The sequence below is a fragment of the Dietzia sp. SL131 genome (assembly GCF_026672565.1).
In the GTDB taxonomy this organism is placed as follows: domain Bacteria; phylum Actinomycetota; class Actinomycetes; order Mycobacteriales; family Mycobacteriaceae; genus Dietzia; species Dietzia kunjamensis.
Genome location: NZ_JAPPRI010000003.1, coordinates 2,850,929 through 3,302,183 on the forward strand (window position 1 = coordinate 2,850,929; position 451,255 = coordinate 3,302,183).

Genomic DNA, 451,255 nt, shown 5'->3' on the forward strand with positions numbered 1-451,255 from the left:
GGAGACGTTGTGATCGCCGTGCTCGGCGTGGTGTCCGAACTCCACCCGCATCGCGGGATCGCCGGTGATCTCGATGCGGTAGCAGCCGTCGCCGTGGTCCGGGCGCGGCCAGTCGGGGGCCTGGTCGTGGGCAGTGCGAGTGACGTGCTCCAGGACGATGCGGTCCTCGCCGTCGACCTGCCCCACCACCTCGAACCGCAGCGCGGCCTGCGTCCCCGCCGGGACCTCACACGCCAACAAGGTCAGGTCGCGGTCCGCGGGCAGGCGCTCGTGGCGCTCCACCAGTGGTTCGTCCAGGGTGACCTCGAGAGCGGCCGCGATTTGGCGCACCACCGAGCCCCAGCCCGCCGCGAGCATCCCCGGTCGCAGCAGTGGCGGAAGCGTGTCCATGGATGCGCCGAAGCCGAACAGCCGCCGCATGGTCTCGCCCTGGTGGTACACGGAGTAGTCGGCGATCTCGCCCACGCGGATGTGGTCGATCCGCCGGGACAGGCTCGTCATGGCCAGCGGCAGGACGTCGTTGGCGAAGCCGGGGTCGATGCCGTTGACGTGCAGTGTGGCGCCGCCTTCACGTCCGGCGGCGGCGAGCTCGGAGATCATCTCCTCGGGCAGGGTGCCGTGCGGGTACTGCAGCAGCACCGGACCGGAGGCCACCACGTCGATACCGGCGCGCAGGAAGCGGCAGAAGTCGGAGATCGCGTCCACGAACCGCGTCTCGGTCTCGGCGGTGTAGACCACCGCGTCCGGGTCCAGCGCGAGCAGCGCGTCAGTGTCATCGGTGGACGCGATACCCAGGTCGCGGTCCACCCCGGCGAGTCGCCCGGCGTCCACGCCGACCTTGGCCGGGTCGGAGACGTACAGGCCCACCAGTTCCAGCTCGGGCCGGGCGGCGATCGCCTCGACTGCCATCCGGCCCAGATACCCCGTCGACCATTCCACTACCCGGATCGTCATGGGCACCGACACTATCCGTCGCCCCGACCCGGGGGTTGCCGCTTCCACGCATCCGGCCCTCGGTGTTCAGCTCCTGTAGGGCGAGGTCCCGCGCTCCCCGACGTCCTTCGCGGTGTCCGGGTCCCGGGCCGTGCGACGGCCCCCGACGTGGGCCTCCGCCCGCATCCGCTCGCTCATGTGCGGGTAGTGCAGCTCGAACGCGGGGCGCTCGGAGCGGATCCGGGGCAGCGTCACGAAGTTGTGGCGCGGCGGCGGGCACGAGGTCGCCCACTCGAGGGAGTTGCCCGCGCCCCACGGGTCGTCGACCGTGACGATCTCCCCGTAGCGCCAACTCTTGATGATGTTCCAGATGAACGGCAGCATCGCGATGCCGAGGATGAACGAACCGACCGTGGAGATCTGGTTGAGGACCGTGAAGTTGTCCGAATCCAGGTAGTCGGCGTACCGGCGCGGCATGCCCTGGTTGCCCAGCCAGTGCTGCACCAGGAACGTCGTGTGGAAACCGATGAAGATCAACCAGAAGTGGATCTTACCGAGCCGCTCGTCGTACATCCGGCCCGTCATCTTGGGGAACCAGAAGTACACGCCGGCGAACGTGGCGAACACGATGGTGCCGAAGAGCGTGTAGTGGAAGTGCGCCACGATGAAATACGTGTCCGAGATGTGGAAGTCGATCGGCGCCGAGGCCATCATCACGCCGGTCAGACCGCCGAAGAGGAAGGTGATGATGAAGCCGAGGGCGAACAGCATCGGCGTCTCGAAGGTCATCTTGCCGCGCCACATCGTGCCGATCCAGTTGAAGAACTTCACGCCGGTCGGGACCGCGATGAGGAACGTCATGAAGGAGAAGAACGGCAGCAGCACCGCGCCGGTGACGTACATGTGGTGCGCCCACACGGCCATCGACAGTGCGGCGATCGCGAGGGTCGCGAAGACCAGGCCGGCGTAGCCGAACAGCGGCTTGCGGGAGAAGACCGGGAAGACCTCGGAGACGATGCCGAAGAACGGCAGCGCGAGGACGTACACCTCGGGGTGACCGAAGAACCAGAACAGGTGCTGCCACAGGATGGCGCCACCGTTGCCCGGATCGAAGATGCGACCACCGAAGGTGCGGTCGTAGAAGACGCCGAGCGCGGCCGCGGTGAGCAGCGGGAAGATCAGGAGGATGAGGACCGACGCCACGAGGATGTTCCACGTGAAGATCGGCATCCGGAACATGGTCATACCCGGTGCGCGCAGGCAGATGATGGTGGTGACGAAGTTGACGGCACCGAGGATCGTGCCGATGCCGCCGATGCCGACGCCGAGGATCCAGAGGTCCGCGCCGACGTTCGGCGAGTGGATCTTGTCCGCCAGCGGCATGTACATGGTCCAGCCGAAGGACGCCGCGCCACCGGGGGTCAGGAAGCCGGAGAGCATGATCGTGCCGCCCGCCGCGAACAGCCAGAAGCCGAACGCGTTGAGGCGCGGGAACGCCACGTCGGGGGCGCCGATCTGCAGCGGCATGATGTAGTTCGCGAACCCGACGACGATCGGGGTTCCGTAGAGCAGCAGCATCACCGTGCCGTGCATGGTGAACAGCTGGTTGAACTGCTCATTCGACAGGAACTGCATACCCGGGAAGAAGAGCTCCGCCCGGATGAGCAGCGCCATGAGGCCGCCGGCGAAGAAGAAGATAAAGCAGGTGACGATGTACATGATGCCGAGCAACTTGTGGTCGGTCGTCGTCAGCATCTTCCACACGAACGAGCCCGGCCGGGCATCACCCGTGGGTTCACCCGGCGGGTGGTCGAGCTCACGCGTCGGGCGCGTGGGCGGTACAAGAGTCTCCGACATATCGCTCCCCTGTCGTTCGTTCATCCGAAACTAGGCCGGAAGCCTCGGAACCGCATTGATCTAGGTCAACTCGGTGTGAGGAAATGCACACGTGGGCGCCCCACAGGGCCACACTGGTGACATGACCGCGCACGGGGACGATTCCGGAGTCACCGGGTCCGCGCTGTTCGCGGGCTCGGTCCTGTTCGCCTCGCTGCCACCCCGGTGCGGGGCCGCCCTGGCCGCCTCGTCGCGGACGAGTACGGCGAGGCCAGGCGCGGTGGTGCAGGTGACCGGGGAACCGGTGGGCCGCCTGGTGGTGATCACGGCCGGGGCCCTCCATGTCGTCAGGGAGGACCGGTCCGGGCACCAGCGTCACGTCCGGGTCCTCGGCCCCGGGAGCCATCTCGGCCTGGTGGAGTTCGCACTGGGCTGCCCTGCCCGTCACACCGTCGTCGCCGCGGAGGCCACCACGCTGACCAGCGTCTCGCACGGCGCGCTCCGGTCAGCGGCCGCCGCGTGCCCGGTGCTCAACGACTCGATCACCCGCGAACTGGCGTGGAAGGTGGTCGAGAGCGAACAGCACCTGGCGTCGATCACCTCGGAGGACGTGCTCACGCGACTGTCCGCCTACCTCGTGTCGTTACCCGGGTCGCCCCGCCAGGACGGGCGGATCCGGGTGCGACTGCCACTGTCCCAGTCCGACCTGGCCACGCATCTGGGGACGACCCCCGAGACGCTGAGCCGTCGACTACACGACCTCATCGCCTCGGGGGCCGTCGAGAGGGTCGCGCGGCGGGAGTTCGACCTCGACCACCGCCGACTCACCGGCGCCTGAGCACCCTCACCAGATGCTGACGCGCTCCTCGGGGGCGAGCCACAGTCCGTCGCCCTCGGTCACGTCGAAGGCGGCGTGGAAATCGTCGAGGTTGCGGACCACCTGGTTGCAGCGGAACTCCGGCGGGGAGTGCGGGTCCACGGCGAGCCGGCGGGCGGCCTCCTCGGCGCGGGTCTTGGTCCGCCACACGATCGCCCACGAGATGATGAGCCGCTGGATGCCGGTCATCCCGTCGATCTCCGGGCCCACCTCGGTGCCCTCGGCGGGTTCGCCGTCGGTGCTCTGCTCGTTCGAACCCTGCTCGTTCGAACCCTGTGCCAGCCGGTAGGCCAGCAGCGCGATGGTGAGACCGCCCAGGTCGCCGATGTTCTCCCCCACCGTGAAAGCCCCGTTGACGTGGTCCTTCGTGGCGTCCAGGCCGTCGGGGGTGAGGCCGTCGTACTGGGCGATCAGCGCCTCCACGCGGGTTCCGAACGCCTCGCGATCGTCGTCGGTCCACCAGTCGACCAGGTTGCCGTCGCCGTCGTACTTCGCTCCCTGGTCGTCGAACCCGTGACCGATCTCGTGCCCGATCACGGCACCGATCGCCCCGTAGTTGGCGGCGTCGTCGGCGTCGGCGTCGAAGAACGGCGGCTGCAGGATGGCGGCCGGGAAGACGATCTCGTTCATCACCGGGTTGTAGTAGGCGTTGACCGTCTGCGGCGTCATGTGCCACTCACCGCGGTCGACCGGGCCGCCAAGCTTGCCCAGCTCGTAGTGGTGCTCGAACTCGGCGGAGCGGCGCACGTTGCCGAGCAGGTCGTCGGCGCGGACCTCGAGCGCCGAGTAGTCACGCCACTTGTCGGGGTAGCCGATCTTGGGCACGAACGCCTCGAGCTTGGCCAGCGCCCGCTCGCGGGTGGCCGGGGTCATCCACGGCAGACGGCTGATGGAGTAGCGGTAGGCCTCGGTGAGGTTCTCCACCAGCTCGACCATGCGCGCCTTGTGGCCGGGCGGGAAGTGCCGGGCCACGTACTCCTTGCCGACCTCCTCGCCGAGGGCGGCCTCGACCGCACCGACACCACGCTTCCAGCGGGCCTTGTTCTCCTCGGTGCCGGACATCACGGTGCCGTAGAAGCGGAAGTTCTCGTCCACCAGGTCCGAGGTCAGGAACGGCGCGCGCGCGGAGACCGTCCGCCAGCGCAGCCACTGCTTCCAGGTCTCCAGCGGCTCGGAGGCCCACAGGTCGGCCACGGCGGTGAGGAAGTCGGGCTGCATCGCGACGAGCCGGCCGAACGTCTCCTCGGTGCCGCCGAGCTCGCGGGCCCACTCATGCCAGGGGAAGCCGGGGGCCTGCTGCGGCAACTCGTCCCAGGTGACGGGGTTGTAGGTCTTGTCCGCGTCGCGACGGGCCACCACGTCCCAGTGGGCGGCGGCGATGCGGGTCTCCAGCGCGACGATCCACTCGGCGGTCCGGCGGGCCCCGGTCTCCCCGTCCTCGTCGTCGACCAGCCCGGCGAGGCCGAGCATCCGGGCGATGTGGTCGGTGTACTGCTCGCGCATCTCGGCGTACTGGTCCTCACGATAGAAGGACTCGTCCGGCAGCCCGATGCCGTACTGCACCAGGTAGAGGATGTACTCGCTCGAATTCTTGGCGTCGTTGTTGACGTAGGCGCCGATCAGCCCGCCGACGCCCACCTTCTCCAGCCGTGCCATGGCCAGCGCGAGCGAGTCGGCGTCGTTCGCACCGTCGATCTCGGCCAGATCGGGCGCGAGCGCGGCCACGCCGGCGGCCTCGACGGCGTCGGTGTCCATGAAGGAGGCGTAGAAGGCGCCGATCTGCGAGTCGACCGGGGCGTCGGTGATGATGTCGCGCACCCGCTCCTCGGACAGGTCGCGCAGGGCGAGGAACGCCCCGTCGATCGGCCGGTCGGCGGGGATCACGTGCTCACGGATCCAGGTGCCGTTGACGTGCTGGTAGAGGTCGTCCTGGGGCCGGACGTCCGGATCGACGTACTGCAGGTCGAGGCCCGAGGGACGGGGCGCGTCGGTGGTGGGGATCTCGGTCGCTGTCATGTGGACAGGTTACGTAAGTGGTCGCGGGGTGGGCGGTCGGCACGACGTCGGAGGTCGCCACCTCCGTGACGACGACGAGGCGGGCCGACGGGATGCGCCGAACCGGTGAGGCGGGCCGGTGGGCGCGGCTGCCGGGCGCGGGTCAGGGCAGGCCGTGGCGGGCATTGTGGTCCTTGGCGCCCTGGTAGGCGTCGACCATCCCCCAGATCCAGAACCCGAACATGATGGGCAGACCGATGAGGATGACCGAGAGCAGAGCACCCACGAGGTACCCGGCGAGGATGCCCACACCCCTGCCGGCCCGGCCGACCAGCATCGTCCCCAGGCCGGGCACGAGGAGGGACGCCACCAGCATCAACGCGGGGTCCTTGCGGGCCGCCGGCGGGAACTGACCGTAGGACTGCATCCCGTACTGCTGACCATAGGACTCCATCCCGTACGGCTGCTGCGCCCCGTAGGCGTACTCGGCGCCGTAGAAGGGCTGCGCGCCGTACTGACCCGGGTCGAACTGCCCGCCGGGCTGCGGGCTCCCGTACGGCGGGGTGCCGTACTGCGGGGTTCCGTACTGCGGGGTGCCGTACTGCGGGGTGCCGTACTGCGGGGTGCCGTACTGCTGACCGCCGTAGCCGCCGGCCCCGTACTGCTGCCCGCCGAGCCCCGAGCCGTAACCGGGCCACTGCTCGTTCTCCCGGCCACCGACCGGGTCGTCGGGCCGGCCCGAGGCGTTGCCGTCATCAGGAGTATTCATGGACCCACAGTAACGCTGTCCCACGACAACCCCCTGCGACGTCAACCGGGCACTCCGCGAGCACGCACGGCCCCGATACGCTGCGCCGCGGACCTGCGCGGTCGGAGTGCACATTCATCGAGGGGTTGGGCTGCGGGAATGGACCATTCCGGGCGCGCAAGCAGGGGGTCCTCCCGGGCCCCCGGGCGCGGGGGCCGGGGGTTCTTTCGGGCCGCCCTTTAGTTGCGGGCCGTCATCCCGGGCCGCGCCCAGATGTCCGCGCAGTCCACGCACGCGTCCTCCGAGACGATGCCGACCCGCTGGAGCTGCCCGTACATCCAGCAGCCCAGGCAGAAGCCGAGCGCGGCCTCGGCGAGCGCGGCGGCGACCAGCACACCGAGCACGACGCTGCCCGCCACCGCGAACCCGGCGAGGAACAGTCCGAACGCGATCGAGGACATCACCAGGCCGATCGTCTGGGCGAATCGCTTGGGCGCGCCGGCGACCATCTTGGGCTCGTCGCTGACCCGCGGCGCGAGCACATGGACCGACAGGCGACCGAACGGCGAGTACCGCGGGCCGCCGGCAACGCGGAGCGCGAAACCCACCACCAGCGCTCCCGCCAGCCATGTCCGGGCGGGCTCGGGAGCGAGGAGGGTGACCACCGCGAGCGTCACCACGAGGGCGGCGGTGCACCGCGCGGCGTAGTCGTTGACGATCTCGGGGAAGACGAACGCTTCTCGCAGACTCACAGTTCTCGCTCCTCACACACTTCGATAGACCGATCGGTCTACCTCGCGGACCAGAGTACGCCTGCGCCCCGCGGATTCCCAGATGCCGCTAGTGTCGGCCCATGATCCCCGGTAGAGCAGCGGCTGGCACCGTCGTCGCGGCGGCCGCGTCACTCGCATTGGCGCTGTCCGGGTGCGGCCAGGTCAGCGTCGGAGACCAGACCCCCGGGACCGCGGACCCCGCCGTCCCGGCCACCTCATCCCCGGGAGCCGCGGCCCCCACCGCGACGACGCCGCCCCCGACGCCCGGGCCGGAGGCCACCCCGGGCTGCGGGACACTGACCGAACCCGTCCATCGCCTCGTCCACGGCGCCGGCACCGATCGCGAGGCCGTCTCCGCCGAGGTCCGCCGCCTTTCCGACGGGGTCACCGACAACGCACTGTCCGCGGTGGCGAGTCTACTGTCGGGCATCGCAGTGCAGCCGACCGTCTCCCCGGCAGCGCTCGAGGCCCAGTGGGACCAGTTCCGGCGACTCTGCGACCTCCCCTGAACGCGCCCCCCTCTACGCTGACGGACGTGCCCCCACCGCTGCGTCGCCGCTCGAACTCACCTCGTCCACCCGCCGCCCCCGTCATCCCGAGACGGGAGCAGCTCGAGCCGCCGCGCACCGAACTCGAGACGGACGGCCTGTGGGACGGGGTCCTGGCCGCCGCCGAACACGCGCCCGACCCGGAGGAGGGCGCGGCGCAGATCGGCGGGATGGAGATCCGGGAATCCGCACTCGAGAACCTCCGGTTGAGCGGCGCCCGCGCGGACGGCCTGAGGCTGACCGATGTCGTGATCAGCGGCTGCGACCTGTCGGGACTGGTGGCCGACGGCGCCTCGCTCACCCGCGTGAGGTTCGCGGGCTGCCGACTGACCGGGATCGTGCTGTCCGACGCACGACTGACCGACGTGACATTCGAGGACTGCCACGCGGACATGATCAACCTACGGATGGCCCGACTGCAGCGGGTCCGCCTCGCCTCGACACGGTGCCGGCAGGCCGACCTGCTCGAGGCGCGCATCGCCGATCTGACCACCGAGGGCTCCGACCTGCGTGGGGCCGCGTTCGACCGGGCCACCCTCTCGGCCGTGGACCTGCGCGGCGCCGACCTGGAGGACCTACGCGGGGCGTCGGCACTGCGGGGCGCCCTCATCTCGCCCGACCAGGTGCTGGGCGTGGGCCTGGCGCTGATCGGCGAGGCGGGGATCCGGGTCGACTGACCGGCCATTCACATCCGGCCGCCCGCATCCGACCGCCCGACGTCAGGGCGCAGCGCGTCGAGTCGCTCGAGGAGAGCTCAAATCAGGTGCGAGGCGGACTCGCGCCACTGGTTCACCGCGCGGTTGATGATCGCCTGGAGCTGCAGGATCTGGTCACGATCGGTGAGCGTGATGCCCTCCGCCCCGGTCTGCAGCCGCAACTCCGGAACCCCCCGCCCCGCCCCGTGCTCGTCCAGCATGACGGTCTCGGCGACCGACACCTCCAGAAAGGGGTCGTCGCCCGGGCCATCGACCTCGGTCACGAGGTCTTGGCGGTAACGCGGGGTGGTCAGGTCGATCGCATTGTTCATTGAGGGGCACTCCCGACTGGTCGGTGGGATTGCCTTAATCGTAGGTGAGGAAACCAGGTCATCGAACGCGTGGGGCAGCGTGTTACAGGTTGTGATCAACCCGTGATCTTGGCCACTCTCCGGTCACTCTCCGGCCACCCTCCGGCGCCTCACCGCGACCGCTGCCCGGGCCGGAACTGGACAGATGTGAGAGATGTTGCGTGAGTTGCTTGTGTGACTGAAGGGGTTGCAACATACTCAGCCCATGACATCTGCCGGACCGTCGGCCCGACGCGCCCCCCTTCCCCGCCTTCTCGTCGCCGTGGCCTCTGCAGCAGCCCTTTCTCTCGGCCTCCTCGTCGTCGTCATCTCCCCGCGCGCCGACGCCGGCGTCCCCCTGGCGCCCGCCTACCACGGCCTCGCGCAGGGGGTCGACGCCGCGAGCTGGCAGCACCCGCACGGTGCCGGCGTCGACTGGCACGCGGCCGCCGCGTCCGGGCAGTCCTTCGCCTTCATCAAGGCCACCGAGGGCACCGGACCCGCCAACCGCTACTACGAGTCCGACGTCGCCGATGCGCGCGCCGCCGGCATGCTCGTCGGCAGCTATCACATGGCGCGCCCCGCCATGGACCCCGCGCAGCAGGCCCACGCGTTCGCCGACCGACTGCAGTCCGTCGGCGGCCCGCAGCTCCCGCCGGTGCTCGATCTGGAGAAGGATGAGGGCCTCGACCCCGCCGAGCTGGCCGACTGGACGCAGGTCTTCCTCGACACTCTCGCCCACCGGACCGGTCGCGCGCCGATCCTCTACACCTACCGCTACTTCTGGATCGATCGGATGGCCAACACCCACCGCTTCGCCGAGTTCCCGCTGTGGCTCGCCGAGTACGGGGTGTCCGAGCCCACCCTGCCCGTGATCGGCGGCTGGAACGAGTGGCTGTTCTGGCAGCGCTCCGAGACCGGTGAGGTGCCCGGCTTCACCGACGCCGTGGATCTCAACGTCTTCGCCGGAACCCGCGACGACCTCCACGCCTGGCTCGGCCACGTCGAGCCCGCACCCGCACCCGCACCCGCGCCAGCCCCCGCACCCGAATCCACACAGGAGCCCGCACCGGCGCCGCCTCCCCCGCCCGCCCCAGAGCTCGTGTCGGACCGCGAGATCGTCGAGGCGCCCGCCGGGGTCCCGCCGGAGGCACCCGTCCCGGTCGAGCCGTTCACGATCCCCGTACCGCGCGACCTGCCGGCCCCGGACGGGGTGCGCCTGCCGGAGACCATCGAGATCCCCCGCGAGGTCGTGGCCCAGCTGCCGCCCGGAATGCGCTGACCCGGAATGCGCTGACCGCGGGGGACGTCAGCGCGGTGCGGGTTCGCGTCGCCGCACCACGGCGGCGCGGATCGCACGCCATCCGATGAGGAGGACGGCGGTGACGACGCCCGCCACCACCATGAAGCTCCAGTGCGGCACACGCCCGTCACCGAGACCGCGGATCACCATGCCCACCACCAGCGTGGCCAGCCACAGCAGTACGCCCGACCCGACGGCGGCGGGCGGGCGGCGGGTCGTCAACAGGATCAGCCACCCCACTGCCAGCCCGATGAGGAACGGCCACGCCGTACCCCAGACCTGGGCCACGCCGAGCCCCTCGGAGTGCGCGCCCCGGCCGAACGTGGAGAACACCACCACCAACACCGCATCGAGCACGATCATCACCGGCACGGCCACACGACTCACCGTCTCTTCCCCTCCCGTCGCTCGCTCGCGCTGACCGAGCAGGACGCATCGCCGGCCTCGTCGTCCACGACCCCGTCCTCACGCACGCGCAGTAGCGGGATGGGACCCGAGTCGTGGTGCACGTGGGGCCGCCACGGTGTGCCCTTGAGCGGCCACATCGCCGAAATCCCGGCCGGCGGGGCCGCCGCGACGGTCTGCCGCGACGCGGCGGTATACGCCGCCGCGGGGGACGGAGAGGGGGACGACGACGAGGTGTTCTCCCCCGGGTCGTCGGCGTTGTCCGGGTCGGCGTCGGGGTCGAGGTCCACGGCACCCCGGTAGAAGAGGAAGAAGACCACCCATCCGGCCAGGGCGACCAGCACGAAGCTGGCGATGCGGTAGACGAACACCGTCGCGAACGCCTGATGCGCACCGAGCCCGCCCGCGGTCAGGGTCGTGATGAGCGCGAACTCCACGGTCCCCAGCCCGCCGGGCGTGATGGGCGCGCTGGCCACGATCTTGCCGGTCACGTAAGCGATGCACAGGCCGCCGATGCTGTGCTGGGCACCGACCGCGTTGGCCGCCGCCCACAGGCAGCCGATGTCGGCGACCCAGTTGAGGAGGGAGAACGCGAAGGCCTTGGACAACTGCGTCTTGGTCAGTTCGACGGCCTCGGCCTGCTCGACGACCTTGCGCACCGCGGCGGCACCGTGGTCGGCGGGTTTGCGACGCCGCGCGTTGATCCACTCGAGGAGGGCCAGGAGCGCCCCCTCGATCCTGTCGGGGTTCCGGGCGGCCCACTGGACCACCACCACGATCCCCACCAGGCCCATGGCAGAAAGCGCCAGCAGGAACGGGTTGGACACCGTCCCCACCAGGAAGAAGCCAAGCAGCGCCAGCAGGACGATGCCGACGGTCGACAGCACGCCGGAGATGACGAGCTGCCACGAGGCGACGACGCGGGTGGCTCCCCACTGCCGGGTCTTGCGGTAGGTCAGGGTGGTGCCGAAGACCTGCCCGCCGGGGATGCTCGTGGAGAACGCGTTGGCGGAGAACACCAGGCCGACGCTGCCCCAGTAGCCCACCCTGACACCGGCGGACTGCAGGAGCAGTTTCTGCACCGAGCCGTAGCTCGACATCGACAGGTAGGAGAACACCAGCGCGGCCGCGACCCAACCCCAGTGCGGGCGGGTGACGGCCTCGAATCCCTCGGCGAAGAACGGCATCTGGCCACGGAGCCAGTAGAGGATGAAGGCCAGGACAGTCAGGGTCGCGATGGCCTTGAACCACGGATTGCCCAGGACCACCCGGATGCGACGCCGCGCCTCGGCGCCCCGCGTGCCCATCATCGATCCACCATAACCAAAGGATCCGACCCGGCCCAGGACCCACACCGCAGGGCCCTGGCGAGCGTCACGCGTCGCGCCCCTGCTGACGTTCCCGCATCAGACGGGCGATCAGGTCGGAGGCGGGGATCTTCCCGTCCTCGGTGAGGTCGGGTTCCTCGTCGTACTCGGGGTCACGGACCGGCTCGAACTCCGCCTCCGGCTCGAGCTCTGACTCGGACTGCCACTCCGGCTCCGGCTCGGTTTCCGGTTCGAACTCCGCCTCCGGCTCGAGCTCCGCCTCCGGCTCGAACTCCGGCTCCGGCTCGGCCCCGGGCTCGCGGTCGAGCACACCCACGCCCGTGGTGGGTGCGGCGACCCCCGGCTGTCCGGCGCCCGCGGAATCCGCGGAGACCCCGGCGTCCGCGGCGGGGACCGGCTCGGCGGCACCGGTGGTGGCGGATCGGCCGGTGAGCAGCTCGGGCTCGTCGTCGATCTCCGCCTCGCCGAGGCCGATCCTTTCCTGGACGCGCTTCATCCACCCGGGCGCCCACCAGTTGTCGGTGCCGAGCATCTGCATGACCGCCGGCACGAGCAGCATGCGGATCACGGTGGCGTCGATGATGAGCGCGGCGATCATGCCGAACGCGATGTACTTCATCATCACGATCTCGGAGAACGCGAACGCGCCGGTCACCACGATGAGGATGAGCGCGGCCGAGGTGATGATCCGGCCGGTGTTCGCCACTCCGCTGCGGATGGCCTCCGTCGTCCGAGCGCCCCGCGAGCGTGCTTCGACCATCCGCGAGACCAGGAACACCTCGTAGTCCGTGGACAGCCCGTAGATGATCGCCATGAGCAGCACCACGACCGGCGAGGTGAGCGGGCCGGCGGTGAATCCGAGCAACCCGGACAGGTGCCCGTCGACGAAGATCCAGGTGAGGATGCCGAGGGTGGCACCGAGGCCGAGCAGGTTCATGATCGCGGCCTTGATCGGCAGCACCAGCGACCCGAACGCGAGGAACATGAGGAGCGTGGTGGCGAGCAGGACGTACAGCACGAACCACGGCAGACCGTCGACCAGGGCCTCGACCGAATCGCGCTCCATGGCCGGGTTGCCGCCGACGTACACCTCGGTGTCCGCGGGGATCGGGAAGGACTGCAGGTACTCGACGGTCTCGGCGGCGTCGTTCCGGTCGATCACGCCGGTCTGCAACACCACCACGTCGCGCCCCTGCGCGTCCTGCTCGCCCGAGCGGGCGAACTGGAACGGACCGGTCAGACCCGGCGCCTCGTTGGCCGCCGAGCGGATCTGCGACAGGGTCGCCCCGTCGGAGCCGATCACCACGAGCTTGACCGGGTCGGTGCGGGTGCCGGGGAAGTTCTCGTCGTACTGCTCCTGCGCGACGCGGGTGGTGTTGTCCGGCGGGAGGTAGGTCTCGTTGATGCCGCCGAACTTCACGCCGGAGAACGGGATGATGAGCGCGACCAGCACCACGACGACGGGGATGGCCACAGCCACCGGGCGCTTCATGGAGAAGTCGGCGACGCGACCGAACAGGCCGTTCTCCACCTGCTCGCGCGAGCGGTGACGCTGCAGTCGCTTGATGCCGAGCATGTCGATGCGGTGGCCGAGCAGCATCAGCACGGCCGGCAGGAGCGTCACCGACAGTGCGGCGGCGAGGATGACGGCGGCGATCGCGCCGTAGGCGACGGACTTGAGGAAGGCCTGCGGGAAGATGAGCAGCCCGGACAGGGTCACGCCCACCATGACCGCCGAGAACACCACGGTCCGGCCGGCGGTGGCCACTGCCCGGCGCACCGCCGCGTCCGGTGGGTAGCCCTCGGCCATCTCCTCCCGGAACCGGCTCACCACGAACAGGCCGTAGTCGATCGCCAGGCCGAGGCCGATCAGGGTCACCACGTTCTGGGCGAAGGAGTTCACCGGGGTGACCAGCGACAGCAGGTGCAGCGCCCCGAGCGAACCGAGGATCGTGAGCACGCCCACCGCGACCGGCATGAACGCGGCCACGACACCACCGAACACCACGATCAGCAGCAGGAACACCAGCGGCAGCGCGATGAGCTCGGCGCGGACCAGGTCGGCGTCCATCCCGTCCTGCAGCGCACCGGCGACCGCCTGCACACCCGCGACGTCGGTCTGGATGCCGTCGATGGCGATCCCGTCCTCGATCACCCGAAAGTTCTCGAGGATCTCCTCCTCCTCGCCGGCGATCTGGATGGAGGCCACGACGATGCCCTCGTCCCTGTTGACCAGGGCCGGGGACTGGTTGAACACGAAGCTGGTGACGCCGGTGACCTCGTCGGGGTGCTCGGTGCGGATCGACTCGAGCGAGGCGCGGATCGGGTCCTGGAAGGCGGGATCGTCGACCGAGGTGCCCTCGGGTGCGTGGTACGACACCACGACGTCGCCGAGCGCGTCGCGTCCGTACGCCTCCTGCTCGAGCCGTTCGGCGGTCGCCCACCCGCTGTCGGGGTCCTCGAACCCGCCCTGACCGAACGGGTTGCCGAACGCGGTTCCGGCGAGGCTGATGAACGCCATGACGAGAACCGAGCACACCAGGACCAGCACGCGGCGGTGGGCGACGAACCGCCCGAGTGAGTTGAACACCGGGGAACTCCTAGCGCGAGGTGAGCAGGGCCGTGAGCGGCCGCAGCGGCTGCAGCCAGGCACCCTCGTCGGGCAGGTTCTCGAGGCTGACCCGGGGCAGCGGCTCGCGGAACACACCGGGGATGTCCTCGAGGTCGAGGAACGTGATGGTGTCGTGCTGGACGGCCCAGGTGGCGTGCTCGCGGAACCCGATCACCGTGACCGGGATGTCGTGGGCGAGGTCCTCCAGCGGTTCGCGGAACGCCTGACCGTCGGCCGACGCCACCACCACGCCCGCGAGGCGGCCGGAGCCGGCCCGCAGGTCGATGTGCTGGAGCATGTCCTCGTCGACGTCGGAGTCGTCGCTGGTCTTGGGCTTGGCGAACACGGCGAAGCCGACGTTGCGCAGCGCCTCGACCCACGGCCGGACGTTGTCCGAGGTGCCCTGGACGATGTTGGTGAAGACCGTCGCCTCGGCCTCGAGGGTGTCCTCGGTCTGCAGGGACAGGTCGGCGGTGTACCCGAGCAGCCAGCGGCCGAGCGCGTCGAAGCGCGGCCGGTAGATCGCGGTGGGACGGCCGCCCAGGATGGACCCCAGCCCCATGTCGACGTTGGGCGCGTCCCACACCAGGAGCACCACTCCCGGGGCGTCGGGCGTGACCACGTCCGTCGTGTCGTGGTTGCGCATCTCGTCAGGTGGGGTCATCGCGTCCGCCTCGGTCGTCGTCGTTCGGGGGCTGTGGAGAAGGGCGTCAGTTCGTACGACGCCAGAGGAATTCGTTGATCACTCGCTCCTCCTGCAGCCCCTTGCCCTCGAACTTCGTCACGGGTCTGTCAAGACTGAACGGTACGTGCCCGAGGTCGGTCGCGGGGTCCAGCCGTCTCAGCGCGGGCTCGGCGTCGCCGGTCTCGCCGATCCACTCGGCGTAGTCGGCGTGGTCCGTGGCCACGTGCAACACGCCGCCGGGCGCCAGGCGTGAGGCGATGAGCTCGAAGGTGCCGGACTGCAGCAGCCGCCGCTTGTGGTGGCGGGCCTTGGGCCAGGGGTCGGGGAAGAACACGCGGACCCCGGTCAGGCTCGCCGGCGCGATCATGTTGGTGAGCACGTCCACGCCGTCGCCGCGGATCATGCGCACGTTCTCGAGCCCCTCGCGCAGGACCATGCCCAGCAGCTGGGCCAGTCCGGGCTGGTAGACCTCCACGGCGATCACGTCGACGTCCGGCTCGGCGGCGGCCATCGCGGCGGTCGAGGTCCCGGTCCCGGACCCGATCTCCACGATCAACGGTGCGCGGCGCCCGAACATCTGCTCCGGGTCCACGATCTCGTCGGAGACGTTGCGCCCGTAGGTGGGCCAGTGTTCCTCCCAGTTGCGCTGCTGGCCCGGCCGCAGGGTTCCGCGCCGGAACCGGTAGGCCGTCACCCGGGGGAACAGGCGGGCACTGTCGTCCGGAGTGGCACCGTCGTCGGGAGTGGCACCGTCGTCCGGGGTCCCGTCAGCCGCCGGGGCGGGGTTCTCGCTCTGGTTCACCCGGCCATCATCCCGTAATCCGTGGTCGGGTTACGAATCCGACCGGGCGTCCCCGTCCCCGCCGCGGGGCCGCCCACCGCGCCGCGCGGGTGACCCTGCCTGGGGGAAGGTCTTGCCGCGGGCAGATCCCCGCGTCACGATTACCGCGTGCCGACCGTGACCCACGACACCGAGCCCCAGGCCCCGGTGCGACCCGAGAGCCCGGATCCCGCCGCGCGCGTCCGGCGCCTGGTCTCCTCCGCCCGGGAACGCTCCGGGCGGTCGGTCGAGCCCGCCACCGGACCGGCCGGGTCCGACCCGGGCGTGCACGGCCCGGTGGAGGAGGCACTCGCGCGCTTCGACGCGCCCGTCGACATCCGGATCCGCGGCGGCCTGGGGTCGGGGCGCCGCACCCTGGCCGCGGCGCTGCGGGCGCGTCGCGGGTGGCGGGCACAGGTCGACGACCTCGACGTGCTCGCCGCTCCCGGCGCGCCGGCCACGACGGCGCCCGATGTGGAGATCGTGTGCCTGCGCACCGCCCCCTGCCGCCACGAGGAGGCGTGGGTGCGGCGCCCGCGCCGGCACGCCCTCTTGGTGGTGGCCACGGGTGTCGGTGGCGGCGGTGACGACGGCAGCGACAGCGGCAGCGGCAGCGACGACGACGACGAGGTCCTGCCGCGGTGGGCCCGTGGGCTGCCCGCCGTGGACGCGCGGGAGCCGGGGCACCGGTCGGTCGACGGCGTCGTGTCCTTTCTCGACCGCGCCCTGGACGCCCTGGCGACGGTCCGGGTGGCCCGTCTCGAGGCGGAACTGGAACGCCTCGCTGTCCACGACGAGGTGGGCGACCTCGCGGAGGCCGCCCTCTGCGTACTCACCGGACCGGGTCCGTCGTGACCGCCGCGCCCGCTCCGTCCCGCGACTCCCCGTCCCGCGACTCCCCGTCTCGCGACTCCCCGCACCGCGATTCCCCGCCCCGTGACCTGACGATCGCGGTCCTGGGCGCACGGGACTCCGCCGCGCCCGCCGTCGCCGAGGCGCTGACCTCGGCCGCGGCCCCGACCGTCGATGGCGGGGCCCGGATCCGCGTGCTCGTCGACGCGGCACCCGAGGACCGGCCGGACGCAGCTGTCCTCGTCGTCGACGCCGTGTGCCCGGTACGCCCCGACGACGTCGAGGTCGCGCGCGGCGTCGCCGCCCGCCTGCCGCTGGCGGTCGCCCTGGCCGGGCGCGCCGACCAGTGCACCGCCGAGGGCCTGTCGGAGACGGTCGACGTCACCACCCGGCGCCTGGCCGAGGCGGGTGTGACGGCGCCGGTCCACGTGATCGACGACGGTCACCCCGGAGCCCCGGCCGCGCTGCTCGCCGCCGTCGCCGTCCTCGCCTCCGGCGTGCGCCGTCCGCCCACCGCGCCTCCCGCCCCCGGCGGTACACCGCCACCGGACCCGGCCGTCGCGACCGTCGACTGGCTCCTCGCGCGTCGCACCGAGGCCATCACCACCCGCTCCCAGGCACTGCGGCAGGACGTCCAGGCCCTGCGCATGCAGGTCGTCCAGGATCTCCACCGGTCGGTGCGCGACCTCGGCGGACGCGCGCGCGAGGAACTCGCTGCGGCCCCCCGCGCCCGTGTCGACGCGCTGGTCCACCAGCTCGCCGCCGACGCCGACGCCGCGGTGGCCGGCACCGTCGCCCGCGCGGACCGCCGCGCCGACGCCCTCGTCGCCCGCCATCTCGGCGCCGCCGCGCCGGCGGGTCCCCGCATCCCCCCGCCCACCAGCGGGATCGCCCCGGGTCGACCGCCGCGCAACACGGGCGAGGAACTGCTCGTCATGGTCATGGGTGCCGCCGGCGGGACCGGGGTGGGGCGCATGCTGCTGTCCCCCCTCGCCGAGATCCCCGGGGTCGCGGCGGTGGTCATCCCGCTCGCCCTCCTGTGCGGTGTGGTGCTGGGGTGGATCACCGTCACCGTCCGCCGCTCGCAGGCGCTGCGCACCCACACCGTCGCGGCCGTGGCCGACAGGCTCGCGGCGCTGCGGGCCGACGCCGAGCAGTCACTCGGCTCGCGGATCCTCGCCGCGGAGGCCACCATCACCGACGGCTTCGCCCACGATCCCGGCCCCCGGGTCGCAGATCTCGAACGCCGCATCCGCACCACCCGCGCGGGACAGACCGCCCCGCCGGCCCCCACGACAGGGAGTCCCTCATGACCGATCCGCTGTTCGGTGCGGGCTCCGACCACCACCCGGCCCCGGACGTGTGCGGTCTCCAGGACGCCCCTCTGGCCGAACCCTCGTCGCTGGGACTGCACGTGCCCGTGGGCGAGGACGTCCTCGATCTCGGTTCCCCCGAGGCGGACCTCGACGGGGACGGCTTCATGGAGGCGGTCACCCTCGGCGACGACCGGGGGCTCACCGTGTACACCGACGCCGACGGCGACGGCACCGTCGACCACGTCTCGACCGTGCGGTTCGACGGCAGCTACGACTCGTGGCGACTGGCGAACCCCACGGAGGGCGTGCCCTTCGGGGGATTCACGAACGAGGCACGCGGGGACACGACCGGCGATTTCCCGTCGCCCGCCCGCTGGGAGCGCATCGACCACGGCCACATCTGACCAGCGACCTGAGGAATGCCTCATGTCCGGGTGTGCAAAGGGGGCTGCGACTGAGCAGTCGACAACGCTTGACGATACTCTGTGACTAACACCATGCACCACGCGCGAGGAGCTGTGATGACCACCACCACCATTCCCGGCCTCGAGGGGCAGGCACCAACCGATCATGCGGAGATGCTCGCGTGGATCGCCGAGGTCGCCGAGCTCACCCAGCCGGACCGGGTCGTCTTCGCCGACGGCTCCGACGCTGAGTGGGATCGCCTCACGACCGAGATGGTGGAGGCCGGGACCTTCGTCAAGCTCAACGAGGAGAAGAAGCCGAACTCCTTCCTGGCCCAGTCGGACCCGAAGGACGTCGCCCGCGTCGAGTCGCGGACCTTCATCTGCTCGGAGACCGAGGAGGGCGCCGGCCCCACCAACAACTGGCGCGACCCGGCCGAGATGCGCGAGCACATGACCGGACTGTTCCGCGGCAGCATGCGGGGCCGCACGATGTACGTCGTGCCGTACTGCATGGGCCCGCTGGAGGCGGAGGACCCCAAGCTCGGCATCGAGCTGACCGACTCGGCGTACGTGGTGGTCTCGATGAAGATCATGACCCGCATGGGCTCGGCGGCCCTGGCGAAGATCGGCACGGACGGCGAGTACGTCAAGGGCCTGCACTCCGTGGGTGCCCCGCTCGCCGAGGGCGAGCAGGACGTGCCCTGGCCGTGCAACGAGGAGAAGTACATCACCCACTTCCCCGAGACCCGCGAGATCTGGTCGTTCGGGTCCGGCTACGGCGGAAACGCCCTGCTGGGCAAGAAGTGCTTCGCGCTGCGCATCGCCTCCGCCATGGCCCGCGACGAGGGCTGGATGGCCGAGCACATGCTCATCCTCAAGCTCATCTCCCCCGCCGACGAGGTCCACTTCATCGCCGCGGCCTTCCCGTCCGCCTGCGGCAAGACCAACCTGGCGATGCTGCAGCCCACCATCGAGGGCTGGCGCGCGGAGGTCGTGGGTGACGACATCGCGTGGATGCGCTTCGGCGCCGACGGCCGGCTCTACGCCGTCAACCCGGAGTACGGCTTCTTCGGCGTCGCCCCGGGCACCAACTACTCGTCCAACCCCAACGCCATGAAGACGCTGGAGCCGGGCAACGCCATCTACACCAACGTGGCGCTGACCGACGACGGTGACGTGTGGTGGGAGGACCTCGAGGGCACCCCGGACCACCTCATCGACTGGCTGGGCAACGACTGGACCCCGGAGGGCGACGGCAAGGCCGGCAACGCCGCGCACCCCAACTCGCGCTACTGCGTCCCGATCAACCAGTGCCCGGTCACCGCGCCGGAGTTCAACTCGCCCGAGGGCGTGCCGATCTCGGCCATCCTCTTCGGCGGTCGCCGCGCCGACACGGTCCCGCTGGTCAGCGAGGCCTACTCGTGGAACCACGGCGTGTACATCGGCGCGACCCTGTCCTCCGGGCAGACCGCTGCCGCGGAGGGGCAGGTCGGCGCGGTGCGTCGCGACCCCATGGCCATGCTGCCGTTCATGGGCTACAACGTCGGCGAGTACTTCCAGCACTGGGTCGACATGGGCGCCCGGGGCGGCGACAAGATGCCCAAGATCTTCCTCGTCAACTGGTTCCGCAAGGGCGCCGACGGCCGCTTCGTGTGGCCCGGCTTCGGCGAGAACAGCCGCGTGCTCAAGTGGGTCGTGGACCGCATCGAGGGTCGCGTGGAGGGTGACGAGACCGCCGCCGGCATCACCGCCCGCGCCGCGGACATCGACATGACCGGCCTGGACACCCCGATCGAGGACGTCGAGGCCGCCCTGGCCGTCGACCCCGAGGAGTGGCGCCGCGAGCTGCCGCTCATCACCGAGTGGCTCGAGTTCTGCGGACCCAAGGTCCCGGCCGAGGTCCACGAGCAGTTCGCCGCCCTCAAGGAGCGGCTCGGCTGACACCGGCACCTGCACGGAAAGACCCACGCGGACGGGCCACACCATTCCCCGGTGTGGCCCGTCCGCCTCTACAATCTGGGCGAAGCCCTGTACTACTGCCCTTGTTGATGTCACAGTTACTGGCTGCGCGGGCAACAGCGTTCCCGCCCGGAAGGAGGGGCATGAGAGCCAGCGTGATCGGCCTCATCGCGCTTCCCATCGTGGCGAGCGGCGTCGCAGCAGCCGCCGTGGCCGGTTTCGGGCTCCCCGCCCCGACGTCCGTTCCTGCCGGGCCGACCGCCACCGCCGGGATCACCGGCGAGTCGACGGACGCGTCCCCGGCCGTCGACGAGGAGTACGCGGGCACCGCCATCGAGGGGATCAAGCCGTTCCTCACGGTGATCGACGGCAGGTCGGCCCTGCCCGTACCGGAGCCGATCCCGTCGTTCCTCTCGCTGTTGACGGTGCCCTCCGTGCCGCTGGCACCGCTTCCCCCGCAGGTCGACGGCCGGGTTGCTCCCGCGGACACCGTCGGTCCGCGCGCCGGGCAGGGCCCGGACCGGGTCCGGGACGACCTCGTGCCCCGCGACCCCACGACGGGCCCCGGTCCCGGCTCCGGGGCGGACGACCAGCCCGTGACCTTCGAACCCCACTCCGAGGGCGGGGTCGATCGAGGCGACGCGCCCGACGACCGCGGACCGGGCGGCCGACCGGCCCATGCCGACGAGACCGGGCCTCCCCCACACGCGGGTCGGTCGCCCGCCGGCGGCGCTCCGGTGCTCGGCCGACCTCCCGTGGGGGACCGTGCCGCGAGCGGGCCGGTGACGACCTCGCAGGGGGCGGGCGCGACGGAGGCGAGCCCGACAGTGTCCAGCCCGACAGTGTCCGGCGACGACCACCCGATGCCGAGGTGAACCCCTCGAAACGGACGTCGGCCCCGATCCGTTGGTGGCACTCCGCCCGGCTCCGCATCACCCTCGGCATCACGTTGATCACCGCCGCCGTGTTCGCGGCGATGATGGTGTTCACGTTCCAACTGCTGAACCTCAGCACCGAACGGGTGATGGACTCGCGGCTCAACCGGGAGGCCGCCGACTTCACGACCTTCATGACGGCCGGGATCCTGCCGTCCTTCGAGTCGGAGAACCCCACGGTCGAGCAATTGATCCGGGCATACCTCGCCCAGCAGTACCCGTCCTCGGAGCTGCTGCTGGTCGGGACGGCCGAGTCCGGCACCCAGTTCACGCTCTCGCGGTACGGGCCAGAGGAGGACCAGCTCTTCCCTCCGGCGATACGCTCACAGATCCAACGGATCGGCCTGGTCTCCACCGAGAGTTCGGGGATCCTCGACGGCTCGGTGCGGTGGCGCAAGACCACGGTCGAGAGCCCCGCCGGACTGGCCAACATCGTCGTCGCCGTCAATGACCGGGGCACTCACCAGGAGACACGGCGCGTGGTCTTCTACATGCGCTGGGCCAGCGTCGGAGGCATGGTCGTCAGCGCGGTGCTCGCGTGGTGGATCGCCGGGCGGATGCTCGTGCCGGTGCGCCGTATCCGCGAAGCCGCCGAGACCATCTCCGCCGCCGACCTGTCGAGGCGGGTCCCCTCCGACGGGCCCGATGAGATCGTCTCACTCGCCGACACGGTCAACGCCATGCTCGAACGCGTCGAGGAGGCCTACCGGACCCAGCGGGAGTTCCTCGACGATGCCGGGCACGAGCTGCGGACGCCCCTGACCGTCGTGCAGGGCAACCTCGACCTCATGCCCGACGACCCCGACGGGCGTGCCGAGGCCACCCGCCTCATGCAGGACGAACTGTCGCGGATGACCCGCATCGTGGAGGACCTGCTCACCCTCGCCAGGGCCGACCGTCCCGACTTCCTCCGGACGGTTCCGACCGACGTCGCCGAACTCGTGCTGGACGTCGAGGCGAAGATCGACGTGATCGCCGACCGCGACTGGCGGGTGCTCCCCTACGCCGAGGGCGTGGCCCGACTCGACCAGCACCGCATCACGCAGGCCCTCATGCAGTTCTGCTCCAATGCCGTCCGCTTCACCGGACCCGGCGACACCATCGAGATCGGGTGCCGCATCATCGAGCCGGGGGACCCCACCGTGCCCGACGGGTTCGCCGCGGGGCCCGTCGCCCCGTCGCCCAAGCGGGAGGACTACCGCCGCCGGCTCCTGTGGTGGGTCCGCGACAGCGGACCGGGGATCCCGCCCGGGGAAGAGGAGAGCATCTTCCAGCGTTTCCACACCGCGCGCGGCCAACTGCGCGACGGCCGGGGCGGCACCGGACTCGGCCTGGCCATCGTCTCCACCATCGCCAAGGCGCACGGGGGACGTGCGTTCGCGTTCAACGCCGAGGGCGGGGGCGCGGTGTTCTGCATCGTCGTCCCCCTCATCGCGCCACCACCGGAGAAGCGCCCCCGCGACGACGAGGACGCCGGCCCGGTCGTGCCGGGGGACAGCGGTACGCGCTGATCCTGCGCACCCCTCGAACGAAACCGCGGACACGGTACCGGGCAGCGTCAAAGTGATGTCTCCCCATGGGATACTCCGGGTTCGAGAAGGAGGGTTGCATGACGAATGTTCTCGTCGTGGAGGATGACGATCTCATCCGATCGGTGTTGGTGAAGGCACTCGGCGGCGCGGAGTACACCGCACTCGAGGCCGTGGACGGGGAGAGCGCCCAGGCGATCCTGTCGACGATCTCCGACATCGACCTGATGTTGCTCGACATCGGCCTGCCGGACACCGACGGGCTGACCCTCCTCCGCGAGGCCCGCGACCGCGGGTTCGCCGGACCCGTCATCATCCTCACGGCCCGCGACAGTGTGGCGAACACCGTCGAGGGGCTGGAGTCCGGCGCGAACGACTACATGGTCAAGCCCTTCCGCGTGCCCGAGTTGCTCGCCCGCATCCGTCTGCGACTGCGCGAGCACGAGGCCACCGAGGACCCGGGCATCCTCGAGCACGCGGGCATGCGCCTGGACATCCGCACTCGCCGCGTCGAGGTGGACGGCCGGATCCAGGAGCTGACCAACCGCGAGTACTCGCTCCTCGAGATGCTGCTGCGCAACAAGGGCGAGACCATCAGTCGCGAGCAGCTGCTCGAGAGCGTGTGGGGCATGGACTTCGACCCGGGCTCCAACATCGTCAACGTCTACATCCGTTCCCTGCGCCGCAAGATCGGCGAGAACAAGGTGCAGACCGTCCGCGGCGTCGGTTACCGCGTGGAGTGACACCCGGCCGGTCGGCGCCGCGCCGACGCGTCCGATGTGTGAAGACCCCCGGTCGAGGCCGGGGGTCTTCACATCTGTCGAGGTCTCAGCCCTCGCCGGGCTCCCAACCGAACGGCATGAGCACACTCTGCAGCTCGCAGAAGGCCTCGAGCCCCTCGGGGCCGTTCTCGCGACCCAGGCCCGAGTTCTTGAACCCGCCGAAGGGCGCGCTCGGGTCGAAGGCGTACCAGTTGATGCCCATCGTGCCGGTGCGCACCCGCTGGGCCACGGCGAGCGCGGCGTCCGGGTCTGCGGAGTACACGGCCCCGGCAAGGCCGTACTCGGAGTCGTTGGCGATCTGCACTGCCTCGTCGACCGTGTCGTAGGCGATGACCTGCAGGACCGGCCCGAAGATCTCCTCCTGGGCGATGGTCATGGAGTTGTCGACGTCCCGGAAGACGGTCGGCTGCACGTAGGCGCCCTCGGCGACACCCTCGGGCAGTCCCTCGACCGTGCCGCCCCCGTAGGCGATGGTCGCGCCCTCCTCGACCCCCTTGCGGATGTAGTCCTCGACGGACGCCTTCTGCTTGTGGTTGGCCAGCGGGCCGAAGGCGGTGCCGTCGTCGGCCGGGTCACCCACGGGCATGGCCTTGACGTTCTCCACCAGCGCCTCGACGACCTCGTCGTACCTCGACCGCGGCGCGAGGATGCGGTTCTGGGACACGCACGCCTGCCCGGAGTTCATCAGGGCGGAGAAGACCATGGTGCCGGCGTGGGCGGCGATGTCGGCGTCCTCGAGCACGATGGCGGCGCTCTTGCCCCCCAGCTCCAGCGAGCAGCGCGTGAGGCTCTGGGCGGCGATCCCGGCGATGTGCTTGCCGACCCCGGTGGAGCCGGTGAACGAGATCTTGTCGACGTCCGCGTGGGAGACGAGGTGGTCGCCCACGGAGCTGGGGCCGGTCACCACGGACAGCACGCCCTCGGGCAGCCCGGCCTCACGGAACAGGTCGGCCAGCCACAGCGCGGACAGCGGCGTGGCCGAGGACGGCTTGAGGATCACCGAACTGCCGGACAGCAGTGCGGGCGCCAGCTTGGCGGTGTTGAGGTAGAGCGGGACGTTCCACGCGGTGATGGCGGCGACGACGCCGACGGGGTGGCGGGTGATGACCGACGCGCCGAAGTCCCCGTGGCGCACCTCGGACCACGGGAAGGTCTCGGCCAGGCGGGCGTAGTACCGCAGCACGCCGAGGGTCGGCGTCACCTGGATCATGGCGGCGGTGCCGGGCGGGGTGCCCATCTCGTCGGAGAGGATCTGGCACACCTCGGCCTGGCGCTCCTCGAGCATGTCGGCCACGCGGGCCAGCAGGGCGCCGCGCTCGGCGGGCGGGGTGGAGCGCCACACGCCGGACTCGAACGAGTCGCGCGCCTGGCTGATCATCTCGTCCAGGTCCTCGGTGGTGGTCTCGGCGACCCGGCCCACGACCGCGTTGGTGGCGGGCGAGGTCACCTCGAGGACGCCGGTGGTGATGGGATCGGTCCAGCGGGTGCCGGAGAAGAGCTTGTCATGGACGACGACCACGGGGACCTCCGAGAGGTAGAAAACAAGAACGTGTTCCACCTCACTGTAGCGAGTCCACGGCGCCCCGTGGGGCAGCTACCCGGCCCGCATCACCAGCACGAGGTTGGACACCAGGACCTCCCTGACCAGTGGCACGCGCACCAGCCCCCACGCCCACCGTGGGTGGTAGCGCGGGAACGCCGCGACCAGTTCGGCCGATCCGGTGTCGCGTGCCCAGTCGAGCCCCTCGGCGCAGCCCACCTCGAACAGGGACTCGCCGTAGACGTTCTTGGGCGGCCGGCCGTGGCGACGCTCGTACATCCGCCGCGCCCGCTCGCCACCGAGGTAGTGGGTGGGTCCCATCTCGTGGCCGCCGAAGGGTCCGTACCAGAGCGTGTAGGAGACGACGACGAGGCCGCCCGGTCGCGTGACCCGACACATCTCCTCGGCCATCGTCCAGGGCTCGGGGACGTGTTCGGCCACATTGGAGGAGATGCACACGTCGACGCAGTCCGATCGAATCGGCAGCGACATCCCGCTGCCGCGGATCGAGCCCGCCTGGTCCAGGCCCGCCGCCGACATCTCCCCCACGTCCGGTTCGACGGACACGTACCGCGCCCCCTCGGCGGCGTAGGCGTCGGAGAAGTAACCCGGCCCGCCGCCGACGTCCAGCACCGTCAGCCCCGGGAGGCGGCCGGTGTCGGACCCGGGGCCCCGCCCGGCCGGCCGGTCACCGGCGCGCTCCCACAGGTCCGCCACCAGTTCGACGGTGTCGCGGGCCAGACCGGAGTAGAAGACGTCCGGGTCGGACTGCTCGAGCGGGAACGAACGCAGCAATCCGAGCGACCGACCGAGGGTGGCGCGGCGGGCCACCGAGCGCAGGGCGGGCGAGCGGTGGACGGGATCGGTGATCACGGCGGTGACGATACCGGCGGCAGCGTTGACCACCCCGTCGGCGGTCCCGACGCCCGCGTACAGTGTCCGCGTGGCTCGTATCCTGCTGCTGTGCTGGCGTGACAGCACCCATCCCCAGGGCGGTGGCAGCGAACGCTACCTCGAGCACGTCGCCGAGGGCCTCGCCGGCGCCGGGCACACCGTCGTCTACCGGACCTCGCGCTCGCCGGGCGCGGCCCGCTCCGCCACCACCGGGTCCGGGGTGCGGTTCAGCCGGGCCGGTGGGCGGTTCACCGTCTATCCCCGCGCGCTGCTGGCGATCCTGTTCGGCAGGATCGGGCTGGGGCCCCTCGGTGTCCTGAGGCAGCCCGACGTCGTCGTCGACACCCAGAACGGCGTCCCCTTCTTCTCCCGCCTGGCCACCACCGCGCCCGTGGTGGTGCTGGTCCACCACATCCACCGTGAGCAGTGGCCGGTGGCCGGGTGGCTGGTCGCGCGGATCGGCTGGTGGATCGAGTCGTGGCTGTCCCCGCGCGTGCACTCGCGCAGTCAGTACGTGACCGTGTCGCTCCCCTCGGCCGACGAGCTCGCCGGGCTCGGCGTGGACCCCGCGCGCATCGCCGTGGTGCGCAACGGACTCGACCCGCTCCCGGCGGACGTCGAGCCGGGTGAGCCGGCCGCGCACGAGGGCCCCGGCCCTGACACCGACACCGCCGCCCCGCGGCTGGTCGTGTTGTCCCGGCTGGTGCCGCACAAGCACGTCGAGGACGCCCTCGACGTGGTCGCCACCCTGCGCGCGAGCAGGCCCGGCCTGGTGCTGGACGTCATCGGCAGCGGCTGGTGGTCCGACCGACTGCGTGAGTACGCCGCCGAGCGCGGGCTCCTCGACCCGGACGGCCCGGACACCGGCGCGGTCCGGTTCCACGGGCACGTCGACGAGTCCACCAAGCACCGCATCCTCGCCGGGGCCACACTGCACCTCATGCCCTCCCGCAAGGAGGGCTGGGGCCTGGCGGTGTCCGAGGCCGCGCAGCACGGGGTGCCCACCGTCGGCTACCACCACGCCGCGGGACTACGGGACTCGATCGACGACGGCGAGACGGGCCTCCTCGTGGACGATGTCGCGGCCATGACCCTGGCCACCGATCGCCTCCTGGCGGACCGCGACTTGCGAGCGCGCATGGGTGAGGCCGCCCGCCGCAAGGCCGCGGGACTGTCCTGGCCCGCCACCGGAGCGGCGATGGCGCAGGTCCTCCGGGCGGTCACCGAGGGCCGGCGCGTGAGCGGTGTGATCAGCGGCCGGGCCGGCTGACCGGACCTCCCGCGGCGTACGCGTCCCGGCGCGCCGTGGTGGTCGAGGCAGAGACCCCGGCGACGGCCAGGGTGAGGACCAGCGTGAGCAGCCACAGCGCGTGCGCCGCCAGCACCCACCTGCGGGCCGACGCCGGAGCGGCGGGCTCGACGGTGGCTTCCCATCGGGCATCCGCCCCACCCGGCCCGTTCGGCGCGGCCAGCTCGTGCAGGACGAGTTCGGAGCCGGTGAACCTCGTCGTCGTCGACTCCGGCGGTGTCCCGGCCAGCGTCCGCGCCGCCCGCCCGCGCGGGCCGGCGGACGTGCGCTCGTCGAGCACCCACCGCACCCCCAGTCCGGCCAGGACGCTCGGGTCGTCCCCCCGCAGCAGCGCCTCGGTGGCCCGCCTCGCGCGATCACCCTCGCCCGGCACCGCGGCCGCGTCGTCGCCGGCCGCCCCGCCGACAACCAGGTCTCCGGGCACCAGCACGCGGGTGTCGAGCAGTCGGGGCGCCGGATCGAGCACCGCCGCGCCGCCCACCCACAACGGCGTCGAGCGGAAGGACCCCGCCGGCAGGACCAGCAGGTCACCGGGCCTCCCGTCGACGATCCGCGCCACCTGCTCCCAGTCCTGGCCGTAGGTGACCGGCCGCAGCTGGTCCCACAGGGCGCGCGGGGCGTCGGGGACGGCGGCGACGGCCACCGCCGTGAGCAGCAGGCCCGCCCCGGCCGGTCGGAGTCGCCCGGCCAGCTCGCGGGCGGCGAAGGCGAGCGCCAGCACGGTCGCCGGGAGCGCCAGGGCGACGAACTTCTGGGTGTCGCGCAGCAGACCAGCGCCGGGGACCGCGGCGACGACGGTCTCCAGCGCGGCCAGACCCGGCCCCGTCGCGGCGGCCGCCACCAGCAGCCACGTCCCGACCGCCAGCGGTACCGTCGCCCGCACCACCGGATCGCGGCGCGCCCGCCACACCCCGCGCGCCGCCACCGCCCACACGACGAGCAGCAGCACGAGCGCCACGGCCGCCCACCACGTTGACCGCGACGGCGGCACCGCCTCCGAGTTCCAGATTCCGCCCAGGGCGACCACGGACCCGAAGGTGCCGATGCCGGGCTCGGCGCGGGCGGCGAACGCGCTCACGCCCGTGCCGGCGGTCGGCGCGGTGCCGGTCCCGGCCGGGGCGAGTGCGGTCGCGAGCAGCCACGGCAGCGCGGTGACCACGGCCGTGGCGACCAACGCCAGCGCTGCACAGACGCGCCGGCCCGGCCGCGCGGCGGAACCGGCGCCGGCACTATCACCGGCGCTGTCACGGCCACCCGCACCGCCGCTGACCAGGGACACCGCCGCGGCGACGACCGCGAGGACCCAGCCCGTCGGCGTGAGCCCCGCCGCGGCCAGCGCCGCGCACGCCGCCGCCACCCGGCGCCGACCGGGCGCGCCACCGAGGGCGCCACCGAGGGCGCCACCGAGGGCGCCGGAGGAGGCCAACAACACCGGCATCGACATCACCGCCGCCGTCCCGGCCAGCACGGACCAGTGCCCCTGCAGCAGCCGCTCCACCACGAACGGGTTCCACACCGCCCCCACCACGGCGGGCAGGCGCAGCCAGAGCCCGGACAGCCCCGCGGCCGCGTCGCCGGGCAGGACCCGGCGCACCAGCGCCCCCGCCGCCACCGCCAACCAGATGCAGAACACGGCGGTGAGAACGCCGGTCAGCAGCCACACCGGCAACCCCACCGCCTGCAGCGCGCGGGTCGCCCACACCACCGCCACGTCCTGGGGCACCGCCCGCGCCGCCGACTCCCCCAGCCCGAGCGCGGCGTCCGACAGGGGCGGTGTCGGCGTGGCCACCCAGTCCCTGAGCAGGGGGAACCCGGGCCGCGCCACCCCCGCCAGCAGCAGGGCGGTCACCACCGCCCCCACGGCCGCGTCCACCGCAGCGTCCCTCCCGGTGGATCGCGAGGTCACGCGACGGGAACCGACAGCGGACGACATGCGCTCATTCCACCACGCCCGCGCGCGCGGGCCGGCCGCCACCGCGCGGCCGCGCCGCCGGCGGCCAGCCACCGGGCCACCGCGGCTGCCCCCTACGATTCCCGGTGTGGACCATCAGGCGCGCGAGGCGGCACCCGGCACCGCCACCAGGCGCTTCCTGACCGGCGCGGGGGCGGTGACGGCCGGGTCGATGCTGGCCAACATCGCCGCCTACCTGCTGCACCTACCGGCCTCCCGGTGGTTGGGGCCCGAGGGCTACGGCGCCTTCGCCGCCCTGCTCTCCGCGCAGCTGCTGGTCGCCGTTCCGTCGCTGGCGCTGCAAGCGGTCGTCGCCCGCGACCACGTGCGCGGAGTACCGGACGGGGTCCTGCGCTCGCTCGGCAGACGGGTCGCGCTCCTGGTCGCGGGGGTCGCCGCACCGGCGGTCGTCCCGGTGTCGCTGCTGCTGGACACCCCCGTCCTGGCCACCGCCGCCGCGCTGGCCCCCGGCCCGGTGCTCTGTCTGCTCACCACCGAGCAGGGCGTACTGCAGGGCGCCGAACGGTTCCGCGCCCTCGGAGGAGTGCTCGCCCTGGCCGGCGCCGGCAAGGTGGTGCCGGCCGTCGCGGTCCTCGCCGCGGGCGGGGGCGTGGGGCTCGCGCTCGCGGCCGGGGCCGTCGGCGTGACGGTGGCCTGGCTGGCGGCGGGGTGGATCTCGACACTCGGGCCCGGGGCGTGGCGACCGCCGACCGCGACCTCCTCGACCTCACCCGGCGTCGCGGCGGTGCTTGCGGCCGGTCAGGTGCAGCTCGTGATGATGGCCCTGACCTCCGTCGACCTGCTCCTCGCACGTGCCCTGCTGTCCCCGGGGGACGCCGGCCGCTACGCGCTCGGGGCGGTCGCCGCCAAGGCCGCGTTCTGGCTGCCCCAGGCCGTGGGCACCGTCCTCTACCCGCGGATGGCCGATCCGGCCGGGCACCGGGGCGCGGTCCGTTCCGCGGTGGGCGTCCTGCTGGGCATCGGTGCCGTCGTGGTGATCGGTGCCGCCGCGGCCGCCCCGCTCGTGCCGGTGGTGGTCGGCGAGGACTACCGGCCCGTGGCCGGACTGCTGTGGGCGTTCGCCGCCCTGGGCGTGACACTGAGCGTGCTGCAGGCGTTCCTGCTGGCGAGCATCGCCTCCGACCGGACGGTGGAGGCCGCGATCGCCTGGTGCGGGCTGGTGCTCACCGCCGTCGCGGTGTGGCTCGCGCCCCGCGGCGTCGAGAGCGTCCTGGGCGCGACACTCGTCGCGGTCGCCCTCACCACGGTCGCCGCAGGCTGGCGGGCGCTGCGCGTGCGCCCCGCCTGAGGCGAGGGCGCCGAGCGGGCCGCGCCCTCGAGCCGAGCCACGTCGCCTATCCGTTGGCGACTCACCTACGGGATCCGCTAGGTGGCGCGTGATCAGATGGGCGAAGCGGCCGGCGGAGCGGCCGGCGGAGCGGGATCGTCGAGGCCGGCCTCGGGTTCGCAGCGCCCGATCCGAGGGACAGATCGCGGGAGCGGGGCGGCTTGGTGTCCCCGACGGTCGCGCGGCGGTCGCGGGGTCTGACAGATCAGGCGCGGTTCCGGGTGGTCCGTCCGCCGGTGCCGCCGCGGCTCCCGCGCAGGCCCAGCACTATGCCACCGATCAGCGAGAGCAGGCCGAGGATGCCCAGCACCGCCGGGACGATACGACCGAACGTGTTGAGCGTGTCCGCGCTGTCCTGCGCCGCGGCCAGAGTGCTCTCCTGGGTCTCGTCGTTCCATCCGGACTGGAAGCGGACGGCCGTGCGGGTCGGCTCGGCTTTCTCCTCCTCCAGGCGGGCCTTGTCGGAGAAGAAGGCGTCGGCCTCGGCCTGGTCCTCGGCGAAGAACTGGAAGATGTCCTCCTTGCCGTTGATGATCTGGCCGGTCGCCGGGTTCACGTACACCGTGCGGGTGTTGGTGTAGAAGCGCCGCATGTCGACCTCGCGCTTGGGGTCGCCCTCGAGGCCCCACTGGCCGGCGGTCATGCCCTCGCGGCGGTAGCTGGCCAGGACCGACTCCACGGCGGGGTCGTAGCCGTCGGAGATCGAGGCGAAGTGGTCGCGGATCGAGGACCACATGTCGATCGGGCCGAGGTCCTGGGTGAACTCGTAGGCCTCGATCCCACCGACGGACGTCTCGCCGACGAACTCGATCGGGTTGGTGGTGAACGTGCTGGCGTCGAAGTAGTCGTAGGCCCGCTGCTCGGTGTCGAACGGGAACTTGTACTGCAGACCCTCGCGGACGAAGCCCGTGGGGGCGGTGTCGTCGGCGCCGCCGGCGACGACCTGCAGGGTGCTGGTGGCCTCGTCGACCGGCTGCGCCGTGACGCGGTCCAGCGTGATGCGGTCGACGGTGGCGTTGATCAGGGACTCGACCTCGTCGCCGCCCGCGATGTCCTCGCGCAGCAACGACTGGGCGGCCTGCAGGGTGATGACGTCGGCGTCCGACGGCTCGACGGCCATCACCCGACGCTGCGAGTACAGGGGGATGTCGTTGTCGATGAAGCACGAGACGGGGAACTGCACCTCGGAGTCGTCGGCCTCGGCGCCGTCCTGGGTCTCGACCGCCTCACCCTCGGGCGCGTCGCCCTCTCCCTCGTCCCCGGACGCGGCCTCGGCCTCGGCCTCGGCCCCATCCTCGGGGCGGCACTCGGGCCGGTCCGCGTTGAGCTCGGTGGGTGCGTTGCCCGCCAGTGCCCTGCCCACGAGGACCGCCCCCGGCGCGACCTCGGTGACGGTCGTCGAATTGATGTCCAGCGGGGTCTTCTTCTGCGCCGGCACCACGAAGAACACGAGCGCCAGTGCGATAGTGATCAAGAATGCGCCGAGCCCGACGAGGACCAGCGCGGGCACCGACGACCTCCGTCCCGCGGAACTGCTCTGTCGTGCCATCGGTTGTCCTCCTGGAGTCGCGCCCTCGGTCCGTGGTCACGCCCGGGTAACGTCCCCGGGCCGGCTGCCAGACCGGACCATCATCTGGAGAAGATTAACAGTGATGAAGAACGCATTTGGCACCCCCGACCACCGAGTCGGGACACTGCCCTCCGCGACGGGCTTCGTGCCGGCGCTCGAGGGGCTCCGGGCGGTCGCCGCGTTCGCTGTACTCACCACCCATGTCGCGTTCCAGACCGGGGCCTCGACGGGGTCGTTCCTCAACCGCGTCTGGGGCCGCTTCGACCTGTCCGTGGCCGTGTTCTTCGCGCTCTCGGGCTTCCTGCTGTGGCGCGCGCACGCCCTGCACGCACGCCGGGGAGGCACGGGGACCGCCCGGTCCGCCCGCGACTATCTGCGCTCCCGACTGGTGCGGATCATGCCCGCGTATCTGGTCCTGGTGGCCGCGGTGTTCCTGCTGATCCCCCGGAACGCACGGAGCTCCGCCAGCACGTGGACGTCCAACCTGACACTCACCCAGGTGTACGTCCCGGACTCCCTCGTGGAGGGGCTCACGCACGCGTGGTCGCTGTCCGTGGAGATGAGCTTCTATCTGGTGCTGCCGTTGCTGTGGTGGGCGCTCGCGGGCCTGCGCGGGCGGGCGGCGCGGTGGCGCATCCCGGCGATCGCGGTCGCGGGGGTGGCGAGCCTGGGATGGGCGCTCGTGCCGTGGTACGAGCTGGGACTGCACGACCGGCTCAACGACCAGATCCTGCCGCCGGCGTTCGCGTCGTGGTTCGCGGCGGGGATGATCCTGGCCGAACTCGCCTGCGCCCCGCCCGGACGGGCGGCGGCGCTGGCCCGCCACCGCCACGCACGGTGGGGGTGGTGGGCGGTCGCGGCCGCGGCGTTCCTGGTGAGCACGGTGCCGCAGTGGTTCACCGAGGGCTTCGTGCATCCGTCGGGCCCCGAGTTCGCGCTCCGCACGGCGCTCGGCGCCGTGGTGGCGTTCTGCCTCCTGGCCCCGGCCGCGCTCGCCCCGGCCGGCGCGCCGGCCGCGCTGGCCCCGGCCGGCGCGCCGTCCACCGCCCCCGCAGGCCCGGGCACCGCGGACGGCGGCGGGCTGCGCTTCGCCGTTCTCGGCTCGACCGTCCTCACGACCCTGGGCCGGTGGTCGTACGGCGTGTTCCTGTGGCACGTCCTGGTCCTGCACTTCGCGTTCCAAATCGCGGCGGTGCCCATGTTCTCCGGACAGATGCTGCGGATCTGGCTGGTGACCGCGGTGGTCTCGACGGTGGTCGCGGCTGCCAGCTACGCGCTGGTCGAGGTGCCGGCCGGACGCTGGCTGGCACCCCGGCGCGCGCCGCGCGGACGGCCCGCGGACGGCCAGCTGACGGCCAGCCCGGCGCAGACGAGCCCCGCCACCGTCGCGACCTGAGGCCCCCAGCCGTCACCGGCGTAGCCCAGCGGGTCCGGCCACGGGGCGCGGGACAGCACCGCGGCGCCGGCGACGATCCCCGCCCCGGCCCCCACGACGAGCAGGTGCCGGGCCCGCCCGGCTCCGAGGTACCGACTCGCCACCAGCGCACCCACGGTCAGCCCGGCGGTCACCCCCAGCCCGACCGGCCCGGCCACCGCGAACCCGAACGCGGCGGTCGCGGCGACCGTCAACGGTCCGCGCCCGCGCCACGGCGTGGCGCGGGCCCCCGCCCGGTCACGGCTGCCGCGGACGAGGAACAGCAGCAGGACCAGCAGCAGCGCGAGCGGCCCGGTGAGCAGCGCCGCGCGGTACGGCGCGTCGAGCGGCACGGTGAGCACGAGGGTGGCGCCGGTGGTGGTGGCGGGCAGCACCCAGCCCTGCTTCCACCCGTCGACGGTGACCGGACGCGGGTCGGCCAGGTCGGTGCCGTCGTCGGCGACGAGCCGGGCCTGCCACGCGGGCGTGACGGATTCGGGGATCACCAGGACGCGTTCGCGCGGCGCGGACGGCACGCTCAGTTCGCGCCGCGAGTCGTCCCACAGCGCGGTGGCGACGGCCCGGGCGGGGTGCGGGGCACCGCCGAGGATCGGCGCGGGGCCGCCCCCGGTGCCTCCCGTGCGGCTCCCGGTTCCCGGGTCGACGACGACGAGGCCCACCGTGTCGACGGAGAACGCCTGACCCGGGTCCACCGAGACCTCCTGCGGTCCCGCGTCCAGCCGGACGGCGGAGTCGTCGCAGAGCTCGGCCGTGACCGCGCGGCCCTCGAGCAGCGCCCGTCGGCTGGCGGTGATCCGCGTGCCGACGACCCGGTCGCCGAGGTGCAGCTTCGGCCCGTCCCGGCAGGTCAGGGTGACGGGCTCGTCGTCGGCGGCGGGCAGCGCGCCGATGCGGGCGCCGGTGGGGTCCTGTACCCACACCTCGGCGATGCCGGTGGGCAGCCGCGCGCCGGTGGGACCGCGCACGTCCCGGGTGTCGTCGACGCGGACGGTGATCCGATCGGTGTGGTCGGCGGGGACGTTGACGACGACGGAGCCGTCCTCCTCCGGGGTGAGCGTGGCCAGGTCGACGCGGGTGCGTTGGACCCCGGTGTCGACGGTGATGACCTCGGGCGCGGCGGGGGCCGCGGAGCGGGGTGCCCAGAGGCGGAGCGAGCCGACGAGCTGGCGACCGGGCAGGCTCAGGGCGAGCGACGGCGCGGGAACGTCCGGCGCGTGCCAGCTGGTGGAACGGTCGCCGTCGACGGCCGCCGACGGCCTGCCCGCGGGGTCGTCCACGAGCGACTCGCCCGTCGCGCGGACCTGCCGTGCGCGGGTGGCCGGGTCCCCGCGCAGGACGTCGTCGAGGGCGGGGCCGGGACGTGGGCGCACGAGCAGTCGCGGGATCACTGTCGTGGCGGCGGGGACGTCGAGCAGGCGGGCGAAGCGGCCCGGTTCCTCGGGGTCGATCGCCAGGCCGCGGGCGCACCTGGCGGCGCCGGTGGACTCCTCGGCCCCGGCGAGTCCCTCGACCGGGCTGCCGGCGTGGACGCAGTCCGAGCGGCCGGACAGTTCCTGGCGCAGCAGCCAGCCGGACGGCGCGCGGGAGTCCTCGGGCCGGCCGGGCAGGGCGATGGTCCGTAGCAGTCGGATGTCCTGGCCACCGGCGGTCAGTCCGATCTCGGAGACCTCGAGGTAGGTGCCGCGGCCGCCGTCGGCGAAGCCCGTGGCCGTCACCCTGACCCGCCCGGTGGGGCCGGGCGGCAGTGGCACGGAGGTCTGTTCGCCCACCGCGGGGAACACCGTCGTGGTTCCGGTGTCGGTGCGCACCTCCAGTCTGCTGACGGGCGGTCCGGCGGCGGGGTCCGGGACGGTCAGCGTCAGGACGCCGCGGTCGAGGGGCTCGGGCAGGTCGATCTCGATCCATTCACCGAACGCGGACCCGTACCCGCCGGATCGCCAGGCGGTGTCGGGATCACCGTCGACGGCGGCGACGACGGAGTGCGCCGGCCGCACCGGTCCGGTCTGGGCCGAGTCGGCCGCCGAGGACGACACCGTGACCCGGGCGTCCCTCCATCGGGCCCGCGTGAGAGCCGGGTCGTCCTCGGCGACGGTCGCCGGGTAGTCGGGGACCGTGCCGCGGCTGCGGCGGGGGTCGCCCTCGGCCCGGACGGCCGAGGAGTTGTGGTCGACCCGGCCGAAGTCGGTCTCGCGATCCGCCGGGGAGTCCGTCAAGACCGGGCCGGTGGAGTTCAGCGGCCGCGGCCGCGGGAATGGATCGGACGCCGGGTCGACGCCGGCGGCGAGCGCGTCGGCCTCGAGCAGGCGCGTGACCCGGGACGGCGAGCCGACGGTGTCCTGAGACGCCAGCAGGTCGTCCAACCGGGACAGTGATTCGGGCCCTCCGGCGACGACCTGGAGGTCGCGGAGTTCCACCGTGTACGGCGCGGTCGCCGAGCGGGGCGGTCCGGGCGGCGCCGCATCCGATCCCAGTCGTGAGTCGACCCGGTAGATCTCGATCGCCGGATAGGCCGGCCGCAGCCCGGAATCGGGCACCACGACCACCTCGTCGTCGTTCCTGGCACCGTCGTCACCAACCCCGTCGTCACCACCCCCGTCGCCACCAACCCCGTCGTCACCAACCCCGTCGTCACCGACCCGGGATCCCCCGACGGGGTCGCCGAACTCGGCGACCTTCACCAACCCGGGCGAGCCGTCGATCGCCTGGTGCACCAGCGCCGGGCGCGGCGCGGCGGCGTCCTCGGACAGGTCGTTGCGCACCACGAGGAACCCGACGCCCAGCGACGCCAGTGTGGCGGCCATCCCGGGCGCGGCGCGGCCGTCGGCCAGTCGTTGCTGCACGGCGTCGAGTGCGCGGATCGCGGGGGCCGGCTGCAGCGGCACGGAGTCGCGGACCGCCCACGGCGTCCGGGCCAGCGGCTGCAGGGGTTCGTCCCGGGTGACCCCCCACACCTGGCGGGCGAACGACGCGCCGGGGACCACGAGCGCACGCGTGGTGCCGGCCGGGTCGGACTCCCCGTCCTCCCCGTCCTCCCCGTCCTCCCCGTCCTCGCCGTCCTCGCCGTCCGCACCCGGCCGGTCCACCGGCGCGTTCTCCGACAGCCACCGCGCCGCCTCCGGCCAGTGGTCGGGCAGTGACTCATGGGCGCCCACCGGCGCGAGCCTGCCCAGCCACGCCGGGGCCACGGACACACCCGCGGCCAACACGACCACCATCGCCACGGCCACCGACCGGTGGCGCTCCGGGTGCGCCAGCGCGTCCACCACGCGGACGCGGGGGTCTCGCCCGGGGCGGCCCCGTCGCCGCCCCGCGCGAGTCCCGCGAGCAGACAGGACACCAGGTGGGCGACGCCCAGTACCAGCGGCAACCGCAGTAGCGGCTCGAACTTGTGGACGTTGCGCAGCGCGGCGCCCGGGCCGTCGAGGACGGCGCGCAGGGTCTCGGCGAGGCCGCCACCGGCGGGCCCGACCCACGGCGCCGCCATCGCCACCAGGCCGACGGCGCCGATCACCAACAGCGGGCCCCGTGCGGGCATCCCGCGCCACAGCAACCCCACGACGCCGGCCGCGGCGAGCACCCCGGTGGCCAGGACGAACACCGGCTCGCTCGTGAGGTCCGCGCCGGCGGTCCGGTCGGTCGACACGAACGGGACCCACGTCGAGGCGCCACGCAGCACCTCGGTCACCGAGGACCACCGGGTGGTGACCTGAGCCGACTCGATGTAGTCGAGGAACGGGGGCGAGACCCGGCCGAGCAGCACCAACGGCACCGCCCACCACACGCACACCGCCGCGGACAGCGGCAGCCACCACGCGGCCAGCCGCGCGCAGGTGCGGTCCGGACGGTGCAGGGCCCACCACAGCACCGCGGGCAGGCAGGCGGCCGCGGTGGCGACGGCGTTGACCGCACCCATCAGTGCCAACGCCAGCGCGGCACCGGCCCCGCCCCGGCGCGGCGACATCCGCCCCTGCAGTACCCGGATGACCGGCAGCAGCACCCAGGGCGCGAGGGCGACCGGCCAGATCTCCGACGAGATCGAGCCCAGGTCGCCGAGCATGCGCGGCGCGAGCGCGTAGAGGACGCCCGCGACCGGGCGCGTGACGCGGGTGCCGATGCGCAGCGCGGCGGCGACGCGGACCACGCCGACGAAGGCGACGGTCAGCACGACGGCCCACCACAGGCGCTGGGTCAGCCAGGCCGGCATCCCGACCAGGTCGAAGACCGCGAAGAACGGGCCCTGCGGGAACAGGTATCCGTACGCCTGGTTCTGCACCTGGCCGGAGAAGGACAGCCCGGTCCACAGGTGGGTGGCCTGGGCGAGGAAGCGCCCGGGGTCCACGACGAGGTCGTACTTGGTGTCCGGGACGACCAGACCCGGGGACTGCAGGCACGCCAGCAGGAGAAAAGCGAGGAACGCGACGACCGCGTCACGCGCGCCGGCGCCGAATCGGGCCCCGCGGATCACCTACGCCGGCGTGAGGGATTGACGGCTGCGCGGGATCAGCGCGCGCCGTACTCGACCTGGCCGAGCAGGGCCTGGTCGGCCGGCGGCTGCGCGACCTCGGGGATGGAGTTCTCGGCCATGGCGGTGTTGACCCCGAAGGCGACGATGCCGCCGAGGACGATTCCGCCGACTGCGCTGGCGAGCGCTCCGGTACCGAAGCTCATCGGGTTCTCCCTGCGGTTCACGTGACAGTGTCTGACGATGTCTCACGGCGGGTGCTGTGGAGCACACCGACGCCGGAAGAGTAGCACCCGCGGCCCGCCGGATCGGCGGAGCGGCTCCCATAAGTCCTTACCGGCGGGTAAGTTGGGTGTGGCACATGACACCGCGCCACACCAGACCGCACCACACCGCACCGCAGCGCGCCCGCCGGGAGGAGACCTGTGACGACGGGGACCAAACGCATCCCACGCGCGATCCGCGAGCAACAGATGCTCGATTCCGCGATCAGCGTGTTCTCCGATCTCGGCTACCGGTCGGCCTCGATGGACACCATCGCCCGCCACGCCAGCATCTCCAAGCCGATGCTGTACCTGTACTACGGCTCCAAGGAGGAACTGTTCGCCGCGTGCGTGGTCCGGGAGTCCGGGCGGCTCATCGACCACCTCACCGACGCCGCGACCGGCAGCGCCGGACCACGGCGGAGACTCGAGGGCGTCGTCCAGGCGTTCCTGGAGTTCGTCGACCAGCACACGGACTCGTGGAACGTCGTCTACCGTCAGGCATTCGCCGAACCCCAGTTCCGTGAGGAGGTCGAGAAGACCCGGTCGGTCCTGGTGGATCTGACCACCGACCTCCTCGCGCAGAACTCCGTCGACGAGCGCAGCCGCGAGGTGCTCGAGGTCGTCGCGACCGCCCTCGTCGGGGCGGGCGAGGCGGTCGCCGACCGCGTCGCGCACCGCTCGATCCCCACGTCGGTGGCCGCCGGGGTCGTCGTCGAGCTCGCCTGGCGTGGCCTCGCGGGCGACCCAGCGAAGTCACTCACCACCGCCACAGAGGAGAAGCCGTGACCGACACGTCCACCGCCACCGCCCGCCCGTCCGAGGCCGCCCGGACCCTCAGCCCGGCCGACCTCGCCAAGGGCCTGCCCTCCCTGGTCGCCGACCTGCCGTCCGTCCTCAACGGTCTCCGCATCGTCCGCACCTCGCGCAGCAGCCACAAGGTGTCCATCGGCCGCCGCTTCCAGAAGCTCGCGGCCGACCGGCCCGACGCCCCCTTCCTGAAGTTCCTCGGCACCGAGATCACCTACGGGGAGGCCAACCGGCGGGCCAACCGCTTCGCCGAGGTGCTCAGGGCGCGCGGGGTCCAGCGGGGCGACACCGTCGGCATCTGCATGGTCAACCGCACCGAGGTCATGCTCGCGATCCTGGGTGCGGTCAAGGTCGGCGCGTCGGTGGGCCTGCTCAACCACCACCAGCGCGGCGACGTCCTCGACCATTCGCAGAAGATCATCGAGTCCAAGGTCGTGCTCGTCGGCGCCGAGTGCGCCGAGGCCGTCCAGTCCGTCCCCCGGGAGAACTGGGTCGGCGAACTCGTCGCCGTCAGCTCCCCGATCGACCTGCCCTTCCGCGAGTTCCGCGCGAACCACCGCCCGGAGGAGCTGTCCGACCTGACCTGGCTGGAGGACGAGCTCGACGCACTGGGCGACGACGGGGGTGACACCAACCCGCCGGAAGCCGACGACACCGTGGGGGACGAGACCGCCTACTACGTCTTCACCTCGGGCACGACGGGCCTGCCCAAGGCCTCGACGATGTCCCATTACCGCTGGAACAAGGCGATGGCCGGGTTCGGCCTGTCGGGCGTGCGCCTGCGCAAGGACGATGTCCTGCTCTGTCCGCTGCCGATGTACCACAACAACGCCCTCACGGTGGGCCTCGGCTGCGTGCTCGCCGCGGGTGCCTGCATGGCGATCGAGGAGCACTTCTCGGCGTCGAAGTTCTGGGACCAGGCCCGCGCGGCCGGCGCGACCGCGGCCATCTACATCGGCGAGATCTGCCGGTACCTGCTCAACCAGGATCCCGGCCCGGGCGACCGCGACCACTCCATCCGCGTCATGACCGGCAACGGCCTGCGCCCCGAGATCTGGCACGAGTTCCAGGAGCGGTTCGGGATCGGTCGGATCTGCGAGTTCTACGCGGCCAGCGAGTGCAACATCGCGTTCGTCAACGCCTTCAACGTTCCCCGCACCACCGGGTACTGCCCGATGGACTTCGCGATCGTGGACTACGACCCCGAGACGGGCGAACCGCGCCGCGGCGACGACGGCCGACTGACCAGGGTGGGTACGGGCGAGACCGGCCTGCTCATCAGCGGCATCTCGGACACGCAACCCTTCGACGGGTACACCGACAAGGAGGCGACGGAGAAGAAGATCGTCCGCGACGCCTTCTCCGACGGTGACGCCTGGTTCGTCTCCGGTGACCTCATGCTCGACCAGGGGTTCAAGCACGCGTCGTTCGTCGACCGCCTGGGCGACACCTTCCGCTGGAAGGGCGAGAACGTGGCGACCACCGAGGTCGAGGCGGCGATCAGCGCCCGGCCCGAGGTGGACCAGGCCGTGGTCTACGGCGTCGCGGTGCCGGGCGCGGACGGCAAGGCCGGCATGGCGGCGATCCGTCTCCACGACAGGTCCGACTTCGACGGTGCCGCCCTGGCGCAGCACCTGCGGGACTCGCTGCCCTCGTACGCGGTGCCGCTGTTCATCCGGTTGTCGAAGGAACTCGAGCACACCTCCACCTACAAGAGCCGCAAGACCGAGTTGCGGGAGCAGGCCTTCGACACCTCGCGGTTCGACGACCCCCTCTACGTGCTGAGCAAGGAGAAGGGGTACGTCCCGTTCTACGATGGCGCGGAGAACGACGTCGTCGCCGGCACCGTCTGAGTCCCCCCGCCCGACCCGGCCGGCGCCCCCCTACCAGGAGGTCCAGCCGCCGCATGCCCAGCCGCCGCACGTCGCGCCGCGCCCGGCCCGACCTGTCCCGCCGCTCGCTGTTGATCGGCCTCTCGGCCGGCCTCGGCGGGGCGGCGGGGTGGGCCCTGACGTCGATGATCGGGGCGGGTGACGACGACGAGGGGTCCGGTTCCGGCCAGGTTGCGGACTCGGTGGGGCCGCGCCCGTACGTGCCGCCCGAGGGAGCCGTCCCGGTGACCGAGCCCCGCCGCCACTACTACGCCGATCCGGGCGACACCGACGGCCAGACGTTCGGCGACCTCTACCTACCCGACTCCGCGAACCCGGCGTTGCCGGTGGTGGTGCTGGTCCACGGCGGGGGGTGGAAGGACTCGCTCGGCCTGGCGTACATGGAGAACCATGCACGCGACCTGGCGTCCTTCGACGTGGCGGTGTGGAACGTCGAGTACCGGCGGGTGGACTCCGGCGGCGGCTGGCCCACCACCGTGGCGGACGTCTGCGATGCCGTCGACCACCTCGCCGAGGTCTCCGCGCAGATCGACGGCCGGTTGGATCTACGCCGGGTGGTGGTGGCCGGGCACTCCTCCGGCGGTCATCTCGCGCTGTGGGTCGCGGGGCGGGCGCGGCTACCGTCCTCGCTGCCCGGGTCCCGGCCGGTCGTGCCGGTCACCGGCTGCGTCTCCCTGGCCGGGGTGTCGGACCTGCTCATGGCCGAGCGCACCGGCGACCGGTACGTCCACAGGCTCCTCGGTGGCCGCCCGGACGATCGCCGCCAGCGCTACGTCGACGCCTCACCGACCACCCATCTTCCCGCCGGCGTGCCGGTGGTGTGCGTCCACGGCCGCGACGACAAGGTGGTCCTGCCCGAGCAGTCCGAGTCGTATGTCCGGGCGGCCCGCCGCGCCGGCGACCCGGCCCGGGTCTCGCTGGTCCCCGGCGGGCACGACCCGTGGGGCGACATCAGCGGCACCGTGTGGCACGACACCCGCGACACGCTGCTGGCCATGGCCCGCCGCAGCCCCAACCCGGCGGGCTAGCTCCAGCCGGTGTCCACGCGGATCCGTTCGAGCCGCCGGTAGGCGATCAGCCACTGCCCGTCCACCCTGCGGTACCGCTCGTGGTAGTGCCCCCAGCCGTGGAGCCGCCGTTCACGGCCGTCGACCGACCACCACAACCGATCCTCCATCGCCCAGATGCCGGTGGCCGTGGGCTCACCGGTGGTCGGGTCCGGGCCCGTCAGCTCCAGCAGCGGCGTGTGCCCGTGATGGACGCTCGTCACCGGGTTCGGACCGTCGAGGGTGTCGCGGATCGCGGCGGTGAGCGCCTCGCGCCCGCGCACCTCGGCCGCGCCGCCGCTCGCCGCCCACGACTCGCTGACCACATCCTCGGTGTGGCACGGTCCGTAGGCGTCCCACTGTTTGGTGTCCATGACGTACAGGCGCCGGGCGAAGACCGCCCGGATCGCCTCGAGGTCCTCCACCGCGCTCCCGTCGTGCAGCCGGCTCATGTCGTGTAATCAGCGTTGATCGAGATGTACTCGCGGCTCAGATCGCAGCCGTAGACGGTGCAGGCCCCGTCGGCCACGCCGGCGCCGCTCTCCACACCCAGGTCGACGGCGATGGTGACCTCCTCGGCCCGCATGATCTCCGTGAGCCGCTGGAGTTCGGCCTCGCCCGGGAACGCCGGGTAGGTCTCGAGGTCGCCGAACACGATGCGTACCCGCTCGGGGTCGATGTCCGTGTCGTCGTGGCACTTGCCGATCGCCATGGCGACCCGTCCCCAGTTGGGGTCGGCGCCGTGGACGGCGGTCTTGACCAGCGGGGAATTGAGGATCGCCTTGGCCACCCGCTTGGCCTGGGCCCGGTCCCGCGCGCCCGTGACCTCGACCGTGAGGAGTTTGGTGGCGCCCTCCCCGTCGCGCGCGAGCTGGCGGGTCAGGTCGAGGCAGATCGCCTCGAGCGCCTCACGCAGTTCGACCTCGCCAACAGGGTCGCCCGCGCCGCTGGCCAGCGCGATCGCAGTGTCCGAGGTCGAGGTATCCGTGTCGACGGACAGGCAGTTGAAGGTCTCGTCCACCGCGGCCCTGAACGCCGAGTCCAGCACCCCCGGCTCCACCGCGGCATCGGTGAACAGCACCGCGATCATCGTGGCCATGTCCGGCTCGACCATTCCGACGCCCTTGGCGATGCCCACGATCTCGGCGGTGCCGCCCGTCGTCGTCGTCACCTCCACCCGCGCCGTCTTGGGATGGGTGTCCGTGGTCATCATCGCGGTGGCCAGCGCGACCGCGTCGGCATCGAACCCGGCACCGGCCAGGCCGTCGAGGTGCGTGCGCAGGAGGTCCATCGGGTACCGCCGGCCGATGACGCCGGTGGAGGCGATGAGCATCTCCTCCGGCGCCGCCCCCACGGCGGCGGCCGCGTGATCGAGCACCTCGCGCGCGTCGGCCATGCCCTGTTCGCCGGTGGCGACGTTGGCGTTCTTGGCCACGACCACCACGCCGCGCGCCCGACCGCTCGCAGCATTGGCGCGGCTGAGCACGACCGACGGTCCGGCGAAGAGGGACCGGGTGAACACTGCGGACGACGCCGGGGAGGGACCGTCGTTGACGACGACGAAGACGTCATCCCCGCGCTCACGCAGTCCCGCGGCACCCGAGTGGGCGCGGAAGCCCGGCGGGAGCGGGATCGTCTGGGCGGCGACGGTGGCGTTCGGCGGAGTCATGGTGACCATTCTCCCCCGCCGGGGCCCGCCGACGGTATGCGACCGCCCGTGTCGGGCCGGGGCGCCGGTTTCACCCCGGGGCATTTCACGAATGTGACCCCACTAACAAGAGAAAAACCGAGAGGCCCGTTATCTGCATCGATAAGAAAGTGTGCCACCGGAACACCGGGCGAAAACCTCCCCGGAAGTAGCAATTCCGCGGGTGCTGCGTAACGTCCTCCAGCGGATTCGGGATGTACATCGCGAGTCCAAAAGCAGGACTGCACCACGAGAGCGGCGCACCCTCGCGCCGCCCGCAGACGAAAGGATCATCACATGATCGAGCAGATTTTCAACCAGGTCCTCGGCTTCTTCGACGGCCTCATCTACGCCGGCTCCAGCGCCGCCGACGACTTCGTCGCGACCGGCTCCACCGCCGCCGCCAACGTGTACGACGTTGTGACCGGCTCGCTCGGCAACGTGGTCGACTCGCTCTGAGCTGAGTGACGCTGGACCCACGAGGTCCTGGTCGCTTTCAACGCCGGCATTCTCTTTTCGGAGAATGCCGGCGTTGTTCATTTAGCTGATTGCTAACCAATTTCTTTCGCCTCGGGTCGTCGCTTCCAATTCGACGAATTGAGATGTAGATCACATTAAAGGCATCGCCCCCACTAGCCTGCGGAAGTAAACGCGAAAGCGCACGATCGCCCTTGAATTCGACACCCACCGGGTGAATCCTGCTGCAGCCCTACGTAGCGTCCGGAGGTGAGTTCCCGATGAGCCCCGAGCTCGCCGGGAACCACGCACACCGATCGACGCACCAGGCGTCGCATCCCCCGACGAAAGGACCACATCATGGGTTCCATCGAGACTTTCCTCCCCGGCCTCGCCACCGGCTCCGCCGCCGTTAGCACCGGCTCCGACGTCGTCGACGCCGGCGCAGGCATCATCGCCGAGGTGCTCACCACCATCGGTGGCTTCGTCGCGCAGGCCACCGGCTCGCTGACCAACTGAGCCGACGCGCCTGACGGCGCCTCGCCCGGGCCCGGCTTCGGTCGGCCCGAGTGCACCGTGAAACCGGCCCCCGCTACGGCGGGGGCCGGTTTCCGCGTTTCCGCAACCCGTTCTGTCGCGACCCGTTCCGTCGCGACCCGTTCCGTCCGGAGGCGCCGGTACCGTGGTGCCATGGAACTCGACCTGACCCGCCACGTCGCCGCCGACCCCGACACCGTGTGGGCCGTTCTCACCGACATCCCCGAGGCGCACCGCACGCTCAGTGGCGTGCTGGCGGTCGAGATCCTCACCTCCGGCCCGTACCAGCCCGGTCTGCGCTGGCGTGAGACGCGCAAGATGTTCGGCATGAAGGCGACCGAGGAGATGATGGTGCTGGCCGTCGAGCCGCCACACTCCACCACCATCGTCGCCGAGAGCGGCGGCACCGAGTACAAGACCGTCTTCACGATCACCCCGGACGCCGACGGCGGTTCGACCCTTCGGATGCGGTTCGGTGCACACACCGCTCACGCCCCCGCGGTCTCCCGGGTCGTGATGTCCGTGATGGGCCGGTTCGCCGAGAAGTCGACCCGCAGGACGATGGAGCAGGACCTGGCGGACATCGCCGCCGAGGCCGAGCGGCGGGCCGGGTGACCCGCAACCGGCCGGGCGCCGATCAGCCCCGCAGCGCCACCGCCCGGTCCCACAGGTCCGCGACGACCTCCGCCGCCGGCCGATCGGCGTAGGCGTCGGCCGCCCGCCAGCGCGACCCCGCCCACAGCGGCGGCACCTCGGAGTCCCCGGCCTGCGCGGCGGCCTTGCGCAGGGGCCCGGTGAGCAGGTGCAGATGCGGGTACGCCGGGGGCGCGGCCGCATCGAACTCTTCCACGAAACCGTTGACGAGCGCCCGGGCGTAGCGGCCGGTGTAACAGCGGGTCGGCCGGGACTCTGTGAACCCGGGGTCGGCCAGCGCGCTCCTGTGCAGGTCGCTCGTGCCGGCCTCCGGGGTGCGCAGCAGGACGGTGCCCAACTGCACACCGTCCGCCCCGGCGTCGAGCACGGCGACCACGTCCTCCGGCGTGCTGATCCCGCCGGCGGCGACGAACTGCGTCTCCGGCAGCGCCTCACGCACCGCCCGCACCAGCGCCACTGTGGTGATGCCGTCGGGCTCCTCCCCCACCGTCGTGGTGGAGCGGTGTCCTCCGGCCTCGGCGCTCTGCACCGACAGCCAGTCCGCCCCCGACTCGACCGCCCGGCGTGCGTCGGCGACCCAGGCCACCGTGACGACCACGGTCGACCCCGCCTCCTGCAGAGCCCGGACCACGCCGGGATCCGGGATCCCGAAGGTGAAGGAGACCACCGCGACCGGGTCTGCCACCAGCGCCGCGAGGCTGGCGTCCTGGTCGAAGTCGGTGAACTCCGGCTCCTCCGGGAGCGTGACCCCCAGCCGTCGTGCGACCGGCCCGATCGCCGCCGCGTACCCCGCCACCGCGTCCGGTCCACCCGCCGCCGACAGGGCGGCGTCGGAGTCGTCGCGGTCCACGAGGAAGACGTTCACCCCGAACGGCGCGTCCGTCAGCTCACGCACACGCGCGATCTCCGCGCGGAGGCCGGCGGCGTCGAGGTACCCCGAACCGATCATCGCGAGCCCGCCCGCCTCGCCGACCGCGGCGATGAGTTCCGGTGTCGTGGGTCCGCCCGCCATCGGCGCACCGATCACGGGACGCCGCAGGTGGGACGGCAGGAGACGGGGCCGGACGTGGCGGGTGTCGTCGTGGGTCATGCCCCCGACGCTACGCCCGGCGGTACCGCCCGGCGTCGGGTCACCGCATAGACCGCGCCGCCGACGACGAAGACGACGACGCCCCCGATCACCGACTGCCAGGGCAGACTCCCGGCGACCACCACGCACCCGATCGCACCCAGTACCGGCACCCAGGCCGGCAGTCGCCGGCGTCGCCGATCGAGGCGCAGTGCGGCGGTGTTCGCCACGAGGTAGTAGATCAACACCGCGAAGGAGGAGAACCCGATCGCCTGACGGACGTCCGCGACCAGCACGATCGCGGCCACCAGCACGCCCACGCAGAGCTCGGCGACGTACGGCGTCCGCGTGGTGGGGTGCACGGCCGCGAGCGGCGCGGGCAGGTGCCGGTCGCGAGCCATCGCCATCGCCGTTCGGGATACGCCGAGCACCCCGCCGAGCAACGCCCCGAGGGCCGCGATCCCGGCGGCGACCCGGACCACCGACGCGAGCACCCCGCCACCGCCTGACTCGCCACCGTCTCCTGCGCCACCGTCTCCTGCGCCACCGCCTCCCGCACCGCCGATCTGCGCGGCCGCGTCGAGCACCGGCGCCGCGCTCGCGGCCACTCCCCCACCCCGAGGAGGTGCACCGTGGCGGCCAACACCGCCGCGTAGACCCCGATCACCACGGTGATCGCCACGACGACCGCGCGGGGGATCGTGCGGGCGGGCTCACGCACCTCCTCCCCGAGGGTCGCGATGCGGGCGTACCCGGCGAAGGCGAAGAAGCAGAACCCCGCGCCCCCGAGGACCCCGAGAACCCGGGCGGGCCACGCCTCACCGTCGACGGCGGGCGGTGACGCCACCGGACCGGCACTCGCGGGTCCCGTCACCCACGCCATCGCGACGAACACCGCCAGAACCACCAGCACGATTCCGACCAGCACCTTCGACGCGGCGGCCGTGCGCTGCACGCCGAGCACCGACAGCATCGTCAGCGCGAGCACCGCCGCGGCCGCGACGAGGCCGGCGTGCCCGGGCCAGAGGTACAGGCCCGCCGTGAGGGCCATCGCCGCGCAGGACGCGGTCTTGCCCACCACGAAACCCCAGCCGGCGAGGAACCCCGGCAGCGGCCCGAGGAGTTCGCGCCCGTAGACGTACGTCCCTCCCGCCGAGGGGAACTGCGCCGCCAGCCGGGCCGACGACAACGCGTTGCACACGGCCACCACCGCGGCCACCGCGAGCGAGACCCACACCAGCGAGCCGGCGCGGGCCGCGGCGGGCGCGAACGCCACGAACACCCCGGCCCCCACCATCGCGCCGAGCCCCAGGACGACGGCATCGGACAGGCCCAGTCTGCGCTCCAGAGTCGACGTCACCGTGTCACCATGACAAACCCGGGTGGACGGCAGATGAACGTGGCACCCGGCCCCCCGCTCGAATTCGGCTCACCCGCCGGTCCGGATACATTGGGGGTCGTGTCCCTCACCCGCCGGCTCCGCGTGACGGCCGCCGTCCTCATCACCGGACTGGCGATGAGCGGGTGCTCGGACGACGAACCCGCGGACCCGGCCCCCGTCAGCGCTGCGGCCACCCCGGCAGCGACAGCGGCTGGCGCTGCGCCGCCCGCGCCGCCACCTGCACCGCCGTGCGAGTCGCCCCTGGATTCACTGAGCCAGCGGGAGCGGATCGCGCAACTGTTCACCGTCGGCGTGAGTTCGATGGCAGACGCCCGGCAGGCGGTCGAGCAACACAAGATCGGAGGGATCTTCCTCGGTGGCGGCGTCGTCGGCGAGGTGGTCTCGGGCGACGCGCTCGCCCGTCTCCAGCAGGACAGTCCCCTCCCGCTGCTGGTCGCGATCGACGAAGAGGGCGGCCGCGTGTCCCGCATCGCCCCCTACGCCGGCCCGCTGCCGTCCGCCCGGGTCATGGCGGCCACCATGAGTCCGGAGCAGGTCCGGTCGGCGGCCCGCGCGCGCGGCGAGTTCCTGCGCGGGATGGGCGTGACCGTCGACTTCGCCCCCTCGGTCGACGTGTCCGCGCAACCGGACGGGGCCGTGATCGGGGACCGCTCCTTCTCCCCCGATCCGGCCCGCGTGGTGCGCTATGCCCGCGCGTTCGCGACCGGACTGCAGGACGCCGGTGTGGCCCCGGTCTTCAAGCACTTCCCCGGCCACGGCCGCTCCTCCGGCGACAGCCACCACCAGTCGGTGACCGTGCCACCCCTGGACCAGCTCGTGCCTCACGACCTGCACCCGTTCGCCGAACTCGCCGGGACCCCCGGCGCCGGCATGATGCTGGGCCACCAGCAGGTGCCCGGACTGACCGGGGTGAACCGTCCGGCCTCGCTCTCACCGGCGGCGTACCGACTCCTGCGGGAGGGCCACGGTTACGGGGCTCAACAGTTCGACGGACCGATCTTCACCGACGACCTGTCCGGCATGCGCGCGGTCACCGACGCCTTCCCGCTGCCCCGGGCGGTCGCCGAGTCGCTCATCGCCGGCGCGGACTCCCCGCTGTGGATCACCACGGCCGGGATCGGCGAGGCCTTGGACGCCGTCGAACAGGCCCTGGCCAATGGCGCGCTGAGCAGACAGGCCCTCGACCGCTCCCTGATGCGCATGGCGGCACTGCGCGGGATCCCCGGCTGTGTGGGCGGCCCCGCCACCGGGCAGGTCGAGGGCGCCGCCGCACTGTCCGCACCGATCCCCGACCTCGCCCCCCGCGCCGGACTGCCCGCACTGCCGGGGCCACCCGGCTGACCGGTCAGCCCGCGCCCTCCAGAGTCGCCGCGCCCCCGGTCCACACGCCCGAGGATCCGCGACGGTGCGAATCCACCAGGTGGGTGTCGACCACCCCGATCGCCTCCATCAGCGCGAAGACGGTCACCGGTCCCACGAAGCTGAAACCCCGTCGTTTGAGCTCCTTCGCGAGCGCCTCCGACTCCGGCGAGCGGCTGGGTACCTCGTCCGCGGTCCGCGGCTGCGGGGTGGTCGCCGGCCGGTACGACCAGATCAGCTCCCCGAGCCCGCCCTCGGACCGCAGGGCTACCACTGCACGCGCGTTGGCGATGGCGGCGTCGATCTTCCGGCGGTTGCGCACGATCCGCTCGTCGGACATGAGCCGGGCCACGTCGTCCTCGGTGAAGGCGGCGACGGCGTCCGGGGAGAACCCCGCGAACGCCTCCCGGAAGGCCGGGCGCTTGCGCAGGATCGTCACCCAGCTGAGCCCGGACTGGAATCCCTCGAGGACCAGCCGCTCGAACAGGCCGGCCTCGTCGCGGACGGGCACGCCCCACTCGGTGTCGTAATACTCCCGCAGCAGGGGGTCGCGCGCCGCCCAGGGAGGTCGCCTCAGTCCGTCCTCGCAGAGCACCGTGCCGGCGGCGGAGGCGTGGTTCTGGGTCTGGTTCCGGGTCTGGATCTGTGCCTGGGTCTGGGTCTGCATGAGGTCTCCCGGGTTCATCGGACCACCCGTGTGGCGGTCGCCCGCCACCCTAGGACCGCGCTACGACAGCACGCCCGTGAGCTGGACGATCCGCACCAGAGCCAGGACCAGCAGCGCCACCCCCACCACGAGGGTGAGCACTCGCCCGGCCACGCGGCCGTACGACAGGAACCGGTCGATCCGGCGGGTGGCCGCGGTGATCCCGCCCGACCGGACCCGCGCCAGGGCGACGATCAACCCGGCACTGGGCAGGATCGCGATGATCGCGAAGAACAGGATCTGCAGCAGCTTGGACCACCACGGGGTCTCGGCGAAGGAGATGAGCACCATCCCCGCGGCGAACGGCGCCGACGTCCCGGACTGGATGACGCCCAGGGCGACACCCGTGGCCATGATCCCGAACTTCTGCAGGATGTTCTGCGTCAGCGGCGCCTCGACGCTCTCCTCCTTGGCCTCGGCGGGCTGCCGCAACCCCATGACCGTGATGACGAGGCCGACCACGCCGAGCGCGACCATCGCCCACAGGTTGTAGAACAGGCTGCGGACGAACTCCTGGTTGTTGCCGATCACCCACACCGAGATCAGCGAGAGCAGCACGATGCCGCAGAACGCGCCGCCGGTGAACCGTGCGGCCCGCGGCGCGAACGCGACCCCGCGTCCGGCAGAGGTCAGCCACAGGCCCGCGATGACGGCGAAGGCCAGGAGGTTGAGCGAATCGATCGCCGCGAAACCCAGCAGGCTGAGGTAGTACTGCACCGGACAACCCTACCGACGTCGGCCCGGCCGGAAGTCTCGGAGGCCGTCGGGATCAGCGTCGTCGTCGCGGTCGCGGCCCTCGTTGTCGTCCCGCTCGCCGGCGTCCCGCTCGCCGTCGTCCCGCTCGCCGTCGTCCCGCTCGCCGGCAGAGCTCCCCTCCCGGCGCGGGCGGCCGAACACCGACCGCTCGCGGCGCCGCAGCACGTCGAGGTCCCGCACGGTCCAGCTCCGCACCGGTGCCGGGACACGCCACTGTCGCCACCACGCGACCATGCGGAACGCGAACACGAGGAAGGACAACACGGTCGCGGCGATCGGCCCCCAGGTGTCGGTGGCCACGGCGAGGGCCGTCAGGGCGGCACCGGTCGCCGCCGGGATGACATACAGGTTGGAGCCGCTGAACACCGCGGGGATCTCGTTGGCGACCACGTCCCGCAGCAACCCGCCGCCCACCGCCGTGACCACCCCGAGCAGCAGCGCCGACGCGACCGGCATCCCGTGATCCAGCGCCCGCGCGGTGCCGAAGGTGCAGAACAGCCCTAGGCCCGCGGCGTCGAACGCGACGATCAGGGTCTGCACGCGGTGGATGAGCGAACCGAGCAGGTACACGGCCGCCGCCGCGACCACGGGCGCGACCAAATAGATCGGCTCCGACAGCGCGAGCGGGGTGACCCCCAGCAGGACGTCACGGATGATGCCGCCACCGAGACCGGCGAGAAGCCCCAGCACGAGGCCACCGGTGATGTCGATGTCCTTCCGCGCCGCCAGCAGGTTCCCGGACAGGGCGAAGAAGAACACACCCATCAGGTCGAACCACAGGACCAGCGGCGAGGACTCCACGGCGGGGCCTAGACCACCGCGTCGGCCGCGTCCGACGCATCCGTGGTGGAACGCGCGTGATGACGGTTGCGCACCGCCCGGAACGTCCAGAGCTTGTTGACGATGAAGTTGATCGGCATCGTGATGAGGATCGTCAGCAGCTGACTCCAGTACTCACGGGAGCTGATCCCGGCGTCCTCGTGGAACAGCGGCTCCGGTAGGTAGAACGGGCTGGTGGGGTTGGTGAACGCGAGCTTGATGAAGATACCCGCGGCCGCCGCCACCGACCCCACCACGAGGAACGGCCAGAACTCCTGCCAGGGCGGCGCCTTGTGCCCCTTGCCGAACGTCCAGTGCCGGTTGAGCAGGAAGTTGTAGACGTTCGCCACGAGGAAGGCCACGATCCACACCAGCGTGGTGAACCGGAAGTTGAACTCCGTCCCCCCGAGCGGGAAGAGGATGTCCTGGGCGTTCTGTGTCCCGCCGTTGGCCTTGTTCATCAGGACCGTGACGATCATGTTCACGACCATGCCGGAGCCACCCACGATCCCGAACATGAGGAACTGTCGGGCGCCACGACGGTAGCGGCCGGGTTCGGGGAGGGCTGGGGTCACAGGCGATGAGTCTAGGCGTTCACCGCCCTCTCAGGCCGCGCCGTGGCCTTCCGCGATGCGTTCCGCCGGGTCCTCGATGGGCCCGGGTGCGGTGCCGTCGCCGAACGGTCGACCGCCCAGTTCCTCGCGGTGGTGCGGGGTGAGCAGACCGGACAGGTCCGGCCCCTTGGGGACCACACCGGTGGGGTTCACGTCCCGGTGGACGTCGTAGTAGTGCTCCTTGATCTGCGGGAAGTCGCAGGTGTCACCGAAACCGGGGGTCTGGAACAGGTCCCGCAGGTAGCCCCACAGCGCGGGCATCTCGGAGATCTTGTTGCGGTTGGCCTTGAAATGGCCGTGGTAGACCGCGTCGAAGCGGACCAGTGTGGTGAACAACCGGATGTCCGCGACGGTGATCGTGTCGCCGACGAGGTAGCGGCGCGTGGACAGCCGCTCCTCGAGCCGGTCCAGCGATTCCCACAGCTCGTCGTACGCCTGCTCGTAGGCGTCCTGGTCCGCCGCGAATCCGCAGCGGTACACGCCGTTGTTCACGGTGGGGTAGATCCACGAGTCCAGCTCGTCGATCTCGTCCCGGTGCTCGGCCGGGTACAGGTCCGGGGCGCCCTCGCGGTGGAAGGCCGTCCACTCGGAGAGGAGATCGAAGTTGAGCTTCTGATAGGCGTTGGTCACCACCGACTTGGTGGGCAGATCGACCAGCGCGGGGACCGTGATGCCGCGCGGGTAGTCGGGGATCCGGTTGAAGTAGGCCTCCTGCAGACGGTGCAGACCGGTCTCCGGGTCGCGCTCGTCCGGGTCGAGGTCGAAGACCCAGGAGTTGACGTCGTGCGTGGGGCCCGCGAGGCCCATCGAGATGGCGCCCTCGAGTCCCATGAGACGGCGCACGATGATGGTGCGACTGGCCCACGGGCAGGCGCGGGCGGCCATGAGTCGATAGCGGCCGGGCTCCACCGGCCACCGCATCTCGCCCACCCTGTCCCCCACCGGTTCCGACCCGGCCGGTACGTCCGCCACCACGCGATCGTTGATGTAGGTGGCGTCGCGGACGAACTCACCGTCGGTCGAGGCGTTCCTGGCGGGCGTGAAGTCGGTGTCGGCAGCCATGAGGGCCTCCAGAGATCGGCGTGAGGTTATTGATGCATCACCAACATACCGGGTGGGATGTGGCCAGGCCAGCCCTCCTCCCGACAACGGGTGTGCGACGCTGGGCACCATGGACTCCGCGCACGTCGACGACGTCCCCGCCCGCTACTCCGACTTCGCCGAGTTCGAGGTCCGCGGACGCACCCCGGTGTACCTCTCCTGGGCCCGGGGCATCGCGGACGACCCCGACACCAGCGACCTCATCGCCTCGCTGCCCCGGATCAAGCGTCAGCCGGCACTGTTCTTCGCCGCCGCCCGTCACGCCGGTGCGCCCGAGACCGAGGACTACCCGGCCTTCCGCGACTTCGTCCACGAACACTGGCCGGGGATCGAACAGATCGCGCTCACGCACTCCACGCAGACCAACGAGGCCAAGCGCTGCGCGGTGCTCCTGCCGTTCCTGTCCCTGCTGCCCGGACCGCTCTCGCTGGTGGAGATGGGCGCCTCCGCCGGCCTGTGCCTCTACCCGGACCGCTACGCCTACCGGTACACGCTCGACGGCGGCGTCACCCGCGAGCTGACGCCCGCAATCGTCGACTCTCCCGCGGCGCCCCCGGTCCTGGACTGCGACCTGCGCGACGGCGTCCCGCTGCCCCGCGCGTTGCCGGAGGTCGTCCACCGGGGCGGCGTCGACCTCTCCCCCATCGATCCAGCCGACCCGGATTCCCGCGACTGGCTACGCAGCCTGGTCTGGCCCGGACAGCAGGCCGAGCGCGTGCCCCGCCTGGACGCCGCGCTCGACATCGCGGCCGCCGACCCGCCGCAGATCATCGCCGGCGACCTGGTCGAGGAGCTGGAGGCCTCCGTCGCCGCGTGTCCCGCGGGATCGACACCGGTGGTGTTCCACACCGCGGTGCTCGGCTACCTCGAGCCGCCGGCCCGCGCCGAGTTCGTCCGCCGGGTCACCGAGCTGGACTGTGTGTGGATCTCGGTCGAGGGTGTGACCCTCCTGCCCGAACGTCGCCGAGCAGGTCCCGGAGTCGCTCCGTCGACACAAGGGCATCTTCGTCGTCGCCGTCAACGGTCGCCCCCTGGCCACGGCGCACGGCCACGGCGACTGGGTCCGCGCGCTCGACCTGCCCTGAGCTAGCCGAACGGCCACCCGCGCCGCATCGGCACGTCCGTTCCGGACCCACTCGCGTCGGGCTCGATGAGGTACTCCGTGCCGAAGGCCGCGGCGTAGATGTCCGGCGGGAACGCCAGCATCATGCCGATGTCGCTGGTCTGACTGGCGTGGCACTGCATCGCGCGGCGCTTGAGGTCGATCACGTCCGACGGCAGGTCGATCGCCCACGCGATCTCCGACTCCGCGACCCCGATCGGTTGTCCGTCGTCGCCGATGAGGATCGCCTGCCGGATCCGATCCGCGTCGAGGTCCATCCCGCCGGCCGCGAGAGCCTGCATGAACTCGGCCGCGGCGGGGCTGTCGAGCATCTCCACCTGGGTGTCCCGATTGGTCGTGGCCTCCATCAGGCGGGGACGTCGCGCGGCCACCTCCGCCGCGCGCCGGGCGATCCGGTGGACCGCGATGTGGTCGGGGTGCCCGTAGTTCCCGTGGTGGTCATAGCCCACCAGGACGTCGGCGTCCTCGCGGTCGCAGATCCGCGCCACCCGCGCGGCGGCCTCGTCGACGTCGGCGCTGTGGAGGCTCAGCGGGTGATCGTTCTGCTCCCACCCGGTCATCCCCGAATCCCGGTACCCCAGCCAGTCGATCCGGGCCACGCCCAGCACCGCCGCCGCCGCACGGGCCTCCCCTCGCCGGTGCTCCACCAGGTCGCCGTCGGGTCCGAGGTGCTCGGGGCGCTCACCGTGATCGCCGTCGGTGGCGAACACCGTCACCACCCGGTGCCCGGCGCGGGAGGCGAGCGCCATCATCCCCGCGGTCTGGGACGTCTCGTCGTCGGGATGGGCGTGGAGGAACACGATGGTCGACACCCGGACATTCTGCCCTGCCGGCCGCCCCGCGCGGGGCGTCACGCCCGTGCGTCGGGATGGCCCGCGAGCCAGCGGTCGAACGCCTCGGCGCTGGTCAGCTCAGGCGTGTAGCCGAAGACCGTCCGTAGACGCGTGTTGTCCAGCACCGGGCGGTAACGCAGGAAGCCGGTCTGCTCGGGCCCGTAGCGGCTGACCCGCAGTGCGCTTCCCACGGCGAGGACCGCCTTGAGCACCGGCTCGGGGATCGCGAGGGTGCGCTTGCCGAGCCGCGCCGCGATCTGGTGGATGGTCAGCGTGCCGGTGCCGGCCACGTTGAACGTGCCGGGCGGCCCGTCACCCACCGCGCGCACGACGATCGCCACCAGATCGGTGTCCCAGATGAACACGAACGGCGAGTCCGACCCCCGCACGGCCAGCAGCCGCCGCCGGTGGAACAGGGCGGTGATCTGGTTGTCCACGGCGTCGCCCAGGATCGTGCCGACGCGCAACACGACCTGCTCCAGCTCCGGGTGCTCCCGGCGGGCGTCGGCGAGCAGGTGTTCGACGAGCGCCTTGTGGTGGCTGTACGCGAAGGCGCTGGTGCCGCGGACCGGGTGATCCTCGGTGATGGGCACCGGATTGTCCGCGTGGTAGCCGTAGGCCGCGCCCGACGAGGACACGACGAGCCGCCCGACCCCGTGTTCTACACAGGCGTCGAGGACGTGACGGGAGCCGTCGACATCCACCCGGTAAGCGGCGTGGCGCCCCATCCCGTCGGGGTCGACGATCGAGGCCAGGTGCACCACCGCGTCGTGCCCCGCAACGGCGGTGGAGACGGCGGCGGCGTCGGTCACGTCGAGGCGCACGTGCCGCACCCCGGGGGCGCCCGGGTCGTCCGGCACCAGCAGGTCGCCGCTCGTCACCTCGTGCCCGGCAGCCGCGAGTCCGGCCACCACCCCTCTGCCGAGGAACCCGCTGCCGCCGGTGACCAGAACCTTCATGCCGTGACCTCCCTGTTCTCGGCGTTCGCCGTGCTGTGCCGCGCCCACACCACGGCGACGACCAACCCGGCGATGATGTCCCACACACCCCACCACGCGGCGACCAGGGCCATCCCACCGAGTCCGTCGAAGAAGCTGAACACGAACAGCAGTCCCAGCCCGGCGTTGCGGATGCCCACCTCGAACGTCATGGCCTTGCGGGCGGGGACGTCGAGCCGGAACCCACGCGCGATGCCGTACCCGAGGCCCAGGGCGAGCGCGTCGTGGAGGAACACCGCCACCGCCACCACCCCGATGTAGGCCACGAACAGCGACCAGTTGTTGGCGACCGCGATCACGATGATCCCGCCCAGCGCCACGAACGACAGAACCCCCACCACGCGGTGGGTGCGCGCGGCGACCTGCGGCAGCAGGTGCGACACGGTCAGCCCGAGCGCGAACGGCAGCGCGATGACCAGCAGCACCTCGCTGAGCATGTCCCACGGGGCCACGTCGCCACGCGCCCGGTGGGTGAGGATGTTGGAGACGTTGCCGGGCGGGCAGCACGCCACGAGGATCATGCCGAGCGCGACCGACCCCTGCACGCCGAGCAGCAGCGTCAGCAGGAACGTCAGCGCGGGCAGCAGCGCGAACTGTGCTGCCACGGCCACCGCGAACGCCCTTGGCTTGCGCAGCGCCAGCCGGAAGTCGGAGAGCCGCGTGTCCATGGCGATGCCGAACAGGATCAGTCCCAGGACGATCTTCAGCGTGGTGAGGGACCCGGAGTCGAACGCGATCCGGATGTCGTCGACGTTCACGAGCCGGCCCCCGGTGTCTGCGCGGAGTCCGAACCCGCCGCCTCCATGCGCGCGACCAGCCCGGTCACGGCGCCGCGGTAGGCGCTCTTGTTGACGTAGTAGGCCATCCGGTCCAGCCCGAGGTAGTGGTAGCCGCCCGTGAGGTCCGGGCGGGGGCCGCGCCGGGAGGAGTCGACGACGGCGAGGGCCGCACGCCCGGCCGGTGAGTCGTCACGGTGTGCCGCGAGATAGCGGGCGACGAGGTCGGCCTGTTCGTAGCGGCCCTGCCAGCCGATGCCGGAGGCCTCGAGCATGCCGAGTACGGCGAGGTCGTCGCGGGCCGACGGGAAGATGTTGAGGTGCAGGTCCGGCGCGGCGGCGCTCTCGGCCCAGTCGAGGTGGCGGCGGTCGATGAACGGGTAGTCCAGCACGTAGCCGGTGGCGAGCATGACCAGGTCGTACTCGCCGGAGGTCCCGTCGACGAAGTGCACGGTTCGCCCGTCGAACCGGTCGATGTCCGCGCGGACCCCGATGTCGCCGTGCCCCACGTGCTGCAGGATCAACGAGTTCACCACGGGGTGGGACTCGTAGATCTTGTGGTCGGGCTCCGGGAAACCGAACCGGGTCGGGTCGCCGGTGAAGGCCTTGAGTACGCGTGAGTCGATGAACTGCTTGATCCGCGGGGGCAGGGGGCGGCCGCCGGACCCGAGGGTGTCGGCGGGTCGGCCGAAGAGATACTTGGGCACGAAGTGGTAACCGCGCCGCAGGCTGATGTCGACCGACGCGGCGTGGTGGACGGCGTCGACCGCGATGTCGCAGCCGCTGTTGCCGCCGCCCACCACGAGGACGCGCTTCCCGGCCAGCTCCCGCGGGTACTTGTAGCGGCTGGTGTGGCGGACCTCGCCACTGAACCGGCCCGCGAACTCCGGGATCTTGGGCTCGGAGAGGGTGCCGTTCGCGATCACCAGCGCCGAGAACTCCCCGGCGTCAGCCTCGGGCCCGGGGCCCACCTCGTCGTCGTCGGTCCCACCGCCGCCCCCACCCACCGCGCGCACGTGGAGTCGCCACCCGGAGTCGCGCGCGTCACTCACCGGTTCCGCGCGGACCACCTCGGTGCCGAAGCGGAACCGTTCGCGTAGGCCGAAGTGGTCGGCGAAGTCGCGGAAGTAGGCCAGCAACCGGCGGTGGTCCGGGTAGTCGGGGGTGTCGGCCGGCATGGGGAACTCGGCGAACTCCGTGGTGCGGGCGGAGGAGATGAGGTGGGCCGACGCGTAGACCGTGCTTCGCGGGGAGTCGATGTTTCACAGCCCGCCGACGTCTCCGGCGAGGTCGAAGCCCACCCAGGCGACGCCCTGACGGTCGAGGTTGCGGGCTGCGGCCAGGCCGGAGGGCCCGGCCCCGATGATGGCGACTGGACGGGTGTCAAAGATGGGCACGGGTACAGATACTGCCCCAGAACGCGAGAATCCCCGGCCGGTTTCGTCCGCACTGGACGAAATCGACCGGGGAGGGCCCGGAAGCGACCCGGAGTCTACTTCTCGCGAACGACCGAGCCGTCGTCCTGCAGACGCAGGAGCGGGTAGATGCCGTTCTCGTCGTGGTTTTCGTCGCCGACGACCGGGGGGTTGAAGACGCAGAGCATCTGCATCTCCTCCTCCACGATGACCTGGTGCTTCTCGTTGCCGTCGAGCAGGTACATGGAGCCCGCCTCGAGCGGGTACTCCTTGTCGTTGGTCAGGTCACGCAGGGTGCCCTTGCCACGGGTCAGCCACACGGCCTCGATGTGGTTGGCGTAGTGGAAGTCGTTGGTAGTGCCGGCCGCGATGGTGGTCTCGTGGAACGAGAACCCGACGCGGTCGTCGGCCAGGACGATGCGCTTGGACTCCCAGTTGCCGTTGTTACCCTTGATGTGGCGGTCGGTGTCGGTGATCTCTGCGGTGGTACGAACGATCATGCGGGGCCTCCTCGGCGAGGTCGTGGGTCGAGGGTGTGTGGTCTGGGCGCTCAGAGGTACTGCTGGGCGAGGACGTGGTCGACGGCCTCGTAGCAGATCTCGATGCCGCGATCACGCTCGTCGTCGGTCAGGGTGAGCGGGGCGAGGAACTTGACGACCTCGTCGCTCGGGCCGGCGGTCTCGACCAGCATCTTCTTGTCGAAGCACCGGGCCATGACCTCTCCGGCCAGCTCCGGCTTCTCGAGGAAGGCGATACCGAACGCCATGCCGCGGCCGCGGAGTTCGAGCTTTCCCTCGTACTTGTAGACCAGCGGGGAGAAGCGCTCGCGCAGGATGCGACCGTTCTCGAGGGTGCGGTTCTGGAGGGTGTCGTCGGACCAGTACTTGCGCAGCGCCACGTCGGCGGTGATGAATGCCATGTTGTTGCCGCGGAAGGTGCCGTTGTGCTCGCCCGGGGTCCACTCGTCGAGCTCGCGGTTGAACAGGGTGACCGCCAGTGGCAGGCCGTAGCCACCGATCGACTTGGACAGGCAGACGATGTCCGGCTTGATGCCCGCGAACTCGAACGAGAAGAACTCGCCGGTGCGACCGCAGCCCATCTGGACGTCGTCGACGATCAGCAGGATGTCGTGGCGCTTGCACAGCTCGTCGAGGGCCTTCAGCCACTCGGCGCGCGCAGCGTTGATGCCTCCCTCGCCCTGGACGCACTCGACGATCACGGCCGCCGGGCGGTTCATGCCCGAGCCGGAGTCGACGAGGACGCGCTCCATCCACTGGAAGTCCTCGGTGACGCCACCGAAGTAGTTGTCGTACGGCATCGGCGTGGCGTGGACCAGCGGGATGCCGGCACCGGCGCGCTTCATCGAGTTGCCGGTCACCGACAGCGATCCGAGGGTCATGCCGTGGAAAGAGTTCGTGAAGTTGATGATGGCCTCGCGGCCGGTGACCTTACGGGCCAGCTTGAGTGCCGACTCCACGGCGTTGGTGCCGGTCGGCCCGGGGAACATCACCTTGTAGTCCAGCCCGCGCGGCTCGAGGATCTTCGAGGAGAAGGTCTCCAGGAACGCGCGCTTGGCGACGGTGTACTTGTCGAGCGAGTGGGTGACGCCGTCGCGCTGGATGTACTCCAACAGCGCGCTCTTCATGTCGTCGTCGTTGTGGCCGTAGTTCAGTGCGCCGGCACCGCCGAAGAAGTCGAGGTACTCGTCTCCGTCGACGGTCGTGAGCGTGGTGCCCTTGGCGGTGTCGAATACCACCGGCCAGTTGCGCGAGTAGCTACGGACCTCCGACTCGCGGTCGGAGAAGATGTCCGTATTGGTGCTGGTGTCGTGCGTGGACTCGGTCATGGTCTTCAGATCACTCCATTTGTGAAGAGGCGGGCGACGGTGGCGGGCCGGGCGGCCCGCGCGCCCTCGTCTAGGAAATCGTGTACAGGTCTTCTTGCTCGTGACCTTCGCCGAGGAGTTCGGAGCTCAGGTAGTCCTCGTCGGACAGCGTCATCCCGCGGTCTCGCGCGACGGCACCGAAGGTGCGCTGGGACGCCTCGTTGTCCGGGCTGATCGTGGTGCGCAGGCGCACCACGCCGCGCTCGGCCAGCCGGTCCATGAGGCTGTGCAGCAGTCGCGCCGCCAGTCCCTTGCCGCGCTGGTCGGCGTCGACGCCGACCTGCCACACGAAGATCGTGTCCGGCTCCGAGGGGCGGATGAATCCGGTGACGAATCCGACGACCCGGCCCTCGACCTCCACCACCACGGAGCTCTCCGAGAACTCCGCCCCCCACAGCACGTAGGCATAGGAGGAGTTGAGGTCGAGAACGCCGCTGTCTCGGGCGATCTCCCACATGCGGGTTCCGTCGGCCGCGGTGGGCACACGGAACAGCGCGTCGGACGAATCAGGGTTACGGGGTACTACTCGTTCTCCTGGGTTCATAGTCGGTGTCCACCGTAGTGACGTCCCCACGTTGTTGCATCACCCTTCCCCAATTCGTTACCTGAAAACACGATGAGTGTGCAGGTGGCCGCCGGGGAGTGAGGTCGGTCACGGCGCAGTCTCCGACAACGGTTCCGGCGAAGGCTCTGCGGTGACAGAATCAGGGCATGGACGCCAACCCGATCACCGAATTCGACGAGGCGCGAAGTCTGCAGCTTCTGGGCACCGTCTCCCTGGGACGCCTGGTCACCGTCTCCGAGGGCCGTGCCGACATTTTCCCCGTCAACTACGCGCTCTCCCCGGAGGGCAAGCTGTTCTTCCGCACCGCGGAGGGCTCCAAGCTCGCCGGAATCACGGTCCATCCGGATGTCGTGTTCCAGGTCGATCACATCGAGGGCGACGATGCCTGGTCGATCGTCGTGCGTGGGACGGCGCGACGGCTCGACAGCTTCGCGGAGATCAACCGCGCGGAGGATCTCGGGCTCAAGCCCTGGATCCCGACCCTGAAGTACAACTTCGTCGAGATCACGCCCGAGAAGATCTCCGGCCGCGGATTCACCTTCGGCGAGGAGCCGGAGCGCTACACCGGTTACTGACCCACGCCCCACTGGTCTGCGCCCACCCAGCCGCCTAGAACGGTGGTGGGTCGATGAGTTCGTCGAGGCGTTCGTGGAGTAGGGCGCGGATGCCTTTTTCGATGTCGCTGTGGTGGGGTTTGTTGCGGGCCCACCAGCGGCTGGCGCTCTCGGGGGTGGCGCTGGCGGGGGTGGCTTTCTCGGGCGTGGTGTCGGTGGCCGCGCCGGTGGTGGAGCCGGCGGCGTCCGTGCCCGTGCCGGGCGCGGGTGGGGTGGGGTCAAAGGTGCGAGCGCTTTCGGCCTTGCGGCGTTCGGTGTTGCGGCGTTCGGTGCGGTGGCGGGAGGCGCGGCGCGACCAGAACGTCGGCTCCGCGTCGGCCTGCTCGTCACCGGTGGGCCCGGGGCTGCGACGTTGCTGCCGGGTCCACGCCTCGGTCTCGGCGCGCGCCTGTTCACGCCGGTACTCGGCCAGTGGGCCGGAGGGCCGGGTGAGCATGGTCGAACCGTCCGGGGTGCGCACCAGCAGGGTGCCGTCGGGCTGTAGGTCGTAGATCCAGTCGGAGAAGGTCTTGAACCGGTGATGCCGCCGGCACATCGCCGCGAGGTTGGCCTCGATGGTGTGTCCGCCCCGCTGGGGGTCGGCGTGATCGAACGGCACCACATGGTCCAGATCGCAGGCCTCGGCCGGGATCGCGCAGCCGGGGTGGCGACAGGTGCCGTCCCGCAGCCGGATCCGGCGGGCCAACTGGGCACCGGGCCGGTACTTCAGGGCGGCGCGGGCGTCATCGGCGGCCCCGATGCGCGGATCGATGGGTTCGAAGGTGGCTCCGTCGCTGGTGGCGAGCATGTCCAGCAGGGCCTGCAGGGCGGCCTGGCCGGAGCGGGTGAACTCCACCCGGGCACCGCCGGCGTCGCGGGCGGTGTTGCCGGTGGCGATGACGGTGACCTTCGGCCGCAACGCCACCCCGGCACCCGGCGCGCCGGGCCGGCCGGGGCGGCCGGGGCGGGTGGGGGTGCCGGCTAGGCCGGGATCGCCGCACACCAGGGACATCAGGGCGTCGGCGCGCCGCTCGGCGATCGAGTAATCCTCGACCTCGCCAGCGCCATCACTGTCGGCCGCGCCGCCGCCGCCGGCGTTGGCGGCGGCTTGGGCGTCGGCGTACTTGTGGTCTTTCACCCGTTGGTCGAGGGCCTCGGCCAGGACGGCTGCTTCCTCGGTGGCCAGGATCGCCGACACACTCGACATGCCGTCGACGCCCTTGTGGAACCGCACCCCGCGGGTGCGGGCCGCTTCCTGACGGCGCAGGCGGATGCCGTTCGCGTCGTAGCGGGCGATGATCGCATCGACGTTGCCGCGGATGGCTTTCTCACCAAGGCGCACCCCGCCCTCGATCGCGGCGAGGTACTCCTCGACGACCTGCCGCTGCACCGCCTCGAGCACATCGACGTGGACGGTGGCCATCTGCGAGGCCAGGATATTCGCAGCCTGCAGATCCAGCCGCCCCTGCGCCATCGCGGACAGGATCGCCGGATACCGCAGGTGCAGATCGAGGGCGAAGGTGATCATCCGTTCGGCCCGGCCCGTCGAGATCGCCATCGCCGACACCACGTACCCGGCCGCGACATCGATCGGATCGAGCACCGCATGACCGGGCCGACACTCACCGCCGCCCGCCCCGGACTCCTCCCGGCGCTGGCATTCGACAAACAACTCGTAACAGGCCACGAACCGGCGCGCCGCCGCACGATTCTCGCCCATCCACCCCTCACGCGCCGCCGCCCGCAACCCCGACAGCGACACGGGCGCCGCGGAACCGGCGCCGCCACCGGACGGGGACGGACCACCGGCCGCGGCGTCTTCGTTCCCGCCCATGTGCCCCACCCCCTGCCCGTGCGTACGGTCTCGAATCTGTGTTCTATGATACGCACGCACATTCGAACAGGCAAGGGTCACACATCATCAAATAGCCCCAGCCGAGAACACGCGGGACCGTCGTGCTCACCCCAGCGACGCGGCCACCGCCGCCTTCGCCCACTGCCCCACCCCGATAAGGGTCGCCGACGCCGCGCCGCACCAGTCGCCGTAGCCGAGCAGGAACAGTCCCGGGACGCCCGGCACCTCGACGCCACTCGTGAGGACCCGTCCGTCGCGACGCGGCAGCAACCCCCGCAAGTGACCCAACGCCGGCCGGAAGCCGGTACACCAGATCACCGCGTCGACCGGCTCGCGTCGACCGTCCGACCACTCCACACCGGCCGCGGTGAACCGCTCGAACATCGGCGTCGCCTCCAGGAGGCCGGCGTCACGGGCTGCGCGGACCGGCGGCACCACGACGATGTCGCCCAGCTCGGCGATGCCGCCGCCGGACTCCCCCACGCCCCGGATGGCCGCGTTGGCGACGCGGAAGAGTTCGCGGCCGTCGACATCGTCGGGCAGGTAGCGGGGCGGGCCGGTTGTACACCAGGTCAGCGACCCGCCGGAGTCGGCGAGTGGTCGCGCGAGGTCCGCGGCGATCTGGGCGCCCGAGTTCGCGCCACCGACCACAACGACGCGCCTGCCCTCGAAGTCCGACGGGCCCCGGTAGGCGGCGCTGTGCAGCTGCCGGCCACGGAAGTCGGCGGCTCCCGGATAGGTGGGGACGAAGGGGCGTCGATAGGTACCGGTCGCACTGATGACCGCCCGTGCGCGCCACGAGCGACCGTCAGCGGCCCGGATGAGGAACACCTTGTCGTCGTGGTCCTGGTCGTCGTCGTGGTTGTCGTCGTGGCCGTCGTCGCCGTTGGTGGCGTTGGTGGCGTAGCCGCCCTCTCGCCCTGCCCCCGGCCGCTCCACGGCGACCACCGTCACCCCGCGCCGCACGGGGAGGTCATAGTACTCCTCGTACCCGCGCAGGTAGTCCACGACGTGGGCCGCGCCGGGATTGGCGCCGTCGTCGGTGCGGGGCATGCGGCGGCCCGGCAGGGACGAGAAGTCGGCGGGCGAGAACAACCGCAGGGACGGCCAGGTGTGCGGCCACGCGCCGCCGGGCTCGTCCGAGGCGTCGAGGATCTCGAAGTCCGCGCCGGCGCGGCGGAGGTAGAAACCGGCCGCGAGGCCCGCCTGGCCCCCGCCGATCACCACAACATCGCGCACGACCGCGTCCGACACCTCGCCACCCCCTTCGGAACGGTCCTGAACTGTTCCTATCGACGGTTATCGGTCACAGCGCCCGACCGATGACCTCCTTCATGATCTCGTTCGTGCCCCCGTAGATCCGCATGACGCGGGCGCCGGCGAACTTCTGGGCGATGGGGTACTCCATCATGTAGCCGTAGCCGCCGAACAGCTGGAGGCAGCGGTCGACCACGTCGTCGAGCATGTCGGTCGCCTGGAGCTTGGCCATCGACGCGGTGACGGCGTCGAGCTCCCCTGCGATCTCCCGGGAGATGCAGTGGTCGACGAACGTGCGGGTGGCCATGACCTGGGTCTTGCAGTGCGCCAGCTCGAAGCGGGTGTTCTGGAAGTCCAGGATCGGCTTGCCGAACGCCTGCCGCTCGCGGACGTACTCGAGCGTCTCCACGACGGCGGCCTCGGCCATGGCCAGCGCGTCCACGGCGATCGCCAGGCGCTCGCGCGGGAGCTGGTTCATGAGCTGGTAGAAGCCCTGCCCCTCCTCGCCGCCGAGGAGGTTGGCGGCGGGCACGCGCATGTCGTTGAAGAACAGCTCGGCGGTGTCGGCGCCGTGGCGGCCCATCTTCTCCAGCACGCGCCCGCGCTCGAAGCCCGGCGTCGTGGCCTCCACGGCGAACAGGGCCATGCCCTTGTGGCCGGCGTCGAGGTCGGTCTTGGCCACCACCACCACGAAGTCGGCGGAGCCACCGTTGGAGATGAAGGTCTTGGAGCCGTTGATGACGTAGTGGTCGCCGTCCCGCTTGGCGGTGGTGCGCACGCCCTGCAGGTCTGACCCGGCGCCGGGCTCGGTCATGGCGATGGCGGAGATCCACTCACCCGAGCAGATCTTCGGCAGCCACTCGCGCTTCTGCTCCTCCGTGGCGTAGTTCGCCACGTAGTGGGGGGTGATGGTGGAGCCGACGCCCATGCCGAACGCGGTGTCGCCGGAGTAGACGAGCTCTTCGGTGACGAGGTACTCCATGCCCGGGTCGCCGCCCTGGCCGCCGAACTCCTCGGGCACGTCGAGGCAGATGAGGCCGGCCTCGCCGGTGCGCAGCCAGGTCTCGCGGTCCACGTGCTTCTGCGTGGACCACTTCTCCTGGTTGGGCGTCATCTCCTTGGCGAAGAACGCGCGGGCGTGCTCTCGGAGCAGCCGGTGGTCGTCGGTCTCCCAGGTGGGGCGGTAGTCGGGGAAGAGTGCGGACACTGGGGGCCTCCATGAGGGGACGACGACGACGATGAGGTTCGCGGCAAGTTTACGTGTGCCCGTTCCGGCGACGGCGGGCACGCGAGCACCGAGGAGGGCCATACTCGGGTCATGAACGATTCCCCGGACCGGCCAGAGAACGCAGCCCAGCCCGAGAAGGCCACCACCCCGGCATCCTCGGGCCATTCCGTGCCCGAGGCGTTCCCCACCGACTGGACCCGGGGGCTGGTCCTGGTCGCGCACCCCGACGACCCCGAGTACGGGATGTCCGCCGCGGTGGCGCGGTGGACGGCCGAGGGCCGCAGCATCGTCTACGTCCTGGCCTCCAGCGGCGAGGCCGGCATCGAGGGGATGGCACCGGCGATCGCGGGACCGATCCGCGAGGAGGAGCAGCGGCGGTCCTCGGCGATCGTCGGGGTGGACGAGGTGGAGTTCCTCGGTTTCCCGGACAGCCGGATCGTCAACAACGCCGAACTGCGCGACGCGGTGGCCGACGCGATCCGCCGCCATCGCCCGGACGTGGTCATCTCCCTGTACTCCGGTGAGGAGTTCGGGCCGGGGATGCCCAACCAGAGCGATCACATGGAGTTCGGAGCGGCCGTGGGGGCCGCGTACGACGACCTGGTCGCCGCGGTCGGGGTGGACGCCGCGGAGGGGCGTCCGCAGATGTGGTTCGAGTCCTCGCCCGAGGTGACGCACTACGTCGACGTGAAGGGCTTCGTCGAGCCGGCCGTCGACGCGCTGGCCGAGCACTCCGAGTACCTGTCGGTGCTCGACCCTCAGACGCCGGTGCGGGACCAGGCGCGCGCGCAGGTCGAGGCCGTGTGCGCGTCGCGTGAGGGACTCGCCGGCGGCAACCCGGTGGTGGGCTTTCGGCGCATGCGGCCCTGAGCCGGGGGCGGACTCGGGGTCAGATCGATCCCTCCGCCGGCCGCAGGCGCTCGACGATCTCGTCCGCCCACTCCGCGTGCGGCGACGCCATGGTGCCGTCGCCCGGACGACTGACGTAGGTCAGCCAGAAGCGCTGCGCGCCCTCGCCGACGACCGCCGAGTACACCAGCGCGCCCTCCGGGCCGATGATGTCCTGTGGGACCGTGGGGAGCACCCGGAACGACACCGACCAGCCGTCGCCGACGCGCGTGGAGAGCGGTTCGATCCGCTCCTCGACCGGCCGCCCCGGGACGGGGAGCAGGAACTGACCCATCCCGTTGGCCAGTGCGAGCGCCGCGAGCTGGTTGTCCGGGTTCTCCGGGTCGAACAGGTCCTCGGTGAGGCGAGCGGCCAGCACGACCCCGTCCGAGCGGCTCGGATCGTCGGCAGCCGCGACCGGGCTCATGACGGTACTGCCGAAGACCAGCTCCCCCGACTCCGCGCGCCACCCCTCGGGGACCCGGATGACCAGGCCGGTCTCGGGATCGACATGGTCGGAACCGGCCGCCACCTGGATCTTCGGGGACAGGGTGCGCACCCCCGGGGCGTACGTCGCCGACGAGACGACCACCGTCACGACCGCGGCGACCACCGCCAGGACGGCGACGAGCGCCACCACGAGGATGGTCCGGCTCCGGCCGGCGGACGGGTTCTGCCCAGACGTCATTCGCCCAGCGTAGGCGGCCGGGTTTCCCGCAGCGTGATGTTGACCCTCCCCGGCTCCGCGCCCAGCACCTCGCGGCACCACGCGGGGGCGCTGCCGTCGAAGACCTTCGGGACGCCGTGGAAGGCCATCCGCGACGGCCCGCCGAACACCACGAGGTCGCCCGACTCCAGGCGCACGTCGGTGTACGGGCGCCCGCGGTGCTCCGGGGTCCCGAAGCGGAACGTGCACGCATCACCCAGGCTCAGCGAGACGACCGGTGCCATGCACGCCTCGTCGCGGTCCTGGTGCAGGCCCATCGTGGATCCACGGCCGTAGAGGTTCACCAGGGCGGTATCCGGGGTGTAGTCAGCAGTACGGTCGGCCCCGGGCGTGTGTGCCGACCCCGTGACCGCCGGCTCCACCGCCGCTGCCGCCGCGAGCCCGTTCCGCGCCGCCCGCACCAGCCAGTCCGGGACCGGCGGTACCACCTCGTCGTCGTCGTACCGGTACGGCACCCAGTGGCGCCCCAGGCTGAACGTGCGCACCGACATCCGGCCCCCGCCCGGCAGCACTATCGAGCGAGGCACGCGCACCGCGGCCCAGTCCACGCACGCCCGGAGGAGGAACTCCTGCTGCTCCCGACTCAGCCAGTCGGGTACGTGCACGGCGCCGGGGCCCAGGATGGTGGGCGCGCGGTCGACGCCGAACAGGGGATCGGTCACCCCAGGTCCGTGCCCCAGCACCGCCCACGCCTGCTCCGCCAGCTCCGGGGTCGCGGCCGCCACGACCGTGCCGCCCTCGAGCGGCTGGCGGCCGTCCGGGCCGGTGATCACGCCGCCCGCGGCCTCGATGATCGGGATCAGCGCCACGATGTCGTACGAGTTCAGGTCGGCCTCCACGACCAGATCGACACGCCCCGCGGCGAGCATGCAGTAGGCGTAGCAGTCCCCGCCGAAGCGCTGCAGGCGGACCCGGCGGCCGAGCTCGTCGTAGCGGCTGCGCACCTCGCCGTCGTCACCGAACATCGACGGGTGGGTGGTGTACATGATCGCCTCGGACAGCTCCGTGCACCCCGACGCGCGCAGGTCGATCGCGCCCGGACCGTCGGAGCGGCGCCGCACGGTGGCGCGGCCGTGCACGGCCGCGAAGGTCTCGCCCAGGACCGGCTGGTCCATCCACCCGGCCACGGCGCGGCCGTCCTCCACCACACCGACGAGCGTGCCCCACCCTGCCATGCCCGTCATGAACGCCTTGGTGCCGTCGATCGGGTCCAGGTACCAGGTCCGGGCGGCGCCGGCCGGCCCGGTCTCGCCGTTCTCCTCCCCCACGATCCGGTCGCCCGGGTAGACGTTCGAGATCCCCGCCCGCAGCAGCGCCTCGATCGCACGGTCGGCCTCGGTCACCGGGTCGAAGCGGCCATCCGTGGCACCGCTCCCGCCCCGGCCGTCGCCTGTCCCGCCGCCGTCGGCCCCGCCCTCGCCTGTCCCACCGCCGTCGGTCATGCCGTTCTTGTCCGCGGCGGCCAAAGACTCGAGGTCACCGTGGAAGTGCCGGCGGGCGATGCGGCCACTGGCGGCGAGGAGCTCGTCGAGGCGCTCGGTGAGGTCGTGATCCAGGGGGCGTGCGGGCCGTGACGTCATGCCCCCATGGTGCACCACGCCCCGCCACCGTCCCGACGGATCGGCGCATGTGCGCCCTCTACGCCCGCCGATCCGGCTACCGTGGGCGCACCCGAACACGGAACGCACCACCCACGGATGGAGCCGAGATGCGATGACCGCCCTGATGGACTTCATCTCCACCCGCCGGCTCCAGCTCGCGACGGACTCCTGGCAGCACGTCAGCGCCACCGTGCAGGCGGTGCTCATCGCGACGCTGCTCTCGGTCGCGCTCGGGGTGGCCGTGTACCGGAGTCGGTCGGGGTCCGCGATCGCCACCGGCCTGGCCGCCACCGCCCTGACCGTCCCGTCGTTCGCGCTGCTCGGACTGCTCATCCCGGTCCTCGGCCTGGGCGTGCTGCCCACCATGACCGCACTGGTGATCTACGCGGTGCTCCCGATCCTGCGCAACACCATCGTCGGCCTGGACGCCGTGCCCGCGGCGACCGTCGACGCCGCCCGCGGGGTGGGGATGAGCCGGATCGGGGTGCTGGGCCGGGTCGAGATCCCGCTGGCGTGGCCGTCCATCCTCGCCGGGATCCGCATCTCCACCCAGATGTCGATGGGCATCCTCGCCATCGCCGCGTACGCCAAGGGCCCGGGGCTGGGGAACCTCATCTTCGCGGCCCTGTCCCGGGTCGGCACGCCCACCGCGCTGCCGATGGCGCTCACCGCGACCGTGCTCATCGTCGTCCTCGCGCTCGTCCTCGACGCGCTCCTCGTCCTGCTCGGACGTCTCACCATCAGGGGGAACCAGTGAGCACCTCAGAACCCGTATCCGGCGTGCCGATCGTGCTGGACGACGTCACCAAGGTCTACCCCGGGCAGGAGCGCCCGGCGGTGGACCACGTCTCGCTCGAACTGCCGGCCGGGCGGACCACCGTCTTCGTGGGCCCGTCCGGCTGCGGCAAGACCACCACCATGCGGATGATCAACCGCCTCATCGAGCCCACCTCCGGCACGATCACCATCGACGGCGAGGACAACCTGACCCTCGACGCCGACACCCTGCGCCGCAGCATCGGCTACGCCATCCAGGCCTCCGGGCTGTTCCCGCACATGACGGTCGCGCAGAACGTCGGCACCGTCCCGCGGCTGCTCAAGTGGAAGAAGTCGCGCATCCGTGAGCGGGTGGACCAGATGCTGGAGCTGGTCGGACTGGACCCGTCGGACTACCGCGACCGCTACCCCGCGCAGCTCTCCGGCGGTCAGCAGCAGCGCGTCGGCGTGGCCCGGGCGCTGGCCGCGGACCCGCCGGTGCTGCTCATGGACGAGCCGTTCGGCGCGGTCGACCCCATCACGCGCGCGTCGCTGCAGGACGAGCTCGTGCGGCTGCAGGACGAGCTGCGCAAGACCATCGTCTTCGTCACCCACGACTTCTCGGAGGCGGTCAAGCTCGGGGACCGGATCGCGGTGCTCGGCCCCGGCTCGTCGGTGCTGCAGTTCGACACCCCGGAGGCGATCCTCACCAACCCCGCCGACGAGACGGTGAGCGGGTTCATCGGCGACGACGCCGCGCTGAAGACCCTGACCCTCCGGCGCGTGGGGGACGTGGAACTGCAAGGGGCGACGACGGCGAGGGCCTCCGAGAGCCCGACCGACTTCGCGGCCCGGTTGCGCGGAACCAGCGACGAGTGGGCCGTGGTGCTCGACGACGCCGGCCGCCCCCTGCGCTGGGTGCGCGGGGACCGGGTGTCGCGGATGTCGGACCTGGGCTCGGGCGGGTTGCCGATCACCGGCACCGTGACGGTCGACTCCTCGCTGCAGGAGGCACTGGACGGGCTGCTGTCGACGGCGAGCGCCACCACGGTGGTCGTGGACCGCGACGGGGCCTACCGCGGCACGATCGGGATCGACGACCTGGTCGCCGAGTTGCGGCGTATCCACCACCGGCACAACGACGAGGGCCTCGCCGAACAGGACGTGGCGCCGTGAGCGCCCCCGCCACGGCGACGCGTGGGGGCTCCGCCGGTCGTGGGGGCGCCGCTGGTCGCGGAGGTTCTGCCAGTCGGGTCGCCGCCCTCCAGGACTCCGCGCGGCTGATCGTGCAGCCGCTTCTCATCGTGGCCGCGGCCGTCGGCGTGCTGTGGTGGGCGTTCTCCGGCGAACTGGAAGAGACGCAGAAGGCCTCGCTCAACGCCGCCTCCATCACCCAGCGCACGCTCGAGCACGTGCAGATCACGGTGACGGTCGTGGCGATCGTCGTGGCGGTCGGCGTTCCGCTGGGGATCCTGCTCACCCGCCGACGGACACGGTTCCTCGCACCGGTGGCAGTGGGGTTCGCCAACATCGGCCAGGCGGCGCCCGCGATCGGCCTGATCGTGCTCCTGTTCCTGGCCACCAACCGGACCGGGTTCTGGATCGGTGTGCTGCCGGTCGCGTTCTACTCCCTGTTGCCGGTACTGCGGAACACCATCGTGGGGATCCGCAACGTCGACCCCGCACTCATCGACGCGGCGCGCGGACAGGGGATGTCGAGCGGACGGGTCCTGCGCACGGTCGAGTTGCCCCTCGCGGTGCCGTTCATCCTCGCCGGCCTGCGCACCACCCTCGTGCTGGCGGTCGGCACGGCGACGCTGAGCTTCCTCGTCGACGCCGGCGGCCTGGGGATCTTCATCGACACCGGATACCGGCTGCAGGACTACACCACCCTCGTGGTCGGCTCGGTACTGGCGGTGTGCCTGGCGCTGTTCGTCGACTGGCTCGGCGGGGTCGGCGAGATCCTGTTCAATCCGAAGGGGCTGCGATGACCGGCACGATCCCCGCGCGCGCCGGGCTGACGCGAACAGCGTTGACACGAACAAGGCGCCTGGTCGCCGCGCTCCTGGCCACCGTGATGCTGGCGACGGGATGTGGGCTCAACAACGGCGGTTCCGTCCCGCTGCCCGTGGGCCCCGGCCCCGAGGGCACCGTCCCCGCGCTGGAGGGAGTGCGCATCACGGTCGGCGGCAAGGACTTCACCGAGGGCGTGATCGCCAGCTACCTGGTGGAGTTCCTGCTGGCGGCCGCGGGGATGGAGGTGTCCGACATGTCGTCACTGGCCGGGTCGAACAGTTTCCGCCAGGCGTTGGTGACCGGGCAGGTCGACATCGGCATGGAGTACACCGGCACCGCGTGGATGAGTTACCTGGGCAACTCCGACCCCATCCGCGATCCGCAGGGGCAGTGGGAGGCGGTGCGTGACGCCGACCTGGCCGAGCACGACCTGAGGTGGCTGGCCCCCACCACCGTGGACAACACCTACTCGTTCGCGATGAACCGGGCCACCGCCGAGGAGACCGGGGTGCGCACGTTCTCCGAGTACGCCGAGTTGGCCCGGACCGATCCACAGGCGGCTCTGACCTGCATGGAGACTGAGTTCTCCGTGCGTCGCGACGGCTGGCCCGGGCTGGCGGAGGCCTACGGGTTCGACGCGGACGCCGTGCCCACGCCGATCATGCAGCCGGGGATCATCTACCAGGCGACCTCGGTCGGCCGGGAGTGCCGGTTCGGCGAGGTCTACACCACCGACGGCCGGATCAAGGGCCTGGACCTGCTGGTGTTGGAGGACGACCAGCGCTTCTTCCCCGTCTACAACCTCGCGACGGTGGTCCGCGGTGAGATGCTCGACACGCACCCGGAGATCGAGGACGTCCTCGCACCGCTGGTGGACATCCTCACCAACGAGGTGATGGTGGAGATGAACATGCGTGTCGACGTCGACGGCGAGGATCCCGCGCTGGTCGCACGCGATTTCCTCGAGGACCGGGGGTTGGTCTCGGTGGACTGACCGCAGGTGCGCCCCCGCGCGGCCGGATGCGCCCGCCCGCCCGGTGACACACAATCGGATACCACTACCAGGAGGTGCCCTGTGTCCAGGAGGTCGATCGTCTCGCTGCCGCGGACGGCCGCGCGACTACCGCGGATGATCCCCGACCTGGCGCATCTGCCACCCGGGCGGATCGTCACGCTCGCGGACGGTGTCACCACGAAGGTCCACGACACCGGCGAGGAGCACCTCGCACCGGCGATCCTGCTGCACGGGATGGCGGCCACCGGGATGCTGAACTGGTACCAGACGTTCGAACGGCTGCGGGGCGAGTACCGGCTCATCGCGTTCGACCAACGCTGGCACGGCAAGGGCTTCCACGGGGATTTCCGGTTCGAGACCCTCGCTGAGGACGTGCTGCGGGTCGCCGACCACCTCGACCTGGCGGCACCGGTGGTGGGCGGCTACTCGATGGGCGGGATCGTCGCCCAGCTGGCGGCCCGCCGCGACCCCTCCCGGCTCGGCGGCCTCGTGCTGGCCGCCACCGGAACGGGCGCACAGCGCAATGCCCTCGAGAAGGTCGCACTCAGCGGGTTCACCCGCTCCCAGCCGCTGCTCAACACCGTTCCGGAGGAGGTCGGCGAGGTGGTGGAGGAACAGGTCGACGACGAGGCGCTCAGGCCGCACGCGTGGGCGCTGCGCGAGTTGTCGTCGGTCTCGCTCGCCACGCACCGCACCGTGATCGCCCAGGTGGCCGGGTTCAACTCGACACCCTGGCTCCACGAACTCACCCTGCCCGTCGCGGTGGTCAAGACCACCCGTGACCTCGCGTTCCCGCAGTGGATCCAGGACGAGATGGCCGATCTGCTGCCGCACAGCGCCGTGTTCCCGATCCACGCCGGCCACGCAGTCTGTGCCACCCACCCCGGCACGTTCGCCCGCCGGATGCGCACCGCGATCGGCTGGGTCGTGTCGAACGCGCGCTAGAGCGCCGAGTACCGCACCGCGGTCACCACGAACACCACCAGGGCGATCACGCCCAGGACCACGCCCGCCAGTGCGCGACGTGGGTTCGCATCGTCGTTGGTGAGCCAGCCGGTGGGCCAGCGGGCGAGCAGGCCGAACGCGACGGCCATCAGGCCCGCGAGGAACGCGATGATGTTGAGCACCGGCACCCACGAGATCACCAGGGCCCCGACACCCAGCACCAGCGCCCGGGTCCCCAGGTCCATGCCGTCGGACGAGCGCCTGCGTGGCGAGGCGGCCTCGGAGCGGGGGCGGAGCGGCATGAGTGCAGCCTAGTCGCCGGGGCGTCCCCGCTGGTCGTCCAGACGAGCGACCCGCCGGCCCCCGGCGGTCTGCCGGTACGAGGATTCGACGAGCTCAGCCACCTCATCCCAGTCCGGTCCACGGCCGCCACCGTCCACTCCACCGTCCAGCGGCAATGCCAGCCAGCCGGCCGGCCCGTAGTACGCCGGGACGTGGAATCGCTCGTCCTGCGCCAGCGCCGCGCGCTCCCCCGGATCCGGCAGGAACAGGAGTGCCCGGGCCAGGAGGGGGTCCGAGTGATCCCCCTTGACCGAGCCGCCGTACACCGCGAACACCTTGGTCGTGTACCAGGTGGGCCGGCCGTGCGAGATCTTCTCGCCGACGTCCGGCAGCGCGAGGCACACCTCCCGCAGACGCGTCAGCAGCGGATCCGCGGCGTCGAACATGATCGGATGACCCACACGGCCGAGACTACGACCGCCGACCGCATCATCCCGGGCGAACGGTCGCCGAAACCCGCCCGGGGCCGGCTCAGCCCCCGAACTGCCCCACGACGAACCCCGCCAGCAGCACCGCGAACCCGCCCATCTCGCCGACGATGAGCGCCACCATGCCGATGTGCAGCGTCGCCGTGGGGTGCTCGAACTGGTTGGTCGTGTCCCTCCGCGCGCCGTGGAGGATGTAGCTGCCGATCGCCACCAGGAAGAAGAAGACCACCACTGCTGCCGCTGTCAGGTTCACCCAGGTCGGCCAGCTGCTCAGCTCGACGAACGCGGCGATGAGCAGCGTCGCGAACGAGTACAGCAGCGAAGCCCGGTGCGCGATGTCGACGTACGGGTGGGCGAGGTGATCGGCGGTGGTGGCCATCTGCCGGTACTTCCACACCCCCAGGCCGAGCGCCAGCAGGAAGAGGAGACCCGCGGCGAGCAGGGTGAGGCGCGTGTCGAGGCCGAGTTCCATGGATCCTTCCGAAGTGCACTTGACAGCAGTGCGTGATTTGTATGCTTCACGACCATAGGACAGCGCGCTGACCTGCGCGCTCGTTCGCGCGCGATCGCACACGGGAGGCCTCATGGACGCGCAGGTGGTGCACGCCGCGGCAGTGCAACTGGAAGGCGTGCCGGGGCACGTGGACCTCACACTGGGTCGACTGGAAAAGATGATCGTGGAGGCCGCCGGGCGGGGCGCGCGCCTGATCGCGGTGCCGGAGTTCTGCACGTCGCCGGTGCCGATGCGCGGGCAGGTCCACGACGCGGTCCTGCCGCGCGAGAACGTGGCCGTCGAGATGTTCCGACGCCTCGCCGCACGCCACTCCGTCACCGTCGGTGGGTCGATGCTCGTGGCCGACGACGACGAGGTGTTCAACCGCTATCACCTGGTCGAACCCGACGGACGCGTGCACATCCATGACAAGGACCTGCCGACGATGTGGGAGAACTGCTTCTACACCGGCGGCGGCTTCTACGCGGACGGCAGCGACGACGGGGCGTTCGTCACCGGGCTCGGCGGGGTGGGGGTGGCGAGCTGCTGGGAGCTGATCCGCACCGGGACCGTGCGCAGGCTCCGGGGGCGCGTCGCGGTGGCGGTGACCGGGACCCACTGGTGGACGGTCCCGGACAACTGGGGCGGGCTGACCCGGCGAGCGCTCGGTTCGCTCGCGCGGTACAACAGGAACCTGTCGGAGAACGCGCCGGCGGAGTTCGCCCGGCGGTTGGGCGCGCCCGTGCTGCAGGCCTCCCACTGCGGGACGCTGCGGTCGGATTTCCTCTTGTTGCCCGGTTCCGACGCATCGGTGCCGTACGCCACGGAGTTCGTGGGCGCCACCCAGATCGTCGACGCCTCGGGCACGGTCCTGGCCACCAGACGCACGGACGAGGGGCCCGGGATCGTCTACGCGGACGTGCCCCTCGGAGCCACGGACCCCGTCACGCCGCTGGAGGACCGGTTCTGGATCCCCGACCTGCCTCCGCTGCTACGCGGGTACTGGCACCAGCAGAACGTCGCGGGCAGGAGCTACTACCGCCGCCGAGGTCGCGTAGCCGGGCTGCGCGCGGCGCATCACAGGTGCACGTCGTTGTAGGCCCGCTCGTCCTCGATCGGCTCGAGGTGTGTGGTGATGTGCGAGCTCGGCAGGACCGCGTGGATCTCCTGCTCCACGGTCTCCACGAGGTCGTGCCCGCGTTCGACGCTCCACTGACCGGGCACCAACGCGTGGAACTCGACGAAGCGCCACCTGCCCGACTCCCTCGTCCGCAGTTCGTGGAAGTCGACGCGGCCGGGTTCGCGGTGGCGTTCGAGGACCTCCTCGATCGCCCGGTTGTCCTCGTCGGGGAGCGTGGCGTCCATCAATCCCATCCCCGATTCGTGTACCAGTCGATAGCCGATGAACAGGATGTTCAGTCCCACGCCGATCGCGACGATCGGGTCGAGCACCTCCCAGCCGGTGGCCCAGGCCAGTGCCAGCCCGGCGACGACGCCGACCGACGTGATGACGTCGGTGACGAGGTGCTTGCCGTCGGCCTTCAGGGTGGGTGACCGGTGACGGGTCCCCGCTCGCACGAGCGCCACACCCACCACGCCGTTGATCACGGCGGCGCCCACCGAGATCGCCAGACCGATGCCGAGTGCCTCCAGCGGTTCCGGATTGATCAGCCGCTCGACGCTGACGACCAGGATGAACGCGGCGGCGACGAAGATCATCGCGCCCTCGACACCCGCGGAGAAGTACTCGGCCTTGGAGTGGCCGTACTGGTGGTCGTCGTCGGCCGGGCGCTCGGCGACCGTGATGGCGCCGAGCGCGATCACCGCGGCCACGAGGTTGACCACGGACTCCGCGGCGTCGGAAAGCAGGCCGACCGAACCGGTGACCCACCAGGCCGCGATCTTGAGCACGATGGTCACGATCGCCGTGGCCACGGACAGCCACGCGAACTTCTTCAGAGTCGACACGTCCCAGCAGCCTAGTCCCGCACGCAGGAGACCTCCTGCCCGTCGCCCGTTGTCGGTAGGCTCGGTGTCATGCATGTGGGACTGGCCTGGCTCGGAGCAGCGGTGTTGCTCGCCGCCGGAGAGGCGGCCGGGGGCGAGCTGTTCATGCTCATGCTCGCCGGCGGCGCCCTCGGCGGTTCGGCCGCGGCGTTCCTGGGCGCGCCGGTCTGGGGGCAGGCCCTGGCGTTCGCCCTCGTCTCCCTCGTCCTCGTCCTGGGGGTCCGCCCCCTCGTCCGGCGGCGCCTGCTCGCCGCACTCCCCGAGCACGACACCAACACCGCCGCGCTCACCGGCCGGGACGGCACCGTCGTCGAGGCGATCGGTGCGGGCGGCGGACTGGTCGAGATCGCGGGCGACACCTGGACCGCGCGTCCGCTCCTCGAGGGCGAGACGTTCGAGGCCGGGGACAAGGTCCTCGTGCACCAGATCGAGGGCGCCACGGCGATCGTCGTGCGTGGCATCTAGAAGGCGCTGGTCTCCGGCCAGCGGACACGCACGAGAAGCATCGGAGGAACCATGGAAGGCTTGATCTTCCTCGCCGTCATCGTCATCCTCATCGCCTCGGTGGTGGTGAGCTCGGTCAAGCTCATCCCCCAGGCGGAGGCCGCGGTCATCGAACGGCTCGGCCGTTACCAACGCACCGTGAGCGGCCAGCTCACGCTCATCATCCCCTTCATCGACCGGGTGCGCGCCAAGGTCGATCTGCGCGAGCGGGTCGTGACCTTCCCGCCGCAGTCGATGATCACGGAGGACAACCTCACACTGAGCATCGACACGGTGGTCTTCTTCCAGGTCACCGACCCCAAGGCTGCGGTCTACGAGATCAACAACTACATCGTGGCCGTCGAACAGCTGGCCACCACCACCCTGCGCAACGTCGTCGGTGGGCTCACCCTCGAGCAGACGCTCACCAGCCGCGACATGATCAACAAGCAGCTGCGCGGGGTGCTCGACTCCGAGACCGGACGCTGGGGCCTGCGCGTGGCCCGGGTCGAGCTGCGGTCCATCGATCCGCCGATGTCCATCCAGGAGTCGATGGAGAAGCAGATGAAGGCCGACCGCGAGAAGCGCGCCACCATCCTCACCGCCGAGGGACAGCGCGAGGCCGCGATCACCACGGCGCAGGGTGCCAAGCAGGCAGCCATCCTCGACGCCGAGGGCAACAAGCAGGCCTCGATCCTCAACGCCGAGGCCGACCGGCAGTCCCGCATGCTGCGCGCCCAGGGTGAGCGCGCAGCCCGCTACCTCGTGGCCGAGGGCCAGGCCGCCGCGATCGCCCGGGTCAACGCCGCGGTCAAGTCCTCCAAGCCCACGCCGGAGATGCTGGCCTACCAGTACGTGCAGAACCTTCCGGAGATGGCCAAGGGCGAGGCCGCCACGATGTGGATGATCCCCTCGCAGTTCGGCGATTCGCTGGAGAACTTCGTCAAGTCCGTCGCCAAGAAGGACGACGACGGGGTGTTCCGCTACGAGCCGGCCGACGTCGACTCCGATGCCGATCTGCCGTCGGCGCCCGACGAGTGGTTCGACACCTCCACCGACCCGGAGATCGCCCGGTCCGTGGCCGCCGCGGAGGCGGCGGCCAAGAGTACGACCTCGGTGATGGACGAGCAGCCGAGCCGGCCCAAGCCCAAGCCCGGCGTGTTCGACATGGTCCCGGAGTCGGAGGGTGGCGTGGCGCCCGACAGCCCCTCGCAGTCGGCAGGCCAGGACACCCCCGCGATCGGCGGGCCTCAGGCTCCCGGGCCGGGGCAGCCGTCCGGGTTCGACCAGGCCGCTGACCAGCGGTCGGGCGAGGGTGCCTACCCCGTCGATGGTGGCGACCAGCCCCGGCGGTGACCCCCGACGGGTGGCATTCCGCGCAGCCACCTCGGCCGGGCGTCGTAACATGGGGGCGTGACTCGTAACACTGGCCTGGGTGGTGGCCGCGCGCCTGACGCCGAGGATGTCCGGTTGATCGAGACGGCGTCCGCGGTGTTCGCCGAGCGTGGCATCAAGGGCACGAGCACCGACGACATCGCGCGGGCGGCCGGTGTCACCCGCGTGACCCTGTACCGGCGTCTGGGGCCGCGGGACGACATCCTCCGCGCCATCTACGCCCACGAGGCGCAGCGCCTGATGATGACCGTCAACGCGCGCTACACGCCCTTCGAGTCCCTGCAGTGGGACCCGGTGAGGCACATCGAGGACCTGCTGGTCGGGACCGTCTTCGACATCCGGCAGAACGAACTGCTACGTCGGCTCGTCGAGGTCGACAAGGTCGAGGCCATGGCGTTGCTCGCGGGCCAGTCCGACACGGTCCTGGACGCGATCACCGAGATCCTCGCCCAGTTCGTCCGAAGCACGTGGAACGCGGACGTCCACACCCGCCAGATGGACGACGAGGAGTGCGAGCAGCTCTCCCGCGAGGTCGCCAGCGTGGTCGGCCGGTTCCTCCATTCACTGGTCGTGATGACGGACGGCCCGCCCGCGGTCGACACGGAGGAGCAGATCCGGGCACTGGCCCGTCGCGTGCTCGTGCCGATGATCCTGCAGCGCTGAACGCTGCACCCTCCTGCGCTGAACGCTGCACCCTCCTGCGCTGAACGCTGCACCCTCCTGCGCTGAACGCTGCACCCTCCTGCGCTGAACGCTGCACCCTCCTGCGCTGAACGCTGCACCCTCCTGCGCTGAACGCGCTGTCCCCCTACAGCCCCCCGGGGAGCTCCTCGGCACCGAGTTCGTGGGCCAGCGCGCTCTCCAGCCACGGATGACGAAAACGGTGGTCCACGCCGGTCAGCGCTGTCGGCAGGATCCGCTGACTCGCCAGGGCGAGCTCGTCCGAACCCCGCCCGCCTAGGACGAGCGCCGGGGCCCATCCGGGCACCGGGACGACCGTCGGGCGCCGCAGGACCGAACCGAGAACCCGGGTGAACTCGGAATTGGTGACCGGTTCGGGGGCTATGGCGTTGACCGGGCCCGTCACCGCAGGGTCGACGATCGCCCGCAGGTAGATGTCGGTGAGGTCGTCCAGCGAGATCCACGACATCCACTGCCGTCCCGAGCCGAGGCGGCCGCCGAGCCCGGAGCGCGTGATGGCGGCCAGCGGCGGGAGCATCCCCCCGGAACCGGACAGCACGATGCCCGTGCGCACGTTCACCACCCGGGCCCCGGCGAGACGTGCGGGCTCGCAGTCGCGCTCCCAGTCGACGACGATGTCGGCGACCGGACCGGAGCCGGGAGCGGAGTCCTCGACGAGCCGCTCGTCGCCGCGGTCGGCGCCGTAGTAGCCGATCGCCGACGCGGACACGAGGGTGGTGGACCCGCCGCGGGCGGCGACGAGTTCGGCGAGACGACGGGTGGGGCCCACGCGACTGTCGCGGACGAGTTCGAGATGCCGGTCCGTGAAGCGCCCAGCGATGGGGGCACCGGCGAGATGGACCAGGACGTCGACGCCCTCGAGGAGGTCAGCGGCGGGATCGCCGGTGTCCCAGTGGCGCTCCCCCGGGCCACGGGCGTCGCCGCGGACGAGGCGGATGACCCGGTGTCCGGCGACCCCGAGCAGCGCGGTGAGGGCGGTGCCCACGAGGCCCGACGCGCCGGTGACGGCGACGGTCAGAGCGCGGTTGTCGTACCGGGCGAGGCTGTCGAGGTCGGCGGCCATCTGGCGGTACCGGTAGGCGAACACCGGCGAGAGCATCCGGCCGGGCACCCGGGCGTCGACCCTGTCGCCGAGCAGGGCGGTGCCGTCCGGACCGGCCGTCAGCGTATGCGTGTGGACCCATCCGGTCGTCGCGGCGTACGGCTGGGACACGCAGCGGTCGACGAACCGCTCACCCTCGATGAACCCGGCGGGATCGTGCTGCGCGAGCCAGCGGGGTCCGAAGCGGACTCCGAGAGGTCCCGGCAGCGCCGTACGCGGTTCGAGGACCGCCACGCCGTCCCGCAGTGAATCGGCCTCGCTCACCGGTCGCAGCGGCATGAACGGGGGCGAGAGCCGGCGGAAGGCGCCGGGCGAGGCGAAGTAACGCCACGCCTCGTCGGGGGTGGCCGGAACCGTGCAGGTGAGATCGATGCTCATCGGGTGCTCATCACGGCAGTAGGCACAGTGGGGTCACGTCGCCGCGGCCGCCCGCCATAGGAACGGTGAGGAAGGCGCATGACCACCAACCGCGGTCCTCGATCACATCGCGGACGGTGGACCACTGCTCGGCGTCGAGGACCGGCTCGCGACTGAGCACGAACCCGGAGGACCGCGTGGGGTCGCCCACGATGGCCAGCGAGTAATCGTCGGCCAGGTAGGTGATCCGGTAGTTGACGGGTCCGCCCTCGTCCTGGAACGGGACCATCGGGAAGTTGACCCGGAGCGAGGCGTTGGTGTCGGTGTCGCGGACCTTCGCCTCGCCCTCGATCACCGAGTCCGAGCTGATGGCCGAGCCGCACGAGTTGCGCACGGAGACCGTGCCGGGCGCGGTCACCGCGTACTCGGCCCTGGTGTCGTTGGTGCACTGCAGCGTGTACGGCTGCGGGATGGCGGCGACCTGGAACCACTCTCCCTGATACCGCTCGAGGTCGACGGAGTCGACCTGGGTGAGCTCGGGTCCACCGAGGGAGCCCACGGCGACACCGTCGGGCAGGAGCTGCGAGGAGCCGCCGCCGAGGCGTCCGCCGTCGGTGACGTCCTGGGCGCTGGCCACGGGGGCGGTGCCCAGGCCCGCCGCGAGGAGCGGCGCGACGGCCAGGGGCGTCATCAGGCCTCGCAGGCGGGACCGGGACGGGCCGGGGCGGGAGCTGGTGCTGGTGCGGGCGGCGGTGCTGGTGCGGGCGGCGGTGCTCATGCGTGGATCTCCTCGGTCGTGGTGGGGCCGGCGCCGTGGTCGCCGGTGCGGCGGTCGGGGTCGTCGGACGCCGAGCCTGCGGTGGCGCCGCGGCGGGTCTGTCCTCGCGGGTCACCCGGCCACCACACCTTGTCCCCCACGAGGGTGAACAGGGCGGGCACGACCAGGGTGCGCACGACGAAGGTGTCGAGCAGGACACCGAGGGCGACGATCACGCCGACCTGGGTGAGCACGATCAGCGGAAGGACGCCGAGGACCACGAACACCGAGGCGAGCACGATGCCGGCGGAGGTGATGACGCCGCCCGTCAACGCGACGGCGCGGACCATCGCCTCCCTGGTGGCGTGGGTGGAGGCCTCCTGGCGGGCCCGGATGGTGAGGAAGATCGAGTAGTCCACGCCGAGGGCCACCAGGAACAGGAAGCTGTACAGCGGCACCGACACGTCCAGGCCGGGGAAGCCCAGGATCTGGGTGGTGACGAACGTGCCGAGCCCGAGAGCGGCGAGCGACGAGAGCACGGTCGCCGCCATGACCAGCAGGGGCGCGACGACCGACCGCAGGACCAGAACCAGGACGACGAACACCACGAGCAGGATGAGCGGCGCGATCAGGGTGAGGTCACGCAGGTTGCCCTGGGACGTGTCGACGGCCTCGGCCACCGACCCGCCCACCAGCGCCTCGGCACCGGGGACCGTGTCGACGGCCTCGCGGAGCGCGATCACGCTGTCCTCCGACCGGTCGGTCGCGGGCGCGGCGTCGAGGACCACGGTGACGCGGCTCCATCCCGTTCCGGACTCGCCGGCCGGGCGGGCGGACACGACACCCTCCACATCCCGGACCGCCTCGGTGATCTTTCCCTCGGTGCCGGTGCGGGTGAGCACGGTGACCGGGTCGGTGACGCCGGCCGGGAAGTGCTCGGCGGCGGTCTCCAGCCCGGCGGCCGCCTCGGAGGGGGTGCGGAACTGCTCGGTCTGGCTCAGGCCGATACGGGTGCCGAGCAGGCCGAGCGACAGCACGGCGAGGAGCAGGACACAGGAGACGAGGACCGTCACGGGGCGATTGACCACGCGCGCGGCGACGCGGCCCCAGACGCCCGGGGGGACGTCCTCGTCGAATTCCCGCGGGGTCTCGGGGGCACCGTCGTCGGCGTGCGTGCCGGCGGGCCCCTCGACCGGGCGCGGGATGAACGGCCAGAACAGGCCGCGGCCGCACACGGCCAGCGCGGCGGGCAGCGCGACGAGCGCGTAGACCAGGGCGACCAGCAGGCCCACGGCCGCGGAGGCGCCGAGCGATCGGTAGTTGGGCAGGGCCGCCAGGAGCAGGGTGAGCAGGGCGAGCACGACCGTGACGTTGCTGGCGACGATGGCCGGGACCGCGCCCCGGTACGCGTCGCGGAGGGCGGTTCGACGATCCGAGGTCTTGCGGAGTTCCTCGCGGTAGCGGGACACCAGGAGCAGAGCGTAGTTGGTTCCGGCACCGAAGACGAGGACGGAGACGATGCCGGAGGTGGACCCGTCGACGGTGATGTCGAGTGCTTCCCCGACCTTGGCGACGAGCAGCGCCGCGACGCGGTCGGCGACACCGATGATGATCAGCGGGACGAGCCAGAGCACCGGAGAGCGGTAGGTGACGATGAGCAGTACCGCGACGACCAGGGCCGTGGCCGCCAGGAGTCGGAAGTCGGCGCCCTCGAACGCGGCAGCGGTGTCAGCGGCGAACCCCGGGCCGCCGGTGAGCTGGGCGCTGATGCCCTCGTCGAGACCGTCGGCGACGGCGTCCCTCATCTCCGACACCAGGTCGCTGGCCGCGCCCCCGGAGAGGAACTGGGCGTCGACCGGCACCAGCATGAGGGCGGCGGCGCCGTCCTCGGACGGGATGGGGCCCTCTGCGGGAGCACCGACGACCTCGGCCATGCGCTCGCCGGCGCCGACGGCCGCGGCGATGCCCTCGGGCCCCAGCTCGCCGCCGTCCTCGCGGGTCACGACGAGGACCGCCGGAACGGACTCGGACCCCGGGAACTCGCGCTGGATCTCGGAGACGAGTGCGGCCTCGGAGTCGTCCGGGAGCGTCTGGGGCCCCTGCGACGAGCCCTCCGAGGAGGCGAAGGCGAACACCGCGCCGCTCACGAGGAGCACGACCACGAGCATCAACCACGCGGAGAGCTTGCCCGTGACGACGCCCACCCACCCGTCGGCCGCCCCCGGCGGCCCCGTCGTCCCTGACTCGTCTCTAGCCGAGCGCTCAGCTCTCATCGGCTCCCTTGGCTTCACACGTCGTATTCGGAGAGGAACGCCTCGAGGATGGTGGTGACCTCGTCCGGGCGTTCCATGCTGGGTGAGTGCCCCGCGCCGGGGATCTCGCGATAGCGCGAGCCCGCGATCAGCTCGGTGATGCGTCGGGATTTGTCGGGGGGCGTGGCCGCGTCCTCGGACCCCACCACGACCAGGGTCGGGGCGATGATGCGGATGGCCTCGTCCTCGCACGGGTCACGGTCGGCGACGGAGTCGATGGCCTTGACCAGCCCCACGCGATCGGTGCGCTCGAGCTGGGTCATCCACTCCTGCACCCAGGGGGCGTCGAGGTTGCCCTCGGCCAGCATGATCGGCGCCACCCGCGCACGCAGGGGCTTCATGCCGGCCACGCGGTACACCTTGGACAGCGTCTTGTATTTGCTGCGGTTGGCCGGCTCCTCCGCGGTGGCGGCGGTGTCCATGAGCGTCAGGGTGTGCACGATCTCCGGGTTGCGGGCGGCCAGGCGCATCCCCACGAACCCGCCCATGGACAGGCCCACGAAGTTCACCACCGGGATCTGCAGGTGCCGCAGGAGTTCGGACACGTCCACCGTCAGGGTGTCCATGTCGTAGCCACCCATGGCCCGCGGGGAGTTGCCCTGCCCGCGGAAGTCGATCGTCACGCACCGGTACTTGTCGCGCAGACGGGCGATCTGGTGCTGGAACATCCAGCCCGAGAACAGCAAGCCGTGGGCGAAGAACACCACCGGGGCGTCCTGGCGTCCCGCGGGGGCGCCGGTGTCCGTGTAGGCGATCGTCGTGTGACCGCGCTGGAAGGTGGGCATCGTGGCGTTCTCCTGACGTGCTCTCGTGGCCGCCTGGAACGGCCTCTACGGTCGTACGATACGACGCCCGCCCGGGCGCGAGGCGGCCTCGAGCCGATCCGACGTGCGGTCGGCCGACATCGTCACCTCAGGGTGACCAGTCGGCGCGGGTCGTCGGGCCCGGCCGCCCGCTCGAGGTGCTGGTGTTCGTTGACCGCGATACACGTCATCCCGCCCCGACCCACCACGACCCGGGCGGTCCCGGTGTTCACGGTCACGCGCTGCAACCGGGTCCACAGCCCCACGACTCCTTCGGGGTCGGCGAGGAGGCCGGCGACCGCCAGGGAGATCGTGCCGGCGGAGGAGACGACGACGGTCGTCCGGCCGGTCCCGGACCTCGCGGCGGCGTCCGCCAGGGCGTCGTCGGCGTCGCGCCGGTATTCGGCGAACGCCTCGAGTCCCGCCCAGTGTCCGAGGGCGGCGTCGAGTTGACGCTGGAACGCCTGTTTGGCCGCGTCGGAGGCACCGGCGGAGTCGAGGGTCCCGTGCTCCGTGGTCAGGCCGGCCACGCGGGCGGCCTCCAGCACCGCGTCGGCGTCGTACTCGGCCCAGCGCTCGTCGACCTCCACCGCGACGTCCTCGGCGGCGTCCCGGTCGTCGTGGGCGCGTAGCCCGGCGAGCAGGCCCTCCGCCGTCTCGCGCTGCCGGCGCAGGCCGCCGTGGATGATCACGTCGGGCCGCAGCCCGCGGCCGGCCATGTCCTCGCCGGCCAGGCGCGCCTGCAGGTGGCCGGTCTCCGACAACCGGTCGTAGTAGCCGCTGCCGAACGAGGCCTGCCCGTGGCGGACGAGGTGGATGGACCCCATCAGCGCCCACCGCCCGACGTGCCGGTGGGTCGCCCGCCGATCACGGGGAGATCGCCGATCACCGGCAGGCCTCCGAGCAGACCCGTCACCTTGCCCCGGACGTCGTGGACGCCCCCGGCGAGCAACGGGAGCACGACCCGGGGGACGCCGAGCAGTTCCGGGACCACGTCCCGCGGGGAGACCCGGGTCGGAGTGAGACGACCGTCGCCCGTGCGGATGATGCGCAGGCACCGCTGCTCGAGGAACGCCACTCCGGGGCGGAAGGCGCGGAACGCCGGGTTGGTGGTCTGCCCGTGGAAGTAGCGGTGGTTGATCTGCTGGGCGATCACGGCCAGGCGGAACAGTCCGAACACCTCGTAGAAGCGCCACTGCTCCGCGGTGATCTCCAGGCCGGCCCGGCGGGCGTACCGCTCGACGACCTGGTGACGGGTGAGCATCCCGGGCGCGTGGGTGGGCTGGCGGCGGAACGCCTTGAACAGCGGGCCGTCGTCGTCCTGCACCCAGTAGGCGAGTGCCCCACCGAGGTCCATGAGCGGGTCGCCGACGGTGGCCATCTCCCAGTCCAGGACGCCGATGACGTGGGTGACGTCCCGGGGATCCAGCACGAGGTTGTCGAAGCGGAAGTCGTTGTGCACCAGGCAGTGGCCCACGTCGTCGGGCTGGTTGGCGTGCAGCCACTTCATCACCGGGGCGAAGTCGGGCACGTCGGGGGTGCGGGCGCGACGGTAGCGGGCGGACCAGCCCTCGACCTGGCGGCGCACGTACCCCTCGCCGCGGTCGAGGTCGCCCAGGCCCGCGGCCCCGACGTCCACCGAGTGGAGGTCGGCGAGCGCGTCGACGGCCGCCTCGGCGAGGCGGCGGGTGGTGACCCGGTCCATGAGCAGTTCGCGGGGCAGCTCCTTGCGCAGGATGGTGCCCTCCATCCGCTCCATCACGTAGAAGTCCGAGCCGATCACCGAGTGGTCGCCGCAGAACCCCACCATGCGCGGCACCAGCGGGTACACCGGTCGCAGCGCCGACTGGACGCGGTGTTCGCGCTTCATGTCGTGGGCACCGCGGGCCTTCGTCCCGGCCGGCGGGCGGCGGAGGACCAGGTCCGCGCCCGGGTAGCGCAGCAGGTAGGTGAGGTTGGACGCGCCACCGGTGTACTGCCGGACCTCGGGGATGACCAGCTCGTCGTCGTCGCCCAGATCCACCCCCGCCAGCACGGTCGGGTCGTCGGGCGTGATCGACCGCAGCCACGCGGCCACGGCCTCGACGTCGAACGCGTCCTCACCGCGCACCGCGTCGGTGCCGGGGACGCGGCGGCGCAGGGCGGCGTCGCGGTCGGGCGCGCCGTCTCGGGCGGTCACCGGTTCGTCCCGGTCTTCTCGGTGCCACCGGTGGTGGCGGCGTCGCGGTAGGGCGCGAGCAGGGCCCGGGCGACGACGCCGAGGTGGACCTCGTCGGGGCCGTCGGCCAGTCGCAGCGACCGCGCGGTGGCGTACGCCCCGGCCAGGGGGAAGTCGTCGCTCATGCCGCCGCCACCGTGGAGCTGCAGGGCCATGTCGATCACCTGCTGCGCCATCTTCGGGACGGCGGCCTTGATGGCACTGACCTCCACTGCGGCCTGTCCCTCGGTGTCGAGCTTCCAGGCGGCGTGCTGGACCAGCAGGCGCGCCTGGTCGATCGCGATGCGCGCCTCTGCGAGACGCTCACGGTTGCCGCCGAGGTTGACGATGGGTTTGCCGAAGGCCACGCGACCCGAGGCACGGCGGCAGGCCAGGTCCAGCGCCATCTCCGACAGGCCGATCAACCGCATGCAGTGGTGGACGCGCCCCGGGCCCAGTCGGCCCTGCGCGATCTCCGCGGCCCTGCCCGGTCCGGCGATGATGCTGGACACCGGGAGCCGCACGCCCTCCAGCGTCACCTCGCCGTGGCCGAGCGGTTCGTCGTAGACCCCCTGGGCGGTGAGCATGCGCTCGACGCGGACCCCGGGGGCGTCCATCGGCACCAGGACCATCGAGTGGCGCAGGTAGCGGTGCGCGTCCGGATCGGACACGCCCATGAAGATGCCCACCTTGCAGTCCGGGTGGCCGACGCCCGTGGACCACCACTTGCGGCCGTCGAGGACGACCTCGTCACCCTCGATACGGGCGGTGGCGGCCATGTTCGAGGCGTCCGAGGAGGCCACGTCCGGCTCGGTCATGAGGAAGGCGCTGCGGATCTTCCCGTCGAGCAGCGGGTCCAGCCACCGGTCCTTCTGCTCCTGTGAGCCGTACTTGAGCAGGACCTCCATGTTCCCGGTGTCCGGGGCGTTGCAGTTGAACACCAGCGGGGCGAGGAACGAGCGGCCCATCTCCTCGGCGACCGGCGCGTAGTCGGTGTTGCTCAGGCCGGTGCCGCCGTGGGTGCCGTAGCGCTCGGCATAGGGCCCCTCGTGTCCGGCCGGGAGGAAGAGGTTCCACAGTCCCTGCTCGCGGGCGCGGGCCTGGAGTTCCGGGACCCGCGGATCGACCGCCCACGGGTCCTGGCCGGCGAGCCGACGCCGGGCGATATCGGCGTGGATCTCCGGCTCCACCGGGGCGATGTGGGTGTCGATGAACTCGCGGACGGCTGCGGTGAGCTCAGCGGCGCGGGGCGAGGAGGAGAAGTCCATGGGTTCATCGTGGCACAGCCCGACGAACGGGTCCCGGCTCCGCGGCGTCTCCACGCGCGGGCCGGGGCCGGGGGTCGCGCGCGGGCCCGCCGACGGGTGACCCACAATGGCGAGACGGAGACCCCCTCCGCGACCCGCCCGACCGGTGGGTCGTCACAGCGAGAGCGAGACGCCCGACGATGCTGCCGGACACCGAGGGCTGGTTCCGACGCCGGAGCCTGACCGCCCGGGACTTCGACGCCGCCGGGGTGGCCGCGGCGAAGGCCGGCCGACGCCTGTCGGTCGTGCTGCCCGCCCGCGACGAGGAGGCCACGGTCGGCGCCATCGTCACCGCGCTGCGCGAGCACCTGGTGGAGGCGGTGCCGCTGCTCGACGAGATCGTCGTGATCGACTCCGACTCCACCGACAACACGGCGCGGGTCGCCCGCGCCGCCGGCGCCGAGGTCCACGCGCAGTCCGAGATCCTGCCGGAGTGGGGGTCGGTCCCGGGCAAGGGCGAGGCGCTGTGGAAGTCCCTCGCGGTGACGACCGGGGACGTGGTGGCGTTCATCGACGCCGACCTGCGCGACTTCGACCCGACCTTCGCCGTGGGGTTGCTGGCCCCGCTGGTCCTGGATCCGTCGCTGGGCTTCGTCAAGGGGTGCTACGACCGGCCGCTCGCGGACGGCGCCACGGTGCTGCCCTCGGGGGGCGGGCGGGTGACCGAACTCGTGGCCCGACCGCTCATCGACGCCTGGTGGCCGGAGCTGGCTGGGTTCGTCCAGCCACTCGCCGGGGAGTACGCGGCCACCCGGGAGGTCCTCGAGCAGATACCGTTCGCCCGGGGCTACGGCGTGGAGCTCGCGCTCCTGGTGGACGTGTGGGAACTGGTGGGACTCGACGCGATGGCGCAGGTGGACCTGGGCACCCGGCGTCACCGCAACTCCCCCGACGACTCGCTGGCCCGGATGGCCGCGCAGATCCAGCTCACCGCACTCGACCGTCTCGTCCGCGCGGGCCGCGTCACCACGACGGCCGAGCCGCATCAGCGGCTCACCACGTTCACCCGGTCGCTGGCGGGGGCCTACTCGCCCACCACCACGCGCATCGAGACCGGCGACAGGCCTCCGATGTGCGAGGTGAGGGTTCAGCCGCGGGCGGGCTCCTGATCCTCGGGGCTGCGGGCGTCCGGCTCCTGCCGCGCCCGCGCGCGGCGGCGGTCGCGTAGCGCCCACACCGCGAGGCCGACGGCGGCCACGGCCAGCGCGGCGACGGCGAACCACAGGTCGTCGATCCCCGCGACCCGGCGCTCGATGGCGAGCTGCAGGTCGAACTGGGCGTCCACTCCCATCACCGAGCCGAGGGCCGCGGTGCCGTCGGTGAGGACGAACAGCAGTCCCACCACGATGAACAGCACCCCGGCGATGAGTGAGGTGGTGTGCGTGCGGATGGGTCCCAGGGTGACGTCGCGACCGCGGATCCATCGCCGACGCGACACGCCCAGCCGGTCCCACGCCAGGGCGAGCACCGCGAGCGGGACGACCATGCCGACCGCGTAGGCGCCCATGACGGCCGCACCGTAGGCGGGCGAACCCCCGGCCATCGCCAGGGTGAGGACACCGCCGAGCAGCGGGCCCGAGCAGAATCCGGCGAACCCGTAGAGGGCGCCCAGCGCGAGGACGGCCACGGGGCCGCTGCCGGTGACGCGGGACGAGGCGTCCGAGAGTCCGGGGAGCCGGAAGCCGCCCCCGAGCGCGGTGTAGACACCCAGGGCGACGACGACGAGGCCACCGATCAACGTCACGGTCCCGCGGTGGACGGTGAACAGCGAACCGATGGCCCCGACCCCCGCGCCGAGCGGGACCAGGACGATGGCGAGGCCGAGCAGGAACAGCCCGGTCCGGGCGAGGAGCACCCGGCGGGTTCCGAAGGCGTAGGCGAAGAAGGCGGGCAGCAGCAGGGCCGAGCACGGGCTGAGGATGCTCAGGACGCCGCCGAGGAATCCGCCGATCAGTCCGATCTGTTCGGTCATCGGGCCCACGTCACCCGTCGAGTGAGCTGTCGATGACGTTGCGGAACGTCTCCGTGGAGCGGGCGCCGATGATGCCCGTGCCGTTGATGAGGAACGTCGGGGTCGAGGTGGCACCGAGTGCGGTGGCCGCCTCGTAGTCGGCCCGGATCGCCTCGTCGTACCGGTCGCTGGTCATGTCCTCGCGGAAGCGCTCGATGTCGGCGACGCCGGCCTCGCGGGCGTACCCGACCAACTTCTCCTCGTTGAGGTCCGGGTGACCGCGGTCGGGGGAGTCGGCGAAGACGACCTCGGTGAACTCCCAGAACCTGCCCTGGTCGGCGGCGGCGCGGCCGGCTCGCGCGGCGGCCATCGACTGTTCGCCGAAGATCGGCAGGTCCCGCCATTCGATCCGCAGCTCGCCGCTGCCGACGTATTCCTCGACCAGGGCGGGCTCCACCTCGCGGGAGAACTTGGCGCAGAACGGGCAGCGGAAGTCGGTGTACATGGTCATCACGACCGGCGCGTCGACGGGCCCCATGGCCATCGGGTCGCCCTCCTCGAAGCGCGCGATGCCCTCCATGGACTCCGGGCCGGGAGCCTGTTCCGGGCTGGTCTGCCGATCGTCGGACACCTCCGACGTCCCCGCGGCGGACCCGTCGGCGGACGGTTCGCCCCCGCCCACCTCGCGGGCGAGGAGGATCGCCACGAGGGCGAGGAGTACGGCCACCACGAGGGACAACGCGATGACCGGGACGCTCGGACGACGGGACACTTCGGGGCTCCTGCGGGTGCGATCGGGGATGGGACCGACCCGCGAGCGGGCCACTTCCTACTACGTTGCATAGTAGTTTGCGGCGCTGGCGCGATGTCAACCCGCCAGCGCGGAACACATCCCCAGCACGAGTGCCGTCGCCGCGGCCGCGGAGACCGCCGCCGGCGAGACCGCGTGCACGAGCGCCAGCGCGAGACCGGGCCCCGTCCCCCGGGGTCCGGCCGGCACCGAGGACAGGACGGCCACCCGGCCGGCCGGGGCGCCGAGCTCGCCGAGGGCACCGCGCACGGCCGCCGCGCCGCCGGCGCCGAGCGCGGCCCGCCGGTCCGCGGCCAGCTCGGCGAGGACGGACACCTCCGCTGCCGCTCGCCGCAGCAGGGGCACCGGAGAGAACACCGTGCGCAGTGCCGCCGCCGACGTCACCGCGACGTGGTGACGTCCCCGCAGATGCGCGATCTCGTGGTCGAGCACGGCCCGTCGGCGCTCCTCGCCGAGATCCCACAGGGCGGTGGAGGCCACCACCGTCCCGCCGGGCGAGGCCGACCCGCGTCGCCCCACGCCCGGGAGCCCGCACGCCGACGCCCCCGGCAACGCGTAGGCGACGGGTTCGTCGTCGGCGATCCACCACACCCGTACCCCGTCGACGTGGTCGGTGGCCTCGACCAGTGACCGCAGGGACCGGGCGTGCGCCCGCGCCGAGCGCCGGGCCCGGGACATGGCGGCCACGACCACCGCGACCGCGGACACCCCCGCCACCACGGCCACCGCGACGACCACGCCACGGACGGCGGCCGGCCACACGCCGCCCGTCGCCGGATCGAACATCGTCGCGCACGCCGTGACGGCGGTGGCGGCGGGCGCGAACCCCCTCAGCGGCTGCACGTGCATCACCACCGGGGCGACGACGAGCAGGGACACGAAGACGACGCCGGTGCCGATCCAGGCACCCAGCGCGACGCCCGGCCGTGCGGCCGCGTCCACGGCCCGACGCAGGTAGGCAGGGCCGGCGGCGCCGACGACCAGCGCCGCGAGCAGCATCCCGATGCCCATCAGGTGTCCCCGCCTCCGCGGAGGCGCGCGGTGATCCTGCGGAGCACTCCCGCCTCCTCCGGGGCCAGGTCTCCACCCTCCCTCGAGACGAAGTGCAGGAGGAGCTTCTCTGCGTCGCCACTCGACCGGAGCAGTTCACCCAGGGCGTCGGCGCCGAAGTCCTCGCGGCTGCGCGCGGGCCGGTACCGGTACCCGCGTCCGACCTTCTCGCGCGTCACCGCCCCTTTGTCGTACAGGTGCGCCAGCACGGTCATCACGGTCGTGTAGGCCAGGGGCCGCCGGTCCGCGAGCCGATCCGAGACCTCGCGGACGGACAGGTCGTCGCCGTCACCCGCGCACTCGTCCCACAGCAATTCGAGGACGGCGGTCTCGAGCTCACCGAGACCGGGCAGCGAATGCACCACGACAGCGCTCCTCCCGATCGATCTACCAGGCCCGGTGGCGGATACCCCGCCCGTATGCTGACCATGGTGGCATGAACCACTCGTCCGGCGCGTCGGCCGCCCCCCGGAACGCGCCCGCTCCCGAGACCGCCTCTTCCGAGGCCGCGTCAGCCCAGACCGTGCCTTCCGAGACCACGTCGACGCCGGCGGTGTTCGCCCCCGCCCGCGCCGCCCTGGCGGCGCTCGGGACCTTCCTGCTGATCGGCATCCCCACCGACATCCTGCCCAACCCGGTGTTCGGCCGCGAGATCCCCGTCCGCTGGTGGGAGTACCCGGTGCTCGCCGCCACCGTACTGCTCACCGCCGCCTGGTTCGGCATCAGGTCCGCGCGGGAGGCCGGCGTCGGCAGCGCCGCCAGGCATCCCGCCGGAGCCGAGCCGTCCGAACGCCCTGCGCTGGTCACCGTGGGCGTGGCGACCGCCTGGTTCGCGGTGGCGTGCCCCGTCTGCAACAAGATCGTGCTGATCCTGCTCGGCACCACCGGCGCGCTCGGGGTGTGGGCCCCGCTGCAGCCGTGGCTCGCGGCCCTGTCGCTGGCCCTCCTGGCCGGCGCCGTGATCTACCGGTGGCGGGCCCGCCCCTGCGCCGATGGCGCCTGCGCGTCCGACGCCTGCGCGGTGCCGCCCACCGGGAGCGGGGACCGCGCTACCGACGCCGCGCGGACCCGCTGAGCATCGGCGTCAACGGCACCACCGGCGGGAACGGACGGGCCTGCAGGCCGGAGACGTCGAAGCCCGCCTCCGCGACGTGCCGGGCGGTGTCGCGGTTCGGGTGACACCCGCCTCCGAGTCGGCTCCACACGGGCTCGATCCGGTCGGCGACGCGACCCAGCCGACCGTCGGCCCGGACGTGTTCGAGCAGACGCAGCTCGCCGTGCGGGGCGAGCACCCGCAGGGCCTCTGCCAGGGCGGCCGGGACGTCGGGGACGGTGCACAGGACGAGCCCGAACACCACGGCGTCGGCCTCACCGTCGGCGAGCGGGAGCGCCTCCGCCACCGTGTCCACCACCTCGACGTCCACCGCCGCCCGCTGTGCGTGCCGGCGGGCGTACGCGCGCAGGTGCGGGTCCGGTTCGACCGCCACCACCCGGGTGACCTCCGGCGGGTAGTGCTCGAAAGTCACCCCGCTGCCGGCGCCGACCTCCACCACCGTGCCCGACAGGCCGTCGACCAGACGCCGTCGCGACTCGGACAGGCCGATCCGCTCCAGCACCGGGCTGGCCACCACCCACGCGCGGGCGAAGAGTGACGCATCCTGCCGTTCGCGAGACCTATTCATGCGAAGATACGGTACCGGGTATCCGCCGGTCCCGGGGCCGGTCCAACGATTCCCACCGACACAACGATTCACACCGAGACAGCGATTCTCACCGACACAGGGAGGTCCGCCGCGATGCGCACGACGACCGGGTTACCGGACTGGGACACGGTTCTGGCCGTGGTCGCCCACCCTGACGACGAGTCCTTCGGCCTCGGCGCGATCCTCTCGGGCCTCGCGGGCGCAGGCGCGCGTGTCCACGTCCTCTGCCTGACCCGGGGCGAGGCCTCGACCCTCCACGGTGTGGAGGGCGAGCTGTCCGTGATCCGCGAGCGCGAACTACGCGCCGCTGCCGACGCGCTCGGTGCGCGAGGGGTCACCCTCCTGGACCTCCCCGACGGCGGACTGACGGCGCTCGGTGCGGACGGGCTCGACGACGAGGTCGAGCGGGAGATCGAGGCGGTGAGGCCGGACGGGCTGGTCGCCTTCGACTCCACCGGCATCAGCGGCCACCCCGACCACGTGGCCGCCACCGCGGCGGCCGTCCGCGCGGGCGAGCGCCACGACCTGGGGGTGCTGGCGTGGGTCCTCCCCGACGACCTCTGCGCCACACTGGCGGGCGAGGGGTACGCCGGGTTCCTCGGGCGCCCGGCCGACGAGATCGACCTGGCCCTGACCGTCGACCGTGCCGCGCAGCTGGCCGCGGTGGAATGTCACCCCAGCCAGGCCGTCCCGGGCAGCGTGCTGTGGAGGAGACTGGAACTGCAGGGAGACACCGAACACCTCCGGTGGCTCCGCCGCCCCTGACAACCGAGCCTGACAACCGTGCCCGAACCGAAAGGACCACCACCCGTGGACGCCTCCGAATGGAACGCCCGTTACCTCGCGCAGCCCGACGTCTGGGGCACGACCCCCGCCGCCCGGATCGTCGCCGAGGTGACGGCCGCCGAGGACACCGGGCTGGACGTGGGCACCGCCGTCGACCTGGCCTGCGGTGACGGCCGGCACGCGCGGTGGCTCGCCGCGCACGGCTGGCAGGTGCAGGCGGTCGACTTCTCCGAGGTCGCCATCGAGCAGGCCCGCGCCAAGGACTCCGACGACGGACGCAGCGGCAGCGTCGACTGGGTCGTCGGCGACGCCACCACCTGGGCCCCGTCCGAGGCCGTCGACCTCGTCGTCGTCGGATTCCTCCACCTCGACCTCCCCGCACTGACCGCCGTGCTGCGCAGCGCCGGCACCTGGCTGCGCCCCGGCGGCCACCTGGTCTACCTCGGCCACGCCGCCGAGAACCTCCGCCGCGGCGTCGGCGGCCCGCAGGATCCCACCGTGCTCCCCGACATCGCCGACCTCGCCCGCGGCGCCGAGGGACTCGAGGTGGTCTCGCTGCGGCACGACCTGCGGCCTGCCGGCAAGGCCACCGCCGTCGACGTGCTCCTGCACGCCCGGACCTGGGGCGGGGCGTGACCCGCGCCGGCGACGCCACGCACACCGCACCGGAGACGGGCCGGGCAACGGCGCAGCGGCGGATCCTCACCGTCCTCGTCCTGGCCCAGTTGCTCGCCGGGGCCGGACTCGCCGCGGGCATCACCGTGGGTGCGCTGCTCGCCGAGGACCTGCTCGGTGGCCCCGGCCTGTCCGGGCTGCCGTCGGCACTGTTCACCGGTGGCTCGGCCCTCGCCGCGATCGCGGTCGGCAAGCTCTCCCAGGCCCGCGGCCGCCGCCCGGGCCTGGCCGCGGGGTTCGCGGTCGGCGCACTCGGCGCACTCGGCATCGTCGCGGCCACCGCCCTCGAATCGCTGCCGCTGCTGTTCGCCTCGTTCGTCATCTACGGCTCCGGCACGGCCACCAACCTGCAGGCCCGCTACGCCGGGGCCGACCTCGCCACCGACGCCACCCGCGCCCGCTCGCTGTCCTACGTCCTGCTCGGCACCACCGCCGGTGCCGTCGCCGGGCCCAACCTCGTGGGGCCCACCGGCGTCGTCGCGGAGGCGCTGGGCCTGGCCCCGCTCGCGGGACCGTTCCTCCTCGCCGCCGCGGCGTACGGCGGTGCCGCGCTGGTCATCTCCCTGCTGCTGCGGCCCGACCCCCTGCTCGAGGCGCGCAGGATGGAGATCGCGGCAGCGGAGGCGGCGCTCACCTCGTCGTCGTCGTCATCGACACCGTCACCGTCGCCGTCCCCCTCCCCCGCCGCGGAGGCCGCGGCCACCGCCGCCGACTCCGAACGGCACGCCGTGGCGCCCGTACCGACCCGCATCTGGACGGCCGACGTCATCACCGGTGTCGTGGTGATGGCGCTGACCCAGTTCGTCATGGTCGGGCTCATGACCATGACCCCCGTGCACATGCGCGCCCACGACCACACCGTGACCGTCGTGGGCGTCGTGATCTCGCTGCACGTCGCCGCGATGTTCCTGCCCGCGCCCCTGTCCGGGCTGCTCGTGGACAAGTTCGGCACCCGCGCCGTGGCGGTGTCCGCGGGCCTGGTGCTGTTGGCCGCCGGAGGGCTCGCCGCCCTGGCCCCGCCGCAGTCCACGGCGCTCGTCGCGCTGGCACTGATCCTGCTGGGACTGGGCTGGAGCCTGGGCCTGGTCGCCGGCACGACCGTCCTCACGACGTCCGTGCCGACCACCGTGCGTGCCAGCGTCCAGGGGCAGGCCGATGTGGCCGTGGCGCTGTCCGGCGCGGCCGGCGGTCTGCTGTCCGGCCTGGTGTTCGCGTGGATCGACTTCCGCGGGCTGGGCTTCACGCTCGCCGCCCTGTCGCTCGTCGTGGTGGCGGCCGTGCGGCCGCGGACCGCGCGCCGGACGGTCGCCCCGGCGTCGACGGTTTGACGACCCGGGGCCCGGCGGGCGGCTGGCGTCGGACAGGCCGTGGTCAGCCGACCGGCAGCTGCTCCCGCCGCTGCCCGGCGGGACCGGCGGCGTCCGCGCGTTCGGCCAGATCCACGCGCCACCACACCAGGAAACCCCAGATCACGAACGCGCCGTACACCAGGTACAGCGCCGCCGACGGGTAGTAGCCGGCCTTGAGCAGCAGCGGCACCCCCACGATGTCGACGCCGATCCACAGCAGCCAGAACTCGGTCCACCCGCGGGCCATGCCGTAGGTCGCGAGGATCGACCCGGTGAAGATCCACGCGTCGGCCCACGGCCCCCACGAGCCGAGCTGGGCGAAGATCCAGCCGAACACCAGGGTGCCGGTCACCATCCCGATGACGAGACCGGCCCGCTGCCGGCCGGTCGCCCAGTGCGGATGGACGGCCACCGCGTCGGCGACCGAGCCGCCGGGCAGGGCGGCGCTCGCACGCCTGGACTGCGACCACCGCCACCAGCCGTAGACACCCACGGCCAGGAACATGACCTGGCGGCCGGCCTGACCGTAGAGGTCCACGTCCTGTGGGGTGTGGAAGACGCCGCCGAGGAAGACTGTCAGAAGGGTGAGGTTGCCGACGATCCCCACCGGCCACGCCCACACCACCCGGCGCATACCGCCGATGGCGGCGGCCAGGCCGAAGACGTTGCCGACGATCTCGCGCCACAGGATCGGAACGCCACCGATCATCAACTGCGCGTCGAGGAATTCCACGAGAAGGCTCATCGTGTGCCCCTTTCACGGGCTCTACACAGACGGCCCAGGGCTTGTGACACGACGCCCGCCCGGCCACGGTCGTCGTCGACCGGGACCGCGTCGGGTGACGCGCGGTTCTCTTCCATCCGGACTATGACCGTCGGCCCCGGGATCACACCGGGTCTGCTGACCCCCGCGTGCGTGGCGTGGCCGGACCGGGAGTCCAACCGCACCGCGTGTGCGGGGCGCTCGCGGGCTCGCCGCCGGCCATGGGGCCGGTGACATCACCGCCGGTGGGGAGTTTCACCCCGCCCTGAGAACGTGTTCCCGTTCTACCCCTGACCGTGGCCGCGCCGCAAGCCGAGGCGGCGGCGGGTCGGCGGGCGCGGGCGGCGGCGGGTCGGCGGGCGCGGGCGGCGGCGGGTCGGCGGGCGCGGGCGGCAGCGGGCGTCAGCCGAGGGTGAGCTGCCCGCCGGACTCCGTCACCGGGATCGCGTCGAGCGGGCGCGGGGCCGGGGCGAGGGTATTGCGGCCGTCGGTGGCGTCGTACTCGGCGCCGTGGAGCGGGCAGCGCAGGGTCATGCCCTCGATCACCTGGACCACCCCGCCCTGGTGGGTGCAGCGCGCCGAGTAGGCGACGAACTCGCCCTCGACGGGCTGCGCGACGATCACCGTGGCTTCGCCGGCCCTGAACTGCTTGGCCGTGCCCGGCGGGATCTCGGCGGCGGCGATGGTGGTCGCGGGGACCGTGGTGGTCTGCTGCACCGTCGACGGGGGCTGCGCGGGCTCGGTCATGCCACAGGCCGAGGCGATGCCCGGCAGCAGGATGATCCCGGGCAGGGCGGCCAGCACCGCGCGGCGCTGGGTGCACGGCCCGACGGCGGCGGCTCCACCGGTCGAGGCGGACGTGGCGGCGAGGGGCTCGGTCATGACGCCCATGGTATCGGTCGGCGCCACCCGTCTTGCGTGTGCCGAACACCGTGGGCCGAACACCTAGGCTGCCCGTATGACGGTCCGCAGACTCCGACCCCACGCCACGACGATCTTCTCCGAGGTCTCGCAGCTGGCCACGCGGTTCGACGCCATCAACCTGGGCCAGGGCTTCCCCGACACGGACGGACCGGAGTCGATGATCGAGGCGGCCACGCGCGCCATGCGGGAGGGCCACAACCAGTACCCGCCGGGCACCGGCACCCCGGAACTGCGCCGGGCCGCCGCCGACCACGAGACCGCCCACACCGGACTGGTGCACGACCCGGACACCGAGGTGCTGGTGACGGTCGGCGCGACCGAGGCGATCGCCGCCGCGATGGTGGGCCTGGTGGAGTACGACGACGAGGTGGTCGTGATCGAACCGTATTACGACTCCTACGCGGCCACGGTGGCGATGGCCGGCGCCACCCGTCGCGCCGCGAGGATGGTCCGCTCGGGCGGCGAACTCCGACTCGACGTGGACTCGTTGCGGGACGCGTTCTCCCCGCGGACGCGGGCCGTGCTGGTGAACTCGCCTCACAATCCCACCGGGGCCGTCCTGCCGCGCGAGGACCTCGAACAGATCGCCGCGCTGTGCCACGAGTTCGACGCGATCGCCATCTCCGACGAGGTGTACGCCCACCTCACCTACGACGGGGTGGAGCACGTGTCGATTGCGACGCTGCCCGGGATGGCCGAGCGGACCCTGCGCATCTCGAGCGCCGGCAAGCTGCTCAACTGCACCGGGTGGAAGATCGGATGGCTCACCGGGCCGGCGGACCTGGTGGCGGGTGCCCGCACCGCGCGGCAGTACATGAGCTTCACCGTCGCCTCGCCCCTGCAACTGGGCGTCGCGCACGCCCTGCGTCACGAGCAGAGATGGATCGCGACGCTGCGGCAGGACATGCAGGTTCGGCGGGACCAGTTGATGGACACGCTCTCCGGTGTCGGGTTCGACCTCGTCGTCGCGCAGGGCACGTACTTCCTCACCGCGGACCCGCGCCCACTCGGGGTGACCGACGCGGCGGCCTGGTGCCTGGAGTTACCGGAGCGGATCGGTGTGGCGGCGGTGCCGTTCGCCCCGTTCACCGACGTGTTCTCGGACGACTGGTCGCACCTGGTGCGGTTCGCGTTCTGCAAACGGCCCGAGGTGCTCGACGAGGCGGGGCGACGGTTGCGAGCCCTGCAGGGGTAGTCGGTCCGGCACCGCCACCCACATTCCGGACTACAGTCCGTAATCGCGCCGACCGCGGGGCGCCGTGCTCTACGGTGGGCACGTGACGCGCCCCCCTGTGCGAACCACCTGTTCGACGTGTTCGGACTCGACGAGATCCTCGAGCGCGACGACGCCACCGAACTCGACGGCGACACGGTCCGCACCATGCTGCGGGAGGCCGCCGCGCTCGCCGAGGGACCGGTCGCCGCGTCGTTCACCACCGCCGACCGCAACCCGCCCACCGTCGACCCCGAGACCCACGAGGTCACTCTCCACCCCGACTACGTGGCCTCCGTCCGCCCCTGGCAGGACGCCGGCTGGGGCCTCGTCGGCGTGGACCCGGCCGTCGGCGGCGTGGCCGCACCGCGCCTGGTGACCTGGGCGATCACCGAGTATCTCGTGGGCGCCAACCCGTCGATCTTCATGTACCTGTCCGGGCCGCTGTTCGCCGGCATCATGCACTCGATCGGCAACGAACAGCAGAAGAAGTGGGCCACCAAGATCATCGAGCGCAACCACGGCTCGTCCATTATGCTCACCGAAGCCGAGGTCGGCTCCGACGTGGGCGCCGTGCGCACCAAGGCGATCCAGCAGCCCGACGGCACCTGGCACATCGAGGGCACCAAACGGTTCATCACCGGCGCCGACACGGGCGACCTGTTCGAGAACATCTGGCACCAGGTGCTCGCCCGGCCCGAGGGCGCCGGCCCCGGCACCAAGGGCCTGAGCTACTTCCTCGTCCCCAAGTACATGCCGGACCCGGAGACCGCCGCGCCGGGCGAGCGCAACGGCGTCTACGCCACCGGCATCGAGAAGAAGACGCGCCTGGCCGCCTTCGCGACCTGTGAGGTGGCGTTCGGCGCGCACGGCCGACCCGCGGTGGGGTTCCTCGCCGGTGACGACCACCTGGGCATCAAGCAGATGTTCAAGACCATCGAGGCCGCCCGGATGATGGTCGGCACCAAGGCCATCTCGACCCTCTCCACGGGCTATCTGAACGCTCTGGAGTTCGCGCGCGAGCGGGTGCAGGGCAACGACATGGCCGACGCCGGAAACCCGGACGCCACGAAGGTCACCGTCATCCACCACCCCGACGTGCGGCGGTCGCTGCTCACGCAGAAGGCGTACGCCGAGGGGTTGCGCGCGGTGTACCTCTACGCCGCCGCCCACCAGGACATCGTGTCCGCGGAGGTCGTCTCCGGCGCCGGGCCCGAGCTCGCGCACACGGTCAACGACCTGCTCCTGCCGATCGTCAAGGGCGTGGGCTCCGAGCGGTCCTACCAGTGCCTCGCCGAGTCACTGCAGTGCTTCGGCGGCTCCGGGTACCTCAAGGACCACCCCGTCGAGCAGTACCTCCGCGACGCGAAGATCGACTCCCTCTACGAGGGCACCACCGCGATCCAGGCGCAGGACTTCTTCTTCCGCAAGATCATCCGCGACGGCGGTACCGCACTGGGCCACGTCGCCGCGCAGATCCACCGCACCGTGGACGAGGCCGGTCCCGCCGAGGCCGGTCCCGCCGAGCTCGAGACCGCGCGCGCCGGGGTGGCCGGCGCCCTGGCCGACGTCGAGTCGATGGTCGGCACCCTCACGGAGCACCTCATGGGCGCCCAGGAGGATCCCGAGAAGCTCTACCTCATCGGGCTCGGAGCGGTCCCGCTGCTCATGGCCGTCGGCGACCTCATGGTGGGCTGGATGCTCCTGCGCGAGGCGGGCGTGGCGCTGGACCGGCTGCAGGAGGCGACCGGCGACGACCACGACTTCTACACCGGCAAGGTGACGGTGGCGAACTTCTTCGCCCGCGCCCACCTGCCGCAGGTCGGCACCGCGCGGGCCACCATCGAGGCGCTCGACGTGGACGTCATGCACATGCCCGAGGGCGCGTTCTAGGTCGGGGCCTTCCGGTTCGGCCCGCCGGGCCGGGAGCGCACCTCGTCGTCGTTCCCGGACCCGCCCCCCTCGTCGAGAAGAGCGTTTCGCCCGCGTCTGCCGAGTAGAAGTGGGCGAAACGCTCTTCTCGACGGGGATCTGGGACGGGAGGGAACTCAGCGGCCGGTGGTGAGGACGATCTTGCCCACCGCGCCGCGGCCGTCCATGAGCTCCAGGGCCTCCGTGGCCTGATCCAGGGGGAACTCGGCGCCCACCAGCGGGTCGAGCTTGCCGGCGGCCAGCAGCGGCTCGACCTCGGCCCACTGCTTCTGCAGGTAACCGGGATTGGACATCCAGTACTCGCCCCAGCCCACGCCCACGGCGCTCTTGTTGCCCAGCAGCAGCCGGTTGACCTTGACCGTGGGGATCTCGCCGCCGGTGAACCCGATGACGAGGATCCGCCCCTCCTGGCCGAGGGATCGGATGGAGTCGGTGAACCGGTCCCCGCCCACGGGGTCGACGACGATGTCGACACCCTTCCCACCGGTGAGCTCCTTTACGGCGTCCTTGAAGCCCTCGGGCGCGATGGCGTCGCTCGCCCCGGCCTTCAGCGCCAGGTCCCGCTTCTCCTTCGTGGAGGCCACGGCGATGACGTGGGCACCCATCGCGGTCGCGAACTGGGTGGCCGCGATGCCGATCCCGCCGCCCGCGCCGTGGACCAGCACCGTCTCCCCCGCCTGCAGCCGGCCGCGGTGGGCCAACGCGAAGTGGACGGTGAGCACGTTCATCGGGATCGAGGCGCCCTGCGTGAACGACAGGCTGTCCGGGAGACGGAACACCTGACCGGGATCGGCCGAGACCACCTCGGCGAACCCGCCCAGACCCGGGAACGCGCACACGCGGTCCCCGGCGGCGAAGCCCGAGCCGTCGGGGGCGGACCGCACCACGCCCGCCACCTCCGAGCCGGGGACGAACGGCAGCGGCGGCGAGATCTGGTACTTGCCGCGCGTCTGCAGCACCTCGGGGAAGGTCACCCCGGCGGCGTGGACGTCGATCAGCACCGCACCCGCGTCGGGCTCGGGGACGTCCACCACCTCGAGAGCGGCGGGTCCGTCATGGCTGGAGATGTGGATGGCACGCATGCGGTCCATAGTGTCAGCCCGTCACCGAACGCGTGCGCCCTCCGCCTCACGCTGGTGCCGCCGACGGCGGAGCAGGTGCAGGGCCAGCCCCACCGCCACGAACACCTGACCGATCTGGAAGGCCAGTGCCATGACGATGAACTCGCGGCCGAACGTCGTCGGCGAGATGAGGAGTGCTGCGCAGATGCCCAGCAGGACGACCGTGATGAGCTGCCCGCCCGCCAGGAACCTCCGCGGGTTCGTGGTGAGCTGACGACGGAACGCCATCAACAGCGAGTTGAGCGCCACCAGCAGGCACACCGGGACACCGATCTGGGCCGGGAAGAGGAACAGCACCACGAACAGCGGGTGGGAACTGAGGGTGACCGTGCCCTCGAACAGGAACTGCGGAACACTCCACAGGGCCGTGAGCAGCGCGCAGATCACCGAGATCCACGAACCGCCCACGAGGATCCTCACGCGGAGAGGATAACGCCGCGGGTCACTCCCTCGTCAGCGCCTCACCGATCGGGATGTCGCCGTCCGAGAATTCGATGGTGCGACCGGCGGTGTCCGGGCGGCGCAGGACGGCGGCGATGACAGCGGCCACCGCGTCCCTGCTGGTCGACCGGTCCTCACGCTTGTCGTCGCCCACCCCGATGGTCTCGCCGCCGGGATCGTCGGTCAGTGCCCCCGGCCCGAGGATCGTCCACCCCAGGTCCGAATCGCGCAGGTGCGCGTCCGCGGCACCCTTGGCCTCCGCGTACGGGAAGAACGAGTCGTCCTCCGGGACGCCGTGGTCGGGGCCCGCGCCGTCGTAGGAGACCATGACGTAGCGTCCCACCTCCTCGGCGGCGCTCGCGTCCATCGAGCGGATGGCGGCGTCACGGTCCACCGCGAAGGTGCGGTCGGGGTTCCCGCCGCCGGCGCCGGCGGTCCAGACGACCGACCCGCTACCGCGCACGAGCTCGCGGAGGCCGTCGACGTCGAGCGTCTCCACGTCCGCGACGACCGGGTTCGCACCCGCGGCGCGGACGTCGTCGGCGTGATCGGGATTGCGGATCACCGAATACACCTCGGCACCCGCCTCGGACAGGATCCTGGCGGCGCGGAGGCCGACCTTGCCGTGGCCGCCGATGATGGTCACTGGTTTGTCGATACTCATTCTTCCGTTGTACGCCTCCGTGTTCGTCAGCGGGGACTCCCGGGTTCGATCACGAATCCACAACGACCTGGCGTCCGTCGGTCCGGCGATTGGCCCGGTGTCGGACCCGGAGTGCATCATGTGGACATAAGCCGGGACTCACCGGCGGCCCCGCGTTCGTTCTTTCGGAGTACCGCATGTCCCTGTCCAGCTCTGGCACCCCCTCGACTCGGGCGGTGTCGGGTCCCCTCGGCCTGCTCGCCGCTCTCCTCGCCCTGCTCCTGGTCACCGCCGGGTGCACGATCCCGATGCCCGTCGGTTCCGCCGGGGAGACGACGCCCACGACTCCGACCTCCGAGGCGCCCGCCCCCGCGACGCTGGAGGTGATCCCGGCCGACGGTGCCACGGAGGTCGCCGTGGTGGACGGCGTCCGGGCCACGGTGGAGAACGGGACCATCACGGACGCCGTGCTCACCAACGATGCCGGCAAGGAGATCGAGGGGGAACTCTCACGCGACGGTGCGCAGTGGCAGCCGGCCGTCACCCTCGGTTACGGGCGCACGTACACCCTCGAGATCACGTACGAGGGCGCGGCCGGCGGGAGCAGGAGCGACACCCGCACGTTCACCATGGCCGATCCGCTGGCCGTCGTCACGCCCAGCCTCGTCACCACGGGCGGGGCCGCCCTCGAGTCCGACCGCGAGTACGGCGTCGGGATCATCGTCGCGGCCAGGTTCGATCAGCCGATCGCCGATCGCGACGAGGCCGAGAAGCACATGACGGTCACGACGACCCCCGAGGTCGAGGGCAACTGGTTCTGGCTCAACGACTCGACCGCGCACTGGCGACCCCGCGACTACTACGAGCCCGGCACGCGGGTGCAGGTCGCGCTGGACGTCGAGGGACGCAGCCTCGGCGGCGGGCAGTGGGGCGGGGCGAGCGCGGACGCCGACTTCACCATCGGCGAGCGTCGCGTGGCGATCGCCGACGACGCGACCAAGACCGTCACCGTCTACCACGACCAGAAACCCGTGAGGGTCCTGCCGACCTCCATGGGCAAGGGCGGATGGGCCACCTACGGCGACGTGACGATGCACTTCTGGACCCAGCCGGGCAACTACACGGTGCTCGACAAGGCCAGTTCCGTGGTGATGGACTCCTCGACCTACGGCCTGCCGCTGTCCGCCGGGTACAAGGTGACCGTCGACCACGGTGTGCGCCTCACCAACGACGGGATCTACTTCCACGCGCTCGAGTCGTCGATGTGGGCACAGGGGAACACCAACACCTCGCACGGCTGTCTCAACCTGTCGCCCACCGACGCGAAGTGGTACTTCGACCAGGCCGTGACGGGCGACGTCGTGGAGGTCAAGGGCACGGGCGGACCCGAACTCGGGGTCTGGCAGAACGGTGACTGGTCGGTGCCGTGGGAGGTCTGGCAGTCCGGCTCCGCCGACTGACGTCCCCCCACGTCCCCGCACACGGCCCACGTAGCCCACGCGACCTACGAAATCCGCTATCCGGATTCCTGATCTGCGCTCCCGAATGGAGTAGCCGATCCGGAATCCGGATAGCGGATCTTCTTATCTCGTGGTGTCTGGGGGCGGAGTCAGCGCACGCCCATCATGTTCTTCCTGATCCACGGCGACAACGCGGCCATGATCCCGGCCAGGACGATCGAGGCGACGCCCAGCACGAGGAAGTAGTTGCGCTCGGCGCCGGCGTCCGTCGGGTCGTAGTACCCCGCGAGCACGCCGGACAACGCGCTGCCGATCGAGACGCTGAGGAAGAACAGCGCGACCATCTGCGTCTTGAACGCCTCCGGGGCGAGCTTGGTGGACAGGGACTGCCCGACCGGTGAGAGCAGCAGCTCGGCCATCGTGAACAGGAACAGGATCCCGACGATGCCCAGCAGCGGCGTCGCCACACTGCCCACGAAGAACAGGAACACCAGGTAGGCGATACCCATGATGAGGTTCGCGAGGGCGAACTTCATCGGGCTCGAGGGCTGACGGTTCCCGAGCTTGACCCAGAGCGTCGCGAACACGGCGGCGAAGATGATGATGAACAGCGGGTTGATGGACTGCACCCAGCTCGCCGGCATCTCCCAGCCGCCCAGGTTGCGGTCCAGTCGCTGGTCGGAATAGATCGCGATCACCGTGAACTGCTGCTGGAACAGGGCCCAGAACGCCACCGAGGCCACGAACATCGGGATGAACGAGACCACCCGGCTGCGCTCGACCGGCTCCGTCTTGGCACTGGTGATGAGGAGGGCGAACAGCGCGATCGCGCCGACCACGGCGATCGCGGTGACGATGTCCGCCAGTGACTCCAGCGGCACGAGGCCGGTGGCGATGGCTGCGACGACGAGCACCGCCACGACCGCGCCGATCCCCAGGTAGCGGACGCGCTGTGGCCGCGGGAGCGGGTCGGGGACGACAGCGCCGACGCCCTTGAGGGTGGCGCCGCGCATCGCGACGTACTGGATGAGCCCGATTGCCATACCCGCGGCCGCCGCCCCGAAGCCCCAGTGGAAGCCGAAGTTGTCCCACAGCACCCCGGTGAGCAGCGGGCCCGTCAGACCGCCGATGTTGACCGCCATGTAGTAGATCGAGAACGCGGCGTCCCGCCGGTCGTCGGTCCGGCGGTACATGTCGCCGACCACCGTGGAGGTGGTGGCCTTGAGGGTTCCCGCACCGACACCGACCAGCACGAGGCCGATGCCCAGGCCGATCGCCCCGGGTACGAGCGCCAGGGACAGGTGGCCGAGCATGATCATCACGGCTGCGCCGAACAGCGTCCTCTCGGCGCCGAGGAGGCGGTCCGAGACCCAGCCGCCCAGGATCGCGGAGGCGTACACCAGACCGCCGTACGCGCCGACGATCGAGGCGGCGATCTCCTGGGAGTAGCCGAGTCCGCCGTCGCCGACCGCGTAGTAGATGTAGTACGCCAGCAGACCCTGCATGCCGTAGAAACTGAACCGCTCCCACAGTTCGATCCCCGACAGGTTCGCCAATCCGAGTGGGTGGCCGAAGAACCTGCGGTCCGAATCGGCGAGAGCCACCTCGGCGTTCCGAGTTGTCATGTACGTCAGTGATACTCCTGCTCCCCGAGCCGGACAAAACCGGTGCCGCGCGAGCTGCCCCGTAGGGGTGGGAGTCGACAATCGGTGCCCCAGACGGGAGAATCGGACCGATCAGCCCGGGCGATCTGCCCCGGGCGTAATCGAGAAGCGCAGGAGCACCTCCAGTGAGCCGAGCCGACACCCCGGCCCGATCTATCAGCCCCCTTCACCGAAGGGGGGACACCGGATGAGCATCGCGCTCTCACTCCTGGTCGGCGTCGTCGTCGTCCTGGCCATCACCGCGCTCACGGGCTACTTCGTGGCGCAGGAATTCGCCTTCATGGCCGTTGATCGCTCGCGGATGGGGGCTGCCGCCGAAAAGGGCGACCCCGTCGCCGACCGCGTACTCGGGGTCACCAGGCGGACCTCGTTCATGCTGTCGGGTGCGCAGCTGGGCATCACCGTCACGACCCTCGTCGTCGGCTACGTGGCCGAGCCACTCATCGGGCGGGCCCTGGGCGAACTACTCGGTCTGGCCTCCGTTCCACAGGCCATCGGCGTCGGTGTGGGCACGGTCCTGGCCCTGCTGTTCTCGACCGTCGTGCAGATGCTCTTCGGCGAGCTCGTGCCCAAGAACCTGGCGATCGCCAAACCCGAACCCGTCGCTCGCTGGTTGGCGCGGTCGACCACCATCTACCTGGCGCTGTTCGGCTGGCTCATCGGGCTGTTCGACAAGGCGTCCGAGGCCCTGCTCAAGGCCGTCGGCATCGAGCCGGTGCACGACAAGGAGCACTCCGCCACCGCCCGCGACCTCGAGCACATCGTCCACGAGTCCAGCGAGACCGGCGAACTCTCCCCCGAGCTCAGCCGCCTGTTGGACCGGATGCTCGACTTCCCCGGACAGCCGGCGGAGCACGCGATGATCCCGCGCTCCCGCACCGACGTGGTCCGCGGGGAGGACGCGGTCCCGGACGTGCTGTCGAAGATGGCCACCGGCCACACCCGCTACCCCGTGGTCGGTGAGGACTCCGACGACGTCATCGGCATCGTCGACCTGCACGACCTGCTGGTGATCTGCGACGACGAGCGGGACACCTCCCTGACCCTGGTGTCGGAGGTCATGCGGGCCCCGATCGTCGTGCCCACCTCCCTGCCGTTGCCCGAGGTGGCGGCGCGCCTGAGCGAACAGAAGGCCGAGATGGCCGTGGTCGTCGACGAGTACGGCGGGTTCGCCGGAGTCGTGACGATGGAGGACATGGCGGAGGAGATCGTCGGGGAGATCGCCGACGAGCACGACCCGCAGGCCGCCGGGGACGCCCCGGTCAGTGAGGGGTTGGGCTGGGTCCTGGGGGGCGACACCCACCTGGACGAGGTCGAGCGCCTGCTCGACATCACCCTGCCCGAGGTCGACGCCGAGACGCTGGGCGGCCTCGTCGTCGAGACGATCGGTGACCTGCCGGACGTCGGCGACCGGGTGGACATCCCGCTGCCCGACACCGACATCCTCGAGGAGGTCTCCGCCGATCGCGTCCTGCGGGCCGAGGTCCGTCGTCTCGAGCGTCGCGTCCCCGCCGAGCTGCATATCGTGGTCGAGGAGGCCACACGATGACCCCCACCACGACCCTCATGGCCGCCGAGGCCCAGTCCGGACTCATGAGCAATCCCTGGGTGGTCCTGGCCGCGACCGTCCTGCTCATCGCGGCGTCCGCGTTCTTCGTGGCCGTCGAGTTCTCCCTCATCTCCGCGCGGCGCCACCGCCTCGAGGACGCCGCCGCCACCAGCAGGGCCGCCCGGGCGGCCCTGCGCAACGCCTCAGAACTCACCCTCCTGCTGGCGGGAGCGCAGCTGGGGATCACGCTGTGCGCGCTGGCGCTGGGGTCGATCACCAAGCCCGCCGTGCACCACTGGCTCACCCCGGTCTTCTCCGGCTGGGGCCTGCCGTTGTGGACCGCCGACGTCATCGCGTTCATCCTCGCGCTGATCATCGTGACGTTCCTGCACCTCGTGGTGGGCGAGATGGCCCCCAAGTCGTGGTCGATCACGCATCCCGAGTACTCGGCCACCCTGCTGGCTATTCCGATGCGGGCGTTCCTCTGGCTCACCCGTCCGCTCCTGGTCGCCCTCAACGCCATGGCGAACAACATCCTGCACCGGCTGGGGGTCGAGTCGAGGGACGAGGTGTCCGCGGGCCAGGACGCCGATTCACTGCGCGAGCTCGTGCGGCACTCCGGTGAGGCGGGGACCCTGGACGACACCCATCAGCGCCAGCTGCTCAGCGCCCTCGAGCTGCAGGAGCTCACCGTGGGCGACCTGCTCGGGGAGCGCGGGGTCGACACGCCCGCCTCGCCGGAGGAGATGTCCTCCGTCGGCGCGGACGCCACCCCGGGCGAGATCCGCGACACCGCCCGCCGCACCGGCCACCTGCGGCTACTGGTCCTCGAGGACGACACCGCCGTCGGCGTGGTGCACGCGCGGGACGCCATCGACGTCGAGGGGCCGGCCACCGCCCGCGAACTCATGCGGTCGAGCCTGTCCCTCGAGCACGACCTGACCGTCGCCGAGGCGTTCCGCCGGATGCGCGACGCACGGGCGCACCTCGTCGTCGTCGAACAATCCGGCGGGCACCCGGGCACCCACGTCTCCGAGGTCCGCGGCGTCCTCACCCTCGACGACGTGGTCCGTCGCCTCCTGCCCGTCACCTCGGGGTAGATAGGCGGGGGGTAGATCGGCGCAGGTGGACCGGCGCGGGTCAGATCCGGCTGATGAGCCAGACCACGCCGAACAGCGCCAGCCCGGCGATCCCGAGCAGGACCAGCAGCATGAGCCCGACCGCGCCGATCGCCCTCAGCAGGTAGCCGCGCGCGTCGGTGTCGACGCGTCTGCCGTCGGCGATGGTGCGGTCGACCAGCCGCAGGTTCTTGGACGTGGCCTTGTGGGCGGCATCGGCGACGTCACCGACGAACGGGATCAGCCCGAGCACGGCGTCCACCAGGTAGTTCCAGCCCATCCGGAACAGGATCCGCACGGGCACCCGGTTGCGCACCGCCTCGGCGAACACGGCGGCCGCGAACACGGTGCCGACCGCGTCGCCGACCACCGGGACCAGCCCGATCACCGGATCCAGACCGACGCGATAGCGGGTGCCGGGGATGCGGACGAGGTCGTCGAGCACGCGCGCGAGACCGGTGGTGACCGGGGAGACACCGGTGCGGTCGACGGGTGCCGGGGCGGGGTCGGGACGGTCGGGGTTCACGGGCCCGAGCCTACGGTCCGCGCTCCCGGTGCGCCCGGGCCCGGGATCTGGTTTCGTGGAGAGATGATGCCCACGCCCGCCTCTCAGCCGAGTCTCCGCCCGCTGCGGCCCCACCGCGATCCCGGCGCGACCCGGCACCCGGATCGTCGCGCCGGAGGCCTCGTGGCGGCGGCCCTCGCCGTCGTCCTCGTGGGGTCGGGGTGCGCGGCGCTGACCGGCGACACGGGCGCCGACGAGGTGGACCAGTTCCTGGCCGCCCTCAATCAGGGCGACGTAACGGGCGCGGCCGCGCTGACCACCGACCCGGCCGCCGCGGAGGAGACCATCATCGCGAGCGTCGAGGGGATGGGGCTGCCCGCGATCTCCGCGACCACCAGCGGCGACGACGGGCGCCCCGACCGCGATCCGGTGGCGGTGGAGATCACGTGGGACATGGGCGCCGCCGGCGCCGACGATGAGGGCGGCGAGGACGAGGGCGGCGCCGACGGTTCTGGTGGCGACGACGACGAGGCGGGCTCCGGCCCGGCCGGCGGGGACGAGGCGGCCGACGCCGGGACGCGCACCGTGACCACCCGCGGCGAGGTGCGGACGACCGAGGTGGGCGACCAGTGGAAGGTGCAGTGGGCGCCGACGGTGCTCGACACCCGGCTGGCGGAGGGCGGCCGGCTCACGTTCGCCGAGGAACTCGACTGGGACACCGACATCCTCGACCGGACCGGCGAGCCGCTCATGCAGTGGACCCCCGTCACCGCGGTGACGCTCGCACCCGACGCCGCCGGCTCGGCGGACGCGGTCGCATCGCTGGTCAGCGGGGCCGCACCGACGATCACCGGGCAGACGATCCGCGACGGCATGTCCGAGGCCGGCGACCAGCCGTACCAGGTCGTGGCGCTGCGCCCCGCGGACATCGACCCGATCCGCGATCAGCTCGCCGCGGTGCCGGGCGTGAGCCTGCCGGAGCAGGGCCAGCTCATCCGGACCGACCGCGACCTGGACTCCCCCGCCCTCGACGGCCTGCCGAACGCCTGGACGGAAGCGCTGCAGTCCGAGGGCGGCTGGTCGGCGCAGATCGTCAACCCCGGCGCCGAACCGATCGAGATCGGGAGCGCGCCGGCCGGGGAGGTCGACGACCTGGTCTCGATGATCCAGATCTCGATGCAGCGTGAGGCCCAGCGGGCCGTGGACGGCAGCGGGCTGGCGGCGTCGATCGTCGCGATCCAACCCTCCACGGGTGGGGTGCTGGCGGTGGCCCAGAACTCCGCCGCCGACCGGCAGGGGCCCGTCTCGCTGCAGGGCCGCTTCCCGCCGGGGTCGACGTTCAAGGTGGTCACCACCGCCGCCGCGCTCTCCGCCGGCGTCGTGGGCCCGGACGAGATCGTGCCGTGCCCGGCGTCGGTCACCGTCTCGGGCCGGACGATCCCCAATGACGACGACTTCGAGCTGGGCCCCGTCCCCCTGGAGACGGCGTTCGCCCGGTCGTGCAACACCACTCAGGCCGTGATCAGCGACCGCCTGGAACCCGCGGCGATGAAGGACACCGCCGCGTCACTGGGCCTCGGTGTCGGGTTCTTCACCCCGGGGCTGAACACGTACACCGGGGAGGTGCCCGTCACCGAGCGGGGCCCCGGCCGGGTCGAGGCGGCGATCGGGCAGGGCGAGGTGCTGGCCAGCCCGTTCGGCATGGCCGTGATGACGGCGTCGCTCGCGAACGGTGGCCGGATGATCCTGCCGCAGCTCATCAACGGGATGCCCGCGGTCGCCAACGACTCCCCCGAGCCGCTCGACCCGGCCGTGGTCGACACCCTGCGCCGCTACATGGTGCAGACCGTGCAGTCGGGCACCGCGACGGCCGCGAGGTCCGTGCCCGGGCTGGGCGGCAAGACCGGCACCGCCGAGGTGGGTAGCGGGCCGTCGCACGGCTGGTTCGTGGGCTTCACCGGGGACATCGCGGTCGCGGTCCTCATCGAGGGCGCCGACTCGTCCGGCCCGGCGGTGGAGATGGCCGCCGACTTCCTCGGGGGTGTCGGACAACCGGCACCGCTGGCCGCTCGGTAGTTTCGGAACATGCGCCTGCCCAAGGTCTCGCTCCCTGAATTGTCCCTGCCCGATCTGTCCCTGCAGAATCTGCCGCTGCCCGGCCTGGACCGGCTGCCGTTCTTGTCGTCGTCGTCCTCCCCCTCCCCCGCCGACACCCACCGCCGCGTCCTGGTCACCGGCGGTGCGTCCGGCCTCGGTCTGGCCCTGGCGACGGCGTTCCTCGAGCGCGGTGACCGGGTGATCGTCGCCGACCTCGCCCCCACCGACGACCGCCCCGACTCGGTGCCCGCCGACGCCCACTACCTGCGGTTAGACGTGCGCTCGGAGGACGAGTGGCAGGCCGCACGCGCCGAGGTAGAGAAGATCTGGGGCGGACTGGACGTGCTCGTCAACAACGCCGGCATCGCCCAGGGCGGCCGCATCGAGATGCTCACCGAGGACGACTGGCGGCAGATCGTCGACATCAACCTGCTCGGCGTGGCGCGCGGATGCCGCACCTTCGTCCCGATGTTCAAGGCACAGGGCAGCGGCCACCTCGTCAACACCGCCTCGCTCGCCGGCCTCGTCCACCCGCCCACCATGTCCTCCTACACGGCGGTCAAGGCGGCGGTCGTGGCGATCTCCGAGAGCCTGCGGTGGGAACTCGAGCCGTTCGGCGTGGACGTGTCGGTGCTGTGCCCGTCCTTCTTCCGCACCAACCTCGCCTCCAGTCTCAACGCCTCCGACCCCGCCGCCAGCGGGTTCGCGAGCAAGCTGATCGACCGCTCCGAGCGGGGCGCCGACGAGATCGCCTCCGAGGTGATGACGGGCCTGGACGCCAAGCAGTTCCTCATCCTCCCCGACCCCGACGCCCGCAAGTCCTACCGCGCCAAGCGGTTCCTGCCCGCCGCGTACGCCAGGACCATGCTCGGCATGGGACAGAAGTTCGCGGCGGCGACACGGGCCACGGGCGGGGCGGGCGCCACGGACGGGGCAGGCGCCGAGGCCGGCGGAACGGGCGCGACGGGCACGTGAGCACCGGGGGCGGCGCGCGCTGGTACCGCGCGCTAGTACCCTGCGGGGCATGACCCCCTCGCACCTGCTCTCCCGCGCCGACCTCGACTTCCTCCTGCACGACTGGCTCCGTGTCTCCGAGCTGTGCGAGCGGGAACGGTACGCGGAGCACTCGCGCGAGACGATCGACTCCGTGGTGGACCTGTCGGCCGAACTCGCCGAGAAGCACTTCGCGCCCCACTTCCGCAAAGCCGACCTCACCGAGCCCCGGTTGGTCGGCGAGGACGTGGAGCTCATCCCCGAGATCGGCGAGGCACTCGCGAAGTTCGCCGAGGCCGACCTCGTGGGTGCGGCGATGGACGAGCGGGTCGGCGGCATGCAGCTGCCCTACACCGCCTACCTGGCGTGCATGGCCTGGTTCTACGCCGCGAACATCTCCACCGCGGCCTACCCGTTGCTCACCACCGGCAACGCCAACCTGCTCATCGAGCACGGCTCCGACGAGCAGATCGAGCGGTACGTCAAGCCGATGATCGAGGGCCGCTTCACGGGGACGATGTGCCTGTCCGAGCCGCAGGCCGGGTCCAACCTCGCCGACATCACCACCCGCGCCGAGCCGCAGCCCGACGGCACCTACCGGCTGTTCGGGCAGAAGATGTGGATCTCCGGCGGCGAGCACCAGATGGCCGAGAACATCGTGCACCTGGTGCTGGCGAAGGTTCCCGGGTCGCCGGCGGGCACCCGCGGCATCAGCCTGTTCGTCGTGCCGAAGTTCCTGGTCACCGACGACGGCACGATCGGCGAGCGCAACGACATCGTCATCACCGGCCTCAACCACAAGATGGGCTTCCGCGGCACGGTCAACACCATGCCCACGCTGGGCCAGGGCATGCACACCCCCGGCGGTCGGGCGGGCGCGATCGGGTACCTCGTCGGAGAGGAGAACACCGGCCTCAAGAAGATGTTCACCATGATGAACGAGGCCCGCCTCGGCGTGGGCCTCGGCGCGACCGCCATCGGCTACACCGGGTACCTCAAGTCGCTGGACTACGCCCGGAACCGTCCCCAGGGCCGGCAGGTCGGGGCGGACCCGTCATCGCCGCAGGTCATGCTCACCGGCCACGCGGACGTGCGCCGCATGCTGCTGGCCCAGAAATCGTACGTGGAGGGCGCGCTCGCCCTGGGGCTGTACTGCGCGCGACTGGTCGACGACTCCAAGACCGGATCCCCGGAGGAGTCGGCGGCGGCGAAGATGCTGCTCGACGTCCTCACCCCGATCGCCAAGTCGTGGCCCTCGCAGTGGTGCCTCAAGGCCAACGAGCTCGCGGTGCAGGTGCTCGGCGGGGCCGGCTACACCATCGACTACGACGTGGAACAGCACTACCGCGACAACCGTCTCAACCCGATCCACGAGGGCACCCACGGCATCCAGGGCCAGGACCTGCTGGGACGCAAGGTGATGGCCGGCGGCGGTGCCGGGTTGGCCGCGCTGACCGGGCGGATCACCCAGACGTGCGACCGCGCTGCCGAGGCGGGCCGGTCCGCGGCCGAGATGGCCGCGCTGCTGCGGCCGCGTGTCACCCGCCTCATCGAGGTCACCACCGCGCTGGCGGAGGTGGGGGCCACGGATCCGGAGGCCTTCCTGGCCGACGCCACGGAGTACCTCGAGGCCGCCGGGCACGTGGTGATCGCCTGGATCTGGGTCGAGCAGGTCTTGGCACTGGGCGCGCGCACCGGCGACGAGGGCGACGCCTTCGCCGCAGGCAAGCTCAGGGCCGCGGAGTACTTCCTGCGCCGCGAACTCCCGATCGTCGACGCCAAGTTCGACCTGCTCGCCGCGGGTGACCGCACGACAGTGGATATGCGCGACGACTGGTTCTGACGAGACGCCGAACCCTCGTCGCGTCCGCTAACGGAAGCGAGCTGGCCTCCGCGCGAACGCCGGAGTCCGGTCCCCCCACGTCAGTGGGGGACCGGACCCCGGGATACCGTCCGAGATGATCGGGGATCACATCGGGGGCATCAGCACCTCGTCCACCAGGTAGACGGTGGCGTTGGCGGTCTGGACGCCGCCACAGACGACGTTCGCGCCGTTGACCATGAGCTCGTCACCGGATCCCGTGACATCAACGTCCTCACCGGCGAGGGTGGTCTGCATGCCGGTGATCTCGTCGGGCGAGATCTGTCCCTCGACCACGTGGTAGGTCAGAACGGTGGTCAGCAAGTCGGCGTCGGTCGCGAGCTGGTCCATCGTGGCCTGATCGACCTGGGCGAATGCGTCGTCCACCGGAGCGAAGACCGTGTACTCACCGTTGTTGAGTGTGTCGACCAGGTCGACGTCCGGGTTCACTTCGCCCGACACGGCGGCCGTGAGCGTGGTGAGCAGCGGGTTGTTGGACGCGGCAGTGGCGACCGGCTCCTGGGCCATGCCGTCGACCGAGCCCGGGCCGTCCGGATTGGCCTCGGCGTAGTCCGCGCAGCCGGCGCCGACCAGCATGGTGTCGGCCCCCTCCTCCATCGCGGTGGTCTCGGACGTCATCATCTCCGAGGTCATGGGCGCAGACGTGGTGCCCTCGGCCTCGGTGGAACCCTCGTCAGACGAGCAGCCGGCCAGAACGAGGCCGCTGACCGCGGCAGCCGCCGCGATCGATGCCATACGGCGTGAAATCGTGTTGCCCATTGTGTTGGTCCTTTCAACAGAGCCTTGTGTACTGGGTCATGGGTTCTTCGGCACTACTGCGGGACCGGATGGGTGCACACACAGAAATATTTTCGAGCCGTCCGCCGGACCCCGTGCTCCGAACTCCCTATGTGGACACAAAGCAGCCCAGCCCCCGCGTGACGGCCCGGATCTCCGCGGGGCTCCTCTCGACCGGCATCGCCCTCTCAGTCGGTCATGCGATCGCCGGACTGGTCGCCCCCGGTTCCTCACCGTTTCTCGCGGTGGCCGACTCGGTGGTCGATCGTGCTCCGTCAGCCGTGCGTGAGGCGACCATCGATGCGCTGGGCACCGCGGACAAACCGGCACTGTTGATCAGTCTCGCCGTAATCCTCGCGATCCTCGGGGTGGTCGTCGGTCTCGTCGAACGCCCGCGCCGACCCGTGGGTTCCGTGATCATCGCGGCCCTGGGCGCCGTGGGAACACTCGCGGCGGTGGCCCGTCCCACCGCCGGTCCACTGTGGGCACTCCCGACGCTTGTGGGCACGGTGCTCGCCGTGGTGGCCCTCCGGTTGATGATCGGCGCGTTGTACCCCTCTCGCGGCGCCGTCGATCACGTCGAGGCTAAGTCCGATTCCGCCGCCGGTGACCGCTCGGACGAGGTGGCACCCGCCGGGAGCCCGGGGCCCGATCGTCGGCGCTTCCTGATCCTGGCCGGGTCGGCCGTGGCGGTGATCGCGGCTGCGGGAGCAACCGGTGTCGCCCTCACGCGCCGCGCGGCCGACGCCCTCGCCGAGCGCACGGGCCTACAGCTCCCGCGTGTGCTCAACCGCAATGCTGCCGCACCGGTGCCGGGCGGAGTCGTTCCCGATGCGCCCGGCGTCACTCAGTTCATCACGCCCAACGAGGAGTTCTACCGCATCGACACCGCGCTGCGGGTGCCTGCCCTGACCACGGCCGACTGGAGACTACGGATCCACGGGATGGTGGAGCAGGAGATCGAACTGGACTGGGATTCGCTGACGAGCAGGGAGTTCCTGGATCGAATCGTGACCTTGACCTGCGTGTCCAACGAGGTCGGGGGCGACCTCGCCGGCAACGCGACCTGGACCGGGTTCCCGATCGCCGAACTCCTCGCCGAGGCTGGCCCGCTGCCGGAAGCAGACATGCTGTTGTCCACCTCCGTCGACGGGTGGACCGCGGGCACGCCGCTCGAGGCCCTGACCGACGGTCGCGACGCGTTGTTGGCCGTGGGGATGAACGGCGGGCCGCTGCCCCTCGAGCACGGCTACCCGGTTCGTCAAGTAGTCCCTGGTCTGTACGGCTACGTCTCCGCCACCAAGTGGGTTGTCGACTGGGAAGTCACCCGCTTCGACCAGGCCAGTGCGTACTGGACCGACCGGGGCTGGGGAGAACGGGGCCCGATCCTCACCGCGAGTCGCATCGACAGGCCCGCACCACTCGCGCAGTTGGAGCCCGGGCCAGTCGTGGTCGCGGGGACGGCGTGGGCGCAGCAGAGGGGCATCGACCGGGTGGAGGTGCAGGTCGACGATGGGCCGTGGAATGACGCCACGCTCGCCACCGAGTACTCGATCGACACCTGGCGCATGTGGTCATGGACGTGGGACGCAGAGCCCGGCCTGCACACCCTGTCCGTCCGAGCGACCGATTCGACGGGCGAGGTCCAGACGGAGAAGCGGCAGGCCCCGATCCCCACCGGCGCAACGGGTTGGCACAACCGCACGTTTCGGGTGTCGGAGAGATGACCATCGTCGACACGCACCCTCCTATCGCCCGCCCTCCCACTGAGTTCGAACTACTTCGCACTAGACTGTCTCCCGTGTCCGAGCCCACCGCCCCGCCGCTGACCGACCCGGGGCGCCTGCTCGAGCTCGCCGCCTCCGGTGACCTCCAGGCCTTCGGTCGCTTCTACGACCTCATGTCCCCGCGCGTCTACGGCCTGGCCCTGAGAGTCCTGCGGGACCCGGGGTACGCCGAGGAGACCGTGCAGGAGGTCTTCCTCCAGGTCTGGAAGCAGGCTGCCGACTACCGGCCGAGTCTGGGATCGGTGCAGTCCTGGGTGCTGACCATCACGCACCGTCGGGCGGTGGACCGCGTCCGTTCGGAGACGTCCGCCGCGCGGCGCGACGAGATGGACGCGGCGGCGGACTTCACCCGATCCGGCGACATCGCGGAGCAGGTCACCGAACAGCTCTCCCGTGACGAGGACGCCGCGGAGGTCCGCAGATGCCTGGGGACCCTCACGGACAACCAGCGCGAGTCCATCGAGATGGCCTACTTCTCCGGACAGACGTACCGCGAGGTCGCCGACCGTCTCGGCACCGCGCTACCCACCATCAAATCGAGAATCCGCGACGGTCTCCGTCGCCTGAAGAACTGCCTGGGAGGTGAGCTGTCATGAGCGTTCGACACCACGATCATCCGTCGGACCTGGGCAGCGTCCGTCCCGAGGACCTCGACCTCTACGCCCTGGACGCCCTGGACGATGACGAGGCCGAAGCCGTCGAGATGGCGCTGGTCAGCGCGTCGGCTGAGGAGAAGTCGTCCATGCTGGCGCACATCGCCTCGACGCGTGAGGTCATCGCCGGCATCGTGGCCGACGCCGGCCTCGACACCGCGCCCCCACCGCAGTTGCGGGACCGCGTCCTGGAGTTGGCCGCGGCCGATACCCCCCGCGGGCCGGCCCGGCCGGCCGATGCCGGGGACACCGACCGGGATCAGCCCGGCGGAGGGACCGACGTGGTCGACCTGAGCCGGGAGCGCGAGCGCCGGCGACCCGGTCCGCTGTCGTTCCTCGCCGCCGCGGCGGCCGCCGTGGTGCTGGTCGCCGGTGGCGTGACCATCGGTCGAATCACCGACGGAGCAGGGGGCGACAACTCGGTGCCCGTCGCGGCCCCGCCGTCGATGCCGGGGAAGGTCACCTCGCTGCTCGCGGCGGAGGACCTCGCGGTGGTCCGCGGCCAGGTCGGCGCGACCGGCACCGCCACCGTGCTGGCGTCCAAAGCGGCGGACATGGCGGTCATCTCGATGACCAACCTCCCCGAGCCGGCCACCGGTCGCGCCTACCAGCTGTGGTTGATGGGTGACCACGAGCCCATCTCGGCGGGGACGATGGAGTCCGGCCAGGTCGGACCGTCGCCCTCGGCGCAGATCGACGGCATCCGGAACTCCGAGCAGATCGGCATCACCGAGGAGCCCGCGGGGGGATCGCCGACGCCGACCGGTCAGGTCCTCCTGGCCCTGGACATAGACTGACCCGGCGGTCCGGCTGCGCAGGCGATGCCCGCGCGGGCGGCCTGCCTCGTCGAGAAGAGCGTTTCGCACATCGCCAGTCGGTGGATGCGGGCGAAACGGTCTTCTCGACGAGGGCGGCCTGCCGCTCAGGCCTTCGTCAGGCCTGCCACCACGGCCGCAGCGGCACATCCCAGGTCATGGTGTCGCCCAGCCGGACCGCGAGGATCTGGTGCAGCTGGATCTTGTTGTGTTCGAACCCGTACTGGCACGCGCCCATGTAAAGGCCCCACAGTTTGGCCATGGGCTCGTCGACCTCCTCCACGGCGTCGTCCCAGTGCTCGACCAGGTTGGCGCACCAGTCCCGCAGGGTGAACGCGTAGTGCTGGCGCAGGTTCTCCTCGTGCACCACCTCGAAGCCCGCGTTCTCGGCCTCCAGGTGCACGGTCCCGGCGCCCGCGAGCTCGCCGTCGGGGAAGATGTACCGGTCGATGAACTGGCCCGCCTTGACCGTGCGCGAGTTGTCCGGCCGGGTGATGCAGTGATTGAGCAGGCGCCCGCCGGGCCGCAGATAATTGTGCAGCCGGGTGAAGTAGTCGTGGTAGTTCTTGCGGCCGATGTGCTCGGTGATGCCGATCGAGCTGACGGCGTCGAAGTCGCGTTCGGGTACGTCCCGATAGTCCTGCAACCGGACCTCCGCGAGGTCACCCAGTCCGTCGCGCGCGATCGCGGCCTGTCCCCACTCGGCCTGCTCCTTGGCCAGGGTCACGCCGATCACCCGCACGCCCCGCGCGGCGGCGTAGCGGACCATGCCGCCCCAACCGCACCCCACGTCGAGCAGCCGGTCGCCGGCCTGGAGACCCAGCTTGTCGAACACCAGCCGGTACTTGTTCTCCTGCGCCTCCTCGAGGGAGGTGTCGGGGGCGGTGTAGCAGGCGCACGTGTACGTCATGGATTCCCCGAGGATCCACTCGTAGAAGCGGTTCGACACGTCGTAGTGGTAGCTGACGACCTCGGAGTCCCGCTCCTTGGAGTGTCGGCGCATCCCCGACACCACCCGCTTCCACGCGGGCTTGACCTCCATGGGCGGCGTGGGGAGGAATCTGATGTTCTCCGTGCCCACCGCCCGGGCGATCCGGGCGAGGGTCCGGGCATCGGGGGTGCGGGTCATGTGTTTGCGGAAGACCTCGAGCGCCCCGAACACGTCGTGGGGCGCCCCGGGGTGGACACCGTCCATCTCGAGTTCACCCATGAGGTAGGCCCGCGCGAGCCCGAGGTCACCGGGGGCGGTGACGAAGTACTGCAGCGCCTTCTCGCTCTTCAGCCGCAGCACCAGGTCACTGTTCTCCGGTCCGATCGAGGACCCGTCGTAGGCCTCGATCCGCAGGGGCGGTTCACCGGCGGCGAAGGCGCCGATGATCTCGCCGATCGTCATCTTCCCCGGGGCACCAGCGGTCCCCGCACTCGTCGTGGTCACCGTGCACCCACCGCCTTGTCGTAGAGGGTCGCGAACCGGCCCTCGGGATCGAATTCCGTCTTGAGCCTGCCCGCGTGGTCACCGCCGTAGAGCTGGGCGAACTCCTCGCGGGAGTAGAAGACCTCCGAGTACAGCGACTTGTGACCGCCGAGTGCGGAGACCTCCTCCTCGATGCGCCGGTTCCACGCCCCCTCGGCCGTGCCGGGTCCGATCGGCGCGGACGACCAGAAGCCGATGTTGACGTAGGTCGTCTCCGGGGCCAGCGGGTACAGCGGCCAGGGCCGGTCGGAGCCGGGGCCGCCGCCCACGCCGGGCGAGGGGCTGGACTCGCGCAGGCGCAGCGGGCAGATCCACAGCGGCTCGATGGGCACCTCGCGCAGGAACCACCCGAGGAAGTCGGCGGTGTGGTCGATGGTGACCTCCACGTCCTGCACCACCCGCTCGCGCGGGCCCTCGCCCTTGAGCGCGCCGATCCTGTTGCCCAGGTCGTATTTGTGGTCCAACCCGATGATCTTCCAGTACGCCGCGCTCCTCAGCAGCTGTTGCGGCCAGAACCTGCGGATGCGCGGGTTCTGCACGCCGAACGCCCGCGAGCACCAGAACCAGTCCGTGTCCCAGCGCCAGAGGTAGTCGCGGATCGTCAGGCGGTCGCGCTCCACCGAGCCGGCGGGACCGCCGTGCTGGATCGAGCGGTAGAAGATCGCCTGCTTGTCGGCCACCCCGGTGTAGTCCGAGACGGGCCCCGGCTCGTCGGTCCGCCGACCCAGGCACAGGTACGACTCGTCGGCCGAGAACACGACCCCGTCGAGGAAGTCGACCTCCTCGTCGTCGTATCGCTCGTCCTCGCTGATCCGCGCCAACGCCGCCTCGAGCGCGGTGAGGGAGTCGAACCGTACGTGTCGCAGTTCCACGAAGCGTCCCACCGGCTCGAGTGCGATCCGCAGCCGCACCGCGTACCCGAGCGAGCCGTAGGAGTTGGGGAAGCCACGGAAGAGCGCGCGTTCGCGCTCGGTGCCGTCGGGGCGGGCGGTGACGATCTCGCCGGTGCCGGTGAGCACGTCCATCTCGAGCACGGACTCGTGCGGTAGGCCCAGGCGGAACGAGGAGGACTCGATGCCCAGCCCGGTGACCGCGCCACCGAGGGTGATGGTCTTGAGCTGCGGCACCACGTACGGCATCAGCCCGTGCGGCAGCGTCGCGTCGACCAGGTCCTCGTAGGTGCACATGCCCTGGACGTCGGCGGTGCGCGCCCCGGGGTCGACGGAGATGACGCGCGTGAGACCGGAGGTGTCGAGACCGGGCGACGACGACGAGGCGCGCGGCCGGAACAGGTTGGACGTCCGCTTGGCCAGCCGAACCGGTTCACCTGCGGGCACGGCCCGGAAGCTCTCGACCAGTCGCCGCACGCCTTCGTCATGTCGGGCGGTACCCACGACGAGTGGGTCGGCGAGGCTGGTGGCAGTTCCCATGCGCCCCACCCTAGTGCGGCTCGGGGACCCCGGCGCATGATCGGGGGATGGGTGCCGGCACCGGGGCGGGCCTCCACCCCGGTGGGCCGAACGCGTAGCCGAGCCGCTCGCGCCAGCTCGCGGCACCGCGGAGGTCCCGCCAGATGGCGACGTACTCGTGCGTCTGGAGCCAGAACGGGTTGTGCGAGGTCACCGGCGTCGTGAGCCCGTAGGTGGGCCGGTGGGTCTCGGGGCGGAAGGTGCCGAACAGGCGGTCCCAGATGATGAGGATCCCGCCGTAGTTGCGGTCCAGGTATTCGGCGTCGCTGCCGTGGTGCACGCGGTGGTGAGAGGGGGTGTTGAACACGAACTCGACCGGTCCGGGCAGCCGACCGATGCGCTCGGTGTGCACGAAGAACTGGTAGACGAGCGAGATCGAGAACCCGGTGAAGACCATCCACGGCGGCACCCCCAACAGCGGTAGAGGCAGCCAGGCGACGATCTCCCCGGAGTTGTTCCACTTCTGGCGCAAGACGGTCGCGAAGTTGTAGTACTCACTCGAATGGTGGGCCTGGTGGGTGGCCCAGACGAGCCGGATCCGGTGCCGAGATCCACTCGATGGCGACGAGCGCGATGAACACCGGAAGTGCCAGCAGAACCGGCTCGTGCAACGGATCCGCGAGGGCCCCCAGCGACTCGGAGTACCCCATCTCGTTCAGATCTCGATTGTGACACCACTCACAGACAATCGGGGCATCAGGCCCGGTCGGGCCGCGCAGGTGCAATACCCTCGCGACAGCACCGGCCCCGAGTGCCTGTGTCGCGCAACCGACTCGAAGAGGAGGACCCACCGTGGCCGTCACACCCCGGTCCGTACGCACCCGTTCCCGCACCCTCGCGGCCGCATCCGGCCTCGCAGCTCTGGCCCTCGTGCTGGGGGCCTGCGGCGAGGAGGGCGAGGCCGAGCAGGCCGTCGGCGAGGCCACCAGCGCGGTGGGGTCCGTCGCCGCCGAGGCCACGTCGGCGGTGGGTGACGCGATGAACGACGGCGGCGAGGGCGGCGAGGGCGGCGCCACGACCGGCAACGGCCCGCAGCCCGAAGGCTCCGAGGAAGGTGGGGGCGAGAGCCCGAACCCGGACGAGGAGTTCCTGAACGACATCCAACGCGTCGGCGTGGACACGCCGGACGAGCAGGACTACATCACCCGCGGCCGTGACGCCTGCGCGTCGTTCGACGAGGGCACCGGCTACATCGACGTGCTCCAGATGTACAACGACGCCCATCCCGATGCTCCCGTGATCGAGGCACCGGCAGTGGTGACGGCCGCGGTCAAGGCGTACTGCTCGCAGCACCTGCCGCTCGTCGGCGACGGAGGCGAGAACGGCGGTGGCGAGAACGGCGGAAGCGAAAACAGCGGAAGCGAAAACAGCGAAGGCGCCTAGGACCGACCCCGTCAGATCCCGGCGCGGTCGAGCGCCTCGGCGGTGAGGCGGCGGCCCAGCGCGATCAGCTCGTCCGCCCGGTGGAAGTCGAACGTCGAACACGCGTCCGAGGGGACCTCCACCAGCACATCGGGGCGGTTGCCGGCCATGCGGTAAGCCGTCACGATGCTCTCCATCGCCTCGATGGTGTGGGTGACCACGTCGAAGATCCGTAGGGACCCGGGAAGGGATTCCTCGGCATCGGCGGCGACCTCCTGCTCGCCCTCGTCGACCACCTCTTCCACCACGTCAGACGGCTGACCGGGCGCCCGGACTCCGGCCGTCCCGTCGTAGACGCCGTCGACCGCGTCGTCGGCCACGTCACCGCCGGCATCCGATGAGTCCTCGTCCTCCGGGACAGCCGGATCCTGACCGAGTCGCGCGGCGATCAGTCGCACCAGGTCGCCGTCGCGGACATCCGCTGCGGCGGTCCGGATCCGGCCTGTCAGCGTGCCCGCCGGCCTCGCCCCGGCCGCGGCACCCCTCCGGGAGATCTTCGGCTCGGCCTCGGGGGACACCTCGTCCGGATCCGAACTCTCCTGGAACGTCGACCCTCGGATCCCGGACCGACGCCCCGTCAGCGAGACCGCCAGCAGCAGGTCGCTGTTCACGGGCGCCAACGGTTCCAGCGGGACGGGGTTGGTCACGCCACCGTCGACGATCAACCGCCCTCCGACCAACGCCGGGGTGATGACGCTGGGGATGGCGAACGACGCCCGCACCGCCACGTCCGCGGGGCCGCGGGTGAACCAGACCTCCCGGCGGGCCCGCAGATCGGTGGCGACGGCGGTGAACGGGATCTCGAGATCCTCGATGCGGACGTCGTCCAACATCGCCCCGATCACCGCCATGATCCTGTTCGCCCGGATGGCGCCGCCGCCCGCGAAGGAGACGTCGAGGAGCCGCAGGACGGCGGGCTGGGTCAGGCCCCGCACCCACTTCTCGAAGTCGTCGAGCTTGCCGGCCGCGTAGAGGGCACCCACGACGGCACCCATCGACGCCCCGGAGACACCGACCACCTCGTGTCCACGTGCCTGCAGCTCACGGATCACGCCGATGTGCGTGTATCCACGCGCCCCGCCCGAGCCCAGTGCCAACGCGACCCTCACAGGCGCCCCTTTCGGTCGAGTCCGACCACGCGTCCCCCGCGTGTCCGCCCCCAGTGTGCACCCGTCCCGTCCGGGTACAGGACGTCAACTCCACGGTCCGTGTCGTAGGTGGGATCTACCGTCAGCATCGCATCGAGCACCTGTTCGACGCCGGGCACCGGGCCCGATACACCCGCACAGAGGAGATCCCATGTCCCACACCGCCATCCCGCCCCGTACCGGCTCCGCCTACGCCCCCACCATCGACCGCGACATGCTGCGGGTCGCCGCTAACGTCGAGCGCTCCGGGATGCACGTCGTCCACGTCGGCGAGGGCTGCGACTGCGGCGACTGCGCCGCCACACCACTTCCTCCGGACGACAGGTTCGGCTACACCATCGGACTGACGGATCTGGGGCACCCCGAGTTGCTCGTGCGGGGCCTGGCGGCGCGGGAGACCGCCGATCTGCTGGGCCGGTGGGGCGAGACCGTCCTGGCCGGCCAGGTCTTCGATGCCGGGCACCTGCTGTGCGAGGGCTCCGGCGGCCCGACCTGGGAACTGGTCCCCGTACGCCGGCCGTCCCGCACCCTGCGCTGGGCGGGCAGGTACTACCGCACCTCCGGAACCGGGGGCCTGGCCGCGCTGGAGTTGATCCCGGCCCGCCGGCCGTGCCCCTGCGAGGGGTGTAGCTGACGGTCCGGGCCCGGCGAGGGTCGTCGTAGGGTCTAACCATGCCCCGTCACCAGCTGCACCTGGATGCGCGTTCGCCGTCGATCATCGTCCCGATCACCGCCGGCGACCTCACGCAACTGGAGCAGCAGGCCGCGGCGTTGGCCGACGATCCCGTGGTCGATCTCGTCGAGTGGCGGGTCGACCTCTACGAGCCCGCCCCCGCCCGGTCCGGGGCGGCCGCCGCCGAGGCCGGGACGTCGACCGATCCCGGCCCGGCGGTGGCAGCGCTCGAGGCCCTGGCCGGGCTGCTTCCGGACACCCCGATCCTGGCCACGTTCCGCACCACGGCCGAGGGCGGTAGTGCCGGGATCACCGACGACGCCTACATCGCGCTGGTCGCATCTCTCGCGGCGACCGGCCTGGTGGCGGCGGTGGACGTCGAGCACAGGCACCCGCGGGCGGCACGGGCGATCGAGGCGGCCCACGCGCACGGCACCTCGGTGGTGGCGTCGAACCACGACTTCGATGCCACCCCGCCGGCCGCGGAGATCGTCGCTCGACTGGAGGCCATGGAAGCCGCCGGGGCGGACGTGGCCAAGATCGCCGTGATGCCCCGCTCGGCGGCCGACGTGGTGACGCTGATCGCGGCCACCGAGAGTCGCCACCGCGTCGCCGGTATCCCGCTGATCACCATGTCTATGGGCGCGCTCGGGGCGGTGACGCGTATCGGCGGCGGCACGTTCGGATCGGCGGCCACCTTCGCCACCGTGGGCGCGGCTTCGGCGCCGGGGCAGTTGCCGGCGGTCGGGGTGCGGGCCGCGCTCGATCTGCTGGGTTAGCCGTAGCGCCGCAGGACCTCCTTGCGGAGGCCGGAGGTGGCCACGTCCGCGATGTGCTTCTGGGCCTTCTTGAGCATCACTCCGGGAAATTTGATCTTGAGGTCCACCTCGAGGTCGAAGACCACCTCGGTGGTGCCGTCGCCCTTGTCCGTCAGCACATAACGCGCGTTCTGCACATTCTGGGTGCTGCTCTCGACGAGCGACCAGCTCACCTCGCCGTCGTACCACTCATACCGCACGACCATCTCGTCGGTCACGCCGTACTGCGCGATCTTCTCCCACACCACGATCGGCCACCCCTCGTCGTCGGCCTCGCGGATCTCGACCTCGCGGTGGGCCTCCGACCAGTCGACGAGGGATTCGACGTCGGCGAGGACCTCCATGATCTCCGGGATGCCGGCCTCGATCGTGGTCACTGACTTCACTGACACTGCCATGGTCGCCAAAGTTACCCTCGCGGCCCGCCCGTGGTGCGAGGATCGGTCCATGATCGCCGCAGCCGGTCCCGGCGGGTCGAGCGCAGACCGCAAGGTCGCGTTGCTGCGGGGGATCAACGTGGGCAGGTCGGCCAGGATCGCGATGGCGGACCTGCGGGCCTGCACCGAGGAGTCGGGCTGCACGGAGGTGAGAACCGTCCTCGCCACCGGGAACGTCGTGCTCACCGACCCACGCACCGAGGACGAACTCCGGGCGGTGCTCGAAGCCGCCTACGCCGACAGGTTCGGCTACGACGCGGTGGTGCAGGTCCTCACCCGCGATGCGGTCGAGGAGGCGGTGGCGGCGTACCCGTTCGAGTCGCTCGACGAGCACCACGACTACGTCGTGTTCTCCGATGACCCGGCGGTCACCCGGGCGGTCGCCGAGGCGATGGGCGCGGCGATCGAGCCCGGCGGCACCGAGGTCGTGACAGCGGGATCAGGGTGCGTGTACTGGCGGGTTCCCAAGGGGGCGACGCTGAACTCGGCCGCCGGCAAGGCCTCCGGCAACCTAGCGCATGACCGTCACCTGACGAGCAGGAACCTCCGGACGCTACACAAGATCCTCGCGGTGGGCTGAGACGCGTCAGGGCCCTTGGACGGACGCGCCGATCGTGTCGACGAAGGCAGCGAGGGGCCCGAAGATCGCGGGGAAGATCCCGTCCCACATGGCCTGCAGCTGGGAGAGGTCGAACGGGGGCATCGGTCACGCTCCTTCTGTGGGAGGGGTGGCGTGCGGGCTCTCCGCCTGCGCCGGGTTCCCTTCCGCAGACAGGATCCTCTGCACACGTGCTCGGACGCAACCCTTTGCCCGTGGCAGACTGCGAGCGATGTCCCACCGCCCGCCCACCGGATCCACTACCGTCGCGCTGGCCGCCGTGCTGTTGGCGGCCCTCGCGCTGGGTGGGTGCTCGTCGGACCCGCAGGAACCCGCGCCCGGGGACGCGGGCGCGACGTCCGTGTCCACCTCGGCGGCGCGGGTGCCGACGGCCGCGCCGCGGGAGTCCCCGCCCCCGGCGCGGACATCGTCCCCCGCCACCGACAGTCCCGTCCCCTCGGAGTGGGGCTCGCCCTCGCCCGTCCCGCCGTTCATCGAGGCCGCGACCTGGGGCGACTCCGACTACGGGGTGACGCTCGAGGTCGCCCCGTCCACCGCCGGCCGCCAGGCGTGGGGGGACGACGATTCGCGAACGGCCTGGCGGGAGGTCGTCCGGCTCGTCCCCGAGGCCGACAGCCCGGGGATGTGGGAGCAGTTCGACTGCCACTGGACCTGGGCGCGACTGCTCGAGCCGGACAAGCCCACCTGGAATCTCGAGCCGTGGCGGCCGGTGGTCTCGCCAGAGCGCATGCTGGCCGAGGGGTGCAACCCGGGAGGGCCGGAGGTGTGAGGGCGATCCGCCGCGCCACCGTGGCCGACGCCGCCGGTTGTCTGGACGTGTACGCGCCGTACGTCCGCGAGACCACGGCGACGTTCGAGACCGAGGTGCCGCCGGTCGACGAGTTCGCGGCGCGGATCGACCGGGCACTGGCGGGGTACGACTGGCTGGTGGCCGAGCTCGACGGCCGGATCGTCGGGTACGCCTACGCCGGGCCGGTCAAGGACCGCGCGGCGTACCGCTGGTCATGCGAGGTGAGCGTCTACGTCGATCCGGGCGCGCACGGCCTCGGGTTGGGGCGGTCGCTGTACCGGGAGCTGTTCGCCCGGCTCGAGGCGGCCGGGTTCCGCCGACTGCTGGCGATCGTGACCCTTCCCAACGAGCCGAGTGTGGCTCTACACCTAGCCATGGGGTTCCGCGAGGCGGGCCAGCTGGAACGGATCGGGTTCAAGCACGGGCGGTGGCTCGACGTGGGGTGGCTGCAGGCCGACCTGGGACCGGAGTCCGGCGCGCCGCCCCACTGACCTGCTCGTGGTCTGCCTCGACCTGCCCGCCCGGCCCAGTGCGACCGGCGGCCGGGGTGGCGCGGCGGACCAGCCCGGCGCACAGCTCGTCGAGCCAACCCCCCACCGACCCGCGGGCGGCTTCGGTGCCCGGATAGCGGCAGCGCACGTGCAGCCCCGAACCGCTGACCACGAACCACACCATCACCCCGTCGGTCCGGATCGCGGCCGACACGTGCTGCGGGCTGAGGCTCAGGTCCACGTCAACCGGCAGGCGGCGGTGGTCGAGCCACGAGATCGCGAACATCCCCGGGGTGTGCGGCATCCCGCCGTACGGGGCGAGTATCGGCCCCAGTGCGTGCGAACCGAGGTCGACGGCCTCGCGCACGGCCACCGCGCACGCGGCCGGGTCGGGGTCGTCGCACTCGATCACGGAGTTGGTGATGAACCACCCCACCGAGTCGTTCCAGCGGGCGGTGCGCACATCGTGGCGGGAGTGCACCGGCAGGACCGCGCGCAGGCCCACCCCGGCGCGGCGGTGGAGTACGGCCGTCATCTCGGCGATCGCCAGCGAGATCATGCGTACTCCGCCGGCGGCGGCCGCCTCATCCAGGGCGGCGACCCCGGCCGGGTCGAGCACGTCGCGCACCTCGACCACCTCCTCGCGCGGGGTGGAGATGTCGCCCAGGTCGAGCGGGAATACCGGCATCTCACCGCCGCCGCGGGCCAGGATCGCGGCCCAGCGTCGGTGCACCTCGTCCGGCGCGGGCGGGCGGGCGGCGAGCTCGGCGGTGTGGGCGGCGAACGCCGTCGCCGGCGGCAGGCAGGTGCCCGGTTCGAGGCCGCAGGCCAGGTCGTCGAGGCACGAGCAGAAGTCGCGCATCAGCACCAGCAGCGACCAGGCGTCGACGTGGCAGTGGTCGAGCCCGATCACCACGACCGGCCGCTCCCGCTCGTCCCGCGGCTCCACCAGGCACAGCGCGTGCGCCGGCCGGGCGAACGGGCAGCACGCCTTGTCGAACACCCGGCGCAGGACGGCCCTCGGGTCCTCCCCCGGCTCCGCGGGCGGGGTCCGCCACCCGAGTGGCCGCACGGTCACGGGCCGAAGGCGCAGCTCGTCGTCGTTGTCGTCGTCACGGTCGTCGCGGTCGGTCCTCCCCGCGTGCTCGTCGCGGTCGTGCCCGCCTCCGGTGAGCACCGTGCGCAGCGTCTCGTGGCGCGCGACCACCGCGAGCCACGCCCGCGCGACCTCGTCCCGGTCGGCCGGGAACGGCAGCGTGAACGCCACGGCCATCCACGAGCCCGGGCGGGGGCCGAGCGAGGCGTGGCGCGCCTGGTCGAACGAGGGGGATCGATCCTCGCCGTGAGCTGGGGTGACATCGGTCGCAAACCGGTGCACGACGCCGTCGGGGAGCGACATCCGCGTTACGGTGGTGAGCCTCATGGCCCGGACGGTAGGGGCGGCGTGTTACGGGGAAAGGCGCGAAGTGTGACGACGACGAGACGGCTCGACGCCCGGCCCGGCGGGGACGGGCCCGCGCTCGCCCGCGACGTACGCGGGAACGGGCTGCCGGTGGTGCAGTTGCACGGGCTCAGCTCGAGCCGGCGCCGCGACGAGGTGTTCGGCCTCGACCTCACGGCGGGCCGCGACGGCCTGCGGGTCGTGCGCTACGACGCCCGCGGTCACGGTGAGTCCCCGGGCACCGCGGACCCGGACGACTACACGTGGCCGGCGCTGGCCCGCGATCTGCTCGCACTGCTCGACGAGGAGTTCCCCGGCCAGCGAGTCCACGGTGTGGGCCAGTCGATGGGGTCAGCGACGCTGCTGACCGCGGCGGTGGCCGAGCCGGAGCGGTTCGCATCGCTCACCCTGGGCATCCCGCCGACGGTGTGGCAGTGGCGGCGGGAACAGTCGCGGCTGTACGAGTTGGCCGCGCGGCAGGTGGAACGCTGGGGCGGGGCCCGGTGGTCCGAGGTGACGCGGCAGCCGCCCACCTCGCCGGCCATCGACCCGGCCCGGCCGGTCACCGCGCCCGACGTGGCGGACGAGTGGCTGCCCGCGGCGTTCCGGGGCGCGGCCGCGACCGATCTGCCGCCACGGGAGGAGGTGGCCCGGCTCGGGATGCCGGTGCTGTTGCTCGCGTGGCCCCTGGATGCCTCGCATCCGCTGGAGGTGGCCGAGGAGCTTTTGGAGTTGCTGCCCGACGCCCGGCTGGAGGTGGCTCACACCCCGGCCGAGGTGGCCTCGTGGCCGCGGGTGGTGGGTGACTTCATGCGTGCTGGCGGCGGCTGAGCGGGGCAGCGCCCGGCGACCCGGCGGCGCCCGAGCGGTGGCACCGCGGCGCCGGCCTCGCACAATGGGGCCATGCGTGAACTTCAGAGGACGATCATCGACAGCCTCGGGGTCCGGCCCGACATCGACCCCGCCACCGAGGTGGAGCGACGGGTGCGGTTCCTCGTGGACTATCTCACCACCAGCGGCGCCAAGGGCTTCGTGCTGGGCATCTCCGGCGGGGTCGACTCCACCCTGGCCGGGCGCCTGGCCCAGATCGCGGTGGAGCGGGTGCGCGCGGACGGCGGCGACGCGGTGTTCGTGGGGATGCGCCTGCCCTACCGGGTGCAGCACGACGAGGCCGACGCCGTCGCCGCGGTGGAGTTCGTCGACGCCGACGAGACCGTGACCGTGAACGTCGCACCGGGGGTCGACGCCCTCAACGGGGCGATCCGGGAGGGCACGGGGGCCGAGCTCACCGACTTCACGAAGGGCAACGCCAAGGCGCGTCACCGCATGGTCGCCCAGTACGCGCTGGCCGGGGACCGCGGTCTACTGGTGATCGGCGCCGACCACGCCGCCGAGAACGTCACCGGGTTCTTCACGAAGTTCGGCGACGGCGCCGCGGACGTGTTGCCGCTGTCGGGGCTGAACAAGCGGCAGGGTCGCGCCCTGCTCCGCCAACTGGGCGCCCCAAAGCGACTGTGGGACAAGGTGCCCACCGCCGACCTGCTGGACGAGAACGAGGGCCAGACCGACGAGGACGAACTCGGCCTGCGCTACGACGACATCGATGACTACCTCGAGGGCCGCGACGTCCCCGAGCACGTGGCGCGGACGATCGAGACGGTGTGGCACCGCAACCGGCACAAGCGCACCACGCCGGTCGAGGTCTCGGACACGTGGTGGCGTCCGGGCGAGCAGACCGCCCTCGTGGTGATCGACATGCAGAACTCGTACTTCGAGTTCCCCGAACTGGCGAAGGTGCGCGACGAGCTGGTGCCGCGGGTCAACGAGCTCATCCGCACCGCCCACGACGCCGGACGACCCGTCGTGCTGGTGCGCACCGAGCACTCCCGCGACAAGTCCACGTGGACGCTCAACATGTGCGAGGACGACCAGGGCTTCGCGTTCCCCGGCACCGAGCAGGCGCAGTTCCTCGACGAGTTGGCCACGGGCGATCACGTGGAGGTGGTCAAGACCCGCGACAGCGCCTTCTTCGACACCGAGCTCAAGGCCCGGCTCGAGCAACTCGGCGTGGACCACCTGCTGCTGTGCGGGGTGTCGACGCACAGCTGCGTGTCGCAGACGGCGATCGACGGGTTCGCCGAGAACCTCCACGTCGCGGTCGCCCGCGGTGCCATCTCGTCGGATAACTCCGCCCTCTCGGAGGCGCTGCTGGACTTCTGCGCCGACCAGATGCGCCAGCCGATCATCGACCAGGAGGCCAGCCTCGAGCTCCTGCGAACCGGAGCCTGGCCCGACGGGGGCTGACCCGTCGGCCGCGGTCTAACCCACCGGCCGCGTGACGCGGCCGTCCGGGTAGCGGGCGAAACGGGTCTCGCCGCGCGGGTGGACGGGGTCGTTCTGCGGCAGGTCCCAGGTGCCGAACACGCCGGCGCGGTACTCCTGCATGGCGGTGACGATGTCCTCGCGGGTGTTGCCGACGAACGGACCCTGCTGTACGACCGGGGCGCCGATCGGCCGGGCCTGCAGAACGAGGAACGACGCGCCCTCGTCACCGGCGGTCACGGTGACCGTCTCCGGGGCGAGGACGGCGGCGTCGTACCCCAACTGCCTGTCGTCGACCGTCAGCGGCCCGCCGTAGTTGTAGAGCACCCGGTTCGCGGAGGGGTCGGCACCGGGTAGCTCCGTGCTCACGCCGGGGTCGAGCGTGACGATCCAGATGGCCAGGTGGTTCTCGGGTCGCGCCGCCCAGGAGTGTGGCGGCGGGTCGAGCGCCCGCACGCCGTCGATCTCCCCGGCGATCAGGCGGAACCTCGCGGCGGCGCCATCGGCTCCGCGGACGACGACCGGGGTCTTCTCGGACCAGAACATGTCGAAGTGTGGCTCGGCGGACTTGTCCTCGGGTGCGAGGTTGAGCCAGATCTGGAACAGCTCCATGGTGTTGGGCCGCTCGGTGTCCAGGAGCGGGAACATCTCCGAGTGCGAGATCCCGGAGCCGGCGGTGAGCCACTGGGTGTCGCCGTGGCCGAAACGGGCCGCCGCGCCGAGGGAGTCGGCGTGGTCGACCACGCCGTCGAGCACCACGGTCACGGTCTCGAACCCGCGGTGCGGGTGCTGGGGGAAGCCGGGGACGGTCTGGCCGTGGTACATCGACCATCCGTCCTTGCCCGAGAAGTCCTGACCCAGGGACCGGCCTGCGAGGGAGGCGGCGGGACGCATGGTCTCGCCCTCGGCCGGAGGGAACTCGTCACGGTGATGGACGGCGAACAGGAACGGGTCGAGACCCGGCCACTGGCCTCCGAGCGGGACGACCTGGCGGATGGCGGACATGGTTTCCTCCTGCGGTGCACGGGTGCTGGGGTGCACGGGTGAGCTGGTACGACTTCTTGCTGTCACATCAGTTAACCGCGTGGGGCGTCGCGGTGTTCCCGCTGCTCCCTGAACTCCAGGTAGGCACGCCGCCCCAGGAACACCGCCAGCAGCACCACGATCGCCGCGACGACGGCGTTGGAAGCCCATCCCGCCACCGACTCGATCCGGTGCCACTGCTCACCCAGGAGGTAACCGGCCACCACGAACAGCGAGTTCCAGATCAGACTGCCGGCCGTGGTCAGCAGCACGAACAGCAGGAGACTCATCCGCTCCACACCCGCCGGGATGGAGATGAGGCTGCGCACGACGGGCACCATCCGACCGAAGAAGACCGCGCCCCGCCCGTGGCGGGTGAACCAGCCCTCGGCCTTGTCGAAGTCCGCGACCTGGATCAGGGGGACCCGGTCGAACAGCGCGCGGACCCGCTCGGCACCGAGCCAGCACCCCAGACCGTAGGCCAGGATCGCCCCCAGCACGGACCCGAGGGTGGTCCAGAAGATCGCACCGGCGAGGGTGAACGTGCCCTGCGCGGCGCTGAACCCCGCCAGCGGCAGGATGACCTCACTGGGGATGGGTGGGAAGACGTTCTCCAGACCCACCACGAGGGCCGCGCCGGGCCCGCCGAGCGCCTCCATGACGCCCACGGCCCAGCCGGCGACCCCGCCGAGATCACCCTCGGCCGCCAGGACCACAGGAGCAGCGACCTCGATCAGCCCCGCGCGACCACGCCGGTGACCGGGATCCGACCGTCCACGGCCTGGCGGAAGTTGAGCACCGCGCGCTTGACGTGGTCACCGGTGGTCACGACGACGGCGCCGGTGGTGCCGCGCTCCCGGAAGATCCGGTCGGTGAACTGGGCGTTCTGCACCGTGGAGGCGGAGTTCCCCTCCTCGGTGATCCGGAACGGCGCGATCCCGGCACCACGCAGCCAGTCGCCCATCGCGCGCGCCTCGGTGCGCCCGTTCTGCGGCACGCCGCCGGTGACGATGATGCGGGAGGTCGGGTACGCCTGCGCCAACCGGTATCCGGTCCGCAGTCGCTCCTCGAGCACGGGGCGGATGCCGCCGTCGGGGAGCAGTCCGGCACCCAGGATGACGATGTCGGTGGTGAACGGGTTGACGGTGAGCACCGCGGGATCGTCCACGGTGGGGACCTCGAAGTCCCCACACACCGCCAGTAGCTCCTGGCCGACGTTCTGGCAGCCGAGCATCGTCAGGCCGCTGTACAACGCGACGCCCGACGGCACCTCGGCCGACCCGGCGGAGGCGGTGCCCGCTCCGGCGCCCAGCGCGAGAGCGGCGGCGGCCGCGACGGCGGCGAGACGCCTCTGAGTTCTACGCACGATAACGGTCCTCTCCCGAGCAGTGTCGTGACCCGTTGGTTATCGCATTGTGCGTGAAGGTCGTTACCTGTGACACGGGGAGGTCACGATCGACCCGCGTACCCTTCACGGCATGCCGGAAGGATACGACAGGGTCACGGCCGTGCGGTACCTCCACAATGCCGACCCACACCTGCGCGCGCACATCGACGCCGTCGGTCCGTGCACCCTCACCCCGACGCCGGACACGGGGCCGCACACCCTCTTCGACCGGTTGGCCTCGTCGATCCTGTCCCAGCAGCTCTCGGTGAAGGCCGCCGCGACGATCGCGGGCCGGCTGCGCGGGCGGGCGACGAGCGACGCCCAGCTCGACCCCGCGCTCGTGGCCGCACTGTCCGACGAGGAGCTGCGGGCGTGCGGGATCTCGCGGCCGAAGGTGGCCGCCCTGCGGGACCTCGCCGATGCGGTGCGTGGGGGTCGGATCCCGACCCTGGGGGAACTGAGGGACTACGACGACGACGAGGTCATCTCCTCCCTGACGACGGTCCGCGGGATCGGCCGATGGACCGTGGAGATGCTGTTGATCTTCCTGTTGGACAGACCCGACGTGTTCCCCGTGGCCGATGTCGGGGTGCGGCGGGGATTCGAACGGGTGCTGGGCCTGGACGACAAGGCCTCCGCCGCGATGATGCTGGAACACTCGGCCGGCTGGGCACCGTACCGGTCGGTGGCGTCCTGGTACCTGTGGCGGGCGGTGGACCAGACGGGCGAGGCGGCCCCGGCGCCCACCTCCTCGTCCTAGGCTTCACGACCATGGCGAACCTCTACTGGGAGCGGGTGCGGACGGCGACGGCCCGCGCCGCGGCGGGCGCACGCGACGTCAACCGTCATCCCACGTCGGTCGAACTGCTGCGGCGGGCCCGGCGGGCCCTGCCCGGGGACGCCGGTTTCGGCGACCCGCTCTCGGCCGCCGGCCGCGACAGCGCGGGGACGATCGCCCGGGTGGCCGGCCGACTGTTCGACGAGCAGCCCACCGCGTCCCGGGAGGTGACGCTCGGCGGCCTACAGGTGTGGCACGCCGTGCTCGAGCGCACGGGGCGGGCCGGCGGCGGGAGCGAGGTGACCATCGTGTTCACCGACATCGTCGGGTTCTCGGACTGGGCGATGCGCGCCGGCGACGAGGAGTCGCTCCAGCTCCTCCGACGGGTCGCCGCGGCCACCGAACCCGAGGTGCTGGCCCACCGTGGCGCCGTCGTCAAACGTCTCGGCGACGGACTGATGGCCACGTTCCCGTCTCCCCAGCTGGCGCTGGACGCGGTGGCCGCATGCCTGGACGGGGTCGCCGGCGTCGAGGTGGCCGGTTGGCGTCCGCGGTTGCGGGTCGGCGTCCACACCGGGCGCCCGCGCCGGATCGGGGACGATTACCTCGGCATGGACGTCAACGTCGCCGCGCGGCTCGCGGAGAAGGCCGGCGCGGGCGAGATCCTCATCAGCGAGTCCACCCGCGCCGGGCTGGACCCCGACAGCGTGGCGACCCGCCCCAAGCGGACCTTCCGGTGGGGCGGGGTCAAGGGCGTCCCCGACGGGATCGCCGTCTACGTGGCGACCCCGCGCTGAGGAGTTCGGCGGGACCGGGAGCGGGGAACCCGCCATCCGCCGCCCCACCCCGGAACCGGCCGGACCACCGCCGACCACCGGCATCCGGTAGAACGGACGCATGGCAACCACCAATTTCAAGGGCAACCCCGTCAGCACGTCCGGCGAGCTCCCCGCCGTCGGCTCCAAGGCCCCGGATTTCGAACTCGTCGGCACCGACCTCGCTCCTGTGACCTCCGGGTCGCTGGCCGGCAAGAAGCTCATCCTCAACATCTTCCCCAGCGTCGACACGGGCGTTTGCGCCCAGTCGGTGCGCACCTTCCACGAGAAGGCCTCCGGCCTGGAGAACACCGAGGTCGTCAACATCTCGGCCGACCTGCCGTTCGCCCACAAGCGCTTCTGCGCCGCCGAGGACATCGAGAACGCCACCGCCGGCTCGACCTTCCGCAGCGACTTCGCCGCGGACTACGGCGTCAAGATGACCGACGGCCCCATGGAGGGCCTGCTGGCCCGCTCGGTCGTCGTGGTCGACGCCGAGGGCAAGGTCGTCTACACGCAGCTCGTCGACGAGATCACCACTGAGCCGGACTACGACGCCGCGCTCGCCGCCGTGAACTGAGCGCACCGCAGCGAACGCACCGCAGCGAACGACGAGGCCCGCCCCCGAAGAAACGGGGGCGGGCCTCCTTGCTCAACTACTGCGTCCGGCTACTGCGCCTGTGTAGCGCGCCGCGACTCAGGCGCTCGCGTCCACCAGGGAGAAGCGGCGGGTGGCCTGCTCGAGCTGATCGAACAGCGTCGCCAGCTCCTCGGAGCGGCGCTCCGCGGGCTGCACTCCCTCGGGGCCGAACTCGGTGAAAAGGCTCAGGGAGATCTGCTGACGCACGCCGTACATGTGGAAGTTGGCCACTATCTGCCGCCAGTGCTCCACGGCGCGCACACCACCCTCGGCTCCGTAGGAGACAAAGGCGACGGGCTTGTTCGCCCACTCGCTACCGAGCGAGTCGAAGGCGTTCTTCAGGCCGCCCGGGACACTGTGGTTGTACTCGGGGGTGACAAAGACGAAGGCGTCGTAGGAGTCGATGGTCGAACTCCAGCGCTGCACCCGCTCGTCGGAGTACTGCTTGTTCGCCGCGCCCGGCACCGTGGCCGAGGTGAGCAGCGGGACGTCGAACGACTTGAGGTCGACCAGCTCATAGGTGGCGTCCTGCCGCGCCTGCGATTCCTGCGCGACCCACTCGGCCACGGTCTGCCCGGAACGCTCCTCGCGGATGCTGCCCAGAATGATGCCGATCTTCACGTACGGTCCCCTCTCGTCGTGCGGGTTGCTGATGACGAGAACTCTACTTGATTGACGTGACACCTACTACCGGTGGCCGTAGACCGTGACCGTCGCCACGGCACAGACGCGCCCCCGCTCATCCCTCGTCGTCACCTGGGCGATGCCCCAACTCCGGCCGTCGTGCAGGACCTCGGCCCGGACCGTCACCGGCTGCACCAGCGGGATCTGACGCACGTACCGCACGTCGAGCGAGGACGAGCTGACCTCGCGATCGTGCGGGAACACCGCCGCCCCGGCGACCTCCGCGGCCGCCGCGAACACCCCGCCGTGCAGATTGCCCAGCGGGTTGGCCAACGTCGGCTCCGGCGCGATCACGCCCTCCACGACGCGGGTTCCGCCCGGGCCGTCGTCCCGCTCGTCCAGCGTCAGGCACAGGACCTCGGCCAGCGTTCCCGTCGCGAGTCTGGACGGCCACGGCGGCTCGTCGTCGTACCCGTCCGGGTCCACGGCTCCCGCGATCTCCATGGATTTGACCAGTCCGGAGGCGATCACCCCGCCGTCGTCGTCGACGACCTCACCGCGCGTCGTGAGGCAGTGACCGTCGTCGCCCAGGTGGTCCGTGCGGATGCCCAGTCCCGCCGATCCCGCGCGCGGGCGCGCCAGCAGGTCCATCCGCAGCTCGGTGGTGACCGTCCACATCCCCTCGGGGCGCCGGCGGTGGTTCTCCGACCCCAGGCCCGAATCCACCAGGACGGCGAGGCCGCCGGTGGCGAAACGCCCCGACGGGTCGGTGAACTGGTCGGCGACCGGCTGGTGCCAGCTCACCGAACCGTCCGGGTTCGGGCTGAACGTCAACCCCAGGCGGGGCTCCGGACCGTCGTGCTGCGATTCTCTCACCCGCCGACGCTAACACGTGTTCTCGTTCACTCCCCGCGACCGCGCGCGCCGGATCGCGTCCGCACAATGGAGTCGTGCTACTGAACCGCGAGGCCCTCACGACCCCCCGCCGCTGGCCCATCCGCGTCGCCACGACCGTGATCGCCACCGGCATCGTCATCCTCGTGCTGGCGGCCGCGGCGGGCGGTGCGTGGCTGCTCCTGCGGTCGGCCGTGCACGGCGCGATCGACTCCGCCGACCGGGCCCGGGCGGTCGAAGTGGCGGGTGGGCTCGCGGCCCGGGGTCCGCAGGCGTCCCTCGAGCTGGTCTCCGAGCCGCTGTCCGGGGTGGACCTGGTGCGGGTCGTGGCGCCCGACGGCCGCGTCCTGGCCGGTCAGGTCACCCGCGGCCTCGAGAACGTCCCCGCGCTCCCCTCTCCCGCCCCTGGTCAGATCATCCAGCGCGACCTCGACGCCCCGAACGGCGCCGACCTCCGCCTCACCTCCGTCGGCGTGGAGGTCCGCGGGGGAACGTTCGCCGTGGACGTGGCCACCGACACCGACCGCTACGACTCCCTCCTGGCCACCGGCGCGGTGCTGTTCCTGGCGTTCGTCCCCGTCGCCGGCCTGGCCACCGCGGTGTTCGTCCACTACGCGATGGGACGGGTGCTGCGGCCGGTCGAGTCGATCCGCTCCCGCGTCGCCGAGATCTCCGCCTCCGGCCGTGGCGAGCGGGTCCCCGTGCCGGAGGCCGAGGACGAGATCTCACGCCTGGCCCGGACGATGAACGCCATGCTCGCGCGCCTCGACGCCGCCCGCACCGCACAGGTCGCGTTCGTCGGTGACGCCTCTCACGAGCTGCGCAGCCCGCTGTCCACGCTGTCGACGATGCTCGAACTGTCCTCCACCTCCGGCACCCCGGTGGACGTGGAGACCGTCGACGAGCTGCTCCTGCCGGAGGTGCAGCGGATGCGCACGATGGTCGAGGACCTGCTCCTGCTGGCCAAGAACGACGAGCGCGGCCGGCCGCTGCGCCGCGACGACGTGGACCTCGACGACATCGTGCTCTCCGAGGCCGCCCGGCTCCGCGGGCTCGTCGGCGGCGGCGACGGAGGCGGCGGCGGGTTCGAGGTCGCGGCCTCGGTGGAGCCCGCGCGCCTCGTGGGCGACGCCGACGCCCTGCAGCGCGTGGTGCGCAACCTCGTCGACAACGCCCGCCGCCACGCGCGCGACCGGATCGCGCTGCGGCTCACCGTCGACCGCACGACCCCCGGGTCGCCGCGCGCGGTGGTGTGTGTCGACGACGACGGCGAGGGCGTTCCGCCTGATCAACGGGATTCGGTGTTCGATCGCTTCGCCCGCCTGGACGCGGACCGCGCGCGGGGCAAGGGCGGATCGGGACTGGGTCTGGCGATCGTCGCCGAGATCACCCGCTCCCACGGCGGCTCGGTCCGGGCGGAGGACGCCCCTGGCGGCGGCGCGAGGTTCGTGGTCGAGCTGCCGGTCGAGTCACTGGACGACGACGTCGACGACATCCCCACCGGCCCGGCCCGGCCCGCCTGAGCGGTCATCCCGCACAGGGTCCCGCCTCGTGCGCCCGCGCACATCCGCTCCCGCGCCTGGCGTCTCGCTCGCGGGCCTGTACACATCAGCCACAGCCGCCCGCAACCATGGCGTCTGGCCTGCGCATCGGTTCACGCGAGACGTCATCGTGGCGGGCGGCTGTGGCAGGACGGATGGCCCCGCGCAGACGCCGGCGAGGAGTGGGCGAGGTGGCCCGGCTCAGAGGCGCGCCGCGACGCTGTCGACGAGTCGGTAGCCCTGCCCGCGGACGGTTTCGATGGCGCGGGCCCCGAACGGGGCGTCGATCTTGCGTCGCAGGTAGCCGACGTACACCTCGACGATGTTGTCGTCACCGTCGTAGGCGGCGTCCCACACTGCCCGCATGATCTGGACCTTGGACACCACCTGGTTGCGATGGCGGATGAGGTACTCGAGCACCGCGTACTCGCGCGCGGTCACGGTGATCCGCGTATCCCCGCGGCGGACCTCCCGCGCGGCCGGGTCCACCACGAGGTCTCCGGCCTCGAACGTCGCCGGGCGCTCCGGTGCCCCCCGCCTCACCAGGGCCCGGAGTCGCGCCTCAAGGACGACGAACGAGAACGGCTTGACGAGGTAGTCGTCGGCGCCCAGGTCGAAGGCGTCGGCCTCGTCGTATTCGCCGTCCTTGGCGGTGAGCATGAGCACCGGGGTCCAGACCTCGCGGCGTCTCATCTCGCGGACGACCTCGTACCCGCTGCGCCGCGGCATCATGATGTCCAGCACGACCACGTCGAAATCGTCGGCGCAGGCCATCTCGAGGCCCTCCTCACCGTCAGCGGCGGTCTCCACGGCCCAGCCGCCCGTGACGAGTCCCCGGCGCACGCTCTCGCGCAGCGCCGGCTCGTCGTCGACCACCAGGACCCGCATCGGCGTGTCCTCCTACCCCTCGGGGTCGATCTCCTGGTCCATCCGCTCTGCGGGGACCAGCGAGTCGGCGTGACGCCGGACCACCTTCGCGGGGACCCCGGCCACGGTGGTGTGGGGCGGGACCTCGTGCAGGACCACCGATCCCGCGGCCACCCTGGAGCAGGCGCCCACCCGGACATTGCCCAACACGATCGATCCCGCGGACAGCAGCACGCCGGAGCCGATCTTGGGATGACGGTCGCCGTCCTCGTTGCCGGTGCCGCCGAGGGTGACGCCCTGCAGGATGGACACGCCGTCGCCGATCACGCAGGTCTCGCCCACGACGATCCCGGTGGCGTGGTCGACGAGGATGCCCGAACCGACACGGGCCGCGGGATGGATGTCCATCGCGAACACCTCGGAGATCCGGCTCTGCAGGAACGACGCCGCCATGACCCGCCCGGAGTTCCACATCTCATGGGCCACGCGGTGCACCTGCAGGCCGAGGAAGCCCTTGGCGAAGAGGTAGGGCACCAGGTAGTTGGGGTACGCCGGGTTGCGCTCGAAGCTCACCACGAGGTCGGCCGCGACGGCCTCCAGCACGTGGGGATGCTCCACCAGCACCGCCCGGATCTCCTTCTCCAGCACGTGCCGACCGATCTCGGGGGTCGCGACCCGGGAGGCGGCGAGGCGCGCGAGGGATTCGCCGAGGTCATCACAGCCGTCGATGAGGTCCAGGACCAGTCCCGCGATCAGCGGTTCGTTCCTGCTCGAGGTCGCGTCCAGCGACAGGCGGTTCCAGACGGCGCGGACGGAGGAGTCGGCCTCTGCCCGCGGGACGCACGGGTTCTCGGTGCTCATCTCGATGGTCACCTGATACAGCGTATGCCTGCCCCGGCGGTCGGGGCGAGTCACACCTCCCTCGACGGCCCGCTCCCCGCGCGGCAGGATGGGGCCATGATCCTCATCAACGTGCGTTTCGACGTCAAGCCCGAGTTCGCCGAGTCCTGGCTCGAGTTCACCCGCGAGTTCACCGAGGCCACCCGCGCCGAACCGGGCAACCTCTTCTTCGACTGGTACCGGTCGCCGGAGTCCCCGAACACCTTCCTGCTGTGCGAGGCCTTCCGGGAGGGCGACGCCCCCGCCCAGCACGTGAACTCCGACCACTTCGCCGAGTTCACCGGCTCGGCCGCCCGGCACCTCGAGCGGACCCCGCGGATCATCAACACCACCGCCGAGGGCGAGGAGTGGGGGACGATGGGCGAGATCACCGTCGAGTAGGCGACGACCCCGCCAGACGGCGCGTCAGATCGAGCTGCCGAGCGCCGACTGCGCGAGCGCGATCGGGTCGACCGGCCACCACTGGCCGTAGTCGAGTGCGTAGACACGGTTGAGGTCGGACACGACCCCGCCGACGGTGACCTGCTGGCGGACCGGCAGCTGGTGGATCGTCGCGCTCGGGTTGAGGCGCCCACCGGAGCCCCAGTCGTGCTGCCAGAAGTACTCCCCGAGGCCGATCTGGCGACACCAGTCGATCCCGCGGGCGTTGGTGTACACGCCGAGCTTCATCCCCGCCCCGTGGAGTTGCGCGCGCCAGCGCTCGAGGTACGGACGGATCTGATTGTCGAACTGCCACCGGGTGGGGTCGTCGTCGATCGCCACGTACATCGGCACGCCAGCCGGACCGCCGGCCTCTCGATGGATCCGGATACCGATCGGGGCGTGGCGGTCGCCGCCCGCGGCGCCTTCCTTCCAGTCGGCGGTCTCGGCACGCCCGTACTGGTAACAGGAGACCATGTTGAGGCCGTGTGCACGGAAGTCGTCGACCTCGCGGCGCAGCAACGGCTTGCCGGTCATCCATTCCGCGCCGGGGCGACGGTTGGAGCAGTACCGTACGGCGCCCATGTGGCCGGCCGCGCGGATCGACGCCGCGGACGGCGGGCCGGAGGCGTAGTCGAGCAGTGTGCCGATCGGGACGCCGACACCCGCCCCCGGCAGCGCGCCGAGCCCGGCGGGGATCGAGGACTGGGCACCCACCGCGGGGGTGATGCCCGCGGCGAGGGCGCCCGCCCCGGCGGCGCCGATGCCGGCGCGGCGGAGGAAGGTTCGGCGGTCGAACGTCATGGAGCTACTCCGGGATCTCGAGGAAGGGGCACGAGGGGGCACCTGTGACACGTGGGGCTCGCGCACCCGACGAGTGTGTCACAAGGAGATCGCGAAGGATATCCCGGCGTTACCACATGGACGGACCACCACAGGGCAGGCACGGCTGGTTGACTGGTGTTCATGACTCGATCGCACAGATGGTCCGCCACCGACATCCCCGACCAGACGGGCCGGACCTTCGTGGTCACGGGCGCCAACGGCGGGATCGGGCTGGCGACCACCGCCGCGCTCACCGCCCGGGGTGCCCGGGTCGTCATGGCCTGCAGGAACGAGGAGAAGGCGCAGGAGGCGCGCGCGACGCTCCCCGCCGGTGACCGGGAGCGCGCGCAGGTGCGCCTGCTCGACATGGCGGACCTGGACTCCGTCGACGCGTTCGTGGCGGCCACGGCGGGGGCCGGGACGCCGGTAGACGTGCTGATCAACAACGCCGGTGTGATGAACATCCCCCACGCCCGCACCGCGCAGGGACACGAGATGCAGTTCGGGGTCAACGTGCTGGCACATCACGCGCTCACCCTGGGGCTGGAGCCGATGCTGACGGACCGGGTCGTGTGGCTGGGCTCGCTCGCCCACCTGCGCGGACGACTCGACACCGACGATCTCGACATGGACGTGCGCGGCTACCGACCCATGGCGGCGTACGCGAACTCCAAGCTGGCGTGCATCATGCTGGGCTACGAGTGGCAGCGCCACTTCGAGCGGTCCGGCAGCGGGCTGCGGTCGGTCGCCGCCCATCCCGGTTACACGGCGACCGACCTCATCCGCCAGAGCGGCAACCCACTGGCGGACCGCTTTTTCGAGTTGGGCAACTCCATCACGTGGGCGGGCCTGACACCGGAGATGGGCGCACTGTCCGTGCTGTACGCGGCGACGGTGCCCGGCCTCACCGGCGGCGAGTTCGTCGGCCCCGATCGCCTCGGGGGCCTGCGCGGGCATCCGAAGCCCGCCCGGTCGGGTCGCCGTTCGCACGACCGGACCACGGCCGCCGCCCTGTGGCGGCGGTGCACGGAGATGGCCGCGTTCCAGCGGGCATGACGAGGGTCACGACGACGAGGTCATCCCCCACAGAGTGGTGACCGTGGTCGGCCGGTGGCCGGGATGGGTCAGCCGAGCCCGGCCGCGGCCAGCCCGTCGCGCAACTTGGCCCGGTGCTCGGGCGGCCCCTGGAGGAGGGGCATGCGCAGGCGGTCCGAGCCGATGAGGCCGGCCTCCTTCAGCGCCGCCTTGACCTGGATGGCGCCCTGCGAGGTGTGCATGATCGCGTCCACGGCCGGGATGAGGCGGGTGTGGATCTCGCGGGCCCTCGGCAGGTCGCCGGCGTCGACGGCGTCGATCATCGCCCGGTAGTCGTCGCCGGCGACGTGGCCGACGACCGAGACGATGCCGGTGGCACCGAGGGCCAGGAAGGCCAGGTTGAGCACGTCGTCGCCGGAGAACCAGAGCAGGTCCGTCTCCGCCATGAGTCGGCTGGCCTCGAACAGGTCACCCTTGGCGTCCTTGACCGCCCGCACCCGGGGGATCTCCGCCATCCGCCGGATGGTGTCCGTCGCCAGGGCGGTGCCGGTGCGGCCGGGGATGTCGTAGGCCATGATCGGGCGGTCGGCCGCCTCGGCGATCATCCGGAAGTGCTCGACGATCCCGTGCTGGGTGGGCTTGTTGTAGTACGGGGTCACCACGAGCAGGGAGTCGGCGCCGCGGGCGATCATCTCGCGCGCCGCACGCATCGAGTGCTCGGTGTCGTTGGTGCCGCAACCGGCCATGACCTTCACCCGGTCGCCGACGGCCTCGACGACGGCGGCCACGCTGTCGTAGTCCTCGTCGTCGGTGGTCGTCGCGGACTCGCCGGTCGTGCCGTTGACCAGCAGTCCGTCGTGGCCGTGATCGGCGAGATGGACCGCGAGCCGCTGCAGGCCGTCGAAATCGATCGAGCCGTCGTCATGCATGGGGGTCACCATCGCGGTGATGACCCGACCGAAGGGATTGTCCGACATGCGCACCAGACTAAGCCACGGTGACGCGGTCGGGAGATTCCGACGTGAGGGGTCCCCACGGGACTAGGGTCGTCAGCACCCCGGCGCCGGGGCCCGGCGTCCACCACCGAGACCGCGGAGGCGATTGTGACCGACCAGACCCGACCCGACGACCCCGCGCGCATCCCGGAGGAGCCCGCGGAGTCGTTCGGCAACACCATCGACGGATCGGGGGCCGGCGACGGCAGCACCTCCCGGGGCGGGGACGAGGCGGACACCGCCACCGAGTCCGCCGCCACCGAGTCCGCCACCGACCGGGCCGCCGGGGGCGCGACCCCGCACGACTCCGCGGGAGCGGCGAGCTCCGCTGCGACGTCCGGCGCGGGCGGGGACGGCGCCGCCGAGCGCGCCGAGCAGAAGAAGGTGTACCAGACCCCTGAGCAGCCGGATCACGCCGTGGGCGGCTCGGACGGTACGGCAGACGGCCAGTAGTCGGGCCTGACATGGCCATCGCCCTGACCCTCACGTTGGCGTTGGTACTGCTCATCAGTGCCAACGCCCTGTTCGTGGCCGTCGAGTTCGGGTTCCTCACCGTCAACCGGGACGACGTCCGCGCGGCCGGCTCGGAGGGCGATCGCATCGCCACGACTCTCGACGGGGCCCTGGCCAGGACCTCGACGAACCTGTCGGGGGCCCAGCTGGGCATCACGGTCAGCAGCCTCCTGGCGGGATACCTCACCGGTCCCTCCGTGGGGGAGCTGATCACCGTCGCCCTCGGCCTGTCGGGGATGTCCGAGCCGGCGGCCCGCGGCATCGCGATGACGGTGGCCTTCGTCGTCGTCACCTTCCTCCAGATGGTCTTCGGCGAACTGGTCCCCAAGAACTGGGCCATCGCCGCTCCGATGCGGGTCGCGCGGCTGGTCGTGATCCCCCAGAGGATCTTCATGGCGGTGTTCGGCTGGCTGGTCACGGGCCTCAACACCACCGCCAACGTCGTCCTGCGGTTGCTCGGGTTCACCCCGCAGGAGGAACCCGGCGAGGCACGGTCACCCGAGGAGCTGCGGGCGTCGGCCGCGCGGTCGGGCCGCCAGGGCGCGATGGACCCGCACACCGCCGAGCTCGTGACCCGGTCGATCTCCTTCGGTCAGCACCGCGCGGCGGACGTGATGGTGCCCCGTCCGCTGGTGACGTTCCTGCGTGACCACACCGCACAGGACCTGCTCGACACGGTGGCCGCGACGGGCCGGTCGCGCTTCCCGGTGCTCGGCGGGACCGTCGACGAGGTCGTGGGTGTGGTGCACTACCGGCAGGCCCTGGCCGTGGATCCCGAGAGGCGCGCCCACACACCGGTGCGGGAGATCGCCACCGAGGCGACCGTGGTGTCGGAGGTGATGACGCTCGACCCGCTCATGCGGCTGCTCCGTCAGACCGATCTGCAGATGGCGGTGGTGGTGGACGAGTTCGGCGGGACCGCGGGGATCGTCACCCTGGAGGACCTAGTGGAGGAGATCGTCGGTGAGATCGATGACGAGCAGGACCGCGCGTCGCGCACCCACGAGTGGGTCGACGACGACACCGTGCTCGTGGGCGGGATGATGCGGCCCGACGAACTGGGCGCCATCCTGCGACTGGAGATCCCGCCGGTGGAGACCGTGTCCACCCTGTCCGGACTCCTGTCCGAGGCGGTGGACCGACTCCCCCGGGTCGGCGACGAGACCGAGTTGGACGCGCACGACCACGAGAACCGCGACGACGACGACCTGCCGACGCGGGCGCGTGTGCGCCTGCGGGTGGCATCACTGCGCGCGCACCGGGCCGAGCAGGTGCGCGCCACCGTCCTGCGGGACGAGCCCGAGGCGGTGGACCCGGATGAGTGACGGCGTGGCATTGCTGGTCCTGGTGGCCCTCCTGCTGGGCAACGGGTTCTTCGTCGCCGCGGAGTTCGCGATGGTCTCCGCGCGGCGCGACAACCTGGAGCCGCACGCGGCCGAGGGCAGCACGCGCGCACTGTGGTCGCTGCGCGGCATGGAGAACGTGTCGCTCTCGCTGGCGGCCACGCAGCTCGGCATCACGGCCTGCTCGCTGCTCATCGGCGCGGTCGGCGAACCCGCCATCGCCCATCTCATCGAGCAGCCGCTGGGCTGGTTGGGCGTGTCCACCGGGTTCGCCCACCCGATCGCTCTGGTGATCTCCCTGCTCATCGTCACATTCCTGCACATGGTGCTCGGCGAGATGGTGCCCAAGAACATGGCGATCGCCCGGCCCGCGGCCGCGGCCCTCCTGCTCGGCCCGGTCCTGCGGGTCTTCGTGCTGGTGTTCCTGCCCGCGATCTGGCTGATGAACAAGTCCGCGGACGCGGTGGTGAGGTACGTACTGCGGGTGGAACCGCGTTCCGAGGTGGAGACCACTTTCACGGTGGACCAGATGCACGGGATGGTCGCCGCGGCCGAGGACTCCGGCCTCCTCGACGAGGACGAGACGCTGCTGCTCGAGGGAGCGCTCGAGTTCGATCACATCACCGCCGCCGACGTCCTCCGGCCGATCGCGGAGGTGGACTCGATCGAGGAGGACTGGTCCACCGGAGACGTGCAGCAACTGTGCGTGCGGACGGGGCACTCGAGGTTCCCCGTGCGCCGCGGCGGCGCGTACGTCGGCTACGTCCACGTCAAGGACACCCTCGGCGACGATCTGTCCCAGCCCCTGCGCCGCGAGCGGATCCGTGAACTGGGGATCGTGCCCGCCGAGACCCCTCTCGACGACGTCCTGGAGGCGATGCAGCGGGCCCGGGCCCACCTGGCGGTCGTCGACGATCGCGAACACGGCGAACCCGACCCGCGTGGGCTGCTGGTCCTGGAGGACGTCCTGGCAGAACTCGTCGGCGAGGTCAGGGATGCGACGCCCGGAGCCGATCAGTAGGGCGCCCGAGGAGCAGAAAGGGCCCCGACGACCTACCGGACCTTGTCGGGGTTGGTGTCGAGCACCCGCCCGAGAGTGTTGTCCACGACGATCTGCGCCACCCCGCTGTACGTGGCCACACCTACTCGCACCGTGGTGGCCAGCGCGTTCTGCAACATCGTGGAACCTCCTGCTAGTCGGTGTGACACCCGTCACTCTACGCTCGTCGGCGCCGGGCCGCTGACAGATAAACAATCTTTCTGGACGGGCGTTCTGAACGATCGCCCGAACAGTCGTTTCGAACCCTAAAGTGCCCCCTCCATCGCCGCCACCGAACGCGCGAGAGCGTCATCCCGCCACCGGCCGATGCTATAGTTGATGCGTCATCCACCTCTGGGGAGGGGGCACAGAGCCCATGTCCGACATCCGTATCCACCGGTCCCGGTCGCGCTCACACGACGCCGGCGGGTGGTTGGACTCCCGCCACTCGTTCTCGTTCGGCAACTACCAGGACCCGATGAACACGCACTTCGGCCGCCTGCTGGTGAACAACGACGACCGCATCGCCGCCGGCTCCGGATTCGACACGCACGGCCACCGGGACATGGAGATCGTCACCTGGGTCCTGTCCGGCTCGCTCGTGCACCAGGACTCCGAGGGACACAGCGGGATCATCTACCCCGGACTCGCGCAGCGGATGAGCGCCGGCACGGGAATCCTGCACTCCGAACGCAACGACGCCTGGCGTGACGGCTCGGTCCGCACCGAGGCCGCCCCCGCCGACCCGGTCCACCTCGTCCAGATGTGGGTCGTCCCGGACGAGACCGGCGGGGATCCCGGCTACGAACAGCTGGAGATCGAACCGGCGGAGCTGGAGAACCAGCTCGTCGTCGTCGCCGGAGGGCTACCCACCCACGCCGACCGCGCCGCCATCCGGATCCGCGACCGCTCGTCCGCGCTGCACGCCGCGCGGCTGGCACCGGGCCGGTCCGTCCAGCTCCCCGACGCGCCCTACGTCCACCTCTACGTGCCCCTGGGCTCGGTGACGCTGGAGGGCGAGGGCCTGCTGGACACCGGCGACGCCGCGCGGATGACCGCCGCCGGGGGCCGACGCGTCACCGCCGGCGACCACGGCGCCGAGATCCTCGCGTGGGAGATGCACGCCGGCATGACGATGCTCGACGTCCGCGGCCACTAGTCCTTCTCGGTTGCCGTCCCCTTGTCGTCGCCGGCCGACAGGGGGGCACCGTCGTCCTGCTCCCCGTCCCCCGGGATGTGGTACAGCGGGTGCACCGGCTCGGGCGAGGGCGCCTCCTCGTGCTTCTCGAGCTCCTCGGCCGAGTAGGCACGGCGCCACTGGCGGGTGATCGTGGGGGGCCGCTCCCCCATGTCGTTGCTGATCCCGCGCACGAGGCTGTACATCATCACGAAGCCCATGATGAAGAACGGCAGGCCGATGACGGTGATGACCTCCTGCAGCGCGGTGAGCCCGCCCTCGCCCGTGCCGGCCAGCAGGGTCGCGGCGACCGCTCCCATGAGCACGCCCCAGATGACCCGCTGATGGGTCGGCGAGGGCTCGAAGTCGTCGTCCTTGCCGGAGGCCATCATGTCGACGACCATCGACGCCGAGTCGACGGAGGTGGTGAAGAAGACGACCACCAGCAGCACCGCGATACCGGAGAGCAGCGTGGCCAGCGGGTAGTTCGACAGGAACGCGAACAGCGCGCCCGGGATGTCGCCGTCGTCGACCACCGCCTCGGTGAGGCCGCCGGAACCGAAGAGTTCGATGTGGAACGAGGCCATGCCGAAGATGCCGAACCACAACACCGAGAAGCCCACCGGCAGGGCGAGGACGCCGAAGACGAACTGGCGGATCGTGCGGCCGCGGCTGATCCGGGCGATGAAGATGCCCACGAACGGCGACCACGTGATGGTCCACGCCCAGTAGAAGACGGTCCACGTGTTCTGCCACGAGGCCAGGTCGTCGTTGGCAGGAAAGACGTTGTTCCACAGCGCCAGCTCCGGCAGGGTCGACAGGTAGATCCCCAGCGACTCGACGGTGCCCTTGAGCAGGAAGAGGGTGGGCCCGGTCGCCACGACGAAGATGAGCAGCGCGACCGCGACCGCGATGTTGAGGTTGGACAGCCGCTTGATGCCCTTCTCCAGGCCCAGGGCCACGGAGATGCACGCGATGGTGGTGACCACGACGATGACGAGGACCTGGACGACCGGGGACATGGCGATGCCGAACAGCTCGTCCAGGCCGGCGTTGATCTGCAGCGTGCCCAGGCCGACCGACGTCGCCACACCGAACACGGTGCCGACGAGCGCCACGATGTCGATCGTCTTGCCGAGCGGGCCGAAGATCTTGTCGCCCAGCAGCGGCGCGAAGATCGAGCTCACCCGCGGCGGCATCTTGCGCTTGTAGATGAAGTAGGCGAACGCCAGGGCGGGCAGCGCGAAGATCGTCCAGGTGTGCAGGCCGAAGTGGTACAGCGTGAACGCCATCGCCTCGGTGGCGGCCTCCCGGCTGCCGGGTTCGACACCCCCGCGCGGCGGGGTCGCGAAGTGCGAGATGGGCTCCGCCACGCCCCAGAACATGAGGATGGTGCCGATCCCGGCCGCGAACAGCATGCCGAACCAGGTGAGTGTGGAGTGCTCGGGCAGCTCGTCGTCCCCGCCCAGGCGGACGTGACCGAACCGGCTGAGCGCGATCCAGATGAGGAAGCCGAGGAACGCGGTGACACCGAAGATGTAGAACCAACCGAGGTTGGTCATGATCCAGCCGGACGCGGTGCCGAATACGCTGCCCACCCATTCGCCGGCGAAGAACGTCACCACGACGAAGAGCAGGATGACCCCGACAGTCGTGAAGAACACCCCCGGATCGGTCTTGAGCCTCAGTGCTCTCAGTATCCGTTCGGACATGGTCTCCCCCCGTCGTCTCGGCTCTACCCGGGCGCCGGTGCCGCCGGATCGAGTGGTTCAGTCAGAGTGCTGCTTCTATTAGTGGTCGGGCTTCTACCAGTGGTGGTGCTTCTACTTGTGGTCGTGCTTCAACCTGTGGTCCTGCTTCTAGTACGCGAAGTTGTGTACCACGAATACCTTCCCGCCGCTCGAATAGGCGATTCCCATACCGGCGGACCGGTACCCGGGATCGAGGAGGTTTTCGTTGTGTCCGGGCGAGTTCTTCCACAGGTCGACGAGGCAGGTCGCGCCGCAGTGGGTCCCGGCGGCGACGATGTTCTCCCCGTAGCCACGGCCGATCAGGGCGGTGTTGTGGACCACCTCGTCGCGGGCGGCGAGTCGGTCGGCCCAGGCCTGGGCCTCACGGTCGAGTTCCGGGTTGGGCGCCAGCGTCCCGAGCGCGCGGCCGATGCGGTACGAGTCGATCTCGCGGACGATGCCCTCGCGCAGACCCCCGGTCACCGCCATGCCGGCGACGTCCCGGTAGGCCATCTCGCTGGAACCGACCGCCGCCCACACCTCGGGAGGCAACGCGGCGCGCATCTGGGAGACGAGCCCGTCCACCTGGGGCACCAGATGGGCGGGGATCAGGTGCTCCGGGATGAAGGACGGCAGTGTCCGGTCAGCCGTCTGGGCAGAGGCGGTCGCGGCCCCACCCAGAAGGGTGGCGGCGGTGACGGCGATCGTCGCGAGTGACGCGATGAGACTGGTGCGCATGGTGGTGATCATGCCGTCTCGGTGCGCCTGAAGCGAACCGATTGGCCAATGAGGTATCAGGACGGGCCTGAAGCGTCGTCAGCGCTGTGACCAGCATATATCAGTGATGCTGATGTGACTGGAGAGGCCGACGAGGCACGAGGAACCGGCCCGCTCCGGGGAGCACCTCGACGGTCACCGGGAGGGGCGCGACGGCGTCCCCGTCGGCGAAGGCCTCGACGTCCGCGGCCTCGAGTCGAACCGTCCGGCACCGCCTCGTCGACACCCCGCGCAGGCCCACGTGGCCGCCGGAGTAGATCGAGGGGAAGTGGCGCATGAAGCGCAGTTTGGAGATCTTCCCGACGTAGCAGACGTCGAACAGTCCGTCGCCGCGATCCGCGTCGGGCGCGATCTTCATGTCCCCGCCGTAGCTGCGGGTGATCGCGAACGCGCTGAGCAGGACCTCGGTCTCGACCGTGTCCTCGGTCGGCAGTCCGGCGTCGAAGACCATCCGGAAGCGCCGGGGACGGTAGGTCGGGAACTCGATGATCGAGGCCAGGACATAGCGCAGGGGTCCGCGGAGGAGTCCCATCTCGTTGACCCGCCGGTTGACCCTGGAGTCCAACCCGGCGCACAGCACCGAGGCGAACACCGTTGGTTCCCCGCCGTCCGGGGTGGCCCGGCCGAGGTCGACGGTCTCGACCCAGCCGTCGGCGACGACGTCCGCGGCGGCCTCGGGATCGCCCAGGGGGATGCCGTATTCGCGGGCCAGGTCGTTGCCGGTGCCCGCCGGGATGATGCCCACGGGCACATCGGTGAAGGCCTGCGCCTGCACGGCGATCGAGACCATCCCGTCTCCACCGCACACCACCAGCGCGTCGGTCCCGTCGGCCACCGCCCGCCGCGCCAGCGCGAGGGACTCGGTCGCCCCGCCTCCGGCTAGCCGCGTGACCTCGAGACCGTGCGCGCGCAGCCGGTCGGCGGCCCGGCCCGCCACCTTCTCTCCGCGTCCCCCGCCCGCGGCGGGGTTGACCAGCAGCGTGACCGCCCCGATCCGGCGGTCGGACAGCTGCGCGCTCATGGGATGAGTGTGCCCGGGTTGCACACGCCGTGGGGGTCGACGGCGCTCTTCACCGCGCGCAGCATCCGCAGTCCGACCTCGCCGATCTCCGACTCCAGATACGGGCGGTGGTCGACGCCGACCGCGTGGTGGTGGGTGATCGTGCCGCCGGCCGCCACGATCGCCTCGGAGGCCGCCCGCTTGGCATCGAGCCACTGGGCGACGGGGTCCGGCCCGCGCTGGCCAGCCACCACGGTGAAGTAGAGGGACGCACCCGTCGGGTAGACGTGGCTGATGTGGCACATGACCAGCGCCGGCGTTCCGAAGGCCTCGAGCGAGGTGGTCAGCGCCTCCGTGACCGCGGCCCGCAGTGCCGGCAGGCGGGACCAGTCGGTGGCGGTCTCCAGGGTCTCCACCAGCGCGCCGTTGTCCAGCAGTGCATCGCGCAGGACCGGGGCCCCGAAGCGGCCGTGTTCCCACGACTGCGCGGGCCCCGGGCCCAGCGAGGTGCCGCCGTGGGTGATCAGGACCTCCCGCGTCTCCGCGTGCCGGGACCCGGCATGGGCGGCCGTGCCCTCGAACAGGCAGAGACACAGGCAACCCCCGGCCCTGTCCTCGACATCCCCGGTCTGCTCGCCGATCGAGTCGGTCGCGGTCGCGAGGTTCACCATCGTCTCTGTCTCGTCGGACAGGCGGATGACCGTCGGGCCCGTCCCCTGCTGCTCGACCGCGCGCAGCGCCGCGGCGCCGGTGGCGAAGTCGGGAAAGCGGAACGCTTCGTGCCGCACCACCTCCGGCACCGGATGGATCCGCACGCGCACCCGGGTGCACACGCCAAACGCACCCTCCGATCCCAGGAGCCACTGCCGCAGGTCCGGTCCGGCGGCCGACGCCGGGGCCCGGCCCGCCTCGATCACGCCGACCGGGGTGACCACCGTCAGCCCGCGGACCATCTCGTCGAAGCGCCCGTACCCGGCGGAGCTCTGGCCCGAGGACCGGGTCATGGCGTAACCGCCCAGCGTGGCGTAGGGGAAGGACTGCGGGAAGTGCCCGAGCGAGAAACCGTGCTCAGCCAGCAGTTCCTCGGCCCGCGGACCCGTGACGCCCGCCCCGAGGACCGCCTCCCCCGACTCGGGGTCGATGGACTCGAGACCGTCGAAATGGGCCAGGTCGACGCTCAGCACGGCCCTGTTCGTCCCGGAGTCCGGGTCCAGGCCGCCGACGACGGAAGTGCCGCCGCCGAAGGGGACGACCGCGACCTTCTCGGAGGTGCACCAGTCCAAGAGGGCGGCCACCTCGTCGTCGTCCCCCGGGGCCACCACCGCATCGGGGCAGTCCACGGCCGGCCTCGTCCGCCACGCCAACAGGTCGGGCGTCGACTTGCCGCGGGCGCGCGGAAGGCGCTGCGCGTCGTCGGCCGAGACGTCGCCGGGGCCCACGATGTCGGCCAGTGCGGCGAGATCGGCGTCGGTGAGTCGCGACGGCGAGGCGGTCACCGCGGCCGGGTCGAACGTCCGCCCGGTCTCCGCGGTCACGCCGAGCACGTCGCGCAGCAGGGCGCGGATGCTCTCGCTCAGCTCCGTGGCCTCGGCGGCCGTCCCCCACCTGGACAGGTCCATCGGCGGTAGCGGCAGGCGGCCGGATCGGTGCTTGTCAGCGGGGTTCACGTCGCTCATACTGGGACACTAGAGCACGATCTGTTCCGCTCACGGGTTTTCGTCCGGTGTCCCGGCACCGACCCGCGCCCCGCGGGACCCGCCGCGAAGGAGGCCCGGTGACCATCTCCGCCCCCTCGCGCCACACCACCCGGGACCGCGCACTCACCGCCGCCCGGGCCGCGATCCTCGAGATCGGCCCCAGCCGCACCACGATGGTCGAGGTCTCGCGCCGATCCGGCGTCGGACGCACCACCCTCTACCGGCACTGGCCCGACGTCAGCGCACTGGTCGCCGATCTCCTCACCCGCGAACTCACCGGCGTGGTCGAGCGCGTCGGCCCGGACCTGCTGGAGGGCGCGGTCCACGATGCCGACGAGTTGGCCCGCCTGCTGTGTGCGATGGCCGACGAGGTGCGCACCGACCCCCTGCTCGACGCGCTGCGCCGACACGAGAGCGGCATGCTCGCCGAGTACGTGTTCCGCCGGCTCGGCACGTCCCAGCACCGACTCATCGGGTTCCTCCGCGACGTCCTCGCCCGCGCCATCGCGGCCGACGCCCGCCTCGCCGGCCGCGACCCCGACCGCATGGCCACCATGCTCTACCTCGCGGTCCAGGGCGCCGTGCTGTCCGCTCCACTGGCCGACCCGCCGCTCGACGCCGACTCGTGGCGCGCCGAGCTCCACCTGCTCGTGACCGGATACCTGGGCCTGTGACCGGGCACGCGAAAGCGGACCACGGGCCCACCGCGCGCCCCGGGCCCACCGATGCGACGGCCCCGTCCACCGCGCTGTCCGCCGGTCGACGCGCGCGCGAGCTCGCCGAGCTGCGCGGCCGCTCCACTCCCGTGGACCTCATCGTGATCGGCGGCGGCATCACGGGCGCGGGGATCGCGCTCGACGCCGCCTCCCGCGGGCTCGAGACCGTGTTGCTGGAGGCCCACGACCTGGCGTTCGGTACCAGCCGATGGTCCTCCAAGCTCGCCCACGGCGGGCTGCGCTATCTGGCGACCGGCAACGTCGCGATCGCACGCCGCTCGCCCGTCGAGCGCGGCATCATGCTCGAGCGCACCGCCCCCCACCTCGTGCGTCCGCTCGCGCAGGTGGTGCCCGTCTACCGCGACACTCCACCGACGGGGGCCGTGCTGCCGGGCCTCGGGTTCGTCGCCGGTACCGTGCTCTCGCGCCTCGCCGGGACGCGCGCCGACCGCCTGCCGGGCGCGCGGGTGCTGGGCCCGCGCCGGGTCGCCGAGTACGTGCCGGGCGTGCGCCGCGACGGCCTGCGGTTCGGCCACCTCAACTGGGACTGTCAGCTCGTCGACGACGCCCGCCTGGTCACCGCCGTCGCGCGCACCGCGGCCGGGCACGGGGCCCGGGTGATCACGCGGGCGCGGGTGCTGGAGGCGAGCGGCACGCGGGTCACCGTCCGCGACGAGCTCGGCGCGAGCGTCGCGGGCCGCGCCGTGGTGGGCGGCCCGGGGGCCGGCGGCGCGGCGCGGAGCGACGATGACGACGACGAGTTCACCCTCTCCGCGCGGGCCGTCGTGTCGGCGACCGGCGTGTGGGCCGGCCAGACCACTCCCGGCGTGCGCGTGCGTCCCTCGCGTGGCACCCACCTGGTCCTCGACGCGGCCGCGTTGGGCCATCCCGTCGGCGCCCTCACCGTGCCGGTGCCGGGTGAGACCAACCGCTTCTGCTTTGCCATCCCGGCCGAGTTCGGGCGACTGCACGTGGGCTTGACCGACGTCGACGCCCCCGGCCCGGTGCCGGACGTGCCGGAGTCAACCGAGGCGGAGATCGACTTCCTGCTGGATGTCGTCAACCGGGCGCTCGAGGTGCGGCTGACCCGCGACGACGTGCTGGGCACCTTCGCGGGCCTGCGCCCCCTGGTCGATTCCGGCGACGGCGACACGGCCGACCTCTCCCGCGATCACGCCCTGCTCACCTCGGACAACGGCCTCGTCACGATCACCGGCGGCAAGCTCACGGAGTACCGGCTCATGGCCGAGCAGGTGGTCGACCTCGTCGTGGGGCGCGCAGGACTCCCCGCCGGTCCGTGCCGGACCGCCGACCTCCCGCTCGTCGGGGCGCCGGGGCATCCCGTGGCCGCGGTGGCGGCCACCTCCGCCGGACTCCTCCCCGCCTCCCTGGTCGCGCGCTACGGCCAGGAGGCCGGCACCGTGGTGGCGGCCAGCCTGCTGGACCGGCCGCTGGAGGCGGTGGCCGAGGGCCTCGACGTCACCCGCGCCGAGTTCTCCTACGCGGTCACCCACGAGGGGGCGCTGACCGTCGACGACGTCCTCGACCGTCGCAGCCGGGTGGGGCTGGTGGCCACCGATCGGGCCGCCGCCGAGCCGGTCGCCCGTCAGGCCCTCGCCGCAGGGCTGGCCGCTTCGGGCTGACGGCCGGTACGCCTTCCGCGCCTGCCGCGACCCGACTGGAGCCGACGGGCGCCGGGATGCTCTAGTCGAATCTCCGGACCAGCTGCAGGAACTCCGTGCCGTAGTCGAGCTGGGTCTGCAGGTCGCGGTAGCGGGCCTCCGCTTCCGAGCGGATCTCCTCGACCGTCGTCCGGGCCGCGTGCCAGTCGTCGAGCCCCACCGAACACGAGCCCCGGCCCGCCGAGAGGACGTCCGTCGCCCGGAGGAACTGCCTCATGCGTTCCAACGAGAACCCCAGGGGCTTCATCCGCCGCACCAGGAGCAGTCGCTGGACATCCGCATCGGTGTAGAGCCGGAAACCGCCGGCGGTGTGACCGGAGGGCACCACCAGGCCGAGTTCGTCGTAGTGGCGGAGGGTGCGGATCGACAGGCCGGTGATCTCGGCGACCTCACCGATCTTGCGCACCGCGTCGTCCGACATCGTTCTCCTCGTGGGCTTGTTCACACTCATCGGCTCGGGTTCGCGCTCGACCAACTCTACCGCTACGGTACATTCAGAATCTCCCGCTACGGGAGAGTCTGTCATGCCCCTACGTGGTGAGGAAAATTCTCCGTGACAGCTCCCGCGACCGCGCCCGGGGCCTCTCCCGCTCCCGGCGTCGCCGATGACGATCTGGCGCCCGTCGGTGTCCTCGCGTCATTCAGGTACGCCTTTTCCTCGGCCCGGCGGTTGCGCACCGAGGTGCTGGCCGGTCTGGTCGTCGCCCTCGCGCTGATCCCCGAGGCCATTTCGTTCTCGATCCTCGCCGGGGTCGACCCGCGGGTGGGGCTGTTCGCCTCGTTCACGATGGCCGTGACGATCGCCTTCACCGGCGGTCGGCCGGCGATGATCTCCGCCGCCACGGGCGCGATCGCCCTGGTCATCGCCCCCGTCGCGCGTGACTACGGGATGGACTACCTCGTCGCCACAGTGCTGCTGGCCGGCATCTTCCAGGTGGTCCTCAGCCTGATCGGCGTGGGCCGGCTCATGCGCTTCATCCCCCGCAGCGTGATGGTCGGGTTCGTCAACGCCCTGGCGATCCTCATCTTCACCGCGCAGATCCCGCACCTGCTCGGGGTGCCGTGGCTGGTCTACCCGATGGTCGCGGCCGGCATCGGCATCATGGTGTTCTTCCCCCGGCTCTCGGCCGCGGTGCCTGCCCCGTTGATCGCGATCGTGGCCATCACCGCGGTCGTGGTGCTGTTCGGCTGGACCATGCCCAACGTGCGCGACCAGGGTGAACTGCCCGACTCGCTGCCGTCGCTGTTCATCCCCGACGTGCCGTGGACCATGGAGACGCTCCAGATCATCGCCCCCTACGCCCTGGCGATGGCCCTGGTCGGGCTCATGGAGTCCCTGATGACCGCCAAACTCGTCGACGACCTCACCGAGGTGCGCACCGACAAGACCCGCGAGGGCTGGGGCCAGGGTGTGGCCAACATCGTCACCAGCTTCTTCGGCGGCATGGGCGGTTGCGCGATGATCGGCCAGACCATGATCAACGTCAAGCAGTCGGGCGCCCGCACCCGCCTGTCGACCCTCCTGGCGGGCGTCTTCCTGCTCATCCTCGTCGTCGCACTGGGCGACATCGTCGGCCTGATCCCCATGGCCGCTCTCGTCGCGGTGATGATCATGGTCTCCGTGGCCACCCTGGACTGGCACTCCATCCATCCCCGCACCCTGCGTCTGATGCCGCTCAGCGAGACGGTCGTCATGATCGTCACCGTGGCCGCCACCGTGATCACCCACAACCTGGCCATCGGCGTCGTCCTCGGCGTCCTCACTGCGATGGTCATGTTCGCCCGCCGGGTCGCGCACATGACGAGCCTGGAGAAGGTCTCGGAGCTCGACGTGAATCACGACGGCACCATCGACATCCGTACCTACCGGGTCCGCGGGGAACTGTTCTGGGCCTCCAGCAATGATCTGGTCTACCAGTTCGACTACTCGGGCGATCCCCAGCACGTTGTCATCGACCTGACCGAGGCCGACATCTGGGACGCCTCCACCGTGGCCACCCTGGATGCGATCAGCCACAAGTACGCGGCCAAGGGCAAGACGGTCGAGATCATCGGCCTCGACGGGGCCAGCCAGGAGCGACTGGAGAAGCTCTCCGGCAACCTCGGTGAGGGGCACTGACCTGGCCCGACCCGGCCTGACCAGACCGTATCCTGGTCGACCGCACCCCGTTCCGGACCGAAAGGAGCGCTACCCGATGCACACCCTCCCGAAGCCGGGGAGCGCGCTGCGCCTGGCAGGTCTGATCCTGACCGCGGCCGTGATCACCGCGGTCATGGTGCGAGCCGCGACCGAGTTCATGCTGGACCTCCAGGAGTTCCAGGACGCCGGACGGGCCCTGCTGGCCGGGGCGGACCTGTACTCCGAGGGCTTTCCCACCCGCTCGGGCTTCAGGTTCATCTACCCGCCGTTCGGCGCCGTCGTCTTCCTGCCGCTGGCGCCACTCGGAGCCACTGTCGCCCAGCTCGCCTGGACCGCCGCCACGGTGGTCGCGGTCTGGGCGATCCTGGCCATGGCCGCGTCCCGGCTCCAGCTTCAGGGCGCACGAACCCTGGCCCTGGCACTGACCGGCGTGGCGCTGCTGTTCGAGCCGGTCCGCGCGAACATCGGCTTCGGCCAGATCAACATCTTCCTGTTCCTCATGGTCACCGCCGACGTCCTGGGCTTCACTCCCCGCCGCGCCCGCGGCGTCCTGCTCGGCCTGGCCGCCGGCATCAAGGTCACCCCGGCCGCGTTCGGCGTTCTGTTCCTCGTCCGTAGAGACTGGGCGTCCCTGGCACGGGCGGTTGGCACAGTCGCGGCCACGATCGGCCTCGGGCACCTCATCCGCCCGGCCGAGTCCTGGCATTTCTGGACCGCCGAGTTCTTCCTCACCGAACGGGGCGGCACACGGCACTTCGTCCCCAACCAGGCCCTGAGCGGCCTGCTGGCCCGGGCCCGGATCCCCGCCGAGCACCTCGACCCGCCCGTCTACGGCTTCTTCCTGCTCGTCGCCGCGGCAGCCACCTGGGGAGCCTGGCGACTGACCCGGGACAACCGGCCCGTCGACGCCCTGCTCCTGGTCGCCCTCGGGGTCTTCATCGCCTCTCCGGTGACGGTGACCCACCACTGGTCCGGCGTGGTCATCGCCATCCCGCTACTACTGACCGCCCGGCGCAGACCGGTCCGGATCGCGGTGGCGGTCCTGGTCCTCACCCACCTGATCGGCACGCACTACGCCTACGCGCTCACCGCGGTCGACCCAGCCGCCCACGTGCTGCAGTGGCTCATCGGCAACGCGCAGGGTGTGAGCGGAATCGCCGCGTTCGCGATGCTGCTCGGCGACGCCGCTTTGGGCGACGCCGCTTTGGGCGGCGCCCCGGGCGGCGTCAGCCGATCCGTTCGGGCGCCTGGAACTCGGCCTCGAACCTGTCGTAGGAGAAGGTGGCGAGGGCGCGGGCGCGGTCCAGCCCGAGTTCGCGTACCGCCTCGGCGAACCGCGCGACATCGGCGTCGCTGTCATCCGCGCCCGTCGCGATCGTCACGCGAGCGCCGCTCAGCGGACGCATCCGCCCACCCCGGGCGGTGGCCTCGGCCGTGACCCGCACCGGCTGACCGTCGAGGACCTGCACGCAGTTCATGGCGAGTGATTGGCTGCCGGGGATCGGGACACCGACGCGGGTATCCAGCCTGAGATCGACCCCGCCCGCGCCCGCCGACCCGACCGCCCCGAGACGAGCATCGTCGAGCGCCCCGCCGGCGGTGCCGACCATGTCGCCCTTCCACTTGGGAGAGCCCCACAGCTCGTTGCCCGCCGCGAGGGTGAAGTCCTGGTCCACCGGCAGTTCGTGGATGTGCACCAGCGTCCCGTGGCCCGGCACCTTGAGCTGGAAAGCCACTCCCATCTCGTGGTACGCACCCAGGACGTTGCCGGGCACGTCGTGGTACCGCACGTGGATCATGATCGCGGGGGTCCGGCCGCCGGGTAGTGCCACCGGCTCGGCGCCCGCAGCGTCGAGAACGGCGGACTGACGGCCGGCCGCGATGAGCCGGCGGACGACGGCTGCCCGGGTGAGGAACGCCGCGCCGGAGACCGAGGCGGACACGACGGGGACCGGGAAGGTGATCTCGCGCCCGGCGACCACGCGGGAGGTGGGAGAGCTCATGGTGCGACGGTAGCGGGCGCGCGGGCCGGAATCATGAGTTTGCGCGGCTAACGATCGGGGCGGCGGGTCCGATATCACCCGTGTAGGCCAGCTCACGTCCCGCCGCCCGGTTCGCGGCGCGACCACCGATCCATCTGGAGGCACTCATGCTCAAGGCCATCGCCGACTTCTTCGCCCAGTTCGACTTCACCGTCGGCTCGTCCGCCGCCATCAACGCCGCGATCTCGGGCTCGTCCGCATTCATCGACCAGCAGTTCGGTTTCGACAGCTCGCTGGGGAACCTCGCCGTGAGCAGCATCGGTCGCGTCGGCGAGCCCCCCGCCTGACACGGCTCACCCTGACACGGCTCACCCGGCGGCTCAGGCCGTGGGGCCGGTCATATCCTGCCCGGGTTGTGCCACGTCCCGTGTACCACCTTTTCCCTTGTACTTCGGCCGCAGGAGGTTGGACGGCGACAAGATGTCATCGAGCTCCTCCGCCGACAGCAGCCCCATCTCCAGCACCACCTCCCGGACCCCGCGGCCCGACCGGGCGCACTCACGGCCGACCCGGTCACCGTTGTGGTGGCCGATGATCGGGTTGAGGTAAGTGACGATCCCGATCGAGTTCATCACGTTCTGGCGGGCCACCTCGACGTTGGCGGTGATCCCCTCCACGCACTTCTCGGTCAGCGTCTCGATGGCGTTGGTCAGCAGCGAGATCGACTCGAACATCGCCTGGGCGATCACCGGCTCCATGACGTTGAGCTGGAGCTGACCTGCCTCGGCGGCCATGGTCACGGTGACGTCGTTGCCGATCACCTTGAAGCACACCTGGTTGACGACCTCGGGGATCACCGGGTTGACCTTGGCTGGCATGATCGACGACCCGGCCTGCAGCTCCGGCAGGTTGATCTCGTTGAAGCCGGCGCGCGGCCCCGAGGACAGCAGCCGCAGGTCGTTGCAGATCTTGGAGACCTTCACCGCGGTCCGCTTGAGGGCGGCGTGGACGTTGACGTAGTCGCCGGTGTCGCTGGTGGCCTCGATGAGGTTCATCGCGCCGGTGACCGGCAGTCCGGTGACGGCCCGCAGATGTCTGATGACGGCGCGACGATAGTCGGGCGGGGTGTTGACTCCGGTGCCGATCGCGGTCGCACCGAGGTTGACGTCGAGCAGCATCCGGGCCGCGGCGCCGAGGACGTGGAGTTCCTCGTCGAGCGTCACGGCGAAGCCGCCGAACTCCTGGCCCATCGACATGGGGACCGCGTCCTGCAGCTGCGTGCGCCCCATCTTGAGGACCTCGCGGAACTCCTCGGACTTGTCGTAGCAGGCCTCCCGCAGGGCGACGATCGCCGGCTCGAGTCGCTCCAGCGCGTGCCACAGGGCGATGCGGAATCCGGTGGGGTAGGCGTCGTTGGTGGACTGTGAACGGTTGACGTCGTCGTTGGGGCTGACGATGTCGTAGGAGCCCCTGGGGTGGCCGAGGCGCTCGAGGGCGAGGTTGGCCACGACCTCGTTGGTGTTCATGTTCACCGAGGTGCCGGCGCCGCCCTGGAACTGGCAGGAGGGGAACTGGTCCATGCAGCGCCCGTCGACCAGGATCTCGTCGCAGGCCCCGACGATCGCCTTCGCCACCGTCTCGTCGAGGACACCCATCTCGAGGTTCGCGAGCGCGGCGGCCTTCTTGACCATGACCATGCCGCGGACGAAGTCGGGGATGTCGCTGATGGTGGTGGCGGTGATCGGGAAGTTCTCGACGGCCCGGACCGTGTGGATGCCGTAATACGCCTCCGCCGGGACCTCCTTGGTACCGAGCAGGTCATGTTCCACACGGGTCTGGCTCATTCGTCGTCCGCCTCTCGGGTCGCCTGCGGCCCACCCTAACCGCGCCGCACCCGACCTCGCGGCGATCCACCGGCGGGAAGGCCGCCGCTCTGCCTAGTGTGGGGGCATGTCGCGCACGACGACCTCCCGTCGCTCCCGAGCGTTCACCTCCGCTCGGGACATCCTGCGGCAGCTGTACCCGTCGGACGGGGTGCTGGGCAGCATCGTCGACCGGCGGGAGATGCCCCTGCCGCGCGGGACGTGGACGATCTTCGGGGTGGCGTTCGTGGGGTTCGCGACCCCGGTGATCGGATTCGTTGAGCTGGCCGAGCGCATCCGCGGCGATGCGGGCCTGCCCTTCGACCGCCCCGTCATGCTGTGGCTGCAGAGTCGCCATTCGCCGCGCAACACGCGCATCGTCCGGGCCGTCACCGAACTCGGCGGAGTCACTGCGGTGCCGTTGTTCGCCCTGGCCACCTCGGCGTATCTGGTCTCCGTCCGGGGCAGTCGCCGGCCCGCCGCACTGTTGACGGTGTCCCTGGTGGGGTCGACGATCATCAATTCGGTGCTCAAGGCCCTGTACCGGCGGGGTCGGCCCACGTTCTTCACCCACATCGTGGAGGAGAAGAGCTACTCGTTCCCCAGCGGTCACGCCATGGCGAGCGCGGCGTTGGCCGGGTGCGCCTGCGTCCTGGCCTGGCCAACGGCGTGGCGTTACCCGGTGATCGTCGGGTCCGCGGGGTACGTCCCGGCCATCGGCGTCACCCGCATGTACCTGGGTGTGCACTTCCCGAGCGACATCCTGGCCGGCTGGTGCGTGAGCCTGGCGTGGGTGGGCGAGGTGGCGACCATCATGTGGTTGATGGACCGCCTCGACGACTCGCCGACGCCGATGATCACCCGCCGGAGGTCGGCCCGCGAGACCGTGGCGCCCGGGGTGTCGGGATGACGACGACGAGGCGCGCCCGGATCGAGCTGGGCCACGGCGACATCACCCGGATGGCCGTCGACGCGGTGGTCAACGCGGCCAACAGTTCCCTACTCGGGGGCGGCGGTGTGGACGGGGCGATCCACCGCGCGGGCGGGCCGACGATCCTGGCCGAGTGCCGGGAGCTGAGGGCGGGCCGCCTGCGAGACGGGCTGCCGACGGGACAGGCCGTCGCGACCGGTGCCGGAGATCTCCCCGCCCGCTGGGTCATCCACACCGTGGGCCCGGTCTACGAACGCACCGGCGGCGCGGAAGCAACGGGCGGCACGGGCGGCACCGGCGGCGGAGCGCTGCTGGCCGGCTGCTATCGCAATTCCCTCGCCGTGGCCGATGAGCTCGGCGCCCGCACGGTGGCCTTCCCGCTCATCTCCGCCGGGGCCTACGGCTGGCCGCGCGAGGACGCGATCCGCACCGCGCTCGGGACTCTCGCCGGCATCGACACCGAGGTGGAGTCCGCCACGCTGCTGCTGTTCGACGCAGCCACCCTGAGCTTGGCCGAGCAGTGCCTCGCCGAGATCCGGCCCCGCTGACCCGCCCCGCGCCCGGCCCGCCTCGCACTCCGGTCCGCCCCGCCCCGCGCCACCCCGCACCGCACCGCACCGCACCGCACGCACCACCCCACCCCGCACCGCACCGCACTCCGATCCGCCCCGGCCAGATCCGCTACTCTCCCTCCGGATCCGCTAGTCCAATCCGACCAGCGGATCCGTATTCGGGATAGCGGATTTTCGGCTCTTATGACTCATGCGTGGGCCTTTTGGCGGCCGGGGAGGGTGGGACGGTGGCCGCCGAGGTTGAGCATGGCCAGGGCGATGAGGGCCTCTGGTGAACGGAAGCCGAAGGCCATTCGGGTGATGAGGCGGATCTTGGTGTTGACCGATTCGATGAGCCCGTTGGAGAGGCCGTGTTCGATCGAGGCAAGGATCTCGGTCTTGTAGGTGCAGATGGTGCGCTGCAAGTGGACGAACCGTTCGATGCGGCATCGTCTGGCCCAGCTGATCCACGCTTCCAGGGCGTCTCTGGCCTCGTCGATCGGGAGTTGGAAGATCAGACGCAGGCCTTCTTTGAGCAGGTAGGCGCGGTACAGGGTGGGTTCGGTCTTGGCGATCCACGCCAGCTTGGCACTCTGCCGGGTGGTGAGATTCTCGGGGTTCTTCCAGAGCGCATATCGGGCGTGCTTGATGTCCCGGGCGTAACCGCGGGCCCGGTTGACCTTGTTGGCCAGACGACGTTCACGCAGTTGCCGTTTGTCGCCGCGGGCCTCGTTCCACACCTGTCGACGCACTTCATCCAGGGCATCGGTGGCCCACTTGACCACGTGGAACGGATCGGTACAGCGCACCGCCTCGGGGCACGCTCGGGCTACGACGTCGCCGATCCACTTCGCCCCGTCAGCGGTGACATGGGTGATCTGCCCACACCGGTCGGCCCCGAGAGCGTCGAAAAACGCCTGCACGGTGGCTTTGTCCCGGCCAATGGCAACCCACACCAGGCGACCGGTGTCGTGATCGACCACGATGGTCAGATACTTGTAGTTGCGCTTGTAGGAGATCTCGTCGATTCCGATCCTCCGCAGACCGGCCAACGGATCGGTACCGGCGACGGTGTCGGCCCAGACGCGGGCGATGATCGACCCCACCGTGCGCCAGGCGATGCGCATCAGCTGGCACGTGGCGCTCTTGGAACACTGCGTGGCCAGCCACGCGACCTGCTGGTCAAAGGGTCTGGTGTGACCGGCGCCGTGGCGGGCCCAGGGCACCTGACGCACAGTGGGACCGTGCACGGGGCAGCTCACTCGCGGCGAATCGGCCTCGAGAAACACCATCGTTGAGCCCATATCCAGACTGCGCCAGCGGCGTCGGCCAGCGCCGTTGTCGTACCGGGCCGCCGGCGTCCCGCAGACGCCGCACCGGGCCCAGTACCCCCTTCGAGGGCGAACATGTGCGACCACGATCTGCTCGTTGTGGTCGAACTCGACGTTCTCGATAACCGTTCTCTCGACGCCCAGCACCGCACGCCATAGGCTGACACCTCGCACGCCGTTCTCCGCTCTTCGGTTTGGACTTAGACACCCAAAACCTAAGCCGAGAACGGCGTGCTTCTACCCGAGATCCACCGAACGACCCATGGACAGGTCACAAGAGCCGGATTTTCGGGGGGTGGCGGAGAGCGTGGTGGTCGAGAGCGGTGCGTCGGCCCGGGGTTCGGTCGCGCCGGATGGGCGGACGCGTGACGTGCTCCCGGCGACGGTTCTGACGGAGGTCTGCGCCCCGTGGGTGGTGCTCACCGTCGGGTCGGTGCACCTCGGCCGGGCGGTGGGGTCGACCGGGTGGGGGCTCGCGACCGCCGCCGGCCTGGGCATCGTTCCGCAGGCCGCGATCACCTGGCGGGTCCGACGCAAGGCGCTGTCCGACCACCACGTCACCCGGCGGGAGGACCGCCCCCTGGTGATCGTCGGCATCGCCGGGTCGGTGGCGACCCTGCTCGCGGCCCAACGGTGGGGCGACGCCCCGGACGAGTTGCAGCGGATGACGCGGGCCGCACTGGTGGCGCTGGGCGTGGCCGGGGCCGCGACGCTCCGGATCAAGGTGTCGTTCCACACCGCCGTGCTCTCCGGGGCCGTCGCGGTGCTCGCCCGCGAACTCTCACCCCGCTACTGGCGACTGCTGGCCCTCGTACCGACGGTGGCCTGGGCGCGGGTGCGGATCAGCCACCACACCCCGGCCGAGACCGCGCTCGGGGCGGTGATCGGCGTGGCCTGCGGCTCCCTGGCCGGGGCCGGACACCGGTGATCGGGTAGTCGTCGCCCCGGCCGTCGCTGTGGGCGGGGAGGTCGGCAACAACGCCCGCCGCGCCGCGGGAGCCCTGACGGGATCCTGCGGAGCGGCGGGCGTGCGAGCCGGGAAACCGGCGAGGCTGCTCGAGCCGACGAGGCCGCCGGGCCAGCGGCGCGATGGGCCGCTGGGGCGACGTCAGATGCGGTCGACCAGCAACTTGGCGAACGCGGCCGGATCGGACAACGTGCCGCCCTCCGCGAGGACGGCCGCACCCGACAGCAGCCGGGCGGTATCGGCCAGGCCCGGCGCCGACGGATCCGATGCGTACTGCTCGCGCAGCCGCTCGACCAGCGGGTGCGTGGGGTTGAGCTCGAGGATCCGCTTGCTCGTGGGCAACTCCATGCCCGAAGCGCGGTACATGGCCTCGAGCTGCGGAGTCATGTCGAACTCGTCGCCCACCATGCACGCGGCCGATTCGGTGAGCCGGTGCGACAGGCGCACCTGCTTGACCTCGTCCGACAGCTCCTCGCCCAGCCAGGTGAGCAGGTCGGCGAACTCGGCCGCGTCGGGCTCGTCCTTGTTCTCCTCGCCCTCCGAGCCGATGCCGGACAGGTCCACGTCGCCCTTGGCCACCGACCGCAGGCGCTTGCCGTCGACCTCGCCGACCGCGTCCACCCACACCTCGTCGACCGGGTCGGTGAGGATGAGGACCTCGACGCCGCGGGCACGGAACGCCTCCAGGTGCGGGGAGTTCTCCACCGCCGCGCGGGACGTCCCGGTGAGGTAGTAGATCTCCTCCTGCCCGTCGGCCATCCGGGAGACGTACTCGGCGATGGTGGCGCCCACCTCGTCGTCGTCACGCTCGTCGTCGCGCGGGGTCTCGTCCGATCCGGACCCGGCGTTCCCGGCGCCCGCCTGGGCGGGACGCGTGGAGGCGAACGTGCTCACGGCCAGCAACTGCTCCCGGGCGTCGACGTCCGCGATCAGGCCCTCCTTGAGGACGGCACCGAAGTTTGCCCAGAAGCTGCGGAACTCCTCCGGCCGGTCGGTCCTGATCTGTTCGATCGTCTGCAGCACCCGCTTGACCAGGCGCTTGCGGATCGCCCGGATCTGACGGTCCTGCTGGAGGATCTCGCGGGAAACGTTGAGCGACAGGTCCTGGGCGTCGACGATGCCCTTGACGAAGCGCAGGAACGGCGGGACCAGCTCCTCGCAGTCGTCCATGATGAAGACACGACGGACGTAGAGCTGCACCCCGCGCTTGGTGTCCGGGGAGAACAGGTCGAACGGCACCTGCGTGGGAAGGAACAGCAGCGCCTGGTACTCGAACGTGCCCTCCGCCTTGAGGGTGATCGTCTCCAGCGGCTCGTCCCACGCGTGCGAGACGTGACGGTAGAACTCGGCGTACTCCTCGTCGGTGACCTCCGAGCGGGGCCGCGTCCACAGCGCCTTCTGGGAGTTGAGCGTCTCCGTCTCGGTGACCGTGCCGGGAGCCTCGGGCGCGGCGTCCTCGGCGGCGGCATCGTCTGCGCCGGCCCCGTCCGCGCCGGCCCCATCCGTCGACTCCGGCTCCGGCGCCGGGCGCTCGACGTCCATGCGGATCGGCCAGGCGATGAAGTCCGAGTAGGTTCGCACCACCCGGCGCAGCGTGTGCTCCTCGGCGTAGTCCGGGAGCGCCGCGTCCCCACCGGCCGGCTTGAGCTGCAGGATCACCGAGGTGCCCTGGGGAGCGTCCGGGGCGTCCTCGATCGTGTACGTGTCCTCGCCGCTCGACGTCCAGCGCGTCCCCGCACTCTCGCCTGCCTTGCGGGTGACCAGCGTGACCGTGTCCGCGACCATGAACGTCGAATAGAAGCCGATGCCGAACTGACCGATGAGGTCCGCGGTGGCCTGCTCCGAGACCTCACCGGACTCCTGCGCCGCCCGGGCCGCGGAGAGTGCCTCCCGCATCTGCCCGGTGCCCGACCTGGCGAGCGTGCCGATGAGGTCCACCACCTCGTCGCGGGACATGCCGATGCCGTTGTCGCGGATCGTCAGCGTCCGGGCGCCGGCATCCGGGATCAGCTCGATGTGCAGATCCGAGGTGTCCGCGCCGAGCGAGGAATCCTGCAGCGCGGCCAACCGGAGCTTGTCCAGCGCGTCCGAGGAGTTGGAGATGACCTCGCGCAGGAAGGTGTCCGGATTCGAATAGATCGAGTGGATCATCAGATCCAACAGCTGCCGGGTCTCGGCCTGGAACTCCCGGGTCTCTGCTGCACCGGAGGTCTGCGGGCTCATGGCGGGTATCGGTCCTTTCTCGTCACGGCTGAAGGGTTGGCGTGATCTGTTCACACCGTCCCAGTCAACCTAGTGTGAAGCACAGACATTCCTGGAGGTGAGGTGCCCGTGACCCCGACCCCGTTGAGCCCGGAGGACCTCGCGGTTCTCGACCGGGCCACCACCCTGTTCGGCCGCGCGCTCGCCGGCGGTCTCGACGGAGACTGCGACGCCTGCCCGGGATGGACCCGCCGCGACTGCGCCAACCACGTCCTGGGCGGTGGGCTGCGATACGCCGCCTACTCCTCACGGCTGCCGGAGTCGGAGATCGGGTGGACCCGCACCGCCGACCACGCCGGCGAGAAACCGGTCCCCGCCCTGCACCGCACGTCCGCCGGTCTGCGAAGGGAACTCGCGCGGGCCCGGGACGCGGACGCGACCGTCCCGCACCGCCTGGCCGACATCCCGGTCCGCGACCTGCTCGCGCTACGGGTCTTCGAACTGCTGGTCCACGCCCACGACCTCGATCCCCGGACCTGGGAGTCGACGGAGGCGGAGGACCTCGCCGCCTGGACGCTCGACCACGCCAGGAGCGTGGTGGAGTTGATGCGGTCGTTCGACGTGCTCGCCGAGGCGAGCCCCGTGACGCTCGGGGCGGACTCTCGGGCCCGACTGCTCGCGCTGTCCGGACGGCGCCCCTCCCCGGCCGGGCCGGGCGGCAACGGCGACAGCGACAGCGACAGCGACAGCGACAGCGACAGCGACCAGATTTAACGTGTCCGGCGGCGCAGACGGGTCTAGCGTTGCGTATACCGGGTAGCACCGGCACGCGGTCGCCCACGACGAGAGACTCCGACAATGGCCATGACCTGCGTCCCCTACATCTCCTTCCCCGCCAACGCGGCGGAGGCGTTCCCCTACTACCAGGAACTCTTCGGCGGAAAGCTCGAGGTGATGACCTACGACCAGTTCCCCTCCACCGAGGACTTCCCGTTCGACCCACCGCACGGTTCGGTCGCCCACGCGACCCTCGAGGCCCCCGGGATCAGCCTGACCGGCGGTGACGCCATGGGCGAGAGCCTCCCGCAGCCGCGCAGCGACGTCTACTCGTTCCTGCTGGGATTCGACACCGAGGACGAGGCCCGTGCGTTCCTGGACAAGGTCACCTTGAGCGGTGGCGAGATGGCGATGCCGTTCGGGGTCGCCCCGTGGGGTGACCGGTACGGGCAGGTCCACGATCGGTTCGGCATCCGCTGGGACGTCGTCGTGCCGGGCACCGGAGACTGAATACGCACTGACCCGGCCAAGCCACCCTTATCCGGCGCCCGTGCTTGTTACCGTTCTGGCATGGAAATTTCTGGAGCAAGTGCCATCGTCACGGGCGGTGCGTCGGGAATCGGCGCCGCCGTCGTCCGTCAGCTCGCCGCCAAGGGTGCCAAGGTGGTCGTCGCCGACCTCAATGCCGAGAAGGGTGAGGCCCTGGCGAACGAGGTCGGAGGCGTGTTCGTCTCCGTCGACGTCACCAAGACCGACCAGAACGAGAAGGCCGTCGCCGCCGCTCTCGAGCTCGGCCCGCTGCGCTACCTCGTCAACTCGGCCGGCATCGGCTGGGCGCAGCGCACCATCGGCCGCGACGGTGAGTACTCGTCGGCCTTCGACATCGACTCGTTCCGCAAGGTCATCGACATCAACCTCATCGGCTCGTTCGACATGCTGCGGCTCGCCGCCACCAAGATGAGCACGCAGGAGGCCGACGAGGACGGTCAGAAGGGCGCCATCGTCAACATGGCCTCCGTCGCCGCGTTCGACGGCCAGATCGGCCAGGCCGCCTACTCCGCCTCGAAGGGCGGCATCGTCGGCCTGACCCTGCCCGTCGCGCGTGACCTGTCCGCCGCCGGCATCCGCCTCAACACCGTGGCGCCCGGCCTCATCGACACCCCGATCTACGGCGAGGGCCCGGACTCGGAGGCGTTCAAGGCCAACCTCGGCTCGAATGTCCTGTTCCCGAAGCGTCTCGGCTCGGGCGACGAACTGGCGTCCATGGTCATGGAGCTGCTCACCAACCCGTACATGAACGCGGAGACCATCCGCGTCGACGGTGGCATCCGGATGCCACCGAAGTAGCACGCCCCCGGAATCGACCACGCCCCCGGGCATCGAAAAGGACGTTCCGCGCACTCCCTCTCGGGCGATGTGCGCGGAACGTCCTTTTCGTCGGTATGGGTGCGGGTCTCCGTCGGTGCGGGTGCGGGTCAGACCTTCGCGCGGCGCTTCTTCATCCGGCCCTCGAGGTACACGGCGAACTTGGTGAGCGTGTAGTTGACGAGGATGAACAGGATGCCCGCCACGATGTACGCGGGGACGGTGTTCGCGTACGCCGAGCCCAGGGTCTTGGACCAGTTGAGCAGCTCCAGGTAGGTGATGCCGTAGCCCAGTGCGGAGTCCTTGAGGACGACGACGAGTTGGCCGACGAGGGCCGGGAGCATCGCCGTGAGTGCCTGGGGGAGCTGGATCGAGCGCAGCACCTGCCCCGGGGTGAGGCCCACGGCCAGTCCCGCCTCGGACTGCCCCGCGGGCAGCCCGTGGACACCCGAGCGGACGAGCTCGGCGATGACCGCGCCGTTGTAGAGGGTGAGCGCGGTGACGACGGCGGCGAGCGGCGCGTGCTGGTTGGGCACGATGTTGGAGGTGGCGAAGTAGCCGAAGTAGGCGAAGACCATCATCAGCAGCACGGGCACGGAGCGGAAGAACTCCACGATCACGCTGCAGAACCAGCGCAACGGTGCGAACGGCGAGAGCCGCCCCATGCCGAAGAGCAGCCCGAAGACCACGGCGAGCACGATGGAGATCGCCGCCGCCGTGAACGTCCCCTTGAGGCCCGGGATGAGGTAGGACGTCCACACCTCGGGGTCGGTGACGAACGGCTCCCACATGAAGGCCTTGAGCTGGCCGGCCTTCTCGAACTGGAGATAGATGACGTAGGCGATGGCGACCACGAGGACCACGCCGACAGCGGTGAGGATCCTGTGCCGCAGCCGGGCCTTGGGGCCGGGGACGTCGAAAAGTACCGCCTGTGTGCTCATCGCTTCACCGACAGCTTCCGGGAGAGGGAGGTGGTCCACAGTCCGATCGGGAGGGTGAGGACCACGAAGACCATGGCGAAGAAGAAGAACGTCAGCAGGCTCGCGCCCTCGTTCTCCGTGATGACCTGGAGCAGGCCGGCGGAGTCCCCGACACCGATGACCGCCGCGACGGTGGAGTTCTTGATCAGCGCGATGACCACCGACCCCAGCGGGGCGATGGACCCGCGGAACGCCTGCGGGAGTATGACCTCTCGCATGGACTGGCCGAAGGCCAGACCGATCGAGCGGGCGGCCTCCGCCTGCCCCACCGGGACGGTGTTCACGCCGGAGCGCAGGGCCTCGCAGACATAGGCCGCGTGGTAGACGGCCAACATGATCGCGGCCCACCAGAAGGCGTTGCGGGCGAAGTCGTCCGAGACCGACAGCTGGAGGATGAAGGACAGCCCCAGGATGCTGAAGACCATCAGCAACGTCAGCGGGAGGTTCCGGAACGTGTTGACGTACGAGGTGCCCAGGCCGCGCAGGACAGCCACCGGGGACACGCGCAGGACGGCGATGATCGTCCCCAGGACCATGGCCCCGATGGTGCCCAGGACCGAGAGCTGGATCGTCACCCAGACCGCCCCGAGGACGTCGTAGTCGGCGAAGATGTCGCCCATGGTCCACCTTCCGTGGTGAGGTGCCCGCCCTCCTCCCCGCGCCAGCGGGTCGGCGCGGGGAGGGAGGCGGTGGTCGGCCGGAGCGGGTGTCGCACCGGCCGGGTCGGATCAGATCAGGAGCAGGCCTCCGGCTCGGGCGGGTTGCCCTCGCCCGGGGTGAAGCCGGCGGCGCCGAGGTTCTCCTCGACGGCGGTGTCCCAGCTGCCGTCGGAGATCATCTCGCGGATGGCCTCGTTGATCTGCTCACACTTCTCCGTATCGCCCTTCTGGATCCCGACGCCGTACCGCTCCTCGGTGAACGGCGCGCCGACCACCTTGAGCTGGCCCTGGTACTGGTCCTGGGAGGCGTACCCCGCGAGGATCGTGTCATCGGTGGTCAGCGCGTCGACGGCGTTGGACACCAGCGCCGAGACACACTCCGAGTACGTGCCGAACTCCTGCAGGTTCACACCCGGCACCTGCTCCTTGACCGTCTGGGCCGAGGTCGACCCGGTGACGGAGCACAGGCGCTTGCCGTCGAGGGAGTCGGGACCGGTGATCGAGTCGTCGTCGGAGCGGACCAGGAGGTCCTGCCCGGCGATGAAGTACGGGCCGGCGAAGCCGACCTTCTCCTTGCGGGAGTCGGTGATGGAGTAGGTGGCGACGATCATGTCGACCTGACCGGTCTCCAGCAGCGTCTCGCGCTGGGCGCTGGGTGCCTGCACCCACTCGATCTCGTCCTCCGGGGTCCCGAGCTTGTCGGCGATGTAGCGCGCCACGTCGACGTCGAGCCCGGTGTAGTCGTTGCCCTCCTTCAGCCCGAGTCCCGGCTGGTCGAACTTGATGCCGACCTTGAGCTGGTTCTCGCCACCACCGTCGTCGCTACCGCACGCGCTCACGCCGAGTGCCAGGGCGACGGCCGCCGTGGCCGCTCCGATCCGTCGGATGTTCATGGGTTCTCCTCGTGGGATGGGTGGATGGGTCTCGTTCGGGTCCGCGGACGGGCCCGACTAGTTGGTGAGGATCTTGGACAGGAAGTCCTTGGCCCGGGAGCTCTGCGGATTGGTGAAGAACTCCTCCGGGGTGGCCTGTTCGACCAGCTCCCCGTCCGCCATGAAGATCACGCGGTCGGCCGCCTTGCGGGCGAACCCCATCTCGTGGGTCACCACGACCATGGTCATACCGGTCTTGGCCAGCCCCGTCATCACGTCGAGGACCTCGTTGATCATCTCCGGGTCCAGGGCGGACGTCGGCTCGTCGAAGAGCATGACCTTGGGGTCCATCGCCAGCGACCGGGCGATCGCCACCCGCTGCTGCTGACCGCCGGACAGCTGCGCCGGGTACTTGGACGACTGCTCGTGGACACCGACCCGCTCGAGCAGTTCCATCGCGCGCTTCTCGGCCTCCGACTTGGACTGTTTGCGGACCTTGATGGGACCCAGCGTCACGTTCTCGAGGATCGTCTTGTGCGCGAACAGGTTGAACGACTGGAACACCATCCCGACGTCGGCCCGCAGTCTCGCCAGCGCCTTGCCCTCCTCGGGCAGCGGCTTGCCGTCGATGGTGATGGAGCCGCTCTCGAAGGTCTCGAGCCGGTTGATCGTGCGGCACAACGTCGACTTCCCGGACCCCGACGGGCCGATCACCACGACGACCTCCCCCTGCTCGATGGACAGGTTGATGTCCTTGAGCGCGTGGAAGTCACCGAAGTGCTTATTGACGCCTGAGATCTCGACGAGAGCCATGGTGGGATCATAAGCGTCCGATGAACGCTTGCCGGTCAACTCGGCAGTAGTTGTCCGCAGTTCGGGTTTCCCGGAACGGTCGACATGACGCTGACCGCTACGTACCGTTCTTACATGGCGATATCTGATGTAAGGGAATACGCCCATCTCTCCGCCGAGGACGTCGATGCCATCGGTGAGGAACTGGACGCGCTCCGCCAGGAGGTCGTCGACTCCCTCGGGGACGACGACCGCCGCTACGTGCAGAACACCATCCGCCTGCAGCGCGGACTGGTGACCGGCGGCCGGGTCGTCCTCCTCTTCTCCGGGTACCGACCCGTGTGGCTGGTGGGCACCGGACTACTGGCGGCCGGGAAGATCATCGAGAACATGGAGCTCGGGCACAACGTGATGCACGGGCAGTGGGACTGGATGAACGACCCGGTGATCCACTCCAGTTCCTGGGAGTGGGACATCGTGGGCACGTCCGAGCACTGGAAGGCCACCCACAACTACCACCACCACAAGTACACCAACATCGTCGGCATGGACGACGATGTCGGGTACGGCGTGGTGCGGGTGACGCGCGACCAGCCGTGGCACCCGGCGAACTCGCTCAACCTGGTGTGGAACACGATGCTCGCGTTCGCGTTCCAGTGGGGCGTCGGCGTCCAGCACCTGGAGATCGCGCCGGGGACGATCAACTCCTCGGGGTGGGACGAGCAGAAGAAGCGGATCGGACAGTTCCTGCGCAAGGCCCGGCGCCAGGTGGGCAAGGACTACGTGTGGTTCCCGCTGCTGTCGGGGCCCAACTGGAAGTCCACCATGAGCGCCAACATGACCGCCAACGTCATCCGCAACCTGTGGTCCAACGCCGTGATCTTCTGTGGCCACTTCCCGGACGGCGCCGACAAGTTCACGCTCGAGGACCTGGAGAACGAGACGCAGGCGCAGTGGTACCTGCGCCAGATGCTCGGCTCCGCGAACTTCACCGGCAGCAAGCTCACGCACTTCATGTCCGGCAACCTGTCGTTCCAGATCGAGCACCACCTCTTCCCGACGCTCCCGTCGAACCGGTACGCGGAGCTTTCGGAGAAGGTCCAGGACGTCTGCCGGCGGTGGGACCTGCCGTACACCACCGGACCGCTGTACAAGCAGTACTGGCAGTCCTGGCGCACGATCGCCAAGCTCTCGCTGCCGAACCGGTTCCTCAAGGCCACGACGGACGACGCGCCGGAGACCCGCTCGGAGAAGATGTTCGCCGGTGAGCCGAAGACCTACGACGACGCGGTGGGTCCGCGGTCGGGCCTGGTCACCGCGCTCAAGCACCACACAGGCCCCGACCAGCTGCGTCGTCTGACCCGGACGGTCTGAGCGTGGCGGGCCCGGGAGAGGGAGACCGGACCCCGAGCGTCGACGAGGCGCATCGGCGGCCAGAGGGGGCGACCGACGCCGAGGTCGAGGCGGCCGGCACCGTCGGCGAGGCGATGGAGTACATCGAGCGCGCCCGCGGGCACCTGTACGACCTGCACCAGCTGATCGGCCGGGCGGACATCCTCTTCCAAGAAGCCGCCGACCAGCTGGACGATGCCGGCCGGTCCGAGCTCGCCGCGCGCATCCGCGACGAGATGGTGGGGGTCAACGTCCTGTACGGACGCTGGACGTTCCAGATCGTCGAGGAGTTCGACGACGGGTTCTGGAGCACGGCCCGCGCCCTGGACAGTGCGGTGCGCGACGAGCTCACCGGAGGACGACGGCATGTCCACGAGGCGGAGATGAAGGAGGCCAACCGGACTGGCGGCCGCCCGGGGCACGAGGCCACCCCGCAGGATCGCAACTAGGTCCCGCGGACCGCCAGCCTGCCACCCGGGTACACGGCCGCCGACTCGCCGCCCGGGTCGTCAGCCGGTGCGGTGGCGGCCGGAGATCCTGTGCCTCTCGGCCTCGGTGAGTCCGCCCCACACTCCGTAGAGTTCACCGGAATTGAGGGCGAACTGCCGACAGGTATCGAAGACCGGGCACGTGGCGCAAACCGACTTGGCCTGCTCCTCCTTCTTGCGCCGCTCCCCCTTCGACTCCTCCTCCAGGCTGTAGAACAGGTCTTCGTGCCCGATGCACGCGGCGTTGTCACGCCAGGACCAGAAGTCCGAGGTGGGTTCGAGGTTCCTGTATCTCGGCATTCATCCTCCGTCCCTGCGCCTCGCGAAGTGCCCTACCTCGAGCCCTGAAAGTTCGTCGTTCGCAGTGAGTCCCGCAATACTGTCAGGGTTCCGAGCACGTCGCGCCGCACTTCGGGGGTCGTGAGATCGAGTATCTCCCCCGGGGACGGCATGTGTGCAGCAGTTATCAGCCTTCCTGACGACCTCGTGAGAAAATGCCTATCCGCGGATCGGGAGGCGCACATCACCCGAATCGGGCCTACCTCGTCGTCGTCGTCGTCGCCGTCGCCCGGATGACCTCCGCGGCGCGGTGTGCCGCCCCGTCCACCCCCCACCACGACCGGATCCCGGCGGCCTCGCCGTCGAGGGCGCGGTCCACCTGTGCGCGCACCTCGCGCGCGACCGCCGTCGGGCCGTCGCCGTAGCGCAGGACCGACGCGCCGGGGATGGAGCCGAGCGCCTCGGCGGTGGCGTCGTGTTCGCCGTACTCGTGCTTCCCGGGGACGACGACCAGCGGCACATCGGCGCAGGCCGCGTCGGCGACGGACGCCTGACCCGCGCCGGTCACCACGACGTCCGCAGAGCTCAGCACGGGCCAGGGGTCGGAGTGCCACTCGCCGTCGGGCCCGCCCAGTTCCACCCAGTCCGTCACGCCCAGCTCCGCCGCGGTGGTCCGCACGGCGCGCCAGAAGCGGTGATCACCGCCGGTGCCGGAGGCGTTGAGGTGGACGACACGGGGGCGACGACGAGCCCGCTCCTCGCGTCCGCGTCGCTCGAACCGGGAGACGCCCCCGATCTCGCTCACCCGCTTCTCCGCCCGCGCCACGGTCTCGCGGTGCACGCCCGGCGGCCAGGCGGCGATGAGCCTCTCGGCCGCCCGGCACCGCAGCAGATGCGGTTCGTCGTCGCGCACGCCCGGGGGAAGGGTGCTCACCATGGGTGTACCGGTCATGCGGGCGGCCAGCGACATCGCCGGGGAGCCGTCGACCCACAGCGCGCGGGGGCGTTCACGGTCCATCCACGCCACGGCGGCACGACGGGCGGCGAGGGTGATCTCGTCCCGCGCCGGCGGTCCGGCCGCGTGCGCGGCGGCGGGCCCGGTCCGTGCGTCCGGCTCTGTCGGCAGGTGGACCACGCGGGTCCCGGGGGGACGCTGGGTGTCGTCGAAGGGGCCGGTGACGAGCATCGTGACCTCGTCGCCCCGGTCGCGGAGCGCGGCGACGACCGGCAGCACCCGGTGCAGGTGCCCCCGTCCACGGTTGTGGACGTACACGCCGATCATCGCCCGGTCGCCCCTAGGCCGACCCCCGGGCGGCGCCGACGAGCGCCTCGCAGAAGGCCGGGAGATCGTCGGGCCGGCGGCTCGTGAAGACCCCGTCGTCGCTGACGAGCTCGGAGTCGACCCACTCCGCGCCAGCGTTGACCAGGTCGGTCCGCAGGCTCGGGAAGGAGGTGACCTTCCGGCCGCGCACCACGTCCGCCTCGATGAGGACCCACGGCGCGTGGCAGATCGCGAACACCGGCTTGCCAGCCTCGACCATCTCGCGCACGAGGGTCACCGCGTGCTGGTCCCCGCGCAGGGCGTCCGGGTTCGCGACGCCGCCGGGCAGGACGAGCACGTCCACGTCGGCCGCGGAGATGTCCGCACTCGTGCGGTCCACGGGCCGGGTGCCGGCCGGGCTGAGGTGATCGACCAGCCCGACCTCGCCGTCCTCCGTGCTGACGAGGACCGGCCGGAAGCCGGCGTCGGAGACGGCGTCCCACGGTTCGGTGAGCTCGACGCGCTCGATCCCCTCGGAGGCCACGAGGAAGGCGACGGTACGGGTGTCAGTGAGTGCATCCTGTGTCTCGGTCATGATCCCGATCGTGAGGTCCTGCTCGCCGCGCCGCAACCGGTCCGGCGACGGTAGACCCGGGTGCTCCGGTCCGGCACGATACCCCCATGGGCAGACGAGATCGGATGGACCGCAGAGGGCGTCGCGACAATAGGCGCGGTGGGTGCGGGTGCGGGTGCTCGCTGGTCCTGCTGCTCCTGCTTCTGGCGGGTCTGGTGGTGGCCGCGGAGTTCGGCGCGCGCTGGTACCTGTCGGACCGGGCCGAGCGCGAGGCGTCGGCGGAGCTCGGGGCGCCGGTGTCCGTGGAGTTCGGGACCAGCCCCGTGTTGTGGGACCTGGCCACGCAGCAGGCCGTGGGCACGGTCCGCCTGACCTCCCCCGGTGACGCCACCGTGCCGCGGATCGACGTGACCGGCTACTCGGTCTCGCAGGTCGACGGCGGTATCCGCGCCGAGTCCGCGGACGGCACCGCCACACTCAGCGCCGACCAGCTCGCGGCGGCCGCCGCGGAGGGCAACCCAGCGGAGGGCTCGCCGATCGCGGGCATGACGGAGGTGCGCTCGGTGCGCCCCGACGCACCGGCCGGCCTGCTGCGCGCCGACATCGGCGGCATCGCGGAGATCGGGGTGCAGCCCGGGGTGAACGACGGGCAGCTCACGCTCACGCCGCAGCAGACCTCGCTGCTGGGGTTCCCGCTGCCGGACGGGCTGTTCTCCGGCATCACCGGCACCGTCGACACGACCATGGCCTCACTGCCCGAGGGAGTGGTGATCGAGGACGCGCGCGTGGTCGACGACGGCCTCGAGGTGATGCTCGGCGGGCGTGACGTGGTGCTGCGCTAGGGGTGGTCAGTCGGGCGCCGGCGCGCACAGTCTCGTGGGCTCGGTGCGGCCGCGCACGACCTCGGACCCGACCTCCTGCCAGCGGCCACGCTCGGACTCCGCGGCGGCGTCGGCCGCCACGCCGGAGGCCAGCACCAGGCCGGGCTGCTCCTTGGCCAGCTCGCACAGCCGCGAGGCCTCGTTCACGGCGTCGCCGATGACGGTGTACTCGAAGCGGTCGTCCGAGCCCACGTACCCGGCCACGACGTCCCCGTAGGACGCCCCTATGCCGGCGCGGCAGTCCGGCACCCGCGCGGGCAGGCGCTCGGCCAGCACCCGCGCGCAGGCCAGGGTCGCGGTCGCCGGGTCCGCCATCGACCGGGGCGCGCCGAACACGACGAGCGCGGCATCGCCGAGGAAACTGTCGACGATGCCGTCGTACTCCTCCACGGTCTCCACGACCACGGAGAAGAACCGGTTGAGCACGTCCACCACCTCGCCGGCCTCGGACCGCACGGCCATCTCGGTCGAGCCGATGAGGTCGACGAACACCACGCCCACGCGCGAGTCGCGCCCGCCCAGCTCGGGATCGTCGAGCTCCGCGGCCTCGGCAACCTCGCGCCCGACGTGTCGACCGAACAGGTCGCGCAGCCGTTCGCGCTCCTGCAGCCCCGAGGCCATCTCGTTGAACCCGCGCTGCAGCTCACCGAGCTCCGTGGCGTCATAGACCACCACGCGCCGAGAGAGCGTGCCGTCGCTGATGTCCTGCATCGCCCACCGGACGCTGCGCAGCGGGGCGATCATCGACCCCGTCGCGAGGGAGATGAGGAGGAACCCGGCCAGGAGGGACGTGGCACCCAGGACGATGACGACGACGGCGAGGCGTTCCAGCGACAGGGCACGGCCCGCGAGTGTGTAGATCGCGACGATGATCAGGCCCGTGACGGGCACCCCGCTACCCAGGGCCCACGCCACCCGGAGCCGCGTCATGGCGCCGAGGAACCGAGCCCGCGGGGCGCGGCCCGTGGACAGTGCGACCGCCGCCACGGGCCGCAGGCCGAAGTCGGCGAGCAGGAACGCGGCGCCGCACACGACCATGCCGGCGAAGGAGATGGTGAACCCGACCACCGGGATCGACGTGGGGTCGACCAGGCCGTACGCGGGGGTGACGACCGCGACGCCGAGCAGCCACAGGAAGGCCTGGATGAGGGTGATGCGGGCGGGCAGGCGCAGGGTCCGGGCGCGGTCACGGTCGGTGGGCTCGCGGCCGTCGAGGAACCACCGGACGCGGCGGTAGACCGCACCGGTGACCCAGATCGTGCCCACGATGACCGCCATCGTCACGTAGACGGGCACCACGATCACCGAGGGGACGAGGAACTCCCGCGACAGCACCGCCGGGCCCGGCAGCACGAAGAAGACCAGCACCACGGCCACCGCGACGCCCACCAGGTTGGAGGCGAGCAGGGTCAGGAGCAGCAGGATCCGGACGCGCCACGCGCGCAGGCGGGCGGACTCCTCCTCCCGGCCGAGAAGCACAGACCCCAGTTCCGGTCGACGCAGCAGGGACAGGTCTATTCGCACGCCTCGTATCGTGCCACCACGGGGAGGCGATCGTGATGCCCTCGTCACACCCGGGCCGCGGGGCTGGGGTGTGGGGCCCGCTACGCGTAGGGTGGTCCTCGGACGGCCCGCACCACTCTTGCCTCGGGCCGTGCGGTTGTCGACCTCCCCGTGGTCGCGCACCGGGCGCATCGCTCATCGAAGTGGATGCGACTCCCCGCGAGCGCGCCGGGCAAGACGCCATTCTCTATGTACGGAGCCTTCTCCCTTGTCACGTTCTTTCGCCGATCTCGGCGTTCCTTCCCCCCTGCTCGACGTTCTCGGCAGCGCGGGGATCACCACCCCCACCCCCATCCAGTCGGCCACGCTGCCGGACGCCCTGACCGGCCGTGACGTGCTGGGCCGCGGCCGCACCGGTTCCGGCAAGACCTACGCGTTCTGCATCCCGCTGGTCGCCCGCCTCGCCGCGTCCGGCGACCGCCGCGCCCGCAACTCCCCGCGCGGGCTGATCCTGGCGCCGACCCGTGAGCTCGCCCGGCAGATCAACGAGACCCTCGAGCCGCTGGCGAACTCCATGGGCCTGAAGACCACCGTCATCTTCGGCGGCGTCTCCCAGGGCCGTCAGGTCGAGGCGCTCAATCGTGGCGTCGACATCGTCGTGGCCTGCCCGGGTCGACTCGAGGACCTCATGGGGCAGAAGCACTGCCGCATGGACTCGATCGAGATCAGCGTCCTGGACGAGGCCGACCACATGGCAGACCTGGGCTTCCTGCCCGGCGTCACCCGGATCCTCGCGGCGACCCCGTCCGGTGCGCAGCGACTGCTGTTCTCCGCGACCCTGGACTCCGGCGTCCAGAAGCTGGTCACCAAGTTCCTCACCAACCCGGTGGACCACTCGGTCGACGACGGCACCGCCACCTCCGGTCCGACCGCCCACCACGTGGTGCGTGTCGACGCCGACGACCGCGTCCGCGCGCTGGCCGACCTCGCCGTGGCGCACCCGCGGACCGTGATGTTCACCCGCACCAAGCACGGTGCCAAGCGTCTCGCCAAGCAGCTCACCGGCCGCGGCGTCGTGAGCGTGGACCTGCACGGCAACCTGTCGCAGAACGCCCGCGTGCGTAACCTCGACGCGTTCTCCTCCGGGCAGGCGACCGTGCTCGTGGCCACCGACATCGCCGCCCGCGGCATCCACGTCGACGACGTCGGGCTGGTCGTCCACGCCGATCCGCCGGCCGAGCACAAGGCCTACGTCCACCGTTCGGGCCGCACCGCCCGCGCGGGCGCCATCGGCACCGTCGTGACCGTCGCCACCTCCGACCAGGTGCGCGAGGTGCGGTCGCTGCTGCGCGCGGCCGGGGTCACCGCCGGCGAGATCGAGCTGCCCATCGGCGCCGATGCCGCCGTCGCGTTGGCCGACGCCCCGGAGCCGCCCGCGCACGTGCCGTCCGACGACGGCGCCGAGGGCCAGTCCGTTCGCGGGCAGGCCCGTCGCAGCCGCGGCCAGGGCCGTCAGAACCAGAACCAGCAGCGTCAGGGCCGCGGTGGCGGTCAGGGCCGTGACGGTGAGCAGAGCCGCGGCGGCGGGCAGGGTCGTGACGGCGGTCAGAGCCGCCACGGCGGTCAGAGCCGTGACGGCGCCGGCCGTGGTGGTTCAGAACGCGGTGGTTCAGAACGCGGTGGTTCGGAGCGCGGTGGCCGCGATCAGCAGGGCTCCGGCACCGGCGGCGCTCGTCGTCGTCGTCCCCAGACCGCCGACGCCCACGGTTCGCCCCGCCAGGGCTCCGCACGTCAGGGCTCCGGCACCCGGGGCTCGGGCGGCCAGCGCTCGGGCGGCCAGGGTTCCGCGACCCAGGGCTCCGGCGCCCGCCAGTCGGTGGGCCAGGCGGCCGGGCGGCCCCGCAGCGACCAGCGTCGCCGCTCCACCCGCACCGCCGGCTGACCTGAGGGGAGGCACCCTCCCCTCCCCTCCCCTCCCGGAAATCCGCTACTCGGAATCCGGATCGGCTACTCCAATCGGACTAGCCGATCCGGATTTCGGGTAGCGGATTTTGGGCTCTTATGACTCATGCGTGGGCCTTTTGGCGGCCGGGGAGGGTGGGACGGTGGCCGCCGAGGTTGAGCATGGCCAGGGCGATGAGGGCCTCTGGTGAACGGAAGCCGAAGGCCATTCGGGTGATGAGGCGGATCTTGGTGTTGACCGATTCGATGAGCCCGTTGGAGAGGCCGTGTTCGATCGAGGCAAGGATCTCGGTCTTGTAGGTGCAGATGGTGCGCTGCAAGTGGACGAACCGTTCGATGCGGCATCGTCTGGCCCAGCTGATCCACGCTTCCAGGGCGTCTCTGGCCTCGTCGATCGGGAGTTGGAAGATCAGACGCAGGCCTTCTTTGAGCAGGTAGGCGCGGTACAGGGTGGGTTCGGTCTTGGCGATCCACGCCAGCTTGGCACTCTGCCGGGTGGTGAGATTCTCGGGGTTCTTCCAGAGCGCATATCGGGCGTGCTTGATGTCCCGGGCGTAACCGCGGGCCCGGTTGACCTTGTTGGCCAGACGACGTTCACGCAGTTGCCGTTTGTCGCCGCGGGCCTCGTTCCACACCTGTCGACGCACTTCATCCAGGGCATCGGTGGCCCACTTGACCACGTGGAACGGATCGGTACAGCGCACCGCCTCGGGGCACGCTCGGGCTACGACGTCGCCGATCCACTTCGCCCCGTCAGCGGTGACATGGGTGATCTGCCCACACCGGTCGGCCCCGAGAGCGTCGAAAAACGCCTGCACGGTGGCTTTGTCCCGGCCAATGGCAACCCACACCAGGCGACCGGTGTCGTGATCGACCACGATGGTCAGATACTTGTAGTTGCGCTTGTAGGAGATCTCGTCGATTCCGATCCTCCGCAGACCGGCCAACGGATCGGTACCGGCGACGGTGTCGGCCCAGACGCGGGCGATGATCGACCCCACCGTGCGCCAGGCGATGCGCATCAGCTGGCACGTGGCGCTCTTGGAACACTGCGTGGCCAGCCACGCGACCTGCTGGTCAAAGGGTCTGGTGTGACCGGCGCCGTGGCGGGCCCAGGGCACCTGACGCACAGTGGGACCGTGCACGGGGCAGCTCACTCGCGGCGAATCGGCCTCGAGAAACACCATCGTTGAGCCCATATCCAGACTGCGCCAGCGGCGTCGGCCAGCGCCGTTGTCGTACCGGGCCGCCGGCGTCCCGCAGACGCCGCACCGGGCCCAGTACCCCCTTCGAGGGCGAACATGTGCGACCACGATCTGCTCGTTGTGGTCGAACTCGACGTTCTCGATAACCGTTCTCTCGACGCCCAGCACCGCACGCCATAGGCTGACACCTCGCACGCCGTTCTCCGCTCTTCGGTTTGGACTTAGACACCCAAAACCTAAGCCGAGAACGGCGTGCTTCTACCCGAGATCCACCGAACGACCCATGGACAGGTCACAAGAGCCGGATTTTGGCGTTGGGGCGCCGGTCAGCCGAAGACTGTGATGGTCTGCCGGCTGATCGCCACCAGCTCGCCGTCCGGCCGCCACAGCATCGCGTGGGTGTGCGCGTAGCCGTCACGGGCGGTATCGGTGGCGGCGGCGTATCCGAGCATAGAGTCGGCCGGGAACGCCTCCGGGCCCACCTCGGCGATCAGCTCCAGCGTCCACGTCAGGCTGCTGCCGGGCGCGAAGCCGTCGAGCATCTGGATGGGAGCTGGCGGCCACGCGTCGGCCAACACCACCAGATGCTCTTCGTCGAACCGCTCCGGGGCCTCGCGCAGTGACGCCCACCCGGACAGGTCGGCCGTCTCGGAACCGGAGAACGGCAACTGGCCGCCGACCTGCCGCAGCTCGACGAACCGGTAGAACTCCGGCGTCAGCTTCTCGATGTAGGGGAACGCCTCGATCGCCGTCGGATCGCCCAGCGCCGGCATCGGATGGGCGGGCGCGACCGAGATCGACGACTGCCGGTGCTTGCCGAACGCGGCCAGCGCGGTCGCGACGATCGCGCCCTCCTGCCGAACGGTCGCCTGGCACTGGACGACGTTGGAGCCCACGCGTAGGATCTCGGCGTCGACCTCGACGGGGCCGGTCGTCGCGGGGCCGATGAACGACACGGTGATCGACCGCAGTGGGTGGACGACGGGGGCCGAGCCGTCTCCGGTGTCCCGGCTGCGCAGGCACCCCTTCATCGCGGCGAGCAGCAGGGCGCCGGTCAGGCCTCCGAAGATCGCCCTGCCCTGCGTCCAACCCTGCTCGACCTCGACGGTCCCGCCGCGCGCGGCGGCCTCCAACATGCTCGTCAGCGACATGCCGTCATTCTGTCACCGGGGTCAGCGGCTCTGGTGGGCGCGTCCCTTCCGGACCCCGGCCAGCGCGGTGGCCAGACCGGGCATGCGCGGCCCGAGGGCGAACATCTTCTCGCTGCGGGTCTCCGGGGCGTTGTCGGCGGTGCGGTGGAGGAAACGGTCCGGCAGTGACAGCCGCGCGATGGTGCGCCATGACTGCAGGTACTGCTTCCACAGCGGCCCGCTGACGTACGGCAGGTCGTAGCGCTCGCACAGTTCGCGGACCTTGAGCGAGATCTCCGAGTACCTGTTGGACGGCAGGTCCGGGAACATGTGGTGCTCGATCTGGAACGACAGGTTGCCGGACATGAGGTTCATCGCCGGGCCGCCGTCGAGATTGGCACTGCCGAGCATCTGCCGCAGGTACCACTCCGCCTGCGTCTCGGTCTCGATGTCCGACAGGGTGAACTTCTCGGCACCGTCGGGGAAGTGCCCGCAGAAGATCACGGCGTTGGTCCAGATGTTGCGGATGATGTTGGCCGTGATCGTGGCGGTGAGGGCCTGGCGGCCACTCGGTCCGGCGAGCACCGGGAACAGGATGTAGTCCTTGAGGATCTGCTGGCCGGCCTTGCGCAGGAATGCGCGGGCTCGGCGGCGGTCGGCCGGGGACGCCTCGCGGTCGAACGCGTCGGCCGTGTCGACCGCCTGCAGGCCGATCCCCCACTCGAAGCCGAGCATGAGGACGGCGTTGACGAGGACGTTCCCGGCGAACCGGGGCTCCCAGGGGATGTCGCGGGTCACGCGCAGGACACCGAACCCGACGTCGTCATCGACGCCGACGATGTTGGTGTACTTGTGATGTAGGTAGTTGTGGGTGTGCTTCCAGTCGGCGGAGCTGCCGACGAGGTCCCATTCCCAGTTGGTCGAGTGGATCTCCGGATCGTTCATCCAGTCCCACTGGCCGTGCATGATGTTGTGGCCGAGTTCCATGTTCTCGAGGATCTTGGCCACGGCGAGGGTGCCGGTCCCGAGGGCCCACACGGTGCGGTTGCGGGCGCCGAAGTACAGCAGCGCGCGGGCACCGAACTCCAGGCCTCGCTGGAGTTTGATGATGCTGTGGATGTAGCGGTAGTCGCGCTCCCCCCGGGAAGCGATGACCTCGGCGCGGACAGCGTCGAGCTCCCGCCCGAGCTCCTCTATCTGATCGGAGCTGAGGTGGGCGTATTCGCCGACATCGGAGATCGCCATGAGTTCAGGATAGGCCGGTTCGGGTGCCCGCGGCTACGGCTGCGGGTCCGGCCGCCCTGCTTTCGTGATCAAGGGCACCCGATCCGACCGGCGTCAGTCACTCCAGGCGCGGCGCAACACTTCCAGGGAGCCGTGGATCCGCTCGACCGTCGATCCCACCGGCGCGATCATCAGTTCGTCGGCCCCCGCCGTGCGCGCGAAGTCGGTGAGGTACTCGCGCACCGCCGGCCCGTCGCCGACCGCCGTGTAGTGGATCATGTGCAGGATCTGGCGACCGCCGGCGGACTCCATGATCATGTCGAGTTCCTCGTCGGAGAACTCGCGTCCGCGGCCGGCCATGAGCTTGACCCGCTGGCGGCGGTACCACTGCAGTTCGCGTTCGGCCCGCTCGGTGTCATCGTCGGCCACCACGTTGACGGCGGCGATCATGTACGGCTCGGCCAGCTGCTCGCTGGGCTGGAAGCGCTCGCGGTAGACCTGCGAGGCCTGTTCGAGGGCGTCGGGCGCGAAGTGCGAGGCGAACGCGTACGGCAGCCCGTAGGCGGCGGCGAGCTGCGCGCCGAACAGGGACGAACCGAGGATGTACAGCGGCACCTTGGTGCCCCGCCCGGGGATGGCCGCGATCCCGCGCGTGCGGGCGAAGTCGGAGGGCGAGTCGCCGAGGAACGCCTGCAGCTCGCGGACGTCGTCGGGGAAGTTCTCGGCCGCCGACGGTTCGCGGCGCAGCGCACGCAGGGTCTGCGGGTCGGTGCCGGGGGCGCGCCCCAGGCCGAGGTCGATGCGTCCGGGGTGTAGCTCGGCGAGGGTGCCGAACTGCTCGGCGATCACGATCGGCGAGTGGTTGGGCAGCATCACGCCGCCGGAGCCGAGCCGGATCCGCTCCGTTTGCGAGGCGATGTGCGCCATGAGTACCGCCGGCGCCGAGGAGGCGATGGACGGCATGTTGTGGTGCTCGGAGTACCAGACCCGCTCGTAGCCCAGTTCCTCCGCCTTCTGCGCCAGCGCCACCGAATCCTGCAGTCCCTCCCCGATGCTCTGGCCGGGGCGGACGGTCGCGAAGTCGATGACGGACAGAGGCAGGGCGGCACTGGACTGGGGGGAGCTGGTCTCGGGGGAGGTCATGCCCCGTGCAACCCGGGCCCCCGGCAGGCTATTCCTGTTGGCGCCCGGGCGGGGGCGGCAGACTGGGGGGCATGTCCCCCGCTGCTGACCGCCCCGCTGACCGCCCCACCGACAGCCCCGACAGCCCCGCCGGCCGTCCCGTCGACCTCGCCCGCCTCGTGACCGTCATGCGCGAGACCGGCCCGCTCGTGCACTGCCTGACCAACTCGGTGGTCCGGCAGATCACTGCGGACGTGCTGCTCGCCGCCGGGGCGGCGCCCGCGATGGTCGACCACCCCGACGAGGCCTCCGACTTCGCCGCCATCGCCTCCGGCGTGCTCATCAACGTGGGCAACCCGACGGCCGAGCAGGTCGAGGGCATGCACGCCGCGATCGCCTCCGCCCGCGCCGCCGGGACCCCGTGGGTGCTGGACCCGGTGGCGGTCGGCGGTCTGGTCCTGCGGACGGGGCTGGCCACCGACTGGCTGGAGGCCGGGCCCGCCGCGATCCGGGCGAACGCGTCGGAGACCATCGCGCTCGCCGGCACGGGGGCGGGCGGCCGGGGCGTGGATTCCACGGAGGATGTCCTCGCCGCCGAGTCCGCTGCCCGGGACCTCTCGGCCCGGTCGGGGGCCGTGGTCGCCGTGACGGGGCCGCGGGACCTCGTCGTCACCCAGCGCCCCGGCCACCTCGGCGAGGCCGCGCCTCCCACCCGCACCACGTGGGTCGAGTCGGGTCACCCGCTGCTGCAGAAGGTCATCGGCACCGGCTGCGCCCTCGGGGCGCTCACGGCGGCCTATCTCGGGGCGGCGCGGTCGGCCGGGATCGCGGACCACGACGCGGTGGTCGCCGCTCACGCCCACGCCGGCGCCGCGGGGACGGTCGCCGCGCGCACCGCGGCGGGCCCGGGCAGCTTCGCCGTGGCGTGGCTCGACGCCCTGTACACGCTGACCCCGGAGGAGATCGCGGGCCTGGTCACGGTGTCGGAGGCGTGAGCGGCGCCGGCGTCGACTGGCGGCTCTACCTGGTCACCGACCCCCACCTGGGCGGCGGGCGCGACGCGGTGCCGGGGATCGTCCACGAGGCGGTGCTGGGCGGGGTGGGTGTGGTCCAGGTGCGGGACAAGGAGTGCGACGACGACGAGTTCGCCACACACGCCGCCGCCGTCGCCGAGTCCGTCGCGAGGGCGTGCACCGAGACGGGCCGTGACGTGCCGGTGTTCGTCAACGATCGTCTCGACGTCGCGCGGGAGCTGGGGCTGCACCTGCACATCGGGCAGCGGGACGTGCCGTTCGCGGCGGCCCGCGCGGCGCTGCCGGACGGGCTGATGCTCGGGTTGTCGATCGAGTCGGACGCGCAGTTGGCGGCTGCGATGACGGGGCCGGGACCGGCGCCGGACGTGATCGGGGTGAGCCCGGTGTGGTCGACGGCCACCAAGACCGACACCGCTGACGCGCTCGGTCCCGAGGGTGCGGACCGGCTGGCCCGGGCCGCGCACTCGTACCGCCGACCCGGGGGCCCGGGCATTCGTGCGGTGGGCATCGGCGGGGTCACGCCCCTGACCGTCGCGCGGTTGGCCGCCACCGAGCTGGACGGGGTCTGCGTGGTCTCGTCGATCATGGCCGCCCCCGACCCGCGGGCCGCGGCCGCCGACCTGCTCGCCCGCTGGGACGCCGCACGCCGCTGATCCGGGCACGGGTGCAGGGACCGGGCACGGGTGCAGGATGCGGGCCCGGGGCTCTGGTCCGACCCGGCCCGGCCCTCCGGGCGCGTGGCGCTGGTTATCTCTTGCGCTCGGAGAAGTCGGCGAACCGCTCCAGATCGCGGACGTGGCCGGACACGATGATGACGTCGTCCGGGCCGATGATGGTCTCCGGCTGGGCGTACTGGAACGGGCTTCCCGGGGCCTTGATGCCGACGATGTTGACCTTGTGACGCTTGCGCGGGTGGCAGTAGTCGATCGACTTGCCGATGACGTCCCGCGGTGGCCGCATCTTGACGATGGCGAAGTCCTCGTCGAACTCGATGAAGTCCATCATCTGGTTGGCCACCAGGTGGGCCACGCGGACGCCGGCGTCGTGCTCGGGGAACACCACGTGGTCGCATCCGATGCGGGTGAGGATCTTGCCGTGGGCCTGGTTGATCGCCTTGGCCCAGACCTGGTCGATCCCCAGGTCGACGAGGTTCACCGCGACCAGCACGGACGACTCGATCGAGGTGCCCACGCCGACGACGGCGGTGGAGAAGTCCTGGGCCCCGAGCTGTTGGAGCGCCTCGAGGTCGGTGGCGTCGGCCTCCACCACGTGGGTCAGGGAGTCGGCGTACCTCTGGACGAGTCCGTGGTCGCGTTCGACCGCGAGGACCTCCCGGCCCTGGCCGACGAGTTGGGTGGCGAGGGAGACGCCGAACCGGCCCAGGCCGATGATGAGGACTGGGGACTGGCGACGGGTGCGATCAGCCAATGATCGGCCTCTCTGTGGGTAGGCGATATCTGGTCCGCTTTGCTCGCATGGTCAGCGCGGTGGCGAAGGTGATGATGCCGACTCGTCCGGCGAACATCAGCCCGGACAGAAGGTACACCCCCGCCGGCTCGAGTTCAGCGCTGAGACCTGAACTCAACCCGCAGGTGGCGAAGGCGGAGATGGACTCGAACAGGGGGCGTCCGAGATCCTCACCGGTGAGGATCATCAGGGCCAGGGCGGATCCGGCGACCAGCGTGAGCCCCATCCCGGCCACGGACACCGCGACCCGGATCGACGAGGTGGGCAGCGCGCGCCCGTGTGCCGTGGCGTCCTCCCGGCCCCGGGCCTCGGCGAGGAAGGCCAGGAAGATGACGGCCAGGGTGGTGACCTTGACGCCGCCGGCGGTCGAGACCGAACCGCCCCCCACGAACATCAGGGCGTCGGTGATGAGCATGGTCGACGCCGTCGTGTCGACGGGGTCGATGATGGCGAAACCCCCGGAGCGCATCATCACCGAGGCGAACACCGAGTGCTGCAGTTTGTCGACCACGCCCTCGCCACCGAGGGTGGCCCCGTTGCCCCACTCGAGCGCGGCGAACCCGAGGGCCCCGACGAGCATGAGCAGCACGCTGACCTCGACCGTGAGGCGGGTGTGGAGGTTCCAGCGTCCCAGGTGCCACTGGTGCTTCCACAGCACCAACAGGACGGGGAAGCCCAGACTGCCCAGGAACACGGCGCAGATCAGTGCCCAGAACACGACCGGGTCGTCGGCCACCGAGGCCAGGCCGTCGGGGTGGAGGACGAACCCGGCGTTGTTGAACGCCGACACCGCGTAGAACACGGCTCGCCACAGCCCGTCCCCGAACGTGCCCTGGTGGGCGATGAACCGGGGCGTGAGGATGAGCGCGATCACGAGTTCCACCAGGGCGGACGAGACGATGATGGTCTTGATCAGCGATCGGACCTCGCCCAATCCGCCCGCCGACACGCCCGTCTGGGCGAGCAGCCGGGTACGCACCCCGAACTGCCGGGTCACCGAGAGTGCCAACAGCGAGGAGATCGTGACGATCCCCAGGCCACCGACCTGAATGCCCGCCAGGATCACCACCTGCCCGGCCGTGGACCAGTGGGTCGCGGTGTCGACGGTGGTCAGGCCGGTCACCGACACGGCGGAGGTGGCGGTGAACACCGCGTCGTGCAGGTGTGCGTGCTCTCCCGAGGAGGTGGCCCAGGGCATCAGCAGCAGCACCGTGAAGACCGCGATCGCCGCGGCGAACGCCAGGAGCGCCGAGCGGGCCGGGGAACTGTAGGTGAACGCCCGGGCTGCCTGCGCGCCTGAGGACAGGACCCCCGGAATCGTCGAGACCATGCCGCGAGGGTAATCCCGACCGCCGCGTCGGCCACAGTTGGTGCGCGAAGTCGTTACTGAACGGCGTCAACACTCGTAACGTCGGCGGTATGCCACGGATCCCTCTCGAAATCACGCTGGTCGAGTTCCCCAGTACCTCGATGTCCGCCACGAGCGAGTTCCTCGCGACGGTCTGCGGCTGGGAACCCACCGTGTACGGGGAGTCGTACGCATGCCTGGTCGGCGGGGGCATCGACGTGGGCGTGCAGGGGGACGACGACGAGCAGTCCCCCGCCCCGCTCATGGTGATCCGCGTGCCGGACCTCGACGAGGCCCGCGAGCAGGTCGAGGCCGCCGGTGGCATGGTGACGTTCGGGCCGTTCGACTTTCCCGGTGGCCGCCGTTTCCATTTCCGTGAGCCCGGCGGGAGCGAGATGGCGATGTGGGTGCCGGCGCCAGCCTAGAACCGTCAGGCCGGCGCGAACCCCTCGGGCAGTGCCAGCCGGGTGAGCTTGTCCGGGTTGCTGTGGAAGTAGAGGCGTGAGATCTGGCCGTCGACCACGCCGACCTGCGCCACCCGCAGGACCCCGCGGGCGAGGACCGCCAGCGCGACCTCGCCGTTGACCTCGACGGGCGCGATCATCCCGCCCGAGAATTCCGTGGCCTTGATGAGGAAGTACGCACACTTACGGGCCCCCACGATGTCCCGCCGGGCGGCATTGACCTTGCCGCCGCCGTCCGAGATCACGCGGGCATCGGCGGTGAGGGCGGCGATCGTCTGCGGAAGATCGCCGGCCAGGACGGCCTCCACCAGGGTCGAGATCACCGCGTCCGAGGCGGGTTCGGGTGGACGCAGGTCGGACTCCAGGCGGTGCCGGGCCCGGCTCACCCACTGGCGGACGGTGGCCACAGCCGCGCCCAGGGTGTCGGCGATCTCGGCGTAGGGCAGGTCGTACGCCTCACGAAGGACGAACGCCGCGCGCTCATCCGGGCCCAGCTGTTCGTAGGCCAGCAGCACGGCGATCCGCAGATCGTCGCGGCGCTCGGCCCGGTCCGCCGGCAGCAGGGCGGTGTCGACGGGCTCGGGCAGCCACTCGCCCGCGTAGTCCTCCCGCTTGCGCCTGCGCAGCCGGTCCAGACACAGCCGCGTCGCCACGGTGGTCAGCCACGCGTCGACGTTCCGGGGCGCGGACGACGGATCGAGCGCCACCCACCGCGCCAGTGCCTCGTCAGCGGCGTCCTCGGCGTCGGCCCAGGTCCCGGTGATGCGGTAGCCCACCCCGAGCAGTCGGCCCCGCACCTGCTCCAGCGCGGCGCGGTCCGCCAGCGCGGTGCCGGCCGTGCTGGCCGTACTGGCTGCGGCACGGTCGGCCACCGGCGCCGCCCCATCGGCCACGGGGGTCGCGGGTGGGGCCACGGTCATGGCCGGGTCGCCGGTTCCAGGTCGCTCGGGACGAGACCGCGCAGCGTCGCCAGGTCCTTGCGGGTGGCGATCGCTATCCGGTTCCATGCGTTGATCGTGACGATCTCCATGACCAGCTGTCCAGCCCCACCTTCGCCCCGGTGGTGGACCACCTCGTCCCACAGCTCGTCGGGCACGGAGTCCTCACCGTCGATGCGGGTGACGGCGTCCGCGAACGCCAGGACCGCCCGCTCGGCCGGGGACAGCTCGTCGGCGTGGGCGTGCCAGTTTTCGGAGACCGCGATCCGGGTGCCGCTCCAGCCGTCCCTGCGGGCATCGCGTCGGTGCATGGCCAGGCAATAGCGGCAGCCGTTCACCGCGGAGACGCGGAGCCGGATGAGGTGGCTGTCCTCCCGGGAGACCCGCGCCCGCGAGTAGGCCTCGAGTGCCAACATGGGTGCCATCGCGCCCGCGCTGACCTGTTTGCGCTGTTCGGTGCTGCGTCGTGGTGTGCTCATGCCTCTTCGACGCACGAGCACCGCGAAGTGTGACACCGAGTCGCCACGCCGGACCCGCGCCCCAGCCCGGAAAGCCACCGGCACCCCGCCGGGCGCATCGGGGCGTTCCCCTATGTCATCGAGGGCCTAGCGGTTCTAGCATTGAGCCCATGACCGACCCGGACGACCTGCTGCTCTCCGACTCCGAGCGGCTGCACGCCCTCATGGCGCTCGGCGACCACTACGCGTCCGGCCGGCTCGACGACGCCGAGTTCCACGCCCGGTCCGGCGACGTGGCCGCGTCCCGCACCCTCGGCCAGCTCCGCGGCTCGTTCGTCGACCTGCCCGGCGGGACGCCGCTGACCTCGGTCGACGGCATGATCGTGCAGTCGGCCACTGCCACCGGTGGCGAGCTGGGGGTCTCGTCGTCGTCCTCGTCGACTTCGTCCGCCCTGTCGCCGGGGTCCCCCACAGGCGCCGGGGCGCCCGCGACCCGCGGCACCGACGCCGACCTGGAGGACCTGCGCAGGCGCGGGAAGCTGGTCGAGTCGCTCGACGGCGTGGTGATCGGACTGACGCTCATCACGTTCCTCGTCCTGCAGATCATCGTGGACTGGCAGTACGCGTGGATGGTGTGGCCTTCGCTGGTTCTCACGCTGGGCCTCCCCCGGCTCGTGCTGCGCTACACGGATTCCGACGAGAAGACGTACGAGAAGCTCAAGAAGGCCGACGAGAAAGCGCGCGAGGAGCGGCTGCGGGCGGCGACCGAGCGGATCCGTGAGCTGGGTGACGGGCGGGAGAACCGCGACTGACCTACCCGGTCGCGTTCGGTGGGCCACCGCTCCCCGCGCGGGTGCCACTGCCCCCACCGCTGGTGCCGCTGTTCCGCCCGCCGATGCGGTCGGCCTCATCACGCCTGGCCAGGGCAGTGGCCACCACGGGGAACAGCCCCATCCCCACGCCGACGGCCACGATCGTCGCGCCGATCCCCAGGGAGGCCAGCACGGGGACCCGGCGCTGGGCGAGCGCGGCATCACACGCCTCCTGCGCCTCCGTGCTCGGCTGGGGGCGCTCTCCCCGGAGGAGGTCCTTCCAGCTCAGCGAGGTGAGGGCGTTGTCCTTGTCGCGAGCCTCGGTGTAGTCGGGGCTGAAGTAGGTCCCGCAGTCCACCCGCTGCACGAAGCCCCCCGTGGACACGCCGATGCTGCCCAGCAGGATCCCGCCGAGCACCACGAGCAGGCCGAGAACCGCAACGAGTGCGCCGATCACGCGAGTGGTCACCGCGCCATCGTCACATCCGCGGGGCCGCACCGCATCCGCGCCGGACGCCCGCGGTCAGGTGTCCTCGGGCTCAGGTGTCCTCGGGCTCAGGTGTCCTCGAGTGCGACGCCCTTGCGCTCGGGAAGGGTGAAGGCGGCGAGGGCGGCGACGACGAAGGCCGCGGCGAAGACCCCGAAGACCATCACCGTGTCGCCCAGATCGAGCAGGAGCGGCACGAGCAGTGGCGCAATGATGGAGGCGATCCGCCCGAACGCCGCCGCGGCGCCGGTGCCGGACCCGCGGGTCGAGGTGGGGTAGAGCTCCGGTCCGATCGCGTACAGAGCGCCCCACGCGCCGAGGTTGAAGAACGACAGCGCCATGCCCGCGGCGATGATCGTGGCCGGGGAGTCCGCCAGGCCGAACAGTCCGGCCGCCACCGCCGAACCGGTGAGGAACACCGCGAGCGTGACCCGCCGACCCCAGATCTCGATGAGCCACGCCGCCACCGCGTACCCGGGCAGCTGGGCGAGGGTGATGATGAGCGTGTAGCCGAACGACTTCACCAGATCGAAGCCCTGCGAGACGAGCAGGCTGGGCAGCCAGATGAAGGCGCCGTAGTAGGAGAAGTTGATCCCGAACCACACGATCCACAAAGCAGCGGTGCGCTTACGCAGGCGCGCGGACCAGATGGACTCGGCGGGCTCGCCGGGCTCGGCGGTCTCGGCGGTCTCGGCGGGCGATGCGGGTCCGACGCCGTCGGCGACGGACGCGGCCCCGTCGGCGCCGGCGTGAGCGGGCGCAGCCGCAGACGGTGCAGACGGCGCGGCCGTCGGCTCGACCCCCGCGGACGCCTCGTAGTCGCGGACGATCCGCTCGGCCTCGTCGACGCGGCCCGTCGATTCCAGGTAGCGCACCGATTCGGGCAGTCCGAATCGCACGACCAGCGCGTACGCGGCCGGGATGATCCCGATGGCCAGGGCCCACCGCCACCCGTCGTCGCCGACCGGCACCACGAAGTAGCCGATGAGGGCGGCCATGATCCAGCCGACGGCCCAGAACCCCTCGAGGATCACCACCACCCTGCCGCGGATCCGGCGGGGCGCGAACTCGCTGACCAGCGTGGACGCCACCGGCAGCTCGGCGCCCAGGCCCAGGCCGACGATGAACCGCATCACGATGAGCATGGCGATGCCGGTCGACAGCGCCGCCGCGCCGGTGGCGAGGCCGTAGACCAGCAGGGTGGCGGCGAAGACCTGGCGGCGACCGATCTTGTCGGCGAGCAGCCCACCGAGCGCGGCGCCGATCGCCATTCCCACGAATCCGATGGACCCGACCCAGGACAGCTCGGTGGGCGAGAGCGACCAGTGGACGGCCAGCGCCGCCATGACGAAGGAGATGAGGCCGACGTCCATGGCGTCGAGCGCCCAGCCCACGCCGGAGCCGAGCAGCAGCTTGCGGTGCTTGCGGGTGAACGGCAGGCCGTCCAGGCGCTCCGTGCGGGTCGTCATGCCGGCCACGCTACTCGGCGCCCCCGACACACCCTGGTGCCAACCTGTGCTGGACGTGGACGAATGTCCGAGTAACCCTTGGGTAGCTGTGTTCCACATCACAACAAGAGGAGCTCCTCGTGAGCATCACCGAGAACGCCGATCGCGCCGATCGCGCTGAGAGCGCTGGGACCGCCAGCCCGGGTGGGACGGACTTCGACGTCGTCATCCGCGGGGGCACGGTCTTCGACGGCACCGGCGCCCCGGGCGTCCGCGCGGACGTCGGGATCAGGGCCGGTGTCGTGGCGGCGATCAGCCCGGCGCCGCTGCCCGTCTCGCCGGGCACGCAGGTCGTGGACGCCGAGGGGCGGTGGGTGACGCCCGGGTTCGTGGACACCCACACCCACTACGACGTCGAGCTGCTCGTCTCCCCGGGCCTTGGCGAATCCGTTCGGCACGGGGTGACCACGGTCCTGGTGGGCAACTGCTCCATCTCGGGCGTGTACTCGGGCACCGTCGACGTCGCCGACCTGTTCAGCCGCGTCGAGGCCCTGCCCCGCGACTCGGTGCTCGAGGCGCTCGAGCAGAAGAAGACCTGGTCGGGACCGGCGGACTGGCGGCGCACGGTCGAGAACCTGCCGCTGGGGCCCAACGTCGCGTCGTTCCTCGGTCACTCCGACGTCCGCGCTTCGGTGATGGGGTTGGGCCGGGCGACCGACCCCGAGCAGTCCCCCAGCCGCGACGAGTTGCGGAAGATCGACCGCCGCATCAACGCCGCTCTCGACGAGGGCTTCCTCGGCGTGTCCACCATGACCAATCCGTGGGACAAGATGGACGGTGACCGCTACCGCTCGCGGACCCTGCCCTCCACGCACGCCTCGTGGGGCGAGTTCCGGCGGATCAGTCGGCTGCTGCGTCGCCGTGACCGCGTCCTGCAGGGCGTGCCCAACCTCAACATCAAGGTCGACGTGGCCTTCTACGCTGCCACCAGCACCGGGCTCTTCCGCAAGCCCCTGCGTGTCTCGCTGCTGGCCGCCGCCGACACGCTGGCCGAGCCGTGGGTCAACCGCATCTTCCGGCCCATCGCCTTTGCCGCCAACACTCTGGGTAAGGGCAAGTTCGTGTGGCAGCACCTGCCCACGACATTCAAGGTGTGGGCCGACGGGATCGACCTGGTGGTGTTCGAGGAGTTCGGCTCCGGCCGCGAGGCACTGCACCTCGTCGACGAGATGGCCCGCACCGACCTGCTCGAGCAGGAGAGCTACCGGCGCTGGTTCCGCCGCGACTTCGAGAAGCGCTTCAGCCCACGCGTGTGGCACCGGGACTTCGACGACGCGCTCATCGTGGCCTGCCCCGACGAGTCACTGGTCGGCCAGACCGTCGGCGACGTCGCGCGCGCCCGGAAGCTCCACCCGGCGGACGCCTACCTCGACCTGGTGGTGGAGTACGGCACCGACTTCCGGTGGACCACCACCATCGCCAACGCGCGGGAGAAGGTCGCCAACCGGCTGGCGCGGACCCCGGGCGTGACGATCGGTTTCTCCGATGCCGGCGCGCACCTGCGGAACATGGCGTTCTACAACTTCGGGATCCGTCTGCTCGAGCGCGTGCACCGGGCGCAACTCAAGGGCACGCCGTTCCTCACCACCGGGGAGGCCGTGTACAAGCTCACCGGCGAGCTGGCGGATTTCTACCGCCTCGACGCCGGGCGCCTGCAGGTGGGCGCGCGAGCGGATGTGGTGGTCGTCGACCCGTCCGGGCTCGACGGCGAGTCCCTCGAGTACCACGAGGAGGCCATGGACGAGTTCGGCGGGATCCGCCGGATGGTCAACCGCAACGACCGGGCGGTTGCGGCGACGATCATCGGCGGCCACGTGGTGTGGTCCGACGGTCAGTTCGCCCCGGGCTACGGCTCCGAGTTCGCGGCGGGCCGGTTCCCGCCCGCGGGCGAGGCCGTGGGGCCGCGGCCCGCAGAGTCGCGGACCGCCTCGCGGCCGGTCGAGTCGCCCCGACCGGCCGCCGGACTGCGGTAGCCGCGATCAGCTCACTCGGTGGGCATCCCGGCGTCCTCCCAGGCGGAGTAGCTGCCCTCGAGCTCGGTGACGTCGTAGCCGACGCTGCGCAGTGAGCTGGCGACCACCGAACTGCGGGTGCCGGACTGGCAGTAGGTGACGATCTTCCCCGAGTCGGGCAGTTCGTCGCGCTCCCACATCACCTGGCCGCCGTGCAGCTGGGTGGCGGCGGGGACGTGGCCGTCCTCGTATTCGGACGTGGCGCGGACGTCGAGCACCATGGCGTGCTCGTGGGACTCCAGGTCCTTCGGGTCCACGGTCTCCGGGCGAAACGTGGGCAGTCCGTCGGTGGAGGTGACGTACCCGCGCGTGGTGTCGACTCCCACCCTGATGACGTGGCGCCGCAGCTCGTCGGCCTCCTCGGCGTCCTCGGCGAGGAACACCAGGCCGCGGGTGTCCTTCTCGGGGTCGATCGCCCAGCCGGCGTAGGTGCCCGCCTGGCCGGCGGGCAGGTTGATGGCGCGGTCGACGGTGCCGTCGTGGACGTCGTCGGCGGGGCGGGGGTCGACGACGACGAGGTCACCGGATTCGATGCCGGAGGCCACCTCCTCGGCGGGCAACTCCCGCAGCTCTGGTAGGGGATTGCCGAGCACGGAGGGGCCGTCCCGGTTCTCGCGCTTCATCCGCCCGAAGTACGCCGGCGCGTCAGGCTGGCCGTCGAGGAGTTCGGAGATGAAGCCCTCCTCGTCGTCGTTCTCCACGTACGTCGGCCACCACGCGAACTTCCGCTCGTAACCCACCGAGCTGGACGGCAAGGCCCCCAGGGACTTGCCGCAGGCCGAGCCCGCGCCGTGGGCCGGGAACACCTGGACGTGGTCTGGCAGGGTGAGGAAGCGCTCGCGCAGGCTGGCGAACAGCTGCTTGGCGCTCTCGAAGCGGGTGTCCTCGCCGTCGGAATCGCTGCCTCCGGCGGTCTCGTCGAGCAGGTCCGGTCGGCCGAGGTCACCACAGAACACGAAGTCGCCGGTCAGCGCGTAGCCGGGCTCGTCGGCGAACGCGCCGTCGGTGACGAGGAACATGAGGTGCTCGGGCGTGTGGCCGGGGGTGTGCACGGCCTTGAGCTGGACGTTGCCGAGCTCGATGGTGTCGCCGTCGCGGAGCCGTTCGCCCTCGAAGCCATAGCGCCAGTCGTCACCGCCCTCGTCGGAGAGGTAGACGGTGGCGCCGGTCGCGGCGGCCAGTTCGCGGGTGCCGGACAGGTAGTCGGCGTGGATGTGGGTCTCGGTGACCTTGACGATGGTCATGCCGTGCTGATCGGCCATGTCGAAGTAGGCCCGCAGGTCGCGGCTGGGGTCCACGACGATCGCCTCGCTGCTGCTCTGGCAGCCGATGAAGTAGCTGGCGTGGGCCAGGTCGTAGTCATAGATGCGTTCGAAAAGCATTGTGCTGCGTCCTTTTTCCTTGGGGGGAACAGGTACATCAGCCACCGTAAAACCCTGCGGGGTATTTGGCTACCGGTCGGTTGGCGCCACCGGGTGCACACTGGGGGGACGGACCGCAACGCCGATGGAAGGATCCCCGCCGTGACCGATTCCCACCTGGACGACGACACCCGCACCGTCCTGCTCCAGCCCAACCCGGCCGTCATGGCGACGCTGCGCAAGGACGGCTCCCCGGTCACCGTGCCGACCTGGTACCGGCTGGTCGAGGGCGACCGGATCCACCTCAACCTCGACGCCGGCCGAGTGCGGCTGCAGCACCTCCGACGCGACCCGCGGGTGGCGCTGTCCGTCATCGCGTCCGAGGACTGGTACACCCACGCGAGCATCCAGGGGCGGGTCGTGGAGATCGCCGACGACCCGGACCTGTCCGGCATCGACGCCCTGAGCACGCACTACACCGGCGAGCCGTACCCGGTGCGCGACCGCGCCCGCGTGGACGCGTGGGTGGAGATCGACCACGTCCACGTGTGGGGGCAGCTCCGCGAGTCCTGAGCGCGGGTGACCCGCACGGGGGCGGGCCCGCCGATCGCGTCCGGCGGCCCCGCGCGCGCCCTACGCTGAGGCGACCCCTCGCCCGTCTACGCCCCGGAGACCTCCATGTCGGACCGCTATCCCCTCGCCGAGCTCAACGACCTGCCCGATGACCTGCGCGAGCGGATCCTCGCCGAGCAGGAGAAGGCCGGGTTCGTGCCCGAGGTGTTCCTGATGTTCGGGCGCCGCCCCGCCGAGTCGCGGGCGTTCTTCGCCTATCACGATGCGCTGATGGAGCGCGAGGGCAACCTGTCCAAGGCGGACAAGGAGATGATCGTGGTGACCATCTCCGGGCAGAACAGCTGCCTGTTCTGCGTGGTGGCGCACGGGGCGATCCTGCGGATCGTCAAGAAGGCGCCGATGCTCGCCGACCAGCTGGCGGTGAACTACCGCAAGGCCGACCTCACGCCGCGCGAGCGGGCGATCTGCGACTTCGCGACCAAGGTCAACCTGCACTCCGACGAGCTGGGCGACGCCGACTTCGCCGCCCTGCACGAGCACGGCCTCGACGACGAGGACGCGTGGGACATCGCCGCGATGACCGGGCTGTTCGGGCTGAGCAACCGGCTGGCCAACGCCACCGACATGCGCCCGAATCCGGAGTTCTACCTCATGGGCCGGGTGCCGCGGCAGAAGTAGTCAGTTCTGCTCGGTGTCAGTTCTGCTCAGTGACGACCCCGCAAGCCGCGCGGCTCCCGCCGTCGCCGGCGTTGCGCGTCTCCTCGTCGGCCCCCTCGGGTGCGTAGCGCTCGGGAATGTTGGCGAGGTTGTCGGAGTTCTCGTGGACCATCACGGCCGAGCCGTCCTCGTCCAGGAGCAGGTCGCGGTCCAGGCGGTCGGTGAGCGTGACGATCCGGGCCGTGCCGTCCTCGGTCACGTAGAGGGTCGGCAGGTCCCCGGCGTGCTCGGGGTGGCCAACTTCGCCGCCGGGACCGGCCAGGTGACCGCCGGCGGACAGGAACGCCCCCCGCTCGCCCGGCTGGGTGGGGTTCTCGCTGTCAGGCTCGCACAGGCCCGTGCCGTGGATGTGCAGGCCGTGGAAGCCGGGCTCCATGTCGGTCGCCTCGACGGTGACGAGCGTGCCGCCATCGGCCTCCGCGAACTCGGCCATACCCCGCGATTCACCCTCGGGGTTCACCAGCTCGGCGGTCGCGAACGCCTGGCCGCCGGCGTTCTGGCCGGAGGTCTGGGTGGTGGTGTCGGAGGTACTGGTCTCGGACGTATTGCCCGCGCCATCCTGGGGCGTGACGTCGCCCCCTGCGGCTGGCGAGTCCTCTCCGGTGCCGCAAGACGCGAGCAGAAGCGCGGTTGCAGACAGGGCCACGAAGGTCGAACTCCTCCGGGCGCGGCGGGCGGTGGACACGGTGCGTGTGGTCATCAAGAACCTCCTCGGACGGCGTCGTGAGGGTGACGGTACCGAGGCGGACGCGACGTGCAACCGCGTATGCGGCAGGCATTTTCGCTGGCAGATCACACACCGGCAGCCCCTACCGCAAAGTAAGAAGTCACTTGCACTTCTTACTCAGGTGTCGTTCACCTCGCAGCCGCGCTGACGGACCGACGTCCTGATGCCGAGTTCGAGCGGGCAGACCGGCGCCTCCGAGACCCGTTGCACTGGTCAGTATCTCGCAGGAGAAGGGCCCGCGAGCACGGCAAATGCGCGCCTCCTATGAAGTTCATCACGCAAACAACCTGAGAAGCGGGTGCATACTCTTCTCAGCCCCATCACAGACTGTTCCGACAGCCGAGGGGGCATCCCTCCCCCTCGAGCCACCGGCTCAATCCCTCGCAAGAAAGGGTTCATCATGAACCAGGCGTACTACGCACTCGTCACCCTCCAAGCCTTTTTCTCCGACCGCTTCGACGGCCGCAAGGACCGCGGCGCGACTGCCGTTGAGTACGGCCTAATGGTCGGACTGATCGCACTAGCGATCATCCTCGCCGTCACGTTCCTGGGCGGCTCCTTGGAAGGCCTGTTTGACGAGGCCAGCGAGGCGATCGGCGGCACTGCTCGCCCAGAGGGCGAGTAATAGGAACGTCGCTGGCGGGCGCAGTGTCTTTCGATGACACTGCGCCCGTCCCCGACTGCGTCCCACCTCCCTCGTTCCCATTCCCTCCAAACCCCCAGGCTCCGCAATGCTCACGCCCTCACGTGATCGCGGATCAGCCGCTGTCGAGTTTGCGCTCGTCTTGCCGATACTCCTGCTCTTGGCAATCGGAATTCTCGAGTTCGGACGGGCTTACCACGTGCAAACGACCCTCTCCAACGCAGCGCGCGACGGAGTTCGAGTCATGGCGCTGGAGGATAGCGCAACAGCTGCACGTGCGACGGCTGCAGACTCCGCGCCTTCCCTCACCCTCACAGACGCGATGATCGACGTCACGCCCTCTAGCCCGGGTGATTCATGGGAATCTGCGGATCGCTGGGCGAAAATAGACCGAAGTGCTTCCTGAACAGGGGAAACTGGGACTTGTCTAAGGTTCCATGTTCTCCAGCAGAAAGCACTCGGTAGGTGAAGCGTACTTCGTGGTCGGCCGGTCTGTCCGTTACTGCAGATGGTGTCGGGGTGATCTCGCATGCCGGGGCCATCGTGCCTCGACTTCTGGCTGATCAGGTCGGTCTGACCGCCGAGCTGTCAGGGGCCATGGCTCGCCGACAATTCATCCCGATCCACGACCGCCGCCGTGTGCTGATCGATACCGCGGTGATGCTCGCCGATGGCGGCGAGTCCATCTCCGACATCGGCGTCCTACGCCACCAGTCCGGCCTCATGCTGTGCCGAGCCAGGCCGGAGCCACTTCTCCTGCTCCTTGTACTGGGCACGGCGGCGGTCTGCTACTTCCTGCCCGAGCTACTGCTGTCTAGCCGCAGCCAGGAGCGGAACGACGAGATCCAGCTCGAACTGGCCGACACCCTCGACCAGATGACCATCGCGGTGGAGGCCGGCCTCGGCTTCGACGCCGCTATGGCACGCGCCGGCCGCAACGGCACCGGCCCGCTCGCCCAAGAACTCATCCGCACCCTGCAGGAGATCCAGGTGGGCCAGCTTCGCCGTGCCGCCTACGAATCGCTCGCCCTGCGGACAGACGTCCCCGACCTGCGACGCTTCGTCCGCGCGATCATCCAGGCCGACGCCTACGGCATCTCCGTCGCCGACGTGCTCCGCACCCAGGCAGCTGAGATGCTGTCTCAAGCGCCGCCAGCGCGCGGAGGAGAAAGCCCAGCAGGTGCCCGTCAAGGTGATCTTCCCGCTCCTGACGTGCATCCTGCCCGTACTGTTCATCGTGCTGCTCGGCCCCACCGCGATCAACATGATGGAGGCGTTCTCCTGACATGCTCGTCGTGATCGCCGTGGCCTCGGCCGTTGTATCCGGGCTGGCGGCGACGGTGCTCGGGAAGTGGATGCGGTCCCTCGCCGGATCGGATTCACGGTGGTTGCGCAGTGGCCTGCACGTGGTGCTGGCGGCGGCCGGAGGCTTCGGCGCCGCGTACCTGGCTCTGGGCTGGGCCGACCTGGTGACGTTCGCTGCACTGTCCGTGGGGTGCGCGCTCCTGGTCGCGATCGACCTGGCAGTCTTCCGCTTGCCCGACAAAGTCGTCCTGCCGCTGTACCCCGTGATGTTCGGCGGGCTTGCGGTGACGGCCGCGATATTCGATGTCTGGGGTTCGCTCGGCCGGGCCGCCGCCGCCGCGGTCGCGCTGCTCGCGTTCTACTTCGTGCTGGCGCTCATCAATCCGTCCGGTCTCGGCCTGGGCGACGTCAAACTCTCCGGCGTGCTCGGCGCGTTCCTCGGCTGGTTCGGCTGGCCCGCCGTGCTCGCCGGGACGTTGGCCGCGTTCGTCATCAACGCCGTCGTCGCACTCGTGCTGCTGGCTGCGGGTCGGGTGGGGGCCAAGAGCGGCATCGCGTTCGGCCCGGCCATGGTGATCGGCGCAGTCGCGGGCGCCGCTTACTGGGCCGTCCGCTCCGCGGCGTTGGCGGGCTGAGTCGCTCGGCGCCGCTGCCTCTTGCCGACCGTGAGTCGCCGGACGAGGGCGACCACGACCACCACGACCGACGCGATCGCCGCCGTCCACACCAGGGCCGCCGATTCGTGCTCGCCCGAGGTGCGGCCGTATGCCACCCACGCCAGACCCCAAGCCGTCGCCAGCGCCGGCGGGATGCGCCCGCCACTGATGAGCGCGGTCGCCACGCCGACAGCCGCGGCCACGACGATGCCGACGATCCCGAACGGCACCTCGGTCACCACGTCGACCCCCGCGCTCGCGAGCCACGCGTATGTATTGGCGAAGAACGCCACCGACACCCAGCCGAGGTACAGGCCGAACGTGCCGTCCGTGAGCACGGTCTCGATCACCCCGCCGATGCGCGGCGCACCGAGGATGAACATGATGCGGATCAACACCGCGAGCAGCAGCACGATCACGATCACCGAGCCCAGGATCAGCTCGAGCTGCACCGACCAGACCCACGCGGCGTTGAGCAGCACCGAGGCCAGGGCCCACGGCCTCAGCGCAGCCTGCCGGGCGGAGCGCCGGGCCACCGGGGTGAGCTGCCAGATCGCGTACGCGGCGAGCCCGAGGTAGATCACGCTCCAGATGCTGAACGCCGACCCGGCGGGAGCCACCGGGGTCGCGTCGGCGGACAGGACGCCACCGGCGGCTTCGGCGATCGGGGTCCCGCCCAGCGCTCCGCTGCCGATGAACGCGGCCACGATCGCGGCGGCGGCCCCCAGCAGGGTGATGATGGGCAGCGCCCAGCCGGTGGGGGCGCCCAGCTCACCGGGTCCGCCGGCGTCGGCGGGCCCGCCCGGCAATCCGGCGTGCCCGGGGCCTGTCGCTCGGTCACGGCTAGCGGGGTTACCGCTCGCCCGGCTGTCGCTCGCGGGAGTCATGTGAGAGCTCATAACTCCACCGAACCACGCGACACCCGACGGTGCAGCCGGTCGCCGACGCACCCCGGCCGCCCCCAGCCGCGAAATCGGCTACTCCGAATCGGGATCGGCGAGCCCAATTGGACGAGCCGATGCCGATTCGGAGTAGCGGATCTGCGAGGGGGTGGTCAGACGGTCGCGCGGAACCTCCGCAGCCGCAGGCTGTTGGCCACCACGAACACCGAGGAGAACGCCATCGCGGCGCCCGCGATCATCGGGTTGAGCAGCCCGGCCGCGGCCAGCGGGAGCGCCGCGACGTTGTACGCGAACGCCCAGAACAGGTTGCCCCGGATGGTGCCGAGCGTGCTGCGGGAGAGCCGGATCGCGTCGGCCGCCGAGCGCAGGTCCCCGCGGACGAGCGTGAGGTCAGAGGCCTCGATCGCCGCGTCGGTGCCGGTCCCGATCGCCAGGCCCAGGTCGGCGGTGGCCAGGGCGGCAGCGTCATTGACGCCGTCGCCGACCATCGCCACCACGCGCCCCTCGGCCTGCAGCCGGCGGACCACATCGACCTTGTCCGCCGGCATGACCTCGGAGATCACCGTCTGGGGGCCCGGGTCGATGCCGACCTCGGCGGCCACCGAGGCGGCCACCGCAGCGTTGTCCCCGGTGAGCAGGATCGGGGTGAGACCCAGCTCGCGGAACTTCTCGATGGCCTCGGCCGAGCTGTCCTTGATCTGGTCGGCCACCACGAGGACCCCGCGGGCCTTCCCGCCCCAGCCCACCGCGACAGCGGTCTGACCAGCCCGGGCGGCCTCGGCCATGGCGCTGTCCAGCTCCTGCGTCAGCGGCATGTTCCGCTCAGCCAGGAGGGCGGGACGGCCCACGACGACCACCTCGTCGTCGTCGGCCCCGGAGGAACCATCGACAGCGGGTTCCTCGGTCGCGCGCCCGGGACCAGCGACAACGCGCCCCGACACCCCCAGGCCCTCGTGGTTGGCGAAGTCCGCCACGCCCGGCAGATCGCCGACCTCTTCGCGGGCGCCGGCGGCGATGGCGCGGGCGATGGGGTGCTCGGAGGCGTCCTCCACGGCCCCGGCGCGGCGCAGAACTTCGGCCCGGTCCTCGCCGACCGCAACAGTCGTAGAGACCAGTGCGTGCCGACCGGTGGTGACGGTGCCGGTCTTGTCCAGGACGATCGTGTCGACCTTACGGGTGGACTCCAAGACCTCGGGGCCCTTGATGAGGATGCCCAGCTGCGCGCCGCGGCCGGTGCCGACCATCAGCGCCATCGGCGTGGCCAGGCCGAGCGCACACGGGCAGGCGATGATGAGGACCGCCACGGCCGCGGTGAACGCCAGGGCGGCGCCGCCGCCGGTGAGCATCCAGAACGCGAACGTCGCCACGGCCAGCACCAGGACGACGGGGACGAAGATCCCGGAGATGCGGTCGGCGAGGCGCTGCGCGGCGGCCTTGCCGGACTGGGCGTCCTCCACCATCTGCGCCATCTGGGCGAGCTGGGTGTCGGAACCGACGCGGGTGGCGCGCACGGTCAGGCGGCCGCTGGCGTTGACGGTGCCGCCCACGACGGCGTCGCCGGGACCGACCTCGGCGGGCACGGACTCGCCGGTGACCATCGAGGTGTCGACCGCGGAGGCACCGTCGACGATCTCGCCATCGGTGGCGATCTTCTCGCCGGGGCGGACGACGAACTCGTCGTCGACCTGCAGATCCTCCACCGGGATGCGGGTCTCCACACGCCCGCCATCAACACCCCCGCGAAGCACGGCGACGTCCTTGGCGCCCAGCTCGAGCAGTGATCGCAATGCGGCGCCCGCCGTGCGCTTGGACCGCGCCTCGAAGTAGCGGCCCAGCAGGATGAACGTGGTCACCCCGGCCGCGGCCTCGAGGTAGATGTCGCCGGCGCCGTCACTGGGCGAGAGGCTGAACTCGAACCCGTGGGTCATCCCGGGCATGCCCGCGTGGCCGAAGAACAGGGCGTACAGCGACCAGAGGAACGCCGCGGACGTGCCCAGGGACACGAGCGTGTCCATGGTGAACGCACCGTGGCGCAGGTTGATCGCGGCGGCGCGGTGGAACGGCCACGCGCCCCACACGATGACCGGGGCGGCCAGCGTCAGCGACAGCCACTGCCAGTTGGTGAATTGCAGCGCTGGGACCATGGCCATCGCGATCACGGGGATCGACAGGACGGCGGAGATGATGACACGCTGGCGCAGCTCGTCGACCCGGTCGGGCGCGGCGGTGTCGTCGGTGGCGTTGCCGGCGTGGCCGGTCGACTGCGCGGCGTCGGCCGCGGCACCGGACGCGTCGCCCCCGCCGGGCGCGGACGTGCGGGGCTGAGTGTTCCGGGGCCGCGGCAATTGTGCGTGGTACCCGGCCTGCTCGACGGTGTCGAGCAGCAGCTGCGGCTGCAGGCCCTCGGGGATCCGTACGCGCGCCTTCTCGGTGGCGTAGTTGACCTCGGCGGAGACGTCGTCGAGTTTGTTGAGTTTGCGCTCGATCCGGTTGGCGCACGACGCGCAGGTCATGCCCTCGATCTGCAATTCGACGAAGGTGGTCCCGGCGGAGGGCGCCGTGTCCCGGCTGTCGGTGGTGGTCATGGGGTGCTCACTCCTGCGCTGTGACTGTGTACCCGGCCTCGTCCACGGCGGCGCGGACCGCCGCGGGATCGACCGGGTCGGAGGAGACGACGACGAGGCGACCCGACTCCAGATCGACTTCGACCTCGGTGACTCCCGAGATCTCCGAGACCTCCTCCGTCACGGAGGCGACGCAGTGGCCGCAGGTCATGCCGGAGACGGTGTAGGTGGCAGTGGCGGACATGGTGTTCTCCTCGTTCGGGTGGTGGGTGTGCGGTGACTGTCGGGGCCCGCGATCGGACGGCGCGGTGATCAGGACCTGACCAGGCGGGCGATGGCGGCGTTGGCCTCGGCGAGCTTGGCCTCGGCTTCCTCCGGGCTGCCGTTCTCGATGGCGCCGGCGACGCAGTGCCCGAGGTGCTCGGAGAGCAGGCTCAGCGAGACGGACTGCAGGGCCCGGGTCATGGCGGAGACCTGCGTGAGGATGTCGATGCAGTACTTGTCCTCCTCGACCATCCGTTGCAGCCCGCGGGCCTGTCCCTCGATGCGGCGCAGCCGCTTGAGGTGGTCCTCCTTGTGCGGGGTGTATCCATGCTCGGCCATGGCGCATACGGTACCCCCCTAGGGTAATCACCGCAAGAGCGGATCGCGTTCTCCGACGAGCGCTCCGACCCCCGGCACCGGTTTTCAATCCGGCCCCTGCTGTTTATGGTCGGGACAGCGTCACTTCCGATGTCGATCAATCGAGAAAGGAATGGACTCATGACGGACACGACCCGGACAGCCCGCCCGGCCCGGCACCGCTCCCCCGTCCAGTACGTAGCCCTCGCCTTCGGCGTGGTGTTCCTGCTCGTGGGGATCGCCGGCTTCATCCCCGGGATCACCACCGCGTACGACACCATGCAGTTCGCCGGCCACGAATCCGAGGCCATGCTGCTGGGCCTGTTCCAGGTGTCGATCCTCCACAACATCGTCCACCTGCTCTACGGCGTCGTCGGGATCCTGATGTCCCGGACCGCCCCACAGGCTCGTATCTACCTACTGGCCGGCGGCATCGTCTACCTGGCCCTGTGGGTCTATGGCCTGGTGATCGGCCACGATTCGGCGGCCAACTTCGTGCCGCTCAACACGGCCGACAACTGGCTGCACCTAATCCTGGGCCTCGCCATGGTCGCCCTGTCCTTCCTCCACCGCGACCGCTTGCGCGAACAGCGTCATCAGGCTGAGCCGCGGCAGCCCTGAGGCGACACGCTCCATTCGACCCCTGTCGACGATCTCGGTCGTCGCCAGGGGTCGTCTGGCACAGCAGGGCCGCAGCGCGGACGGTTGGCCGCGGTGGGTGCCCACCTCGCCTACCCTGTGTCGTCGGCGCGCTCACCGTGACGGGGTCTGAACCAGGACCACACCATCATCGCGGTGGCGACGAGCCACGCGAGGAGGGCGACCCACATCCACGCCGCACCGATCTGCTCCACGATCGGCAGTGAATCGGCCCGCCCCACATACATCCCGGCGACGGCGTACATGCCGAGCGGGAACACGACGCTCCACCAGGACGACTCGTACCGCAGCGGAATGTGGTGCACCACGTGTCTCCACACCCCGGCCGAGATGAGAAGCGGGACCAGCCAAGTCGCCCAGGCCCACCACAGCACGGTAAGTCCAGAAATGAGTCCGGCCGTCGCGTCCACCATCGGGGCGGACGTCATCTCGACGATTTTGGCGCCGCGGCGACCACCGTGATCGCCGCGGCGCCCATCGCCACCCAGTACGGCGGGTCAAGATCCCGTGGCCGCAGCGGATAGAGCATGAGACGCAGGGCCACGAACACCGCACAGGCGGCGTAGAGAACGATCCCCACCGACCATGCCACCACCGCTACGACGGCGAGTTCGCCTCTCCCGGTGGACACCAGAGGTTCGAGACTGGCCGACGCGGTGGCGATGGACTGGACGGCGACCACCCAGATGAACCAGGTCCCATCGGCCTCGGACAGCACCGGTCGCTCGGTCCGGGACAGGACTGCGGTCCAGGGCACCGCGTAGGGCGAGCAGCAGCCCGGTGACGAAGCCGAGAGCGAGCAGCCCCACCGCGAGAAGGCGGTAATCGTCGGTCAGTCGGACGGCGAGCACATTCGTCCCCGCCGCGAGCGTGAAGAACCCGAAGGCGCGGCCGGGGTCATGGATATCGGCCACGACCCGGTCGCGATACCAGAGAAGTCGGCCTGCCGTGAGCATGAGAAGAGCCACCCAGGCGGTGCCGGCCAGGACGAGGCCGATGCGCGACGCCCCCGCCAGTTCCTGCCGGGACAGTCCGACCGAGAGGATCCCCGTCGCCATCACAAAGGCGAAAGCTCCCGGCGGCAGCCCCATGACGGCCTCCCGTATGCGGCTCGTCACCATCGACCTCCTGAAGATCATCGCCGTGGGCGCCGGGGCGGTCCCCGCTACTGCCAGGCGAAGAAAGCGAGCGTCACCCACGGCGGAGCGGTATTCCACAACAACGGCGAGATCTTGATCCCCGCACCCTACGAGCCCGTCCACTCGGGGATAACCGCTCCATCAGCGGTGAGTGATTCTCTCGGTGGTGACGTCCTCGCGGTCGGCGTAGCGTCGTGGACGCCTACGAGCCCGGGAGCGAGGCTGTAGCGCCGTGCTACCGCCGATCACCATCCCGGCCGTCCGATTCGACAAGCCATGCTCCTGCTACTCGGCAGTGAGACGACGAAACGGAGGAACCCATGAGCATCAGCTCGATCATCACCACCCACCCCAATCCGACTGCGGATCTGCAGGTGGACCACCTCGCCGAGGCAATCGACGCCGCCGCCGCGTGCGCGGTCACGTGCGCCGCGTGCGCGGATGCGTGTCTCGCCGAGGACTCGGTCGCCGACCTGCGTGACTGCATCCGCACCGATCACGACTGCGCTGACGTGTGCGCGACCACCGCCTCGGTGTTGAGCCGCCGGACCGGCAGCAACTTGGGCACCGTCAAGGAACTGCTCACCGCGTGCCGCGCCGCGTGCGCGAGCTGCGCAGACGAGTGTGAGAGCCACGCGAGCATGCACGAGCACTGCAGGATCTGCGCCGAAGCGTGCCGACGCTGCGAGAAGGCCTGCACCGACCTACTCGGAGCCATCGGCTGATCTCTCCACCTCCCCCGGAGGTCCACGTCGCACTCCGTCCCCGGTGGTCACGCGGCCGCCGGACGCGCCGACTCTCTTAACCTCAATTCACCGATGAAGTAGCCGGGGCGGTCGCTGGCATGGTCGTGGGTCGTGACCGTATGGAGGGCGTGTGAGGTCCGCCGGTCTGCCCGGCTTTCCACTTTGGTTCCTGGTCGTAGGTGCTGGAGTTGGGAGTCAGATCGGCACGTTGGGCCGGCGCGGGGAGAAGACGGTGTCGTAGAGCGCCTGCCAGGCTGTTTGCCATGGCCAGCTTTCGGGTAGATGGAGTCGGAGCCGCCGGGCTGAGGAGGCGATCCGGGCCGGGATGTTGATGAGTTTGCGGCGGATCGTCGCGGTCGTCGCGCGTGCCAGGCTCGAGCTTGTGGTCAGGGTGGCGGCGGCGCGGGTGAGGTTGAACGCCATGACGGCGCAGGTCAGCCAGGCGGCGTTGGCGTTGAACACGCCCGAGGGCAGGTGCGCCAGCGCGGAGGCTTTCAGGTCAGCGTGGACGTTCTCGATGATCGCGTGTGCGCGGTGGGTCTTGTCGGCCGCCACTGTGTCGTACTGCTCTACGGATGTAGTGGTGAAGAACGCATGGAACCGCCAGGTATCGAACAGGCTCGCCTGCCCACTTGCAGCCTTGGGATTCAGGTCGGGGATACGGCGCACCACGAGCCGACCCGGCACCTGGTCGTTCTTGGGCTTCGAGGTGAATGCGGTGAAGTCGACCTCGGCGACTTCGGCGCGGGAGATCCAACGGTTGGTGTGTTCGTCGAAGATCGCGTCGGTGTAGTTGATCGTGGTCCACGCGTCGTCGTCGATGGTGGCGATGGCACGTTTGACCGCCGGGTCCATGCGTACGGTGACCGAGACCTCGGCTCCGGCGGCCAGGCAGGCGGTGACCATGCTGTGGGAGTAGAACGCCGAATCGCCTCGGACCAGCACGTCACGGCCGTGAAGGTGGGTGCGGCGGATCAGTGCCAGCGTGTCGGTGGCCAGCCGGGCAGCCCCTCGCGGGGACCCGGCAGAGCCCTTGCGCAGCCGTTGAGCGGCGATCACCGGAGCAGCCTGCTCGGTGGAGACCGTGGCCAGCAGCGCGTTCAGGCCACGTACCCCGGAGTAGCCGAACGAGGCGCCCTGCTTGGCGTGTCCGTAGACCTCCACGATCGTGTCGTCGATATCGACCATCACCGTCCCGGTGTCCGACTCATGACCGAGCAGTCCGGTGTGTTCGGCCAGTGCGCGCACGAACCGCGAGGCGATCGCATCGGTTTGGCGGACGTGGCCGAAGGTGAACTGCCGCAGGAACGATCCCAGCGTCGAAGGGGCGTACGGGCGGTCGAAGAGTGTGCCCATCGCCCCGTGGCGCAGCAGGGCCATGTCGTCGATGCTATCCGCGCCTGCGGCCATCCCGGCCACGAGCGAGGCCAGTTTCACTCCACCGTTGGAGCCCTTGTCGGTGGGCACGCTCAGATGCTCGTCACCGAGCCGGTGCAGGCCCGCCCGGTCGGCGAGTTTCATCAGCGGCACGAGGCCGGCGCCCGACACGAGGTTGGGCTCATCGAACGTCGCGAAGCTTACGGGCAGAGTGTGAGATAGTTGCATCTGCGGGATGCCCTTCTTGAATTGGCGATACGGACCTTAAGCAAGTCGTATCTTGCCAGTTCAGAAGGGCATTCTCGCGTTCCCACACCGCGCTAGAAGTTCATCTCATCGGTGGATCCAGGCTTAGAAGTGCGGGAGCCGACGATGAACGAAAGGCCCGCATCCTCCAGCGCATTGAGGTTGGCCGCCGACAGCATGCCCGCATCGGCCACCACGACCATGTCGCTGATCTGGTGGCGCTTTTGGAAAGCCGTGATGACCGGGATTAGCGTCTTGGTCTCTGCCTTGTTGCCCTCGAAGACGTGCACGTCCAGCGGGAACCCATCCCGGGCCACCAGCAGGCCGACGGTGATCTGCGGGTCAACCTTGCGCTCTTTACTCATACCGACTTTGCGCAGGTCATCTTCTTTCTCTGCCTCGAAATACAAGGTGGTCAAGTCGTAGAGCACCAACGCCACACCGGGGCCCCCGGCGCGGTTGACGTGGGCCCAGCAGGCGGTGGCGATCAGCCCGCGGTAGTCCCGGCCGACCACTCGCCCCGGTGTTTCATGGGGATCTGCGGATCGCTGGGCGAAAATAGACCGAAGTGCTTCCTGATCAGGGGAAACTGGGACTTGTCTAAGGTTCCATGTTCTCCAGCAGAAAGCACTCGGTAGGTGAAGCGTACTTCGTGGTCGGCCGGTCTGTCCGTTACTGCTGATGGTGTCGGGGTGGTCTCGCATGCCGGGGCCATCGTGCCTCGGCTTCTGGCTGATCAGGTCGGTCTGACCGCCGAGCTGTCAGGGGCCATGGCTCGCCGCCGGTTCATCCCGATCCACGATCGCGGCCGGGTGTTGATCGACGTCGCGGTGATGCTCGCCGATGGCGGCGAGTCCATTTCCGACATCGGCGTCCTGCGCCACCAATCCGGGGCCCTGGGCCCGGTGGCGTCGGCCCCAACGGTGTGGCGCACACTCGATGAGGTCACTGCCGGCAAGCGCAAGAAGATCCAGGCGGCGCGAGCTCGCACGCGGCGGCACGTGTGGTCCCACCTGCCCGGCGGAGTACCCGCATCGGCGTGTGCGGGGCGGGATCTGGGATCGACGGTCGTGCTCGATGTGGATGCCACCATCGTGGTCACGCCCCGTGCGCTGGCAGCCCGCCACTGTCCGCAAGGTCTACGTCGGCCAGGACGCGACCGCCCTTCGCGAGACAGACCAGCGAGGAAACGCCACCCCGCAGTGACTCCTCGACGGCCCGGTTACTGCCCTGGATGGCCTCGGCAGGCAGGCCCTCTGTCGACACCCCACCCCGGCACTGGTCGGCGCACTTCGGGGCGCAGCGGACCCTGCCGAGGTATGGCAAATCGACCTGCCCCGGCGTTGGCACTGCGCCCGGTGATCGTCCCTCCATTTGCTGCAGTGACGTCATGGTTACGCGCCCAGACATCCGCAGCTGACAGTCAACAGTCCACCGATGGCGGCGAATAGGGGCCAATTAACTTTTCCGCAGCGTTATGTGAATTAAGTTAACCTAACTTTTTTCGGAACGTTATTCATGTAATCATCCCTGCTAGGCCCGCATTTGCGCCGATGAGAGATTGGGAATTTCATGAGAAGCCGCATCGCTCCTTTTGTCAGTGTGGTTGCAATCGCCATGGCCATGTTCACGCCGACAGTGCACGCCCAGACCGGAAGCTTGGGTTCCACAACTGCCGCTTCCATTTCCCCTGACATTAAAGAGGTGGCCCTAGAGGCATACAAGAACCTCGACGTTGATGCTGCACGCACCGCCGACCCCTCAGGATTCGACCGTCGACTCGACAAGCTGTCGTCGAGCCCGGCAATGACCGAGTTCCTCAATCGCTACTCCATAGACCCCTCCGGTGAGCTCAAGCGCCTCGCTGCCCTGATGGACGACCGCGCGATCGACACGTTTCTCGCCAAGACTGACGGGCAGTACATCACGCCGAACACTGGGCCTGAGGGAGGCCTTCAGCTCGTCAACGAGCTTCCGGCGCCTGACACTAACCCCGGCGGCGATTTGCAACCTGCCGCCACTTGTTGGAAGTCCTACGTCGGAATCGGCGCGTTCACGTGGGTAACGGGCTTCTACTGCGCACTGACGGGCATCATGACCTTTCCGTGCTTGTGGATCGCAGCCATTGCTGGCGACAAGGTTAACTGGGATCGATACTGTTGATGCGTACCTTCGCCGCGCTCGCCATCAGCGCCGTTATCGGAGTCGTCGCCTACGCATTGATCGTCATGATTGGCCCGAACTCGGGAACGGCAACATCGCTGCGAATCGCGCTCTGCGCGGGACTAGCCATTATGGACTTCACCCTGGGCATCGGCGCACGAGTACGGGCCAACCGTCCGTTGAGATCCCTAATTCCCCCCGCCTTCGCCAACAAGGACGACAACTCTCGCTGACCGTACTTAAGTAGGCCAAGCCCCTCGCGCGTTGATCGCTGAATTTGGCGAAGGTTTACCGCGCCGCCGACAGGCCACCGCCCAATCCTTGTTAGGCCGGCACTAACGGCCGTGGCGTAGCCATCGCGGTTCTCTCGCCTGGTCATGCAGCTTCGGACTAGAGCCGAGCTCTGACCTGCCGCGTCGATTTCGGACAGCGGAGTTGATGGTTTCTCTACGCTGCCGTTGCCGGCTGGAAGTCAGCGTAGTGCACCTCGTTCGGGCGCTTGTAGCCGAGCGCTGAATGGCGCCGTCGGGTGTTGTAGAAGCCCTCGATGTAGCTGATGACGTCGCGTCTGGCTTGCCTCTTCGTGGCGTAGACGGTGCGGTGGACGCGTTCGTTCTTCAGGGCGGAGAAGAACGATTCGGCCATCGCGTTATCCCAGCATTATCCGGCTAATCGGGGGCCTGATGGGCCGTTGGCCGGATAACGCGGTCAGCGGCGCATGCGGCGGAGTTGCTCGTCGTGGCGGCGCACTTGCTCTGCGAGGCAGTTGACCGCGGTTCGCAGGGTCGCGAGTTCATCTGTGAGCGAGGCCATCGGAGTTTCGGGGTGCTTGTGGTGCTCGACGATGGTGCGCAGTTCAGTGCTGCGATAGATCGTCGAGCGGCTCAGTCCGGTGGCGGCTGCGATGGCGACGACCGTGATCGGTTGGCCTTCGCGGGCCAGGTCTGTGCAGGCGCGTTCGACGAGGTTGATCTTGCCGCGGGCGGTCATCCTGCGGCCGCTTCCGTGTCGGCGATGAGCGCATCGAGGCGGTTCAGGAGCTTGTGGTGGCGGTCGGCTTCGTCGATCCACCCTCGGCTTTCGGCGTCGCGGGCAAGTGCTTCGGCGTCTATGCGTTGGGCCGCCAGGATCGGCAATGATGAAGGCTCTGTGCGGTAGCTGGGGCAGTGTTCGCAAATGTTGGCGTAGGTGCAGGCGCCCTGGGCTGGGGCTCGTAGACAGAATCCTCCTGCCATGCGCGATTTGAGCAGCGGCGTGTCCTGCCAGGGACGTCCGCCGGTGATGTCGGCCAGCGGAATTTGGATCCGGCCACCGGGGCTGCCCGGTGCCGGGTTCTGGGGCGGGGTGTTCTGTTTGGCCAGGTCCAGGGCTCGTTCGTATTCCTCGCGGATGGTGGTGTCGAAGAGTCGGCCGTAGCGCAAGCTCATCTCGGCGCTGACGTGACCGAGTAGGGCCATCAGTGCTTGCAGGGAGACGCCAGCGTTGACCAGTGCGGTCGCGTAGGTGTGGCGCAGCTGGTGGGAGGTGATGTGGTCGAGTCCGGCGATATCGGCGGCGTGGTTGAGTTCGGCGCGCACGCCCTGTTGGGTCAGTCGGCGTCCGAGGTAGGTGAACAGAAACTGTGCTCGGCGCCGGTACCGCGGGTGAGGCAACGGCTGGCAGTGGGAGCGAATCTGGATGACCCTGTCGATCAGTTCGAGGGTCTGATCATCGAGTGGGACCATCCGCTCGGTGGCCATCTTGCCCAGGGGAACCTTGAGCCAGGAGCCATTGCCGTCGATCTCGTGGACGCAGTCCAGTTCCAGGTCGAGCAGCTCGCCGATACGTAGTCCACAGGCTCGCTGCAGGCGCAGAGCCAGCGCAGCGAGCTCGTTCGCGGGATGGGTGGTCAGTGCTTGTTGCAGGCGCCGATCAGCGTCGATCGGTAGGTACCGTGGCAGCACCTGCGGGAGTTTGGGGATGTCATCGCGGAAGAGCACTTTCCTGCCGGGGGCCGCGTCCCAGCCCCACTCGGTGATATCGGTCAGGAACGTCATCACGGCGATCACGCGTCGGTTGCGGTCGCCGTTGCTGATCGGTTTTCCGTCCTTGTCGCTGACCGAGTCGGGCAGCGAGGACAGCCAGGGCTCGATATGGTGGCGCCGATCCAGGTCGGCCACGCTGGCAAGGTCAGGATCGATGCCGGTCAAGAACACACCGAAGTGCTTGAGTCGGGTGGCCATGGTCGAGACGGTCTTGACCTGGCAGGTTGCCTTCTTTCGCTCCAGGTAGGCGACCATTTCGTCCCGGATCGATGGGGTGATCTCGGCCAGTCGCTCAGCCAGCGGGATCGGGCCCCCGGCGCGGGGCAGCTGGTCGACCACGCCCAGGTGGTACAGCACCGTCTGGGTGGTGCTGATCGCCGATAGGTAGTGGCTGTGGCTGGTCCCGGTACGCCGTCCTCGTTCATGGCAGGCTGCGGCGAACGCATCGAGGTCGCTTTGGGTCAGCTCGGTGATCGGGCGGCCAGTCTGGATCAGTAGCCGCACCGGCACCTGCGACCCGGTCGCCAGCCGCACCCGCAGTGAGAACCCCAGGTCCTCGGATGCAGACAGAAATCGATCGATCTCCGGCTGCAGCCAGCTGGACTGGATTTCTCTCCAGATCGAGGACAGCTTGCGTTCGAGCAGATAGTCAAAGCCGGGACGAAGGCCCTGGTGAACCATCAGGTACGTGATCAGCGGGCGGGTCTGACTTCCCGCGGCGAGCCGGTCGGCAAGTGGCTGCTGGGCCCAGGCCTCGGGGTCGGGCCAGGTGCGCAAGAACTTCCGTGCGGCGCGCTCGTAGACCGCGTTTCCCCGGCCCGTAGCGGCGAGGCGATCGAGGTAGGCCTGCAACAGGTCCTCGGCCACCAACCCCGAACCGGTGACGGCGGCGTCACCGGGCCTGGTTGCGAAGGCGTGCACGTGCGGCATCGAACTCCCCTTTCACGTGGACCGGAGCCAGATGAACGTAGCGGGCAGTGGTATCGACGTGGGCGTGCCCGAGCAGGGCCTGCATCACCGCCAGGTCGACGCCGGCCTCGGCCAACACGGTGCCGAAGGTGTGCCGCAACGCGTGTGGATGTCCACCGGTGACTCCGGAGATCTCCCGGTGGTACCGAAAGATCGTGCGCAGGCCCGCCGGAGTCAGCCCCTGCCCGCGGGTGGCGCCCTTAGCCACCAGAAACAGCCGATCCGAATCGGATTCGGGACGTTCTGCCAGCAGATACACATCAATCACTGCCCCGACGTCGGGATCCAGGGGCACGCGACGCTGCTTGGCGCCCTTGCCGGTGACGGTGATCCACCGCCCTCCAATGTCGACGTCGGTGACGTTCAGCCCCAGCACTTCGCAAGATCGCAGGCCGCACCACAGCATCAGTCCCGCGATCGCCCGGTCTCGCCACGTCCGCAGACTCGCGACCAGGGCCGACGCATCCGGCGCAGACAACGCCACCGGCAACGTTCTCGCCTCCCGCAGTCGCAGCGCCGAGCGGGGCTGTCGACGTCTCCTGGTGTGGGCGAGCATCCCAGACCTCTCCCCAGCGACCAGCCACCGCGCCTCGCGACCTCGCGGGACGGGATTGATGGCGTTCGGATCCCTGAGCCCAGTGAAGGAGTACAGGCCCGAGATCGCCGCCAGGCGCCGATTGATCGTCGTGGCCGCGTACCGGTCCACTCGCTCGCCAGTCATCGTCACCACGTTCGTCCCCACCCGGCCCGGGACCGTCGCCTCCCGGCAGACCCTGAGATAGTCGAGCAGGTCATTGGTTATCACCGACGCGAGGTCGAGGTCCTGATCGAGCAACCACCGGCAAAAGGCCAGCAGGTCATACCCATACGCTCGAACCGTCGCCGGCGAGTAGTTCCGATCCAGCAGATAGAGCAGATACTCATTCACGAGCTGGAACCGGGAGGCCTCCGACCCAGCCAGCACCCAACCGTGGTCATCTCGTTCAATCCGAAGGCCGAGTCTGCTGTTCATGGAAACAGGTGTAGCACTTGTGACTCACATCACAGATGATTAGCTACTTCGTGGCGTGTCGCTGACCAGCAATGATTATCGAATTAGCCGGTTAAGAGGGACACGCCCGTTCTGCCCATCGACGACCGCATCCCCAGGTCCTTGACCAGCTTGCGGTAGTCGCCCGAGGTGTAGACGCTGCCGCGGTCGGAATGGAAGATCGCCCGCGGTTCGATCACCGTCGTCGCGGCGGCGTTCTTCAAAGCGGTCTCGACCAGTTCGGTGCGCATGTGGTCGGCGATCGACCAGCCCACGACTTTCTTGGAGTAGCAGTCGATCACCGTCGCCAGGTACACGAACCCCTGCCAGGTGTGGATGTAGGTGATGTCGCCGACGAACTTGACCCCAGGTCGTTCGGCGGTGAAATCGCGTTCGAGCAGGTCAGGCATGTCGGCTGCAGCAGCGTCGTCGGCTTCGGTGGTCACCCGAAATGGTCTCGGCTGGCAGGCCACCAGGCCCTCGGAGCGCATGATCTGACGCACCAACTCCTGGGAGCACTGGGTGCCCTCGTCGACCAGGTCGGCGTGAATCCGCCGATACCCGTACGTGCCGTCAGTGGCGGCGAAGAAGTGCCTCACCCTGGCCGTGAGCGCCTGTCTGCGGGCAGCTGTGGCCGAGGTCGGGCGCGAGAGCCAGTTGTAGAACCCGGAGGTCGAGACGGCCAGCCAGGCGCACATCTTGTAGAGCGGGTTGGTCTCGGACGGGTCGTTCCTGCAGGAGTCGATGTACTCGTATCGGCTCACGGTCGCTGCTCCCGCGCGAAGTAAGCCGCTGCTTTTTTTAGAAACGCCGTCTCGGCGCGGAGTTCGGAGTTCTCCCGCTCCAGCTCCTTGAGTCGTGCCCGTTCATCGAGCGTCACCTCGGTCTCGGTACCGCCGTGGGCCTGCCGGTACTTGTTCAACCAGTTCCGCAACGTCTCGGGGCCCACGCCGTAGGCCACCGCGACTTCCTTGATCGTCTTCGAGGTCGTGATGACCTCCTGGCACAGCTCATCCTTGAACTCCTGGCTGAACCGCCTGCGTGATGCACTCACTGCTGGATCTCATTTCGGTAGGCCCCTCACTTTAAGAGGGTCCACCGTCCGAGATCACCGCAGCAGGCCAGTCTTACGTGGTGGCGGCACCGCATCGGCCAGCGCCGCGCGCACCGTGCGGCGGTGCACCTTGTGCCTCTCGGCGAGCGCCCGGATGGACAGGCCTTCGTCTCGGGCGTCACGTCGGATACGTTCGAACTGCTCCACTCTCGATCTCTCCTTCAACCCCTTGCCTCTCGTGAACGTCTTTGGTCGGACGACACGAAACTTAGGGTCTGGTTGATCGAGGGTGGGGCCATTTCAGAGCAGCACTACGCCTCCAAGTGGGGCCAATTCAGACTGGCACACTCACCCTTGTGGCGGTTGCGGACAAGCTCGGCCTTGAACAGCGAATTGAACGCCTCCGCGAGGGCATTGTCATACGAGTCGCCGCGGGAACCCACCGAGGCGACGAGGTCCTGTTCGGCGAGGCGTTCGGTGTAGCGCAGCGCCCGGTATTGAACGCCGCGGTCCGAGTGATGTATCAGTCCGGTCAGGTCGTCGCCGGCATGGGTGCGCTGCCAGATCGCCATGTTCGGGCGCGTCCAAAGCCAGGTCGGTGTACAGGTTCCTGGACAGCTGCCACCCGACGACCATCCGCGAGTAGACGTCGATGATGAACGCCGCGTACACCCACCCGGCATACGTTCGGACGTACGTTATGTCGGCCACCCATAGTTGATTCGGGCGCTCGGCGACGAACTTGCGTTCAACCAGGTCAGCGGGTCGCTCGGTCTCGGCCTTCGGGCGGGTGGTGCGGGGAGACTTGGCCCGCTGGACCCCCTTGAGACCTTCGGTTCTCATGAGACGTTCGACGGTGCAGCGGGCGACCTGGTGGCCGGCGCGACCCATCTCCTTCCACATCTTTCGGGCACCGTACACGTGGTAGTTCTCCTCGTACATCGTGGTGATCGCCGCGGTCAGTTCGGCGTCGCGAACCGACCGCGATGAGGGCGGCCGGGACTTGGCGGCGTAGTAGGACGAAGGCGCGATCGCGGCGCTGGTCTCGGCCAGTGCGTCGCAGATCGGCTGGACACCGTGCTCGTCCTTGTGACGGTCGATGAACTCGACCTTCAGCGCTGTGGACGGTCCAGCTCCGCGATGCTCCTATGTCAAGCCCCGCTCACGCCGCCGCCTGAAGTGCAGGGATCGGAGTGCGTGGCACTGCAGTTGGAGGCGGCGACGTGGCCTCGGCCACGGGCCGTGCTTCGTCGGCGCGCATCGCTGCGAACACCCGGTCCGATATCCGGCGGCGGAGCAGTCGCAATGCCTCGGTTCGGGTCTTGCCGGCGGCGATGAGCTTGTCGTAGTAGTCGGTGCCTTCGCCGCCGAGCCGCAGCTGGGTCACCGCGGCCATGTGCAGCGCGGTGTTGATGCGCCTGTTACCGCCCCGGGACAGCCTGACGCGGACCTTGTTGCCAGACCACACTGGGATCGGAGCCGTGCCGTTAAAACGGGCGAAGGCGTCTTTGGACTTGAACCGCCTGACCCCGGCAGTCTCGCCGATGATCATGGCCGCTCCGAGCACCCCAAGCCCCGGGACCTCAAGCAGGTGCTGATGATTCGCGCGCACCAGCTTACTCAGGCGGCTCTCGATCTCGTTGATCCGCCGGGTGAGCGATCGGATGTCCTCCAAGATGTCGCGGGCGATCTCCGGCACGACCCCGGTCAGGCCGTCCAGGTGGGTAATCAGCTCATCGAGAAGATGGTAACGACGCAGCGCCCGGGACGGTATCTGCAGGTCAGGGTCGATCTCGTGCAGGAACCAGCGGACCTTGGACTGCAATGCGGTACGGCGAGCGACCAGGCTGCGACGGTGGTCGGACAGTAGCTTGATCTCCCGCGCCGGCCCCGGCAACTCGGCCGTCGGTAGGTCACTTTCGCGCAGGGCAACGCGTGCCACGGCCTCTGCGTCGATCGGGTCGGACTTGCCGGGTTCGCGACCCGACCGGCGCATACCCGCCATCAGCCGGGTGTGGACTCGCACGACCTTGTGCCCGGCGTCGAGCAGGTCGGCTTCCAGGCGCCGGGTCAGGTGCCGGCAGTCCTCGATCGCAATGATCACCTCCTCGAACTGCTCGAGCCAGGTCATGATTTTCTGATGCCCGGCCGCCCGGGCCTCGACTGTGAGGACATCGATCCTCCTGCCGACCTCGTCGACAGCTACGAGCGTGTGCCAGTTCTTGTGGGCATCAATTCCGATGACAGTCACCGCGGGCCTCCTTCTGATCCGTTGCCGTACGTTCGGCACCGCCGACCGAGGTCGGGCACGCCTCAGTCGGGCAGGACGAGCGAGCAAGCTCCTATCAGGCCACGGCCTTGATCAGCGATGCACACCCGGTGGAGCGGCACATCGCGGACAAGCCACCTATGGCAGCGAAAAAACGAGCCAACCCCACCGGGCATCATCATTGTGGTACCGAAGCGAAAAAAGCCGACGCCTGCTTCAAGATCGTGTTCGCTCGCCGCAGCTCGCGGTTTTCCTTCTCCAGCTGCACCAGGCGGGCGTCGCGATCGGCGGACACTGAGGTGGCGTCCTGGCCCGCGGCCTGGGCTTTGCGGACCCAGGTCCGAAGTGCTTCGCGGTGCACGCCGAGCTGCTCAGCGACCCGCACAATCGCACCGCGCGAACGGTCCGGGTCGTCCAGCGCCTCCAACGCCATCCGCGTCGCTCGCTCACGAAGCTCATCCGGGTACTTACGAGGTGCTCCCATGATTCCAATAATCCCTTGGCAGATAGGGCCAGTGGGTACGCCTAGTCCGGCGATCCGGTACTTCGATTCCGGCGACTCGGTACTCCTCGGGGCGGCCCGAGTGGTCTGCTCGGGGTGAGGCGGCGCGACTGCGTCGCCTTTTCCTATCTGAGGAGGCTGATGTGGCCGACTACAAGGCCATCATGACGTTGGCGCTGGCCGGGCATAGCTACAGTGAGATCGTTGCTGCCGTCGGGTGCTCGCGACGGGAGATCGCGGCGGTGAAGAAGACGATCACCGCGTACGGCATCACCGCCGGCCAAGCGGCGTCGATGAACCCGGCTGAGATCGCCGGGATGTTCCCCGATGGGCGCAAGCGCGTCTCGGAGGACTACACCCAGCCGGATTTTGATCGGGTGCTGGCGTCGATGAAGTTCAACCGGCACTTCACCATCCAGCAGGCGTGGGGCAAGTACCTCGCCGACCCCGCCGGGGCCGGGAAGAAGTACGGGTACTCGCAGTACTGCGCCCTGTTTGCCGAGCACGCCCGCATCAAGGACGTCGTGGCCACGCTGCATCATGAACCCGGCAGAACGATGCTGGTCGACTGGGCCGGCGACACCCTCGAGGTCCTCGACGCCGTCACCGGGGAGGTCACCAAGCTGTGCCTGTTCGTGGGGGTGCTGCCGTACTCCGGTGCGGTGTTCTGCCGCGGCTTCACCGATATGAAGTCCCCGTCGTGGATCGATGCTCACGTTGCAGCGTTCGACTTCTTTGGCGGGACGCCGCAGATGGTGGTGCCCGACAATCCGACCACCGCCACCCATCGGCAGGCCAAGGGTGAGGCGGCCAGGGCGGTCAACGTCCGCTATCAGCAGTTGGCCGACCATTACGGCACGGCGATCGTGCCGGCGCGGGTCCGCAAACCCCGCGACAAGGCGGCCGTAGAGTCCGCGGTGGAGGTGGTCAACAAGCGCGTCATCGGCTATCTCGCCGAGGAGGTCTGGACCACCGTCGAGGCCCTGAACTCGGCGATCGCCGACCGCGTCGCGGAGATCAACACCCAGATTCGCCGGGCTGACGGGACGACCCGGTGGGAGAGGTTCGAATCCGACGAATCCCCACTGCTGGCCGCCCTGCCCGACGACGAGTTCGCAACAGTCGAGTGGAAGCAGCTCAAGGTCGGCCGGAACTATCACATCTCCTGCGACTCTCAGTACTACTCGGTGCCGTACACCTTCTCCGGTCAACTGCTGCGGGTCCGCCTGACCGCGCAGTCGGTGACGATCTTCGACGGAGACCAGGTCGTCTGCGAGCACCCACGGCGCCACGGCCGCAAAGGCCAGTACTCGACCGTGCTCGCCCACGCCCCCAAGGCGCACCAGGGCATCGACGGGCTCTGGTCGCGGCAGTGGTTCACCGACCGCGCCCGCGGATTCGGCCCCGCCACCGAGAAAGTGATCGCCCAGATCCTGGATCGTCACGTGATCGAGGCGCAGGGCTATCTGGACTGCCAGAACATCCTCGAGACCCTGGGCAAGAGAAGCCGCCAGCGGCTCGAGGCGGCCTGCCAAGTGCTGCTCAACCAGAACAGTGCCGGCAGCTACAGCGTGCTCAAACGCGTCATGGCCACCATCGACTCCGACGGCAAAGCTCCCCGGCCCGCCGTACCGGCGGCTGCCACACGAAAACCCCCACCACCGGCCGGAACCAGGGACGACGGCGCGATCCAAGTCCGCTCTGCCGATCACTATGCGCGCGGCCGCAGCGGGGAGGGCGTGTGATGTTCACCGAGATCGATCACCAGAAGTTCCGCAGCCTGCGCATCACGCACGTGGCCACCCGGTTCGAAGAGCTGATCAGCGATGAGGCCAATGACGAGCTCACCCCGGAGCAGATCTTCCTCACCGCCGTCGACGACGCCCTGGACCAGCGCCAGGCCCACCGGATCGACAAGCTCATCCGCGCCGCCAAGTTCCCGATCCCGCAGGCCTCGATCGCCGAGATCAACTACCAGGACGGACGCGGGATCACCCCGGTGCGGATGAAACGCTACGCCGGGCACCACTGGCGACAAGACCCCACCAACCTGCTGATCCTCTCACCGACCGGTGGTGGGAAAACCTACCTCGCTTGCGCGATCGGCATCGCCGCCTGCCAGAACGGGCACACCGTCACCTACGCCCGCATGGACGAACTCGCCCGGCGGCTGGTCATCGCCCGCGGCGACGGGATTCGCCACCAGAAAATGCTCAATGACCTCTCGGACGTGGAGCTGCTGATCATCGACGACTTCCTCACCGTGGGCATCGATCCCGAGGCCGCCAACGACCTGTTCGCCGTCCTGGCCAACCGGGAGCACAGGTTGCCGACGATGATCGCCTCCCAATCCCGGCCCGCCTACTGGCTCGAAGCACTACCCGACCGGGTGGCCGCCGATTCCATCGTCAACCGCTTGGCCAACAACGCCCGCGAGATCAACCTCGGCGAAGTCGACATGCGCCGCCAACGCGACGACCAAGCCCGAGCCACCACCGGCTACTGGGAGTAACCACCGACGGCGCCGGCCCGCGCTTCACACACGGGCCGGTTCCGGGTCGCCGGAACAGCGGTACCAACTCGCCGGACCCGCGGTACCGACAAGCCCTATCTGCCAATCCCTTCCCGGGTAATCGATGTCTCCATCAAACCCGGGGCGATGCAGTCTTCCCAGCACCGAAAACGATATGAGCCCTGAAACGCCGGCTCGCCGCGGAGGGAACCAGCTTCCGCGAACTCCTCCAGGAGTCACTGCTCGACCGCGCCCGGATACGGCTGCTCGACCGCTCCACGTCTGTCAGTGAGGTCGCCGCCGAACTCGGCTACAGCGACCTCACGAACTTCTCGCACGCCTTCAAAGGATGGGCCGGCAGCTCACCGAGCCACTTCCGACGTGCCCACCAGCCCCCTGGAGCACCACTCCCGCAGTTCCTTAGAAGGACCGCGCCCGGTGGGAGTGGCTCATCCGGTGCTCCCGGATGAGTCCACGGATCCTTCCGGAGTGGTCTTACCGGTGGTAGCTGGAGGAGTGAAGGCATGGTCAGGCCCCGCAGCGGCGGTGACCATAGGTCCGTAGGCCTGGTGGAGGGCAGACAGAATGCGGCCCAGGGGGAGGTCGTCGAAGTTGCCGTGGTCTCGTACGTACTCCATGTGCCGAGTCCCGTCGGAGGTGAAGGCGTGCATGAGCGCGTCGCTCTGTCCGTCGAAGTCGACCGGGGGCACGCCGAATCGTTCGCATAACTCGACGTTGAAGGCAGGTGTGGCCTTCAGCCATCGTCGGTCGATGTAGGCGCTGCAATAGCCGTGATAGACGAACAGGTCCGTTCCACCCATGACGGCTCGTAAGGTGTCGGTCTGCAGATGGTTCCGTACATCGGCGAAGCCGAGTCGGGTAGGGATGCCCGCGGCCCGCAGAACCGCGGCCAGTAGCACCGCCTTGGGCACGCAGTAGGCGCGGCCGGCCTGGAGGACGTGGCTCGCCCGGTAATGCTCAGGATCCTCGGAGACCGAGTAGGGGTCGTACCAGATTTGGTCACGCACTGCAGCAAAGAGCAGGGACGCTCTCTCTCGGGGGCTCGACGCGCCGGCGATCACGTGCTGGGTGAAGTCGCGTACCGAAGCGTGGTCGTGATCGAGGAAGAAGGTCGCCTCAAGGTGCGATCCCGGCGCCGGCGTCATCGCCGCACCGCGGTGTTGACCGGACCGTCAGTCTTGAGCGCTACGGCCGTGCGCAGCCAGCCGGCCGGCTGCTTGCCGGGCACTGCCGAGGTGCAGACGTCGGGCATCCGCCGCACCAGGTCACCGACCTCTTCCAGCCACCGGTCGCACACGGGGCGTCGCCGTTCCAACGCGGGACCGCTTCGACGGGCTCGGGGTGCGCCCATTCCGGGCGAGAGGTCCCTCATCGCGCGCTCAACAGAAGGTCGTTGTCCACAGCAACCCCTACGCTCTGGGCGAGATCACGCATGATCAGCCAAACTTGATGGGCGATCCGGGTGGTCACCTCTTCCTTCGACTCATCGTGGTGGTCCAGCCACCAGATGATCCCCGCGTCGACCATGCCCATCAACCCCGCCATCACGCCGTCCGGGGGATCGACTTGTACTTCGGATGTGCGCATGTATGCCGAGGCTGCGGCCACCACCTCGCCGAGGAACCGTGTGCGCCCCAACCTGGCCCGGTGTGTTTCCTTGTTCTGCTGGCGCGCCGCCATGAAGCGATACAGGTTGGGATGACCGGCAGCCCATCCGATGGCAGCGCCTATCACGCCTTCGATGATGGTGGGAGCTGTACCGCTCACGCGCATGGCGGGACGAACGGTGTCGATGAGCTGATCAGCCGCGAATCGGAGCACTTCTCGTTCGAGGTCTTCCTTGCTGTGGAAGTGCCGGTAGACGTGAGGCCTCGCAACGCCTGCCCGTTCCGCGATCTGGGCAGTACCGACGCCGGGACCGTACTCCTCGATCGCACGAGCCGCAGCCACCACGATCTGCTCTCGCCGTGCCGACCGGTGCGATTCGTGCGCCGTCGATCGGCGCACCACGGCCGTGTCCACCCACCTCGCAAGATCCACGACCACATTCTAACCCGAAAGGGACTGGCGCGGTACAGGGTGTACCCGTAGCCTTCGGGCACACCCTGTACCCGGCGAATACTCCCTGGAGGACCCATGCCCAGCCGCCGTTCACCCTGGATGAACCAGGACCTCGACGACTTCCGTCAACTCGCCCGGACGTTCTGCGAGAGGGAGATCAAGCCCAACATCGAGCGGTTCATCGAACAGAAGCGCGTCGACCGCGAACTCTGGACCCGCGCCGGCGAGCTCGGCCTGTTGTGCGCCTCCATTCCCGAGGAGTACGGCGGGGGCGGCGGCAACTTCTTCCACGAGGCAATCCTTATCGAGGAGCAGGCCCGCATCGGTGACAGCAGCTGGGGGGCCGCACTCCACAGCGGCATCGTGGCGCACTACCTGCTGCACTACGGCACCGAGGAGCAGAAGCGCGAGTGGCTGCCCAAAATGGCCTCCGGCGAGGTCGTGACCGCCATTGCGATGACCGAGCCGGGGACCGGTTCCGACCTCCAGGGAATCAAGACGAAGGCAGTCAGAGAAGGCGACGACTACGTCATCAACGGAGCCAAGACCTTCATCACCAACGGCTACCACGCAGACATGGTGCTCGTCGCCTGCAAGACCAGCCCCGATCAGGCTGCTGCAGGCGTCTCACTGGTCATCGTGCCGACCAGCTCCGAAGGATTTCGACGCGGCCGTCTCCTCGGCAAGATCGGCCTCAAGGGGCAAGACACCTGCGAGCTCTTCTTCGATGACGTACGTGTGCCTTCCAGCAATCTGCTCGGCACCGAGGAGGGGCAGGGCTTCGTCCAGCTCATGATGCAGCTCCCGCAGGAGCGGCTCATCGTCGCCGTCAGTTGCGCCGCGTCGATGGACTTGATGCTGGACCTGACACACGAGTACACACTCACGCGCGAGGCGTTCGGCAAACCGATCTTCGGATTCCAGAACACCAAGTTCAAGCTCGCCGAGGTCGCCACCGAAGCCCGCGTCACCCGCGCCTTCATCGACGAGTGTCTCGACCTGCATGTCAAGAGCGAACTGGACATCCCCACCGCCGCGATGGCGAAGTACTGGAGCTCCGAACGCGCTCAGCAAGTCGCCGACACCTGCCTGCAACTCCACGGCGGCTACGGCTACATGGAGGAGTATCCGATCGCGCGCGCATGGACCGACCTGCGGATCAGCCAGATCTACGCCGGCACCACCGAGATCATGAAGGAGATCATCGCCCGGTCACTCCCGGCACCTGTCATGGGACAGTAGTCCGTCCCCGACGCGTACTCGCTCGCTCGGCGAGCACTCGGTCCGCCAGAACGCCTAGCAGTTTGTCCCCGGACAACAGCGGTGGACGCCCGTCGACCCGGCCACGGGCCCGGGCGGCTTCCAAGCCGGCGTGAGTGCGTTCGGAGATGTGGTGTGTCCCGGGTTCTACGGAGTCGGAATTTTTGGATTCTGGTGGCGAACACCGGGAGGAAGAGATGGGACGACAAGGCTATTCGGCTGAGTTCAGGCGCAAGGTCCTCGACTTGCTCGCGGCGGGGCGCAGCGTAGCTGCTGTCGCGTACGACCTTGATCTCAGTGACCAGACGATCTACAACTGGCGCCGGCAGGACCGGATTGACCGGGGCGAGGCATCTGGACTGAGTAGTGCTGAGAAAGGTGAACTCGCGAAAGCGAACAAGCGGATCCGCGAGCTTGAGACAGAGCTAGCCGTCGCCCACTGACGGCGGACACGAGAGACTGCCCGTAGGCGGTCACGAAGGTGCCCGCTGGCGGACGTGAGAGTTGCCCGCTGGCGGTCATGGGATCTGCCCGACACGACATTCTTTCCCGGCCTGCTTGGGCGGTTCGGGGCCCCTCCTCGGGTGCGATAGCGGTGCTCCAAGCGCCCATCGCCCCGAGGAGGGACAACATGAAGTCTGCCGAGGAGATCATGGAAATTCTCGAAGCGTTTGATCTGACAGAGTCCTATCGGGATGCCGGCGAGCTCGCCGGGGTCTCGCACCACACCGTCGCCCGCTATGTCACGGCTCGTGATGCGGGCCAGTTGACCGACAAGCCGGCCGCGCGGCCGCAGTTGATGGACGAGTTCATGCCGAAGGTCGAGGAGTGGGTGGAGCGCTCGGGCGGCAAGATCCGTGCGGACGTGGTCCACGAGAAGCTGCTCGCGGTGGGGTTCACCGGCTCGGAGCGCACCACGCGTCGGGCGGTGGCGGCGGTGAAGAAGTCCTACCGGCTCGGGAACGCCCGGGTGCACCGGCCATGGGTGACCGAGCCGGGCCTGTGGCTGCAGTACGACTTCGGTGACGGTCCGGTGATCGACGGGGTGAAAACCGTGCTGTTCTGCGCGTGGCTGGCGTGGTCACGGTTCCGAGTGGTCCTGCCGATCCGCGACAAGACGGCCCCGAGCGTGTTCGCTGCCCTGGATGTGACGCTGCGCCGCCTGGGTGGTGCGCCGACGTATGTGCTGACCGACAACGAGAAGACCGTCACCGTGGAGCACGTGGCGGGGATGGCGGTGCGTAACCCGCAGGTGGTGGCGTTCGCCCGCCACTATGGAGTCACGGTGCTCACCTGCGAGCCAGCCGATCTGGCCTCCAAGGGTGGCAGCGAGTCCACAGTCAAGGTCGCCAAAGCCGACCTGGTGCCCAAGGAGACGAACCTGCGCGGCGAGTACGCCTCGTTCGCCGAACTGGAGGCCGCCTGCGAACAGTGGTGCGAGCAGATCAACAACCGGGAGCACCGCGTCACCCGGCGGGCCCCGGCCGAGATGCTCGCCCAGGAACGGGCCCGCCTGCACGCCGTGCCGACCGCTGCGTACACGGTGGCACTGGGGACCACGCGGCAGGTGCCGGTGAACTCGCCGATGGTGACGTTCGAGTCCGGGCAGTACTCGGTGCCGCACGCGCTGCTCGGTGAGACGGTGTGGGTCCGCCCGTACGGCGCTGGCGCCGGCGAGCAGATCGTCGTGGTGCACATCGGAGCGGACGGGCCGGTGGAGGTGGCCCGCCACCAGCGCGCCACCCCGGGCAGCCCACGGCTTACCGAAGCCCACTTCCCGGAAGCCCCGGCCGGGGCCCTGCACCGCCAACCCCGCGCCCGCAACGCCGCGGAGGCGGCGTTCCTGGCCCTCGGTGACGGAGCCCGGCTGTGGCTGACCGAGGCCGCCGCTGCGGGCACGGCCAGGATGCGGGTGAAGATGGCCGAGGCCGTCGCCCTGGCCAAACTGTTCGACCCAGACGAGGTCGACTGGGCACTCGGGCAGGCAGCGCTGCACAGCCGATTCGCCGAGGCCGATCTGCCCTCGATCCTGAACCACCACGCCGCCTCCGGCGCTACCGGCCAGGCCCACACCGCGGGTGAGGACCGGTCGCTGACCCAGGGCACCGCCGGATGTGCAGCCCTGGGCGGGCAACCGGCTCCCACCGATTCCGAGGAGGAAGACCGATGACCACTACCGAGGTTCCGGCGCTGGGGAGGCCGGCCAGCCCGCCGCTGCCCGCCGACCTGGACGCCGTGCTGCGGCGCCTGCGACTGCCGCACATCCGCCGCCACGCGCCCGAGGTGGTCGCCACCGCCAAGGCCCAACGCTGGGACCCGGCCGAGGTGCTGCGTGCTCTGCTGGCAGAGGAGGCCACTGGCCGTGACCGGGCCTCACTGGCCACGCGCCGCGCCGCCGCCGGGTTCCCCACCGGCAAAACCTTCGACGCCTGGGACGAGTCCGTCTCCTCGATCCCCGCACCGACTCAACAGGCGTTGCGGACGCTGGAATGGGTGTACCGCAAGGAGAACCTCGTCGTCTGCGGGCCCTCCGGGACCGGCAAAACGTTCCTGCTCGAGGCCCTCGGACAGCAGGCAGTCGAGCAGGGACTGAAGGTCTCCTGGTTCACCCTGGAAGACCTCGGCGTGCTGCTGCGCCGTCACCGTGCCGACGACACCGTCAGCAAGGCCATCGCCAAGATTCTGCGCGCCGATTTGATCATCGTCGACGACATTGGTCTGCTCCCGGTGGCCACCGACGCCGCCGAAGGGCTATACCGCCTGGTGGACGCCGCCTACGAGAAACGTGCCATCGCGATCAGCTCGAACCTGCACCCCGCCGGCTTCGACGAACTCATGCCCAAGACCATCGCCACCGCGACAGTGGACCGGCTCCTGCACCACGCCCACGTCTGCCAGACAAGCGGTGACTCCATCCGCCTCTCCCAAGCACTCGCCGGCCAGGGGGTGAAGCCCTTGGCCTGACAACCCGCAGACCGGAGATGGCCAGACCCCCGGGGCAGACCCATGGCCATCTCCGGGCAGATCTGGTGACCGTCACCGAGCAGGTCTCACAACCGCCCCCCGGGCAGAACTCAATGGCCCTTCGGAGCGTGTCAAATCAAATGAGACGTGAGGTGCCCGGTTGGGCTTGGCTAGTTTCGGGTGATCGGGCGTCGGGGTCGTTGATGGTCGCCTTTTCCGGCAGTCGGGGTGGGCGCGGTCGTCGGGTGAACCGTTCGGGGTGTTTGGCGTAGGCGGCGTCGAGCACGAGCTGGCGCCTGTCGCGGATGGTCTCGGCGGTGCCGTCGTGGACGCTGGCCGGGGTGTGCAGTCCGATCCCGCTGTGCCGGTGCTGGTGGTTGTACCAGTGGATGAATCGGTTCATCCATGCCCGGGCGGCACCGATGCTGGCGAACCGCTCGGGGTAGTTCGGCGTGTACTTCATGGTCTTGAACTGCGACTCGCTGTACGGGTTGTCGTTGCTGGTCCGCGGCCGATTGTGCGACCGGGTTACATCCAGATCGCACAGGAGTGAGGCCAACGGCTTCGAGGTCATCGCCGCGCCCCCGTCGGCGTGGAGATACCCCGGTGCCTGGCCTTGCTCGGCGATGGCGGCGGCGACCAGGTCGGCGGCCAGTTCGCCGTCTTCGACGGTCTCGATGCGCCAGCCCACGACGTAGCGGGAGTAGATGTCGATGACGACGTAGGCGTGGTACCAGATGCCCTTGGCCGGGCCCCGCATTTTCGTGATATCCCACGACCACACATCATTTGCTGAGGTTGCGACCAGTTCGGGAATCGCCCGTGGTGGATGGGTTGCCTGCCGACGACGCTCGCCGTTCATCGCCTCGGCCGCCAGGATCCGGTGCATCGTGCGCTGCGAGCAGTGATACCGGCCGGCGTCGAGTTCGCGGGCCCACACCTGGGCCACGGACAGATCAGCGTAGGCCTCGCTGGTGAGCACTTCCAGTATCGCGGTGCGCTCGGCGGCGGTGAGCTCGGCAGGATGGCGGGCCTTGGGGTGCGGCCCATACTGGCGCGGTTTCGGATTGGCCTGGCGATGATGGGTCGCCCGCGACCTACCGACCAGGGCGCAGGACCGCACCACACCCAGCAGCGCGGTCAGCAGCTGCGCGGTTTCGGCCTGCCAGGCGCGCCAGGCGGCCCTGGTCACCCCTTGTTTTTCTTGGAGAGCGCTTCCAAGAACGCGACACCTTTTCCCATGACCTCCAACGCGGCGTCACGATCGGCGATGACCTTGTCCTTCCGGGCGGCGTCTGACTCGAGTTTGCTGATCTGCTTTTCCAGCTCAGCGATGCGCGCCTGCTCCGGCGACTGGCCAGCCCGGGGCCTTCTCTTGGACACGGTGCCCAGTGTTCCCGCTTCGATCTGGGCCCGCCACTGCTTGACGCTGGAATCGTAGAGGCCCTCTCGGCGCAGCACGCGGCCCTTCTGCCCGGACGGGGCCTGCTCGTACTCGGCGACGATGCGCCGCTTGTACTCGGCCGTGAACGCCCGCCGGGCCGGCCGCCCGGTCCGCGGGGCCTGAACCGTCTCCTGCGTCGAGGTCGTCGGCGTCGGCTGCGAGGCCTCCAGGGCCGCGTCAGTAGTTGCAGTGATAGTCATGCTGGGTTCTCCTTCTCCTCACGCCCCAGCCTCTCAACCAGCCAGCCCGGGTGTCTCACCTCAGTCTGGCGGATAGGGCTTGACACCCACCGAGCCGTCGAGTTATTGAAGGAGGAGACCGCCCCGAAAGTCGGTACGCGGCGGTCGAAGTGATCGCCGCGGAAGGGCGTCCCGTACAGGTCGCCTGCCGGGTCCTGGGTGTATCCGAGGCCGGGTTCTACGAACACCGAAAGCGGCCACCGTCCGAGCGCGGCGTTCGGCACGTGATGCTTACTAATCTCATCAGCCAGATCCACCTCGAGTCCCGCGGTACCTACGGCGATCGGCGCGTGCACGCCTAGCTGACCCTTGGCAGAGGCGTCGAGGTTGGCCACAACCAGGTCGAGCTACTGATGCGCCGAGCTGAACTAAAGGGCATCTCGGGGCGCCGCCAGTTCAAGCGCATCAGAGCGGTCGACATCTCCACCGACCTGGTCAAGCGAGACTTCGCACGCCAGGGCCCGAACCAACTATGGGTCACCGACATTACGGAGCACCCGACTCGCGAAGGCAAGGTGTACTGCTGTGTGATCCTGGACGCCTACTCCCGGCGAGTCGTCGGCCGGTCGATCGATTCCTCACCGACGGCAGCGTTGGTGACGAACGAAATCTCGCGAACTCGACCGCTCCCCGAACGGCTCGCACGTTCGTCCCGTCTCGAACAGCCGACGACCTGCGCGTGATCGACCAAAAAGTCGTCGCTTCAGCACCTTTCGGGCGTTGAGCGCGAAACGACCCAGATCGCCGAATACTGCTGTCACCTGTGATTACTCGTCGCGGTTCGCGTTCTTCGCGACACTTTCGCACATATCGCGAGTCGCTGGACGCGGGTGCGGAATGTGCAACCAGACCTTCTTATAGGGCTGGCTCGGATGAAATAGCCGCGACTGCGACCCTGAGTCCCGCTCGCACTGGCAACTCGACACCTCAGAGCCCGGCGCTTCATCAGCAGGCGCGGGGGCGCGACTGGTGGAGTTGCTCGGTCTGAGGCTGTGCGCGATTCCGTCGCCCCCTGCGTGGGCGTGGTCGGAGACATTCCGAGAGCCGACCTTCTTGCCCCACACGGGTATATCGTCGTCTGGCGGGTTCGCCTGCGACAGATAGTCAACGGCGTGCCACAGGATCTCGTTTTCTTGCCCCTAAGAGTGGAGTCCACTGTGGCCGTCACGCGGCAACGATTCTCGGCGGCTCGCGGCATCGTCCGGCCTCGAAACCAGCGACTTTCCATGACCAAGGTCATTGCGGCGTTCCTTGCAGTGCCAATGTCTCGGTGACGCGAACACTCAGTTCCGGCTTGTCGTGGCCTTCGGTGTGGGTGTATGTCCCGAGATGGGACCACATCGAGTCCACGAGCGGCTGGAGGAACAAACGGCCCAGCTGAGTGACGATGACGTCGACCACCTGAACAGCATCGGCGCGGACCCTAGTATCGCGTGTCGTTAGTTCCTAAATGCTTGGGTGTTTGGGAGAATGGGTCATGCCCAATAACCCGGCTCCGGCTTTGATTCTTCGTGATGGTGACCGCGAGGAGTTGGAGTCGTGGACGCGGTCAACGTCGATCCAATCGGGGTTGGCGATGCGGGCGCGGATTATCCTGCTCGCGGCGGAAGGTCAGGCGAACTCTCGGATCGCTGACCGGGAGCGAACGACGCCGACGACGGTGTGGAAGTGGCGAGGCAGGTATGAGGCGGATGGGATCGCGGGCCTGTTCGACGAGTCGCGCTCTGGCCGGCCGAAGCGGATAGATGACCAGAAGATCATCACCACGACGTTGACTCCTCCGCCGAAGAAGTACGGGGTGACGCACTGGTCCTCACGCCTGCTGGCGGATCATCTGAAGATCGGTAACGCCACCGTGGCCAGGGCGTGGCGCAAGTTCGGGGTGCAGCCTTGGCGGGCCGGAACGTTCAAGTTCTCCACCGATCCCGAACTGGTCGCGAAGGTCACCGACGTGGTGGGGTTGTACTTGGCGCCACCGGACAACGCGATCGTGTTGTGTGTTGACGAGAAGAGTCAGATCCAGGCGCTGGATAGGACCGCGCCGATGCTGCCGATGCGCACCGGCAGCATCGAAAGGCACACCCACGATTACAAGCGGCACGGCACCACGACTCTGTTCGCCGCGTTGGACATTGCGACCGGGCACGTCACCGGCGCGGTCAAGCCGAAGCATCGCCATCAGGAGTTCCTGGCGTTCCTGCGTCAACTCGACCGCGCCTACCCGGAGGTTGACCTGCACTTGGTGATGGACAACTACGCGACCCACAAAACCCCGGCGGTGAAGGTGTGGCTGGCACAGCATCCGCGGTTCCACGTGCACTTCACCCCGACGTCCGGATCCTGGCTCAACCTCGTGGAAGTCTGGTTCGGGATCATCGACCGGCAGGCCATCCGCCGTGGTGTCTTTACATCTGTCAAGGACCTCAATGCCAAGATTCGCCAGTTCATCACGGGCTGGAACGACCGCAAACACCCGTTCGTCTGGACTAAAACTCCCGAACAGATCCTCGTGAAAGCGAACCCTAAACCAACTTCAGAAACGCGACACTAGACTATACGTCGGTACCGCTTACTGTATGTTCGTACAATACAAGGTGTCCCGGCTCAGTCGGCCTTGTCGACCTGACTATCGTGCCGTCGACAGCCAGTTGCTCAGGCCACCCGCATCGGGCCTCAGGGCCCCTTGGACGTCCCGGTCAATGGTTGGGTCACGGGTCGGACGTGCGGGTGTCGGCGATATCTCCGTCGCCACAAGCCGAGGTATCGCACCCAGTACAACTTCATCGACAGGAAGGTCTGGACATGGACACATTTCGCGACAAGGCCGGCGAGCCGATAGGTACCGATATCGACAACTGGGTGGCCTCGTTCACGCGCATGGAATCCGGTTCCTCCGAGCTTCCTCCCCACCACCCCAACTGCCTTGGCTGTGGACCAGAGAACCCGAATGGTCACTTCCTCTCGGTACGGCGTGACGGAGACGGCGTCGTCGCACACCACCAGTTCGACCAGCGCCACGTCGGGGCACCGGGCATTGCACACGGCGGCGCGGTAGCGACCGTGATTGACGACCTCTTCGGCTTCTTGCTGTATTCGGTCGGCGAGCTCGCCGTGACGCGCCGTCTCGAGCTCGAGTATCTTGCGCCAGCACTACTCGACACCCCGTACATCCTGCGCGCTGCAGTTCGGTCTCGCGATGGCCGGAAATTGGACCTCAAGTCCACGATGGAGGATGCAGAGGGCCGCACTGTTATTACTGCCACTGCCCTGTTCATCGTGGTCGAGGTTGAACACTTTTTGCAGTCACAGAGAAACTCGAGGGCTTAGGCCAAACTCACCGCCGCGAGCACCAGGCCCGAATACGTCGAGGGTGTCGGCGGAGCCTGAAGCTATTGAACGCCACGCCCAAAGAAAGGGCGAAGCTGAAGGCACCGTGCATTGCCAGTTGCCCTGTACGAGTCAACCAAGTGGCAGCGCTACCTACGACGGAACCCCGTCGGCGGGTGGCCGGTCCAGTGCTTGAAAGCGTGTGAAAAGCTGGCGAGGTCGCTATATCCGAGGTCCGTGGCGATCTCGCTCGCGGACACAGATCCGTCCAGTAAACGAAGAATCGCGTACTCACGAATGACCGACTGGCGCAGTCCGCGATAGGTCATCCCTTCCTCAGAGAGGCGCCGCTTAAGTGTGCTCGTAGAGATGGAGAGTTCGTCTGCAATCCACTGACTTCCACAATCTGCGGGACGCTTCTCTATCAGACGTCTCACCTTGTCCGAATACGAGGCGATTTTACTCCGCTCGTCGAGCCTTCGCTGCAAGTCACTGATAGCGAGTCGATACGCCACGGGATCAGAGAACCGGCAGACGTGATTGACCGCGTCAACGGGAAAATGCAGAATGGACAGTGAAGCGTCAAATACCAGGCGACCAGCTAACCAATCCTGATCCACGGGCAGACCTTCCGGAGCGGGCCAACCCAGTGAGAGTGTGATGTCTGGTGCATCGCCAACGAGTATATTCAGCAGCCTCAGCAGGACCGCACCACAGTAGGTGACCACTAGGGAGTCTAGGACTCGATCGCCCGTCTGCCCATTGAGCGCGACAGACACTCCGTGTCCACCTGCGTAGAACTGCGCACTCAGGGCTGGGGTTATTAGCGGCAGGTAGGCAAGCAATTCCAATATCTCGCCTGCGGAACCTGCGCTTACTAGTGGGACGCTTAATGGTCCGAAGGACGTCAGATGAGCATGCTGGGCGAACGCCAAACCGAGGGTCGTTGCTTGGTCAACGTCGAGGTCGGGCAAGGCTTCCCTGATCCACCGCAGGGGAACTTGGGCGTTGATGGCGAGAAGTGACTCGACGTCGCTTCGCTCACGATCCATGATCTCGCGAAACCGTGCAACGGCGTCTTGCTCCAGAACTGGGCTCTCAAGTAACTGCGCGAACACGAGCGGTGGCACGCCCTCGCGATCAAGATTCATCGCCCCGCCTTCTGAGCCAAATTAACAAGCTTCTGCCCTCAATTAACCTAGCCGCAGTCGTCGTTGTTAGCAATGCTGTGAGCAGCTATTACCCGAACAACCATGCAGGAGCCAGCGATGACAGTCGTAACCTTCGTCTCACATGAGGGAGAGGAGCACGTGGTGCCCTTGGAGGAGGGGCAGTCACTCATGCGGATCGCCGTCAACAACGCGGTGCCCGGAATCGACGCCGATTGCGGAGGCGAAGCCGCGTGCGGCACGTGTCATGTCATCGTTGATCCGCAATGGTCCGACGTGGTGGGCCTCTCGGGAGCAAGTGAAGAAGAGATGCTCTCAATGAACCCCGAACGGCTGCCGACCTCCCGACTGTCGTGCCAGATGACCGCGTCCGCGGATTGGGACGGCCTTACCGTCCAGGTGCCAGAGTTCCAGATGTAACGACGTTCCAGATGTAACGACGAAAGACAAGGTGAGACACGTGAAGGTTTCCGATACGATCGGCGACAAGGTTCAGTCGGCCATCCCGATGGATCTGCAGATCCGGGGCGCCCATCTGTACGACAGGACTCGGCGCTGGGTGACAAGGACGAATGGGAAGAAGCTCTTCGTAGAGAAGCCCATCCCCCCCGTCGAGGACGTCGAACTCGCCGACATCGACCTCAGTAATCCCTTTCTCTATCGGCAAGGACGCTGGCAGTCCTACTATGAGCGCCTGCGAAACGAGGCTCCGGTCCACTTTCAGCCCAACAGTGCGTTCGGGCCGTTCTGGTCAGTGACCCGACATGAAGACATCATCGCGGTCGATAAGAACCATGAGGTCTTCTCCGCCGAGCCGATGATAGTGATCGGGGCCCCGCCTCGTTTTCTCGATATCGAGATGTTCATCGCGATGGACCCACCGCGCCACGACGTGCAGCGAGCAGCTGTGCAGGGGGTGGTGGCGCCGAAGAACCTGCGCGAGATGGAGACGCTCATTCGGTCTCGGGTTCGCGAGGTACTAGACGACTTGCCGGTGAATCAGCCGTTCGATTGGGTCCAGGCTGTATCGATCGAACTGACAGCTCGCATGCTCGCGACGCTCTTGGACTTCCCCTACGAGGAACGTCGCAAACTCGTGTACTGGTCAGATATTGCAACTTCGTTCGAGGAAGCGAACGGTGGTCCTGCGGACCTCGACGAGACGTTCGACGGAATACGCGAGATGGCGAGCGGTCTGAGTTCTCTGTGGTACGACAAGAAGGCTCGGTTAGCAGAGGGGGAGGAACCCGGTTTCGACCTGGTCACCATGCTGCAGAGCAACGAGAACACCAAGGATCTGATCGACCGTCCGATGGAGTTCATGGGCAATCTCGTACTGTTGATCGTCGGAGGGAACGATACGACCCGGAACTCGATGAGTGGTGGCGTTCTGGCGCTGAACCGGTTCCCAGACCAGTTCGAAAAGCTCAAGTCCAACCCTGACCTGATCCCCAACATGGTCTCCGAGATAATCCGGTGGCAAACGCCGCTGGCCTACATGCGCCGAATCGCCAAGACTGACACTATCTTGAACGGTCAGTTCATCCGTAAGGGTGACAAGGTCGTGATGTGGTACGCCTCAGGCAACCGCGACGAGCGTGTGTTCGAGCGGCCCGATGACTTCATCATCGACCGGGCCAACGTCCGCAACCACATCTCCTTCGGGTTCGGCGTACACCGGTGCATGGGCAACCGACTGGCCGAAATGCAGCTGCGGATCCTCTGGGAAGAGCTGCTCCCCCGCTTCGAGAACATCGAGGTCGTCGGCGAACCCGAGTACGTGCAGTCCAACTTCGTGCGGGGTATCAGCAAGATGATGGTGCGCCTCACCCCGAAATCCGGCACATGACATCGCAGCGAGCCCTCATCATCGGTGCCAGCCATGCCGGAGCCCAACTCGCGGCGAGCCTACGGCAGGACGGGTGGAGCGGTGAGATCGTCCTCATCGGCGAGGAGCCCACGGTGCCCTACCAGCGCCCGCCACTGTCGAAGGCGTATCTCGCCGGGAAAACCACCCTCGACGAGATCACCATCCGCAGTTCGGACTTCTACTCCAAGCAGCGAATCCAGCTTCTCAACGCGCACGTGGAGGCGATCGACCGCTCGGCTGGGCACATCGTTATGAGCACCGGCGACACACTGACATACGACAAGCTCGCGCTGTGCACGGGAGCCCGCCCTCGTCAGCTCCGCGTTCCTGGGGCCGATCTCGCCGGGGTCCATTACCTTCGGACCGCCGCAGACGTCGAGAAGATCCGCACGTCCGCCACCCCCGGGCGGCGGGTGGTGATCGTCGGGGGCGGCTACATCGGACTTGAGACGGCCGCCTCACTACGGGCACTGGACCTGGACGTCACCGTGCTCGAGGCGACCACTCGCGTCCTCGAGCGGGTCACTGCTCCCGACGTATCAACGTTCTTCGAGCGGATCCACCGAGAGGAGGGCATCGATATCCGAACGGGCGCCAAAGTCGCAGCATTAGTCGGAGACGACTGCGTCCGGGAGGTCACACTATCTACTGGCGAGTCGATTCCGACTGATCTGGTCATCGTGGGTATCGGTGTTGAACCGAGAACAGAACTCGCCGAGGCGGCGGGCTTGACCCTGAACGATGGTGTGGTGATCGACGAGCACGCCCGAACCAGTGACCCAGCCATCGTTGCCGCCGGAGACTGTGCCAGCAAGTACATCTCTCGATACGGTCGCCGAGTCCGGCTGGAGTGCGTACCCGGAGCAACCGATCAGGCGAAACTCGCCGCGGCTACCCTTTGCGGGAAGTCCAAGAGCGCAGTGTCGCTGCCCTGGTTCTGGTCAGATCAATACGATCTCAAGCTGCAGATCGCCGGTCTCAACACCGGTTACGACGAAGTCGTCCTCAGCGGTGACCCCACCCGGGACCGCGACTTCAGCTGCTTCTACCTCCGTGATGGCGAACTCCTTGCTGCAGACTGCATCAATCGTCCCCGTGATTTCATGCTCAGCAAACAGGTCATCACACAGCAGCGTCCTTTCGTCCGGACCGATTTCGCCCATACGGGTTCTCCCGATTCCTTGCGCAATGGGTAAGCCAGTCCCGAGCGAGACTCGCACGGTCAGCGGCGGAGCCTCGACGAACGGCGCTGACATCCCACTGGCGCAGCAAGAGAGCCCGGTTCGTGCCCGCCTGCCGTTCAGAAAGGAACTCTGATGACTCGCCAGACGCTCATCGAGAACTATCCACATCGGGTCGGGGGGCACTGCGGCTCAGCCGCGATGCGAGACCTCCTGCACTGGCAAGGCCTCGGCTGGGAAGGACCGCCCGATGAAGGTCTCGTCTTCACCCTCGGGGGGTCACTTGGCCTGTCCTACTTGCGCTCGAGCGACCTCTTCCCGCCGCTTTATCTGGTAGGGAGAGACTCCGATTTCGAAGTAAATCTCCCCCATCTACTGGGCGCACAGGTCCAAGTGCTCACGACCGACGATCCCCGAGAAGGATGGTCGTGGATTAGCCAGGAGGTCGATGCCGGAAGGCCAGCCCTGATATGGGGCGACATCGCGGAGTTGCCCTACCTGCGGGTTCGGCTCCAAATGAGTCGCCACGATATCGTGGTAATTGGTTACGACGAGGCGGAGAGGATCGCCTTCGTTGTTGACAACGACCGTGCCGAGGTCCAAAAGGTTCCGTTCGACGCTCTCGCTCGAGCACGGTCGTCGATGTCATTCCCACAACCGACACGTCACACCACGTACCGCATCGCCTGGCCGCATGAGTTACCAGACCTTGCGCAGGTTGCCGCAGCGGCTTTCCGTCAATCGGCAGCGAACATGCGCCACCCAACTCCGCCAGGAGTCGTTGATCTCACGACCGCGGTGAGCGGTTCCGAAGGCTTAGCAGCGGTCGCCCAGCTCGCCGCTGATGTCCGGACTTGGTCCCATCTACCGGCTGACGAACTCGAGATCCTCTTATTCAGCTTGAGCGCTTTCATCGAGAAGGCCGGCACCGGTGGCGGCCTGTTCCGAAAGCTGCTCGCTGACGGCTGCGCGGACGTGGCACGTTTGACCGGTGACCTCGCGACCGAAGATCTCGCTGTAGCCGCCAGACACTGTGCACAGACATGGACGGAGGCCGGCCGAGCCGGGATCGAGCACGAGGTCGATGTGCGTACTCGGCTGGAACGTGTGGCTTCGGCGGTTAGCCTCCTGCCCACGCTCGAGCTTCAACTGGCTGAAGCTCTGGAGTCAGCTTCGCGATCGCTTGCAGCAGCCTGACTAACCCCGCTGATTCACGGGCCGGTGTGACTGCTGCTGTCGGGTGACGGCGGGCTTGTTTTCGCGTGTGGGCGTGCGTGTGTGCCGGCTGGCGCTGCCGGTGGGCGGGTCTCCGGTGGTGCTGTCGTGGGCGGGCAGGTGAGGTCAGGCTGGTTTGGGGATCGCGGCGATCGTGTTGAACACTGCGACGATGGCGGTGGCCCACGGCCATGTTTCGGGAATCTTCACGCGCCGCCGCCGGCCACTACGGACCAGTCGGGCTGCCACGTGAAGGAAGCGGTAGCGCAGCGCTTTGGGCTCGCACAAGGCCAGAACGGCGGCCTCGCCGATGCAGGCCAGCATCCGAGTCCAGGCCACCAGGTCAGCGGCGATCATCACCGCCACCAGCCAAGCCTGGTTGACCGCGAACTCCCGCGAGGGAAGCCTGCCCAGGCCGGTGTCTTTTGCGTGACGGATCCGGTCCTCGACCCGGGCGTGAGCCCGGTGTCGGGCCTCGAGGAACTGGAGCTGGCCGGTGGCGGTGTTGGTGACAAAAGCCTGGTAGCGCCACCCGTCGATCTCCTCGAACATCGACAACTGAGCACCCGGGTGGGGCCGTTCGCGGCGCACGATGACCCGCATCCCGTCTGGCCACTTGGCCAGCATCCCGGGAGCGAGGAACCCGGTCAGCTCCGCGATGTCGGCCCCGTCGCGAATGTCCCCGTTGGGGTTGAGCGCTGGTCCCCACGCGGCTTCGGGGCAGGTCGCGATGGCCCGGCGAATCGGGGCAGTGATAGCGAAGCCGACCGAGTACTCCACCCGTCGACCACGGACGCGGTTCTGCTCGGTGATCCACTCCAGCAAGTCGTGGGAGGCGCCGGCACCGTCGGAGCGGATCAGCAGATCACGCCGATGACTGGCGGGGATCTGCGCGATTGCCTGGCCCAGGACGTCGATGTGGTCGGCAGCGGTGTTGGACCCGGCGTTGCCCGGGCGCAGGCTCCCGGCGAGAAACTCTTCTGTGTTGTCGCACCACACCCCGATCGGGTGGTACCCGAACGTGCTCTTATATGTCGGAGCTGCATGTTCCTTCTCGCTGTGCGTGACCACGATGGTGGCATCCACATCGAGCACGACCGTCGATCCCAGATCCCGCCCCGCACACGCCGATGCGGGTACTCCGCCGGGCAGGTGGGACCACACGTGCCGCCGCGTGCGAGCTCGCGCCGCCTGGATCTTCTTGCGCTTGCCGGCGGGTGACCTCATCGAGTGTGCGCCACACCGTCGGGGCCGACGCCACCGGGCCCAGGGCCCCGGATTGGTGGCGCAGGACGCCGATGTCGGAAATGGACTCGCCGCCATCGGCGAGCATCACCGCGACGTCGATCAACACCCGGCCGCGATCGTGGATCGGGATGAACCGGCGGCGAGCCATGGCCCCTGACAGCTCGGCGGTCAGACCGACCTGATCAGCCAGAAGCCGAGGCACGATGGCCCCGGCATGCGAGACCACCCCGACACCATCAGCAGTAACGGACAGACCGGCCGACCACGAAGTACGCTTCACCTACCGAGTGCTTTCTGCTGGAGAACATGGAACCTTAGACAAGTCCCAGTTTCCCCTGATCAGGAAGCACTTCGGTCTATTTTCGCCCAGCGATCCGCAGATCCCCATGAAACACCGGGGCTAATCGGGAAGTCAAAACTGGACGGTAGAAGTTCCGGCCGCACTCAGACTGCAGCGGATGGCTCGCCGCCGCTCGCACCGAAACGACCGGGCTCAAGGGTTGCCTCGCCACCTCCCCGGCGACCTCGGCGATCGAGCGGTCACACCCATCCGACAAGAAGAAGCCCCGATTTAGCGAGATCCGCCGGCGCCAGGGCGGTTCAGGTCGTGGATGGACTCGGCCGGGATGGGTTCGCCTCCCTGCTTGCGGGCAGCAAGAAAATCATCAACGAGTTGCACGCATCCGTCGTGGTCGACGGTGCAGAGCCCAGTAAGGCGAGCGAACAGGACGGGACCCAGGAGTTGAACGATCGCGAAGGTGGTGTCGACGTTGCCGAGCTGTGCTCGAACGTCAGGATGTGTGAGGATGCGGTCAAAGGGCTGCCGGTATTCCTCGATGACTCGACTACGCAGTGAGGTGATCGCGGCCGAATCGGCAGGATCGCCGCCGACTGATCCGATTGACAGCCAAGCCAGAGTCGTAATGTTCAGCGGCGCCTGGTCAATCAGGTCGGCTTGGGCCGTGAGAAGCGCGATGAGTTGGTCGCGTACCGACCCACTGGTGGCAGAGACTTCGACGCGAGGCAACACCCGCTCGAAGGTCGCCGCAAGCAACTGGGCGGTCCCGCCGAAATGCCGATAGAGCGTGGCCCGCGCAACCTTTGACATTCGAGTGACCGCCTCGACGGTAACCGCCTCTACACCGCCAGTGCTCAGGAGATGCGTGGCAGCGTCGAGCAATCGTTTTCGTGAGCGCAGCAGTCGCGGATCGAGCTGATCGTCGTCCGTAGCGGGCCGGTCAGCACTCCAGTCGTTCACGCTCTCCCCCTTCGGCCGACGGTCACTTCTCGTCCAAGCTGACCTGTCCAGCCAGCCGGATACTGTGATACTACTTGTCTCAGACCAAGACCGACCATCTCACAGCAAGGGGCGGGCGATGCACTCACCCCAACAGGCCATCACCGAGTCATCCCGGTGGACCCGAGCCGAATGGTGGATGCTCACGGTGTCGTGCCTAGCCGTGGCGTTGGTGGTCGCGGCCATGGCCGCGCTGTATTCGGCATTACCGGAGATTGCGGTAGAGACTGGAGCGACGCAAGCCCAGCTGACCTGGATCGTCGACGGCTACACGCTGGTACTGGCGTGCCTGGTCCTGCCCGCTGGAGCGATCGGTGACCGCTATGGCAGACGCGCAGTTCTCGTAATAGGCCTGGCGATATTCACCATTGCGTCCGCACTTCCCCTGCTGCTGTCTGACCCGGCCTGGTTGATCGCTGCGCGAGCGATTGCCGGGGCGGGCGCTGCGCTGGTAATGCCCTCGACGCTCTCGATTCTGACTGCTGGTTTCGCCGCCGTTCATCGCGGCCGAGCAGTAGGTGTGTGGGCTGGAGTCGCCGGCTCCGGAGCAGTGTTAGGCATCCTCGGCGCCGGGGTGTTGCTTGAGCGCTGGTCGTGGGTGTCGGTATTTGTTGGACTGACCGCAGCGGGAGCCTTACTGGCCGCGCTGGCATGCACAATCGCTGAGTCCAGCCAGCATGATCACCCTCCCGTGGACTGGGTGGGCGCGGCGGCAGCTGCAGTCGCGGTTGCGGGAATCGTATTCGCCACGATCGAGTTTCCAGCGCGGGGTTGGGCCGACCCGATCGTTCTCGCCAGCGCCGGGGCCGGCATGTTGGCGACAGCCTTTTTTATCCTGATTGAGCTGCGATCCTCGGCCCCCTTGTTGGATGTTCGGTTGTTCGCCAAGCGCGGCTTCAGCGCCGGCTCGTTGTCGGTGGCCATCCAATTCTTGGTCACTTTCGGGGTATTCCTACTCCTGGTGCAGTACCTGCAACTGATCCTGGGATATGGACCGCTGGCCTCGGCGTTGGGGTTAGCGCCGATGACGGTCCCCCTGATCGTGATCTCGGTGATCGCCCCCCGACTGTCACAGCGATTTGGACTACGAGTGATGACCGTCGCCGGTCTGGTGACCATCGCAGTTGGCCTGATGCTGGTCAGCCGGATGACCGTCGACGCACGTTACCTCGACCTGCTGTGGCCGCTGTTGATCATGAGTGCAGGGCTCGGACTATGCACAGCCCCGGCGACCTACGCGATCGTCGCCGAAACTCCGGAGAGCAAACACGGGGTCGCCGCCGCGGTCAACGATGCGGCCCGCGAGATCGGCGCTGCGATGGGGATCGCAGTGGCCGGCAGTGTGCTGGCCGCCGGATACACCCGCCACATCCAACCCGCCCTGCCTCAGTTACCCGAACCTGCCCGCGGTCCGGTCTCCGACTCCCTGGCCGCCGCCCTAGAGGTCGCCGCACAAGCCGGACCAATGGCGCAACCATTGGTCGACTACGCCAAAGAGGCATTTGTCAACGGCAGCAGTCAGGCCACACTTACGTTGGCAATCCTCACCGCCGCCGCCGCAGTCTTGCTAGCGTTCCTTGCCCCGGGCACTGCTGCGCGTGACCACAAGACCACGGCCAGTTCCACAGCACCGGCACACCGGGACAGCGTCGGATAAGTGGCCCGTCCGGCTTCCGGCTGCACTGACCCATGCCTGGAGAAGCTGCGCAAGGTCAGCAAGAACCGCGGTCACTTCCCGAGTGCAGAATCTCGGCGGTCGCGCTGCTGTGGCTAGCGATGTCCACCATCTTCAGGGCGGGGGTCAGTGGCTGATGCGTCCACGCTGTGACTGCAGGGTGGGCGGTAGCAGCCGTTCGGCGACCGCGCCGAAGACGGCTTTGTGAAGGTTGTCCACGGCCTGCTCACTCGCGGGCCAGGTCGACGGCGGCGCTCCGACTCCGGTGGCGTTTTCCACGGTTTGGTCAAATCCCAGCCGGACGGCGGTGTGCCACACGGTCGCATGAACTCCTCGGATCCCGGTGGCCGCCCACACGCCGCGAATAGCACCCAGCGCCGCGCCGGTGCTGAAGTGCATGAGGTGGTTCCACCCGTCCGGGCGGTCGTCGTCGCCAGGCTTTTGGCCCAACAGCGTGAGCAGGGCGCGCGCCGGGACGTACGAGTTCGGCCTGCCCGTGATCGCCTGTTCGGCTTTCTCGCCGATGACCATCAATCCGGCCCCTACTAAGCCTCAATTCACCGATGAAGTAGCCGGGGCGGTCGCTGGCATGGTCGTGGGTCGTGACCGTATGGAGGGCGTGTGAGGTCCGCCGGTCTGCCCGGCTTTCCACTTTGGTTCCTGGTCGTAGGTGCTGGAGTTGGGAGTCAGATCGGCACGTTGGGCCGGCGCGGGGAGAAGACGGTGTCGTAGAGCGCCTGCCAGGCTGTTTGCCATGGCCAGCTTTCGGGTAGATGGAGTCGGAGCCGCCGGGCTGAGGAGGCGATCCGGGCCGGGATGTTGATGAGTTTGCGGCGGATCGTCGCGGTCGTCGCGCGTGCCAGGCTCGAGCTTGTGGTCAGGGTGGCGGCGGCGCGGGTGAGGTTGAACGCCATGACGGCGCAGGTCAGCCAGGCGGCGTTGGCGTTGAACACGCCCGAGGGCAGGTGCGCCAGCGCGGAGGCTTTCAGGTCAGCGTGGACGTTCTCGATGATCGCGTGTGCGCGGTGGGTCTTGTCGGCCGCCACTGTGTCGTACTGCTCTACGGATGTAGTGGTGAAGAACGCATGGAACCGCCAGGTATCGAACAGGCTCGCCTGCCCACTTGCAGCCTTGGGATTCAGGTCGGGGATACGGCGCACCACGAGCCGACCCGGCACCTGGTCGTTCTTGGGCTTCGAGGTGAATGCGGTGAAGTCGACCTCGGCGACTTCGGCGCGGGAGATCCAACGGTTGGTGTGTTCGTCGAAGATCGCGTCGGTGTAGTTGATCGTGGTCCACGCGTCGTCGTCGATGGTGGCGATGGCACGTTTGACCGCCGGGTCCATGCGTACGGTGACCGAGACCTCGGCTCCGGCGGCCAGGCAGGCGGTGACCATGCTGTGGGAGTAGAACGCCGAATCGCCTCGGACCAGCACGTCACGGCCGTGAAGGTGGGTGCGGCGGATCAGTGCCAGCGTGTCGGTGGCCAGCCGGGCAGCCCCTCGCGGGGACCCGGCAGAGCCCTTGCGCAGCCGTTGAGCGGCGATCACCGGAGCAGCCTGCTCGGTGGAGACCGTGGCCAGCAGCGCGTTCAGGCCACGTACCCCGGAGTAGCCGAACGAGGCGCCCTGCTTGGCGTGTCCGTAGACCTCCACGATCGTGTCGTCGATATCGACCATCACCGTCCCGGTGTCCGACTCATGACCGAGCAGTCCGGTGTGTTCGGCCAGTGCGCGCACGAACCGCGAGGCGATCGCATCGGTTTGGCGGACGTGGCCGAAGGTGAACTGCCGCAGGAACGATCCCAGCGTCGAAGGGGCGTACGGGCGGTCGAAGAGTGTGCCCATCGCCCCGTGGCGCAGCAGGGCCATGTCGTCGATGCTATCCGCGCCTGCGGCCATCCCGGCCACGAGCGAGGCCAGTTTCACTCCACCGTTGGAGCCCTTGTCGGTGGGCACGCTCAGATGCTCGTCACCGAGCCGGTGCAGGCCCGCCCGGTCGGCGAGTTTCATCAGCGGCACGAGGCCGGCGCCCGACACGAGGTTGGGCTCATCGAACGTCGCGAAGCTTACGGGCAGAGTGTGAGATAGTTGCATCTGCGGGATGCCCTTCTTGAATTGGCGATACGGACCTTAAGCAAGTCGTATCTTGCCAGTTCAGAAGGGCATTCTCGCGTTCCCACACCGCGCTAGAAGTTCATCTCATCGGTGGATCCAGGCTAAGCCGGCCACCGCTCCGGTTCCGGCCGCTCGGGCAACATGGACTGCTCGGTTCTGGGTCATACTGCTCACTCCTTCAATGCTGTGTGTTTGGGACGCCCTTCGGAAAGCGCGGTTCTGATGATCGGGTAGCGGTCGGACGGGCATCGGATAGCGGCATCTGCCCGTCCGACCGCTGGGCCGCTATGGCGTTGCCGTGGCGAGGTGTCGTCTCATGTTCGGGCCGTCGAGGGCGATGATCTCGGCGCCGGCGACGATCCGGTTGAGGATCGATTCGGCGATGACCGCGTCTTGGAGCGACTTGTACCAATCGGGCGGATCGAACTGCGAGGTCACCAGAGTCGAGCCCCGGCCTTCCCGAGCGGCAAGGATGTTGAGCAGCTCCGCCGCTGTGTGCGGAGCCACCGGCGTGGTCAGGAAGTCATCGAGAACCAGCAGGTCACAGTTGTGCAGGTCAGTGAGGAAGTCCAGCCTGCGCTGCGAGGTCGGCTCCAGAACGGCGAGCCGGTTGGCCAGGTCGTCGAGTCGGAAGAACCTCGCGGTGTAGTACTTTCGGCACGCGGCATTGAGCAGTGCCTGGACGAGGTAGGTCTTGCCCACGCTGGACTGGCCGAGCACGACGAGATTACGAGTGGCGTCGATCCATTGACAGCTACTCAGTCGTGCGATTAGCTCGCGGATGACGCCTGAGGTCAGGCAGGTAGCGGATCTCTTCTACGCAGGCGTCAGGGTTTGGCGATCTGGAGGCCTTGAGTAGTTTCTGGGTCCGGCGTTTCTGCCTGGCCGTGATCTCTTTGTCCAGGGCGTGGAAGATCTTCTCCGAGAAGGTCCACTCGTCGCAGGCGGGATCGTTGGCCAAGTCGATGACGGTCTGGCCGAACGCGGTCATCCGCAACTGGGTGAACAGTGGCATGTCGGCGTCGGTGAGATGACGATCAGTCACTGCAGCTCCTCCCGCCCCGCGGTGCCGCTGCTCGGGCTCGGGCCTCCTGTGAGGGCGGCGAGGCTGAACTGCTCGGGCCCGGCCAGATGCGCCCCGGTGGTATCTCGCCGACCCGGCGGCGGCTCCAGCCGGTCCGTCAGCCGCCACCGCCGGCTGCGTGGTGGTGGGCCGGGCGGCGGCCTGGGTCCTCAGGGCCGCCAGCTGCTGCTTGACGGCGGTGTAGCTGATCGCCCGGCGGGAGGTCTCGGAGACGAGTTGGCCACAGGCCCGCTCGAGCAGCATCTTGTTGTCCCCGCGGGCCAGGGCGAGGATGTTCTGGCACGAGCGATAGCCCTGAGCCTCGATCCGCTGGCGATCCAGTGAATATTCGTCTCACTGGGGTCCACCGGTATTGCCTCCGGGGGCCAGTTGTCGACGGCGCGTGAATACTGACCCCCGGGTGACGGGTGAAGTTTGACCCCTCCCGACCCTGGGAGGGTGATTGCAGTGGAGCAGTGGGCCGAGATACGTCGCTTGCACAACAGCGAGGGGGTTCCGATCAAGGAGATCTCGAGGAGGTTGGGTATAGCGAGGAACACGGTGAGGTCGGCGTTGGCGTCGTCGGAGCCGCCGAAGTACCCGCGGGCTCGGAAGGGATCGCTGGTCGACGCCTTTGAGCCGGAGATCCGCAAGCTCCTGGCGGAGTACCCGACGATGCCGGCCACGGTGCTCGCCGAGCGGATCGGGTGGCCGCACTCGATGACGGTCCTGAAGGACCGTGTGCGGGCGATCCGTCCGGAGTACCGCGGGGTGGACCCGGCGGACCGGATCGAGCATGAGTATTCGCTCTTCTGAGGGCCAGTCATATCGGGCCTGAGAGCCAGCGGCGGCTTGACGCGTTGGACGCCGTCGGAGCCTCCGTTATTCGCGTTCAGAGCCACCTTCTTAGGCTCCTCCCGCTGGGTGTAACGGGCACCTGGCGGAAGGAGCAGTTCCCAATGGTAAGGAAGATCAAGGCGAAACTCGTCTTGCAGTTGCGCGCCGAGGGCCTGTCGGGGCGGGCGATCGCGGCCTCGCAGCAGATCTCACGCAACAGCGTCGCTGCGGTGCTGGAGGCCGCTGATGCCGCCAAGCTCGGCTGGGACGATGTCGCAGATCTACCGGACGGCGAGGTGTACTCGCTGTTGTTCCCGGGCCGGGGTGAGCACGCGAGCGTGTTCGCCGAGCCCGACTGGGCCGAGGTGCATCGGGAGATGGCCCGGGTCGGGGTGACGATGAAGCTCTTGCACGGCGAGTACATCGACCGGTGCACGGGCTCGGGGTCCCCGGCGATGGGGTACGACCGGTTCTGTAAGCAGTACCAACAGCATGTACTGGTCGCTGGGTTGGCCTCTCGGGTCGGGCACAAGGCCGGGCAGACCGTCGAGGTGGACTGGTCTGGCCCGACGATGCAGCTGACCGACCCCGTCACTGGCGAGGCGAGGCGGGTGTATCTGTTCGTGGCGTGCCTGCCGTTCTCCCGGTACGCCTTCGTCGAACCGACATTGGACATGAAGCAGGACACCTGGCTGCGGGCCCACGTGGCGATGTTCGAGTTCTTCGGCGGGTCAGTGCCGCGCATCGCGTGCGACAACCTCGGGGACCGGCGTGATCACCCATCCCCGCGAGGGCGAGATCGTCCTCAATGACGCCTACCGGGAGATGGCCGCCCACTATTCGGCTGCGGTGCTGCCCGGCCGGGTGCGCAAGCCCAAGGATTATCCGGTGGATTCTGTTATCCCGAGTCGTGACCCTGAGGTGCTGGTCGGCGCCGGTTTTGGTGGTAGTTCCTCGGGATAACGAGATCGTCTCTACGCTTGCTCGCCTCTTTCGGTTTCTACTTGGAGGTGAGCGGGAGATGAGTGTTCTCCTGGACGATCTGATCGTGATAGCGGATGCCGCGATCAGCGGGCAGGGCTCGGCGCCCTCGACGCTGATGCAGTATCGGTGGGCGTGGTCCCAGTTCGAGTCGTTCTGCGCCACGCGCAATGACGGTGCAGCAGTGGTGACCGAGGAATCGGTTGCCGACTTCGTGGAGTTCGTGACCTGCGAGCATCAGGCGGGACGGTACAAGCCGTGGAAGTTCAAGTTGCTGCGCAAGGCGGCGTTGGTGCTGTTGGAGGTGACCAGCACCGGCTCCTACCAGTGGCGACTTTCCCGGACAACGCATCCGAACGACACGCTGAACGAGGCTCTTCGCCCGGTTCAAGAGCAGTACGAGGCCTGGTTAAAGCATCAGGGGCTCGCAGTAACCACGCAGAATCTTTACGCCACCATCTCGCGCACGACGTGGCTGCCTGAGCACGGTGCCCCAGAGATGGGCGCGCTGACACCTGCGGGCGTGGGGGCCGCGGTGGCCTATCTTGGCCAGCGCTACCGTCCGGGGAGTATGCGGACCGTCTTGTCCGCGGTTCGTGTGCTGTGTCGTTTCCTGGAAGAAACCGAGTTGCGGCCCGGGCTATCGAGGGCGGTGCCGGGTCGCTCGGCCCGTCGCACCAGCCCGGTGGGAGTCCTGAGCCCGAGTGAGATCGACACACTGGTCAACTCGACTGATCTGGATGCGTCAGCCAGGCTCCGGGATCGGGCGATGCTGCTGCTTGCGGCCAGGACGGGACTGCGCCCCGTCGATATCGTGAACCTCCGGTTGAGCGATATCGACTGGGCCAGGGCTCAGATTACGCTGACCCAGCACAAGACGGTCCAGGTCCTGACATTGCCGTTGCTGGCCGATGTGGGGGATGCGATCGCCGACTACCTGCTGCACGAGCGACCCGCCGCCGCCACGGGTGAGCAGGTGTTTCTGCGTTCGCAGGCCCCGTTCACGGCATTGGCTCCCTCGTCGGGGCTGCACTTCGCTTCTGCTCGGGCGTTCGCTCGCACCGGAGCGAGTACTTCGGGCGGTTCCGGCCGCGGGTTCCGGGTGCTGCGGGCCTCGCTTGCGACCCGGATGCTAGAAGACGGCGCCGTGCTGCCGGTGATCTCTGGGGCGTTGGGTCATCGCTCGATCGACTCGGCCAAACACTATCTGGCCGGTGACGCCCAGCGGATGCGCCAGTGCTGCCTCGACTTTTCCGGGATCGCCCCGCGAAGGACACGGTCATGAACAACCTGTTCAGCGGCCTTGCTCCCCACATTCAGGGCCTTCTGGAGATCAAGCATGGGCTGTGTCAAGGATTGTGGACAGGTCCTCGGTGATGTCGGGTGTGTCAGGCCGCCTCGGTTAGGTCCTCGGCGGCGGGATTGTGGGCGTCGGCCCATGCCTGGGCCGGGGTGCGGTAGCCCAGGCTGGAGTGCGGTCTTTGACGGTTGTAGAACACCTCGATGTACTCGGCGACGGCGAACCGTGCTCGGGCGCGGGTATGGAACACCTGCTGGTGGTACATCTCGTTTTTCAGGGTGGCGAAGAACGTCTCCGCCGCGGCGTTGTCCCAGCATTATCCGGCTAATCGGGGGCCTGATGGGCCGTTGGCCGGATAACGCGGTCAGCGGCGCATGCGGCGGAGTTGCTCGTCGTGGCGGCGCACTTGCTCTGCGAGGCAGTTGACCGCGGTTCGCAGGGTCGCGAGTTCATCTGTGAGCGAGGCCATCGGAGTTTCGGGGTGCTTGTGGTGCTCGACGATGGTGCGCAGTTCAGTGCTGCGATAGATCGTCGAGCGGCTCAGTCCGGTGGCGGCTGCGATGGCGACGACCGTGATCGGTTGGCCTTCGCGGGCCAGGTCTGTGCAGGCGCGTTCGACGAGGTTGATCTTGCCGCGGGCGGTCATCCTGCGGCCGCTTCCGTGTCGGCGATGAGCGCATCGAGGCGGTTCAGGAGCTTGTGGTGGCGGTCGGCTTCGTCGATCCACCCTCGGCTTTCGGCGTCGCGGGCAAGTGCTTCGGCGTCTATGCGTTGGGCCGCCAGGATCGGCAATGATGAAGGCTCTGTGCGGTAGCTGGGGCAGTGTTCGCAAATGTTGGCGTAGGTGCAGGCGCCCTGGGCTGGGGCTCGTAGACAGAATCCTCCTGCCATGCGCGATTTGAGCAGCGGCGTGTCCTGCCAGGGACGTCCGCCGGTGATGTCGGCCAGCGGAATTTGGATCCGGCCACCGGGGCTGCCCGGTGCCGGGTTCTGGGGCGGGGTGTTCTGTTTGGCCAGGTCCAGGGCTCGTTCGTATTCCTCGCGGATGGTGGTGTCGAAGAGTCGGCCGTAGCGCAAGCTCATCTCGGCGCTGACGTGACCGAGTAGGGCCATCAGTGCTTGCAGGGAGACGCCAGCGTTGACCAGTGCGGTCGCGTAGGTGTGGCGCAGCTGGTGGGAGGTGATGTGGTCGAGTCCGGCGATATCGGCGGCGTGGTTGAGTTCGGCGCGCACGCCCTGTTGGGTCAGTCGGCGTCCGAGGTAGGTGAACAGAAACTGTGCTCGGCGCCGGTACCGCGGGTGAGGCAACGGCTGGCAGTGGGAGCGAATCTGGATGACCCTGTCGATCAGTTCGAGGGTCTGATCATCGAGTGGGACCATCCGCTCGGTGGCCATCTTGCCCAGGGGAACCTTGAGCCAGGAGCGCGGGATGGGTGGTCAGTGCTTGTTGCAGGCGCCGATCAGCGTCGATCGGTAGGTACCGTGGCAGCACCTGCGGGAGTTTGGGGATGTCATCGCGGAAGAGCACTTTCCTGCCGGGGGCCGCGTCCCAGCCCCACTCGGTGATATCGGTCAGGAACGTCATCACGGCGATCACGCGTCGGTTGCGGTCGCCGTTGCTGATCGGTTTTCCGTCCTTGTCGCTGACCGAGTCGGGCAGCGAGGACAGCCAGGGCTCGATATGGTGGCGCCGATCCAGGTCGGCCACGCTGGCAAGGTCAGGATCGATGCCGGTCAAGAACACACCGAAGTGCTTGAGTCGGGTGGCCATGGTCGAGACGGTCTTGACCTGGCAGGTTGCCTTCTTTCGCTCCAGGTAGGCGACCATTTCGTCCCGGATCGATGGGGTGATCTCGGCCAGTCGCTCAGCCAGCGGGATCGGGCCCCCGGCGCGGGGCAGTTGGTCGACCACGCCCAGGTGGTACAGCACCGTCTGGGTGGTGCTGATCGCCGATAGGTAGTGGCTGTGGCTGGTCCCGGTACGCCGTCCTCGTTCATGGCAGGCTGCGGCGAACGCATCGAGGTCGCTTTGGGTCAGCTCGGTGATCGGGCGGCCAGTCTGGATCAGTAGCCGCACCGGCACCTGCGACCCGGTCGCCAGCCGCACCCGCAGTGAGAACCCCAGGTCCTCGGATGCAGACAGAAATCGATCGATCTCCGGCTGCAGCCAGCTGGACTGGATTTCTCTCCAGATCGAGGACAGCTTGCGTTCGAGCAGATAGTCAAAGCCGGGACGAAGGCCCTGGTGAACCATCAGGTACGTGATCAGCGGGCGGGTCTGACTTCCCGCGGCGAGCCGGTCGGCAAGTGGCTGCTGGGCCCAGGCCTCGGGGTCGGGCCAGGTGCGCAAGAACTTCCGTGCGGCGCGCTCGTAGACCGCGTTTCCCCGGCCCGTAGCGGCGAGGCGATCGAGGTAGGCCTGCAACAGGTCCTCGGCCACCAACCCCGAACCGGTGACGGCGGCGTCACCGGGCCTGGTTGCGAAGGCGGGGCGTGTCAGATGGTCTGTGTGAGTTGAGCCGGAGGAGGAATCATGAACGCTATGGCTGTTGACGACCACGACGCTACGGATGTATCAGATGCTGCTGGGCTTCGCCGGGAGGTGTTCTCGGATGCGCTGATTGATCACGTACTCGCCGAGACCCGTTCGCGAGGGTTGGAGTTGACTGGCAAGGACGGCTTTTTGAACGAGATGCTCAAGGCCGTCCTTGAGCGGGGCATGGGCGCCGAGCTGACCGAGCATCTGGGCCGCGATGCCCACGCCCGTGGCGGGGACGGAAACCACCGCAACGGCACTTCGCGCAAGACCGTGGCCACCGAGGTCGGCCCGGTGGAGCTGGATCAGCCCCGCGATCGGCAGGGCTCGTTCGCCTCCCAGCTCGTCCCGAAGGGCGCCCGCCGGCTCGGCGGGCTGGAGGACCAGATCATCTCGCTGTACGCCGGCGGAATGACCGTCCGGGAGATCGAGCACCACCTCGCGCGGACCCTGGGGGTGGAGCTGTCGCACGAGTCCATCGCCAACGTCACCGACGCGGTCCTGGACGAAGTCGCCGCCTGGCAGCACCGCCCGTTGGAGGCGTTCTACCCGGTGGTGTTCCTGGACGCGATCCACATCAAGATCCGCGATGGAGCCCACGTGAAGACCCGCGCTGCCCACATCGCGGTCGGGGTCGATCTTGAGGGCGTCAAGCACGTGCTCGGCATCTGGGTGCAGGCCAAGGAAGGCGCGGCGTTCTGGGCCAGCGTGTGCGCCGAACTGGCCAATCGCGGCGTCAAAGACGTCCTGATCGTGGCCTGCGACGGGCTGACCGGACTGTCCGAGGCGATTGCCGCGACCTGGCCTTTCGCCGAGGTGCAGACCTGCGTGGTGCACCTGATCCGGGCCTCGATGCGGTTCGTGTCCTACAGCGACCGCAAGAACGTGGCCAAGGCACTCAAGCCGATCTACACCGCCGCCAACGCCGAGGCCGCCAGAGCCGCACTGGAGGCCTTCGCCGAATCGCCGCTGGGCGCCAAGTACCCCACCGCCGTCAGGTCGTGGGAGGCCGCCTGGGAGCGGTTCATCCCGTTCCTGGCCTTCGGCCCAGCCACACGCAAGCTGATCTACACCACGAACTCGATCGAGTCGCTGAACTACCAGCTGCGCAAGATCACCAAGAACCGCGGGCACTTCCCCAGCGATGCCGCCGCGATCAAGCTGCTATGGCTAGCCATACGCAACATCGAGGACCGACGAGACCGAGAACGCGCCAAGGACGCTCAACGCCGAGCAGACGGCCACGCAGGCCCCCGGAAATCGATCCCCAGACTCGTCGAAGGCGCCACCATCCACGGTTGGCGAGCCGCACTGGCCGAACTCGCACTGGCCTACCCGGAACGCTTCGACCCCCACATGTGACAGACATCACTAACCAAAACTCACACAATTATCTTGACAAGCTCCGCCCAACGCGTGGCCGACCGGGCAGAACCACTCAAGAAGCAGCGGTTCGCCCGTGGTCACCGACCAGAAGGTAATCCTGGACGAGGCCTCGATCCAGCGGGCCCGCGAATCTGCAGGTTACAAGGGGTATGTCACCAACATCGCCCCGGCCGCGATGGACGGCCATGCCGTCGTGGCGGCCTATCACGACCTCTGGAAGGTCGAGCAGTCCTTCCGCATGGCCAAGGCCGACCTGAGGGCGCGCCCGATCTTCCACCGCACCCGCGATGCGATCGAAGCTCACCTCACCGTCGTGTTCGCGGCCCTGGCCGTGGCGCGGCACCTGCAGGACGTCACCGGCATGTCGATCAAGAAGATCGTCACCACCCTGCGGCCGCTGCGCACGGTCACCGTCGCCATCGGCGACCACGAAATGCTCGTCGAGCCCACAATCCCGGACGCCGCGCGAGCCGTCATCGACGCGATCAACGCAGGGTGACACTAAAACTTGTGGAAGTCAGGTCTGAACCCAGTTGCCCAGGGTGCCCGGGTTGATCGCCAACTCCCCGGCCACCTCGGCAATCGAGCGGTCACTCTGCAGGACCAGCTGCACCGCCTCGGTCTTGAACTGCGGACTGAACTTCCGCCTCGAACTCGCTGCCATGATCTCGATCCTCTCGCCTCAAGAGGTTGTCCAAGATCTTTGATACACCCCAACCCAAGCGTGGGCGGCGCACCCACCCAGACCTTGTGGCCTACATCGAAGGCCTGGCGCTGAGTACGCCTCGGCCGACCACCGCGTCAATCACCCGCAAAGCCGCCACGACCGCCACCCGCCGCGGATGGCCGATGGTCTCAGTGAGCACCGTGCGGGCCATCGTGACCGGTCTGGATCCCGGGATGGTGACCTTGGCCCACCAGGGCGCGGCGGCCTACCGGGACACCTACGAGCTGGTGTGGCGACACCGCGCCGAGCGGGCCAATGCCACCTGGCAGGCCGACCACACCGAACTCGACATCCTCATCCTCGACGCCAACGGGCGGCCCGCCCGGCCCTGGTTGACCGTCATCCTCGACGACTACTCCCGGGCGGTGTGCGGCTACATGGTCTTCCTCGGCGCACCGTCTGCGATGAACACCGCGCTGGCGTTGCGGCACGCAATCTGGCCGAAGAGCGATCCGAACTGGCCGATGTGCGGCTTGCCCGATGTGCTCTACGTCGATCACGGGACCGACTTCACCAGCCACCATCTCGCCCAGACCGCCAAGTACCTGCACTTTCAGATCATCTACTCGACCATCGCCAGGCCACAGGGCCGCGGCAAGATCGAGCGAATCTTCGGCACGATCAACACCGAACTCCTTGCCGAGCTGCCGGGCTATCTCACCCGCGGTCAGCGGCACCCCGAGCCGGTACTGACGCTGCCCGAACTCGACACCGCGATCGGCGAGTTCATCGGTGCCAAGTATCACCACCGCACCCATCCGGAGACTGGCGACAGCCCCTACCGGACCTGGATCGGCGACGGGTGGCTTCCCCGCCTGCCCGAGACCGTCGATGATCTCAACCTGCTGCTGCTGACCGTGGCCAAAACGCGCATCGTCCACCGCGACGGAGTGCGCTTCCAGGGCCTGCGGTACGTCTCACCACTGCTGGCCGCCTACGTCAAAGAACAGGTCGTGATCCGTTACGACCCCCGCGACATCTCCGAAATTCACGTCTTCCACAAGAACCAGTACATCTGTAAGGCCGTGGACCCCGATCACGCATCGACCACAGTCAGCCTCAAAGACATTCAACACGCACGCGCAGCCCGCCGACGCGAGCTACGCGGCCAGATCACCGAGCGCATTGCCGTCGTCACCGGCCACCAAGACCCCTCATTTCCGGCCCCGGCGGCACCGACCCCACCCACCCAGAGGAAGACGAAACTTCGCACCTACCTGGAGGATGACTGATGTCTCCGCAACGGTTCATCGCCACCAAACAGCACCGCAGATTCGTCGAGTTCGCCGACGCCGTACGCCGGCAACACACCATCGGCATCTGCTACGGCCAAGCCGGGATCGGTAAAACACTGTCTGCCAGACGGTATGCGAACTGGCACAAAGCCGAGCGACTCCTCGAAGAATGGGGACCACGCGATGACTCCGATTTCCCGATCTATGCCGCACTGGCCAGGAAACGGACAGTCTTCTACACCCCCGCGGTCCTGAGCACCCCGCGTCAGGTCAGAGACGATCTCACCGGACTGACGGTCCAGGTATCTGCGTGCATCGACGAGCATCTGATCAACACCGGCGAACTGCAGACACGACCCAGACACCTGCGGAAGTACGTCGAGCTGATCATCATCGACGAGTCCGACCGACTCAATGCCACCGCCCTGGAAATGGTGCGAGACCACTACGACCGCGACAACGTCGCCGTCATCCTCATCGGCATGCCCGGGATCGAGAAGAGATTCAGCCGCTACCCGCAGCTTTACAGCCGCGTCGGATTCGCACACGAGTACCGGCCACTGAGCAAAGACGAACTGCGATTCGTACTCGAACGTCGCTGGCCCAAATACGGCCACCCCCTCGACCCCGACGACTTCACCGACGCTCAAGCCCTCGCCGCGATCACACGGATCACCCGCGGCAACTTCCGCCTCGTCGACAGACTGTTCACGCAGATGGAGCGCATCATGCAGATCAACGAGCTCAACACCATCACCGACGACGTCGTCGAAGCCGCCCGATCCACCCTCGTCATCGGCATCACCTGACACCGCCAAACGACCCTGCGAAATCCCGCCAAACGAAGGTAAGAGTCACAGCAGCGATCGTTGGCGGCGTTCCGTCCCGCACGGGTGTACTCGACAAACCACATTGCTGCTAAGGAGTACTGGGGAGATCTACGAGCGTCGCCAGCGGTCAGTGGCGAGGATCAACCGGCTCTCCGAAAAAACAGAGACTGACAAGCCCCTCTGGCAACCGACGCGTCTCCGGTCCGCGCAGTCTGGCGACCAGGCGTCAGCCGAGCAGCCCCTCGGCCGCGATCCGCCAGTCCTCGACCGGCGGCGTCAGCACGTTCTCGCCGAGCACCTGCACCAGCACGGTCGAAGCCCCTGCGTCCAGGTGCTCCTGCACCCGCGCCCGCGTCGCCTCGACCCCGCGGGTGACCATCGCGTGCTTGAGCCGATCGCTGCCCCCGCGCACGTAGTCCGACTCGTCGAACCCCTGCCGGGTCCACGAGTTCCGATAGTTCGGCAGGCCCGTATAGACGTTGAGGTGATCGTGGGCCCGCGACCGCCACACCTCGTCGTCGTCGTCGACCCCCTCGGCCACCACCGCGGCGTGCTCCACGACCAGGGCCGGCCCGTCGTCGGCGGTCCCGCCGAGGATCTCCCGCGCCCGCGCGGTGTGCTCCGGCAGCGTCAGGTACGGGTGCGCGCCGGCGGTGCGGTCGCGCGAGAGCTCGAGCATCTTGGGGCCGAGCGCGGCGAGCACGACCGGCGGCATCGTGTCCTCGCCCGCCGCCATGGGTTGAGTCCGTTCGAGCGCGTCGAGGTACTCACGCATCGCCGACAGCGGCCGACCGTAGTGGTGGCCGCGGTGGCGCTCGACCAGCGGCGCGTGCGAGACGCCGAGGCCCAGGACGAACCGGCCCGGGTGCATGGCCTCGATCGTGCGGGCGGCCGCCCCGGCTGCGGAGGCGTCGCGGCCGTAGATGTTGGCGATGCCGGTGCCGATAGCCATCCGGCGCGTGGCGCCCAGGTACAGCTGCGCGGCGGTGAACGCCTCCCGGCCGACGGCCTCACCGAACCACAGCGAGCCCCAGCCCTGGTCGTCGAGCTCACCGAGGACGTCGGGGATCGCCGCCGGCGTCAGTCCCTCCAGCGAGCCGGTCCACAGACCGATCCGGCCGAGCTGTTCGCGACCTGCGGGGCGGTGGCGGGTTCGGTGGGATGCACTGTCCTGGAGGGCACTCATGTTCCCGAGTGTGCCCGACCCCGTCGTCGCCGGGCCGGCCATTCGCCGCAAACGGCGGCGGCCGTCGACCCGGTCGCGACACACTGAGCTGACACGCGTTGCAGTGACACGCGGCACACCCCGGGCACCGAGGAGACGAGACGCCGATGTACGAGTGGTCCGAGACCGACCTGATGATCCGCGACGCCGTGCGCGGCTTCATCGCCAAGGAGATCCGCCCCCAGCTCGACGCCCTGGAGAGCGGTGAGATCCCGCCCTACCCGATCATCCGGAAGCTGTTCGCCGAGTTCGGCATCGATGCCATGGCCCGCGACGGGGTCGAGAAGATGCTGGCGAAGGAGCGTGCGCGCGAGACCGTCGGCGCGGCCGCCGGGGGCGGGACCGCGGGGGGCGGGGCGGCGGGCGGCGGGGTTGCATCCGGTGACGCGCCGCGCGGCGACGGCGGGAGGGGGGACGACGACGAGGACGGCGATTCCGGCGGCGCCCCCGAGAACCGGGACTCCATGATGGCCGTGGTGACCAGTGAACTGGCCGGCGCGTGCATGGGGCTGGTCTCCGCGCTCGGAGTGAGCCTCGGGCTGGGCGCGACCACGATCATGTCCCGCGGGACGCTCGCGCAGAAGGAACGCTGGTTGCCCGGCATCGTGACCATGGAGAAGGTCGCGTCATGGGCGATCACCGAGCCGGACTCCGGTTCCGACGCCTTCGGCGGCATGCGCACCTACGTGCGGCGCGACGGCGAGGACTACATCCTCAACGGCCAGAAGACCTTCATCACCAACGGGCCGTACGCGGACGTGATGATCGTCTACGCCAAGCTCGACGAGGGGTCGGGTGGAGCGGGCAGCACGGGTCCGGCCACGGACGCCGACAAGCGCGACCGCAAGGTGCTGACGTTCGTACTGGACAAGGGCATGGAGGGCCTCACGCAGGGTGCTCCCTTCAAGAAGATGGGCCTGCACAGTTCCCCGACCGGGGAGCTGTTCTTCGACAACGTCCGCCTCGGCAGGGACCGGCTGCTCGGCGAGTCCGAGTCCGGTCGCGGGGGCGACGGCCGCGAGTCGGCGCGGTCGAGCTTCACCGCCGAGCGGATCGGGGTGGCCACCATGGCGCTGGGCATCATCGAAGAGTGCCACCGGCTGTGCGTCGACTACTCCCGCGAGCGCACCCTGTGGGGCCAGGAGATCGGGCGCTTCCAGCTGATCCAGCTCAAGCTGGCGAAGATGGAGGTCGCGCGGATGAACGTGCGCAACATGGTCTTCAACTCCATCGAGCGCGCCCGTGCCGGCAAGCCGCTCTCGCTCGCGGAGGCGTCGGCGATGAAGCTGTACTCGTCCGAGGCGGCCACCGAGGTGGCGCTGGAGGCCGTGCAGTTGTTCGGCGGCAACGGGTACATGGCCGAGTACCGGGTCGAACAGCTCGCCCGCGACGCCAAGTCGCTCATGATCTACGCGGGCAGCAACGAGATCCAGGTGACCCACATCGCGAAGGGGCTCCTCGCCCGGTGAACCGTGGTCCGGTTGCTCCTGCGTCCCGCTCTCGTACCGTCAGGACATGGCCACCGAGATGTTGCACACGTACATGCAGGACCACCACGCCGGCGCCGCCGCCGGAATCGACCTGTTCCGCCGCGTGGCCGAAGACCACGAGGATCCGGAGACGAGGGAGATCGTCGCCCGCATCGGCGACGAGACCGTGGACGATCTGAAGATCCTCGAGGAACTCATGACGCTGGTGGGGACGTCACCCTCGATGCTCAAGGACCTGCCAGCCAAGGCCGCCGAGAAGTTCGGCCAGCTCAAGCCCAACCGGCGGGCCGCCGAGCGCTCCCCGCTGAGCGATCTGGTCGAGCTCGAGGCGCTGACCCTCGCCGTGACGGGCAAGACGCTCGGCTTCAAGGCTCTGCTAGACATCGACGACCCCCGGCTTCCCCGGCCCACGCTGGAGAAGCTGGTCGAGCGTGCGGAGCAGCACGGACGCGAACTGGAGAAGCTCCGTCTGCGTTGCACGGACGCGCTGAAGAAGCAGTGACCAGGCGGGTTCCACGTGAAACCCGCCGCCCACACGGTCCGCCGGCCGGGTGCGTGCCCGGACCGCCGCATCAGCGCATCTCGCCTGCGCCCACGTACGGGTGGAGGCTCGTCGTGGGACGCCCTTCCGCGAACCGGGAGAACCGACAGTCGGCCGGGTCGACGCCCGACATCGTCGTCGTCCCCTCCGTGAGCAACTCGGCGACCAGCCGACCGACCGCGGGCGCCATCTTGAACCCGTGGCCGGAGAACCCCACCGCGATGAACAGCCCCTCGATCGGCGACGGGCCGATGATCGGGTTGTAGTCCGGCGTCGTGTCATACGCCCCCACATAGCTGCCGGTGATCGACGGATCGGGCATGTCCGGCAGGCGGTGCATGAGCCGCTCGACGACCTTCTCCACGGTCGAGGAATCGGCCCTGTTGGCGTAGGCGTCGGGGTCGATGTACTGCGGCGCGGCGTGGTCCGAGTTGCCGGCCAGGATCTCCCCGTTCGGTTCGCGGCACAGGTACTGCAGGCCCACCAGGTCGGACAGCGTGGGGACCTGCCCGAGCGGTTCGCCCTGGTCCACCATCACGAGCTGGGCGCGCTGCGCACGGACTGGGATGTCGATCCCGACCGTGGCGCCGAGCTGCGGGGCCCACACGCCGGTCGCGAGGATCACGTGCTCGGCGTAGACCTCCGTGCCGTCGGCGAACTCCGCGCCCACGACCCGGTCCCCGCAACCGCGGAGGAGCGAGACCACGCGGGTGCTCTGACGGACGCGCACGCCGCGGGCACGCGCGGCGGCCGCGAACGCCATCCCCGTCATGTACGCCTCGCCCCTGCCGCCCCGCGGTTCCCACGCTGCGGCCGCGACGTCCTCGACGTTGAGCCCCGGCCACAGCTCCGCCATCCGGTCCGGGGTGATGAGTTCCGTCTCGATCCCCAGACTCTGCTGCATCGCCACGTTCGCCCGCAGCGGGGCCACGTTCTCGTCGCCGACGATCACGGCGTACCCGCACTGGCGGAAACCCATGTCGTCGCCGAGCAACTCGCCGGCGTTCTCGAACACCGGGATGCTGTGCCAGCTCAGCGCCGCCATGGTCGGCGACCCGTAGTGGCAGCGCACGATACCGCTGGACTTGCCGGTCATGCCGGAGCACAGCGTGTCCTTCTCGACCACGAGCACGTCCGTCTCACCGCGCTCGGTGAGGTTCCAGGCGATCGACAGGCCCTCCAGGCCGCCGCCGATGATGAGGTACTGCGCCGTCTCGGTCATGGGGGTTCTCCTTCTGTCGTGAGGGTGGTCGGTCGGCCGGGGTCGACCGGATCAGTCCGCGGCGAGCAGGTCGGCCAGGACGTCGGCCAGCGCCTCGGCGCCGCGCTCGGCGTCGGCGTCCTCGACGTGCTCGGCCGGCGAGTGCGAGACCCCGGAGGGATTGCGAACGAAGAGCATCGCGGTGGGCACGTGCGCGGCCAAGACACCGGCGTCGTGACCGGCACCGGTCGGCAGGATCGGCACCCCGGGCAGGTCCGCGCACAGTCGGTCACGCAGGACGGGGTCGAAGTCGACCGACCCGCTCAGCGACTCCTGCACGACGGCGACCTCGCACCCCTCGAGCAGCGCCGCTTCCGACGCCGCCTCGGAGATCTCGTGGACGATCCGCGCGGTGACCGCGTCGTCGGGATGGCGGACGTCGAGCCACAGGTCCACCCGGGAGGCGATGACGTTGGTCCCGCCGGGCGTGGGCACCAGACGCCCGACCGTGGCCCGTGCCCCCCGGTGCAGGCCCGCGATCCGGCGGACGTCGAGGACGGTCCGCGAGGCCGGGATCATGGGGTCGCGGCGGTCGGCGAGCACGGTGGTGCCCGCGTGGTTGCCCTGACCGGTGAAGGTCACCCGCCAGCGACCGTGACCGATGATCGACGAGGCGACGGCGACCGGGCTGCCCATGTCGATTAGGCCCCGCCCCTGCTCGACGTGCAGTTCCACGAACCGACCGATCCTGCCCAGCGCCTCCTCGTCGCGACCCATGCGGGCGGTGTCGAGTCCGTGCAGGGCGCACAACTCCCCGAACGTCGTGCCGCCGTCGTCGGTCAGGGCGGCCGCCACCGCCGGGTCCATGGCCCCGGTGAGCAGCAACGAGCCCAGACAGGCGCAGCCGAAATGCGAACCCTCCTCCTCCGGGAAGACGGTCAGTGCCAGCGCCCGGCGCGGATGGATGCCGCGGGCGGCCAGGTGGTCGACGGCCACGAGCGCGGAGGCCACCCCGAGCGGCCCGTCGAACGCCCCTCCCCCGGGCACGGAATCCAGGTGACTGCCGGTCACCACCGCGTCAGTGAGCGGATGCCCGGCCGGGTTCCACCAGGCCCAGATGATGCCGTTGCGGTCCGTCTCGCAGTCCAGCCCCCGGGCGGCGGCCTCGGCGAGGAACCACTCGCGCAGGTCCAGCTCGGGCGTGGAGAACACGGGCCGGCTGTACCCGCCGCGGGTGGGGTCGGTGCCGACGTCGCGGATCGCGGACATCAGCGAGGTGACGGTGGGAGCGGTCGGGGCCGTCATGGCGGGATCCTCGGGATTCGGGGACGACGGGGCGTCCCGGGAACGGGCGGTAGGTGCGGGCAGGTGGGTGCGGGAATGCAGCGGCCCGGGTGGGGTGGGAGAAGGCGCATCGGCGCGCGAGCGCCCGAGCAGTCAGCGGTGGACGCGACAGGCGGGCGGTCCGGGGGTCCGGATCAGCCCTCGACACCGTCCGGGTAGGCGGTCACCGAGAGGAATCGGATGGGCAGCTCGAGCATCGCCACCGGGCCGTGGACCCCCTCGCCGTCGAGAAGCAACGAGTCCCCGGGCCGGAGCCGGTACTCCGACTCGGCGTGGTGATAGATCATGTCGCCGGCCAGCATGTACAGCAGCTCGGTGCCCGGGTGCTGGAAACGGGGATGCGCCTCCGACTCGGCGGTCAGGGTGACCAGGACCGGCTCGATGCGCTTGTTCGGGCCCCGCAGCGCGCCGAGCAGCTCGTAGACGTGACCGACCGCCGTGCCGCGGCCCACGATCGTGGCGCCCTGACCGTCGGCGGTGAACACCGCGTCCCGCCGGGTGTCCGCGCCACGCAGCAGCGAGGTGACAGGGACGTCGAGCCCCGAGGCGAGCTTCGCCAGCATGCTCAACGAGCACGAGGTCTGGGCGTTCTCGATCTTGGACAGCATCGCCTTGGAGATGCCGATCCGCTGCGCCATCTCCGCCACCCCAAGCCCCTCGGAGAGGCGGAGTCGGCGGACGTGGAACCCGATGATCCGCTCGAGATCGCCGCCGGTGGGGACGTCCACCGGCAGCTCGCGGGGGGCGGCCTGGTGGACGATCCTGCGCGCGGCCTCCGGCTCGGTCCCCATGGCGTCGACGATAGTCTCCGGCGCGGCGGCGACCTCCGGGGCGACGGTCATCTCACAGGCCCCGCCCGGCCCGGCCGGGGATCCAGTCGGTCCCGGCGAGCGGCACCCGGGCCATCGCGGCGGCCTCCATCGTCAGCGCGACCAGGTCCTCCGGCTCCAGGTGCGTGAGGTGGGACTTACCGCAGGCCCGGGCGATGGTCTGCGCCTCCATCGTGAGCACGTGCAGGTAGTTGGCCAGGCGCCTCCCCGCGGCGACCGGGTCCAGCCTGGCGGCCAGCTCCGGGTCCTGGGTGGAGATGCCTGCCGGGTCCCGCCCCTCCTGGAAGTCGTCGTAGAAGCCGGCCGCCGAGCCCAGCTCGCGGTACTCCTGCTCGTAGCGGGGGTCGTTGTCGCCCAGGGCGATGAGCGCGGCGGTCCCTATCGCGACCGCGTCCGCCCCGAGCGCCATCGCCTTGGCCACGTCCGCACCCGACCGGATCCCGCCGGAGACGATGAGCTGGACCTCGCGATGCAGGTCCATCTCCTGCAACGCCTGCACGGCCTGCGGGATCGCCGCGAGGGTGGGGATGCCGACGTGCTCGATGAACACGTCCTGGGTGGCGGCCGTGCCCCCCTGCATGCCGTCCACCACCACGACGTCGGCGCCGGCCTTCACCGCCAGCTTCACGTCGTAGTAGATGCGGGTGGCGCCCACCTTGACGTAGATCGGCTTCTCCCACCCGGTGATCTCCCGCAGCTCGAGGATCTTGATGGCCAGATCGTCCGGCCCCGTCCAGTCCGGGTGCCGGCATGCCGAGCGCTGGTCGATGCCCCTGGGCAGGGTGCGCATCCGCGCGACCCGGTCGGAGATCTTCTGCCCGAGCAGCATCCCTCCCCCACCGGGTTTGGCCCCCTGTCCCAACACCACCTCGATCGCATCCGCCTTGCGCAGGTCGACCGGGTTCATGCCGTATCGCGACGGCAGGTACTGGTAGACGAGCTTCGAGCTCTGCCCGCGCTCCTCGGCCGTCATCCCCCCGTCGCCGGTGGTCGTGGAGGTCCCGGCGGCGCTGGCGCCCCGGCCGAGCGCCTCCTTCGCCTGCGCGGACAGGGCGCCGAAGCTCATGCCCGCGATCGTCACCGGGATGTCCAGATGGATGGGCTTCGAGGCGTGCCGGGCACCCAGGGTGATGTCGGTGTCGCAGCGCTCGCGGTAGCCCTCGAGCGGGTACCGGGACATCGATGCGCCGAGAAAGAGCAGGTCGTCGAAGTGGGGCAGTCGACGCTTGGCGCCCCAGCCGCGGATGTCGTAGATCCCGGTGTCGGCGGCTCGCTGGATCTCGTGGATGACCGCCCGCGGGAAGGTCGCGGATTCGCGCAGGGTCGGGTCGTCGGCGCCCGGCGGCCGCACGGCGGTGGTGGCGTATCGGGTCGGTCCGTCGAAGGGCATGGTGGACTCCTGTGGTGCGGGTCGCCGGAGGCGAGCGGATGGGGAGGTTCAGTACGCCGAGGCGTTGTCGACGTCGAAGTTGTAGAGCGTGCGGGCGGACCCGTACCGGCGGAACCCGGCTGTCGGGACGTCGGCGTACCCCGCACGGTCGAGTAGGTCGGCGAGCTCGTCGTGGTGCTCGGACCGCATCGGTTTCTCCACGCAGTCGGCGCCGAGAGAGGTGACCGACCCCCGGACGTAGATGTGGACCTCGTAGAGCGAGTCCCCCAGGGCGTCCCCGGCGTCACCGAGCACGACCAGCCGACCGGCCTGACCCATGAAGCAGCTCATGTGCCCGATCGACCCGCCCACGACGATGTCGACGCCCTTCATCGAGATGCCGCACCGGGCGCCGGCATCACCGGTGATCACGAGCAGGCCGCCATGCGCGGTGGCACCGGCCGACTGGGAGGCCGAACCGTGGACGCGGACCGTCCCCGACATCATGTTCTCCGCGACGCCGACGCCCACGTTGCCGTTGACGGTCACGTGGGCGCCGTCGTTCATCCCGGCCGTGTAGTACCCGGTCGGACCGTCGATGATCACCTCATCGGGGCTGTCGAGGCCGACGGCCAGGGCGTGCGCCCCCCTCGGGTCCGTGACGAGGAACCGGCCGGTCCCGTCGGACTCCTGCAGCGTCCGGTTGGCCTCGCGCAGGGAGCTCTCGTGGAGGCTGATCACGCGGGCTGCAGTCGTGGACGCGGCCGCGGAGGTCTGGTCGGGGGTGAGGGCCTGATCGGCGATGACGGTCATGGTGGGTCCTTCGGGTGCGGGGCTGGGGCGGTGACGGGGTCCGACTGTGGGCGGTGCGTGCTCAGCGGTGCCAGTGGTAGATGCGGCCGGGTTCGGGCTCGTAGAGGTGGGCGCTCTCGATACCCGGCAGGTGCGCCATCGCCCGGTATTCCGAGGCCATCGCCACGTACTGGTCGGTCTCGGCGATCACCGCGGGTTTGCAGGCGATGGGGTCGCGCACCACGGCGAAGTCGTCCGCGGTGGAGACCAGCAGCGTGTAGAAGCCGTCCAGAGCACGGGCCATCTCCTCGAGCGCCTGGTCGATGCCGGCGCCCTGCGCGATCTGGGCGGCGACGAACCGGGCGGCGACCTCGGTGTCGTTGAGCGTGTCGCAGCGGATGTCGCGTCGGGCGAGCTGCCGTCGGACCGAGGCGTGGTTGGAGAAGGACCCGTTGTGGACGATGCACTGGTCCGGTCCGACGGAGAAGGGGTGCGACCCGGCGGGCGTCACCGCCGACTCGGTGGCCATCCGGGTGTGGCCGACCCCCTGCCAGCCGCTGGCTCCGGCCAGGCCGAAACCGGCGGCCAGGTCGAGCGGCAGGCCGGTCCCCTTGAGCACGGCCAGCTCGCGACCCATGCCCACAAGGACCACCTCGGGGGCGGCGGTGCGGACGGCGGCCGCCAGCGAGTCGACGTCGGTGACGGCGCTGAGCAACGTGGTGGCGCCGAGCTCCTGTCCGTCGACCGGGCGGCCGAGTTCGACGCCCACGCGCTGGGCGAGCGTGTCGACGCCGACGCCGTCGGCAAGCACGGTGACCGTGGCGGAACCGGCGGGGTTCCAGTCGGGGTTGCCGTACACGGCGACTCCTGCGGAGTCGGATCCCCGGTCGGTCATCTCACCGAGCATGGTGGTGAGCAGTTCGCCGAGCCGGGGCTCGAGGTCGGGGTCGCGGAGGTGGAGTCCGACGATGCCGCACATGGTTTCTCCTGAGGTGTAGTGGGAGCGGGTGGGTGGGTGACGCAGGGTCGTCGGCGGCTCACAACGCCGTGAGGTACTCGTCGATCTCCCACTGGGTGACGGTGTTGTGCCAGGCGGTGAACTCGTCGCGCTTGAGGCCTGCGTAGTAGTCGGCCACACCGTCTCCACAGATGTCGAGGGCTGCGCGCACGGCGTCGTCGGCGGCCATCGCCTCCACGGCGTGCAGGAGCGTCGGCGGCAGGGTGTGGGTGGCGTCGGTGACGGCGGCGGGCGGTCCCGGGTCGAGGTCGCGTCGGATGCCGTCGAGTCCGGCAGCCAGCTGTACCGCCATCGCGAGGTAGGGGTTCGCGGATCCGTCGCCGCCGCGCAGCTCGACCCGGTTCGCGTCGGGGACGCGGAGGTAGTGGGTCCGGTCGTTGCCGCCGTAGGTCGCGTCGGTCGGCGACCAGGTCGCACCGGAGGTCGTGGTGCGTGCACCGATGCGCTTGTAGGAGTTGATCGTCGGACACAGGACCGCGTGCATACCGGAGGCGTGGGTGAGGATGCCGCCGATGAAGGCGTAGGCGGTGGGCGAGAGCCCCAGCCCGTACCGGTCCGGGCCCTCGGAGGGGAACACCGCGTCGCCCCCGCGCCAGAGTGACATGTGCAGGTGCATCCCCGAGCCGGTCCGGTCGGAGAAAGGCTTGGGCATGAAGGTGGCGATCATGTCCCGTTGTTCGGCCAGCATCGAGATGATGTAGCGCAGGGTCATGACCCGGTCGGCGGTGACCATGGCCTCGTCGTAGGCGAAGTTCTGCTCGAACTGCCCGTTGCCGTCCTCGTGGTCGTTGGCGTAGTTGGACCACCCGAGGGTGTTCATCGCCTCCGAGACCCCGGCGAGGTGCTCGTACATGCGGGTCACGCCGCGGGCGTCGTAGCAGGGGTGGGACTCGTCGTCCTTCGGGTCGGCGGTGCGCAGCGTGCCGTCGGCGTTCCGGCGGACCAGGAAATACTCGACCTCGGCGCCCACCTTGAGCTCGAGGCGGTCGGTGGCGGCGTCGGCGAGCACCCGGCCGAGGATGACGCGTGGCGCGAAACGCCACGGTCGCCCGCCCACCCAGGGGTCACAGTGCACGAGGGCCAACCCGGGTTTGATGAAGTCCAACGAAGTGAAGGACCGCGCGTCGGGGACGACGACGAGGTCGGGGTCTTCCGGTTGTTGGCCCATCGCGTCGGCTGCGTAACCGGCGAAGCCGAGCTCTCCGGCCTCGAGTTGGTCGACGGCCGAGGCCGGCACGAGCTTGGCGCAGGGTTTGCCACGGAGGTTGGTGAAGACGGCGAGGACGAATCGCGTCCCGGTCTCGGCGACGACTCTGGCGAGGGGGCCCGGCCCCTGGTCGGCCCCCGTGCTGATCGGCGCGACCGGAGGGTGGACGGCCGAGCCGTTCCGGGAAGCGTCGACCCCGAGGGTGGGATCTGCGGTCACTGTCATGGGCCCTCCTGGGCTTGTTTCTGCGTGGTGTCCACAACCTACTGAGCGGAAACCCCGTGGTGGTTACCGCCGTGTTACGGCTTCGCGGAGCACCGCGTCCAGCGCTCACCTGCGGTGATGCGACGAACCGCCGCAGCGGGGTGTTCCTCCACCGAATCCGGTAACCAGATGGAAACCATCGCGATACGCGGCGGTGAGCACCACGGGATCACACTGTGAAACGTTCGTTTATCCCGACAGCCGCCACCGGTGGCCTGCAGAGAAAAGAGAGACAGATGGACGTAGCCATCGCGGCGGCGGACACCGCCTGGGTGCTCGCGGCCATGGTCGCCGTGGCGCTGATGGTGCCCGGTCTCGCCCTGTTCTACGGCGGCATGGTCAGCATCCGCAGCACGCTCAACATGATGATGATGACGATCGGCGCGGTCGCGGTGATGGCCGTGCTGTGGGTCGTCGTCGGATACTCCCTCACCTTCGGCAACTCGCTCGGCGGGCTCGGACTCCTCGGGGACCCCCTGGAGTACCTGGGGCTGAGGGGGATCATGGCCGAGCCGGAGACACCGGGACTGCCGCCCGCCCTGTTCGCCGGATTCCTCCTGCTGTTCGCCGGCATCACGGTCGCACTGGTGGCCGGCGGCGTCGCCGACCGGATGAAGTTCTCCACCTGGCTCGTGTTCGCTCTGGTGTGGCCTCTGCTCGTCTTCTTCCCCGTCGCCCACTGGGTGTTCGCGTTCGATTCCGAGGACGGCTCGATCGTGGGCGGGTGGATCGCCAACGGCCTGGGCGCGATCGATCTCGCCGGCGGTACCGCCATCCACATCAACGCCGGCATCGCCACACTCGCCCTGGTCCTCGTACTGGGGCGCCGCGCCGGGTTCCCCACGGTGAGCCGGCCGCACAGTGTCCCCCTGACCTTCCTCGGCGCCGGGATGCTGTTCGCGGGCTGGATCGGCTTCAACGCCGGCTCGGCGGTCGCCGCGGGCAACACGGCCGGCGTCGCCGCCCTGAACACCGTCGTCGCCGCCCTGTGCGGGGCCCTGGCGTGGATGATCACCGAACAGGTCCGGGCCAAGCACCCCACCACCCTGGGTGTCGCGTCCGGGCTGGTCGCCGGCATGGTCGGCATCACCCCGGCCGCCTCGTCGGTGAGCCCGCTCGGCGCCATCGCGATCGGCCTGATCTGCGGCGTGGTGTGCCACTACGCGGTGGGCCTGAAGTTCCGCCTGGGATACGACGACTCCCTCGACGTGGCCGGGCTGCACCTCGTCGCCGGCGTCATCGGCACGCTGCTCATCGGCGTCATCGCCGATCCCGCCTCGCCCGTCGGTGAGGCCGGGTTGCTGTACGGCGGCGGGTTCGGGCAGCTCGGGGCGCAGACCCTCGCCACGGTGGCCGTGGTCGCCTACTCGTTCCTGGTCACGCTGCTCATCGCGGTCGTCCTCGACAAGACGATGGGGCTGCGCGTCACCGAGGAGGCAGAGCTCGAGGGCCTCGACAAGGCCTACCACCGCGAGATGGCGTACTTCCAGGACGGTCTCGGAACGGCCGCGGCCGTGGAGGACTCACCGGAGGAGGTGGCGAACACGACGAAGAACTGACGCCTCACGCGACTGCATGACCCCGGGGTCTGCCGCCGGTTCGATCGGACTCGGCTGCGGGCCCCGGGGTTCGGCGTGTCCCGGTTCGTCGTGTCCCGGTTCGTCGTGCCCCGGGTTCGTCGTGCCCGACGGCGGGTCAGACGTTCCGGATCGCGATCGATCGGGTGTTGAGGTAGCACTCCATGGCCTCGGGACCGCCCTCGGAGCCGTAGCCCGAGTCCTTCACCCCGCCGAACGGCAGCTCGGCGGACGGCATCGACGGCATGTTGACCCACAGCATCCCCACCTCGACCCTGCGGGTGAGGAGGTCCGCGTTCGCGAGCGACCCGGTGAACGCGTAACCGGCCAACCCGTAGGGCAGGCGGTTGGCCTCGGCGATCGCCTCGTCGAGGTGATCGAACCCCCGGATGGCGGCGACGGGCCCGAACGGCTCGTCGTTGAACAACCGCGCCTCGGTCGGCACCTCGTTGAACACGGTGGGAGCCCAGTAGTTGCCCGCGTCGCCGATCCGGTGACCGCCGGTGAGGACCTCCGCACCCCGGTCGACGGCGTCGGAGTGGAACTCACTCATCGCCGCGAGTCGACGATCGTTGGCGAGGGGACCCATGGTGGTGCCGTCCTCGAGTCCGCTGCCGACCCGGATCTGCCCGGCGTGCCGGGCCAGTTCGCGGGCGAACTCGTCGCGGATGCCGTTCTGCACCAGGAACCGCGTCGGGGAGATGCACACCTGACCGGCGTTGCGGAACGTCATGGGGCCCATGGCGTCGAGGACCAGCCGGAGGTCGGCGTCGTCGCAGACGATGACCGGCGCGTGGCCGCCGAGCTCCATCGAGCTGCGCTTCATGTGCTGTCCCGCCATCGCGGCCAACTGCTTGCCGACGGCCGTCGAGCCGGTGAACGTGATCTTCCGGATCACGGGGTGCGGGATGAGATACCCGGAGATCTCGGCAGGGTCCCCGTAGACCAGACCCAACACCCCGGCCGGCAGGCCCGCATCGGCGAAGGCCCGGATGAGCTCGGCGGGACTGGCCGGGGTCTCCTCCGGCGCCTTGACGATCAGGGAACACCCCGCCGCCAGCCCGGCCGCGATCTTGCGGACCACCTGGTTGACGGGGAAGTTCCAGGGCGTGAACGCCGCCACCGGGCCGACCGGGTCCTTCACCACCATCTGGCGGATCGTGAGGTCGCTGCGGTGGGGTACGAGCCTGCCATAGACGCGGAGTCCCTCATCGGCGAACCAGTCGACGATGGTGGCCGCCGCGAGGATCTCGCCCTTCGCCTCCCGCAGCGGTTTGCCCTGCTCCAGCGTCATCATGCGGGCGACGGAATCGGCCCGTTCCCGCAACAGCTGCGCCGCCGCGCGCATGATCGAGCCGCGCTTGGCCGGGGTCGTGTCCCGCCACACGGCGAAGCCCCGGTCGGCGGCGTCGAGGGCGCGGTCCAGGTCCGCGGTGGAGGCGTGGGCGACCGTGCCGATCACCTGCCCGTCGGCCGGGTTGCGCACGTCGATGGTGCGGCCGTCGGCGGAGTCGGTCCACTGGTCGTCGATGAACAGGCGGGTGTCCGGATAGGCGCTGGTGGGTGCGTGGCTCATGCCTCACTTCTACCCGCCCCGCCCGCAGGGGCGCCGTCGTATCCACCACCGGGGCCCCGCCGCCCGACGCCCGCCATCCGAACAACAGACCACAGACCACAGACCACAGACCACAAACGACCACATCCGCTACTCCCCCTCGGGATCCGCTACTCCAATCGGAATAGCGGATCCGTAGGGCGGGTAGCGGATGTGGTCGAACGGGCGGGTCGGCGCGTCAGGCCCTGGCGCCCTGCTGATCCTTGACCGCGGCGAGGATGTCGTCGACGCGGTCCTTGGCGTCGCCGAACAGCATCTGGGTGTTGTCGCGGAAGAACAGCGGGTTCTGGACGCCGGCGTAACCGGCGGCCATCGACCGCTTGAACACGATGACGTTCTCGGCCTCCCAGACGTGGAGCACCGGCATACCCGCGATCGGGCTACCCGGGTCCTCGGCGGCATCCGGGTTCACGGTGTCGTTGGCACCGATGACCAGCACCACGTCGGTGTCCGCGAAGTCGTCGTTGATCTCGTCGAGCTCGAGCACGATGTCGTAGGGCACCTTGGCCTCGGCCAACAGGACGTTCATGTGGCCGGGCAGGCGGCCGGCGACCGGGTGGACGGCGAAGCGCACGTCGACGCCGCGCTCACGCAGGGTGCGGGTGAGGTCGGCGACCGGGTACTGCGCCTGCGCCACGGCCATGCCGTAACCGGGGGCGATGATCACCCTCGAGGCATCCGCCAGCATCTCGGCCGCACCGGCGACATCGATCTCGGTGTGCTCGCCGTGGTCCTTGCCCTCGCCCGAGGAGGCCTCGATACCGAAGCCGCCCATGATGACGGAGAAGAACGAGCGGTTCATCGCCTTGCACATGATGTAGGACAGGTACGCGCCCGAGGAGCCGACCAGAGCGCCGGTGACGATGAGCAGATCGTTGCCCAGCAGGAAGCCCGTGGCCGCGGCGGCCCATCCGGAGTACGAGTTGAGCATCGACACCACGACCGGCATGTCGCCGCCACCGATGCTGGCGACCAGGTGCCAGCCCAGGGCCAGCGCCAGGGCGGTGACCACGATGAGCATCCACAGCGCGGGAGAGATGACGAACCACACGGTCAGCGCGACGAACGCCACGAGGATGCCGAGGTTGATGAGGTTCTTGCCCGGCAGCACCAGCGGCGCGGACTTCATCTTCCCCGACAGCTTGAGGTAGGCGACGATCGAACCGGTGAAGGTGACGGCGCCGATGAACACGCCGATGAACACCTCGGCGTGGTGGATGCCGAGCAGCGAACCGGTGAGCTCACCGTGCAGCTCGGGCTCGAGGTAGCCGTTCCACCCGACCAGCACGGCGGCCAGGCCGACGAACGAGTGCAGCAGTGCGATGAGTTCGGGCATCTCGGTCATCTGCACGCTGCGCGCGCGCATCAGGCCGATGACGGCGCCGATGGCGACGGCCACGACCATCAACACGATGCCGATGGTGGCGGGCTGGTGGTCGATGACCAGCGCGACGGTGGCGACCAGGGCCAGCGCCATGCCGGCGATGCCGAAGGTCAGGCCCCGGCGGGCGGTCTCGTGCTTGGACAGCCCGGCGAGCGACAGGATGAACAGCAGTGCGGCGACCAGGTAGGCCGCATTGGCGGCGGTCTCAACAGACATCTGCTCAGGCTCCCTTCGAGAACATGCCGAGCATGCGACGCGTCACGGCGAAACCGCCGAAGACGTTGATGGACGCGACGAGGATCGCGACGGCGGCGAGCGCCAGGCCGAGGGTGTTGTCGATCCCGACCTGCAGCAACGCACCCACGACGATCACTCCGGAGATCGCGTTGGTCACGGACATCAACGGGGTGTGCAGCGCGTGGTGCACGTTGCCGATGACGTAGTAGCCGATCACGATCGCCAGCACGAACACCGTGATGTGGCGCGGGATGTCCCCCGGCGCGACCGCGGTGAGCAGCAGCAGCAACGCCATGCCAGCGGCGATCAGGCCGAGCTTCGCGCCGGCCGACATCTTCTTCTTCTCAGGCTTGGGCTCGACCGGTTCAGGGGCAGCGGCCGCCGCGGGGGCGGCACTGACCTGCACCGGCGGGGGCGGCCACATGATCTCGCCGCCCCGTGTCACCGTCACGCTGCGCTGGACCACATCGTCCATGTCCAGCGCCCACGCGCCGTCCTTGTCCGGGGTGACCAGCTTGGTCAGGTTGACCAGGTTGGTGCCGTACAGCTGCGAGGCCTGGGCGGGTAGCCGCCCGGCCAGGTCGGTGTAACCGATGATCGTGACACCGCCCTCGGTGACGACGACCTGGTCGGGGACGCTGCCCTCGACGTTGCCGCCCTGCGCGGCGGCCATGTCCACGATCACCGAGCCACGCTTCATCGTCGCGATGTCGGCGGCCGTGATCAAGCGCGGTGCCTGCCGGCCCGGGATCAGCGCGGTGGTGATGATGATGTCCACGTCGGCTGCCTGCTCCGAGTAGAGGTTCGCCGCGGCCCGGTCGTAGGCCTCACTGGTCGCCTTGGCATAGCCGTCGGTGGAGACGACCTTCTCCTCCTCGGGCACCTCCACGGGCAGATACTCGCCACCGATGGACCCCACCTGGTCGGCCACCTCGGGGCGCGGATCGGTCGCGCGGACGATCGCGCCCAGGCTCGAGGCGGCCCCGATCGCGGCGAGACCCGCCACGCCGGCGCCCGCGACGAGGACCTTGGCCGGCGGGACCTTGCCCGCCGCGGTGACCTGGCCGGTGAAGAACCGCCCGAAGTGGTGCGCCGCCTCGATCACGGCGCGGTAGCCGGCGATGTTCGCCATCGACGACAGCACGTCCATCGACTGCGCCCGCGAGATACGCGGGACCGCATCCATCGCCAGCGCGGTCACGCCGCGCTCGGCGAGCACACCGAGAAGGTGCTCGTTCTGCGCCGGTGCCAACAGGCCCACCAGCGTCGCGCCCGACCGGACCCGCGCCACCTCTGCCTCGGTGGGCACGGCGACCTTCATCACCACGTCCGCCGACCACGCGGCGTCACCATCGGCCAGCTCGGCACCGGCCTCGGCGTATGCGGCATCCGCGAACTCCGCGCGGGTACCGGCGCCGTGCTCCACCACGACCCGGTATCCCAGGCCGATCAGCTTCGCCACCGTCTCGGGCGTCGCCGCCACGCGGTTCTCCGCCGGGTTGGACTCGGCGACCACACCGATCACCGACGGCGCGACACCGGAATCCCGGACATCGGAGTCCGGCTTCATATCAGGGATCTCTTCAAGGCTCGAAGCCATAGGGCATCCTTTTACTGCGTTGTGAGCGAGCCGACGCGTGTGCGCCGGCTCTGACGTCTCGAGTTTTGGCGTGTTCTACGTATTCTCCACAGGCCCGGCACGTGTGTGCCCGGGGTGCGCTCCAGTCACCGATCCGAGATCAGAGCTCACGAAGCGGCTCGGGGTGGGATGGTTACCCCTGCTTCGTCCACCGTTACGGCGTCGTCCTCCGGCGCGGGCAGGGTGGCGCCACGTCCACCGGAAGAACTTCCGGCAGAGCCTACGGGACACTGTGGACCGCGAACGAGCCGGTGGGATCGTTTTCGGGGACCTTGTGACGTAAGCCATACGCCTTGGTGCTTAGCGGCGTGAAATAAGAAACACCCCGGATCGTCAGTGACGATCCGGGGTGCTCCCGATGTGTGGGCGAAGGGGGACTTGAACCCCCACGTCCCGAAGGACACTGGCACCTGAAGCCAGCGCGTCTGCCATTCCGCCACTCGCCCGAGTAACGCCCGAATACGTTAACACGCGGCGTTCCGACCGCACTAATCGGCTGGTGAGGGCTCCCCTGCGGCTGGAAGCGTGCTTCCCACCGCCACCGCCTCTATGATCGACCGGATGCCGCCGCGGGCGGCGCGAGGACAGCCGGCCCGGCCAGATGGCCGGGCCCACCACGAGGAGAGGAGGCGAGGCGTGGGGATCGTCGGGAAGTTCGAGCGCACCCTGCAGGGCGCGGTCGGCGACGCGTTCGCCCGCCTCTTCGGCGGGAGAGTCGTGGCGGCCGAGGTGGAGTCACAGCTCCGCAAGCAGGCGGAGGCCTCCCTCAAGGTGGTCGACGGGCACCTGTTGGTGTCCAACAGCTACACCATCACCCTGGCCCGGTCGGACTACGCCTCTTTCACCGAGGACGAGGCCCTGGCCGTCAAGACCTTCTCCCGCCATCTGTCGGATCACATCTCCGAGCAGGGTTGGGAGACCTACGGCCCGGTCACCGTGACCTTCGTGGAGCGCGATGACCTCCACACCGGACAGATGCGTATCGACGGGGTCGTGGACCCCGACGCCGTCCCGTTCCACATCTCGGCCGCCGCACCGGCGCCGGCGCCGGATCATCCGGCGCCGTCGTCGCCGGGTGCGGACCGACGGGGCGTGGACGGGCCGAGTGCGAGCAAGGAGAACAGCGACATGCAGGCACCCGCTTCCAACTACCCGGTCTCGACCGGCCCCGGAGCCCGGAGCGCGGGCTGGGGTGGCCCGTCGGACGCCCCGACCCAGATCACCCAGGGCCGGGCCTCGCTGACGGTCACGCTGCACCTCGAGGACGGCTCGGGGCGGACGTTCCGCCTCCAGCGGGGCTCCAACCTGCTGGGACGCGGGCAGGACGCCGCGTTCCGCCTGCCCGACACCGGGGTGTCACGCCAGCACGCGGACATCCATTTCGATGGTCGGGAAGCGGTTCTCACCGACCTCGGCTCGACCAACGGCACCACGGTGAACGACGGGCCGATCCAGGACTGGCAACTCGCCGACGGCGACGTCATCAGGGTCGGACACTCGGAGATCACCGTCCGGTTCGACTAGCCTCGACACGGATGACCCCCGGAACCACCGGGGGCGGCCACACGTTGTCCGAGGTGAATCGGCGGGCGAGGGGAGGACGGCACCAGTGCAGGGACTCGTTCTGCAGCTCTCGCGCGGCCTGTTGTTGGCGCTGTTGTGGCTGTTCATCTACCTCACCCTGCGGGCGCTGAAGACCGACGTCTTCGGCAACGTGGGGATGAGGTCGTCCGGCCGCGGCGAGCGCCGGGGCGGCGTGTTCGGCCGCGGCTCCCGGGCGATCCGGCATCTCGTGGTCACCCAGGGCGCCCTCGCAGGTACCCGGATCACCCTGTCCGAGCAGCCGGTCCTGGTGGGCCGGGCCGACTCGTGCACCCTAGTGATCGACGACGACTACGCCTCCAACCAGCACGCACGGCTGTCCCCGCACGGCCCCGACTGGTTCCTCGAGGACCTCGGCTCGACAAACGGCACCTATCTGGACAGATCGCGGGTGACGACCCCGGTCAAGGTGGACGCCGGCACGCCGATCCGGATCGGCAAGACCGTGATCGAGCTGCGCACGTGACCCCGGCGCTCGTCTACACCGCGCGCTCACATCTGGGCATGGTGCGGGAGAACAACGAGGACTCGGCCTACGCCGGACCCCGTCTGTTGGCCCTCGCCGACGGCATGGGCGGCCACGCCGCGGGTGAGATCGCCAGCCAGTTCGTCGTGGCGGCGCTGGCGAGGCTCGACGAGGACGAACCGGGGCAGGATCTCACCGGGGCCCTGACCCGCGCGCTGACGGTCGGCAACGAGGCGATCGCCTCCCACGTCGAGGCGTACCCGGAGACCGACGGCATGGGGTGCACGGCCACCGCGCTGCTGTTCGACGGCCGCCGCATGGGCCTGCTCCACGTGGGTGATTCCCGGGCCTACCTGCTGCGTGACGGGACACTGACCCAGATCACCAAGGACGACACCTTCGTCCAGTCCCTCGTCGACCGCGGGGAACTCTCCGCCGACGAGGCCCACACCCATCCGCGGCGCTCGCTCATCCTCAAGGCGCTGACCGGGGAGCCGGTGGAGCCGACCGCCGTCATCCGCGAGGCACGGGTCGGCGACCGCTACCTGCTCTGCTCCGACGGTCTGTCCGACCCGGTGAGCACCGAGACGATCGCCGAGACGCTGGCCACCGGAACCGTCGAGGAGGCCGCGGACCGGCTGGTCCAGCTGGCGTTGCGCTCGGGCGGGCCGGACAACATCACGGTCGTCCTGGCCGACGTCCTGGACTCCCCGCGCGACGCGCCGGTCATCCCGGTGGTGGTGGGCGCGGCGTCGGGCGACGAGCCGGGCCAGATCGACCCCGCCGCCGACCCCTACTCCGACACCGCTGCCGGTAAGGCCGCCGCGTTCTCGCGCGCCCAGGTCGCCTCACGCGGGGGAGCCGCCGGCACGTCCGGGGCAGCCGGCGCGTCGGGTGCCGGGCGTGGGAACGGATCCGACGACGACGAGGTCGACGCCGCCCCACCGCGCGGCAGCAGATGGCGTTTCGCCCTGAGCGTCGTCGGGGTGCTCGTACTGCTGGCGGGGATCGTGGGCGTGTCCGCGCTGCTCGTCCGCAGCAACTACTTCGTCACCGAATCGGACAGCCAGGTCGTGGTGAAGAGGGGCATCTCCGGGGAGGTCTTCGGCATCTCGTTGGCCTCGGTCATCCAGGTGGGGTGCCTGACCCGCGAGGGCGACCTGACCATGCACTCCCCCGATGCCATCCCCGCCGGATGCGACGTGTTCACCCTGGGGGACCTCCGCGAACCCGCCCGGGAGACCGTTCGCGCCGGACTGCCGTCGGGGAGCCTCGCCGAGGCGGGCGCCCAGGTCTCCCGGCTCACGGAGGACAACCTCCTGCCGCCGTGCGACCCCCGTGAGCAGCAGGAGCGCCCGCGCGAGCAGACCTCGTCGTCGTCCTCTCCCACCGAGTCGCCCTCTCCCACGGGTTCCCCCGCACCCACCGGGTCGCCGTCGCCCGGCGAGCCCGCCCCCACGGACGAACCGGCGACTCCCCCCTCCCCCACGACCCCCGCACCTGTGCCCGGGGAGACCTGCCGGGCGGTGAGCTGACCCATGTCCTCTCCCGCATCTGCCTCACCATCGTCGGCCTCACCCGCATCCGATCCCCGCGGCCGGGCGGTGCCCGACAGCCCGCGCCGGGGCAAGGAACTGGTCCTGCTCGTCGCCGCCGCGGTGATCGTCGGGTTCTCGCTGCTGCTGGTCCAACTCGCCCAGGAGCAGGAACTGTCCCTGGCGCTGCTGTGGATCACCCTGGCGTTCCTCGGCCTCGCCGGCGGCGCCCACCTGCTCATCCGCTGGCTCGCGCCCTACGCCGATCCGGTGTTGCTACCGGGCGTCGCGCTGCTCAACGGGCTGGGGCTGGTGCTCATCTACCGGCTCGACCTGTCGTACGCGGCCAACGCCGCGGCGAGCGGCAACGACCCGCCGGGGATGGACGTCACCCGGCAGCTGCTGTGGACGTTCCTCGGCCTGGCCGTGATGGCGGTCGTGCTGTACTTCCTGCGCGACCACCGCGTCCTGGCCCGGTACGGCTACACGATGGGGTTCGCCGGCCTCGCACTGCTGGCGATCCCGGCGGTGCTCCCCTCCCGGTTCTCCGAGATCAACGGCGCCAAGAACTGGATCATCCTGCCCGGGTTCACCATCCAGCCGGGCGAGTTCGCCAAGATCCTGCTCATCATCTTCTTCGCCTCGATCCTGGTGGAGAAGCGCGAGCTGTTCACCACCGCCGGCAAGCGCGTGCTGGGCGTGGACCTGCCGCGCGCCCGCGACCTCGGGCCGATCATCGTGGCCTGGTTCCTGTCCCTGGGCGTGCTGGTGTTCAACACCGACCTCGGCATGGCGCTCCTGCTGTTCGCCACCGTGCTCACGCTGCTGTACGTGGCCACCGAGCGGGTGAGCTGGCTGCTCATCGGCGTGGTCCTCGTCGCCGTGGGCGGCGTGCTGGCCTACGCCCTGTTCGGGCACGTGCGTGTGCGGTTCCAGATCTGGCAGGACCCCTTCGCGTTCTTCGACACCGGCGGCTACCAGAGTTCGCAGGCCCTGTTCGGCCTCGCCTCCGGCGGCATGGGCGGCACCGGTCTCGGCAACGGGCGACCCGACCAGGTGCCGTTCGCGAACACCGACTTCATCACCTCCACCATCGGCGAGGAACTGGGCCTGATCGGCCTCGCCGCGGTGCTGATGGTCTACGCGATCCTCATCCTCCGCGGCATCCGGGTGGGGCTGACCATCCGCGACAGCTTCGGCAAGCTCGTCGCCGTGGGCCTGGCGTCCACCATGGCCATCCAGATGTTCGTCGTGGTCGGCGGCGTCTCCACCCTCATCCCCCTCACCGGCCTGACCCTGCCGTTCATGGCATACGGGGGCTCCAGCCTGTTGGCGAACTACGCACTGGTCGCCATCCTGCTGCGCCTGTCCCACGACGCGCGCCGGCCGCTGCCCACCCCACGCCAGGCACCGGCGCTGGCCGAGGCCGCCACCGGCATGATGCGGGCGCCCAAGCTGCGCGCGCCGGGCCGGAGGAACGGGTGAGCGCCGCGTGAACACCGCCATCCGACGGGTCGCGATCGCCGCCATGGTCATGGTGGTGGCACTGCTGTTGCAACTGACCTGGGTCCAGGTCTTCCGCGCCGACGAGCTCCGGGCCGACCCCCGCAACACCCGGATGCTCCTCGACGAGTACTCCCGCCAGCGCGGCCAGATCACCGCCGGCGGACGGGTGCTGGCCATGTCCCTGCCGTCGGAAGGACGCTTCGAGTTCCAGCGCACCTACCCCACCGACCCTGTCGTCTTCGGCCCCACCGTCGGCTACTACTCGCTGCAGTTCGCCACCGCCGGGGTCGAGCAGACCCAGGACGCCTTCCTCAACGGCTCCGACCCGAGACTGCTGTCCCAACGGATCACCGGTCTGATCTCGGGCCGCACCCCGCAGGGCGGCTCGGTGGAGCTCACCCTGGACCCCACGGGCCAGGAGGTCGCCTACGAGGCCCTGCGGCGCGGCGCGGGCCAGGGGCCGTTCGTGGGCTCCGTCGCCGCCGTCCGCCCCTCCACCGGTGAGGTGCTCGCACTGGCCTCCAGCCCGTCCTTCGACCCGGGCGCCCTGTCCAGCCTGGACCCGGAGGTCCGCGCGCAGGAGATGGCGCGCATCGAGCAGAGCCCGGACCGGCCGCTGCTCAACCACGCCACCCAGCAGTCCCTCCCGCCCGGCTCCACGATGAAGGTCATCACCACCGCCGCCGCGCTCGAGCAGGGCATGGGGCCCGAGACCCCCGTCTCCGGCGCCGACCGCACCCTGCTGCCGGGCACGTCCACCTACCTGGAGAACTACGCCGGCCAGACCTGTGGCGGCAGCACCGTCACCCTGCGCACGGCCCTCGAGAGGTCCTGCAACGTGCCCTTCGTCGAGCTGAGCCAGGAGATCGGCGCGGAGGCCTTCACCGAGATGGCGGAGAAGTTCGGCGTCGACGGCACCGCCCCGGACGATTTCGGCATCCCGGTCGCACCGTCGGGCCTGGGGCAGATGGAGGACGACGCCCAGCTGGCCATGAGTTCCATCGGGCAAAGCGACGTCCGGATGACGACCCTGCAGAACGCCATGGTGGCCGCGACCGTCTCCAACGGCGGGGTCCGCATGGAACCGCAACTCATCAAGACCCTGACGGCGCCCGATCTCTCCGTCGTCCAGGGCTTCACGCCCCGCGACGCCGCCCGCGCCCTCACCGACGAGCAGGCCGGCACCCTCACCGAGATGATGGTCGCCGCCGAACAGGGCGCCGGGGGCGGCTTGCCCGGGGTCACCGTGGCCTCCAAGACCGGCACCGCCGAGCACGGCGTGGACTCCTCCGAGTCCATCCCCTACACCTGGTACATCGCGTTCGTCCCCGGCCGTGACGTGGCGGTGGCCGTGGCGATTGAGTCCGGGCCCGGGGTCGATCGCAGCACCGTCGGGTCCACCTACGCCGCACCCATCGGTCGCGAGGTCCTGGGCGCGCTGCTGGGAGGGACGCCGTGAGTCTGAACTCCGGCGCGGTCCTGTCCGGCCGCTATCGCCTCCTGCGACTCATCGCCACCGGCGGTATGGGGCAGGTGTGGGAGGCCGACGACGGCGTCCTCGACCGCCACGTCGCCGTGAAGGTGCTCAAGGCCGAGTACTCCTCCGACCCCGAGTTCGTCGAGCGCTTCCGGTCCGAGGCCAAGGTCACCGCGAGGATCTCCCACCCCGGGATCGCCACCGTCTACGACTACGGGCAGATCGACGACCCCGCCTCCGGGAACCCGCTGTCCTACCTGGTCATGGAACTCGTGGTGGGCGAGCCGCTATCGGACGTCCTGGCCCGCGAGGGCACGCTGCCGATGCGGCACACCCTCGACATGCTCGAGCAGACCGGCCGCGCCCTCAACGCCGCCCACGCCATCGGCCTGGTCCACCGCGACGTCAAGCCGGGCAACATCCTCATCACGCCCGCCGGGCAGGTGAAGCTCACCGACTTCGGGATCGCCAAGTCCATGGGCGCGTCCGCCGTCACGCAGACCGGGATGGTCGTGGGCACCGCCCAGTACATCGCGCCCGAGCAGGCCATGGGTAACGAGACGTCCCCGGCCGGGGACGTGTACTCGCTCGGCGTGGTGGGTTACGAGTGCCTGGCCGGTCGACGGCCGTTCGTCGCCGACTCGCCGGTCTCCGTGGCGATGATGCACGTCCGCGACACCCCGCCGCCGCTCCCGGACTCGGTGCCCGGACCGGTCCGACGCGTCCTCGCCGAGGCCATGGCCAAGGACCCCGGCCGGCGCTACCCGGACGGCGAGGCCTTCGCCGAGGCGATCGCCGACCTCCGGGCCGGTCGCGATCCCCGTCTCCCAGGCGCGTTCCTCGCCGCCGGCGCCGCGGCGGGGGCTGCCGCAGCGGCCGCCGGCGCCACCGCCGCGACCACGGTCCTGCCCGATGAGGACCCGGGCGGCGTGTACCGGGCCGGGGGTTCGCCCGACCCGACGCGCGCGTACACCCGCACCCACCCGGGCACCGCCGGACAGCCGCGCACCGACGGGCCGCGGCCGGCACGACCGGCGCACCCGTCCCGGCCCCAGCCGGCGCCCGCCGCGACCCGGCGTCAGCCCGCCCCACCGGTCACCTCACGGCCCCCCGCCGCGGCGGCTCCGGCTGCGTGGGCTGGTTCCTCGTGGTGTTCGTCCTGGTGGCGGCGCTGGCGGTCGCGGCCGTCATCGCCCTGTCCAACGCCGGGGTCTTCGGCCCGGGCGGGATCTTCGGCCGGACCACTTCCACGACGCCGCCGTCCACCGCCCCGGTGACGACCACCACCACGCAGGCACCAGCCCCGGCACCCGAGCCGCCGCCGACCCCGACGCCGACCCCCGAACCCGCGCCGTCACCGACCGCGGTTCCGCCGGCCCCCGACCTGCAGGACATGCTGGACTCCCTCACCTCGGAGTTCAGCTCGCTGATCCCGCCCGAGGGGCAGCCCGGTGGGGGCCAGGGGCAAGGTCAGGACGAGGCGCAGGGCCAGGACGAGGGGCAGGGACAGGGCCGAGGACAGGACCAGGCGCAGGGCCAGGCCCGGGGCGCGGCCGGTGACGCCGTGCCCGTTCCCGCCCGGTGGGCAGGTGTCGACGGATGACCACACCATCCGTCCTGGCCGGGCGCTACGAGATCGGTGAGCCCCTCGGATACGGCGGCATGTCCGAGGTCCGTCGCGGGCGCGACACGGTCCTCGGCCGGGACGTGGCCGTCAAGATCATGCGCCCGGAACTGGCCCGCGACGAGACCTTCTACCAGCGCTTCCGTCGGGAGGCCCAGAACTCGGCGTCGCTGAACCATCCGTCGATCGTGGCGATCTACGACCAGGGGGAGGAGCACACCGCCGACGGTTCGCTGCCCTACATCGTGATGGAGGTGGTCGAGGGCGACACCCTCCGCGACATCGTCAGAATGGACGGCCCCATGGAGGTCGAGCGTGCCCTCGGCGTGATGGCCGATGTCTGCGGTGCGCTGGACTTCTCCCACAAGAAGGGCATCGTCCACCGCGACGTCAAGCCGGCGAACATCATGATCTCGCGCGACGGCGCGGTCAAGGTCATGGACTTCGGCATCGCGCGCGCCCTCAGCGACGCCGGATCGACCCTCACCAACACCTCGTCGGTCCTCGGCACCGCCCAGTACCTCAGCCCCGAGCAGGCGCGCGGCGAGACCGTGGACGCCCGTTCCGATCTGTACTCCGCGGGGTGCGTGCTCTACGAGATGGTCACCGGTGCACCTCCGTTCACCGGCGAGTCCCCCGTGGCGGTGGCCTATCAGCACGTCCGCGAATCCCCCGCGCCGCCGTCGGCGGTCAACCCGGAGGTGAGCCGCTACGTCGACGCGGTGGTCATGCAGGCGATGGCCAAGAACCCCGAGAACAGGTACACCTCCGCGGGGGAGATGCGCACCGACCTGCTCACGGTGCTCACCGGCGGCCGCCCGGCGGCGCCCCTGGTGCTGACCGACGACGAGCTCGACGACGACCAGCGCCCCGACGCCCCCCACGGGTTCACCGGCGCGGGATACGGAACCGGCGCGTCCCGCTGGTCACCCGGTGATGCGCCCACCGAGGCACACGACCTGCCGGAGCTGGCCGGTCGTGCCGCCGGCGCGGGTGCTCCTGCTGGCGCAGCCGGTGCCGGTGCCGGTGCCGCGCGTCCCGCCTCCCATCGCGGAGACGCCCGACGCCGCGACGCCCGACCCGACGACGCTCGTCGCGGGCCACGCGGGGTGGCCATCGCGCTCGCCGCCCTGCTGGTGCTGGGAGGGATCGCGACGGTGTCGATCCTGGCGACCTCGGGCGACCGCGGCGGTGTCGCGCAGCAGCAGGAGGTCACCGTCCCCGAGGTCGCCCAGCGGCCGGTCGCCGAGGTGGTCGAGGAACTCACCTCGATCGGGCTCGAACCCGTGCAGACCCCGGCGCCGCACCCCCAGATCCCCGAGGGTCACGTGATCTCGTCCGACCCCATCGCCGGCAAGCGTCTCGCGGTGGGCTCCGAGATCAGCCTCGTGGTCTCGACCGGCAAGCCCATCCTCTCGGTGCCCAACGTGATGGGGATGTCCCCCGCCGATGCCCGGCTCACCCTCGAGGAGGCCGGGTTCCAGGTGGTCCCGGAGAACGAGGCCCGGCCGTCGACACCCGAGGACCAGGACAAGGTCGTCGACACCGAGCCCGGACCGGGTGCGCAGGTGCCCTCCGACCGGCCGGTCCGGCTGACGGTGGGCTCCGGCCCCGAACAGCTCGCCGTGCCCGATGTCGTGGGGCAGTCCGCCGACCCCGCTCGCGCGACCCTCGAGGCGGCCGGCTTCCGCGTGGACACCCAGCGGGTCGACGGCACCGCGCCCGAGGGCCAGGTCGTGGGCCAGTCCACGGCCGCGGGTCAGACCCAGCTCAAGGGCGCGACCATCACACTCCAGGTCTCCGCCGGGAACCGGTTCGTGATGCCCAACCTCGTCGGCGACACCGTGGAGGAGGCCCTCGGCAAGCTCGAGCGGGCCGGCTGGCGTGGCGACCGCGGGCAGCTGGTGGAGCTCCCGCAGAACGACCCCGACCTCAGCCGGGTGGGCCAGATCTGGTCGCAGCAGCCGCCCGTGGGCGAGGCCGGCGTCAACGACCAGGTCGTCGTCCGGGTGATCCGGTTCGGGCTGGTGCCCGGCCCGGGCTGACCGGGCGAGCTGACCGGCCGGTCAGGCCAGGGCGGCGCCGCGGGTCCGGTCGAGCTCGGATTCCAGCCGCACGACCAGCGTCTCCGAGGGCCGTTCGCCGCACATCCCCAGCCAGTTGGCGAGCATCCGGTGCCCCCCGTCGCTCATCACCGATTCGGGGTGGAACTGCACCCCGTGAACGGGCATCTCGCGGTGACGCATCGCCATGACCAGACCCGAGCCGGTCCACGCGGTGGGAACCAGTTCGTGCGGGATCGTCTCCGGCAGGACCGTCAACGAGTGGTAGCGCGTCGCCGTGAACGGGCTGGGGATACCGGCGAGGACTCCCGAGTCGTCGTGCGTGACCTGGCTGGTCTTGCCGTGCATGAGCTCGGCGGCCCGGTCGACCGTCGCGCCGAAGGCCTCCCCGATCGCCTGGTGGCCCAGGCACACTCCCAGCACCGGGACGCCCGCGCGTCCACAGACCCCGATCAGCGGGATCGTGGCCCCCGCCCTGTCCGGCGTTCCGGGACCCGGGCTGAGCAGGACTCCGTCGTACCCGCTGACCACGCTCTCCAGCCCGGCCACGTCATAGCGGCCGTCCGGGCCGGCGAGCCTGGGGTCGTCGTTCCGCCACACGTCGCACTCCGCGCCCAACTGGCCCAGGTACTGGACGAGGTTGTAGACGAAGCTGTCGTAGTTGTCGACGACGAGGATGCGCATAGACGCAGCGTACTGCCGTCGCACGGGTGAGCGTCGGGGGCGGGCTTGGTAGAGTGGCCCCGACATCCCCCACCAGTTCGAGGACTCCATGCCCAAGTCAAAGGTCCGGTCCAAGACCGAGTACACCGACGCGGCCGTCAGCCGCACCCCCGTCAAGGTCAAGGGGACCCCGACCGCGCGGTGGTACCTGGTGCTCATGCTTGCGCTGATGATCCTGGGCCTGCTCTGGCTGGTGACGTATTACATCGCCGGTGAGCGGATCCCGTTCATGGCCTCTCTCGAGACGTGGCAGAACTTTGCGATCGGTTTCGGCCTCGCGGTCGTGGGACTCCTCATGACCATGAACTGGCGCTAGCCGGCCCGCCCGGCCGCTCTCCCCGGGCACGTTCCGCCTGTTCCACACCCCTCACACGCTGTGGAGAACTTCCTCCACACTGGGGATAACGCCTGTGTGCTGACGATGCCGACGACGCCGCAGGTCGGGACCGCGTCGACTCGAACGGCAGTCGAACTCCACCCGTGTTATTCATCCACAGTGTGGATAGCGCCTGTGGATAGGGGAGGATGTGCGGCATGAGTGGTGACGCCGTGTCGGGAGCCGGGCCGCGGGCGGCGTCGTGGTCACCCGGGGCCCTGTGGCCGGGCGTGCAGATCCTGCTCGGGGTGGCCCTGGTGGTGATCGGCCTGCAGCGGCAGGACCCGCTCGCACTACTGCTCACCGGCCCGGCGGCGCTGTTCCTCACCCTGTCGGGTGTGTCCCACCTGGTCCGGCGGCCCCGACTCGAGGTGGTGGACGGGCAGTTGGCGATCAAGAGGCTCCGCCGCGTGGACTTCGTCCCGCGGTCCGAGGTGGTGGAGGTGCGCCCGCTGGGGGTCTCCCGATGGGGGGCGCGGCAGCACCTGCTGCGACTCGAGTACACGGACGAGCGGGGTCGCGAACGACTGGACGTGTTCACCCGGCTCGATCTGGGGACGGATCCACGGGACGTGGTCGGCGCGCTGCACCGTCTGGGATTCGGGGCGGTCGGCGACGGCCGGTGAGGGTCAGACCGCTCCCGGCGGCCGACGCGGGGGTCAGACGACGTGGGGGTCAGCCGACGTGGGGGTCGGACGCCGGTGGGGATCAGCGGGTGACGAGGAACCCGAACGTCATGGCGTCGGCCGCGAACCACCCGGCGGCACCGACCGACCCGACCACGACGAGGAAGCCGACCCACGAGACGACCTCGCGACCCGTGCGACCCACACGCCGCGGCATCCGGCGTGGCACCACCACCAGGGCGAACGCGGCGACGGCGCCGGCCGCGAGCCCGCCCAGATGGGCCGCGAGCGAGATGCCGGGCACGAGGAAGCTCACGCCGACGTTGAGGACGAGCAACACCCCGATCCCCCTGACGTCGAGGCGCATCGACATCGCCACGATCGCGTACGCGCCCATCAGGCCGAAGATCGCCCCGGAGGCGCCGGCCGTGAGGGCGCCCTGGCCGTAGAACATCACGGCCACCGACCCGCCCAGCGCCGAGCCCAGGTAGAGGGCGAGGAAGCGGACGTGCCCGATGCTGCGCTCGATCCCCAGTCCGAGGATCCACAACATGTACATGTTGAGCAGCAGGTGCATCGGGCCGAAGTGCTGGAACGCCGAGGTGAGCAGACGCCACCACTCGTCCCGGGCCGCCACCAGCGGCGGGAAGAGCGCCGTGGCCTCGAACAACGGCGACGCGTTGTTGGTCAGGAAGCTGCGCGCCTGCACGACGGTGGCGGCGTAGACGGCCAGGTTGGCGGTGATGATCCACGCCGTGACCGGCTGGAGGCGGAAGAATCTCGCGACCGCGCCACCGCGTCGGGTCTGGGTGCTCATGTCTCCCGGTTATCCGTGCTGCGTCTCGTTCGTGCGGTGTCCCGTCCCCGCCCTGTCCCTGCCGCGTGCCGGCCCTGCCGCGCTGCGGATAGACCGGGACCGCTCGGTCAGGAGATCTCGATCGACTCGATGACGACGTCGTCGGTCGGCCGGTCCATCGCACCGGTCTTGGTGGTCGCGATGGCGTCCACGACCTTGCGTGACTCCTCGTCGGCGACCTTGCCGAAGATCGTGTGGCGGTTGTTCAGGTGCGGCGTGGCGCCGACGGTGATGAAGAACTGCGAACCGTTGGTGCCCGGGCCGGCGTTGGCCATGGCCAGCAGGTAGGGCTCGGAGAACTGCAGCTCCGGGTGGAACTCGTCCTTGAACTGGTAGCCCGGTCCGCCCCGGCCGGTGCCGGTGGGGTCGCCGCCCTGGATCATGAACCCGGAGATGACGCGGTGGAAGATCGAGCCGTCGTAGAACGGTCCGCTCTTCTCACCCTTGGCGTTGGCCTGGGAGTAGTCCTTGGAGCCGTCGGCGAGACCGACGAAGTTCGAGACCGTCTCCGGGGCGTGGTTGCCGTACAGCTCGATGACGATGTCACCACGGTTGGTGTGGATGGTTGCCTTCTGCGTTGCGATGCTCACGCCACCCATCCTGCCACGCCGCAGGGACCGATGTCGGCGAGGTGGTGGTCGGTGTCGGGCCGCTGTGCCACCATCTACCCATGAGCAAACGAAGCGATCGCGCCGACGAGCGTAAGGCCGTCAAGCAGGCGCAAAAGGACCTGGACAAGGCCGGCACCGCCGCCCGGAAGGCGTTCGACCTCAAGGACCCCCGCTTCCTGGGCGAGGCAGCAGTCGCCGCCACCCGTGGACCGGTCGGCCTGGCCCTCTTCGGTGCCAGCCGCGGCATCCAGGTGATCCGGGATCGTCGCGCCGAGCAGGCCGAACTCCTGGGCGATCTCGCCGCGGACGCGCGGCAGCACGCCTCCGCGCTGCGCGAGCAGACGTCGGCTCTGGCCACGCCGCCCCAGAAGCGCAACCCGCTGCGCCGCTTCGCGCCGCTGTGGATCGTGGGCCTCGCCGGCGGCGCCGCCGTCGCGGGCGCCACGGCCTATTTCCTTCGCGGCCAGGGCTCGCCCACCTCGCCGTCCGCGCCCACCCCGACCCCCGCCCCGCCGCGGACCCCCACCCCGGCCGAGGCGGCCGCCGAGGGGCGCGACCAGAAGACCGGCTCGGCGCCCGCGGCCACGACCGGCCCCGGCGTGACGGGTGACCCGGCAGGTTCGGAGACCGGTGAGGACCTGACGATCGAGTCCGCCGATCCCGAGGGGCCCTCGGACCAGCCCGCCGACACCTCCCCCGCCGCGGGCAGCGCGGTTCCCGGCCCGGCGGCCGGGTCCGCACCGCAGCCCTCGGACGACCAGCCGGTCGGCGAGGCCTCCACGGACGGGACCGCGACCGAGAAGTGATCGACCGGGACCCGATCCCCGACGGCTCCACGGCCGACGACACCGCCCTCGACGACACCGGACTCGAGGTCATCGCGTCGAGCCTTCCCGGACTGGGCCCCCTGGACGTCCACGCGCTGTACAAACTGCGCGTGGACGTCTTCGTCGCGGAACAGGACTGCCCGTACGCCGAGATCGACGACGTCGACGCCGACCCCGGCACGATTCACCTGCTGGCCCGTGCACCCGACGGCGCGGTCGTCGCGACACTGCGGGTGTTCGGATCGGACGCGGGCGACGGGGTCATGCACATCGGACGTGTCTGCACGACACCCGCCTGGCGGGGTCGGGGCATCGCGGCGCGGCTGATCCGCCGGGGGCTCGTGCTGTGCCGGGACCGGCCCGTGGAGATCGGGGCCCAGGCCTACCTGGAGAGGTGGTACGAGCAGTTCGGATTCGCGCGGTGCGGGCCGGACTATCTCGATGGGCGGATCCCCCATCTCCCCATGCGGCGCGACCTCCTAGGATGAGACCCGGCTCACCCCCTTCGATCCCTCCCGAGGACACACATGACGTCTGACGCTCCCTCCGGCTCGCTGGTCAAGGCTCTCCTCCCGGAGAGCGAGATGCCGACGCACTGGTACAACATCCAGGCCGATCTCCCCGAGCCCATGGCACCGCACCTGCACCCGGGAACCAGGGAGCCGCTCGGTCCCGAGGACCTCGCCCCGCTGTTCCCGATGTCCCTCATCGAGCAGGAGGTCACGCCGGAGCGCTACATCGAGATCCCCGAGGCGGTGCAGGAGATCTACCGATTGTGGCGGCCGTCGCCCCTGATCCGTGCCCGCCGCCTGGAGAAGGCGCTCGGCACGTCGGCGCGGATCTACTACAAGTACGAGGGCACCAGCCCGGTCGGCTCGCACAAGCCCAACACCGCGGTCGCACAGGCCTACTACAACGCCGCCGAGGGCATCACCAAGCTCACCACCGAGACCGGCGCCGGCCAGTGGGGCGCCTCTCTGGCGTTCGCCGGTCAGGCCTTCGGCATCGAGGTGGAGGTGTGGCAGGTCAAGGCCTCGTTCGAGTCCAAGCCGTACCGCCGGATGCTCATGGAGACCTTCGGCGCCTCGGTCCACCCGAGCCCGTCAGACCTGACCGAGGCGGGACGCTCGTTCCTGGCCAAGGACCCGGACACCCCCGGTTCGCTCGGCATGGCGGTCTCCGAGGCCGTCGAGGTGGCCGCCGGCGAACCCGAGGCCCGCTACTCACTGGGGTCGGTGCTCAACCACGTGTGTCTGCACCAGACCGTCATCGGCGAGGAGGCCCTCAAGCAGCTGGGCATATTCGGCGAGGACGCCCCCGACTACGTGTACGGCTGCGCCGGTGGCGGCTCCAACCTCGCCGGGTTGGCTTTCCCGTTCATCCGCGAGAACCTCGCCGGTGCCCGGACGCAGATCATCGCCGTCGAGCCCACGGCGTGCCCGTCGCTGACCGAGGGCGAGTTCCGGTACGACCACGGTGACGTCGCCGGCCTGACCCCTCTGATGAAGATGTACACCCTCGGTCAGGACTTCGTCCCGGACCCCATCCATTCCGGTGGCCTGCGCTACCACGGCATGGCGCCACTGGTCAGCCACGTCAAGCACCTGGGCCTGCTCGATTCCATGGCGGTGGAGCAGAACGCCGCGTTCGCCGCGGGCGTGGAGTTCGCCAAGGCGGAGGGCATCGTCCCCGCACCCGAGTCGACGCACGCCCTCGCAGGTGCGATGGCCAAGGCCCGCGAGCACACCGGTGAGGCAGGCACCGGACCGTCGATCGTGATCGGCCTCTCCGGTCACGGCTTCCTCGACCTCCCCGCGTACGAGTCCTTCGTCCGCGGTGAGATGGGCTGACGCCTCCGAAGACCCCCCGACCGTTCCACACCCTCGATCACAGGAGCCCCCCTATGACCAAGACCATCGACTTCACCGACCGCGTCGCGATCATCACCGGCGCCGGCGGCGGCCTCGGCCGCGCCTACGCGCTCGCGCTGGCCGAGCGTGGCGCCAAGGTCGTCGTCAATGACCTGGGCGGCGACGTCCACGGCGAAGGTGGCACCCCCTCCCTGGCGCAGCAGGTCGTCGACGAGATCACGGCCGCCGGTGGCGAGGCCATCGTCGACGGCAACGACATCACCGACGAGGCCGCCGTCGCGTCCCTCGTGTCGACGGTGATCGACAAGTGGGGCCGCATCGACGTGCTCATCAACAACGCCGGCATCCTGCGTGACAAGTCGTTCGCCAAGATGGAGATGGACGACTTCCGCAAGGTCGTCGAAGTGCATCTCATGGGCTCGGTCAACTGCACCAAGGCCGTGTGGCCGCACATGGCCGAGGCGGGCTACGGGCGCATCCTCATGACCGCCTCCACCTCCGGGATCTACGGCAACTTCGGCCAGGCCAACTACGGGGCCGCCAAGTCGGGGCTCGTCGGTCTGATGAACGTCCTGGCGATCGAGGGCGCCAAGAAGAACATCAAGGTCAACGCGATCGCCCCCACCGCGGCCACGCGGATGACCGAGGATCTGCTGCCGCAGCGGGTGCTCGACATCATGGGCCCGGAGACCATCGCCCCCGGCGCCCTGTTCATGGTCAGCGAGGACGCCCCCACCAAGACCATCCTCGGTGCCGGCGCCGGCGTTTTCGCCGTGTCCCAGATGGTCGAATCGCGGGGCGTCTACCTCCCCGACGACGCGCGCACCCCCGAGGTCGTCGCGGAGCGCTGGAACGAGATCGCGGACGTCACCGACGCCAACCCCCTGGAGTCGGCTTTCGAGCAGACCTCCAAGTACGCCGCGCTCGCCGCCCGCGAGCTGGGCCTGCACCTGGAGAGCTGAGGAAGGGCCGCCGCCCCGCCACCCCGGCACCCGCCGGAGCCCCCGCCGGAGCCCCGGCCGGAGCCCCGCCGTCGAGAAGGGCGTTCCGCACACATCCGCCGAGTATGGATGTGCGGAACGCCCTTCTCGTTGAGCGCTGGGCGGGGCCGGGGCGGGCGTGGCGGGCGGGCCGCGCGGGCGGGGCGAGCGGGGGTCACTCCTGGTCGGCGAACTGCGTCTCGTAGAGCTCCGCGTAGCGACCGCCGGCGGCGAGGAGCTCGGCGTGCGTGCCCGACTCCACCACCCGGCCGGCCTCGAGGACGAGGATCGTGTCGGCGGCGCGCACCGTCGACAACCGGTGGGCGATCACCAACGACGTGCGATCGGCCATCGCCTCGCTCAGCGCCTCCTGGACGGCGGACTCGTTGGTGGAGTCCAACGCACTGGTGGCCTCGTCCAGCACCACCACCGACGGGGCGGCGATCAGCAGCCGCGCGATGGTCAGTCGCTGACGCTCACCTCCTGACAGCCGGTAGCCGCGATCGCCGATGACGGTGTCGAGACCGTCCGGCAGCGACCGCACGAGATCCTCGAGCCGGGCCCGGCGCAGCGCGTCCCAGACGAGGTCATCGGAGACCTCCGGCCGCGCGAAGGTGAGGTTGGAGCGGATCGTGTCGTGGAAGAGGTGGCCGTCCTGGGTGACCATGCCCACCGTGCGCCGCAGCGACGACGAGGTGACCCGACGCACGTCGAGTCCCGACACCCGCACCGCACCCGAGTCGACGTCGTACAGCCGCGGCAGCAGGGAGGCGATCGTGGACTTGCCCGCGCCGGACGACCCGACCAGGGCGATCATCTGTCCCGGTTCGGCGCGGAAGGAGATCCCGTGCAGGACCTCCTGGCCGCCGCGGGTGTCGAGGACCGCGACCTCCTCGAGCGAGGCGAGGGAGACCTTGTCCGCCGAGGGATAGGAGAACGTGACGTCGTCGAACTCGATGGTCGCCGGGCCCTCCGGGATGGCGACGGCGTCGGGGGCGTCGGAGATGAGCGGTTCCAGGTCGAGGACCTCGAAGACCCGCTCGAAGCTGACGATGGCCGTGACGACGTCCATCGGCGCGTTGGCCAGGGAGGTCAACGGGCCGTACAGGCGGGTGAGGAGCAGCGCGAGGGCCACGACGGACCCCGCGTCGAGGGCGCCGTTGAGTGCGAACCACCCGCCGAGCCCGTAGACGAGCGCCAGCGCCAGCGTGGACACCAGAGTCAGCGAGTTCATGAACACACTCATGAGCAGCGCGGTCCGGACGCCGATGCCGCGGACCCGGCCCGCGCGGGCGGAGAACTCCGCCGACTCCGTCTCGGGGCGTCCGAAGAGCTTGACCAGGGTCGCGCCGCCGGCGTTGAACCGCTCGGTCATCTGGTCGTTCATCGACGCGTTGAGATCCGAGGCCTCCCGACGGAGCCGCGCGAGCCGCTTGCCCACGTAGCGGGCCGGGAACAGGAAGATCGGCAGCAGCAGGACGGACAGGACGGTGAGCTGCCAGTTGATACCGGCCATCACGGCCAACGTGAGTACGAGCTGCACCAGGTTCGACACGACCCCGGACAGCGTGTCCGAGAACGCCCGCTGGGCACCCATCACGTCGTTGTTGAGGCGACTGACCAGCGCGCCGGTGCGGGTGCGCATGAAAAAGGCGACCGGCATCGTCTGGACGTGGTCGAACACCGCGCGGCGCAGGTCGAGGATGAGCCCCTCCCCGATCCGTGCGGACCACAACCGGGTGACGACGGCGACGATCGCCTCGATGATCCCGATCGCGGCGATGGCGAGCGCGAGGCCGATCACGACCCGGACCGGCGAGGCCTCGACGATCGCGGTGACCACGCGGCCGGCGAGCAGCGGTGTCGCCACGGCGAGGGTGGCCCCGAAGACGGAGAGCACCAGGAAGAAGACGATGCGCCGGGTGTGCGGGCGGGCGAACTGTCCGATCCTGCGGAAGTTCTCGCGGGTGAACACACTGCGGTCCAGCGCGATGTTGTTGTTCTCGGCCCGCATCAGCGTGCGCATGGCGGCCTGCTGCATCGTCACGTAGCGGTACTCCTCCCGCGCCGGAGAGGGGCCCCGACGACCGTTCGGTACAACCCGGCACGGGGCCCACGTATTCCGGCCCGCGACCGCGGTGGCGTTCCTCGTCGTCGTCGCCCCGATCCGGTCTTTGGACAAAATCTGGGGTGATGTCTAGACACGGCGGGGGAATTTGTCTAATGTCAGGGGCAACACAGTGGCATACGCCATACCCTGTTGACCCGGAGGTCGTCTGCGATGTCCAGCACCGAGTACATCAGCCCCACCGACGGGGCACCGCACACCCACCACGAGGCGGACGCCGCCGTCGAGCCCTACGCGTGGACCGACGCCAAGCGGTACCTGTGGCTGCTCGGACTCATCCCCGCGATGGGTCTGTTCGTGTCGATGCCGATCGTCGCCGGCTTCAACGCCCTCGGCTGGGGCGTGGCGGCCACCGTCGCCTGGTTCCTCCTCCCCTTCCTCGTCTACGTCGCGATCCCCCTCGGGGACCTCGCCGTCGGCGCCGACGGTGAGAACCCGCCCGACGAGGTCATGGACAAGCTCGAGGCCGACCCGTTCTACCGGTGGTGCACGTACCTGTACATCCCCTTCCAGTACGCGTCCCTCATCGCGGCCGCCTACCTCTGGTCCGCCGACGACCTGTCGTGGCTGGGCTACGACGGGGGACTCGGGATCGCCGCCTCGATCGGCGTCGCCTGGACCGTCGCGATCACCGGCGGGATCGGGATCAACACCGCCCACGAGCTCGGGCACAAGATCGCCGGCAGCGAGAAGTGGCTGTCCAAGGTCGCCCTGGCCACCACCGGCTACGGACACTTCTTCATCGAGCACAACCGCGGACACCACGCGCGTGTCGCCACTCCGGAGGATCCGGCCAGCTCGCGCTTCGGTGAGTCGTTCTGGGCCTTCCTCCCGCGCAGCGTGTTCGGGTCGCTGACGTCGGCCTGGCACCTGGAGTCCGAGCGGCTCCGGCGGCTGGGCAAGAGCCCGTGGACCCTGCGCAACGACAACCTCAACGCCTGGCTCATGACGGTCGTGCTCTTCGGCGGACTCATCGCCGTGTTCGGCTGGGAGATCGCGCCGTGGCTCATCGTGCAGGCCGTCTTCGGCTTCTCGCTGCTGGAGGTCGTCAACTACCTCGAGCACTACGGCCTGCTCCGCCAGAAGACCTCCGCCGGCCGCTATCAGCGCTGCCGCCCGGAGCACTCGTGGAACTCCGACCACCTGGTGACCAACATCTTCCTCTACCACCTGCAGCGTCACTCCGACCACCACGCCAACCCCATGCGTCGCTACCAGGTACTGCGCAGCTTCGAGCAGGCCCCGCAGCTGCCCTCGGGCTACGCCACGATGATGGTCCTGGCCTACGTGCCGCCGCTGTGGCGCAAGGTCATGGACAAGCGCGTCCTGGCCCACTACGACGGCGACATCACCCGCGCCAACATCCAGCCGTCCAAGCGCGAGAGGATCCTCGCCCGGCACGGCGCCGGGTCGACGGCGGTCGCCGAGCAGATCGTCGCGGACACCGACATCGCGACCGATCAGACCTCACCGACCGGTGAGTACGTGTGCCCCAACTGCGGGAACCACTACTCGGAGGCCGCCGGGCTGCCGCGCGAGGGTTTCCCCGCCGGGACCCCGTGGTCGGCCATCCCCGACAGCTGGCGGTGCTCGGACTGCGGCGTCCGCGACAAGGTGGACTTCCTGCCCGTGAAGTGACCCCCGCGTGCGGGGCTCCGATCGGCCCTCCGCCGCCCGGCCCACGGGATCAGGAACAATGGACACCATGCCCCGTCACCGCCCCACAAGTGACCGACGCTCCCCCGGCGACCCCCGCGGGGAGCGTCGGTCACTGCGCTCCACCGTGTTCGAGGCCATGCACGAGCTGCTGGGCTCGCACGACTGGTCCTCGGTGACCATGTCCGACGTGGCCCAGGCCGCCGGTCTCAGCCGGCAGACCCTGTACAGCACCTTCGGCAACCGTCAGGGACTGGCCCAGGCGTACGCACTCCAGCTGTCGGAGACCTTCGCCGGGGAGATCCGCGACTCGATCATCCGCCACCCGGGGCAGATCGACACCGCGCTGAACGAGGGGATCAACGGGTTCCTCCTGTCGAGCCGGAACGACCCGCTGGTCCGCGCCCTGCTCACCGGCGTCATCAAACCGGACCTCCTGCGCCTCATCACGACCGAGGCCGGGCCGCTCATCGAACGGGCCACCGAGGTGCTCACCCCCGCCCTGTCCGACAGCTGGATGCGCATCGAGGAAGCCCAGGCACGGCTCGCGGCGTCGATCATCGCCCGGATCGGCATCAGCTTCATCTCACTGCCGCCCAACGACCCCGACCAGCTGGCGTCGGGCCTCACCGAGGTCATCGCCCCGTACCTCCAGAAGGTCATTCAGGTCGACGTCCAGGGGTGAGCCCCCGGCCCCGCGGGGCCGGGGCGCTCTACGCGCCGTCGGCGATGGTCGACCGCGCACCCGGCTGTCCCGGCACCGGGACGCTCGCCTCGAGGAACAGTCCCCGCGCCTCCACGCACAGCCGGTCGCCGGCGTGGATGGTGGCGTGCGTCCACGTCTTGCGGCCGTCGACCTCGTGCACCCAGGCCCGGAACGTCAGCGGCTGGAGCAGCGGCGTGGGCGAGCGATAGTCGATCTCGTAGTGCGCCGTCATCCCGAAGCGGCCACCCCAGTGGTTGGCGAAGCCCATCATGTGGTCGATGACGAGCGCGCTGATCCCCCCGTGGACACACGCCGGCGGGCCCTGGTAGACGGGACCGAGGGTCACCTCCGCCATCACCGACCCGTCGTCACAGCCGTGGAACTGCACCGGCGGGGCGATCGGGTTCTCTTGCCCGCCGACCGGGTTCGAGCGACGGGTCCCGGCACCCGTCCACATGTTCTCCAGCCGACGTGAGGGCGATGGGACTCGCGGCTCCAGCAGATCAGCGACTTCGGCCAGGCGGTCGGCGATGTCCCCGAGCTCGACCTCGGAGTGCGCCAACGCCGCCGTCGCCTCCCGCAACCTGCGCAGTTCGGCCACCGCGCGGTCCAACTCCGGGTCCGCCGGCGGCAGCTCGGGGACGGGGATCGGGTCGAAGGAGTCCCCGAACCGGCTCCGCGCGGCGTCGAGGGAGAACTGGTCCGGATCCAACCCCGGGAGGGGTACTCCACCGAATCCGGGACGATCGCTCTGTTTGGTCATACTCTTAGAGTATGTCGACACCTGTCAATCCGAAGCCGTTCGATCCCGTTACCTATGGCCCGTGGGCCCTCGTCGTGGGCGGAAGTGAGGGCGTGGGCGCCGAGATCGCGTTCCGCCTCGCCGATCAGGGCGTGTCCTCCGTGCTCGTCGCCCGCAAGGCCGGGCCCCTCGAGGAGACCGCCGAGGCCGTCCGCGCCAAGGGCGTCGAGTGCCGGGTCGTGTCCGTCGACCTCACCGAGCCCGGCGCCACCGAGGGCATCGCCGCGGCCTGCGAGGGCCTCGACCTGGGGCTGCTCGTCCTCAACGCCGGCGCCAACACGTACGGCTCCGAGTTCGTCGAGTCCGACATGACCCAGGTTCAGAAGGTCATCGACCTCAACATCACCTCGCCGATGCAGATCATCCGGCAGTTCGGCCCCGCCCTCAAGGCCCGCGGCCGCGGCGGCATCGTGGTGATGGGCTCGATGGCCGGCTACCTCGGCCACGCCGACATGAGCGTGTACTCCGCGGCCAAGGCGTTCAGCCGGGTCTTCGTCGAGGGCCTGTGGCTCGAGATGCGGGAGCACGGCGTCGACGTCGTCGAGGTCATCCTCGGCGTCGTCCGCACCCCCGCGATGATCCGCGCCGGCCTGGACATGGACCTGCCCGGCTTCACCGTCAGCGAGCCCACCGAGGTCGCCGAGGAGGTCCTGGCGTCCATCGGCAACGGCCCGATCCACGTCTGCGGCGGCGAGAACAACCGCAAGGGCGTCGAGTTCTCCTCCGGCGTCGACCGGGGACGGATCGTGGCCGGATCCCACAAGCGGATGACGGCGCTGCGCGGGAACTGAAGTCCGACGCGACGCACGCGTCGGTGCCCGGCCGCGGATGCTCCTACGGATGTCAAGCGGCTTTGGCGAGGTCGGCGGTGGTCGGTGCTTGGGTGGCGGGGTCGCGAGCCTGTAGGTCGTTGATCAGGGCATGGTAGATCTCGCGCGCGATGTGGCGTTTGAGGCAGCGCATGATGTCTTTCTTGGACAGGCCTTGCGCGGTTCGTCGGTCAACGTAGGAGCGGGTGCGTTCGTCCCAGCGCATGCGGCTCAGTGCGATGGTATGCAGGGCGTGGTTCGCGGCCCGGTCGCCACCGCGGTTGAGTCGGTGTCGGTCTCGCCGTCCTGAAGAGGCAGGGATCGGGGCCACGCCGCACAGGTGCGCGAACGCCGCTTCAGAGCGCAGCCTGTCTGGGTTGTCGCCCGCGGTGGCCAGAAGCTGCCCGGCGACGTCAGGTCCCACGCCCATGCGGTTCATCAGGGTCGGAGCCGTCTGCGCGGTCAGGGCTTTCAGCTCGACGTCGAGGTCGGCAATCTCCTCACTCAGTGCCAGGATCCGGCGGCTCAGAATGCGTAGTGCCGCCTTGGTCGCGCCGAGGGGACTAGCGAGGTCGCCGGGACGGAACCGGGCGCAGACTACGGCCAGCTCGCGGGCGGGCAGGCCACGCAACTGGGCTCGCAATTCCTCCGGAGCGGTGATCACCAGCTGCCTGGCCTGGTTGATCGCTTGGGTGCGGGCCTTGACCGCGGAGCGCCGAGGCACACGCAAGGCCCGGACGGCCTCCACGATCCCGTCGCGGGTCTTCGGCACGCCAGTGGCACGCCCGGAGGCGACCGCGGTAGCAGCGGCATAGGCGTCTATCGGGTCGGACTTGCCCTTCATCCGCCGGGTCTTGCGGTCGGGTCGGTCGACTTCGACCACCGGTAGTCCGGCCCGGGCCAGCACCCGAGACAGCTCGGCGCCGTAGGCTCCGGTGCCCTCGACCCCAACGGCCTGCACGGTGCCGTGGCCGCCGAGCCATGAAAGTAGCTGCCGGTACCCGGAACCCGTGGCCGGGAACTCTCGGTCGGCCAGATGCCGCCCGAGGGAGTCGATCACCGCCGCGTGATGGGTCTGGCCATGCGTATCCACTCCGGCGATGACATGCACGTGCTGATCGGACATCATGGTCACTGCTGCCTTTCTCGTTGATCCCGGTGGGGCAGCACGCGCCGGCCAGGCGGGCGGACAAGACAGTGGCGGGGCTTCTGAACCAAGCTCCTATGAGGTCACAAACGCCCGTCCGGTCGCGTGCGTAGCGATCCCCCGAGCGGGCCGACAAATCCGCTTCTAGTCAGCCACCGCGACGGTCAGCCCGTGAGTCAGACCCGCCCGAAGAACCACTACACACATCATCACTGTCAGCCCTCGATGGGCCGGCCGCGGTCGGCGTCCCGGATACCCCTCGGCTCGATGAACAACGCCTCAGCCGTCGCGCAGAGGGTCTCGCCGGTGTGGAGGGTCGCGGTCGCCCAGATCTTGCGGCCCTCCACCCGTTCCTGCCGCGCCTCGAACCGCAGCGGGGCGAACAGTGGCGTCGGCGACTTATACGAGATGCGCAGGTCCGCGGTCATGCCGACACTCTCCGACGCGGCGTTCGCCAGCCCCAGCATCTCGTCGAAGATCAGCGCGACGATCCCGCCGTGGACGCAGCCGGGAGGCCCCTGGTACTCGATACCCAGGGTGAGGTCGGCCCGCACGGTCGCATCGGGGAACACCACCGGCTCCAGCGGCGGGGACACCGGGTTCCGGCTGCCGGTCGCCGGGTTGGCCGCCAGGTGCTCCGGCACACCCCAGGTGGCGTACTCCGACGGCCGCACCACGGTGCCCACGGTCTCGAGGTGCTCGACCAACCCGCGCACGGTGGCCACGGCGTCGTGGACGTCCTCGTAGACGGACCCGGCGACCAGGCCGCGGAGTCGGCGCAGCTCGCGGGCCAGCTCGGTCGCGCCGGACGCATCGGGGTCCTGGCGCAGGAAGGGAGTGCCCTCATCGCTCGCACCGGCGGGGTCCGCGGTGCCGAGGGGGCGGTCGCCCGGGGCGGTGGGGTCGGAAGGGCCGGAGTCGGTCGTCACGGCAACAGAATCTACTCTGCGCCCCGGCGTCAGCCCTCGCCCGCGCCCTCATCCCGGTGCTGCCGGTACGCCGCCACCCACTCCGCGGGCATGACGAACAGCCCCTCGGCGGTGGCGCAGAGGCGATCTCCCGCGTGGACCGCGCCCTGCGACCACACCTTCCGGCCGTCCACCCGGACCTGACGGGCGGTCACCACGATCGGCTCGAGGATGGGCGTGGGGCTGCGGTAGTCCAGGTCCAGGTACATCGTCATCCCGGTGGTCCCCGCGTGGTGGTTGACCCGGCCCAGCGCCGCGTCGAACAGCAGGGCCACGACACCGCCGTGAACACACCCCGGGGGGCCCTGGTACTCCAGCCCGAGCGTCATCTCGGCCCTGAGCGTCCCGTCGTCCAGCAACTCGAACTCGGCCGGCGGGGCGAGGACGTTGGACCGGCCGATGATCGGGCAGTTGGAGGCGTACCGACGCTCCCGCCAGTTGACCTCCTGCCGCTGCTCGGGGCTCGCCGACGCGGCCTCCAGCTCGTCGGCCACCCTGCGGATCCGATCGGTCAGCGGGCCCAGGTCGGTGTCGAACATGCCGCCGGTGGTGAGCGCGCGGATCCGGCGCACCTGCTCCACCAGGGCGTAGAGGCCGGCCTCGTCGTCGTCGTCCCTGTCGACCGGACGGCCAGTACCGCGCGCCGGGTCCAACGGCCCCAGATCCACCGTCGGCCGGTCGCGCCGCACGACGGTCACCGGCTCGACAGTCCCCGGCTCGACGGTCACCGGGTCGTTCATGCCGGCGCCGACCCGGTCACATCGCCGGCCGCCACCGCGTCGGTGACCCCGGCCGCACCGCGGCCCGCGCGCCGGCCGAAGAACGAGCCGTCGCCCAGGGACGTGCCGGAGATGTACCCGTCGCCGTGCAGACCGTGCGTGCACCGCCCGGCCGCAAACAGGCCCGCGATGGGCTCGCCCGCGCGGTCCAGCACGCGCGACTGCAGGTCCGTGTGGAGTCCGCCGAGCGTGAACCCCTGCGCCTTGAGCGGCAGGCCGTTGAAGGTGTCCGGCCCCCCGGCACCCGTCGGATAGGCACCGAACGGCGGCTCGAGCGGGCGCACCCACCGGGCGTTCTTTCCGAACTGCGGGTCCTCGCCACGCTCGGCGCCGGCGTTGTATCGGCGCAGCTGGTCGGCCAGCGCATCGGCGGGCAACCCACAGTCGGCCGCGAGCTCCTCGATGGTCTCGGCGGCGTGCATGGGCTGCATACCCCACAGCTCGGACTCCGGGACGTCCTCGATGCCCTTCTCGTCGATGATCACCCACACCGGCGGGCGGCGGTGATACACGGCCGCGTGGCAGTACAGGCCCGGGTAGACCTCCTCGTTGATGAAGCGCTGCCCGTCGCCGTCGACGAGCATCGCGCCCACCACCAGGCGGGGGATGACGAGCATCGCGGTCTCGGTCTGGTGCATGCGGCGCACGGCCGCGCCGGCCTCGATGCCCATCTCGATGCCGGAGCCGTCGTCGCGGCCGTCGGAGACCTTGTCCTTGCCCAGCTGCTGCGGCGCCCACTGTTCGAGCATCCGGTCGTTGTCCACGAACCCGCCCGTCGCCAGCACGACGCCGCCGGTGGCGCGGTACTCGCGTTCTTCGGAGAACTGCGTGGCCCGGACGCCCACCACACGTCCGTCCTCGACGATGAGCGAACGCGCCTTGACGTCGCACTGCAGGTCGACGCCGGCCTTCTGCGCCGTGGCCACGAGGGAGTCCATGAGCACGTTCCCGGCGAAGTTCGGGGCGGGCGGCCGGTGACCGCGCGCTGCCGGGGTGGCCAGGGACGCGTAGGGCTCCGCCCGCTCCCCCATCCACATCAGGCCCGAGTCGTCGCCCGGCATCCAGGTGGGGGTGTCCCACAACTTCCGGTTGAACACCGCTCCGTGCGAGATCAGCCAGTCGTGGTGCTCGACGGCCCCCGCGCAGTAGTCGGCGATCTTCGCCTCGTCGGCGTTGGGCCCGAGCGCGGCCAGGAGGAACGCGCGCATGTCCTCCTCGGTGTCGGCGATGCCCAGGGCCTGCTGGGTGGCCGTGCCGCCGCCCAGGTAGACCTCGCCACCCGACTGCGCCGAGGAGCCGCCCGGTCCGGAGGCGCCCTCCAGCGCGATGACCGTCGACCCGGCCTCGGCGGCCTCGATCGCCGCGCAGGCGCCGGCGATTCCCATCCCCACCACGATGACGTCCGCCGTCATCGCGGCGGGACGGTTGTCTGCACTCTTGTCCGTCATGGTGTGCACACTACTTGTAACGTGTTTCAGTTAGTGCATTAATGTCGGGTTCATGATTGATGGTTCCGACACCGCCCGTCTGGACGCCCTCGAGGCGAGGCTCACCTCGACCGAGAACGGTCTCGCCACCGCGCGGGCCGAGCTGGCTCGCGCGGCCGACGAGCTGGCCGTACTGCGCCTACTGGCCTCCTACTCCCCCCGCGTCGACTCCGGCGACGCCGACGGCGTGGCCGAACTGTGGACCGACGACGGCGTCTACGACGTGGACACCGGCGTACTCGAGGGGCACGAGGGGCTGCGGGAGATGGTGCACGGGGACGCGCACCAGGGACTCATCGCGCACGGGTGCGGGCACGTCCCCAGCCTGCCGTTCGTGCTGCTGGACGGGGACCGCGCGGTGGCGACCGGCTACACCCAGCTCGTGGTGCGCTCGTCGCGCCCCGGGCGCTACACGGTGATGCGGGTGACGGCGAGTCGGTGGGAGCTGGAGCGGCGCGGTCGGGTGGCCGCGCCGGACCGCGGGTGGCGGGTCGTGCTGCGCACCGCGCGCGCCGTGACCGACGACGGCGAGGGTCGGGCCCTCCTGGGACGGTCCCGCGAGAGGTAGCGTGGCAGCCATGTACCGCCGACGCCCCGCGGCCGCGAGCCCCACACCGGACCCGATCCTGCGCGCGGGCCGCCTCGCGCTGCTGACCACGTCCGCGGTCCACCTGGGGTTCCAGTCGATGGTCACCTCGGTGGTCTATCCCCAGCTGTTCGACGGTTCCACCCACGGCATCGCCGAGCGCCAGGCCGATCACGCCCGCCGCATCGCCCCCGTCGCCCTCACGCTGTACGCGACGGGCCTCGGGGCGGCGGCCTGGGCGGCCTACGGGTCGGTCCGCTCGGCCGAGCGCAGCGGTCTGGGGGCCACCCTCCTCGCGTGCGCCACGGGCGTCGCCGTCCCGGCCATCACCGCCGGAGTGGTCCCGCTACACGTGGGGATCGCCCGGGAGCAGGTCACCGGGCCGCGCATCAGGGCGCTGATGGCCACGGACCGGCTCCGCACGGGACTGGCGGCACTGGGGCTGGCGGCGGCCGCGCAGGCGCTGAGCAGTCGGGACTAGGAGACGACTCCGCCGGCTCGCCCGGGTCCCTCGGCCGCCAGGCGGTCGAGCGCCTCCCGGAACGAGGGCGCCGATCGGTCCCGGTCCGAGATCGGGCCCACCGGCAGCGGCCAGTCCAGGCCCAGCTCGGGATCATCGTGGGCCACGGAGATGTCCTCGGTCGAGTCGTGAGGCCGGTCGATCCGGTAACACACGTCCGCATACTCGGTGAGCGCCTGGAACCCGTGCAGGAACCCCGGCGGGATGTAGAGATGGTGGAAGGTCTCATCGTCCAGCGTCACGGCGATCGATCTGCCGAAGGCATCGGAGTCGAGACGGATGTCGACGATGACGTCCAGGACCGCGCCCCGCGCGCACCGGACGAGTTTGGCCTCACCCGCGCCCCGGCGACCGTGCATCCCCCGGATGGTTCCGCGCCGGGAGCGTGACTGCGAGTCCTGCAGGAATCCGGCGGACGCTCCGGGCCTGCCGACAGCCGCGTCGAAGATCTCCGCGTCGAAGGTGCGGGTGAAAAACCCCCGCTCGTCGGTGAACGGTTCCGGAACGAGGACGAGGACGCCGGGCAGTTCGGTACTTTTGACGCGCACTCCCCTATCGTGCCGCACCCGGAGGAGGACCACCATGACTTGCCGCGGATGCGGGAGCGAACGGCTGATCACGATTCTGGACCTCGGGGACCAGCCAGCCTCCGATTTCTTCCCCCCGGTCGGGTCCCCCACCGACGATCCGACCCATCCGCTCGCGATGGCCCTGTGTCAGTCGTGTGCATTGGCGCAGTTGGCGGAGGACGACACGGTCACGCAGGAACCCCGCGGCGTGGAGCCACGCGCGCTGATCGATCAGGCCGTCGACGCGGTCGGCCGAGTGGCCGCCTCAGGATGGTTCGACGGCCGATCGACCGTCCGGGAGTTCGGTAGCCCGCACGGCGGCACCTGGGTGGACCACCTGAAGTCGCGCGGTCTGCACCCCGTGAACGGGGGGCCGGCGGACGTGGTGGTCGACTGCTTCGGCATCATGCACTGCCCGGATCAACGCGCGGCCTTCGCCGACCGTCGTCGTGCGCTGGCCCCGGGGGGCGTCCTGCTCCTGCAGTTCCACTCCTTCGCCACGATCGTCGGACAGGGGCAGTGGAACGCCCTGCGCCACGGACACTTCGCGTACTACTCGACGACGTCGCTCCATGCGCTCCTGCGGGGATGCGGGTTGGCGATGCACGAGATCTGGAGCTTCGACCTCTACGGGGGCATCCACCTCGTCGCGGCGACCGCGGACCGGGACGCCGTCCTGCCGGAGCCGGTGCGGCAGATCATCGCCGAGGAGCGCCGTCTGGGCCTGCACACCGCGGAGGGCACGACCGCGCTCCAGCACTCGGCGGACAGCCACGCCACCCGCCTCCGGCGGTGGCTGGAGGACGAGCGTGCCAAGGGACACACCGTCGCCGCGTACGGTGCGGCCTCCCGGGCGGTCGCGCTCTTCGCCCGGGCGGGGATCACGCGCGACCTGCTCGCCGCGGTCGCGGACGCGTCGTCGGCCAAGCACGGTAGCCGGATGCCCGGGACCGACATCCCCATCATCAGCCCGGAGACACTCCTCGCCTCAGCGCCCGACACCGTTCTTCTGACCGTCCCGGATCTGTTGCCCGAACTGCAGCGCACCCTGCCTGAACTTTCCGGCCGGTGGGTCGTCGACGGCCCGGTCGACCGGGGCTGACAGTGATGATGTGTGTAGTGGTTCTTCGGGCGGGTCTGACTCACGGGCTGACCGTCGCGGTGGCTGACTAGAAGCGGATTTGTCGGCCCGCTCGGGGGATCGCTACGCACGCGACCGGACGGGCGTTTGTGACCTCATAGGAGCTTGGTTCAGAAGCCCCGCCACTGTCTTGTCCGCCCGCCTGGCCGGCGCGTGCTGCCCCACCGGGATCAACGAGAAAGGCAGCAGTGACCATGATGTCCGATCAGCACGTGCATGTCATCGCCGGAGTGGATACGCATGGCCAGACCCATCACGCGGCGGTGATCGACTCCCTCGGGCGGCATCTGGCCGACCGAGAGTTCCCGGCCACGGGTTCCGGGTACCGGCAGCTACTTTCATGGCTCGGCGGCCACGGCACCGTGCAGGCCGTTGGGGTCGAGGGCACCGGAGCCTACGGCGCCGAGCTGTCTCGGGTGCTGGCCCGGGCCGGACTACCGGTGGTCGAAGTCGACCGACCCGACCGCAAGACCCGGCGGATGAAGGGCAAGTCCGACCCGATAGACGCCTATGCCGCTGCTACCGCGGTCGCCTCCGGGCGTGCCACTGGCGTGCCGAAGACCCGCGACGGGATCGTGGAGGCCGTCCGGGCCTTGCGTGTGCCTCGGCGCTCCGCGGTCAAGGCCCGCACCCAAGCGATCAACCAGGCCAGGCAGCTGGTGATCACCGCTCCGGAGGAATTGCGAGCCCAGTTGCGTGGCCTGCCCGCCCGCGAGCTGGCCGCAGTCTGCGCCCGGTTCCGTCCCGGCGACCTCGCTAGTCCCCTCGGCGCGACCAAGGCGGCACTACGCATTCTGAGCCGCCGGATCCTGGCACTGAGTGAGGAGATTGCCGACCTCGACGTCGAGCTGAAAGCCCTGACCGCGCAGACGGCTCCGACCCTGATGAACCGCATGGGCGTGGGACCTGACGTCGCCGGGCAGCTTCTGGCCACCGCGGGCGACAACCCAGACAGGCTGCGCTCTGAAGCGGCGTTCGCGCACCTGTGCGGCGTGGCCCCGATCCCTGCCTCTTCAGGACGACGAGACCGACACCGACTCAACCGCGGTGGCGACCGGGCCGCGAACCACGCCCTGCATACCATCGCACTGAGCCGCATGCGCTGGGACGAACGCACCCGCTCCTACGTTGACCGACGAACCGCGCAAGGCCTGTCCAAGAAAGACATCATGCGCTGCCTCAAACGCCACATCGCGCGCGAGATCTACCATGCCCTGATCAACGACCTACAGGCTCGCGACCCCGCCACCCAAGCACCGACCACCGCCGACCTCGCCAAAGCCGCTTGACATCCATAGGAGCATCCCCGCGGGCGACGGGGTCGGAAAGTAGGAACTTTCTCACGAACAGGGGCCGGCTGAGCTATCGTGAAGTCTTCCGTACCGGACATGGGAGACGCCTCGCATGTCCTCTCAGCTTTCCGGGGGACAACATCGTGCAGTGTCGGCTCTGTGGGAACTCCACCCTTCTGAGCGTTCTCGACCTCGGTGCCACCCCACCGTGCGAGAGGTTCCTCACGGCCACCCAACTCGACGAGCCCGAGGTCACCTATCCGCTGCACATGCGGCTGTGCCCCGAGTGCCTCCTGCTCCAGATCCCCGCGCTCATCACGCCGGAGGACACGTTCACCGACTACGCCTACTACTCGTCGTTCTCCGACAGTTGGGTGGCGCACGCCAAGACCTTCGTCGACGACGCGGTCGGTCGCCTCGACCTGGGACCTGACTCCTTCGTCGTCGAGGTGGCCAGCAACGACGGCTACCTCCTGCAGCACGTCGTGGCCGCCGGTATCCGCTGCCTCGGTATCGAACCCTCCTCGAACGTCGGCGCCGCCGCCCGCGACCGCGGCGTCCCCACCGTCACGGAGTTCCTCGACCCGTCCTCGGCGCGGCGGATCAGGGACGAACACGGCCCCGCAGACCTCGTGGTGGCGAACAACGTGTACGCCCATATCCCCAATCTGCTCGGCTTCACCGAGGGGCTGCGGATCCTGCTCGCCGACGACGGCCACCTCAGTATCGAGGTCCACCATGCGCTCCACCTGGTCGCCTCCGCGCAGTTCGACACCGTCTACCACGAACACTTCCAGTACTTCACGGTCCTCGCCGCCCGGCGGGCGCTCGTGACCGCCGGTCTCGACCTCTACGACGTCGAGATGCTGCCGACCCACGGCGGGTCGATCCGACTCTGGGCGAGCCCCGCCGAGGCGGGCCGCGAGCCCGGCCCGTCGGTGCAGCGGGTCCTGGATCTCGAGGCGGATGCCGGTCTCCACCACACCGAGGGTTACCGCCTCCTCCAGCCCGCCGCGGACGAGGCTCGTCGCCGACTCCTGGAGTTCCTGCTCGAGCAGCGACGGTCCGGAGCTCGTACCGTCGCTTACGGCGCCCCCGGCAAGGGCAACACGCTGCTCAATTACAGCGGAATCCGCACAGACCTGATCGAGTACGCCGTCGACCGCAATCCCTACAAGCACGGTCGATACACCCCCGGCACCAGGATCCCGATCCACCCACCCGAACGGATCGCCGAGGACCGCCCCGACATCGTCGTCGTCCTCCCCTGGAACCTGCGCACCGAACTGGTCGAACAGCTCCGCTACGTCGGCGACTGGGGCGGACGGCTCGTCTTCCCGCTCCCCACCCTCGAAATCGTGGAACCTGCTCGCAGCGCGGTCGCAGGCCTCAACGACACCCCCTTCCTGGACGGAGCGAAGCGATGAAGGTTGTCCTGTTCTGCGGCGGCTACGGCATGCGTATGCGCAACGACGTCGGGGAAGGTCTGCCCAAACCGATGCAGATGGTGGGCCACCGACCTCTGCTGTGGCACGTCATGCGGTACTACGCCCACTACGGACACAACGAGTTCATCCTGTGCCTGGGCTACGGGGCCAAGTACATCAAGGAGTACTTCCTCAACTACAATGAGACGGAGTCCAACGACTTCGTCCTGTCGGGAGGGCAGGTCGATCTGCTCGCCTCCGACATCGGGGACTGGACGATCACGTTCGTCGACACGGGACTGGAGTCTCCGATCGGCGAACGTCTCCGCCGCGTTCGTCCCCACCTGGGCGGTGACGAGTACTTCCTCGCGAACTATGCCGACGTGCTCACCGACGCCCCGATGGACGACATCATCGAGAAATTCCACGACTCGGGGGCCCGGGCATCGATGATGGTCGTGCCGCCGCAGTCATCCTTCCACTGTGTGCAGCTGGGTCAGGACAGCTACGTCATGGGGATCACCCCGGTAGGTGAATTCCCCATCTGGGAGAACGCCGGCTACTTCGTGCTCTCCCAGTCGATCTTCGACCTCCTGCCGCCGGGCGGCGACCTCGTCGCCGACGTCTGCGGCTCCTTGGCCGGCACCGGAGAGCTGTTCGCCTACCAGCACCTGGGCTTCTGGAAGCCCGCCGACACGTTCAAGGAGAGGGCGGAACTCGACGAGGCCTACACCAAGGGCACCCATCCGTGGATGGTATGGGCGGCCGATCACGAGCGGACGGCCGAGGAGCGACGCCCGCACCCCGCTCCCGTGCCCTCGTCCACCCCCGAGGACTCGGCCGGGAGCATCCGCCGGTGATCCCGCTGTTCGCCGCCGTTCGCGAGGTGGCCGTCCTCGGCGCCCACTGCGACGACATCGCGATCGGGATGGGCGGGACCCTGTCCGAGCTGTGCTCGACCATCCCCGGACTACGGGTCCGCGCGCTCGTTCTCACCGGAGCGGGCACGTCGCGGGAGGACGAGGAGCGCGCCGCGCTCGCCGCCCTCCTGCCCGGGGCGGACCTCGAGATCACGGTCCTCGATTTCCGGGACGGACGGCTTCCCGCGTCCTGGGACCGGGTCAAGGACTCCGTCGCGGCGTTCGCCCGCGCAGGCGATCCGGACCTGGTGTTCGCCCCCCACCGGAACGACGCCCACCAGGACCATCGGCTCCTAGCCGAGGTGACGCCCACCGAGTTCCGCGACCACCTCATCCTCGGTTACGAGATCCTCAAGTGGGAGACCGATACCCCGTCACCCTCCGTGTTCCTGCCGTTCTCCCCGGAGACGGCGCAGCGCAAACAACAGGTCCTCCTCGCGCACTACCCTTCACAGCGCCACCACGACTGGTTCGGTGACGGCGAGTCGTTCGTCGCGTTGTCCCGGCTCCGTGGAGTGCAGTGCCGGGCGCCTCACGCCGAGGCTTTCGTACTAGAGAAGGCGACCATCTCGTTCACGAAGGAGTCGACATGCGTGTCTTGATCACCGGCAGTCAGGGGTACATCGGAACCGTGATGACGGAGGTCTTCGCCGCTGCTGGTCACGAGGTGATCGGTCTGGACATCGGCTACTTCGCCGAGTGTGTGATGGGCCCGCCCCCGCAGGATCCACCCACCATCGCCATCGACCTGCGGGACATCACCGTCGACGACCTCGCCGGCTTCGACGCGGTGGTTCATCTCGCCGCACTGTCGAACGACCCGCTGGGCGCGGTCGCCCCCGAGATCACGCACGACATCAACCATCACGCCTCGGTCGCCCTGGCCCGCGCCGCCAAGGAGGCGGGCGTCGGGCGATTCCTGTACGCGTCGACGTGTTCGGTGTACGGAGCGGCCGGGGACGAGCTCGTCACCGAGTCGGCGCCCCTGCGGCCGCTGACCCCGTACGCGGAGAGCAAGATCCGGGTGGAGGAGGACGTCGCCGCCCTCGCCGACGACTCGTTCGTCCCCGTCTTCCTTCGGAACGCGACGGCGTTCGGTTTCTCGTCGCGCCTGCGTGCCGACATCGTGCTGAACAACCTGGTGGGCTACGCGGTCTTCACCGGGCAGGTCAAGGTCCTGTCCGACGGGACCCCGTGGAGACCGCTCGTGCACATCCGCGACATCGCCGACGCCTTCCTGGCCTGCCTGGACGCCCCGGCCGACGTGGTCAGTGGCACGGCGTACAACGTGGGCAGCGAGGCCAACAACGTCACCGTCGCCCAGATCGCGCAGTCCGTGGTCGACGAGGTGCCCGGCGTCACGCTCGCGATCACCGGTGAAACGGGTTCCGACCCGCGGTCGTACCAGGTGGACTTCGGGGCGATCCGCCGCGACCTCGGTTTCGAGGCCCGGTGGCAGATCGCTGACGGGGCCTTCGAGCTACACCGCGCCTACGCCGCGTCGGACTTCACCGAGGAGCAGTTCTTCTCGCGGTTCACCCGGCTCGCCCGACTGCGCGACCTGCAGGACACCCGCGTGATCGACGAGGCGATGCGTCGGTACCCGGCCCTGTCGTGACCCGGCCCGGGGTCAGCGTCTTCGACCGCTCCAACGCGCTGCAGAGCGAGCTCCACCGGCTCGTCCCCGGAGGCGCCCATACCTACGCCCGGGGCTCCGATCAGTACCCGGACTCGATGGCCCCGGTGCTGTCTCGGGGACGCGGCGCGCGGGTGTGGGATGTCGACGGCAACGAGTACGTCGAATACGGGATGGGGTTGCGTTCGGTGACACTCGGTCACGCGTTCGCGCCCGTGGACGACGCCGTCCGGGCGGCGATCTCCGATGGCGTCAACTTCTCCCGACCGACCGACCTCGAGCTCCACGCGGCCAGGGACTTCCTCGACCTGGTGCCGGGTGCCGACATGATGAAGTTCGCCAAGAACGGCTCCGACGCCACCACCGCGGCGGTGCGGCTCGCCCGCGCTGTCACCGGACGCACCGGGGTGGCCGTCGCGCAGCAGCCCTTCTTCTCGGTGGACGACTGGTTCATCGGGACCACCGACATGCCCGCGGGGATCCCCGCGGCGACCACCAGCCGGGTGCGTCGGTTCCGGTACAACGACTTGCCCTCGCTGGAGGAGATACTGGTCGACGGGGATACGGCATGCGTCATCCTGGAAGCGGCGACCGGCCAGGCGGAGCCCGCCCCCGGGTTCCTCGAGGGGGTGCGCGAGCTGTGTACCCGACACGGAGCGCTACTCGTCTTCGACGAGATGATCACCGGGTTCCGGTGGTCGGCCCACGGTGCGCAAGGGGTGTACGGGGTGACCCCGGACCTGTCGACGTGGGGCAAGGGCATGGGTAACGGCTACGCCATCGCCGCGCTGGCCGGTCGGCGGGAGTTCATGGAGTTCGGCGGCCTGAACACCGACCGGGAACGGGTGTTCCTGTTGTCCACGACGCAGGGGCCCGAGCGCGTGGGTCTGGCCGCCTTCCGCGCGGTCGCCGCGGAGTACCGCAGAACCGATCCCGTGGCGGCGATGGAGGCTGCCGGAACCGCGCTCGCGGACGGGGTGAACTCGGCTGCCCGGGCCGCCGGACTCGGCGATCACCTCCGGGTCGTCGGCCGTGCCTCGTGTCTGGTGTTCGAGACCTGCGACGCCGAAGGCATGCCCTCGCAGGCCTTCCGGACCCTGTTTCTGCAGGAGCTCATCACGCGGGGGGTGCTCGGGCAGTCCTTCGTCACCTCCGCCGCGCACACCGCGGAGGACATCGACCGTACGGTGGACGCAGCCACCGCGGCGCTCGGGCCGTACGGAGACGCTCTCGCAGCCGGCTCGGTCGACGGGCTCCTGCGCGGACGGCCCGTCGCCCCCGCGATCCGCCCCTACGCCGCCCCACGCCGACTACGCCAGGACAGTGATGACTCATCACAGCAGCGACCCCGCTGACCCCCGCCGGTCGACTACACTCAACTGGGTGGTCTCCGTGCTCGCACCGCTGCTTATCGCCGCTGTCGTCTCCTCCGCGTGCGCGACCGGCGGCGGTCCGCAGGGTGCGGGCCGACAGCAGGCCGACGATCGCCACACCGAGGTGGAGTCGGTGGCGGTGGCCGATGACGGGACCGAGCGATCCGTGTGCAGATTCTGGTACGGGATCGGCGACTCACCCACCGACGCGGAGATCCGGGCGGATCACGATGTGGTGGTGCTCAACGCGTGGGAAACCGATCGGCTGCGTGAACTCAAGGAGATCGACCCCGACGTCGTCGTCCTGGTGTACAAGGACCTGTCGAGTACCCGCAGTTACAGCGGCGCCTACGACGACGGATCCGACGCCGAGAAGCTCGCGACGGGGATAGGTTTCGGCCGCGCCGAGACGGAGAACCCCGAGTGGTTCGCCCGGGACTCCTCGGGTCGCCGGATCGAGTGGGACCCGTTTCCGGGTCACTGGCAGATGACGGTCTGGGACGAGACGTACCAGCGCGCCTGGACCGACGCCGTGGTCGCGGAGGTCACGGCCGAGGGCTGGGACGGTGTCCTCGCCGACAACGCGCTGAACACGTTGTCGTACTACACGGACCAGGTGGTGGAAGGGACGTCGTCACAGGCGGAGACCGATGAACGTGTGCGCACCGGCATCGACGAGATGCTCCCCGTGGCCGGCACCGCGCTCAACGACGCCGGGAAGCTGCTCGTTCCGAACACCGCGGACTCGCGCATGTTCGACGGCATGTGGCTTTCCAACAGTCGCTTCGGCGGCGGGTTGGACGAGTTCTTCGCACGAAAGTCCGACGACGGGTCACTCATCACCTTCGACGGCCACCAGTGGGAGGAGATGATGGCCTCGGCGGCGGCCGGGGACCGTTGGCTGCTGCTCATCACCAACGAAGCCGGTCGGCGGGAGCAGCAGTCCGGGTTCGCGGCCGCCGCACTGTTGGCGGGCCCGCGGACCTGCTGGATGGCCACGGGCGATCCGTCCTATCGGTCACTGCCCGACAACCCCTGGCTCGACGCCGGCCTCGGGCAGGCCGTGGAGACCGCCGGACGGTCGGTGGACGGCGTGTGGACCAGGAGGTTTACTGGCGGCTGGGTCGCGCTCAACCCGACGGGACGGGCCGCCCCCGTGGTGGTGCCGGACGAGTTCCGTGACCGTGTGGACGAGGGTCTGCTCGAACCCGGCGAGAGCCTCGTGGTGATCAGATGAGCGTCTCGTAGAACCCGAGGTGGGCGGCGGCGGACCGCTCGACCGAGTACAGGCGTCGCGCCCGGTCGGCCAACGCACGTCCGAGGCGCCCCGGCTCGGGATCGGTGAGCAGTCGCACGAGCGCGACCTCGAGTGCCTCGACGTCGCCCGGTCGCGCGAGATAGGGGTAGCCGGGTACATCGAGCATCTCGGCGACGCCTCCCGTGTCGGTGGCGAGAACCGGCTTGGCGGCGCCCATCGCCTCGGCCACCACCAGCGGCTGCTGCTCCATCCGAGAGGGCAGGACGAGTGCGTCGTGAGCGGCCAGGAGTTCGGGCACGTCGGTCCGGTAGCCGAGGAACTCGACCCGGCCGGCCAGGACGGGGTGCGCTGCGAGCCGCTCGGCCTCGGGTCGGGCCGGGCCGTCTCCGGCGACGGTGAGGGTGACCCCGTCTCGGAGCACACCGGGGCGCTGCAGCGCGGTGAGCAGATCGACGAGCCCCTTGCGCTCCACGAGCAGCCCCACGAAGAGCAGGCGACGGACCGGCCCGACCGGTGGCGCGGCCTCGGGCAGAACGACCCCGTTGTCCAGATGGACGATCTGACCGAGAGGGATCCGTAGCCGGCGATGGAGAAAGTCGGCCATCGCGGTGGCGGGGACGACCGTGCGGGTCGACGCGGCGGCGGTGGCGGCGTCACCGGCGAGGACGGCGCGCGTGTACCGGGACGGTCCGATCGCACCCCGCTCACCACTGAACCACGGCTGCGTCACGTCGTCCGGTACGCCGTGGTAGGTCTGCAGTACCGCCCGGGGACCGCCGGGGATCCAGTGCATACCCGCGGCGACCAGTCCGGCGCGACGGTCCTGGGCGTGCACGATGGTCGGTCGCCAGCGCCGGAGGGCTGCCCTGGCCCGGCTCCGCGCGCGCAGGTCTCCCTTGCGGGGAACATCGATCGGATGGTGGATCTCGCGGACGGCCTCGCCGCCACGGGCGGGCGGGGGACCGAAGACGCCGACCGTGTGACCACCGAGGTCGGCGACCGCGAGGGCGAGTCGGGTGGTCACGTCGACGGGTCCACCACGGTCCTGTGTCAGTAGGTAAGCGATACGTGCCATGAGCGTCCCCTCCTCGTCGCGCGCCGACTCACCTTCGACCGACCAGTTCGGTCACCAGCGCGGCCATGTCGTCGGCGACCCGGCGCGTGTCGAACCGGGACACCGCTCGAGCTCTCCCGAGACGACCCTCCCGCGCCGCGAGTTCCCCGTCTCTGAGGCGGGCGGTGATCTCCCTGGCGAGTCCCGCGAGGTCGCCGACGTCGAGGACCGCGCCCGCATCGCCGATGCTCTCGCGCATGCCGCCACCGGCGAACGCGACGAGCGCTCGCCCGCTGGCCATCGCCTCGAGGGGCACCAGCGCCATGCCCTCGGCCCGGGACGGCGCGACGACGACGTCTGCAGCACACATGTAGAGGCAGGGGTTCGGACTGTCACCGATCCAGAGCACCGACGGGTCCGACGCGATCGGATGCTCGGCGAACAGCTCCTCACGCAACGGCCCGGCGCCGACGATCGCCAGTCGCGCACCGGGCACGTCGCGCAGCACCGCGGGCCAGGCGCGCAGCAGGTAGTCGTGTCCCTTGAGCGGCGACAGGCGCGCCACGCACACCGCGAGCGGGCCGTCCGGTATCCCCACCTCGCGGCGGGCGAGGTCGCGGTCGCCGGGACGGATGCGGTCGGTGTCGACACCGTTGGGGACGACGACGAGCCGCCCGTCGATCCCGGCGCGGACGCCCTGGAGGCACTCATCCGAGCTCACGCACACGATGGCGTCAGCCCACCGGGCGGCCAGTCTCTCCCAGAGCAGCGCGGGCCGGGCGGCGGCCCCGTCGTCGGCCTCGAAGGACCACAGGTGGGGCTGGAAGATGGTGGGGACCGCGCGCCCACGGACCGCGAGCCGCCCGGCCAATCCCGCCTTCGAGCTGTGCAGGTGGACCACATCGGGACGGACAGTGCGCAGGAGTGTCGCCAGCCGGACGATCTCGCCCGGGGTGCTCCGCCCGGGCGACCGGGTGGCCTCCCAGCGGTGCACCGACACCGGGCGATCGACGAGGCGCTCCGGCAGCCGGCCGGCCGACCCGGTGGCTACGTGCACGTCCCAGCCACGGGCCGCCTGGTCGGTGGCGAGGGCCTCGACGACGGCGGCCACCCCGCCGTCCACCGGTTGCGAGACATGCACCACCGCCGGGCGGCTCGTCGACGTACCTTGTGTCACCTGTTTCCCCTTTCAAGATCGATCTACCCGCGGCGGAGCCGTCTGAGATCCCCCAGGACGGCGCGGTTGGCCGCCCACGCGAGTGTGCAGAACACCACGATCAGAACGATCGTCTGGACCGCGGTCGACGCCCAGGAGACGGTCAGACCCACTCCCGCGGCCCGCAGTCCCGCGGCGGCCGCGACGCACCCGAGCACGGGGATCGACACACCGAGCACGGCGCGGCCCACGTCGACCATCCTCGGCGCCACCCCGGCACGACGCATCACGAGGTGTGCGGGAACGAGCAGCACGCCCGCCGCCATCAGTTGCGCCCAGGCCGCTGCGGTCACGCCCCGCCCGGTGAGGGTGAGGAGAAGGGTCGCACCGATGATCAGGTGTGACACCTCCAACAGCAGGTACAGGCGGAGCCAGCCGACGGCCCGGAGCGCCTCGTACCAGATCACCAGGACGCTGAATATCGCGCCGTAACCGCAGAGCACGATCAGGACCGGTGACGACGCCGACCACTGCTCGCCGAGGAGGACGATGCTGTCCGCCAGGAGGGCGGCGAGCACGTACGGGCCCGCGACGATCAGCAGGCTCGCGTGGGTGAACCGGCCGGTGGCGGCCGCGAGCTCGTGGCGACGGTCAGCCCGGATCAGGGTGGAGAAGACGGGGAACGCGACGGCTCCGAGCACGACGGCCACCATGATGTACGGCACCCAGGCGATCCGGAAGGCCAGCGAATAGACCCCGACGGCGTCCGGGCCGAGAATCCGTGAGATGATCGGGTAATCGATGCTGACCAGCACGTACGAGACCACGGCGGCCGGGCCGACCAGCTTGATCCATCCGATCGCCTCGCGGGCCACGGCGGTGTCCCACCGGAGCCTCAACCGGCTGCCCACCACGTACCCGAACACCGGCTGGAGGACCGCGGTGACGAGCATCCCGACAGCGAGCGAGTAGGGCCCGGCTCCCGCCGCCGCGAGTCCGACGGTGACGGCCGCGCCGAGCAGGGCGCTGCCGGCGTCCGGGAGCATCCGCCGCCGGAAGTCGAGAGTGCGGTGCATCAGCGCCATCTGCACACCGCCGACCGCGGTGAACGGCAGACCCACCGCCACTATCGCAATCAGCGGGGCGGACGCGGGGGCACCGACGAGATGCGCGATGGGGACGCACAACGCCACTCCGCCGACGGCCATGGCCAGCCCGGCCGACACCGACATGACGAGGACGGTGCCCGCCATCAAATTTTCGTCGCGGCTGGTACGGGCGATGACGTCGTAAACGCCCATCATCTGGATGACCTGACCGATGTTGACCAGGGACACCGCGACCGTGACGAGGCCGAGGTCGGCCTCGGTGAGGAACAGGGCGAGGACGATTGTGACCACCATCTGGCTGCCCTTGCTGGCGACGTTGACCAGCCCCAGCCAGAGTGAGCCCCGCGCAGCCCTGGCCGCCAGCGAGTCGGTCGCGGTCGTCTCCGACATGGCCGCCCCGACTCAGCGAGCGGTAGCGGAGGCCGATTCCCCCGCCACCGGCCCGTCAGACGTCGAGAGGTCGCCCCCCGGGTCGGTCGGGACCGTCGCGGCCGACTCGTCCGGCTCGCCATCGTCTCGCGTCTCCTCCGGGTCCGCGTGCTCGTCCGAGAGGATGACGGCGACGATCTCGCGGTGATCCGGCAGGCTGCCGATAGCAGCCCGGAGGGCCGCGGAGTCCGCCGAGCTGCGGGTAACGAGTCCCACGGCAATCCGGCGCTTGTCGGTGACCGGCGCGGGCTCCAGGGCGAGTTCGTCCGCCAGGCGTGCCGCCGCGTCGGCGAGCTGCGGTTCGGTCGCGACGAGACGCAGGGGTCTGGCCACGTTCTCGCGCAACAATCTCAGTTGCTCGAGACTGTCGACGGAGCCGTCGTCGGCGACCATCACCACGGGATGACCGATACCGGCGTCCTCGAGGAGCCGGCGCAGCCGACGGGCCGGTCGTGGCCACCACAGGGTCGCTGCGCCAAGCGCCGCGACCCCTCCGATCGCCCCGGCGACGACGGCGACGCCGAACCCCAGCAGCGGGTCCGGTGACGCGCGCCTCACGGTGGGCACCGGGTCGAGCACGCGCAGGCCCGCGGTCGGGGAGAGGAGCTCCGCCTGCACGAGCTCATCCGCGAGTTCGACGGCGAGACCGGCGGCGACCTCCGGATTCTCCGCGCGCACGGTGAGTCGCGCCAACCCCGAGGCGGGGACGAGCTCCACCGTGACGTCCTCGGCGATCTCGGTCGGATCCCCCGGGGCGCCCGGCACACGTTCGGCCGCGGCGGTGAGCACGGAGGCGCTGTGAGCCACCTCGATCACTGCGGGCAGCGAGTTGGCGACCACGACCCCGAAGTCCGCGGTCTCCGCTGTTGAGGGGGTCGCCTCGGGCACGGCCAGCAGGCCGATCCGGGCGTCGTACGCATCGCTCCGCACCAGCAGAGCCGCGGCCACGGCGAGAAAGACGATGAGCGCGGTCGCGAGCGCCGCCGCCACCCGCCTGGTCAGCCAGTGTGTCGTCGGTCGGTTCATGGGCAATCCCTTCCGGAGAGCAGGGACCTCAGGAGGTCGTCGTAGGAGCGCATCATGTCGTCGGGATCGTAGGAGTTCGCGATGGTAGCGAGTCCGTGCTCCGCTGCGCGATCGCGCGCTGCGACGTCGGTAAGCAACTCGCGCAGTGCCGAGGCGGTTCGCTGCGGATCGTTCCGCGGGACGAGACGACCCCCTCCCGCTCTCAACACCTCGCGGAGACCGTCGACGTCCGACGCGACGACCGGACGTCCTGCGGCGAGCGACTCGAGTACCGAGATGGGCAGGCCCTCCCAGTCACTGGTCAGAACCGTGACATCCGTGGCCGCGAGGAGGTCCCGGACGTCGGATCGGGGCCCGAGGAAGCGTATTCGGTCGCCGAGGTCGGCGGCCCGCTCCTGCAGTTCCGCCCGCAGTGAACCGTCGCCGGCCACGAGGAGAGTGGCGTCCACGTCGAGCAGCCGCCAGGCGTCGATGAGCACGTCGTGCCGCTTCTGCGGCTCGAGGCGAGCCAGACAGAGGGCCACGGCCTGGTCGGGAGGAATGCCCAGTCCGAGGCGGGCGGCGTGACGGTCCGCTCGCCCGGCCGGGGTGACCGCGTTTCGGATCACCCGCGGTACGGGGCGTCCTGCGCCGGCGGCGCTCAGACGATCGGCGATGACCTGGGCGACGGCGACTATCTGGTCGGCGCTGCACCGCAGCGCGCGCGCTGCCAGCCGGTAGTCGTCTCCCGCGACGCCGTGGAACACGGCGAGGACCGGCACACCTGGACGAGCGAGCCGCACGACCACGCTCGCCAGCACGTTGTGGGCGATCACCGCGTCGGGCCGGAACTCCTCGAGGGCGGCCCTGACCGCCCGGCGGCCACGGAGAACCGACGGTACCGACCTGGTGACCAGAGGCAGCTCATAGTGCGGGTGCCCCCGAGACGCGAGATCGTCCGCTCGCGACCCCCCGGACGAGGCGACCGCCGAGGTCCAGCCGAATCGGGCACCCCGGTCCACGAGCTCGACCACCAGGGACTCGGCCCCTCCGATACCCATCTCGTTGATGACATGCACGACGCGCATCGCTCACCCCCTCCCCGCAGCCGGATAGCGCAGGTGCAGAGCGCACGCGGCCGCGACAGCCGACCATAGGGAGATATAGTACTGCTCGGACAGGAAGATCGAGGCGACGATGACGGCCAGCAGACTCGCCTGGACCGCGACCACCGTGGTCCGGTCCGCCCCCCCGCGTAGCGCGAGCTCGGTCGAGACCAACGCGGTGACGATCACCGCGATGAACAGCAACAGGCCCAGACCTCCGAGCTCGGCTGCGACCTCCAGATACATGTTGTGGGTCACAGGGGTCTGTTCTGCTATCTCGGCGAGGCCGGACGCGGCGACGTACTCCTCACGGAACCCGCCCGGCCCGACCCCGAGCACCGGGTTCTCCGCGAGCATCCGTGCCGCCGCCTGCCATCGAATCATCCTGGAATCGACGTTGGAGCCGGCGATGTACTGCTTCTCGCCGAGCGCCGCGACGAGTGTGGAAGCAGCGACGGCGGCCGTCGCCGCAGCCGTGATCACGACCGCCGACCCCGCGAGGATCAGGGTGCGCATCGACATGGCTCCACGAGCGAGCAGCCAGATCACGGCCACAGCCGCCGCGACCGCACCGCCGCGCGAGAACGTCGCGGCCGCCCCGAGTGCGAGGATGCCGACACACCCGATCCGTACCAGGCCCCACCACCGGCCGCTCCTGCCCACCGTGACGACCAGCGGCAGGGCGGCGACCAAGACGTAGGCGAGGTCGTTGGGATCCTCGAGCGGACCCGTGGCCCGTTTCTCGCCCGACACCACGACGCTGACCAGCGCACCGCTGCCGGCGAGCACCGCTCCCACCACCGATGCCACCAGGACGGTGCGCACCCTGATCTCGCGGGCGAGAACATCGACGAGGACGGCGGTGATCGCGAGAAAGGGGATCCAGCGGACGGCGTACTGCAGGGTGAACGGTCCGGAGAGGTTGAGAGCCGTGCTGGCCAGGACCGTCGCGGTGAGCGCTGCGAGCAGGACGTGGACGGGGTGGAGGTTGCCCCGCGTTCTCGACCCCACCCTGAGCAGCAGCCAGGAGAGCAGGAGCAGGATGGCCGGGACCTTCGCGGCCTGCGGATGCACAGCGATCAGGGTCCCCTCGACCGCACCCGTGCCGACCGTCAGCACCGCCGCCACGAGGACCAGCCGCTCAACGGCTCGGAGCGCCCTAGATCGCACGCGGCCGGGGTCGCCGACCCCGGGACGTCCGCCTACCGGCGAGGGCCGGAGGACATCGACCACCGCCGGTCCCGGATCCGTGCGCGGACGCGCTGGTCGAGCCGGATGCGCACGCGGCACGGCATCGTCTCCTCGCGTCTGCGAAACGACCGTTCGGGGGTCGGGCGGTACCAGGCGACTATTGCAGACTAGGTCGCGGAGTGCACAATTCTTCACCAACTTCGACAAGTGTTGTATTGATTGAGCGTCTGAGATCGAACGACTGAGACAGTGTCCGCGCCGGCAACGGCGGATCGGGTCCTCCGATCGCCCCGCGACCCGGTACAGAAGGGAGCATTTCCGTGGTGGCCCATCCGTCCCCAGTCCCCGTGGCGTCTCGTTCCCGGGTCTCGATCGTTATCCCGTGCTTCAACTACGCCCGGTTCCTCGGCGCCGCGATCGACAGCGCTCTGGCCCAGCCCGGGGTCGACCTGGAGGTCATCGTCGCGGACAACTGGTCGACGGACGGCAGTGTCGACCTCGCTCGGCGGCGCGCGGCCACCGATGACCGCATCCGGGTGACCACTCAGCCGTACAACAAGCCGTACCTGCAGAACTACAACGAGGCGCTGGCGTCGACCACCGGAGAGTTCGTCACCGTGCTGGATGCGGATGACCTGCTCTCACCGGGTTCCATCACACGATCCGTGGCCCTGCTGCAGGCCTGCGGCGACCTCGCCTTTGTCTACGGTTACTGCAGGCCGTTCGAGGGCGTGCCCCCGGAGCCGCGACTCGGGCGCACCCGTTGGACGGTATGGGACGGAACGGAATGGCTGGGTCGCGTCATGAGGATGGGTCGCAATGTCATCCTGAGCCCGGAGGTGCTCCTGAGACGGTCGATTCTCGAGGCCGCCGGGGGGTTCGACACCGGGTTCCCGACGGGAGCAGACATGCTGCTCTGGCTGCGCTGCGCGGCCCTCGGCGGCGTGGGGCGGATAGACGGGCCGGACCAGGCGCTGTACCGGATTCACGAGTCGAACATGCACTACGAGGAGAGCGCGGGCCAGCTCCTCGACGACCTGAGATCCCGTGCCCACGTGTTCGAGCACTTCCTCGAGCACGACGCTCCGCCCCTGCCGGAGATCGACCGGTGGCGGGCAGACTACCGACGCGCTCTCGCCGGCTACGCGATGCGTAACGCGCACGAGGCGTTCGACCGCGGGACGGAAGCCGAGAGACGGGTGGGTGCCGAGTCTGCGGCCCTCGCGAAGGAGTGTCTTCCGGGCATCGTGAACCAGCGACGCTGGAAACGACTTATGAGACGACGAGGCGGTGACCATTCCCGCTGGAACCGGCGCATCGCCGTCACCACCCGGACGATTCGCCACCGTGGCGCGACGCTGTTGCGCAGGCGACTCGAAAGATAGCACCGCCCCGACCGGTTCCCCGTACTCGCGTCAGGAACCCCCGGCCCTCACTGAACCGTGGATGCCCGGCACGCTCGACGGCTCACGAAAGCCAGGAAACCCGTGGGGTCCGAGAGATCCGGCGTCACCGGTAGCGATTCCCGAGGCAGGCCGGGGCACCACCGGACGACGGGGGCGGTTCTCAGTACCACTCGGTCGCGACCGTGGTCCTTGGCCCAGTACACACAGCGGTCGGCGTGATGGGCGAGCTCGTCGATGATCTCCGAGACGTTGGGAAGCCCCTCGTACGTCATCTCGACGCGGGCGAACACGGCGCCCACGCTCACCGTCACCTGTCCCTGCTCCGCGACAGCGGCGCGGATCCGCGCAGCCGCCGCGCTCAGGTCTGCGATGCTGTCGACGCCGCACAGCACCACGAACTCCTCTCCGCCGAACCGACCGACCAGGCTGGAGGGCGGAGCGGAGGCCGCGATGGTGTCCGCGGACTTCACGAGTACCCTGTCGCCCGCGGCGTGGCCACGATTGTCGTTGACGGTCTTGAAGTGGTCGATATCGATGAAGAGGAAACCGATCGCCGAACCGCTTCGACGGCAGTGATCGAACACCTGGGAGTGTCGCTTTATCAGTCCCCGGCGGTTCAAGACGCCGGTCAGCGGATCGGTCTCGCCGAGGGAGGTGACCTTCTCCACGGCGGACTCCAGCGAGCTCCTCAGGACCGCCACCATGAAAACCGGCACCGATACGGTGAGGATCGAGGCTCCGGCGGCGACCATCCGGGCGGCGGTGGAGGTCGACCAGTAGAGCGAGTGCGACACCGCCAGCACGATCGCCACGAGCACGAAGAGCAGCGTCACCCGGCGGGTCGACGCCATCGCGGCGATGGCCGGAATCGCGGATAACAGTGCGACGATCGCTGGAGCCGCAGCCGGATCGGTCACCACGAAGGCGGAGATGGCGACCCCCACCATTCCCCCGAAACCGATCACCGTGAATTGCCGGTCGCTCAGGCGACCGACGCACAGGGTGAAGGCGAACGAGAAAGTCGTATAGATCCATACCGCGAACAGAGCCGGCATGGCACCGGAGCGGATGAAACCCGGGCTTCCGAATGCGAAGATAGGCAAGACGAACGCCCCACTCGTGCTCACCAATACGGCTGTGGAGCGAGCATCGAATCGTTTCCCTAGTGCCGCGCTCATGGGCCGAGTGTAGACCGGAGGCGTCCCTATGAGGATTGTCAATGCTCTGGCCGCGGTTTCGCTAGCCCAAGCGGCGGCCGACATCTGGCCTGACTTCCACAAGTTGACGCTGTTCTAGGGATCGGGATTGCGGTTTTCGCTGGTAGGGCGAGTTCGGGGCTGGCGTTTGTGACACTAAACGGCCCGGTAGGTTGGGCCTGTGGGGCTGAAATTTCGGAAGGTGCCGACGGGGTCGGGGGCCACGGGCGTGCAGTTGGTCGAGTGGGTAAGCGGCCGGTTGGTGGTGCGCGAGCACCTCGGTTCGGCTCACACCCCCGGCGAGTTGGCGGCGTTGATCGAGGTCGCCAAGCAGCGCATCCAGGGCGATCAGCAGGCGTTTGACCTGGAGTTGAGCGAGCGCGGCGCCGCGGTGATCGATGTGCCGGCAGCGACAGCCGCGCGGATCCAGCAGTCCACGGCGCGGATCTTGTGGCAAGGATTGACCGGTACGTACTCCAGGCTGGGCTTTGACGTGGTGGGCGATACGGTGTTCCGCGACTTGGTGCTGTGCCGTGCGGTGGAGCCGACCAGCAAGTTGGACTCGGTTCGGGTCCTGGGCGAACTGGGGACGAAACCACCGCACGTCAACACGCTCTACAACTGTCTACAGCGAGTGGTCGGCCGGGACTACCGCGCGCTGATCGCCACCGCCTGCTGGGCCCACGTCAACCGCGCCGGGGGCCCCGGTGTCGCGTTGGTGCTCTACGACTTGACCACCTTGTACTTCGAGGCAGAAAAAGAAGATGACCTGCGCAAAGTCGGTATGAGTAAAGAGCGCAAGGTCGACCCGCAGATCACCGTCGGCTTGCTGGTGGCCCGGGACGGGTTCCCGCTGGACGTGCACGTCTTCGAGGGCAACAAGGCAGAGACCAAGACGCTAATCCCGGTCATCACGGCCTTTCAGAAGCGCCACCAGATCAGCGACATGGTCGTGGTAGCCGATGCCGGCATGCTGTCGGCGGCCAACCTCAATGCGCTGGAAGATGCGGGCCTGTCGTTCATCGTCGGCTCCCGCACCTCCAAGGCGCCCAAGGAGCTTGAGGACCACTTCGGCCGCCGCGGCAACCTGATTGCCGACGACGGCGTCGTGGAGCTGATCCGCCCAATGGGACAGGGCCGGGACCGGCGAGACCGGCGGGTGGTGTGGCACTACAAATGGGAGCGGGCCAAGCGAGACCGGCGGACGCTGAACGCGCAGATCGACCGCGCCCAACGCGTCGCCGACCGGGCAGAACCACTCAAGAAGCAGCGGTTCGTCAAGGTCACCGAACAGAAGGTCATCCTGGACGAGACCTCGATCCAGCGGGCCCGCGAATCTGCAGGTTACAAGGGGTATGTCACCAACATCGCCCCGGCCGCGATGGACGGCCATGCCGTCGTGGCGGCCTATCACGACCTCTGGAAAGTCGAACAGTCCTTCCGCATGGCCAAGGCCGACCTGAGGGCCCGGCCGATCTTCCACCGCACCCGCGACGCGATCGAAGCTCACCTGACCGTCGTGTTTGCCGCCCTGGCCGTGGCCCGGCACCTGCAGGACGTCACCGGCATGTCGATCAAGAAGATCGTCACCACCCTGCGGCCCCTGCGCACGGTCACCGTCGCCATTGGCGACCACGAAATGCTCGTCGAACCCACAATCCCGGACGCTGCGCGAGCCGTCATCGACGCGATCAATGCAGGGTGACACTAAAACTTGTGGAAGTCAGGTCTGGGGCGGTGAGGTGGGTTCGCGGTAGAACTCGCGGTTGGTCAGCATGGCGTAGATGACGTTGCTTCGGCGGCGCGCGAGGCACATCACGGCGGCGTTGTGCTTCTTGCCCTCGGCGCGTTTGCGCTGGTAGTTAGCCCGAGAGGGGCCATGGCAGTTGCTGGCGATCCAGGCGCTGCGGAACATGGCGTTCTTGAGGCGCTTGTTGCCGCTGCGAGCGGGGAACTCGCCCTTGATGGAGGTGCCACTGCGTCTGGTGACCGGTGCGATGCCGGCGTAGGCGGCCAGGTGTGAGGCGGAGGCGAAGTCGCTGCAGTCGCCTACTGCGAGCAGGATGTTGGAGGCGGTCTTGATGCCGATGCCGGGCATCGAGATCAAGACCTCGGCAAGAGGGAATTCATCGAGCATCCCCTCGACTTTGCCAGCGATGGTCTCGCGTTGTTGTTGTAGGGCTTTGATGTTTGCGGCGAGCTGCGGAATGACCAGTTCCGCGGCGTCGGTTCCGGGCACAGTGACCGTCTGTTCGGCCAGCGCTGCGAAGATGCGGTCGATGAGCTCGACGGGGTCCTTGCGAGACCTGTTTCGTGCCCATTTGAGCACTCGGCCTCGGCCGGCCGCGGCAAGCTTGGTGGGCCCGCCGTAGTGGATGAGCAGGTCCAACACGATGGTTCGTGCCAGGATCTCGCCTACGAACACCCGCTCGAGTGCCGGGTGGATCTGCGTCAGGACACTGCGCAGCCGGTTCTTAGCCCGGGTGCAGTCGCGGGCGATGTCATCGTCGAACCCGGCGAGCATTTTCAAGGCTGAGAGCACCTCGTCGTCGCGGTCAACCGCTCGCAGCGTGTGAGGCATCGTGCGGGCCGTGTCGGCGATGATGAACGCATCTCGGGCATCGGTCTTTGCCCGGCCTGGGTACAGATCTGCGGCTTTGCGCATCGCGAGCCCCGGAAGGTAGGCGACCTGGCAGCCGCAGTCTCGGGCGACGGCGATGGCGAGGGCGCCGATCGTGTTGGGCTGATCGACAATCATCAACACGCGCCCGTGCTGCTGCAGACCGACGAACACCTCGCGCAGCGCGGCTTCGTCTTGGACCAGGGGTTTGTCGTAGAGGCAGGAGCCGTCCTCGGCGAGAGCGCATGCGTGATGGGCGCTCTTGCCGACGTCCAGTCCCACGTACACGGCGTAGTTCTCGGACATGGCGATACTTCCCTTCTGAAGTATCCCTGCTGGTCACCGTCTTGACACCCGATGCCGACACCCACGCCTGCGAAGAGACCTCACCCGAAGGTGGGCCGCGTCCCTATCAGCGGTCAACGCGTGTCTCTCGAGCGGGTGGCAACACCCCCGGACCATCGATGGCAGGGCAAGAAAGCCATGCCCACTCGAGCGACCAGACCTCCGACCACCGGAGGTCCAATAACGATCACGGGCGTCGCCGGTGCTAACGTCCCGCCAACTTGCTATCACCGACAACATCGAATGTTATAAGACAGCGGCTTCTGGACTCACTGTCCAACAGAAATCCTCGGTAGTAACGTCGGGTACGTCACATACCCCCACTATGACAGGCGAGGCCCATTCCCTCAGGGTCCTTTTGTCACCTCGCCTAACCGGCCTAACCAAGGAGCCCTCATGAGCGCATCGCCGCTTCTCTCGACAACCCGTCCACTGACACCAATTTCGCAGCCGGTAATGCATCGGGGTGGTGTGACACTTGTCCTGGCCACCCCCGCTGCGGCGCCAGTCCTCTGGGAAGAGTACTTGAACGGGGCTCGTGCCACCTATGCGGGTCACGGAGTGTCGGCGGCCCTATCGTACGACGAGGTGATCGGCGGTGAGACCACGGCATTGTTCTACGCGGCCCTGGATCACACCGGCACAGTGGTCGGCGGAGTTCGAGCCCAGGGGCCCTATATCAGTTACCACCAGTCGCACGCGCTGTTGGAATGGGCGGGGCAACCGGGCCTGGACCTGGTCGCCGACTCGATCGGTCGCCGTCTGCCGGAAGGCGTGGTGGAAATGAAGACGGCGTGGACGGCACCGGGCTCGACGGCCGCGGCCGTCGCCTCCCTTCTGCCCCGCACCGCCCTGCCCACCATGCACTTCACGGGGGCGCGGTTCATCCTGGCCACCGCAGCCGACCACGTGCTGCGGAGATGGGAGATGTCCGGCGGACGCGTGGCCGAGCACATCCCGCCGTCGCCCTACCCGAACGACAAGTACCAGACGAGTCTGATGTGGTGGGACCGCGCGCGACTCCACCTGGACGCGGAGCCGGAGGTGTACCGGAAAATGCTCCGGGACACCGCCGCGGTCGCGGACTCGGTGTCGGTCGGTGACTGACCTAGTGGACGTGTCACACGGCATCGAGCCCCACCGGGCAGAGATCATCGACCAACGCGATCCGGACCAAGCCGATCGTCTCGCGTACCTCAACTCGATGTGCGCGACCGTGGTGGATCACACGGCGGGCCAGATCGAGGCGCTCGCCGCACTCGCGGGGTCGTCCGACAACGACTGTCACGACACCCGATGGGTGTACTACCCGTGGAGGTCACACCTGGTCAGGGTGCTGGCGCCGGCTGGCTTCCACCGCCTGCGGCTCGACCGGAACCGTAACAAGATCACCTCGGAGGAGCAGGTGAGGGCGCGGGCTCTCAGTATCGGCGTGGTGGGCCTGAGCGTGGGCCACGCCGTCGCCCACACGCTGGCCCTCGAGGGCCTGTGCGGACGGCTACGACTCGCCGACTTCGACCGGATGGAGTTGTCCAACCTCAATCGCGTGCCGGCGACGGTCCTCGACATCGGGGTGAACAAGGCGGTGGTCGCGGCCCGGAGGATCGCCGAGCTGGACCCGTACCTCGAGATCGAGGTGGAGCCGGACGGGATCACCGAGGACAATTTCGACTCGTTCCTCGACGGTCTGGACCTGGTGGCAGAGGAATGCGATTCCTTCGACGCGAAGGTGCTGATCCGGGATCGGGCTCGAGCCAGGGGCATTCCCGTTCTCATGGAGACCAGCGACGGCGGGGTACTCGATGTGGAACGGTTTGATCTGGAGCCTGGGCGGCCACTGTTCCACGGACGCGTGGGGGAACTCGACCGCGATTCGCTGGCCTCGTTGACCACCGAGCAGAAAGTCCCGCTGGCGCTGGAGATCCTGGACGGATCCCGGATCACGGCCAGGATGGCCGCGTCAGCTCTGGAAGTGGGCCGGTCCCTGACCACCTGGCCACAGACGGGCGGGGACGTGGCACTGGGCGGTGCGAGCGTCGCCGCCGCCGTCCGGCGGATGGTGCGCGGACAACCGCTGTGCTCCGGCCGTATCCGGGTGGATCTCGACACGGCGCTCGACGGGCTCCGACCGGAGACCGACGCTCCCGCCACCCCTACGGCCGACGGCGTCGCCCCGCGAGAGACGGCCATCCGCCCGAGGGATCCTCGCGAAGTCGCACGAGACGAGGATACGCTCGGGACCGTGCTCTACGCCGCTTCGCGGGCTCCGTCATACGCCAACTCGCAGCCCTGGCGCTTCGGCCTAGCGGACGGGACCCTCGAGATCCGCGACGCCGCCGGTGCCGGCGCGCCGGTCGACCTGGCGGGCCGTTCGACGTCGGTCGGACTCGGGGCTGCGTGGTTCTCCGCCGCGACCGCGGCCCGCGCGGTCGGTCTACGCGGGACGGCGACGTTTCGAGGCGTGTCCGACGACCCACGCCTCGTCGTCGACCTGACTCCCGCGCTGGACCCTCGGCCCGAGGAACCCGATGGGCGGGGCGGGCTGGAGTCCCTGCTGGCCCGGCACACCTGCAGGATCCCGGGCGACGGCTCCTCGCTCACCCGCGAGGAGGTGGCCGCCGCTCTGGACCGTCCGACCGCCGACGCGCCGGGGGACGAGGCGCCACCGCGTGTACTGCTGCTCGACGATCCCGCTGAACGGTCGCAGTTGGCGGCGCTGCTGGGCGGAGCCGAACGCCTCCGCTTTCTCACGCCCCAGCTGCACGCGGACTGGGTCGCGCGGCACCCCCGCCACCCGGAACCCACCGGCGTCCCCGAGTCGGAGCTCGCCCTGGCCCCCGGGCAGGTCCCGATGCAGACCATCCTGCGTCGACCCGAGGTGATGGCGTGCCTGCGCGAATGGGATGCGGGCTCCGCTCTGGGCGCCGACGTCGCCGCGCGGGTGGGCTCGGCGTCCGCCGCAGCGGTGGTCTTCGCGACTGATCAGTCACCACGCGCCCATATCCGTGCCGGCTGGGTCGGAACGGACCTGTGGGTGCGGGCGACCGCGGCAGGACTGGCGGTGCACCCATTGACGCCGATCTTCCTGCACGCGGTGTCCCAGACCGATCACGCCGTTCTGGCCCCGCACCATGCGGATGAGCTGGGCGAGCTCGCCGAGCAGTTCCGACAGCTCGCCCGTCCGATCGACTGCGAGGTCCCCGCGATGCTCCTCTTGTTGTCCCACGCCCCGGCCACCGGACCGGTGAGCCGTCGCCGAGGCGTGGCGGATCTTCTCGACTGAAGACGAACCGCGTCAGGCTCCTGTTCTGGCGACAACGGCCCGGACGGTGAGCAACAGGACCTTGATGTCGAGCCAGATCGACCAGTTCTGGATATAGAAGTTGTCGTAGAGAGCCCGGTCGGTGATGCTCGTGTCTCCTCGGAGCCCGTTTACGGCGGCCCACCCGGTGAGTCCGGCCGTCACCCGGTGGCGGTCACCGTAGGACGGCACGGTCTGGGCGAACTGCTCGACGAAGTGCGGACGCTCCGGCCTGGGCCCCACTAGGGACATGTCCCCGCGAACGACGTTCCACAGTTGTGGTAGCTCGTCGATCGAGGTGGTGCGGAGGAATCGCCCGAGTGGGCTGATCCTGTCCTCGGGATGCCAGGCGGTGTCGGACGCCTCGGCGTCGACCGGGCGCATCGTCCGGAACTTGTAGAGCAGGAACTCGCGTTCGTCGCCGCCCACCCCGGACCTGGCGGAACAACACTGGTTCTCCGGGGCTGGTCAGCTTCACGGCCAGCGCGGTGACGGCAAGCAGTGGGGCCAGCAGTATCAGGGAGGTACCGGCGACCGTCACGTCGAAGACCCGCTTGGCATGCCAGTACCAGGTGCGATGAATGTGTCGCCGTACCCGGATGAGGGGGATGGTGTGGATCCGGTCCATGTCGGAGTTGAGGTGAACGAACTCGAACAGGCGAGGGACCAGAAAAATCTCGCAATCCAGCTGGTCGCACTGGCGCAACGGTGAGACCAGCAACGAGTCCGGCGCATTGCGGAACGCCACGATCACGGTCTGCACGTCCAGTTCCCTCACCACCTCGTGGAGAGGTCTGTCGAGGATGGGGACCGGCAACTGATCGGCGCCCAGCAGGGGATCGGAGTCGACGACTGCCACCGGCGTCAGGCCCAACTCGGGGAATCGATAAATGCTCTCGAGTAACTCCAAGGCGACCAGACCGCCGCCGACGATGACGGTCCGTCGCCGAGCGCCCACGGAACGCCGACGAAGGTGACGAAGCGCCGAGTAGTACAGGGCACGGATGACGAACAGCGACAGGAACACGCAGCCGATCTTGAGCAGAAGTGCACGTATGGAGTCGTCGCCCCCGAGCGCGAACTCCACCACCAGTGACCCGACTAGTGCGCTCCCGGCGAGCCTGGGCGCATCATTGAGCACGGACAGGGTGATGAGCGATCGGTAGTTCCCCGTGAGCTCCACGGCCAGGGCCACCGCGAAGGTGGCCGCGACGGCTTCGAGTACGGTTCCAACGAAGGCGGCCATCACCACGGCGAGGACCATAGTATCGAGCGCCAAGAGAACGAAGTCGGTCCGTGTCCGCGTGAGGCGCACACGTTCGATCGGTTCCGCCATGACGGCAGTGCGGTTCGAGCTCACGGCATCTTCTCCACTCGCCGGGCCTGGACGTCGATCTCACCTGTGCTGCGTATCCGGCGCAGCTGACTCTCGCGGCAGAACCTCGAGTTGAGGTCGTCGGCGGGAACACCGGCGTGCGCGTAGAGACGGTGTATCTCGGCGACACCATCAGCGATTCCCCTTGTGGCCCTGAAGCCGAGGATTCGATGAACAGCCCCGAAGTCGGTCGGACAGGCCACCGGGTCTGACGTGACCGGGCCCGTGGAATTCACAGTGGCACCGGGTATCTCGTCACGCACCGCCGACGCGATATCGGCCTGCGAGACGGTGGTGGTTTTACTTCCGACGTCGAGGACGGTACCGCGTATGAACTCGGCAGTTGCGGCGAGACACCGGAGAAGCGCGTCAGCGACATCGAGGACATGCACCATCGACCGCCGGGCATTACCATTCTCCGCGACCGAGATCTCGCCCCTGGCCACGGTGACACCCACCATCCGATTGAGAAGCGTGTCGGAGCGATATTTGGGTGAGGCACCGAAGATGTCAGCTAGACGGAGAAGCACGGGAACAAACGACGAATCCGCGAGTGCTACCACCTGCTTCTCGACCCCGGCGCCGGCCGGGGCGCACGAGGAGAGCGGATGATCGGGGGCTGATTCGCCCACCCGTGTTCGGTCCGCCCTGGCGTGGGGCAGACAGGCGGAAGCAACGATGAGGCGCGCCACTCCCGCCTCTCTGGGCGCTTTAGCCAGGCGGATCGCAGCGAGATAATTGATCTGATGCGCGACCCGTGAAACATCAAGGTTGTCCGGCAGGGGGGACAACGTAGCCAGATGGATCACCGCGTCGAATCCCGTGAGGTCCGCGGTGGTGACGTCGCGGATATTGGACGCGAGTCTCGGGGGGGTCCGGCGTTCCCGACCCCAGGACACACCCCGCGAAGAGGCCCTGTCGAAGCCGGTGACCTCGTGACCCGCCGCGGACAGTTCCTGGGCGACCACGGTGCCCACGTAGCCCTGGCTACAGGTGATCATGACCTGCATTCAACCCTCCGACCCGTGAGGGCGAGACGAGGACCTTCATCGTACCTGGGATGCGGGTGGGTGGTGACCCGGGCCCGCTACGCGAGTGCTCCGCCGCTCGCTCCCCGGATGGTCTCTTCCTCGTGACGCTCATTGCCATCGAGATGACCTTATCCTGATCTGAATGGTCGTTCCACGTGAAACGAACTTCGAGTGGCAGGTCCGTCGACTGGTCACAACGTCGACACGGCGGCCACCCGCTTCCCGGGCGAACGTGAACGGATGTGACTTCGCGACGGCGCCGCCGGGCGGCGAGCCACGCCGACGCGGGCTCCCTGTCAGGCGAGAGCGATATCGGGCGCAGCCGCCGGTCGGCTGAAGTAGTAGCCCTGCGCATGGGTGAAACCCAAGTCCTTCAGCAGCGGAAGCTGATCCTCGCTCTCGACCCCCTCCGCCACGGTGTCGATCCCCAGGGCACGCGAGATGTCACAGATGGCCTCGACTATGCTCCGCAGGGACTTCTGATCCATGAGTGAGGAGATCAGCGATCGATCGATCTTCACGACGCTGATCGGCAGGTCGGCGAGGTACCGCAACGCAGCGAACCCGGTGCCGAGATCATCCACGCAGATCGTGCATCCCAACTCGGCGAGCGCCTCGATGGTCCGGACCGCGGGCGAGGCGAACTTGATGAGATCCTGCTCGGTGATCTCGACCCAGATGGCGGAGGGATCGATTTCGAATTCGGCCAACAGGCGTTCGATATGGGGAAGCAGTACGGGATCGGACAATTGTCGGGCGGAGAAGTTGACCGCCACGAAGAACGACTTGGAGGACGTGCACTCGTTCCATCGGTCGAGCTGCTTCAACGCAGCCGAGATCCCCGCCTTGCCGATGGGAAGGATCAGCGACGTCTCCTCCGCCGCCTCGAGGAACTCGCCCGGCGCGAGAAGCCGGTCGCCCGCCCGCCACCGCAACAGGGATTCGTAGCCCAGCACCTCTTTCGAATCCAGGCTGACGATGGGCTGGTAGTGCATCTCGAAGTCTGTGTCGACCGCCTTGGCTATCGCGGTCCGGAGCTCTACTTCTCGCCGGAGTTCTGAGAGAAGCGCGCTGTCGGCCTCATGGCAGTGCACGCCGGTATTGATCGCGATGTGAGCCGCCCCCAGGGCGGCCTCGGACAGAATTTTCGGGTCTGAATCACCGAATCTCGCTGCGGTGGCGAGCCCAACCCGGGATTGGACGAAGAACTCTCGGCCGTCGACGCTGACCGGCCGGCTGAGGCGGTCGATCGTCGCCGCCGTCATATCTTCGGCGGCCACGACGGCGGCATCGAACAGCACCACCAGAACCTGGTCGGGCGGGCCGGAGGACACCCTGGCCCGGTCGCCGAGTTCGCTCCGCACCGCGTCCAGCGCGGCCGAATAGACCGCTCGGGCGGTGGCGAAGCCGAGGGAGGGGATCAGCACGCCCGAGTGATCCAGCGAGATCGCGATGACACCGGGCTCAGTGGGACGAGAGCGGGCGCCAGTACCGGTGACGGCGGTAAGATCGTCCATCAAAAGCTCCCGTCAGTTCTCTTCCGGACACGCTCACCCTGCAGGTTGAAGGCTCATCACTCGTGAAGCCCAGACCGACCGCCGCTCCTTGACGAGCGGACCGCTCTGGCTGAATGTAGCTCATGCGGGCAGCTCCTGCTAACGCAGCTCGTCCGAAAAGAGAACTTTAGTGTGCCATCCGACGGTCGCGTGTCGCCCGGGCGTCTCACGAACTGGCCTCACCGCAGGCTGTGAGTGGAGCCTAGGGGATTCGAACCCCTGACATCTGCCTTGCAAAGGCAGCGCTCTACCAACTGAGCTAAGGCCCCGTGCGCCGACCTGATGGCCGACACGCCCTCCAAGCATGAACGCCGGACCCGGCGTGCGGATCCGGCGTCTGCCTGTCGGAGTGGGCCTAGGAGGACTTGAACCTCCGACCTCCAAATTATCAGTTTGGCGCTCTAACCACCTGAGCTATAGGCCCTCGTACCGAGAGATGAATCTACCCGACGCGTTCCGTCATTCCCAAATCGAGGCCCCACCTGCGCCTGAGGATCGGCATCGGCCGGTCACGTCCTTCGGCGTACGGCAGCGCTCAGGCCTCGCGGCGATCGCGGCCGCTCAGCTCCGCCGATCTCCGAGCGTCACCTGGACACCACCACCGGTGAGACCGGCGGCGAGGTTGTAGATGAACACCGCGAGGGTGGCGAGGATCGAGAGCAGCAGGACGTTGAGCAGTCCCACTCCACCGCTGTAGAGGAAGATCGTCGACGGCCCGATCACCGAGGCGGACTCGTCGCCGGCCACGCCGGAGAGCAGTCCGCCGAGCCGGTCCCAGACACCCATCCCGGACAGCAGGAGGTAGGTGACGCCGATCGCGACCATCCACACGAGGTAGAGCGCGAACATCAGGCCGAGCACGGTGGTGAACGCCGACCACGGGTCGATGCGGCGCAGCACCAGCGTCGACTCGAGCGGTCCGCGTCGCTCTGCCGGCGAGACGATCGGCGCGGCCTGGCCGGCAGCTCCCCCGGAGTAGGCCCGGGAGACCCCGCCAGAGCCCTCGGCGCGGTTAGGGGTGGCCGTGGGGAATCGGGTGGTCTCGGCAGCCGGGGTAGACGCAGCCGGGGTCGACGACGAGCCCGACCCCTGAGACGACGTGGTCGCGTCAGACGCGCTCGTCTCCGGCGTGGTGCCGGGGGCCCCGTAGCCGGGTGTCGGGGCGGACCCCTTGGGTGCTGGACCGTCGGTGCCCGGGTCGGTCGGCTCGGTCATGGGTTACGCCTCCTCGACGGACTCGGCCTCGGACCGGTCCTCGTCGTCGGGCTCGTCGGCGTTGCGGGCGATGGCGAGTAGCGAGTCACCCTCGGCGAGGTTCATCAGCCGCACGCCCTTGGTCTGCCGGCCCGCCTTGCGGACCTGCTTGGCGAACGTGCGGATGACGCCACCGCCGGAGGTGATGGCGTAGAGCTCGTCCTGCAACTCCACGATCGTCGCACCGACGAGCTTCCCGCGCTTCGGGTCGAACATGAGCGTGAGCACGCCCTTGCCGCCGCGGCCCTGGGCCGTGTACTCGCTCAGGGCGGTGCGCTTGGAGTAGCCGCGTTCGGTGGCCACCAGGAGGAAGTACTTCTCCTGGTCCGAGGACTCGGCTCGCACGACGGACATGCTCAGCAGGGCGTCGCCGTCGTTGAACCGCATGCCCATCACGCCGGAGGTCGCGCGGCCCATCGGGCGGAGCGTGTCGTCGTTGGCGTGGAACCGGATCGACTGGCCCTTCTCCGAGACCAGCAGCAGGTCGTCGTCGGGTCCGGCCAGTGCCGCCCCGACCAGCTCGTCCCCGTCACGCAGGTTCACGGCGATCAGGCCGCCGGAGCGCGGCGAGTCGTAATCCTCGAGCCGGGACTTCTTGACCAACCCGTTGCGGGTGGCCAGCACCAGGTACGGCGCGTCCTGGTAGCCCTTGATCCGGATGACGCCGGCGATGCGCTCCTCCGGCTGGAACGCCAGGAGGTTGGCCACGTGCTGACCACGGGCCGTGCGGTTCGCCTCGGGCAGCTCGTAGGCCTTGATCCGGTAGACGCGGCCCTTGGTGGTGAAGAACAGCAGCCAGTCGTGGGTGGAGGAGACGAAGAAGTGCCGGACGATGTCGTCCTGCTTGAGCTCGGCGCCGCGCACACCCTTGCCGCCGCGCTTCTGGGCGCGGTACAGGTCGGTGCGGGTCCGCTTGGCGTACCCGGTCTCGGTGATGGTGACGACGACGTCCTCGCGGGCGATCAGATCCTCGTCCGTGACGTCCCCGTCCGCCGGGATGATCCTGGTCCGGCGGTCGTCCCCGTACTTCTCGACGATCTCGCGGAGCTCGTCGGCGACGATCGCACGCTGCCGATCGGGCTTGGCGAGGATGTCCTTGTAGTCGGCGATCTCGAGCTCGATCGAGGCGAGCTGGTCGACGATCTTCTGCCGCTCGAGGGCCGCGAGGCGGCGCAGCTGCATGTCCAGGATGGCCTGCGCCTGGTCGTCGTCGATGTCGAGCAGGTCCTTGAGACCCTCGCGCGCGACCTCGACGGTCTCCGAACGGCGGATCAGTGCGATGACCTCGTCGAGCGCGTCCAGCGCCTTGACCAGTCCCCGCAGGATGTGGGCCCGCTTCTCGGCCTCGTCCAGCAGGTACTGGGTCCGCCGGACGATGACCTCGATCTGGTGCGTGACGTACAACCGCACGAGGTGGTTGATGGCCAGGGTCCGGGGAACACCGTCCACGATCGACAGCATGTTCGCGCCGAAGGACGTCTGCAGCTGCGAGTGCTTGTAGAGGTTGTTCAGCACGACCTTGGCCACGGCGTCACGCTTGAGAGTGACGACGATGCGCAGGCCGACCCGGTCCGAGGACTCGTCGTCGATCTTCGAGATGCCGGCGATCTTGCCGTCCCGCAACTGCTCGGCGATCGACAGGATCATGTTGTCCGGGTTGACCTCGTAGGGCAGCTCCGTGATGACGATGACCGTCCGGTTGCCCTCCTCCTCGATGGAGGTTTTGCCCCGCATGCGGATCGAACCGCGGCCGGTCGTGTAGGCGTCCCTGATCCCCTGCTCGCCCACGATGAAGCCGTGGGTGGGGAAGTCGGGACCCTTGATCCGATCCATGCACGCCGCGAGGGTCTCCTCCTCGTCGGCGTCAGGGTTGTCCAGGCACCAGTAGATCGCCTCGGCGACCTCGCGCAGGTTGTGGGGCGGCATCTTGGTGGCCATTCCGACCGCGATGCCGCTGGAGCCGTTGACCAGCAGATTGGGGATGCGCGACGGGAGGACGACCGGTTCGGACGTCTTGCCGTCGTAGTTGGGCTGGAAATCGACCGTGTTCTTGTCGATGTCCCTGACCATCTCCATGGCCAGCGGGGTCATCTTGCACTCGGTGTAGCGCATGGCGGCGGCGCCGTCGTTGCCGCGCGAGCCGAAGTTCCCCTGGCCGTCGACCATCGGGTAGCGCATCGCCCACGGCTGGGCGAGGCGCACCAGGGTGTCGTAGATCGCCGAGTCACCGTGGGGGTGGTAGTTACCCATGGTGTCGGCGACGGGCTTGGCCGACTTCACGTAGCTGCGCTCGGGCCGGTAGCCGTTGTCCCACATCGCGTAGAGGATCCGGCGGTGGACGGGCTTGAGCCCGTCCCGGACGTCAGGTAGCGCTCGTCCGACGATGACGCTCATCGAATAGTCGATGTAGCTTCTCTGCATCTCCGCCTGGATGTCGACCGGCTCGATCCGGTCGTGACCCCCGGCTTCGGGCGGCAACGTCATGTCCGTCATGGGCTCCTCTTCGTCTCGCGCTCGAAACGGCACCACGAGGGCACGCTCCGACCCCGCCAGTCTATAGGTCCAGCGAAAACACGGGTACGGGCGCGCGGGGGGTCGGCCACTCGAGGTCCTCCCGGGGCCCACGCACCGGCGTCCCGGGCGCCCCCGGCCCGTCGGCCGCCCTCGACGTGCTCTTAATGGTCACGTGTCTTACACGACATCCCGTAACGCTTTCTTTAGTTTCCCTGCGTGAAAGAACAGGACGCCGGGCTCCGTTGGAAGTGCCGCCTGATAGATCCAGCTCAGATCATAGAGAGCGGACATGCTAAATAATTTCTTCTTTAGGCGGTTGGAGCTCGCTCCAACCGGACGCTGCGTCGGGCTGGGCCTAGGAGGCATTGACCTAACGGATCAAGTAGACACCCTCGTAAGCTGCGCTGAGTGATCGCGGCTCACCACGTCGACCTCTGGTGCCGGCGGTAGGCATCCCCGATCTAACAGTCGACCGTCGCGTCCGGCCGTGGAGGCCGATGAAAGGCGACTGGGTCATCAGACAATCATGCCACCGCCAGGGTCTACACCGCCTGATGATCAGGCATATTGTTCGTGCGACACCGGCCGTAGCTGGCGCGCTCAGAGTGGGGACGTGCATCTCCGCTACGAGACCACGCCGTTGGTCCCCGGGATCACGCACGGCTCGGCCGCGGCTGCCAACTCCGGGCCCGCCGTGCAGCATCTGCGTGACCGGCTCGCCGGGCTGCCCGCCCCGAACGACTGCGGGACGCTCCAGGGCGTTGGAACCACCCGAGGAAGAAGGGGGCATCCGCCGAGTTCGGCAGACGCCCCCCTTCTTTCCGTGCCTCCCCGGCACGCCATCAGACGTCGAGGAACCTCACATCGCGTGCATTGCGGGTGATGAAATTGCGGCGCGCGTCCACGTCCTCACCCATGAGGATGGAGAACAATTCGTCCGCCGCGGCGGCATCGTCGAGGGTGACTTGGCGGAGCGTACGGACCGCGGGGTCCATCGTGGTCTCCCACAGCTCCTTGGGGTTCATCTCGCCGAGGCCCTTGTAGCGCTGGATGCCGTCGTCGACGTTGATCTTGCGCTTGTTCCCGAGGCCGATCTTCAGCAGTTCGTCCCGCTCGCGGTCCGTGTACGCGAAGTCCGGCTCGCCCTTGCCCCACTTGAGCTTGTAGAGCGGCGGCTGCGCCAGGTAGACGTACCCGTTCTCGACCAGCGGCTTCATGAACCGGAAGATGAGCGTCAGCAGCAGCGTGGAGATGTGCTGACCATCGACGTCGGCATCCGCCATCAGCACGATCTTGTGATAGCGCAGCTTGTCGATGTCGAACTCTTCGTGAATGCCGGTTCCCAGCGCCGTGATGATGGCCTGGACCTCGGCGTTCTTGAGGACCTTGTCGATCCGCGACTTCTCGACGTTGATGATCTTCCCGCGCAGCGGCAGGATCGCCTGGAACATCGAGTCCCGACCCGACTTGGCCGAGCCGCCGGCGGAGTCGCCCTCCACGATGTACAGCTCGGACTTCGACGGATCCTTGGACCGGCAGTCGGCGAGCTTGCCGGGCAGGCCGCCGATGTCGGTGGCCGACTTGCGACGCACCATCTCGCGGGCCTTGCGTGCTGCGACGCGGGCCTGGCTCGACGCGATGGCCTTGTTGATGATGACCTTGGCCTCGGCGGGATTGGCCTCGAACCAGTGTCCGACGTGCTCCGACACCTGTCGCTGGACGAAGCCCTTGACCTCGGTGTTGCCGAGCTTGGTCTTGGTCTGACCCTCGAACTGCGGATCCGAGATCTTCGCGGAGAGCACGGCCGCCAGGCCCTCGCGGATGTCATCTCCCGTGAGGTTGGGGTCCTTCTCCTTGATGAGCTTCTTCTCGCGCGCGTACTTGTTGACCAGGGAGGTCAGCGCGGCGCGGAAGCCCTCCTCGTGGGTGCCGCCCTCATGGGTGTTGATGGTGTTGGCGAAGGTGTGGACGGACTCGGAGTAACCGGAGTTCCACTGCATCGCGACCTCGACCTCGTGGCCGGGCCCCTTGCCCTCGAAGTAGAGGATCGTCGGGTGGATCGAGGTCTTGGACTTGTTGATAGCCGTGACGTAGTCCTTCAGACCGTCCGGGTAGTGGAAGGTGCGCTTACGCTCGCGGACCTTGACCGGCTCGACGGGCGTCACCTCGACGGCGTCGGCTGCCTGCGCGCCCTCGGCGAACGCCTGCTCCGCATCCACCGCGTGGGCGAGATCCGACCCCTCGTCGGAACCGGGCGCCGCCTCCGCGCCGCTGCCCTCGCTGTCCGCGATCGCGTCCAGCTCGGCGGCCTTCTCGGCACGCGGCCGCCGGTCCGTGAGTGTGATGGTGAGTCCCTTGTTGAGGAACGCCATCTCCTGGAGGCGGCGTGCCACCACGTCGAAGTCGTACTCGGTGCTCTCGAAGATCGTCGGATCCGCCCAGAACCGGACCCTGGTCCCGGTGCCCTCGGCGGGGCCGGCGTCGACCAGCTCTGCCGGGACCGCCATGTCGAAGTCCTGCTTCCACAGGCGCCCGTCGCGCTTGATCTGGACCTCGACCCGGGTGGACAGCGCGTTGACCACGGAGATGCCGACCCCGTGCAGACCACCGGACACCGCATAGGAGTCCGAGTCGAACTTGCCGCCCGCGTGCAGCTGGGTCATGACGACCTGGACGGTGGGCATGCCCTGCTCGTGCATCTCCACGGGGATGCCCCGGCCGTCGTCGATGACCTCGACGCCGCCGTCCTCCAGCAACGTGACCTTGACGCCGGTCGCGTGACCCGCCATCGCCTCGTCGATGGAGTTGTCGACAACCTCCCAGATCAGGTGGTGCAATCCCCGCGGTCCGGTGGAGCCGATGTACATACCCGGCCGCATCCGGACGGCCTCGAGCCCTTCGAGAACGGTGATCGATGATGCACCGTATTCCTTGGGCCCGCTGTTGTTGGCCTTGCTCTTGGCGTCCGCCACGTGCGAACTCCTCGCGTCTCGGGGGTCTGGGACCGGCCCAGTCTACCTGCGACAACCGTCACGCGGGCCACGGGCACGCCCGGCCCTCACCCGTATGTGTCACGGGGGCCGCGACCGGACACGTGCAGGGGCCCCTTGCGCCAGCTCGGTTTCTCCGGCCCCTCCACCTTGAGACGACGGACATGACCCGGCCCCATGGCGGCCGCGATCTTGCGGAGGATGTCGGCGGACATGAGCCGCAGCTGCGTGGCCCATGCGGTACTCGCCGCACGGACGTACAGGATTCCCTCCTCGAGGCGCTCCGGGGTGGCGTGCGCCGAGACGTCCTCCCCGACGATCCGGTCCCACTCCGCGAACAGACGCCCGGTGGTGACCTTGTCGTCCCAACCCCGTTTCTTGGCGACCTGGCCCACGAGTTTGCCGAGGGGCTGTGGGTCCCACGGGTCGGCACCGGATCCGGTCCACCCGCGCTTGCGCAACCGCTTGCCCGCCCCCACCGGGCCGGTCCGTCCCCGGCCGACCTGCTTGCCCTCCGCCCGGGCCCGGGCGCGGGCCTCCTCGAGCGCCTGCTTGGCGATGTCATAACCGCGTTGTGGCGGGTCAGACGGTGTTACGGAGTCCTTGCCGGTTCGGTCCGTCACGGTGTTGCCCTGCTTCCGGTATCGGTGTTGTCGTCGTCGTCCCCACCACTGTCCGCGTCGCTGACCCCATCATCCCCGCCGGCGTGCTCGCCCGCGTCAGCACCGTCATGCTGACGTCGTGACACCGTCATCGTCGAGTGACGATCCGCTCCCTCGCCCGTCATCACGACGTCATGACGGACCCCGCGCAGCGTGGCCGGGACGTCCTCGCCCACTGCGGCCGTGATGAGCACCTGTTCGACACCGGCCGCGACATCGGCCAGAGCGGCCCGGCGGTGCCGGTCGAGTTCGGCGAAGACGTCGTCCAGGAGAAGGACCGGTTCCGCCCCGTCGGCACGGAACAGCTCGAGCGATCCCAGTCGCAGCGCCAGGGCGAACGACCACGTCTCACCGTGACTCGCGAACCCCTTCGCCGGCTCGTCGCCGAGTCTCAGGATCAGGTCGTCGCGGTGCGGTCCGACGAGTGACATCCCGCGGTCGATCTCGTCGCGACGACGCCGCCCGAGCTCGGCGAGCAACACCGCCTCGACAAGTTCCGGATCGGTCAGCTCCGACTCGTCGGGCGCGTCCGCGACGCGGAACCGGTAGGTGAGATCGGCCGGGCGGGACTCCGGGGCCAGGCCCCGATAGGCGTCGACGACGAGGGGCCGCAACTGCCGGAGGAGGTCGATCCGACCGGCGACCAATCGTGCTCCGAGTTCGGCCAACCGTCCGTCCCACACGTCGAGGGTGTCCAGCACGGCCGCGGAATCCTCCGGCCGGCCACGCCGCAGTGCACCGGAGGCCGACTTGAGCAGGGCGGTCCGCTGGCGCAGCACCGAGGAGTACTCGCTGAGGTCACCACCCAGCGCCGGGCGCCGCTGGATCATGAGCTCATCGAGAAGCCGACGACGTTCGGCCGGCTCGCCACGGACGAGCGCCAGGTCTTCCGGCGCGAACAGTACGGACTGGACCACCCCGAGGACGTCGGACAGTCGTCGGCAGGGGGAGGTGTTGAGTCGCGCCCGGTTGGCCTTGCCGGCATTGAGCGCCAGTTCGACGGTCAACTCACGTCCCGCGTTGTGTGCGAGTGCGCCCACCAGCGCGGTTCCGGCGCCCGTCCTGATCATCGGCGCGTCGGTCGCCACGCGGTGCGAACGAAGGCTGGCGAGGACCCCGACCGCCTCGAGGACGTTGGTCTTACCGTGCCCGTTGCGCCCGACCAGGGTGGTGACCCCGGGCTCGAGCTCGAGTTCGAGCAGGGGCCAGGAGCGGAAATCGAGGAGCCTGAGGTGACGCAGGTGCATACCGGATAGGTTCCGGGGCGGGGCCTCAGCCCGGCAGGCGCACGGGCATGAGCAGGTAGGTGTGGTCGGAATCCACCGGCTCGATCGCGCCGTCCGCGCCGGGCTCCGGGAGGGTCTCGGGTGCCGGACGCAGCACGGCCGGGCGGCTGGGCTGGGTGAAACCGAAGGCGACGCGGGCGGCATGGACACTGCCGAGGCCGTCGAGCAGGTAACCGGGGTTGAACGCGATGGTCAGCGGCTCGCCGACGAAGTCGACCGGGAGGGTCTCGTTGGCCTGGGCGGCGTCATCGCCTCCGGCCGACAGTGCGAGCTCACCATCCGAGAACGCCATGCGCACCTGCACGCCGCGGTCGGCGACGAGCGCGACCCGCTTGATCGCCTGGACGAGCGAGTCCACCTCCACGATCGCGAGTGAGGTGTGCTGCGGCGGGAGCAGCTGGCGGACCTTGGGGAATTCCGCGTCGAGAAGGCGGGTGGTGGTCCGCTGACCGGACACCAGCACACCCAGAATGCCCTCGGCGCCCACATCGGAGCCGGCACCCAGGCTCAGATCCACGCGACCACCGTGGCCGGCGGAACGGGTGACCTCGGACAGCGCCTTGGCCGGGATGAGCACCTCGACCGCGACATCCGCGCGGGCCGGCTCCCAGTCGAACTCCCGGATGGCGAGACGGAACCGATCGGTCGCGATGAGCGTGACGCGGGTATCCTCGATCTCCATCCGGATGCCGGTGAGCATCGGCAGGGTGTCATCCTTGCCCGCCGCGACGACGACCTGGGACACGGCCTCGGAGAACGCGTCGACCTCGGCGGATCCGGTCACCTCCGGCATCGCCGGCAGCTGCGGGTAATCCTCGACCGGCATGGTGGGGAGCGTGAACTTCGCGCTACCGCAGGAGATGTACATCTTCTGGGCCGTGACGACGACCTCGACCGGACGGTCCGGCAGGGCACGGGCGATGTCCGCCAGGAGTCGGCCGGACACCAGCGTGCTGCCGGGCTCGGACACCTCGGCCGGCACGGATACCTGCGCTGAGGTCTCATAGTCGAACCCGGAGATCATCAGTCCCGAATCGGCCTCGAGCAGCACCCCGCCGAGGATCGGGACCGAGGGACGCGAGGGCAGCGTGCGTGCCACCCAGGCCACGGAATCCGCGAAGTCCTCGCGGGTGACGCGGAACGTCGGATCCGTGATCTCCATCGATGACCTCTTTCAGGCGGGGGCGGATACCGGGATCCGGTATCTGGACGATTGGTCGGTTCAAGCTCGTGCTGCACGCTCCCGCCGCCGGGGGCGGAACGTCTCCATGAGAGTAACCGCTAGGACCGACAGCGGACACACGGACTCGGCGTAACCCGGTCAAGCAGGCTCGCCGCTCCACATTCCTACTTCTAACAAGAACTATCTATAGAGATAAGAGGTAGTAGTAGGTCCTGTGAAATTGTGAGCCGAGGCCTGTAATCACAGGTCTGTGCCGATTTCGTCGTGTGGACGCAATCGTGCGATCTTGTGATTTGCCTCCCGACCCCGGTGGAATCACAAGAGTCCGTCCACCGTCTGTCCACCGTCGGTCCACAAGACTCCACAGGGTTGTCCACAGCTGTGAAGGGTGTGACAAAGGGTGTGTGGGGGTCCCGGATGTGCCGTACGGCGCGTCCTGATGCGTGTGGAATGACCCGTGTGAGGCCCTCGAATCAGACGAAGTGTGCGCGACTCGACAGCGAGACCCGGGAGTCCCACGGTTCGTCTTCCGTCGGGCGGGGTCTTTCTCGCGAATCGGGGCGGGTATCCGTTCGGGGCGGAACGCCGGACTCGGCAGAGGGCCGCACAGGGCCTGTTACGACCTCTCGCAGCCGTCCTGGGTCCGCGCACCCGGGCGTGCGGACGCCGTCGGGCGCCGATCTGTTGCTGTCGCCGTCGCGGACCGTCATCTGCGTCGCGTTCGGTGTCGGCAGAGGGCCGGCCGGAGACGCGGGGCGTCGGTGGACGTCCGCGGGGGCGAGAACAAGCGGGGCCGGGCACAAGCGGCGGCGCGAGCGCACAGCGTGGGTGAGTTCCGGCGTGGAGCTCAGAGGGACCGCGAACGCTCCTTGATCCGGGCCGTCAGCTCCTGGATCTGGTCGTACGTGCGCCGGTCGTCCTTGATCTCCTTGAGGATCTTGCGCTGGGCGTACATGACCGTCGTGTGGTCCTTGCCACCGAAGGTGACGCCGATCTTGGGAAGCGACAGATCGGTCAGCTCGCGACACAGGTACATGGCGATCTGGCGGGCCCGCGACAACGACCGGGTCTTGGAGGTGCCGCACAGTTCGTCGATGCTCGTGGAGAAGAACTCCGCGGTCACCGCCATGATGGTCGCGGCCGAGATTTGTAGGGAATCGTCGTCCGAGACGACATCACGGAGCACGACCTCCGCGAGCGGCACATCGATCTCGTGGCCGTTGAGGGAGGCGAACGCCACCACCCGGATGAGAGCTCCCTCGAGCTCACGGATGTTGCGCTGGACCCGCGTCGCGATGAGCTCGAGGACGTCCCTCGGGACCACGTAGTTCTCGGACTTGGCCTTCTTGTCGATGATCGCGATACGCGTCTCCAGCTCGGGCGGCTGGATGTCGGTGATCAGACCCCACTCGAAGCGGGTGCGCAGGCGGTCCTCCAGCGGCTGCAGTTGCTTGGGTGGCCGGTCGGACGAGATCACGATCTGCTTCTGCGCATTGTGGATCGTGTTGAAGGTGTGGAAGAACTCCTCCTGGACCTGTTCCTTGCCGATGAGGAACTGGATGTCGTCCACCAGGAGGATGTCCGCCTCGCGGTACCGCTTCTTGAACATGTTCTGGCGGCCGTCGCGGACGGAGTTGATGAAGTCGTTGGTGAACTCCTCGGTCGAGACGTACTTGACCTTCTGTTCGGAGTACATCCGCAGGGAGTAGTGCCCGATCGCGTGGAGCAGGTGGGTCTTGCCCAGACCGGACTCGCCCCAGATGAACAGCGGGTTGTACGCACGGGCCGGTGCCTCGGCGACAGCCAGTGCGGCGGCCCGGGCGAAGCGGTTCGAGTTGCCCTGGACGAAGGCGCTGAACGTGTAGCGCTCGTTCAACCCGGGCGCGGACGCGGCGGACAACGCCTCGTCGCGGTCGCTGCCGTGGAGGAGGCGCTCGGCGGCGATCTGCTCCTCGGTCATCCGCCGGGGGCGGGTCGTGGCGGGCGGATGCTCGTCCTCCGCGCCGGGGCCGTGGATGTCCTCCGCGTCGATGGCCGGGTGGTCGGCGTCGTCCGTCGGTAGTTGAGCCCCGGCGAGTGACGTGTCCACCTTGACGGCCAGATCGATCGGCTCCCCGAGCTGCGAGCTCAGTGCGCGCGTGATGGGACCGCGGAGGATGGACTCGATGTTGTCGCGGGCGAAGGCCGACGGGGCGGCGAGCATCGCGAAACCGTTGACCACGGCGATCGGCTGGACGAGCCGGAGCCACGCCTGCTGCTGGCGCGACAGGGCCGGATTGTCGTCACTGGCCAGTTCCGGATCAGTCAGCTTGTCGAGGACGGCACTCCACACGTGTTCGAGTTCAGGAGACACGGTGGGCGGTCTCCTCTCGTCGGGTGTCGGGCGTTGCTGGTGGTCCGGGTCGCCGGCGGCGCCGGGAACCACACTCTATCCACAGGCTCCGACCCAGGTCCACCGAGGTATCCACATGGTTGTCCACAGCTGTGGGAAGACAGACCCCTCCCGTCGGTTCGCGGGTAGGTCGTCGGTGGGGAGGGGTCGGAGGTGCTTGTTCGGATTCACGTCGCGTCTTGCAGCCCTGGTGGGGCTCGCCTGAGGAATGACGGTAACAACATGGTGAACCGGGGGGCAACCCTCAAGATTGACTGGAGGGCGGATGTCAAGCATCGCGGCCGTGGGCGTGTCGTTGTGGCCAGGAAACTGGTATCAGTGAGACCAATGGGATTACACGGTTTGGCGGCCGGCGCCTCGGGCGCGTAATCTTGAGCAGTCTGTCGTGCGCCCGTGGGCGCCCGGCGCGTCGTGGTGCCGCCGTCCTTCGGTGATTCGACGACGTCTCGAACTCGATCGGGCGCTGGACACGGCGCCGACTTCACGTGAGGAGCCAACCATGGCCAAGGGCAAGCGGACCTTCCAGCCGAACAACCGTCGTCGTGCCAAGGTGCACGGCTTCCGTCTGCGCATGCGCACCCGCGCCGGTCGCGGCATCGTCGGCGCCCGCCGGCGTAAGGGCCGCGCGTCGCTGACGGCCTGATTCCGGCCGGGGTGGCGGGTGCTCCCCAGGTCGCACCGGCTCCACCGTTCCGCTGACTTCGCGACGGTGGTGCGCAAGGGTGCCAAGAAGGGCCGCCGCACCATGGTCGTACACGCCCACGTGGACTCCTCGGATGTCCGCGTGGGCGGGCCGCGTTTCGGGCTGGTTGTCAGCAAAGCCGTCGGGGACTCGGTGACTCGTCACCGCGTCAGCCGACGGCTTCGTCATATCGCGGGCGGCCTGCTGGACGAGGCTGGCGACGATCTGATGGTGGTGATCCGGGCCAACCCGGCCTCCGCGGGTGCGTCGCACGACGACCTCGTGCGGGATATGCGCGCGGGGCTCGCCGCTGCCGCCGCTCGCGCCAGGGGCTCGTCGTGAGCACGGGGCGCCCGGGTCCCATCGCGCGGATCCTGTTGTGGATGCTCGACTTCTACCAGAAGGGCATCTCCCCCTGGACTCCACCGAGCTGCCGATTCGAACCCACGTGCAGTAGTTACGCCGTCGAGGCGGTTCGCGTCCACGGATCCTGGTACGGCACCTGGCTCTCGGTGTGGCGTCTCCTGCGCTGTGGGCCGTGGACACCGGGCGGTTGGGATCCGGTCCCCCGGCCCCGTGCACCTGATCCACCGGGCCACGAGCCCCACGAGCACACCGACAATTCTCGAACGTAGCTAGGACTCCACCACCCATGTCGTTCATCACCAACCCGTTGGTCTACTACCCGATCTCCGGCATCCTCTGGTTCTGGCACAAGATCTTCGCGTTCCTCGGCGGTCTGCTCCCCTGGGTCGAGGCGCCGGATTCCAACGGGGTCATCTGGGCCCTGTCGGTGATCTTCCTCGTCTTCACCCTCCGTGCGATGCTGTTCTGGCCGGCAGCCAAACAGATCCGCTTCTCGCGCAAGATGCAGGAGATGCAGCCCAAGATGAAGGAGCTGCAGAAGCGGTATAAGAACGACCGCGAGAAACTCGCGGTGGAGACGCGCAAGCTGCAGAAGCAGGAGGGTTTCAACCCCCTCCTGGGTTGCCTACCGATGCTGATCCAGATCCCGGTCTTCCTGGGTCTGTTCCACGTGCTGCGGTCGTTCAACCGGATGGGTTCGCAGTTCGGCGCCCTCGGGATGAGCGCCGAGGAGACGCGCAACACGGGCAACTACGTGTTCAACGCGGACGAGGTGCAGAGCTTCCTCGACGCCCGACTTTTCGGCGCTCCGCTCTCGTCCTTCATCTCCCAGCCTGTCGACCAGTTCCAGGCCTTCGTGGAGCCCGGCGCGATGCTCGACTTCGCCCGGTGGAACATCATTCTCGTCGCCATTCCGCTGATGATCGTCTCGGCGGTCACGACTCACTTCAACGCGCGGATCTCCCTGTCCCGCCAGTCGCCTGAGGCCGCGGCGAACCCGCAGGCCAAGATCATGAACCAGCTCATGCTGTGGGCCTTCCCCATCGGCATCCTCGTGACCGGCGCCTTCTGGCCGATGGCGATTCTCGTGTACATGGTCACGAATAACCTCTGGACCCTGGGCCAGCAGTACTTCCTGTACGAGAAGATGGCCAAGGAGGACGACGCCGCGGCCCTCCTGCGGCGTGAGGAGCAGAAGGCGCTCGCTCCGCGGGTGGGTGTGAAGCCCACCAAGCCCAGGAAGAACCGCGCTGCCGCGACGGGAACGGGCGTGGTGACGGATCCGGCCGGGGAGGTGGGTACCGCGACGGTGGACGACGACGAGGTGATCGACCCCGACCCGGGGCCTGCGGTCGCTCCGGCATCCGCTCCACGTCCGGGTCAACGGCCTCAGGCTCCCGGCGGGCAGCGCAGTAGACCCGCCCAGAAGGGATCGGGTTCGCGTCCCAAGAACAAGAAGAAGAAAAAGAAGCGTTGACCCGCTAGGGAAACGTGAGTGGACAAGGTCCCCGATGCTCCGGCGTCGGGGACCTTGTCCCATACTTGGGGTAGATATTCGTCGTACTCTCGGGGTTCGGCGATCGGCGGTCACGACGGAGGCAGGTCCATGTCCAAGAGGAACATCGAGGTGTCCGAGGAACGATTGGTCGAGGAGGGCGAGGTCGCTGGCGACTATCTCGAGCAGTTCCTCGACATCCTCGACTTCGACGGGGACATCGATCTGGACGTCGAGGGTGATCGAGCCGTGGTGAGCATCGTGGGTGGCGACGACCTGGATACGTTGGTCGGCTCGGACGGGTCGGTGTTGGACGCTATCCAGGAGTTGACGCGTCTCGCGGTTCAACAGGAACTCGGCGATCGGAGTCGGTTGATGCTCGACATCGCCGGCTGGCGTGAGGCGAAGCGCGAGGCTCTGACCGAGTCCGGTCGCGTGGCAGCGCAGCGGGTTCTCGAGTCAGGTGAGTCGGAGGAACTCGAGCCCATGACGCCGTTCGAACGCAAGATCATCCACGATGCGATCGCGGAGATCGAGGGTGTCACCTCGGACTCGACCGGCGTCGAGCCCAACCGCCGGGTGGTCGTCCTGCCCGGGTGACGGGCGGTTCGGGGCAGGGGTGCGAGTCGTCTGGCTCGCACCCCTGCTCTGTGTCCGAGGATCTAATGACATCGATGTGATTCACCGGCGGTGTTTCACGTGAAACAGTGGCTTTGCGGCCGCGAGAAGGAGCGCGAGACCATGAACGGACACACGGGCCATGAAGCGTCACGTGACAGTGAGGGGGCCAACAGGTCTGCGGGTGAGACGCCGGCCGAGCCGGGCTCGACATCTGACTCCGGTGAGCTTCCCTCTGCGCCGCCCGCTGCAGCCGAGGTGTTCGGGGATCGACTGGGTCTCGCGTCCCGGTACGTCGACTTCCTCGCGACGGCCGGGCTCGAGCGTGGGCTGATGGGTCCGCGTGAGCGGCCTCGGCTGTGGGATCGGCACGTGCTCAACAGTGCGGCTGCTGAATCGCAGTTGGCGGAGGGCGAGTCCGTCGTCGATATCGGGAGCGGCGCAGGCCTCCCTGGTATACCCCTGGCGCTCGCGCGTCCTGATCTGACGATCACTCTGGTCGAGCCACTTCTCCGCCGGGTCACGTTTCTCGAGGAGATCATCAGCGAGCTCGGCATCGATGTCCGGGTGATTCGGGGTCGGGCGGAGGAGAAGACCGTCATCGCCGAGGCTGGAAGTTCGGACGTTGTGACATCCCGGGCAGTGGCGCCGCTCGCGAAGCTTGCCGGCTGGTCGGCCCCGTTGCTGAGGGCTGGGGGTCGTATGGTGGCCCTCAAGGGGGAGTCGGCGCTCGAGGAGATCGAGCGAGATCGCGCCGCCCTCCGCAGGCTCGGGTTCGACGGGGTTCACGTCGAGACCGTCGCGGCTCCGGATGCGGAACCGACGAGGCTGGTGATCGGCACCCTGGCGACTAGGATGGGAGGCCGTGGCTCCGGATCCCGCGGACGCGGGCGCCGGTCTCACTGAGGCCAGACGGGGACGCGTTCGATGTCGGTTTCACGTGAAACAATGGCATCGAGACGGCGGTAGCTCGTGCCGTGCTCACGATGGAACTCGAAAGGTGACGGATGTCCTACGACGAGACCGCCGATCTTCGCGGCCGCGCGGCAGGCGAACGAGGTGCTCCACGGGGATGCCCCGGCACTCCCCCGCCCCGATTCTCCGCGGATCATCACGATCGCCAACCAGAAGGGTGGAGTCGGCAAGACCACGTCTACAGTCAATCTTGCCGCTGCTCTGGCGCTGGGTGGGCTCGGGGTGCTCGTGATCGATATGGATCCGCAGGGCAATGCGAGCACGGCGCTGGGTGTCGATCACCGCGAGGGCACACCGTCGAGCTACGACCTGCTGATGTGGGAGGCCTCGGTCGACGAACTCATGCAGAAGAGCCCTCATGCCGAGCGCCTGTTCTGTGTTCCGGCGACCATCGATCTCGCGGGGTCGGAAATCGAACTGGTCGGGCTCCCCCAGCGGGAACGACGTCTGGCAGAGGTTCTCCTCCCGGAGGACCTGCAATCCCTCGGTATCGACTACGTGTTCCTCGACTGCCCGCCGTCCCTCGGGTTGCTCACAGTCAACGCGATGGTGGCGGCGCGTGAGGTGCTGATACCGATCCAGTGCGAGTACTACGCCCTCGAGGGTGTGGGCCAACTCCTGCGCAACGTCGAACTCATCCAGCAGCATCTGAATACGGATCTGGAGATCTCGACCATCATGCTGACGATGTACGACGGGCGCACCAAGCTCGCCGAGCAGGTCGCCGGTGAGGTGCGGAAGCACTTCGGTGACACCGTGTTGCGGACGGTGATCCCGCGAAGCGTCAAGGTGTCCGAGGCACCGGGGTACGGGATGACCATCCTCCAGTACGACGCCGGGTCGCGCGGGGCGCTGGCCTACCTGGACGCCGCCCGCGAGATCAATGCACGGGGAGGGCCGGCCGGTCCGGGAGACCTCGTATCCACGCCCACCGCGAGTGAAGTCGAGGGCGTCGATCGCCCGGAGGAGAACTGATGAGCCAGCAGCGTAAGGGTGGTCTCGGGCGGGGTCTCGCGGCCCTCATCCCCACCGGCCCCGACGAAGGGCCTCGGCTCGGTAACGATGCCGCTGACCTGATTCTGGGGCCGCGTGGGGGCGGTCCGCGTACCACTCCCCCACGTCCGCGCTCGTCCGGCGCCGGGAATCGGGGTCCGGCGGATACGGGGCTCACCGGTACCCCGTCATCGACGGCCCCCGCGGTCGAGACCGGCTCGCACGCCGAGGATGGTTCACCCGTTTCACGTGAAACAACAGAGTTGGTGGACCCCGGCGCCGTCTACCGCGAGATCTCCCCGGCCGAGATCGACCCCAACCCGAAGCAGCCCCGCACCCACTTCGATGAGGAGGCGTTGGCCGAACTCGCTCATTCCGTCAAGGAATTCGGACTCCTCCAGCCCATCGTCGTCCGTGAGATGTCCGGTGGGCGCTATCAGCTCATCATGGGTGAGCGACGCTGGCGGGCGAGCCAGCGCGCGAAGCTCGAGACGATTCCGGCGATCGTTCGGCAGACCGACGACGAGGATCTGCTGCGGGACGCTCTGCTCGAGAACATCCACCGGGTACAGCTCAACCCTCTCGAAGAAGCCGCCGCCTACCAGCAGCTGCTGGAAGAGTTCGACGTGACCCAGTCAGAACTCGCGACCCGCATCGGCCGATCCCGCCCCGCGATCACCAACAGCATCCGCCTGCTCCAGCTGCCGACCGCCGTACAGCGGCGGGTCGCGGCTGGTGTCCTGTCAGCGGGACATGCGCGCGCACTCCTGGGCCTCGAGGCGGGGGCGCCGGCACAGGACGAGCTCGCCGCCCGGATCGTCGCCGAGGGCCTGTCGGTGCGGGCGACCGAGGAGCTCGTCACCCTCGCCAACCGCGATCCCGGGGACACCACGGACAAGCCCAAACCCCCGCCCCGCGGACGCCAGCGCAACCCGGAGCTGGAGGCGGTGGCGGGTCGGCTGTCAGACCGCTTCGAGACCTCCGTGTCGGTCACGATGGGGCGCCGCAAGGGACGTATCACCATCGACGTCGGCGACACCGATGATCTGGCCCGGGTACTCGCACTTCTCGAGGGCGGGTCGACCGCAGCGCCGCGATGATCTCCCTCCGCCCGCTGGACCTGTCGGCGGTGGACCAGCTGGGTCCTCGCGCCCGGCGTTGCGTCTATTGGCAAACCGACGGTGAGCAGTCCCCGGGAGATCCGGAGTTCGAGAAGGAAGCGTGGATCTCACACGTATCCCTGGAATGGGGTGTCTGCGGCCAGCTCGCCACCTACGGGGACCGATCGACGGCTGCCGCCTTCTACGCCCCCCCGGGGATGGTGCCGCGGGCGACGTGCTTCCCGACCTCACCCGTCGGCGCTGACGCTGTGCTGCTCGCCGGCATGAGTGTCGAGCACGGCGCACCGGCAGGGGTACTGACCGCGTTGCTCGACGCCGTCGTCGTCAATGTCCGAAGCCGCGGAATCAAGGCCATCGAGGCCTTCGGGGTCACGTCCGAGGACCCCGGGCATGTTACGTCACGTGACGGGTGCGGCGCGGACTCGTGCGTGCCGGGGATGAGCTTTCTCGTCGAGCACGGTTTCACGGTGGTGGCACCCCACGAGACCCATCCCCGCCTCCGGCTCGATATCGAGAGCGAGCACTTGTGGAAGGCGGACGTGGAGCGCGCCCTCGATCAGCTCTTCGCCGAACACGGATTCGCCACCCGGCGACTCGGGGTGCTGTCGGGCGCGTCGGCGAGCGCCGTCGCCCGGGGGCTCTGACACCCCGGGACTCACGACACCCCGGACCCCGACTCCCCCGGGGTGGCCGGAGCCGCGATCAGTCGCGCTGGCGCTGCTCGTAGTCGATGAGGGCGTCGACGGACATCGACCCGGTGGGATGATCGTCCTCGTCGAGGAGGTACAGACGTTTCACGCCCACGAGGATCGAGTCGATGATGGTGTCCTGGGCGGCACGATCGCCGAGAATCTCGAGATCCTGCGGGTTGTACGCGTAGCCCAGGTAGATCTGCACGGACGGCATGCGGGTCATTCGCAGCAACGGCCAGCTCCGGCCATGGGTCCGGCAGTCGCGAAGAGTGGTGCGGCTGACGATCTCCCGCTGGATGAAGCCGGACAGGGCCTCACCGAGCATGGACTCCGCGCCGAGCGAGTTACCGAAGTAGAACGTCGCGACCCCGTTGCCCACTGGATTCGGGTGGCGGTCCAGGCGGAGCGAGATGATGAGATCGGCATTGAACGCATTTGCTATCTCGGCTCGCTCGGGATCGGTCGGGATCATCGCCTCGGGCCGGGAGAGGAAGACCTCAACGCCGGCCTGGTTCATCCGCTCGGAGAGCCGCCGGGTGATGTCCCAGAGCAGTTCCGCGTCGGTGATGGTCCCGTAGGGGGTGTCGATCCGGATCGGGTTCTCGGACCCACTGGGGCCGGGATCGAGGACGATCCGTTTACCGGCGAGCATGGGACCGGAGGTGCGGGCCCGCTCCTTCTCGACGAGGGAGGCGACGTCCCCGCCCTTGAACAGGGTCGAGAAGCGGCTCAGGGTGTCCAGGGTCTCGGCACCGACCACACCGTCCGCGGGGAGCGCGCAGTCGCGCTGGAAGTCGGTGACGGCCGCGTGCGTGAGGGGGCCGAAGGTCCCGTCCACCAGGCCGGCGTAGAACCCGAGCTCGCCGAGTCGTCGCTGCAGTTGGGCGATATCGTCCCCCGCCATCGGCCTGGAGACGATATAGCTCAGGTCCCGGGTCCCCAGCACGTGGCTGGCGTCGTGGAGCGCGGCCTGGGTGGCCGGACCCACGATTCCGTCGGAGATCAGCGCACGCGCCTGCTGAAAGGCCAGAACGGCCTTCTCCAGGTCGGCGTCGAAGACGGCGTCGGTACGCGCGAGCACTGACCCGGTCTCGGGCTCGGTGACCCCGACCGACTCGATGTTGTGCAGCAGACCCATGCCCGCGAGGGTGGCCCGGATGGCGGCCACCTCGGGCCCACGGTCACCACGCCTCCACGCCATGGGTCTCCTCCCGCTCTCCTAGTGTTGGGTACCCGGATGAACTTACCGCCTCACACGCGGACATGCCCCGTCCGCGCCGGGCGGTGGGGGAACGCCACGGGGGAGCGCCACAGCGTAGCGACACAGGGTAGCGACACAGGGTAGCGACCCGGTGCCGCCGGCGTGTGTGTCAGGCGCCGAGAACGTCGCCCAGCTCGGCTCGGAGCGCCGACTTGGACTTGGCGCCCGTGATGCGCTTGACCGGCTGTCCCTCCGAGAACAACAGCATCGCGGGGATCGCGGTGATCTGGTACTCGGCGGCGAGTTCCTGGTTGGCCTCGACGTCGACCTTGGCGACGGTCAGCCTGTCCGCCTCCGAGCCCGCGAGCTCGTCGAGGACCGGCGCCATCATGGTGCACGGGCGGCACCACGTGGCCCAGAAGTCCACGAGAACGGGCTTGGAGCCGCTGGCGGTGAGCACGGAGTCAGCGAAGTCGGCCTCGGTGACGTCGATGATGTTGGGGGTGTCGGCCATGACGGTGGTCCTTTCGGGTGGGTGGAGGGGGCCCGGTTGTTCCGGGCCCGGTGTCGGGCTCAGGCCTGCTCGGCGAGCCAGCGCTCGGCGTCGATCGAGGCGGCGCATCCCGAACCGGCGGCGGTGATGGCCTGGCGGTAGCGCTTGTCGACGAGGTCGCCACAGGCGAACACCCCGGGGAGGGAGGTGGCGGTGGTCTGACCGGTGAGGACGTAGCCGTCCTCGTCGACCTCGACCTGGTCGCGGGCCAGCTCGGAACGGGGATCGTGGCCGATCGCGACGAACATGGCGGCGGTCTCGAGCTCACTGGTCTCACCGGTGACGGTGTCGCGGAGACGGAGCTTCTCGACCGAACCGGTCGCGCCGGCCAGCACCTCGTCCACGGCCGTGTTGAGGACGAACGAGATCTTCTCGTTCTCCCGTGCCCGCTCGAGCATGATCTTGGAGGCGCGGAACTCCTCACGGCGGTGCACGATCGTCACGGAGGAACCGAACTTGGTGAGGAAGGTGGCCTCCTCCATGGCGGAGTCGCCGCCGCCGACCACGACGATCGGCTTGTCGCGGAAGAAGAATCCGTCACACGTGGCGCACGAGCTCACACCGCGGCCGAGGAACTCCTGCTCCCCCGGGACCCCGAGGTAGCGTGCCGCGGCACCCATCGCGAGGATCACGGCGCGGGCGCGGTGCTCCTCCTCGCCGACCCGGACGGTCTTGATGTCCCCGGCGAGGTCCATGGACGTCACGTCCTCCATCCGGAGGTCGGCGCCGAACCGCTCGGCCTGCTCACGCATCTGCATCATGAGATCGGGACCCATCATGCCCTCGGCGAAGCCGGGGAAGTTCTCGACCTCGGTCGTGGTCATGAGCGCGCCACCGAACTGGGACCCCTCGAAGACGACCGGCTTCAGCTCGGCCCGCGCGGAGTAGATGGCGGCGGTGTACCCGGCCGGGCCGGATCCGACGATGATGACGTCGTGGACGGTGTCGCTCATGAGTTCTCGGGGCTCCTCGGGCGGTTGGTGGCTCGTGAGTCGGAACCGGCATCAGGTGCCGGGTCTTCTAGAGGCCACAACACCCCGGGGGGCTGCCTTGTTCCCGCGACCGCCCACCGGGTGACGGGAGGAACACCCTCACACCGTGAGGGTGACCCCCTCGAGCAGTGCGGCGAGCTTCGCGCGGCCGCGGGAGCACCGGCTCTTCACGGTGCCCGGGGGGATGTTGAGCAGGTGGCTCGCCTCGGCGACGGTGCACCGCAGCATGTCGACGACGACGACGGCGTCCCGCTGATCGCCGGGCAGTTCCGCCAACGCCTCGGCCACGATGATCGCGTACGCCGGGTCCTGGTGGAAGTGGTCCCGCAGCGTGACCTGTTCGTGCAGCGACGGGGTGAGCTGGGTGTGGGTGCGCAGGCGCTGCGCCCGCATCTTGTCCAGGCAGGCGTTGACCACGATGCGGTAGAGCCACCCCTGCACCGGACAGGCGTGCCGGAAGGTGTCCGCCTTCCGGTACGCCGAGACGAGAGCCTCCTGCAGGGCCTCGGCGGCGTCGTCGCGGTTGAACGACGTGCGGATGGCCAACCGCCAGAGGTAGTCGTAGTGCCGCCGGACGAGGGCGGAGAAGGCGTCGGGGTCGCCGGCGACGTGCGCGTCCAACAGTTCGGCGTCGGACAGCGGCGACTCGGCTGTCAGTACGGACTGGGCCCTGGGAGCGGACTGGGCGCCGAGCGGGGATTCCGCACCTGCGGGCGGGGCAGGGGAACCCGCCGCGGTCGGGACGGCGGTACCGGTGTTCACGACCGTCACCGTAACCCGGTCGGGCCCCCCGTGGGGACGTCTCCCGGCCCGTCAGCGGGTCAGCTCGACCTCGCTGATCGTGGCCTCGTAGGACTGGGCACCGGAGGTACCCAGTCGGGTGATCCACACCAGGACGTACCCGGACTCCCGCGGGTCATCGATCGTCACGGTGGCCGACCCGTCGCGGACGGTGCCCGCTCCGAGACGGGTGGTCTCGTCGAGTGACGCCGGAGAGGCACCGGGCGCGGACCGGACCTCGAAGCGCACGCCGTCGTCCCCCGAGCGGAGCACCACCCGGCGGACCTCCTGCTCACCGTCCAGTGCGAGCATCAACCCGATACCCGGCTTGTAGGCCGACGGGCCGTCGCCGATCTGGGACCGGTAGGCATCACTGGACCACGAGGTGGACCGGTCACCGTCGACCACGTTGGGGGCATCCGCCGAGTTCTCCGCGACGCCGTTCGAGGACGAGGGCTGCCAGGTGGTGACGGTCGACACGGAGACCGGGGTGGTCGGGGTGGCCTCCTCCGCCTCGTCCCCGGTGTCGCCTGCGGCGGGGTCATCGGCCGCGGGCTCGGCGGTCTGGGAGGCGCGACTGGCCTGGGCGGCCCGTTCGATGGCGTCGAGCTGCTGTGAGAGCGGGGTGTCGTTGCGGGTGCCGCCGAACCCCCCGAGCATCCACGTGAACAACAGGGCGATCACCACGACCGCGGCCGCGCCGGTCCCGGCCATGATCTGCCAGCGGCGCTTCTGGACCTCCGGGTCCGGCTCGCTGTACGGCGCGGGTTCGGGACCCGCCTCCGCCGAGGACCACTCCGCCGACGACCACTCCCCCGACGTCCATCCCGTCGCCGCGGCGTCCGCCGGGTAGGCGACCCGGGAAGAGGCCCCGGGGGCGGCGCGCCGCGGCCCGCCGACGCGATCGGTGACCATCGCCCTCACGGTGGCCGCCGAGCTGACCGACGACCCGTCGAGAGACCGCATGGCCAGCACCGCGGATTCCGGCGCCACCCCGGTACCGGCCACCGTGGGGTCGAGGACCTCGTCGTCGTCGTCCCTCCGGGCGGGACCGGGCCGACCGTCGGTCGGTTCGTACAGATCGGAACCCTCGGGCAGCGGGAGCGGCCACGCTCCGGTGAGCAGCGCATAGAGGGTAGCGCCCAGGCCCCGCACGTCGGACCGGGCGTCGGCCCCGTCGCGGACCCCGGGGAAGGCCAGGACGGCGCGCCCGTCCTCGGTGAGTCGGATCCGGTCGGGTGAGTCGAGGCCCAGGGTCAGGCCCACCTCCTCGGCACGGGTCGCGGCGTCCGCCAGACCCCACACCGCGCCCACGGCGGAGTCGGGGTCCGGCTCGGCCACGGCCGCGGCGAGACTGCGTCCGGGGATCCACTCCGAGACCACGATGCCGCCCGCGCGGCCGCGGATGACGTCGAGAACGCGCGCCAACCCGTCCGCGTAGACCGTGGTGAGGGCGACGGTACGGTCGAGCACCCCCGTCGCGGAACCCGGGGGCTGCTCGCCGGGGAGCGGGTCGACGAAGGTCAGGGCGACGAACCTCCCCAGGCGCCGGTCGCGGGCCTTCCAGAAGGACTGGCCGGCGACACCACCGCAGGGTTCGAGGAGTTCGTACCTGCCGCCGGAGACCAGGCCTCCGACGGTCAGACGAGGTGGCGACGAGGCGGTGTCCGGTGCCGGGGCTCCAGTCTGTTCACCCACCCGTTGACCCTCCTCGCCTGGTGCGGCAGCCCGTCAGGAGGCGCCGCTCGTGATCCCTGAGTGTACGTACCGGCCCCGCGTGGATTCGACTATCTCCTCAGACGTCCCACGAGTCCGCGGAGAACGGGGGTGATCGAGTCGAGTTCGGGCAACCGGGACCGCGACAGGATCAGACCGGTCACCGCGAGGGTGATGACGGCGGCGACACCGGCACGCAGGACGAACCCGATGCTTCCGACGGCGTCGGTGAGGGCGTCCATCGGCAGGATCGTGTCCACGGCGAGCGCGACCAGGGCACCGGCGATCGACGCGCCGAGGGTCCACGAGGCCGACCGGAGGGTCTCGCGACCACGCAGGGACCCCAGTTTCGACCGCAGCAGGATGAACCCGGCGACGGCGCCGACGACCCAGCCGATGCCGTTGGCCAGGGCCAGGCCGATCACCACGTGGGACCGCTGGTCGGCGACTACGGGGACGAGGAGCGACAGGATCACGCGGACGACCGTGATCGCGAGGATCATCGCCGTCGGCGTCCAGTAGTCCTCGCGGGCGTAGAACACCCGCTGCTGCAGCAGGACCACGGCGTAGGGCACCAGCGTGAAAGCGCCGAAGGTCAGGGTCAGGCCGAGCACCTGGGCGCTCTCGGCGTCGAAGTTCCCGTAGCGGAACAGGCCGGTGGCGATCGTCGGGCCGAACGCGGTCATGAACGCGATGATCGGCAGCAGCCCGAACAGCGACAGCCGCGTCCCCAGCGAGATGTCCCGCACCACCGCGTCGTTGCGGCCGGCCACCCCGTTGTCCGCCAGGCGGGGGTTGATGGCGGTGAGCAGGGTGACGCCGATGATCCCGTACGGGACCTGCAGCAGGAGCCAGTAGGTCTGGTAGATGGCGATGGCGGCCTCGTCCGCCGCCGACCCGATGCGGTTGGTCATGACCAGACCGACCTGCGAGATGAGTACGTAGGTCACACCGGCCAGGGCGTGCCCGCCGAACTGCTTGATGCGGGGGTCCAGACCCCACTGGGGGCGCAGGTCCACGCCCGCGCGGCGCAGGGCCGGCACCAGCACCGCCGCCTGCAGCACCACGCCCAGGGTGGTGCCCAGGCCCAGCAGCAGGATGGGCGCGCTGAGCAGGTTGACCGGCGCGGCCGGGTCGATGCCGCTGCCGACCACCGCGAACAGCACCAGTGTCGCTATGGCCACCAGGTTGTTCCACACCGGCGCCCACGCCCCGGGACGGAAGACACCGTTGTAGTTGAGGATCGCGAGCATCACCGAGAACACGCCGTAGAAGAAGATCTGCGGCAGCAGCAGGAACGCGAAAGCGGTGGCCAGGTTCGTGTTGACCTCGCCGTCGCCCAGGTTGAGCTCGGTGAGCAGCGGCGCGCACGCCACCGCCACGACGGTCGCCCCCAGTGCCAGGACCGAGGTCACGGTGAGCAGGCGACGGATGAAGGACACGCCCCCGTCCTCGTCCTCCTGCGCGGCCTTGGCCAGCAGCGGCATGAACATCGCGGTGAGCACCGAACCCAGGACGAGCTCGGTGATCATGTTGGGCAGCGTGTTGGCGGTGTTGAAGGCCGACGCCACGGCGGGGCCGAGCACGGTGAGGATGAGGATCATCCGGACGAACCCGGTGATGCGGCTCGCGAGGTTGGCCACGGCCATCGATCCCGTCGAGCGCATCACCGACGCGTCGGAGGAGTCGCGGTTCCGTGCCCCGGTCCCCCCGCCGGGCGTCGCCGGGCCCGCTGCGGACCGCTCCGGGGTCGGGGCGATCGGCCGCGCGATCGGCCGCTCGATCGACGGCGCGGGCGCGGCGTCCGGGATGAACGAGTCGGCGACCGGCGGCGGGGAGGCCGGGCCCGGCAGCACGCAACTGCCCGCCTCACGGCGTCGGCCGCGGAGGCCGGGATCCGGTCTGCGCAGTTCGGGTCCGGGGGACCCCTGCTCGTCGTTCACGGTCGGTGCCCTTCGTCCGCGGGGTCGAGGATGCCCCGACGGTAGCGCAGGTACCGCCGGCCCCCGAGGACGAGGGCGAGGGCGGCCGCGGCCAACGCGAACGCCTGGGCGACCGGGTAGCCACCGGTCTGGACGGACAGCTCCACCGGCTCCGACAGCGGGCGCCCGTCGGGACCCTCGAGGACGAACGCCACGGTGTGGCGTACGCCGCCCTCGGCATCGGACTGGGTGGGCACCTGCAGGGTCCGCGACCCCGAGGCCGGGATCTGGACGACCCCCACCGGCTCCACCGTGATGTCGTCCGGCGCGGTGACGGTGACGCCGACGCGCACCGGGAACGGCAACGCGTTCCGGGTCACCAGCAGCAGTGGGCTGTTGGGGCTGGCCATGGTGAACACGCTGCCGGGCGGCAGCAGGTCCACCCTGCCGAGCGAGCGGGAGACCGTCTGCTCGAGGCGGTCGAGGCGCTCGGCGGTGGCGGCGCGGGCGTCCGCCCCGGTACCGGACCCGGGTGACGTGCCGTCTCCCCCGCCCGCCGGCCGGTCTCCGACAGGGCCCGGAGGGCTTCGGTCATCATCGGGTCGAGGTGGCCCTCGGCGTCCGCGGAGGTGGGATCGGCGGCGTCGACCAGTGACCGCAGCGTGCCGATCCCCCGCAGGGCGTCGGAGACGCGACGGTCCACCCCGGCCAGGTCCACGGCCCCCGGGTCGACGGCGCCCGTGGGGTCGTCCGCCAGGGATCCGTCCGGGACGGTGACCGGTCCGGCCAGGCGCTCGGTGAGCGGCACCGCGCGCATCCTCCCCGCCGCCAGTTGGGCGCCGAGGGTCTCCAGCAGCGAGCCGGCGGCCTCGCCGTCGACGCTCCACACCTGCGGCGGCACGGCCAGGAGCCCCTGACCGTCGGACGGGCCCGAGGGGTCGGTGTCGGCAGCGGGACCGGTGCCCGCGGAAGGCCCGGCGCCGGCCGCGCCGGCCGCGCCGGCCGCGCCGGCGGCCTCGAGCGGGGCGATGGGGGCGGGCCCGGCGTCGATGGCGTCCACGACCGGCGCGAGGAGCGCGGCCCTCGCGTCCTGGAGGCGGGCCGCCGCGGAGTCGGCGGTCAGCCAGTACCGGGTGTCGTGGTCGGAATAGCGCGGGTTCTCCGGCGCGGACCCGGTCGCGGCGAGGGCCGCCCCGATCGGCGCCGAATACGTCAGTGCCCGTCCACCGTCGGTCCCGGCCAGCCCCACCATCCCGGGGGGCGGGACGAGACCGGTGTCGGTCCGCGTCGACGGGGCCGCCACCACGGCGGTGGCGCCGGGCTCCCCCAGCGCCTCGGCGGTGCCGGGCAGCAGGGTCCCGGACGCGGGGACCAGCACGTCGGGGATCGGGGGCACCCCGAGGATCCGCTCCACGGAATCGTCGCCGTCCAGCGCGGCCCGGGTGAGCTCGGTGGACCCCACCGCGCCGACCATCTCAAGGCCGGCCTGGGCGGCCGGCAGCGTCACCACGCAGGTGCCCTCGGCCAACGCCCGCAGCTCATCCAGCCAGCGTTCGGCGTCCGCTTCCACCGCCCCGGGATCGGCGGGGGCGGACCGCTCCGGGTCCCCCCGGCCGCCCCGGTTCCGCCCGGAGGAACCCCCGTCGTCGTCGCCGCTGCCGTTCCCGATGAGCACGGCGCGGCCGTCGGCGATCTCGGACACGGTCCCCAGCAGCTCCGGGTCCACGCCCAGGCACACCGCCTGTCGCAGGTCCTGCCCGCCGGGCCCGTCGAACGCGTCGTCGGCCGCCCGGACCAGCCCGGTGAGCCGACCGCCCTCGGACAGCTCGCGCAGGAGCGAGTCGTCGGTCAACGCGACCACCGGGTCCGGGCCCTCCGCTCCGGGCACCGTCGCGATCCGCGTGGGTGCCGCCGCCAGCGGCCACATCATGGTCAGCGGGACCGGCGCCGGGCCCCGCCCGTCCGCCGGCCCGGGTGCGACCACCTCGTCGTCGTCGTCGACCCCCGGTAGCGCCGCCGGTCGCGGCGCCTCGAGCACGGGCAACTGGGTGCGGGCGTCGTCGAGTCGCGCGGGCGACCCGCCCTCCGGGGTGCCGTTGACGTTGACGAGGAGCGGATAGATGCCGGGTTCGGTCAGCTGCAGGTCAGGGGCCGGGTCGCCGGGGATCTCCCGGGCCGGCATGGACACGCGGTACGGCACGGACTGCCCCGGCGCCACGGTCTCGGCCACCCGCAGGAACTCGCCGCGGACCGCGAACGACGGCTCGGACCACACCAGCGGTTCGCGCACCGCCTCCGCGTCGGCGGCGCGGGGCCCGCGCTGGAGTCGGACGTCGACCGACTCGAGGGGGATGTCGTCGACGTTGGTGATGGTGCCGGACACCGTGACAACGGGGACCCCGGACTCGGTGCCGACCGCGACCCGGCCCCCGCCACCCGCCCCGCCCGGCCCACCCGCCCCGTCGAGGACGGTCGGGGAGATCTCGTCGATGGTGATCCGGGCCAGTGTCGGCGCCGGATTGGGGATGTACCCGGCCGCCGCGGCCTCCGCGGGGGTGATGGCCCCGGCCGGCTGGACACCCCACAGCGGGCCGAGGGCCAGCGCCGCACACAGTGCCGTCGGGACGACCGCCCGGACTGCGCGCCCAACCGGCCGCCCGGTCACGGCCCGGACTCCTCCGGCGCGTGGTCGCGAGGGGTGACGCCGTGCGCCCCGGTGCGGCGGACCGGCTCGGGGCCGTCCGCCCGGCGGGACGGGTCCACCATCTGCGCGTCGGCGGGCGGGGGATTGTCGCCGGCCAGTTCGGCGCGCGCGAAGTCCGGGAGCAGGGTGCGGGCGGACTCGACCAGTCGCCGCTCGTCCGGGTACGCGAGGCGCCGGGGCAGGTCGTCGAACGCGAACCAGGCGACCTCGGTGATCTCCGGGTCCTCGTCGCACAACTCGCCGTGGTCGTAGCGGACGAGGTGGTGGTGGACGGTCTTGTGGATGCGCCGGCCCTCGGCGACGAACCAGTAGTCGATGGTGCCGAGCGGAGCCAGGACGGTGCCGTCGACACCGGTCTCCTCGAGTACCTCGCGCCGGGCCGTCTCCGCGACGGTCTCCCCCGGCTCGATGTGCCCCTTCGGCATGGACCACAGCATGCGGCCTCGGCGGTCCAGCCGACCGATGAGGGCGACCTCCAGCCGGGACAGGTCGGGCTCGGGCCCCTCCCCCGCCTGCGCGAGGTTCCGGACCACCAGGCCGCCGGCCGAGGTCTCCAGCACCGTCTTGAGGCGCTGGCCACCGCGGGGATGCCGCGCGCCCCCGCGACCGCCGCGGGCGTTCTTGGCTCCGGCCTTGCCGCCCTGGTGGGTGCCGGGCTTGGTGGTCTTGGCCGTGGCCTTGGACCCGCCCTTGCCACCGGCCTTGGATCCGGTCTTGGACCCGGTGCCGCCGCCGGCCTTCGCGGGCGCGGACGTGCGGGTGGTGTTGGTGGAGCTCGCCTGGCCACCGCCGCCCGACTTGGACCGGCCGGGCTGACGCGGGTGACGGGGGGCCTGGCGGGAGGTGGCGCCGGCGGTGCCGTCGCCGGTCTTCACCGTGTGGGTGGCGTCGGGGCTCGACGGCTGGTTCTGGTTCTCGGGTGCGCGGCCCTGTCCCCGGCCGCCCCGCCGACCGCGTCCGCCGCGGCGGCGACGCCGCCCCTGCCGGGACTGACCGTCGCCGGAGGGACCGGTGGAGCCGGTGGGCCCGGACTGGCCCCGCTGGCCGGACTTCTGACCCGGCTTCTGACCTGGCTTCTGACCGCCGCCCCCGGCGTCCCGGGGCGTCGGTTTCTGCTTGTCACCCTGCGCGCCGCGCTGGCCGTCGGACCCCTTCGCGGCAGCGCTGTCCCGCTTCTGACCTGCGGCGTCGCGCCCCGCGGCGCCGGGCCCGGCGGGCCGACGCGCACGACGACGCCGCGGCGCGTTGGCGCGCGGTTCGGCGGGACGATCGGCTTCGGACACCCATCGATGCTACCGGCCGGGGGTGAGTGGACCGGAATCCACGGCGCGCCGCGGCCCGGCCGCGTGCGGGTGCCCGGGCGCGAGGGTGGCAGGCGTGGGAAGTCACGACGACGACGACGAGGCACTCCCGTCACTCACGTACCTTGCCGTCCCAGCGGTCAGGGCCTCGGGGCCGTGCCGGCCGGGGACGGTCCCGCGGCGGCGGGCGCGGCTAGAGTCCGCAGTATGAGCTCTGGCCCGTCCGCCCACGCCCTGGTCCTCCGACACCGGGCCAAGCCGGGCCGTCGTGACCAGTTGATCGAGGTGTGGCGCCGGCACATGCCCGAGGCCGTGCAGGCCAACGCCGGGCACCGGGCCTATGTATTGTGCGCATCCCACGTGGACCCGGACGTGATGGTGGTGTTCCAGCACTACCGGGACGCCGCGGCCGCCCAGGAGTTCCTCGGCAACCCCGCCTACCTGCGGTATCTGGCGGAGTCGAGCCCGCTGCTGAGCGGGCCGCCCGAGGTCGAGGCCGTGGACCCGCTGTGGTCGAAAGCGGTCGCGCCCGGCGAGTGAGTCCCGCCGGGCATTCCGGCAGGGCATCCGGCCCGGATCCGGCTCGGATGCGCTGCCTGGTCGACTTGCGCGCCCCGAATGGTCCGTTCCCGCAGCACGACCCGGTGATCGACGTACATTCCGGCAGCGGCGGTCGGCGTGGCGGCGTACCCGGGGCTGATCCCGCCCGGCCCCGAGCGCGCGGGTCAGGGATTGTCGGGTCCACTCGGTAAAGTCGGGCCCGTGACAGCCCGCAGACCGACCCCCGACCGCAGTGCCGCCGACAGCAGCGCCGCCGCCGAACGATCCGCCTCCGATCGACACGACGCCGCGGTGTTCTCGGCGTTGCAGGACGGACCGGGTTCCCGGCCCGACCCGGCGGAGGTCGAGGCGCGCCGGGTCCGGTTGCTCGCGGGCGCCCAGACCACGATGAACGACCTGGCCGACGTGCTGGCCCCACTCGCGACGGCGTTCGGTGGCGCCGGGCACGAGCTCTACCTGGTGGGTGGCAGTGTCCGCGACGCCGTGCTCGGCCGACTGGGCACCGACCTGGACTTCACCACGGACGCCCGGCCCGAGACGGTGCGGGCCATCCTCGACGACTACGCGGACGCGGTGTGGGACACCGGGATCGAGTTCGGCACGCTGTCGGCCGTCAAGCGGGACGGTGGCGGGATCGAGCAGCAGATCGAGATCACCACGTTCCGTGCCGACTCCTATGACGGGGTGACCCGGAACCCCGAGGTCGTCTTCGGTGACACCCTCGACGGTGACCTGATCCGGCGCGACTTCACGGTCAACGCCATGGCGGTGCGTCTGCACCCGGACGGGCGCCAGGAGTTCGTCGACCCCCTGAACGGGATGGACGCCCTGCTCGCCGGCGTCCTGGACACCCCGGCCGCACCGGAGCAGTCGTTCTCCGACGACCCGCTGCGCATGCTGAGGGCCTGCCGGTTCGTCTCCCAGCTGGGGTTCACCCTCGCGCCGCGGGTGTTCCGTGCGATGGCGGAGATGACCGGGGAGATCGACCGCATCACCGTCGAACGGGTGCGGACCGAACTCGACAAGACCATCCTCGGCGACTACCCGATCGACGGCATCAACATGCTGTGCGAGGCCGGGTTGGCCGACCGGGTGTTGCCCGAGGTGCCCGGCATGAAGCTCGAGCGCGACGAGCACATGCAGCACAAGGACGTGTACTGGCACTCGCTCACGGTGCTCAAGCAGGCCATCGACCTCGAACCCGAGGGGCCCGACCTGGTGCTCCGCTGGGCGGCGTTGCTGCACGACGTGGGCAAGCCCGCCACACGGGCGCCCAAGCCCGGCGGCGGCGTGACCTTCCACCACCACGAGGTGGTCGGCGCGAAGATGGTGCGCAAGCGCATGCGTGCGCTCAAGTACTCCAAACAGATGATCGAGGACGTCTCCGGCCTGGTGTTCCTCCACCTGCGCTTCCACGGGTACGGCGAGGGTCAGTGGACGGATTCCGCGGTGCGCCGCTACGTCTCCGACGCCGGACACCTGCTCCCGCGCCTGCACCGGCTGGTCCGGGCGGACTGCACGACCCGCAACAAGCGGCGGGCGGCCAAGCTGCAGGCCAACTACGACTCGCTGGAACGGCGGATCGCCGAGATCGAGGAGAAGGAGGACCTCGCGCGGGTCCGCCCCGACCTCGACGGCAACGAGATCATGACGCTGCTCGACCTCAAGCCGGGGCCCGATGTCGGTCGCGCGTGGGCGTATCTCAAGGAGTTGCGCCTCGACCGCGGCCCGCTCGACCGGGCTGAGGCCGAGGCCGCGCTCCTGAGCTGGTGGGCGGGACAGAACGAACCGCAGCAGAACGGCGGGTCCGGGGGCTCCGCCGAGCAGAACGGCGACCCGGCATGATTGGCGGAGCGGTCGACCGCTACCTCGGTTCGGCCGCTGCGCGGGTCGTCGTCGCCGTCCTCGCCGTCGTCGGCACGCTGCTGCACACCGTCGGAATCCCGGGGCTGCAGCAGACCCCGCCGTACCGCATCGACCTCGACGTCTACCGCGTCGGCGGGCAGGTGTTCCGCGACGGTGGCGACCTCTACGGCGAGCTGCCGCAGCTCGCCCAGGGCGCCCACCTGCCGTTCACCTATCCCCCGCTGTCGGCGCAGCTCTTCTCACTGCTCACGCTGGTGCCGTTGGCGGTCGCGTCCGCGCTGATCACGCTGGCGACCATCGCGGTGCTGGCCTATGTCGTGCACCTGGTGCTCACGCGCACGTGCGAACGCCCGCAGCGGGAGTTGTGGTGGCTCACGGCAGCCATCGTGGCGGTGGCACTGTGGTTCGGCCCGGTGCGCGAGACGATCGGGTTCGGGCAGGTCAACGTCTTCCTCATGGCGCTGGTGCTGGTCGACGTGATCCGCGGCCGCGGCCGCTGGTGGGGCGGCACCCTCACCGGGTTGGCGATGGCCATCAAGCTCACCCCGGCGGTGTTCCTGCTGTACTTCGTGCTGCGGCGCGACTGGCGTGGGCTGGCCACGGCGGTCGTCTCGGCGCTGGCGTTCACCGGGATCGGGCACCTGCTCACCCCGGACGACTCCGCCCGCTACTGGACCTTCGCCATCCGCGACCCGGCCCGGATCGGCGGTCTGGCGTTCACGTCCAACCAGTCGGTGAACGGGTTCGTGCACCGACTCGGCTTCGAGGACACCGCCGCGTCGGTCGCGTGGTTCGTGGTGTCCGCGGCGATCGGCCTGGGGATCGCGTGGGTGGCGTGGCGGTTGCTGCGGTCCGGCCACGAGGTGGCCGCCGCGGTCGCGGTGGGCAACGTGGCGTTGTTCTGCTCGCCCGTGTCATGGGGACACCACTGGGTGTGGGCGGTGCCCGCGGTCGTGCTCACCCTGGTGTGGGCCGACCGCGCGGGACGAGACGGCGACGACGACGAGCGCGGCTGGCTAACCCTGGCCGGCAGCGGCGTGGTGATCTTCCTGGGCACTCCGCAGTGGTGGGTGCCGCACAGCGAGGGCCGCGAACTCGGCTGGGGCCCGCTGGAGCACCTCGTCGGCAACGCCTACCTGATCTGGGCGGCGGTCTTCCTCGTCGTCGTGGGTGCCCGGGCCTCTCGACTCGGGCGTCGCGACCTGGGCGGCGATCCCGAACGACCCGCGTTGCTCGTCAGGGCCACCGCGAGCAGCTGAGCGCCCGCCGTCAAGGCGGAACGACGATCTGTGGATTACGGACCATCGCTCCACAGATCGCGGATCGGGGCTGGTCCGATCAGGGCTCCCGGGACACGATTCTGGCCATGGACTACTTTTTCGGAGACGGCGTCGGGGACCCGACGCAGTGGCAGGGCGAGCCCGACCTCACCCTCGGAACCGGTGCCGCGGACGCGCTGTGGCTGGACTTCGACGGCGACGGATACGCCGACGACGCCCTGTGGGACTCGGACCTCGACGGCGCCGCCGATCGCGTGGTGACCGACGTGGGCACCGGCGCCCAGGCCGCCTACGCCGATGACGGCGGACGCGGCGTGTGGAACGTCTACGCCGGGGGAGCCGGCGCGCTCGCCGCGGGGTCCGTGGGCGGCGGGTCTGTCGCGGGCGGGTCTGTGGGCGGTGGCTCGGTGGGTGGTGGATCAGTTGCCGCCGGTTCGGCGGGCGGTGGGTCTGTCGGCGCGGGGTCGGTGGGGGGCGGCTCCCTCGGCACGGGGTCCGTCGGGGCCGGCTCCCTGGCGGCCGGATCGGTGCTGGCAGGAGCCGAGGGTGCGGGCGCGCTGATGGGCGGTTCGCTGGCCGCGGGGGCGGACGGGCTGGCCGCCGGGTCGGACGCGATGGGCGGCTTGCCGGACTGGGGCGCCCTGCTGTCGGATGCCATCGGCGCGATCCACCACGGGTCGGCCGCTGCAGCGGACTCGGCAAGGTGGTCCACTCCCCCGGTCACGGAACCCGATCCGGTGCCGCCGCCCCCGCCCGTCGCGCACACCCCGGCCCCGGAACCCGCGCCGGTGCAGGGCGGGACCGTTCCCGAACCCGCGGAACCGGTCGTCGAGGACGACGGCTCCATCACCGTCGACACGGGCAGCGGGATGCTGTCCGTGGCGGACATGAACGGCGACGGGCGGCTCGACGCCGCGCTGCCCTTCGAGCCGCCTCACCTGGAGCTCCCGCACATCGACGCGGGCTCGGCTGCCGGATCGCTCGACGTGGGGGTCATCGACGCCGGCGCGCTCGGCGGTGGCTCGGTGGGTGGCGGTTCGGTCGCCGCGGGCTCTGTGGGCGGTGGTTCTGTGGGCGGTGGTTCTGTGGGCGGAGGGTCAGTCGGTGGTGGCTCGGTCGCCGCGGGCTCTGTGGGCGGTGGTTCTGTGGGCGGAGGGTCAGTCGGTGGTGGCTTGGTCGGTGGTGGTTCGGTCGGTGGCGGTTCGATCGCCGCGGGTTCGCTCGGGCTCGGCTCCTGACCGCCTGCGCGCGGCGACGAACGCCGCGATCACCGCGGCGGCGGCGTACAGCGCGGCCGGGACCAGCATCAACGACACCGACCGTCCGTCGGCGGGCACCAACGGCAGGACCGCGACCATCCCCACGACGAACGCCGAGTTGAACAGCGCGTCCTGCAGTGCGAAGACCCCGCCGCGGCGGGCGTCGGGGACGTCGGTCTGCATGGCGTTGTCCGCGACGAGCTTGACCACCTGGGCGCCCAGACCGATCGCCACCGCGCCCACGACCAGTGCCGTCGGGTCGAGGGTCGGGCCGACCGCGAGCTGCGCGACCCCCGACAGCACCGCGCCCGATGCCACGACGACGATCCGCCGCCGACGGGCGATGGCCCAGGGGGTGACGACGGCGGCCAGGCCCATTCCTGCGGCCACCGCCGCCGACATCAGTCCGAATCCACCCATCCCGGCCACGACAGGGCCGCCCACGCCGCCGGACTCGGCGTCGCGCAGTAGCAGGATCGCCAGCATCGTGGTGATCCCGAACGCCGCCCGGCCGAGCGTCACGCCGGTCAGCGACACCCACACGAGGGCCGTGGACCGGGCGGCCCGGACGCCCTCGGCCAATCCACCGGCGAACAGGGACAGCGCATCTAGTGCCACGCCCCGGCCGGGATCAGCGCTGAGCTCGTCGTCGTCGGGTCCCAGGTGCCGGCGCGGCAGCGCCAGGATCGCCCACACCCCCACCAGCGCGGCGACCACGGACGGCACGAGGGTCCACGACACCGCGGCGTCCCCGGCGCCGAGGACGGCCAGGACGGCGAACGCCGCGACCGCGCCGACGGCCGTGATGATCGACCCCACGGTGACCAGAACCGAGTTGGCGCCGGCGAGGATCCGGTCGGGCACCACCTTGGGCATGGCCGCGGTCATGCCGGTGTTGATGAGGCGGCCCAGCCCGATGGCCACGAGCGAGAGCGCGAACAACATCGGCAGGCCCGCCCCCGTGTGCACGGCGCCGGCGGCGACCAGCGCGATGGTCGCGATGATGGCCACCGTCCTGACCAGCGCCGCGACCGCGACGACGACCCGACGATCCCACCGGTCGAGCGCGGCGGCGACGAAGGGTCCGACGACCGAGTACGGCAGCAGCATAACGGCGAACCCGCCGACGATGGCGGCGGGCGTCGTCGCGGACTCGGGGCTGAACAGCACGATTCCGCCCAGCGCGGCCTGATGGATCCCCTCACTGAGCAGGGCGGCCAGGCGCGCCGTGGACAACCGGCCGAGGCCGTCCGACTCCCGCAGTGCGGCCGCCAGTCGTCCGCGCGGGGGGCCGACCGGATCGGCGGACAGTGAGGTCACGCGAATCACCGTAGCGCTCGCCGCACGAGCGGCGACCACCGCGGCGGGACCCGATCGAGGGGACGCGCGTGTGGGTCGTCGGCCACGGGGGCATCATGGGGACATGGACACGGGACCGGACGATCTGGGCGGTGGCGGCCTGTTCGGCGACCGCCTCTACTCCGCGATGGACAAGCGTGACCCCGTCGCCGGTTCGCTGCTCATCGCGGCGCCCGACATGCCCGATCCCAACTTCCAGCGCGCGATCATCTACATGATCGAGCACGACCACTCGGGCTCCCTGGGCGTCGTCATCACCCGCCCGAGCGAGACCGAGGTGGAGTCGATCCTGCCCGCCTGGGCCGAGATCTGCGCTCCCCCGTCCGTCTTCCACATCGGCGGTCCCGTCAAACCCGACACCGGGATCGCACTGGTGGTACTCGGCTCCGGCGTCGACGGTGACCGGTTCGTCGGGCTCCAGCAGATCGAGGGCCGGGTGCACGTGGTGGACCTGGACAGCGACCCCGATCTCCTGCGCGACCACGTCGAAGGGATGCGGGTGTTCGTTGGATACACCGGCTGGGCCCCCGGGCAGCTGCAGGACGAACTCGACCGCGGCGACTGGTACGTCGCCCCCAGCCTGCCCAGCGACCTGCTCGCCCCCGCCCGCGTCGACGTGTGGGGTGCGGTACTGCGGCGTCAGGAGATGCCGCTGCCGCTGTACGCCACCTTCCTGCAGGACGGGGACGTCAACTGACGGCCGGCGCCCCGGATGAGTCTCATTATATGGGAGACTGTTTCTAGTTTGTGGGATCGAGTCTAGGCTCGTGCAGGTGGAGACGGTGAAGCATGAGTCGACCGCGGTGACCCCGCGGCACTGGCTGGTGCTGACGGTCGCCACGTTCGTCGCCGCGTCGGGCTCGGCGTTCGTCGTCGGCGTGGGCTTCCTGCTCCCCCACCTCACGACCGTCGAGGGGCTGTCGCTCTCGCGGGCCGGGGTGCTGGTCGCGATGCCGCTGGTGGGCATGGCCACGGCGCTGATCGCCTGGGGCTGGCTCGTCGACCGGACGAGCGAGAAGCTGGTCCTGGTCTCCGGCTCGGTCGGTGCCGCGCTCGCCCTGGCAGCCGCACTGTTCGTCGACTCGTTCACGTTGCTGGCGATCCTGTTGCTGGTCACCGGCGCCTTCACCGCCTCGGGGAACTCCGCGAGCGGGCGGCTGGTCGTCAGCTGGTTCCCGGCCCACCGCCGCGGGCTCGCCATGGGAGTCCGGCAGATGTCGCAGCCCGCCGGATCCGCGGTCGCGGCCATGACCATGCCGCTGCTCGCGCAGTCGTACGGATTGGCCGCGGCCTTCGCGGTACCCCTGGTCATGGCCGTGGTCTCGGCGGTCGCGGCCCTCGTCGTCGTCACCGACCCGCCTGGCCACCTGGCTGCTCCCCCGTCGGCGCCGAGCGCCGCGGTTCCCAGGGTGACCGGCACGGCGTCAGCGACCCGTCCCCCGGCGGACGGGTCGCCGTACCGCGGCTCGGACTACCTGGCCCGGGTGCACGGCGCGTCGGTGCTCCTCGTCCTGCCGCAGGGCATGCTGCAGGCGTTCCTGCTGGCGTGGCTCGTGCTGGGGCACGGCTGGTCGGCGGTCTCCGCGGGAATCGTGGTGACGGCGAGTCAGGTGCTCGGGGCGGTCGCCAGGATCGTGGCCGGCGCGGTGTCTGACCGCGTCGGGTCGCGGATGAGACCCCTTCGCGCTGTGGCGATCTCGGTCACCGGCGGCCTGGCAGCCCTCGCTGTGGCCGAGGCGCTGGGAGCCCCCGGGGTGGTGGCCGTGACGCTCGGCGTGGTCGCGACCGTCCTTTCGGTGTCCGACAACGGCCTGGCGTTCACCGCCGTCGCCGAGTACGCCGGCCCGCGGTGGAGCGGGCGCGCGCTGGGCGTGCAGAACACCGCGCAGTTCGTGGCGATCGCGGCGTCCACTCCCCTGGTCGCTGCCGTGATCGAGGCGGTCGGCTACTGGCCGGTGTTCGCGGGCGCGGCGGTGGTCGCCGCGGTGGCGATCCAGCTGGTGCCGCGCGCAGACGTCGTGCGGGTCTGACGAGGGGCTGGTGGGTAGTTGTTTGTGAGCCGGTCAGGCTGCACAACTGCCGCAGGCTCGACCGACAAGACCGGAGCGAAAGCCCAGTTCAGGACTCCGACCGGCACGCGTCATTGAAACAACTAGCAAACAACTTCGGCCTGCCAGGGATGTTGGCTTATAGCGTCGGTGCAGTTCAGAGCCTCGTGTGTAGTTGTTCTGAGTTGTTCTGCGTTGTCCTTGGTGGTTCCGACCCCGGTTATGTCACGGTGCCGGTTCCGGAAATGGTTCGCCTCGGTACTGCCCCACCGACCACACGTTGCCCTCCGGGTCGCGGGCGGAGAAGGTGTGATCCCCGTAGTCGGTGTCGTGGAGCTCCATGACGATCTCGGCGGCCGCCGCCCGGGCGCGCTCGTAGACGACATCCGCGTCGGCGGTGACCACGTAGGCCAACCCGGTTCCCGGCGGCATCGCATGGGGATCATCCGGCCCCGGCCGTTGGTCACCGAGCATGATGCCGCCACCCTCGGGCCACAGCAGTTCGGCGTGCACGATGCGGCCGTCCTCGGCATGGGAGACGGTCTCGACGAAACCCAGTGCCTCGACCAACCAGTCGATGACGGCGTGGGCGTCCGAGCACCGGAAGCAGTGCCACACGGTGGGAGCGGGCTGGGTCCCGGGCTGGTGTGCGCTCATGCCCCGAGTCTGCGCCGACCGGCGCGAGCGCGGAAGGGCTCCGACGGGGGTGATGCCAGATCGTGGCTGGCTAGACTGCCCGGCGTGCCGCACGCCCCCTCCACCAGCGCAGAGATCCGCAAGGGTCTTGCCGACTGCTCGACCGTCGGGCTGGGACTCGTCCCGCTCGGTCTGGCGTTCGGGGTGCTGATGACGCAGGCCGGGTTCGACTGGTGGTGGGCACCGGTGTTCTCCATCGTCATCTACGCCGGCTCCATGGAGTTCCTCGCGATCGGCCTGCTCACCGCGGTCACTCCCCTGTACTCGCTGGCCGCCGCGGCGTTCCTGGTGAACTTCCGGCACGTCTTCTACGGGCTGAGCTTCCCGATCGAATCCATCCGCTCTCGGCTCGGCCGACTCTATGCCGTCTACGCCCTCACCGACGAGGTGTACGCGATCACCGCCACCAAGCGGCGCGTGGAGATGACCGGCGCCCGGACGCTGACCATCGCGATCACCTGCCAGTCGCTGTGGGTGGTGCCGGGCATCGTCGGTGCGCTCGTGGGATCGGCGCTGCCCGAGGGACTGGACGGGCTGCAGTTCGCGCTGACCGCCCTGTTCGCGGTGTTGGCCGTGGACGCGTGGCGCTCCTCGGGAGACCTGCCGGCGCCGGTGATCGGCCTGGTCTGCGGCCTGGTCGCGGCGGTGGTCGCGCCCGGTCAGATGCTCATCGTGGGCCTGTGCGCGTTCGTCGTGGTGCTGTTGCTGCGCTATGCCTGGGCCGTGCGTGCCGGGCGGGACGCCTCGTGACCGCCGCGGTGCCCGGGACCGCCTACCTGCTCGCCGGGCTGGGCGTGATGTTCCTCGTGACGCTCGCGCTGCGGGCCGCCCCGTTCCTGGCGCTGACCCGGCTGCGCGATTCCGGTGTCGTCCGCTACCTCGGCCGCACGATGCCCGCCGGCGTGATGGTCGTGCTGGTGGTCTACACCCTGCGGGACACGACCACCGAGCTCGGCTCGTGGGTGCCGGCGGCCGTCGCGTTGGGGCTCACTCTTGCTGTGCACCTCGCGTTTCGACGGGCCGCGGTAAGCATCGTGCTGGGGACGGCGACGTACATGCTGCTGCAGACCATGATGGTGTGAGCCTGCCGGCCCCGCCTGCCGCTCAGTGGACCACCGGGCACGTGCCCAGGTCGACCTTCCACTCGGTCAGGCCGTTGAGCCACCCCGACCGGAGCCGCGTGGGGTCGCCGAGCGCGGTCAGATCCGGGAAGTAGTCGGCGACGGCGTTGAAGATCAGCTCGAGCTGCATCTTCGCGAGGTTGGCGCCGAGGCAGTAGTGCGGGCCCTGGCCGCCGAAGGTGACGTGGGGGTTCGGATCGCGCAGGATGTTGAAGCTGAAGGGGTCGTCGAAGACCTCCTCGTCGAAGTTCGCGGAGCCGTAGCAGATCAGGACGCGGTCGCCCTTCGCGATCGACACGCCTCCGATCTCGGTGTCCTCCATGGCGGTGCGCTGGAACTGGGTGATCGGCGAGGCCCACCGCAGGATCTCGTCGTAGGCGGTCTCGGGCCGCTCGCGCTTGAACAGTTCCCACTGCTCGGGGTGCTCGAGCATGGCGACCATGCCGTGGGTGGTGGCGTTGCGGGTGGTCTCGTTGCCGGCCACGGCCAGGAGGGTGACGAACCAACCGAACTCCTCGGCGGAGAGATGTTCGCCGTCGACGTCGGCCTGGACGAGCTTGGTCACGATGTCGTCGCGCGGGTTGGCGGCGCGGTCCTCGGCCATGGCGTTCGCGTACCCGATGAGCTCCATGGACGCGATGGCGGGAGCGTCAGGGTCGCCGCCAGCGTCGTAGCTGGTCATGATGTTGGACCACTCGAAGATCTTGTGGCGGTCCTCTTGCGGCACGCCCAGTAGGTCGGCGATCGCCTGGAGCGGCAGCTCGGAGGCGATGGCGGTGACGAAGTCGTCGGCGTTCGACTCGGCGGCGGCGGTGACGATCTTGCGTGCCCGGTCGGCGAGCTCGTCGCGCATGCCGGCCACGCCCCGGGGGGTGAACCCGCGGGAGATGATGCGCCGGTGCTTCTTGTGGATCTCGCCGTCCTCGTTGACGAGCATCGACCGCTGGGCCTCGATGATCGATCGGTCGGTTCCCTCGGCGAACCGCGGGATCATCGTGTTCTCGCCGGCGGAGAACACCTCCCCGGTCAGGCGCGAGATCTCCTTGACGTCGGCATGCTTGGTGACCAGCCAGTAGTGGTCGTCGTCGAACCCGTCGGAGCCCGCGCGCTTGTCGACGCGGTGGATCGGTTTGGTTTGCCGGAGCTTGCGCCACTCGTCGTGGGGGAGCCGCTTCTCGAACAGGTCGGGGTCGGTGAAGTCGAAGCCTGCCGGGATGGTGACGTCCATGGTGTCTCCTGGGGCTGGTCGCCCGCCGGGTCCGGCGGGGATGAAACCGTGAATAGTGGTAACTATATACACGTGGCATTATCCTCGAGTGAGATTCTCGACCGCGCTCTGATGTTGGCGGAGCAGATGTCGGGATCGATCGCGCGCGCGGCGGCGAACTACGACCTGACGGTGCCGCGGCTCGAGCTGTTGTTCGTCCTGGGTCTGCAGGGCGAGTGCAAGCAGGTGGAACTCGCCACGTATCTCGACTGCTCGCCGCGCCAGGTGACCGCGCTGGTGGACGGCCTCGTGGCCAGCGGGCACGTGGAGCGCACGATGCCACCGGACGACCGGCGGGTGCGGTTGGTCAACCTGACGGAGAAGTCACGCCGGATCGTGGATGAGGTGGTGACCGCGCGCGTCGGACTCGCCGAGTGGTTGTTCGAAGGATTCGACGACGACGAGCTGCAGGCGTTCGGCGCGGTGTCCGAGAAGCTGGTCTCCCGGATGAGCGGGCGGGCGCTGAGCCGGCTCCCCGAGCAGTGAGTCGAGTTCGGCCGATGGGGCACGCCGGCCGTTGAATCAGATCGGCCGTTGAATCAGGCGGAGCAGGTAGCGCAGCCGGTGTCCGCGCGGGCGTACTCGACGAACCCGCGGGAGAGGTAGTTGGGGACGGCGGCGGGGGAGTCGTCGTCGCAGGTGTGCAGCCACACCCGGCGGCACCCGGGCACGTTCCAGGCGATGCGGCAGACCTCGGAGAGGAACCATCCGCCCAGGCCGCGGCCGGCGAATCGGGGGAGCAGGCCGAAGTAGACGATCTCCACGTCGACGCCGTCGTCCCCGACGCCGCCGGAGTTGTTGAAGACTGGGCCGGTGGTCTCGTCGCAGGGGCTCATGCGGAGTTCGGCGAACCCGACGACCTCGCCGCCCCGGGTCGCTCGCAACGTGCTGACGCACGGGTCGGAGCAGTACGAAGCCCAGTCGCCCTCTGCCCACTCCAACCGATCGATCCAGTTCCAGTCGCCGCCGATCTCGCGGTACATCCGCGAGTTGAACGACGGCTCGGCGGGGAAGACGCGGGAGATGGTCAGCTCCGCACGGCCAGCGGGACGCAGGTGGTCGGCGTCGGTCTGCTGGAAGTAGGTCACGCTGGTCATCGGGTTATTGAAGCACCGCCGCCCTCCCAGACCCAACATTCGCGGGGGGAGGGCGGCGAGGAGATCAGCCACGCGTGGGGCGGAACCTGCGCTGTTCGGCTGACCGCTTGTCGTACCGATTCAGTTGAACGAGATGTGCGGAACACCCGGGATGTTCAGGTCGTTGACGGACCCGGCAGCGGCGTCCTTCGCCTGGTTGAGCGCATCGGTGATTCCGTTCTGCACTCCGACTGCGGCGTGGGGATTGGCTCCGATGGCACCTGCACCTGCACCCAGGGCGGCTGAACCGCCTGCTGCAGCGCCAGTGCCGACCATGCCAGCGATTGCGGTGCCAGCGGTGGCGACTGGGCCGGCCGCCATCGCGGCGCCGACGACAGGTGCTGCGATGGGGCCGAGAGCCATCAGGGCGGAGATGATCATTCCAGAGATGGCGGTGGCTGCTGCGAGCATGAGTAATCTTCTTTCTCTTGGTGGGTGGACCTGACGTGTTCGGCGTCAGGGGATGTTGAGCTGTCTGGGGGCGATTGGCGCCTGGGGGATGATCTCCCCGCGTCCGCCGAGGTCGATGGTGATGGTTTCGGGGGCCGGTGGCGCTGGTGCAGGCGCTGGCGCGGGAGCCGGAGCGGGCGCCGGTGCGGGCCGGTACGGGGCCGGAGCGGCCGGCTGCGCGGGGAACACCGGCGCCCGGACGACCGGCGGCGGAGCTGGCACGACCGGCGCGTGCGCGGCGGCCGGGCGGGCCGGCGACGGCTCGCGTCTCGACGAAGGCAGGCGCTCGCTGCTCACCGGCGCGGTCGAGGTCGCGGAGGTGGAGGACGAAGGTTGCGTCGAGGTAGGGGAGGGTGCGGCTGATGTGAGACCGGACTGCTGCACCGAGGACGCCACCGGCCCAGCCGCTGTGGCTGTCGCCGTTCCCCCGGAGAGCCAAGCTGCTCCCGCTCCCGCCGAAAACCCGAGCAGGGCCAGTCCGGCGAGAACCATGAGCGACATGGATCGGGCGAATGGCGGGCGCGTTGAAGGCATGGGCACCCCTCCTCGAGTTTGTGCCCGTGCGCCAGTCGTCCGGGCGGATGCTGAACCCCTCAGCTCATGCGGCGTGAACATTAAGACTGTGTCGGCGGTGCCTCAACGTTTTCCTCACTAACGAGATCGACTGGCGAATAATCCTGTGGTCTGCTGATATGTCGCCTAACTCGGGGCCTCAGGTGAACCCGCAGGTAACAGCGATCGGTAAGTGAATCGCGGTGACATCACGATTGTATGAGAAGACTCTGATAAGTGATCGAGATAACAGCGGAAGGTAACCCGCACGGATATCGCGTGACCAGTTGCGAGTCGCCCCGAGATCCGTACTGTCGCGGCATGGCTAACGTACTGATGATCATGTCCGCAGCCGACCACTGGACCCTCAAGGACGGGTCGGAGCATCCCACCGGTTTCTGGGCCGAGGAGTTCGTGGCCCCGTACGAGGTGTTCACCGACGCCGGCTGGTCCGTCACCGTCGCGACCCCGGGTGGGCGTGCTCCCACCGTCGACCAGGCCAGCCTCGGCGAAGGCGCCGGCGACCCCGAGACCCTGGACAAGGTGAAGGCCTCGCTCGACCGGCTCGCGCCCGTCCTGAACTCCCCGGCCGACCTGGCCTCCGTCGATCACAACGAGTTCGACGTCGTGTTCTACCCGGGCGGTCACGGTCCCCTGCAGGACCTCGCCGTGGACAAGACCTCCGGTGCGATTCTCGCCGAGCGGGTGACCGCGGAGAAGCCGCTGGCCATGCTGTGCCACGCCCCCGCGGCCGTGCTCGCGGCCTCGGAGGACGCGTCGTCCTCGCCGTTCGCCGGGTACAAGATGACCGGGTTCTCCAACGTCGAGGAGGAGCAGGTCGGGTTGGCCGAGGGGGCGCCCTGGCTGCTCGAGGACAAGCTCGTCGAGCTGGGCGCCGACTACTCCTCGGCCGCCGAGCCGTGGGCCTCGCACGTGGTGGTGGACCGCAACCTGTACACGGGTCAGAACCCCCAGTCCTCGGAGGAGCTCGCCAAGCGGATCGTCTCCGACCTCGGCTGACTCCGTGCCGGTGAGCCACATCGTCGACCGGCACGCCGTCGTCGACGGCCACCGGATCTCGTTCGGCGTGCACGGCGAGGGCGAACCCGTCGTCCGTCTCCACGGAACGCCCTCGTCGTCGTACATCTGGCGCGACGTGGTGCCCGTCCTCACCGGGGCCGGGTACCGCGTCCACGTCTTCGACCTCCTCGGATACGGGCTGTCGGAGCGGCCGCGGGACCCGGGGGTGGATACGTCGATCACCGGGCAGGTCGCCGTCCTCGAGGGGCTGTTGGGGGAGTGGGGACTCGACGCGTTCCACCTGGTGGCCCACGACATCGGCGGCGGGATCGCGCAACGCTTCGGCGTGCAGTCGACCGGGCGCCTGCGGTCCCTGACCCTCATCGACGTGGTGAGTTTCGACAGCTACCCCTCCGAGCGGACCCGGGAACAGATGGCCGACGGGCTTGACGAGCTGGCCCGCACGCCGGACGCCGAGCACCGGGCCCACTTCCGGGACTGGCTGCTGTCGACGCACAGCGACCCGGCGAACTTCGACCCCGCCGCGCTCGACGTGTATGTCGACCTCATCAGCGGGCCGATCGGCCAACCGAGCTTCTTCCGGCACCAGGTCGCGCACTACGACCCGCGCCACACGCTGGAGATCTCCGACCAGCTGGACAGGCTCGGTCGGATCCCGGTGCAGCTGGTCTGGGGCGCCGACGACACCTGGCAGGTCACCGACTGGGCGCACCGCCTCCACGCCGCGATCCCCGGCAGCGAACTGCATCTCATCGAGAACTGTGGCCACTTCGCGCCGGAGGAACGCCCGGCCGAGGTCGCCGCGGCACTCCGGGCATTCCTCGACGCCCACCGGGGCTGACGGGGCCCACGGCGCTCCGGGCCCGAGATCCCGGCCAGACCCGGGACCGCCTCCGCTGCCGGGGCCCGCGTGAGGATTGTGCCCGTGACGCAACCGTCAGAGTCGAAGGTCCGAGGCTGGGCCGCGCTCGCCGTGGTCGCCTACGGCGCCGTGGTGGTGGCGCTGACCATGCTCAAGGCCTTCTTCGTGATCGGGCTACTGTGGCGACCGGAATCCCAGCGCGGCCGCTCGGTCGAATGGGTACCGTTCGCTCAGTTCAGGGGCGCCCAGACCTGGTTCGGCCCACTGTTCGACGCACTCGGCAACCTGGCCTTCTTCGTGCCGCTCGGGGTGCTCCTGTACATCCTGCTGGAGAGCCGGGCCAGGGCGGTCCTCGTCGTCGTCGTCACCGGAGCGGCGATCAGCGCGACGGTCGAGGTCCTCCAGTACGTCCTCGCCCTGGGACACTCCGACGTCACGGACCTGCTGTTCAACACAGCCGGGGCGCTGGTCGGCGCCCTCATAGCGCGCGCCTGCGGCCCGCGCCTCCACCCACTGTGGATCGGTCTCGCGCTCACCACCGCTGCGGTGTTCGCCGTCCTTGTCGTCCTCGGTCCGCGCCTGGGCGACCCCGCCGCAGTAGTGGAGCTGGGGACTGACAGGCCGCCGGCGCGGTGACCCGCGGCGGGCTCGTCACGCCCCCGGAGCCTCCTACGCTCCCGCGCCGCGGTCGGTGTCGGCGTCGGTGCCAGTGTCTGCGGCCCGCCCGTACCGGCCGGCCAGCCACGCGCACACGATCAACTGGATCTGGTGGAACAGCATCAGCGGCAGGACCAGGAGCCCGATCGGCTGGCCGACGAACAGCACGGCCGCCATCGGCAACCCCGTGGCCAGCGACTTCTTGGACCCGCAGAACTGCACGACGCGCTTGTCCCGGTCCTCGAAACCCAGGGCCCGGGAGGCGAGTTCGGTCAGACCCAGCACCACCGCGAGCAGCACGCAGCACGCGACGATCAGCCAGGCCAACTCGCCGACGCCGATCGTCGACCAGATCCCGTCGGCGACCCCGTCGGAGAACGCCGCGTAGACCACCAGCACGATGACGGTCTTGTCGAACAGGGCGATCCGCTTGATCCTGCGGATGACCGGCAGGACCCAGGTCCGCAGGAGCTGGCCCACCACGAACGGCAGGAGCAGCTGCAGGGCGATCGTGCCGACCGAGTCCCACGTGATGACCACGGACCCGTCGGTGGTCATCAGGGCGAAGACCAGCAGGGGAGTGATCACCACACCCAGCAGGTTGGACACCGACGCCGACACCACCGCCGCGCTGACGTGCCCGCGGGCGATCGCGACGAAGGTGATGGACGACTGGACGGTCGACGGGACCAGCGTGAGGAACAGGAACCCGGCGGCCAGGGAGGCGCCGAGCACGGGCGTGAGGAGCCACTGGCCGAGCAGACCGAGGAGCGGGAACAGGAGATACGTCGAGGCGAGCACGACCGAGTGGAGCCGCCAGTGCGTGAGGCCGACCACCAGCTCCCGGGGCTCGAGGCGCGCGCCGTAGAGGAAGAACAGCACGGCGATGCCGATCGTCGTCACCCAGTCGAGCGCGTCGGCCGCGCCACCGGTGGCGGGCAGGAACGCGGCGACCACCACCGCCGCCAGGATCGCCAGGATGAACGGCTCGATCCGGAGACGACGCAGAATGCCCATCCGCCTATTCCACCACCAGGGCGGCGGGGGCCGACCGATAGGCTCGGCACCATGACGGAGCGCAGGCGATGACCGGGCAGGCCGGACAGACCGGACAGGCCCCGGAGGGGTGGCGGCCCAGGGCGTTGCTGGACGGCGAGGAACCGGACCCCCGGTTCACGCTCGCCAACGAGCGCACGTTCCTGGCCTGGATCCGCACCAGCCTCGGGTTGACGGCGGGCGCGGTGGCGATGGAGGCCTTCGCGGGGGACGAGATCCCCGAGATCGTCCGCACGCCGCTGGCCTGCATCCTGCTGGTGCTGGCGGCGGTCCTCGCGATCGTGGCGTTCCGGCGGTGGATCCGGATCGAGGCCTCGATGCGTCACCAGCGGCCGCTGCCCATGCCGCAGGCATCCATCCTGCTGGTGCTGGGGATCTCGATCGGCGCGGTCCTGCTCATCGTGGCGATCCTGGGCGGCACCTTCGCATGAGCACGCCCCGGCAGCGGCGGATCGGCGTGGAGCCGCGGGCGGTGCCGCCCGACGCGGGACTGGCCGCCGAGCGCACCAGCCTGTCGTGGGCCCGGACGTGGGCCGTGGTGGGCGTGAACATCATCCTCATCGCCAAGCTGGTGGCGGAGACGTCGGTGTTCTGGGCGTCGGTGTTCTCGTTGCTCACCGTGGTCCCGCTGCTGGCGCTGCTCCGGGTGCAGCGCCACCACGAGCGGCGGGTCGGGCGGTTCGTCCGCGGGGCCGAGGTGCCGCAGACCCGGGCGGCCCACAACGTCGGTCTGGTGGTGTTGGTCGTCGTGATGGCCACCTGCGGCCTAGTCGCCGTGCTGGTCAGCCTGTCGAACTAGCAGCTGAGAGCGCGTGGCCCGGCCCCGGGCGGGCGAACGTCGATGCCGGTCGGAGAATCTCAGGTGTTCTTGGTCCGCCCGCTCAGGGCGTCCCGGAGGCGGTCGACCATGCCGACGCCGGGCCCCAGGGTCATGTGGAACAGCTCGGAGTGCGGTGAACCGGGATGCGGCCGGGTGGGGGCGATCTTCTTGGCGGCCTCGACCTTGCGGCCCAGGTCGACCAGGTCCTCGGCGGAGATGTGCTTCCGCATCTTGGGGAACTGGTCCGCCTCCTCGTCGTCGGCGTGGTGGTCGAGGAGTTCCTTGAACCGCTTCACGGTGGCGATGAACTCGGCGCTCCCGGCGTCCAGGCCCTCGAGCTCCTTCATCACCTCTTCGAGTTCCTGGTGCTCTTCCTTGTCGTGCTCGACCTCGTCCGCGCCGTCCGGGACCTCGCGCTCGTAGACGGGGTAGACGAACAGTTCCTCGGCCACGGAGTGGCGCACGACCTCGGCGATGGCGGAGTCCGCCAGCGAGCGACGCTCCTCCGGGTCGGCGGTGTCCTCGATCAACTCGAGGAGTCCGACCATCTCGCGGTGGTCGGCGGTGAGGATGTCGACGACGTCCCCGGCGGCTGCGGTGTCGGCCATGAGGCTCTCCTTCGCGGTGTGAGACGGGTGGACCTCTCGACCGTAGAGGCGACCCTGCGCGTCGGCCACCGGACCGACTGCCACGGGACGAGCCGGTGGCCGGTTCGGTGGGGGCTCAGTGGCCGGCTCGCGGCCGGGTCAGGGGCCCGTGCTCTCCGTCTCGCACATGCCCTGCAGGACGCAGGTGCCGCAGCCGCCGGTGACGCCGCAGTCGGCGGCGGGGTCGCCGGGCGTGGAGCCGGCGGGGGAGCAGGAGGCGGCGCCGTCGGGGGAGGAGCCCGCGTCACCGCAGGTGGAGGCGTCGGAGGCGGCGGGGTCGGGTGCGCCGGCGGAGTGGCCGCCGCAGCCGTCGGGGCCGCAGCCACAGCCGCCCTGGTCGCCGGATGTGGCGTCCCATCTGGCCGCCGCGCGTGCCCCGGCGAGGCCGGCGACGCTGAGCAGGGCGAGGGAGGCGACGAGGGAGACGACGACGACGAGGCCGCCGACCCATCCGCCGATCAGTCCCAGGGCGAGCGCACCGAGCAACAGGACGAGACCGGAGCCGAGGAACGAGGGTGCGGCGGCGCGGTTGGCGAGCTCCCAGGCCTCGGGGGAGCGGCGGGTCTCCGGGGTGCGTACGCCCAGGACGCCGTTGCCGGGCAGTCTGCCGACGAGCGCCGCGACACCCGTGCCCGCGAGCACGAGGGCGAGCCCCACGAGGAGCACCATGACCACCACGAGCACTGCGTTCACGCCACCGAGGGTACGCCCGCGACGTCGGATCTCCGATTCGCCTCAGCCCCGCCGGGACCCCGGACCAGGGCGAGCAGCCGGGCGAGTTCGCGCTTGTCCTTCGCGCTGAGGCGGTCGAGGAACTCCCGCCGCACCGTGGCGACGTGATCGGTCGCGGCCTTCTCGATCTCGGCCATGCCCTCGTCGGTGGTGGACACGAACGCCCCGCGGCCGTCGTCGGGGCAGCTGGTGCGCTCCACGAGTCCGCGCTTGACCATCCGGGTGACCTGGTGGGACAGGCGGCTGCGTTCCCACTGCAACGCGTCGGCGAGCGCGGTCATCCGCAGCGGGCCGTCGGCCTCGCTGAGGTAGACCAACACCTCGAACTCGGGCTCCGTGAGGCTCGACGAGGTCTTGAGGTCGCGCTGGATCTCCAGGTGCAGGCGCCCCTGGATGGCGAGGTAGTCACGCCACAGCGCCTTCTCCTCGTCGTCCAACCATCGCACGTCCTGACCCGGAACCTGTTCAGCCATGCACCCAGCGTACCCGGTTAGTTGACACAACACATAGGGCCCGGCAAGGAATGTGTGTCACATCATCTACTGAGGGAGTCGCATGCCGACCACGACCGCCACCACTCACCCAGGCGGTGGCCGTCCTCGTCGTCGTCATGGTCGGTGCCTACGCCTACGTCCACAAGGCCGCCGGCATCTACGCCGCCGACGGTGGCTGGGAGCTCGTCGCCGTGATCGGCCTGACCGTCGCCGTGTTCGGTCTGGTCGGCACCGGACGCTACAGCCTCGACGCCCTCATCGCCGGGCGTCGCGCCGCCAGGGGCTGATCAGCCCCGCCCTCGGCCGACGGGGCGGTGCCCGCACGCTGACGCGGCCCGACCCGCCCCAGGGTTTAGGCTGGACACCGCCTGCGTGTGGGCACCGGCGATACCAGGGAGAGCAGACAACCGTGAGCAGCAGCGACCAGACCGTCACCGGCGTGCAGTCCGAGACCGGACCGCAGTCCGACACCGGACCGGCCCACCGCTACGGAGCCGGGTTGGCCGGGGAGATCGAGTCGCGCTGGCAGACCGAATGGGCCGAGCGCGGCACGTTCGAGGCCCCGAACCCCGTCGGCCCCCTCGCCGACCCGGACGGCGCCGCCCCGCCCGAGGACAAGCTCTTCGTCCAGGACATGTTCCCCTACCCGTCGGGCGCCGGCCTGCACGTCGGCCACCCGCTCGGCTACATCGCCACGGACGTCTTCGCCCGCTACAACCGCATGCTCGGCACCAACGTCCTGCACACCCTGGGCTACGACGCCTTCGGCCTGCCCGCCGAGCAGTACGCCGTCCAGACCGGTCAGCACCCGCGCGTGACCACCGAGGCCAACATCGCCAACATGGAGCGCCAGCTCGGCCGCCTCGGCCTGGGCCACGACCGCCGCCGCGTGTTCGCCACCACCGACACCGACTTCTACCGCTGGACCCAGTGGATCTTCCTGCAGATCCACGGCTCCTGGTACGACCCCGAGGCCCCCGCCCGCGCGATCGACGGCGGCGAGCACCCCACCCGCACCGGCCGCGCCCGGCCCATCGCGGAGCTGGTCGAGCAGTTCGTCTCCGGTTCCCGCCCCCTGCCGGGCGAGTACGCCGGCCGCGACTGGGCCGAGCTCTCACGCGCCGAGCAGGAGAAGGTCCTCGACGCCCACCGGCTGGTGTACCTCTCCGACTCCACGGTCAACTGGTGCCCCGGGCTGGGCACCGTCCTGGCCAACGAGGAGGTCACCGCCGAGGGCCGCTCCGAGCGCGGCAACTTCCCCGTCTTCCGCAAGAACCTGAGCCAGTGGATGATGCGGATCACCGCCTACGCCGACCGGCTGGTCGACGATCTCGACCGCCTCGACTGGACCGACAAGGTCAAGTCCATGCAGCGCAACTGGATCGGCCGCTCGCAGGGCGCCCGCGTCCGCTTCGCCGTGGCGGACCAGTCCATCGAGGTGTTCACCACCCGCCCCGACACCCTCTTCGGCGCCACCTACATGGTCCTGTCGCCCGAGCATCCGCTGGTCGACGAGCTGGCCGGCCCGTTCTGGCCGGAGACCGGCGCGGGCGGTGCGGGCGCCGGGGGCGGGCTCGACGAGCGCTGGACCGGCGGCCACTCCTCGCCCGCCGAGGCCGTGATGGAGTATCGCCGGCGCGCAGCGCAGAAGACCGACCTGGAACGCCAGGAGAACAAGGAGAAGACCGGCGTCTTCCTCGGCGCCCACGCCATCAACCCGGTCAACGGCGAGCAGATCCCCGTGTTCGTCGCCGACTACGTGCTCATGGGCTACGGCACCGGCGCGATCATGGCCGTGCCCGGCCACGACGCTCGCGACCACGAGTTCGCAGGAGCCTTCGGACTGCCCATCGTGCAGGTCGTGGCGCCGGCGGACGGCTCGGAGATCGACGTGCAGGCCGAGGCCTTCACCGGCGACGGCGTGGCCGTGAACTCCACCAACTCCGGCGGGCTGGTGCTCGACGGGCTGGCCGTGGACGAGGCCAAGGCCGCCACCATCGCGTGGCTCGAGGGCCAGGGCACCGGCGAGGGCACCATCCAGTACAAGCTGCGCGACTGGCTGTTCGCCCGCCAGCGCTACTGGGGCGAGCCGTTCCCGGTGGTCTACGACTCCGACGGTGTGCCCCACGCCCTGCCCGACGAGCTGCTGCCCGTCGAGCTGCCCGAGGTCGAGGACTACAAGCCCGTCTCGTTCGACCCCGACGACGCCGACTCCGTGCCGTCCCCGCCGCTGGCCAAGGCCACCGACTGGATGACCGTCGAGCTCGACCTCGGGGACGGCCTGCAGACCTACACCCGCGACGCCAACGTCATGCCCAACTGGGCCGGCTCGAGCTGGTACCAGCTGCGCTACATCGACCCCACCAACTCCGAGCAGCTGTGCGCACTGGAGAACGAGCGCTACTGGACCGGGCCCCGGCCCGAGACCCACGGCGCGAACGACCCGGGCGGCGTCGACCTCTACGTCGGCGGCGTCGAGCACGCCGTGCTGCACCTGCTCTACTCCCGCTTCTGGCACAAGGTGCTGTTTGACCTTGGCCACGTCACCAGCGAGGAGCCCTACCGACGCCTGTACAACCAGGGCTACATCCAGGCCTTCGCCTACACCGACGCCCGTGGCGTCTACGTGCCGGCGGCCGAGGTGACCGAGCGCGACGGGAAGTTCTACTGGACCGACCCCGCTGCCGGGGACGGCGGCGCCGAGGTCGAGGTCACCCAGGAGTACGGGAAGATGGGCAAGTCGCTCAAGAACTCCGTCTCCCCGGACGAGATCTGCGACTCCTACGGCGCCGACACCCTGCGCGTATACGAGATGTCCATGGGCCCGCTCGACACCTCCCGGCCCTGGGCCACCAAGGACGTCGTGGGCGCGCACCGCTTCCTGCAGCGGCTGTGGCGCGTGGTGATCGACGAGAACACCGGCGAGGTCCGCGTCACCGACACCGAGTCGGCGGGCGGCGCGCCGGGTGAGGACGTGCTCAAGGCGCTGCACAAGACCATCGCCGGGGTCCGCGACGACTTCGCCGGCCTGCGCGACAACACCGCGATCGCCAAGCTCATCGAGTACGTCAACACCCTGACCAAGACGTACCCGACCGAGGGGCCGGGCGCGCCGCGCTCGGTCGTCGAGCCGCTGGTGCTCATGGTGGCGCCCGTCGCCCCGCACCTGGCCGAGGAACTGTGGTCGCGGCTCGGGCACACCGGGTCGCTCGCCCACGGGCCGTTCCCCGAGCACGACGAGTCCTACCTGGTCGAGGACTCCGTCGAGTACCCGGTGCAGATCAAGGGCAAGGTGCGCTCGCGCATCACCGTTCCCGCCGACGCCACGCCCGCTGATGTCGAGGCCGCGGCCCTGGCAGATGCCAAGGTGCAGGAGAACCTCGCCGGCGCGGCGCCCAGGAAGGTCATCGTGGTGCCGGGCAAGATGGTCAACATCGTCCCCTGAGGGCTGGGCGATGCGGCTGGCTTGTCCGACCTGGCCCCGGCCCGGCCCCGAATCCGCTACCCGGATTCCGGATTCGCTATTCCCGTGCGGGTAGCCGATCCGGAATCCGGATAGCGGCTTTTGTGCGTGGGCGAGGTCTTTAGGGAAGTGGCCGCCCTCAGCCGGCCCGGACGAACACCGCCGAAGAGGAGACGATGAGGTACGCAGTGGTGACCATCCACATCGCGTAGGTCGCGAACAGCCACGGCCGCCACCGGACGCGCTGCTTCCACCGCCGGTAGGTCGTCACGCCCGCCGTCACCGCCAGGATGACCGACAGCAGCAGCGGCAGGACGACCACCTCGACGCGGTCGGCGGTCATACACAGCGCCCCCTCGTCCGTGCACTCCTCGTCAATCCCGCCCTCCAGCATCACGATCACGGTCGCCATGACCACGATCGCGACGATCGACAGCAGTACGTACCGAAAGGCCTGGTTGGCCTGCCGCTCGTTCCGCTCGAGGCGTTCGAGCGGGTCGTCGAAGTCCCCGTGGGCGCTGTGGTCCCCGCCGTCGCTGCGGTTCCCGTGGTCGCCGGACGTCATCCCTACCGCCCGCCGAACCCGTTGTGACCGCCCGCCGCGGCCACCTCGTCCACCGTGTCCAGACCCAGCTGCTCGTCGGTCACCGGCGGGAAGAGCGGACCCCCGCCGAAAGCACCGCGGTGCGACAAGGGCACCTCGCCGTCGTCGTTCCTTATTCCCTTCTCGCGCCCGTACTCGGCGGTGATGACGGTCGAGCCGCTTATCCGGGTCAGGTCGGGGTCCTCGGCGAGGGCGGCGATGACCCGTCCGACGAAGGTGGGGTCCTCGGCGCGGTCCAGCGGGAAGCCGTTGAAGTCGTCCATCCCCAGCGACAGCAGCAGTTCCGTGCGGATGAGGCCCAACCACAGCGAGAGGGTGGAGACCCCGGTGCCGGCGAGTTCGTGCGCCATGTCGGAGGCCATTTTGTCGAGGGCGGTCTTGCTCATCCCGTAGAGCACGGTGTGGAACGGTGCGCGAGAACCGAACGACGAGATGCTCACCATCAGCCCGGAGCCCTGCGGCACCATCACCTTGGCGGCCTCGCAGCTGGCGACGTAGTGCGCGCGCAGACCGACGCCCATGAGGGCGTCCCAGTCGCCGGCGGGCCGCTCCCAGAACTTGCCGGTGAACCCCATGAAGCCCTTGGGGTTGGTCCACACGTTGTTGACCAGCAGGTCCAGGCGTCCGGCCTGCTCGGCGATCCGGGCGACGACGGCGACGATCTCGTCATCCCGGGAGTGGTCGCATTCGAGTGGGCGGATCTCGCCCGCGGCGCCGGAGGCCGCGTCGATCGTGCCCTGCAGGCGCTCGGCGGACCGGCCGGTCACGTAGACCGTCCACCCGGCCTGCGCGAGTGCGGTGGCCACCCCGCGTCCGACGCCGCGGCTGCCACCGGTCACCAGGGCGACGCGGGCGCTCACGAGTCCGCTCCGGCGGTGGCGGCCCCCGGGACGGTGTGGACCTCGGGGTAGGTCACGGTGGCGTCGTCGAGGGTGCGGGTGACCGACCAGCCCGGGGTGAACAGGCATTCGGCCATCACCCAGCGGCCGTCCTCGATGACATACGCATCCGAGTACTCGCCGGTGGAGAGCGTCTCGGTGCCCTTCTCGCGGTCCACCTGGCGGAACTGCAGGGTCCAGGTGCCGGTGGCGCGCTGCGGCGGGCTGCTCGGCCCGCCGCCCTGCACGCTGATAGACGGCATGAAGCCGTGGTGCATGTCGAGGATCCGCGGGCCGCCGTCGGAGGCGGTCGCCAGCGCGATCTGGCGGAAGATCCCGACCATCGTGTCCGGGTCGGTCCGCCCCAGGGGGCCGAAGTCCAGCACGCCACCGGAGGCCACGAAGCAGGACCGGAAGCCCTCGGGATCCTTGGCGTCACAGGCCCGCCAGTACCGGTACTTGAGCTGTTCGATCGCCTCGCGGGCGCGGACTTCCTCCTCGTACTGCATAGGGCTCACGTTAGCGTAGGGAGCATGAGCCGAACACTGGCCGAACTATCCGACCGCTGGGACCTGCAGGACCTCATGACCACGTACGCGACCTGCATCGATTCGCGGGACTTCGACGGGCTGGACACGGTGTTCACCCCGGACGCCCGGGTGAGCTACGCCGCGTCCGGCGGCCCGGAGGACGACTACCCGGCGGTGCGCGCGTGGTTGGCCGAGATGTTGCCGATCTTCGCCGCCACACAGCACCTCATGGGCAACCTCGAGGTCCGTCTTGACGGCGACTCGGCCACCGGGCGCTGCATGTGCTTCAACCCGATGGCGCTGAAGCCGGTGGAGGAGAAGGACCAGCAGGTGTTCTTCTACGGGCTCTGGTACCTCCTCGACTTCGTCCGCTCCGGCGACGGCTGGCGGATTTCCCGCCTCAGCCAGCAGCAGGCGTTCCACCACAACCTGCCCTGAGCCGGGGTGGGCCGGCCCCGGCCCGGCCCCGGCCCGGCCCGGTTCGCGCCGGCCGCCTCAGACGGTCCCGCAGGAACTCGTCGCCGGGCGGTCGAGGACGCGGTCCAGGAGGTAGCGGGCGTTCGTGGACCGCTCGGAGAGCATCGGGATGGCGTGGTCGATCACCAGGCCGGGGGCGATCGACGGCACCTCGGCCGTCCGCAGCTCCACGGTGGTGCCCTGTTCGCACCAGTCGCGGACGAGGTCGACGGCCGTGTGGTGCGGGACGACGTCGTCGTTCCTGCCGATCATGACCAGCGCCGGCACCGCCGGCGCGACCCTGCCCAGGTTGTAGCCCTCGAGCACCCGGACGATCTCCGGCTCCGACCGGGCGGCGTCGCCGAGCGAGCGGCCGTCCACGGTGAACTCGTTCGTGCGCTTCAGGCCGTAGGCGAAGGCGGTCTCGGCGACGCACTGCCCGGCGGTCACCTCGAGCATGCGCTGGCCCTCGGCGTTGAGATGTCGGTCGAATGCCGTACGCAGCTCGGGGTGGACCTGCAGGATGCCGTTGATCGCGTATCCCACCGCGCCAGTGAGCAGTCCGCCGTCCACGCGGTCGAGCGTGCCGAGCATGTCGGACGGCGGCGCTCCCGCCGCGATGCCGACCAGGTTCACGTCGGGTGCGTAGTCCGGCTGCATCTCCCCGGCCGCGGCGGCGGCGCCACCGCCCTGCGAGTAGCCGCTGACCACGGTCTTGGAGTCGGGCGCGAGGTCCGTGCCGGGAAGCCGCACCGCCGCGCGGGCGGCGTCGAGGGCCGACCGGCCCTGGGAGTCGCGGTTGACGTACGGGTGGTGGCCGGGCGTGCCGAGCCCCTCGTAGTCGGTGACGACGACGGCGAAGCCTTCCATCACCATCGTGAGCGCGTCGATGATCGCGTACCCGGCGGCCATCGACGGGGGCGCGGTCTGGATACCCAGGCCCACCTCCATGGAGCGCGACGGCGCGCACTGGTCGCCCTGCCCCTGCGTTCCGGGCGTCACCACCGCGAGCGGGCGCGGCCCGGGGCCGGTCCAGGGTGCCTCGGGCTGCAGGAACGTGCCGGTGACGGCGATCGGACCGCCCGCGGCGCCGGTGGAGCGGTACATGATCCGCTGGGCGTCGGCGGGCAGCGCACCGCCGTTCATCACATCGGGCAGGCTCGGCGTGATGGTCATCGGCTGGGTGCGGATGATCGCGCCCGGGTCGGCGGGGAGCTCGGCCGGCGGGACGTAGAACGCGGTGCGATCCGGCGCGGTGGACGACCCCTGGGCGGCGGCCTCGGGGGCGCCGACAAGGGCCAGGGCGGGGGCCAGCCCGACCGCGACACCCAGCGCGAGGGCTCCGGCGACGGTGAATGGTCCGGATGATGTGCGCCGGCTGGACGGTGTTCTCACGAATGCTCCCGTGGTCGAGACCGCGCGGCAGGGGACCCGCGCCGATGGGGCAGAACCCTAACGCGTGTCGAGTCGTAGGTGTGTCCCACCTCACGGCCGTCCGGTCCCTCGTCTGGCAGCCCCTCCTGAACACCGTGAACTTCCCGGTGGCCGGTGTCCGACCCCGCTGTTACGGTGAGAGCGTGCCCAAAGACGTGCTGATGTGCTGGCGAGGCGGACCGACGTGGTCCCGCATCGCCCACGCCGTCTTGGCGTAGTACCGACGATGCGAGGGCCCGCCGGGATCGGTCGGGCCGCATCCGCCATGCGAGGCGGTCTCCGACGGAACCCGGGTTAACGATTCAGACCCCACGGCCCGGAACAGGACCGGGCCAGCCGACTTCAGGAGAGTCCCCAGGTGACCGCAAGTCCCCACACCACCTTCCACGCGCTCGAGGACACCGACGTCCTCGTCAGTGCACGGTCGCTGGACGAGTACACCGATATGTTCGGCCTGGACGAGGCCGACCTGAAGGGGCGCATCGTTGACTGCCCCGGTGGCGCGGCCAGCGCGGTGGCCGAGATCTGTGCGGCGGGTGGCGACGCCGTCGCGGTGGACCCGCAGTACGCGCTCGGCGCGGACGACCTCCGCGGCCGGATCCTCGAGGACGTCGAGCGGTCCCTGGCGCAGAAGCACGCGCGTGAGTTCGACTATGACTGGGACGTCCGCGGCGGGGTCGTGGGGCACGAGGTCATCCGCCGCTCGGCGGCCGACCGGATGCTGGGCCACCTGGCCACCGCCCCCGAGCGGTATGTGGCCGGGGCTCTTCCCTCGCTCCCTCTCGCCGACGACTCGGCCGACCTGGTGCTGTGCTCGCACCTGCTGTTCACCTACGCCGACCGCATGGATCTGGCCGACCATGTCGACGCGATCGTGGAGATGGCCCGCGTCGCGCCGGAGGTGCGGATCTACCCGCTGGTCGACCACGCCGGGAACCCGTTGCCGGAACTGGTGCGCTGTGTGATCGCCAAGCTCAAGAAGGAGCGGCTGATCAGCCGCATCGAGCCGGTGATCCGGCCGTTCCAGCTGGCCGCCACCACGCGGTTGGTCGTCGAGCGGAACGGCCGCCAGCGCCCCTAGGGTTCACGGCCGGCCGGCGGGGTTCACGGTTGGTCGGCGGGTGCCAACCGGAGGATCTCCTGCCCGGTGAACGGTGAGACCCCGGCGGTGGCGACGAGCGGCTGTGGGCCGCCCACCTCGAGGGTCAGGCCGGGCTGGAAAATCGTCCCGGTGGCCAGCGAGTAGGCCACGAGGTTGCACATCTCGGCGTAGACGGCCGCGGGCGGAGCGTCCACGTCGAGTCGCTCGAGGTCCATGCGACCGAATCGGCCCATCCCACTGGTGTAGACGCACGAGGTGGTCTCGGTCTGCATCCCGGCCCGCACCCCGACGAGCGCCGGTGCCGGCACGGGGTTGCCCGTCACGAGATCGCGGTACGGGCCGGCCGGCAGGGTCGCCGCGGCGCCGCCCACGCTCACGGCCACCGCGCCGGGCAGCGCGGTCAGGGCCGCCGTGACGTTCGCAACCGCCAGCTCGCAACGGAGCGTGTCGAGCCGGGGGTCCAGGTACTCGGGTTCGCCCGGCTCGCCGTCGTCCCCGATCGGTCCCCACCGGAACGCGGCCACGACGACCTGGGACCGGTGCGACTCCACCACGGCCTCACCGCCGTTCCAGGCGGCCAGGTCACGCGTGTACTCGATGGCTTCCGGCACCGGCGCGTCGACCGCGGACACGATGACCGTCGCGTCCTCGACGTAGACGGCGGTGGCGGGGTCGTCGTCGGTGCCCCGCTCGACCTCGTACGACCCCTCGAAGATCTCGGTGAGGAGTTCACCGACCTCGTCGTGGCCGGGGGCGGGCCGGTCGAGCAGGACGATCGCCACCGGGGTCTGCTTCCACGACAGGTCCTCGCCGGTCTGCGGGTCGACGGCGGGCTGGTCGGGCTGCGGCGTGTCGGTCATGGCCCGAGGCTAACGCCTCGCCCCTGCCGCAGCACTGCCGCGACCGGCCACCGCGCCCGCACCGCCGCCCAGCCCGCGATGCCGCCGGGTCAGTTGAGCAGGAAGTCGATCACCAGGCGCTCGAACTTGTCCTTCTGCTCGATCATCGCCCAGTGGCCACAGCGGGAGAAGGCGTGGAGCTCGGCGCGCGGGAGCTGGCGGAAGGCGAAGTGGGCCTGCTCGTAGGGGAGCATGCGGTCGTCGCGGCCCCAGATGAGCATGGTCTCCTGCCGGATCTGCGAGGCGCGGGCGTACAGCGGCGTGTAGGCGTTTTCGGGCTTGAGGATCGAGCCGAACACGGAGTACATCCGCTCGACGGCGCCCGGGGCGGTGGCGGCCTCGGTTCGGGCGCGGATTAGGTCCTCGTCCACGACCTTCTTGTTGCCGACCATCGTGTCGACCCAGGCCGCCATGGCCTTGTCGGACGGCTCCGCGAGGAATTCGAACAGCCGACGCGATCCCTCGCTCGGCTCGGGCGTGAACAGGGGAGCAGCCAGGCCGCCGGGGCCCATGAGCGCCATCTTGCGGACCCGGTGCGGGTAGGCCAGAGCGGTCTCGCAGGCGACGTTGCCGCCCATGGAGTTACCGATGATGTCGACCTTCTCGATGCCCTTGGCCTCGCAGAACGCGTCGATAGCCTCGGCGGCGATGAGCGGGTAGGCCTTCTCCCACTCCAGGTCGGAGCTCTTCCCGAATCCCGGCATGTCCAGCAGGATGGTGTGGAAACGCTCGGCGAAGACGGGGAAGTTGCCGGCGAAGTTGGACCACGCGGTCACGCCGGGGCCGGATCCGTGCAGGAAGAGGACGGGGACCGCGCTCTCGGGCTCGGCGACGCTCTGCTCGCCCGCCTCGTGGTAGTGCAGCTCGAAGCGGCCGGCGGTGATGGTCTTGCTGGTGGACTCGAAGTCGAGGGCGCTCATGCCCCCCACGCTACTAGAACACGTTCTAGGAATCCCACCGTCGTCCGAAATTAAGTCAGCCGCGCGGGGAGTCCCTGAAACATCCCCGCGCGGCGATGGCGAAACTCTAACCTGAAATCGCGCTGGGTGACAAGTCGGTAACAATTATGACGGGTGTCACGCCGGCTGCACTAACGCCGTTGACGCTGGCCAGCATTTATGAAGTGCCACATATGGACGGTCGGTGTAGATGTGGGTGGCGATGACCGCTTGGCCACCCCGGGCTCGTCACCCCGGCGTCACCTCATGACCCGGTCGAGGAACGCGGTGGCGTCCGGGATGGCGGCGTAAACGGTCCCGCTGTGGTCCCGGTCCGGGTAGACGTGCAGCTCGAGCGGCTGCGCGTTGAGGGACATCTCCGCAGCCAGTGACAGCGCCGAGGGGGCGGGCACGTCCATGTCGAGCAGCCCCTGGCCGAGGAACACGGGCCGGTCGTAGCCCATTGCCGGCGTGCCCATGTAGCGGCGGAGGTGTCCGAAGACGTCGGGGATCTCCTGCAGTGGCCGCGCCAGCGCCTGCGAAACCTGGAAGCCGCCGACCTTCTCCCGCATCGCGGAGTAGCAGAGCGTCTCGGCGGCGTCGACCATCTCGCGACCCTGCGGTGTGAGGAGCCCGTTGATGTCGAGCTCCGGGTGCTGGTCGCGGAACCCGGCGAGGATGTACATCGCGTACAGGTTGAGCCCGGTCGGGAGGTTCACCGGCGGGAATCCGGGGCCGCCCCACTGGAACAAGTGCTCTATGTTCGCCGGCGCGCCGGTCGCCACGACGCCCCGGTAGTCGAGGCCCGCCGGCGCGCCCAGTGCGGTGGCACGGGTCGCGGTGACGAGTGCGGCGCCGGCGCCCTGCGACTGCCCGACGAGTCCCCACCTGGCGGACAGCGGCAGTCCGTCTGCTCGCGCCGCGGTGATCGAGTCGACGATCCCGCTTGCGGCCGCCTGCCCGTTGAGGTAGCTGAGCAGCCCGGGGGTGCCGAGTCCCACGTAATCCGCGGCCACCACGGCGTATCCGCGGTCCAGCCAGTGGCCGAGGTAGTCGGCGTCGCGCTCGGAGCGTGGCTGGGTGGACGGAGCGCAGTCGTCGCCGAGGCCGGTCGTGCCGTGCGCCCACGCCACGACGGGCCAGCCGCCGGGGGGCGGGGTTCCGTGCGGGAGGAACACGGCGGACGTGGCGATCGCGGTGCGGCCGTGCTGGTCGACCGTCCCGTACGCCTGCCGCACCGCCCGCCCGGCCTGCGGCAGCGAGAGGGCCGGGTCGAGCGGGACCGTCGCCGCGGCGACGCCGGGGGAGGGGACGGGTAGGTTCCATTCGCGGGTGTCGAGCCCGGACCAGGTGGGCTCGGGGTTGGGCGCGGGCTGCGCGTTCGCGGTCGGAGCGGTGAGGGAAGCGACGACGACGAGGGCCGCTGCCGCCACCGTGAGCGTCCGCGGGGAGCGCCGAGGAGTGAGGGAGTTCATACCCGGAGGGTAGTCGGTTCCTCGCCCCGCTTCGGGGCTGTTGACGATGCCCCGGCGAGAGCTCGGCGGGAGCCCCGTCGGCCGATCCGCCCCCGCGGCTACGGCCGGCCTGTCCGTGGCGACGGCCGAATTCCACGCGGGAGCGTCGTGGGCTGCGACGGTGCCTGAGGAGACGATCGACATCCCTGACCTCGCCGGACAGACCTGGCTCATCACCGGCGCGACGAGCGGGGTCGGGTTGGAGACGGCCAGGGCGGCGTCCCGGGCGGGAGCGCGGGTGATCCTCGCCGTCCGTGACACCGAGCGCGGGCGGCAGGTGGCGGCGCGGTTGCCCGGTGAAACCCGGGTGGTGGAGGTCGACCTCGCCTCGCTCGAGAGCGTCCGTCGGGCGGCGGGCGAGCTGACCGGCGTCGGTGGTGGCGACGCGGAAGGGCGGGTCGGCGGGCAGATCGGCGGGCAGATCGGCAGGGTGGCCGGCGAGAAAGCCGACGGGGAGGTCGAGCAGATCGACGTGCTGGTCAACAACGCCGGCGCCATAAGCCCGCGCCGGTGCGAGACCGCCGACGGGTTCGAGATGCTTCTCGGCGTCAACGTGCTGGGCCCGTTCCTGCTGACGAACCTGCTGTTGCCGCTGGTGCGGCGACGGGTGGTGATCGTCGCGTCCAACGCCCACAAGAGTGGATCCTTCGATGTCGATGACCCGCATTTTCGCCGTCGACGGTGGACCCCCGCCGCGGCCTACGCCCAGTCCAAGCTCGGCGACATGCTGTGGGGCCTGGCGCTGGATCAGCGGCTGCGGGACGGGAGGGCCGAGGCGGCGGCGGTGGGGGTGGACGTGCAGCTCACCCACCCCGGCTGGGCGGCCACGGGGATCTCGAACGCCACCGGCAACGCGGCGATCGACCGGGTGGTGACCGGCGTGTGTTCGCTCTTCGCCCAGCCCGCCGCGCAGGCCGCGCTCACGACGATGTTCGCCGCGACCCGTCCGCTGCCGCCGTGCAGCTACACCGGGCCGGACGCGATGCGGCACCTGCGGGGGATGCCGACGCTCATCGGACGCAGCGCCGAGGCATCGGACCTGGCGATCGCGGAGCGCTTCTGGGAGTTCGCCGCGGCGGAGACGGCGACGGACTGAGGCCGCCGCGGGCAGCCCGCGGGCTCGTCCGAGGGTTAGTGCAACCAAGGGGTTGCACTACGGCTGTGCGCGTGCCAACGTGGAAGCACAGGTGCACCCCGCGACCCAGCATCCACCGAGCGGAACGCACCGTGAGGGAAGGAAGCCCGATGAGCGAGAACCGAACGGCCGGAACCAGCCCCGCCGCTACGACCGACGACGTGCCGGACGAGATCGTCCGCAGCATCCGCATCGACGCCGAGGCGCAGACCGTGTGGGGCATCGTCTCGGAACCGGGATGGTTCATCAACGACGGCGAGTGGACCGAGCACGAGATCACCACCGAGGGGGACGTCTCGCGCGTGGTGGACCCGGTGCACGGCGAGTTCAGCATCCGCACCGTCGAGCTGGACCCGCCCCGCCGGGCGGTGTTCCGCTGGCTGGGCGGGCAGGTCGGCAGCGTCGACGAGTTCCCGTCCAACACGATCGAGTTCACCGTCGAGCCGCAGGGTTCCGGCGTGGTGCTCACGGTGCGGGAGACCGGATTCGCCGGCCTGAGCAGCGACGCAGTGGTGCGCCGCCAGCGGTTCGAGGAGAACTCCGCCGGGTGGGCGACCGAACTCGACCTCGCCCGGCGCCGGGCGGAGGATCAGGCGTGAGCGACGTCCCCACCGACTCCCGCGAGGCCGAGGGGGAGGGGCTGTCGGGCCTGCTCGCGCCCGAGGCGGACGGCGTCTTTGCCGCTCTCGCCGACCGGACCCGCCGCCGCATCCTCGTCCGTCTGGCCGATCGGCCGGACGACGCCGGCGCGGTGGCCGCCGACCTCGGGATCAGCAGGCAGGCGGTGGCCAAGCATCTGCGAATACTGGTGGACTCCGGGCTCGTCATCGCGAGCCCACAGCAGCGACGGCAGGTTCATGCGGTCCGGCCCGATCGGATCCGCGAGATCTCCGATCTGCTCGGCGCGGTGTCCCGGGGCTGGGATCGCAGGCTCGCCCTGGTCAAGCAGCGCGCTGAGCACGCCGAGCGCACCGAACACGCCGAGCACTCCCGGCGCGCGGAGTGACCGCAGGTCAGGTGAGGTGGTCGAACTCGCCGTCAACCCAGGCGGCGTAGCGCTCCGCCGAGCGCTGGACGGCACCGCGGGCGTCCTGCGGCACGCAGCCCCCGAAGTTGCTGTAGATGCGGTCGAAGTCGTAACGCGAGACGTGGTCGGCGATCCGGCGGACGACGGCGCCGGACAGCGGCATCCAGTTGGGGAACGAGCGCATGAAGGTCACCCACCCCGGATCCGCGACCGAACCGATCGTGTCACCGGTGAACAACACGCCGCGACCGTCGGGGGCGGTCCAGTGCACCACCACGCTGCCCGGGAAATGCCCGCCGGGCTGGGACGCGCGCACGCCCGGCACGATCTCGATCTCGCCGCCGTCCGCCGGGTCCGCGGCGTGGCCCCCGCCCCACACCACCGTGTTGCCCGGCCGCAGGCCCAGCCACTGCTCGTCCGGCGCGGAGACGTAGACCGGGCAGTCGTCGAACGCCGCCGACCAGAGCGACTGCACCCCGTACATGTGCGGATGCGAGGCGATGATCGCGGCGAGGCCGCCCCACCCGCGCACCGCGGCGACCGCCTCGTCACTGATGTAGTTTGGCGCCTCGACCAGCACATTGCCGTGCTCGGTACGGATGAGCGCCGGCTTCTGCCCGATGCCGGGGCAGTTGACCTGCACGAGGTTGAGGACGTCGGTCTCACGCTCGGCGAACTCGATCGACGCGCCCCGGGCTCGGGACTCCTCCGGGTCGGTCCACCGCTGCCCACCGGACGGCACGTACTGGCGCTCGTCCGCGCAGATCGGGCACACCGCCGGTAGCGGCTCCGCGCGCTCGACCCCACAGGTCGCGCACTGGGTCACCGAGCCCACGGGTGCGCCGCCCGCGTCCGCACCGCGACCGGGGCTCACGGCATGTCCCCCTCGATGTCGACGGCATGCCAGTCGTCGCCTATCTGCAGCTCGAGCGACCCGTCGACGGGGATCTTCTCGGACTGGCTGGAGACGGCGGACTCAAGTGCCTCCTGGGCGTTGTCGAAGTCGCCGAGGTCGATCGTCTGGTCGGGGGTGTGGAGGCGGTAGTGCGGCATGCCCCGATTGTCCCCGCCGCGCGCGACTGCCGCATCCGTCGCGGCCCCCGACCCACCCGCGCCGCAGTGGCAGGCCCCGCAGGTGCGCGGTGCCCGCTGCCCGGCGGGTCTTCCCTCGTGGCCGCCCGCGGCGCACACTGGACAGACCGCCGCCGCAGCGAGAGGGCACACCATGTCGTCGTCGTCGTCATCCTCCCCGTCCCACGACCCACGCGACGCCGCGCCGGCCGACCCGCCGCCCGGGTACCCCGACCTCGGGCCCGAGCCGGTGGACGGGGTGCGGCTGCTGCGTGCACCGGCCGTGCCGACCGCCGTCGTCCGCGCCACCGGCGTGCCCATGGCCACGATCGCCGGGTTCTTCGACTCGGCCTTCGGCACGGCCTTTCCTGCCCTGTTCGCCGCCGGCGTCACCCCGGCCGGGCCGGCGTTCGCGCTCTACACGCGCACCACCGAGGAACCCGAACCCGCCGCGGACCTGGAGATCGGGTTCCCCCTCGCGCGTCCGCTGCCCGAGCTGCACCCCGACGAGCCGTCCGAGATCGACGGGATGCAGGTCATCGCGTCCGAGCTCCCGGCCGGGGACGTGGCGGTGACCAGTCATCTCGGCTCCTACGACGGACTCGGGCAGGCGTGGGGCGAGTTCAAGGGTGCGATCGGCGGGATGGGGCGCGCGCCGGGCAGCCCGTTCTGGGAGGTCTACGTGACCGAGCCGAGCCCCGACATGGACCCAGCCACCCTGCGGACCGACCTGTTCTGCCCCGCCCCCACCCCGGACGACGCCGCCTGACCCGGGTTCATCGCCCGTCGCCCGCCGCCCGCCGCCCGCCGCCGAGCAGAGGATTTCGCCTGTATCTCTCGAGAAGCAGTGCGCGAATTCCTCTTCTCGCCGAGCAGCACCCACACGGCCGGGCCCCACGACATGCCGAAGAACACGACGAACCCGTTCGCGGCGATGAGCGCGATCAGCCCCTGGGTGTCGGCGAGCTGCGGGGCGAGTTCGCCGTCCGGGCCCGGTCCCATGGTGGCGGTGCTGAACATCAGCGCCATCACGGCCAGCGAGATCGTCATGCCCACGGACCCGGTGATGAGGAGCTTGCGGCGGCCGATCTTGTCGATGAGTGCGATCGCCACGATCGTCACCACGATGTTCGTCACGGACGTGATGACCGTCTGGGTGAGCGCGTCCTCCTCGGTGAAGCCGACCGACTGCCACAGCGAGGTGGAGTAGTAGAAGATCACGTTGATGCCCACGGCCTGCTGGAAGACCGACAGGATGATGCCGATCCACACGATGGGCAGCAGGTTGACCCCGCCCGGCTTGACCAGGTCGCGCCACGAGCGCTTGCGGTCGTCGCGGACCGTCGCGCGGATCTCCCTGATCCGGGAGTCGACACCGCCCTGCTGAATGGAGCGGAGGACCTCGCGAGCCCGGTCGACCATGCCCTTGCCCACCAGGTAGCGCGGTGATTCCGGGATGGTGAGCGCGAGCACGCCGTAGGTCACGGCGGGGATCACCTCCGCCCAGAACATCCACCGCCACGCCTCGGCGCCGAACCACAGTTCCTCGATCGCGCCGCCCGCGATGCCGGCCAGCCAGGCGTCGGAGAGCAGTGCGACGAAGATGCCGGAGACGATCGCGAGCTGCTGCAGCGATCCCAGCCGACCGCGGATCGCCGGTGGGGCGACCTCGGCGATGTAGGCCGGTGCGATGACGGACGCCGCGCCCACCCCGAGCCCGCCGACCAGCCGCCAGATGATGAGGTCGACGGGGCCGAAGGCGAACCCGGTCCCCAGGGCGCTCGCGGTGAACAGCACCGACGCGAGGATCATCACGCGGGTGCGACCCCAGTGGTCGGCCAGACGACCGGCGACGTAAGCGCCGACCATGCACCCGAGCAGGGCGGAGGACACGGCGAAGCCGGTCAGCCCGGCGTTCATCTCGAAGGTCTCCTGCACGGCGTCCACGGCACCGTTGATCACCGCGGTGTCGAAGCCGAACAGGAAGCCGCCCAACGCTGCGACCAGGGAGATGAGCACCACCCGGCCGGTGTTGAACGTCTCCTCCTCGGCGGGTGTGGGTGAGGTCTGCTGCGTGGACATGACGTACCCCGCTCTGTTGTCCGACGCACCTGCTCCAGGTGGTGAAGGGAGCGTAGGCACGCGGTGCAAGTGACGCAAGCGATAAAGGAAACCGTTGTTCCGCCCGGCCCGCCCCCGCGGGACGAGAACACGTTCTAGGCTCGGGGTCACCTCGTCGTCGTCACCGAAAGGGCCACCGCCTTGAGCGCCTCACCCGAACAGATCCGTTCCACCGCCGACTCCTACATCGCTGCACTGACCGCCGGCGACCTCGAGGCCGTGATGGACCTCTACGCCGAGGGCGCCACCGTCGAGGACCCGGTGGGCAATGGCACCGTCCACGAGGGCAAGGCGGCCATCCGCGAGTTCTACGCCAGCGTCGTGGCGATGAAGATCGAGGGCGAGGTGCTCGAGGCCCGCGTGTGCGGCGACGACCTGCTGTTCAACTTCGAGATCACCACGCACTTCGACGCCGACTCCAAGGCCACCATCAACGTGTGGGACCTCATGACCCACGACGAGCAGGGCAAAGTCACCTCGATGCGCGCCTACTGGACCCCGGAGAACATGCGCTGACCCCGCGCCCCTGAACCCCGCGCCGGCCGGGGTCGCCGGGGCGCGCGGACTACGCGCCGCCCTGGCTCCCGGCCCCCTGGGGCACGTTCTCCGACGGCTGCACGACCACCAGTCCCGCGCCGCCGAACGCCAACTGGAACGTCTCCCCGGACCCGCCCCGGAGCAGGGACTTCACCCCGCCCGTGTCCACCCGGATGTCCATCGTCACGCCGGCGGTCCACAGGACCACGGCCTGGGGATCGGCGAACGTCGGCGCGGAGGTCACGTCGAGCGCGACCGGCTGGCCCTTGGTGGTCACCGCCACGAACCCGGTCCCCCGCAGGGAGACGTTGAACAACCCGCCGGTCATCACGGCGCCCTTGGCGGCGATGCGGTGGATGTCCCACGCGATCCCCTCGGAGAACGCCAGCACGCTCGCACCGTTGACCGAGATCATGTCGTCCTCCAGGTAGAGGACCTGGACCTCGGAGGCCTGGTCGGCGAGGAACAGCTCACCCCGCCCGGTGCAGCGCATGAGGGGCACACCCTCCCCCGTCGCCGCCGCCTTGAACATCCTGCCGATCCCGCCGCTGCCGACGTTCTCGAACCCGACCTGCCCCTGGTAGGCGACCATCGATCCGGTCCGCGCGAGGATCGGCTGGTCGGCGAGCGTCACCTTGAGCATCTTGGAGTTCTGGAGGGCGAACGGGCGGTTCGTCTCCGTCTCGCGCGCCGACTGGAAGAGGTCCCCGTGGATCATGGCGCGAACGGTACGCCCGCTCCACTAGCCTTGGGGTCATGATCACCGCAATCGTCTTCGTCCACGCCGAGACGGCGCGGATCCCCGAGGTCGCCGGGGCCATCGCCGATATCGACGGAGTCTCCGAGGTCTACTCGGTCACCGGCACCATCGACCTCATCGTGCTGGTGCGGGCCCGGCGCAACGACGAGATCGCCGACATTGTCTCGGACCGCCTCAACAAGGTCCCCGGCGTGGTGGACACCGAGACCCACATCGCGTTCCGCACCCAGTCCAAGCACGATCTCGAGGCCGCGTTCTCGATCGGGTACGAGGACTGAACCGGGTACGGGGACCGAACCGGCTACGGGGGCCGCATCGGCTACGGGGACCGGGAGTCAGGTCGGCTGGCCGGTCATCTGCTGTATCCGGGCCAGGCGGCGGGCCCGGCGTCGGGCCCGCTGAAGCTCGGTGAGGAGCTCCCTGCCGGTCCATTGCCGCCGGTCCTCGCCGGCCGCCTCGGCCTCGTGCACCAGCTCCACCATCCGCGCGCAGGCCGGAGCCCCCAGTCCGAGCTGACCGGCCATCTTCACGACCTTGCCCTGCAGGTACTCGACCTCGGTGGGCCGGCCGCGCACGAGATCGTCCGTCATGGACGAGGTGCCGTCCGCGTCGACGCGGACCGCGGCCCGGGCGAGGCGGCGGAACAGCGGGTTGGGCAGCCGCATCACCACCGGGAGGGCGCCGGCGGGGATGGCCAGCGGCACCCGCGGCACCACCCCGGCCGCGGTGAACACGCGGTTGGCCTCCGCCTGACACAGGGCGACGCAGCGCCGCAGGTCCCGGTCCAGCAGCTCCGTGCGCAGCGGGAGTCCGGACAGCGCCTGGACGGCGTTGTTGAGGTTGAGCAGGACCTTGCCGTGGAGGACCGCCTGGATGTCGTCGGTGGGCCTCACCGGCAGCTCGGCCGCCGCCATGGTGCGGATCAGCGGGACGGCCATGGGGTGTTCGGCGAGCCGGATCACCCCGGTGGAGGTCCGCCGATAGGTGGCGGGTCCGGTGCGCGCGACATTGAACGGTATGACGCCGGGGATCACCGTGGTCCTGTCGACCAGTTCCCGGATGAGGTCCGCCGAGTGCAGACCGTTCTGCAGGCCCACGACCAGCGTGTCCGGCCGAAGGTAGGGAGAGAACTCGGCGGTGGCGGCGGCCGTCTGTCCGGCCTTGGTGCACACCAGCACGACGTCCGAGCGGCGGACGCTCTCGGGCCCGGTGGCCAGGGTGAGGGCGTCGGCGGGGATGTGGAGCCGGGCGTCCTCGCCGTCTCCGGACTCGACGGTCAGTCCCACCGCCCGGATCGGGTCGAGCACGTGGGGGCGCCCGACCAGGGTCACGTCGGCGTGGCGGGCGAGCCGGCCGCCCAGGTAGCAGCCGATCACGCCCGCGCCGATCACGGTGATCCGAAGAGGAGGGTTCGGGCTGGTCATGGTGGTGCAGAGGATACGACACGCGCGGCGGCGGGGGAGCCGTTCGACGTACCTGTCCGCCGGACGGGGGAATCAGTGCGGGCGCGGCCGCAGGACGACCTCGGTGGGGTGCGTATCCGGAGTGGACCCCAACGCCTGCCGGACGGCGGTGGCCACCGAGTCCGGGCGGAGGAAGGCGCCCGGGTCGTAGTCGCGCCCCTCGGCGGCGACGATCGCGCGCTGCATGTCGGTGTCCACGCGGCCGGGGTGGATGGACGTGACGCGCAGGTCGGGTTCCTCGCCGCGAAGGGTGTCGGTGACGGCGCGGAGGGCGAACTTGGAGGCGCTGTAGGAGCCCCAGCCCGGTTTGGCGGTGGTCCCCGCGCCGGAGTTGACGACGACGAGGTGGCCCCGTGCCGCGCGCAGCGCCGGGAGCAGTGCCCGGGTCAGCTCGACGATGGCCAGCACGTTGACCTCGAACGCCCGGCGCCACTGGCCGGCCTCGGACTCGTCGATCCGGCCGAGTTCGGCGACGCCGGCGCAGTGGACGAGGCCGTCGAGGGTGCTGATGTCGCGGGCGGCGCGCGCGACCCCGTCGCCGGTGGTGAGGTCGGCCTCCACCACCCGGGCTGAGCGGCAATCAGCGGCCACGGCCTGCAGCGCATCGACGTCCCTGCCCACGAGGACCAGGTCGTGGTGGGCGGACAGCGTGCGGGCGGTCGCCGCCCCGATCCCGCGGGAGGCGCCGGTGACGAGAACCGTGCTCATGCCCCGAGGCTAGACGGACCGGGGGGCGTCGGAGTGCTGCGGGTCGGACTGCTGAGAGTCGGGAAGGGCGTCGACATCGCCGTCGAAGGCGTCGAGGAGGGCGGTGAGGGCGGGCACCGCCGAGGAGAGCAGATCGCGGTGTTCGGGGCTCAGATAGGACATCCGCTCGGCGAAGTCCCGGTCACGATCGGCGAGGACCTGTTCGATGCGGGCCCGACCGAGGTCGGTGAGGCGGACACAGACCCCGCGTCGGTCGGAGGCGTCGGGTTCGCGCTCGACGTACCCCATGGCCTCGATGACGCTCACCGAATTGCTGGTGGTCGGTACGCGGACGTTCTCGAGTCGGGCGAGGTCCGACATCCGCAGCCTCCCGTGGCAGGCCAGGGTGTGCAGGATCGAGGTCTGCGCGCGACTCAGCGCGTACTGGGTGCTCTGCCGGCGGACAAGCAGGTCCAGGCGCAACAGGATGGGTCGGAACTTCTCGGCGAGTCCCCGCCCGGGCTCACCTTCCCGTATCGCCGGATCGCTCGTCGTCGTCTCCATGACCCTGCTCCCTCGACACCGGCTTCCGCCCCGGAAGCCTCGCGGCACCGAATCTAGGCCGAACTTCTCCCGTCATGGGGCGCCACCTCGTCCCGGGGTGGATACTGATCGCATGGGTTTGTATCACCAGATCACCGGGGCCGGCCCGACCATCGTCCTACTGCACGGCGTGTGCCACCGGGCGCACGCCTGGGATCCGGTCGTGCCGCTGCTCGCGGACCGTTTCCGCGTGGTGGTCGTGGACCTGCCCGGCCACGGCAGGTCCGCGGATCTGCCGGACACCGGCGACGTGCTCGACTACGTCGTCTCCGAGCTCGTCGGCCTCCTGGAGGAGGTCGTCCCGGCCGGGGAGCGCCCCCACATCGCCGGCAACTCCCTGGGGGGCTTCCTCGCGCTGGAGCTCGGCGCCCGCGGACTGGCGAGCAGCGTCACCGCGCTGTCGCCCGCCGGGTTCTTCCGCTCGCACGCCGAGTGGCGCTACACGGTCACCGTGTTCCGGAGTCTCCGCCGGGCGGCGGGCCGGATCGGCCGCCACACCCCGGCCCTGACCGAGCGGGCCGCCGGACGCGCGGTGATGATGGCAGTGTTCTGCGCCCGCCCGTGGCGGTACCCGGCGGAGGCCGCGGCCATCGACAGCGAGGCGATCGTGTCCAACACCGTGCTCGACCGGGCCGACCGGCGGGCGTTCGTGTTCTCCGCCCCCGTCGACGAGGATTTGCCGATCACCATCCGGTGGGGCCGGTTCGACATGGTCCTGCCGGTGCGGCAGGTCTCACTCGCCACGCGGTTGTTCCCGCAGGCGAGGGTCGAGGTCAGCGCCGACGGGCACGTGCCGATGTCCGACGACCCGGAGGGCGTCGCCGCGTCGATCGCCGCCTGCGCCGAGCGCGGCCTGGCGTACGCGCGGGCCGGCAGTCGGGTCTGACCGGCCCGCCTGCCGGCCCGGCAGCCGGGCCTGACCGACCCGACCCGCCGGCCCGGCAGTCCGCCTACCCGCCCCGGCCGTCCGCCGTCAGGAGCCGATCAGGCCCGTCGGCAGGGAGCCCGAACCGAGAGAGCCGGCGCCACCGGAGAACCCGTTGCGCCACGCGACCACGGTCGACGGCCGCGGCTGCGAGGTGCCGCCGTCGGGCCAGTGCGAGGCGGGGTTCTCGATCGACGCGCCGTCCTTCTCGCCGGGGTGCTGGACGTTGACGATCGCCCGGTTGTCGAACACCAGCGGTCCGCAGGTCTCGGCCCCGACGGGGACCGTGAGGAACAGCTTGGTCTCGCCGCGGTTCGGACCTTCGGTCGCCACCGAGTAGAGGCCGTCGTTGAAGCCGAGGGCGTTGCCGTCGGTGGACACCCACAGTCCCCCGGCCGGGTCGAAGGCGACGTTGTCCGGGCAGGAGATGGGGCTGACCTTCGACTTGTCGAAGCCGCCGAAGTACGAGTCCGCCTCGGCCGGGTCGCCACACACCAGCAGCAGGTTCCAGCCGAAGGTGGTGCCGGCGTGGTCGTCGGTGATCTCGACGACCTGACCGTGCTTGTTGTTGTGCCGCGGGTTGGCCTCGTCCACGTTCGCGGTCGTGCGGCGGGTGTTGTTGGTCAGCGCCATGTAGACCCTGCCGGTGGTCGGGCTGGGCTCGACGTCCTCGGGGCGGTCCATCTTGGTGGCGCCGACGCGGTCGCCGGCCATGCGGGTGTACACCGCGACCTGCTCCGGGGTCATGCCCGGCACGTGTGAGACGGCGTTCCCACCGGGCGCGACGGTCATCAGCGGGATCCAGGTGCCGGTGCCGTCGAACGCGCCGTCGGCGGGCAGCGCCCCGGAGCCGTCGATCTGCGCGGCGGGGGAGTTGCCGGTGAACGTCGCCACGTAGAGGGTGCCCTCGTCGAGGATCTTCATGTTCCCGGCCCGCGCGGCCGAGCCGGTCCCGGGTGTGATCCGGCGGCTGGAGACGAACTTGTAGAGGTAGTCGAAGCGCTCGTCGTCGCCGGAATAGGCGACGACGGTGCCGTCACCGGTGACGTGGACCGAGGCGCCCTCGTGCTTGAACCGGCCCATCGCGGAGTGCTTGACCGGGGTCGAGGTCGGATCCCAGGGATCCACCTCGACGACGTAACCGAAGCGGTTGACCTCGTTGGGCTCGGCGGCCGGGTCGAAGCGGGCGTCGAACTCCTCCCACCGGCGCCCCGAGCGGGAGACGGACACGCCGTAGCGGCGCAGGGCCTCGAGACGCTCCGGGTCGGTGACCGTCCCGGTGGTGCCGAAGTACTGGTTGAAGTTCTCCTCCCCGGACAGGACGGTGCCCCACGGTGTGTGCCCGCCGGCGCAGTTGTTCAGTGTGCCGAGCACGCGGGTGCCGGTCGGGTCGGCCGTGGTCCGGGTCAGGGGGCCGACGGCGGGTCCGCGCAGCTCGAACGGGGTGGTGGCGGTGATGCGCCGGTTGTAGGACCCCATGACGGGGTCGAGCCCGCCGTCGCCGGCGCGGCTGGCCAGCTCGACCACCGTCAGCCCGTGGGCCGCCCAGGCGATCTCGACCTGCTCGCGGGTCGGGGCCGAGGAATCGTACTCGCGGAACATCGAGGGCTCGGTCGTGTACTCGTGGTTGACGGTGAGCAGGAAGCGCTCGTCGCGGTCGTCCATCGGGAACATCACCGCCAGATCGCAGTTGTAGCCGTACTGCATGGCCTGCGCGGCGGCGGTCTGGTTCTCGAAGTCGAACTCCGGGGCGCCCGGCAGCACGGGGTCGCCCCACCGGATCACCACATCGCTCGAGTATCCCGCCGGGACGGTGACGGCGTCGGCGGTGTTGGGCGCGACCGGGGCGAACCCCGTGTCGATCGTGGCCCCGCCGGTGGACCCGGTGGGTCCGAGCGAGCCGGCGGCGGACGAGCCCTGCGCCGCGGCGGTCGCGGGCAGCACCTGGGTGGCGCCCACCGCCAGCGCCACGACCCCCGCGGCCTTGAGTGCACCGCGGCGGCTGATCTCGGTGGCGATATCCCCGAAGTACGGGTTGTCGGTGGTGTTGGGCACCGGTGCGGCGCACTGGTCCCCGCACTTGTAGACACAGGTCACGTGCTGTCGGTTGGAGATCCCCGGCGTCGGGGCGGTGGCGATCGGGAGCAGGCGGCGGGCGGACATTCGGGTCTCCTGGAGGCGTCAACAGTCGTAGTGGACGCATGCACGCTAGGCGCGCGGGACGACCGGGCGGCCGCGCGCGGGCCACGCCCGCGTGAACTGTGTGCGCAGTGCGGGTGAACTCCGCCCCGGGCCGCTACAGTCACCCGTGTTCGCCCTCTATCTCGGATCGTCCGGCACGTTCCTGCCGGTGAAGGGAATTATTTCTCATGGCCTCGGTGACCTTCGAGAACGTGTCCATCATCTATCCGGGGGCCGCGCGACGCAGTGTCGACCGTCTGGATCTGGAGATCGCCGACGGCGAGTTCCTCGTCCTGGTCGGACCCTCCGGCTGCGGAAAATCGACGACCCTGCGCGCCCTGGCCGGTCTGGAGGACGTGGCGGCGGGACGGATCCTCATCGGTGACAGGGACGTGACGGGCACCGAGCCCAAGGACCGCGACATCGCGATGGTGTTCCAGAACTACGCGCTGTACCCGCATTACACGGTCCGCGAGAACATGGGTTTCGCACTGAAGCTGGCCAAGGCGTCCAAGTCGGAGATCACGGAGCGCGTCGACCGCGCGGCGGAGATGCTCGACCTGGTGCCGTATCTCGACCGCAAGCCCAAGGAGCTGTCCGGCGGCCAGCGTCAGCGCGTGGCCATGGGGCGGGCGATCGTGCGCAACCCGCAGGTCTTCCTCATGGACGAGCCGCTGTCCAACCTCGACGCCAAGCTCCGGGTGGCCACGCGCGCCCAGATCGCCAAGCTGCAGCGGGACCTGCACACCACGATGATCTACGTGACGCACGACCAGGTCGAGGCCATGACGATGGGCGACCGCGTCGCGGTGCTCAAGGACGGGGTGCTCCAGCAGGTCGACGCCCCGCGCGAGCTCTACAACAACCCGGTCAACGCCTTCGTGGCCGGCTTCATCGGGTCACCGTCCATGAACCTCTTCGACGCCCCGGTCGCCGACGGGGCGGTGGACCTCGAGGGGTTCCGCGAGCCCGTGCCCGCCGGCTCGGGGTCGAGGGTCACCGTCGGCGTGCGGCCCGAGCACCTGCGGATGGCCGCGGAAGGCCACGGGCTGGAGGTGACGGTGGACCTGGTGGAGGAGCTCGGGGCGGACAGCTACCTGCATTGCTCGACCCGCGAGAACCACCCGGTGGTGTATCGCGCGGAGTCGGGTGACCACCCCCGCAAGGGCGACACCATGTACCTCGAGGCGCTCGACGACGAGGTGCGGTTCTTCGACGTGGAATCCGGTCTCAGACTGCGCTGACCCCGTGGGGCCGGGGCCCGTGCAAACGGCGATGCACGCCGGCGTCCGCCCCGATCGGGTGTTGCTAGAGTGACTCCTGTGACCTCGCTCCCGTGACCATCCGTGGTGGCGGGAGCGACGGCGCGTCGGTCGCGTGTCCGCACGTGGTCCCGCGCCACCGCCGTCTCGTGGGTTACGCTCAGCAGGTCCTCAGTGAGACCCGCGTCACAGGCGGCACCGGTCCACTGCCCCGTCGGCACTCGCCGAGGGGAGTCGAGACACGACAGTAGGAGAGAGCGCATGGCCGTTCACGGCAGGTTCCTCAAGGCGGCGGCGGCCGCCTCCGTAGTCGCCCTGGTATCCACGGCGTGTGGATCGGGTGGCGATGAATCCGACGAGCAGGCGCAGGCCGGCACCTCGGGCGTCGGCCCCATCACCTTCGCGATGGGCAGCAACGACACCGACAAGCTCCGTCCCGTCATCGAGCAGTGGAACGCGGAGAACCCCGACCAGGAGGTCACCCTCCGCGAGCTGCCGGCCGAGCAGGACGGGCAGCGCGACACCCTGACGCAGTCGCTCCAGACCGAGAGCGGCGAGTACGACGTGTTCGCCCTCGACGTCACCGACACCGCGTACTTCGCGGCCAACGGGTGGCTGCAGCCGATCGAGAACGAGACCGAGGTCGACACCTCCGGGCTGATCGAGGCCGCCGTCGACTCGGCGACCTACAACGGCACCCTCTACGGCGTGCCGCAGAACACCAACGCCCAGCTCCTGTACTACCGCACCGACCTCCAGCCGGAGGCGCCCGCCAACTGGGAGGAGCTCGTCTCCTCCTGCGAGGCCGCGGAGGGTGCGAACGTCGACTGCCTGCAGACCCAGCTCAGCCAGTACGAGGGTCTCACCGTCGCCGCCACCCAGTTCATCCACAGCTGGGGCGGGCAGGTCGTCGGTGAGGACGGGAAGACGCCCGAGCTCGACACCGAGGAGGCGCGTGCGGGCCTGACCGCCCTCGTCGACGCCTACAAGGGCGGCGTCATCCCCCAGAAGACCGACGCGTTCACGGAGGAGGAGACCGCGCAGGCCTTCCTCGCCGGCGAGACCATGTACTCCTACAACTGGCCGTACATGTACGAGTCGGGCCAGTCCGACCCCACGTCGCAGGTCCAGGGTGACTTCCAGGTCGCCCCGATCGTCGGCAAGGACGGCGCCGGTCAGTCCACGCTCGGTGGCTACAACAACGCGATCAACGTGTTCTCCGAGAACAAGGAGACCGCGCGGGCCTTCCTCGAGTTCATCATCTCCGAGGACGTCCAGATGGGCTTCGCCGAGCAGTCGTTCCCGCCGGTGCTGTCCTCGATCTACGACGACGAGGCGCTCCAGCAGGAGTTCCCCTACATGCCGGCCCTGAAGGCGGCGCTCGACAACGCCGAGCCGCGCCCGGTCACCCCGTTCTATCCCTCCGTGTCCAAGGCGATCCAGGACAACACCTTCGCGGCGCTTCGCGGGGAGAAGGACGTGGAGCAGGCCCTCAACGACATGACGGCCGCGATCGAACAGGCACAGTGATTCACCGAGCACGGTGATTCACAACGCACAGTGATCCACCGAGCACGGTGATCGAACGAGGTCAACGATCACCGCGGTCCGGGTGATCGGCACACGGTCCGGCGGCAGACGGCTGTCGGACCAGGGCAGGTGGGCCCCGGGTAACGTTCCCGGGGCCCACCTCCTCTCCCTGATGGGGCGGGCGCGAACCCGGCGAGGAGCAAGGCGATGACGACGAGCGAGAAGTCCCCGGCGCCACTGGTCGAGAAGAAGTTCGACTGGCGTCCGGTGTGGATGGTGGGTCCGGCCCTGGCCATCCTCGCGGTGGTGATCGGGTACCCGGTCATTCGCGCGGTGTACCTGTCGTTCATGGCCGACCGCGGCCTGGACCCGGCCACGGGCATGTTCTCGGAGGGCGGGTTCGCCGGTTTCCAGCACTACCTCTACTGGCTGACGCAGGCCTGCCCCGCTCCCGGCGGCGACGGCACCGTCACCTGTCCGCCGGGCGTCTCGTCCGTGGACTTCTGGCCCGCCATGGGCAACACGCTGTTCTTCACCGTCACCACCGTCTCCCTCGAGACGGTGCTCGGTTTCGCCATGGCCGTGGTCATGGGCAAGAGCATCTGGGGACGCTCCCTGCTGCGCGCCGCCGTCCTGGTCCCGTGGGCGATCCCCACCGCCGTCACGGCGAAACTGTGGGCGTTCATCTTCGCCCCCAACGGGATCGCCAACACCCTCCTGGGCACGAACATCGCCTGGACCACCGACCCGTTCTACGCCCGTATGGCCATCATCATCGCCGACGTGTGGAAGACCGCGCCGTTCATGGCGCTGCTCATCCTCGCCGGGTTACAGATGATCCCCGGTGACGTCTACGAGGCGGCCCGCGTGGACGGCGCGTCCCGCTGGCAGCAATTCGTCCGCATCACCCTTCCGCTGGTGCGTCCCGCCCTCATGGTGGCGATCCTGTTCCGCACCCTCGACGCGCTGCGCATGTACGACCTGCCCGTCATCCTCGTGTCGGCCAACTCCAACTCGCCCACCGCGACCGTGTCGATGCTGGTGGTCAACGAGATGAGAATGGGCAACTTCAACAGTGCCTCCGCGATATCGACACTGGTGTTCCTGCTGGTCTTCGCCGTCGCGTACATCATGGTCAAATTCCTCGGCGCGAACGTCGTGGAGGATCGCACGGGCAAGAAGGGGGAGATCCGGTGAGTCACCGAGCGTCTGAACCGAGCACCTCGCCGACCATGCCGACGACCACCCCGTCGTCGTCGTCGACCCCCGGCTCCGACCGGCGCCGCGACGACGAGGACATCAAGCCACCACGCAAACCGCTCGGCCCCACCATCAGCACCTACGTCGGCGCGCTACTCATCCTCATCTGGGGACTCGCACCGTTCTACTGGATGCTGGTGACCGCGTTCCGCGACAACCGGTTCATCTTCTCCGCCAGCCCGGTGCCCTCGCACCTCACGCTCGACAACTTCCGCGAGGCGCTGGCCACGGACGGCGGCAACAACTTCCTGGGCGCGATCATCAACTCCGTGCTCATCAGCTCGATCACCACCGCCCTCGCGCTGACGTTCGGCGTGTTCACCGCCTACGCCCTCGCCAGGGTCGACTTCCGGGGCAAGTTCCTCGTCACCGGGATCATCCTCGCCGCGTCGATGTTCCCCGGCGTCGCCCTGGTCACGCCGCTGTTCCAGCTGTTCACGGACATCGGCTGGATCGGCACCTACCAGGCGCTCATCATCCCCAACATCTCGTTCGCGCTCCCGCTGACCATCTACACGCTCACGTCGTTCTTCAACGACCTGCCGTGGGAGCTGGAGGAGGCTGCCCGCGTCGATGGTGCGACCCGCGGCCAGGCGTTCATCAAGATCATCCTCCCGCTCGCCGCGCCGGCCCTGTTCACCACCGCGATCCTGGCGTTCATCATCACGTGGAACGAGTTCGTGCTCTCGCAGCAGCTGTCCACGACCGCGACCGAGCCCGTGACGGTGGCGATCGCCCGGTTCTCCGGGGTCAACCCGTACCTGCCGCCGCACGCGGCGATCATGGCCGCCGGCGCGCTCGTCACCGTGCCGCTGGTGATCATGGTGCTGATCTTCCAGCGACGGATCATCTCCGGCCTCACCGCCGGCGGCCTGAAGAGCTGATCGGCGGTGGCTCGGAGCGGCGGTGACGCCCTGGGCGCCCGGCAGCGGCTGGAGGTCATCGGCGGGTTCGTCGGGTTCTTCACCGTGCTGGCGTTGGTCAACGCGGTGGGCTTGATCCTCACCGGGCGACCGTCGATCTTCGCCTCGCTCGTGCTGGTGCTCATGCTGGTGGCGTCGTGGTACACCTACCGGACGTGGCGCCGGGTCGACCGGGCGGTCAAGCGGGGCTGACCCGCCGCGGCCCGCGCCGACACGCGCCCGCCCCAGCCCGCCCGGCCCGCCCCGGTTCCAATCCAGCCCGAAATCCGCTACTCGGAATGCGGATTCGCTACGCCGATCGGGATAGCGGATCCGGATTCGGAGTAGCGGATTTCCGGCGCCGACGGGCAGGTTCAGCGCCGGCGCGCCGGCTTATCGCCCGTCGCGCCAGGCCACCAGCGACTCGACCAGGTCCAGCGGGTAGTCGGGGCCGTTGAGCCCGACCGTGAAGAGGGTGACGCCCTCGGCGTGCAGGTTCTCGGCGAGCCGCTTCGCCTCGTCGGGCGAGCTGGCCCCGCCGATCTCCGTCGACCGCTCGATCTCGCCCGGATCGCGCCCCACGTCCGCGCAGTGCCCGGCGAGCACCTCCGACTTGTGGCGGTAGGTCTCCACGTCCACGAACGAGTGCCAGATGTCGGCGTGGCGGGCCACGTGTCGCAGGGTCTTCTTCTCACCGCCGCCACCGAGCAGCACGGGGATGTCCCTCGTCGGGGCGGGGGTGAGCGTGGCGAAGCGCTGCTCAATCCGCTCGAGGGAGTGCCCGAGGTCGTCGAGCCGCGAGCCCTTGGTGCCGAACTCGTAGCCGTACTCGGCGTAGTCCCGCTCGAACCATCCGCTGCCCAGGCCCAGGATGAGGCGGCCGCCGGAGATGTGGTCGACGGTCCGGGCCATGTCGGCGAGCAGGTCGGGGTTGCGATAGGTGTTGCAGGTGACCAGGGCGCCGATCTCGACGCGTTCGGTCTGCTCGGCCCACGCGGCCAGCATCGTCCAACACTCGAAGTGGGCGCCGTCGGGATCACCGTAGAGCGGGAAGAAGTGGTCCCAGTTGAAGACCACGTCCACGCCCGCGTCTTCGGAGCGTCGGACGGCGTCCCGGATCAGTCCGTAGTCCGGCGAGTGCTGCGGCTGGAGCTGGACGGCGATGCGGACCGGGCGCGTGGGGTTCGGGGTCATGCGCCCCATTGTGGGGCGTGGCGCCGCCCCGTGCACCCGCCCCGCGCACCCGGGCCAGGCTCCCGCCCCGCGCACCCGGCCCGTGCGTCTCAGCGCTCGCGCTCCAGGACGAACCAGAAGTGCTCTCCCTCGTGCACGGTGCCTCGCCCGTTCATCACCGCGAGGAGGGTGTCGGGTCCGACGACGGCGAAGTGGTCGATCACCGGCAGGCGGTCGTACACCATGGAGGCGGTCGGGCGGCCGCGGAAGGAGACCTCCCACAGGGACGCCCCGCCCCCGCCGGTCGCCGAGGTGTCCGGCACGACCTCACCGGAGTCGTCGGTGACGAGGATCGGGTCCACCTTGCGGGCCTCGGTGAAGTCCTTGCCCCACCAGCGCATCTGCCCGAGCATGCCGAACATGGGGTGCCCGGTGTCCAGGCCGGTGCCCTTCCAGCGGCTGCCCGCGATGTCGTCGACCCGCGCGGGCTCGAGGGAGTCCCACAGCGCGGAGACGCGGTCCGAGGGGACCGTGTCGAGCGCGAGGATGAGCTCGAACTCGCGCGCGGCGGCGCCCGCGGTCCCGGCGGTGCCGGCCGCCCCGGCGGTGCTCACAGGCCGAGCGTCTTGCCGATGATGTCCCGCTGGACCTCGTTGGTGCCGCCGTAGATGGTGGAGACCACCGCCTGGCGGACCAGACGTTCCATCCCGTACTCGGTGGCGTACCCGTATCCGCCCATGGACTGCATGCACTCGAGCGTGACCCGCTTGCTCAGCTCGGACGCCTTGAGCTTGGCCATGGAGGCCTCGCGGGGGAACAGGGCCGTGGGGTCGGCCTCGTCGACCTTCCTGGCGGCGAGGATGAGGCGCTCGGTATTGAGCCCGGTCATGAGCTGCGCCCAACCGCCGCCGACCTCTCCGATCACGGAGTCGGCGGGCAGGCGGACGTCGGTGAAGTAGAGGTCGTTGACCTCCATGCCGCCCATGGTCTCGATCCCGGTGATCTGCAGGCCCTCGATGTCCGCGGGCACGTCGAACATCGTGATGCCTTCGTGCTTCTTGCCCGACGAGTCGGTGCGGGCGACGAGCAGGATGCGGTCGGCGAAGTGGGCGTTGGAACACCAGGTCTTCTGCCCGTTGATCACCCAGTTGTCGCCGTCGCGCTCGGCCTTGCAGCGCAGGGCGGCGACGTCGGACCCGGCGCCGGGCTCGGACATTGAGATGCACAGGGTCCCGCCGTTCACGACCAGCTCGAGCGCGCGTTTACGCTGCTCCTCGGTCCCGAACTTCTGGTACGCGGCGGCCGTGATGAGGGTGGGGCCGATGCCGCCGATCGGGGCGAGGCCGCGCAGGGAGTGCTCGAGCAGGAGGCACAGTTCGACGGCGCCGGCGTCGGAGCCGCCGTACTCCTCGGGGACGGTCAGCCCCAGCCATCCGAGCTCGGCCATCTTGGAGTAGATGTGCGGCGAGTGGGTGCCGCCCTCGGTGGTGAGCTCGCGTCGCTTCTCGACGCCGCCGACCTCGCGCGCGCAGAAGTCATCGATCGACTTGGCGAATTCACGCTGCTCTTCGGTGAGGATGTCGACGCTCTTCGGTGAGGATGTCGACCACTTCTCGCCTCGTTTTTCTGTGTGGTTGCCCCGGTATCTGGCACGGGGTGCCGGTTGGGTGCACACTGGACTACAGTGGGTCGTATCACGGTACGCTACATCAAATATATGTGATCGGAAACGAGAGGACCTCAGATGACGACCACCGAGCCCAGCAAGACCGGCCCCACGTTCGCGAGCCTGGACCCCCGCGACGGCACCGTCCTCGCGGAGTACCCCGTCGCCGGTCCCGAGGAGGTCGCCCTCGCCGTGGAGCGTGCGCGTGCCGCGGCTCGCTGGTGGGCGAACCAGGGTCCGCGGGGTCGCCGTGAGTGGCTGCTGGAGTACAAGCGGGCGATCTCGTCCAGGGCCGAGGAGTTGGCGTCCCTGATCTCCGCCGAGACCGGGAAGCCGGACGAGGACGCGACCCTCGAGGTCATGCTCACCGTCAGCCATCTGGAGTGGGCGGCCAAGAACGCGGACAAGGTCCTGCGACGGCGCTCCGTCTCGGCCGGGCTGCTCATGAGCAACCAGGCCGCCTACGTGGAATATCAGCCCTACGGCGTGGTCGGCGCGATCGGCCCGTGGAACTACCCCGCGTTCACCCCGATGGGCACGCTGTCCTACGCCATGGCCGCGGGCAACGCGGTGGTGTTCAAGCCCAGCGAGCTCACGCCGGGTGTGGGCGTGTGGCTGGCGGAGGTGTGGGATTCCCTGGGCGCCTCCCAGCCGCTCATCCAGACGATCACCGGCGACGGCTCGACGGGCGCGGCGTTGTGCAGGGCGGGCGTCGACAAGCTCGCGTTCACCGGCTCCGCCGCGACGGGCCGGAAGGTCATGGCCGCCTGCGCGGAGACGCTCACGCCGGTCGTCATCGAGGGCGGTGGCAAGGACGCCCTGCTCGTCGACTCGGACGCGGATCTCGACGCGGCCGCCGACCAGGCGGTCTTCGGCGCCATGGGCAACGCGGGCCAGACCTGCGCGGGCGTGGAGCGGATCTACGTCCACTCGGACGTCCACGACGCGTTCGTCCAGAAGTTCACGGCCAAGGTCCGCGCGCTCACCCCGGGCAACTCGATCTCCTCCAGCTACGGGCCCATGACGCTGCCGGCGCAGGTCGACATCGTCCGCAGGCACGTCAAGGACGCGATCGCCAAGGGCGGCAGGGCCGTACTCGGCGGCGAGGACTCGGTCGGCGAGAAGATCATCGAGCCGGTCGTCCTCGTCGACGTCCCCGAGAACTCGTCCGCGATCACCGAGGAGACCTTCGGCCCCACCGTCGTGATCAACCCTGTCGCGGACCTGGAGGAGGCCATCGAGAAGGCGAACGCCAGCAGCTACGGCCTCGGCGGTTCGATCTTCACCGGCAACAAGAAGCGGGGGCTGGCCCTCGCGGAGAAGTTGGACGTGGGCATGGTGTCGGTCAACTCGTTCCTCGCGTTCGCCGGCATCCCGGCGTTGCCGTTCGGCGGTTCGGGTGACTCGGGTTTCGGCCGTATCCACGGCGCCGACGGGTTGCGCGAGTTCGCCCGCCCCAAGGCCATCACCGCGCAGAAGTTCGCGGCCCCGCTGAACCTCATGACCATGACCCGCAAGCCGCGTGACATCAAGATCGTCAAGTGGATGCTCGCGAACGTCCAGGGAAGGATGTGAGGTGAGATGACCGCCACCTCCGAGAGAACCGAGGAGGTGACGACGACGACGAGGGCCGCGGCCACCGAGCGGTCCGCCGTGCCCGGGGTGTTCGGACCATGATCCCGGCCGACCTCGTCGCCGACGCCGCCGTCGACCACCCGCTCACGGCAGGGGTCCCGTTCAAGCCCGGGCGCTGGTACTGGCGTGATCTCATCGCGACTCTCGATCCGGTGGCGGACGCGGCGGAGATCCACCGCATCACCTCCGCGTACGAGTTCCCGTGGGACTATCAGCGAGCGCTCGAGCTGGCGCTGTACCGGACCTACTGCATCCCTTCGGTGTCGGCGGTCCTGGAGCAGGCGGGCAACTTCCGCGATCACCCGCAGAAGCGGTACGACGACACCGCGCTGCTCATGGTGGAGCTGGTCGAGCACGGGTACGACTCGCCCCGCGGCAAGGAGGCGCTGCGGGTGATCAACCGCCAACACGCGATGTACGAGATCACCAATGACGACATGCTCTATGTGTTGTCGACGTTCATCTACGAACCGCTCGAGTGGATCGATGCGAACGGCTGGCGGCGTCTGCATCCGAACGAGCGGCTCGCGGCGTTCCACTTCTACCGCGCAGTCGGGGAGCGGATGAAGATCAAGGGGATCCCGCAGGACATCGGGGAGTTCCGGCGCTGGCGGGACGACTACGAGGCGCGCACCATGCGCTACGCCCGGACCAACGAGCTCATCGGGACGTACACGATCGATCTCATGTGTTCCTGGTACCCGGAGCCGGCCCGGCCGGTGGTCCGCAAGGTCGTGCAGGCGCTGATCGACGACGACATGACCCGCGCCTTCGGCTTCCCGTGGCAACCTCGGGCGTTCCGCGAGGCCGCCTACGCGGCGCTGCGGATGCGGTCGAAGGTGGTGCGGTGGCTGCCGGTCCGCCGCCGCGAGCTCGGGTCCCGTGGGACCGAGAACCGGACGTACCCGGGATACCCGGAGGGTTACCGTCCCGCCGACCTGGGGGCCTGCCCCATCCAGCCGCGCGACCGGGTGGGCGCCTGCCCGGTCGTGCACGCTCCAGCCGCCGGCTCCACCGGAGCCGCCTAACCCGGCGGAACTGCCGCCGCGCCCCGCGATTTCCGCACGTCGGGACGCCGAACCCGATGCCCGGAGAGGGTGCGTGACCCACGAGGGCGTGAGGGGCACATGGGTGCGCTTTCCGGGTTAGGTGGAACACGGTGTGATCTTGACAACACCGGCTACAGTGGGCATCGCGTAGCGACACTTACACATATATGTGATCGGATCCATGGTCGTTCTGGAGGGACGACGTCATCGCGGTCGGTTGCAGAAGGGATCAGTCGCCCATGCCAAGTCCTGAGGCCACCTCCGGTGGCACCTACGAGGAGGTCCAGCCGTGATCCGCACCCGATTCACCGTGGAGTTCGGCGTCCGTCATCCCATCGTCCAGGGCGGCATGATGTGGGTCGGCCGCGCCGAACTCGCCGCCGCCGTGTCCGAGGCCGGCGCGCTGGGGATCATCACCGGACTCACCCAACCCACGCCCGAGGACCTGGTCAAGGAGATCGCGCGCTGCCGGGAGATGACCGACCAGCCGTTCGGCGTCAACCTCACGATCCTTCCCGCGATCTCTCCGCCCCCGTACGCCGAGTACCGGCAGGCGATCGTCGAGTCGGGCGTGAAGATCGTCGAGACGGCCGGGTCCAATCCCAAGGACCACCTACCGGTGTTCCACGAGGCCGGCATCAAGGTGATCCACAAGTGCACCTCGGTCCGCCACGCGATCAAGGCCGAGCAGCTCGGTGTGGACGCGGTGTCGATCGACGGCTTCGAGTGCGCGGGCCACCCGGGGGAGGACGACGTCCCCGGCCTGGTGCTCATCCCTGCCGCGGCGGCGAGGCTGTCCGTCCCGATCCTCGCCTCCGGCGGGATCGCCGACGCCCGCGGCATGGTGGCAGCACTGGCGCTGGGAGCCGACGGCGCCAACATGGGCACCCGCTTCATGTGCACGGCCGAGTCGCCGGTGGCCGAGCAGGTCAAACAACAGATCGTGGCCAACACCGAGCTCGACACGAAGCTGATCTTCCGGACACTGCACAACACCGCGCGGGTGGCCGCCAACGCCGTCTCCGCCGAGGTCGTGTCGAAAGAGGCCCAGGGTGCCGAGTTCTCCGACATCCAGCACCTCGTCGCCGGAGCCCGCGGACGCAAGGTCTTCGAGGACGGCGACCTGGACGCGGGCATCTGGAGCGCCGGCCAGTGTCAGGGTCTGATCCACGACGTGCCCACCGCGGCGGAGCTCGTCGACCGGATGATGGCCGAGGCTGAGGAGATCATCACCGGCAGGCTGGCCGGGATGGTCGAGGCGGGGGAGACGGTCCGATGACCGCGACCGGACGTGACGCCATCAAGGTCGACCATGACGACCTGGGCGTGACCACGATCAGTATCAACCGGCCCGACCGGATGAACGCGCTCGACCACCCCACCGTCACCGCGCTGACCGAGCTCATCATCGAACACGGCAGCGATCCGGGCACCCGGGTCATCGTGCTTTCAGGGGAGGGCGGGGCGTTCACCACCGGAGCTGACCTGCAGGCGATCAAGGACGCCGGCGCGGACGCGCCCAGCCCCGACGCGACCATGGCCGGGGCCGCCGCACTGGTCCGCGCGGTCCTCACGGTCCCGGTCCCGGTAATCGCCGCCGTCACCGGCCCGGCGGCCGGGGTGGGCGTCTCGCTCGCGCTGGCCTCCGACCTCGTCCTCATGTCGGAGGACGCCTACCTACTGTTCGCGTTCACCAACATCGGACTCATGCCCGACGGCGGCGCCAGCGTGCTGCTGCCCGCGGCCGTCGGACGGTCGATCGCCTCGCGCATGCTGCTGCGTGTCGACGCCGTCTCCGCCGCGGAGGCCCACGACGTCGGACTGGCCATGGAGGTCCACCCGACCGCGGACCTCGAGCCCGCCGCCGCGAAGCTCGCCCGCCGACTGGCCCGGGGTCCGCGCCGCGCCCTGGAACTGACCAAGAGGGCCGTCACCGGGGCCACGCTCGCCGAGCTGGACGCGGCCCTGGCCAGGGAACACGAGGGCCAGTGCGAGCTGCTGATCTCCCCCGACTTCGCCGAGGGCGTGTCCTCGATCCTCGAGAAACGGCGCCCGAACTTCTCCTGAACCGTCCCTCCTGTCACCTGCCCCTCCCGTCACCCACCGCCCGACGAAAGGCCGAGATCATGACCACCGCCACGGATCCCATCGCCGAACTCCACGCGGCACGTCGCAACAACTGGAACACGTGGGTCGCCACCCACGCCGAGATGCAGCCCGACGCCGAGGCGCTGCGGTTCCTCGGCCAGACCACCACGTGGTCCCAGCTGCACGGCCGCAGCAACCGCTTCGCCGACGCGTTGGCCCGCCGCGGTGTGGGCAGGGGCGACCGGGTCATGCTCATCACGCTCAACAACCCGGAGTTCGTCGAGGCGGTCCTGGGCATCAACGAGCTGGGTGCCATCGCGGTCCCGGTGAACTTCCGTCTCACCCCCGGCGAGCTCGCCTACCTGGTCAGCGATTGCACGCCGAAGGGCGTCATCACCGACGCGATGCTCGCCCCGCTCGTCGGCGCGATCCGCGCCCAGGGCGAGGAGCCGGGCCACCACATCGTCATCGGCGGTGAACCGGGGACGCCCGACCAGACCACGTACGCGGACGCGATCGCGGAGGAGGGCCAGCCGCACGAGCCCGTCGACGTCCCCGAGGACTCCACCGCGCTCATCATGTACACCTCGGGCACCACGGGTCGCCCCAAGGGCGCGATGCTCTCCTACGAGAACCTCACGGCGCAGTCCCTGACCTGCATCCGGGTGTTCCGACTGTTCGAGGAGGACGGGCGCGCACTGTGCGCCGCCCCGATGTTCCACATCGCGGCGCTCGGCTCGATCGCGCCGAGCCTCCAACTCGGCGGCGTCACGGTGGTCCACCCGCTGCAGGCCTTCGACCCCGCAGCGGTCCTGGACACCCTCGAGGCCGAGCACATCACCAGCATCTTCCTCGTCCCCGTGCAGTGGCAGGCCGTCTGTGCCGAGCAGCAGGCCCGCCCGCGCAGCCTGGTGCTGCGCACCATCTCCTGGGGCGCGGCCCCGTCCACCGACACGATCCTGCGCGCCATGGCCGAGACCTTCCCGGACGCCCTGAACTGCGCGGTGTTCGGCCAGACCGAGATGAGCCCCATCACCTGTGCCCTCGACGGCGATGACGCGATCCGCAAGATCGGCTCCGTCGGCAAGGTCATCCCCACCCTCCAGGCCCGCGTCGTCGACGCCTTCGGCGAGCTCGTCGGCCCGGGTGAGGTCGGCGAGATCGTCTACCGCGGTCCCACCACCATGTCCGGCTACTGGAACAAGCCCAAGGAGACGGCGGAGGCCTTCGAGGGCGGGTGGTTCCACTCCGGCGACCTGGTCCGCATGGACGACGAGGGCTTCGTCTACGTGGTGGACCGCAAGAAGGACATGATCATCTCCGGCGGCGAGAACATCTACTGCGCCGAGGTGGAGAACATCATCGCCGGGCACCCGAGGATCCGCGAGGTCGCGGTGATCGGCCGCAAGGACGACAGGTGGGGCGAGGTCCCCGTCGCAGTGGTCGCCCAGAACGTGGAGGACGGCGTTGCCGATCTCACCCTCGAGGAGCTCAGCGAGTGGCTGCGGGACAAGCTCGCCGGCTTCAAGCTCCCCAAGCATCTGGTCCACGTCGACGAACTCCCCCGCAACGCCAGCGGCAAGGTCGTCAAGGGCACACTGCGTTCCGAGCACGGCACCGTGGGCGTCTGAGCTGGTGTCACGGCTCCCGTCCGACCACTCCGGGAGAGCAGGGAAGTGCTCACCAGCTCTATCGTCGGGCCGGATCCACAGGTGCGCGACCACCGGCTTCCTGCAGCGACCGTTCCGGAATGAACTCGGAATCCCGTGGAGTTCGCACGCGGCCCGACGAACTCCCCCGGACGGTTCGGACGGCCACCTACCGCATCCTGTTCAAACCGATCTGAGGTGGAGAGTGCGGACGGACCGATCACTGAAGTGGGACTCAGTGCTCGGGGTCGAGTTCCGGTGCGCGCTCGTCGTCCCACACGCCCGCTCGCTCGAGATGGGCGATGAGCAGACTCGCGCCACCGGTGAACTCGGCGTCCACCACTTCGTGGGCCGTCTCGACGTCGCCGTCACGCAGCGCCTCGAGCATGCGGCGGTTGTCCGTCAGTGCGCCCGCACGCCACTCGGGGTCGTCCGCGTACAGCCGGTAGGGCATGTAGCGGGCGGCGTTGGACAGGAACCGGGACAGCTTGTCCGAGCGGGAAGCCCGGTTGAGGCACCGGTGGATCGCGTACTGGGCGTGCACCACGCCGTCGGTGTCATCTGACGCGGATGCCTTCTCGAATTCGTCGATCAGACGACCGTGGAACTCGAGAGTTTCCGCGTCGTAGCGGGTGATGGCCCGGTCGACGATGCGCTTGGAGAGTTCCGCTTGGAGCCAGAAGATGTCCTCGATGTCCTGGCGGCTCATCGGCGAGACCAGGTAGCCGCGCCGCGGCACCAGATCGACGAGGCCCTCGCCGCGCAGGGTGAGTAGTGCCTCCCGGACCGGGGTCACGCTCACCCCGAGTGCGGAGGCGGTCTCGTCGAGCCGGATGAAGGACCCCGGGCGGACATCGCCGCTCATGATCCGAGTCCGCACGTGGTCGGCGACCTCCTCGGAGAGCTGCGGGCGCTGGCCGAGTCGTGTGGGGGCCACGTCCGCCACCTCATTCCACGAGAGAAGGGCACCCACCCGGAGCGCCGAGACCGATGATCTAAATCAAATATATCTGTAGTGGCTCACACTACCTCGCCGGGGGCGGGGCATCCACCCACCGCCGAGAAGGGTTCACGTGAAACATCTCTCGCTCGCCTTCGTTTCGGTTATGACAACCCTCGACCGGCCCGTCTCCTCGGGGCGCTGCAGCGCGGGTCGGAATCGGCGACAGTTCGGCGGTGGCCCCGCGGCGACCGTCGGCGACCCGCGAGTGGCGCCCCCGACCCGCGACATGGAGCCCGACCCGCGACATGGAGCCCGACCGGCGGGGCACGGTGCCCGACCGGCGGGGCGCCCGGGCCCGCCCGCACCGGGACCGGCCGAGGGGAAGGATGCGTTTACGCGCAGCGACGTCGGCCGTGCCACTCGAGCGTGCGATGCGCGGACATCCGCACGAACCTTCCTGCGGAGAGGGCCGAATAGCGCGGAGGGGCTGCGTGGCAGCCACCGCCGGGCGAGACTGGGCCCATGACGTCAACCGAGAACCGTCCCGCCGTCCGTACCGAGCGCCGGGACCACGTCCTACTCGTCACCCTCGACCGCCCGGAGGCCCGCAACGCCGTCAACGGCGAGGTCAGCACGCTGCTGGGCAACGCGCTGCACGAGGCGGACACCGATCCCGAGATCCGGGTCGTGGTGATCACCGGCGCGGGAGAGCGGTCCTTCTGCGCGGGCGCCGACCTCAAGGCCATCTCCCGGGGTGAGGACATCTTCCCGGCCGAGAACCGGCGGTGGGGATTCGCGGGGATGATGCAGCAGTACGTCTCGGTCCCCGTGATCGGCGCGGTCAACGGCACCGCACTGGGTGGGGGCTGCGAGATCGCCCTGGCCTGCGACCTCGTGGTGGCCGCCGACCACGCGGTGTTCGGTCTGCCGGAGGTGCGGCGTGGGCTCATCGCCGCCGCCGGTGGCGCGTTCCGGCTGCCGGCCCAGCTGCCCCACCGGGTGGCCATGGAGATGATGCTCACCGGCGAGCCGATCACCGCCGGGCGGGCGCTCGACCTGCACCTGATCAACCACGTCGTCCCGGCCGACCGGCTGCTCGACACCGCGCTCGAGCTCGCCGGGACCATCGCCGCCAACGCGCCGCTGGCGGTCCAGGGGACCAAGCGGGTCGCGCTCGGTATCACCGACGGCGGGCGTCCGGCGGAGGTCGACAAGTGGAAGGTCAATGACACGGAGACGATCACCGTCATGACCTCCGAGGACGCGGCCGAGGGCCCGAGGGCGTTCGCGGAGAAGCGTGCCCCGGTGTGGAAGGCGCGCTGAACCCGGATCCGATGAGACCCATCCCACAATCCGACCGGATGTGAACTCCGCCCCCCGGCCCTACATTTCCTTTATGGAAGCAGTGTTGAGGTCGATGGTCGTCGAAGAGGACCTGCACGTCCTCGACACCGCGAACAGGGAGTTGACGCCCCGGGCGGCGGAGCTGCTGGCCCTGCGGGGTGGAGGTGGCGCGGGAGAGGAACTGCGCAACTGCGTCATCCGCGCCGCGACCGCCCCTGCCGGGTCCGCGACGGAGCTGCGGTCGGCCCTCCGCGCGGAGCGGGCGGGGCTCAACGGGGCGGGGGCCGAGCTCGGGCTGGCGGTGGTCGCCGCCGGGGCCGTCCCGCTCGTGCCCCCCGGGTCCGCCCTCGTCGACGAGACGCCGAGGACTCGTCGACTCCTGGCCGACTACGAGTACCTGGCCCGGGATCAGATCTACTGTGGCGTCCGGATCCGGGTCGAGGCCCATGGCGCAGACGAGGCGGTCGCGGTGTCCTGCCGGATCGCTCCGTACCTGCCGGTGTTCCTCGCGCTCACGGCGAGCTCGCCCTTCCTGAGGGACGGGTCGGACTCCGGCTACGCGAGTTGCCGCTCGGTGGCGGCCTCGCAGTGGCCCACGGCGGCGCCCGTGGCGGGCGTGTGCTCGGCCGCCGAGTACGACGAGTTGGTGGCCGACCTCGTGGCCAGCGGGGTGGTCGTCGATGCGTCGATGGTGGGCTTCGGTGTGCAGCCCGGGGCCGACCGGCGGTCCGTGGAGCTGCAGGTGGGCGACGCCTGTCCCTCCGCCGAAGCCACCGTTCTGGCCGCCGCCCTGTTCCGGGCCCTCGTCGAGCGCGAGGCGACCGCCGTCGCCGACGGCGCCGGGTCGGCGGCCCCCGCCGAGACGAGGCTGCGGGCGGCCCTGTGGCGCGCGGCCCGGTCGGGCCTCGAGGGTGATCTCGTGGACCCCGTCACCTTCCGGGCCCGGCCCGCCACCGACGTCGTCTCGGATCTGGTGGAGTCCCTGACCGGCGAGTTGAACCGGTCGGGTGACCTCGACACCGTGCGCACCCTGCTCGACAACGCGCTCTACAACGGCAGCAGTGCGTTCCGGCAGCGCCAGGCCCTCCGCCGGCGGGGGCACCCCCACGACGTGGTCGACCTGCTCGCGGCGGAGACCGCCGGGATCAGCGGTCCCCGGTCGGCGGTCCCCGATGCCCACTCACGACTGTTCGGCGTCTACGAACCGATCGAGGGCCTCGACGCCGACCCGAGCTGGGACGAGGCGGTCGAGGAGGGGGGTGCCCCCCGTGAGGCCTACGCTCCCGTGATGTCGGCCCTGGACCGGGCGGGCACCGTGCGGCTCCGGTCGCGACAGGTGACGGCGGAGAAGGAGGCCTCGGTGGCCGGGGTGACGTTCCGGGTCACCGGACAGGAGCGGCCCCAGGCGTTCCCCATGGACTTCGTACCCCGCATCATCTCGCCCGAAGTGTGGCGGGTGCTGGCCGCCGGCACGGAGCAGCGCGCCCGCGCCCTGGACGCCTTCCTCGACGACATCTACGGCCAGCGCGAGTTCGTGCGCGCGGGGCACATGACGCCCGAGTCCCTGGACCGCGCCCCCGGTCACCGCAGCACGGGACGCGTACAGCGGCCGGGTCGGACGCGGGCGCACATCTGCGGGATCGACCTGGTGTGCGGGGACGACGGCACGTGGTTCGTGCTGGAGGACAACGTCCGGGTGCCCTCCGGGATCGCCTTCTCCCACGCCCTGCGACAGATGACCACCTCCCTGTTCGGCGACCTCACGGGCGGGTTCGATCTCCACGCGCCGGACGAGGCGTTCGGCATGATCCGCGAGACGCTCGAGGCGGCCGCGCCGCCGGCCGCCGGGGACGAGCCGCAGCTCGCGGTCGTCTCCTCCGGGCCGACCGACTCGGCCTGGTTCGAGCACCGACTCATCGCGCAGCGCACCGGACTGCCGCTGGTCACGCCCGACCGGCTCACCTTCCGGGACGGGGTGCTGCACCATCGCGCGGGCCGCGATCTGCACCGGGTGGACGTCATGTACGCCCGGATAGACGAGGACATGCTCCTCAGCTCGCCGGGCGACGACGGCATCCCGCTGCGCGACGGGCTGCTCGACGCGCTCGGGGCCGGACGCCTGACCATCGCCAACGCCCTCGGCAACGGGGTGGCCGACGACAAGGCCGTCTACGCCTCCGTCCCCGCCATGATCGACTTCTACCTGGGGGAGACCCCGATCCTCGAGCAGGTCCCCACCTACCTGTGTGCCGACCGGACGCAGCGGGACCTCGTGTTGGACCGCCTCGGCGAGCTGGTGGTCAAGCCGATCGACGGGTACGGCGGACTCGGGATCACCATCGGGCCGGAGTGCTCGGAGGCGGAGCTGGCCGCCCGCCGGGAGGACCTGCTCACCCGGCCGGAGGGGTTCATCGCCCAGGAGGTCGTGCCCCTGTCCACGTTGCCGACCTTCGACGGGACCCGGATGCAGCGCCGGCACGTGGACCTCCGCGCGTTCGCCCACGTCCGACGCGAGGGGGGCAGGACCACCGCGCACGCGGTCCCGGCCGGGCTCACCCGGGTCGCGCCGGCGGGATCGATGATCGTCAACTCCTCGCGGGGCGGCGGCGGCAAGGACACGTGGATCATGCGGTGACCCCCGCGCCGGGCCCGGGGAGCTGCTGCGGGTGCGGGCTCGCCCGGGTTCCCTTAGCGTGGGAATGATGACCGACGCACAGCGATGGATCAGAGTCGAAGAGGAACTCCACCTCGTCGACACGAGGACCCGGCGACCGGTTCGGCGGGCAACGGAGGTGCTCGCCGCTCTCGGCGACACCGGGCAACGGGGACAGGAGGGCCACGTCCGGCCGGAGCAACACGGCGCGATCGTGGTCGCGGACGCGGGCGCCCACACCGGGCTCGGCGAGCTCGGGGACACCATCCGCCGCAACCGGACCCGCCTGGCGGAGGCCGCCAACGGACTGCGGACCGGGGTGGTCGCGGCAGGGTCGCTGGCCTCGCCCGGCGTGGAGTTCGACCCCGCCCCGCAGGACCCCCACCCCGCGCCGGGCCGCGAGTCGCAGACCCGCGCCTCGGCCGGCTTCCGGGTGGTGGTCGAGACCGCCGACGCCGACGAGGCCCAGTACGCGGCCCGACGGGTCGCCGCCCTCGCGCCGGTGCTGCTGGCACTGTCGGCGAGTTCCCCCTACTGGGCAGACGGCACCGACTCCGGGTACGCCTCCACCCGCTACTTCGAGAGCCAGTGGTCGCCCGCACACCTGCCCGCCTACGCCGCCGACACCGCCGACGAGGCGCTGGCCTGCGAGGACGAGATCGTCGCCACCGGCGTCGTCGCGGGACGGGAGGGGATCGCGGTCGACGTCCGCCCCTCCCGGGACGGCGACGGGATCGAACTCGTGGCCTGCGACTCCTGCAGCACCATCGACACCCTCGTCGTCGTCGCCGCCCTGTTCCGCGCGGCGGTCGACCGCGTCCTCGCCGAACGGGACGCCGGTCAGGACTCCGGATCCGGTGGGTGGGACGGACCCTCCGACGCCGTGCTGGCCGCGGCGTTCTGGCGCGCCGCACGCTCCGGACTCGAGGGGGACCTCGTGGACGTGGCGACCGGGCGCCCCCGCCCCGCCACCGAGGTGCTCACCGGACTGGTCGACGACCACGTCGACCACCTCCGGGCCGGAGGCGAACTCGACCTGGTGCTGAACCTGCTCGACGGGGTCCGCGGTTCCGCGACCTCGGCCACCCGCCAACGCGCGGCGCACCGCCGACGGGGACGCCGCAGCGACGTGATCGCCGTCCTGCTGGCCGAGACCGTCGAGCGGATCCGCCCCCGGGACACCGCCGACGACCGCGGGATGCGACACATGCTCGCCTCCTACTCGCCGCTCGGGGAGGCGGTCACCGAGGAGGTGCACGACGAGGCCATCTCCGAGGACGGCAACCCGCGGCCCGAGTACGTGGACCTGCTCAAGGCCGTGTCCGACATGGGCCCCGAGGTCCTGTGCGAGCGCAAGGAGCAGGTGGACGACACGCTGCGCTCCATGGGCATCACGCTCAAGGTGTACGGCAAGGACGAGCCGCAGGTCTTCCCGCTCGACTCGGTCCCGCGGATCGTCCCGGCCGACCAGTGGGCACGGATCTCCGCGGGCATCGAGCAGCGGGCGCGCGCGATGGAGATGTTCCTGCGCGACATCTACGGGGCGGGAGAGATCAGCCGGGCCGGCGTGGTCCCCGCGGAGGCGCTCCAGCGCGCACCGGGGTTCCGTCCCACCGGACGCGCGGTGCCCGAGGGCGTCCTGCACGCCCCGGTGTGTGGCGTGGACCTGGTCTCCACGGCGCCGGGCGAGTGGATCGTGCTCGAGGACAACCTGCGGATGCCCGGGGGGATGGCGATGGCGGTCGCACTGCGCGACCGGATCGCCGAGGGTTTCCCCGAGTTCGGTGCGCGGTCGGAGGTCCACGACCCCCGCGAGGCGCTGGCGATGCTGACCGACACCCTGCGGGCGGCCGCGCCCGAGGGCGTCGACGATCCCGCCATCGGCGTGGTGGTCGCCGAGGACGAACTCGAGGCGTACGACCTCAGCAGCGTCACCGAGGCGGTCGGTGGCACCCTGGTGACGCCCTCTGACCTGGTGTGCGAGGACTCCGCCCTATGGCGGGTCGAGGGCGGGGAGCGGCAGAAGATCGACGTGCTCTACGTCCGTATGGACGAGGAGATGCTCCTGTCCTCTACGGGCGCAGATGGCACCGCGCTGCGCAGGGGGCTGCTGAACGCGATGGCGGAGCACGGCGTCGCCGTGGTCAACGCGCCCGGCAACGGTGCCGCCGACGACAAGGCGATCTACGCCATGGTCCCCAAGATCATCGACTTCTACCTGGGCGAGAAGCCTCTCATCGGCCAGGTCGACACGTACCTGTGCGCCGACCCGGACCAGCGTCGACAGGTCCTCGACCGGCTCGGCGAGCTGGTCGTCAAGCCGATCGACGGCTACGGCGGGTCCGACATCACCGTGGGCCCGGAATGCTCGCCCCGGGAGCTCGACGAGCGTCGGGACGAGCTGCGCCGCCACGGGGACCGGTTCGTCGCGCAAGAGGTGCAGTCGCTGTCCACCCTGCCGACGTTCGACGGCCGCGAACTGCAGCGACGCCACGTGGACATGCGGGCGTTCGTCATGTTGCGGCACGGTGAGGGGGGAGAGATCGCCGCCACGGCCCCGCCTGTCGCACTGACGCGCGTGGCCCCGGCGGGCACCATGGTCGTCAACGCCTCGAGCGGAGGCGGCGGAAAGGACACCTGGATTCACCGTGCCTGACACCACCGAGGTCGACGTCGAGGTCACCGAGGAGGCCGAGTCCCGCGACGTCGCGGGACCACCCGACGACGCCGCCGGGGGGCCCACCCAGATCCGCCACACCACGTCCCCCAACCTGTCGCCCGACGGGTCGATGTTGGCGTGTGTGGTCACCGAGCGCACCGGCTACCCGCGCGCCGTGCAGCGGCCGCTGGGGCCGGGTGGGCTGGACGGGGCCGGGCCGGAGCGCGACGTCGTGCTGCCCGTCGACGGCCCCGTGCGCCGCGTGGCCTACTCGCCCAACGGCAGGTGGCTCGCCTGCGAGGTCGCCCCGGACGGCGGCGAGCGCGAACGGATCTGGCTGGTCACCACCGACCCCGACGATCACGACGTCTACCCCGTCGACACCGTGGGCGACGCCACCGTCCAGATCGTCGGCTGGGACGGCGACCTGCTCGCGGTGACGGCGTTCGACTCCGAGGGCCTGGCCGAGGGCCGCCTCGTGGACCCCGAGACCGGGGAGCACACCGTCGTCGATCGACGGATGGGCGGTGCACTGGTCCACGCGTGGGACGGAGCCGCGCTGTTCCGGGTGGGTGCCCGCGGTAACCGCGAGTTGCTGCGCATCGTCCCCGACGGCCGGTGGTGGCCACTGCTACCCGTCGACACCGGCTCCACCACGGACGCCGGAGTCATCCTCGACGCGGGGGACGACGACCGTCCCATGCGGATGGTCGTCCGCAGCGACCATTCGGCGGACCGGATGGGCCTGCTCGCGGTCGAGGCGGACGAGGACTCCACCGAGTCCTGGCCGGTGGCGTTCCGCACCGACGCCGATCTCGACCGCGTCGAGGTGAGCCTGGACCGCTCGACCGCGGTGCTGCTGTGGAACGTGCGCGGTGGTCTGTCGGAGATCGAGGTCCTCGACCTACGGCCGGAGCGCCCCCGCGTGATCGTTCGGCCACCGCTGCCCGAGGTCGTGGCGACCTCACCCACGCTCACCGCAGACGGCCGGTTGCTCGCGCTCACCATCGAGAGCCTCGACCAGCCGCCGCGCGTGGTGATGTACGACGTGGACAACCGCAGGTGGACCGGGCGGCCGCCCGAGCAACCCGACCCCGCGCCGACGTTGGTCGAGTTCACCGCCCGTGACGGGCTCCAGCTCAGCGGCTGGCTCTACCGTCCCGACATCGGTGACGAACCGGGCCCGACCGTGGTCCACCTCCACGGCGGTCCCGAGGGGCAGTCGCGCCCCGGGTACAACGACATCGCCCGCCGCTACCTCGACATCGGCGTGAACTACTTCCTGCCCAACGTGCGCGGCTCCACCGGCTCGGGGCGTTTCTTCAGTCACGCCGACGACCGCTACGGTCGCTTCTCCGGCATCGACGATGTCGAGGACGCGTTGCTGCACCTGATCGACGAGGGCATCGCCGATCCAGGCCGGGCGGTGGTCTCGGGCCGGTCCTACGGCGGCTACCTGGTCAACGCCACCCTGGTCCGCCACCCCGGCAGGTGGCGAGGCGGAATCGCCGCGTGCGGGATGAGCGACCTGCAGACCTTCTACCGCACCACCGAACCGTGGATCGCCGCGGCCGCCTACCCCAAGTACGGCAACCCGCTCCAGGAACGTGAGCTACTGCGGGAGGCCTCGCCCCTACGGCGGTACCACCACGTGGACGTCCCGATGCTCTTCGTCCACGGCGCGCACGACACCAATGTGCCGCTCAGCGAGACCGATCAGGCCGTGGAGTTCCTGCGCCGGCGCGGCGTACCGGTGGACGTCCTGCTGTTCGAGGACGAAGGTCATGAATTCGTGAAATTGGCCAACCGGCAGCGTCTCGGCGACCGGGTGGTCCAGTTCTGCCAGGAGGTGTTCGATGTTCGGACGCAAGAAGAATGAGACCCCCGACCCGACCGGGTTCGAGGGCCGGCTCGTCGGGTGGCGGCGGCACATCCACGCCCACCCCGAGCTGTCCTACGAGGAGCGGGAGACGACCGAGTACATCGAGGGCGAGCTCCGCTCGATGGGGCTCAAGCCCGAGCGGTTCGAGGTGGGCACCGGGCTGTGGTGCGACGTCGCGGCCGCCGACGGGGCCACGTCGACCGACGTGGTGGCGCTGCGCGCGGACATCGACGCGCTGGCCATGAGCGAGGAGTCCGGCGAGTCCTTCTCCTCCGAGGTCGAGGGCGTCAGCCACTCCTGCGGGCACGACGGCCACACGGCGATGCTGCTGGGCGCCGCCGAGATGCTGGTCGCCGACCCGCCGCCCCGCCCGGTGCGCCTGATTTTCCAGCCGGCCGAGGAGACGATGCCCGGCGGTGCCAAGGACTGCGTCGAGGAGGGCGTGGTCAAGGGCGTCGACCGCATCCTCGCGCTGCACTGCGACCCGCACCGCCCGGTCGGCGAGGTGGGCGTGACCGGCGGGGCCATCACCTCGTCCAACGCCAAGATCGGCATCACCGTCCACTCGGACGGCGGGCACACCGCGCGTCCGCACGAGACCCAGGACACCGTCTTCACCCTCGCCCAGATCGTCACGGGCGTCACGGGCGTGATCGACCGGCGGATCGACCCGCGGTCCGGCACCGTGCTCACGTGGGCCTCGATCAAGGCCGGCGGGTCCGCGCCCAACGTCATCCCCGACTCGGGCGAGATCTGGGGCACGTTGCGCAGCGCGGACCGGGACGTGTGGGCGACCGTCGAGCCGCTGGTCCGCGAGACGGTCGAGCGGATCGGTGCCCTGTACGGGGCGCGCACTGAGGTCGAGTACATCCAGGGTGTGCCGCCCGTGGTGAACGACGACGAGTGCGCCGACCTCGCGGCGAAGGCCGTCCAATCGGTGCTCGGAACCGACGGGGTGGGCACCGCCGACCAGTCCAGCGGCGGCGAGGACTTCGCCTGGTACACCGAGGAGATCCCCGGCGTCTACCTGCGGTTGGGGGTGTGGGACGGCGAGTCCGAGGAGACGGATCTCCACCATCCGGGCTTCGTGCTGGACGAGCGGGCGCTGGCCCACGGTGCCCGCATCTTCGACGCGTTCGCCCGCCTCGACCGCCCCGCCTGAGCTGGCGGGGCGGATCCCGGCCGCGCGCGCTCACTCTCCCGCCCTCGTGCGCTCACCCTCCCGCCTTTGGGCGCTCACCCTCCCGCCTTTGGGCGCTCACTCTCCCGCCGAGCAGAGGATTTCGCCGGTATCGCCCGAGAGCGGGTGTGCGAAACCCTCTGCTCGGCGAGGTGCGGGGAAACCGGCCCCGTCAGCGCACGGTGATCGCCGCGTCTCCGGCGGGGACGAGTTCGCCGATCACGGTGCCCCCCGGGATCTCCCCGGCCACGAGCAGCCCGCCGGAGGTCTGGGCGTCGGCGAGCAGGAGCAGCTCGTCCTCGTCCACGTCGGCCGCGAGGTGCGGACGTACCCAGTCGAGGTTGCGGCGCGTCCCGCCGCTGACGTATCCGTCGGCGAGCGCCTGACGGGCGCCCTCGAGGTAGGGCACCGCGGCGGGGTCGATCACGGCCGAGACGCCGCTGGCCCGGGCCATCTTGTACAGGTGGCCGAGCAGGCCGAACCCGGTGACGTCCGTGGCGCACTCGACCCCGGCGGCCAGGGCGTCCCGGGAGGCGACGTCGTTGAGGGTGGTCATCGTCTCGATCGCCTCGCGGCTCACCTCCCCAGTGTTCTTGTGCCGACAGTTGAGCATCCCGATCCCCAGCGGCTTGGTGAGCGACAGCGGCATCCCGGCCCGGCCCGCGTCATTGCGCAGCAGCCGGTCCGGGTCCGCCAGCCCGGTGACGGCCATGCCGTACTTGGGTTCGGGGTCGTCCACGCTGTGCCCGCCGGCCACGTGACAGCCGGCGGCGCCGGCCACCTCCTGGGCACCGCGGAGCACCTCTCCGGCGATCTCGTACGGCAGGACGTCCATCGGCCAGCACAGCAGGTTGATCGCCATGATCGGCGTCCCGCCCATCGCGTAGACGTCGGACAGCGCGTTGGCCGCGGCGATGCGCCCCCAGTCGTACGGGTCGTCGACGACGGGGGTGAAGAAGTCGGCGGTGCTGATGACGGCCCGGCCACCGGTGATCCGCACCGCCGCCGCGTCGTCGCCGTCGTCGAGGCCCACGATGAGTTCCGCGGCCGGATCCCGGACCGGGGCCCCGATGAGGTCGGCAACGACGTTCTCCAGAGCACCGGGCGGGATTTTGCAGGCACACCCGCCCCCGTGCGCGTACGAGGTGAGCCGGGCTGCGGGCGAGATGGGTTCGGTGGTCATGGTCCGACCCTAACGAGGCGGCGCCGATCGGTGGGCGCGGCCGGGGAACACCGCCTAGTCTCGTGGGGCAGGGAGGCGTCCGGGCACCTGGTGGTCCCCGCGGTCTTCAAAACCGACGTGGCCGAGTATCTCGGTCAGGCGGGTTCGATTCCCGTCCGCCTCCGCCACAACCTCACCGTCACCGGCACCGATCCGAAAAGGGGAACGGACGATCACCGAGCAGCCGCACGAGGGGTCGGGGCCTTCGTCGCCCGATCCGCGTCGCCTCATCCCGTCCACCGACGTCCTGCTCCGCGATTCGCGCCTCACCGGGGCGGTCGACGGGCTGGGCCGCGAGCTGGTCAAGGGCGAGATCCGGGGCGCGCAGGACCGCGCCCGGTCGGGAGCGCTCCCGCCCGCCGGGATCGTCGACGCGGTGCTCGACGCGCTGCCCGGCGCGCCTGTGACACTGACGCGCGTCCTCAACGCCAGTGGCGTCCTGCTGCACACCAACCTCGGTCGGGCGCCGCTGTCGGATGCCGCCGTGCGCGCGCTCGCCGAGGCCGCGGGCACCAATGACGTGGAGCTGGACCTGGCGACGGGTCGCCGGGGCAGGCGGGGTCGCGGCGCCCTCGACGCCCTGCGGGCCGCCGTGCCCACGGCGGGCGACGTCCACGTGGTGAACAACGGCGCGGCCGCCCTGGCCCTCGCCGCGACCGCGCTGGGCGGGCCGGGGCGGACGATCGTCATCGCGCGCGGTGAGATGGTGGAGATCGGCGACGGGTTCCGCCTGCCGGAGCTCCTGGAATCCACGGGGACCCGGTTGCGGGAGGTCGGCACGACCAACCGGGTCAACGCCGAGGACTACTCGCGTGCGATCGACGACACCACGGCCTTCGTCCTCAAGGTCCACCCCTCCAACTTCGTGGTGAGCGGCTTCACCTCGTCCGTCCCGCCCGCCGAGCTGCGGGACCTCGGGGTGCCGCTGGTGGTGGACATCGGCTCGGGGCTGCTCGCGCCCCACCCCACGCTTCCGGATGAACCGGACATGACCACGACGCTGGCGGCGGGCGTCGACCTCGTGACGTCCAGCGGCGACAAGCTCCTCGGGGGCCCGCAGGCCGGGATCATGGCCGGCAACGCCGCCCTCGTGCAGCGCCTGCGCCGCCATCCGCTCGCCCGCGCGCTGCGCGTCGACAAGCTCACGCTGGCCGCTCTCGAGGCGACGCTGCGCGGTCCGCGTCCGCCCGTCGTCGCCGGTCTCGAGGCCGACCCCGCCGAGCTGCGGGCGCGGGCCGAGCGGATCGCCGCACGACTGCGCGCGGCGGGGCTGGATGCGGAGGCCGTCCGGTCCGTCGCCGCCGTCGGCGGTGGGGGCGCGCCCGGTGTCGACCTTTCGAGCGCCGCGGTGTCCCTGCCGGAGCGCTGTGCCGAGACGTTGCGCGCGGGACGCCCCGCCGTCCTGGGGCGCGTGACCGACGGCCGGTGCCTCCTGGATCTGCGTGCAGTGCCGCCGGGGGACGACGACGAGCTGGCGCGGCTCGTGCTCCGGGCGGAGGCGCCCGCCTGATGTTCGTCGTCGCCACCGCCGGCCACGTCGATCACGGGAAGTCGACGCTCGTCCGCGCGCTCACCGGCGAGGAGCCCGACCGGTGGGACGAGGAACGCCGCCGCGGCCTGACCATCGGTCTGGGGTACGCCTCGACCACCCTCGACGACGGCCGCACGGTCGCGTTCGTCGACGTGCCCGGCCACCGGCGGTTCGTCCCCACCATGCTGGCCGGGGTCGGGCCGGTGCCCGCGGTGATGTTCGTCGTGGCCGCCGACGACGGGTGGATGCCACAGTCCGCCGAACACCTCGACGCGCTCACCGCGCTGCGCGTCGAGCACGGCGTCCTCGTCATCACGCGCAGCGACCTGTTGGATCCGGACCTCGCGCTGGCGGAGGCCCGTGACGCGATGGCCGGGACACCCCTGGCGGACATACCGGCGGTGTGCGTCTCGGCCGTCACCGGCGCCGGGATGGACGCGCTGCGCGGGGAGCTCGCCCGGCTGGGCACGCTGCTGCCGGAGGCCGATCGCGGCGCCGACGTGCGGCTGTGGGTGGACCGGTCGTTCAGCATCGGCGGAGCCGGCACCGTCGTCACCGGCACGCTGCCCGCGGGCACGGTGCGGGCGGGGGACACGCTGGAGCTGGGGCCGAGTGGGCCGCAGGTCACCGTCCGTGGTCTGCAGTCGCTCGGGCACCGGCGCGACGAGGTGGCGGCGGTGGCGCGGGTCGCCGTGAATCTGCGCGGGGTCGCCGCGGACGAGATCCCGCGGGGTAGCACTCTGGTCACCCCGCGACGGTGGCGCTCGGTCGGGACCCTCGACGTGCGCGTCGACGGGCGGACGGACGCGCTGCCGGAGCAGGTGATGGTGCACATCGGATCCGCCTCGACAGCCGCTCGCGTGCGGCCCCTCGACGAGGGTCATGCCCGCCTCGCGCTCGCGGACCCGCTGCCGCTGCGGGTGGGGGACCGACTCATCCTGCGCGAGCCGGGAGCCGACCGTATCCCGGCGGGCGCCGTCGTGCTGGATCCCGCCCCGCCGGCGCTGCGTCGCCGCGGTGCGGCCCGCCACCGCGCCGAGGAGTTGGCGGCGACACCGGAGCGCCCCGACCTGCCCTCGGAGCTGCGTCGGCGCGGCGTGGCCCACGTCGATGACCTGCGCGCATGGGGGATCGCCATCCCGGTCCGCGACCAGTCCCACCGCGGGTGGCTGATCGACCCCGGGCGCGTCGCCGTCCTCGCCGAGACCCTCGTCGAGGCCGTGCGCGAGCACGACCGCGCCGATCCGCTCGATCCGGGCCTGCCCACCGAGGCCGCCCGCCGCGCGCTCGGGCTGCCCGACGCATCCCTGCTCATGGCCGTCCTCGATCACCCGGCCGCGGCCTCGCTGCGGGTGGAGGGGGGCCGGGTGGTCGCCGGGGACGGACCTGGTCTGCCCCAGGTGGTCCGAGCGGCAGCGGACACCCTGGCCGAGCGGTTCCGGGTCGGGCCGTTCGACGCCCCGACAGCCGGGGAGTTGGCCGGGCTGGGCCTCGGACCGCGTGAGCTCGCCGCCTGCGAACGGGCCGGACTCGTCACCGGCGTCGGACCCGGCGTGTGGCTGGGCCCGGGCGTGATCGGGGAGGCGGTACGGCGGCTCCGTGAACTACCGCAGCCGTTCACCCCGAGCGGCGCGCGCACCCACCTCGACACCTCGAGGCGTGTGGTGATGCCGCTGCTCGAGGTGCTCGCCAAACGCGGGCCCACCCGCCGCGAGGGCGACGACGGCCACGCCATTGTCTGACCCGACCTGTCGGTTGCCACGCCGGGCCGCCCCGGACCCCGCCGGCCGGACGAGCCCGCGGGGAGGTCCGGTTACCGCTCGCCCGCGTAGGCCTCCCCGCCACCGCGGGCGTCACGCCGCTCGCGCTGGGGGATGACCACGTACTTCGGGTCCTTCGTCGACGCCATCCCGGCGTGGAACACCGCCCACCGGGTGCACGCCGACCCCGCCGCCAGCGCGAGGCCCGCGACCGCGGACAGCGCGCGGTTGCGTCGCCCGAGCACGGCGCCCACCGCGCCGGCGGTGGTGAGGATCTGGGCGGCGCGGTGGTACGCCCCGGCCCGGCCCTCGTGGAGCGGTTCGGCGGTGATGCCCATCGACTGCTGCATGATCCGGTCGGCGGCGAGTTCGAGCGTCGCGCCGCCCACGGCCAGCCGCCGGGCGGGGCCCGTCTCGTGGAGCGGATTGAGCAGCAGCCCGACCCCGCCGGACGCGGCCGCGGCGCTGCCCACGAACACGAACGGCAGCTCCCGGCGGGCGGCGCTCCAGCTGGGGGCGGCGGTGTCGGTGAGCAGTACCGCCGTGTACGAGGCGACCGCCGGCGCCACGAGGGCGGCGACGATCCCGGCCGGTCGCGAGGCGCGGGTGATGAGGTCGGTGGGCAGGCGATGCGCGAGGCGGGCGGGCAGCAGCGGCACGATCTCCTGCCCCAGGGCCAGACCCACGAACGGGCCGTACGCCGACAGGAGCCAGGTGCCCACGCTCATCGGGGAGGTCAGCTTGAGCACCCGCAGCATGTGGTGGAACCGCTCCGGGCGCCCCAGGTCGCGGACCAGGTAGTACAGGCTGCCGGTGATTCCGCCGAGAGCGACGATCCGCGCGGAGCGGCGCTGGCTCGGCAGGCCCGCCAGGTCGGCCCCGGCGGCGAGCAGTGAGGAGCCACCGGCCAGGCCGCCGAGGAAGAGGTAGGCCGCGATGTCGTACTCCCACGGCGGGGCCTTGACGATCGGTGTGCCGTAGTACGAGCGGAATTCCGCGGGGGGCACCACGAGCTGCTCGCGGCCCCCCTTGCCCTTTCGGCGGGTCCGGGTCTGCTGCCCCGGTCCTCCGGGGATGCCCACCTCGTCGTCGTCGGCCCGGTTGTGGTCGGCCCCGTCGCCGTCGCTCATCAGGCCCCGCCTCCCACGGCGAAGGCGGCCACCGCGCCGCCGAGCAGCGTCACGGCGGCCAGAGCGGCCTGCTGCCACATCTTCCCCACGAACCGGGTCGTCACCACCGGATCCGGCGGCAGTCCGTACACCTCCGGGTCGTCCAGCAGGATGAAGAACGCGCCCGTGCCGCCGACTCCGTTGTTCGAGTCGTGCCCGTAGAGCTGGGCGTTCGGCTCGCCCGCCTCGACCAGCTGGTCCAGGCGGCCGGCAGCGCGCTCGCGGAGTTCGTCGAGGTCACCGAACTGGATCGACTCCGTGGGGCACGCCTTGGCACAGGCGGGGGTCTGGCCCTCGGTGAGCCGGTCGTAGCAGAGCGTGCACTTCTGGGCGATGCCCACGGCGGGGTCGCCCGCAGGGCCCGAGCGGCGCTCGATCACGCCGTACGGGCACGCGCTCACGCAGTAGCCACAGCCGTTGCAGATGTCGCTCTGCACCACGACGGTGCCGAACTCGGTGTGCATGAGCGCCCCCGTTGGGCAGACGTCCACGCAGGCGGCGTGCGTGCAGTGCTTGCACACGTCCGACTCCATGAGCCACCGGAAGTCCGTGGGCTCGCCGGCGTCGGGGGACTCACCGGGCAACGTCGGGGCCGGCATGCCCAGATCGACGGGCGCGGGCGCCGCGGGGGCCGGCGCGGCGTGCGCCCCGGACCGGGCCGGCACCTCCTGCTCGATGAACGCGACGTGCCGCCACGTCGAGGCGCCCAGCGCCTGGGTGTTGTCGTAGGACATGCCGGTGAGCTCGAGGCTGTCGGAGGGGATGAGGTTCCACTCCTTGCACGCCACCTCGCAGGCCTTGCAGCCGATGCACACGCTGGTGTCGGTGAAGAAGCCCTTGCGCGGCGGCGGGTCGGCGTAGCCGTTGTCCTCGGCGGGGTCGATGTCCCCGAAGAAGGACCGCCCGAGATCGGACAGGAAGGCGGACATGATTCAGCTCTCCGTTCCCGGTTCGGTGATGACTCCCGCGCGCCGGCGGTAGCCCTCGACGAACTCCAGCAGTGCCGGTCCACGCGGCCGTCGTCCCGCGACGATGTCACAGCTCGTGGCCTTGGTCGCGGGAATGGACACGTTGGGATCGAGGGACTGGGCGAGCAGGTCGTTCGCCGGGTCGCCGATGCTCACGCCGTTGCCGCCCCAGTGATAGGGCAGCCCGATCTGGTGCAGGGTGCGACCGTCGATGAGCAGCGGCGTCATCCGCCTGGTCACGAGGACCCGCGCCTCGATCGCGGAGCGGGAGGTGACGATCGTCGCCCAGCCCCCGTTGACCAGGCCCCGCTCCCGCGCCAGCTCGGGGCTGATCTCGCAGAAGAACTCCGGCTGCAGTTCCGACAGGTAGGGCAACGTCCGACTCATCGCGCCCGCCGTGTGGTGCTCGGTCAGGCGGTAGGTGGTGAACACGAACGGGAACACCTCGCTGCCCGGCTCCCCGTGGCCCGGCTGGGTCTCGTTGTACCGACCGGGGCGTATCGCGCGGGCGGGATTGGCGTCGTGACCCGGGTAGATCGGGTTCGCCACGGGCGACTCCGGCGGCTCGTAGTGCGCCGGCAGCGGACCGTCGGCCAGTCCGCGCGGCGCATAGAGCCACCCGCGGCCGTCGTCCTGCATGATGAACGGCTGCGCCCCACCGATGGCGTCCTGCGCCACCGCCCCCTCGGGCGGGGTGTAATCGGGCGCCTTGTCGGCCTCGAAGTCGGGCACGTCCTCGCCCACCCATCGGCCGGCGCCGTCGGCGGCGTCCGGATCCCAGCTGATGAGTGCCTTGCGTTCGCTCCAGGGCCGCCCCTCCGGGTCGGCGGAGGCACGGTTGTAGAGGATGCGACGGTTCGCCGGCCAGGCCCAACCCCACTCCGGGGCCACCGGGCCCTGCTCGTGGCGGGACCTGCGCCGCGCGGCCTGGTTGACGCCGTCGGCGTAGACGCCGCAGTAGATCCAACACCCGCACGAGGTCGAGCCGTCCGGCTTGAGCTGGGTGAACGTCGACAGGGGTTCGCCGTCCTCGCCGCGGCCGTTGATCTCGGCCAGCACGGCCTCGGCGTCGGGTTCGTCGTCCGAGCCCGGCTCCATCGGGTAGTCCCAGGTCAAATCCAGTAGCGGCCGGTCTCGGGGGTCGGTGGAGTCGGCCAGCTTCTCCTTCAGACGGCGTCCGAGGTGGTAGTAGAACCACAGTTCACTGCGCGCGTCCCCCGGTGGCTCGACGGCCTGGTGTCGCCACTGCAGCAACCGCTGCGTGTTGGTGAACGTGCCCTTCTTCTCCACGTGGTTGGCGGCCGGGAAGAAGAAGACCTCGGTGCCGATGTCCTCCGGGCGCATCTCGCCGGTCTCGATCTCCGGGCCCCTGCGCCAGAAGTCGGCGCTCTCGATCATCACGAGGTCGCGGACGACCAGCCAGTCGAGGTTGGCCAGCCCGGCGCGCTGCATCCGCCCGTTGGCGGTGCCCACGGCGGGGTTCTCGCCTACGAGGAAGTACCCGCCGCCGCCTTCGTTGATCTGCCGCTGCACCGTGACGGTCGAGTCGTGCTTGCCCGTGAGCTTGGGCAGGTAGTCGTAGGCGAAGTCGTTGTCCGCGGTGGCGGCGTCGCCCCACCAGGCCTTGAGCAGGCTGACGGTGTACGAGCGCATGTGGCCCCAGAAACCCTGCGCCACGTCGTCAGTGCCGATGTAACTGTCCAGGTCCGGTTGCTCGCCGGCGTTCGGCGTGGGTAGGTACCCGGGCATGAGGTCGTACAGCGTCGGGATGTCGGTGGAGCCCTGGATGCTGGCGTGGCCGCGCAGCGCCATGATTCCGCCACCGGGGCGCCCGATGTTGCCGAGCAACAGCTGGAGGATCGCGGCCGTGCGAATGTACTGCACTCCCACGGTGTGCTGGGTCCAGCCGACGGCGTAACAGAACGCGGTGGTGCGTTCCCGTCCCGAGTTCTCGGTCAGCGCACGGGCGACGCGGAGGAAGTCGTCGGCAGCGACGCCGCAGGTCCGCTCGACCATTTCCGGCGTGTAGCGACTGAAGTGCCGTTTGAGGATCTGGAAGACGCAGTGCGGGTGCTGCAGGGTCTCGTCGCGCAGGGGATCCTCGGTCGTGTCCGACGCGCGGGCGCCGGCGGCGCCGGGGGTCTCGGAGGCCTCGTCCTCGGCATCGTCGTCGTCGCGGCCCTCGTCGGGCATGTCGTTCTGGGCACCCGCGTACTGCCAGGACTCCAGGTCGTAGGTCCGGTCATCGGCGTCGAAGCCGGAGAACAGGCCCGCGAGGTCCTCGGTGTCCTCGAAGTCCTCGCCGATGATCGTCGACGCGTTGGTGTAGGCCAGCACGTACTCCGAGAACCAGGCGTCGTTGGTCAGGACGTAGTTGATCAGCCCGCCGAGGAACGCGATATCCGACCCCGCACGGATGGGTACGTGCTGGTCAGCGAGCGCACTGGTGCGCGTGAACCGGGGGTCGACGTGGATGATCGTGGCGCCACGGCGCTTGGCCTCCATGACCCACTGGAACCCCACCGGGTGCGCCTCGGCCATGTTGGAACCCTGGATGACGATGCAGTCGGCGTTCGCGAGGTCCTGCTGGTAGTTCGTGGCACCACCACGCCCGAATGAGGTTCCCAGACCGGGAACGGTGGAGGAGTGTCAAATGCGCGCCTGGTTCTCCACCTCGATGGCGCCGAGCGCCGTGTACAGCTTCTTCATGAGGTAGTTTTCCTCGTTGTCCAGCGTCGCCCCGCCCAGGCTGGCGAGACCCCGGGTACGCTGGACGGTGTCACCGTTCGAGTCCGTCTCCTCCCAGAACTCCTTCCGCGACTCCAGCACGCGGTCGGCGACCATCTCCAGTGCCGTGTCGAGGTCGAGTTCCTCCCACTCGGTCGCGTGCGGCTTGCGGTGGAGCACCGTGGTGATGCGGTCCGGGTTGGTCACGAGCTGCTTGCTCGCCGAACCCTTCGGGCACAGACGGCCGCGGGAGATGGGGCTGTCGTCGTCACCCTCGATCTGGGTGACCTTGCCATCGGAGACGTAGACGTCCTGGGCGCACCCGACCGCACAGAACGGGCAGACGCTCTTGACCACCTTGTCGGCGGTGGTGGTGCGGGGGGTGATCTCGAGTGAACGCCGGGAACGGGTCGCGGAGCCGCGACCGAGCAGATCGTTTCCGCTGAACTGCCGCCAGACGGGCCAGTTCAGCGGTGAACCGCGTCGGCCCAGTTCCGGCCGCGACGCGCGCGGCCGGCCGGGGTCGGGCTGGTGTTCCGACCTCGCCTGTTCCGACATCGTCACCTCCCGTTCTCCTGTCCGCACCACGTGGGTTCCGTCCCATGTAACGCCAGCACAATGCCCTTCGCAACCGATTTGGCGAATCCTCTCCCGGGTCCATGATGGTGGGGTGGACGAGCAGACTTGGAACGAGGACGAGGTGTGGGCGACCGTCGGTCTCATGGCCGATCCGGGCGTGCCCCGGAGGGTCGCGGTGGCGATCGCGGACGATCTCGCGGACGACCTGTCCAGCGAACTCGGGGGTCGGTGGCGGGTGGAGGTCGACCAGGAGACCCTCCCGCTCGGACCGGACGGCGAGATCCGGCTCACCGAGCACGCCCCCCGGCTGCTGCAGGAACACGACTGGGACTTCGTGCTCTATCTGACGGACCTCGCCACCCGTTCCGACGGGGACCCGCTGCTCTACGACGTGAGCGGTTCGACCACCGCGGCACTGGTGTGTATCCCGGTTTTCGGCGTCGTCAGAGTGCGTTCGAAGGTACGCAAGCTCGCCCTCAAGCTGGTGCGCGCGGGCACCCACCAGAGTGGGCTGGGCGCACCCGCGACGGACGACCTGCCCCCCGAGCGCTGCCGAGGCTTCCTCAACAAGGCCCGGTTGCTGACGGGGATGGTGCGCAACAACCGGCCGACCCGGATGATGACGGCGCTGACCGGTGTCGTGGCCGCCGGAGCGGGGACCGGCGCCTTCGGCATCTTCTACGGGAGTATCGCCTCGCTCGCGGTGGCGTTGCATCCGCTCCGGCTGCTGCTGATCAGCGTGATGGGCGTGCTCACCCTGGTGGTGTGGCTCATCCTCCGCAACGGCCTGTGGACCCGCCCGGATGACGGGCTCACGGCGAGCAGCCGGCGGATGGACAACGCGGCCACGGTCCTGACGGTCGGTACCGGCGTCGGCATCATGTACCTCGGCCTGCTGGTCGCCATGTTCGTGCTGGCGATCGCCGTGATGGACGCCGGATACCTCGAGACGCAGCTCGAGCGGCCCGTCTCAGTCTGGGACTACGTCCACCTGGCCTGGCTGTCCAGTTGTCTGGGCGCCTTCGCCGGGGCGCTCGGGTCGAACTTCGACGACGAGGACGCCGTCCGCGAAGCCACCTACAGCCTGCGCTGGCACGAGCGCCGCAAGATGTTCGACAGCTACCAGAGCGGCGACGGCGACAGCGAGGAGCAGGAGGAGCAGGAGCGGATCGAGCGCGAACACGGCGAGGACGACAACGACCACGACGGCGAGGACGACAACGACCACGACGGCGAGAACGACAACGACCACGACGGCGAGAACGACAGCAGCGAGAACAACAGCGACAGCGAGAACAACGACGACGACGGCGAGAGCGGCAACGGGAACCGGAGCTCCCGCGACGGGGGGCCGCGCGAGGTGGAGGACGACCGGCCGAGGGGGTAGACAAGGGATATGACAGCTGCACCGATCGACGCCGCCCCCGCGCAGGACTCCGCCACGACCGCGCCGTCGCTTCCCGTCGCCTGTGGTCCGCTGTCCGAGGCGGTCGTCGCGGCGTTGTCGTCTGGCGCCGTGCAGGACCTGCCGCCGGTACCGGCGGACACCGATCCGCTGGGCCGGGACCTTCAGCTCGCCCTGTACACGTTGTACGAGCTGCACTACCGGGGCTTCGACGGGGTCGACGCGGAGCTGGAGTGGGAGCCGGAGGTGCTGCGGCTGCGGCGGGACCTCGAGCGGGTCTTCCTCGGGCACCTGCGGTCGGCCGTCGAGCCCGGCGACGACCCCGTGGCCGAGATGGACGCACTGTCGGTCGAGGCGACCTCCGGCACCGGACCGTCCTGGTACTTCAAGGACGAGGGGTCGTGGGACCAGCTGCGCGAGTACTTCGCCCACCGGTCCCTGTACCACCTCAAGGAGGGTGACCCGCACGCGTTCACGATCCCGCGTCTGCAGGGTCAGGCCAAGGCCTCGTTCGTCGCGGTGGAGTTCGACGAGTTCGGTGGTGGGCGGGGTGAGCGCGTGCACCAGCGGTTGTGGGCCGACCTCATGAGCGCCGCCGAGCTGGACCCGACCTACCTCGGTTACCTCGACCGGGTGTCGGCAGAGACGCTGGCGACGGTCAACCTCATGTCGATGTTCGGCCTGCACCGGTCACTGCGGGGCGCGGCGATCGGCCATTTCGCGGCCATCGAGATCACCTCGTCGCCGGGATCGGCCCGCCTGGTGGCCGGACTGCGTCGGCTGGGCGCTCCCGAGGAGTGCGTCCACTTCTACGCCGAGCACGTGGAGGCCGATGCGGTCCATGAGCAGGTCATGCGGCACGACGTCGTGGGCGATCTGGTGCGCCGTGAGCCGGAACTGGCCGCCGACGTGGTGTTCGGTATGCGCGCGCTGGACTATCTCGACGACCTGGCCGCGGAGAAGATGCTCGCCGCGTGGAAGCGCGGCGAGTCCTCGCTCCTGCCCTGACACTCTCCCGGCCACTCTCCCGGCGAGCCGCCCGTCCCACCGCCCCGGGAAGATCCGCTACTCCGAATCGGGATTCGCTATGCGCATCGGGGTAGCAGATCCTGATTCCGGGTAGCGGATTCGCGGGAAGGGGTCCGCCGCCGCCCCGGGGCCGCGCTCAGTCGTCGTCGCGGGCCGGGTCGGTTGCCCGGACCTTGCGGCGGTGGCTCGTGTCGCACAACGGGTAGGTCTTGCTGCGCCGACACGTGCACACGGCCACCATGAAGCGGTCCGAGCACACGCGCTCGCCGTCGGGCGTCGTCATGTCGACCGGGCCCTCGATGAGCATCGGTCCCCCGGGCACGATCCGCACCCGCCGGGCGTCAGACGCGGTCAACGCGGATCACCACCAGCTCCTCCTCGCGGCGACCGGGCTCGAGCAGGCCGGCGGCCTCGAGTCGCTCGGCGTACGAGGTCATGACGGGACCGAAGTCCACGACGCGGGTGGCGACGGTCCGCGCGGTGAATCCCGACTGCTCGAGCTTGCGGATGGTCTGCGGGGGGTCCGAGAACTCCGAGTGCACGATCATCATGCTCCCGCCGGGCGAGACCAGGTCCGGGGCGAGGTCGCACAGCTGGTCCAGCACCACGCGGCCGTTGGCGCCGGCGTCCCACGCCCGGTTGGGTCCGGTGCCCTCGAGCGGGACGTCGGACGGGACGTACGGCGGGTTGGAGACCACCACGTCGTAGGGGCCGGCCCGGCGGGCGTCGTCGAGGGTGCCGAGCCGGACGTCCACCTGCACCCCGGCCCGCTCGGCGTTGCGGGACGCGCACGCGACGGCGGCGGGGGAGATGTCGTAGGCGAGCACCTCCCTGGCGCCCTTGAGCGCGGTCTCGATGGCGAGGATGCCGCTGCCTGTACAGATGTCGAGGACACGCCGCCCGGCGACCAGATCGCACTGGTCGAGCGCCTCACAGATGAGCCAGGAGTCGTCCTGGGGCGCGTAGACACCGTCGTCGACCTCGATATGGGTGAACCGGGTCTGGGTCATCGGGGCCTCCGGTTGATCTTCGGGACAGATGTTGTCCAGTCAATCGGCGAAGCGCCCCACCTGCAACCGGATGCGGTCCCGTCGGGCCCGGCCGGGCCGGCGCCCCGGGGGGCCTACTGCCAGTAGAGGCCGCCGGGGACGTCGCCGCCGCCGGTGAGACGGCAGGTGAGCACGTCGCCGTCGGCGGAGGTGACCGCGAGGCCCTCCTGGGCGCACGGTCCGCCGGGTCGTGCCTGTCCGGTGGCGTCCGCGACCGCGGCCCCGCCGGTCCCACCCGTGCCGCCCTGCGGCAGCCACAGGGGGCCGGCGCCCCCGGGGTCCTCGGTGCAGAACAGGGCCGAACCGTCCTCGGCCTGGGCGACCTCGCCGAGCATCTGGCAGGGCCCACCGGTGCCGACGACGTTGGCGGGCAGTCGGGGCGCGGGGGCGGGGGAGACCGGCGGTGCCGGCGCGGGGGGCACGGAGACGGGCTGCGCGGTGTCGGGGGCCGTGGTGGTGGGGGCGGGAGTCGAGGATGACGACGACGACGAGGTGTCGGGCCGCGTCGTCGGCGAGGTGGCGGAGTCGTCCGCGGTGTCGGCGGAACAGGCCGAGAGTGCGACACCGGCCGCCATCGCGAGTGCGATGACGGCCGGGACACGACGACGCCCCGGGGTGGTGTGCGGGTGGTTCGTCGCTGTGTTCATACGATCCTTCTGCTGCGCTGGTCAGGCCCCGATGATGAAGGCCTCGAGCTCGGCGCGGGCCTTGTCGTCCGCCATCTGCTCCGGCGGCGACTTCATCAGGTACGCCGAGGCGGGCAGGATCGGTCCCCCGATGCCGCGGTCCTTGGCGATCTTGGCCGCGCGGACGGCGTCGATGATGATGCCCGCCGAGTTGGGGGAGTCCCACACCTCGAGCTTGTACTCGAGGTTGATCGGGGCGTCACCGAACGCGCGTCCCTCGAGACGAACGTACGCCCACTTGCGGTCGTCGAGCCACTCCACGTAGTCGGAGGGGCCGATGTGGACGTTGCGGTCGTGGATCTTGTCCTTGAGCGACCCCTCCAGGTTGGAGGTCACGGCCTGGGTCTTGGAGACCTTCTTGGACTCCAGGCGGTCACGCTCGAGCATGTTCTTGAAGTCCATGTTGCCGCCGACGTTGAGCTGGTACGTGCGGTCCAGCGCGACGCCGCGGTCCTCGAAGAGCTTGGCCATAACGCGGTGGGTGATGGTGGCACCGACCTGGCTCTTGATGTCGTCGCCGACGATCGGGACGCCGGCGCTGCGGAACTTCTCGGCCCACTCCGGGTCGGAGGCGATGAACACGGGCAGGGCGTTGACGAACGCGACGCCCGCGTCGATGCAGCACTGCGCGTAGAACTTGTCGGCCTCTTCCGAACCGACGGGCAGGTAGCTGACCACGACGTCGACCTCGGCGTCACGCAGGGCCTGCACGATGTCGACGGGCTCGGCGGCGGACTCCTCGATGGTCTCGCGGTAGTACTTGCCCAGGCCGTCGAGGGTGGGTCCGCGCTGCACGGTGACGCCGGTCGGCGGCACGTCGCAGAGCTTCAGGGTGTTGTTCTCGGAGGCGTTGATCGCCTCGGCGAGGTCCATGCCGACCTTCTTGCCGTCCACGTCGAACGCGGCGACGAACTCGACGTCGCCCACGTGGTAGTCGCCGAACTTGACGTGCATGAGTCCGGGGACGGTCTGGTCGATCGCGGCGCCGGCGTAGAACTCGACGCCCTGCACGAGCGAGGACGCGCAGTTGCCGACGCCGACGATCGCGACGCGCACCTTCTTGTCGGTCATTGGGGATCTCCTTGTGATGGGTTCTCTGTCCGGATGAGTTCATTGATCCAGCGCAGCTCGCGCTCGCTGGTCTCCAGCCCGAGCAACGTGAGTTGCCGGGCGTAGCGCAGTTCGGTGGGTCCGGCGCGGGTGGCGGCGTCGCGTTGGCTCTCGCGACGCTCCTCCAGCACCCGACGCCGACCCTCGAGAAGGCGCACCCGGGCGGGCCCGGGAGTGCGGTCGAAGAACGCGAGGTGGACGCCGAAACCGTCGTCGGCGAACGACGCCGTCACCGGCTCGTCGAGCAGGGCCGCCAACGTCCCCTTGCCGCGGGTGGTGATGCGGTAGGTCTTGCGCCCGCGCCGCGTGGTGGCGGGCGGCCTGGTGGCGGTGGCGGCCGAGGAGTCCTCGACGATGTCGCCCTGCTGCTGGAGGCGGCGCAGTGTGGGGTAGAGGGAGCCGAAGGACACGGTCCGGACCGTCCCGAGCATCTCGGAGAGTCGCTTGCGCAGCTCGTAGCCGTGCATCGGCCGCTCGTCGAGCAGACCCAGGATTGCCAGTTCGAGCACTCCACCTCCCCCTTCCCGCGAATCGTGCCTGTGCGCGTCGCGCGCCGTGCGTCATGCGACGGATTCACACTGTACACCTGCTGATGTATCGAGCCGATATACCGAGCGGTGACATCGGCCCGACGTGTCGGCGCGCTCTGCGGCTCGCTCGGGCTCGGGCCCGCGGCGGGGGCCGTAGGCTGGAGGACGTGGACCAGGCCGACTCCCGCTCCCCGCGACCCGGCCCCGCGCCGGGGCCCGAGGACCCCACCGGCCGTGCGGCGCTCCAGCGTCGACGGGTGGTGGACTTCGCCCTGCGCCGCCGCGGTGTCCTGGGGGGCCTGCGCGAGGGCGCGCTCTCGCTGCGCGAGGTGTGCGACGCGGACGTCTACCTCCTACGGGCCGCCGGTTTCCACGGCGTGGAGACGGAGACGGTCTGCCCGGTGTGCCGCAAGGAGAACCTCACGGAGGTCTCCTGGGTGTTCGGTGACGACCTGGGGCCGGCGTCCGGGTCGGCCCGCGGTCAGGACGAGATAGAACACCTCGCGTTGACCTACGACGGGTTCACCGTCCACGTGGTGGAGGTGTGCCGCAGCTGCTCCTGGAACCACCTCATCCTCTCCTACGAGGTGGGGCTCACCCCGGGTGCCGGAAAGCGCGTGCGACGAGCGGCGCGAGAGCTCCGCCGACACAGCTGACGCCCGCCCGGAGTGCCCGACGCGGGTTCAGGAGTACAGAATCGGTCGCGATTTCGTACACAATGGTCGCCAGAGCACCGCAACCGGGGGACTCCCGGGCCAGACGGGTCGGCTCGCAGGAGGGTAGAACATGTCGCAGAATGGCAGGACGAACCGGTCCGCCGACGAGGGCCGGAGCACCAGCTCGGACCGGCGCGGCTGGGCCCGTCGCCATCCGATCTGGACGACGGTGATCCTCCTCGCCGTCGTCGTCCTCGTGATCCCCCTGGCCATCGCGGGGGTGATGTACAACCGCACCGAGATCCCCAGCCCCGGCAGCGTCCGCACCGAACAGATCTCCGAGATCTACTCCAGCGACGGCACCACGATGATCGGTCGTATCGTGCCCCCGGAGGGCAACCGCACGCTCATCGAGCTCGACGCGATCCCCGTGCACGTGCGCAACGCGGTGATCGCCGCCGAGGACCGCAGTTTCTACACCAACGAGGGGTACGACCCCACCGGCATCGGTCGCGCGGTGATCGGGCAGATCACCGGCGAGGCCGGTGCGGGCGGTGGCTCGACCATCACCCAGCAGTACGTCAAGAACACGATGGTCGGCGACGCCCCCACGTACCAACGCAAGGCCAAGGAGATCGTCATCGCGGCCAAGATGACGAACGAGTGGTCCAAGGACCAGATCCTCGAGGCGTACCTCAACACCATCTACTTCGGCCGCGGCGCCTACGGCATCGCCGCCGCGTCCACCGCCTACTTCAACAAGCCGGTCGAGGCGCTCACGATCGAGGAGGGCGCGCTGCTCGCCGGCGTCATCCAGTCCCCGTCGGCCCTCGACCCGCTCAACAACCGGGCCGCGGCCGAGGGCCGCTGGAACTACGTCATGGACGGGATGCGGGAGATGGGCGCGATCGACGCCCAGCAGCGCGGCAACGCGGCGTTCCCTCAGGTCGTCGAAGACCC

General features: G+C 70.1%; 425 protein-coding genes, 4 tRNA genes, 21 pseudogenes and 1 riboswitch (2 of these 451 cut by a window edge). Of the genes and pseudogenes, 213 read left to right on the forward strand and 237 right to left on the reverse strand.

The features are described 5' to 3' along the window. Window positions 1-954, reverse strand: the 5' portion of a protein-coding gene (locus OVA21_RS14235; RefSeq protein WP_268092701.1) for an NAD(P)H-dependent amine dehydrogenase family protein. It extends 123 nt beyond the left edge of the window; the window shows 954 of its 1,077 coding nt (coding positions 1-954); the start codon lies at window positions 952-954; its stop codon lies beyond the left edge, outside the window. 66 nt (window positions 955-1,020) lie between these two features. Further along, complete coding sequence (ctaD, locus tag OVA21_RS14240) at window positions 1,021-2,790, reverse strand: aa3-type cytochrome oxidase subunit I (RefSeq protein ID WP_442778935.1); 1,770 nt, start codon at window positions 2,788-2,790, stop codon at window positions 1,021-1,023. 121 nt (window positions 2,791-2,911) lie between these two features. Between ctaD and OVA21_RS14245 the strand changes: the two genes are divergently transcribed. Continuing rightward, a complete protein-coding gene (locus OVA21_RS14245) occupies window positions 2,912-3,607 on the forward strand; it encodes a Crp/Fnr family transcriptional regulator (protein WP_067715997.1) in 696 nt (231 codons plus the stop codon). 6 nt (window positions 3,608-3,613) lie between these two features. Here the strand turns inward: OVA21_RS14245 and OVA21_RS14250 are convergent, their stop codons facing one another. Next, window positions 3,614-5,662 (reverse strand): M13 family metallopeptidase, encoded by a 2,049-nt coding sequence (locus tag OVA21_RS14250; RefSeq protein WP_268092702.1) that lies wholly within the window; start codon window positions 5,660-5,662, stop codon window positions 3,614-3,616. Between the two features lie 166 nt (window positions 5,663-5,828). On the opposite strand from OVA21_RS14250, the gene OVA21_RS19395 reads away from it, so the two are divergent. Beyond that, window positions 5,829-6,632, forward strand: a complete 804-nt coding sequence (locus OVA21_RS19395) for a pentapeptide repeat-containing protein (protein WP_442778958.1) — start codon at window positions 5,829-5,831, stop codon at window positions 6,630-6,632. On the opposite strand, the gene OVA21_RS14260 is transcribed toward OVA21_RS19395, so the two are convergent. Then, complete coding sequence (locus OVA21_RS14260; RefSeq protein WP_159148468.1) at window positions 6,629-7,141, reverse strand: DUF4395 domain-containing protein; 513 nt, start codon at window positions 7,139-7,141, stop codon at window positions 6,629-6,631. The genes OVA21_RS19395 and OVA21_RS14260 overlap by 4 nt on opposite strands. A gap of 101 nt (window positions 7,142-7,242) precedes the next feature. On the opposite strand from OVA21_RS14260, the gene OVA21_RS14265 reads away from it, so the two are divergent. Together OVA21_RS14265 and OVA21_RS14270 are read left to right on the forward strand one after the other, a co-directional pair. Continuing rightward, window positions 7,243-7,671 carry a hypothetical protein gene (locus OVA21_RS14265; RefSeq protein WP_268092704.1) on the forward strand — a complete coding sequence of 143 codons (429 nt, stop codon included), beginning with the start codon at window positions 7,243-7,245 and terminating at the stop codon, window positions 7,669-7,671. A 26-nt stretch (window positions 7,672-7,697) separates the two neighbouring features. Continuing rightward, window positions 7,698-8,387 carry a pentapeptide repeat-containing protein gene (locus tag OVA21_RS14270; RefSeq protein ID WP_096906654.1) on the forward strand — a complete coding sequence of 230 codons (690 nt, stop codon included), beginning with the start codon at window positions 7,698-7,700 and terminating at the stop codon, window positions 8,385-8,387. Window positions 8,388-8,464: 77 nt separating this feature from the next. On the opposite strand, the gene OVA21_RS14275 is transcribed toward OVA21_RS14270, so the two are convergent. Further along, on the reverse strand, window positions 8,465-8,737 hold the full coding sequence (locus tag OVA21_RS14275) for a hypothetical protein (protein WP_067715983.1): 273 nt from the start codon (window positions 8,735-8,737) through the stop codon (window positions 8,465-8,467). Between the two features lie 244 nt (window positions 8,738-8,981). Here OVA21_RS14275 and OVA21_RS14280 point away from each other — a divergent pair, with 244 nt between their 5' ends. Beyond that, window positions 8,982-10,037, forward strand: coding sequence for a glycoside hydrolase family 25 protein (locus OVA21_RS14280; protein WP_259821600.1), 1,056 nt, complete (start codon window positions 8,982-8,984; stop codon window positions 10,035-10,037). 27 nt (window positions 10,038-10,064) lie between these two features. Here the strand turns inward: OVA21_RS14280 and OVA21_RS14285 are convergent, their stop codons facing one another. From OVA21_RS14285 to trmB, 5 genes are all read right to left on the reverse strand, one after another. Then, on the reverse strand, window positions 10,065-10,445 hold the full coding sequence (locus OVA21_RS14285; protein WP_227022187.1) for a DUF3054 domain-containing protein: 381 nt from the start codon (window positions 10,443-10,445) through the stop codon (window positions 10,065-10,067). Next, window positions 10,442-11,773, reverse strand: a complete 1,332-nt coding sequence (locus OVA21_RS14290; protein ID WP_268092705.1) for a lysylphosphatidylglycerol synthase transmembrane domain-containing protein — start codon at window positions 11,771-11,773, stop codon at window positions 10,442-10,444. Before OVA21_RS14290 ends, OVA21_RS14285 begins: the two co-directional genes overlap by 4 nt. A gap of 64 nt (window positions 11,774-11,837) precedes the next feature. Beyond that, entirely contained in the window at window positions 11,838-14,381 is a 2,544-nt protein-coding gene (locus OVA21_RS14295; protein WP_268092706.1) for an MMPL family transporter, read from the reverse strand. Window positions 14,382-14,391: 10 nt separating this feature from the next. Beyond that, window positions 14,392-15,066, reverse strand: a complete 675-nt coding sequence (locus tag OVA21_RS14300; protein ID WP_096906650.1) for an NYN domain-containing protein — start codon at window positions 15,064-15,066, stop codon at window positions 14,392-14,394. Between the two features lie 46 nt (window positions 15,067-15,112). Continuing rightward, on the reverse strand, window positions 15,113-15,889 hold the full coding sequence (gene trmB, locus OVA21_RS14305; RefSeq protein ID WP_268092707.1) for a tRNA (guanosine(46)-N7)-methyltransferase TrmB: 777 nt from the start codon (window positions 15,887-15,889) through the stop codon (window positions 15,113-15,115). 147 nt (window positions 15,890-16,036) lie between these two features. On the opposite strand from trmB, the gene OVA21_RS14310 reads away from it, so the two are divergent. The 7 genes from OVA21_RS14310 (at window position 16,037) to OVA21_RS14340 (ending at window position 23,648) form a co-directional block, all read left to right on the forward strand. Beyond that, window positions 16,037-16,762, forward strand: a complete 726-nt coding sequence (locus OVA21_RS14310) for a hypothetical protein (RefSeq protein WP_268092708.1) — start codon at window positions 16,037-16,039, stop codon at window positions 16,760-16,762. Then, window positions 16,759-18,072 carry a hypothetical protein gene (locus OVA21_RS14315; protein WP_268092709.1) on the forward strand — a complete coding sequence of 438 codons (1,314 nt, stop codon included), beginning with the start codon at window positions 16,759-16,761 and terminating at the stop codon, window positions 18,070-18,072. The genes OVA21_RS14310 and OVA21_RS14315 overlap by 4 nt, the downstream gene beginning before the upstream one ends. After that, entirely contained in the window at window positions 18,069-18,479 is a 411-nt protein-coding gene (locus OVA21_RS14320) for a DUF6802 family protein (protein WP_268092710.1), read from the forward strand. The genes OVA21_RS14315 and OVA21_RS14320 overlap by 4 nt, the downstream gene beginning before the upstream one ends. Before the next feature lie 117 nt (window positions 18,480-18,596). Further along, the gene (locus OVA21_RS14325; RefSeq protein WP_268092711.1) at window positions 18,597-20,423 is read left to right on the forward strand and encodes a phosphoenolpyruvate carboxykinase (GTP); all 1,827 of its coding nucleotides are present in this window, start codon (window positions 18,597-18,599) and stop codon (window positions 20,421-20,423) included. Window positions 20,424-20,584: 161 nt separating this feature from the next. Then, window positions 20,585-21,316 carry a hypothetical protein gene (locus OVA21_RS14330; protein WP_268092712.1) on the forward strand — a complete coding sequence of 244 codons (732 nt, stop codon included), beginning with the start codon at window positions 20,585-20,587 and terminating at the stop codon, window positions 21,314-21,316. Beyond that, entirely contained in the window at window positions 21,313-22,887 is a 1,575-nt protein-coding gene (locus OVA21_RS14335; protein WP_268092713.1) for a sensor histidine kinase, read from the forward strand. The genes OVA21_RS14330 and OVA21_RS14335 overlap by 4 nt, the downstream gene beginning before the upstream one ends. Window positions 22,888-22,985: 98 nt before the next feature. Beyond that, window positions 22,986-23,648, forward strand: coding sequence for a response regulator transcription factor (locus OVA21_RS14340; protein ID WP_268092714.1), 663 nt, complete (start codon window positions 22,986-22,988; stop codon window positions 23,646-23,648). Window positions 23,649-23,733: 85 nt separating this feature from the next. Here OVA21_RS14340 and OVA21_RS14345 read toward each other — a convergent pair whose 3' ends face one another. Then, window positions 23,734-25,206: an aldehyde dehydrogenase gene (locus OVA21_RS14345; protein WP_268092715.1), complete on the reverse strand. Its 1,473-nt coding sequence runs from the start codon at window positions 25,204-25,206 to the stop codon at window positions 23,734-23,736. 75 nt (window positions 25,207-25,281) lie between these two features. Continuing rightward, the gene (locus tag OVA21_RS14350) at window positions 25,282-26,100 is read right to left on the reverse strand and encodes a class I SAM-dependent methyltransferase (RefSeq protein ID WP_069389040.1); all 819 of its coding nucleotides are present in this window, start codon (window positions 26,098-26,100) and stop codon (window positions 25,282-25,284) included. Window positions 26,101-26,170: 70 nt separating this feature from the next. Here OVA21_RS14350 and OVA21_RS14355 point away from each other — a divergent pair, with 70 nt between their 5' ends. After that, entirely contained in the window at window positions 26,171-27,391 is a 1,221-nt protein-coding gene (locus OVA21_RS14355) for a glycosyltransferase family 4 protein (RefSeq protein WP_268092716.1), read from the forward strand. Here OVA21_RS14355 and OVA21_RS14360 read toward each other — a convergent pair. Next, window positions 27,372-29,363: a hypothetical protein gene (locus OVA21_RS14360; protein ID WP_268092717.1), complete on the reverse strand. Its 1,992-nt coding sequence runs from the start codon at window positions 29,361-29,363 to the stop codon at window positions 27,372-27,374. The two genes, OVA21_RS14355 and OVA21_RS14360, sit on opposite strands and share 20 nt — an antisense overlap. Window positions 29,364-29,469: 106 nt before the next feature. Between OVA21_RS14360 and OVA21_RS14365 the strand changes: the two genes are divergently transcribed. After that, on the forward strand, window positions 29,470-30,690 hold the full coding sequence (locus OVA21_RS14365; RefSeq protein WP_096906643.1) for a polysaccharide biosynthesis protein: 1,221 nt from the start codon (window positions 29,470-29,472) through the stop codon (window positions 30,688-30,690). Window positions 30,691-30,934: 244 nt separating this feature from the next. Here OVA21_RS14365 and OVA21_RS14370 read toward each other — a convergent pair whose 3' ends face one another. After that, complete coding sequence (locus OVA21_RS14370) at window positions 30,935-32,278, reverse strand: DUF3068 domain-containing protein (RefSeq protein WP_268092718.1); 1,344 nt, start codon at window positions 32,276-32,278, stop codon at window positions 30,935-30,937. A gap of 103 nt (window positions 32,279-32,381) precedes the next feature. On the opposite strand from OVA21_RS14370, the gene OVA21_RS14375 reads away from it, so the two are divergent. After that, window positions 32,382-33,695, forward strand: a complete 1,314-nt coding sequence (locus OVA21_RS14375) for an acyltransferase family protein (protein ID WP_268092719.1) — start codon at window positions 32,382-32,384, stop codon at window positions 33,693-33,695. 986 nt (window positions 33,696-34,681) lie between these two features. Here the strand turns inward: OVA21_RS14375 and OVA21_RS19400 are convergent. The 3 genes and pseudogenes from OVA21_RS19400 to OVA21_RS14390 all read right to left on the reverse strand — a co-directional run. Next, window positions 34,682-36,949, reverse strand: a pseudogene (locus tag OVA21_RS19400) (alpha-(1->3)-arabinofuranosyltransferase domain-containing protein); the annotation flags it as partial. Between the two features lie 170 nt (window positions 36,950-37,119). After that, window positions 37,120-38,199 (reverse strand): annotated as a pseudogene (locus OVA21_RS14385) (alpha-(1->3)-arabinofuranosyltransferase domain-containing protein); the annotation flags it as partial. Window positions 38,200-38,234: 35 nt separating this feature from the next. Beyond that, the gene (locus tag OVA21_RS14390) at window positions 38,235-38,402 is read right to left on the reverse strand and encodes a DUF2613 domain-containing protein (RefSeq protein WP_082923887.1); all 168 of its coding nucleotides are present in this window, start codon (window positions 38,400-38,402) and stop codon (window positions 38,235-38,237) included. Between the two features lie 219 nt (window positions 38,403-38,621). Between OVA21_RS14390 and OVA21_RS14395 the strand changes: the two genes are divergently transcribed. The 3 genes from OVA21_RS14395 to OVA21_RS14405 are packed head-to-tail and all read left to right on the forward strand — an operon-like array spanning window position 38,622 to window position 42,189. Next, a complete protein-coding gene (locus OVA21_RS14395) occupies window positions 38,622-39,248 on the forward strand; it encodes a TetR/AcrR family transcriptional regulator (protein WP_082923886.1) in 627 nt (208 codons plus the stop codon). Further along, window positions 39,245-41,122 carry a long-chain-acyl-CoA synthetase gene (locus OVA21_RS14400; protein ID WP_268092720.1) on the forward strand — a complete coding sequence of 626 codons (1,878 nt, stop codon included), beginning with the start codon at window positions 39,245-39,247 and terminating at the stop codon, window positions 41,120-41,122. The genes OVA21_RS14395 and OVA21_RS14400 overlap by 4 nt, the downstream gene beginning before the upstream one ends. Before the next feature lie 53 nt (window positions 41,123-41,175). Then, the gene (locus OVA21_RS14405; RefSeq protein ID WP_268092721.1) at window positions 41,176-42,189 is read left to right on the forward strand and encodes an alpha/beta hydrolase; all 1,014 of its coding nucleotides are present in this window, start codon (window positions 41,176-41,178) and stop codon (window positions 42,187-42,189) included. Here the strand turns inward: OVA21_RS14405 and OVA21_RS14410 are convergent. Next, window positions 42,186-42,659 carry a nuclear transport factor 2 family protein gene (locus tag OVA21_RS14410; RefSeq protein ID WP_096906638.1) on the reverse strand — a complete coding sequence of 158 codons (474 nt, stop codon included), beginning with the start codon at window positions 42,657-42,659 and terminating at the stop codon, window positions 42,186-42,188. The two genes, OVA21_RS14405 and OVA21_RS14410, sit on opposite strands and share 4 nt — an antisense overlap. Further along, window positions 42,656-43,876, reverse strand: coding sequence for a bifunctional glutamate N-acetyltransferase/amino-acid acetyltransferase ArgJ (gene argJ / locus OVA21_RS14415; protein WP_268092722.1), 1,221 nt, complete (start codon window positions 43,874-43,876; stop codon window positions 42,656-42,658). Before argJ ends, OVA21_RS14410 begins: the two co-directional genes overlap by 4 nt. Window positions 43,877-44,191: 315 nt before the next feature. Between argJ and OVA21_RS14420 the strand changes: the two genes are divergently transcribed. The 3 genes from OVA21_RS14420 to OVA21_RS14430 all read left to right on the forward strand — a co-directional run bounded on the left by OVA21_RS14420 (window position 44,192) and on the right by OVA21_RS14430 (window position 45,502). Continuing rightward, window positions 44,192-44,353 carry a hypothetical protein gene (locus OVA21_RS14420; RefSeq protein ID WP_181694264.1) on the forward strand — a complete coding sequence of 54 codons (162 nt, stop codon included), beginning with the start codon at window positions 44,192-44,194 and terminating at the stop codon, window positions 44,351-44,353. 357 nt (window positions 44,354-44,710) lie between these two features. Next, the gene (locus OVA21_RS14425) at window positions 44,711-44,869 is read left to right on the forward strand and encodes a hypothetical protein (RefSeq protein ID WP_181694263.1); all 159 of its coding nucleotides are present in this window, start codon (window positions 44,711-44,713) and stop codon (window positions 44,867-44,869) included. 171 nt (window positions 44,870-45,040) lie between these two features. After that, window positions 45,041-45,502 carry an SRPBCC family protein gene (locus tag OVA21_RS14430; RefSeq protein WP_096906637.1) on the forward strand — a complete coding sequence of 154 codons (462 nt, stop codon included), beginning with the start codon at window positions 45,041-45,043 and terminating at the stop codon, window positions 45,500-45,502. Between the two features lie 22 nt (window positions 45,503-45,524). Here the strand turns inward: OVA21_RS14430 and OVA21_RS14435 are convergent, their stop codons facing one another. Next, window positions 45,525-46,631 (reverse strand): NAD(P)H-dependent flavin oxidoreductase, encoded by a 1,107-nt coding sequence (locus OVA21_RS14435; RefSeq protein ID WP_268092723.1) that lies wholly within the window; start codon window positions 46,629-46,631, stop codon window positions 45,525-45,527. Further along, window positions 46,628-47,907 (reverse strand): annotated as a pseudogene (locus tag OVA21_RS14440) (APC family permease). Before OVA21_RS14440 ends, OVA21_RS14435 begins: the two are co-directional and overlap by 4 nt. Window positions 47,908-48,069: 162 nt before the next feature. Here OVA21_RS14440 and OVA21_RS14445 point away from each other — a divergent pair. Continuing rightward, window positions 48,070-49,353 (forward strand): glycoside hydrolase family 3 N-terminal domain-containing protein, encoded by a 1,284-nt coding sequence (locus OVA21_RS14445; RefSeq protein WP_268092724.1) that lies wholly within the window; start codon window positions 48,070-48,072, stop codon window positions 49,351-49,353. Between the two features lie 4 nt (window positions 49,354-49,357). Here OVA21_RS14445 and OVA21_RS14450 read toward each other — a convergent pair whose 3' ends face one another. Genes OVA21_RS14450 through OVA21_RS14470 form a run of 5 tightly spaced genes read right to left on the reverse strand, consistent with a single transcriptional unit; the run spans window position 49,358 to window position 53,328 of the window. Continuing rightward, entirely contained in the window at window positions 49,358-50,038 is a 681-nt protein-coding gene (locus OVA21_RS14450; protein WP_268092725.1) for a DNA-3-methyladenine glycosylase I, read from the reverse strand. A gap of 60 nt (window positions 50,039-50,098) precedes the next feature. Beyond that, the gene (locus tag OVA21_RS14455) at window positions 50,099-50,794 is read right to left on the reverse strand and encodes a hypothetical protein (RefSeq protein WP_069390142.1); all 696 of its coding nucleotides are present in this window, start codon (window positions 50,792-50,794) and stop codon (window positions 50,099-50,101) included. 9 nt (window positions 50,795-50,803) lie between these two features. After that, window positions 50,804-51,634 (reverse strand): trimeric intracellular cation channel family protein, encoded by an 831-nt coding sequence (locus OVA21_RS14460; protein WP_268092726.1) that lies wholly within the window; start codon window positions 51,632-51,634, stop codon window positions 50,804-50,806. Window positions 51,635-51,642: 8 nt separating this feature from the next. Further along, the gene (locus OVA21_RS14465; protein WP_083249815.1) at window positions 51,643-52,227 is read right to left on the reverse strand and encodes a GtrA family protein; all 585 of its coding nucleotides are present in this window, start codon (window positions 52,225-52,227) and stop codon (window positions 51,643-51,645) included. Window positions 52,228-52,257: 30 nt separating this feature from the next. Further along, complete coding sequence (locus tag OVA21_RS14470) at window positions 52,258-53,328, reverse strand: glutathione S-transferase family protein (RefSeq protein WP_069390139.1); 1,071 nt, start codon at window positions 53,326-53,328, stop codon at window positions 52,258-52,260. 109 nt (window positions 53,329-53,437) lie between these two features. On the opposite strand from OVA21_RS14470, the gene OVA21_RS14475 reads away from it, so the two are divergent. Further along, window positions 53,438-54,457: a DUF2332 domain-containing protein gene (locus OVA21_RS14475; RefSeq protein ID WP_268092727.1), complete on the forward strand. Its 1,020-nt coding sequence runs from the start codon at window positions 53,438-53,440 to the stop codon at window positions 54,455-54,457. Here the strand turns inward: OVA21_RS14475 and OVA21_RS14480 are convergent. From OVA21_RS14480 to ectA, 8 genes are all read right to left on the reverse strand, one after another. Continuing rightward, on the reverse strand, window positions 54,454-55,302 hold the full coding sequence (locus tag OVA21_RS14480; RefSeq protein ID WP_096906634.1) for a PIG-L family deacetylase: 849 nt from the start codon (window positions 55,300-55,302) through the stop codon (window positions 54,454-54,456). The genes OVA21_RS14475 and OVA21_RS14480 overlap by 4 nt on opposite strands. Before the next feature lie 38 nt (window positions 55,303-55,340). Continuing rightward, entirely contained in the window at window positions 55,341-56,282 is a 942-nt protein-coding gene (locus tag OVA21_RS14485; protein ID WP_069390136.1) for an SDR family oxidoreductase, read from the reverse strand. Continuing rightward, window positions 56,279-57,079 carry a bile acid:sodium symporter family protein gene (locus OVA21_RS14490; RefSeq protein ID WP_069390135.1) on the reverse strand — a complete coding sequence of 267 codons (801 nt, stop codon included), beginning with the start codon at window positions 57,077-57,079 and terminating at the stop codon, window positions 56,279-56,281. Before OVA21_RS14490 ends, OVA21_RS14485 begins: the two co-directional genes overlap by 4 nt. Continuing rightward, on the reverse strand, window positions 57,076-58,356 hold the full coding sequence (locus OVA21_RS14495) for a flavin-containing monooxygenase (RefSeq protein ID WP_268093162.1): 1,281 nt from the start codon (window positions 58,354-58,356) through the stop codon (window positions 57,076-57,078). Before OVA21_RS14495 ends, OVA21_RS14490 begins: the two co-directional genes overlap by 4 nt. 3 nt (window positions 58,357-58,359) lie before the next feature. Continuing rightward, entirely contained in the window at window positions 58,360-58,494 is a 135-nt protein-coding gene (locus tag OVA21_RS14500) for an NAD(P)-binding protein (RefSeq protein ID WP_241504338.1), read from the reverse strand. A gap of 95 nt (window positions 58,495-58,589) precedes the next feature. Beyond that, window positions 58,590-59,012 (reverse strand): ectoine synthase, encoded by a 423-nt coding sequence (locus tag OVA21_RS14505; protein ID WP_067715905.1) that lies wholly within the window; start codon window positions 59,010-59,012, stop codon window positions 58,590-58,592. Window positions 59,013-59,062: 50 nt separating this feature from the next. Further along, window positions 59,063-60,358, reverse strand: a complete 1,296-nt coding sequence (gene ectB / locus OVA21_RS14510; RefSeq protein ID WP_159147614.1) for a diaminobutyrate--2-oxoglutarate transaminase — start codon at window positions 60,356-60,358, stop codon at window positions 59,063-59,065. Between the two features lie 70 nt (window positions 60,359-60,428). Then, window positions 60,429-60,941, reverse strand: a complete 513-nt coding sequence (gene ectA / locus OVA21_RS14515) for a diaminobutyrate acetyltransferase (protein ID WP_067715900.1) — start codon at window positions 60,939-60,941, stop codon at window positions 60,429-60,431. A 167-nt stretch (window positions 60,942-61,108) separates the two neighbouring features. Between ectA and OVA21_RS14520 the strand changes: the two genes are divergently transcribed. Further along, window positions 61,109-61,537: a pyridoxamine 5'-phosphate oxidase family protein gene (locus tag OVA21_RS14520; protein WP_096906631.1), complete on the forward strand. Its 429-nt coding sequence runs from the start codon at window positions 61,109-61,111 to the stop codon at window positions 61,535-61,537. A gap of 34 nt (window positions 61,538-61,571) precedes the next feature. On the opposite strand, the gene OVA21_RS14525 is transcribed toward OVA21_RS14520, so the two are convergent. The 3 genes from OVA21_RS14525 to OVA21_RS14535 form a co-directional block, all read right to left on the reverse strand. Beyond that, window positions 61,572-63,389, reverse strand: a complete 1,818-nt coding sequence (locus OVA21_RS14525) for an HNH endonuclease signature motif containing protein (protein ID WP_268092728.1) — start codon at window positions 63,387-63,389, stop codon at window positions 61,572-61,574. Window positions 63,390-63,515: 126 nt separating this feature from the next. Further along, window positions 63,516-64,664, reverse strand: coding sequence for an NAD(P)-binding domain-containing protein (locus OVA21_RS14530; protein WP_268092729.1), 1,149 nt, complete (start codon window positions 64,662-64,664; stop codon window positions 63,516-63,518). A 52-nt stretch (window positions 64,665-64,716) separates the two neighbouring features. Beyond that, entirely contained in the window at window positions 64,717-65,874 is a 1,158-nt protein-coding gene (locus tag OVA21_RS14535) for an acyl-CoA dehydrogenase family protein (RefSeq protein ID WP_268092730.1), read from the reverse strand. Window positions 65,875-65,985: 111 nt separating this feature from the next. Here OVA21_RS14535 and OVA21_RS14540 point away from each other — a divergent pair, with 111 nt between their 5' ends. Further along, window positions 65,986-66,765, forward strand: coding sequence for a PIG-L deacetylase family protein (locus OVA21_RS14540; protein WP_268092731.1), 780 nt, complete (start codon window positions 65,986-65,988; stop codon window positions 66,763-66,765). 19 nt (window positions 66,766-66,784) lie between these two features. Here the strand turns inward: OVA21_RS14540 and OVA21_RS14545 are convergent, their stop codons facing one another. The 3 genes and pseudogenes from OVA21_RS14545 to OVA21_RS14555 all read right to left on the reverse strand — a co-directional run. Further along, window positions 66,785-67,471: an APA family fibronectin-binding glycoprotein gene (locus tag OVA21_RS14545; protein WP_268092732.1), complete on the reverse strand. Its 687-nt coding sequence runs from the start codon at window positions 67,469-67,471 to the stop codon at window positions 66,785-66,787. Then, on the reverse strand, window positions 67,468-68,172 hold the full coding sequence (locus tag OVA21_RS14550) for an alpha-ketoglutarate-dependent dioxygenase AlkB family protein (RefSeq protein ID WP_096906625.1): 705 nt from the start codon (window positions 68,170-68,172) through the stop codon (window positions 67,468-67,470). Before OVA21_RS14550 ends, OVA21_RS14545 begins: the two co-directional genes overlap by 4 nt. A gap of 42 nt (window positions 68,173-68,214) precedes the next feature. Beyond that, window positions 68,215-69,318 (reverse strand): annotated as a pseudogene (locus tag OVA21_RS14555) (inositol monophosphatase family protein); the annotation flags it as partial. Here OVA21_RS14555 and OVA21_RS14560 point away from each other — a divergent pair. The 5 genes from OVA21_RS14560 to OVA21_RS14580 all read left to right on the forward strand — a co-directional run bounded on the left by OVA21_RS14560 (window position 69,224) and on the right by OVA21_RS14580 (window position 73,843). Further along, on the forward strand, window positions 69,224-69,868 hold the full coding sequence (locus tag OVA21_RS14560; RefSeq protein WP_069389907.1) for an ABC transporter permease: 645 nt from the start codon (window positions 69,224-69,226) through the stop codon (window positions 69,866-69,868). The pseudogene OVA21_RS14555 and the gene OVA21_RS14560 overlap by 95 nt on opposite strands. Next, the gene (locus OVA21_RS14565; protein ID WP_268092733.1) at window positions 69,865-71,043 is read left to right on the forward strand and encodes an ABC transporter ATP-binding protein; all 1,179 of its coding nucleotides are present in this window, start codon (window positions 69,865-69,867) and stop codon (window positions 71,041-71,043) included. The genes OVA21_RS14560 and OVA21_RS14565 overlap by 4 nt, the downstream gene beginning before the upstream one ends. A 104-nt stretch (window positions 71,044-71,147) precedes the next feature. Continuing rightward, window positions 71,148-71,858: an ABC transporter permease gene (locus tag OVA21_RS14570; RefSeq protein WP_069389909.1), complete on the forward strand. Its 711-nt coding sequence runs from the start codon at window positions 71,148-71,150 to the stop codon at window positions 71,856-71,858. Next, complete coding sequence (locus OVA21_RS14575; protein ID WP_227022193.1) at window positions 71,855-72,877, forward strand: glycine betaine ABC transporter substrate-binding protein; 1,023 nt, start codon at window positions 71,855-71,857, stop codon at window positions 72,875-72,877. The genes OVA21_RS14570 and OVA21_RS14575 overlap by 4 nt, the downstream gene beginning before the upstream one ends. Window positions 72,878-72,958: 81 nt before the next feature. Then, window positions 72,959-73,843, forward strand: a complete 885-nt coding sequence (locus OVA21_RS14580) for an alpha/beta fold hydrolase (RefSeq protein WP_227022194.1) — start codon at window positions 72,959-72,961, stop codon at window positions 73,841-73,843. Here the strand turns inward: OVA21_RS14580 and OVA21_RS14585 are convergent. The 3 genes from OVA21_RS14585 to OVA21_RS14595 form a co-directional block, all read right to left on the reverse strand. Continuing rightward, the gene (locus OVA21_RS14585; RefSeq protein ID WP_067719096.1) at window positions 73,840-74,145 is read right to left on the reverse strand and encodes a hypothetical protein; all 306 of its coding nucleotides are present in this window, start codon (window positions 74,143-74,145) and stop codon (window positions 73,840-73,842) included. The genes OVA21_RS14580 and OVA21_RS14585 overlap by 4 nt on opposite strands. 9 nt (window positions 74,146-74,154) lie before the next feature. Next, the gene (locus tag OVA21_RS14590; RefSeq protein WP_069389910.1) at window positions 74,155-74,586 is read right to left on the reverse strand and encodes an MmcQ/YjbR family DNA-binding protein; all 432 of its coding nucleotides are present in this window, start codon (window positions 74,584-74,586) and stop codon (window positions 74,155-74,157) included. A 70-nt stretch (window positions 74,587-74,656) separates the two neighbouring features. After that, complete coding sequence (locus OVA21_RS14595) at window positions 74,657-75,085, reverse strand: hypothetical protein (RefSeq protein WP_096906623.1); 429 nt, start codon at window positions 75,083-75,085, stop codon at window positions 74,657-74,659. Window positions 75,086-75,197: 112 nt separating this feature from the next. On the opposite strand from OVA21_RS14595, the gene OVA21_RS14600 reads away from it, so the two are divergent. Beyond that, entirely contained in the window at window positions 75,198-76,205 is a 1,008-nt protein-coding gene (locus OVA21_RS14600; protein WP_268092734.1) for a carbon-nitrogen hydrolase family protein, read from the forward strand. Here the strand turns inward: OVA21_RS14600 and OVA21_RS14605 are convergent. Further along, window positions 76,184-77,074, reverse strand: a complete 891-nt coding sequence (locus OVA21_RS14605; protein WP_069389912.1) for a cation diffusion facilitator family transporter — start codon at window positions 77,072-77,074, stop codon at window positions 76,184-76,186. The genes OVA21_RS14600 and OVA21_RS14605 overlap by 22 nt on opposite strands. A gap of 69 nt (window positions 77,075-77,143) precedes the next feature. Between OVA21_RS14605 and OVA21_RS14610 the strand changes: the two genes are divergently transcribed. Genes OVA21_RS14610 through OVA21_RS14620 form a run of 3 tightly spaced genes read left to right on the forward strand, consistent with a single transcriptional unit; the run spans window position 77,144 to window position 79,654 of the window. Continuing rightward, window positions 77,144-77,578, forward strand: a complete 435-nt coding sequence (locus tag OVA21_RS14610; RefSeq protein WP_069389913.1) for an NfeD family protein — start codon at window positions 77,144-77,146, stop codon at window positions 77,576-77,578. A 51-nt stretch (window positions 77,579-77,629) separates the two neighbouring features. Beyond that, the gene (locus OVA21_RS14615) at window positions 77,630-78,952 is read left to right on the forward strand and encodes an SPFH domain-containing protein (protein WP_067719082.1); all 1,323 of its coding nucleotides are present in this window, start codon (window positions 77,630-77,632) and stop codon (window positions 78,950-78,952) included. Between the two features lie 57 nt (window positions 78,953-79,009). After that, window positions 79,010-79,654, forward strand: a complete 645-nt coding sequence (locus OVA21_RS14620; RefSeq protein WP_067719079.1) for a TetR/AcrR family transcriptional regulator — start codon at window positions 79,010-79,012, stop codon at window positions 79,652-79,654. 145 nt (window positions 79,655-79,799) lie between these two features. Here the strand turns inward: OVA21_RS14620 and OVA21_RS14625 are convergent, their stop codons facing one another. The 7 genes from OVA21_RS14625 to OVA21_RS14655 form a co-directional block, all read right to left on the reverse strand. Further along, window positions 79,800-81,173: a TIGR01777 family oxidoreductase gene (locus OVA21_RS14625; RefSeq protein WP_159148269.1), complete on the reverse strand. Its 1,374-nt coding sequence runs from the start codon at window positions 81,171-81,173 to the stop codon at window positions 79,800-79,802. Between the two features lie 10 nt (window positions 81,174-81,183). Then, window positions 81,184-81,843: a lipocalin family protein gene (locus OVA21_RS14630; protein ID WP_268093163.1), complete on the reverse strand. Its 660-nt coding sequence runs from the start codon at window positions 81,841-81,843 to the stop codon at window positions 81,184-81,186. A gap of 83 nt (window positions 81,844-81,926) precedes the next feature. Then, window positions 81,927-84,077 carry an MMPL family transporter gene (locus OVA21_RS14635; RefSeq protein ID WP_268093165.1) on the reverse strand — a complete coding sequence of 717 codons (2,151 nt, stop codon included), beginning with the start codon at window positions 84,075-84,077 and terminating at the stop codon, window positions 81,927-81,929. Between the two features lie 119 nt (window positions 84,078-84,196). Next, window positions 84,197-85,006 carry an alpha/beta fold hydrolase gene (locus OVA21_RS14640; protein WP_069389914.1) on the reverse strand — a complete coding sequence of 270 codons (810 nt, stop codon included), beginning with the start codon at window positions 85,004-85,006 and terminating at the stop codon, window positions 84,197-84,199. Between the two features lie 122 nt (window positions 85,007-85,128). After that, window positions 85,129-85,851 carry a histidine phosphatase family protein gene (locus tag OVA21_RS14645; RefSeq protein WP_268092735.1) on the reverse strand — a complete coding sequence of 241 codons (723 nt, stop codon included), beginning with the start codon at window positions 85,849-85,851 and terminating at the stop codon, window positions 85,129-85,131. After that, a complete protein-coding gene (locus OVA21_RS14650; RefSeq protein ID WP_326493473.1) occupies window positions 85,851-87,203 on the reverse strand; it encodes a phosphotransferase family protein in 1,353 nt (450 codons plus the stop codon). The genes OVA21_RS14645 and OVA21_RS14650 overlap by 1 nt, the downstream gene beginning before the upstream one ends. Further along, window positions 87,200-88,489: an acyl-CoA dehydrogenase family protein gene (locus OVA21_RS14655; protein WP_268092736.1), complete on the reverse strand. Its 1,290-nt coding sequence runs from the start codon at window positions 88,487-88,489 to the stop codon at window positions 87,200-87,202. Before OVA21_RS14655 ends, OVA21_RS14650 begins: the two co-directional genes overlap by 4 nt. 179 nt (window positions 88,490-88,668) lie before the next feature. Here OVA21_RS14655 and OVA21_RS14660 point away from each other — a divergent pair, with 179 nt between their 5' ends. Further along, window positions 88,669-89,637 (forward strand): glucosyl-3-phosphoglycerate synthase, encoded by a 969-nt coding sequence (locus OVA21_RS14660; protein ID WP_268092737.1) that lies wholly within the window; start codon window positions 88,669-88,671, stop codon window positions 89,635-89,637. Here OVA21_RS14660 and OVA21_RS14665 read toward each other — a convergent pair. The 4 genes from OVA21_RS14665 to OVA21_RS14680 form a co-directional block, all read right to left on the reverse strand. Further along, entirely contained in the window at window positions 89,616-90,500 is an 885-nt protein-coding gene (locus tag OVA21_RS14665; RefSeq protein WP_096907439.1) for a cytochrome c biogenesis CcdA family protein, read from the reverse strand. The genes OVA21_RS14660 and OVA21_RS14665 overlap by 22 nt on opposite strands. Before the next feature lie 10 nt (window positions 90,501-90,510). Then, window positions 90,511-91,251 carry a DsbA family protein gene (locus OVA21_RS14670; protein ID WP_268092738.1) on the reverse strand — a complete coding sequence of 247 codons (741 nt, stop codon included), beginning with the start codon at window positions 91,249-91,251 and terminating at the stop codon, window positions 90,511-90,513. A gap of 96 nt (window positions 91,252-91,347) precedes the next feature. Next, on the reverse strand, window positions 91,348-92,301 hold the full coding sequence (locus OVA21_RS14675) for a M48 family metalloprotease (protein WP_268092739.1): 954 nt from the start codon (window positions 92,299-92,301) through the stop codon (window positions 91,348-91,350). Then, entirely contained in the window at window positions 92,301-92,702 is a 402-nt protein-coding gene (locus OVA21_RS14680) for a BlaI/MecI/CopY family transcriptional regulator (protein ID WP_154830252.1), read from the reverse strand. The genes OVA21_RS14675 and OVA21_RS14680 overlap by 1 nt, the downstream gene beginning before the upstream one ends. A gap of 74 nt (window positions 92,703-92,776) precedes the next feature. Here OVA21_RS14680 and OVA21_RS14685 point away from each other — a divergent pair, with 74 nt between their 5' ends. Then, window positions 92,777-93,415, forward strand: a complete 639-nt coding sequence (locus tag OVA21_RS14685; protein ID WP_069389449.1) for a hypothetical protein — start codon at window positions 92,777-92,779, stop codon at window positions 93,413-93,415. Here the strand turns inward: OVA21_RS14685 and OVA21_RS14690 are convergent. After that, entirely contained in the window at window positions 93,390-94,022 is a 633-nt protein-coding gene (locus tag OVA21_RS14690) for a class I SAM-dependent methyltransferase (protein ID WP_268092740.1), read from the reverse strand. The genes OVA21_RS14685 and OVA21_RS14690 overlap by 26 nt on opposite strands. Before the next feature lie 114 nt (window positions 94,023-94,136). On the opposite strand from OVA21_RS14690, the gene OVA21_RS14695 reads away from it, so the two are divergent. The 3 genes from OVA21_RS14695 to OVA21_RS14705 are packed head-to-tail and all read left to right on the forward strand — an operon-like array spanning window position 94,137 to window position 96,832. Next, window positions 94,137-94,808: a PIG-L family deacetylase gene (locus OVA21_RS14695; RefSeq protein ID WP_268092741.1), complete on the forward strand. Its 672-nt coding sequence runs from the start codon at window positions 94,137-94,139 to the stop codon at window positions 94,806-94,808. A 45-nt stretch (window positions 94,809-94,853) separates the two neighbouring features. Next, entirely contained in the window at window positions 94,854-95,465 is a 612-nt protein-coding gene (locus OVA21_RS14700) for a class I SAM-dependent methyltransferase (RefSeq protein ID WP_096906615.1), read from the forward strand. Then, the gene (locus tag OVA21_RS14705; RefSeq protein WP_268092742.1) at window positions 95,462-96,832 is read left to right on the forward strand and encodes an MFS transporter; all 1,371 of its coding nucleotides are present in this window, start codon (window positions 95,462-95,464) and stop codon (window positions 96,830-96,832) included. Before OVA21_RS14700 ends, OVA21_RS14705 begins: the two co-directional genes overlap by 4 nt. 43 nt (window positions 96,833-96,875) lie before the next feature. On the opposite strand, the gene OVA21_RS14710 is transcribed toward OVA21_RS14705, so the two are convergent. Next, the gene (locus OVA21_RS14710; RefSeq protein WP_067719042.1) at window positions 96,876-97,598 is read right to left on the reverse strand and encodes a nicotinamide mononucleotide transporter family protein; all 723 of its coding nucleotides are present in this window, start codon (window positions 97,596-97,598) and stop codon (window positions 96,876-96,878) included. A gap of 100 nt (window positions 97,599-97,698) precedes the next feature. Beyond that, a riboswitch (FMN riboswitch) is annotated at window positions 97,699-97,893 on the reverse strand. Between the two features lie 125 nt (window positions 97,894-98,018). Then, window positions 98,019-98,498, reverse strand: coding sequence for a Rieske (2Fe-2S) protein (locus OVA21_RS14715; protein WP_241727644.1), 480 nt, complete (start codon window positions 98,496-98,498; stop codon window positions 98,019-98,021). A 76-nt stretch (window positions 98,499-98,574) separates the two neighbouring features. Between OVA21_RS14715 and OVA21_RS14720 the strand changes: the two genes are divergently transcribed. Together OVA21_RS14720 and OVA21_RS14725 are read left to right on the forward strand one after the other, a co-directional pair. Next, window positions 98,575-99,735: a pyridoxal phosphate-dependent aminotransferase gene (locus tag OVA21_RS14720; RefSeq protein WP_268092743.1), complete on the forward strand. Its 1,161-nt coding sequence runs from the start codon at window positions 98,575-98,577 to the stop codon at window positions 99,733-99,735. 108 nt (window positions 99,736-99,843) lie between these two features. Next, window positions 99,844-101,646 carry an acyl-CoA dehydrogenase gene (locus OVA21_RS14725; RefSeq protein WP_268093167.1) on the forward strand — a complete coding sequence of 601 codons (1,803 nt, stop codon included), beginning with the start codon at window positions 99,844-99,846 and terminating at the stop codon, window positions 101,644-101,646. A 155-nt stretch (window positions 101,647-101,801) separates the two neighbouring features. Here OVA21_RS14725 and OVA21_RS14730 read toward each other — a convergent pair whose 3' ends face one another. Genes OVA21_RS14730 through OVA21_RS14740 form a run of 3 tightly spaced genes read right to left on the reverse strand, consistent with a single transcriptional unit; the run spans window position 101,802 to window position 103,911 of the window. Further along, window positions 101,802-102,767 (reverse strand): NADPH:quinone oxidoreductase family protein, encoded by a 966-nt coding sequence (locus tag OVA21_RS14730; RefSeq protein WP_069390363.1) that lies wholly within the window; start codon window positions 102,765-102,767, stop codon window positions 101,802-101,804. Window positions 102,768-102,788: 21 nt separating this feature from the next. Further along, entirely contained in the window at window positions 102,789-103,226 is a 438-nt protein-coding gene (locus OVA21_RS14735; protein ID WP_067719033.1) for a hypothetical protein, read from the reverse strand. A 22-nt stretch (window positions 103,227-103,248) separates the two neighbouring features. Beyond that, window positions 103,249-103,911 carry an SDR family oxidoreductase gene (locus tag OVA21_RS14740; RefSeq protein ID WP_268092744.1) on the reverse strand — a complete coding sequence of 221 codons (663 nt, stop codon included), beginning with the start codon at window positions 103,909-103,911 and terminating at the stop codon, window positions 103,249-103,251. 176 nt (window positions 103,912-104,087) lie between these two features. On the opposite strand from OVA21_RS14740, the gene OVA21_RS14745 reads away from it, so the two are divergent. Next, complete coding sequence (locus OVA21_RS14745; RefSeq protein WP_442778936.1) at window positions 104,088-105,350, forward strand: Ig-like domain-containing protein; 1,263 nt, start codon at window positions 104,088-104,090, stop codon at window positions 105,348-105,350. 149 nt (window positions 105,351-105,499) lie between these two features. Here the strand turns inward: OVA21_RS14745 and OVA21_RS14750 are convergent, their stop codons facing one another. Continuing rightward, window positions 105,500-106,975 carry a peptide MFS transporter gene (locus OVA21_RS14750; RefSeq protein ID WP_119192557.1) on the reverse strand — a complete coding sequence of 492 codons (1,476 nt, stop codon included), beginning with the start codon at window positions 106,973-106,975 and terminating at the stop codon, window positions 105,500-105,502. 226 nt (window positions 106,976-107,201) lie between these two features. On the opposite strand from OVA21_RS14750, the gene OVA21_RS14755 reads away from it, so the two are divergent. Next, on the forward strand, window positions 107,202-108,563 hold the full coding sequence (locus OVA21_RS14755; protein ID WP_069390358.1) for a hemolysin family protein: 1,362 nt from the start codon (window positions 107,202-107,204) through the stop codon (window positions 108,561-108,563). Next, on the forward strand, window positions 108,560-109,663 hold the full coding sequence (locus tag OVA21_RS14760; protein WP_227022199.1) for a hemolysin family protein: 1,104 nt from the start codon (window positions 108,560-108,562) through the stop codon (window positions 109,661-109,663). Before OVA21_RS14755 ends, OVA21_RS14760 begins: the two co-directional genes overlap by 4 nt. A 40-nt stretch (window positions 109,664-109,703) precedes the next feature. On the opposite strand, the gene OVA21_RS14765 is transcribed toward OVA21_RS14760, so the two are convergent. Then, on the reverse strand, window positions 109,704-110,207 hold the full coding sequence (locus OVA21_RS14765) for a DUF4112 domain-containing protein (RefSeq protein WP_069390357.1): 504 nt from the start codon (window positions 110,205-110,207) through the stop codon (window positions 109,704-109,706). Between the two features lie 63 nt (window positions 110,208-110,270). On the opposite strand from OVA21_RS14765, the gene OVA21_RS14770 reads away from it, so the two are divergent. The 3 genes from OVA21_RS14770 to OVA21_RS14780 are packed head-to-tail and all read left to right on the forward strand — an operon-like array spanning window position 110,271 to window position 115,119. Next, the gene (locus tag OVA21_RS14770; RefSeq protein WP_268092746.1) at window positions 110,271-112,262 is read left to right on the forward strand and encodes a penicillin-binding transpeptidase domain-containing protein; all 1,992 of its coding nucleotides are present in this window, start codon (window positions 110,271-110,273) and stop codon (window positions 112,260-112,262) included. A 9-nt stretch (window positions 112,263-112,271) separates the two neighbouring features. Further along, window positions 112,272-113,258, forward strand: coding sequence for an SDR family NAD(P)-dependent oxidoreductase (locus tag OVA21_RS14775; RefSeq protein ID WP_268092747.1), 987 nt, complete (start codon window positions 112,272-112,274; stop codon window positions 113,256-113,258). Window positions 113,259-113,307: 49 nt separating this feature from the next. After that, complete coding sequence (locus tag OVA21_RS14780; protein WP_268092748.1) at window positions 113,308-115,119, forward strand: acyl-CoA dehydrogenase; 1,812 nt, start codon at window positions 113,308-113,310, stop codon at window positions 115,117-115,119. A 126-nt stretch (window positions 115,120-115,245) separates the two neighbouring features. Here OVA21_RS14780 and OVA21_RS14785 read toward each other — a convergent pair whose 3' ends face one another. Further along, complete coding sequence (locus OVA21_RS14785) at window positions 115,246-115,917, reverse strand: fasciclin domain-containing protein (RefSeq protein ID WP_268092749.1); 672 nt, start codon at window positions 115,915-115,917, stop codon at window positions 115,246-115,248. A 131-nt stretch (window positions 115,918-116,048) separates the two neighbouring features. Between OVA21_RS14785 and OVA21_RS14790 the strand changes: the two genes are divergently transcribed. The 3 genes from OVA21_RS14790 (at window position 116,049) to OVA21_RS14800 (ending at window position 119,172) form a co-directional block, all read left to right on the forward strand. Beyond that, window positions 116,049-117,662, forward strand: a complete 1,614-nt coding sequence (locus tag OVA21_RS14790) for a molybdopterin-dependent oxidoreductase (RefSeq protein ID WP_268092750.1) — start codon at window positions 116,049-116,051, stop codon at window positions 117,660-117,662. A gap of 74 nt (window positions 117,663-117,736) precedes the next feature. Beyond that, entirely contained in the window at window positions 117,737-118,318 is a 582-nt protein-coding gene (sigK, locus tag OVA21_RS14795; protein WP_268092751.1) for an ECF RNA polymerase sigma factor SigK, read from the forward strand. Beyond that, on the forward strand, window positions 118,315-119,172 hold the full coding sequence (locus OVA21_RS14800) for an anti-sigma factor (protein WP_268092752.1): 858 nt from the start codon (window positions 118,315-118,317) through the stop codon (window positions 119,170-119,172). The genes sigK and OVA21_RS14800 overlap by 4 nt, the downstream gene beginning before the upstream one ends. Window positions 119,173-119,308: 136 nt before the next feature. On the opposite strand, the gene OVA21_RS14805 is transcribed toward OVA21_RS14800, so the two are convergent. The 4 genes and pseudogenes from OVA21_RS14805 to OVA21_RS14820 all read right to left on the reverse strand — a co-directional run bounded on the left by OVA21_RS14805 (window position 119,309) and on the right by OVA21_RS14820 (window position 122,783). After that, a complete protein-coding gene (locus OVA21_RS14805) occupies window positions 119,309-120,625 on the reverse strand; it encodes a class I SAM-dependent methyltransferase (protein WP_172812182.1) in 1,317 nt (438 codons plus the stop codon). Further along, a complete protein-coding gene (locus OVA21_RS14810) occupies window positions 120,622-122,094 on the reverse strand; it encodes an FAD-binding oxidoreductase (protein WP_069389926.1) in 1,473 nt (490 codons plus the stop codon). Before OVA21_RS14810 ends, OVA21_RS14805 begins: the two co-directional genes overlap by 4 nt. 10 nt (window positions 122,095-122,104) lie before the next feature. Continuing rightward, window positions 122,105-122,677: pseudogene (locus OVA21_RS14815) on the reverse strand (sterol desaturase family protein); the annotation flags it as partial. Next, window positions 122,628-122,783 carry a hypothetical protein gene (locus tag OVA21_RS14820; RefSeq protein ID WP_156523633.1) on the reverse strand — a complete coding sequence of 52 codons (156 nt, stop codon included), beginning with the start codon at window positions 122,781-122,783 and terminating at the stop codon, window positions 122,628-122,630. The gene OVA21_RS14820 and the pseudogene OVA21_RS14815, both read right to left, overlap by 50 nt. Before the next feature lie 142 nt (window positions 122,784-122,925). Here OVA21_RS14820 and OVA21_RS14825 point away from each other — a divergent pair, with 142 nt between their 5' ends. Continuing rightward, window positions 122,926-123,516, forward strand: coding sequence for a DUF732 domain-containing protein (locus OVA21_RS14825; RefSeq protein WP_069389925.1), 591 nt, complete (start codon window positions 122,926-122,928; stop codon window positions 123,514-123,516). An 11-nt stretch (window positions 123,517-123,527) separates the two neighbouring features. On the opposite strand, the gene OVA21_RS14830 is transcribed toward OVA21_RS14825, so the two are convergent. Then, a complete protein-coding gene (locus OVA21_RS14830) occupies window positions 123,528-124,664 on the reverse strand; it encodes a patatin-like phospholipase family protein (RefSeq protein ID WP_069389924.1) in 1,137 nt (378 codons plus the stop codon). 190 nt (window positions 124,665-124,854) lie between these two features. Here OVA21_RS14830 and OVA21_RS14835 point away from each other — a divergent pair, with 190 nt between their 5' ends. Continuing rightward, the gene (locus OVA21_RS14835) at window positions 124,855-125,337 is read left to right on the forward strand and encodes a DUF4262 domain-containing protein (RefSeq protein ID WP_069389923.1); all 483 of its coding nucleotides are present in this window, start codon (window positions 124,855-124,857) and stop codon (window positions 125,335-125,337) included. Between the two features lie 38 nt (window positions 125,338-125,375). After that, on the forward strand, window positions 125,376-126,155 hold the full coding sequence (gene aroD / locus OVA21_RS14840) for a type I 3-dehydroquinate dehydratase (RefSeq protein ID WP_069389922.1): 780 nt from the start codon (window positions 125,376-125,378) through the stop codon (window positions 126,153-126,155). Here aroD and OVA21_RS14845 read toward each other — a convergent pair. After that, on the reverse strand, window positions 126,152-126,592 hold the full coding sequence (locus tag OVA21_RS14845; protein WP_069389930.1) for an SRPBCC family protein: 441 nt from the start codon (window positions 126,590-126,592) through the stop codon (window positions 126,152-126,154). The genes aroD and OVA21_RS14845 overlap by 4 nt on opposite strands. A gap of 49 nt (window positions 126,593-126,641) precedes the next feature. Here OVA21_RS14845 and OVA21_RS14850 point away from each other — a divergent pair, with 49 nt between their 5' ends. The 3 genes from OVA21_RS14850 (at window position 126,642) to OVA21_RS14860 (ending at window position 128,531) form a co-directional block, all read left to right on the forward strand. Beyond that, entirely contained in the window at window positions 126,642-127,211 is a 570-nt protein-coding gene (locus OVA21_RS14850) for a DUF1697 domain-containing protein (protein WP_069389921.1), read from the forward strand. Between the two features lie 250 nt (window positions 127,212-127,461). Beyond that, window positions 127,462-128,019, forward strand: coding sequence for a DUF2599 domain-containing protein (locus tag OVA21_RS14855; protein WP_069389920.1), 558 nt, complete (start codon window positions 127,462-127,464; stop codon window positions 128,017-128,019). Beyond that, window positions 128,016-128,531: a GNAT family N-acetyltransferase gene (locus OVA21_RS14860; RefSeq protein WP_069389919.1), complete on the forward strand. Its 516-nt coding sequence runs from the start codon at window positions 128,016-128,018 to the stop codon at window positions 128,529-128,531. Before OVA21_RS14855 ends, OVA21_RS14860 begins: the two co-directional genes overlap by 4 nt. Here the strand turns inward: OVA21_RS14860 and OVA21_RS14865 are convergent. Then, window positions 128,455-129,930, reverse strand: a complete 1,476-nt coding sequence (locus OVA21_RS14865; protein WP_268092753.1) for a hypothetical protein — start codon at window positions 129,928-129,930, stop codon at window positions 128,455-128,457. The two genes, OVA21_RS14860 and OVA21_RS14865, sit on opposite strands and share 77 nt — an antisense overlap. A gap of 69 nt (window positions 129,931-129,999) precedes the next feature. Between OVA21_RS14865 and OVA21_RS14870 the strand changes: the two genes are divergently transcribed. The 3 genes and pseudogenes from OVA21_RS14870 (at window position 130,000) to OVA21_RS14880 (ending at window position 132,276) form a co-directional block, all read left to right on the forward strand. Then, on the forward strand, window positions 130,000-130,803 hold the full coding sequence (locus OVA21_RS14870) for an alpha/beta fold hydrolase (RefSeq protein WP_268092754.1): 804 nt from the start codon (window positions 130,000-130,002) through the stop codon (window positions 130,801-130,803). A 72-nt stretch (window positions 130,804-130,875) separates the two neighbouring features. After that, a pseudogene (gene nadE, locus OVA21_RS14875) lies at window positions 130,876-131,694 on the forward strand (ammonia-dependent NAD(+) synthetase); the annotation flags it as partial. Between the two features lie 24 nt (window positions 131,695-131,718). After that, the gene (locus OVA21_RS14880; protein ID WP_259822115.1) at window positions 131,719-132,276 is read left to right on the forward strand and encodes a cysteine hydrolase family protein; all 558 of its coding nucleotides are present in this window, start codon (window positions 131,719-131,721) and stop codon (window positions 132,274-132,276) included. A gap of 15 nt (window positions 132,277-132,291) precedes the next feature. Here OVA21_RS14880 and OVA21_RS14885 read toward each other — a convergent pair whose 3' ends face one another. From OVA21_RS14885 to OVA21_RS14895, 3 genes are all read right to left on the reverse strand, one after another. Next, window positions 132,292-133,299, reverse strand: a complete 1,008-nt coding sequence (locus OVA21_RS14885; RefSeq protein ID WP_096906603.1) for a pirin family protein — start codon at window positions 133,297-133,299, stop codon at window positions 132,292-132,294. A gap of 71 nt (window positions 133,300-133,370) precedes the next feature. Beyond that, entirely contained in the window at window positions 133,371-133,976 is a 606-nt protein-coding gene (locus OVA21_RS14890) for a DedA family protein (RefSeq protein ID WP_268093168.1), read from the reverse strand. Between the two features lie 74 nt (window positions 133,977-134,050). Further along, window positions 134,051-134,683: a YdcF family protein gene (locus OVA21_RS14895; protein ID WP_268092755.1), complete on the reverse strand. Its 633-nt coding sequence runs from the start codon at window positions 134,681-134,683 to the stop codon at window positions 134,051-134,053. 112 nt (window positions 134,684-134,795) lie between these two features. On the opposite strand from OVA21_RS14895, the gene OVA21_RS14900 reads away from it, so the two are divergent. The 3 genes from OVA21_RS14900 (at window position 134,796) to tpx (ending at window position 136,877) form a co-directional block, all read left to right on the forward strand. Further along, entirely contained in the window at window positions 134,796-135,464 is a 669-nt protein-coding gene (locus tag OVA21_RS14900) for a DNA-3-methyladenine glycosylase family protein (protein ID WP_268092756.1), read from the forward strand. Between the two features lie 11 nt (window positions 135,465-135,475). Then, entirely contained in the window at window positions 135,476-136,279 is an 804-nt protein-coding gene (locus tag OVA21_RS14905) for an adenylate/guanylate cyclase domain-containing protein (protein ID WP_067718962.1), read from the forward strand. Window positions 136,280-136,379: 100 nt separating this feature from the next. Continuing rightward, entirely contained in the window at window positions 136,380-136,877 is a 498-nt protein-coding gene (gene tpx, locus OVA21_RS14910) for a thiol peroxidase (protein WP_067718959.1), read from the forward strand. Window positions 136,878-136,994: 117 nt separating this feature from the next. Here the strand turns inward: tpx and OVA21_RS14915 are convergent, their stop codons facing one another. Together OVA21_RS14915 and OVA21_RS14920 are read right to left on the reverse strand one after the other, a co-directional pair. After that, window positions 136,995-137,558: an NADPH-dependent FMN reductase gene (locus tag OVA21_RS14915; RefSeq protein ID WP_067718956.1), complete on the reverse strand. Its 564-nt coding sequence runs from the start codon at window positions 137,556-137,558 to the stop codon at window positions 136,995-136,997. 66 nt (window positions 137,559-137,624) lie between these two features. Then, on the reverse strand, window positions 137,625-138,437 hold the full coding sequence (locus tag OVA21_RS14920; protein ID WP_268092757.1) for a PaaI family thioesterase: 813 nt from the start codon (window positions 138,435-138,437) through the stop codon (window positions 137,625-137,627). 74 nt (window positions 138,438-138,511) lie between these two features. On the opposite strand from OVA21_RS14920, the gene OVA21_RS14925 reads away from it, so the two are divergent. Further along, entirely contained in the window at window positions 138,512-139,978 is a 1,467-nt protein-coding gene (locus tag OVA21_RS14925) for a sensor histidine kinase (RefSeq protein ID WP_119192547.1), read from the forward strand. Between the two features lie 219 nt (window positions 139,979-140,197). Here the strand turns inward: OVA21_RS14925 and OVA21_RS14930 are convergent, their stop codons facing one another. Continuing rightward, on the reverse strand, window positions 140,198-140,884 hold the full coding sequence (locus tag OVA21_RS14930; protein ID WP_268092758.1) for a response regulator transcription factor: 687 nt from the start codon (window positions 140,882-140,884) through the stop codon (window positions 140,198-140,200). Window positions 140,885-140,896: 12 nt separating this feature from the next. Then, entirely contained in the window at window positions 140,897-141,736 is an 840-nt protein-coding gene (locus OVA21_RS14935; RefSeq protein WP_082924056.1) for a serine O-acetyltransferase, read from the reverse strand. Between the two features lie 84 nt (window positions 141,737-141,820). On the opposite strand from OVA21_RS14935, the gene OVA21_RS14940 reads away from it, so the two are divergent. Next, window positions 141,821-142,144: a putative quinol monooxygenase gene (locus tag OVA21_RS14940; RefSeq protein WP_268092759.1), complete on the forward strand. Its 324-nt coding sequence runs from the start codon at window positions 141,821-141,823 to the stop codon at window positions 142,142-142,144. Between the two features lie 24 nt (window positions 142,145-142,168). Here the strand turns inward: OVA21_RS14940 and OVA21_RS14945 are convergent, their stop codons facing one another. After that, window positions 142,169-142,987: a DUF1906 domain-containing protein gene (locus OVA21_RS14945; protein WP_268092760.1), complete on the reverse strand. Its 819-nt coding sequence runs from the start codon at window positions 142,985-142,987 to the stop codon at window positions 142,169-142,171. Between the two features lie 162 nt (window positions 142,988-143,149). On the opposite strand from OVA21_RS14945, the gene OVA21_RS14950 reads away from it, so the two are divergent. Next, window positions 143,150-144,064: an SDR family NAD(P)-dependent oxidoreductase gene (locus OVA21_RS14950; RefSeq protein WP_268092761.1), complete on the forward strand. Its 915-nt coding sequence runs from the start codon at window positions 143,150-143,152 to the stop codon at window positions 144,062-144,064. Between the two features lie 68 nt (window positions 144,065-144,132). Here OVA21_RS14950 and dapA read toward each other — a convergent pair whose 3' ends face one another. Further along, on the reverse strand, window positions 144,133-145,020 hold the full coding sequence (dapA, locus tag OVA21_RS14955; protein ID WP_069389590.1) for a 4-hydroxy-tetrahydrodipicolinate synthase: 888 nt from the start codon (window positions 145,018-145,020) through the stop codon (window positions 144,133-144,135). 126 nt (window positions 145,021-145,146) lie between these two features. Here dapA and OVA21_RS14960 point away from each other — a divergent pair, with 126 nt between their 5' ends. The 3 genes from OVA21_RS14960 to OVA21_RS14970 are packed head-to-tail and all read left to right on the forward strand — an operon-like array spanning window position 145,147 to window position 147,915. Beyond that, window positions 145,147-145,491 (forward strand): hypothetical protein, encoded by a 345-nt coding sequence (locus OVA21_RS14960; RefSeq protein ID WP_268092762.1) that lies wholly within the window; start codon window positions 145,147-145,149, stop codon window positions 145,489-145,491. An 11-nt stretch (window positions 145,492-145,502) separates the two neighbouring features. Further along, a complete protein-coding gene (locus OVA21_RS14965) occupies window positions 145,503-146,876 on the forward strand; it encodes a hemolysin family protein (RefSeq protein WP_268092763.1) in 1,374 nt (457 codons plus the stop codon). Next, entirely contained in the window at window positions 146,869-147,915 is a 1,047-nt protein-coding gene (locus OVA21_RS14970; protein WP_163376168.1) for a hemolysin family protein, read from the forward strand. The genes OVA21_RS14965 and OVA21_RS14970 overlap by 8 nt, the downstream gene beginning before the upstream one ends. Before the next feature lie 32 nt (window positions 147,916-147,947). Here the strand turns inward: OVA21_RS14970 and OVA21_RS14975 are convergent, their stop codons facing one another. After that, the gene (locus OVA21_RS14975) at window positions 147,948-148,073 is read right to left on the reverse strand and encodes a hypothetical protein (protein WP_256821000.1); all 126 of its coding nucleotides are present in this window, start codon (window positions 148,071-148,073) and stop codon (window positions 147,948-147,950) included. Between the two features lie 236 nt (window positions 148,074-148,309). Between OVA21_RS14975 and OVA21_RS14980 the strand changes: the two genes are divergently transcribed. Beyond that, window positions 148,310-149,092, forward strand: coding sequence for a pirin family protein (locus OVA21_RS14980; RefSeq protein ID WP_268092764.1), 783 nt, complete (start codon window positions 148,310-148,312; stop codon window positions 149,090-149,092). Here OVA21_RS14980 and OVA21_RS14985 read toward each other — a convergent pair. The 4 genes from OVA21_RS14985 to OVA21_RS15000 form a co-directional block, all read right to left on the reverse strand. Beyond that, window positions 149,089-150,822 (reverse strand): BCCT family transporter, encoded by a 1,734-nt coding sequence (locus tag OVA21_RS14985; RefSeq protein ID WP_069388503.1) that lies wholly within the window; start codon window positions 150,820-150,822, stop codon window positions 149,089-149,091. The genes OVA21_RS14980 and OVA21_RS14985 overlap by 4 nt on opposite strands. Before the next feature lie 147 nt (window positions 150,823-150,969). Continuing rightward, window positions 150,970-151,590: a CAP domain-containing protein gene (locus OVA21_RS14990; protein ID WP_268092765.1), complete on the reverse strand. Its 621-nt coding sequence runs from the start codon at window positions 151,588-151,590 to the stop codon at window positions 150,970-150,972. Between the two features lie 88 nt (window positions 151,591-151,678). Next, entirely contained in the window at window positions 151,679-152,638 is a 960-nt protein-coding gene (locus OVA21_RS14995; RefSeq protein ID WP_268092766.1) for a diacylglycerol kinase, read from the reverse strand. Further along, window positions 152,635-154,236: an FAD-binding oxidoreductase gene (locus OVA21_RS15000; RefSeq protein ID WP_268093169.1), complete on the reverse strand. Its 1,602-nt coding sequence runs from the start codon at window positions 154,234-154,236 to the stop codon at window positions 152,635-152,637. Before OVA21_RS15000 ends, OVA21_RS14995 begins: the two co-directional genes overlap by 4 nt. Before the next feature lie 155 nt (window positions 154,237-154,391). On the opposite strand from OVA21_RS15000, the gene OVA21_RS15005 reads away from it, so the two are divergent. Next, window positions 154,392-154,988 carry a TetR/AcrR family transcriptional regulator gene (locus OVA21_RS15005; RefSeq protein WP_268092767.1) on the forward strand — a complete coding sequence of 199 codons (597 nt, stop codon included), beginning with the start codon at window positions 154,392-154,394 and terminating at the stop codon, window positions 154,986-154,988. Between the two features lie 74 nt (window positions 154,989-155,062). Then, window positions 155,063-156,673 (forward strand): glycerol-3-phosphate dehydrogenase/oxidase, encoded by a 1,611-nt coding sequence (locus OVA21_RS15010; RefSeq protein ID WP_268093170.1) that lies wholly within the window; start codon window positions 155,063-155,065, stop codon window positions 156,671-156,673. A 61-nt stretch (window positions 156,674-156,734) separates the two neighbouring features. Here OVA21_RS15010 and OVA21_RS15015 read toward each other — a convergent pair whose 3' ends face one another. Further along, on the reverse strand, window positions 156,735-157,133 hold the full coding sequence (locus OVA21_RS15015; RefSeq protein ID WP_268092768.1) for a MerR family transcriptional regulator: 399 nt from the start codon (window positions 157,131-157,133) through the stop codon (window positions 156,735-156,737). A gap of 132 nt (window positions 157,134-157,265) precedes the next feature. On the opposite strand from OVA21_RS15015, the gene OVA21_RS15020 reads away from it, so the two are divergent. Beyond that, window positions 157,266-158,831 (forward strand): SulP family inorganic anion transporter, encoded by a 1,566-nt coding sequence (locus tag OVA21_RS15020; RefSeq protein WP_442778937.1) that lies wholly within the window; start codon window positions 157,266-157,268, stop codon window positions 158,829-158,831. A gap of 178 nt (window positions 158,832-159,009) precedes the next feature. After that, window positions 159,010-159,789, forward strand: a pseudogene (locus tag OVA21_RS15025) (glycosyltransferase family 87 protein); the annotation flags it as partial. Window positions 159,790-160,078: 289 nt separating this feature from the next. Here OVA21_RS15025 and OVA21_RS15030 read toward each other — a convergent pair. Further along, window positions 160,079-160,855: an acetoacetate decarboxylase family protein gene (locus OVA21_RS15030; protein WP_268092769.1), complete on the reverse strand. Its 777-nt coding sequence runs from the start codon at window positions 160,853-160,855 to the stop codon at window positions 160,079-160,081. A gap of 146 nt (window positions 160,856-161,001) precedes the next feature. On the opposite strand from OVA21_RS15030, the gene OVA21_RS15035 reads away from it, so the two are divergent. Then, entirely contained in the window at window positions 161,002-161,181 is a 180-nt protein-coding gene (locus OVA21_RS15035) for a hypothetical protein (protein ID WP_119192540.1), read from the forward strand. 33 nt (window positions 161,182-161,214) lie between these two features. On the opposite strand, the gene aspA is transcribed toward OVA21_RS15035, so the two are convergent. After that, the gene (gene aspA / locus OVA21_RS15040) at window positions 161,215-162,678 is read right to left on the reverse strand and encodes an aspartate ammonia-lyase (protein WP_096906585.1); all 1,464 of its coding nucleotides are present in this window, start codon (window positions 162,676-162,678) and stop codon (window positions 161,215-161,217) included. 106 nt (window positions 162,679-162,784) lie between these two features. Here aspA and OVA21_RS15045 point away from each other — a divergent pair, with 106 nt between their 5' ends. Continuing rightward, entirely contained in the window at window positions 162,785-163,606 is an 822-nt protein-coding gene (locus tag OVA21_RS15045; RefSeq protein ID WP_268092770.1) for a phosphatase PAP2 family protein, read from the forward strand. Further along, window positions 163,603-164,175, forward strand: coding sequence for an O-acetyl-ADP-ribose deacetylase (locus OVA21_RS15050; protein ID WP_096906583.1), 573 nt, complete (start codon window positions 163,603-163,605; stop codon window positions 164,173-164,175). The genes OVA21_RS15045 and OVA21_RS15050 overlap by 4 nt, the downstream gene beginning before the upstream one ends. Before the next feature lie 212 nt (window positions 164,176-164,387). Here OVA21_RS15050 and OVA21_RS15055 read toward each other — a convergent pair whose 3' ends face one another. After that, complete coding sequence (locus OVA21_RS15055; protein ID WP_163376978.1) at window positions 164,388-165,683, reverse strand: ISL3 family transposase; 1,296 nt, start codon at window positions 165,681-165,683, stop codon at window positions 164,388-164,390. A gap of 88 nt (window positions 165,684-165,771) precedes the next feature. Between OVA21_RS15055 and OVA21_RS15060 the strand changes: the two genes are divergently transcribed. After that, window positions 165,772-166,437 (forward strand): hypothetical protein, encoded by a 666-nt coding sequence (locus tag OVA21_RS15060; protein WP_268092771.1) that lies wholly within the window; start codon window positions 165,772-165,774, stop codon window positions 166,435-166,437. Between the two features lie 180 nt (window positions 166,438-166,617). On the opposite strand, the gene htpG is transcribed toward OVA21_RS15060, so the two are convergent. Beyond that, window positions 166,618-168,699, reverse strand: coding sequence for a molecular chaperone HtpG (gene htpG / locus OVA21_RS15065; protein WP_268092772.1), 2,082 nt, complete (start codon window positions 168,697-168,699; stop codon window positions 166,618-166,620). A 108-nt stretch (window positions 168,700-168,807) separates the two neighbouring features. Here htpG and OVA21_RS15070 point away from each other — a divergent pair, with 108 nt between their 5' ends. The 3 genes from OVA21_RS15070 to OVA21_RS15080 all read left to right on the forward strand — a co-directional run bounded on the left by OVA21_RS15070 (window position 168,808) and on the right by OVA21_RS15080 (window position 170,802). Beyond that, window positions 168,808-169,452: a maleylpyruvate isomerase N-terminal domain-containing protein gene (locus OVA21_RS15070; RefSeq protein WP_268092773.1), complete on the forward strand. Its 645-nt coding sequence runs from the start codon at window positions 168,808-168,810 to the stop codon at window positions 169,450-169,452. An 84-nt stretch (window positions 169,453-169,536) separates the two neighbouring features. Beyond that, on the forward strand, window positions 169,537-169,965 hold the full coding sequence (locus OVA21_RS15075) for a VOC family protein (protein ID WP_096906581.1): 429 nt from the start codon (window positions 169,537-169,539) through the stop codon (window positions 169,963-169,965). Window positions 169,966-170,025: 60 nt separating this feature from the next. Next, on the forward strand, window positions 170,026-170,802 hold the full coding sequence (locus OVA21_RS15080; protein WP_067718885.1) for an SDR family NAD(P)-dependent oxidoreductase: 777 nt from the start codon (window positions 170,026-170,028) through the stop codon (window positions 170,800-170,802). 128 nt (window positions 170,803-170,930) lie between these two features. Here the strand turns inward: OVA21_RS15080 and OVA21_RS15085 are convergent, their stop codons facing one another. From OVA21_RS15085 to OVA21_RS15100, 4 genes are all read right to left on the reverse strand, one after another. After that, window positions 170,931-171,761, reverse strand: coding sequence for an amino acid ABC transporter permease (locus tag OVA21_RS15085; protein ID WP_069389524.1), 831 nt, complete (start codon window positions 171,759-171,761; stop codon window positions 170,931-170,933). Next, entirely contained in the window at window positions 171,758-172,420 is a 663-nt protein-coding gene (locus OVA21_RS15090; RefSeq protein ID WP_067718880.1) for an amino acid ABC transporter permease, read from the reverse strand. Before OVA21_RS15090 ends, OVA21_RS15085 begins: the two co-directional genes overlap by 4 nt. 113 nt (window positions 172,421-172,533) lie before the next feature. After that, on the reverse strand, window positions 172,534-173,352 hold the full coding sequence (locus OVA21_RS15095) for a glutamate ABC transporter substrate-binding protein (protein ID WP_096906580.1): 819 nt from the start codon (window positions 173,350-173,352) through the stop codon (window positions 172,534-172,536). A gap of 57 nt (window positions 173,353-173,409) precedes the next feature. Further along, the gene (locus tag OVA21_RS15100; RefSeq protein ID WP_069389523.1) at window positions 173,410-174,144 is read right to left on the reverse strand and encodes an amino acid ABC transporter ATP-binding protein; all 735 of its coding nucleotides are present in this window, start codon (window positions 174,142-174,144) and stop codon (window positions 173,410-173,412) included. Window positions 174,145-174,258: 114 nt separating this feature from the next. Here OVA21_RS15100 and OVA21_RS15105 point away from each other — a divergent pair, with 114 nt between their 5' ends. Next, window positions 174,259-175,497: a fatty acid desaturase family protein gene (locus OVA21_RS15105; protein WP_268092774.1), complete on the forward strand. Its 1,239-nt coding sequence runs from the start codon at window positions 174,259-174,261 to the stop codon at window positions 175,495-175,497. A 2-nt stretch (window positions 175,498-175,499) separates the two neighbouring features. Next, window positions 175,500-175,964: a hypothetical protein gene (locus OVA21_RS15110; protein WP_096906578.1), complete on the forward strand. Its 465-nt coding sequence runs from the start codon at window positions 175,500-175,502 to the stop codon at window positions 175,962-175,964. A gap of 60 nt (window positions 175,965-176,024) precedes the next feature. Here OVA21_RS15110 and OVA21_RS15115 read toward each other — a convergent pair whose 3' ends face one another. The 3 genes from OVA21_RS15115 to OVA21_RS15125 form a co-directional block, all read right to left on the reverse strand. After that, the gene (locus OVA21_RS15115) at window positions 176,025-176,303 is read right to left on the reverse strand and encodes a WhiB family transcriptional regulator (protein WP_067718868.1); all 279 of its coding nucleotides are present in this window, start codon (window positions 176,301-176,303) and stop codon (window positions 176,025-176,027) included. Between the two features lie 238 nt (window positions 176,304-176,541). Continuing rightward, entirely contained in the window at window positions 176,542-177,564 is a 1,023-nt protein-coding gene (locus OVA21_RS15120; protein ID WP_096906577.1) for a glycosyltransferase, read from the reverse strand. 13 nt (window positions 177,565-177,577) lie between these two features. Beyond that, window positions 177,578-178,138 (reverse strand): type 1 glutamine amidotransferase domain-containing protein, encoded by a 561-nt coding sequence (locus tag OVA21_RS15125; protein WP_067719144.1) that lies wholly within the window; start codon window positions 178,136-178,138, stop codon window positions 177,578-177,580. 86 nt (window positions 178,139-178,224) lie between these two features. Between OVA21_RS15125 and OVA21_RS15130 the strand changes: the two genes are divergently transcribed. After that, on the forward strand, window positions 178,225-178,959 hold the full coding sequence (locus OVA21_RS15130) for an LmeA family phospholipid-binding protein (protein ID WP_067718862.1): 735 nt from the start codon (window positions 178,225-178,227) through the stop codon (window positions 178,957-178,959). Window positions 178,960-178,965: 6 nt separating this feature from the next. Here OVA21_RS15130 and OVA21_RS15135 read toward each other — a convergent pair whose 3' ends face one another. Beyond that, window positions 178,966-180,522 carry an adenylate/guanylate cyclase domain-containing protein gene (locus OVA21_RS15135; protein WP_227022203.1) on the reverse strand — a complete coding sequence of 519 codons (1,557 nt, stop codon included), beginning with the start codon at window positions 180,520-180,522 and terminating at the stop codon, window positions 178,966-178,968. A gap of 247 nt (window positions 180,523-180,769) precedes the next feature. On the opposite strand from OVA21_RS15135, the gene OVA21_RS15140 reads away from it, so the two are divergent. Further along, window positions 180,770-182,443, forward strand: coding sequence for a DEAD/DEAH box helicase (locus OVA21_RS15140; RefSeq protein WP_268092775.1), 1,674 nt, complete (start codon window positions 180,770-180,772; stop codon window positions 182,441-182,443). A 124-nt stretch (window positions 182,444-182,567) separates the two neighbouring features. Here the strand turns inward: OVA21_RS15140 and OVA21_RS15145 are convergent, their stop codons facing one another. The 4 genes from OVA21_RS15145 to OVA21_RS15160 form a co-directional block, all read right to left on the reverse strand. Further along, window positions 182,568-183,863 (reverse strand): ISL3 family transposase, encoded by a 1,296-nt coding sequence (locus tag OVA21_RS15145; protein ID WP_163376978.1) that lies wholly within the window; start codon window positions 183,861-183,863, stop codon window positions 182,568-182,570. A gap of 131 nt (window positions 183,864-183,994) precedes the next feature. Next, the gene (locus OVA21_RS15150; RefSeq protein ID WP_268092776.1) at window positions 183,995-184,819 is read right to left on the reverse strand and encodes a thioesterase family protein; all 825 of its coding nucleotides are present in this window, start codon (window positions 184,817-184,819) and stop codon (window positions 183,995-183,997) included. A gap of 21 nt (window positions 184,820-184,840) precedes the next feature. Then, window positions 184,841-186,043 carry a fatty acid desaturase family protein gene (locus tag OVA21_RS15155; RefSeq protein WP_268092777.1) on the reverse strand — a complete coding sequence of 401 codons (1,203 nt, stop codon included), beginning with the start codon at window positions 186,041-186,043 and terminating at the stop codon, window positions 184,841-184,843. A gap of 93 nt (window positions 186,044-186,136) precedes the next feature. Then, window positions 186,137-187,165 (reverse strand): LLM class flavin-dependent oxidoreductase, encoded by a 1,029-nt coding sequence (locus tag OVA21_RS15160; RefSeq protein ID WP_154830143.1) that lies wholly within the window; start codon window positions 187,163-187,165, stop codon window positions 186,137-186,139. Between the two features lie 167 nt (window positions 187,166-187,332). Here OVA21_RS15160 and thiM point away from each other — a divergent pair, with 167 nt between their 5' ends. Both thiM and thiE read left to right on the forward strand, forming a co-directional pair. Next, window positions 187,333-188,139, forward strand: coding sequence for a hydroxyethylthiazole kinase (gene thiM, locus OVA21_RS15165; RefSeq protein ID WP_372509942.1), 807 nt, complete (start codon window positions 187,333-187,335; stop codon window positions 188,137-188,139). Beyond that, window positions 188,136-188,831, forward strand: coding sequence for a thiamine phosphate synthase (gene thiE / locus OVA21_RS15170; protein WP_268092778.1), 696 nt, complete (start codon window positions 188,136-188,138; stop codon window positions 188,829-188,831). The genes thiM and thiE overlap by 4 nt, the downstream gene beginning before the upstream one ends. A gap of 94 nt (window positions 188,832-188,925) precedes the next feature. On the opposite strand, the gene OVA21_RS15175 is transcribed toward thiE, so the two are convergent. Continuing rightward, window positions 188,926-189,606, reverse strand: a complete 681-nt coding sequence (locus OVA21_RS15175) for a potassium channel family protein (protein WP_096906570.1) — start codon at window positions 189,604-189,606, stop codon at window positions 188,926-188,928. Then, the gene (locus OVA21_RS15180) at window positions 189,599-190,975 is read right to left on the reverse strand and encodes a TrkH family potassium uptake protein (RefSeq protein ID WP_268092779.1); all 1,377 of its coding nucleotides are present in this window, start codon (window positions 190,973-190,975) and stop codon (window positions 189,599-189,601) included. The genes OVA21_RS15175 and OVA21_RS15180 overlap by 8 nt, the downstream gene beginning before the upstream one ends. Before the next feature lie 89 nt (window positions 190,976-191,064). On the opposite strand from OVA21_RS15180, the gene OVA21_RS15185 reads away from it, so the two are divergent. Further along, window positions 191,065-191,418, forward strand: a complete 354-nt coding sequence (locus tag OVA21_RS15185; protein ID WP_119193321.1) for a VOC family protein — start codon at window positions 191,065-191,067, stop codon at window positions 191,416-191,418. Between the two features lie 5 nt (window positions 191,419-191,423). On the opposite strand, the gene OVA21_RS15190 is transcribed toward OVA21_RS15185, so the two are convergent. Together OVA21_RS15190 and OVA21_RS15195 are read right to left on the reverse strand one after the other, a co-directional pair. Then, entirely contained in the window at window positions 191,424-192,377 is a 954-nt protein-coding gene (locus OVA21_RS15190) for a sigma-70 family RNA polymerase sigma factor (protein WP_119193320.1), read from the reverse strand. Then, entirely contained in the window at window positions 192,374-192,874 is a 501-nt protein-coding gene (locus OVA21_RS15195; protein ID WP_235027733.1) for a carboxymuconolactone decarboxylase family protein, read from the reverse strand. The genes OVA21_RS15190 and OVA21_RS15195 overlap by 4 nt, the downstream gene beginning before the upstream one ends. A 149-nt stretch (window positions 192,875-193,023) precedes the next feature. On the opposite strand from OVA21_RS15195, the gene OVA21_RS15200 reads away from it, so the two are divergent. After that, window positions 193,024-193,665 (forward strand): DUF1707 SHOCT-like domain-containing protein, encoded by a 642-nt coding sequence (locus tag OVA21_RS15200; protein WP_268092780.1) that lies wholly within the window; start codon window positions 193,024-193,026, stop codon window positions 193,663-193,665. Window position 193,666: 1 nt separating this feature from the next. Here the strand turns inward: OVA21_RS15200 and OVA21_RS15205 are convergent, their stop codons facing one another. Beyond that, the gene (locus tag OVA21_RS15205; RefSeq protein ID WP_119193318.1) at window positions 193,667-194,134 is read right to left on the reverse strand and encodes a hypothetical protein; all 468 of its coding nucleotides are present in this window, start codon (window positions 194,132-194,134) and stop codon (window positions 193,667-193,669) included. 86 nt (window positions 194,135-194,220) lie between these two features. Continuing rightward, the gene (locus tag OVA21_RS15210) at window positions 194,221-195,621 is read right to left on the reverse strand and encodes an MFS transporter (RefSeq protein WP_268092781.1); all 1,401 of its coding nucleotides are present in this window, start codon (window positions 195,619-195,621) and stop codon (window positions 194,221-194,223) included. Window positions 195,622-195,827: 206 nt separating this feature from the next. Here OVA21_RS15210 and OVA21_RS15215 point away from each other — a divergent pair, with 206 nt between their 5' ends. Then, window positions 195,828-197,633 carry an N-acyl-D-amino-acid deacylase family protein gene (locus OVA21_RS15215; protein ID WP_442778959.1) on the forward strand — a complete coding sequence of 602 codons (1,806 nt, stop codon included), beginning with the start codon at window positions 195,828-195,830 and terminating at the stop codon, window positions 197,631-197,633. An 11-nt stretch (window positions 197,634-197,644) separates the two neighbouring features. On the opposite strand, the gene OVA21_RS15220 is transcribed toward OVA21_RS15215, so the two are convergent. Next, a complete protein-coding gene (locus OVA21_RS15220) occupies window positions 197,645-199,054 on the reverse strand; it encodes an MBL fold metallo-hydrolase (RefSeq protein WP_268092783.1) in 1,410 nt (469 codons plus the stop codon). A 141-nt stretch (window positions 199,055-199,195) separates the two neighbouring features. Here OVA21_RS15220 and OVA21_RS15225 point away from each other — a divergent pair, with 141 nt between their 5' ends. Both OVA21_RS15225 and OVA21_RS15230 read left to right on the forward strand, forming a co-directional pair. Continuing rightward, on the forward strand, window positions 199,196-199,606 hold the full coding sequence (locus tag OVA21_RS15225) for a PPOX class F420-dependent oxidoreductase (RefSeq protein ID WP_119193316.1): 411 nt from the start codon (window positions 199,196-199,198) through the stop codon (window positions 199,604-199,606). Window positions 199,607-199,711: 105 nt separating this feature from the next. Next, on the forward strand, window positions 199,712-200,284 hold the full coding sequence (locus OVA21_RS15230) for a peroxidase-related enzyme (RefSeq protein ID WP_268092784.1): 573 nt from the start codon (window positions 199,712-199,714) through the stop codon (window positions 200,282-200,284). A 16-nt stretch (window positions 200,285-200,300) separates the two neighbouring features. Here OVA21_RS15230 and OVA21_RS15235 read toward each other — a convergent pair whose 3' ends face one another. Continuing rightward, window positions 200,301-201,023 carry a superoxide dismutase family protein gene (locus tag OVA21_RS15235; protein ID WP_268092785.1) on the reverse strand — a complete coding sequence of 241 codons (723 nt, stop codon included), beginning with the start codon at window positions 201,021-201,023 and terminating at the stop codon, window positions 200,301-200,303. Between the two features lie 427 nt (window positions 201,024-201,450). Between OVA21_RS15235 and OVA21_RS15240 the strand changes: the two genes are divergently transcribed. The 5 genes and pseudogenes from OVA21_RS15240 to OVA21_RS15255 all read left to right on the forward strand — a co-directional run bounded on the left by OVA21_RS15240 (window position 201,451) and on the right by OVA21_RS15255 (window position 203,633). Further along, window positions 201,451-201,675 carry a Flp family type IVb pilin gene (locus tag OVA21_RS15240; RefSeq protein WP_268092786.1) on the forward strand — a complete coding sequence of 75 codons (225 nt, stop codon included), beginning with the start codon at window positions 201,451-201,453 and terminating at the stop codon, window positions 201,673-201,675. A 106-nt stretch (window positions 201,676-201,781) separates the two neighbouring features. After that, window positions 201,782-202,099, forward strand: coding sequence for a TadE family protein (locus OVA21_RS15245; RefSeq protein ID WP_268092787.1), 318 nt, complete (start codon window positions 201,782-201,784; stop codon window positions 202,097-202,099). A gap of 59 nt (window positions 202,100-202,158) precedes the next feature. Further along, window positions 202,159-202,419 (forward strand): annotated as a pseudogene (locus OVA21_RS19405) (IS1380 family transposase); the annotation flags it as partial. A gap of 192 nt (window positions 202,420-202,611) precedes the next feature. Further along, a complete protein-coding gene (locus OVA21_RS19410) occupies window positions 202,612-202,992 on the forward strand; it encodes a type II secretion system F family protein (RefSeq protein ID WP_442778960.1) in 381 nt (126 codons plus the stop codon). Then, window positions 202,980-203,633: a prepilin peptidase gene (locus tag OVA21_RS15255; protein ID WP_268092789.1), complete on the forward strand. Its 654-nt coding sequence runs from the start codon at window positions 202,980-202,982 to the stop codon at window positions 203,631-203,633. The genes OVA21_RS19410 and OVA21_RS15255 overlap by 13 nt, the downstream gene beginning before the upstream one ends. Here OVA21_RS15255 and OVA21_RS15260 read toward each other — a convergent pair. From OVA21_RS15260 to OVA21_RS15275, 4 genes are all read right to left on the reverse strand, one after another. Continuing rightward, entirely contained in the window at window positions 203,597-204,541 is a 945-nt protein-coding gene (locus OVA21_RS15260) for a TspO/MBR family protein (protein ID WP_268092790.1), read from the reverse strand. The two genes, OVA21_RS15255 and OVA21_RS15260, sit on opposite strands and share 37 nt — an antisense overlap. 167 nt (window positions 204,542-204,708) lie before the next feature. Continuing rightward, window positions 204,709-207,141, reverse strand: coding sequence for a heavy metal translocating P-type ATPase (locus OVA21_RS15265; RefSeq protein ID WP_268092791.1), 2,433 nt, complete (start codon window positions 207,139-207,141; stop codon window positions 204,709-204,711). 7 nt (window positions 207,142-207,148) lie between these two features. Then, window positions 207,149-207,364 (reverse strand): heavy-metal-associated domain-containing protein, encoded by a 216-nt coding sequence (locus tag OVA21_RS15270; RefSeq protein ID WP_007633030.1) that lies wholly within the window; start codon window positions 207,362-207,364, stop codon window positions 207,149-207,151. 68 nt (window positions 207,365-207,432) lie between these two features. Then, complete coding sequence (locus tag OVA21_RS15275) at window positions 207,433-207,723, reverse strand: metal-sensitive transcriptional regulator (RefSeq protein WP_067718792.1); 291 nt, start codon at window positions 207,721-207,723, stop codon at window positions 207,433-207,435. Window positions 207,724-207,882: 159 nt separating this feature from the next. Between OVA21_RS15275 and OVA21_RS15280 the strand changes: the two genes are divergently transcribed. Continuing rightward, window positions 207,883-208,362: a DUF4383 domain-containing protein gene (locus OVA21_RS15280; protein WP_268092792.1), complete on the forward strand. Its 480-nt coding sequence runs from the start codon at window positions 207,883-207,885 to the stop codon at window positions 208,360-208,362. Window positions 208,363-208,472: 110 nt separating this feature from the next. Here the strand turns inward: OVA21_RS15280 and OVA21_RS15285 are convergent, their stop codons facing one another. From OVA21_RS15285 to OVA21_RS15295, 3 genes and pseudogenes are all read right to left on the reverse strand, one after another. Next, on the reverse strand, window positions 208,473-208,829 hold the full coding sequence (locus OVA21_RS15285; protein WP_268092793.1) for a hypothetical protein: 357 nt from the start codon (window positions 208,827-208,829) through the stop codon (window positions 208,473-208,475). Then, window positions 208,826-209,158: a hypothetical protein gene (locus OVA21_RS15290; protein WP_268092794.1), complete on the reverse strand. Its 333-nt coding sequence runs from the start codon at window positions 209,156-209,158 to the stop codon at window positions 208,826-208,828. Before OVA21_RS15290 ends, OVA21_RS15285 begins: the two co-directional genes overlap by 4 nt. Before the next feature lie 25 nt (window positions 209,159-209,183). Continuing rightward, window positions 209,184-209,540, reverse strand: a pseudogene (locus OVA21_RS15295) (tellurite resistance/C4-dicarboxylate transporter family protein); the annotation flags it as partial. A gap of 320 nt (window positions 209,541-209,860) precedes the next feature. Here OVA21_RS15295 and OVA21_RS15300 point away from each other — a divergent pair. Further along, entirely contained in the window at window positions 209,861-210,265 is a 405-nt protein-coding gene (locus tag OVA21_RS15300) for a hypothetical protein (protein WP_007633040.1), read from the forward strand. 216 nt (window positions 210,266-210,481) lie between these two features. Here OVA21_RS15300 and OVA21_RS15305 read toward each other — a convergent pair whose 3' ends face one another. Beyond that, on the reverse strand, window positions 210,482-211,891 hold the full coding sequence (locus OVA21_RS15305) for an IS1380 family transposase (protein WP_069389547.1): 1,410 nt from the start codon (window positions 211,889-211,891) through the stop codon (window positions 210,482-210,484). A 95-nt stretch (window positions 211,892-211,986) separates the two neighbouring features. Beyond that, window positions 211,987-212,427: pseudogene (locus OVA21_RS15310) on the reverse strand (IS1634 family transposase); the annotation flags it as partial. Between the two features lie 120 nt (window positions 212,428-212,547). Here OVA21_RS15310 and OVA21_RS19415 point away from each other — a divergent pair. From OVA21_RS19415 to OVA21_RS15325, 3 genes and pseudogenes are all read left to right on the forward strand, one after another. Further along, a pseudogene (locus tag OVA21_RS19415) lies at window positions 212,548-213,012 on the forward strand (transposase); the annotation flags it as partial. A gap of 469 nt (window positions 213,013-213,481) precedes the next feature. Further along, the gene (locus tag OVA21_RS15320; RefSeq protein WP_143337730.1) at window positions 213,482-214,072 is read left to right on the forward strand and encodes a hypothetical protein; all 591 of its coding nucleotides are present in this window, start codon (window positions 213,482-213,484) and stop codon (window positions 214,070-214,072) included. After that, entirely contained in the window at window positions 214,072-214,305 is a 234-nt protein-coding gene (locus OVA21_RS15325; protein WP_132064308.1) for a hypothetical protein, read from the forward strand. The genes OVA21_RS15320 and OVA21_RS15325 overlap by 1 nt, the downstream gene beginning before the upstream one ends. 214 nt (window positions 214,306-214,519) lie before the next feature. Here the strand turns inward: OVA21_RS15325 and OVA21_RS15330 are convergent. From OVA21_RS15330 to OVA21_RS15370, 10 genes and pseudogenes are all read right to left on the reverse strand, one after another. Then, a pseudogene (locus OVA21_RS15330) lies at window positions 214,520-214,732 on the reverse strand (integrase core domain-containing protein); the annotation flags it as partial. Window positions 214,733-214,780: 48 nt separating this feature from the next. Beyond that, complete coding sequence (locus tag OVA21_RS15335) at window positions 214,781-215,062, reverse strand: DUF6262 family protein (RefSeq protein WP_007632371.1); 282 nt, start codon at window positions 215,060-215,062, stop codon at window positions 214,781-214,783. Next, window positions 215,059-217,026, reverse strand: coding sequence for a tyrosine-type recombinase/integrase (locus OVA21_RS15340; RefSeq protein ID WP_007632370.1), 1,968 nt, complete (start codon window positions 217,024-217,026; stop codon window positions 215,059-215,061). The genes OVA21_RS15335 and OVA21_RS15340 overlap by 4 nt, the downstream gene beginning before the upstream one ends. Beyond that, on the reverse strand, window positions 216,989-218,077 hold the full coding sequence (locus OVA21_RS15345; RefSeq protein ID WP_268092795.1) for a tyrosine-type recombinase/integrase: 1,089 nt from the start codon (window positions 218,075-218,077) through the stop codon (window positions 216,989-216,991). The genes OVA21_RS15340 and OVA21_RS15345 overlap by 38 nt, the downstream gene beginning before the upstream one ends. Window positions 218,078-218,178: 101 nt before the next feature. Continuing rightward, a pseudogene (locus OVA21_RS15350) lies at window positions 218,179-219,149 on the reverse strand (IS3 family transposase); the annotation flags it as partial. Window positions 219,150-219,203: 54 nt separating this feature from the next. Next, on the reverse strand, window positions 219,204-219,356 hold the full coding sequence (locus OVA21_RS15355) for a hypothetical protein (protein ID WP_167492490.1): 153 nt from the start codon (window positions 219,354-219,356) through the stop codon (window positions 219,204-219,206). 104 nt (window positions 219,357-219,460) lie between these two features. Next, entirely contained in the window at window positions 219,461-219,721 is a 261-nt protein-coding gene (locus OVA21_RS15360) for a hypothetical protein (RefSeq protein ID WP_227022452.1), read from the reverse strand. Window positions 219,722-219,740: 19 nt separating this feature from the next. Then, window positions 219,741-220,265 (reverse strand): annotated as a pseudogene (locus OVA21_RS19420) (IS3 family transposase); the annotation flags it as partial. Between the two features lie 46 nt (window positions 220,266-220,311). Further along, window positions 220,312-221,418: an IS110 family transposase gene (locus OVA21_RS15365; protein ID WP_371607089.1), complete on the reverse strand. Its 1,107-nt coding sequence runs from the start codon at window positions 221,416-221,418 to the stop codon at window positions 220,312-220,314. A gap of 178 nt (window positions 221,419-221,596) precedes the next feature. Beyond that, entirely contained in the window at window positions 221,597-221,902 is a 306-nt protein-coding gene (locus tag OVA21_RS15370; RefSeq protein ID WP_096906461.1) for a transposase, read from the reverse strand. Between the two features lie 161 nt (window positions 221,903-222,063). Between OVA21_RS15370 and istA (OVA21_RS15375) the strand changes: the two genes are divergently transcribed. The 3 genes and pseudogenes from istA (OVA21_RS15375) to OVA21_RS15385 form a co-directional block, all read left to right on the forward strand. Beyond that, entirely contained in the window at window positions 222,064-223,665 is a 1,602-nt protein-coding gene (istA, locus tag OVA21_RS15375; RefSeq protein ID WP_096906462.1) for an IS21 family transposase, read from the forward strand. Further along, window positions 223,665-224,432, forward strand: coding sequence for an ATP-binding protein (locus OVA21_RS15380; RefSeq protein WP_096907415.1), 768 nt, complete (start codon window positions 223,665-223,667; stop codon window positions 224,430-224,432). Before istA (OVA21_RS15375) ends, OVA21_RS15380 begins: the two co-directional genes overlap by 1 nt. Window positions 224,433-224,614: 182 nt before the next feature. Next, window positions 224,615-224,815: pseudogene (locus OVA21_RS15385) on the forward strand (helix-turn-helix domain-containing protein); the annotation flags it as partial. A gap of 66 nt (window positions 224,816-224,881) precedes the next feature. Here OVA21_RS15385 and OVA21_RS15390 read toward each other — a convergent pair. The 3 genes from OVA21_RS15390 to OVA21_RS15400 are packed head-to-tail and all read right to left on the reverse strand — an operon-like array spanning window position 224,882 to window position 226,493. After that, window positions 224,882-225,598: a transglutaminase-like domain-containing protein gene (locus tag OVA21_RS15390; RefSeq protein WP_096906173.1), complete on the reverse strand. Its 717-nt coding sequence runs from the start codon at window positions 225,596-225,598 to the stop codon at window positions 224,882-224,884. Next, window positions 225,595-225,804 carry a hypothetical protein gene (locus OVA21_RS15395; RefSeq protein ID WP_268092796.1) on the reverse strand — a complete coding sequence of 70 codons (210 nt, stop codon included), beginning with the start codon at window positions 225,802-225,804 and terminating at the stop codon, window positions 225,595-225,597. Before OVA21_RS15395 ends, OVA21_RS15390 begins: the two co-directional genes overlap by 4 nt. A 17-nt stretch (window positions 225,805-225,821) precedes the next feature. Further along, on the reverse strand, window positions 225,822-226,493 hold the full coding sequence (locus OVA21_RS15400) for a TetR/AcrR family transcriptional regulator (RefSeq protein ID WP_231888827.1): 672 nt from the start codon (window positions 226,491-226,493) through the stop codon (window positions 225,822-225,824). 96 nt (window positions 226,494-226,589) lie between these two features. Here OVA21_RS15400 and OVA21_RS15405 point away from each other — a divergent pair, with 96 nt between their 5' ends. From OVA21_RS15405 to istB, 4 genes are all read left to right on the forward strand, one after another. Next, window positions 226,590-227,756, forward strand: coding sequence for an acyl-CoA dehydrogenase family protein (locus tag OVA21_RS15405; RefSeq protein WP_063972188.1), 1,167 nt, complete (start codon window positions 226,590-226,592; stop codon window positions 227,754-227,756). A 215-nt stretch (window positions 227,757-227,971) separates the two neighbouring features. After that, window positions 227,972-228,217 (forward strand): transposase, encoded by a 246-nt coding sequence (locus OVA21_RS15410; protein WP_096906463.1) that lies wholly within the window; start codon window positions 227,972-227,974, stop codon window positions 228,215-228,217. A 188-nt stretch (window positions 228,218-228,405) separates the two neighbouring features. Next, window positions 228,406-229,944 carry an IS21 family transposase gene (istA, locus tag OVA21_RS15415; RefSeq protein WP_268092797.1) on the forward strand — a complete coding sequence of 513 codons (1,539 nt, stop codon included), beginning with the start codon at window positions 228,406-228,408 and terminating at the stop codon, window positions 229,942-229,944. After that, entirely contained in the window at window positions 229,941-230,738 is a 798-nt protein-coding gene (istB, locus tag OVA21_RS15420; RefSeq protein ID WP_268092798.1) for an IS21-like element helper ATPase IstB, read from the forward strand. Before istA (OVA21_RS15415) ends, istB begins: the two co-directional genes overlap by 4 nt. Before the next feature lie 136 nt (window positions 230,739-230,874). Here istB and OVA21_RS15425 read toward each other — a convergent pair whose 3' ends face one another. From OVA21_RS15425 to OVA21_RS15435, 3 genes are read right to left on the reverse strand one after another with little or no spacing between them, the layout of a single operon-like run. Next, window positions 230,875-231,930: an IS3 family transposase gene (locus OVA21_RS15425; protein ID WP_227022466.1), complete on the reverse strand. Its 1,056-nt coding sequence runs from the start codon at window positions 231,928-231,930 to the stop codon at window positions 230,875-230,877. Then, complete coding sequence (locus tag OVA21_RS15430) at window positions 231,927-232,382, reverse strand: transposase (RefSeq protein WP_083249485.1); 456 nt, start codon at window positions 232,380-232,382, stop codon at window positions 231,927-231,929. The genes OVA21_RS15425 and OVA21_RS15430 overlap by 4 nt, the downstream gene beginning before the upstream one ends. Next, window positions 232,379-232,756: a hypothetical protein gene (locus OVA21_RS15435; RefSeq protein WP_268092799.1), complete on the reverse strand. Its 378-nt coding sequence runs from the start codon at window positions 232,754-232,756 to the stop codon at window positions 232,379-232,381. The genes OVA21_RS15430 and OVA21_RS15435 overlap by 4 nt, the downstream gene beginning before the upstream one ends. Window positions 232,757-232,774: 18 nt before the next feature. Here OVA21_RS15435 and OVA21_RS19425 point away from each other — a divergent pair, with 18 nt between their 5' ends. Then, entirely contained in the window at window positions 232,775-233,104 is a 330-nt protein-coding gene (locus tag OVA21_RS19425; protein ID WP_096906467.1) for a DDE-type integrase/transposase/recombinase, read from the forward strand. 553 nt (window positions 233,105-233,657) lie between these two features. Here the strand turns inward: OVA21_RS19425 and OVA21_RS15440 are convergent. Beyond that, a complete protein-coding gene (locus OVA21_RS15440) occupies window positions 233,658-233,822 on the reverse strand; it encodes a hypothetical protein (RefSeq protein WP_227022448.1) in 165 nt (54 codons plus the stop codon). 76 nt (window positions 233,823-233,898) lie between these two features. Between OVA21_RS15440 and OVA21_RS15445 the strand changes: the two genes are divergently transcribed. Both OVA21_RS15445 and OVA21_RS15450 read left to right on the forward strand, forming a co-directional pair. Then, on the forward strand, window positions 233,899-234,972 hold the full coding sequence (locus OVA21_RS15445) for an IS630 family transposase (protein ID WP_096906468.1): 1,074 nt from the start codon (window positions 233,899-233,901) through the stop codon (window positions 234,970-234,972). A gap of 251 nt (window positions 234,973-235,223) precedes the next feature. After that, window positions 235,224-235,748 carry a PaaI family thioesterase gene (locus tag OVA21_RS15450; protein ID WP_017836045.1) on the forward strand — a complete coding sequence of 175 codons (525 nt, stop codon included), beginning with the start codon at window positions 235,224-235,226 and terminating at the stop codon, window positions 235,746-235,748. A 149-nt stretch (window positions 235,749-235,897) separates the two neighbouring features. Here OVA21_RS15450 and OVA21_RS15455 read toward each other — a convergent pair whose 3' ends face one another. Next, the gene (locus OVA21_RS15455) at window positions 235,898-236,899 is read right to left on the reverse strand and encodes an AraC family transcriptional regulator (RefSeq protein WP_063972868.1); all 1,002 of its coding nucleotides are present in this window, start codon (window positions 236,897-236,899) and stop codon (window positions 235,898-235,900) included. A gap of 117 nt (window positions 236,900-237,016) precedes the next feature. Here OVA21_RS15455 and OVA21_RS15460 point away from each other — a divergent pair, with 117 nt between their 5' ends. The 4 genes from OVA21_RS15460 (at window position 237,017) to OVA21_RS15475 (ending at window position 241,165) form a co-directional block, all read left to right on the forward strand. Then, on the forward strand, window positions 237,017-237,337 hold the full coding sequence (locus OVA21_RS15460; RefSeq protein WP_063972867.1) for a 2Fe-2S iron-sulfur cluster-binding protein: 321 nt from the start codon (window positions 237,017-237,019) through the stop codon (window positions 237,335-237,337). An 88-nt stretch (window positions 237,338-237,425) separates the two neighbouring features. Next, complete coding sequence (locus tag OVA21_RS15465; RefSeq protein WP_371607091.1) at window positions 237,426-238,766, forward strand: cytochrome P450; 1,341 nt, start codon at window positions 237,426-237,428, stop codon at window positions 238,764-238,766. After that, on the forward strand, window positions 238,763-239,983 hold the full coding sequence (locus tag OVA21_RS15470; protein WP_069389034.1) for an NAD(P)/FAD-dependent oxidoreductase: 1,221 nt from the start codon (window positions 238,763-238,765) through the stop codon (window positions 239,981-239,983). Before OVA21_RS15465 ends, OVA21_RS15470 begins: the two co-directional genes overlap by 4 nt. Before the next feature lie 120 nt (window positions 239,984-240,103). Next, the gene (locus OVA21_RS15475) at window positions 240,104-241,165 is read left to right on the forward strand and encodes a BtrH N-terminal domain-containing protein (protein WP_007633702.1); all 1,062 of its coding nucleotides are present in this window, start codon (window positions 240,104-240,106) and stop codon (window positions 241,163-241,165) included. A gap of 144 nt (window positions 241,166-241,309) precedes the next feature. On the opposite strand, the pseudogene OVA21_RS15480 reads toward OVA21_RS15475, so the two are convergent. Together OVA21_RS15480 and OVA21_RS15485 are read right to left on the reverse strand one after the other, a co-directional pair. Then, window positions 241,310-242,711, reverse strand: a pseudogene (locus tag OVA21_RS15480) (IS1380 family transposase). A 291-nt stretch (window positions 242,712-243,002) separates the two neighbouring features. Then, a complete protein-coding gene (locus OVA21_RS15485; RefSeq protein ID WP_132064317.1) occupies window positions 243,003-243,689 on the reverse strand; it encodes a TetR/AcrR family transcriptional regulator in 687 nt (228 codons plus the stop codon). A gap of 118 nt (window positions 243,690-243,807) precedes the next feature. Here OVA21_RS15485 and OVA21_RS15490 point away from each other — a divergent pair, with 118 nt between their 5' ends. Next, window positions 243,808-245,385 carry an MFS transporter gene (locus tag OVA21_RS15490; protein ID WP_096906471.1) on the forward strand — a complete coding sequence of 526 codons (1,578 nt, stop codon included), beginning with the start codon at window positions 243,808-243,810 and terminating at the stop codon, window positions 245,383-245,385. Between the two features lie 144 nt (window positions 245,386-245,529). Here OVA21_RS15490 and OVA21_RS15495 read toward each other — a convergent pair whose 3' ends face one another. The 4 genes from OVA21_RS15495 to OVA21_RS15510 form a co-directional block, all read right to left on the reverse strand. After that, on the reverse strand, window positions 245,530-245,934 hold the full coding sequence (locus OVA21_RS15495; protein ID WP_132064318.1) for a hypothetical protein: 405 nt from the start codon (window positions 245,932-245,934) through the stop codon (window positions 245,530-245,532). A 155-nt stretch (window positions 245,935-246,089) separates the two neighbouring features. Beyond that, window positions 246,090-247,499 (reverse strand): IS1380 family transposase, encoded by a 1,410-nt coding sequence (locus OVA21_RS15500; protein ID WP_069389547.1) that lies wholly within the window; start codon window positions 247,497-247,499, stop codon window positions 246,090-246,092. Between the two features lie 306 nt (window positions 247,500-247,805). Next, a complete protein-coding gene (locus OVA21_RS15505) occupies window positions 247,806-248,318 on the reverse strand; it encodes an ATP-binding protein (RefSeq protein WP_326493482.1) in 513 nt (170 codons plus the stop codon). Beyond that, window positions 248,275-248,565, reverse strand: a complete 291-nt coding sequence (locus OVA21_RS15510; protein ID WP_254050561.1) for an ATP-binding protein — start codon at window positions 248,563-248,565, stop codon at window positions 248,275-248,277. Before OVA21_RS15510 ends, OVA21_RS15505 begins: the two co-directional genes overlap by 44 nt. A gap of 477 nt (window positions 248,566-249,042) precedes the next feature. Between OVA21_RS15510 and OVA21_RS15515 the strand changes: the two are divergent. From OVA21_RS15515 to OVA21_RS15525, 3 genes and pseudogenes are all read left to right on the forward strand, one after another. Continuing rightward, window positions 249,043-249,372, forward strand: a pseudogene (locus OVA21_RS15515) (IS21 family transposase); the annotation flags it as partial. Between the two features lie 170 nt (window positions 249,373-249,542). Continuing rightward, a pseudogene (istA, locus tag OVA21_RS15520) lies at window positions 249,543-250,302 on the forward strand (IS21 family transposase); the annotation flags it as partial. 139 nt (window positions 250,303-250,441) lie between these two features. Continuing rightward, the gene (locus OVA21_RS15525; RefSeq protein WP_159981131.1) at window positions 250,442-251,686 is read left to right on the forward strand and encodes a tyrosine-type recombinase/integrase; all 1,245 of its coding nucleotides are present in this window, start codon (window positions 250,442-250,444) and stop codon (window positions 251,684-251,686) included. A 103-nt stretch (window positions 251,687-251,789) separates the two neighbouring features. Here OVA21_RS15525 and OVA21_RS15530 read toward each other — a convergent pair. The 4 genes and pseudogenes from OVA21_RS15530 to OVA21_RS15545 form a co-directional block, all read right to left on the reverse strand. Further along, window positions 251,790-252,017, reverse strand: a pseudogene (locus tag OVA21_RS15530) (integrase core domain-containing protein); the annotation flags it as partial. A gap of 48 nt (window positions 252,018-252,065) precedes the next feature. Further along, on the reverse strand, window positions 252,066-252,347 hold the full coding sequence (locus tag OVA21_RS15535; RefSeq protein WP_007632371.1) for a DUF6262 family protein: 282 nt from the start codon (window positions 252,345-252,347) through the stop codon (window positions 252,066-252,068). Next, window positions 252,344-253,096 (reverse strand): tyrosine-type recombinase/integrase, encoded by a 753-nt coding sequence (locus OVA21_RS15540; RefSeq protein ID WP_216824132.1) that lies wholly within the window; start codon window positions 253,094-253,096, stop codon window positions 252,344-252,346. Before OVA21_RS15540 ends, OVA21_RS15535 begins: the two co-directional genes overlap by 4 nt. Then, on the reverse strand, window positions 253,065-254,141 hold the full coding sequence (locus tag OVA21_RS15545; protein ID WP_268092800.1) for a hypothetical protein: 1,077 nt from the start codon (window positions 254,139-254,141) through the stop codon (window positions 253,065-253,067). Before OVA21_RS15545 ends, OVA21_RS15540 begins: the two co-directional genes overlap by 32 nt. A 102-nt stretch (window positions 254,142-254,243) precedes the next feature. Here OVA21_RS15545 and OVA21_RS15550 point away from each other — a divergent pair, with 102 nt between their 5' ends. Together OVA21_RS15550 and OVA21_RS15555 are read left to right on the forward strand one after the other, a co-directional pair. Further along, window positions 254,244-255,599: an IS256 family transposase gene (locus OVA21_RS15550; protein ID WP_069388925.1), complete on the forward strand. Its 1,356-nt coding sequence runs from the start codon at window positions 254,244-254,246 to the stop codon at window positions 255,597-255,599. Between the two features lie 45 nt (window positions 255,600-255,644). Next, window positions 255,645-256,122 (forward strand): annotated as a pseudogene (locus OVA21_RS15555) (IS1634 family transposase); the annotation flags it as partial. Between the two features lie 18 nt (window positions 256,123-256,140). Here the strand turns inward: OVA21_RS15555 and OVA21_RS15560 are convergent. Beyond that, the gene (locus tag OVA21_RS15560) at window positions 256,141-256,287 is read right to left on the reverse strand and encodes a transposase (protein ID WP_007633162.1); all 147 of its coding nucleotides are present in this window, start codon (window positions 256,285-256,287) and stop codon (window positions 256,141-256,143) included. A gap of 185 nt (window positions 256,288-256,472) precedes the next feature. Here OVA21_RS15560 and OVA21_RS15565 point away from each other — a divergent pair, with 185 nt between their 5' ends. Together OVA21_RS15565 and OVA21_RS15570 are read left to right on the forward strand one after the other, a co-directional pair. Continuing rightward, entirely contained in the window at window positions 256,473-257,582 is a 1,110-nt protein-coding gene (locus OVA21_RS15565) for a Mu transposase C-terminal domain-containing protein (RefSeq protein ID WP_132064064.1), read from the forward strand. Next, window positions 257,582-258,394 carry an AAA family ATPase gene (locus OVA21_RS15570; protein ID WP_007633164.1) on the forward strand — a complete coding sequence of 271 codons (813 nt, stop codon included), beginning with the start codon at window positions 257,582-257,584 and terminating at the stop codon, window positions 258,392-258,394. The genes OVA21_RS15565 and OVA21_RS15570 overlap by 1 nt, the downstream gene beginning before the upstream one ends. Window positions 258,395-258,641: 247 nt before the next feature. On the opposite strand, the gene OVA21_RS15575 is transcribed toward OVA21_RS15570, so the two are convergent. Next, window positions 258,642-259,601, reverse strand: a complete 960-nt coding sequence (locus OVA21_RS15575; protein ID WP_096907414.1) for a TIGR03620 family F420-dependent LLM class oxidoreductase — start codon at window positions 259,599-259,601, stop codon at window positions 258,642-258,644. A gap of 146 nt (window positions 259,602-259,747) precedes the next feature. Between OVA21_RS15575 and OVA21_RS15580 the strand changes: the two genes are divergently transcribed. Next, window positions 259,748-261,109: an acyl-CoA dehydrogenase family protein gene (locus OVA21_RS15580; RefSeq protein ID WP_096906456.1), complete on the forward strand. Its 1,362-nt coding sequence runs from the start codon at window positions 259,748-259,750 to the stop codon at window positions 261,107-261,109. A gap of 46 nt (window positions 261,110-261,155) precedes the next feature. Beyond that, a complete protein-coding gene (locus OVA21_RS15585; protein ID WP_132064063.1) occupies window positions 261,156-261,632 on the forward strand; it encodes a hypothetical protein in 477 nt (158 codons plus the stop codon). A 70-nt stretch (window positions 261,633-261,702) separates the two neighbouring features. Here OVA21_RS15585 and OVA21_RS15590 read toward each other — a convergent pair whose 3' ends face one another. The 7 genes from OVA21_RS15590 to glnT form a co-directional block, all read right to left on the reverse strand. Next, complete coding sequence (locus OVA21_RS15590) at window positions 261,703-262,893, reverse strand: NAD(P)/FAD-dependent oxidoreductase (RefSeq protein ID WP_132064062.1); 1,191 nt, start codon at window positions 262,891-262,893, stop codon at window positions 261,703-261,705. A gap of 51 nt (window positions 262,894-262,944) precedes the next feature. Beyond that, entirely contained in the window at window positions 262,945-264,177 is a 1,233-nt protein-coding gene (locus OVA21_RS15595) for an allantoate amidohydrolase (RefSeq protein WP_268092801.1), read from the reverse strand. 173 nt (window positions 264,178-264,350) lie between these two features. After that, window positions 264,351-265,007 carry a helix-turn-helix domain-containing protein gene (locus tag OVA21_RS15600; protein WP_132064066.1) on the reverse strand — a complete coding sequence of 219 codons (657 nt, stop codon included), beginning with the start codon at window positions 265,005-265,007 and terminating at the stop codon, window positions 264,351-264,353. A gap of 52 nt (window positions 265,008-265,059) precedes the next feature. Further along, window positions 265,060-266,436 (reverse strand): FMN-binding glutamate synthase family protein, encoded by a 1,377-nt coding sequence (locus OVA21_RS15605; protein ID WP_227022419.1) that lies wholly within the window; start codon window positions 266,434-266,436, stop codon window positions 265,060-265,062. Between the two features lie 48 nt (window positions 266,437-266,484). Further along, the gene (locus OVA21_RS15610) at window positions 266,485-267,228 is read right to left on the reverse strand and encodes a protein glxC (RefSeq protein WP_268092802.1); all 744 of its coding nucleotides are present in this window, start codon (window positions 267,226-267,228) and stop codon (window positions 266,485-266,487) included. A gap of 61 nt (window positions 267,229-267,289) precedes the next feature. Beyond that, a complete protein-coding gene (locus OVA21_RS15615) occupies window positions 267,290-268,186 on the reverse strand; it encodes a glutamine amidotransferase (RefSeq protein ID WP_268092803.1) in 897 nt (298 codons plus the stop codon). 58 nt (window positions 268,187-268,244) lie between these two features. After that, the gene (gene glnT, locus OVA21_RS15620; protein ID WP_268092804.1) at window positions 268,245-269,657 is read right to left on the reverse strand and encodes a type III glutamate--ammonia ligase; all 1,413 of its coding nucleotides are present in this window, start codon (window positions 269,655-269,657) and stop codon (window positions 268,245-268,247) included. 275 nt (window positions 269,658-269,932) lie between these two features. Here glnT and OVA21_RS15625 point away from each other — a divergent pair, with 275 nt between their 5' ends. After that, entirely contained in the window at window positions 269,933-271,255 is a 1,323-nt protein-coding gene (locus OVA21_RS15625) for an ammonium transporter (RefSeq protein WP_268092805.1), read from the forward strand. A 136-nt stretch (window positions 271,256-271,391) separates the two neighbouring features. Here OVA21_RS15625 and OVA21_RS15630 read toward each other — a convergent pair whose 3' ends face one another. The 4 genes from OVA21_RS15630 to OVA21_RS15645 all read right to left on the reverse strand — a co-directional run bounded on the left by OVA21_RS15630 (window position 271,392) and on the right by OVA21_RS15645 (window position 276,594). Beyond that, window positions 271,392-272,849, reverse strand: coding sequence for an NAD-dependent succinate-semialdehyde dehydrogenase (locus OVA21_RS15630; protein ID WP_069389454.1), 1,458 nt, complete (start codon window positions 272,847-272,849; stop codon window positions 271,392-271,394). Window positions 272,850-273,066: 217 nt separating this feature from the next. Continuing rightward, complete coding sequence (pntB, locus tag OVA21_RS15635; RefSeq protein WP_067716483.1) at window positions 273,067-274,488, reverse strand: Re/Si-specific NAD(P)(+) transhydrogenase subunit beta; 1,422 nt, start codon at window positions 274,486-274,488, stop codon at window positions 273,067-273,069. A gap of 4 nt (window positions 274,489-274,492) precedes the next feature. Next, entirely contained in the window at window positions 274,493-276,079 is a 1,587-nt protein-coding gene (locus tag OVA21_RS15640) for a Re/Si-specific NAD(P)(+) transhydrogenase subunit alpha (RefSeq protein ID WP_096906454.1), read from the reverse strand. 432 nt (window positions 276,080-276,511) lie between these two features. Then, window positions 276,512-276,594, reverse strand: a tRNA-Leu gene (locus OVA21_RS15645). Window positions 276,595-276,784: 190 nt separating this feature from the next. Here OVA21_RS15645 and OVA21_RS15650 point away from each other — a divergent pair. The 8 genes from OVA21_RS15650 (at window position 276,785) to pknB (ending at window position 286,403) form a co-directional block, all read left to right on the forward strand. Next, window positions 276,785-277,672: a DUF3662 and FHA domain-containing protein gene (locus OVA21_RS15650; RefSeq protein WP_096906453.1), complete on the forward strand. Its 888-nt coding sequence runs from the start codon at window positions 276,785-276,787 to the stop codon at window positions 277,670-277,672. Window positions 277,673-277,757: 85 nt separating this feature from the next. Next, complete coding sequence (locus OVA21_RS15655) at window positions 277,758-278,216, forward strand: FHA domain-containing protein FhaB/FipA (protein WP_067716492.1); 459 nt, start codon at window positions 277,758-277,760, stop codon at window positions 278,214-278,216. Beyond that, window positions 278,213-279,751, forward strand: a complete 1,539-nt coding sequence (locus OVA21_RS15660; RefSeq protein WP_096906452.1) for a PP2C family protein-serine/threonine phosphatase — start codon at window positions 278,213-278,215, stop codon at window positions 279,749-279,751. Before OVA21_RS15655 ends, OVA21_RS15660 begins: the two co-directional genes overlap by 4 nt. Before the next feature lie 3 nt (window positions 279,752-279,754). Next, window positions 279,755-281,236: an FtsW/RodA/SpoVE family cell cycle protein gene (locus OVA21_RS15665; RefSeq protein ID WP_163376748.1), complete on the forward strand. Its 1,482-nt coding sequence runs from the start codon at window positions 279,755-279,757 to the stop codon at window positions 281,234-281,236. A 7-nt stretch (window positions 281,237-281,243) separates the two neighbouring features. Continuing rightward, window positions 281,244-282,716, forward strand: a complete 1,473-nt coding sequence (locus OVA21_RS15670; protein ID WP_096906450.1) for a penicillin-binding transpeptidase domain-containing protein — start codon at window positions 281,244-281,246, stop codon at window positions 282,714-282,716. Continuing rightward, complete coding sequence (locus OVA21_RS15675) at window positions 282,713-284,011, forward strand: serine/threonine-protein kinase (RefSeq protein WP_268092806.1); 1,299 nt, start codon at window positions 282,713-282,715, stop codon at window positions 284,009-284,011. The genes OVA21_RS15670 and OVA21_RS15675 overlap by 4 nt, the downstream gene beginning before the upstream one ends. Beyond that, window positions 284,008-284,337: a hypothetical protein gene (locus OVA21_RS15680; RefSeq protein ID WP_268092807.1), complete on the forward strand. Its 330-nt coding sequence runs from the start codon at window positions 284,008-284,010 to the stop codon at window positions 284,335-284,337. Before OVA21_RS15675 ends, OVA21_RS15680 begins: the two co-directional genes overlap by 4 nt. After that, a complete protein-coding gene (gene pknB / locus OVA21_RS15685) occupies window positions 284,334-286,403 on the forward strand; it encodes a Stk1 family PASTA domain-containing Ser/Thr kinase (protein WP_268092808.1) in 2,070 nt (689 codons plus the stop codon). Before OVA21_RS15680 ends, pknB begins: the two co-directional genes overlap by 4 nt. A 21-nt stretch (window positions 286,404-286,424) precedes the next feature. Here the strand turns inward: pknB and OVA21_RS15690 are convergent, their stop codons facing one another. Then, a complete protein-coding gene (locus OVA21_RS15690) occupies window positions 286,425-287,105 on the reverse strand; it encodes an aminodeoxychorismate/anthranilate synthase component II (protein WP_154830884.1) in 681 nt (226 codons plus the stop codon). Between the two features lie 88 nt (window positions 287,106-287,193). On the opposite strand from OVA21_RS15690, the gene crgA reads away from it, so the two are divergent. Both crgA and OVA21_RS15700 read left to right on the forward strand, forming a co-directional pair. Beyond that, the gene (crgA, locus tag OVA21_RS15695; RefSeq protein ID WP_067716511.1) at window positions 287,194-287,460 is read left to right on the forward strand and encodes a cell division protein CrgA; all 267 of its coding nucleotides are present in this window, start codon (window positions 287,194-287,196) and stop codon (window positions 287,458-287,460) included. Window positions 287,461-287,678: 218 nt separating this feature from the next. Beyond that, the gene (locus OVA21_RS15700; RefSeq protein ID WP_268092809.1) at window positions 287,679-288,146 is read left to right on the forward strand and encodes a PH domain-containing protein; all 468 of its coding nucleotides are present in this window, start codon (window positions 287,679-287,681) and stop codon (window positions 288,144-288,146) included. Window positions 288,147-288,228: 82 nt separating this feature from the next. Here OVA21_RS15700 and OVA21_RS15705 read toward each other — a convergent pair whose 3' ends face one another. Together OVA21_RS15705 and OVA21_RS15710 are read right to left on the reverse strand one after the other, a co-directional pair. Then, on the reverse strand, window positions 288,229-288,963 hold the full coding sequence (locus OVA21_RS15705; protein ID WP_268092810.1) for a rhomboid family intramembrane serine protease: 735 nt from the start codon (window positions 288,961-288,963) through the stop codon (window positions 288,229-288,231). A gap of 107 nt (window positions 288,964-289,070) precedes the next feature. Further along, window positions 289,071-289,601 (reverse strand): peptidylprolyl isomerase, encoded by a 531-nt coding sequence (locus OVA21_RS15710; RefSeq protein WP_167457879.1) that lies wholly within the window; start codon window positions 289,599-289,601, stop codon window positions 289,071-289,073. A 71-nt stretch (window positions 289,602-289,672) separates the two neighbouring features. Between OVA21_RS15710 and OVA21_RS15715 the strand changes: the two genes are divergently transcribed. From OVA21_RS15715 to OVA21_RS15730, 4 genes are read left to right on the forward strand one after another with little or no spacing between them, the layout of a single operon-like run. Beyond that, entirely contained in the window at window positions 289,673-290,419 is a 747-nt protein-coding gene (locus tag OVA21_RS15715) for a hypothetical protein (protein ID WP_096907413.1), read from the forward strand. After that, window positions 290,416-290,928, forward strand: coding sequence for a GNAT family N-acetyltransferase (locus OVA21_RS15720; RefSeq protein WP_227022418.1), 513 nt, complete (start codon window positions 290,416-290,418; stop codon window positions 290,926-290,928). Before OVA21_RS15715 ends, OVA21_RS15720 begins: the two co-directional genes overlap by 4 nt. A gap of 39 nt (window positions 290,929-290,967) precedes the next feature. After that, entirely contained in the window at window positions 290,968-292,290 is a 1,323-nt protein-coding gene (locus OVA21_RS15725) for a TrpB-like pyridoxal phosphate-dependent enzyme (RefSeq protein WP_096906446.1), read from the forward strand. A 53-nt stretch (window positions 292,291-292,343) separates the two neighbouring features. Beyond that, window positions 292,344-293,273, forward strand: coding sequence for an SDR family oxidoreductase (locus OVA21_RS15730; RefSeq protein ID WP_067716521.1), 930 nt, complete (start codon window positions 292,344-292,346; stop codon window positions 293,271-293,273). A 193-nt stretch (window positions 293,274-293,466) separates the two neighbouring features. Here OVA21_RS15730 and OVA21_RS15735 read toward each other — a convergent pair whose 3' ends face one another. Then, a complete protein-coding gene (locus OVA21_RS15735) occupies window positions 293,467-295,332 on the reverse strand; it encodes an ABC transporter ATP-binding protein (RefSeq protein WP_442778961.1) in 1,866 nt (621 codons plus the stop codon). A 240-nt stretch (window positions 295,333-295,572) separates the two neighbouring features. Here OVA21_RS15735 and OVA21_RS19270 point away from each other — a divergent pair, with 240 nt between their 5' ends. Beyond that, on the forward strand, window positions 295,573-297,057 hold the full coding sequence (locus tag OVA21_RS19270) for a fatty acid desaturase (protein WP_067716525.1): 1,485 nt from the start codon (window positions 295,573-295,575) through the stop codon (window positions 297,055-297,057). A gap of 58 nt (window positions 297,058-297,115) precedes the next feature. Next, window positions 297,116-297,760 carry a TetR/AcrR family transcriptional regulator gene (locus tag OVA21_RS15750; RefSeq protein ID WP_268092811.1) on the forward strand — a complete coding sequence of 215 codons (645 nt, stop codon included), beginning with the start codon at window positions 297,116-297,118 and terminating at the stop codon, window positions 297,758-297,760. 28 nt (window positions 297,761-297,788) lie between these two features. Here the strand turns inward: OVA21_RS15750 and OVA21_RS15755 are convergent, their stop codons facing one another. Further along, complete coding sequence (locus OVA21_RS15755) at window positions 297,789-298,544, reverse strand: PaaI family thioesterase (RefSeq protein ID WP_067716530.1); 756 nt, start codon at window positions 298,542-298,544, stop codon at window positions 297,789-297,791. 11 nt (window positions 298,545-298,555) lie between these two features. Between OVA21_RS15755 and OVA21_RS15760 the strand changes: the two genes are divergently transcribed. Continuing rightward, window positions 298,556-299,374 (forward strand): SDR family NAD(P)-dependent oxidoreductase, encoded by an 819-nt coding sequence (locus OVA21_RS15760; protein WP_067719997.1) that lies wholly within the window; start codon window positions 298,556-298,558, stop codon window positions 299,372-299,374. 52 nt (window positions 299,375-299,426) lie between these two features. Here the strand turns inward: OVA21_RS15760 and OVA21_RS15765 are convergent, their stop codons facing one another. The 4 genes from OVA21_RS15765 to OVA21_RS15780 form a co-directional block, all read right to left on the reverse strand. Further along, entirely contained in the window at window positions 299,427-300,518 is a 1,092-nt protein-coding gene (locus OVA21_RS15765) for an IS110 family transposase (protein ID WP_268093173.1), read from the reverse strand. A gap of 236 nt (window positions 300,519-300,754) precedes the next feature. Continuing rightward, window positions 300,755-301,468, reverse strand: a complete 714-nt coding sequence (locus tag OVA21_RS15770; RefSeq protein ID WP_067720214.1) for a PaaI family thioesterase — start codon at window positions 301,466-301,468, stop codon at window positions 300,755-300,757. A 29-nt stretch (window positions 301,469-301,497) separates the two neighbouring features. Then, a complete protein-coding gene (locus OVA21_RS15775; RefSeq protein ID WP_119192996.1) occupies window positions 301,498-302,247 on the reverse strand; it encodes a PaaI family thioesterase in 750 nt (249 codons plus the stop codon). Further along, window positions 302,244-303,734, reverse strand: coding sequence for an FAD-dependent oxidoreductase (locus tag OVA21_RS15780; RefSeq protein ID WP_268092812.1), 1,491 nt, complete (start codon window positions 303,732-303,734; stop codon window positions 302,244-302,246). The genes OVA21_RS15775 and OVA21_RS15780 overlap by 4 nt, the downstream gene beginning before the upstream one ends. Before the next feature lie 52 nt (window positions 303,735-303,786). On the opposite strand from OVA21_RS15780, the gene OVA21_RS15785 reads away from it, so the two are divergent. Both OVA21_RS15785 and OVA21_RS15790 read left to right on the forward strand, forming a co-directional pair. Then, window positions 303,787-304,341 carry a nuclear transport factor 2 family protein gene (locus tag OVA21_RS15785; RefSeq protein WP_268092813.1) on the forward strand — a complete coding sequence of 185 codons (555 nt, stop codon included), beginning with the start codon at window positions 303,787-303,789 and terminating at the stop codon, window positions 304,339-304,341. A gap of 10 nt (window positions 304,342-304,351) precedes the next feature. Next, window positions 304,352-304,840, forward strand: coding sequence for a hypothetical protein (locus OVA21_RS15790; protein ID WP_185952118.1), 489 nt, complete (start codon window positions 304,352-304,354; stop codon window positions 304,838-304,840). On the opposite strand, the gene rfbC is transcribed toward OVA21_RS15790, so the two are convergent. Then, complete coding sequence (rfbC, locus tag OVA21_RS15795) at window positions 304,837-305,427, reverse strand: dTDP-4-dehydrorhamnose 3,5-epimerase (protein WP_163376732.1); 591 nt, start codon at window positions 305,425-305,427, stop codon at window positions 304,837-304,839. The two genes, OVA21_RS15790 and rfbC, sit on opposite strands and share 4 nt — an antisense overlap. 34 nt (window positions 305,428-305,461) lie before the next feature. On the opposite strand from rfbC, the gene OVA21_RS15800 reads away from it, so the two are divergent. From OVA21_RS15800 to OVA21_RS15835, 8 genes are all read left to right on the forward strand, one after another. Continuing rightward, window positions 305,462-306,550, forward strand: a complete 1,089-nt coding sequence (locus OVA21_RS15800) for a class I SAM-dependent methyltransferase (RefSeq protein ID WP_268092814.1) — start codon at window positions 305,462-305,464, stop codon at window positions 306,548-306,550. 236 nt (window positions 306,551-306,786) lie between these two features. After that, on the forward strand, window positions 306,787-307,878 hold the full coding sequence (locus tag OVA21_RS15805) for an IS110 family transposase (protein WP_202959131.1): 1,092 nt from the start codon (window positions 306,787-306,789) through the stop codon (window positions 307,876-307,878). Between the two features lie 146 nt (window positions 307,879-308,024). Further along, entirely contained in the window at window positions 308,025-309,308 is a 1,284-nt protein-coding gene (locus tag OVA21_RS15810) for a class I SAM-dependent methyltransferase (protein WP_268092815.1), read from the forward strand. Next, the gene (locus OVA21_RS15815) at window positions 309,305-310,168 is read left to right on the forward strand and encodes a glucose-1-phosphate cytidylyltransferase (protein WP_163376729.1); all 864 of its coding nucleotides are present in this window, start codon (window positions 309,305-309,307) and stop codon (window positions 310,166-310,168) included. Before OVA21_RS15810 ends, OVA21_RS15815 begins: the two co-directional genes overlap by 4 nt. Then, entirely contained in the window at window positions 310,165-310,830 is a 666-nt protein-coding gene (locus OVA21_RS15820) for a PIG-L deacetylase family protein (protein WP_163376728.1), read from the forward strand. Before OVA21_RS15815 ends, OVA21_RS15820 begins: the two co-directional genes overlap by 4 nt. After that, window positions 310,818-311,846 carry an NAD-dependent epimerase/dehydratase family protein gene (locus OVA21_RS15825; protein WP_163376727.1) on the forward strand — a complete coding sequence of 343 codons (1,029 nt, stop codon included), beginning with the start codon at window positions 310,818-310,820 and terminating at the stop codon, window positions 311,844-311,846. The genes OVA21_RS15820 and OVA21_RS15825 overlap by 13 nt, the downstream gene beginning before the upstream one ends. Continuing rightward, window positions 311,843-313,219, forward strand: a complete 1,377-nt coding sequence (locus OVA21_RS15830; protein ID WP_163376726.1) for a glutamate-1-semialdehyde 2,1-aminomutase — start codon at window positions 311,843-311,845, stop codon at window positions 313,217-313,219. Before OVA21_RS15825 ends, OVA21_RS15830 begins: the two co-directional genes overlap by 4 nt. A gap of 28 nt (window positions 313,220-313,247) precedes the next feature. Beyond that, window positions 313,248-314,474 carry a putative glycoside hydrolase gene (locus OVA21_RS15835; RefSeq protein WP_240341477.1) on the forward strand — a complete coding sequence of 409 codons (1,227 nt, stop codon included), beginning with the start codon at window positions 313,248-313,250 and terminating at the stop codon, window positions 314,472-314,474. On the opposite strand, the gene OVA21_RS15840 is transcribed toward OVA21_RS15835, so the two are convergent. Genes OVA21_RS15840 through OVA21_RS15865 form a run of 6 tightly spaced genes read right to left on the reverse strand, consistent with a single transcriptional unit; the run spans window position 314,467 to window position 321,524 of the window. Continuing rightward, on the reverse strand, window positions 314,467-315,570 hold the full coding sequence (locus OVA21_RS15840) for a glycosyltransferase family 4 protein (RefSeq protein ID WP_163376724.1): 1,104 nt from the start codon (window positions 315,568-315,570) through the stop codon (window positions 314,467-314,469). The genes OVA21_RS15835 and OVA21_RS15840 overlap by 8 nt on opposite strands. 28 nt (window positions 315,571-315,598) lie before the next feature. Further along, window positions 315,599-316,726, reverse strand: coding sequence for a glycosyltransferase family 4 protein (locus OVA21_RS15845; RefSeq protein ID WP_268092816.1), 1,128 nt, complete (start codon window positions 316,724-316,726; stop codon window positions 315,599-315,601). 23 nt (window positions 316,727-316,749) lie between these two features. Next, window positions 316,750-318,204, reverse strand: coding sequence for an oligosaccharide flippase family protein (locus tag OVA21_RS15850; RefSeq protein ID WP_096906434.1), 1,455 nt, complete (start codon window positions 318,202-318,204; stop codon window positions 316,750-316,752). Window positions 318,205-318,216: 12 nt separating this feature from the next. Next, window positions 318,217-319,269 (reverse strand): hypothetical protein, encoded by a 1,053-nt coding sequence (locus tag OVA21_RS15855; RefSeq protein WP_268092817.1) that lies wholly within the window; start codon window positions 319,267-319,269, stop codon window positions 318,217-318,219. Next, complete coding sequence (locus tag OVA21_RS15860; protein ID WP_096906432.1) at window positions 319,266-320,336, reverse strand: glycosyltransferase; 1,071 nt, start codon at window positions 320,334-320,336, stop codon at window positions 319,266-319,268. Before OVA21_RS15860 ends, OVA21_RS15855 begins: the two co-directional genes overlap by 4 nt. A gap of 3 nt (window positions 320,337-320,339) precedes the next feature. Continuing rightward, entirely contained in the window at window positions 320,340-321,524 is a 1,185-nt protein-coding gene (locus OVA21_RS15865; RefSeq protein ID WP_240341475.1) for an O-antigen ligase family protein, read from the reverse strand. 368 nt (window positions 321,525-321,892) lie between these two features. On the opposite strand from OVA21_RS15865, the gene OVA21_RS15870 reads away from it, so the two are divergent. Next, window positions 321,893-322,930 (forward strand): glycosyltransferase family 2 protein, encoded by a 1,038-nt coding sequence (locus tag OVA21_RS15870; protein ID WP_268092818.1) that lies wholly within the window; start codon window positions 321,893-321,895, stop codon window positions 322,928-322,930. A 47-nt stretch (window positions 322,931-322,977) separates the two neighbouring features. On the opposite strand, the gene OVA21_RS15875 is transcribed toward OVA21_RS15870, so the two are convergent. Continuing rightward, window positions 322,978-324,006 carry a GGDEF domain-containing protein gene (locus OVA21_RS15875; protein WP_268092819.1) on the reverse strand — a complete coding sequence of 343 codons (1,029 nt, stop codon included), beginning with the start codon at window positions 324,004-324,006 and terminating at the stop codon, window positions 322,978-322,980. Between the two features lie 322 nt (window positions 324,007-324,328). Between OVA21_RS15875 and OVA21_RS15880 the strand changes: the two genes are divergently transcribed. Then, window positions 324,329-325,852, forward strand: coding sequence for an IS1634 family transposase (locus OVA21_RS15880; protein ID WP_442778938.1), 1,524 nt, complete (start codon window positions 324,329-324,331; stop codon window positions 325,850-325,852). An 18-nt stretch (window positions 325,853-325,870) separates the two neighbouring features. Here the strand turns inward: OVA21_RS15880 and OVA21_RS15885 are convergent, their stop codons facing one another. Next, window positions 325,871-327,073 carry an IS110 family transposase gene (locus tag OVA21_RS15885; protein WP_268092821.1) on the reverse strand — a complete coding sequence of 401 codons (1,203 nt, stop codon included), beginning with the start codon at window positions 327,071-327,073 and terminating at the stop codon, window positions 325,871-325,873. A 600-nt stretch (window positions 327,074-327,673) separates the two neighbouring features. Between OVA21_RS15885 and OVA21_RS15890 the strand changes: the two genes are divergently transcribed. Both OVA21_RS15890 and OVA21_RS15895 read left to right on the forward strand, forming a co-directional pair. After that, a complete protein-coding gene (locus OVA21_RS15890; RefSeq protein WP_268092822.1) occupies window positions 327,674-328,219 on the forward strand; it encodes a hypothetical protein in 546 nt (181 codons plus the stop codon). Further along, on the forward strand, window positions 328,212-330,395 hold the full coding sequence (locus OVA21_RS15895; protein ID WP_096906428.1) for an Rv1355c family protein: 2,184 nt from the start codon (window positions 328,212-328,214) through the stop codon (window positions 330,393-330,395). Before OVA21_RS15890 ends, OVA21_RS15895 begins: the two co-directional genes overlap by 8 nt. A 12-nt stretch (window positions 330,396-330,407) precedes the next feature. Here the strand turns inward: OVA21_RS15895 and OVA21_RS15900 are convergent, their stop codons facing one another. From OVA21_RS15900 to dnaA, 13 genes and pseudogenes are all read right to left on the reverse strand, one after another. Beyond that, window positions 330,408-330,797 carry a sugar transferase gene (locus OVA21_RS15900; protein WP_268092823.1) on the reverse strand — a complete coding sequence of 130 codons (390 nt, stop codon included), beginning with the start codon at window positions 330,795-330,797 and terminating at the stop codon, window positions 330,408-330,410. 88 nt (window positions 330,798-330,885) lie between these two features. Beyond that, window positions 330,886-331,749: pseudogene (locus OVA21_RS15905) on the reverse strand (sugar transferase); the annotation flags it as partial. A 20-nt stretch (window positions 331,750-331,769) separates the two neighbouring features. Continuing rightward, window positions 331,770-332,798 carry an NAD-dependent epimerase/dehydratase family protein gene (locus OVA21_RS15910; protein WP_096906426.1) on the reverse strand — a complete coding sequence of 343 codons (1,029 nt, stop codon included), beginning with the start codon at window positions 332,796-332,798 and terminating at the stop codon, window positions 331,770-331,772. 317 nt (window positions 332,799-333,115) lie between these two features. Next, the gene (locus OVA21_RS15915) at window positions 333,116-334,123 is read right to left on the reverse strand and encodes an EAL domain-containing protein (protein ID WP_268092824.1); all 1,008 of its coding nucleotides are present in this window, start codon (window positions 334,121-334,123) and stop codon (window positions 333,116-333,118) included. Between the two features lie 448 nt (window positions 334,124-334,571). Beyond that, window positions 334,572-334,644, reverse strand: a tRNA-Ala gene (locus OVA21_RS15920). Window positions 334,645-334,725: 81 nt separating this feature from the next. After that, a tRNA-Ile gene (locus tag OVA21_RS15925) sits at window positions 334,726-334,799 on the reverse strand. A gap of 137 nt (window positions 334,800-334,936) precedes the next feature. Continuing rightward, window positions 334,937-335,590, reverse strand: coding sequence for a DUF3566 domain-containing protein (locus OVA21_RS15930; RefSeq protein ID WP_268092825.1), 654 nt, complete (start codon window positions 335,588-335,590; stop codon window positions 334,937-334,939). 3 nt (window positions 335,591-335,593) lie between these two features. After that, entirely contained in the window at window positions 335,594-338,122 is a 2,529-nt protein-coding gene (gene gyrA / locus OVA21_RS15935) for a DNA gyrase subunit A (RefSeq protein WP_268092826.1), read from the reverse strand. Between the two features lie 863 nt (window positions 338,123-338,985). After that, window positions 338,986-341,115, reverse strand: coding sequence for a DNA topoisomerase (ATP-hydrolyzing) subunit B (gyrB, locus tag OVA21_RS15940; RefSeq protein WP_268092827.1), 2,130 nt, complete (start codon window positions 341,113-341,115; stop codon window positions 338,986-338,988). A gap of 86 nt (window positions 341,116-341,201) precedes the next feature. Continuing rightward, window positions 341,202-341,756 (reverse strand): DciA family protein, encoded by a 555-nt coding sequence (locus tag OVA21_RS15945; RefSeq protein ID WP_120285664.1) that lies wholly within the window; start codon window positions 341,754-341,756, stop codon window positions 341,202-341,204. Beyond that, a complete protein-coding gene (gene recF / locus OVA21_RS15950) occupies window positions 341,753-343,042 on the reverse strand; it encodes a DNA replication/repair protein RecF (protein ID WP_268092828.1) in 1,290 nt (429 codons plus the stop codon). Before recF ends, OVA21_RS15945 begins: the two co-directional genes overlap by 4 nt. A 25-nt stretch (window positions 343,043-343,067) precedes the next feature. Continuing rightward, window positions 343,068-344,243, reverse strand: a complete 1,176-nt coding sequence (gene dnaN, locus OVA21_RS15955; RefSeq protein WP_268092829.1) for a DNA polymerase III subunit beta — start codon at window positions 344,241-344,243, stop codon at window positions 343,068-343,070. 868 nt (window positions 344,244-345,111) lie between these two features. Further along, window positions 345,112-346,617, reverse strand: coding sequence for a chromosomal replication initiator protein DnaA (gene dnaA, locus OVA21_RS15960; RefSeq protein WP_067720197.1), 1,506 nt, complete (start codon window positions 346,615-346,617; stop codon window positions 345,112-345,114). Window positions 346,618-347,155: 538 nt separating this feature from the next. Here dnaA and rpmH point away from each other — a divergent pair. The 9 genes from rpmH (at window position 347,156) to OVA21_RS16005 (ending at window position 353,550) form a co-directional block, all read left to right on the forward strand. Then, on the forward strand, window positions 347,156-347,299 hold the full coding sequence (gene rpmH / locus OVA21_RS15965) for a 50S ribosomal protein L34 (protein WP_007629603.1): 144 nt from the start codon (window positions 347,156-347,158) through the stop codon (window positions 347,297-347,299). 18 nt (window positions 347,300-347,317) lie between these two features. After that, window positions 347,318-347,680 carry a ribonuclease P protein component gene (gene rnpA, locus OVA21_RS15970; RefSeq protein ID WP_268092830.1) on the forward strand — a complete coding sequence of 121 codons (363 nt, stop codon included), beginning with the start codon at window positions 347,318-347,320 and terminating at the stop codon, window positions 347,678-347,680. A 41-nt stretch (window positions 347,681-347,721) separates the two neighbouring features. Continuing rightward, a complete protein-coding gene (gene yidD, locus OVA21_RS15975; RefSeq protein WP_268093174.1) occupies window positions 347,722-347,973 on the forward strand; it encodes a membrane protein insertion efficiency factor YidD in 252 nt (83 codons plus the stop codon). A 17-nt stretch (window positions 347,974-347,990) separates the two neighbouring features. Beyond that, entirely contained in the window at window positions 347,991-349,181 is a 1,191-nt protein-coding gene (gene yidC / locus OVA21_RS15980; protein WP_268092831.1) for a membrane protein insertase YidC, read from the forward strand. A gap of 129 nt (window positions 349,182-349,310) precedes the next feature. After that, on the forward strand, window positions 349,311-349,799 hold the full coding sequence (locus OVA21_RS15985) for a Jag family protein (protein ID WP_163376706.1): 489 nt from the start codon (window positions 349,311-349,313) through the stop codon (window positions 349,797-349,799). Between the two features lie 141 nt (window positions 349,800-349,940). Then, the gene (rsmG, locus tag OVA21_RS15990; RefSeq protein ID WP_268092832.1) at window positions 349,941-350,723 is read left to right on the forward strand and encodes a 16S rRNA (guanine(527)-N(7))-methyltransferase RsmG; all 783 of its coding nucleotides are present in this window, start codon (window positions 349,941-349,943) and stop codon (window positions 350,721-350,723) included. Window positions 350,724-350,789: 66 nt separating this feature from the next. Further along, window positions 350,790-351,767 (forward strand): ParA family protein, encoded by a 978-nt coding sequence (locus OVA21_RS15995; RefSeq protein ID WP_268092833.1) that lies wholly within the window; start codon window positions 350,790-350,792, stop codon window positions 351,765-351,767. Then, entirely contained in the window at window positions 351,767-352,885 is a 1,119-nt protein-coding gene (locus tag OVA21_RS16000) for a ParB/RepB/Spo0J family partition protein (RefSeq protein ID WP_268092834.1), read from the forward strand. The genes OVA21_RS15995 and OVA21_RS16000 overlap by 1 nt, the downstream gene beginning before the upstream one ends. Then, window positions 352,882-353,550 (forward strand): hypothetical protein, encoded by a 669-nt coding sequence (locus OVA21_RS16005; protein ID WP_067720183.1) that lies wholly within the window; start codon window positions 352,882-352,884, stop codon window positions 353,548-353,550. Before OVA21_RS16000 ends, OVA21_RS16005 begins: the two co-directional genes overlap by 4 nt. A gap of 58 nt (window positions 353,551-353,608) precedes the next feature. Here OVA21_RS16005 and OVA21_RS16010 read toward each other — a convergent pair whose 3' ends face one another. The 9 genes from OVA21_RS16010 to OVA21_RS16050 all read right to left on the reverse strand — a co-directional run bounded on the left by OVA21_RS16010 (window position 353,609) and on the right by OVA21_RS16050 (window position 364,749). Further along, window positions 353,609-354,799, reverse strand: coding sequence for an N-acetylmuramoyl-L-alanine amidase (locus tag OVA21_RS16010; protein WP_120285658.1), 1,191 nt, complete (start codon window positions 354,797-354,799; stop codon window positions 353,609-353,611). Between the two features lie 169 nt (window positions 354,800-354,968). Beyond that, complete coding sequence (gene trxA / locus OVA21_RS16015) at window positions 354,969-355,313, reverse strand: thioredoxin (protein WP_268092835.1); 345 nt, start codon at window positions 355,311-355,313, stop codon at window positions 354,969-354,971. Between the two features lie 59 nt (window positions 355,314-355,372). Then, complete coding sequence (trxB, locus tag OVA21_RS16020) at window positions 355,373-356,305, reverse strand: thioredoxin-disulfide reductase (RefSeq protein WP_069389400.1); 933 nt, start codon at window positions 356,303-356,305, stop codon at window positions 355,373-355,375. Between the two features lie 138 nt (window positions 356,306-356,443). Next, the gene (sigM, locus tag OVA21_RS16025) at window positions 356,444-357,115 is read right to left on the reverse strand and encodes an RNA polymerase sigma factor SigM (RefSeq protein WP_442778939.1); all 672 of its coding nucleotides are present in this window, start codon (window positions 357,113-357,115) and stop codon (window positions 356,444-356,446) included. 42 nt (window positions 357,116-357,157) lie between these two features. Continuing rightward, the gene (locus tag OVA21_RS16030; protein WP_268092836.1) at window positions 357,158-358,822 is read right to left on the reverse strand and encodes a protein kinase family protein; all 1,665 of its coding nucleotides are present in this window, start codon (window positions 358,820-358,822) and stop codon (window positions 357,158-357,160) included. Window positions 358,823-358,911: 89 nt separating this feature from the next. Continuing rightward, the gene (locus OVA21_RS16035; protein WP_268092837.1) at window positions 358,912-360,783 is read right to left on the reverse strand and encodes a lipid II flippase MurJ; all 1,872 of its coding nucleotides are present in this window, start codon (window positions 360,781-360,783) and stop codon (window positions 358,912-358,914) included. Continuing rightward, entirely contained in the window at window positions 360,780-361,172 is a 393-nt protein-coding gene (locus OVA21_RS16040; RefSeq protein ID WP_268092838.1) for a hypothetical protein, read from the reverse strand. The genes OVA21_RS16035 and OVA21_RS16040 overlap by 4 nt, the downstream gene beginning before the upstream one ends. Beyond that, the gene (locus tag OVA21_RS16045) at window positions 361,139-363,427 is read right to left on the reverse strand and encodes a hypothetical protein (RefSeq protein WP_268092839.1); all 2,289 of its coding nucleotides are present in this window, start codon (window positions 363,425-363,427) and stop codon (window positions 361,139-361,141) included. The genes OVA21_RS16040 and OVA21_RS16045 overlap by 34 nt, the downstream gene beginning before the upstream one ends. Continuing rightward, window positions 363,424-364,749 carry an NUDIX hydrolase gene (locus OVA21_RS16050; RefSeq protein WP_268092840.1) on the reverse strand — a complete coding sequence of 442 codons (1,326 nt, stop codon included), beginning with the start codon at window positions 364,747-364,749 and terminating at the stop codon, window positions 363,424-363,426. Before OVA21_RS16050 ends, OVA21_RS16045 begins: the two co-directional genes overlap by 4 nt. A 225-nt stretch (window positions 364,750-364,974) precedes the next feature. On the opposite strand from OVA21_RS16050, the gene OVA21_RS16055 reads away from it, so the two are divergent. The 4 genes from OVA21_RS16055 to OVA21_RS16070 all read left to right on the forward strand — a co-directional run bounded on the left by OVA21_RS16055 (window position 364,975) and on the right by OVA21_RS16070 (window position 369,712). Then, window positions 364,975-365,307, forward strand: coding sequence for a putative quinol monooxygenase (locus OVA21_RS16055; RefSeq protein WP_069389324.1), 333 nt, complete (start codon window positions 364,975-364,977; stop codon window positions 365,305-365,307). A gap of 312 nt (window positions 365,308-365,619) precedes the next feature. Then, complete coding sequence (locus OVA21_RS16060; RefSeq protein ID WP_069389326.1) at window positions 365,620-367,173, forward strand: CCA tRNA nucleotidyltransferase; 1,554 nt, start codon at window positions 365,620-365,622, stop codon at window positions 367,171-367,173. Next, window positions 367,170-368,453: a glycosyltransferase 87 family protein gene (locus tag OVA21_RS16065; RefSeq protein ID WP_069389325.1), complete on the forward strand. Its 1,284-nt coding sequence runs from the start codon at window positions 367,170-367,172 to the stop codon at window positions 368,451-368,453. Before OVA21_RS16060 ends, OVA21_RS16065 begins: the two co-directional genes overlap by 4 nt. Before the next feature lie 107 nt (window positions 368,454-368,560). Next, window positions 368,561-369,712: a hypothetical protein gene (locus tag OVA21_RS16070; protein WP_268092841.1), complete on the forward strand. Its 1,152-nt coding sequence runs from the start codon at window positions 368,561-368,563 to the stop codon at window positions 369,710-369,712. Here OVA21_RS16070 and OVA21_RS16075 read toward each other — a convergent pair. After that, on the reverse strand, window positions 369,632-371,053 hold the full coding sequence (locus OVA21_RS16075) for an MFS transporter (RefSeq protein WP_268092842.1): 1,422 nt from the start codon (window positions 371,051-371,053) through the stop codon (window positions 369,632-369,634). The genes OVA21_RS16070 and OVA21_RS16075 overlap by 81 nt on opposite strands. A 103-nt stretch (window positions 371,054-371,156) precedes the next feature. On the opposite strand from OVA21_RS16075, the gene OVA21_RS16080 reads away from it, so the two are divergent. Next, window positions 371,157-371,789: a YqgE/AlgH family protein gene (locus OVA21_RS16080; RefSeq protein WP_067720162.1), complete on the forward strand. Its 633-nt coding sequence runs from the start codon at window positions 371,157-371,159 to the stop codon at window positions 371,787-371,789. Between the two features lie 76 nt (window positions 371,790-371,865). After that, a complete protein-coding gene (locus OVA21_RS16085; protein WP_268092843.1) occupies window positions 371,866-373,122 on the forward strand; it encodes an MFS transporter in 1,257 nt (418 codons plus the stop codon). Window positions 373,123-373,365: 243 nt separating this feature from the next. On the opposite strand, the gene OVA21_RS16090 is transcribed toward OVA21_RS16085, so the two are convergent. Beyond that, window positions 373,366-373,797, reverse strand: a complete 432-nt coding sequence (locus OVA21_RS16090) for a VOC family protein (RefSeq protein WP_268092844.1) — start codon at window positions 373,795-373,797, stop codon at window positions 373,366-373,368. Between the two features lie 84 nt (window positions 373,798-373,881). On the opposite strand from OVA21_RS16090, the gene OVA21_RS16095 reads away from it, so the two are divergent. Then, window positions 373,882-374,586 carry an AzlC family ABC transporter permease gene (locus OVA21_RS16095; protein ID WP_067720156.1) on the forward strand — a complete coding sequence of 235 codons (705 nt, stop codon included), beginning with the start codon at window positions 373,882-373,884 and terminating at the stop codon, window positions 374,584-374,586. Then, window positions 374,583-374,918 (forward strand): branched-chain amino acid transporter permease, encoded by a 336-nt coding sequence (locus tag OVA21_RS16100; protein WP_268092845.1) that lies wholly within the window; start codon window positions 374,583-374,585, stop codon window positions 374,916-374,918. Before OVA21_RS16095 ends, OVA21_RS16100 begins: the two co-directional genes overlap by 4 nt. A 22-nt stretch (window positions 374,919-374,940) precedes the next feature. On the opposite strand, the gene OVA21_RS16105 is transcribed toward OVA21_RS16100, so the two are convergent. Next, window positions 374,941-376,185 (reverse strand): cytochrome P450, encoded by a 1,245-nt coding sequence (locus tag OVA21_RS16105; protein WP_268092846.1) that lies wholly within the window; start codon window positions 376,183-376,185, stop codon window positions 374,941-374,943. Between the two features lie 72 nt (window positions 376,186-376,257). Here OVA21_RS16105 and OVA21_RS16110 point away from each other — a divergent pair, with 72 nt between their 5' ends. Continuing rightward, the gene (locus OVA21_RS16110) at window positions 376,258-376,710 is read left to right on the forward strand and encodes a MarR family winged helix-turn-helix transcriptional regulator (protein WP_235027764.1); all 453 of its coding nucleotides are present in this window, start codon (window positions 376,258-376,260) and stop codon (window positions 376,708-376,710) included. Window positions 376,711-376,763: 53 nt separating this feature from the next. Here OVA21_RS16110 and OVA21_RS16115 read toward each other — a convergent pair whose 3' ends face one another. Beyond that, entirely contained in the window at window positions 376,764-377,321 is a 558-nt protein-coding gene (locus tag OVA21_RS16115; protein ID WP_096906401.1) for a GNAT family N-acetyltransferase, read from the reverse strand. Window positions 377,322-377,441: 120 nt separating this feature from the next. Continuing rightward, entirely contained in the window at window positions 377,442-377,771 is a 330-nt protein-coding gene (locus tag OVA21_RS16120; RefSeq protein WP_259820800.1) for a hypothetical protein, read from the reverse strand. A gap of 912 nt (window positions 377,772-378,683) precedes the next feature. Here OVA21_RS16120 and OVA21_RS16125 point away from each other — a divergent pair. The 3 genes from OVA21_RS16125 to OVA21_RS16135 all read left to right on the forward strand — a co-directional run bounded on the left by OVA21_RS16125 (window position 378,684) and on the right by OVA21_RS16135 (window position 380,901). Then, a complete protein-coding gene (locus OVA21_RS16125; RefSeq protein WP_096906399.1) occupies window positions 378,684-379,382 on the forward strand; it encodes a type 1 glutamine amidotransferase domain-containing protein in 699 nt (232 codons plus the stop codon). A 10-nt stretch (window positions 379,383-379,392) separates the two neighbouring features. After that, window positions 379,393-380,244, forward strand: coding sequence for an alpha/beta fold hydrolase (locus OVA21_RS16130; protein WP_268092847.1), 852 nt, complete (start codon window positions 379,393-379,395; stop codon window positions 380,242-380,244). A gap of 84 nt (window positions 380,245-380,328) precedes the next feature. Then, on the forward strand, window positions 380,329-380,901 hold the full coding sequence (locus OVA21_RS16135; RefSeq protein ID WP_268092848.1) for a VanZ family protein: 573 nt from the start codon (window positions 380,329-380,331) through the stop codon (window positions 380,899-380,901). 33 nt (window positions 380,902-380,934) lie between these two features. Here OVA21_RS16135 and OVA21_RS16140 read toward each other — a convergent pair whose 3' ends face one another. After that, the gene (locus OVA21_RS16140) at window positions 380,935-381,939 is read right to left on the reverse strand and encodes a bile acid:sodium symporter family protein (RefSeq protein ID WP_096906398.1); all 1,005 of its coding nucleotides are present in this window, start codon (window positions 381,937-381,939) and stop codon (window positions 380,935-380,937) included. A gap of 68 nt (window positions 381,940-382,007) precedes the next feature. Here OVA21_RS16140 and OVA21_RS16145 point away from each other — a divergent pair, with 68 nt between their 5' ends. Together OVA21_RS16145 and OVA21_RS16150 are read left to right on the forward strand one after the other, a co-directional pair. Further along, entirely contained in the window at window positions 382,008-382,409 is a 402-nt protein-coding gene (locus OVA21_RS16145; protein WP_268092849.1) for a YidH family protein, read from the forward strand. Continuing rightward, complete coding sequence (locus tag OVA21_RS16150) at window positions 382,406-382,777, forward strand: DUF202 domain-containing protein (protein ID WP_096906396.1); 372 nt, start codon at window positions 382,406-382,408, stop codon at window positions 382,775-382,777. Before OVA21_RS16145 ends, OVA21_RS16150 begins: the two co-directional genes overlap by 4 nt. Before the next feature lie 59 nt (window positions 382,778-382,836). On the opposite strand, the gene OVA21_RS16155 is transcribed toward OVA21_RS16150, so the two are convergent. The 3 genes from OVA21_RS16155 to OVA21_RS16165 all read right to left on the reverse strand — a co-directional run bounded on the left by OVA21_RS16155 (window position 382,837) and on the right by OVA21_RS16165 (window position 384,650). Further along, window positions 382,837-383,406, reverse strand: coding sequence for a hemerythrin domain-containing protein (locus OVA21_RS16155; RefSeq protein ID WP_268092850.1), 570 nt, complete (start codon window positions 383,404-383,406; stop codon window positions 382,837-382,839). A 138-nt stretch (window positions 383,407-383,544) separates the two neighbouring features. Then, a complete protein-coding gene (locus tag OVA21_RS16160; protein ID WP_096906395.1) occupies window positions 383,545-384,138 on the reverse strand; it encodes an SdpI family protein in 594 nt (197 codons plus the stop codon). After that, window positions 384,135-384,650 (reverse strand): MarR family winged helix-turn-helix transcriptional regulator, encoded by a 516-nt coding sequence (locus OVA21_RS16165; protein ID WP_268092851.1) that lies wholly within the window; start codon window positions 384,648-384,650, stop codon window positions 384,135-384,137. The genes OVA21_RS16160 and OVA21_RS16165 overlap by 4 nt, the downstream gene beginning before the upstream one ends. Window positions 384,651-384,766: 116 nt before the next feature. Here OVA21_RS16165 and OVA21_RS16170 point away from each other — a divergent pair, with 116 nt between their 5' ends. Together OVA21_RS16170 and OVA21_RS16175 are read left to right on the forward strand one after the other, a co-directional pair. After that, a complete protein-coding gene (locus OVA21_RS16170) occupies window positions 384,767-384,958 on the forward strand; it encodes a hypothetical protein (protein WP_268092852.1) in 192 nt (63 codons plus the stop codon). A 122-nt stretch (window positions 384,959-385,080) separates the two neighbouring features. Beyond that, entirely contained in the window at window positions 385,081-388,116 is a 3,036-nt protein-coding gene (locus tag OVA21_RS16175; RefSeq protein WP_268092853.1) for a leucine--tRNA ligase, read from the forward strand. Between the two features lie 157 nt (window positions 388,117-388,273). On the opposite strand, the gene OVA21_RS16180 is transcribed toward OVA21_RS16175, so the two are convergent. Genes OVA21_RS16180 through OVA21_RS16190 form a run of 3 tightly spaced genes read right to left on the reverse strand, consistent with a single transcriptional unit; the run spans window position 388,274 to window position 390,125 of the window. After that, a complete protein-coding gene (locus OVA21_RS16180; protein WP_268092854.1) occupies window positions 388,274-388,699 on the reverse strand; it encodes a hypothetical protein in 426 nt (141 codons plus the stop codon). Between the two features lie 2 nt (window positions 388,700-388,701). Beyond that, a complete protein-coding gene (locus tag OVA21_RS16185; protein ID WP_268092855.1) occupies window positions 388,702-389,598 on the reverse strand; it encodes an SDR family NAD(P)-dependent oxidoreductase in 897 nt (298 codons plus the stop codon). Next, window positions 389,595-390,125, reverse strand: a complete 531-nt coding sequence (locus tag OVA21_RS16190) for a nuclear transport factor 2 family protein (protein WP_096906391.1) — start codon at window positions 390,123-390,125, stop codon at window positions 389,595-389,597. The genes OVA21_RS16185 and OVA21_RS16190 overlap by 4 nt, the downstream gene beginning before the upstream one ends. Window positions 390,126-390,149: 24 nt before the next feature. Between OVA21_RS16190 and OVA21_RS16195 the strand changes: the two genes are divergently transcribed. Beyond that, window positions 390,150-390,584, forward strand: a complete 435-nt coding sequence (locus OVA21_RS16195; RefSeq protein ID WP_268092856.1) for a nuclear transport factor 2 family protein — start codon at window positions 390,150-390,152, stop codon at window positions 390,582-390,584. A gap of 57 nt (window positions 390,585-390,641) precedes the next feature. On the opposite strand, the gene OVA21_RS16200 is transcribed toward OVA21_RS16195, so the two are convergent. Beyond that, entirely contained in the window at window positions 390,642-391,997 is a 1,356-nt protein-coding gene (locus OVA21_RS16200; protein ID WP_268092857.1) for a lipase family protein, read from the reverse strand. Between the two features lie 397 nt (window positions 391,998-392,394). On the opposite strand from OVA21_RS16200, the gene OVA21_RS16205 reads away from it, so the two are divergent. After that, window positions 392,395-393,117, forward strand: a complete 723-nt coding sequence (locus OVA21_RS16205) for a methyltransferase domain-containing protein (RefSeq protein ID WP_268092858.1) — start codon at window positions 392,395-392,397, stop codon at window positions 393,115-393,117. Between the two features lie 23 nt (window positions 393,118-393,140). Here the strand turns inward: OVA21_RS16205 and OVA21_RS16210 are convergent, their stop codons facing one another. The 3 genes from OVA21_RS16210 to OVA21_RS16220 form a co-directional block, all read right to left on the reverse strand. Next, window positions 393,141-393,998 (reverse strand): hypothetical protein, encoded by an 858-nt coding sequence (locus tag OVA21_RS16210; protein WP_268092859.1) that lies wholly within the window; start codon window positions 393,996-393,998, stop codon window positions 393,141-393,143. 89 nt (window positions 393,999-394,087) lie between these two features. Further along, window positions 394,088-394,957 (reverse strand): alpha/beta fold hydrolase, encoded by an 870-nt coding sequence (locus tag OVA21_RS16215; RefSeq protein ID WP_120285743.1) that lies wholly within the window; start codon window positions 394,955-394,957, stop codon window positions 394,088-394,090. Window positions 394,958-395,235: 278 nt separating this feature from the next. After that, entirely contained in the window at window positions 395,236-396,450 is a 1,215-nt protein-coding gene (locus OVA21_RS16220) for a lipase family protein (RefSeq protein ID WP_096906385.1), read from the reverse strand. A gap of 160 nt (window positions 396,451-396,610) precedes the next feature. Between OVA21_RS16220 and OVA21_RS16225 the strand changes: the two genes are divergently transcribed. The 3 genes from OVA21_RS16225 to OVA21_RS16235 all read left to right on the forward strand — a co-directional run bounded on the left by OVA21_RS16225 (window position 396,611) and on the right by OVA21_RS16235 (window position 398,630). Beyond that, on the forward strand, window positions 396,611-397,585 hold the full coding sequence (locus OVA21_RS16225) for an SDR family NAD(P)-dependent oxidoreductase (protein ID WP_268092860.1): 975 nt from the start codon (window positions 396,611-396,613) through the stop codon (window positions 397,583-397,585). A 149-nt stretch (window positions 397,586-397,734) separates the two neighbouring features. Beyond that, the gene (locus tag OVA21_RS16230; protein ID WP_268092861.1) at window positions 397,735-398,223 is read left to right on the forward strand and encodes an SRPBCC domain-containing protein; all 489 of its coding nucleotides are present in this window, start codon (window positions 397,735-397,737) and stop codon (window positions 398,221-398,223) included. Then, on the forward strand, window positions 398,220-398,630 hold the full coding sequence (locus OVA21_RS16235) for an ArsR/SmtB family transcription factor (protein ID WP_268092862.1): 411 nt from the start codon (window positions 398,220-398,222) through the stop codon (window positions 398,628-398,630). The genes OVA21_RS16230 and OVA21_RS16235 overlap by 4 nt, the downstream gene beginning before the upstream one ends. Before the next feature lie 7 nt (window positions 398,631-398,637). Here OVA21_RS16235 and OVA21_RS16240 read toward each other — a convergent pair whose 3' ends face one another. Both OVA21_RS16240 and OVA21_RS16245 read right to left on the reverse strand, forming a co-directional pair. Next, entirely contained in the window at window positions 398,638-399,525 is an 888-nt protein-coding gene (locus OVA21_RS16240) for a hydrolase (RefSeq protein WP_268092863.1), read from the reverse strand. After that, window positions 399,522-399,704: a hypothetical protein gene (locus OVA21_RS16245; RefSeq protein ID WP_069389860.1), complete on the reverse strand. Its 183-nt coding sequence runs from the start codon at window positions 399,702-399,704 to the stop codon at window positions 399,522-399,524. The genes OVA21_RS16240 and OVA21_RS16245 overlap by 4 nt, the downstream gene beginning before the upstream one ends. A 172-nt stretch (window positions 399,705-399,876) precedes the next feature. Between OVA21_RS16245 and OVA21_RS16250 the strand changes: the two genes are divergently transcribed. Then, the gene (locus tag OVA21_RS16250) at window positions 399,877-400,491 is read left to right on the forward strand and encodes a GyrI-like domain-containing protein (protein WP_268092864.1); all 615 of its coding nucleotides are present in this window, start codon (window positions 399,877-399,879) and stop codon (window positions 400,489-400,491) included. Here the strand turns inward: OVA21_RS16250 and OVA21_RS16255 are convergent. Further along, window positions 400,401-401,804, reverse strand: coding sequence for a sugar porter family MFS transporter (locus OVA21_RS16255; protein WP_268092865.1), 1,404 nt, complete (start codon window positions 401,802-401,804; stop codon window positions 400,401-400,403). The two genes, OVA21_RS16250 and OVA21_RS16255, sit on opposite strands and share 91 nt — an antisense overlap. 180 nt (window positions 401,805-401,984) lie before the next feature. Here OVA21_RS16255 and OVA21_RS16260 point away from each other — a divergent pair, with 180 nt between their 5' ends. Beyond that, entirely contained in the window at window positions 401,985-402,359 is a 375-nt protein-coding gene (locus OVA21_RS16260; protein WP_096906380.1) for an SgcJ/EcaC family oxidoreductase, read from the forward strand. A 49-nt stretch (window positions 402,360-402,408) separates the two neighbouring features. Here OVA21_RS16260 and OVA21_RS16265 read toward each other — a convergent pair whose 3' ends face one another. Beyond that, a complete protein-coding gene (locus OVA21_RS16265) occupies window positions 402,409-403,098 on the reverse strand; it encodes an AIM24 family protein (RefSeq protein ID WP_096906379.1) in 690 nt (229 codons plus the stop codon). 38 nt (window positions 403,099-403,136) lie between these two features. On the opposite strand from OVA21_RS16265, the gene OVA21_RS16270 reads away from it, so the two are divergent. After that, on the forward strand, window positions 403,137-403,418 hold the full coding sequence (locus tag OVA21_RS16270; RefSeq protein WP_067720093.1) for an Lrp/AsnC family transcriptional regulator: 282 nt from the start codon (window positions 403,137-403,139) through the stop codon (window positions 403,416-403,418). Between the two features lie 57 nt (window positions 403,419-403,475). On the opposite strand, the gene OVA21_RS16275 is transcribed toward OVA21_RS16270, so the two are convergent. The 3 genes from OVA21_RS16275 to OVA21_RS16285 form a co-directional block, all read right to left on the reverse strand. Continuing rightward, entirely contained in the window at window positions 403,476-404,564 is a 1,089-nt protein-coding gene (locus OVA21_RS16275) for a 2-dehydropantoate 2-reductase (RefSeq protein ID WP_096906378.1), read from the reverse strand. A 72-nt stretch (window positions 404,565-404,636) separates the two neighbouring features. Beyond that, window positions 404,637-405,311, reverse strand: a complete 675-nt coding sequence (locus OVA21_RS16280; protein ID WP_096906377.1) for an SDR family oxidoreductase — start codon at window positions 405,309-405,311, stop codon at window positions 404,637-404,639. 9 nt (window positions 405,312-405,320) lie between these two features. Then, window positions 405,321-405,854 carry a MarR family winged helix-turn-helix transcriptional regulator gene (locus OVA21_RS16285; protein ID WP_069389855.1) on the reverse strand — a complete coding sequence of 178 codons (534 nt, stop codon included), beginning with the start codon at window positions 405,852-405,854 and terminating at the stop codon, window positions 405,321-405,323. Between the two features lie 112 nt (window positions 405,855-405,966). Here OVA21_RS16285 and OVA21_RS16290 point away from each other — a divergent pair, with 112 nt between their 5' ends. Continuing rightward, window positions 405,967-406,779 (forward strand): alpha/beta fold hydrolase, encoded by an 813-nt coding sequence (locus OVA21_RS16290; RefSeq protein ID WP_096906376.1) that lies wholly within the window; start codon window positions 405,967-405,969, stop codon window positions 406,777-406,779. Window positions 406,780-406,866: 87 nt separating this feature from the next. On the opposite strand, the gene OVA21_RS16295 is transcribed toward OVA21_RS16290, so the two are convergent. Then, window positions 406,867-408,981 carry a PhoX family protein gene (locus OVA21_RS16295; RefSeq protein ID WP_096906375.1) on the reverse strand — a complete coding sequence of 705 codons (2,115 nt, stop codon included), beginning with the start codon at window positions 408,979-408,981 and terminating at the stop codon, window positions 406,867-406,869. A 206-nt stretch (window positions 408,982-409,187) separates the two neighbouring features. On the opposite strand from OVA21_RS16295, the gene OVA21_RS16300 reads away from it, so the two are divergent. From OVA21_RS16300 to OVA21_RS16320, 5 genes are all read left to right on the forward strand, one after another. Beyond that, window positions 409,188-410,243: an ABC transporter ATP-binding protein gene (locus OVA21_RS16300; protein ID WP_096906374.1), complete on the forward strand. Its 1,056-nt coding sequence runs from the start codon at window positions 409,188-409,190 to the stop codon at window positions 410,241-410,243. Window positions 410,244-410,522: 279 nt separating this feature from the next. Beyond that, a complete protein-coding gene (locus OVA21_RS16305; RefSeq protein ID WP_096906373.1) occupies window positions 410,523-411,791 on the forward strand; it encodes an ABC transporter substrate-binding protein in 1,269 nt (422 codons plus the stop codon). A gap of 207 nt (window positions 411,792-411,998) precedes the next feature. Further along, entirely contained in the window at window positions 411,999-412,988 is a 990-nt protein-coding gene (locus OVA21_RS16310) for a carbohydrate ABC transporter permease (protein WP_067720075.1), read from the forward strand. Window positions 412,989-413,023: 35 nt separating this feature from the next. Further along, window positions 413,024-413,935 (forward strand): carbohydrate ABC transporter permease, encoded by a 912-nt coding sequence (locus OVA21_RS16315; protein ID WP_268092866.1) that lies wholly within the window; start codon window positions 413,024-413,026, stop codon window positions 413,933-413,935. A gap of 6 nt (window positions 413,936-413,941) precedes the next feature. Beyond that, a complete protein-coding gene (locus tag OVA21_RS16320) occupies window positions 413,942-414,166 on the forward strand; it encodes a hypothetical protein (RefSeq protein WP_007627187.1) in 225 nt (74 codons plus the stop codon). Between the two features lie 180 nt (window positions 414,167-414,346). On the opposite strand, the gene OVA21_RS16325 is transcribed toward OVA21_RS16320, so the two are convergent. From OVA21_RS16325 to OVA21_RS16335, 3 genes are all read right to left on the reverse strand, one after another. After that, window positions 414,347-415,147, reverse strand: coding sequence for an LLM class F420-dependent oxidoreductase (locus tag OVA21_RS16325; RefSeq protein WP_067720072.1), 801 nt, complete (start codon window positions 415,145-415,147; stop codon window positions 414,347-414,349). An 89-nt stretch (window positions 415,148-415,236) separates the two neighbouring features. Beyond that, window positions 415,237-415,740, reverse strand: coding sequence for a DUF4334 domain-containing protein (locus tag OVA21_RS16330; protein WP_241504473.1), 504 nt, complete (start codon window positions 415,738-415,740; stop codon window positions 415,237-415,239). After that, window positions 415,737-416,705 (reverse strand): acyl-CoA dehydrogenase family protein, encoded by a 969-nt coding sequence (locus tag OVA21_RS16335; protein WP_268093176.1) that lies wholly within the window; start codon window positions 416,703-416,705, stop codon window positions 415,737-415,739. Before OVA21_RS16335 ends, OVA21_RS16330 begins: the two co-directional genes overlap by 4 nt. Before the next feature lie 165 nt (window positions 416,706-416,870). On the opposite strand from OVA21_RS16335, the gene OVA21_RS16340 reads away from it, so the two are divergent. The 5 genes from OVA21_RS16340 to fadD5 all read left to right on the forward strand — a co-directional run bounded on the left by OVA21_RS16340 (window position 416,871) and on the right by fadD5 (window position 423,195). Then, window positions 416,871-418,367, forward strand: a complete 1,497-nt coding sequence (locus OVA21_RS16340) for an aldehyde dehydrogenase family protein (RefSeq protein ID WP_067720070.1) — start codon at window positions 416,871-416,873, stop codon at window positions 418,365-418,367. Between the two features lie 98 nt (window positions 418,368-418,465). After that, the gene (locus tag OVA21_RS16345; RefSeq protein ID WP_268092867.1) at window positions 418,466-419,455 is read left to right on the forward strand and encodes an oxygenase MpaB family protein; all 990 of its coding nucleotides are present in this window, start codon (window positions 418,466-418,468) and stop codon (window positions 419,453-419,455) included. A 313-nt stretch (window positions 419,456-419,768) separates the two neighbouring features. Beyond that, window positions 419,769-420,755, forward strand: a complete 987-nt coding sequence (locus OVA21_RS16350; RefSeq protein WP_173674843.1) for an NAD(P)H-dependent flavin oxidoreductase — start codon at window positions 419,769-419,771, stop codon at window positions 420,753-420,755. Further along, entirely contained in the window at window positions 420,752-421,543 is a 792-nt protein-coding gene (locus OVA21_RS16355) for an enoyl-CoA hydratase-related protein (protein ID WP_268092868.1), read from the forward strand. The genes OVA21_RS16350 and OVA21_RS16355 overlap by 4 nt, the downstream gene beginning before the upstream one ends. 59 nt (window positions 421,544-421,602) lie before the next feature. Further along, complete coding sequence (gene fadD5, locus OVA21_RS16360) at window positions 421,603-423,195, forward strand: fatty-acid--CoA ligase FadD5 (RefSeq protein WP_096906366.1); 1,593 nt, start codon at window positions 421,603-421,605, stop codon at window positions 423,193-423,195. A gap of 253 nt (window positions 423,196-423,448) precedes the next feature. On the opposite strand, the gene OVA21_RS16365 is transcribed toward fadD5, so the two are convergent. Next, entirely contained in the window at window positions 423,449-424,159 is a 711-nt protein-coding gene (locus OVA21_RS16365; RefSeq protein WP_007627198.1) for a GntR family transcriptional regulator, read from the reverse strand. A 519-nt stretch (window positions 424,160-424,678) separates the two neighbouring features. On the opposite strand from OVA21_RS16365, the gene OVA21_RS16370 reads away from it, so the two are divergent. The 5 genes from OVA21_RS16370 (at window position 424,679) to OVA21_RS16390 (ending at window position 433,856) form a co-directional block, all read left to right on the forward strand. Continuing rightward, window positions 424,679-425,479, forward strand: a complete 801-nt coding sequence (locus OVA21_RS16370; protein WP_096906365.1) for a crotonase/enoyl-CoA hydratase family protein — start codon at window positions 424,679-424,681, stop codon at window positions 425,477-425,479. A gap of 73 nt (window positions 425,480-425,552) precedes the next feature. Then, the gene (locus OVA21_RS16375; RefSeq protein ID WP_268092869.1) at window positions 425,553-428,135 is read left to right on the forward strand and encodes a carboxylate--amine ligase/circularly permuted type 2 ATP-grasp protein; all 2,583 of its coding nucleotides are present in this window, start codon (window positions 425,553-425,555) and stop codon (window positions 428,133-428,135) included. A 67-nt stretch (window positions 428,136-428,202) separates the two neighbouring features. Continuing rightward, window positions 428,203-430,809, forward strand: coding sequence for a carboxylate--amine ligase/circularly permuted type 2 ATP-grasp protein (locus OVA21_RS16380; RefSeq protein ID WP_268092870.1), 2,607 nt, complete (start codon window positions 428,203-428,205; stop codon window positions 430,807-430,809). After that, entirely contained in the window at window positions 430,802-432,691 is a 1,890-nt protein-coding gene (locus tag OVA21_RS16385; RefSeq protein ID WP_096906362.1) for a S9 family peptidase, read from the forward strand. Before OVA21_RS16380 ends, OVA21_RS16385 begins: the two co-directional genes overlap by 8 nt. Then, on the forward strand, window positions 432,669-433,856 hold the full coding sequence (locus OVA21_RS16390; protein WP_096906361.1) for a M20 family metallopeptidase: 1,188 nt from the start codon (window positions 432,669-432,671) through the stop codon (window positions 433,854-433,856). Before OVA21_RS16385 ends, OVA21_RS16390 begins: the two co-directional genes overlap by 23 nt. A 190-nt stretch (window positions 433,857-434,046) precedes the next feature. Here the strand turns inward: OVA21_RS16390 and selD are convergent, their stop codons facing one another. Further along, entirely contained in the window at window positions 434,047-435,057 is a 1,011-nt protein-coding gene (gene selD, locus OVA21_RS16395) for a selenide, water dikinase SelD (protein WP_268092871.1), read from the reverse strand. Window positions 435,058-435,128: 71 nt separating this feature from the next. On the opposite strand from selD, the gene OVA21_RS16400 reads away from it, so the two are divergent. The 3 genes from OVA21_RS16400 to selB all read left to right on the forward strand — a co-directional run bounded on the left by OVA21_RS16400 (window position 435,129) and on the right by selB (window position 438,369). Then, window positions 435,129-435,224: transfer RNA gene (locus OVA21_RS16400), tRNA-Sec, on the forward strand. A 119-nt stretch (window positions 435,225-435,343) separates the two neighbouring features. Then, window positions 435,344-436,606, forward strand: coding sequence for an L-seryl-tRNA(Sec) selenium transferase (gene selA, locus OVA21_RS16405; RefSeq protein ID WP_268093177.1), 1,263 nt, complete (start codon window positions 435,344-435,346; stop codon window positions 436,604-436,606). Continuing rightward, window positions 436,606-438,369, forward strand: coding sequence for a selenocysteine-specific translation elongation factor (gene selB, locus OVA21_RS16410; protein ID WP_268092872.1), 1,764 nt, complete (start codon window positions 436,606-436,608; stop codon window positions 438,367-438,369). The genes selA and selB overlap by 1 nt, the downstream gene beginning before the upstream one ends. A gap of 71 nt (window positions 438,370-438,440) precedes the next feature. On the opposite strand, the gene nrfD is transcribed toward selB, so the two are convergent. Genes nrfD through fdh form a run of 3 tightly spaced genes read right to left on the reverse strand, consistent with a single transcriptional unit; the run spans window position 438,441 to window position 443,743 of the window. Beyond that, entirely contained in the window at window positions 438,441-439,517 is a 1,077-nt protein-coding gene (gene nrfD, locus OVA21_RS16415) for an NrfD/PsrC family molybdoenzyme membrane anchor subunit (protein ID WP_268092873.1), read from the reverse strand. Next, complete coding sequence (locus tag OVA21_RS16420; RefSeq protein ID WP_268092874.1) at window positions 439,517-440,485, reverse strand: 4Fe-4S dicluster domain-containing protein; 969 nt, start codon at window positions 440,483-440,485, stop codon at window positions 439,517-439,519. Before OVA21_RS16420 ends, nrfD begins: the two co-directional genes overlap by 1 nt. A gap of 3 nt (window positions 440,486-440,488) precedes the next feature. Further along, window positions 440,489-443,743: a formate dehydrogenase gene (fdh, locus tag OVA21_RS16425; RefSeq protein WP_268093178.1), complete on the reverse strand. Its 3,255-nt coding sequence runs from the start codon at window positions 443,741-443,743 to the stop codon at window positions 440,489-440,491. Window positions 443,744-443,921: 178 nt separating this feature from the next. On the opposite strand from fdh, the gene OVA21_RS16430 reads away from it, so the two are divergent. Both OVA21_RS16430 and OVA21_RS16435 read left to right on the forward strand, forming a co-directional pair. After that, window positions 443,922-445,217 carry a hypothetical protein gene (locus tag OVA21_RS16430; RefSeq protein WP_268092875.1) on the forward strand — a complete coding sequence of 432 codons (1,296 nt, stop codon included), beginning with the start codon at window positions 443,922-443,924 and terminating at the stop codon, window positions 445,215-445,217. Between the two features lie 9 nt (window positions 445,218-445,226). Further along, window positions 445,227-446,243: an iron-containing redox enzyme family protein gene (locus OVA21_RS16435; protein WP_067720039.1), complete on the forward strand. Its 1,017-nt coding sequence runs from the start codon at window positions 445,227-445,229 to the stop codon at window positions 446,241-446,243. Window positions 446,244-446,400: 157 nt separating this feature from the next. Here the strand turns inward: OVA21_RS16435 and OVA21_RS16440 are convergent, their stop codons facing one another. The 5 genes from OVA21_RS16440 to OVA21_RS16460 all read right to left on the reverse strand — a co-directional run bounded on the left by OVA21_RS16440 (window position 446,401) and on the right by OVA21_RS16460 (window position 449,618). Next, window positions 446,401-446,571, reverse strand: coding sequence for a CDGSH iron-sulfur domain-containing protein (locus OVA21_RS16440; protein WP_067720218.1), 171 nt, complete (start codon window positions 446,569-446,571; stop codon window positions 446,401-446,403). Window positions 446,572-446,605: 34 nt separating this feature from the next. Continuing rightward, window positions 446,606-447,274: a HemK2/MTQ2 family protein methyltransferase gene (locus OVA21_RS16445; protein ID WP_182634823.1), complete on the reverse strand. Its 669-nt coding sequence runs from the start codon at window positions 447,272-447,274 to the stop codon at window positions 446,606-446,608. Window positions 447,275-447,387: 113 nt separating this feature from the next. Next, on the reverse strand, window positions 447,388-447,960 hold the full coding sequence (locus OVA21_RS16450) for a hypothetical protein (RefSeq protein ID WP_132063498.1): 573 nt from the start codon (window positions 447,958-447,960) through the stop codon (window positions 447,388-447,390). A gap of 21 nt (window positions 447,961-447,981) precedes the next feature. Then, window positions 447,982-449,070 carry an inositol-3-phosphate synthase gene (locus OVA21_RS16455; protein ID WP_067720034.1) on the reverse strand — a complete coding sequence of 363 codons (1,089 nt, stop codon included), beginning with the start codon at window positions 449,068-449,070 and terminating at the stop codon, window positions 447,982-447,984. Further along, on the reverse strand, window positions 449,067-449,618 hold the full coding sequence (locus tag OVA21_RS16460) for a PadR family transcriptional regulator (RefSeq protein ID WP_096906350.1): 552 nt from the start codon (window positions 449,616-449,618) through the stop codon (window positions 449,067-449,069). The genes OVA21_RS16455 and OVA21_RS16460 overlap by 4 nt, the downstream gene beginning before the upstream one ends. A gap of 188 nt (window positions 449,619-449,806) precedes the next feature. On the opposite strand from OVA21_RS16460, the gene OVA21_RS16465 reads away from it, so the two are divergent. Together OVA21_RS16465 and OVA21_RS16470 are read left to right on the forward strand one after the other, a co-directional pair. Continuing rightward, complete coding sequence (locus OVA21_RS16465) at window positions 449,807-450,295, forward strand: DUF5318 family protein (protein WP_119192303.1); 489 nt, start codon at window positions 449,807-449,809, stop codon at window positions 450,293-450,295. 130 nt (window positions 450,296-450,425) lie between these two features. Beyond that, window positions 450,426-451,255, forward strand: the 5' end (the start) of a protein-coding gene (locus tag OVA21_RS16470) for a transglycosylase domain-containing protein (protein ID WP_268092877.1). It continues 1,471 nt past the right edge of the window; 830 of the gene's 2,301 nt are visible here — the first part of the coding sequence; it begins with the start codon at window positions 450,426-450,428; the stop codon falls past the right edge of the window.

What these genes read in the sequence shown, in the direction of transcription:
- ctaD (WP_442778935.1), bottom strand. Translation starts at nt 2,790, where the DNA reads ATGTCGGAGACTCTTGTACCGCCCACGCGCCCGACGCGTGAGCTCGAC.
- OVA21_RS14245 (WP_067715997.1), top strand. Translation starts at nt 2,912, where the DNA reads ATGACCGCGCACGGGGACGATTCCGGAGTCACCGGGTCCGCGCTGTTC.
- OVA21_RS14250 (WP_268092702.1), bottom strand. Translation starts at nt 5,662, where the DNA reads ATGACAGCGACCGAGATCCCCACCACCGACGCGCCCCGTCCCTCGGGC.
- OVA21_RS14265 (WP_268092704.1), top strand. Translation starts at nt 7,243, where the DNA reads ATGATCCCCGGTAGAGCAGCGGCTGGCACCGTCGTCGCGGCGGCCGCG.
- OVA21_RS14275 (WP_067715983.1), bottom strand. Translation starts at nt 8,737, where the DNA reads ATGAACAATGCGATCGACCTGACCACCCCGCGTTACCGCCAAGACCTC.
- OVA21_RS14280 (WP_259821600.1), top strand. Translation starts at nt 8,982, where the DNA reads ATGACATCTGCCGGACCGTCGGCCCGACGCGCCCCCCTTCCCCGCCTT.
- OVA21_RS14290 (WP_268092705.1), bottom strand. Translation starts at nt 11,773, where the DNA reads ATGATGGGCACGCGGGGCGCCGAGGCGCGGCGTCGCATCCGGGTGGTC.
- OVA21_RS14300 (WP_096906650.1), bottom strand. Translation starts at nt 15,066, where the DNA reads ATGACCCCACCTGACGAGATGCGCAACCACGACACGACGGACGTGGTC.
- OVA21_RS14320 (WP_268092710.1), top strand. Translation starts at nt 18,069, where the DNA reads ATGACCGATCCGCTGTTCGGTGCGGGCTCCGACCACCACCCGGCCCCG.
- OVA21_RS14325 (WP_268092711.1), top strand. Translation starts at nt 18,597, where the DNA reads ATGACCACCACCACCATTCCCGGCCTCGAGGGGCAGGCACCAACCGAT.
- OVA21_RS14330 (WP_268092712.1), top strand. Translation starts at nt 20,585, where the DNA reads ATGAGAGCCAGCGTGATCGGCCTCATCGCGCTTCCCATCGTGGCGAGC.
- OVA21_RS14340 (WP_268092714.1), top strand. Translation starts at nt 22,986, where the DNA reads ATGACGAATGTTCTCGTCGTGGAGGATGACGATCTCATCCGATCGGTG.
- OVA21_RS14360 (WP_268092717.1), bottom strand. Translation starts at nt 29,363, where the DNA reads ATGTCGTCCGCTGTCGGTTCCCGTCGCGTGACCTCGCGATCCACCGGG.
- OVA21_RS14370 (WP_268092718.1), bottom strand. Translation starts at nt 32,278, where the DNA reads ATGGCACGACAGAGCAGTTCCGCGGGACGGAGGTCGTCGGTGCCCGCG.
- OVA21_RS14375 (WP_268092719.1), top strand. Translation starts at nt 32,382, where the DNA reads ATGAAGAACGCATTTGGCACCCCCGACCACCGAGTCGGGACACTGCCC.
- OVA21_RS14390 (WP_082923887.1), bottom strand. Translation starts at nt 38,402, where the DNA reads ATGAGCTTCGGTACCGGAGCGCTCGCCAGCGCAGTCGGCGGAATCGTC.
- OVA21_RS14405 (WP_268092721.1), top strand. Translation starts at nt 41,176, where the DNA reads ATGCCCAGCCGCCGCACGTCGCGCCGCGCCCGGCCCGACCTGTCCCGC.
- OVA21_RS14410 (WP_096906638.1), bottom strand. Translation starts at nt 42,659, where the DNA reads ATGAGCCGGCTGCACGACGGGAGCGCGGTGGAGGACCTCGAGGCGATC.
- argJ (WP_268092722.1), bottom strand. Translation starts at nt 43,876, where the DNA reads ATGACTCCGCCGAACGCCACCGTCGCCGCCCAGACGATCCCGCTCCCG.
- OVA21_RS14420 (WP_181694264.1), top strand. Translation starts at nt 44,192, where the DNA reads ATGATCGAGCAGATTTTCAACCAGGTCCTCGGCTTCTTCGACGGCCTC.
- OVA21_RS14425 (WP_181694263.1), top strand. Translation starts at nt 44,711, where the DNA reads ATGGGTTCCATCGAGACTTTCCTCCCCGGCCTCGCCACCGGCTCCGCC.
- OVA21_RS14430 (WP_096906637.1), top strand. Translation starts at nt 45,041, where the DNA reads ATGGAACTCGACCTGACCCGCCACGTCGCCGCCGACCCCGACACCGTG.
- OVA21_RS14435 (WP_268092723.1), bottom strand. Translation starts at nt 46,631, where the DNA reads ATGACCCACGACGACACCCGCCACGTCCGGCCCCGTCTCCTGCCGTCC.
- OVA21_RS14450 (WP_268092725.1), bottom strand. Translation starts at nt 50,038, where the DNA reads ATGCAGACCCAGACCCAGGCACAGATCCAGACCCGGAACCAGACCCAG.
- OVA21_RS14470 (WP_069390139.1), bottom strand. Translation starts at nt 53,328, where the DNA reads ATGGCTGCCGACACCGACTTCACGCCCGCCAGGAACGCCTCGACCGAC.
- OVA21_RS14475 (WP_268092727.1), top strand. Translation starts at nt 53,438, where the DNA reads ATGGACTCCGCGCACGTCGACGACGTCCCCGCCCGCTACTCCGACTTC.
- OVA21_RS14485 (WP_069390136.1), bottom strand. Translation starts at nt 56,282, where the DNA reads ATGAAGGTTCTGGTCACCGGCGGCAGCGGGTTCCTCGGCAGAGGGGTG.
- OVA21_RS14505 (WP_067715905.1), bottom strand. Translation starts at nt 59,012, where the DNA reads ATGATCGTTCGTACCACCGCAGAGATCACCGACACCGACCGCCACATC.
- ectB (WP_159147614.1), bottom strand. Translation starts at nt 60,358, where the DNA reads ATGACCGAGTCCACGCACGACACCAGCACCAATACGGACATCTTCTCC.
- ectA (WP_067715900.1), bottom strand. Translation starts at nt 60,941, where the DNA reads ATGAACCCAGGAGAACGAGTAGTACCCCGTAACCCTGATTCGTCCGAC.
- OVA21_RS14520 (WP_096906631.1), top strand. Translation starts at nt 61,109, where the DNA reads ATGGACGCCAACCCGATCACCGAATTCGACGAGGCGCGAAGTCTGCAG.
- OVA21_RS14525 (WP_268092728.1), bottom strand. Translation starts at nt 63,389, where the DNA reads ATGGGCGGGAACGAAGACGCCGCGGCCGGTGGTCCGTCCCCGTCCGGT.
- OVA21_RS14540 (WP_268092731.1), top strand. Translation starts at nt 65,986, where the DNA reads ATGAACGATTCCCCGGACCGGCCAGAGAACGCAGCCCAGCCCGAGAAG.
- OVA21_RS14545 (WP_268092732.1), bottom strand. Translation starts at nt 67,471, where the DNA reads ATGACGTCTGGGCAGAACCCGTCCGCCGGCCGGAGCCGGACCATCCTC.
- OVA21_RS14560 (WP_069389907.1), top strand. Translation starts at nt 69,224, where the DNA reads ATGACCGCCCTGATGGACTTCATCTCCACCCGCCGGCTCCAGCTCGCG.
- OVA21_RS14575 (WP_227022193.1), top strand. Translation starts at nt 71,855, where the DNA reads ATGACCGGCACGATCCCCGCGCGCGCCGGGCTGACGCGAACAGCGTTG.
- OVA21_RS14585 (WP_067719096.1), bottom strand. Translation starts at nt 74,145, where the DNA reads ATGCCGCTCCGCCCCCGCTCCGAGGCCGCCTCGCCACGCAGGCGCTCG.
- OVA21_RS14595 (WP_096906623.1), bottom strand. Translation starts at nt 75,085, where the DNA reads ATGGAACTCGGCCTCGACACGCGCCTCACCCTGCTCGCCGCGGGTCTC.
- OVA21_RS14600 (WP_268092734.1), top strand. Translation starts at nt 75,198, where the DNA reads ATGGACGCGCAGGTGGTGCACGCCGCGGCAGTGCAACTGGAAGGCGTG.
- OVA21_RS14610 (WP_069389913.1), top strand. Translation starts at nt 77,144, where the DNA reads ATGCATGTGGGACTGGCCTGGCTCGGAGCAGCGGTGTTGCTCGCCGCC.
- OVA21_RS14615 (WP_067719082.1), top strand. Translation starts at nt 77,630, where the DNA reads ATGGAAGGCTTGATCTTCCTCGCCGTCATCGTCATCCTCATCGCCTCG.
- OVA21_RS14625 (WP_159148269.1), bottom strand. Translation starts at nt 81,173, where the DNA reads ATGAGCATCGATCTCACCTGCACGGTTCCGGCCACCCCCGACGAGGCG.
- OVA21_RS14630 (WP_268093163.1), bottom strand. Translation starts at nt 81,843, where the DNA reads ATGACGCCCCTGGCCGTCGCGCCGCTCCTCGCGGCGGGCCTGGGCACC.
- OVA21_RS14635 (WP_268093165.1), bottom strand. Translation starts at nt 84,077, where the DNA reads ATGCTCGTGGTCGTGCTCCTCGTGAGCGGCGCGGTGTTCGCCTTCGCC.
- OVA21_RS14640 (WP_069389914.1), bottom strand. Translation starts at nt 85,006, where the DNA reads ATGCCCACCTTCCAGCGCGGTCACACGACGATCGCCTACACGGACACC.
- OVA21_RS14645 (WP_268092735.1), bottom strand. Translation starts at nt 85,851, where the DNA reads ATGGGGTCCATCCACCTCGTCCGCCACGGGCAGGCCTCGTTCGGCAGC.
- OVA21_RS14655 (WP_268092736.1), bottom strand. Translation starts at nt 88,489, where the DNA reads ATGGACTTCTCCTCCTCGCCCCGCGCCGCTGAGCTCACCGCAGCCGTC.
- OVA21_RS14660 (WP_268092737.1), top strand. Translation starts at nt 88,669, where the DNA reads ATGCTGCCGGACACCGAGGGCTGGTTCCGACGCCGGAGCCTGACCGCC.
- OVA21_RS14665 (WP_096907439.1), bottom strand. Translation starts at nt 90,500, where the DNA reads ATGACCGAACAGATCGGACTGATCGGCGGATTCCTCGGCGGCGTCCTG.
- OVA21_RS14675 (WP_268092739.1), bottom strand. Translation starts at nt 92,301, where the DNA reads ATGGGCATCGGGATGCTGCTCGCGGCGCTGGTCGTCGGCGCCGCCGGC.
- OVA21_RS14685 (WP_069389449.1), top strand. Translation starts at nt 92,777, where the DNA reads ATGAACCACTCGTCCGGCGCGTCGGCCGCCCCCCGGAACGCGCCCGCT.
- OVA21_RS14690 (WP_268092740.1), bottom strand. Translation starts at nt 94,022, where the DNA reads ATGAATAGGTCTCGCGAACGGCAGGATGCGTCACTCTTCGCCCGCGCG.
- OVA21_RS14695 (WP_268092741.1), top strand. Translation starts at nt 94,137, where the DNA reads ATGCGCACGACGACCGGGTTACCGGACTGGGACACGGTTCTGGCCGTG.
- OVA21_RS14710 (WP_067719042.1), bottom strand. Translation starts at nt 97,598, where the DNA reads ATGAGCCTTCTCGTGGAATTCCTCGACGCGCAGTTGATGATCGGTGGC.
- OVA21_RS14715 (WP_241727644.1), bottom strand. Translation starts at nt 98,498, where the DNA reads ATGACCGAGCCCCTCGCCGCCACGTCCGCCTCGACCGGTGGAGCCGCC.
- OVA21_RS14720 (WP_268092743.1), top strand. Translation starts at nt 98,575, where the DNA reads ATGACGGTCCGCAGACTCCGACCCCACGCCACGACGATCTTCTCCGAG.
- OVA21_RS14730 (WP_069390363.1), bottom strand. Translation starts at nt 102,767, where the DNA reads ATGCGTGCCATCCACATCTCCAGCCATGACGGACCCGCCGCTCTCGAG.
- OVA21_RS14740 (WP_268092744.1), bottom strand. Translation starts at nt 103,911, where the DNA reads ATGAGTATCGACAAACCAGTGACCATCATCGGCGGCCACGGCAAGGTC.
- OVA21_RS14745 (WP_442778936.1), top strand. Translation starts at nt 104,088, where the DNA reads ATGTCCCTGTCCAGCTCTGGCACCCCCTCGACTCGGGCGGTGTCGGGT.
- OVA21_RS14750 (WP_119192557.1), bottom strand. Translation starts at nt 106,975, where the DNA reads ATGACAACTCGGAACGCCGAGGTGGCTCTCGCCGATTCGGACCGCAGG.
- OVA21_RS14755 (WP_069390358.1), top strand. Translation starts at nt 107,202, where the DNA reads ATGAGCATCGCGCTCTCACTCCTGGTCGGCGTCGTCGTCGTCCTGGCC.
- OVA21_RS14760 (WP_227022199.1), top strand. Translation starts at nt 108,560, where the DNA reads ATGACCCCCACCACGACCCTCATGGCCGCCGAGGCCCAGTCCGGACTC.
- OVA21_RS14770 (WP_268092746.1), top strand. Translation starts at nt 110,271, where the DNA reads ATGATGCCCACGCCCGCCTCTCAGCCGAGTCTCCGCCCGCTGCGGCCC.
- OVA21_RS14775 (WP_268092747.1), top strand. Translation starts at nt 112,272, where the DNA reads ATGCGCCTGCCCAAGGTCTCGCTCCCTGAATTGTCCCTGCCCGATCTG.
- OVA21_RS14780 (WP_268092748.1), top strand. Translation starts at nt 113,308, where the DNA reads ATGACCCCCTCGCACCTGCTCTCCCGCGCCGACCTCGACTTCCTCCTG.
- OVA21_RS14785 (WP_268092749.1), bottom strand. Translation starts at nt 115,917, where the DNA reads ATGGGCAACACGATTTCACGCCGTATGGCATCGATCGCGGCGGCTGCC.
- OVA21_RS14800 (WP_268092752.1), top strand. Translation starts at nt 118,315, where the DNA reads ATGAGCGTTCGACACCACGATCATCCGTCGGACCTGGGCAGCGTCCGT.
- OVA21_RS14810 (WP_069389926.1), bottom strand. Translation starts at nt 122,094, where the DNA reads ATGGGAACTGCCACCAGCCTCGCCGACCCACTCGTCGTGGGTACCGCC.
- OVA21_RS14820 (WP_156523633.1), bottom strand. Translation starts at nt 122,783, where the DNA reads ATGGGGTACTCCGAGTCGCTGGGGGCCCTCGCGGATCCGTTGCACGAG.
- OVA21_RS14835 (WP_069389923.1), top strand. Translation starts at nt 124,855, where the DNA reads ATGTCCCACACCGCCATCCCGCCCCGTACCGGCTCCGCCTACGCCCCC.
- aroD (WP_069389922.1), top strand. Translation starts at nt 125,376, where the DNA reads ATGCCCCGTCACCAGCTGCACCTGGATGCGCGTTCGCCGTCGATCATC.
- OVA21_RS14845 (WP_069389930.1), bottom strand. Translation starts at nt 126,592, where the DNA reads ATGGCAGTGTCAGTGAAGTCAGTGACCACGATCGAGGCCGGCATCCCG.
- OVA21_RS14850 (WP_069389921.1), top strand. Translation starts at nt 126,642, where the DNA reads ATGATCGCCGCAGCCGGTCCCGGCGGGTCGAGCGCAGACCGCAAGGTC.
- OVA21_RS14855 (WP_069389920.1), top strand. Translation starts at nt 127,462, where the DNA reads ATGTCCCACCGCCCGCCCACCGGATCCACTACCGTCGCGCTGGCCGCC.
- OVA21_RS14865 (WP_268092753.1), bottom strand. Translation starts at nt 129,930, where the DNA reads ATGTCGCTCCCCGACGGCGTCGTGCACCGGTTTGCGACCGATGTCACC.
- OVA21_RS14885 (WP_096906603.1), bottom strand. Translation starts at nt 133,299, where the DNA reads ATGTCCGCCATCCGCCAGGTCGTCCCGCTCGGAGGCCAGTGGCCGGGT.
- OVA21_RS14890 (WP_268093168.1), bottom strand. Translation starts at nt 133,976, where the DNA reads ATGGAGGCGCTCGGCGGGCCCGGCGCGGCCCTCGTGGTGGGTCTGGAG.
- OVA21_RS14900 (WP_268092756.1), top strand. Translation starts at nt 134,796, where the DNA reads ATGCCGGAAGGATACGACAGGGTCACGGCCGTGCGGTACCTCCACAAT.
- OVA21_RS14905 (WP_067718962.1), top strand. Translation starts at nt 135,476, where the DNA reads ATGGCGAACCTCTACTGGGAGCGGGTGCGGACGGCGACGGCCCGCGCC.
- tpx (WP_067718959.1), top strand. Translation starts at nt 136,380, where the DNA reads ATGGCAACCACCAATTTCAAGGGCAACCCCGTCAGCACGTCCGGCGAG.
- OVA21_RS14930 (WP_268092758.1), bottom strand. Translation starts at nt 140,884, where the DNA reads ATGCGGGTCCTGGTGGTCGACGACGAGCCGGCGCTGCGCGAGAGCGTG.
- OVA21_RS14940 (WP_268092759.1), top strand. Translation starts at nt 141,821, where the DNA reads ATGATCCTCATCAACGTGCGTTTCGACGTCAAGCCCGAGTTCGCCGAG.
- OVA21_RS14945 (WP_268092760.1), bottom strand. Translation starts at nt 142,987, where the DNA reads ATGACGTTCGACCGCCGAACCTTCCTCCGCCGCGCCGGCATCGGCGCC.
- OVA21_RS14950 (WP_268092761.1), top strand. Translation starts at nt 143,150, where the DNA reads ATGACTCGATCGCACAGATGGTCCGCCACCGACATCCCCGACCAGACG.
- dapA (WP_069389590.1), bottom strand. Translation starts at nt 145,020, where the DNA reads ATGTCGGACAATCCCTTCGGTCGGGTCATCACCGCGATGGTGACCCCC.
- OVA21_RS14965 (WP_268092763.1), top strand. Translation starts at nt 145,503, where the DNA reads ATGGCCATCGCCCTGACCCTCACGTTGGCGTTGGTACTGCTCATCAGT.
- OVA21_RS14970 (WP_163376168.1), top strand. Translation starts at nt 146,869, where the DNA reads ATGAGTGACGGCGTGGCATTGCTGGTCCTGGTGGCCCTCCTGCTGGGC.
- OVA21_RS14975 (WP_256821000.1), bottom strand. Translation starts at nt 148,073, where the DNA reads ATGTTGCAGAACGCGCTGGCCACCACGGTGCGAGTAGGTGTGGCCACG.
- OVA21_RS14980 (WP_268092764.1), top strand. Translation starts at nt 148,310, where the DNA reads ATGTCCGACATCCGTATCCACCGGTCCCGGTCGCGCTCACACGACGCC.
- OVA21_RS14985 (WP_069388503.1), bottom strand. Translation starts at nt 150,822, where the DNA reads ATGTCCGAACGGATACTGAGAGCACTGAGGCTCAAGACCGATCCGGGG.
- OVA21_RS14990 (WP_268092765.1), bottom strand. Translation starts at nt 151,590, where the DNA reads ATGATCACCACCATGCGCACCAGTCTCATCGCGTCACTCGCGACGATC.
- OVA21_RS14995 (WP_268092766.1), bottom strand. Translation starts at nt 152,638, where the DNA reads ATGAGCGCGCAGCTGTCCGACCGCCGGATCGGGGCGGTCACGCTGCTG.
- OVA21_RS15000 (WP_268093169.1), bottom strand. Translation starts at nt 154,236, where the DNA reads ATGGACCTGTCCAGGTGGGGGACGGCCGCCGAGGCCACGGAGCTGAGC.
- OVA21_RS15015 (WP_268092768.1), bottom strand. Translation starts at nt 157,133, where the DNA reads ATGTCGGACGACGCGGTGCGCAAGATCGGTGAGGTCGCCGAGATCACC.
- OVA21_RS15030 (WP_268092769.1), bottom strand. Translation starts at nt 160,855, where the DNA reads ATGAGCTCTCCCACCTCCCGCGTGGTCGCCGGGCGCGAGATCACCTTC.
- OVA21_RS15035 (WP_119192540.1), top strand. Translation starts at nt 161,002, where the DNA reads ATGCTCAAGGCCATCGCCGACTTCTTCGCCCAGTTCGACTTCACCGTC.
- aspA (WP_096906585.1), bottom strand. Translation starts at nt 162,678, where the DNA reads ATGAGCCAGACCCGTGTGGAACATGACCTGCTCGGTACCAAGGAGGTC.
- OVA21_RS15045 (WP_268092770.1), top strand. Translation starts at nt 162,785, where the DNA reads ATGTCGCGCACGACGACCTCCCGTCGCTCCCGAGCGTTCACCTCCGCT.
- OVA21_RS15050 (WP_096906583.1), top strand. Translation starts at nt 163,603, where the DNA reads ATGACGACGACGAGGCGCGCCCGGATCGAGCTGGGCCACGGCGACATC.
- OVA21_RS15060 (WP_268092771.1), top strand. Translation starts at nt 165,772, where the DNA reads ATGGACAGGTCACAAGAGCCGGATTTTCGGGGGGTGGCGGAGAGCGTG.
- htpG (WP_268092772.1), bottom strand. Translation starts at nt 168,699, where the DNA reads ATGAGCCCGCAGACCTCCGGTGCAGCAGAGACCCGGGAGTTCCAGGCC.
- OVA21_RS15075 (WP_096906581.1), top strand. Translation starts at nt 169,537, where the DNA reads ATGGCCATGACCTGCGTCCCCTACATCTCCTTCCCCGCCAACGCGGCG.
- OVA21_RS15080 (WP_067718885.1), top strand. Translation starts at nt 170,026, where the DNA reads ATGGAAATTTCTGGAGCAAGTGCCATCGTCACGGGCGGTGCGTCGGGA.
- OVA21_RS15085 (WP_069389524.1), bottom strand. Translation starts at nt 171,761, where the DNA reads ATGAGCACACAGGCGGTACTTTTCGACGTCCCCGGCCCCAAGGCCCGG.
- OVA21_RS15090 (WP_067718880.1), bottom strand. Translation starts at nt 172,420, where the DNA reads ATGGGCGACATCTTCGCCGACTACGACGTCCTCGGGGCGGTCTGGGTG.
- OVA21_RS15095 (WP_096906580.1), bottom strand. Translation starts at nt 173,352, where the DNA reads ATGAACATCCGACGGATCGGAGCGGCCACGGCGGCCGTCGCCCTGGCA.
- OVA21_RS15100 (WP_069389523.1), bottom strand. Translation starts at nt 174,144, where the DNA reads ATGGCTCTCGTCGAGATCTCAGGCGTCAATAAGCACTTCGGTGACTTC.
- OVA21_RS15105 (WP_268092774.1), top strand. Translation starts at nt 174,259, where the DNA reads ATGGCGATATCTGATGTAAGGGAATACGCCCATCTCTCCGCCGAGGAC.
- OVA21_RS15115 (WP_067718868.1), bottom strand. Translation starts at nt 176,303, where the DNA reads ATGCCGAGATACAGGAACCTCGAACCCACCTCGGACTTCTGGTCCTGG.
- OVA21_RS15120 (WP_096906577.1), bottom strand. Translation starts at nt 177,564, where the DNA reads ATGATCGGCGTGTACGTCCACAACCGTGGACGGGGGCACCTGCACCGG.
- OVA21_RS15125 (WP_067719144.1), bottom strand. Translation starts at nt 178,138, where the DNA reads ATGACCGAGACACAGGATGCACTCACTGACACCCGTACCGTCGCCTTC.
- OVA21_RS15130 (WP_067718862.1), top strand. Translation starts at nt 178,225, where the DNA reads ATGGGCAGACGAGATCGGATGGACCGCAGAGGGCGTCGCGACAATAGG.
- OVA21_RS15150 (WP_268092776.1), bottom strand. Translation starts at nt 184,819, where the DNA reads ATGTCGCTGACGAGCATGTTGGAGGCCGCCGCGCGCGGCGGGACCGTC.
- OVA21_RS15155 (WP_268092777.1), bottom strand. Translation starts at nt 186,043, where the DNA reads ATGGCGATCTCCGATGTCGGCGAATACGCCCACCTCAGCTCCGATCAG.
- OVA21_RS15160 (WP_154830143.1), bottom strand. Translation starts at nt 187,165, where the DNA reads ATGACCTCCCCCGAGACCAGCTCCCCCCAGTCCAGTGCCGCCCTGCCT.
- thiM (WP_372509942.1), top strand. Translation starts at nt 187,333, where the DNA reads ATGCGCGAGACCGGCCCGCTCGTGCACTGCCTGACCAACTCGGTGGTC.
- OVA21_RS15180 (WP_268092779.1), bottom strand. Translation starts at nt 190,975, where the DNA reads ATGGTCTCGACGATTCCGGGGGTCCTGTCCTCAGGCGCGCAGGCAGCC.
- OVA21_RS15185 (WP_119193321.1), top strand. Translation starts at nt 191,065, where the DNA reads ATGCCACGGATCCCTCTCGAAATCACGCTGGTCGAGTTCCCCAGTACC.
- OVA21_RS15190 (WP_119193320.1), bottom strand. Translation starts at nt 192,377, where the DNA reads ATGACCGTGGCCCCACCCGCGACCCCCGTGGCCGATGGGGCGGCGCCG.
- OVA21_RS15195 (WP_235027733.1), bottom strand. Translation starts at nt 192,874, where the DNA reads ATGAGCACACCACGACGCAGCACCGAACAGCGCAAACAGGTCAGCGCG.
- OVA21_RS15200 (WP_268092780.1), top strand. Translation starts at nt 193,024, where the DNA reads ATGACCGACCCGGACGACCTGCTGCTCTCCGACTCCGAGCGGCTGCAC.
- OVA21_RS15210 (WP_268092781.1), bottom strand. Translation starts at nt 195,621, where the DNA reads ATGACGACCCGCACGGAGCGCCTGGACGGCCTGCCGTTCACCCGCAAG.
- OVA21_RS15220 (WP_268092783.1), bottom strand. Translation starts at nt 199,054, where the DNA reads ATGCTTTTCGAACGCATCTATGACTACGACCTGGCCCACGCCAGCTAC.
- OVA21_RS15230 (WP_268092784.1), top strand. Translation starts at nt 199,712, where the DNA reads ATGTCGGACCGCTATCCCCTCGCCGAGCTCAACGACCTGCCCGATGAC.
- OVA21_RS15235 (WP_268092785.1), bottom strand. Translation starts at nt 201,023, where the DNA reads ATGACCACACGCACCGTGTCCACCGCCCGCCGCGCCCGGAGGAGTTCG.
- OVA21_RS15240 (WP_268092786.1), top strand. Translation starts at nt 201,451, where the DNA reads ATGAACCAGGCGTACTACGCACTCGTCACCCTCCAAGCCTTTTTCTCC.
- OVA21_RS15245 (WP_268092787.1), top strand. Translation starts at nt 201,782, where the DNA reads ATGCTCACGCCCTCACGTGATCGCGGATCAGCCGCTGTCGAGTTTGCG.
- OVA21_RS19410 (WP_442778960.1), top strand. Translation starts at nt 202,612, where the DNA reads ATGGCACGCGCCGGCCGCAACGGCACCGGCCCGCTCGCCCAAGAACTC.
- OVA21_RS15255 (WP_268092789.1), top strand. Translation starts at nt 202,980, where the DNA reads ATGCTCGTCGTGATCGCCGTGGCCTCGGCCGTTGTATCCGGGCTGGCG.
- OVA21_RS15260 (WP_268092790.1), bottom strand. Translation starts at nt 204,541, where the DNA reads ATGACTCCCGCGAGCGACAGCCGGGCGAGCGGTAACCCCGCTAGCCGT.
- OVA21_RS15265 (WP_268092791.1), bottom strand. Translation starts at nt 207,141, where the DNA reads ATGACCACCACCGACAGCCGGGACACGGCGCCCTCCGCCGGGACCACC.
- OVA21_RS15270 (WP_007633030.1), bottom strand. Translation starts at nt 207,364, where the DNA reads ATGTCCGCCACTGCCACCTACACCGTCTCCGGCATGACCTGCGGCCAC.
- OVA21_RS15275 (WP_067718792.1), bottom strand. Translation starts at nt 207,723, where the DNA reads ATGGCCGAGCATGGATACACCCCGCACAAGGAGGACCACCTCAAGCGG.
- OVA21_RS15280 (WP_268092792.1), top strand. Translation starts at nt 207,883, where the DNA reads ATGACGGACACGACCCGGACAGCCCGCCCGGCCCGGCACCGCTCCCCC.
- OVA21_RS15285 (WP_268092793.1), bottom strand. Translation starts at nt 208,829, where the DNA reads ATGACGTCCGCCCCGATGGTGGACGCGACGGCCGGACTCATTTCTGGA.
- OVA21_RS15300 (WP_007633040.1), top strand. Translation starts at nt 209,861, where the DNA reads ATGAGCATCAGCTCGATCATCACCACCCACCCCAATCCGACTGCGGAT.
- OVA21_RS15305 (WP_069389547.1), bottom strand. Translation starts at nt 211,891, where the DNA reads ATGCAACTATCTCACACTCTGCCCGTAAGCTTCGCGACGTTCGATGAG.
- OVA21_RS15320 (WP_143337730.1), top strand. Translation starts at nt 213,482, where the DNA reads ATGAGAAGCCGCATCGCTCCTTTTGTCAGTGTGGTTGCAATCGCCATG.
- OVA21_RS15325 (WP_132064308.1), top strand. Translation starts at nt 214,072, where the DNA reads ATGCGTACCTTCGCCGCGCTCGCCATCAGCGCCGTTATCGGAGTCGTC.
- OVA21_RS15335 (WP_007632371.1), bottom strand. Translation starts at nt 215,062, where the DNA reads ATGACCGCCCGCGGCAAGATCAACCTCGTCGAACGCGCCTGCACAGAC.
- OVA21_RS15340 (WP_007632370.1), bottom strand. Translation starts at nt 217,026, where the DNA reads ATGCCGCACGTGCACGCCTTCGCAACCAGGCCCGGTGACGCCGCCGTC.
- OVA21_RS15345 (WP_268092795.1), bottom strand. Translation starts at nt 218,077, where the DNA reads ATGAACAGCAGACTCGGCCTTCGGATTGAACGAGATGACCACGGTTGG.
- OVA21_RS15360 (WP_227022452.1), bottom strand. Translation starts at nt 219,721, where the DNA reads ATGGCGATCTGGCAGCGCACCCATGCCGGCGACGACCTGACCGGACTG.
- OVA21_RS15370 (WP_096906461.1), bottom strand. Translation starts at nt 221,902, where the DNA reads ATGGGAGCACCTCGTAAGTACCCGGATGAGCTTCGTGAGCGAGCGACG.
- OVA21_RS15380 (WP_096907415.1), top strand. Translation starts at nt 223,665, where the DNA reads ATGTTCACCGAGATCGATCACCAGAAGTTCCGCAGCCTGCGCATCACG.
- OVA21_RS15390 (WP_096906173.1), bottom strand. Translation starts at nt 225,598, where the DNA reads ATGACGCCGGCGCCGGGATCGCACCTTGAGGCGACCTTCTTCCTCGAT.
- OVA21_RS15395 (WP_268092796.1), bottom strand. Translation starts at nt 225,804, where the DNA reads ATGGGCGCACCCCGAGCCCGTCGAAGCGGTCCCGCGTTGGAACGGCGA.
- OVA21_RS15405 (WP_063972188.1), top strand. Translation starts at nt 226,590, where the DNA reads ATGCCCAGCCGCCGTTCACCCTGGATGAACCAGGACCTCGACGACTTC.
- OVA21_RS15410 (WP_096906463.1), top strand. Translation starts at nt 227,972, where the DNA reads ATGGGACGACAAGGCTATTCGGCTGAGTTCAGGCGCAAGGTCCTCGAC.
- istA (WP_268092797.1), top strand. Translation starts at nt 228,406, where the DNA reads ATGAAGTCTGCCGAGGAGATCATGGAAATTCTCGAAGCGTTTGATCTG.
- istB (WP_268092798.1), top strand. Translation starts at nt 229,941, where the DNA reads ATGACCACTACCGAGGTTCCGGCGCTGGGGAGGCCGGCCAGCCCGCCG.
- OVA21_RS15430 (WP_083249485.1), bottom strand. Translation starts at nt 232,382, where the DNA reads ATGACTATCACTGCAACTACTGACGCGGCCCTGGAGGCCTCGCAGCCG.
- OVA21_RS19425 (WP_096906467.1), top strand. Translation starts at nt 232,775, where the DNA reads ATGCGCCGAGCTGAACTAAAGGGCATCTCGGGGCGCCGCCAGTTCAAG.
- OVA21_RS15445 (WP_096906468.1), top strand. Translation starts at nt 233,899, where the DNA reads ATGCCCAATAACCCGGCTCCGGCTTTGATTCTTCGTGATGGTGACCGC.
- OVA21_RS15450 (WP_017836045.1), top strand. Translation starts at nt 235,224, where the DNA reads ATGGACACATTTCGCGACAAGGCCGGCGAGCCGATAGGTACCGATATC.
- OVA21_RS15455 (WP_063972868.1), bottom strand. Translation starts at nt 236,899, where the DNA reads ATGAATCTTGATCGCGAGGGCGTGCCACCGCTCGTGTTCGCGCAGTTA.
- OVA21_RS15460 (WP_063972867.1), top strand. Translation starts at nt 237,017, where the DNA reads ATGACAGTCGTAACCTTCGTCTCACATGAGGGAGAGGAGCACGTGGTG.
- OVA21_RS15465 (WP_371607091.1), top strand. Translation starts at nt 237,426, where the DNA reads ATGGATCTGCAGATCCGGGGCGCCCATCTGTACGACAGGACTCGGCGC.
- OVA21_RS15470 (WP_069389034.1), top strand. Translation starts at nt 238,763, where the DNA reads ATGACATCGCAGCGAGCCCTCATCATCGGTGCCAGCCATGCCGGAGCC.
- OVA21_RS15475 (WP_007633702.1), top strand. Translation starts at nt 240,104, where the DNA reads ATGACTCGCCAGACGCTCATCGAGAACTATCCACATCGGGTCGGGGGG.
- OVA21_RS15490 (WP_096906471.1), top strand. Translation starts at nt 243,808, where the DNA reads ATGCACTCACCCCAACAGGCCATCACCGAGTCATCCCGGTGGACCCGA.
- OVA21_RS15495 (WP_132064318.1), bottom strand. Translation starts at nt 245,934, where the DNA reads ATGGTCATCGGCGAGAAAGCCGAACAGGCGATCACGGGCAGGCCGAAC.
- OVA21_RS15500 (WP_069389547.1), bottom strand. Translation starts at nt 247,499, where the DNA reads ATGCAACTATCTCACACTCTGCCCGTAAGCTTCGCGACGTTCGATGAG.
- OVA21_RS15525 (WP_159981131.1), top strand. Translation starts at nt 250,442, where the DNA reads ATGAGTGTTCTCCTGGACGATCTGATCGTGATAGCGGATGCCGCGATC.
- OVA21_RS15535 (WP_007632371.1), bottom strand. Translation starts at nt 252,347, where the DNA reads ATGACCGCCCGCGGCAAGATCAACCTCGTCGAACGCGCCTGCACAGAC.
- OVA21_RS15540 (WP_216824132.1), bottom strand. Translation starts at nt 253,096, where the DNA reads ATGGCCACCGAGCGGATGGTCCCACTCGATGATCAGACCCTCGAACTG.
- OVA21_RS15550 (WP_069388925.1), top strand. Translation starts at nt 254,244, where the DNA reads ATGGCTGTTGACGACCACGACGCTACGGATGTATCAGATGCTGCTGGG.
- OVA21_RS15560 (WP_007633162.1), bottom strand. Translation starts at nt 256,287, where the DNA reads ATGGCAGCGAGTTCGAGGCGGAAGTTCAGTCCGCAGTTCAAGACCGAG.
- OVA21_RS15565 (WP_132064064.1), top strand. Translation starts at nt 256,473, where the DNA reads ATGGTCTCAGTGAGCACCGTGCGGGCCATCGTGACCGGTCTGGATCCC.
- OVA21_RS15570 (WP_007633164.1), top strand. Translation starts at nt 257,582, where the DNA reads ATGTCTCCGCAACGGTTCATCGCCACCAAACAGCACCGCAGATTCGTC.
- OVA21_RS15575 (WP_096907414.1), bottom strand. Translation starts at nt 259,601, where the DNA reads ATGAGTGCCCTCCAGGACAGTGCATCCCACCGAACCCGCCACCGCCCC.
- OVA21_RS15580 (WP_096906456.1), top strand. Translation starts at nt 259,748, where the DNA reads ATGTACGAGTGGTCCGAGACCGACCTGATGATCCGCGACGCCGTGCGC.
- OVA21_RS15585 (WP_132064063.1), top strand. Translation starts at nt 261,156, where the DNA reads ATGGCCACCGAGATGTTGCACACGTACATGCAGGACCACCACGCCGGC.
- OVA21_RS15590 (WP_132064062.1), bottom strand. Translation starts at nt 262,893, where the DNA reads ATGACCGAGACGGCGCAGTACCTCATCATCGGCGGCGGCCTGGAGGGC.
- OVA21_RS15595 (WP_268092801.1), bottom strand. Translation starts at nt 264,177, where the DNA reads ATGACGGCCCCGACCGCTCCCACCGTCACCTCGCTGATGTCCGCGATC.
- OVA21_RS15600 (WP_132064066.1), bottom strand. Translation starts at nt 265,007, where the DNA reads ATGGGGACCGAGCCGGAGGCCGCGCGCAGGATCGTCCACCAGGCCGCC.
- OVA21_RS15605 (WP_227022419.1), bottom strand. Translation starts at nt 266,436, where the DNA reads ATGCCCTTCGACGGACCGACCCGATACGCCACCACCGCCGTGCGGCCG.
- OVA21_RS15610 (WP_268092802.1), bottom strand. Translation starts at nt 267,228, where the DNA reads ATGACCGTCATCGCCGATCAGGCCCTCACCCCCGACCAGACCTCCGCG.
- OVA21_RS15615 (WP_268092803.1), bottom strand. Translation starts at nt 268,186, where the DNA reads ATGTGCGGCATCGTCGGACTCCACCTCCGCGACCCCGACCTCGAGCCC.
- glnT (WP_268092804.1), bottom strand. Translation starts at nt 269,657, where the DNA reads ATGACAGTGACCGCAGATCCCACCCTCGGGGTCGACGCTTCCCGGAAC.
- OVA21_RS15625 (WP_268092805.1), top strand. Translation starts at nt 269,933, where the DNA reads ATGGACGTAGCCATCGCGGCGGCGGACACCGCCTGGGTGCTCGCGGCC.
- OVA21_RS15630 (WP_069389454.1), bottom strand. Translation starts at nt 272,849, where the DNA reads ATGAGCCACGCACCCACCAGCGCCTATCCGGACACCCGCCTGTTCATC.
- pntB (WP_067716483.1), bottom strand. Translation starts at nt 274,488, where the DNA reads ATGTCTGTTGAGACCGCCGCCAATGCGGCCTACCTGGTCGCCGCACTG.
- OVA21_RS15640 (WP_096906454.1), bottom strand. Translation starts at nt 276,079, where the DNA reads ATGAAGCCGGACTCCGATGTCCGGGATTCCGGTGTCGCGCCGTCGGTG.
- OVA21_RS15665 (WP_163376748.1), top strand. Translation starts at nt 279,755, where the DNA reads ATGTCCTCTCCCGCATCTGCCTCACCATCGTCGGCCTCACCCGCATCC.
- pknB (WP_268092808.1), top strand. Translation starts at nt 284,334, where the DNA reads ATGACCACACCATCCGTCCTGGCCGGGCGCTACGAGATCGGTGAGCCC.
- OVA21_RS15690 (WP_154830884.1), bottom strand. Translation starts at nt 287,105, where the DNA reads ATGCGCATCCTCGTCGTCGACAACTACGACAGCTTCGTCTACAACCTC.
- crgA (WP_067716511.1), top strand. Translation starts at nt 287,194, where the DNA reads ATGCCCAAGTCAAAGGTCCGGTCCAAGACCGAGTACACCGACGCGGCC.
- OVA21_RS15700 (WP_268092809.1), top strand. Translation starts at nt 287,679, where the DNA reads ATGAGTGGTGACGCCGTGTCGGGAGCCGGGCCGCGGGCGGCGTCGTGG.
- OVA21_RS15705 (WP_268092810.1), bottom strand. Translation starts at nt 288,963, where the DNA reads ATGAGCACCCAGACCCGACGCGGTGGCGCGGTCGCGAGATTCTTCCGC.
- OVA21_RS15710 (WP_167457879.1), bottom strand. Translation starts at nt 289,601, where the DNA reads ATGGGTGGCGTGAGCATCGCAACGCAGAAGGCAACCATCCACACCAAC.
- OVA21_RS15715 (WP_096907413.1), top strand. Translation starts at nt 289,673, where the DNA reads ATGAGCAAACGAAGCGATCGCGCCGACGAGCGTAAGGCCGTCAAGCAG.
- OVA21_RS15725 (WP_096906446.1), top strand. Translation starts at nt 290,968, where the DNA reads ATGACGTCTGACGCTCCCTCCGGCTCGCTGGTCAAGGCTCTCCTCCCG.
- OVA21_RS15730 (WP_067716521.1), top strand. Translation starts at nt 292,344, where the DNA reads ATGACCAAGACCATCGACTTCACCGACCGCGTCGCGATCATCACCGGC.
- OVA21_RS15735 (WP_442778961.1), bottom strand. Translation starts at nt 295,332, where the DNA reads ATGCAGCAGGCCGCCATGCGCACGCTGATGCGGGCCGAGAACAACAAC.
- OVA21_RS19270 (WP_067716525.1), top strand. Translation starts at nt 295,573, where the DNA reads ATGTCCAGCACCGAGTACATCAGCCCCACCGACGGGGCACCGCACACC.
- OVA21_RS15750 (WP_268092811.1), top strand. Translation starts at nt 297,116, where the DNA reads ATGGACACCATGCCCCGTCACCGCCCCACAAGTGACCGACGCTCCCCC.
- OVA21_RS15755 (WP_067716530.1), bottom strand. Translation starts at nt 298,544, where the DNA reads ATGACCAAACAGAGCGATCGTCCCGGATTCGGTGGAGTACCCCTCCCG.
- OVA21_RS15760 (WP_067719997.1), top strand. Translation starts at nt 298,556, where the DNA reads ATGTCGACACCTGTCAATCCGAAGCCGTTCGATCCCGTTACCTATGGC.
- OVA21_RS15765 (WP_268093173.1), bottom strand. Translation starts at nt 300,518, where the DNA reads ATGTCCGATCAGCACGTGCATGTCATCGCCGGAGTGGATACGCATGGC.
- OVA21_RS15775 (WP_119192996.1), bottom strand. Translation starts at nt 302,247, where the DNA reads ATGAACGACCCGGTGACCGTCGAGCCGGGGACTGTCGAGCCGGTGACC.
- OVA21_RS15780 (WP_268092812.1), bottom strand. Translation starts at nt 303,734, where the DNA reads ATGACGGACAAGAGTGCAGACAACCGTCCCGCCGCGATGACGGCGGAC.
- OVA21_RS15785 (WP_268092813.1), top strand. Translation starts at nt 303,787, where the DNA reads ATGATTGATGGTTCCGACACCGCCCGTCTGGACGCCCTCGAGGCGAGG.
- OVA21_RS15790 (WP_185952118.1), top strand. Translation starts at nt 304,352, where the DNA reads ATGTACCGCCGACGCCCCGCGGCCGCGAGCCCCACACCGGACCCGATC.
- OVA21_RS15800 (WP_268092814.1), top strand. Translation starts at nt 305,462, where the DNA reads ATGACTTGCCGCGGATGCGGGAGCGAACGGCTGATCACGATTCTGGAC.
- OVA21_RS15805 (WP_202959131.1), top strand. Translation starts at nt 306,787, where the DNA reads ATGTCCGATCAGCACGTGCATGTCATCGCCGGAGTGGATACGCATGGC.
- OVA21_RS15815 (WP_163376729.1), top strand. Translation starts at nt 309,305, where the DNA reads ATGAAGGTTGTCCTGTTCTGCGGCGGCTACGGCATGCGTATGCGCAAC.
- OVA21_RS15825 (WP_163376727.1), top strand. Translation starts at nt 310,818, where the DNA reads ATGCGTGTCTTGATCACCGGCAGTCAGGGGTACATCGGAACCGTGATG.
- OVA21_RS15840 (WP_163376724.1), bottom strand. Translation starts at nt 315,570, where the DNA reads ATGGCACGTATCGCTTACCTACTGACACAGGACCGTGGTGGACCCGTC.
- OVA21_RS15850 (WP_096906434.1), bottom strand. Translation starts at nt 318,204, where the DNA reads ATGTCGGAGACGACCGCGACCGACTCGCTGGCGGCCAGGGCTGCGCGG.
- OVA21_RS15855 (WP_268092817.1), bottom strand. Translation starts at nt 319,269, where the DNA reads ATGAACCGACCGACGACACACTGGCTGACCAGGCGGGTGGCGGCGGCG.
- OVA21_RS15860 (WP_096906432.1), bottom strand. Translation starts at nt 320,336, where the DNA reads ATGCGCGTCGTGCATGTCATCAACGAGATGGGTATCGGAGGGGCCGAG.
- OVA21_RS15875 (WP_268092819.1), bottom strand. Translation starts at nt 324,006, where the DNA reads ATGCCGGCTCTGTTCGCGGTATGGATCTATACGACTTTCTCGTTCGCC.
- OVA21_RS15885 (WP_268092821.1), bottom strand. Translation starts at nt 327,073, where the DNA reads ATGTCCGAGAACTACGCCGTGTACGTGGGACTGGACGTCGGCAAGAGC.
- OVA21_RS15900 (WP_268092823.1), bottom strand. Translation starts at nt 330,797, where the DNA reads ATGCGCCCGGTCGACGCCGAGGCGTCCGACACCGCCTGGCATCCCGAG.
- OVA21_RS15910 (WP_096906426.1), bottom strand. Translation starts at nt 332,798, where the DNA reads ATGCAGGTCATGATCACCTGTAGCCAGGGCTACGTGGGCACCGTGGTC.
- OVA21_RS15930 (WP_268092825.1), bottom strand. Translation starts at nt 335,590, where the DNA reads ATGACCGAGCCGACCGACCCGGGCACCGACGGTCCAGCACCCAAGGGG.
- gyrA (WP_268092826.1), bottom strand. Translation starts at nt 338,122, where the DNA reads ATGACGGACATGACGTTGCCGCCCGAAGCCGGGGGTCACGACCGGATC.
- recF (WP_268092828.1), bottom strand. Translation starts at nt 343,042, where the DNA reads ATGCACCTGCGTCACCTCAGGCTCCTCGATTTCCGCTCCTGGCCCCTG.
- dnaN (WP_268092829.1), bottom strand. Translation starts at nt 344,243, where the DNA reads ATGGAGATCACGGATCCGACGTTCCGCGTCACCCGCGAGGACTTCGCG.
- rpmH (WP_007629603.1), top strand. Translation starts at nt 347,156, where the DNA reads ATGGCCAAGGGCAAGCGGACCTTCCAGCCGAACAACCGTCGTCGTGCC.
- yidD (WP_268093174.1), top strand. Translation starts at nt 347,722, where the DNA reads ATGCTCGACTTCTACCAGAAGGGCATCTCCCCCTGGACTCCACCGAGC.
- yidC (WP_268092831.1), top strand. Translation starts at nt 347,991, where the DNA reads ATGTCGTTCATCACCAACCCGTTGGTCTACTACCCGATCTCCGGCATC.
- OVA21_RS15985 (WP_163376706.1), top strand. Translation starts at nt 349,311, where the DNA reads ATGTCCAAGAGGAACATCGAGGTGTCCGAGGAACGATTGGTCGAGGAG.
- rsmG (WP_268092832.1), top strand. Translation starts at nt 349,941, where the DNA reads ATGAACGGACACACGGGCCATGAAGCGTCACGTGACAGTGAGGGGGCC.
- OVA21_RS16000 (WP_268092834.1), top strand. Translation starts at nt 351,767, where the DNA reads ATGAGCCAGCAGCGTAAGGGTGGTCTCGGGCGGGGTCTCGCGGCCCTC.
- OVA21_RS16005 (WP_067720183.1), top strand. Translation starts at nt 352,882, where the DNA reads ATGATCTCCCTCCGCCCGCTGGACCTGTCGGCGGTGGACCAGCTGGGT.
- OVA21_RS16010 (WP_120285658.1), bottom strand. Translation starts at nt 354,799, where the DNA reads ATGGCGTGGAGGCGTGGTGACCGTGGGCCCGAGGTGGCCGCCATCCGG.
- trxA (WP_268092835.1), bottom strand. Translation starts at nt 355,313, where the DNA reads ATGGCCGACACCCCCAACATCATCGACGTCACCGAGGCCGACTTCGCT.
- trxB (WP_069389400.1), bottom strand. Translation starts at nt 356,305, where the DNA reads ATGAGCGACACCGTCCACGACGTCATCATCGTCGGATCCGGCCCGGCC.
- OVA21_RS16040 (WP_268092838.1), bottom strand. Translation starts at nt 361,172, where the DNA reads ATGGCCAGCCCCAACAGCCCACTGCTGCTGGTGACCCGGAACGCGTTG.
- OVA21_RS16055 (WP_069389324.1), top strand. Translation starts at nt 364,975, where the DNA reads ATGAGCTCTGGCCCGTCCGCCCACGCCCTGGTCCTCCGACACCGGGCC.
- OVA21_RS16065 (WP_069389325.1), top strand. Translation starts at nt 367,170, where the DNA reads ATGATTGGCGGAGCGGTCGACCGCTACCTCGGTTCGGCCGCTGCGCGG.
- OVA21_RS16070 (WP_268092841.1), top strand. Translation starts at nt 368,561, where the DNA reads ATGGACTACTTTTTCGGAGACGGCGTCGGGGACCCGACGCAGTGGCAG.
- OVA21_RS16080 (WP_067720162.1), top strand. Translation starts at nt 371,157, where the DNA reads ATGGACACGGGACCGGACGATCTGGGCGGTGGCGGCCTGTTCGGCGAC.
- OVA21_RS16090 (WP_268092844.1), bottom strand. Translation starts at nt 373,797, where the DNA reads ATGAGCGCACACCAGCCCGGGACCCAGCCCGCTCCCACCGTGTGGCAC.
- OVA21_RS16105 (WP_268092846.1), bottom strand. Translation starts at nt 376,185, where the DNA reads ATGGACGTCACCATCCCGGCAGGCTTCGACTTCACCGACCCCGACCTG.
- OVA21_RS16115 (WP_096906401.1), bottom strand. Translation starts at nt 377,321, where the DNA reads ATGACCAGCGTGACCTACTTCCAGCAGACCGACGCCGACCACCTGCGT.
- OVA21_RS16120 (WP_259820800.1), bottom strand. Translation starts at nt 377,771, where the DNA reads ATGCTCGCAGCAGCCACCGCCATCTCTGGAATGATCATCTCCGCCCTG.
- OVA21_RS16125 (WP_096906399.1), top strand. Translation starts at nt 378,684, where the DNA reads ATGGCTAACGTACTGATGATCATGTCCGCAGCCGACCACTGGACCCTC.
- OVA21_RS16140 (WP_096906398.1), bottom strand. Translation starts at nt 381,939, where the DNA reads ATGGGCATTCTGCGTCGTCTCCGGATCGAGCCGTTCATCCTGGCGATC.
- OVA21_RS16145 (WP_268092849.1), top strand. Translation starts at nt 382,008, where the DNA reads ATGACCGGGCAGGCCGGACAGACCGGACAGGCCCCGGAGGGGTGGCGG.
- OVA21_RS16150 (WP_096906396.1), top strand. Translation starts at nt 382,406, where the DNA reads ATGAGCACGCCCCGGCAGCGGCGGATCGGCGTGGAGCCGCGGGCGGTG.
- OVA21_RS16155 (WP_268092850.1), bottom strand. Translation starts at nt 383,406, where the DNA reads ATGGCCGACACCGCAGCCGCCGGGGACGTCGTCGACATCCTCACCGCC.
- OVA21_RS16165 (WP_268092851.1), bottom strand. Translation starts at nt 384,650, where the DNA reads ATGGCTGAACAGGTTCCGGGTCAGGACGTGCGATGGTTGGACGACGAG.
- OVA21_RS16180 (WP_268092854.1), bottom strand. Translation starts at nt 388,699, where the DNA reads ATGACGTCCGGCGACCACGGGAACCGCAGCGACGGCGGGGACCACAGC.
- OVA21_RS16190 (WP_096906391.1), bottom strand. Translation starts at nt 390,125, where the DNA reads ATGCAGTACGAGGAGGAAGTCCGCGCCCGCGAGGCGATCGAACAGCTC.
- OVA21_RS16195 (WP_268092856.1), top strand. Translation starts at nt 390,150, where the DNA reads ATGAGCCGAACACTGGCCGAACTATCCGACCGCTGGGACCTGCAGGAC.
- OVA21_RS16210 (WP_268092859.1), bottom strand. Translation starts at nt 393,998, where the DNA reads ATGACCGACACGCCGCAGCCCGACCAGCCCGCCGTCGACCCGCAGACC.
- OVA21_RS16215 (WP_120285743.1), bottom strand. Translation starts at nt 394,957, where the DNA reads ATGAGCGCCCTCGACTTCGAGTCCACCAGCAAGACCATCACCGCCGGC.
- OVA21_RS16220 (WP_096906385.1), bottom strand. Translation starts at nt 396,450, where the DNA reads ATGAACTCCCTCACTCCTCGGCGCTCCCCGCGGACGCTCACGGTGGCG.
- OVA21_RS16230 (WP_268092861.1), top strand. Translation starts at nt 397,735, where the DNA reads ATGAGCGAGAACCGAACGGCCGGAACCAGCCCCGCCGCTACGACCGAC.
- OVA21_RS16245 (WP_069389860.1), bottom strand. Translation starts at nt 399,704, where the DNA reads ATGCCGCACTACCGCCTCCACACCCCCGACCAGACGATCGACCTCGGC.
- OVA21_RS16250 (WP_268092864.1), top strand. Translation starts at nt 399,877, where the DNA reads ATGTCGTCGTCGTCGTCATCCTCCCCGTCCCACGACCCACGCGACGCC.
- OVA21_RS16255 (WP_268092865.1), bottom strand. Translation starts at nt 401,804, where the DNA reads ATGTCCACGCAGCAGACCTCACCCACACCCGCCGAGGAGGAGACGTTC.
- OVA21_RS16265 (WP_096906379.1), bottom strand. Translation starts at nt 403,098, where the DNA reads ATGATCCACGGGGACCTCTTCCAGTCGGCGCGCGAGACGGAGACGAAC.
- OVA21_RS16270 (WP_067720093.1), top strand. Translation starts at nt 403,137, where the DNA reads ATGATCACCGCAATCGTCTTCGTCCACGCCGAGACGGCGCGGATCCCC.
- OVA21_RS16275 (WP_096906378.1), bottom strand. Translation starts at nt 404,564, where the DNA reads ATGACCAGCCCGAACCCTCCTCTTCGGATCACCGTGATCGGCGCGGGC.
- OVA21_RS16280 (WP_096906377.1), bottom strand. Translation starts at nt 405,311, where the DNA reads ATGAGCACGGTTCTCGTCACCGGCGCCTCCCGCGGGATCGGGGCGGCG.
- OVA21_RS16285 (WP_069389855.1), bottom strand. Translation starts at nt 405,854, where the DNA reads ATGGAGACGACGACGAGCGATCCGGCGATACGGGAAGGTGAGCCCGGG.
- OVA21_RS16290 (WP_096906376.1), top strand. Translation starts at nt 405,967, where the DNA reads ATGGGTTTGTATCACCAGATCACCGGGGCCGGCCCGACCATCGTCCTA.
- OVA21_RS16295 (WP_096906375.1), bottom strand. Translation starts at nt 408,981, where the DNA reads ATGTCCGCCCGCCGCCTGCTCCCGATCGCCACCGCCCCGACGCCGGGG.
- OVA21_RS16300 (WP_096906374.1), top strand. Translation starts at nt 409,188, where the DNA reads ATGGCCTCGGTGACCTTCGAGAACGTGTCCATCATCTATCCGGGGGCC.
- OVA21_RS16305 (WP_096906373.1), top strand. Translation starts at nt 410,523, where the DNA reads ATGGCCGTTCACGGCAGGTTCCTCAAGGCGGCGGCGGCCGCCTCCGTA.
- OVA21_RS16310 (WP_067720075.1), top strand. Translation starts at nt 411,999, where the DNA reads ATGACGACGAGCGAGAAGTCCCCGGCGCCACTGGTCGAGAAGAAGTTC.
- OVA21_RS16315 (WP_268092866.1), top strand. Translation starts at nt 413,024, where the DNA reads ATGCCGACGACCACCCCGTCGTCGTCGTCGACCCCCGGCTCCGACCGG.
- OVA21_RS16325 (WP_067720072.1), bottom strand. Translation starts at nt 415,147, where the DNA reads ATGACCCCGAACCCCACGCGCCCGGTCCGCATCGCCGTCCAGCTCCAG.
- OVA21_RS16340 (WP_067720070.1), top strand. Translation starts at nt 416,871, where the DNA reads ATGACGACCACCGAGCCCAGCAAGACCGGCCCCACGTTCGCGAGCCTG.
- OVA21_RS16345 (WP_268092867.1), top strand. Translation starts at nt 418,466, where the DNA reads ATGATCCCGGCCGACCTCGTCGCCGACGCCGCCGTCGACCACCCGCTC.
- OVA21_RS16355 (WP_268092868.1), top strand. Translation starts at nt 420,752, where the DNA reads ATGACCGCGACCGGACGTGACGCCATCAAGGTCGACCATGACGACCTG.
- fadD5 (WP_096906366.1), top strand. Translation starts at nt 421,603, where the DNA reads ATGACCACCGCCACGGATCCCATCGCCGAACTCCACGCGGCACGTCGC.
- OVA21_RS16370 (WP_096906365.1), top strand. Translation starts at nt 424,679, where the DNA reads ATGACGTCAACCGAGAACCGTCCCGCCGTCCGTACCGAGCGCCGGGAC.
- OVA21_RS16375 (WP_268092869.1), top strand. Translation starts at nt 425,553, where the DNA reads ATGGAAGCAGTGTTGAGGTCGATGGTCGTCGAAGAGGACCTGCACGTC.
- OVA21_RS16380 (WP_268092870.1), top strand. Translation starts at nt 428,203, where the DNA reads ATGACCGACGCACAGCGATGGATCAGAGTCGAAGAGGAACTCCACCTC.
- OVA21_RS16390 (WP_096906361.1), top strand. Translation starts at nt 432,669, where the DNA reads ATGTTCGGACGCAAGAAGAATGAGACCCCCGACCCGACCGGGTTCGAG.
- selD (WP_268092871.1), bottom strand. Translation starts at nt 435,057, where the DNA reads ATGACCACCGAACCCATCTCGCCCGCAGCCCGGCTCACCTCGTACGCG.
- selB (WP_268092872.1), top strand. Translation starts at nt 436,606, where the DNA reads ATGTTCGTCGTCGCCACCGCCGGCCACGTCGATCACGGGAAGTCGACG.
- nrfD (WP_268092873.1), bottom strand. Translation starts at nt 439,517, where the DNA reads ATGAGCGACGGCGACGGGGCCGACCACAACCGGGCCGACGACGACGAG.
- OVA21_RS16420 (WP_268092874.1), bottom strand. Translation starts at nt 440,485, where the DNA reads ATGTCCGCCTTCCTGTCCGATCTCGGGCGGTCCTTCTTCGGGGACATC.
- OVA21_RS16435 (WP_067720039.1), top strand. Translation starts at nt 445,227, where the DNA reads ATGACAGCTGCACCGATCGACGCCGCCCCCGCGCAGGACTCCGCCACG.
- OVA21_RS16440 (WP_067720218.1), bottom strand. Translation starts at nt 446,571, where the DNA reads ATGCTCATCGAGGGCCCGGTCGACATGACGACGCCCGACGGCGAGCGC.
- OVA21_RS16445 (WP_182634823.1), bottom strand. Translation starts at nt 447,274, where the DNA reads ATGACCCAGACCCGGTTCACCCATATCGAGGTCGACGACGGTGTCTAC.
- OVA21_RS16450 (WP_132063498.1), bottom strand. Translation starts at nt 447,960, where the DNA reads ATGAACACAGCGACGAACCACCCGCACACCACCCCGGGGCGTCGTCGT.
- OVA21_RS16455 (WP_067720034.1), bottom strand. Translation starts at nt 449,070, where the DNA reads ATGACCGACAAGAAGGTGCGCGTCGCGATCGTCGGCGTCGGCAACTGC.